A 446,095-nucleotide genomic window follows, 5' to 3' on the forward strand; every position below is an offset into this window, starting at 1 on the left:
CGTCGTCGAGGTCGACGGGGAGGACGAGGATCATTGCCGTGCGGCGCGTTGTCGCTCCGGGTATATCTGCCTTCGGGCGATCATCGGGATCGGTCGGTGTCGGTGGGTCGGTTGGTGTCGGTGGGTCGGTTGGTGTCGGTGGGTCGGTTGGTGTCGGTGGGTCGGTCGATACCGTCGGATCGGGAGACTCTAGCACGTGGACGGCTCCAACCACGGCGACCCCGGTGTCGACCGCGAAAGCCCCCACGGCCGTGGACTCGGTGCGACCGCTGCGCTCCTCAGTCGCTCCCTTCGGTCGCTCCCTGCGGTGCTTGTCGGTTCGCGCCGTCGTCCACGGCCGTGGCCCCTTTCAGTCCCACCCGACCGCGACCGCACCCCTTCCTCCCCAGCCGACTCGCCTCGCTTGCTCGCGGCCTCGCTGCGCTCGACCGCGCGCCGCTCGGCTCGTCCCTCGCACGCTTCCGGCGGGCACGGAGGCCCGCCGGCGCGCGCCACCGCCTGGTACGGTTCGCGCACACCGTACAACGGGCTACGGCGCTCGGCCCGTCAGATCCACGGGCGGGAATGAAAGGGGCCGCGGCTCTCGGGGAAGCACGACCCCGCAAGCACCGCAACGAACGGAGTGAGTGAGGAGCGCAGAGCGGGTCGCGCGAGCCGAGCGCCGCGGGGGCTTTCGGGAACTGTGACGAGTCGATCCCGACCGAGTTTCCGACGATACCGCACCCCGATGGTCGCAGGAACCGACGCAGTCAACACGCCGCCAGCGAAACCAACGACCAACGACCATGAGAGCGGCGCTCGTTATCCTCGACGGCTGGGGGCTCGCAGACCACGACCGGCGCGACGCCGTGCGGGCCGCCGACACCCCGAACTTCGACCGACTCAGGGACGCCGGCGCGTTCGGGACGCTCACCGCCTGGGGGCGCGACGTGGGGCTCCCGGACGACCAGATGGGCAACTCCGAGGTCGGCCACATGAACATCGGCGCGGGCCGAACCGTCTACCAGGAGTACACCCGGATCAACGACGCGATCGAGGCCGACGAGTTCGTCGAGGGCACCGCCATCGGCCGGGCGTTCGACCGCGCCGCCGCCAGCGACGGCCGCGTCCACCTCCTCGGCCTCGTCAGCGACGGCGGCGTCCACAGCGATCAGGCGCACCTCCACGCGCTGATCGACGCCGCCGCCGACAGGGGGGTCGAGGCGGTCACCCACGCCTTCACCGACGGCCGCGACACAGCGCCGAAGTCCGGGCGGGACTTCCTCGCGAGGCTCGACGCCCACGCCGTCGACCGCGGCACCGGCGACGCCGCGACCGTTTCCGGGCGCTACTACGCGATGGACCGCGACCGCAACTGGGAGCGGACGAAGCGGGCCTACGACGCGATCGTGAACCGCGAGGCCGACCACGCCGCTCCCTCGGCGGTCGCGGCTGTCGAGGACAGCTACGAGCGCGGCGATACCGACGAGTTCGTCGAGCCGACGACGATAGACGGCGAGCCGGGGATCGAGGACGGCGACGGCGTCGTGTTCTTCAACTTCCGCGCCGACCGCGCCCGTCAGCTCACTCGGATGCTCGCCGACATCGACCCGGAGCCGTGGGAGGCCGAGGGGATCGAGACGAGCCCGCCCGACGCGGAGCTCGTGACGATGACCGAGTACGACGAGGAGTTCGGGCTGCCGGTCGCGTTCCCGCCCACACAGCCAGAGGACACCCTCGGCGAGGTACTCTCCGGTGCGGGGCTCACGCAGCTCCGGATGGCCGAGTCCGAGAAGTACGCCCACGTCACCTACTTCCTCAACGGCGGTCGAGAGGTAGAGTTCGACGGGGAGGTTCGTCGGATCGTCGAGTCACCGGACGTGCCCACCTACGACGAGACGCCGGAGATGAGCGCCGTCGAGCTCACCGACACCGCGATCGACGTGATCGACGCCGAGGACCCCGACGTGCTCGTACTCAACTACGCGAACCCGGACATGGTCGGCCACACCGGCGACTTCGACGCGGCCGTCGCCGCCGTGGAGGCCGTCGACCGCGAACTCGGTCGCCTCGCCGAGGCGGTCCGCGCCGCCGGCGGCCACCTGCTGGTCACGGCAGACCACGGCAACGCCGACGACATGGGGACCCCCGAGGATCCCCACACGGCTCACACGTTCGCGCCGGTGCCGTTCGTCTCGGTCACGGCCGAGAGCGACGCCGGCGGGATGCGGATCCGAGAGGGCGGGTCGCTGATCGACATCGCGCCGACGCTGCTGTCGCTCGTGGGCGTCGCTCGGCCGGAGTCGATGACGGGCGAGTCGCTGCTGGTCGAGCGGTAGGAAAGCCGAACCCGGACCGCTACCTCACGCCGAGAGCATCCGGTCGGCGGTCACGACGCGGACGCTCGTGGGCCGTTTCACGTACTCGCCCTCCGCCTCGGCGACGACCTGGGCGACGCCGCGCTGGGCGGCCACGTCGAGCAGGCGCTGGGAGAGCTGCCCGTCGAGCACGAGCGCGACCGCCGAGCCGTCGCTCTCGGAGACCGCCTCGAACGCGTCGGCCGCGGGGACTTCCCTGACGACGCCGTACTCTGAGTCGAGGAGGCGCGCGCGGTTCGACCCGCCGGCGACGACCTCGCGGGCGTGTTCACGGAGCGTCGACGCCTCGCCGGTGTCACCGGAGCCGTCGGCGTCAGCGGGGTCGTCTGATTCGGCGGAGCCGACGGACTCGGTTGAATCGACGGGCTCGACGGAGTCGTCGGCGTCGTCGGATTTGACGGCGTCGTCGGAGTCGACGGGCTCCGGCGTCCCGGGCGATTCCGGGGTCTCGGTCGTCGCCGGCGCGTCGGCCGCCGAGTCGCCGGCGTCGGCGTCGGGCGCGGGTTGGGTGCTCCCGTCGGTCGCTGCGACCGTCTCGACCGCGTCCGGGTCGCCCCGTTCCGGGGTCTGTTCGCTCCGCTCGGCCCCGGAGTCGTCCCGAGTCGCGCCGTCCGAGTCCGACCCGTCGCCGTTGCGGCGCGCGTCGGCCCCGTCGGCCCCGTCGGCCCCGTTGCGATCCGATCGTCCCGACGCGTCCGCCCCGTCGCCGTCGAATCCGCCGACTCCGTCGAGGTCGACGGACTCGAACGGCACCTTCTCGCGGAGGGCGGCCATCAGCTCGTGGCGCGACAGGTCCTCGACCGACCGGCCCTCGGGCGCGAACGCGACGTAGTCCACCTCGCCCACCTGCGCGAGCTCTCTGAGGATGAGTTCGCCGCCGCGGTCGCCGTCGAGGAACGCGGTGACGGTGCGCTCGCGGGTGAGATCCGCGATCTCGTCCGGGACGTTGGTCCCCTCGACGGCGACCCCGTTCTTGATCCCGTACTTGAGCAGCGAGAGCACGTCCGCGCGCCCCTCGACCACGATGACGGCGTCGGAGTCGTGGACGCGCGGCCCGGCGGGGTACTCTCGGTACTCGTCGATCCGCTCGACGCGGTTGGCCTCGCGGACCTCCGTGAGGATCTCCGCGGAGTTCATCACCGAGTCGTCGAAGGAGTCGGCGAGCAGCTCCTTCGCGCGCTCGACGACCTCCCGGCGCTGGGCCGCCCGCATGTCCTCGATCTCCGTCACCTCGACGCGGGCCTCGCAGGGTCCCACGCGGTTGATCGACTCCAGGCTCGCCGCGAGGATGGAGGTCTCCACCTTGTCGAGGCCGGAGGCGATGGTGATCTCGCCGAAGCTCTGTCCGTTCTCGCTGTCGATTCGAACGTCGATGCGACCGATCTTGGAGGACTGCTGGAGGTCCCTGAGATCCAGCTCGTCGCCGAGCAGGCCCTCCGTCTGTCCGAACACGGCACCGACCACGTCGCTGCGTTCGACGACGCCGTCGGCCGTGATCCGCGCGTGAATGAGGTATTTTGCTGTGTCGTCCATGTGAATCCCCTCCCGGGGTGTGATGGTGATGTGAAGGTGGCGTGCGCCACCGGGCGATATATAAGGTCTACGGGGTGGATATAGCTGTCGTCAGACGGCCGTCGCGACTCGCCCGGCGAGCGGTGGATCGATCGACCTCATTCCGAAAGCATCGATCGAACGATCACTCCATCGTCGGATCGGAAGCTCGAAAGAGCCATACTTCTCCGGTCCATTACGCCGATACCCATCGATTCGACCGCACGAATCCGCGGTCGGAATCTCATCATGAACGAGGACCACCCACAGGCGCTGTTCGACCAGGCGACGATGGCGCGGCGGGCGCGCGACGACGACACGCCGGACTGGCTGACCCGCCACTTCGAGACGTTCACCGGGGCGCTCACCGGCGATCGAGACGGCACGCCGTTCCCGTGTCACTTCGGGACGAACGCCGTCGACCGCGGCGACCTGCTGTACACCGCGGTCCCGTCGTTCACGGACCCCGAGGCGCTGTTCGCCTTCCGGGACACCCTGCTCGAGTACCTCGAGACCTACCGGGACCACGCGGAACTCGCGCCGCTCGTGACGTTCTTCGCGCCCCCCGAGGAGGGCGTCGACGCCCTCGCTGAGGCCGACTGGCACGAGGCGCTGTGGCACGTCCTCCAGTTCCTCCACGTCAACGACACCGAACCGTGGCCCGCGGACGTGCCGACCGACCCCGACGACCCCTACTGGGAGTTCTGCTTCGGCGGGGAGGCGATGTTCCCCACCTGCCGCGCGCCGTTCTACGACGACCGGAAGAGCCGCTACTGCCCGGTGAGCCTCGAGATCACGTTCCAGCCCCGGACGGTCTTCGAGGGCCTCACCCACGACACCGAGGCCGGCGCGCACGCCCGTGAGGTCATCCAGGACCGTCTCGGGGAGTACGACGGCGTCTGTCCGCACGCCGACCTGGGCGACTACGGCGTCGAGAGCGACCGCGAGTGGCGGCAGTACCTCTTCTCGGCCGACGAGTCGCAGTTCCCCGACGAGTGCCCGCTGACCGTGACGCCGGAGGTGACCGCCCTCGACGCCGGCACGCCCGGTCCGGGCGTCGGAGCCGACTGATGGCCGATCTCCCCGCGCTCCTGTTGATCGACTTCCAGACCGGGTTCGACGACCCCGCCTACGGCGAGCGCAACAACCCCGGCGCGGAGGCGAACGCGGCGCGACTCCTCTCGGCGTGGCGCGAGCGCGACGGCCCCCGCTTCCACGTCCGTCACGACTCGACGGAGCCCGACTCGCCGCTCCGCGGCGACGCGCCGGGGTTCGGGTTCAAAGAGGCGTTCGTCCCCGACGCCGGCGAACCCGAGGTCGTCAAGCAGGTCAACTCGGCGTTCGTCGACACCGATCTCGAGGCACGACTGCACGAGGGCGGTCACGACCGGCTGGTCGTCGCCGGACTCACCACCGACCACTGCGTGTCGACGACGACTCGGATGGCCGAGAACCTCGGGTTCGCGCCGACGGTCGTCACCGACGCGACCGCGACGCACGCCCGGACGGGGCCCGACGGCGAGTCGTTCGATCCGGAGACGGTCCACCGGACGGCGCTCGCACACCTCCGCGGGGAGTTCGCGTCGCTGGCGACGACCGACGAGGTGCTGGCGTCGCTGTCGGCCGAGTGACCGTCGGAGAGCGGTTCGAGACTGGCCCGGTCGACGAGTCGCCGTTCAGCCGTCGTAGCTGATGAACTCCGCGGCGTCGTCGGCGAACGCGACGGCGTCCGGGCCGAACGAGTCGGCGTAGCGCACCACCAGCGCGATGAGCACCTCGGGCCGGGTGACGCGGTAGCCGCCGTCGGTGTCGAGTAGCCCGGCCTCGGCGAGGTCGCCCGCGTGCGTCGAGACGGTCGGCCGCGACACGCCGAGCGCGCGGGCCAGGTCCGCACCCGAGGCCCCCGGGTCGCGAAGCAGACCGAGCAGCATCCCTCGCGGGGTGTCGCGTCGGAGGTAGCCGAGCGCGCGCCGCTGGAAGGCCGAGAAGCGCCCCGCCGGGAAGTAGCGCCGGTAGTCGCCGTCCTTCCGGGAGGTCACCTCCTCGGCGGACTCCAGGTGCCGCAGGTGGTGTTGGGTCTCGCCGGTCGCCAGCGAGAGGTCGTCCCGGAGCTTCGAGAAGTGGGCTCCGGGCGTCGTCGCGAGGTAGCCCCGGATGGCGTCGCGGGCGGCCGAGTCGTCGCCGTCGGCGGCCGCGGCCGTGCCGCTGGTCGCCAGCGACGTAGCCGTGCCCAGCGCCGCGAAGCGACGGAGCGTGGCGCGCTTGTCCGGATCGACCTCGCGTGTCACGACCGCTGATAGCCAGGTAGCACGCAAAAGCGTTCCGTTATGTCAACCGGTGACAAGGTGGAATCCGACAGACAGCGAGCCTGCAACAACGCGGACGCCGATCGGTCACCGAGCGCCGGTCGATCGACGACCGACCGTCGTCGCCGGCCGTCGTCGACGGGTCAGCTACTCCGTCTCGGTTTCGGGTTCGGCGGCCGCACCGTCGTCGGTCTCGGCGTCGGCGACGGCTTCGTCGGCCGACGCGATCGTGTCCTCGGAGTCGGCGTCGGCGACGACCTCGTCGGCTGACTTGATCGAGCCGCCGATGTCGCCCTCCTTCACGGCGGCGGCCTCCTGTTCGAGCGCCTCGGTGTCCATCTGGGCGGCCTCGTCGATCTCGCCGAGGATGTCCTCGATGTCGTCGAGCCCGAGCATCTCGCGGGTCTCGCTGTCGAAGTCGAGCGAATCGAGCCCCTCGGAGTCCTGCACGTCCGAGCCGGTCAGCTGCTTGCCGTAGCGGCCGACGAGGCTCGTGAGCTCCTGCGGGAGGATGAACGTGGAGGAGTCGCCCTGGCCGATGCGCTCGAGCGTCTCCATTCCCTTGTCGATGATGGCGCGCTCGCCCATCGACTCGGCGGACTTCGCGCGGAGGACGGTGGAGATGGCGTCACCCTGCGCCTCCAGGATCTGGCTCTGCTTTTCACCCTGCGCGCGGATGATGTTCGACTGCTTCTCACCCTCGGCGGACTCGACGGCGGAGCGCCGCTCACCCTGCGCCTCGAGGATCATGGCGCGGCGACGGCGCTCGGCGGAGGTCTGCTGCTCCATCGCCTGCTGGACGTCCTTCGAGGGATTGACCTCGCGCACCTCGACGGACTCGACGCGGATCCCCCACTCGTCGGTGGGCTCGTCGAGTTCCTTCCGGATGCGGGCGTTGATCTCCTGGCGCTTGTTCAGCGTGTCGTCCAGTTCCATGTCGCCCAGCACGGCGCGAAGCGTCGTCTGCGCGAGGTTGGAGACGGCGGTCTTGTAGTCCTCGACCTCCAGGAACGCCTTCTTGGCGTCCATCACCTTGATGTAGACGACGGCGTCGGCGGTCACCGGGGAGTTGTCGCGGGTGATCGCCTCCTGACGGGGCACGTCGAGGGTCTGCGTCCGCATGTCGAAGGTGTACGTCCGCGAGACGAACGGCGGGACGACGTTGATACCCGGTTCGAGCAGCTTTCGGTACTCGCCGAACACAGTGAGCGCCTTCTTCTCGTAGGCGTCGACGATGACGATCGCCTGATAGACGGCGACGATCGCGACGAGCAGAAACAGCAGCCCGATCGTCGCGGCACCGACGCCGGCGAACTGGAGTGGTACGAGGACCATGCCCGCAATCTTCGACCGACGGGGCATAAGGGTTCGGCCGCTTTCGCCTGCGACTGCCGGACGGTGGCGGGGTCGGTGGCGCGGTCGCCGACGCTGAATCGAGGTGTCAGGGGATCCTGGCGGGCGGTAGGAAGTGGGCGAGTCGGACGGATCTGACTGGCGGTAGGGATCCGTCGCCCGCCGCCGTCACTCTCGCTCGAACTCGCGTTCGCCGGCGGCGTTCTCGTCGTCTCCGCCGGTCGCGACCTCGTCGGCTCCGGACTCGGACCGCTCGGCCTCGGATCGACGGTCGCGAGCGAGTTCCCGGTCGATGTCGTCGACCCCGCCCGACAGCGACTCGACGGTGACGACGTTGCCGCCGCCCGGATCGACGACCATCACCTCCGTGCCCACGGGGATCTCGCCGTCGACCGACCGGGCGGAGTAATGCGGGCTGAAGCCGCCCTGGTCGAGCTTCACCTCGCCCCCGGTCGGCGTGACCGTCTCGGTGACGCGGCCCGTCTCCCCTCGAAGCGACTGGGAGTCGGAGGTCTGTGCTTGCCCCTTTCCGCCGTAGAAGTCGAACTCGTGGTAGGCGTAGTACGCCAACGCGCCGAACACGAGGACGAGCAGGCCGAGGACGAACGGGCCGAGCACGACACCGAGGACCGGTCCCAACGCGAGGCCGACGAGCCCCGCCGCCAGCAGCGCGACGCCGATGACGACGAAGTGCGCGCCGGGGGCCAGCGCCTCCGCGATCGACAGCGCCAGCCCCGCCGCTATCAACAGGAGCGGAAGCGTCTCGGGGGCGACGAGCCCCGACTGAAGCAGCATGGGCGATCCTCGGGGGCGCGGGGGTTAAAGGGTCACCGAGAGGACGAACAGGAGCGTCCCGAGCACGCCGGCGACGACGAACAGCGCGTTCTCGGCGTCGACGGACTCCGGCTCGATGGGGGGCCGTTCGGGCCCGTCCGGCTCGGCATCGGGACCGACCTCGTCGAGCGCGAACCGCCACTCGTCGCCGGCGTCGTCGGCGTCGTCCCCGACGGTCGCGGCGTCCGTGGCGTCGTCGCCGGCGTTCGGGTCGCGTCCGGCGTCGGTTGGCATGGTACCGGGTTGCCGACGCGCGGGTAAAGAGGTGTCGTCGGAGGCTCCCGGTCGACCTCGTCGGACCGGAGACGCCGACTCGCCGTTACTGCCGGCGTCCGTGGCCGATCACGTCGCCCTCGTAGACGACGCCGCGCTCGCCGTCGACGGTGACGACGGTGTCGTCCGCGACAGCGGAGGAGAGGGTCGCTCCGGAGATCATCGGAACCCCGACCTCGCGAGCGACGAGGGCGGGATAGCCAGTCATCCCCGATCGCGCGTCGACGACCCCCGCCAGCCGGTCGGTGTCGCCGACGAACTCGGCGTCGAACCCCGGCGGGAGGTACGCGATCCCGCCGTCGGGGAACGCCGAGAGGTCGCCGTCGGGGACCCGCGCGAGGGGGCCGACCGCGCGGCCGCCGACGACGTGGCGGCCGGTCGCGACCGTCTCGGCGGCGACGTGGAGCTTCAGGGTATTCGTCGTGTTCGTCCCCTCCAGTTCGGTCATCATGCCGGAGAGCACGACCAGCGTGTCGCCGGACTCGGCCGCGCCGGCCTCCAGCGCCGCTGTGACCGCCGAGTCCATCACCTCCTCGATGCTCGCGGAGTAGTCGGCGTACATCGGCCGCACGCCCCACGAGAGCGCGAGCTGTCGACGCACCCGGTTGCTGGGGGTCGTCGAGACGATCGGAACTCCGGGACGGAACTTCGCGGTCTTGCGGGCGGTGTACCCCGACTCGGAGGCGGCGACGATCGCCGCGGCGTCGGTGTCGCGGGCGAGAAACCGGGCCGAGCGCGCCAGCGGCTCCGTCCGCGATCCCGTCTCCGCCAGCGGGACGCGCTCCTCGCGTGTCTCGGCGTACTCGGCGCTGGTCTCCACCTGCTGGACGATCCGGTCCATCGTCTCGACGACCCGGACCGGGTGGTCGCCGATCGCGGTCTCCCCGGAGAGCATCACGGCGTCCGTCCCGTCGAGGACCGCGTTCGCGACGTCGGATGCCTCCGCGCGCGTCGGGCGGCGCGAGCGGACCATCGAGTCGAGCATCTCCGTGGCGGTGATGACGGGGGTCCCCGTCTCGACGCACTTGCGGATGATGCGCTTCTGGATCATCGGCACGTCCTCGAGGGGACACTCGACGCCGAGGTCGCCTCGGGCGACCATCACGCCGTAGGCGGCGTCGACGATCCCCGCGAGGTTCTCGACGGCGTCGGCGCGCTCGATCTTCGCGACGACCGGCACGTCGCCGGCACCGCGCTCCTCCAGCGCGTCTGCGACGGCGTACACGTCGCCGGCGTCTCCGATGAACGAGGCGGCGACGAAGTCGACGTCGTGGTCGGCCGCCAGGTCCAACTCGCGCTCGTCGCGCTCTGTGATCGTCGGCAGACCGAGGTCGACGCCCGGGACGTTCACGCCCTTGCGCGAGCCGAGTTCGCCCCCGGAGTCGACGCGGGCGACGACGCCCTCGTCGCCGACGCGGATCACCGTCGTCTCGATGCGGCCGTCGTCCAGGAGCACGCGGTCGCCGGGCGCAGCCGCGGAGAGCCCGTTGTTCACGCCGATCTCCGCGGGCGTGGCGTCGTCGCCCTCGACGAACCGCACCTCGGAGTCGGTCGCGACGTCGATCGGTGCGTCGAGTTCGGCGGTTCGGACCTCCGGTCCCTGGAGGTCGAGCATCGCCGCCAGCGGCTCCGCGGTCGCGTTGTCGACCGCCCTGATGCGGTCGATCACCTCCCCCCGGTGTGCTGTGTCGCCGTGGCTCGCGTTGAGCCTGGCGACCGACATACCGGCGTCCGCGAGCGCCCGGATCGTCCCCCGGTCGTCGGAGGCCGGCCCGAGCGTGCAGACGATCTTGGCTCGTCGTATGGTCATACCCCGAGTTCTGCGTCGCCGCGTATAAAATATCGTGAACGGAACTCGGACGCGAGTGAACTGTTGACCCACCGGACAGCCGTCGTCCCACCCCAGAGGTCGTCGGTCTCTCGTCGGGCGACGGTCGTCGCGCTACCGGGTGACCATCCAGGTCGTCCCGGAGGAGTAGCCCCACTTCTCCACGTCGATGTCGCCGGCGGCGTCGGCGACGGCGGCCATGTTCGCGCCCACCTCCTTCGCTGAGAGTCCGAGTTCCTCGGCGATGAGTCGGGACTTGAAGTACGTCCGCTCGCCGGCGTGATCGCGGAGGTACGAGAGGATGCGTCCCTGCTTGTCGCTCAGGTTCCCCCTCGAGGCGTCCACGCTGTCTGACTGGTCGACGGCGGTGCTCGCGCTCATACAGCGGTCCACGTACCGGCCATCAATAGGGAGTTTGGTACGCGGGGTTAACACCGCGCAGTCGTGCGATCGTCGCGCGATTTGCGGTCCGCAACGCAGCCGTTGGCTCCCCCGGCGGTACGGTCGCCTAACACCGTGGATCCGGACCGGTGACCCAACCGGTGACCGGCGACCCAACCGGTGACCGGCGACCCAACCGGTGACCGGCGACCCAACCGGTGACCGGCGACCCCCAACCGGCGACACCCAACCGTCGACCGGCGACTGACGGATCCGGGGTCCGGAAACCGTCGGGGTCCGCCCGACAGCCCCAGTCGAGACTGCTTCGCGTCGAACGGGAAGTACAGAAGGTTCTTATTCGGGCGAGCGCCACCGAGTGGGTAATGAGCGACCCGGACGGTGACTCCGCGAGCGCCGACGGCGACACCGCCGACACCGACGGCACCGACGCAAGCGGAGCCGCCGACGGGGTCCGCGTTAGCGTCGTCCTCCCGGCGTACAACGAGGAGGACACCATCGAGTCGACCGTTCGGACGACCGTCGAGGCGCTGGAGGGGTTCCTTCCGCGCGACGCGTTCGAAGTCATCGTCGCCGAGGACGGCTGTGACGACCGGACGCCCGAGATCGCCGACCGGCTGGCCCAGGAGGACGTCCGGGTCAAGCACTTCCACAGCGACCGCAGGCTCGGTCGCGGGGGGGCGTTGGCGCTCGCGTTCGAGCGCGCCGCCGGCGACACCCTCGTCTACTTCGACACGGACCTCGCGACGGACATGCGTCACCTGGAGGAACTGGTGGCCCAGATCGAACGCGACGGCTACGACGTGGCGACCGGATCGCGGTGGATGCCGGGCGACGAGGCCGACCGGCCGGCCAAGCGCGGCGTCCCCTCGCGAGGATTCAACGCCCTCGTCCGGACGATGCTGGGGTCGCGGCTGCGCGACCACCAGTGCGGATTCAAGGCGCTGTCGCGAGAGGCCTTCGAGGAGCTGAACGACGCTGTGGAGGACAAGCACTGGTTCTGGGACACCGAACTGCTCGTGCGCGCTCAGCGGCGCGGCATGCGCGTCGCCGAGTTCCCCGTCGACTGGGAGCCGAAGGGCGACTCGAAGGTCGACCTCGTGCGCGACGTGTTCGGCATGGGCAGTCAGATCCTCCGGCTGTGGTGGCAGCTGTCGGTGTCGCCGCGGATCACCCGGCGGAGAACCGTCGCCGCCGGCGTCGCCCTGACGGTGGCCGCGCTCGCGCTGATGACGGTGTATCTCGATCCCTCGGCCGTGCTCGATGCGTTCCGCGACGCCGACCCCGTGCCGGTGGCGGTCGCGACCGTCGTGTACGTCCTCTCGTGGCCGCTGCGGGGGCTTCGCTACCGCGACATCCTGGACGAGCTCGGCTATCGCGAGCGCGTGAGCTTCCTCACGGGCGCGGTGTTCATCAGCCAGACCGGGAACCTCGTGTTCCCCGCACGCGCCGGCGACGCCGTCCGCGCGTACGTGCTGAAGGCCCGCCGCGGGATCCCGTATCCGACGGGGTTCGCGTCGCTGGCGGCCGAGCGCGTGTTCGACTTACTCACGATCACAGCGATGGCGGGGGCCGTGCTCGCGGGGCTGCTCGCGACCGACGGGACCGGCGCGCTCGCGGCGGCCGTCTCGACGAACGTCCCCGGGGTCCCGCCCAGCGCGATCGCGAGGGCGATGCAGGTCTCGGCCCTCATCGGCGTTGTCGCCGTGCTCGCGCTGCTGTTCATCGTCGCCACCGCCCGAAGCGACCGCAACTACGTCCGCGACGTGATCGCCCGCTTCTCGGAGGACAGCTACGTCGAGTACGTCGTCGGCGTGGTCGAGGAGTTCGCCGCCGGCGTCCAGACCGTGGCCGGCACCCGTGAGTCGTTCCTCCGCGTGGGCGGCGTCTCGGTGATCGTGTGGACGCTCGACGTGATCACTGCGCTGCTCGTGCTCTCGGCGTTCGGCGACGCCACGGCGGCGATGACGACGACCCAGCTCGTCGTCGTCGGCTTCTTCGCCGTCTCCGTCGGCAACCTCGCGAAGGTGCTCCCGCTGTCGCCCGGCGGCGTCGGCCTGTACGAGGCGGCGTTCACCGTGTTCGTCGTCGGCCTCGGCGGCGTCCCCGCGGCGGTCGCGTTCGCCGCGGCGGTGCTCGACCACGGCGTGAAGAACCTCGTCACGGTCATCGGCGGCGTCGCGTCGATGATCGGATTCAACGTCTCGCTCACCGCCGCCGTCGACGAGACCGACGAGATCGACGAGTCCGAGACGGACCTCGAAGGCGCGGAGTTCACCGGCGACGACTGACGCTCCCGCGAGGATCAGATCTCTCGAGAGCGTGGATCGCCGCCGACCGCGAGAGCGAGAGTCCCCACCGACCGCGACCGCGTCACTCGTACAGACCGGTGACGAACGGTCCGAGCGCGCCCGCGACCGCGGTCCGGAGCGCGTCGGTCCGGTCGACGCCGCCGGCGGTGAGCGCCCCCGCCGCGCCCTGTCGACGCGCCACGTCTGACTCCCCGAGCACGTCGTCCATCACCGGCCCCAACTCCTCGCCGTCGCGGACGCGGTCGCCGATGGACGCCGGTAGCGCCAGCGACGGGCCGGCTCCGAGGCCGAGGCGGTCGCCGTCGCTGACGGCGGCCCACATCACGAGGAACAGGGTGTCGTCGCCGGCGACGGCGGACTCGCCGCCCTCGACGGCCGGTCCTCCACCCTCGGCCGCCGACCCGTCGCCGTCGAACGCCGCGACGCCTCCCTCGATCCCGACGCCGAGGTCGTACGCTCCGTCGCTCGACAGGACCGCGTTCGCGCGGTTGACCGCACCCTCGCGGGTCTCAGCGGTTCCCCGCGGCTGTTCGGCGACGCCCGAGGGGACGGGATGCGCCTCGACGACCGTCTCGTCGATCGTCTCGCCGACCCACTCCACGTCCGTCACCGCTCGCTCGGTCGCCGCGCGCTTCACCGGGTTGCCGGAGCCGACGCCGATCTGCATGGCCGGACGTTCGCGCGGTCGGACCTGTGTCTTGCCTTTCCGGTCCGTGTCTTGCTTTCCGGTCCGTGTCTTGCTTTCCGGTCCGTGTCTTGCCCTTCTGGCGACGAGTACTCCGCCCGCTCCGGTCCTCACGCGCCACCGCCGGACGCGAGGGTTCAAATACTGAGCCGCGACCACACTCGGCGTGACCAGCGACCCCGGCGGCGACGCGGACGCGGATGCCGACAGCGACGCAGACGTCGATGTCGCCGCGGGGGCGGACGCGGATGCCGACAGCGACGCAGACGTCGATGTCGCCGCGGGGGCGGACGCGGGCGGCCCGGACGGGGTCGGCGCGGACGCGGTCCGTGCGAGTCTCCGCGCGCTCGCGTTGGATGACGCACCCGCCATCGGCGCGTCCGGCGGTGACGCCGACGCGGAGGGTGGAGACCGGAATCCGACGGTCGATCGGTCCCGGGTCGAGCAACGACGGCTCGTCGCCGACGCGGAGGCGGCGATGTCGAGCGTCGAGCGAGCCGCCGCGTTCGCCGACTCGGGCGGGTTCGACGGCGTCCGCGAACTCGTCGGCGACGGGACGGGCGTCGACGACACCCTCCGCCGGCGGGCCGAGCGCGTCCTCGACGGCCTCGCGGCGTACCGGACGGCACACCGCGAGGCCGTCGGAACGCGAGCCGTTCACTTCCACCCCGGTCACGACAGCCATATGCCGTGTGGGGAACAAGCCGGAGGCAATCGATGACGCGGATCATCCACACCGGCGACACCCACATCGGGTACCGTCAGTACCACTCGCCCGAGCGGCGAGCGGACTTCCTCGACGCCTTCGAGCAGGTGATCGCCGACGCCGTGGCCGACGGGGTCGGGGCGGTCGTCCACGCCGGCGACCTGTTCCACGACCGCCGACCCGACCTCCCCGACCTGCTCGGGGTGCTGTCGGCCCTCCGCGACCTCGACGACGCCGGGATCCCGTTTCTCGCCGTCGTCGGCAACCACGAGTCGACGCGCGGCGGGCAGTGGCTCGACCTGTTCGAGTCCCTCGGGCTCGCCACGCGCCTGGGCTCGGAGCCGACGGTGGTCGGCGACACGGCCTTCTACGGCCTCGATCACGTGCCGGAGAGCCAGCGCCACAAGTTGGAGTACGAGTTCGCGCCCCACGACGCCGACGCGGCGGCGCTGGTGGGCCACGGCCTGTTCGAGCCGTTCTCCTACGCCGACTGGGACACCGAGACGGTGCTCCGGGAGTCGACCGTCGACTTCGACGCGATGTTGCTGGGCGACAACCACGCGCCCGACACCGCGGAGGTCGACGGGACGTGGGTGACCTACTGCGGGTCGACCGAGCGCGCGTCCGCGAGCGAGCGCGACGGCCGCGGCTACAACCTCGTCTCGTTCGCCGGCGACGCCGACGGCGACGACGCGGTCGACGTCCGCCGGCGCGCGCTCGAGACGCGTCCGTTCGTGTTCGTCGACGCCGAACTCGGCCCCGAGGAGGGGATCGACCGCGTCCGCGACCGCGTCCGCGAGCACGGGGTCGAAGACGCGGTCGTGATCGTCGAGGTGACCGGGGAGGGGGACCCGATCGCCCCCGCCGCAGTCGAGGAGTTCGCCGCCGACCGGGGCGCGCTCGTCGCCCGCGTCACCGACCGCCGGGAGGTCGAGACCGACGAGGAACTGTCCGTCAACTTCGCCGATCCGGACGCGGCGGTCCGCGAGCGCGTCGCCGATCTCGGGCTGTCGACGGCCGCCCGCGACGTGGACGACGTGGTCCGCGGGGAACTGGCCGACTCGAACGTCCGCGAGGAGGTGAGGCGTCGGCTCGAGGAGCGCCTCGACGAGGGCGCGCTCGCCGACGCCGTCGCCGACAGCGCGGGCGACCCGGGCGACCCGGACGACGCGACCGGGGGTGGGGTGGACGCCCCCGGCGACGCGGCGGCCGGCGACTCGTCATCTGATCAGGACGGAGTCGACGCCGCCGACGAGAGCGCCGACGCCGCCGGTGACGGCCAGCTCACGCTGGGTGATTCGCGGTGAGGTTCGACCGGGTTCGGCTGCGGAACTTCAAGCCGTACGCCGACACCGACGTTCGGCTCTCCGACGGCGTCACCGTCATCCACGGCCTCAACGGCAGCGGGAAGTCGTCGCTGCTGGAGGCGTGCTTCTTCGCGCTGTACGGGTCGCGAGCGCTCGACGGGACGCTCGGCGACGTGGTGACCAACGGGGCCGAGGAGTGCGAGGTCGAACTGTGGTTCACCCACGACGGCCGTTCGTTCAGCATTCGCCGAGAGCTGAAGCGCTACGGCGACCAAATCCAGACGACGACGTGCACGCTCGACTCCGACGACGAGGAGACCCACCGCGAGGGAGCGCGGGAGGTCCGCGAGTTCGTGGCCGACCTGCTCCGCATGGACGCGGAGGCGTTCGTCAACTGCGCGTACGTCCGGCAGGGCGAGGTGAACAAGCTCATCAACGCCACGCCGTCCGACCGCCAGGACATGATCGACGACCTCCTCCAACTCGGCACGCTGGAGGAGTACCGCGACCGCGCCGGCGACGCCCGACTGGGCGTCGAGGACGTGTTATCGGAGCGCCGCGGCGCGCTGTCGAGCCTCGCCGACCAGATCGACGAGAAGGAGGCGAAGGACCTTCACGCACGGCTGAACGACCTGCGTTCGAAGCTCTCCGAGTTGGACGAGAACCGGGAGCACTACGAGCAGCAGAAGGCGAACGCCGAGTCGACCCGAGAGGAGGCCCGCGCTGTGCTCGACGAACAGGAGGACCGCCGAGAGGAGCTGTCGGAACTGGAGTCGGAGATCGAGGACCTGGAGGCGACGGTCCGCGAGGACGAGGCCGAGCGCGACCGCCTCGGCGACCGCGTCGCGGACCGGCGCGACCGGGTCGAGGAGCTGGAGGCGACCCTCGACGAGCAACTGGCGGGCGTCGCGGTCGACGACGCGAAGCCCGAGACCGTCGACGCCCGACGAGAGACGCTGGACGAGCGTGAGGCCGACCTGCGGGAGGAGCTGCAGGAGACGCGTTCGCAGAAGAACGCCTACGAGACGCAGGCCGAGCGACTCGCCGAGCGGGCCGAGGAGGCCGAGTCGCAGGCGGCCGAGAAGCGCGAGCGCGCCGCCGACCGCGAGGGCGACGCGGAGGCGGCCGCCGAGACGCTCGCCGAGCGCGAGGAGTCGCTGGCGGAGCTGGAGGCCGAGCGCGAGGAGCTGGAGGCCGTCTTCGACGACGCCCCCGTTGACATCGGTGAAGCGGCCTCTCACCGGGAGTCGGTTCGCGAGGATCTCGACGACGTGCAAGCGGAGATCCGCGAGACGAGCAACGATCTCGCGGCCGCGCGCTCGACCGTCGAGGAGGCCGAGCGACTGCTGGACGAGGGAAAGTGTCCCGAGTGCGGACAGCCGGTCGAGAGCTCTCCGCACGTCGACAGCCTCGAGGACGACCGCGAGCGCGTCGCGACCCTCGAGGCCGATCTCGAGGCCCTGAACGACCGGAAATCGGCGCTGGAGGAGTCGCTGTCGCACGCGGAGGAGCTGGTCGAGGCGGAGAACCGACTCGGGCAGATCGCCGACACTCGAGAGCTCGTCGAGGACGCGATCGAGGAGAAAGAGTCCGAGATCGAGGGGAACCGCGAGCGCGCTGCCGACCTGCGTACGGAGGCCGAGGAGCTGGAATCGACCGCCGAGCAGCGCCGTGAGGCGGCCGGGACGCAGACCGAGCGGGCCGAGGAAACGCGGGAGACCATCGAGGGGCTCGAGGCCGACCTCGAGGCGCTCGACGACGCTCGCGACCGCCTCGACGATCTGGCGTCGACGCGGGAGGCGCTCGACGAGGCCGAGGCCGACATCGAGCGACTATCCGAGAAGCGCGCCGAGGTCGCCGACAGGAACGAGGAGCGCCGGGAGTTCCTCGCCTCGAAGCGGTCCCGGCGTGACGACCTGCGGGAGGCGTTCGACGAGGAGCGCATCGAGGAGGCACGCGACCGCCTGTCGGAGGCGAACGACTACATCGAGCAGGTGAGCGAGACGCTGACGGAGTTGGCCGAGCGTCGCGACGAGCTCACCACCCGGATCGGCGGCATCGAGGCGGAGATCGACGAGTTGGAGGACCTCCGCGAGCGTCGCGACGACCTCGCCGCTCGCGTCGACGAGCTGGAGGCGCTCCACGAGGAGACCGAGGAACTGGAGGCGATGTACGGCGACCTCCGGGCCGAGCTTCGCCGCGCGAACGTCGAGAGCCTGGAGCGGATGCTCAACGAGACGTTCGAGCTGGTGTACGGCAACGACGCCTACTCGCACATCGAACTCGACGGCGAGTACGAACTCACCGTCTTCCAGAAGGACGGCGAGCCGCTCGACCCCGAGCAGCTCTCCGGGGGAGAACGCGCGCTGTTCAACCTCTCGCTGCGGTGTGCGATCTACCGCCTGCTCGCGGAGGGGATCGAGGGCGCGGCTCCGACGCCGCCGTTGATACTCGACGAGCCGACCGTCTTCCTCGACTCCGGCCACGTCTCTCGGCTGGCGGACCTGATCGAGGAGATGCGCGGATTCGGGGTCCGCCAGATCCTCATCGTCAGCCACGACGACGAACTGGTCGCCGCCGCAGACGAACTCGTCAGGGTCGAAAAGGACCCGACCTCGAACCGCTCGACGGTCGAACACGCGAGCGACCCGTCGCTGACGACCGTCGCGAGCGAACTGAACGCCGGCGAGTAGCGCGGCGGACGATCCGCTCGCTCGACGGTCCGATCGTTCGGCTACGCGCGGAACCGATCCACGACGGTCACCGCCTCGTCGGTCGGCTCGTAGCCGCGTTCGCCGGCGACGGTCGTCTCCGCGAGCAGGCCGGCCGCGCGGAACTCCGCGAGCACCCCGTGGAGGTCCGACTCGCAGAGGTCGTAGGAGTCGAGCAGCGTCCGGACCGACAGCGGACCGCGGTCGACGAACTCCACGAGCAGTCCGAGCGCGCGCTCGTCGCGACACGCCAACACCGCCCGACGCACGTCGTTCGAGACCCCGGTGGCGGCCGCCGACAGCGGTGACTCCCCCTCCGTCTGGAGCCGGTCGTTCGGGAGATGTCGCTCTTCGCCGGTGGCCGGGTCGCGAACGAGACTCGACTCCGACGAGCGTTTCACCAACAGATATCGGGTGCCGTCGGCGTCCCGGACGGACTGCATGAGCGAACGAAGCGCCCGAGTCCGAAAAGGCGTGTCGGTGGCCGGGCGGTCAGTCCTCCCCCGCTCGGACATCGCCCCCCGTCTCGGAGGCGTCGCCGTCGGGGTGAGCATCGATCGCGGCGTCATCGTCGGCGTCGCGCTCGGCTTCGGTCGGATCGTCGGCGTCGCCGACGCCGTCGATGTCGCGTCCGGCGTCCTCAGCACTCTCCGACCCGTCGGCGTCGCCGAAGCTGTCGCGACGCTCGAACGCCCGCACGGTCTGGTAGACGCGGATCCCGGCGAGCACGCCGACGGCGGTCGCGATTCCGCCCCAGCGCCAGTCCCCCCGAAACCAGATCAGCATCGGGCCCAGCGAGACGCCGAACAGGGCCACGTTCGCGTACAGCACGGCCGCCACGAAGTGTCGCTGGATCTCGGGGTCGACGCTCTCGGGGTCGGGAAGCGAGTCCGCGGGGTTGTCGACCGACGGGACGGTGACTCGGGGGCCCCGCTCCTCGGCCCCGGAGGCCTGCCGTTCGAGGTCGAACAGCTCGCCGTCCTCGTCGTCTCCGAGCACGACGGTCCGTATGCAAAGCGTCGCAAAAGGGTTGCCGGACCGCGAGCGGGCGGCGAGCGGTCCGTGGGTCGTTCGTGGTGGACGTGATCGGACGGCGGTCGATCCCGCGTGAGCGGAGAGCGACCTGTGAACGGTCGATCGTCGGGGGTCAGACGGCCTCGGTGAGGTTCACGGCCTCTCCCGCCTCGACCCACGCGAGGGGGTTCTCGGCGTCGTAGAACACCGTTCGCCCGTCGTCCTCGTACGCCTCGACCGTCTCGACGGCCTCCTCCGGGCGCGCGCCCGAGCGCTCCAACGGGGTATCGGTTGCGTGGGTCATCTCCGGCGCGTGGTATGTGATGGCATGGTATATGCCTTTCCGTGGCGGTGTTCCTCGCGTTCGTCGCCGAGATCGCGGGAATCGACCGCTGCGTCGGATGCCCTCGCGGCGGCGTCACGCACGGGTCCTACGCCGGGGCTCGCGACCGGCGGCTACGACTCCGGCAGCGCGAACGCGTACAGCATCGCCCCGAGTACCGCCGCGAGTCCCAGCGCCGTCGCGACGGTACGGGTCGTTCCCCAGCCCAGGAGCGCGCCGGCGACGAGTGCGGTCACGAACGCCCCCGTGGCCCCCGCGAGCGAGCGTCCGACTCTGCTGGATGGGAGCGTCATCTAACAGTAGTTGAAGTCGGTACACACCGCGTCGGCCGTAAGTCGATCGCTCCCCGGACTGCACGCGTTGCCGGCGAAGGCGGTGATAGCCGCACAGATAGCGGCGACGACCGCCCCGCAGGCGAGCGACCCGATACCGACCGTCGCGACGAGACAGATCGTTCCGACGGACACGCCACAGCCGACGGTACACGCCGTTCGGTACAGTTCCTTGCAGTCGCTGCAGCCGATGTCCACGTCCGGTACGTCTACATCCGGCACCTCCACCTGCGTGGTGAATCCCTCGCTCTCGTCCACGTCCCCGCCGAGTTCGAGCCGTTCGGTGTCGACCCCGTCGGAGTCGACCACGAAGCGCTCCACGGTGAGGGTCGGCCCGGAGGAGGGCGACCGGACGGTGACCTCTCCGTCGGACTCCTCGACGGTCCCCCGTACCCGGGCGCGCATCGCCTGGCTGGCGACGAGGTCGCCGTCCGGCGAGAGTTTCACGGCGAGGTCCGCGATCGGACCCTCCGGCCCCTCGACGGGGAACGAGGTGACGTAGCGGTTCGGCCCGCCGCGCCGCTTCACGTGGTACACGGACCCGTTCTCGGCCACCGTCGCGCCGTACTCCGCCGCGAAGTGGGTATCGTACCGTCCGAACGCGTCGGTCGTCCTCGCCTCGTCGGCGATCCGTGCCGCCCGCTCGCCGGTCACTTCCGTCACCCGTTCGTTGTGCGGTCCCTCGCCGCGGTCCGGGCGTTCGCCGCCCGCGTCCGCGCTCGCCAGTCCGCCGAGGCTCGCGGTCCCGAACAGCCCGGCCAGGAATTTCATGAACGGTCGCCGATCGGTGTTGCGGGCCTCCGTGGTCGCGGCCCACGCCTCCGCACAGCCGCCGCCGTCCTCGACCGCCTCGTCGATCGCGTCCCGATACGAGTCGATGTCCCGTTCGTCTCGCGACATGGGGATTGACGCAATCCATAATCAGTTATATTTTTCTTCTTCACCACGAAATTATTTTGAACTCGGCTCGCGATCGGTGTGCTCCCTGATGGATTACGTCCCGATCCGTCCCGTCCGAAAGGGAGGTTTTTACCAGCGAACGGCCAAGGCCCGGCAATGAGCGATTCGGAGACCTCCCTCGCCGATTTCATAGGCGGCGGGGAGGGCGACGCCGAGGCGGCAGACGACGGCGACCGCCCCGCCGCGGAGGCGGCCCACGTCGCCGGCGCGGGACAAGGGCGAGTGAGCGCGGTCGTCGACCGGGAGGACATCGTCGTGCCGGACTCGACCGGCACGGTCGAGTTCATGGTCACCGCCGTCGACTACACCGTCGAGGGGACCGGGACCGAGGAGTACCCCGTCGTCCACGTGTTCGGTCGCACCACCACCAACGAGCCCGAACACGTCCGCGTGCTCGGGACCGAGCCGTACTTCTACGTCCCGACGGTCGACATCGAGGGCCGGGAACTCGCCGACGAGTACGACGTGATCCTCGACGCTCGCGAGGAGGGACCCGACGGCGAGCGCTTCGAGTCGATCCGCGGGGAGCCGGTGACGAAGGTCGTCGCGCGCACGCCTCGCGACGTGGGACAGATCCGCGACGACTTCGAGCGCACCTACGAGGCGGACATCCTGTTCCCCAACCGATTCCTCATCGACCACGGCGTCACCTCCGGGCTGCGCGTCGAGGAGCGACGGCTCGACGCCCGCGACGGCGAGGACAGAGGCCGGCTGCAGGTCACCCCCGAGCACCTGGAACCCTGCGAGGCCGACGCCGATATCCGAGTGAGCACCTTCGACATCGAGGTCGACGACCGAAACGGCTTCCCCGAGGACGGCGAGGAGCCGATCGTCTGTCTCACCTCCCACGACTCCTACCGCGACGAGTACGTCGCGTGGCTGTACGACGCGCCCGTCGGCGGCGTCGACGCGCCCGCGGTCCTCGACGACTACGAACAGATCGGCGACCGCGACAGCGACGTCGAGGTCCGGACGTTCGCCGAGGAGGACGCGATGCTCGACGCGTTCCTCGAATACATTTCTAAAACGAACCCTGATATTTTGACGGGCTGGAACTTCGAGGACTTCGACGCGCCGTACCTCCTCGACCGCTGCGAGGCGCTCGACGGCGACACCGACTTCGACCTCTCGCCGGACCGCCTCTCGCGCGTGGACGAGACGTGGCGCTCCGGCTGGGGGGGTCCGGACGTGAAGGGCCGCGTCGTCTTCGACCTCCTGTACGCCTACCAGCGCACGCAGTTCTCCGAGTTGGAGTCGTACCGGCTCGACGCCGTCGGCGAACTCGAACTTGACGTGGGCAAGGAGCGCTACACCGGCGACATCGGCGACCTGTGGGAACAGGACCCGGAGCGGCTGCTGGAGTACAACGTCCGCGACGTGGAACTGTGCGTCGAGATCGACCGCAAGCAGGAGATCGTCGCGTTCTGGGACGACGCGCGCAAGTTCGTCGGCTGTCAACTGGAGGACGCGCCGACGCCCGGGGACGCGGTCGACATGTACGTTCTCCACAACGCCTTCGGCGACTTCGTCCTCCCGACGAAGGGTCAACAGGAGGGAGAGGACTTCGAGGGCGGGGCCGTCTTCGAGCCGATCTCGGGCGTCGAGGAAATGGTGTCGGTGCTGGACCTGAAGAGCCTGTACCCGATGTGCATGGTGACGATCAACGCCAGTCCCGAGACCATCGTCGAGGACCCCGACGCCTTCGACGGCGACACCTATCGCGCGCCAAACGGCACGCGGTTCCGCAAGGAGCCCGACGGCATGATGCGCGAGATGGTCGACGAACTGCTCACCGAACGCGAGCGACTGAAGGGCGAGCGCGACGAGCACGACCCCGGTTCGGACGCCTACGAGCAGTACGACCGGCAGCAGGCTGCGACGAAGGTGATCATGAACTGCTTCACGCCGGACACAGAGGTGCTTACGCCGGACGGTGTCCGTGATATCGCCGACCTCGACGTGGGCGAGGAAGTCTACTCGCTCGACCCGGAGACGTTGGAGATGGAGACAAAGCCGGTCGTCGAGACCCACGCGTACCCCGACTACCGCGACGAGCTGGTCGACATCGAGACGGACAAGATCGACTTCCGCGTCACACCGAACCACCGGATGCTCGTCCGGAAGACCGAGACGAACGGGGTCTCGTGGGACGAGGACGACTACCGGTTCGTCGAGGCTGGCGACCTCGATCGCGCTACGAACTATCAACTCCCCCACGACTGGTCGGGGCCGGACGGCGAGGATGTCGGCGATATCGACCTCACGCGCCTCCTTGACGGCGACTACGAGGTGTGGGCGAACAACGAGGTACACGGCCACACGCTCGCGGCGGAGCTCGGGTACTACCCGAAGAAAGTAGTCAGGAACGACCTCGGAACGACCGGATACGTGTTCTCAGCCGAGGAGTTCGAGGAGCACCGCGAGTACCTCGACAAGGTCTGCTCGGAGTTCTACGTCCACAGCGAGCCGAACCGAAAGTGGATCCCACGAACGTACGACGGCGACGACTTCCTCGACCTGCTGGCGTGGTACATCACGGAGGAGAACGTCTACACGTCTGAGGAGAAGCGGTTCGGTGAGAAACTCCGCGGCTCCGCGACGACCGTCAAGATCGCACAGAACGTCGCTCCGGACGGGGGTGAGTCGAGTCACGCCGCTATCGGCGACCTCCTCGACCGGATGGGATTCGACACGTACGCGGACGAGCGGGGATACCAGTTCACGTCGAAGCTCCTCGGTGAAGCGCTCAGAGAACTATGCGGCGCGGACAGCTTCGAGAAGCGGATTCCCGACTTCGTGTACGACGCGAGCCGCGAGCAGAAGCGACGGTTCCTCGACACGCTTGTCGCCGGCGACGGCGACCGACAGTCCGGGAACTCGTGGCGCTACACGACCTCCAGCGAGCGTCTTCGGGACGACGTGCTTCGGCTGTGTGCACATCTGGGCCTCACGGCGAACTACAACCACGACAGCGGGTCGTGGCGGATCTACTGTACGGAAGACTCGAAGAACACCCTTCGAATGCACCGCAGCGGGGGCACCAGCACGGCCGATGACGGGGTATACTGCGTTACCGTTGCAGACAACCACACCCTCCTCGCGGGCCGCAACGGACGGTTCCAGTTCGTCGGACAATCGCTGTACGGCGTTTCGGGATGGGATCGGTTCCGCCTGTACGACAAGGAGAACGCCGCCGCGATCACGGCGATGGGCCGTCGAGTGATCGAGTTCACCGAACAGGCGGTGGACGAACTTGATAGGAAAGTGACATATGGAGACACCGATTCGGTCATGCTGAGCCTAGACGATGTCTCCCCAGAGGACGTAGAGAACATCACGGTTCCCGAAGCGATGCCCGACGCGCATCCGGAGATGTCCGACCACGAACTCCTCCGGATCGCAGCCGTGATCCAGCTCTCGGAAGAGGTCGAGGACCACATCAACTCCCGGTACGACGACTTCGCGAGCGAGGAGCTCGACGCCGAGGAACACCGCTTCGAGATCGAGTTCGAGAAGCTGTACCGTCGGTTCTTCCAGGCGGGCAAGAAGAAGCGCTACGCCGGCCACATCGTCTGGAAGGAGGGCAAACACGTCGACGACATCGATATCACCGGGTTCGAGTACAAGCGCTCGGACATCGCGCCCGTCACCAAACGGGTCCAAAAGCGCGTCATCGAGATGATCGTCCACGGCGAGGACACCGAGGACATCACCGACTACCTCCACGAGGAGATCCAGAGCTTCCTCGACGGCGACGCCGACCTCGACGAGGTGGGGATCCCCGGCGGCATCGGCAAGCGCCTGGACGGGTACGAGACCGACACGGCCCAGGTCCGCGGCGCGAAGTACGCGAACCTCATGCTCGGCACGAACTTCCAGCGCGGCTCCAAACCCAAGCGGCTCTACTTAGAGAAGGTCCATCCCGACTTCTGGGCGCGGATGGAGGACGAGCACGGGCTGGACCCGCAGACCGACCCGCTGTACGGGGAGTTCAAGCGGGACCCCGACGTGATCTGCTTCGAGTACGCCGACGAGGTGCCCGAGGAGTTCTCCGTCGACTGGGACAAAATGCTCGACAAGACGCTGAAAGGACCGATCGCCCGGATCATCGAGGCCCTCGGGATGTCCTGGGAGGAGGTCAAAAGCGGCCAGGAACAGACCGGCCTCGGCAGCTTCATGTAGGAGGGTCGATACTCGACTCGAGAACGCTGGTTTCCGATCCGAAAAACGATTTTCCGTGCGAACGAATCGCATAGTGGCTGATGCGAAACCTTGATGCGTTGAACGACCCCATCACAGGGTAGAGGAGTACTCACGAACATGGCGACACTCGAACTTCAGAACCTCCAGGCGGAGGTCGCAGAGACGGGCGAAGAGATCCTCCGGGGCGTCGACCTCGAAGTGAAAAACGGCGAGATCCACGCGTTGATGGGTCCGAACGGATCCGGGAAGTCGACGACCGCGAAGGTCATCGCGGGGCACCCGGAGTACGAGGTCACCGGCGGCTCGGTGACGCTCACGCTCTCGGAGGCGGACGTGGCCGACATCGACGCCGACCTCGACGAGGAGGACCTCACCTGGGAGCTTCTGGACCTGGAGCCGAACGAGCGCGCCGCGCTCGGCATCTTCCTCGGCTTCCAGTACCCCGCGGAGATCGAGGGCGTGACGATGGTGAACTTCCTCCGACAGGCGCTCAACGCCAAGCGCGATGAGCGCGAGGAGCTGTTCGAGGACGACGACGAGGACGACGACGAGACCGAGACCGGCGACGAGGACGCCGGCTACGACACCTCTCCGATGGAGGGTCCCGCGGACGACGGCGACATCGGCGTCGCCGAGTTCCAGCAGCTCCTGAAGGAGAAGATGGAGCTGCTCGACATGGACGAGAAGTTCGCCGAGCGCTACCTCAACGCCGGCTTCTCCGGCGGCGAGAAGAAGCAAAACGAGGTGCTCCAGGCGGCCATTCTGGAGCCCTCGATCGCCGTGCTCGACGAGATCGACTCCGGGCTGGACATCGACCGCCTGCAGGACGTCTCGAAGGGTATCAACGCCCTCCGCGACGAGCAGGACACCGGCATCCTCCAGATCACCCACTACCAGCGCATCCTCGACTACGTCGAGCCGGACCACGTCCACGTGATGCTCGACGGCGAGATAGCCAAGTCCGGCGGCGCGGAGCTGGCCGAGAAGCTGGAGGACGAGGGGTACGACTGGGTTCGCGACGAAGTCTACGGCACGGCGTAATCTAATATGGTTACTGAACAGCCTAATGTGCACACGACCGTAAACACGATCAACACATGAGTTCCGAACAGAACCACCTGAAGGAGACCGACACCGAGGAGCGCTTCGACTTCAAGAAAGAGGAGAAGTCGGCGTTCCAGACCGAGAAGGGGCTGACCGAGGAGACGATCTACGCGATCTCCGAGGACAAGGACGAACCCGAGTGGATGTTGGAGCGTCGCCTGCGCGCGCTCGAGCAGTTCCAGGAGATGCCGATGCCGACCGATTGGCCGGGCCAGCCCGACCTCTCGGAGGTCGACATCGACGAGATCGTCCCGTACATCCGCCCCGACGTGGACGTCCGCGCGGGCGTCGACGACTGGACGGAGCTGCCCGACGAGATCAAAGACACCTTCGACAAGCTGGGCATCCCCGAGGCCGAAAAGAACGCCCTCTCGGGCGTCGGCGCGCAGTACGAGTCGGAGGTCGTCTACCAGAACATGCAGGAGCGCTGGGAGGAGAAGGGGGTCGTCTTCTGCAACATGGACCAGGCGGTCCAGGAGCACGAGGAGATCGTCCGCGAGCACTTCATGACGACGTGCGTCCCCCCGAGCGACAACAAGTTCGCCGCGCTTCACGGAGCCGTCTGGTCGGGCGGTTCGTTCGTGTACGTCCCCGAAGACGTCACCGTCGAGATGCCCGTGCAGGCGTACTTCCGGATGAACTCCGAGGGGATGGGCCAGTTCGAGCACACGCTCATCGTCGCCGAGGAGGGCTCGGAGGTCCACTACATCGAGGGCTGCTCCGCGCCGAAGTACTCCGCGTTCAACCTCCACTCCGGCGGCGTCGAGGTGTTCGTCGGCGAGGACGCCCACGTCCAGTACTCGACCGTCCAGAACTGGTCGAAGAACACGTACAACCTCAACACCAAGCGCGCGCTCGTCGAGAAGAACGGCCGGATGGAGTGGATATCCGGGTCGATGGGGTCGAAGGCGACGATGCTGTACCCCTCCTCGATCCTGAAGGGCCGCGGTGCCTCCGACAACCACATCACCATCGCCTTCGCGGGCGAGGGCCAGAACATCGACACCGGCGCGAAGGTGTACCACAACGCGCCGGACACGAAGTCGACCATCGAGTCCAAGTCGATCTCGAAGGACGGCGGCCGCACGAACTACCGCGGCCTCGTCCACATCGCCGACGGCGCGGAGGGCTCCTCGACGGCCGTCGAGTGTGACGCGCTGATGTTCGACAACGAGTCGACCTCCGACACCATGCCGTACATGGAGATCAACGAGTCGAAGGTCGACGTCGCCCACGAGGCGACCGTCGGGAAGATCGGCGACGAGGACGTGTTCTACCTGCAGTCGCGCGGCCTCGACGACGACGACGCCAAGCAGATGATCGTCTCGGGCTTCATCGAGCCGATCACGGAGGAACTGCCCATCGAGTACGCCGTCGAGCTCAACCGGCTCGTCGAACTGGAGATGGAGGGCTCGCTCGGGTAACCCCCAGCGCTCCGTCACCATCCACTCACCACACACAATGAGCACACAGCTACCCGCGAGCATCTCCGAGGAGACCGTCGAGACGATCTCCGCGGAGCGCGACGAACCGGACTGGCTCCGCCGGACGCGCCTCGACGCGCTGTCCGCGCTGGAGGAGCTAGAGATGCCGAGCGTCATCGAGACGCCCGGTCGCCGCTGGACCAACCTCGAGGACCTCGACTACGAGTCGATCGTCGACCCGCTGGACCAGCGCGACGAGACCGAGCGCGTCTCCGCCGAGGGCGCGGAGGTCCTGGACTTCGAGACCGCTCTCGAGGAACACCCCGAACTCGTCGAGGCCAACTTCGGCTCGGTCACCGACCCCGAGACGAACTACCTCACCGCGCTGTCGACGGCGCTGTTCACCACGGGCACGGTCATCTACGTCCCCGAGGGCGTCGACGCCGAGGACGTGAAGATCCGCGCGGAGATGAACAGCACCTCGCTGTTCAGCCACACGCTCGTCGTCGCCGAGGACAACGCCTCCGCGACGATCCTCGAGCGGATCTCCAACGGCGCGGACGTCGACGGGGACCGCTACTTCAGCAACCTCGTGGAGATCGTCACGGGCGAGAACGCGTACGTCCAGTACGGCTCGCTCCAGAACCTCGACGAGGACGTGTACGACTTCACGCTCAAGCGCGGCGAGGCCGCCAGGTACTCGACGATCAGCTGGATCGAGGGGAACATCGGCTCCCGACTCACCCGCTCGGACATCGAGACGGAGCTGAACGGCGACTCCTCGGAGACGAAGATCGTCGGCGCGTTCTTCGGCCACGACGATCAGCACTTCGACATCAACGCCCGCGTCTGGCACAACGGCGAACACACGACCGCCGACCTCGTCACCCGCGGCGTCCTCGACGACGAGGCGCGCTCGGTGTACGAGGGCGTCCAGGACGTCGGCCGCGACGCCTGGGACACCAGCTCCTACCAGCGCGAGAACACCCTGATGTTGAGCGACGAGTCCGAGGCCGACGCCTCGCCGAAGCTCATCATCCACAACCACGACACCGAGGCCTCGCACTCGGCGACCGTGGGCCAGGTCGACGCGGAGGACCTGTTCTACATGACCTCCCGGTCGATCCCGCAGAACACCGCGCGCAACATGCTCGTCGAGGGCTTCTTCGTCCCCGTCCTCGAGGAGGTCGAGGTCGACGAGCTGCGCGACGACATCGAGGACCTGATCGTCGCGCGCCTCGACTGAGGCCGCGGCGTCGACTCTCACTTCGTACGCGGATTTTCACGGTTTCGCCGCGTTGTACGAGGCTCCGCCTCTCCGCTCGACAGCGACCGCGTCGGCGACTCAGTCGCCGCGCTCGACGGTCTCCACGTCGAACGCGACGCCTGTCCCCTCCAGCCGGTCGATCAGCGGCAGTCCGATCCCCGACGCCGGGGTGAGCACGCCGCCGTCGTACGGGGACTCGACGTCTCCCCGGGCGAGACACACCGCCGACTCGCCGAGCATCCGACAGGTGGAGCCGTATCCGGGGTCGCGGTCCCCGCGGACCGTCGCCTCGACCGCGAACCCTCCGGGGTGGTCGTCGGACGCGCCCGTTCCGCGCAGGCGGACCGCGAAGGAACTGTCTTCGATAGTCTCCTCGTCGGGGCCGTCCCCCGGATCGGGGAAGACGTACCGGTCGAGGGCCCGCCGGAGCGGACCGATCGAGAGCGCACCCGCGAGCAGGCCCTGGCCGAGGGCGAGCGCGCCCGCGCGGACGGCACCGCCGACGCCGTCGCCGGTCGCGAGCGCCTCGCCGTACCGAAAGGCGTGGCCCCACGGGTGCTCGAGGAGCGCGTTCGAGCGGCTGACGACCGGCTCGTTGATCTGCGCCATGACGAACGGCGCGGTCCACGTGTCGAGGTCGCGGTCGTAGCCGACCCAGCGCTGGGGGCGGTCGGCCGGCGCGTCCCGACTCTCAGGGGGATCGAGCGGGCGCGGATCCGCGAGGATCCGGCGCACCTCGCGGTCCTCGTCGGCGGTCTCGTACAGCTCGACCATGCTGGCGATCGTGCCGCCGCTGAACGCGCCGCCGCGGATCGAGACCAGTCCGCGGACCTCCTCACACGGGGAGCCCAGGGTCTCCTCAGCGTGGGTCTGGAGCAGCAGCGTGCCGATGTCGCTCGGGACGGAGTCGAAGCCGCAGCCGTGGACGATCCGCGCGCCGGTCTCTCGGGCCCGTTCGTGGTGCTCGTCGATCGTCTGGCGCATCCAATGGACCTCGCCCGAGAGGTCGCAGTAGTCCGTTCCGTGCGCGACGCAGGCGGCGACCAACTCGGTGCCGTAGGTGGCGTAGGGACCGACGGTCGTACAGACGACGGCCGCGCGCTCTGCGATCGCGTCGAGGCTCCCCCGGTCGAACGCGTCGCCGACGAGGAGAGGGAGGTCGGCGAGGCCGTCGTCGCGGTCGGCGGCGTCGCGGTCCCCATCGTCGCGGCCGGCGTCGCCTCCTCGCTCCCCTGCGGCCACCTCGTCGCGGACGGCGGCGAGGCGCTCTCGGCTTCGACCCGCGAGGGCCCAGTCGAGGTCGCTCGCGCCGTAGCGGTCGGCGAGGTAGTCCGCGACGAGGCGACCGGTGAACCCCGTGGCACCCCAGAGGACGATGTCGTACTCGCGGTCGTGATCGGGCATGGTGTCGTCTCGGAGAACGGTCGGTTCCGGTATCAGCGTTGCCGCCGACGCGTCGCGGGCCGGTCCCGGCTCAGTCGTCGCTGAACACCGCGGTTCGCCCGGCCGATCGACCCAGTCTGACCAGGGCGGGCAGCGCCGCCAGCGCGAGGAGGAACTCGCTGCCGCCGGCGACGACGAACGCGGCCGTGAACCCGAAGCGGGCGGCGACCGCGCCGCCGACGAGCGCGCCGGCCAGGAAGCCGAGACTGCCGGCGGCGTTGAACCCCGCGACGGCCGCGCCGCGACCGGTCGGTCCGCCGAGGTCGACGACGAGCGCGAGCGTCGCCGGGGCCATCAGCGCGCCGAGCACGCCGACGACGACCATCGTCGCGGCGACGAGCGGCACGGTCGGCGCGAACCCGACGGCGACGACGACCAGCCCGAACACGGCCGACCCCGCGGCGACGGGGGCGACGCGGCCGACCCGGTCCGACAGCAGGCCGAACGGGTACTGAAGCAGCGCGAACGGCGCGAAGAAGGCCGCGAGCAACAGCCCGGTCGCGCCCGGTCCGAGGCCGAACTCCTGGCGGAAGTACAGCGTCCCGACGAGCGCGAAGAACCCCGCGTTGAGCCGGTCGACGAACGCGAAGGCGTACGGGACCGCCAGATCCCGTCGGTCACGCAGGCCCGCCAGCAGCGCGGCCAGTCCGCCGTGGTGTCGGTCGCCGTCGCCGGCGGCCTCGCCGTCTCGATCGCCCGGGTCGCCCGCGCGGCCGGGGACCCGATCCGGCGTCGCGAGCGCGCCGGCGGCGGCGACGGCCAGGAGGCCGCCGGCTGCGACGAGGGGGACGGTGGGACCGACCTCGAACAGCTGCCCTCCGAGCGGCGCGCCGGTCGCCGTGCCGAGACCGATGGCGATGCCGGCGACGCCCATGTTCCGGCCGTTGCCGCCGCCGCGGTCGGCGAGCGCGGAGATGGCGAGCGAGAGCGCCCCGACGGTCATCGCGCCCTGAAGCCCGCGCACGAACAGGGCGAGCACGAAGGCCGTCGAGAGCACGAGCGGTCGGGCGAAGGGGAGCGGTACGACGAGCGCACCGGGGACCGTCTCGGGGGGTGCGACGACGGGTAGCGCCGCCAGCGCGAAGTAGCCGACAGCGCCGCCGGCGGCGGCGACTGATACCAGCCGGCGTCGCTCGCCGAGGCGGTCCGACACGGTGCCCCACGGCCCCGCGAAGACCACGAACGCGGCGAACTCCGCGGCGAGAAACAGCGTCGGCGCGGCGAATCCCCGGCCGCCGAGCACCTCGGATAGCAGGTCGACGCCGGGGTACACGAGCGTCTGCGCCAGGAGGACCGCGTACACGACGAGCGCCAGCGCGATCCGGTCGCGCCGGTCGTCGGTCTGCCCGCCTCCGGCGTCGCCCGCGTCTGTCATCGGCAGCCCTTGGACCGGGGGTGGCTTGAGCGTTCGGCGTCGGGACGCCGAGGGGAAGGCTTACGGTCGCCGTCGTCCGAACATTCGTCGATGAACGTCGAACCGTGCGACGACCGGTCCGTCGACCCCGATCGCGGCGGTGATCGCCGATGAGCGTCGGGCAGCGGGTCGCGTCCGACCACCAGCTCGCGCGCCTGCTCCAGATCGGCGTCGTGCTGGAGGAGGTGGTCGAGGCGCGATCGACCCGTCACCATCGGGAACTGGACGGCGCGTTCGACGCCGAGATCGAGGCGTTGCTGACGGGGGCGGCCGAGGAGTCGGCCGACCACCGCCGACGGCTGGAGGAACTCATCGACGAACTGGACGCGGATTCCGTCTCCTACGAGGAGATCGAAGCGCTCGTCGAGGCGCAGTACGGACAGACGAAGCCCGAGGACTTCGACGGGCTGTTGTACGACCAGCTGTGTAACGAGGAGACCGCGTACAAGTTCTACGACGACCTCATCGCGGCGATCGAGGGGAGCGATTCGGAGTTCTCCGTCGACCGCGAGCGGGTGCTCGAGACGCTTCGAGGCATCCGCGCCGAGGAGGCCGAGGGCGTCGAGGAGATCACCGGAATCATGGAGCGCCGATAACGATGAACACCGCAGATCAGTACCTGAAGGCCATCTATCTGGTACAGGAGATGGAGGACGGCCCCGCCTCGACCGGCGCGGTCGCCGACGGCCTCGACGTGAGCCCCGCCTCCGCCAACGAGATGATCGGCAAACTCGAGGAGCGCGGGCTCGCCGAACACGAGAAGTACAAGGGCGTCTCGCTGACGGACGAGGGGATCGTTCGGGCGCGTGAGGCGCTCTCGAACTACTGCATCATCGAGCGCTTCCTCGCGAACGTCCTGGAGGTCGAGGAGTTCCGCGCGGAGGCGCGCTCGCTCGAGGCGGTCATCGACGACACCGTCGCCGAACGCCTCGACACGATCATCGATCGCTCCTCGGAGTGCCCCGACTGCTTCGACGCCGAGACGGACGCCTGCGAGTTCCTCGCCGAGGCCGAGCCCGAGAACCTGGCCGACTGAGGACCGCGGCGATCACGCCGAAGTCTTGGGATTCTCTGACACGCCCACGGCCGTCGTCACCGTCGCCACGGCCGCCGTAACTGTCTCCTGTGGGAAGGTCGGCGGTGTTAAGTGACGGGAGTCGGTAGAACGGTCCGAATGGGTGTTGGTGTGGCCAGTCGGCTCCGATCGCTCGTGGGGGCGAGCGAGGACCGACACGACTTCGAGTGTACGGCCTGCGGGTTCGGCTTCGACGCGAACAGACAGCAATGTCCGGAGTGCGGGGGGTTCGACATCCGTCGGGCGTAGCTCACCCCGGCGACGACCGCGACCGATCGGCGGTCCAGAAAGCAACTCTATTGTACGGCGGTCCAGTAGTAGTAGTAGACGCGCAGTCCCGTGGTGTAGTGGCCAATCATGAGGGCCTTTGGACGCGATCCGGCTCTGCCGGTTGCGGGAGACAGCCTTCGACGGCGGTTCGAATCCGCCCGGGACTATTCTGTCCGAGCGAAGCGAGGACGAATAGGCGCTCGGCGGATTCGAAGCAGGGAACGGAGCGAAGCGGAGTGACCGCGGTTCGAATCCGCCCGGGACTATTTTCGTCCGAGAAAACTGCCCGATTGAAGAGACTTCCACCCCGGATCGAGGAAGCCCAGACGTCCGGGACGGGGTAGAAGAGTTCGCCGGCGACGTTTTCACGCCGCGTTCCCTGCGACCGACCGTGACGCTCACCGTTCACGACATTCGCAACGGAATCCGGGGCGGCGTCGGTCGGTTCAAGCGCGAGACGACCGCGACGTTCACCAAGGAGGAGTTGGCGGCGCTGGGGGACGCGCTCGACGTTCCCCCGTCCCGGCGGTCGACGAACGAGGCGACGCGCGCGGCCGTCAGGGTCGCCGTCGGACTGGCCGAGTCGACCGACGAGGCCGACACGGGGAGCTTCTCGAAGCCGGAACTGGAGGCGATCGCCGACGCGCTCGGTGTCGAGCCCGTCGAGGGCGACGAGCCGGACCCGCTGTACTGACCGCGATTAGATGAACGAGACGGCGTACGCCAGCGACGAAAATACCATCAGGCCGACGAGCACGAGCGCGAGCACCTGTTGACGGTCCATGCCGCACACGCCGGTCCGAGGGATCAAACCTCCTTCGGTCGACGCGCGCTCACAGACTGAACAGCAGGTACGGGACGCCGAACAGCAGGAGCGTCATGACCGCGAGGATCGCGCCGTAGCCGGCGGCGGTGCCGACGGCCGCTCGGAACGACTCGTGTGTCACCGCGTCGAGGTCCATACCCGAGGCTCCGGCGGCGCGCACAAAACCGTTCCCCTCGTCGCCCGCGCGGTCGGGCGACCCCGCGTTCGATCCGTTCAAGCCGCCGGCAGCGCACGAACGCGTATGGGAACGCCGCTCGACTCGCGCGAGGCGCAGGTCGCGGAGGTGCTCGACAGGCTCTACGAGGAGTACCCCGACACGGACATCTCGCTGAACTTCTCGACGGAACTGGAGCTGCTGGTCGCGGTCGTCCTCTCGGCTCAATGTACCGACGAACGCGTCAACGACGTGTGCGAGGACCTCTTTGGGAAGTACCGGTCCGCGCAGGACTACGCCGAGGCCAGCGAGGACGAACTCGCCGACGACATCTACGGGATCACCTACCACAACAGCAAGGCGGGGTACCTGAAGGGTATCGGCGAGACCCTCGTCGCCGAGCACGACGGGGAGGTGCCCGACACCATGTCGGCGCTGCGGGACCTCCCGGGCGTCGGCCGCAAGACGGCGAACGTGGTGCTTCAGCACGCCCACGACGTGACCGAAGGGATCGTCGTCGACACGCACGTCCAGCGCATCTCGCGGCGGCTCGGACTCACCACCGAGGAGCGCCCCGAGGCGATCGAGTCCGACCTGATGGCCGTCGTCCCCGAGGACGACTGGCGGATGTTCACCCACCTGTTCATCAGCCACGGTCGAGCGACGTGCACGGCCCAGAACCCGGAGTGCGACGACTGCGTGCTCGCGGACGTCTGTCCGTCCGAACGCGGCGACGCCGCCGTCGATCTTGCCAGCGACGAGGCGTGGTGACGGCCGGGACCCGGGCCGGAACCGTCACGCCGTCACGCCGTCCGACCGTTCGACCGCCTCACGCGACGTACAGCCCGTAGTAGCGGTACACGCCGACGACGTACGCGAGCAGCCAGAACAGCACGTAGCCGAACACGCCGATCCGGAGGCGGCCCCGCCACGCACCCATGTTCTCGTGGAGGTCGTTCAGGCTCGTGTCCGGGTCGTTCACCTCGTAGAGGTCCGCGTCGCGCTTGACCTGGAAGATGCGGACGATCCCGGTGAGGCCGAACGCGAGCAGCGCGTACGCCTGTAGCCCGAGAAACGCGTGGAGCGCGGCGACCCCGCCGAACTGGTCGAACAGGCGGGGGATCATCCAGCCGACCACCGGAACCGTGTTGAGCACGAGGCCGGGCAGGATGACCCAGAGGTGACGCACCAGGCGGTCCCAGGTCACGTGGTCCTGGTCGCGCCCGACCATGATCCACGCGCCGTACAGGTAAAACGGGAAGCTCGCCGTCACCATCGCACCCGCGACCGTCGCCACCGTTCCCGCCGAGTACATCCGATCCCAGTTCCGGACGGCGTGTCCCTAAGCCCTCCGGACGACGTGTGCCCGATTTCCCCGGACGACGTGGCCCGATCTCTCGGGGCGGTGACCCACCGGACCGAACCCTCGGAGGGGGCCGCGCTGTCCCCCTCCGTCCCACGCCGCGGCGCTTATGCGGCTCGGGCCCCGACTTCGAGAGGATGACCGACGCCTCGGACGAGCAGTCCGCCGAGCGGGTCGCGACGGCGTCGTCGCCCTCGGATCCGGCCGGCGACGACGAGTCGATCGAGGCGCTGCGCGCGGAAGTCGAGGAGAAGTACGACTTCGACAACTTCCGCCCGGCGGACATGGCCGAGATGACGGCCGCCGAGTGGGAGGCGGCGTTCGACCCGGACACGTGGATCACCGGTCGAGACCTTCTCGACCGCGTCGAGAAGGACCTCCGCAACCAGATCGCCTCGCGTGAGGTGTTCGCGGTGCTGGAGCGGCGCTCGGACCCCCCCTCGGTGGTCGCCTACTCTGACGAGGGCTGGGCGGTCGTCTACGGCGACGGCAGCGTCGAGGGCGAGGGGACCGTGCTTCGCGACGTGAAGCCGACGGTCGCGCTGTGTTCGATGGACTCCTACGAGGTCCGTGAGCCCCCCGAGGAGTACGAACTGCCGACGCCCGAGGAGGTGAAGTCTGGAACGGGCGAGTTCGGGAACCTCATGATACAGACGGTCGCCGGGATGCAGATCCTCGGCGGGCTCGTGCTCGGTGCGGTGTGGCTGGTGAGCGTGCTCTCGCGCGGGCCGGTGACGTGGGTTCCCCTGCTCCCCGACTTCTCCGTGACGACGATCGCCGCGCCCGTCGCCGCGCTCTTCTTCCTGTTCATCGGCGTGTTCCTGTTCGCGGTCGTCGCGAACGCGCGTCTGTCCGACAGATTCCGCGCCGAGGAGTACCGCGACCGGCTCCGGGCCGCGGGGATCACGGAGGGGGGCGACGCCGAGTTCGTCCCCTTCGAGGAGGTGGCCGAGGAGGCGCTGGCGGCCGCCCGCGGCGAGGAGCCGTCGCGGCGGGACACCTCCGTTCCGCCGAGCGAGGGTTCGGGAGCAGTCGGCCCGCCCGACCGTGGCGACGGACGCGACGAAACCGGCGGCTAGGGGCCGCTCCGTGGGGCCTCGGGGGCGGTGAGGTCGGTGGGTTTATGCGCGCCGAACCCCGAGACTGATCCACCGATGAAGAGGCGGGACTTTATGCGACAGGCCGGCGGTGCGACGGCCGCCCTCGGGGCGGGCGCGACCGCGACGGCCGGCACCGCGACGGCCCAAGAGGAGGGCGGTGGCGGCGGCCAACAGCCCGACTTCGGCGGCTACACCGACGGTGCCGAGGGAGGATCCTACGAGGACCTCCGCGGCGAGTCGGAGGTGACCATCGAGGTCGGGGCCGGCGGGGGCCTCGCGTTCACACCGACCGAAGCATGGATAGACACCGGAACGACCGTCGTCTTCGAGTGGGTGTCGGACGGGCACAACGTCCTCTTCGACGACAACCCGGGCGACGTGTCCGGCCACGAACCGCTGGAAGACACCGACTTCAGCTTCGAGGTGACGTTCGAGTCCGGCGGGGTCTACACGTACTACTGTGACCCCCACCGCAGCCTCGGTATGCTCGGAGCGATCGCCGTGGGCGAGGAGGTCCCGACGGTGTCCACCGGCGGTGGCGGCGGCCGGAAAGAACTGCACGACCTCGGGGTCGCGATCCAGGCACACTGGGTCGGCGCGGCGACGATCCTGGGGATCATCATGACCGTCATCTTCACCTTCTACGTGGTGAAGTACGGCGAGTCCGCCCATACGGGCACGGGGAGATAACACATGTCCAGCACCGGATCGACCTACGGCGACATCCACCGCTACGAGCCGGCCCGCGAGAGCACCGCCGCGGCCATCGCGATCGTCCTCTTGACGATCGTCGAGGTCGTGTTCGTGTTCATGTTCACCTACGGCCTCGTCAACGGCTGGGGCCTCTCGGACACGGGGAACATGTTCCTGGGCGGCATCCTCGCGGTGATATTCATCGATCTGGCGTTCATCCTGGCGCTGTACCGCAAGGAGTTCCTTCCGGACGTCGTGATCGTCAAGAAGCGGCGTCGCAAGTGGGAGGACCTCTACATCCGCGAGGAGGACGTTGACGGAACCGAGCTCGGTGGCGACGCGTGGGAGCAGGTGAAACGCGCCGTCTACCCCTACTACAAGCGGTGACACGATGAGTCTGGAAAAGAAAGACGAGCACGACCACAAGAACTGGCTCGAGAGCAAGGACCTCACGCCGGTGGAGGCGACGTTCCTCACCGCGCTCATCTGGGTCGACAAGCGACTCCGGATCGTCGACTACCTCGAACTGCTGGAGTCGCTGTACTACCGGTCGAACCTCCAGATGCCGAAGTCCCACACCGAGCAGTACGACCTAGACAACAAGTTCTGGTACTGGTACGCGCTGTACACGCTGGGGTTCTTCAGCACCCTCGCGTACGTCGTGGCGGCGATATCGGGCGCGCTACTCGGATTCTACTACGTCCCCGCGGTCGGCTCTGCGGGACCGGGCGAGGCGTCGATCGCCTACAGCCAGATCGCGTTCATCATGCGGGACCTCCAGTTCGGCTTCATGCTGCGGTCCATCCACCGGTGGTCCGCGCAGGTGATGACCGCGGCGGTGTTCCTGCACATGCTCCGCGTCTACTTCACGGGCGCGTACAAGGAGCCGCGGGAGCTGAACTGGCTGCTCGGCATCGTGCTCATCTCGCTGACGATGGTGTTCGGGTACTCCGGATACCTCCTGCCGTGGGACCAGCTGGCGTTCTGGGCCGGCCAGATCGGCGTCGAGATGAGCCTCTCGATCCCCCTCATCGGCGAGTGGGTCGCCCAGCTGCTGTTCGGCGGCTTCTCGCTGAGCCAGGCGACGCTGCAGCGGATGTACATCCTCCACGTGTTCCTGCTCCCGTTCGTGGTGACGGCGCTCATCGCGCTGCACATCGGCATCGTGTGGGTGCAGGGAATCGCGGAGCCGCACTAAGACAATGACCGACGACACCACCAACACGGACGGCGAACCGCGGACGGACGGCGGCGGCACCGGCATCGTCGCGCCGGACGACGAGACCCCGACGTGGCGCGAGCGCAAGGAGCGCACCGAGGGGCTCTCCCGGCTGACGTACGAGTACTTCGAGCGCGCGCGACGCGAGGACGAGGACCTCCGTCGCGAGTCCGACTACGTCGAACGCGACGTGCTCGCGTTCCCGACGTGGCCCCACGAGACCGTGCGCAACCTCGCGCTCACCAGCTTCTTCGTCGGGATGATCATCTTCCTGTCGGCGACGTTGCCCCCGCACATCGGCAACCCGGCAAACCCCAACTCCACGCCGGCGATCATCCTGCCCGACTGGTACCTCTACTGGTCGTTCGGGCTGCTCAAGCTCGGCCCGCTCAACCCCGAGTTGAGCATCCTCGGCGGACAGAAGCTGATGGCCGACCGCACGTACGGCGTGCTCGCCAACGGCATCATCGTCGGGGCGATCGCGGTGGTCCCCTTCCTCAACAAGGGGAGCGCGCGTCGCCCCGTCGAGCAGCCGTTCTGGGCGGCCGTCGGCATGTTCGGCGTGACGCTGGCGTTCACGCTGTCGATGCTGTCGATCAAGAACCTCATGCCGATGAACACCGACCTGCTGTTCGACCTGACGTTCTTCCTCCCGATCGTCGTCGGGGCGATCTCCTACGCCGTGCTGAAGACGATGCGTGAGGGGTACATGTACGACCTCAACCGTCGGTACTACCGGCTTCGGCCGCCGAAGTAGGCCGAGGTCGTTCCCACCGCGGACCGACGGTCGGTCTCCCGCCGCCGACCGTCGATCTCACCGTCTCGCGCGTCCGGTTTCCGTTCTCCCGCCGTTCGTTGTCACCGATAGTGCCGCCCGGGTTCAAAGGACATAGTACCGTCGGGCCCGTGGCCTCCACCATGAGCGACGCGCCGACGGACCGCTCCGGCTCGCCGGCCGACGACGACAGCGCGCGCGAGGCGTCGACCGCGGTCTCGTCCAGGACGAACGACGGGGACGCGCCGACCGGCGACGCGTCGGCGGAGTCGGTCGACGCGCGCGCGAGCGGGTCGGGCCGCGCGCGCGACGTGGTGGTCCCGATCGCGGTGTACAAGCGAGTCACGGCGTACTCGACGCTGTTCGCGGTCCTGACGGTGGTGCTTGGATTCGTCCTGCTCGATGCGGCGACCCTGCAGGTGTCGCTGACGCGGCGGTTCGTCGTCGGCGCGTTCGGACTGGTCGGGATCGTCCCCGCGGAGACGCTGTTGACGGCGCTGTTCTCCGTGCTCGGGATCGCGTCGATCGTCCTGGGTGCGGGCGTGTACGTGCTGGGGTCGCGCTTTCGCGCGGCGGGAATGGAGGCCGAAAACGGAAACTCTCAAGACGACGACCCCGAAGTGTAGGGTAATGGCAGACGAGTTCATCAAGGGCATGGGCCTGTTCGCGGGTGCCGGCCTCGCGTGGATGGTGCTTGCGGGCTGGTACCGAACGCCCTCCTTCGAGAGCCCGCGGCAGCTGATCGCCGCCCCGCCGGAACCGAACACCGTCTTCGACGCCATCGGTATCTTCCTCAACGACGTGTTCTTCTGGACGGCGATCGTCGGCGCGATCACGTTCTGGCTGCTCATCCCGGCAATTAACGAGATCCGGGACTCGGATCCCTCGGCGTAATCGGCCGGTGTCACGGCCCGCGACCGCCCAGGCGACGATCGAACGGACGGATCGATGAGTCGCCACCGGAGCCGAACGGCCGCCGTCAGGCGGGTCGGTGCGGTCGTCCTCGCTGCCAACGTCGCGCTCGCGGTCGCGAAGGCCGCGGTCTGGCATCTCACGGGGAGCCTGGCGGTCGGTTCGGAGGCGGTGAACTCGATCGCGGACGTGGCGTACTCGGCGGTCGTGCTCGCGGGGCTGTATCTCACCACGCGCCCGCCCGACTTCGAGCACCCGCACGGCCACGAGCGGATCGAGCCGTTCGTCTCGCTGTTCGTCGCCGCGGCGGTCCTGCTCGCGGGACTGGGCGTCGCGTACTCCGGTGTCTCCTCGCTGCTGTCGCCGGCCCCGGCGCGCGCCTTCGGCGGCGGTCCGCTCGCGGTGGGCGTGCTCGTCGCCTCCGGCGCGGCGAAGCTCCTGTTGTACCGCTACTGTCTGCGGATCGGCCGCGTCCACGCCTCCCCGGCCGTCGTGGCGACGGCGCTCGACAACCGCAACGACACGCTCACGGCCCTTGCGGCGCTGGTCGGCGTGCTCGGCGCGTCGGCCGGCTACCCGGCGCTGGACGCGGTCGCGGCGACGGCGGTGTCGATCGGCATCCTCTACACGGGCTATGAGATCGTCCGCGACAACGTCGGCTACCTCGTCGGCGCGGCTCCCCCCGAGGACCTCCGCGAGGAGATCCTCGACCGGGCGCTCTCACATCCCGAGGTCCGCGGCGCACACGACGTGATCGCCCACTACGTCGGCCCCGAGGTGGACGTGAGCCTCCACATCGAGGTCGAGGGCGAGCGCTCGCTGTTCGAGGCGCACGACATCGAGACGGAGGTGGTGGAGGCGATCCGGGCGATCCCCGCCGTCGACGACGTGTTCGTCCACGTCGACCCGAAGGAACTGGGCGAGTGGAAGGACGGCGACGGCGATGGCGACGGCGAGCCGTAACGGGACGTGGACGGCCCGCAGTCGCCGGGGAACGCTTTTGCGCCGCCCCCGCGAGGGGACGACCGTGTCAGATCTGCTTTCGGGACGAGTCGCGGTGGTGACGGGTGCCGCCAGCGGCAACGGGCGGGCGATCGCCCGTCGGTACGCCGAGGAGGGGGCCGACGTCGTCGTCGCGGACGTGCGCGAGGAGCCTCGCGAGGGCGGCGCGCCGACCGTCGAACTGATCGAGGCCGAGACGGACGCGGCGGCGACGTTCGTCGAGTGCGACGTTCGCGATCCGGCGGCCCTGGAGTCGGCGGTCGCGGCGGCCGAGGCGTTCGGCGGCGTCGACGTGATGGTGAACAACGCCGGGATCTACCGCCCGGAGAACTTCCTCGAATCGACCGAGGAACAGTTCGACGAGCTGATGGCCGTGAACGCCAAAGGGGTCTACTTCGGGGCGCAGGCGGCGGCAAAGCGGATGGTCGCCCGTTCGGAAGGAGACGACGCTCCCGCCGCCAGCGACGCGGCCGCGGGTGATGCGGGCGAGGATCCACATCCGGTCATCATCAACATGTCGAGCGCCGCCGGCATCCGCGGCGAGGGTCGCCTCGTCACCTACTCGATGTCGAAGGGCGCTGTGCGGCTGTTCACGTACGCCCTGGCGGACGCGCTCGGCGACGCGGGGATCCGCGTGAACGCGATCCACCCCGGCTTCGTCGAGACGGCGATGACGACTCAGGACGTGGAGCTGGTCGGCACAGAGACCGAAGAGCGGATGGCGGCGACGATCCCGAGCGGGCGCTTCGGCCAGCCCGAGGAGGTCGCCGACGCGGCGGTCTACCTCGCTAGCGACATGGCCAGTTACGTCACCGGCGAGTCGCTCGTCGTCGACGGCGGAATGACGAGCAGCTGACGGCGAGGGGTCAGTAGAAGTTCACTCGGCCGTCCGCGCCGTCGACCGACAGCGACACCGAGGGCTCGCCGCGGTCGACGGTCCGCTCTCCCGGATGCCCGGCCTCGATCCTGACGGCCGCACGCGAGGCCGCCGCCAGGGCCGCCTCCAGTTCCTCCCGGTCGTCGCCCGCGCTCGGAACGCCGGCGACCGCGGTCCGCCGCCCGGCGACGCGGTCGCGCTCGTACACCGCGAGCGCTTCGTCGCCGTCGCGTCCGGCGGTCGTGATGACGAGCTCGCGCGGGTAGTCGTCGTGCGAGAGCGTTACCCCGTCGTCCGGTGGTCCCTCCCCGAACTGGAGGACCTCGGTGCCGAGGAGCCACCCGTCGGGGACGAGCGCGTCGACCGGGATCTCGTGAAGCACGTCCCGAAGCGTCCGCTCGGTCGCGACCGACTCGAGGGCCGACGGGTCGCGATCGCGCGGACCTCGGTGCATACGGATCTATGTGGAGTGATAAAATATCAATCTATTGGTGACTTCTCCGAACCCGTCGCGCGGCGGTTCGAGCGCGACCGCGTTCAGATCGGCTCGCCGAACGCGTACATGGTGTTCTGCCCGGTGATCGCCACGTCGAGGAAGTCGCCCGGTTCGACGCCGCGGTCGTCGGCGTTCCGGACGATCACCTGGCGGTACGCGCCGTCGCGGCACTTGACGGAATCGCCGGTCCCCTCCTCGACGACGAGGACGCGTCGCTCGTCGCCGACCATCGACTCGTACGCCTCGCCGACGATCTCCCGTTTGGCCGCGCTCATCTCCTTCGAGCGGTCCTTCTTCGTCTGTCCGCCCAGCCCCTTCATGTCGGCGGCGTCGGTGCCGGGGCGCTTCGAGAAGCGGGTGACGTTCACCTTCTCGGGACGCACCTCCCGAAGCAGCGCCATCGACTGCGCGTGGTCGTGGTCCGTCTCGGTGGGGAAGCCGACGATGAAGTCCGTCGAGAGCGTCCACTCATCGAGGCGCTCGTCGAACGTCTCGACGATCTCCAGGAACGCCTCGACGCTGTGCTGGCGGCGCATGTCCGCGAGCACGTCGTCGCTGCCGGACTGCACCGGGAGGTGGATGAAGTCGTACAGCTTCTCGTTCTCGGCGAACACCTCGGCCAACTCCTCGCGGATGCCGTGGATCCCGCCGGGGTTGGCCATCCCGAGCCGGACCCGGAACTCGCCGTCGATGTCGCAGATGCGGTCGAGCAGTTCGGGGAGCGTCCGCTCGCCCTCGTCCCAGCCGTACACGCCGGTGTCCTGGCCGGTGACGCGGATCTCGCTCGCGCCGGCGTGGACGAGCGCGCGGGCCTTCTCGACGTTCTCCGCGACGGGCGGGGAGTCGATACGCCCCGTCGCGAACTTCGTGATGCAGTACGAGCAGTTGCTCATACAGCCCCGAGCGATCGGGAGGATGCCGACCTCGCCGTCGATCACGGGGGCGGTGTCGGCCGTCGGCGTCGGGCACTCGCCGTTCATCACGGCCGTCGGCACGTCCTCCCAATGGAGGACTTGTGCGTCCACGTCGGCCTCGGCGAACTGCTCGCCCTGCGCCAGGGCCATGCAGCCGGTGACGATGAGGTCGGCGGTCTCCTCGCTCAGCTCCTCCGCGCGCCGCAGCATGTTGCGCTCGGTCTTCTCGACGACCGTGCAGGTGTTGAGGATGGCCACGTCCGCCTCGCTCGGCCCCTCAGCGGGGCGGTGGCCGCCGTCCCGGAGCCGGCGCTCGATCTCGCGACTCTCACCCCGGTTGGACGTGCAGCCGTAGGTCTCGATGTGGTACGTCGCCATTCGCGTGTCACATCGTCCTCGCGCGCGAGGTTAAGCGGAACGGTCCCCGACCGGACGGACCGGACCTCACGGGTCGCGCACGACCGGGTTCCGATGGGAAACGGATATACGCCGGCCCTCGTCATATCCGGCGAATCGATGCCCTCGCGCCGCCGCCTCCTCGCGACGCTGGCCGCCGCCGCCGGAGCCGGCGGCCTCGCGGGCTGTGCCGGCCGCGGCGGGAGCGGCTTCTCGCCCGGGCGCGAGTCCGACACGGAGTGGCCACTCCCCGGGCGCGGGCCCCGCGCCCGGAACTACGCCCGCGAAGCGGTCGCGCCCCGGACGCCCCCGGGCGAGCGCTGGCGCGCGTCGACGCCGCAGTCGGTCGGTCGACCGGTCGTCGCCGCCGACACGGCGTTCGTGCCGGCGAAGGACGCCGTGTACGCGCTCCGCCTGCGCGACGGCGAGGAGCGCTGGCGCGGGTCGATCGCCCCCTACGGCGTCGCGGTCGCCGACGGCGTCGCGTACGCCACCGGCCGCGGCGAGGGCGTCGTGACCGCGCGCGAGGTCGACTCGGGCGAGGAACGCTGGCGCGTCGAGACTCCCGGCGACTTCGCGACCGCCCCGCTTCCCGCGCCGACCGGCGACGCCGTGATCGTCGGCGACACCGAGGGACGAGTCGCCGCCCTGGAGCCGCGGACCGGCGAGACCCGCTGGTCGTTCGAGGCGTTCACGGGCGTCTACTCGCTGGCCGCCCGCGACGACCGCGTGTACGTCGGCACCACGGGTGGCGAGGCGTACGAACTGCACGTGGTCGAGGCCGACGACGACGCCGACGGCGACGACGACGTTCGGAGCGTCCCCCTGTGGCGACGGAAGCTCCCCGGGACGGTCCGCGCGCTGTCCGCGTCCCGGCAGTCGGTGTTCGCGGCCACTTTCGGCGGGGGCGTGTTCCGGTTGGCGACCGGCCCGGCGGCGGGTCGGACCGAGTGGCGCGCGCCCGACGCGCCGACCGTCTCGGGCGCGCTCGTGCGTGCGGGCGGCCTCGTAGTCGCCGCGGGGTCCGACGGCGTGGCCGCGCTCCGCGCCGGCGACGGCGACGGGCGCTGGCGGGTGCCGGGCGACCCCACCGCTGCCGCGTCGCCGGCGGTCGCCGCCGGCGACACGCTGTACGCCGGGATCGGCGGGTCGATCAGGGCGTACGCCCTCGGGGGCGGGATCGGCGTCGGACCCTACCGCGCCGACGCCGAGCGCTGGCGACGCGACGTGCCGGCCCGGGGGATCGCGGTCGCCGACGGCGCGCTCGTCGTCGTCGCCGACGACCTCGACGGCGACCCGGGCGTCGTCGTGCTGGAGTGAGCGACGCGTCGGTCGCCCGCCCGACGGTCGGCCGGCTCCCGACCCCGCTTCGGTCAGACCTCGGGGTGTCCCTCGACGATCGCGACGCCGGAGGACGCGCCGATCCGGACCGCTCCCGCCGAGAGCATCGCGATCGCCTCGTCGTAGCTCCCCACGCCGCCGCTGGCTTTCACGGGGAGGTACTCGCTCATCAGTTCCACGTCGGCGACTGTCGCGCCTCCCTCGGCGAAGCCCGTGGAGGTCTTGACCATCGCGGCGTCGGCGTCGCGGGCGGCCGCACACGCCGCGTGCTTCTGCTCCTCGGACAGCAGCGCCGTCTCGATGATCACCTTCACCGGAACGGGAACGGCGGCGACGACCTCCGCGATCTCCTCGCACACGGCGTCCGTCTCGCCGGCCTTCAGTCGCCCGACGTTGATCACGAGATCGAGTTCGTCGGCCCCCTCGCGCCAGGCGTCTTCGGCTTCGGCGTGCTTGGCCGACGGGGCGTGTTGCCCGTGCGGGAAGCCGATCACGGTCGCGGTCGTCACATCGGGGGCGTACTCGACGGCCTCGGCGACGTAACACGGCGGGATACAGGCGTTCATGCCGAGGTCGGCCGCCTCGTCGAGGACCCGTTTCACGTCCGCGAACGTCGTCTCCGGCCCCAACACCGTGTGGTCGATCGTCGCCGCGAACTCGGCAGCCGAGAGCGACTCGGGATCGGCGATCTCACGCGGTGTCGGGGCGTCGCGGGCGTCACGGTCGTCGCGAGCCTCCGGGGCGTCGCGGGCGTCGCCGTCGGGGTCGTCGGTCATACTCGGACGGACGCCCCGACGGACGGAAAAGCTACCGAGTGGCGTCGCCGCCTGCCGGCCGTCACCCCCGTTCGCTGCGCGCGATCGCCAGGTACGCCGCCGGAACGGCGACGGCCGACGTCGCGAGTCCGATCACCAACGGGAGCGTCCCCGTCGGATCGGGGGCGACGACGAACGCGAACGCCATGGTGAACGGAGCGACGCCGAGGGCGATCAGCGCGCGGAGGGCTCGATTCACGGTCGGCGGTCTCACGGCTCCGAGGTAGTTCTTCTGCACCGTTCCCACGCCGACTCGATCTCGTTCCCACAACGCTTTCACTCGGCGGGCCGCCCGCACGAGCATGTACCCGTCCGCGTCGGCGTCCGCCTCCGCGCTCGCGCTGCCGTCGCCGTTCCCGCCTATCGCCTCGGTTCCCGGCCAACTCCTGCCGGCCGGGTTCGGCCTGCCGCCGCTGCCGTACCTCCTGGCGCTCGCGATCACGCTCGCGGCCGTCGGTCTCGCTCTCCGGCGGGCCGACCCCGACTTCGGCGAGCGCCACGTGCTCGCGCTGGTCCCGTGGATGTGCGTCGGTGCCGCCGGCCACGTCCTGTTCGGCCTCGGCGCGCTTCCGGCCGCCGTCATGCCGCTGTTCGGCACGCCGAGCGCGTACCTCACGACCGCGGCGGCCGCCGGCGCGGTGTGGCTCGCGGCCCGATCGACCGACGGCGACGACGCTCTCGCGCTCGGGATCGCCGGCGGGCTCGCGCTCGTTCCGGCGATCGCAGGCGTCGTCGGCTACGGGCTCTCGAACGGGACCCTCTCCCCGGCGCTCCCGACGGCGGGGCTCGTCGGCGGTGCCGCCCTCGGCGTCGGAACCGGTGCGCTGTTGTACCGCCTTCGCGAGTCGGCTCGGATCGCCGGCCGCGTGGGACTGCTCGCGGTCGCCGCCCACGCCGTCGACGGCGTCACGACGGCCGTGGGGATCGACCTGCTCGGCTTCGGCGAGCGCACGCCCGCCTCCCGGCTGATCATCGAGTTCGCGGCTGGACTCCCGACGGCGGAGGCGCTGGGTGCCGGTTGGCTGTTCGTGCTGGTGAAGCTCGCGGTCGCGTGCCTCGTCGTCGTCGCGGTCGCGCCGACGGTGCGCGAGGAACCGCGCTACGGCCACGCGCTGCTCGCGCTCGTGACGGCCGTCGGGCTGGGCCCCGGCGTCCACAACGCCCTGCTGTTCGCGGTCGAGACCGTGTGAGGGGCGCGGTCGGAGCGAGCGACACAGCACCCGAAGCTCCTTGTCGACAGGTCGCCTGCACCCGCCGTGGTCACCGTCAGGGAAGCGACCGCCGCCGACGCCGCCGCAGTCTGTCGGGTCCACGAGGCGTCGATCCGGGGTCTCGGTCCCGAGGGATACGACGAACGGCAGGTCGAGGCGTGGGCCGGCGACCGGTCGCCCGCCGACTACGACCACCTCGGCGACGCCGGGGCACGGTACGACACGGTCGCCCTCGTCGACACCGGCGGAGAGACGGACGGCGAGAGGGAGACGCACACCCAGGGGGAGGCGGACGGCGAGGGAAAGGCAGACTCACCGGGTCGCGTCGTCGGCTTCGGTACCCTCGTTCCCGACAGTCGCGACTACCTCGACGACGACGCCGGCGTGGACCCCGCGGGCGCGGTCGAGGCGGTGTACGTCCACCCGGACCACGCCGGCGCAGGCGTCGGATCGCTGCTGCTTTCGGATCTCGAACGCGAGGCACGCGACCGTGGCCTCGCGTCGCTGGGGATGCACGCCTCGCTGAACGCGGTCGGCTTCTACGAGCGCCACGGCTACGAGCGAGTCCGCGAGGTCGCCCACGAGTTCGGGGGCGACGACTGCGGCGTGACCGGGACGGTGGTCGAGCTGTGGAGACGGCTCGACCCCGTGTGAGCACGGATCCGCCGGCCGGCTACCCGATCACTCCGAGGTCGCGATCGAGGTCTGCATCCCCTCGGAGTTGAACGCCGAGCCGGACCCGCCCTCGTCGAGCACGATGACGCCCGCCGAGGAGCCGGTCAGCTCGCCGAACTCTTCGATCGCGCGGTCGGCCGCCGCCTGCGCGTCCAGTCCGTCCTCCAGGTGGCGGACGGCCCGTCGCGTCAGCGTCGCCCGCGCGATGTCCTCGCCGGCCCCCGTCGCGCTCGCGCCGCCGGCGGGCGCACAGAAGAAGCCCGAGCCGATCTGGGGCACGTCGCCGACGCGACCCGCCAGCGCGAACGTGCGCCCGCCGGTGGAGGTGCAGGCGGCGAAGGAGTCGTCCGTCGGGTCGTGGGCGACCGCGCCGACCGTGTCGTGCCCCCCGAAGCGGTCCTCGATCCACTCGAGGTGCTCGCGCGCGCCGGCGTCGACCGCCGGCGGCTCCGCGTCCTCGTACGCCTCGCGCGTCTCGTCGGTCAACAGGTCGCGCTCCGCGTCGACGTCGAAGTCGTCGGCCAGGTCGACCGCGTGAACGCCCGAGACGAACACGTGAGGCGTCTCCTCCATGACGACGCGGGCGACGCTCGCGGCGTTGGCCACGCCCGGCATCGACGCGACCGCGCCCGCGTCGCGCTCGTCGGTCATGACTCCCGCGTCCGTGCGGACGACGCCGTCAGACTGCACAGCGCCGCCGTAGCCGGCGTTGAACCGCGGCGACTCCTCGAGCACCTCGACGGCCGAGACGACGGCGTCGACGACGCCGGACGCGCCGGTGCCGGCCTCGGCCGCCTCGTCGAGGGTCGCCTGTCTGGGCTCCGGTTCCTCGGGGACGCCGCCCGCGCCGCCGTGGCAGATGACTCGCACGGGCACAGCGGCGGCACCGGTCGACATGAATCCACGGAATGCGGTCGGCGGACGCCGGGGGTGTCGGGGACGCCGGGGACACGGCCGGCGATCAGTCGTCGGGTGACGGCTCGCCCCCTGGGTCGCCGTCGCGGGCGCGGTCTCGCGTCGCGTCGCCGCCGGCGTCAGGCGGCGACGGCGGCGTCGATTGCGACCTCACCTCCTCGGGCTGCGGCCGCCGGATGCGTCCCGAGACGACGAGGTAGTCCCGGACGAACACAGCCAGCGACGGCGCGACGACGACGGCAGCGAGCGCGGCGACGGCCCCCGGCGGGAGTACGGGCGCGAGCGCGACGGCGATGAACGCCATCTGGAGCCCCGCGAGGGGTCGGCGAACCCGGCTGTCGGGCAGATCGAACACGGAGCGGTCGCGCCGGCGACGACGCCACCGACCCAGTTTGAACAGGTACCGGGCCGCCGACAGCGCGAGGTACCAGACGGGGATACGACCCCACGCGACGCCCACCAACGGCGCGACGAGGAACCCCAGCGTGTCGAACCCCATGTCCAGTTTCTCGCCCAGCGGCGTCACCCGACCCGGGCCGCGGGCGACCGCGCCGTCGAGCAGGTCCAGCGCGGCCCCAGCGCCGTACAGCGCGGCCGGGGCCCACGCCCACGCGCCGGGCAGGGGCCCCGTGAGGAGGAACCCCGCGACGCCTGCGAACAGCCACCCGCGGACGAGCGTCACCGCGTTGGCGACGCCCAGCCCCCCCGCGAGGCTCCCCGCACCCGACGGTTCCCCGGGCGAGCGGTTCGGCCGTCGCCGTCGAAGCAGGAACGCGCACTCCCACCCGAACACGACCGTCGCGGGGGCCGCCCACGCCAGCGCGACCCCGGCCCCGACGCCGACGAGGAGCGCGGCCGCGCCCCCCGCGAGCGCGCTCGCGGACCCGGCGAGCACGGCGAGCGCGACCGGGCCCGGACGGACGAGCGACCGAGCGACAGCGAGCGCGTCGCCGTCGTCGATGTCGCTACCGCAGTCGATGTCGCTACCGCAGTCGGCATCGCCGCCGTCGTCGCCGTCGACTCCCGCGTCGGTCATCGCTCGAACTCCGGGTCCGCGAGCCCGTCCAGGCGGGCCCGCCGGGCGTCGGTCAGTTCGACCCGCGCGGCCGCGAGGTTCTCGACGACGTGCTCGCGGTCTGTGCTCGCGGGGATCGGGACGACGCCGTCGGCGACGTTCCACGCCAGCACGGCCGCCGCGGGAGAGACGCCGGCCTCGTCGGCGACCTCGCTGACGACCGGGTCGTCGAGCAGCCCCGGTGCGGACAACGGTGAGTGGGCAATCACCCGGATTCCCCGCTCGTGACACCACGAGACGAGGTCCTCGCGCGGCGTGTACGGGTGGCGCTCCACCTGGACGACCGCGGGGGCGATCCCCGTCTCCGCGACGAGTTCGGCCAGCCGGTCGCGGCCGACGTTGCAGATGCCGATCGTCCGCGTCAGGCCCTCCTCGCGGAGGGCGGCGAGGTCGCGCCACGTGTCAGCGAGGTCGCGGTCGGCCGTCGCGCGCTCGCCGTCGTCGTCGGTCGGGAAGGTCAGCGCCTCTCGTTCATCGATCGGCCGCTCCGCGAGCCGCCGGAGGGGCTCGGTGTACGCCCACGCGTCGGGCCAATGCAGGGCGTAGCAGTCGAAGGAGTCGATCCCCAGCTCCGACAGCGACCCCTCGCAGGCCTCCCTGATGCGGCCGTGGTTCGTGTTCCACGCCTTCCCGAGCACAAACAGCCCCTCGCGGTCCGGCGTGCCGGGCGACGCGAGCAGGTCGCCGATCCGCGACTCGTTGCCGTACAGCTCCGCCGAGTCGAGCAGGCGATAGCCCGCGTCGAGTGCGGTCGCGATCGAGTCGATCCGGTCGACGTACTCGTCGCCGCGATACCGGGAACAGCCGAGGCCGACCGGCGGGAGGCGAACCGCGGCCGAGCGCGAGCGCGCGCCGCCGAGACGGCCCTCTGCGCCCGCCAGCGGACGCACCGGCGGCGGGCCGCGATCGGAGCGACGGAGCGACGCGGTCGCGACGCCGTCGCCGCCGCGGTCGGCGTCGCCACCGGCGTCGGTGGCGGGGCCGGCGTCGGCCCCGCCGCCGACGCCGGCCACCGGACGACCGGTCCCATCCGGGTCCGTCGCCTCGGCTTCGATCGCCGCACAGACGGCGACGACGTGGGCGGCCCGTCGGGCCGAATCGCGGGGGCGGTCCCCGCGGGCGAGCGCCCGGGCGAGCCGGTCGGGGCCGTCGAGGTGCGAGCGTTCGCGTCGCGGGCGCGGGTGCGGCGCGGACACGGACTCGCGGTCGCCGCCGCGGACCCGGACGGCGTCGCGGTCGGCGGCCATCGCGCCCGCGTCGTCGAGATAGAGGGTTCCGTCGTCGCCGTGGAGCTCCAGCGAGTAGAACTCCCGGCTCCGGTGGTCCGCGTAGAGGCTCGCCCGCAGGGAGACGACCGGCCCCGTGCCCGCGTCCGCCCCGGGCGCGTCCCCGCCGGCACCAGCGCCGGCGAACTCGACGGTCGCCTCGACGTGCGGCGGGGCGTCCGGGGTCGCGCCCTCGCGTTCGGGCCACGCGCCGACGGCGTCGGCCGCGCGGACCCGTTCGACGGGACCGAACCAGTCGACGAGCACCGAGAGGGGGTACACCGCGCCGTCGAACAGCGGCCCGACGGAGAGGAACGAGTCCGGGCGGTCGTGCCACTCGGTGACGCGGCCGACGTGAGCGGTCGCGTACGCCAGTCGCACGTCGCCGAGGCGACCGTCGTCGAGGAGGGTTCGCGCGTGGCGCTGGGCGTCGCACTCGGGCGCGATGGGGGCACAGCCGAGCGCCAGGTCGCGGTCGCGGGCGAGGTCGAGAAGACCGGCCGCCTCCGCGGGATCCAGCGCCAGCGGCTTCTCCGAGAACACGTGGCGGTCGGCGCTGAGGCAGGCCCGGGTCACCGCCGCGTGCGCCGCGTGGCCGGTGAGGTTGACGACGAGCGGGGCGTCCTCCGCTGCGAGCATGGCGTCGAGGTCGGCGTAGATCGCGGGGCCGCCGGAATCCGTCGCGGCGTCTCCGACCTCGGCGGCCAGCGACGCCGCCCGACCGCGCTCGAGGTCACAGACCGCCGACGGCGACAGCGACGACTCGGGAAGCCCGGCGGCGTACTTCCGGGCGACTGCACCCGCACCGACGAACAGACAGTCCACGATCCGTCAACGGCCCCCACGACCAAATAATTGGAGGCCGGATCGCCGCGCCGTCGGTCGAACGCCGCGGGAGACGGAGAACGGCAGGCTTTTTCGCTCGCCGTCGGAAGTCGGCGGTAGCCTATGAGCTACGACATCGCCGACCGCCCCGAGGAGGGCGAGGTCATCACCCTCGCCGACGAGGAGACGGGCGAACTCGACGTCCCCGCGAACCCGATAATCCCGATCATCCACGGCGACGGCATCGGCACCGACGTGGGCCCCGCGGCCCAGAAGGTGCTCGACGCCGCCGCCGAGGCCACGGGCCGCTCCATCGCCTGGATGCGCGTATACGCCGGCGAGTCCGCCCGCGAGAAGTACGACGAGAACCTCCCCGACGAGACCGTCGAGGCGTTCCGCGAGTTCCGCGTCGGCATCAAGGGCCCGCTGACGACCCCCGTCGGGTCCGGCTTCCGCTCGCTCAACGTCGCGCTGCGCAAGACGCTCGACCTGTACGCGAACGTCCGACCGACCTATCACCTCGACGGCGTTCCGTCGCCCGTGAAGAACCCCGAGGAGATGGACATGATCACGTTCCGGGAGAACACCGAGGACGTGTACGCCGGCATCGAGTGGGAGGCCGGCACCGACGAGGTCGAGGAGGTCCGCGAGTTCGTCGAGGAGGACATGGGCTTCGACTCGACCATCCACGACGGCCCCGTCGGCATCGGCATCAAGCCCATCACCGAGTTCGGCTCCAAGCGCCTCATCCGCGAGGCCATCGACTACGCGGTCGCCAACGGCCGCGACTCGGTCACGCTCGTCCACAAGGGGAACATCATGAAGTTCACCGAGGCCGCCTTCCGCGACTGGGGCTACGAGGTCGCCGAGGAGGAGTACGGCGAGGACGTTATCACCGAGGACGAGCTGTGGGACGAGCACGACGGCGAGCAGCCCGAGGGCACGGTCGTGGTCAACGACCGCATCGCCGACAACATGCTCCAGCAGCTCCTCACGCGGACCGACCAGTACGACGTCATCGCGACGATGAACCTCAACGGTGACTACATGTCCGACGCCGCCGGCGCGCAGATCGGCGGCCTCGGCATCGCCCCCGGCGTCAACTACGGCGAGGGCAAGGCGCTGGCCGAGCCGGTCCACGGCTCCGCGCCCAAGTACGCCGGGCAGGACAAGGTCAACCCCACCGCGATGATCCTCTCGGGCCGCGAGATGCTCGATTACCTCGGCTGGAGCGACGCCGCGGACCTCGTCCGCGACGCCGTCGAGCAGCAGATCAGCGAGGGTCGCGTCACCTACGACCTCGAGCGCCAGCGCGAGGGCGCGACGAAACTCGCCACCTCCGAGTTCGCCGAGGAGGTCGTCGAGCGCATCCACGACCTCGCGTAAGCGGTCGTCGACGCGGCGGCTTCGGTCGCCGCACCCGCTCTCGAATTTCCAGTTTCTTCACTCGCCGCGAAACGCCGACAGCCGGGCGTCGCGGTCATCAGCGCGCCGCGATCACCAGCGCGTCGCGACCATCAGCGTGCCGCCGTCGGACGCTCCGGGCGAGGTGGCGGCGTTCGTTCCGCTCACAGGAGGTCGTCGACCAGCCGCCGCATCGTTGCGAGGTCGTACTGCCCCGGTGCGGTCGCGTCGGCGGGGTCGACGGGCGCGTAGCCGATCAGCGAGCCGTACACCGGCGCGACTGCCCGGGTGTGGCTCCCCGCCTCGCCCATCGCCATCGTCGCCACCCGGTCGCCGCGGTTGGTCGCGCGGTGGGTCGCCGACAGCAACGCCAGCGCGTCCTCCCGAGTGCGGGCGGTGACGGCCAGCTTCCCCACGTCGCCGGCGGCGGCTGCCGCGCGCAGGAGCCCGTCAAGCGCCGCCGGCGCGGGCGTGCCGTCGAAGTCGTGGACGGACGCGACGACCGCGGCGTCGGCGGCGCGAGCGCGCTCGACCAACTCGGTCGGAGTCACCTCGTTGGTGCCCGTCGGTCGCCCGCGGAGGGTCGCAAGCTCCACGTCGACGGCGGCGACCGCGTCGTGATCGACGGCCTCGGCGAGGGCGTCCAGCCGGCCGTACGGCGCGGTGTCGCCGCCCTCCCAGCGCGGGCGATTCGTCACGAGCAGCGGAAGCTCGCCGTCGTAGGCCGAAAGCGCCGCGAGCGGCTCGTCGGCCAGGTCCATCCGGAACTCCAGGCAGTCGGCGTGTTCGCGGGCCGCCGGCTCCTCGGCGAGGTCGGCGGTCGCGGCCGCGAGCGAGAACGAGCCAAAGATCATAGCCCGCATTCCGACTTCCTGCGTTAAAATCTCTCGGAGGTGGTTCTCAGAATTTGTTTTCAAGTGGCCTGTCACGAGATCGCATCCGTCGGCTCACTGCCCGCACGAATCGACAACGTATTCACCATCGGCTGCCGGGAGATCTTCAGCTTCGAACAGGGAGCCGATGTGGTATCTCCGCTCCGTGTCATCGTTCATGGAGAACGTCGGGGGGAGTCTGGCTCGAACTTCGAGGCGACCGACCGGGAACGTGAGAGCGTTGCAGGCGATGTCTCAATAAATACCCATCGGAGAGCCACCTACTACCAAATATAAAATGAAGTGTTTGGGTTAATACCCAAAATAAGAAATCAATCCGAGCTGGGATCGCCCGACGCTACCAGTTCGGTGGTCGTACCCTCATCGTCCTGCCACACGTGAAGCAATCGATAGAATCGAACCGGTTCCGTGAACTCTAATTCCACACGATAGGAAATTTCAGCCTGTTCACACTGTGCACACTCCTCTCCGCTCGGGGTTGTACTGACTTCGAGAATAACATATCCTTCCCTGCCACGAGTCGTGAACGGGCGGACGGTTAGGTTGTCACAGCTCTTCTCGGCGGGAACGGTACCCTCGATACGTGCTCGTGTTTGTCCATCGTTCCATCGAGTGAAGGCTTCACTCACACTCTCTCGGTTCCGCTGTGTACACCCACGTGGTAGGATGGAAACGCTCTGGTCTGAAACCTCGACGTACTTATCGTCGGATTCCGTCGGGGAGAGTCTGCCACAGCCAGCAACCAGCGATGCCAGCGCGCACCCAGCGGAAGTAAGAAGGGTTCGACGGTGGGTCATGGAGAGAAGATACGCTCGATAGATCGATAAATTTGCCTATCTAAGACAGCAGCAAACCACATTCGTCGCGATCATGATACCGCGTTCGACACGGAGCGAGAACGATCTGTTGTGAGACTCGCCACTATCTCGTGAGTGTTCGCGTGTCACCACTACCGTTCGACCTACAGCGCCATGCGAAACGCCGATCCCGACGGTAGTGACCGTACCACTCTGCCCGGCACTGACCACGTCGTTTTTGTCTATCGATCAGCGATTCGACAGCGCTACCGATAGCCAATTCTCGTCCCGTCGTACTCCACAACCGCGAAGACGGGCACGGCGCCGGAACTACGCGACGAGGCCGTCCTCGGCCTCCAGCAGCTCGTGATAGCGGTTGCGGATGGTGACCTCGGAGATGTCGGCGACCTCCGAGACCGCCGCCTGCGTCGTCTTCTCGTTGGTGAGCAGCGCGGCGGCGTAGACGGCCGCGGCGGCGAGGCCGACGGGCGATTTGCCCGAGTGGACGCCCTTGTCCTTGGCGTTGCGCAGAAGCTGTTTCGCGCGCATCTCCGACTCCTCCGAGAGTTCAAGCGAGGAGGCGAACCGCGGGACGTACTGCTCGGGGTCGGCGGGCTTGACCTCGAGCTTCAGTTCACGGACGACGTAGCGGTACGTGCGCGCGACCTCGTCCTTCTCGACGCGCGATACGTCGCTGATCTCGTCGAGGCTGCGCGGGACGCCGGCCATCCGGGCGGCGGCGTACACGCAGGCGGTGGAGACGCCCTCGATGGAGCGGCCCGGCAGGAGGTCCTCGTCGAGCGCACGGCGGTAGATGACGGAGGCGGTCTCGCGGACGTTGTCCGGGAGCCCCAGCGCCGACGCCATGCGGTCGATCTCGCCGAGGGCCTGCTTGAGGTTGCGCTCCTTGGAGTCGCGGGTGCGGAAGCGCTCGTTCCACTTGCGCAGGCGGCGCATCTTCTGGCGCTGGCGCGCGCCCAGCGAGCGCCCGTAGGCGTCCTGGTCGCGCCAGTCGATGTTGGTCGACAGCCCCTTGTCGTGCATCGTGTTCGTGGTCGGGGCACCGACGCGGGACTTCTGGTCCTTCTCGGCGGCGTCGAAGGCGCGCCACTCGGGACCGCGGTCGACGGAGTCCTCCTCGATGACGAGGCCGCACTCCTCGCAGACGGTCTCGCCGTGTTCCTCGTCCTGGATGACGTTACCGGAGCACTCCGGACAGGCCAACTCGTCGCCGGACTGCCGTTCCTCTTCGGATTCGGATTCGTGTTCGTGTGCTGTTCGTCGTTCGCGCCCGGCGGGTCGGCGTCGGGTGTTGGTGTTCTCGCTCATTGCGTCTGAGGGGGCGTGAGCCCGAAACGGGATACAAAAAACCCCGGGTGACTCTGTGCTCAAAGGAAGTCCGATCAGTATATAAATCAAACGGTACGCGAGTGCGGTATGCCCCGCCGTACCGTGATCCGCAGATCGCCGGACGGGAGGCTTTTGTGTGGCGGGTTCTCACGGCCGATCGATGATGACCGACCGCGTCGTCTCGCTCGCGCCCAGCGCCACCGCGACGCTCTCTGCGCTCGGGGCCGGCGACGCGCTGGTCGGGGTGACTCACGCCTGCTCGGTGCCGTCGGGTGCCGACGATCCGACGGTCGTCGGGGGCTGGCCGAACCCCGACCTCGACGCGGTCGCGGGACTCGAGCCCGACGCCGTGTTGACCTGCGACGCGCTCCAGCGCGAGACCGTCGCGGCGTGTCGCGAGCGCGGCCTCCCCGTGACGCACGCGGAACCGACGCGGCTGGTCGACGTGTTCGCGTACGTCGAGTCGGTCGGCGCGGCCGTCGGCCGGTCGGCGGCCGGCGACGACCTGGCGGAGTCGTGTCGCGAGCGCGTCGACCGGGTGCGCCGCGCGGTGCCGGACGACCCCGAGGAGCGCCCGGTCGTCTACGCCGAGGAGTGGGGGGACCCCCCGATGGCCGCGGGCAACTGGGTGCCCGACGCGGTCGCGGCCGCGGGCGGTCGCTACCCGTTCGTCGACGCCGGCGATCGCTCGAGCGCGGTCGACGGGTCGACCGTCGAGCGCGCGGACCCGGACCACGCTGTCGTCCACTGGTGTGGCGACGGTGCGGTCGCGTCGCCGTCGGTGTTCGCCGACCGCGACTGGGACGTCGACGCCGCCGTCCACGTCGTCGACGACTCCCTGTTGAATCAGCCGAGTCCGCGACTGATCGACGGGATCGAGCGGCTCGCGGGGATCCTCCACGGGGTCGAGGTCGCGGCGGAGAAGTGAGACTCGTCGTCGGCTCGCGGACGCGATCGAGTGACGGCGGGAGACCTCGGGGGCGCGGGAAGCGAGAAACGGGAGGCGAGAAACGGGAAACGAGAATCGACGTTACAGGCTCAGCGAGTAGAGTCGCTTTCGCGCGTCGGTGAAGGAGAACCGGGAGTCGACGGCGTCGTGCTCCTCCAGACGCGACAGCGCGTAGCGGACGGTCCGCGGCGGGAGCAGCGTCTCCTCGGCGAGTTCGCTCTGACTGAGGGTGCCCTCGTACTCCAGCACCTTCGCGACTAGCTTCGCGCTCGGCGGGAGGTCGCGAACGCGTTCCCACCGGTCGGTCTGTGCGTCTCCCTCGCGAACGGCCTCAGCGTCGGATGCGCTCATCGTGTCTCCCACATTGGAATGCCGCTGGTTAATACTTACTATATTTTCGATTACTCACGAGCATCTAATCGACACGATCCTCACCCCGACCCGAAGTCTCTTGGTAGTGACCGCCCTAGCGTGGGCGATGACCGACACCGTTGACGACGTCGATCTTCCCTACGAGGAGGAGACGTCGCAGCAGGAGAAGATCGAGGCACTCCAGGAGCGCCTCGAGGTTCTCGAGTCCCAGAACGAGGAGATGCGCGACAAGCTCCTGGACGCGAACGCGGAGAACAACAAGTACCAACAGAAGCTCGAGCGGCTTACCCACGAGAACAAGAAGCTCAAGCAGTCGCCGCTGTTCGTCGCGACGGTCCAGGAACTGACCGACGACGGCGTCGTGATCAAACAGCACGGCAACAATCAGGAGGCGCTGACCGAGGTCACCGACTCGATGCGCGAGGACCTCGACCCCGACGACCGCGTCGCGGTCAACAACTCCCTGTCCGTCGTGAAGAAGCTGGAGAAGGAGACGGACGTGCGCGCCCGAGTCATGCAGGTCGAGCACTCGCCGGACGTGACCTACGAAGACATCGGCGGGCTCGACGAGCAGATGAACGAGGTGCGCGAGACCGTCGAGATGCCGATGAAGAACCCCGACATGTTCACCGACGTCGGCATCCAGCCGCCGAGCGGCGTCCTGCTGCACGGGCCGCCCGGGACGGGCAAGACGATGCTCGCGAAGGCCGTCGCCAACGAGACCGACGCCACCTTCATCAAGATGGCCGGCTCCGAGCTCGTCCACAAGTTCATCGGCGAGGGCGCGAAGCTCGTGCGCGACCTGTTCGAGGTCGCCCGCGAGAACGAGCCCGCCGTCATCTTCATCGACGAGATCGACGCCATCGCCTCCAAGCGGACCGACTCGAAGACCTCCGGCGACGCGGAGGTCCAGCGCACGATGATGCAGCTGCTCTCGGAGATGGACGGCTTCGACGAGCGCGGGGAGATCCGCATCATCGCGGCGACGAACCGCTTCGACATGCTCGACCCCGCGATCTTGCGCCCCGGTCGCTTCGACCGCCTCATCGAGGTGCCCAAGCCGGAGGCCGAGGGTCGGGAGCTGATCTTCCGCATCCACACGCGCGACATGAACGTCGCCGACGACGTGGACTTCGCGGCCCTGGCCGAACTCACCGATGGAGCCTCCGGCGCGGACGTGAAGGCCGTCTGCACCGAGGCCGGGATGTTCGCCATCCGCGAGGACCGCACCGAGATCCGGATGACGGACTTCGAGAATGCCTGGGAGAAGGCCTCCCGGGAGGAGGGAAGCGACGCCGACGACTCGCTCGCGTTCGCCTGATCCGACGACTCGCTCCCACCGTTTCTCCCTCCTCGGTTTTTTCACCACGTTCCCGCCCCTCAGCGACGCCCAACGAGCGGCTTTTGTGCCGCGGCGGCACAGGGGAGGACATGACGCTGGAGGCCGCCGTCGCCGCCCCGTTTCGCGGCGCTGGCACCGACCGGATGGGCGAGGGCGAGTTCGTCGTCGCGCTCTCGCTGGACCGCGACTGGTTCTCGCCCGACCAGGCCAAGCGGCTCGTCGACATCGCGACCGGGCGCGGGCTGCTCGCGGAGGCCGACGGCGACCTCGTCGCGCAGTTCGACCCCGCCGAGGTGACGGTGCCGCCGGACTTCCGACCCGACGAGTCGGTCCTCGCCGAGCAGTCCACGTTCGAGAAGGCCGTCGACGCGCTCGTCGCCGCCGGCGTCGAGAAGCGCGAGGCGGTCGCCGCCGCCAACGAGCGCCAGCGGGAGGCGGGCGTGACCCTCGAGACCGCGGCGGTGCTCGTCGCGCGCGAGCGCGGCGTCGCCGTCGAGGCGGTCGCCGACGAAGCCCGGGAGGAGTTGGTCGCCGAGGGCGAGGGGATCGCCGACGACGCTCGCCCGGCGGCCGGGGAGCACGCGGAGGGGGAGTGATGGTCGAGGAACGGACCACCGACGGCGTCCGGATCGCGCAGCTGCTCGCCTCGGAGCTGGTGGGCGACCGCGACCGACTCGCGGCCGTGACCGTCACCGACGCCGACCCCGACGTCGAGCCGACGCCCGACGGCGCGCCGGCCTACCGCGTCCGCGTCGCCGACGAGGGATCACGAGCAGACGACGGTATCGCCGACCGCGACCGCGACAGCGACCGCGATAGCGACGGCGACAGCGACCCCGAACGCGGGTCGACGCTCGCCGAGGTCGCCGTCCAGCCGGACCGCGCCCGCGTCGAGTTCCGGATCGCGCCCGCCGCGGCCGCCGAGGCGGCGGAGGCGGCCGGGCTCCGCGTCCGCCCGAAGGCGGTCACGCCGCCGCGGACGCTGGTCTTCCTGGCGGACGGCGCGTCCGTCAAGCGCGTCCTCCCGGCGTTCGAGGCGGTTGTGCGCGAGCGCGAGGCGTAGTGGCTCTCGAGGCGAGGACCGACCGGACGTTCGGGCGCGCCGACTGCCTCACAGCGAGTCGACGATCCCGGGGAGGTCGTCGGCGAGGTGGTCGCGGCGGACGCTCGCGTCGGCCTCGGGCGCGGGGTCGTCGTCGGGGCCGAGGACGTGGACCGCGGACAGCCCCGCCTCCGAGGCCCCGCGCACGTCCTCGACCGGGTGGTCGCCGACGAAGACCGCCTCGTCGGGAGCGACATCGAGCGCCGACAGCAGCGCCTCGAACGCTCGTTCGTCGGGCTTGCCCGCCGGGAGGTCGCCGGAGATGCGGACGGCGTCGAACTCCTCCCACCAGCCGAGGCGGTCGAGTTTGACCGACTGGGCGCGCACGGGGCCGTTGGTGAGCAGGCCGACGCGGTAGCGCTCGCGCAACTCCGCGACCAGCCCTCTCGCGCCGGCGACGGGTACGAGCGCCCCGGTGACGCCCTCGCGGTAGGCTGCGGCCACGTCGGCGGGGTCGGCGTCGACGTCGTGGGGGTCGAGGAGGTCGTCGAACACGGGGAGCCTGCTGTCTGCGGTGCGGTGGCGGGCGTGGGCCGCGAGGTACGCTTCGCGGTCGACGGTGCCGACGAGTTCCCCGGCCCCGCCCGCCTCGAGGGCGTCCGCGAGCAGTCGCGCTCGCGTTCGCTCCGGGACCGCGAGCGTGTCGTCGAGATCGAACCCCACGGCGCGTATCACGGTCGTCGCGAGGGGGCGAGTCGATAAGAAGTCGGCGACCGAGGAACGGGGGCTCGGCGGCGACCGCGCTGGAGACGACCTAGCGCACCAACCGACGACCACGCCGGCGACGACCCGACGGACCGACCGACGACCGCACCGGCGACGACCCGACGGACCGACCGACGACCGCACCGGCGACGACCCGACGGACCGACCGACGACCGCACCGGCGACGACCCGACGGACCGACCGACGACCGCACCGCTTTTGCGCCGCCGGCGCGGGCGTTGTGGCGTGACGCTGGACCCCGTACACGTCGACACCATCGCGTACCTCGCCTCGGCCATCGCCGACGGGGTCGACGACGCCGACCACGACGACCTCGCGGGCACGGCGTGGGACGAGTGGCTCGACCCGCTGCACGCCGACGGCCGGGAGGTGCTGGCGGCGCTCGGCGAGCACGAACTCCGACGGACGCCCGTCGAGGACGCCGCGCTGGCGGATCGACCGTTCGAGACGAGCCACGGCGTCGACTCGGGGACGCTGAACCCCACGTCGTTCAAGAACGGCCTCGTCCTCGACGTGGCGCAGGCGGCGATGGGCACGGAGCCGACGGATCTGGACCTCCACCGCGGGCGCTCCATCGTCGTCACCGTCCACGCCAACGACGCGACCGTGGTGTTCCCCGACGTGCCCGACGGCTGGATGTCGTACGACGAGGGCAACTCCGACCGGCGGGTGTTGAAGGTGCCCCGGAGCAGGCGCTTCGCCGACGAGATGGTCCACGAACTGGCGCTGTCGCTGGCGGAGTCACACCACGCGCGCAGGCACCTCGATCACGGCGACGTCGAGGACCTGCTCGTGCTCGACGGCCCGCTGTATCCGAAGCGCCTGCTCAACTGGGCCACTCGCGACCGCGAGCTCCGGGAAGTCGCCCACGGCGAGACGGTCCAGGAGGCCGTCGAGACGTACGTCCGGCTCGTCGAGTCGTGCATCGAGCGCGGGGTTCCCGTTCTCGGATTCGTCAAGAATCCCACCTCGGGGTTCCTCACGCGGACGCTCGACCGCAAGGGGATCGAGTCTCCCTGGCCCGACGACGCCGCGCTGTTCACGCGCCTGCTGGAGCGCCGCGCCGCCGGCCCCGACGACAGGGGCGGTCCCGGCGACCGCGACGACGACTCGATCACGTTCACCTCGTGGCTCCGCTCGCGCGGCGGCTCGGACGCGCCGCTGGCCAGCGACGGCGACGCCCTCGGCGTCGAGCGACGGCTCGACCCCGCGGGCTACGAGGTGACGTACATGCACGTGTACGAGCCCCGCGAGGACGTGCTGTTCAAGGTGGAGGCACCGGCGGCGTTCACGGAGGACCCCGAGACGCGCGACCGACTCACCCGACAGGTGATCTCGGAGGTCGCCGCCGAGGCCGGCCCGCCGACGCCGGTGGCGAAAGCCGACGAACTCGCGCGGATCGGCGTCGGCGAGAAGGAGGCGCTCCGGCGGAAGTTCGAGGAGCGCTTCGGCGCGGAACACCTGCGGACGTACGACGACGTTCGGTGGCAGGAGACGGAGTGAACGGCGTGCGTTCGGCGACTCTCGTGGATTAATGGCTCTCGCGAGTCGGTGGTTCCCGCCGGTCTGTCGCTCCCGCTGGTCGGTCGCTCCCGCCGGTCGGTTGCCCGGCGATTCGACCGCTCTTGCGGCGCAGGGAGCTACGGCTCTTCCTTCTCGACTTCGATTTCGACCTCGGACTCGGGGACGCCGACGCGGGCGAACTGCGTGCGGACGTGCTCCTCGGCGGCGGCGACGGCCTGGTCTCGGGTGTCGAACCCCCGCGGCGCGGGCGACTCGAACGCGACGCGGATCGACTCCCCGTCGATCGTCAGCTCCGATCCGCCGGACTCGACCTCGTAGAACGAATCACACACCCAGACGTACGGCGCGTCCTCGTCGGGAGCGCCCTTGAACGACGGCGCGCGCTCGCCGCGCTCGAAGATCGTGCCGGTGAGGGCCGTGCCGCCCGCGCGTCCGCGAACGAGTAACACAACCGACGCGTAACGGTCGCGGTCGGATAAGGGGTCGCATCGGGGGACGGACACGGTTTTGACCTCCCGGCGAGAGGGCCAAAGTATGACCGACGCGGGAGACTCCGACCTCGGCGACTTCGAGGACCCCGGAGCGTTCGACGCGGGCGGCGGCGACCGCGACGACGGCCGTGGGGACGACCCGGCGACGACGGCCGCGGGGTCGTCGACCGACGACGATGCCGGGGCACCGACCGACGCGACGGATCCGACTGATCCAACGGACGCGACCAGTTCGTCGAACGGGGAGCGTGGGGACGGATCGGCCGCCGAGCAGGACGGCGACTCGGCCGCCGAGTCCGGCTTCGAGCAGTTCGCCATGGCGGCCGCAGAGGCGGGAACGGCCGACGCGCTCGGAACCGTCACCGTGGCCGAGGGGCTGCGCGTCGCGGAGGACGACGAGGAGACGGGGGTGACCGTCTCGATCACGGTGGACAACCGGGAGGACGTGCGGATCGGGACGTACCTGATCGTGCCGTACCCGGACGGCGAACAGCTGTTCTGCCGGATCACCGCCCTGGAGTACGCACAGGAGTTCCCCGCCGACGACGCCAGCGAACTGACCGCACGCCGGCGGATGCGGACCGGGTCGGGCGGGTTCACCGAGGCCGACTACAAGTACCTCGCCGAGCTGTCGCCCCAGGCCGTGCTCTTTTCGGACGACGGAGAGCTCAGCCGACGGATGGTCGACCGCGTTCCGAAGCCCGGCGCGCTCGTCCGGCAGGCCGACGACGCCGACCAGATCAAGACGGGGCTCGCCATCCCCGAGGAGGGCGTGTTCCTCGGCCACCTCTCCGTCGGGGGCGAGACGGTGCGGACGGCGGCCGAACCGCCCACGGTCGACTACCGACTGTCGGACGACTACGTCGACGGCGACCCCCTGGTGTTCCGGCACACCCTCGTCGCCGGCGGTACCGGGTCGGGCAAGACCCACGCGACCAAGAACGTCCTCCGGCAGTACCTCGGGCGCACCTACGAGACGGACGACGGCCGCGACGCCCGGGCGGCGGTCGTGGTGTTCGACCCGCAGGACGAGTACGCCCAGATGCACGACGACAACGACGCCGTGGGCGACGAGTGGACCCGCCGTCTGGACCGCGAGGGGATCCAACACGGCGGACACGACGACACCGTCGCGCTGGTGCCGAAGGAGGCGGGTGTGAGCTATCCCGGTCGGGGCCACCGCGCCGAGCAGGTTGAGTTCACGGTCCCCTTCTCCATCATCGACGACTACGACATGCCGTGGCTCGTCGCCGGCGCGTCGCTCAACGAGAACCAGTACCCCGCGTTGACGACGCTGCTGAACCGTTTCTTCCGCAACTACGACGACGGCACCTACCGGCAGTTCCTCTCGTTCCTGGACGACCCGTCGCTCAAGGAGGAACTCCACGAGTCCGGTCGGGTCCACGAGGCCACCTTCGACGCCGTGAAGCGTCGCGTCCGCGGGGTGCCCTCGGGGGTGTTCGATCAGGACGCCAAGCCGATCACCGAGTTGGACACGACCCTCGTGCGACCGGGCGGGCTGACGGTCGTGCCGACGTACCACCTGTCGACCTCCCGGGCCAAGGAGATGTTCGTGCTCGCGGTGTCGGCGCTGCTCGTCGACGACAAGCTGTCGAACTCGCCCGAGAGCACTCGGATCGACGAGACGCCGCTGGTCCTCGGGATGGACGAGGCACACAACTTCCTCTCGGGCGCGGACAACGTTCAGGCGCGCCAGGTCGTCACGAAGTTCACCGAGGCGGCCAAGCAGGGTCGCAAGGAGCGCCTCGGCCTGTTCCTCGTCACCCAGGACCCACAGGACATCGCCGACCCGGTGTTCAAGCAGGTGAACACGCGACTCGTGCTCAACCTCGGCGACGAGGAGGCGATATCCGCCGTGAACATTCCCCCGTCGCTGGCGAGGAAGGTGCCGTACATGGAGAAGGGACGGATGGTGGTGTACTCGCCGGACAACTCCGAGCCGGTCGAGGTGACGGGGCTGCCGGTGTGCGTGACCCGCCACGGCGAGTAGCGGCCGGCGAACGGCGGACGCGACGACGCCCCCGACGGTCCGCCAGGTCGCGACCCGAGGCCTGATTTTTTATTGTGTCACGGAGTACCACCCGACCATGACCGACCGGATCCTCGTCGGGATCGACGACTCCGAGCGCGCGACCGAGGCGCTGTCGTTCGCGATCGACGAGTGGCCAGACGCCGAGTTCCTGCTGGTCACGGTCATCGATCCGTCCGACGCGGGGTTCGCGGCCACCGCCGGGGTTCCCAGCGGCGCGGAGGAGTGGTACGAGCGCGCGACCGCCGACGCGGAGGCGAGGCTGTCGGAGGTCGCCGAGTCGGTCCCCGAGACCGCGACCGTCGACACCGCGACGACGGTGGGCAAGCCCGCCGCCGGCCTCGTCGAGTCCGCCGACGAGGAGGACGTCGACCACATCGTCGTGGGCAGCCACGGCCGGACCGGTATCTCCCGCGTCGTCCTCGGCAGCGTCGCCGAGGCGGTCGTCCGCAACTCCCCCGTGCCGGTGACGGTCGTCAGGTGAGCCGAACGACCGGGGACCGGCCGAACTTCTCACGTTCGATAGCCGGAGGCGAGGGTTTAGGGGACGACGGCGCACCGCGTCGTGCATGGGAGCGCGGAGGAGCGTCATCATCGGAGCGGTCGTACTGTTCGTCGCGGCCCTGCTCGTCGGGCCGGCCGTGGGGGCGGCCGGCGCGCAGTCGGGGTCGTGTGAGGCCGACGGGGCCGCACAGCTCTGTCTGACCGAGGCGAGTCTGGGGAGCGACGAGTTGACGGCGGGCGAGTCGACGACGCTGACGGCGACCGTCGAGAACGTCGGCGACGAGCGCGCGACCGCGGTCGTCGTGCTCAACGTCGCCGGGCCGGACAACGAGACCGACTCGCTTGAGATCCGACGGGAGTCGATCCCGCCTGGCGAGACGCTGACGGTCACGAAGACGGTCGACGCGTCGACGCCCGGGACTCACGCGATGCAGGTGCTCGTGTACAACGACGACCTCGCACACCGGTACGACGCCTCCGAACCGTGGACGGTCGAGGTGAACGAGCAAGGGCTCGGTGGCGGTATCGACACCCCAGAGTACGCCCTGGCGGCGCTGATCGGTTCGCTCGCGGTACTCGGGGGGCTGGTCTACAGACAGCGCTGACCGTGTCGCCGCGCCGCTGGGCGACGACGAGCACTAGGCCGAGGAAACCGGTGACGACGGTGGAACGAGACGAACCGCGGGCCGGTCAGAAGATGTTCGCCTGGCGGTACACGGACAGGCCCTCGTTGGTGATCTCGTAGGGCTTCGTCTCGCGGGAGTGGTTGGCGTCGCGGATCTTCTGGATCTCGACGGCGAGGCGCGTCTCGCGGAAGTCGGAGGGGCGGACGTACTGGAGGACGAACACGGCGTCGGTGAGGTACTCGACGATTCCGTGCCGGGAGGCGTAGGCGTTCTCCTCGCTGGCCTCGCTCGTCAGCATCGTCGTCACGCCGGCGTCCTTCAGCGAGCGGGCGAAGTCGAACACCTCCGAGCGACGCTTGCTCGGGCGGTCGTACATCATCTCCAGCAGCGAGACGGAGTCGAGCACCAGTCGATCCGCGCCGAACTCCGTGACGAGTCGGGAGATGTCGTCGCGAATGGAGTCCAGCGAGTTCGCCATCTCGATCGGATCCATCGCGACGACCGCGAGGCGGCCCTCCTCGTCGTAGCGGCGGAACTCCCATCCCTTCTCCTCGGCCGTCGAGAGGATCGCCTCACTAGACTGCTCGAGGGTGAGGTACACACCGCTGCCGCCGTCGACGAGCGTCTCGTTGAGGAACTGGAGGCCGAACGTCGTCTTGCCGGTGCCGGCCCCCCCGATGACCGTCATCAGCGACCGCTCGGGGACGCCGCCGAGGATCATCTCGTCGAGCCCCTCGATCCCGATGTCGATCCGGTCGATGTCGGAGTCGAACTCCTCCTCGTCGAACGTCTGTTCGCCGCTACCGCCGAATCCGCCCTCGCCGCCGAATCCGCCCTCGCCGCCGCCGAACCCCTCACCTCCATCGCCGCCGCCGAACCCGCCGAACTCGTCCCCGCCACTCGGTCCGCCACCTGCCCCCGGACCGCCACCTGCCCTCGGACCGCCCCCGCCAGGGTCGCCGGGTGCGTCCCGCATCGCCGCGCCGAAGTCGTCACCGAACGGGTCGTCTTCGCCTCCACCACCGAAGGGATCGCCCCCGTCGTCGCCATCGTCGTCGTCGCCGAAGGGATCGTCCTCGTCACCGTCGCCGAAGGGATCGCCCTCGTCGCCGTCGCCGAAGGGATCGCCCTCCGATCCGATCGTCTCCGACGATCCAGCGTCGTCGGACCGGTCGTCTCCCTCCTCGCCGCTGAGACCGCCGAATCCGCCCTCCGGGGAGTCACTTCCCTCCTCGGAGGCGTCGCCCGTTCCTGCGTCGTCCGAGGCGCTCGTCGCCTCGCCGTCGCTACTGTCGTCGGGCGTTTCCTCGTCCCTCGCATCCCCGCCCTCCGTCTCCTCCCGGAGTGCGCGCTCGAACCAGTCTTGGTCCTCCCCGTCGCTCATCGGCCGCACACCTCCGTGGCGTCGGGCGTCCGGGGTTCGCCGCGCCCGCCTCCGGCGCGTCCGACTGGCTGACCGGTCGGAGGCGTCGGTCGGTCGCTCATCGTCACACCGGAGAGGGTCCGTCAGCATGAATGTTCCCCAGGCGGCCGTCGCGGGGCGGTTCGATCGGGGGCGGAAGGGTTCGATCGGGGGCGGAAGATCGGAGGCGACAGAAGATCGGAGGCGGCAAGCGACCGAAGTCGACGAGGGGTCGGATGGCTTTTTGCCGGGGGCGGGCGACGGGCGGGTATGGACGTGGGTATCGTCGCCCAGCGAGGGAACGGTCGCGCGGCGTACCTCGCGGGGGCGCTACGCGAGCGACTCCGCGAGGCCGACGTGACCGTCTCGATCGACGAGGCGACGGCCGAGGCCCTCGACGAGTCGGGGGTTCCCCCCGACGAGATGGACGCCGTCGACCTGGTCGTCTCCATCGGCGGCGACGGCACCTTCCTGTTCGCCGCCCGCGGCGCGGGCGGGGTCCCGATCCTCGGCGTCAACCTCGGCGAGGTCGGCTTTCTCAACGCCGTCCCGCCGGAGGAGGCCGTCGACGCCGTCCTCGCGGAGGTGGAGGCGTTCCGCGAGGGCCGGATGCAGGTGCGCGAGTCCCCGCGGCTCGCGGCCGCCTGCGAGGGCTGGCGCTCGGAGCCGGCGGCCAACGAGATCGTCGTGCAGGGTCGCCGGCGCGGTCGCGGCGGCGGCGTCGGCTACGAACTCCGCGTGGACGGTTCGCTGTACTCCAGCGGCCACGCCGACGGCGTGCTCGTGTCGACGCCGACGGGGTCGACCGCGTACAACCTCTCGGAGGACGGCCCGCTCGTCCACCCGGACGTGGACGGGCTCGTGATCAACGAGATGTGCGCCGACGAGGGGATGCCGCCGCTGGTCGTCGCGCCCGACGCGACCGTGAGCGTCACCCTCACCGACGCCGAGGAGGGCGTCGTCATCACCGACGGCCGCGGACAGCGGTCCGTCGACGTCCCGGCCGAGGTGACGGTGTCGACGACCGAGCCGCCGGTCAGGCTCGCCGGCCCCGCGGCCGACTTCTTCGAGGCGCTCGGAAAGCTGGAGTAGCTCGGGGTGCCCGGGCCCGGGTCGCGCGGCTCGCGGGCGATTCAGGCGTCGCGCAGGTCGTCGAGCGCCCGCGACCGGATCGCCGCGGCGGCGACCTCGTCTGCGCGCTTCACCACGACCGCTTCCGGCGTCGCAGGCTCGACCGTCGTCCGATCGGTGTGGGAGAGTACGACGTGTGACAGGGCGACCGGCAGCTCCGCCGCCTCACAGACGTGAACGCCGACGTAGGGATGGCCGAGCAGGTCGTAGTACTCGGTGGCGACCGAGTCGCCAGGTCGGACCGCGGGTCCCTCGCTCTCGCAGTCGGCGTCTGATCCCTCCGCACTCCTCGTTGACCCGGCGTCGCCGCCCTGGTCGGGTGCGAACTCGTACAGTTTACTGACGTCGTGGACGAGCGCGCCCGCGACGACGAGGTCGCGGTCGAGTCCGAGACCGGGGCGGCGATCGGTCAGGGCGTCCGCCAGCGCGGTCGCCAGCGCCGTCACGTCGTTGACGTGTGTGACGTTCGTCTCATCGGGGAGCCCGAGGCGTGCCTGTTCGTCCGGGAGCCACGGGACCGCCGCGAGGTCGGTCCAGTCGGTCTCCGCGAGCGCTAACGCGTAGGCGTCGCGGACGCCGTCGCGGAGGTCGTCGTCGCCGATCTCGGCGTACGCGGGGAACACCTCGGCGAGGTCGTCGGGGAGGTGGTCGGCCGTCGGTCGGGATGTACCGTCGTCGGTCACGGACGGCGGTTCGCGCACGAGCGTGAAAAGCGGGTCGCAGACCGAGTTCTCGCCGGTCGTCGCCACTCAGTCGGCCGTCGCCACTCAGTCGGCCGTCGCCACTCAGTCGGCCGTCGCCACTCAGTCGGCCGTCGCCACTCAGTCGGCCGTCGCCACTCAGTCGGCCGTCGCCGCTCAGTCGGCCGTCGCCGCTCAGTCGGTCGTCTCCGCTCAGTCGCCGCCCCAGTTCTCCGCGTGGCGGGGGCGCTCTGAGACGGCGAGCACGTCGAGGTCCTCGCCGGCCGCGCGTGAGGCCAGCGCCTCCAGCGACGCCTCGACCGACTCGGTCGTCGAGAGGTACGCGACCTCCTCGGTGACGGCCGCGCGCAGCGCGTCAACCTCGTCGCTGACGAGCAGGTCTATCTCGCCGCGGCGCAGCGCCTCCTCAACGTCTGCGACGGCCCCGATCTCGTAGTACTCCTCGATGCCCGCGCGGAGGTGTTCGTACTCCTCGGTGCCCCGCAGCGGGAGGCTGTCGCCGACCGTCTCGAGGACGGCCGTGCCGCCGTCGGGGAGCCGCTGTCCCGCGGCGTCGAGCGCCTTCCCGTAGGCGACGCCGAAGTCGCTCGCCGTGCCCATCACCTCGCCCGTCGACTTCATCTCGGGGCCGAGGCGGGGGTCGGAGTTGGGGAGGCGGTCGAACGGCAGGACGACCTCCTTGACCGAGAAGTGCTCGGGGACGGCCTCCTCGACGCCGATGTCGGCCAGGCGCTCGCCGGCCATGACGCGGGCGGCGAGCTTGGCGATCGGGACGCCCGTCGCCTTCGAGACGAACGGGACCGTCCGCGAGGAGCGCGGGTTCGCCTCCAGCACGTACACCTCGCCGTCGCGGACGGCCAGTTGAACGTTCATGAGTCCGACGGTGTCGAGCGCGTCGGCGATCTCCTCGGTCACCTCGCGCACGCGGGTCATCGTCTCCTCGTCCAGCGAGCGCGGCGGGATGACGCACGCCGAGTCGCCGGAGTGGACGCCCGCGGCCTCGACGTGCTCCATCACGCCGCCGATGAGCACGTCCTCGCCGTCGGAGACGGCGTCCACGTCGAGCTCGACCGCGTCGTCGAGGAACTCGTCGACGAGGATCGGCTTGTCCGGCGAGACGCGCACCGCCTCCTCGATGTACTCCTTCAGCTCCGCGTCGTCGTCGACGACGCGCATCGCACGCCCGCCAAGCACGTAGCTCGGGCGGACCAGCACGGGGTAGCCGAGTTCGCGCGCGAGTTCCAGCGCCTCCTCCTCGCTGGTGGCGCTGCCGCCCTCGGGCTGGGCGATGCCGCGCTCGTCCATGAGGCGGTTGAAGCGGTCGCGGTCCTCCGCGAGGTCCATCGCCTCGACGGAGGTGCCCATGATGTCGCAGTCGACGCCGCGGCGCTCGAGTTCGTCGCGCAGCGGCTCGCCGATGTCGACCGAGGTCTGCCCGCCGAACTGGATCATCACGCCGTCCGCGCCGGTCGCCTCGATCACGTCGGCGACCTCCTCGGCCGTGATCGGCTCGAAGAACAGCCCGTCGGAGGTGTCGTAGTCGGTGGAGACGGTCTCGGGGTTGTTGTTCACCACGTGCGCCTCGATGCCCTGCTCGCGCAGCGCGCGCACAGCGTGGACCGAGCAGTAGTCGAACTCGACGCCCTGTCCGATGCGGATCGGACCGCCGCCGACGACGACGACGCTCTCGGCGTCACGGTCGACGCGCAGTTCGCCCGCGGCGGCGTCGCCCTCGTAGGGTCCGGAGAACCACTCGGGCTTGCGCGAGGAGTAGTAGTACGGCGTCGACGCCTCGAACTCGCCGGCGCAGGTGTCGACCTGCTTGTACGTCCGGCCGGGGACGTTCGCCTCGACCTCGCCGACCCCAGCGCGGGCCGCGGAGACCGGGATCCCGTCGTCCGTGGTCTCGATGCCGGCGGCACCGGCGGCGGCCGCCTCCGTCGCCCCCGCGGTGCGCCACGCGCCGCGGGTCTCCGGAAGCCACGTGAGACTGGAGTCTTCGAAGACGTTGCCCGCGAGCGCGCTGATCTCCGCGTTCGTGAAGCCCGCGGTCGCCGCCTCGGTGAACTCGCCGTCGACGACCTCCTTGCTCGCCTCGACGATCCGGTGGAAGCGCTCGACGTACCACTCGTAGATGCCGGTCGCCTCGACGACCTCCTCGACCGAGAACCCGCGCTCGAACGCCTCGAACATCGCGTACGGCCGGTCGGGGCTCGGGCGTTCGAGGTACTGCTCGGTCAGTTCGTCGTCCTCCAGGTCGCCGAAGTCGACGGCGGGGTCGTACTCGGAGCTCCGGAGCGCCTTCAGGAGGCTCTCCTCGAAGGTGCGCCCGATCGCCATCGCCTCGCCGGTCGACTTCATCGCCGTCGAGAGCGTGAAGTCGGTCTCCTCGAACTTGTCGATGGGCCAGCGCGGCACCTTCGTGACGACGTAGTCGATGGCCGGCTCGAAGGCGGCGGTCGTCTCGCCGGTGATCTCGTTGGTGATCTCGTGGAGGCGCTTGCCGAGCGCGACCTTCGCGGTGACGCGGGCGATGGGGTAGCCGGTCGCCTTCGACGCCAGCGCCGAGGAGCGCGACACGCGGGGGTTCACCTCGACGACGCGGTACTCGCCGCCGGGGGTGCCGTCGTCGCGCCACGCGAACTGGATGTTACACCCGCCCTGAATCCCCAGGTCGCGGATCACTTCGAGCGCGGCGTCGCGCATCTCCTGGTGGCCGTCGTCGGGGATGACCTGCGAGGGCGTGACGACGGTCGACTCGCCCGTGTGGATGCCCATCGGGTCGAGGTTCTCCATGTTGCAGATGATGACACAGGAGTTGTCCGCGTCGCGCATCACCTCGTACTCCAGCTCGACCCACCCGGAGATGGACTCGGTGATGAGCACCTCGGAGTTGCGCGAGAGGCGCAGGCCCTTGCGCACGCGGTCGAGCAGCTCCTCCATCTCGTCGACGACGCCCGACCCGCTGCCGCCGAGGGTGTAGGTCGTGCGCGCGATGACCGGGAGGCCGCCGACGGCGTCGACGGCGTCCTCGACGCGCTCGCGCAGGTCCTCCTCGGTCAGCTGTTCGACCGACTCCCCCTCGTCCATCGAGATGGTCGTCGAGGCGGGGACCGGCTGGCCCAGCTCCTCCATGCGCCGGCGGAACAGGTCGCGGTCCTCGGTCGCGTAGATGGTGTCGAGGGGAGTCCCCATGATCTCCACGTCGTGCTCCTCGAGCACGCCCTCCTCGGCCAGCTCGGCGGTGACGTTGAGACCGGTCTGTCCCCCGAGGCCCGCGATGACGCCGTCGGGCTGCTCCTTCGCGATGACCTCCGAGATCGCCTCGGTGGTGATCGGCTCGATGTACACCTTGTCCGCCATCTCCGGGTCCGTCATGATCGTCGCCGGGTTGGAGTTGACGAGGACGACTCGCGCGCCCTCCTCCGCGAGCGCGCGACACGCCTGCGCGCCGGAGTAGTCGAACTCGGCCGCCTGTCCGATCTGGATGGGCCCGCTGCCGATGAGGAGGATAGTACGGTCCTCCCCGTCGGTGTCCTGACTCATTACCGCCATCGAGTGCGCTCATCGTAATAAGGTCGACGGAACACATCGATTTTCGTAGCTGATTTACGAAATTCGTAATGCGGCCGTGTGACACACGTCGCGGTCGCTGTCACGGTTCCGTGCCCGTCCCGGTCGTTCCCGGGTACGACTCCCGCAGCTACGGAACCGACCGGACAGTAGTCGTCCCGAACCGTCGCGAATTACGCGTACACGTCGTCGGCGTCAAGGTCCCGCTCCGCGCGGTACTGCTCGACGAACTCGCTCACGTCGAACTCGAGCATCTGCTCTTCGAACTCCGTCATCGCCGTCGAGTCGTCGGCGTGGCTCACGGCGTGTTCCATCAGTTCGATCACCAACTCGACGATGATCTCGTGGAGCCTGCGGGAGTCGAATCCCGTGACCCACAGCATCGAGTAGCCCATATCGGGGCTCTCGCTTGCATCGACTGCCGTCACGCGCTCGGGGAACTCCTCAAGCACGACGCCCATGAGGTGGGGGGTGCCGAACTCGGGCATCTCCTCGCTGGTCGTCTCGACGGCCCCGCGCAGCGTCGACACGAGGAACTCCGGGAGGAACCGCTCCGGCGGATTCACGTCGGTCACCACCGCGTGACTCGCGCCGCAGGCGCAGTCGTACTCGCGCATCCCCAGGTCGAACACGGACAGCGGCCGCGTCTGCCCGCACGGCAACTCCACGTCGTCGTCCCCGCCGCCGGGGACGCGCGGTTCGCTCATACTCCGGTTTCGATCCGGTCGCGGGTAAAAGGCGCGTTCGCCGGCGACGCCGTCGCCGAGGGGGCTACTCCAGCGTCTCGTGTTCGGGCTCGTCGGCGTCCGGATCCGGTTCGGCGTCGACGGCAGCCTCGTGTTCGGGCTCGTCGTCGACCGATTCGTGTTCCCTGTCCGCGGTCCCGTGGCGTTCGATCTCGGCTTCCACCTCGATCTCCAGCCCCTCGACCTCCAGTTCGGCCTCGAACTCGCGGGCGTCGTCGACCTCGACCTCCAGTTCGTCGCTGTCGACCTCCACTTCCACCTCGATGTCGACGCTGATGTCGTCGGACATGAGTCCTCGTTCGGGCGCAGTCCGCTTCAGGGTTGTTGCCGCGTCGGACCCGTGTCGGCGTCGCGGTCGCCGTCGTGGCCGTCGCGGTCGCCGTCGTCACCCGCTCCGAGACCGATAGCGCGCATCACAAGCGACTTGCCCCGCGGTCGCGGAGTCGCCGGCATGATCGCTATCGTCGGCGGCGGCATCGCGGGATTGGCCGCCGCGCGCCGCCTGCGCGAGCACGGGCGCGAGGTGACTGTGTACGAGGCGGGAGGCCCCGAGGCGCTCGGGGGGCTCGCGCGCACCTACGAGACCGCGGGCGACGACATCGAGCAGTTCTACCACCACCTCTCGAAGTCCGAGGAGACCATCGTCGAACTGGCCGAGGATCTGGGCGTCGGCGACCGACTCGAGTGGCTCGTCGGGAAGAACGCCTACTACGTCGACGGGGTCGTACACCCGCTTGACACGCCGTGGCAGATCCTCGCGTACCCGCACATGAGCGTGTACGACAAGTTCCGTCTCGGGATGCTCACCCTCGAGGTCGACGTGCGCGGCGGGATCCCCTCCTTCGACACGTACGACGACCTCGCGGACTTCGAGGACGTGCCGATCCGGGAGTTCCTCCTCGAACACACCTCCCGCGGCGTGTACGAGAACTTCTTCGAGCCGCTGCTGGACGCGAAGTTCGGGAGCCGTAAGGAGGACGTGAGCGCTGCGTGGCTGCTCGGCCGCGTGAAGTTCCGGGGCGAGCGCGACCTCCTCCGCGGGGAGATCCTCGGCTACTTCGACGGCGGCTTCGCCCCCCTCATCGACGCCCTCGTCGAGGACGTGGGGCGCGAGCACATCGAGACGGACGCCCGCGTCACCGACCTCGCGGTCGCCGGAGACGATCGCCGCGACGGCGACCGCGCCAGCGACTCCGGCGACGATGGCGGCGAAGACGCCGCCGTCTCGGCGATTACTGTCGAACGCGACGGGGAGGAGCGGACCGAGGCCGTCGACGGCGTCGTCGTCGCGACGATGCCGAACGTGCTGGAGGAGCTCACGGGCTACGCCTGCGAGATCGACTTCCAGGGAGCCGTCTGCGCGGTCGCCACGCTGGAGGAGTCGCTGACGGACACCTACTGGCTCAACGTCGCCCACGACGCCCCCTTCGGCGCGCTCATCGAGCACACGAACTTCGTGCCGCCCGAGCGCTACGGCGGCGACCACCTGCTGTACGTCGCGAGCTACGTCCAGTCGCGCGACGAGTGGCTCTGGGACGCGACCGACGACGAGGTGGAGAAGCGATGGCTCGCCCACATCGCCGAGATGTTCCCCCAGTTCGACCGGGATGCGGTCTCGGAGTTCCGGATCGCTCGCGCCCCCCGCGCGGCTCCGATCTACGAACGGGGGTACCTCGACATGGTGGTTCCGTACGACCTGCGCGAAGATGTCGCGGACGGCCTCTACTACGCCGGGATGGCCAGCGAGGCGCAGTACCCCGAGCGGAGCCTGAACGGCGGCGTCGTCGCCGGCTACGAGTGCGCCGACCGGATCCTCGGAGAGTGACTCGACGAGGCGTCGGTCTCGAGTCGTACTCGCGGTTTCGGTGCGGGTGCGACCGCGACGACCCCACCGGACGCCACGGCTCACCCCCCGCGGACGGGCGACCGCCTCACGGCGGACGGCCGTCTGACGGCCGGAGAGAACATTCTTGTCGGTGGCTCCGCTTCCTGCGGGCATGCAACGACGCCCGGTCGTGGCGGCGGCGCTGGCGGTCGTGCCTGCGCTCGGCCACGCCTACCTCCGGCGATGGACGCGCGGCGTCGCGTGGCTCGCATTGCTCGTCGGGTCGGCGCTCACGGTCGCCGGACTCCACGACGCCGGCGTCGCGGGCGCGGTCGCGCCCGGCGTCGTCCCGGGATCGTGGCCCGACGGCGGGGTCGCCGTCGCGCTGGCGGTCGTGCTTGGGATGTCCGTCGCGGACGCGTACGTCCTCGCGCGCCGGCAGGCCAGCCCCGGCGAGGTCACCTGCCCGCGCTGCGGGCGACCGGTGGATCTGTCGATCGAGTTCTGTTGGTTCTGCTCGGTGGAGTTCGACTACGTCGAGGAGTGAGACGCCCGACCGGGAAGCGGGGTCCGCGGACGCACCGAGCCGGGGACCGACTTACTGCTCGATGATCGACTCCTCGACTGCCTCGCCGAAGTGGCGTGCCACGTCCTCGTAGTGGACGAGCACCTCGTCGCCCTCGGCGAGATCCGTGACGGCCGTGCGCCCCTCGGCGGTGGCGACCTTCACCGTCTCGGCGTTCTGGATGAGCGTCTCGATCCGGTCGGTCTCGCCGTCGTCGGTCTCGATCTCCGCCTGCACGCGGAACATGGGGCGCTTCTCGATCTTCACGCGGCCGACGACGGCCTCCCGCGTCCGCCCGTCGGTGTCGAGCACCTGCACCTCGTCGCCCGAGCGGAGTTCGCTCAGGTACTTCGTGCCGCCGTCGGGCGTGCGGACGTACGCGTGGACCGCGCCGGCGTTGACGCGGAACGGCCGCGAGGCGACGTACGGCGAGTCGGCCGTCTCTGCGTGGACGAAGAACAGCCCCCTGCTCATCGACCCGACGAGCATCCCCTCGTCGTGATCCATGATCGACCCCGTGTCGACGCAGACGCGGTCGGCCGAGCCGGCGCGCTCGACGGCCGTGACGGTCGCGGTCGTCAGGTCTAACTGCTCGCGGTCGGCCTCGTCGCGAACCTCGATCGTCTTGCGGATCTCGTCGGGGTCGTCGGTGTCGAGCAGGACGCCCTCCGCGCCGAGTTCGAGCGTCTCGAAGGCCGTCCTCGCCTCCTCGGCGGTCGTCGCGCCCGCGACGAGCGTGGTGTCGTCGCCGATACGCGCGATGAGGTTCTCGAGCGGGATGATCTGCCAGTTCTCGCTCGCGACGACGACGAACTCCGCGTCGCGGGCGGCGGCCTCCGCGAACGCCTCGTACTCCTCGTCGAAGATGCGGACGAACGCCCCCTGCGCGCGGTTGTCGCTCCGGCGCAGCGTCGACAGGTCCGCCGACCCGGAGAAGTCAGACGGGAGGTCGATCGTGCCGTCGCCCTCGCCGTCCTTGCCGACGATGTAGGCGTCCGCGACCGCCTCGTCGCCGGCGTCGTCGCCTGACTCGGCGTCGTCGATCACGTCCACGTCGGCGTCCGAACGGAACGCGGCGACGTTCACGTCACCCAGCTCGCGCACCTTCGCCACGTCGCGCTCGTCGACGAGCACCCAGTCGACGCCGGCCTCGAGCCCGGCGGTGATCCGGCGTCGTCGCGCGTCCCAGTCGCCGACGGCGTCGTCGGCGCGGATCCAGACGGACCGCGTTCGTGTCATTGTCGGTCGCACTCGCGGGCGGCGCTTTAACGTGGCGGATACGGCGACGAGCCGTTCGCCGCGACGCTCGAGCCCTACAGCCCCGAGGCCGACAGGGCGTCCTCGGCGTCGGCGTCCTCGTGGACCACGCCCGACACCGCCCGGGTCATCGCCTCGGGGTCGTCGTGTTGGAAGATGGTTCGACCCATCGAGACGCCCGCCGCGCCGGCGTCCATCGCGCCGCGCACGTCCTTCAAGGTCTGGAGGTCGCCGGAGGGCGACCCGCCGGCGATGATCACCGGCAGCCGCGTCGATTCGCAGACGTGCTCGAAGCTGTCGGCGTCGCCCGAGTAGGCCGTCTTCACGAGGTCCGCGCCGCACTCCTCGGCGAGACGGACGGCGTGTGCGAGGTTCTCTGCGTCGTGTTCCGGGTCTGCGCCCTCGAGGTTCGCGCCGCGGGCGTACGCCATCGCGAGCACGGGGACGCCGTAGTCGCCCGCCTCCTCACACAGCTCCGAGAGGAACGTCATCTGTTCGGGCTCGTAGTCCGACCCGACGTTGATGTGCATCGAGACGGCGTCTGCGCCCGCCCGGATCGCCCCCTTCACCGTCCCAGTCGGGCGTTTGTCGTTGCTGTCGGGCCCGATCGAGGTACCCGCGTTCAGGTGGACGACGTAGCCCGCGCCGTTCGTGTTGTCGTGGACGCGGGGGGCGATCCCCTTCTGCGTCAGCACGGCGTCCGCGCCGCCGCGGGTCACGGCGTCGATGGTCGATTCGATGTCGCGCAGGCCCTCGACGGGCCCGAGCGTGATCCCGTGGTCCATCGGAATCATGACGATTCGGTCGTCCGTCGAGATGCGGTTCATGCGTGCGGCGAGTCCGGCGTGTTCCATTGGTGTGGTATGGCGTGATCGGGCCTAAATGGCTTGCGAACGGCTCAATCGGATGTACCTTCGGGTGCCGGCGGCCGTCGCCCGTATCCGTCCAGCGCACCCCGCTTCAGTTCGCGCGCCTTCGTCTCGAGTCGGTCGGCGACGGACTCGGTCGACTCCCCTCGCTCGTGGCCGTCGGCGACGATGTCCACCAGCGCCGAGCCGACGATGATCCCGTCGGCCCCGGCCTCGACGACCGTCGCCGCCTGCTCGTCCGAGGAGATACCGAAACCGACCGCCTTCGGCAGATCGACCCCCGAGAGCCGCGCCAGCGACTCCCCCGTTCGGTCCGACACGGACGACGACGCGCCGGTGACGCCCAGCCGCGCCTGCACGTAGAGGTAGCCCGAGGAGACGTCGACGAGCGTCCCCAGTCGGTCGTCGTCGGTCGTCGGCGCGACGATGGAGATCAGATGGAGCCCGAACTCGTCGCACGCCTCTCGGAGCGGGCCGGCCTCCTCCGCGGGCAGGTCGGGGACGACGAACCCGGAGATGCCGACCGAGGCCGCCCTCTCGACGAACGGGCGCGGGCCCTGTTCGGAGCCGAACTGGTAGATGAGGTTGTAGTACGTCATGCACACCAGCGGCACGTCCACGTCGAGGTCCTCGACGAACTCGAAGAAGCGCTCGGGCGTCATGCCCGCCTCCAGCGCGCGGACGACGGCGTTCTGGATCGTCGGCCCCTCCGCGATCGGTTCGGAGAAGGGCAGCCCGAGTTCGATCACGTCCGCCCCGCCGCGTTCGAGCGCCTCGACGTACGCCAGCGACGACTCGTAGTCCGGGTCGCCGACGGCGAGGTACGGGACGAACGCCGGGCCGTCCGCGAACGCGTCGGCGACGGAGTCGTCGACGGCGGGATCGTCGGCGTCGTCGCCCTCGTCGTCGACGGCGTCGCTCATCGCAGTCCCCCCTCGAACATCGACATGTCGGGGGCGTTCGCCACGTCGCGCTTCGCGGTCTCCTCGATGGCGGTGTCGAGGTCCTTGTCGCCGCGGCCGGAGACGTTGATCACCGTCACATCGCCGAGTTCGTCGTGGTGCTCGTGGAGGTAGCCGAACGCGTGCGCCGTCTCCAGCGCGGGGATGATCCCCTCCTCCTGTGAGAGGCGGTGGAACCCCTCGATCGCCGCGTCGTCGTCGACGTTCACCGGCGTGACGCGCCCCTCGTCGACGAGGTGCGCCAGCTCGGGACCGACGCCGGCGTAGTCGAGTCCCGAGGAGACGGAGTGGCTCTCGACGATCTGGCCGTCGTGGTCCTGCAGGAGCTTCGTTCGCGCGCCGTGGAGCACGCCCTCGGTGCCCGTCGACAGCGACGCGGAGTTGGGCGCGACGCCCTCCTCCTCATCGACAGCTAGCGAGGAGCCGCCGGCCTCGACCGCGAACAGGTCCACGTCCGCGTCGCCGACGAAGTGGTGGAACGATCCCATCGTGTTCGAGCCGCCGCCCGCGCAGGCGACGACCGAGTCCGGAAGCCGTCCCGCTTTCTCTCTCACCTGGCGGCGCGCCTCCTCGGAGATGAGCGCCTGGAAGTCGCGGACCATCCGCGGGAACGGGTGCGGTCCGACGACGCTCCCGATGACGTAGTGGGTGTCCTCGACGTTCGTCGCCCAGTCGCGCATCGTCTCGGAGATGGCCTCCTTCAGCGTCCCGCGACCCGTCGTCACGGGCGTCACCTCCGAGCCGTTGATCTTCATCCGGAAGACGTTGGGGCGCTGGCGGTTGATGTCGCGCTCGCCCATGTACACCTCGCAGGGCATGCCCAGGTGCGCCGCCGCCATCGCCGTCGCGGTGCCGTGTTGGCCCGCGCCGGTCTCGGCGATGATGCGCTCCTTGCCCATGTACTTCGCGAGCAACACCTGCCCGAGCGCGTTGTTCAGCTTGTGCGCGCCGCCGTGGAGCAGGTCCTCGCGCTTCAGGTACACCTCGGTGTCGTAACGCTCGGAGAGGCGGTCAGCGCGCTGCAGCGGCGTCGGTCGACCGCCGAAGTCGCGGATGCGCCGGCGGAACTCGTCCATGAAGCCGTCCTCGTTGTTGAGGACGTACCGTTCGTAGGCGTCGGTCAGCTCCTGGATCGCGGGCATCAGCGCCTCGGGGACGTACTGGCCGCCGTACCGGCCGAACTTTCCGTCGCCGGCGGACGCCCACTCGCCGTCCGCGGGCTCGCCCCGTTCGCTCTCGCTGCTCATATCTCTCCCTCCGTCTCCGCGGCCGTAAACCGACGGGTGTTGGCAGAGACGTCGCCGTCGGTGTCGGCCTCGTCGGCCCCCTCGGCGTCCATGATCGCCGAGCCGATGAGCAGGCCGTCGGCACCCGCACCGCGCATTCGCCGGGCGTCCGCGGGCGTCGCGATCCCCGACTCCGCGATCAGCGTCACCCGATCGGGGGCCTCCGGCGCGACGGACTCGAACGTCGAGAGGTCGACCTCCAGCCGTCCCAGATCGCGGTTGTTGACGCCGATCAGGTCCGCGCCCGCCGAGAGCGCCGCCGCGAGTTCCTCGCGCGTGTGTACCTCCACGAGCGGCTGGAAGCCGCGGTCGCGGGCGGCCTCGACCAGCTCCGCGAGGTCGTCGCCGACGAACCGGGCGATGAGGAGCACCTGGTCGGCTTCGACGGCGTCCAGTTGCGCCTCGCGGACGAGGAAGTCCTTGCGAAGGACCGGCACGTCGACCGCGTCGCGGACGCGCCGGAGGGTCTCCACGGAGCCGTCGAAGTGCTCCGGCTCGGTGAGCACGGACAGCGCCGCCGCGCCGCCCTCCACCATCGACTCGGCCAGCTCGACTGGGTCGTCCTCGCGCGTCCCGTCGGTCGTCGGGCTCGTCGGCTTCACCTCGGCGACGACCGGCACGCGCCCGTCTGCCTCCGCGGCCGCGAACGCCGCCGGCAGCGACCGCGCGTCGTCGACGGAGACGCGCTCGTCGCCGCCGGGTCGCTCGGCGGCGGCCGACAGAATAGAGCGCACCGCCGGCGCGAGATCCTCCGTTGGTGTGTTCATCTATGTACATCGATGGGCTCTTTCGACCAAAAGTGTTGCGTCGGAGACCGACGATTGAAGCGCCCGACGGCCGTGTACTCGGGCATGACCTCGAGAACGGACGGCGGCGTCGACGACGGGAACGCCGTGGACGCCGGCGACGGCGACGGTCCCGACGGCCTCGGCGACACCGGCGTGTTCGCCCGCGAGTTCGACGCGCTCGGGCGCGCCGTGGCGATCGGAGTCGCGAGCGGTCGAGTCATCTCCGTCTCCTTCCCGGAGTCGCCGCCGAGCGACACAGGGCCCGATCACCCGCTGCTCGATCGGATCGGCGACTACCTCGCCGGCGACGAGGACGACTTCGCGGACGTGGCCGTGGCGATCACGGTTCCGACCGACCAGCGCGAGGTGCTGGAGTCGATCCGCAACGTTCCGTACGGCGAGTCGATCGATCTCGGTCGGGTCGCGAAGCTGACCGCGGGACTCGACCACGAGGACGACGACGACCTGGAGACGGTGCGGGCCGCGCTCGCCGCCAACCCGGTCCCGCTCGTCGTTCCCGACCACCGGGTGAGCGGCGTGGGCGGGGCCACCCCCGGCTCGCTGGCCGAGCGCCTCCGGTCGATCGAGGGCGTCCGCGAGCGGTAGTCGGCCGTCACCCGACCGTCGATTCTTCCTCGGTCTCGGACGCCTCGCGCTACCCGTACGCCCGCAGGAGGAAGTACGCAACCGCGATCAGAAACAGCGCCTCGGCGGCCGTCTCCAGGCCGGGAACGGCCAACTCGACGCCGGCGACCTTCGCGGCGGCCGCGAGCACGAATAGTCCGGCGTTCGAGAGCGCCCCGGCCTCCGTCGGGGCCGTGTGGACCCACATCGTCCGCTGGGCGGCGAGCACGCCGGCCGCCAGCATCGCCGCCCCGACCGCGATCCCCGTCGGAACCGTCCCTCGATACCACCCGGTCGCGCCCGCGAACGCGACGGCGACTGCGAGGAACACAGCGGCCGCCGTCGCCGCGTCGGTGCCGCGGTTCGATACTCCCATACCGCAGTACGGGGCGGCGGTAGTCGTAAGCGTGACGGCGCAGTCTTGCGATCGGCTTCCGTCCGTCCGACGGGATTCCCGACGGTCGATCGCCTGGCAGTCGTCGCCTCAGCGGTCGGAGTAGTCCGGCTGGTCCACGTCGGCCTGATCGTATCCGGCCTCCTGCCACGCGGTGAAGCCGCCGTCGATGTGAGCCACGTCCTCGAACCCCATCTCCTGTAACGCCTTCGCCGCCAGCGCCGACCGCCCGCTCTCGTTGCAGTAGCAGACGTAGCGCCGGTCGGGCTCGAAGTAGTCGCGATAGTACTCGGTCTCCGGGTCGGCCCAGAACTCCAACATCCCACGCGGCGCGTGCGTGTCGCCGGGGATCGCCCCCTCGATCCACCGCTCGCGCACGTCGCGCACGTCGAGGAATATCGTCTCGTCGCCGTCGCCGTCGCCGTCGCCGGCCCGGAGTCGCTCCCACTCCTCGTGTGCCGCCTCGACGCTCAGCACCTCGACGTGTTCCTCCGCCTCCGCCGCCATGTCCCACGCGTGTTTCTCGATAGTTCCCATGGGGCCACGGAGCGACCGCGGGACAAAGAACTATCGCCGTCGTCGTCGCGGTCGCCGGTGCCGTCGCGGTCGCCGGTGCCGTCGTCGTTGCCGTCGCGGTCGCCGGTGCCGTCGTCGTTGCCGTCGCGGTCGCAGCCCCGCACCCGCGGCCGTCAGTCGCCCGCGATCGGTCCCTCGTGGACGACGAGCGTCGCCGCGTTCACGAGGTAGTGGGCGACGACGACAGCGAGGAGGCTTCCGGTCGAGACGAACGCCGCTGCGAGTACGAACCCGAGCAGACCGGTGGCCGCGATCCCCGCGCGCCCCTGCGCCCCGTGACCGAGCGCGAACGCGACCGAGGACGCGGCGGCGAGCAGCCACGGCCACGCCGCCACGCCGACGACCGACGCCGGGAGCCACGCCGGCGCGTCGAAGCCCGCAGACAGCGCGCCCACCAGCACCGCCCGGAAGAGGAACTCCTCGAACAGCGCGACCGTCGGGAGCACGCCGCCCAACAGCACGACCCAGCCCCACGTCGAGTCGGGCGCGAGCGCCCCTCTGAGCGCCTCGTTCGTCTCGACGCCGACGCGCCTCGCGGCCCGACCGCCGACCTCGTTGGCGACCCAGAGCCCCCCGCCGAGCGCGACGCCGACGCCGAGATCCGGGAGCGTCGCGACCGGATCGAGTCCGAGCGCCCCCGCGGGGATCCCCGCCCACACCGCCGCGGCGACGAGCACAGCGCCGAACGTCCCCTGCGAGAGCGCGACGTTCGCCAGCAGCGCGCCGGCCGACAGTTCGGCCTCCGCCTCGGCGGCCGCGACGGGACTGCGCTCGGGAGCCGAGAGGCGGCGATCCGCGGTCGGCGACACCGACCCGTGCGGCGTCGTCGCCGTTGCGGACGCGAGCGCGGCGTCCTCCGGTCCCCGGTCGGCGTCCCCGTCGACGCGGGCCGGCGGCTCGCTCGGCGAGAATCGCGTCGAAGAAAGGCGGGCGAGGCCGAGCAACAGCAGCAGGACGACGCCGGTGATCGCTGCGAATGCCGTCCAGCGCGTCACGTGAATCGAGAGAGCGGGATCGGGATAGTCGTGGGTCGGAGCTTACTGCGGACTCGGGCTGGTCGGACCCGCGGTGCCGGATTCGCCGGTCTTCTCCAGCGCGGAGCCGGTGATGCTCTTGAGGCGCGCGACGAGCGAGTCCTTCTCGGGTTCGCCCTCCAGCGCGATGTCAAGCACCTCCGAGATGTGCTCGACGGGGATGATCTCGACCATCTCCTTGTACTCGTCCTCGATCATCACGTCCTGCTCGTTGGCCTTCGGGATGATGACGCGGTCGCAGCCGGACTTGGCGGCGGCCTCGATCTTGTGGGTGACGCCGCCGACCGGGAGCACGTCGCCGCGGACCGACAGCGAGCCGGTCATCGCGAGGCTCTGGTCGACGCCGACGTTCTCCAGCGCCGAGATGACGGCGGTGGCGACCGTGATGGACGCGCTGTCGCCGTCGACGCCCTGCTGGCCCGTCTGGACGAACTGGATGTGGATGTCCTTCTCGGTGATGTCCTCGTCGGAGAACTTCTTGATGATCGCCGAGACGTTCTGGACGGCCTCCTCGGCCATCTCCTGAAGCTGACCGGTGGCGATCACCTGGCCGGGCCCCTGCGAGGGCGTGACCTCGGCCATGACGGGGAGCATGATGCCGGAGTCCTCGCCCATGACGGCGAGGCCGTTCACGCGGCCGACCTGGAAGCCGTCGGCGACCTGCAGCTCGTAGTCCTTGCGGCGCTCGATGTAGTCGTCGGCGAGCTGTTGCTCGATGGAGCGCGAGCGACCCTTCGCCTCCAGCACGTGCTCGCGGGTGACGCGGTCGGCGTCCTGCGAGTGGGCGATGTCGCCGGAGACGCGGACGAGGCCGCCGAGGTTCCGCAGCTTCAGGGTGAGGTGTCCCTTCCGACCCGCGCGCCGGCGGGCCTCGAGGATGATCTCCTCGATGGCCTCGTCGGTGAAGGCGGGCAGGCGGCCGTCCTTGGCGACCTCCTGGGCGACGAACCGTGCGTACTTCCGTCGCATGTCCGGGGTGTCGTCGATGGTGTCGTCCATGTACACCTCGTAGCCGTACCCCTTGATGCGCGAGCGCAGCGCCGGGTGCATGTTCTCCATCGCGTCGAGGTTCCCCGCCGCGATCATGATGAAGTCCGTCGGGACCGGCTCCGTCTGGACCATCGCACCCGAGGAGCGCTCGGACTGTCCGGTGATCGAGAACTCGCCCTCCTGGATCGCGGTCATCAGCTTCTGCTGGGACCGGATGTCGAGGGTGTTGATCTCGTCGACGAAGAGGACCCCCTTGTTCGCCTTGTGGATCGCGCCGGCCTCGACGCGGTCGTGGCTCGGCGTCTCCATCCCGCCCGACTGGAACGGGTCGTGGCGCACGTCGCCCAGCAGCGCGCCGGCGTGCGCGCCGGTGGCGTCCTCGAAGGGCGCGGACTTCTCGTCGGCGTTGTTGACGAGGAGGTTCGGGATCATCGAGTCCGAGCCCCGGGAGCCGTAGCGGAACGCGAGATAGATGATACCGGCCGCGAGGATGCCCAGCAGAACGTTCCCCGCGACCAGCAGGGCGTACCCGAGCACGACCGCGATGATGATCCACATGAGGAACGAGCGCATTTGGTTGCGCTTTCTGGCCTCCTCCTTGTGGGCCTCGACGATCTGCTCGCCCTTGCCCGACGGCACCGTCCGGACCTTGGGGTTGTTTCCGTCGTCGGGGTTGTGATACACGAGCACGTCCTGGAGCTCCTCCTTCGGGAGCAGCTCGGACATCGCCTTCGCGAGCATCGACTTGCCCGTCCCGGGCGAGCCGATCATCATGACGTGTCGCCGCTGTTTCGCCGCCTTCATCACCACGTCGCGGGCGTGCTCCTGGCCGATGACCTGGTCGACGAGGCGATCGGGAACCTCGATGTCGTCGGTGGAGTCGATCATGAGGCCGCCGAGGAGGTGGTCCTCGGCGATCTCCTCGTCGATCTCGGCGTCGATCTCCACGTCGCTGCCGAGATCGTCGATGTCGGCGTCCTCGTCGGAGGGGTCGTTCGACGCCCCGACCGACCGGCCGCCGGTCGTACCCGACCCGGAGTCGTCGACGGGGACCTCTTCGGGGTCCAACACGCCCTCCTCCTCCCGGTCGTCGGTTCTGTCGTTGCTCATAGAATCGTCGCTATCGTGAAACACGGTCCGTCGATTCATATACTTTCTCCCCTCGGGCGTGTTCCGCGGAGAACCGAAAACCGCCGTGAGACGTGCGTATTCCGGTCGTTCTGGGGGCTTTTGCGTCTCGCCGGGCTTATAAACACGCCCCGTGATACTGACTCGTATGCGGGGGTTCTACATCGGGCGGTTCCAGCCGTATCACAACGGCCACCACCACATGGTCGAGGAGATCGCCGAGGAGGTCGACGAACTCGTCCTCGGCATCGGCTCGGCCGGCGACTCCCACACCCGGCGCAACCCGTTCACCGCCGGCGAGCGGATCATGATGGTCACGAAGTCGCTGACGGAGTTCGACGTGACCACCTACGCGGTCCCCATCGAGGACCTCGAGCGCAACTCCGTGTGGGTGAGCCACGTCCAGTCCATGTGCCCGAAGTTCGACGTGGCGTACTCCAACAACCCGCTCGTCGTCCGACTGTTCGAGGAGGCCGGCGTCGAGGTGCGCTCCTCGCCGATGTTCCGACGGGAGGTGCTGGAGGGCAGCGAGCTCCGCGAGCGCATGATCGACGGCGAGGGGTGGCGCGATCTCGTCCCCGACGCCGTCGCCGGCGTCGTCGAGGAGATCGACGGCGTCGGACGTATCCGTGAGGTGGCCTCCTCGGACGCCAACGGGGCCGACCGCGTCGGCGACTCGGACGCCGACACCGACGGCGGCGCTGACGCCGTCACGGACATCGACTTCGACACCGACGCCGACGCGTCGGGGGGCGAGTGAGCCGCCGATGCTGACGCTCGCTTCCGACTTCGGCTCGCCGTACCCCGCCGCGATGAAGGGCGTCCTCCGGTCGAACGGCGTCACCGACCTGGTGGACGTGTCCCACGACCTCCCCAAGAGCGACCCCCGCGCCGCGGCGTTCTGGCTCCGCTTCGTCCTCCCCGAGTTCCCGCCGGGCGTCCACCTCGTCGTGGTCGACCCCGGCGTCGGAACCGACCGCGCCGCCGTCTGCGTCCGCGCCGGCGACCACGCGCTCGTCGGCCCCGACAACGGCTGTCTGCTCCCCCCGGCCCGCGCGCTGGCGGAGACCGCCGTCGACCCGGACACGGACCCCGCCGAGGCGATCGAGGTGTTCGTCGTCGACGACGCGGATCCCCGGTCGAGCACGTTCCACGGCCGCGACGTGTTCGCCCCGGCGGCCGCACGCGTCCACGAGGCCGGCGTCGACGCGATCGAGTCGCTCGACGGCTTCTCGCGGACCGACGACTACGACGACCACGCGCTGCCCGAGCCGTGGGTGGAGGCCGAGACCGCCTCGGGGGAGGTGCTCGCGGTCGACGACTTCGGCAACACGATCACCAACGTCCCCGGCGAGTTCCTCGACGGGCGCGTCGGCGAGACGGTCGTCGTGGAGACCGCCACCGGACGGCACTCGGTGCCGGTCGTCGAGACGTTCGCGGACGTGGACAAACACGACCCTCTCGTCACCGTCGGCAGCCACGGCTTCGTCGAGTGCGACGCTAACCAGGGCCGCGGCGACGAGGCGTTCGATCTGGCACCCGGCCGGGCGGTGACCTTATCCTTCGAGGAGGCCGTCGCCGCGACGGTTCCGACGGCCTGAGCCGAGCCGTGGACCCCATACCGGCCGCCGTCCCCACGTCGACTGTCGCCCCGATCGCGTCCGTCGCCCAGATCACTTCAGCCACCCCGACCGTGTCCGCCGCCGCCGCGGTCGCCGCGATGAACCTCGTCGGCCTGCTGGCGTTCGCCGTCGCCGGCTCGCTCAAGGGCGCAGACGCCGACCTCGACCCGTTCGGCGTCGCGACGCTGGGCGTGCTCACAGCCCTCGGCGGCGGCACCATCCGGGACGTGCTCGTCGGGCGCGTGCCCGCGGCGCTCCGGTCGACGGGCGACGTGCTCGTGGTGCTCGCGGGCGTCGCCGTCGGCCTCGGGATCGCGGCGGCCGTCTCCGGAGGGACGGGCCGGATCCGGGACCACCCGGCGTTCCTCGTCGCCGACGCGGTCGGGCTGGCGGCGTTCGCCGCCTCAGGCGCGGCCGTCGGGGCGGAGGCCGGGCTCTCGGCGTTCGGGGTGGTCGTCACCGCGACGCTCACCGGCGTCGGCGGCGGGAGCCTCTCGGACCTCCTGCTCACTCGGACGCCGGTCGTGCTCCGGGAAGACTTCTACGCAACGCCCGCGCTGTGTGGCGGCGTCGGCTACGTTGTCGCCGTCGCGGTCGGCGTTCGGGGCGCGACGACGACCCTGGGCGTCGCGCTCGGGGTGTTCCTCCTGCGCGTCACGGCGGTGCGTCGCGAGTGGGAACTACCCTCGCTGTGAGCGTCGCGGTCGCTGTCGCTGTGAGCGTCGCCGTCGTTGTGATGGGGTGTCGTCGCTGTGAACGGTATCGTCGCCGACTGTCTATCGGAAAACCGGATCCCGGGATAGTTCGGTCCCTCAGTTCGCCGCGATCACGTCGTCGATGCGGAGGATCATCGTCGCCGCCTCGGTGGCGGACTCCAGCGCCTCGCGCTTGACCGCGGCGGGATCGACCACGTCGCCGTCGGCGGGGTCGGCGACATCGACGGACGGACCGTCGATCACGACGCCGGCGACGCCCTCGCGCTCGTGGCGGGCGCGCAGGTCGACCAGCGCGTCGATCGGGTCGAGGCCGGCGTTCTCGGCGAGCGTGCGCGGGATCGCGTCGACGGCGTCGGCGAACGCCTCGACCGCCAGCGACTTCCGCCCGGTGACCGCGCTCGCGCCCGAACGGAGCCGGTCGGCGACCGCCACCTCGACCGCGCCCGCGCCGGGGACGACCTCGCCGTCTTCGTGGGCCGCGACGACCACGCCGAGGGCGTCGTCGATCGCGCGCTCGGTCTCGTCGACCACGTGGTCGGTCGAGCCGCGGACGTACAGCGTCACGGTCCGGGAGTCGTCGGTCCCCTCCAGGAAGGTCACGTCGTCGTCGCCGTGCCTCTCGACGCGGACGGACGCGGCCGCGCCGAGGTCGTCGGCCTCGATGCCGTCGAGGGTGCCGAGCCGACGCGCGCCGGTGGCGCGGGCGACCGCCCGGGCCTCGGCCGCCGTCACGTTCGAGAACGCGAGGACTCCGGCGTCCGCGAGGTAAGCCGCGACGGGATCGGAGACCTTCTTCGAGCAGAAGACCACGTCGACGCCGGCCTCCGCGAGCGTCTCGGCGATCGCGCGGCGCTCGGCGTCCTCCGCCGAGAGTGCGGCGTCGAGCTGGTCGGCGGAGGTGATCGTGTACTCGGTGTCGACCTCGCCCGACCGCACGTCGAGCGTCGTGTCGAGCACGGCGACGGCCGCGTCCTCGACGCCGCGGGGCATGGTGTCGGTGGCGGGTTCACCCTCGAAGACGACGCCGCGAACGAGTTCGGTCGCGGCCGCCGAGGCTCCCGTCCGGGCGAACACGCGGATGTCGTCGCGGTCGACGCGGCGGTCGTCGTCGGCCACCTGGAGCACGGCGTCGGCGACGATCTCCGCGAGCGCGTCGGTCGCGAGGTCGCCGGTACCCTTGCCGGTCATCGCCGAGCGCGCCAGGCGCACCAGGGCGTCGCGGTCGACCGCGCCATCGAGCACCATGCCGTCGACGGCGTCGAGCGCGAGTCGCATGGCCTCGTGGTATCCCTCGACCACGGCCGTCGCGTGCACGTCGTCGTCGAGGAGGTCCTCGGCGCGCGCGAGCAGTTCGCCCGCCAGCACCGCCGCCGTCGTCGTGCCGTCGCCGACGGCCGACTCCTGGCTCTCGGCGACCTCGACGAGCATCCGCGCGGCGGGGTGTTCGATGTCCATCTCCCCGAGGATCGTCGCGCCGTCGTTGGTGACGACCACGTCGCCGGCGGTGTCGACGAGCATCTTGTCCATCCCGCGCGGGCCGAGCGTCGTCCGGACCGCGCTCGCGACCGCGCGGCCGGCGGCGGCGTTCGAGCGGCGCGCGTCGAGGCCGCTGGTTCGCTGGCTGGACTCCGACAGGACGTAGAGCGGCTGTTGCAGGTGACTCATAGATGATCAACCAGAACGATGGTTGCGATTCTATATGAAGTTTTCTAGAATATAGGTACGGAAACTACACGACTGGACCGTGATAGCCCGGATCACGGCCTCGGCGAGACCCCTCGACCGGCTCCAGACTACAACACTCAAGACCGGCGCGTCGTTGGGGTGTGGTAGATGCTGGAGTTGGAGCACGGCTTTCGCGCGGTCGACGTCCACGCCCGCCTCGACCCCGACGACGGGGCCGTCGTCGCCTCCCGGGGGCGAGACATCTCGCCGGAGCGCCTCCAGCGCGAGATGCACCAGGCGGGCGTCGTGCGCGCGGCCGTCTCGCCCGGTCCGCGCCCCGCGGGCGAGGGGTACCTCCGCGCGAACAACGCCGTCGCCCGCCTCTCGGTCGACCGGCCGTTCTGCGCGATGGCGCGGCTGAACGGCCCGCGCGACCCGGGCTCGTCGCCGGTCTCTCGGCTCCGGAACCTCGCGGCCGCGCCGGCCGACCACCACACAGAGCCGGGCGACGTGGAGCAGTACGCGTACGACAGCCGCCTGCACGGGTTCGTGATCGACCCGGTCAACGACGGCCTCCCCACCGAGGAGACGCTCGAACAGGTCGCGGCCGCCGGCGAGCCGGTGCTCGTGCACGCGGGTCGCGGCTACCCGCCCGCGGCGGTCCGCGAGACGATCCTCCGGTACGACTTCCCGGTGATCCTCTCGTCGTTCGGCGGCTACCCCCTCGACCGCGGACTGATGGACGACGCGCTCGACCTGCTCGAGGAGTTCGACGAGCTCTACCTCGACACGGCGTTCGTCCGCTACCGAGACGTGCTCGAACGGGGGCTGCTCGAACACCCCGACCGCGTCCTGTTCGGCTCGGGCGCTCCCGACACGCACCCGGACGTGGGCGTGATGGAACTGCTCACGCTCGACGTGCCCGAGGACCTGATGGACCGCGCGCTCTCGAAGAACGCGGCGCGCGTCATCGAGGGGCTCGCGCCCGGGGCCGACGCGTGAGGGGCCTGCGACGCCCGCGCGCTCACTCCCGACGGTCGTAGCGCGCGACGGCCCGGTCGGCGCGCGCCGACACGCCGTGCGGATTTCGCTTCGGCGACCGGTCTCGCGCCCGAGCGCGAAGCCCGGCGGCGGCACCGGTGGAGATACCCGTCACCACGTCGTGACCGTTGCCGACCCACGCGGTCGGCGTCGCCTTCCCGTCGACTACGTCACGAAGCGCGCCGACGGCGTCGCCGGTCGCGTGGCTCAGCGTCCGACGGGCGACCGTGGGCCGGACGCCGTAGTTCTTCGCCAGCCGATACGCCAGCGCGCGGTACTTCCAGCCCAACTCTCGGGTCTTGACGCCGCCGTCGGTCGCCTCCGCGCGTCGCCTGGCCGCGGCGTCCGTCCGCCAGGCGACGTCGACGCCCAGGCCGGCGAGTCGGTGGGCGGCGTCGCGCGCGCCGCCCGTCTGGAGGTACTCGTCGAAGCCGTCGAGCTCGTCGAGCACGGCCCGGCGGAAGGCGACGTTGCGGCCGTTGAAGTACGTCACCTCGCGGTCGCCGATCGTCCGGCGCTCGGGGCTGTCGCTCGTCGCGCCGCCGCGCACGTCGCGCCGGAGCGGACCGGTGACGACGCGCGCCCCGTCGTCGACGGCGTCGGCGATCGCCTCGCGCCAGCCGGATTCGATCCGGTGATCGTAGCCGAGGAAGGCGATCACGTCCCCCTCGGCGACCTCGAGGCCGGCGTTGCGGGCGACGTTCACGTTTCGCGCCGCGATCTCGACGAGCACGTCCACGTCGTCGCGATCGCGTACCATCCCGGTGGTCCCGTCGGCGGAGGGGCCGTTGACGACGACCACCTCCGCGTCCGGTGCCGCCGACGCCACCGAGTCGAGACTGGCGGCGAGGCGCTCCCGGCCGTTCAGGGTCGGGACGACCACCGAGAGGTCCATACCCCTCCGTAGCGAGTCGAACACTTAAAACGGGGGTTTCGGTGCGGTCTCACGGGACCGCACTCCCGGGCGTCGCGGACGCGTCCACAGCGACGCGAGCGGCGACGTGGAGCGGCGGAGCGAGGTCGGTCGACTACCGATTGAGGTAGTAGACCTGTTTGCGCGCGTCCTTGAACGAGTAGCGCGAGCCGACGAGGCCCTGTTCTTCCAGGCGGTTGAGCGCGTAGCGAACGGTGCGGTCGGGAAGGAGCGACTCCTCGGCGAGTTGGCCCTGCGACAGCGGCGCGTCGCCCTCCAACACCTTCGCGACGAGCTTCGCGCTGGGCGGCAGGTCGCTGAGGCGGTCGCGGTATTCGGTGTCGGTGAGCGCGTCTGCGGCGTCCGGGTCCGCGGTACTGGTGCTCATACTACACTCGACCCGGAGGCTGTTGGTAAAGGTTGCCTCAATACAAGTCCTACCCCTGAATATCCCTTATACGCTTAATATTCCACGTCGCAGTCGGGCGATCGGTCGTCCGAGCGGTCGGCCGACACCGGCGTCGGATGGCGATCGTTGATACGACGCCGTCGACGCGAACGACCACTCCGACGCGAACGACCAAGTGATCCGCGTGCGATTCTCGGGACGTGATCCCCGAGTCACACGTCGACATCTTCGAGTCGGAGTCGTTCGCGCACCTGTCGACGGTCATGCCCGACGGGACGCCCCAGGTGACGCCGGTCTGGGTCGACCACGATGACCGCGAGTACGTGCTCGTCAACACCGCCCGGGGCCGACGAAAGGAGCGAAACATCCGGAACAACCCGCAGGTCGGGCTCTCGGTCACCGACCCGGACGACCCGTACCGGTACGTGTCGGTGATGGGCGAGGCCGAACTCACCGAGGAGGGGGCCGTCGAGCACATCGACGAGCTGGCGCGGCGGTACTTCGACGTCGACGAGTACCCCCACCACGGGGAGGAGTCCGGTCCCCGCGTCATCGTTCGGATCCCAACCGAGCGGATCGTCACCAGCGGGTGAGGGAGCCGGCGGCATCGACTCCGTAATCGGGTCCGTACCGGCCCCGCAGTCGCGTCCGCCTCGGCGACCCGGCCGACGGGCTATCAGTACCGTTTTACCGCTCGCCCGAGCACCTCGAAATAGTGTGAAGGGCCAGGAGTGGTACCAGGCCGACTCGGTCGCCGAAGAGTACGACGCCAAGCGATTCTCCCAGGGCGGACGCCTCATCGACCGCCGGGAGAAGCGCGCCGTGCTGGAGGCACTCGGGCCGGTCGAGGGCGAGCGCGTGCTCGAGATCGCCTGCGGCACCGGACGGTTCACCGTGATGCTCGCCGAGCGCGGGGCCGACATCGTCGGCCTCGACATCTCCGACGCGATGCTGGCGCAGGGTCGGGAGAAGGCGAGCCGAGCGGGGCTCTCCTCGACGGTCGAGTTCATGCGCGGCGACGCCGCTCGCCTGCCGTTCCCGGACGACCACTTCGACGCCGTGTTCGCGATGCGATTCTTCCACCTCGCGGACACCCCCGCGAAGTTCCTCGCCGAGATGGCCCGCGTCTCGAAGGAGGTCGTCTTCTTCGACACCTTCCGCGGCTCGTCGCTGCGCGTGCTGTACAACTGGGCGCTCCCGATGGGGTCGCGGCTGTACTCCCGCGAGGAGGTCGAGCGACTCATCGACGGCGCGGGGCTCAGCCTCCGCAGCGACGACCACGACTTCGTGTTCCCGTACGGCTTCTATCGCGAGGTGCCCAACAGCGTCGCCGACCCGTTCTGGTCGCTCGATCAGGCGATCGGTACCAACGCCGTGGGCGAGAAGCTCTCGTCGGTGTCGTACTGGACGGCCGAGGTCTGAGTCGCCGCGACGGCGACGGCGGCGACACGGGACTCGACGGCGACCGAGTGTCCGGTTATGGGATCGTGGAGTCCGCACTCACGAGCGACCGCACCGCCTCCGCGCCGCCGTGAACCGCCAGCCACACGGCCGTCGCGACGCCCGCGAGCACGACCGCGTCCACCAGCGGACCCAGCACCGGCCCCGTGGGACTCCAGAGGGAAACGGGGCGAACGGGCGGCAACAGCGCGGGTAGAAGCTGCGCGGTCGACTGGACGACGAGGACGACGGCGACCCCCTTCGTCAGGTCTCGCGGGCGGAGCCGGGGACCGATGACGAACAGAACCCCCAGCAGGAACGACGCTTCGAACAGCCACTCGGCCGGCAACTGCGAGAGCGGGATCCCGACGTTCCAGAACTGGCCTCGCGTGAAGAAGATCGATTCCGACCCGGTCGCCCCCGCGCGGGCGACGGCGGCGAGGAGGTCCCCGAGCAGTCCGGCGACGACTGCGCCGCCGGCGGCGACGACGGCACCGAGACCGGCGGCGGCCGCCCCGCGTCGCACGGTCAGATCCGGCCCGATCCGGTCGCCCGCGACGACGGCGAACAGCGGGTGCTGGTCGGGGTTCCCGAGTGCCGACGCGACTCGGTCGTATCCGCCGTGATACGCGATCCACGCCGCGGTCGCGACCGCGAGGACGGCCGCGACCCGCGTGAGCGGGACGGCGAGCACGGGGAGCCAAGACCGGACCGGAAGGGGGGACAGGACGGACCGAACGACGACCAACAGGAGGTCGGCCACGTACACGACGGCGACGCCGCCCGCGACCGTGCGCCGGGACGGGGCGACGACGACGAGTAGGACCGCCGCCAGGAACGGGACGAACGACGCGGTCGACAGCAGCCACCCGGAGAGGGCCGACACGGCGACGCCGCCGGTCACCTCGTCGAGTCTACCGGTCGCGAAGAGGCCGGCCCAGTTGACCGCGACGAGGGCGGCGGCGACCAACGCGCTCGCCGGGAGGGCGGCACCGAGCACTCGGGACCCGTCCGGAGCGGAGTCGGGGACTGTCACACCGTTGTCCGGACACTCCTCAAATAAATCTCGTTCGGGAGTTCCCGACGAGTCGTCGTGCGGCGGGAGCCGACGACCCGTTCGTTCTCGGCGCTGCTCGCGGTCGGGTCGCCCCCGAGTCGCGGCCGGGGTACCGTCGCCGGTGACTCGTCGCTCGCGGACGAACGGGGGGCGTCGGTCAGCCGTCCGCTTCGATGACCTCGCCGACCGCGAAGTTCGATTTCACCTCGGTGATCTCGATCTTGACGCGCTCGCCGACGTCGGTGTCGGGGACGATGATAACGTACCCTCGCTCGACGCGGGCGATGCCGTCGCCCTGCTTTCCGAGGTCCTCGATCTCGACGTACCGGATCTCGCCGCGCTCGACGGGCGGCTGTGGCCCCTCCGTCGCTGTCGGCGACTCGGTGCGGTCGTCGGTGCCGGCGTCGACCCCGTCGCGCTCGATGAGGGCGACCCGGTAGATGTCGCCGGCGTCGACGGCTCCCGTCGCAACCTCGCGCTTCGGGATCTCGATCGTGTATCGGTCGTCGTCCTCGCGGACTTCGGCGCTGAACAGACAGATGAGTTCGTCGGAGATTTCCACGGAGATATCCCTCCATCGCCACGTTCGACCGAGGTGACATATACCTACCGCCACCAGCCGGTATCGGGGGATGTCACCGGTGTCAGCCGCGTTACTCCTCGATCGCGCCGTCGCGCTGGGGTCTATCCCTTCGCGTCACCGTCGTCGACCGCTCGGCCGTCCGGTCGCTTCGCACCCTCGGAGTCGTGGACGACCACCTCGCCGCCCTCGACCGTGCGGGGTTCGTAGGCGTCGCGGACGCCGATCGCCTCCTCCACCTCTCTGACCGCGCGTTCCTTCAGCGCCGCCGCCAGCGACTCGGCGTCCTCCCGGTCGATGTCGCGGCCCAGTCCCTCGCACTCGTGGGCGCGGACCGTCCCCTCGGCGTCGTCAGGGCCGGCGGCATCGTCGCCGGCGTCGTCGGCGTCGTCGGCGTCGCCGGCGTCGGTGGTGTCGCCGGCCTCCCGGTGCGCTCCCAGCGCGACGCTGTCGACGACCTCGCCCATCGGCTGGCTCGTCCCGGCGAGCCCGACGGAGAACGGGTACGTCTCGCAGATGAGCGGCCGGTCCTCGTGGACCGTGCACGCGCCCGTGCCCGACTCGTCCTCCTCGTAGAACGCGCAGTCGCCACAGGCGTCGGTCTGTAGCGCCCACTCGAACGTCTCGCCCGTCGGCCCGTCGTCGCCGTCGGTTATCCCGTACGGCATCGGACGGGCGACCTCCCGCCAGTCGCGCTCGGCGTCGCCGGCGCTTTGCACCCGTCGGACCTCGTCGGGGAACACCGTCGCCGTGTGGGGGTCGTCGGCCTCGCTCTTGCAGCACGCGCCGCAGCGTGTACACTCGAAGCCGATCGCCTCGATGGCGTCGGCCAGTTCGTCCACGTCGAGGGCGCGAGCGCGCTCCAGTTCGGTTTCGAGCGAGTCCACGACGGAGCGTGTCCTCGCTCGGACTAAACACCGTCGGGCGGACGACGCGGTCTCCGTCGGTACGGATTGAGACCGATCGGGAGCGCTCCCGAGCGCGGGGGAGTGGACTTAGCGACGTTTAAGTATATTCGCACGGTTGACACGAGTATGTCGGCTGCTCCCGATCGGCCGTCCGGTGACGCACACGAACCCGACCCCCGGTTCGCCGCCCCCGACGGCCTCAGGGCCGCGGTGGTCCGACACGAGGGGGAACCGGACCGATGTACGGTCTACCCCGCCGACGCGGACGACGTGGCCCTCGTGACGACGTGGCTCTCGGTGAACGCCGACTGTCTCGTCCCGCTCGAGGAGGTTCGCTGACCCGACGACCGTTCGTCGCCCGGGACGACTCAGGCCCCGTCGGCGAGCGCGAGTCCCTCCGTCTCCGGATCCCACTCGATTCGGCCCTCCCGGGCGAGTTTCTCGGCGTGCGCGACGACCGTCGCGCGCGCGAGGTCCCTGACCCCCGAGAGGTCCTTCTCGTACGCGAGGTCGAGCACCTCGTCGGGGTCGCGCGCGCCCGCTTCCACGGCCGCAAGGACCCGCCGTTCCCTGTCGAGGCGGTGGTCGATCAGCCGCGCACACGTCGCCCGCGGGTCGCCGATCCGCGGGCCGTGACCAGGGAACAGCGCGGACGGGTCGCGGGCGTGAAGTCGCCGGAGCGACGTGAGGTACGCCCGCATGTCGCCCTCGGGCGCGGCGACGACGACGCTTCCCTCCGCGACCGCCACGTCGCCGCAGACGACGCCGACGCCCGTCTCGAAGCCGACGCCGTCGGGGGCGTGACCCGGGAGATCGACGACCGTCGCCGGGCCGACGCGGTCGCCGGCGGCGAACGTGCGATCCGGCTCGACCCCGGTCGCGGCGGCGAACCGGTCCTCGTACCCCCGTCGCGCCCACACGGTCGCGCCGGTCTCGGCGGCGTAGTCGGCGACCGCGCCGACGTGGTCCGGGTGGGTGTGGGTGACGGCGACGTGGTCGGCCACCTTCTCGCGGACGACGGTGTCGAGGGTGTCGGTGCGGGCCGCGGGATCGACGAGCAGCGTCTCGCCGGTCCCGATCACGTACGCGTTCGTCGTCCCGCCGGGCGCGCGCGTGTCGACGGGGACGGAGAAGCGGTCGACGTGCGCGTGCGTCGTATCGGACGCCCCTCCCGACATCAGTCCGCGCTCCGCGGCGCGGGCGCGCCGGGGTACTCGGGCTCGGCGTCGACGCCGGGGACGCCGGCATCGGCGAATCGCGTCAGCTCCGCGTCCGCGCCGGCGACGGCTGCGGCCTCGGTCGCGCTCGCGTACGGTCGGTTCACGACGAGGTCGCCGGCGGTGCCCGTTCCGATCCCCGGGATCGCGGTCAGCTCGTCCATCGACGCGCCGTTCAGGTCCAGCGGGTACGGCACGCCCGTCACCGAGCGGTAGCCCCAGTCGACGACCGCCACGTCGATCGCGCGGCCGAGTTCGCGCTCGCCGGGGATCCCGACGAGGATCGGGTAGGTGCCGAGCTGTCGACCGAAGGTGGTGCCGTCCTCGTGGTACTCCAGGTACACGTCGGGGAGCACGGTCCCCGTGGGCATCACGCGCTTCAGCATCGGCCGATCGATCGTCTCGCGCACCTCGCGCTTGTACGCCTGGAACTCCTCCTTGTGCTCGCGTGCCAGTCGCGCGCCGGTCTCGGCCATCTCGGTGCCCTCGAACGCCATCACCTGCCGGACGTTCACCCGTCGCAGCATGAGCCCCTCGTCCATCACCGAGCCCAGGAACTCCTTGTTGTGTTCGAAGGTGTCCGCCGTCTCGCCCTCCAGCCCATGGACGAGGTTGATTCCCGGCAGGAGCTTTGGGAGTCGCCGCGGGGCGGAGTCGCCGAAGCTGGGCGCGTTCGCGGGGTCCTCGCCGGGTCGCCACCCCGCGGCCTCGTTGACGACGCGGACGGCCTCCAGGCACTCCTCGGCGCTGACGAGGAGGTTGTTCTTCTCACGGACCTCGGGGTCGGCGGACTCGAGGCCGAAGGCGGCGGTGTCGCCGGGCGTGTTGTGACGGGCGATCACCTCGATGGCCTCGCGCGACGCCTCTGGGTAGTCCGTGATCGTCACGGGGTTCATGTTGTCGAGGTGGAGCGTCCGCAGGTCGGGCGCGACCTCGCGGATCCCGCCGTACAGCTGCCGGAGGGCGTCGGGGTTCGGGGCCTCGCCGTCGCCGCCGAACGCGAGGATGTCTGCCTGTCGACCGAGTCGGAAGTGGGCGACGCCGTGGTCCGAGAGTGCGTCGACCTCCGAGACGACGTCCGGGGCTGTGCGGAAGTCGGGATCGCCGTACAGCGGCTCGGTACAGAACGAACACCGGTAGGCGCACCCGCGGGAGGTCTCGAGTTCGGCGATGAGGTAGTCGGGGTGGTTGGGGTGCTGTTCGACGACGAACGCGCCCATGGTCGACCAGCGGGACACCTCGTCGTAGTCGCGGATGCGGTTACCGAACCCCTCCAGCCCGCTCTCGACGATGTCGTGGGCGGCCGCCTCCACGTCGCCCATGGCGACGAAGTCGTAGTCGAGGTCGTCGCGCTCCATCTCCTGTGCGCCGGCGTTCTCGTCGCCGACGCCGAAGCGCACGGGCCCCCCGAGGAGGGTGACGCCGTCGGCGGTCCAGGCCAACTCGCGCACCTCGTCGGGCTCGGCGGGGGTGCCGCCGACGTACTTCCCGGGGACGGTCATGCCGCCGACGTAGATCATGAGGTCGGCGTCGGCCACGTCGGCCCGCTTGCGACGCTCGTCGCGCAACTCGTCGATGGTGTGGTAGGTGACGTTCGCCTCCGGGACGCCGGCGTCGACGAGCGCGCCCGCGGTGAACCGCGGGTACGTCGAGACGTACGGGGGAACGCCGAAGTGCGCCGGCTCGTCGACGTAGCCGTCGACGATCGTGACGGAGAGGTCGCTCGGATCCGGCGCGGTCATGGACGTGATTGGACGGTCGAGCGGCTAAAGCCGTGCGGTCCGGGATCGCTCCCGGCCGTCGCGTTCCTCAGTCCGCTCTGTCCCGCTTCCGTGCTGTCCCGCCTCGGGCCGTCCCGTTCCCTGCCCTCCGGCTTCCGTGCCGTACTCCCTCAGCATCCCGGTTCTCGTCCCGACGCTCGCCCCTGGTCACCACCCCCCGCGGCGACCCTGCGCGTCGCCGGCGGCCTCGAACCCCCCGACGCCCTCCTCGATGCCGCCCACGAGCGCCGCCTCCTCGTAGGTCACCCCGTCGCCGGCCGCGAGCCTGTCGAGGAGGTCGTCGACGGTCCGCGGAGGATCGGCGACGGTCTCCTCGGTCGATCGCCGCTCGTTCCGGTCGGCCTCGCGCCTGGAGTGCTGTTCCCGCTCGCGCTCCCGCCGTCTGGTTCGCATCTGTCACCACCCACGCGCGTATCTAGTGTGAGGTGTGTTAACTGTTGTGACCGCCCCGAGACCGATCGGTTCAGGCGTCCGCGCGAAGACACTCACGCGTAGATCCGGGCCTCTCGACGCTCGGAATCGCCGGCCTCAGCGGGCGACGTGCCGGGGTAGTTCCTCGCTGCGGCGTGCGCCGCCGCCACGGCGTCGAGCGCGTCGTCGGTCGCGACCGCGCAGTCGCGGGCCGCGTCGTCGCCGAAGGAGACCCCGGCGGCGACGAGCGCGTCCGCGTTCCTCCGTCGGCGCTCGACGTGGCGACGTTGGCTGCCCTTGTACTCCTCCCTGACCGCCCCGTCGATCCGGTCGAACACCGCCGCGGGATACGTCTCAAGCACCGTCAGCGTCGGCTCGTCGGCGTCGAGGACGGGCGGAACTCGCACCCCGTCGCACGCGACCAGCGGCCGGAGCAGCGCCGATATCCCGTAGTAGGTCTGCGTCTTGATCCGCCAGCCTGCAGGTGCCTGTCCGCCGTGTTCGTCGTCGCTCGCGCGCCGCTCGGACAGCCCCCGCCGGTCGGCCTCGTCGGCGACGCGCCGGAACAGGTCGGCCGGGTCGCCGACGTCCTCCAGCGCGCCCCACCGATCGGGCGTCGCGGCGACGAACTCGCGCCACGTCTGTCCCTCCCGCAGCGCCCACGCCGGCAGGCCGAACGGGAAGTCGAACCCGGCGACGACGTCGGGACCACCCCCGGCCGCGTCGTCGCCGCCGGCGACAGATCCGTTGGCGAGCCCGCGGAAGTGGTCGACGAGCGCCGGAAGCGCGTCCTCTCGGTCGGTGGAGTCGAGGCCGAGGAACTCCGCGGCCGAGGCCAGTTCCTCGACGACGAGCGCGCCGTCGCGCGGGACGCAGCGGGCCACCCACGTCGACGCGCCGGCGGTCGTCGCGGCGGCGCTGAAGTCGAGTCCGTACACGGCGTCGACATCGGGGGCGAGTGTCACGGCGGACGCACGGGCGCGAGCGACAAAGCGTCGGCGGCACCCGACCGCCCGCCGGAGTCGGCAAGCCGCGCCCGGCCCCGCGTCGTTTATGCCCCGCGCGACCCAACGCGGTGACATGCCCGCCACGAAGGAGGTCAAGTGTACCAGCGGCGACTGCGAACTCGACATGTTCGAGAACCACTACACGTACGACATCGCCGACGACCACACGGTCGCGGACCTGTCGTGCCCGCTGTGCGGGGGCACCGACTGCCTGGAGGAGATCGAGCTGTAACATGAGCGAGCGAGACCCCCCCGCCGACGGCGCGAAGCGGCTCAAGGACGTGGGCGAGTCGGCGATGAACACCGTCCTCGACCGCGTCGGCCGCGGCGTCGCGACCGTGCAGGAGAAGTCGCCGCTCGCCTACGACCTGCTGGAGTCCGAGGACGCGTTCCTCGTCGTCTTCGACGCCCCCGGCGCACAGCGAAGCGACGTGCAGGTGCGGTTCAACGACGGCGCGGTCGAAGTTCGGATCGACCGCTTCCGCGACTTCCGCGAGGGGTTCGAGATGCGCTTCCCCGGCCGCGGCCTCGCGCTCGACGGCCGCGCGGAGCTCCCGCCGGGCGCGTCCGTCGACCCCGCGGGGGCCTCCTCGACGCTGACCGAGCGCGGCACCCTCCGCGTCCGGCTTCCCAAGACGGAGGGGGGCTCCGTCGCGGTCGCGGACGCCGCAGACGAGGCGAGCGACGACGACTCCGCCGACGGCGACGACGCGGCCGACGACCCCGTCGAACTCGACCTCGGCGACGACGGGGCGGAGGGCGACGCGGCCGGCGACGACGCGGACACCACGGACGACGCGGAAGATGCAGACGAAGCAGACGACGAGGAGTAACCCCTCGACGCTCTCGGGATCGACGCCTGACCGTCCGCCTCGCCCGATCAGTCCCTCCGTTCGTCCGCCTCGACGGTCATCCCCTCGCTGATCTCGAACTCCTCGTCGCCGTCGAAGCGGCCCGGGTCGAACGCCTCGATCCCCTCGACCGGCGCTTCCTCGCCGAGCACCTGCGCCGCGACCGCCTCGCCCGTGGCGGGCGCGCGCATGAAGCCGTGACCCTGCCAGCCGGCGGCGACGAAGACGCCGTCCGCGATCTCCCCGAGCAGCGGGTCGCCGTCGGGCGTCGCCGTGCAGAGGCCGGCCCACGCGCGCTCGACCGCCGGGTCGTGGTCGGCGCGATCACGGAGCGTCTCGCTCACCGACTCGCGGAACCAGTCGTCGGCGACGCGGTCCCAGTCGTCGGGGTCGGCCTCGACCGGCTCGGTCCCGTCGCCGGCGAGCAGTCCCGCGGGGTGCGGACGAGCGTACGCGCCCGCGGAGGCGTCGTACCACATCGGGCCGTCGTACTCGCGCCCCGAGACGAGCGCCTGCACGCGGTACGGCTTCAGCGGGATCGCGATCCCCGCCTCGGCGAGCAGGCGCTTGGTCTGCGCGCCGGCGGCGACGACGACCGCGTCGAACCGCCTGGTCACGGGAGCCTCGTCGGCGGCGGTCACCCCCGTCGGCGTCGTCGACACGGCGACTCGGCTTCCCTCGCGGATCTCGACGCCGGCGCGTTCGGCGTGCTCGGCGACCGCCTCGACGTAGCTCGCCGGATCCGTCCACCCGGCGTTCGACGCGACCGCGGCGACGGTCACGTCGTCGCTCGCGAGGCTCGGGAACCGGCTCGCCAGCGCGTCGCCGTCGAGGGTCTCCACGGCGCGACCGTGCGTCCGCATCCGCTCGGCCGCCCCCGCGACCGCCTCGGCCAGGTCGTCGTCGCCCTCGCGCGCGAGCATCACGTACGGGCACTCCGTGAACGCGAACTCCGGGTCGCCGCTGTCGCCGTTGCCGTCGCCGTCGGCGGCCGAGCGCGACAGCTCCCGAAACCGCTCCAGGGCCCGCGCGCCGACCGCGGCGTCGACGTCCTCGGCGTAGGCGTCGTAGAGGACCCCCGCGGCCCGGCCGGACGCGCCCGAAGCGAGGTCCCCCTTCTCGAACAGCGTGACCGCCGCCCCGGCGACCGCGAGGTCGTGGGCGGCGGTGACGCCGACCGCGCCGCCGCCGACGACCGCGACTCGCAGTCCCGTCCCGGGGCCGCCGTCGGGTCCGGAACCGGCCATCACCGGTGCGGCTCCGGCGTCAGCGCGTCGAACGGCTGCTCGGCCAGCCAGCCGACGAGCGCGTCGAGCTCGCCGGTCGCTTGCTCGTACAGCTTCCGCCCCTTCTCGGCGGTCCCCTGGGTCGGCTCGCCCACGGCACCGGACTCGGAGAAGTCAGCCGTGTCGAAGCCGACGCTCGCGCCGTGAACCGACTTCCCCCACGAGTCGGCCGCGCCCGCCTCGGCCTCGGCCAACTTCGCCTCCCGCACGAGGTCGCTCGCGACGTGCCGGACCATGCTCGTCTCCATCGCGTCGGCGTGACCGATGCCCGACTGGTCGAACAGTTCCTCGTCGAGGCCGTCGAGGCTCGACCACCAGTTCCACGGCGCTGCGTAGGCGATCCGGTCGCCCCGGAGCCGGCGGGCCGCCCGACGGAGCGCGTCCGCGTTGCCGCCGTGGCCGTTGCAGAACACGAGCTTGCGGACGCCGTGGCTCGCGACGGAGGCGGCGATCTCGCCGACGTAGTCCTCGAACGTCTCCGGTTCGGTCCACAGCGTCCCGTCGAACTGTCTGTGGTGTGCCGAGACGCCGACCGGTACCGTCGGGAGGACGACGGCGTCGTCGCGGTCGATCCCCCGTGCGACGGCCTCGGCGGCCAGGAAGTCGGTGCCGAGCGGCAGCGCCGGGCCGTGCTGTTCGATCGAGCCGGTCGGGAGGATCGCCACCTCGACTCCGTCGTCGAACGCCTCGCCCGCGGCCGTCGTCGTCTCCTCGTGGAGCAGTCGCATACCGGCCGGTCCGCGTGCGGAACCGTAGGCGTTCGGGTGGCGACTGGGGCGGGAACAGTCGCGAGATCGGGTGGTCGCTGCCGCGGCGGCCGTGCCCGTCGTGGCGGTCGCGGCGGCCGCGGAGGTCCCCTCAGCGAAGGGTGTCGACGCCGGCCGCGGGGTAGCCGACGACGTGGTCGACGCCGAGGCCCTTCAGTTCCCGAACGCGCTCGCCGACCGCCTCGGGGTCGCCCACGATGGCGAAGTCGCGCACGGCCGCCGAGAGCACCTCGCGGGCGCGCCCAGTCGCGGCGGCGTCGGTGGCGGCGTCCTCGGGGAGCGCCTCGCGCACGGGCTTGCGGCGGGCGGCGTACCCCCCGACGGCGTCGAGGATCTCGTCTTCGTCGTCGCTGGGAACTACGGGGGCGTACAGCGCGACCTCGCCGTCGAAGCCCGCCGCTCGCAGCGCCCGCACGTCCCGCTCGGTCGTGCGCGACAGCAGGTCGTACTGGACGCCGCCGGCCGCGAGCGCGACGCGCTCGATCCCCTCGGTGCCGACCCACGGCGTCCCGCCGGCCGAGCGGACCGCGGCCGCCGCGTCGCCGAGGCGGGGCGCGATCGCGCGCGACCGCTCGTCGTCGGTGAGGTACGCGCCGTGACCCGCCACGAGCACGCGCTCTGCGGCGTCGGGGAGCGTCGCGACCAGCGAGTCGTCGCCCCGGGGGTCGAAGCCGTCCGCGCGGACGGGGGTCGTGACCCGGAGGTCGACCTCCTCGGCGAGGGCGGCGAGCGTCTCAGTATCCGGTAGCGCCTCGCGGCCCTCGTAGTCGAGACAGACGAGATCCACCGGGAGGTCGGCGGCGACGGAGACGTCGCACTCGGTCGGCTTGAGCGCGATCCCGTCGAGGTTCGTTCGGGCGGCGACGCCGTCTGCTGTGTGTGATGCGGTGAGTGTCATCGGTGGAACGTGATTCGTCGGTCGTGATCGCCTCGGCGACCGCTCGCGTGGACGGTCGCCGGCACGGTACGTGCGTCGGATGTCGAGCGCGTGTCGGACCGCGTCGCTGCGGGTCGCAGCGACGCCTCGCGGGAAGAACTAGGACCGTCGCGGAACGCGATCCATCGCCTGTGCGGCCATACCGATGGGATCGGACAGTCGGAGATAAGCGTGGCGCTCGCGTCAGTATCGACTTCGGCGGCACTCCGAGGCCCCCACCGACACTCACAACTCACAATCTCCCCGTACTAACCGTGTTTAACCTGTCTATACAGCCGCTCGTCCCGTTACTGCTCGTCCAGCATCCGAATGCCGCGCTCCACGACCGCCTCGGTCACGAACAGACTCGTCTCACGCTGGAGTGCTCGCATCCGCGATGCCGCTTCGTCTCTGTCGAGTACTCCACGACCGTAACCGAGCGCGATGACGCCGATGGAACCGCGTACTTCGACGTCCGTGTCGGATGCTGCCTCTCTGGCGTCGAGGTCGTCGGTCAGGAGAACGAGTCCCCGCTCCTCGGCGACCGCGATCGCGGCGCGTTCTCCGGCGTCCAGTTCTTCGGTACCGACTCGACTTTCGTCGGCTTCGACGAGTTCGTACGAGAGGTCGACCAGTCCGTCCGGAACACCACCGGCCTTGACCTCCCTGTACACCGTCTCCGGTACAAGTACTGTGTCGAACGCCGAGAGCAGTTCGAGCGAACCCATTTCGGCGAGGTGAATGAGCGGTCCCGCGTCCGAGACAGCCGCGAGCGTCACGCGTTCAGGCCCCAGTCGATGTCCTCCTCGACGACCTCGCGCTCTCGGTCCGCTCGCTCGACTTTCGTCCGACCGACGCGCTCGATGGCCGCCTCGCGGTCGAGTTCGCCGTCGAGGTACCGTGCGAGTACGAGGTCCTCCCACAGGGTTTCGAGACCGCGTTCGAGTGCTCGTTCGAACACCTCGGACTCCGGAAGGCCGCGAGCCTCTGCGATCTCCCGTACCCGGTCGGAAATTTCGGCGGCCATGCGGTACGATTACTCGGCAACGCTCATAAATCCGTGTCCGCCACCCGATGAGAATCTGACCGGGCCTATGTCGAAAGGGTCGATCCGGTCACATTGGGACTCACGGAGAGTGGCTAGATTCTGATCAAACAGTCTATGGACACGGGAACTCGCCTGAGATTTGGTGAAAGATCCATTTACTATCAGGCATAAACACTTGACACTCCGAGGCCCACCGACACTTCGCGGGGCCGTGGCTTCTTCAGGCCGGACCGACGAGAGGGGATCATGTCCGACGCAGGCGGGGCCGACCGCGGATCGATCGTCACGACGGGCGGCGACTCGATCACAGAACGCTTCGGGAGCGCCGACGGGTGGGTCAAAGCCGGGGTCATCATGGCCGCGTTCCTCGTGGTGTTCTTCCTCTCGCTGGTCGCCCTCAGTTACGTGTGAGCGCCCGGCGACGGCTATTTATCGGCCTGCCGCCTATCGCGGCCGTGGACATCAGCAACCTCGTCGTTGACACCGACGACGGCGGCCGCGGCGTCGTCCAGTCGAGCCGCGTCGCCTCGATCCTCGTGCTCGTCGGCCTTCTCGGGACCTTCTTTCTCGCCCTCGTGATCGCGAGCTACGTCTGAGCGTCGCGCCCGCCACGTCCTACACCGGGAGGTCGGCGTCGGGGTCGACGACGCGGTCGACTTCTGCGGGCATCTCCCAGTCGGTGAGCAGTTCGAGCAGTTGGACGAGCATCCGGCCGGTCGCGCCCCAGACGGTGTAGCCGTCGACGTGGAAGAAGTGCAGACGGATGTCGCCGTAGTGGGGGTGATCGCGACGTTCGGACTCGTAGTTCTCGCGGGCGATGAGTTCCGAGACCGGAAGGATCGCGATCTCGGCGACCTCGCCGTCGTTGGGGACGTACTCCCGGTCGGGTGCCGTCGCGACGAACGGCGTCACGGCGTACTCGGAGGTGGTGCGGATGTCGTCGAGTCTCCCGACGATCTCGGGCTCGTCGGGGCGCAGGCCGATCTCCTCGTTCGCCTCCCGAAGCGCCGTCGCCGTCAGGTCCTCGTCGCCCGCCTCGACGCCGCCGCCGGGAAAGCTCATCTGCCCCGGGTGGCTCCCGAGGTGCTCGGCGCGCTTGGTGAACAGCACGTGGGGCGACCCGTCGCGCTCGACGACCGCCGCGAGCACGGCCGCGCGCCGGTCGGCGTCGGTCACGCTGACCGGAGCGTGCCGACGGACGCGCTCGAAGTCCATACCCTTCATCCTCGCCCGGCCGGCTTCAACGGTGCGGTCGTGTCAGGCCCGTCGGGGGACTCGGCGGTCGACGACGCCGTCGGCCGGTCACTCATCGGCGCGGTCGAGCGTCCCCGCGGCGGCCTCGTCCGCGTCCGCGTCCGCGGCTGCGGCCACGTCACCCGGCGACAGCGTCGTCTCGTTCCACGCCGGGAGGCGGGTGTCGGGACCGGGCGGCGCGATCGACGCGGCGTAGGTGCGCACCTGGTCGCGCTCGCCGGCGCGGTCGTACGAGAGGCCGTTGAACGCGGCGTCGGCGGCGTACCGCTCGACGTACGACTCGCCGACGGCGCGGTAGGCGTCCGGGAGGGCGTCGTAGTCCGGGTCGACGCCGTGGGCCTCTGACGCGCGCAACAGCGCCGCGCCGACCGAGCGGCTCATGTCCTCCAGCCCGGTCGGCCCGGAGACCGCGCGGTGGTCGTGCTCGTAGCTGCCCAGGTCGACCTGGGCCGCGCCGTCGACGCCGACGGCGTCGTAGGCGGCCGCGAGGGTGCCGACCTCCAGCCCCCAGGTGCGCTGGACCGGCAGCGACGCGGCCACGTCGCTCGTGAGGGCGAACTCGCCCGCCAGCGCGTAGCGGAACGCCCCCATGTACGCGAGGAACTCCGACTCCGGGGCCGAGTCCCGGAGCGCCCGCACCAGCGGGGCGTAGAACAGCCGGAACAGCCGGCCGTACAGTCGGTCGTTCTCGACGCGGGCGTAGTACCCCTTCGAGAAGTCGAACCCCCGAGCGAGCGGAAACAGCAGGCGGCGGACGTACGCCCGGGAGTACGACTTCGTGTCGGCGTCGTGGACGACGACGAACTCCTCCTTGAGGGCGCGACCGAGCGCGAGCCACACGTCCCTGCCCTTCCCGCGCTCGCCGTCGAGTCCGGCGTCGGCCAGCAGGTCGGCGACTCGCGGGCCGTCACACCACAGCGTCTCCAGCGGGAGGTCGAAGCCGTCGAGCCACTCGCGGAACGCGCCGACGCGCTCGGCCGGCGCGCGAAGCGGCACGACCACCCGCGCCGGCGACAGCGCTTCCAGCTCCGAGAGCACCCGCTCGGCGGCGAGGCCGGCGTACTCGCGCTCTGTCATCGGCACGACCACGGCCGCGCGGTCGGTCGGGGCGTCCGGGTCGCCGTCGCCGAACGAGTGGAGGGTCGCGACGCGCTCTTGCACGTACTCCATTCGGTACGTGAGTGGACCGGCGACCGAATAAACCCGTGTGATCGGGCGATCGCGCCGGCGGACTGCCGGGAGTCTCGATCTCGGCTGCCGGAGTACCGCCTGTGAACAGCCGAAGCTAACCGGCGCGCTACTATGAAGAAAATAGTTCTTCGAAAAGCCAAACAGAGGGAGAAATTAGCAACGTTTAGGGATCATGAATCAGTACCATGGGGTGATGACCCGTAATTGGTCGAAGTATATCTGGATCGCGGCCTTCGCCGTGCTCGTCGCGTTCGCGATTCCGTGGTTCCTGTGGGACGACGCGACGGTGGTCGCGGGGCTCCCGGTATGGCTGTGGTGGCACGTCGGCTGGATGGCGCTCGCGTCGGTGACGTTCTACGCCTTCACGCGGGGCGCGTGGGACCGCGGCGTCGACGCGGAGGTGATCCGCCGTGGCTGAGTTGGCCGTCTCGCTGGGGGTGGTCGTCGGCTACCTCCTCGTCGCGCTCGCGATCGGCCTCGTCGCGTACTGGCTCACCGCCGGGACCGCCGAGGACTACTATCTCGCGTCGCGCTCGGTCGGGACGATCGTCCTGCTGTTCACGACGTTCGCGACGCTGCTGTCGGCGTTCACCTTCTTCGGGGGGCCGAACCTCGCGTTCTCGGCGGGGCCCGAGTGGATCCTCGTGATGGGGGTGATGGACGGGATCCTCTTCGCCCTGCTGTGGTACGTCATCGGCTACAAGCAGTGGCTGGTCGGCAAGGCCAACGGGTACGTGACGCTCGGGGAGATGCTGGGCGACCGCTTCGACTCGACGGGGCTGCGTGGGCTGGTCGCCGGAGTGAGCCTCCTGTGGCTGTTCCCGTACGTGATGCTCCAACAGATCGGCGCGGGGCAGGCGATCGTCGGCCTCACCGGCGGCGCTGTGCCGTACTGGGCCGGCGCGGCGCTGATCACGGTGTTCATGGTCGCGTACGTCGGGCTCTCGGGGCTTCGCGGCGTCGCCTGGACCGACACGCTCCAGGGCGTGTTCATGCTCGGCGTCCTCTGGCTGGCGGTCGCGTGGATCGCCTCCGCCGCCGGCGGCGTCTCGGCGCTCACGGCGGGGATGACGCAGGCGAACCCGGCGTTCGGGTCGCTCGGGGGCGGACTGTACTCCCCGCAGTGGATGATCGCGCAGGCGGTCGTCATCGCCTTCGGCGTCGCCGCGTTCCCGCAGGTGAACCAGCGCTTCTTCATGGCCGACCGCGTCGAGACGCTCAAGCGCTCGTTCGCGCTGTGGCCGGTGCTCGTGCTCCTGTTGTTCGTCCCGGCGTTCCTGCTCGGGTCGTGGGCCGTGGGGCTCGGGATCCAGGTTCCCGACGGCAGCAACGTCCTGCCGGTGCTGTTGAACGAGTACACGCCCGGGTGGTTCGCGGCGCTGGTCGTCGCGGGCGCGATGGCGGCGATGATGTCCTCCTCGGACTCGATGCTGCTGTCGGGGTCGTCGTATCTCACCCGCGACCTGTACCGACCGCTCGTCGCCCCCGACGCCAGCGACGAGCGCGAGGCGTGGATCGGTCGAGTCGGCGTCGCCGTCTTCGCGGCCTCGACGTTCCTCGCGTCGCTGGCGGTCGGGGGCGGCGGCGGCCTCGACGCGCTCGTGACGCTTGGGGACACCGCTTTTGGCGGCTACGCCCAGTTGACGATCCCGCTGATCCTGGCGCTGTACTGGGGCGGGACGACCGAGTGGGGGATGGTCGCCGGGATCGCCAGCGCCGAGGCCGTCTACCTCGCGCACGTGTTCCTCCCGCTGCCGGCGACGTACCTCACCTGGGACTTCGCGCTGTGGTGCATGCTGCTGTCGCTGGTCGCGACGGTCGCGGTGTCGGCGGTGACGGCGGCCGCGCCGGCCGAGCGCGCCGAGAAGTTCGGGGTCGGCGCGGACTGACGCGCGCCGCGGCACCCTTTTCCCGCCCCCCGCCGCATCGACACACAGCATGCAGACGCACGTCGTTCCGGTGGGGTTCGACTACGACCGGCTGATCGCGCCGCTGGTGCGCGACCAGTTCGACGTGGACCGGGTCGTCCTGCTGGAGGGCGCGGTCGGTAGCGAGGCCAACGTCGAGTACTCGCTGAACCTCTCGAAGAAGCTGGAGACGGACTTTCAGAACCTGCTTGGCGCGGAGACCGAGCGCATCCCGGTGGCCGACGTGTACGACTACGACGCCGCCTTCGAGCAGGCGTACGACCTCATCAACGCCGAACTCGACGCCGGCCGAGAGGTGTGGGTGAACGTCTCGTCGATGCCGCGACCCGTCTCGTTCGCGTTCGCGACCGCCGCCCACTCGGTCACGCTGGAGCGGCAGGCCGACCGCGACCGCATCCACACCTACTACACCGCCCCCGAGAAGTACCTGGAGACGGAGTTGGCCGAGGAGCTTCGCGCCGACCGCGACCTCCTCCGTGAGTTGCTCGACGCCGTCGACGAGGGCGACGGCGATAGCGACGGCGAGGGCGATGCGGGGTCGGCCTCGGGGGTCGTCGACGCGACCGCCGACGGCGTCGAGGTCGACCGCGTCCGCGAGCGACTCTCGACGGCGACGGACCTGCTGGCGGAGTTCGACGAGCGCGGGACGACGATCGGTGCGAAGGAGGTCGACGGCAGTCACATCATCGAGCTTCCGGTCGCCTCCTTCTCGAACGTGAAGCCCTTCGAGGAGGTCATCCTCTACAAGCTCGGCGAGGACGGCGAGTTCGAGTCGGTCAGCGAACTGGCGAAGGCGCTGGCCGACGAGCTGAACGAGGAGTACACGGACTCGTTCCGCTCGAAGGTCATCTACAACGTCGACCGGCTCGGGCCGGGCGGGAAGGGGTACATCGAACAGGAGTCACACGGGAAGTCCTATCGGACGCGGCTCTCGCGCATCGGGGAGTTGTGGGTGCGCGCGCACGCGGACAGCGAGGGCGAGTGAGCGCGAAGCGCGAACGAGGCCTCGACAGACGGCGGCGAGCGTGCGGGCGAGCCGCCCAGGGAAACAGCGAGGGCGAGTGAGCGCGAAGCGCGAACGAGACCTCGACAGACGGCGGCGAGCGTGTGGGCGAGCCGCCCAGGGAAACAGCGAGACCTCGACAGACGGCGGCGAGCGTGTGGGCGAGCCGCCCAAAACGACAGCGAGGGCGAGTGAGCGCGAGTTATCTCAGAACTCGAACCCGCGCGGCGCGGCCGACGGCGCGAGCGGCGTCGCCGGCAAGCGGTCCGGCACCTCGGGGTCGTTGAACGCCCCGGGGGCGATGTCGTTCGGAGCGTCGGGGTAGAACACCGACGCCAGCGCGTGCAGCTGGTCGCGGCCGACGCCCAACTCGAACTGCCCGCCGCCGTACAGGGTCACGTCGCGCTCGCGGGCCCACTCCAGCGTGTCCGACAGCGACTCCAGGGTACCGAACCGCGAGGGCTTGACGTTCAGCCACTCGGGCTCCCACGGCAGGTCCTCGACGCTCTCGACGCCCGTGATCGGGTAGTCCCACGAGACGCGGTGCTCCTCCCCCTCGAAGACGTGCCGGGTCTCGTCGGTGATCGCGGGGTCTTCGATCACCGCGTTCGGGAACGACTCCAGCACCCACTCGTAGAACTCGGCGTCGGGCTCCTGGTCGACCTCCGTGCCCTCGTACAGCCCCTTCAGGTCGAGCACCCGGACCTGCTCGGTCGGGAGGTCCTCGACGACGGCGTCGGTCCAGTCGTCGGTCGGGTCGAGCTTGAATCCGATCCCCGGGACGCGCTCGGCGATGCCGGTCACGCGGTCGGCCGTCGGCGGATCCCCGAGGCGCGTCGACGCCGCAAAGGAGACGGGGTCGCGGCCGCGGTCGAGGATGCTCGCGAGGTCGGTGTCGGACTGCCGCAGCGCGAGATCCATCGCGGCCGATTCGACGGCCCACCGACGGTAGGGGTAGCCCGTCTTCCGCTCGGGTTCGCCGGCCGGGAACAGGTCCACCTCGTCGAGGTGGCTCGAGAACTCCCGGAACGTCCACTCGCCCGAGAGCGCCGCCTCGAAGCCGAGGCCGTCGGCCGGCGTTCGAGGGTCGCGCTCGGGGTCGGCGAACAGCGCGTCGTGGTCGGGCGCGTCGTAGGTCACGTCCTCGCCGCGGCCCAGTTCGCCCTCGCCCCGCAGTCGGACCGTCGTGCTCACGCGCTCGAACCCAGAGGAGGTGTCGCGGGCGCGACGGCGGAGGCCGACCGATTCGACGGTCAACGGGAGGTCCGCGATCGCGCGATAGAGGGTGGGTTTGCTCACGTGGCGTTCGTCGCTCCGGTGGGGAATAATGATTCGCCCGCGGCGTCCGCTCGCCGATCACGCGTCGCCGTCGCCGACCGCACCGGACTCGAGCAGTTTCACACGCGTCGCGAGCGCGAGAAACGTCGCCGACAACGTGAGCGCGACCGCGCCCGCGGCGGCGATCTCGTGGGCCGGCGACGGGTGCGTGAATCCGACGCCGGACTCGAGGGCCACCTGCCCCGGCAACAGCGTGTGATGCGGAGTCCCGGCGATCGGGATGAGGTAGTCGACCACGTCGTTGAGGCCGTACCACGCGGCGGCGACGGCAACCGCCCGGACCGGGAACTCGGAGATCCGGTAGAGGAGGAACCCCTCGACGGTCATCGCGAGATGCGAGAACAACAAGAAGAGGTACATCGGGAAGGGGTTGACGGCCGTGAAGCCGTCGGCGAACGTCAGGAGGACGAACGGCGTCCACAGCCCGAGCTTCCAGCAGCCGAAAAACGCCAGCACGCTCACGTACTCGTTCGGGCGACCCAGCAGCCACAGCCCCAACGCGAGCGCGATGAACAGCGTCGCCACCGGCGAGTCGGGGACGAACGCCCACATGCTCTGAGGCGTGCCGGCCAACTGAAGCCCGATCAGCGGCGTCGACAGGGGCAGCGGTTGGAAGCCGTAGTACCAGAAGCCGAAGGCCGTGCCGACGAGGTTGATCGCGACGACGACCGCGGCGATCCGGAGCCCGACGTTCTCCAGGGCCCGCGGGAGCGGCGCGACGTACCACGGGAGGTCCGGGCGGTCGGGGAGACCGTCGTCCGAGGCGAGATCGGAGAGGAGGCTCATTCGGGTGTGGCTGTGGTCGACCGTGTACGGCTTAGCCGTGGCGATGGTCGACCGGTTCTGCCGGTCCCGGACCCGCGAACTCGATCGGTACTGGGCCTACCGCGACCGCGACGTCGACCGCGTCAGCGACATCGACCGCGACGGCACCGTCGACCGCGACAGTATCGGCCCCGCCGACGCCGACCGCACCCGATTCGGACCACGCCCGATTAAGCCGCGCCGGGTCGAAGCCGTCGTCACCGTGGCCGACGAACACGAGACGCGCAATCCGGTCCCAGCGGCGCTGGCGGAGTTCTACCTCACCACGCCGTTCACGCTCGCGCTGCTGTTGCTCGCGAACGCGCTCGCGTTCCTCGTCGGCGTGCGCTACTACGTCGAGACGATGCCCGCGGTCGCGACGTTCGCCTGGCCGCTGTACGGCGACTCGCCGACCGCCATCGCGCTCGCGACGCTCGTGCTCGCGGCGCTCGTGCCCTTCGCCGGGTACCGGCTCTCGGCCGTGCCGCGCTCGACGCTGCTGTCGGTTTTAACGACGTTGGCGGTCGTCTGGCTCGTGAAAACGGGGCTGTGGACGTTCGTCGCGCTCAACGTCCCGTTCGTCCGCCCGGAGCTCTCGAACGACCTGTACGTCGGGTTCGACGCCGACTCGCTGTGGGCCTACTGGGGCATCCTCGCGACCCACGCCGCCTTCCTCGCGGAGGCGCTGTTGCTCGCGCGCGTCGGGCGGACCTCCGGCCGGACGCTGGCGGCCGCGGCCCTACTCGCGCTCGCGAACGACCTGTACGACTACGGCTTCCTCCTCGGACTGCCGTTCGCGAACCACCCGCCGGTGCGGTACGACCCCGGGTGGACGCTCGCGCTGGGGAGCCTCGCGGCCACGGTCGTCGCCTGCGCGGTCGCGGCCGCCGTCCTGCCGTGGGGCGACTCCGCGTCGCGTTGACGAGACGCTTATCCGCGTCGGGGAGCAACCCGCCGATATGGACTCCGCGGTACTGCTCGATCTCCTCGGCAACGAGAACCGCCGGCGCATCCTCCGGCTGCTCTCGCACAAGCCGTGTTACGTCACCGAGATCAGCGAGTACCTCGGCGTGTCGCCGAAGGCCGTCATCGACCACCTCCGGAAGCTGGAGGACGCGGGGCTCATCGAGAGCCACACCGACGACCGGCGACGCAAGTACTTCCACATCGCTCGCGACGTGCGCCTCGAGGTGAACGTCTCCCGCCACGGCTTCGGAACGAAGTCGGCGTACCCCGCCAACCCCAGCCTCGACATCCAGGGCCGGTGTCCGCACATGCGGATCGACCTCGACCTCGACACCGGCGGACGCGGTGACGGCGAGGGCGACGCCGACCGCGACGGGATCGGCGAGAGCGAGGGCGACCGTGGCAGTATCGGCGACGGCGACGGCGACCTCGTCGACTCCGACGGGCGGGAGGGGATCGGCGACCTCGCCGCCGAGTTCGACCGGCTCCAGGACCTCGAGAACGAACTCTCGCTGGCCCAGCGATGGGTTCACGGCCGGATGGCTGACGTGCTCGACCGACTGAACGACCGCCTCGGCGTCGATGTCGACTCCCGGTTCCACGCGAGGGTGCTCGCGGCGGTCGCCTCGACCGACGGCTCGCGCCGCGCCGTCGTCGAGGAGGTCGGGGTCGACGCCGAGGCTGTCGAGGACGGTCTCCGACGCCTCGCCGACGCCGACCTCCTCGCCCGCGAGGGCGACCGCTGGCGGATCGCGGGGTGAGTCACTCCACGTCCCGCGTCAGTCCGATCCGGAGGTCCCGACCGAAGTACAGCCCCGCGACCGACAGGAGGACGCCGACGGTGACGCCGACGCCGGCGACCGGAAGCCCGTAGTCCGACAGGAGGCTCGTCCCGATCAGCAGGCTCCCGGTCGTGAGCGTCCCGAGGACGAACGCACCGCCGGCCGCGAGCGCGCCGCCTATGGCCGTCTCGAGGTACGCCCGCCGCGAGCGTCCGAGTCCGAGCGCGAACGCCGCGAGAAACAGTCCCAGGTACCGGGTGATCCCGCCGACCAGCGGGACGGCCGACCCGGCGACGAGCCCCCCGATGAGGACGACCATCGTCAACAGGAATCCCTTCGCCGAGAACGGAGTCCGGCCCAGCAGCGAGCGGGACCCGGAGTCCGAGTCCGCATCGCCGCCGACGGCCGGCGCGTCGCCCTCGGGGTCGTCCGTCGCCGAGGCGTCGTCGCCGTCGCCGGCGACGTCCCGGTCGGCGAGTTCCTGAAGCTCTTCGACGCTCTTGGACATAGTTCGACGTGGACGGCGCGAGAGTATGGCTCTTGTGCCGTCCCGGCTTCCTCCGCCGTCGATCGGTCGCGGCCGGGCCGTCGTCCGGACGCCGCGGGCGACACTCGAAACCGAATGACGACTCGGGGGTCGTCCCGGACGACCGGCCGGGGGACGGACCGCAGACGGGCAGGTTCAAGTTCGCGCCGACCGCTACCGTCGCGTATGACCCCGAGCCCCGGAGACCGCGTCCGCGTCGAGCGCGCGGGCGTCACCGACGAGGGCGTGTTGATGCCGTCGAGCGACGCCGACCACCTCGTACTCAAACTCGAGGGCGGGTACAACGTCGGCGTCGACCGCGACGCCGCCGCCGTCGAAGTGCTCGAACGCGACGCGCACGCCGTCGGCGACGACGAGGGCGGCGAGGACGACGCCGAGGACGCCTCCGCCGTCGACTTCGACGACGACCTGCCGACGGTCGCGCTCATCTCCACCGGCGGCACCATCGCCTCCACCGTCGACTACCGCACCGGCGCGGTCACGGCCCGCTTCGACGCCGAGGACGTGCTGCGCGCCGTCCCGGACCTCGCGGGCCGGGCCAACTACCGCGGCCGCGTCGTCGCCAACATCCTCTCGGAGAACATGAACCCCGAGATCTGGCGCGACCTCGCGGAGGCGGTCCGCGAGGAGATCGACGCGGGTGCCGACGGCGTCGTCGTCATGCACGGCACCGACACGATGCAGTACTCGGCGTCGGCCCTCTCGTTCATGCTCGATACGCCGGTCCCGGTCGTGTTCACCGGCTCCCAGCGGTCGGCCGACCGCCCCTCCTCTGACAACGTGATGAACGCCGTCTGCGCCGTCGAGGCGGCGACGTCCGACTGCGCGGAGGTGCTGGTCTGCATGCACGGGTCGCCCTCGGACGACTACTGCGCGCTCCACCGCGGAACCAGGGTGCGAAAGAACCACACCTCCCGGCGCGACGCCTTCGAGACGGTCGGCGCGAGGCCGCTGGGTCGCGTCGAGTACGGCGTCGGCGACGGCGACGACGTGCGCGTCGAGTTCCGCGAGGGCAGGGAGTACGCCCGCCGTGGCGAGGCCGACCTCGCCATCGCGTCCGCCCTCGCGGAGGACGTGGAACTGGTGAAGTTCACGCCCGGGATGGACCCCGCGGCGCTCGAGTACCTCGACGGGAAGTCGGGCGTCGTGATCGAGGGGACCGGCCTCGGGCACGTCCACACCGACCTCATCCCGCGGTTCGAGGAACTCGTCGACGACGGGACGACCGTCGTGATGACGAGTCAATGCCTCGAGGGGCGCGTCTGCGACCGCGTGTACGACACCGGCCGCGACCTGCTCGACGCGGGCGTCGTCGAGGCCGGAGACACGCTCCCCGGAACGGCGAAGGTGAAGCTGATGTGGGCGATCGCGAACGCCGCCGACCCCGCCGACGCGATGGGGCGCGACCTGGCGGGCGAGCTGACCGCGGAGTCGACGCCGTGGGTATGAGCGGGAGCGACGCGGGCGGCGGCGACGGCGCGGACCGCGGGGGCGACGCCGACGGCGACGCCCCCGTCGACCACGAGTTCACCGTCAGGCAGGCGCGCCCGGCCGACGTGGAGCACGTGGTCGCGTTCACGCAGGACACGTGGGGCGACCGCCACGGCGACTACATGCCCGACGTGTTCAGCGACTGGGTCGAGACAGACGGCCCCCGCCAGCACACCCTCGTCGTCGACGTGGACGGCGGCGACGACGTGGCGGGCGTGCTCCAGTGCGTCCTCCTCTCGGACACCGAGGCGTGGGCCCAAGGGATGCGCGTCAACCCCGACTACCGCGGTCGGAACCTCTCGCCGCGGCTCTCGCGGGCGGCGCTGCGCTGGGCGCGAGACCGCGGTGCGGTCGTCTGCCGGAACATGGTGTTCTCGTGGAACATGGCCGGGCTCGGCCAGTCGCGGGCGGTCGGCTTCGGCCCCTGCACGGAGTTCCGGTGGCTCCAGCCGGCACCCGATCCCGACGCGAGTCCCGACCTCGACGTGGTCGCGGACCCCGACGCCGCGTGGGCGTACTGGAGCCGCAGCGACGCCCGCGAGCACCTGCGCGGGCTGGCGATGGACTCCGGCGAGTCGTGGGCCTGTTCGGAGCTGACGCGCGGTGACCTCCGGGACGCGGTCGACCGCGACGGCCTGTTCGCGGTCGTCGACGGCGGCACCCGGGCGATGTCGGCGCTGGCGTACACGTACGACCGGGAGAGCGACGACGGCGACGACAGCGAGGAGGAAACCTGGGGCGTCTACCACGCCGCCGCCTGGGACGACACCGACGCGCTCGAGGCCCTCGCGGACGCGGTCGCGCGCGACGCCGCCGAGCGCGGGATCGACAACACCCGAATCTTGATCCCCGAAGGGGTGCGCTGGGTCTCCGACGCGGCCGCGACCCGGACGCCCGTCTCCGACGAGCCCGACTTCGTAACGGCGGCGGACCTGACGGACGAGTCGATCTACTGACGACCGAACCGCTTTTTCGGCCTCGTACGGTCCCCGGAGGTGTGTTTCACGCAGAGTCGACCTCCGGAGTCTCCTCCCGACCCTCGGCCGCGTCGTCGCTCCCGCTGTTCGGACCGGTCCCGGACGGATCGGGGCTCGCGGTGACGCTCCTGATCCGGCTCGTCCCGGCGCTGTGTGTCGCGCTGGTGCTCGCGTGGGACGCCGGCCGCCGCAGCGACAACCCCCGCGCGTGGCCGACGGCGGCGCTCCTCGTCGGTGTCGCCGGCGGCGCGCTCGCGCCGTTCGTCGTCGGCGGACTCTACCTCGTCGCCGGCCGCGACCGCCCGCCGGTCGACCCCGCGGAGCGATACGACGGCCGTGAGTGACCGCCAGCAGGATTATCGTCCTTGGACTACTCGGTGTCGCCATGGTACTCGACCCGACGCCGTTGCTCGTCGCGGCACAGCTCCAACTTCCCGGGATCGACTTCGGGCTGTTCGGCCTGCTCAACGTCGTCGTGGCCGTGATCGTCGGCTACTTCACCTATCAGGACGCTAAATCGCGCCGGACCGACTCGCCGAAGCTGTGGGCCGGCGCGATGGCGCTCGCGTCGCTTCTGTTGAACCTGATCGGGTTCCTGCTGGCGTTCGCCGTGTACTACCTCGTCGTGATCCGCGACTGAGGTGGCACGTCGACGGAACTAACTGGGGACGTGTCGATCGGCCGCCATGGTCCCCCTCCCGTTGTTCGCCGGGCTACCGGGCGGCGTCGAGCTGTTGATCGTCTTCTTCATCCTCCTGGTGATATTCTCGCTGTTGCTCCCCGTGGGGATGGCCTACTGGGTGTATCAGGACGCCCGCGGACGGCCGGACACCGACGAGACGCTGTGGGCGCTGGCGACCGTGCTGGCCGGGCTGTTCGTCTCGGTCTTCGGGGCCGGCGCGGTGGTGTTGCTGTACCACCTCATCGAGCGCCAGTAGGCCGCGCGGCGGTCGAGTCCGTCCCGCGCGGCGGGGGCGTCGCCGGCGGGGGTTCCCCTCAGATCTGGACGACCCACGCCCGGTAGTCGTCGGGCTGGTCGTACACCTCGGCGAACGCGCGGTCGAGAAAGCCCGCGAGCCGGTTGGCGTCCGACCGCGCCGAGATCCGGACGTTCGTCCCATCGGCGTCCTCCGGCGTCTCCCGCTCGTCGACCCGGAACTCCGGGTACTCCTCGAGCAGGTCGTGCAGGCGCGCCAGTTCCTCGTCGGTGCAGTCGAGGTTGAACGTCTTCTCGGCGAACTGGATCCACGGCGGCGGCGACTCGGCGTCGTCGCCGTCGTCGTCACGGTCGCTGTCGCCGGCGGCGTCGCCGACTCCGCGCTCGGAGTCGCCGTCGCGGTCGGCGTCGGCGTCGCCATCGGCGTCCCCGCCGGACTCGCCGAAGCGTAACTCCTCCCGATGCGGCTCGACCTCGACGGTGAGGAAGGCGCTCCCGCGCTCGCGGTGGGCGGTGACGGCGTCGGCGAACAGCTTCCGGCGCTCGGCGGACGTGTCGGCGTCGAATCGAGTCATGTCCGAGCCTACGGCGAACCGGGGTAAAAACCGGGCGCTCCGACCGGCGGCGAGGTCGCCGTCTCGACGGTCCCCGGTCGTCGCGCTCGGGACGGACGGCGACGGCCAGCGACCGGCTCGCGAACCGCGCCGGATTCAGCACGCCTTTCACCGTGGCCCCGGAGCGTGGAGATATGACCGCTCACCGAATTCTGCTGCTCGGTCCGCCGGGAGCCGGAAAGGGAACGCAGGCGAAGCGACTCAGCGACGAGTACGACCTCGACCACATCACGACGGGCGACGCGCTCCGACAGAACAAGGACATGGAGACGGAGTACGGCACGCCCGGCGAGTTCATGGACGCCGGCGAACTCGTGCCGGACCCGGTGGTCAACGAGATCGTCGTCGCCGCCCTAGAGGACGCCGACGGCTTCGTGCTCGACGGTTACCCGCGCAACCTCGAGCAGGCGGAGTTCCTGAGCGACGAGACCGACCTGGATCACGCCGTCTTCTTCGACGTGCCCGAGGACGTGCTGATCGAGCGGCTCACCGGTCGGCGCGTCTGCGACGAGTGCGGCGCGAACTACCACGTGAAGTTCGACCAGCCCGAGGAGGAGAGCGTGTGCGACGAGTGCGGCGGCGAGCTGATCCAGCGCGAGGACGACACCGAGGAGACGGCCCGCGAGCGACTGCGCGTCTACCGCGAGAACACCGAGCCCGTCGTCGAGCACTACCGCGAGGCGGGCGACCTCTCGGAGGTCTCCGGCGAGGGGACCCCCGACGAGGTGTTCGAACACGTCCGCGACGTGATCGAGAACTGACGCGGCGATCGCGTCGGTCGACGTCGCCGCGGCCGCCCCGCGCCGAGAGTACAACCTTCTTACGTGGCTGTCGCTTAGCGGGTGCCAATGGCACGAATCGAGAAGCGCACTCGCGAGCTCGCGTCCGAGCCCGAGATGCGCGAGGCGATCGAACTCGTCCTCGAGCGCGCGGAGGACGGCGAGATCCAGTGGGTCGACGTGCGCGAGGACCTCACCAGCGGGCAGTGGGGTCGCCTCATCGAGCGCGGCCTCCTCGAGGACGGCGAGGCGGGCTTCGCGCTCGCCGACCGCGGGGCGATCGAATCGGGGCTTGAGTCCCCGGACGAGGATGACCTGACCGGCGGGAGCGACGTGGAGCTCCCCGACTCCGAGGAGACTTCCTGGAGCATCTACGACAAGGGCGCGGCCGTCGTGACGCTGCTGTTCTTCGTCGGCTATTCGTACGGTCCCGTCCGCGGCATCGTGGGCGGTGCGATGGACGTGGTCCTGGGCCCGCTTCAGGACGCGCTCCCGCTGTACGCGGTCATCATGATCATCGCGACGCTCACGGGGCTGTACTCCACGCTGCTGCGCGCGAACCTGATGGACATGGACCGCATGGCGGCCTACCAGGAGCGGATGAAGGACATCCAGGAGCGCCGGAAGGAGGCAAAGGAGCGCGGCGACGACGACGCGATGGAGGCGATCCAAGAAGAGCAGATGGAGGCCATGGGCGACCAGCTCGGCATGTTCAAAGAGCAGTTCCGCCCGATGGTGTGGATCATGGTGCTCACCATCCCCGCGTTCCTGTGGATGTACTGGAAGATCGGGTTCCGCGGCGCGACCGGTCAGCCTGGTCTCGACCTCCAGCCCATCGTGTTGCCCATCTGGGGCAGCGTCACCTGGACGGACACGGTGTTCATCATGCCCGCGTGGATCATCTGGTACTTCCTGTGCTCGATGGCGTTCACCCAGATCATCCAGAAGGGGCTGAACATCTCGATGTCGCCGTCGACGTAAGTCGGTCCCCGAATCCCGCCTGCAGTTTTCCTCGCGCCGTCCCCGTTCTCCGACTCGAAGCCGTCGCTACCGCGTCGCGGTCTTCCACTCCCTGAGTCCGACGACCCCGCCGCCGTGTTCCTCGGGGTCGGCCGCCGTCGCCGCCCACACGAACATCGGGGCGACGTCCGCCGGCTCCCTGCCGCCCTGGTTACCCGTGAGCGGGGTGTTCACGAGTCCCAGATCCAGCGTCATCGCGGTCGCGTCGAGGTCCGCCTCCGCCTGGCGAACGACCGCCTCCGCCCCGGCCTTGGAGACGGCGTACGCCCCCATCCCGGGCTTCGCGTCGCGGGCGATCGACCCGGAGGGGACCAGGACCCGCGCGTCGCGCGCGAGGTACGGGACCGCCTCCCGGACCGCCGCGAACACGCCGCGCACGTTCGTCCGGAGCGTGTCGTCGAACCGGCTGTAGGGTTCCTCGTCGAGCGACATCTCGCCCGGTGCGCCGTGGTTCACCCCGGCGTTGGCGACGACGACGCCGATCCCGTCGCGGTCGCCCGCGCGGTCGGCCCGCTCCATGAGCCGTTCGAGGTCGAACTCGTCGCGCACGTCCGCCCGCAGTCCCGTGACCGTCCCCGGGGCGTCCGCCGAACACTCCTCGGCGGTGGCCTCGACGGCGTCGGCGTCTCGCGAGCAGATCACGACGTGTGCGCCCTCGTCGGCGAACGCCGCGGCGACGGCGCGACCGACGCCGCGCGTGCCGCCGGTGACGACGGCCGTTGTCTCGTCCATGCGCACACACGGGGCGGCGCGGACGTAGTGGTTGCGGACGGACGGGTCGCCCGCCCTTTTATACTGGTCGCCGCCGTACCACGGATGATGCGAGCACCTCGTGACCGCTCCTCGCTGACAGGCGAGGACGTGGTCGTCGTCGGCGGCGGGTTCGGCGGGCTCTCGACGGCCTGCTACCTCGCCGACGCCGGCGCGAACGTAACGCTCCTGGAGAAGAACGACCAGCTCGGCGGCCGCGCCTCCGTACTCGAGGCCGAGGGGTTCCGCTTCGACATGGGCCCGTCGTGGTACCTGATGCCCGACGTGTTCGAGACGTTCTTCGGGCACTTCGACCGAGACCCGGCGGACTACTACTCGCTGTCGCGGCTCGACCCCCACTACCGGATCTTCTTCAAGGACGGCGATCAGGTGGATCTGGTCCCCGATCTCGACGCGAACCGCGAGACGTTCGAGTCGTACGAGGCGGGCGCGGGCGACGCCTTCGACGACTACCTCGCGAAGTCCGAGCGCAACTACGAGATCGGCATGGAGCACTTCGTCTACGAGCACCGCGACGACCTCGCGGACTTCGTCGACCCGGACGTGCTCCGGTACTCGTGGGGGCTGTCGCTGATCGGATCGATGCAGGACCACGTCGAGGACTACTTCGACCACCCGAAGCTCCAGCAGATCATGCAGTACACCCTCGTCTTCCTCGGGGGGTCCCCGCACAACACGCCGGCGCTGTACAACCTCATGAGCCACGTCGACTTCAACCTCGGCGTCTACTACCCCGACGGCGGCATGGGCGCGGTCGTCGACGGTATCGTCGAGATGGGGTCGGAGCTGGGCGTCGAGTACGTCACCGGCGCGCCAGTCACGGCGATCAAGGGCCAGCGCGGCGGCTTCAAGGTGGAGACCGCCGACGGCGACGCCGCGGGCGACTCGGCTGGGAACGGAGCCGCCGCCGGCGACGCCTACTTCCCGGATCTGGTCGTCAGCGACGCCGACTACGCCCACACCGAGCAGGAACTGCTCGCGCCTCGCAAGCGCCAGTACGACGCCGACTACTGGGAGTCGCGCACGTACGCCCCCTCGGCGTACCTCCTGTACATGGGCGTCGAGGGCGACGTGAACGAGCTCGCACACCACACGCTCGTCCTTCCGACCGACTGGGACGAGCACTTCGAGCAGATCTTCGAGGACCCGACGTGGCCCGACGACCCCGCCTACTACCTCTGTGTCCCCTCCCGGACCGACGACACCGTCGCGCCCGAGGGCCACTCGAACCTGTTCGTGCTCGTGCCGGTGGCGGCGGGGCTGGAGGACACGCCCGAACTCCGGAGCCGCTACCGGGACCTCGTGCTCGACGACATCGCCGAGAACACCGGCGTCGACCTGCGCGACCGGATCGTCTTCGAGGAGGAGTTCTCCGTCGACGACTTCGCCGACCGGTACAACTCCATGAAGGGCTCGGCGCTCGGGCTGGCGCACACGCTTCGCCAGACCGCGCCGTTCCGTCCCGGCCACGAGTCGTCGGCGGTCGACGGCCTGTACTTCACGGGGTCGACCACGACGCCCGGCATCGGCGTTCCGATGTGTCTCATCTCGGGGCTGCTCACCGCCGAGACGATGGCCGAGTCGTCCTGACCCCTAAACGATGTCCGCCACAGCCGACCGCACGGACCGCGCCGGCCCCGTCGCGAGCGCCCGCTACCTCCTGAAGCTGTCGCGCCCGCGGTTCTGGCTGTACCTCGCGGGGCCGATCGTCGTCGGCGTCGCCTTCGCCGCGACGACCGTCGCGGAGCTGTTCGCCCCCGAGAACGTCCTCCTGTTCGCCTACTTCCTCCTCCCGGCGAACCTGTTCCTCTACGGCGTCAACGACGTGTTCGACCGCGACGTCGACGAGGGCAATCCGAAGAAGGACGGCCGCGAGGTGCGCTACGGGGGCGACAGGCTCGTCCCCGCGGTCGTCGTCGCCTCGCTGGCGCTGGGCGCGGGCACGTTCGCGATCGCGCCGCCCGCGGCGTGGCCGTTCCTCGCGGGCTTTTTCGTCCTCGGCGCGCAGTACTCGGCTCCGCCGCTGCGGTTCAAGACGACGCCGCTGCTGGACTCGCTCTCCAACGGGCTGTACGTCCTCCCCGGTGCCGCCGCGTACGCACTAGTCGCGGGAGCGGCCCCGCCGGCCGCGGCGCTGGCGGGCGCGTGGCTGTGGGCGATGGGGATGCACACGTTCTCGGCGATCCCCGACATCGAACCGGACCGCGCGGCCGGGATCCGGACGACGGCGACCGCACTCGGCCAGTCACGGACGCTCGCGTACTGCGCGGGCTGCTGGCTCGCCGCGGCGGGCGGGTTCGCGCTGGTCGACCCGCGGATCGGAGCGGTGTTGCTCGCGTACCCGGCGCTGGTCGCCGCTGTGCGCTGGGCCGGCGTCGCGATCGACCGGGCGTACTGGTGGTTCCCGGCGATCAACACGGTCGTCGGCGCGCTGCTCACGATGGGCGCGCTGACGCGGATCGTTCCCCCGGGGGCGGTGCTCCCGTGAGCCCCGAGACCGGACCCGGGCGGCTCGCGGCGCTCCGCGAGGCCGTGCCCGCCGACCGCCGGGAGGCCGAGTCGCGGCTGGACGCGCTCGTGCGCGAGAACCGATTCACCATCTCCGTCGTCTTCCCCGTCGTCGGTGCCGTGCTGCTCGTCGCCAGCGCCGAGGGCGTCTTCGACGGGACGGCGCTCGCGCCGCTGGCGTTCAACGGCGGCATGATCCTGCTGGGGACGCTCGTGATGCGCTCGCCGCTCGTGGTCGGTCTCGCGCCGCTCGTCGGCCGACGCGAACTCGCGGGGATCGGCCTCCTGTCGGCGTACGCATACGCGATCGAGTACGTCGGCGTGACGACCGGGTGGCCCTACGGCGAGTTCGAGTACCTCGTCGCGCTCGGGCCGGAACTTGGCGGCGTTCCCCTCGGCCTGCCGGTGTTCTTCCTCCCGCTGGTCGCGAACGCGTACCTGCTGTGTCTGCTCCTGCTGGGCGACCGCGCCGAGCGGACCGCGACCCGCCTGCTCGCGGTGATCGCGCTGGTGCTCGTGCTCGACGTGGTGCTCGACCCGGGCGCGGTCGCGCTCGGCTTCTGGGCGTACGAGGGGGTCGCGAACGCGGGCGCGCTCGGCGTGCTCTCGGGCGGGGGGTTCTACGGCGTCCCCCTCTCGAACTACGCCGGCTGGGTCGTCTCCGCCACGGTGGCCGTCGTCGTCCTCGACGCCGCCTTCGACCGCGCGGCGCTGCGTCGGCGGCTCGCGGACTGCGAGTTCATGCTCGACGACATGGTGAGCTTCGTGCTCCTGTGGGGCGGGGTGAACCTGTGGTTCCTGAACCCCGTCGCCTGCGCGGTCGCCGTCGCCGTCGGCGTCGGCCTGATCCGGGCGGACCGCTTCGACGCGTCGCTGCTGCGACAGGCGGTCTGAGGGAGCGTCGCCGGTCGCCGGTCGACAGACCGGGCGAGACAGGTCGTCGGCCGGCGGCGGCCCGTCAGCGAGCGGCGACGTGGTCGCCGTGGCCCGCGCCCGAGTGACTGGAGTCGCTGTCGCCGTAGGGGATACACGAGACGCGTCGGAACACCGTCTCTGGGTCCTTGCTCCGGAACCACGCCCAGCGCGTCCTGACGAACAGCTTCAGCTTGCGGAGCGTCGACAGCGAGGGCGTCTCCGAGAGAGTGTCGAACCCGCGCTCGCGGATGAGCGCGTGGTGCTCGGCGTACAGCACCGCCGCGAGCAACACGGCGAACTGGCAGTCCTCGGGGAGGTACTTGATCCCGGCGACCCCCTCCTTGTACAGCGACTCCGCGCGGCGCAGTTCGTGACGCATCACGGCCTCGACGCGCTCGTCGAACTCGAAGCGCTTCAGTTGGTCCTCGGTGACGCCGTACTCGCGCAGCGTCTCCTGCGGGAGGTAGACCCGGTCGAGGTCGACGACGTCCTCGCGCACGTCGCGCAGGAAGTTCGACAGCTGGAACGCCTCGCCCAGCGCCGTCGCGTGCGGCAGCGCCGCCTCGGGCTCGTCGGGCTCCATCACCGCGGTCATCATCCGGCCGACCGCGGAGGCGGACCCGTCCATGTACGCCTCCAGGTCGTCGTACGTCTCGTACCGGTCGGTGTCGATGTCCGACCGCATCGCCTCGATGAACGTCTCCACGTCCTCGTCGGCGATACCGTGCTCCTCGCGCATCTCCGCGAACGCGGCGAGGACGGGGTCGTCTGCCTCCTCGCGCCCGAGCGCCGCGTCGCGGAGGTGATCCAGTTCGCGGCGCTGTTCGGCTGGCGGGGCCGTTTCGGCGGCGTCGACGACCTCGTCGGCGACCCGGAAGAACGCGTACAGCACGTACGTCGGCTCACGCACCCGTTCGGGCAGCACTCGCGTCGCGAAGTGGAAGGTCTTTCCCGTCCGCTGTTGGATGCGCTTGCTCCGGGCGATCTGATCGTCGTCTACCATCGCCGGACTCGCGAACCACGCGCTCGGTCGGAAGTGTCCCGTCGGCGCATCTGAACGAACACCAATACGGCGGCCGACACCATAACAGTTGGTGCGCGCGGCTGCCCGGTTTCGGGTCGCGATCGACCTCCTGGTTACACCCGACGACCCGCCCGGAGGCGTTCGGGTCAGCCGTAGAACGGATCCGAGCAGTCGAAGACGACGCCGTGTTGCGGGCAGACGTACTCGCAATGGCGGTGAACCATCGACGCGCCGCAGTAGGGACACGGTCGGGTTCGCTTCACGGTTCCGTCTCTCTCAGTCGCCGTTCGTCCCTCCTCGGTCGCGTCCGGGTCGTCGCCCGCGCGGTCGGCGGCGCTGTCGCGGTCGCGGTCGGCGGTGCTGTCGCGGTCTCCGTTCCCCACAGTCGTCGCGTCCGCCTCGCCCATGTGCCGAGTCGATCCCGACGGGTCAAAGCGATTCGGGTCGGCCCGTCGGTCGGCGCACTCCAGTCGCCGCCGACCATCGGATCGGCCCTCCGGTCGCCCGACCGCGGTACCGATTTACGCCTGCAGCCCGTTATCCGGTCGAATGGACGAATCCACCCCGCGTCGTCTCGCCGTCGCGGCCGCCTCCGGCGTCGCGGTCGTCGCCGGGACGTTCCTCGTGACCGGCTTCTCCCCCCGGTGGGTCGTCGTCGCGGTCGCACAGACCCTGCTGTTGCTCATGCCGGACGCGCTGCTGGCGGCCGGGATCCAGGGGCTCGGCAGCGCCGGCCAACCGCTGCTCGTCGCCGGCGCGGGCGCGGTCACCGTCGGCCTGTTCGCCGCCGTCGCGGCGCTCGCGCTCCGGTTCGGTCGCGCCGCCGGCCGGGATCGCGCGGAAATAGTGTTCCTGGCGGGCGCGTCTCAGGCGCTCGCGGCGTTCGTGATCGCCGTGTCGCCGGGGGCGGCCCTCGTCGGCGGCGTCGCCGGCGGCGCGAGCGTCGGCCTCGCCGGTCGGGCGGCGACGGGCGAGGTGAGTCGCGCCAGGCGCGGTCTGCTCCGTTCGGCGGGCGTCGCCCTCGCGACCGTCGCCGTCGCCGGCGCGGGGCCGCTCGCGCGTGCGGTCCGCGACTCGGGCGGCGGCGACGCCGCCGACGAGGACGTCGAGATCGACCCCGTCGTCGAACGCCTGCTCGCGACGGCCGACGACCGCTCGTTCGACCTCTCGGGCGCGGAGCCGCTCGTCTCTGAGTCGTTCTATCAGGTGGACATCAACGCCGCCGACCCCCGAGTCAATCCGGAGACGTGGACCCTCCGGCTCACGGGGTCCGTGACCGAGCCGCTGGAGGTGGATTTCGCGTCCCTGCGCGAGCGTCCGACCGAGCACCGCTTCGTCACGCTGCGGTGCGTGGGCGACCAGCTGAACGGCCGGAAGTTCGACACGGCGCTGTGGACTGGCGTCCCCGTCTCGGACCTGCTGGCGGACGCCGGGGTCCGCGAGGAGGGCTGTTGCGTGATGGTCCGCGCCGCCGACGACTACTACCAGGAGTTCCCGGTCTCGGCGCTCTCGGACGCGATGCTGGCGTTCCGCATGAACGGCCGGCCCCTCCCGCGGGGCCACGGCGCGCCGGTTCGCCTCCTCGTCCCCGGCCATTGGGGCGAGATCAACGTGAAGTGGATCTCCGAGATCGAGGTGTTGGAGGAGGAGGCGACCGGCTACTGGGAGGAGCGCGGCTGGCACGGCACCGGCCCGGTGTCGACGACCGCGACGCTCCACCACGTCGAGACCGACGACGGTACGGTGTCCGTCGGCGGCCACGCCTACGCCGGCGTCCGGGGGGTCTCGACCGTCGAGGTGTCGACCGACGGCGGCGACACCTGGACCGAGGCGGAGCTCACCGATCGCCTGCCCGGGGCGACGCCGGCGACCGCCGAGGCAGACGACCCCGCGGTCGTCGACGGCGAGGCCGAGGACGCCTGGCGAGGGTGGCGCTACACCTACGAGGCCGACGCCGAACACGAGGTGGTCGTCCGGGCGATCGAGGCCGACGGGACGGTCCAGCCGAGCGAGGAGTCCGATCCGTTCCCCAACGGCGCGTCGGGGTGGGTCTCGCGGACGGTCTCGCCGTAGGGCGGGACAGACGGAATATCCCAGTATCCCGTCCCGTCCCCTCGCTCCGGGGTCGCCGACGGTCGATCGGAGGGATTACCGGCGCTCGTCGCGCGTGTGGAACCATGAGCGATACGCGCGACCTCGCCGGCGACGACCGCGTGGTCGGGGGCGGGGCCGCCCTCGTCGGCGCGGCGTCGACGGCGGCGTTGGTCGCCGCGAGCGGACTCGCGCTCGCGACCGGCCGGGTGAAGCTGTTCGGGATCGGCTGGATCGCGTTCGCGGCGATGTCGGTGGCGGGCTGGTTCGGGTCGCGAGCGCCCCGGCACCACACCGGGACGCTCGTGTGGGGGTACGGGCTCGCCGCGGGCGCGATGATCACGAGCGCGGCGGTGTTCCTGCTCCCGCAGGCGATGGGCCAGCACGCCGTCTTCGGCGGCTTCGGCGTCGCGCTTGGCCTGCTCGTCGGCTACGGCGCACACACCCTCGGGCACCGACTCGCTCACATGGACCTCCCAGTCGATCGCTCGCTCGCGGAGCTGACCGCCCACGCCGTCAGCGCCGGCGCGATCATCGGCATCATCTACGGCAACATGCCCGAACTCGGCCTGCTGCTCGGCGTCTCTATCGTCTCGCACAAGGGCCCCGCGGGCTACGCGGCCGTCCACCGCTTCGCCGGCCGCGGCGGCGACTGGTCCGCGATCCTCCTGCCCGCCGCCGGCGTCGGCGTCGCCGCCGTCGCCTCGTCGTTCCTCGCGCTCCCCGCCTCCGGGGCGGTGCGGGGCGTCGTCTTCGGCTTCGCGACCGGCGTGTTCCTCCACGTCGCGATGGACTTCCTCCCCGAGTGTGAGATCGGCAGCGAGGTCCACGAGTCGCTCGAACACGAGGGCGACGCCCACGAGCTGCTCGACCGGCTCCGCGTTCACGCCGTCGCCAGCACGGCCGTCGGCGGCCTGGCGGTGTTCCTCGCGTGGACCGTCGTGGCGTGAGTCGCAGGCGGGAGACCGGCGGCGGATCGATCCGGCGACTGTCGGGCCGTGAAACCCGGCCGGTCGCCGGTCCGAACCGTTATTACCGCCGTCCGTCAGCACGCCGACGTGAAGCGACGAGCGCTCATCGGCCCGTTGGCTGCCCTAGGACTCCTCGGCGTCGGCGGCTACGCGGTCACACGGACCGCCTCCGGGGGGTCGACACCGTCGTCCGCCTCGCGGTCGAGCTAGCACACGCGGACTCCGCGCGAGACGCCGACCCCCGAGCCGACTGGGACGCCGGAACCGACGGCGACCCCGTCGCCGACGCCGACGCGGACCCCCGCGCCCGAGGACCGCACCACGGTCTACGGGGAGATCGCGTTGACTGTGATGAACCCGATGGTGGTGTCGAGTATCGCGGTCGACGGGGAACGGCAGCGCCCCGGTGAGGGGTTCGTCTACCTCTTCGTCGAGTTGCGCGCCGAGAACCGCGCGGACGAACTGCTGAATCCTCCCTACCGCCTCGGCTACACCCACGACGGCTCGGACTACGAGGTCCGCACCGACTCCGATCACGAGGCCGAATCGCTCGACGACCCGAGCGTCGATCTGTACGACAACAGCGGCACATTCGGCGTGGGTGCCACGGTGGACGGGTGGGTGTACGGGGCCGTCCCGGCCGACGCCGAGTGGGTCACGTTCGTCTGGGAGTACACCGATTTCAAGGCGGACGAGGAGACGTTGGAGTGGGAGGTCCGCGTTCCCGAGTGAGGTCGCTCGCTCCGTCGGATCGCCCCACGGGACCGGATCGTCTGTCCGCTCGCCCGTCGGGGACGCCACACCGCGACCCGCTTTAGTATCGCGTCGGTGACCCCCCGTGTATGGCCTCCCAGACCGACTCGGCCCGACTCATGGAGTGCTCGTCGTGTGGAAACCTGGCGATCGGCGGCGGCGAGGTCACGTGTTGTGCGTCGCCCATGGACCGTATCGGTGGCGGCCCGGCGGGCCCGTCCGGTCCCGCTGCGTCCGGTGCGACCGCCGAACGCGACCCCACCGGCGGACGCGATGCGATCCCCCGAACCGGGGCCGTCAGCCGGGACGCGACCGACGGTGACGGGGCGGGCGAAGAGGGCGGATCGGACGGGACGGGGGGAAGCGATCGCGAGGCCGGGAGTGCGGTCGGCGAGGTCGACCTCGACGAGGTCCTGCGGGTCGTCTTCGGGATGTCCCCCGCGGAACTCGACGTCTGCTTGTGCATCATGGAGGGCGGACCGTCGACCGTGGCCGACCTGACCGCGCGGGTCGAGTACGAGCGGACCGTCGTCTCGCGACACCTGAACCACCTCGCGGACCTCGGCGTCCTGGAGAAGCGCCGACAGATCCTCGACCAGGGCGGCGACGTGTACGTCTACTCGCCGGTGCCGCCCGCGGTCGTCCGCGATCGGTTCCACCGGTCGTTCCTCCGATGGGCCGCCGAGGCGACGGCGCGGCTCGACGACCTCAGTCGACAGAAGGTCGAGGGGATCGTCCGGTCGTCGTCGAACGACGAGTGGACGGTGTTTCGAGAGGTCTGACCGGCCGGCGAACGACTCGGCCGGACCGGCCAGACGTCCAGACGACCGATCAGACGGAGTCGTCCGTCGCCGCGTAGACGCCCCCGAGGACGAGGCCGTACGCGACGTGCCACAGGAGCGAGGGCGGCGCGAAGTTGGGGAACGGCGGACTCGCCGGCGACCCGACGGCACCGAGCCACAGCGGCATCACCAGCGCGGCCAGCACGGCCCAGGTCGCGACGCCCCACGCCGCGCCGGCCCCGATGAGCTTCGGCGCGTCCTCGATTCCGGACATCCCCGCGATCCCCGCGAACACGACGCCCAGTACCGCGCCGTGTGAGATGTGTACGGCGAGACCGGCGGCCGGAGCGGCGGGGGGAGCGAGCCCGTACAGCGACGGGATCGCGACGGCGATTGTCGGTTCGTTCATCGCGACGACAAGGACGCCCATCGCGATCCCGCCGGCGATGCCGGCGACGACTCCCGCCCGCCAGTTCCCTGGCGTCGACTCCGTCTCGTGAGCGGCTTCGGTGGTGGTAGACATGCGGTTGGTCTGACGGTGTGTCGGTATATAGCACGCCCTCGGTCCTCACGGCTCCGACAAGACGGCGGTAGGTTCATATACCGGAAGAGATTGCCGCCGTCCTCACGGCTCTCGACGCCCCTCGCGCTTCCTCACGCCTCCCCCACACCTCCCTACGCGTCCCCCGACACCCACGCGTTCACGCGAAATCCATCGGAACGAACCAGATCGTGTACCGGGTCGAACGCGACCGTGTACCGGAACGAACCAGATCGTGTACCGGGAGGGACGCGATCGTGTCGGTGTATCGATGTCTCTTTCCGGAGTATTATGTGAGCCATTCGCATTCGTCCTGGTATGACGTTCGATCCGGAGCGAGTCTCGACGGTGACGTTCGACTCGTACAGCACGCTCGTGGACGTTGACGCCGCCGAGAAGGCGCTCGCGGAACGGGTGGAGGATCCCGAGCCGGTGTCGAAGCTCTGGCGCGCCCGCTCGCTCGAGTACACGTTCGTTTCGAACGCTATCGACGCCTACCAGCCGTTCTACGAGATGAACCGGGACGCCCTCCAGTACGCGCTCGACGCCCACGGCGTCGACATCTCGACGGACGCCCGCGACGAGATCCTCGCGGTGTATCACGAACTCGACGTGTTCGCGGACGTGCGCGACGGGATCGAACGGCTCCGCGACGGCGGCTACGACTGCTACGTCGTGTCGAACGGCAACCCCGAGATGCTCGACTCGATGGTCGAACACGCCGACATCGGCGACATCCTCACGGACACGATCAGCGCCGACGAGGTGGAGACGTTCAAGCCCGACGCCGAGATCTACCGACACGCCGCCGCGCGGACCGGGACGCCGATAGACGAGATCGTTCACGTCACCGCCGGCTGGTTCGACGTGATGGGCGCGCAACACGCCGGGATGCAGGCGGCGTGGGTCGACCGGAAGGCGAGCCCCTGGGAGCCGTTCGGGCCCGAGCCCGACGTGACGATCGAGACGTTCTACGAACTCGCGGAGGCCCTCGGCGTCTGAGCGAAACGCGATCGACTCGTCGCTCGAATCCGGACCACGACAACGACACACGAGAACCCATGAACGTCAGACGAGTCATTCCGAAAGACGCGATACCCAGCGTCGAGGACCCCTCCTTCGGCGAGACGTACAACGGCGACGACGGCGACCGCGTCGTCGTGATCGAGGGCGACGACCGCCCGCGGGCGTACCCGATCCGATACCTCCAGTTCCACGAGATCGTGAACGACGTGGTCGGCGGCGATCCCGTCGCGGTCACCTGGTGTCCGCTGTGCGGAAGCGCGATCGTCTACGATCGCACCCACGACGACACGGTACTGGAGTTCGGCGTCTCGGGCAAGCTCGCGGACGACGACCTCGTGATGTACGACCGCGGGACCGAAAGCGAGTGGAAACAGTCGAGCGGCCGCTGCATCGACGGCCCGCTGTCCGGCGCGGAGCTCGCGGTCCGACCCGCGTCCGTCACCACCTGGGCGACGTTCCGGGAGTCGTATCCGGAGGGAGTCGTCCTCCGACCCCCCGGCGGAACCAGCGAGGCGGCGGGCGAGGACGCCACTCCCCGAGAGATAGACTACGACGGGACGCCCTACGCGTCGTACTTCGAGGGCGACGGCTACGGCCTGAACGCGCACGTGGGCGAGGGCGACCAGCGGGAGTGGAACCGGACGGACCTCGACCCCAAGACTGCGGTCCTCGGGATCGAGGTCGGGGACGACGCGCTCGGCGTTCCGCTCCCGACCGTGCGCGAGGCCGGCGGCGTCGTCACCGCGAGCGTCGGCCGCCGGGACGTGGTCGTCGTCGCGACCGACGACGACGGGATCCACGGGTACGTCGACCCCGGGTTCGAACTGGTGCTCGACGCCGACGAGGGAACCATCCGGGGCGACGGGACGACGTGGGAGCCAGCGACGGGGCGCGGTGACGACGGTCGCCGACTGGAGCGCGTGCCGACCCGCCGGCTGTTCGCGTTCGCGTGGCGCGACGATCACGGCCCGGACGCGTTTCTGGATCCGTGAGGAGCGCGCCGGCTCGCAGCGCCTGCCTCAGCGACCCCGTCGGTAGGAGTCGACGCGATACCGGAAAATCGGCCCAGAGTCGCCGTCAGAACGTGATGACTTCGTAGCCGTCGGCGACGAGATTCCGGACGCTGGGGTGGCCGTCGTTGTCGTCGACCGTGACCACGCCGGAGTCCGCGACGGCGTCCGCGACGCCGAACGCGCCCGAGCAGTAGTCGCAGACGGCCGCGTCGTCGCGGACCGACTGATAGAGGTCGTGGTAGTCGTGGTCCTCGTCCTCGAGTTCGGGTACCCACGTCGTCCCCGCGCCGTCGAAGATCAGTTCGAGTTCGTCCTCGTCGTTCTCGGCGAACTCCTTCGCCGCCTCGAGTCCGTTCACGACGCGCCCGAGGTTCTCGTGTCCGTCCGTGTCCGCCAGAATGATGATCGCTGCTTTCGTCATTACGTCTCACCGTACAGCGGTCAGGAATATAGTGGATGCGTGGACGTGCGCGGTCGCCGCGACCGCGGCACGGGCTTATATACCGCATTGGAGACCGGTCGGATCGGCCGGCGCAGGGGGTCCGTTACGACTGTCGGAGACGGACGACCACGGAGCCGCGGGCGCTACGAGCGGTCGGTGTCGCCCCGGCTGAACTGTCCGGAGAAGCCGCGCTGGACGACCTCCGAGAGCGCCGGGTGGACGTGGACGGACTCGCGGATGTCGCGGACGGTTCCGGACCCGGATCGCATCGCGACGACGACCTCCTGGATCAGGTTCGACGCCTCCGGGCCGACGATGTGACAGCCGAGGATCTCCCCCTCGAGCGAGATGATGGCCTTGAGGAAGCCGTCGGCCTTCATCGCGCTCCCGCGGGCGGTCTGGTCGTACCGGTACGTGCGGGTGGCGTACTCGCGGTCGGTCCCCCGCAGGTCGTCCTCGGTCGCGCCCACGCCCGCGACCTCGGGCGACGCGAACACGGCGAACGGCATCGCCGTGTAGTCGACCGGTTCGAGGTCGTCGCCGAGGAGGTTCCTTGCGACGGCCTGTGCCTCGTGGTTCGCGCTGTGCTTCAGGAGGTACTCGCCGACGATGTCGCCCAGCGCCCACACCCCCTCGGCGTCGGTTCGGAGGTACTCGTCGGTCTCGACGAACCCCGCGTCGTCGGTCTCGACGGCCGTCGCATCGAGGTTCAGCGTGTCCGTGTTGGGCGTCCGTCCGGCGGCGACGAGGAGTTCGTCGCCGGTCACCGACACCGCCTCCCCGTCGTCGACTTCGCCGGCGTCCTCCCCGTACTCGTACGGCCTCGCCTCGACCGTCACCTCGCCGTCGGACTCCGAGACCGCCGTCGCGGCGTGTCCCGTGTGGACGGTTATCCGGTCGGCGTAGCGCTCGGTGAACGCCTCCGCGACCTCGGGGTCCGCGTCGGGGAGGAGCGTCGGCCGACGGCCGACGATCGTCACCTCGCTCCCGAACGTCTCGAAGAAGTGGCCGAGTTCGGCCGCGATGTACCCCCCGCCGACGACGACGAGGTGCTCCGGCGGCGTCTCCAGTCGCAGCGCCTCCGTGCTGGTCAGGTATTCCACGTCGTCGATCCCGTCGATCGGCGGGACCGACGGTCGAGTCCCCGCCGCGATGAGGACCGTGTCCGCTGAGACCCGCGTGCCGTCGTCGTCGCCGCCGACGATCTCGACGGTGCGGTCGTCGACGAACCGACCCTCGCCCTCGTAGAGGTCGTGTCTCGGCGACGACCGGAGTCCGTCCCGGATCGATTCCGAGTCCCCTTCGACCTCCGCGGTGACCTCCTCGACGATCGCCGAGAAGTCCGCGTCGTCGACGGTCGCGTCGATGTGGAACTCGCCGGCGCGCTCGATCGTCTCGAGTATCTCCGCGTGGTACAGCAGCATCTTCGACGGGATACAGCCGCGGTTGAGGCAGGTCCCGCCGAGGGGACCCTTCTCGACCACCGCGACCGACTGGCCCTGGTTCGCGGCGGCGTTCGCGACGTCGAGTCCGGATCCCGACCCGATGACGAGGAAGTCGACTTCGTCCATACCTCCGCAGTCGGCGAGCGGGTACAACAATCACCGGTCGGTGTGTCCGGCGGTCGCCAGGCCGATCCGGTCCGGCGGCTCGGGGCCGCCGACGGACCTCGGAGGGTCGGTCGATCCCGCACACACCCGCGGGGCGTTTATTATCGCCGTCGGAGAGGATCCGCCCGTGTCAACGTTCGTCATCGTCGGAGGCGACGCCGCCGGGATGTCCGCCGCGAGTAAGGCCAAACGTGACGACCCGGACCTCGACGTGGTCGTCTTCGAGCGGGGTGAGTGGGTCTCCTACGGCGCGTGCGGGCTTCCGTACTACGTCAAAGGCGAGATACAGTCGCTGCAGGACCTCGTGTCGGTGACGCCCGAGGAGTTCCGCGAGGAACGCGACATCGACCTCCGGACGGGTCACGACGTCGTCGGCATCGACCCCGACGACCGGACGGTCACCGCGCGCCACGAGGGGGGAACGCTCACGCAGTCGTACGACAGCCTCCTCGTCGCGACGGGGGCGCGGGCGGTCGAACCGCCGATCGACGGGATCGACCGCGAGGGCGTCTACACCCTGGGATCGATGGCTGACGGCAAGGAGCTCCGAGAGTACGTCGCACGGGCGCGCTCGGAGGGCGACCTCCAGCAGCCCGACAGCGGCCCCGCCTGCCAGTTCCTCGAGACGTGTCGCGGGCCGGTCGGGATCGTCGGCGGCGGCTACATCGGCGTCGAGATGGCCGAGGCCCTCGCCGCCAACGACTTCGAGGTCCACCTCTTCCAGCGGGGCGACCGGATCTTGAAGCAGTTCAGCGAGGCCACGAGCGAGGCGGTTCGCGAGCACCTCGCCAAGCAGGACGTGGCCGTTTACCTCGGCGCGGCGGTCAACGAACTCGCCGGCGGCGACGCCGTCGAGGCGGTTCTCACCGACGAGGAGCGCGTGCCCGTCGAGATGGTCCTCGTCGGGACGGGCGTCCGTCCGCGGACGGAACTGGCCGAGGACGCGGGGATCGAACTCGGCGAGACGGGCGCGATAGCGACCGACGCCTACCGGGAGACGAACGTCTCCGACGTGTACGCCGCCGGCGACTGCGCGGAGGCCGAACACGTCGTCACCGGCGAGCCGGTGTACGTCCCCCTCGCGCTGACGGCGAACCGGCACGGGCGGGCGATCGGGCAGACGGTCGCCGGAACGCCGACCGAGGGCGGCGGCGTCGCCGGAACGGCCGCGGTCAAGGCCTTCGAGTTGGAGGCCGCCCGGACCGGCGTCCTCGACCACGAGGAGGCGCGCGCTGCGGGGTTCGATCCGATGACCGAGACCATCTCCGCGAAGTCGCGGGCGGGCTACTACCCCGAGGGCGGAACGGTCAACGTGACGCTGACGGTCGATCGGCCGTCGGGTCGAATGCTCGGGGGCAGCCTCGTCTCGGAGTACGGTGAGGGAGCGGTCCACCGAAGCCACGCGCTCGTCGGCGCTGTGACCGAGGGGGTCGCCGTCGGCGACCTCGCGAACTACGACCTCGCGTACGCGCCGCCGTTCAACACGACGTGGGACCCCGTGCTCACGGCCGCGAAGGTGGTCGAGGGAAAGCGCTGACGCTCTCGATCGCCTCTCGAACGAACGGGCGACCCGTCTCCGTGGTGTTCGGACGCGACAGGGATGTCCCGAGCCGAGCGACCTCCGTCGTCGCCTCCCGATCAGTCGCTCACGCGCCGGACCTGCACCGAAATGCCCGCGGCGGCCGCCAGCAACACGGCGAGGTTGAACGCCGCGTGAAACAGCGAGCGGTACTCGGCGACGACCCACTCGTTGATCGTCCGCGACACCGCGCCGTAGAACTGGATCCCCGCGACGAGCGCGAGGATCACGAGCGCCGCGAGCGCCAGGTAGTTGACGTAGCGAGCGAAGTCGCGACCCGTCGAGCCGTCGGCGGCGTCGCTTGCGGCGTCGCCGTCGGTCGTGCCGCCGTCGCCCGCGGGGTCGCCCTCGGCGGACTCACCGCCGCCGACGGGCCCCTCCCCCGCGGTCGCTTCGCTCGCGCTCGATGCCTCGTCGCTCGTGGACACGTCGCCGTGTTCGGTGTCGTCGTGTTCGCTCATGACTGGATCCGCCTCCGTGCCAGCAGGGCCGCGCCGACGACGGCGACGGCCGCGACGACCGGGCCGAAGCCGGGGTTCGCCGTGGAGGTCCGCGTCGCCTCGTCGGCGGGCGGGGGGGTGTCGCGACCGTCGTCGCCGCCCTCGAAGTCGCCGACCTCGAACTCCACGTCGCGGGTGGTCTCGTCGGCGTCGATCGTCTCGGTCGGGTCGAGGTTCGCGACCGACCGCGCGGTGTCGACGAGCCGACCGTCGCGGTAGAGCGCGGCGTCGACGTAGTAGTTGTACGCCGACGGGACCGTCAGCTCGGTCGTCGCGTCCGCGGTCTCGCCGGCACCGATACCCGTCACCGTGGTCGACTCCCGGTCGGCGACGAGGTTCGAGTCGGCCTGTCTGAGGACGACCTCGACGCGGAGGTCGCCGCTCTCGACCGTTCCGTCGTTCGTCAGCGAGGCCGCGACCGCCAGCGTCGTCCGGTTGGCCGCCTCGTCGACGTCCGCGACCGACACCGACAGCGCCGGCACCGCCTCGCTGCGGGTGAACGTCACGTCCCGGCCCAGCGCGTCGAGCCCCGAGACGGAGCGACGGTCGCCGTCGACCGCGCGGCCGTCGCGAAACAGCGTCGTCTCGATGGTGTATCCGCCCTCTCGTGGCACCCGGAGTGTCGCGTTGACGGGGACGCTCCGGTCGCCCGTGAGTTCCTCCAACTCGACCGTCCGCTCGGTCGCGAGCAGGCCGGACTCCGCGTCGTACGCGCGGACCCGGACGGAGACGTTGTCGGTCGGGTTGCCGCCGTGGCCGATCCTGGTCGTGAGCCGGAGCTCCGCCGTGCCGCCGTCGACCTCGCCGGCCGCGATCGCCGGCGGTTCGGCGATCGTGACGGGACCGGGGCGGACCGGGTCGTCCGTCGACGGGTCCGCGAGGACGCCGGGGACGACCGCCACCCCGAGGAGGGCGACGAGCAGGACGGCGACCGCACCGGCGGTCAGCCGTCGTTCTCGTGACATGCTCTCGCAACTGCACAGGGACTCGGTATACGCTTTGTGCCCGCTCGGGGAGCGGTGTTCAGATACGGATCGAAACGCGAGGCGGTGCAGTTTTAAGATGATCTGTACCCGAAAACGACCGTCTAAGCGGCTGGTTAGAAGAGACTCCTTCCCGCAGATCTCCGCGACGCACGATTCGAACGACGAAGAGCTGGGACTCTCGGCCTACCCCGCGACATCGACGATGCACATTCCACGACTCGCATCCGACCTCGACTGTCCGGAGCGGATCCAACGTCGAGCGCGAACTCTTGCCGAAGCGGACGGGGAGACCGGCGTGACGACCGGCGTCCATCCCGCCGGCTTCGCTGCCGTCTGTCTCTGCGAGGCCGGACCGGAGGTGGATCGGCGGGTGACATAGTGGGGGCCGCTGCCGTGGCGAGCGTTACGCTATCGAGTATCCGGGCGCATCACGAGACGGCAGCGGAACTGGTAGCCTGACACCACACCGGCACGACAACTGGCATCAGATAATTTTCTCAGAAAACTATTAGTTCCTCATCCGTGTAGCACACAGTATGACCGAGACGGGGGAGGACATCAACGATCAGGTCAAGGCGGACTGGAAAGCCGATACTACGCCGTTCGAGCGTGTGTACGAAATCGTCGAACAGACACACGACGGGCAGTCGGCCGCTGCAATCGCCGACCGCGCCCTCGTGAGCGAGCCGACGGCGCGTCGCTACTGCAAGACCCTCGTGAACACCGGCTTCGCCGAGACGGAACAAGACGGCCAAACGACGCTGTACAAGCGCAACAGCGACCGAGTGTTGATGTCCCGGATCCGCGAGCTGCGTGCGGAAGTCGATCGGGCGGAGTTGCTCGACAGCATCCAGGACATGAAGGCCGACATCCGGCGTTACGAGGACTGCTACGACGTGGTGTCACCGGAGGAACTCGCCCAGCAACTCGACGCCGACGAGACGGACGGCTGGGACGATCTCACCGCGTGGCGGACAACGCGGCAGAATCTCGCGGTTGCCCAGGCCGCGCTCGCCTACGACGAGGCCAGCCACCAGCTCGCGGTATGAGCGACGACGACCGGGCCGGCGAGTTCGGGCCGATCTATCTGCCGGCACTCCAGCGGATTCGTGATCTGTGGCTCGAACTCGAGCCCCTCGTCGACGCAACGGGGTACGACGACGTCGTCGCCCCCACGGAACTGCAGATCAGTCTCACCGACGGACTCGGCGACGCCGAGAGCGCTCGGCTCGATATCCAATGGAGCGAACTAGGGATGTATTCGTTTCACTACGCCGATAGCGACGACGTCAATTGGCGATTCGATCGCCATCCGAACACACACTCGCCCGAGATCCATTTCCACCCGCCGCCCGAGGCCACGACGACGGACGCCGAGCCGTCCTGTATCGACGTGACCGAGGTCTCGCTTGTGACGCGTGCAGTTCATACAATGTGGCGGGCAGCGTACGAGACTGCTGCAGTCGATCGGCTGAATACTGCGTCAAACCCACCGTGAGGATGCCGACCGACCGCGACCACCCCTCCCAAGGTGCTGCGTGTACTCGCCGACTGTTTCACTATTCTCTACGAATCCCCTTCTCGCCAGCCAGTTACCGTACGTCCGAACTGGATGCCCGGGAAAGCAGGAAGACGGCTATTCCACCCAATACCAGATCGAGGGCGGCCAGGATAGCCACACCGGGAACCACACCGTCGAGGGGGGCCGCCGACCAGGATACTTCGATGACCGTCATCACGTCCCGGTCGACCATCAGCGAGCGCGCCGCATCGACGCCGTACGTGACGGGGTTGACCCGAGCGAACATTTGAATCCACCTGGGGAGTGCCGCAAGCGGGAGAAATGCACTCGACAGGAACAGTAGTGGGAACTGCAGCAGGTTCGCACCGATGATCGTCGATTCCTGATCCCGCGTGAGAATTGCCAGCTCGTTCGCTGTCGCATGGAATCAGCTCATCTGGACACTACGGCCCGGGGAGCGGGGAGCACCCTCTGGGGGCGGATATGCCGGGAGAGTTACCACTCAGGGGGTTCTCATGGGGGTCATGCTGTACGTCCTGGCGACGAACTCGGCCGAACGGAGCGAGGTGCTGTGCGACTACCTGGAGCCCCGACTCGACGCGTCCGACGCGGTGCACGCGGTCAACTCCCACCGCGGCGGCGACCGAACCACGCAGGGGGAACTCGACCGCGGCGAGGAGGCGCTCGCGGTCGTCGAGACGCGGCTCTCGCGGGTCACCGACGTGGAGACGCACCAACTCGTCCGCGGTAACTCCCCCGCGGAGGACGTGATCGGCTTCGTCGAGCGTCACGACGCCGACGAGATCGTCATGGGCGTTCGCAAGCGCTCGACCACGGGCAAGGTGCTGTTCGGCAGCGTCGCGCAGGACATCTTCATGCAGTCGCCGGTGCCGATGCGGGTCGTCCCCGTCGACGACCGCCGGTAGTCACGCCGGGCCGGGACGCGGGAGGCGACGCGGTCCCGCGCCCCCGCAGGGGTGTGACTCGGTCCCACGCCGCCGGACCATTGAATACCGTCGTGTGAACAGGATGAACTATGCCTGGCCCCGTGTTCCGCAGCGGCGAGGCGGTCGAGTTGCGAACGGTCGAGGACGAGGACGCCGGCTTCCTGGCCGAGTTGGTTAACGACCCGCAGGTCCGCGCGGGGACCGCGATGGCGACCCCGGTTAGCGAGGCGGACGAACGCGAGTGGATCGACGCCGTCGGCGACGACGGCGGGGTGCACCTGCTCGCGTGCGTCGACGGCGACCCGGTCGGGATCGTCGGCCTGAACGCGCCGAACGAGACGTGGGGGGTGGCGGAGCTCGGCTATCAGTTCGCGCCCGACGCCTGGGGGAACGGCTACGCGACCGACGCCGCCAGCGAGCTGTGTGCCCACGCGTTCGCGGAGCGACGCCTCCACAAGGTGTCCGCGAAGGTGTACGAGACGAACCCCGCCTCCGCCCGGGTGCTCGAGAAGGTCGGGTTCGTCGAGGAGGGACGCCACCGCCGGGAGGCGTTCGTCGACGGCGAGCACGTCGACGTCAGGCGGTTCGGCCTGCTCGCCGACGAGTGGTCCGGCGGCGCATCGGACGACTGACGCGGTCGCCGCCGGCTACTCGAGCAGCTCTTCGGCCAGCAGCGGCACGAACGTCCCCACGTCGGTCACCATCCCGACCGCTTGGGCGGAGCCGCGGTCGAGCAGTTGGGTGACGGTGGCGGGGTTGATGTCGACGCAGACTGTGCGCGTCGTCGACGGGAGGCAGTTGCCCACCGCCACCGAGTGCAGCAGCGACGAGAGCATGAGAACCAGGTCCGCCTCCCTGGCCTGCTCGCGGATGGCGTGTTGCGCCTCCACGGCGTCGGTGATGGTGTCCGGAAGCGGACCGTCGTCGCGGATGGACCCCGCGAGCACGAAGTCGCGGTCGTTGCTGACGCACTCGTACATGACGCCCTCGGTGACCAGTCCCTCCTCGACGGCCGCCTCGATGCCGCCGGCGCGGATCACCTCGCTGATGGTGTAGATGTGGTGTTTGTGTCCCTTTCGGGGGTGCTCCATCGTCTCCACGTCCATCCCGAGGCTCGTGCCGTACCGCGACCGTTCCATGTCGTGGACGGCGAAGCCGTTGCCCGCGGAGATGGCGTCGACATACCCCTCGCGGACGAGCCGCGCGAGCCCCGGGCCGCCGCCGGCGTGGATCACCGCCGGCCCGGCGACGCACAGCACGCGCCCGCCCTGCGCTTTCGTCTCGGCGATCGCCTCGGCGATGTCGCGGATGAGCGACTTCGAGGGGCGCTCGGCGGAGACCCCGCCCTGCATGAATCCGAACGGCCCCGAGGAGTCGCGGGGTCGCTCCGGGGGTTTCACCCGGATTCCGGCGTCGCCGGTGACGACGAGGTCGCCCGCCTCGATGCCGTTGAGCACCTTCGTTTCGGCGCGCACGTCCGGCTCGCCGTCGACGACGACCGTGCCGTCCTCGCCGCGCTCGACCCCCTCGACGACGACGGCGCAGTCCATCTCGATGTCCTCGACGCCGATCCACTCGCCGTCGATCCGCACGTCAGTCGGGTGGTTCGTCGTCGAGTAGAAGCCGTGGGGGACGACGTTGTCCGCGGGCGCGGGCGTCAGTTCTGCGTCCGCCGGCGACGCGAGCGTCGCGCCCGACTGGTGGAGTTCGTGGAGGATGGGGTACAGCGTGTCCTCGTCGGGAGCGATGACCCGCATCCGGCAGTACGACTCGGCGGTCTTGGTCGTCCCGACCTCGAACTCCTCGATGTCGAACTCGCCGCCGAGGTCCATCACGACTGTGAACGCGCGCTCCATCAGGCCGGAGTCGATGATGTGGCCCTCCAGCTCGACCACGTCGCTGACGGTCATACCTCCCCTCTACCCCCCGGCGGTGAAAAGCTACTCGTGCGTGCGGTATCGGCCGCGACCGACGCTCGCCCGACTCGACTCTCCGGTCGACCGTTCACCCGATCACGACAGCAGGCCCTTGAGCGCGTTCAGAACGCCCCAGGTGATCTGGGCGACCACGTTCCCCCGCTCGCCCTTGGGCACGATGTCGTCGCTTCTGACCGCGTCGGTAAAGCGATTCGCCGCCTGGTCGCCGCTTTCGGCGGCTGCGATGTGTTCTATCGTCGCGCGGTCGGTCTCCATCCTGAGGGTCGCGTCGTCATGTGGCGACTCGCGGAGGTCGACGATCGCTCCGTCACCGGTGATCCGGAACGAGTAGACGGCGGTCTCACCGGCGTCGCTCACGTAGAGGTTCACGCGTTTGTTCTCGATCTGGCCCGCGAGCGGCCCGAGATCGAGTTCGCCGCTGGCGTCGTTGTACAGGCCGAATCCCTCCTCGAGCTGTGTGAACACCTCGCCGGACCACGACGGGCGGTCCGACTGCGCGGCGACGGGCGCGACCGCGGCGGACGTGACGAGAAGCGTTGCGACTACGAGCGCGAGCGATCTGTTGTACACGAGAGGTAAAGGATGCCAGAGGAGATAACTACGTACTACGGATCAGATGGCGTCCTGATACGATCGGGCGTCGGTATCTCGTTCGGCATCGCCACCCCGTTCGGGGGCGGGCTCCGGTCACGTTCGGTCGAGGGCGGCGTCGAGGAACGCCACCTCGTGGGCGAGCACCTCTCCGAAGCGGTCGTCCCACGGATCGAAGTGGTCCATCGGCAGCGCCACCAGCGACGACTCCGGAAGCTCCCCGTGCAGGCGTTCGGCGGTCGCGTACGGCACCACGTCGTCCTCGGTGCCGGCGACGACGAGACTCGGACACCGCACCGACTCGGCGTCCGTGACCGGGCGATACCGCGGCAGCGCCAGCAGCGTCCGCGCGGGGGTCCCGTTTTGCCACGTCGAGTCACGGGGGATCAGCGCCGCGTAGCCGTCGAGCGCTCCGGGTTCGTTCAGCGCCGCGAACTCCTCGGGGCGGCCGTACACCTTCACCTCGTGTTCTCTGCCGACGAGTCCGGCGAGGCGGTCGCGCACCCCGGCTCCCGTCGCGCGCAGGAGGTATCGCAGCGACTTGCTCCGCAGCAGCGACCGACCGTCGGAAAACGGCGTGCGCGCGACGACGGCGTCCACGTCGTGGCGGTCGGCGGCGACGCGGATCACGTGTCCGCCGGCCAGCGAGACGCCCCACAGCGCGATTCTACCGCCGAGGTCGTCGACGTCGCGGACGCGGTCGACGGCGGCGTTCCAGTCGGCCACCTGGCGGTCGGGGAGGACGACCGGCGTCCCCGCCGACTCGCCGAAGCCGCGGTAGTCGAACGCGAACGCGGCGTAGCCCGCGTTCGCGAGGCGCTCTGCGATCCGGTCGAGTCCGAACGCCGCCTCCGCGGCGAAGCCGTGGCCGAGCACGACGACCGCCGGGTCAGCCGCGTCGCGCGGGCGGTACAGCGTCCCGGCGCAGTCGTCGCCGTCGACCGCGAAGGTGAGCCGTCGCGTCGAGAACGCCTCCCGAGAGGGTCGACCCGTTCGCACTCGCGCCGCCGGCTCTCGGTCGGGCGTCGTGCCGGGGCTCACGCGTCTCCCCCTCCCTCCTCGCCCTCGGCGACGGCGGCGTCCGTTCGCTCGGGGTCGGGGTCGGTATCGACGCTGTCGAGCACGCGTGCGGAGAACTCCTCCTCGGTGATGCGGTAGTTCACGATGTCGTCGAGCCAGTCGGCCTCGATCCGCCAGGTCGCCTGCACGTCCCCGGGGTGTCGCATCGCGGTCGCCTCGACGCGGACGGGGTCGAGGTCGCCCGCCTCGACGAGGTCGATGAACGTGGTGCAGACGCGGCCCAACTCCCCGTGGTCGGGTTCGCTGCCCGGGAGCGTCGTGGTGTAGACGACGGCGACGCGTCCGTCGGCGACGCGTACCTCCTCGACGTCGATGCCGTCGTGTCGCAGTTCCCGCGCGAGCGTCGACTCGTCGGTTGTCATGCCGGCGGCTACACTCGCGGGCGACTTACTGGTTCCGGGGCGGCGTATCGCGGACCCGGTCCGAGAACGGGACGGCTGAGGACGAGGGGATGGGAGTCCATGTCAGAGGCACTATGTTCCCCACGTCCTCAACGCAAATGCGTAGACTCCGCACATCGACTTAATTACTTGGTGAAAAACCGTTCATTTCCTGTCTACCCCCCGATAACAGGTGTAGCGTGGTACACTATTTGTCCGCTCTCTGATCGGAACCCGTATCTGGTTTCGTGTGATCCATCTGGTAGATGACGGACGAGGAGACGTCCCGGCGGACCTTCGAGCTGCTGGCGAACGAGACGCGACTGGGCATCATCTCGGCGCTCGGCGAGGCGAGCGGGGAGGGAGGGTACGCAACGCTCGCGTTCTCGGAGATACAGGAGGCCGTGGGTGTCGAGGACAACGGGCAGTTCAACTACCACCTCAAGCAACTCCTCGACGAGTTCGTCGAGCAGAAGCAGGGCGGGTACGGGCTGACGCTGGCGGGGATCCGGGCGTATCAGGCGCTCATCGCCCAGCAGTTCAACACCGAAACGACCGTCGAGGCGTTCGCGATCGACGGATCGTGTGAGACGTGCGGCGAACGACGGTACGCGTGGTACGACGACGGGCGGGCCCACATCGGGTGCCGCGAGTGCGGCGACCTCCTGTACCGCTACCCCGTCGCGCCGTCGACGTTCGATCCCGCGACCCCGGAGTCGCTGTTGCAGGCGACGAACGATCGCCTCACGCGCGACCGCGTCTCGATGCTGAAGGGGTTGTGCCCCTACTGTGCGGGAGCGGTGACGAACTCGCTTCAGCCCCCCGACGACTACTGGGAGGAGACGAACATGCTCCCCGACGAGGTGCTCGTTCACTCCGTGTGTGACCGCTGTGCGTGGTTCCTCTACAGTACGGTGGGGGGAATGATCGAGTACCTCCCGGTGGTGAGCGGTTTCCTCGCCGACCGCGGCTTCGACCCGTGGAAGCGTCCCCTCTGGGAGATGGGCGTCTCCTGGGAGCTCGAGGCGTACGATCTCGACGCTCCGACGGTCTGGGGTCGCTTCGAGATCGCCGGCGACCGACTGACGGTTACGGTCGACGGGGAACTTGACGTGATCGAGGCGGTCGAGCGGGCCGACGACGCGTCCGAGTGACGGCGCTTACTGGGGGATCGTCCGGGCGTCGATCCCCAACCGCTCGAACACGAACCCCCACCGCTCGCTGTTCTCGCGCACCCGCATCGACGTGGGCTTGCCGACGCCGTGGCCGGCGTCGTCCTCGACGCGGAGGATCACCGGCTCGTCTCCGGCCTGGAGGTCCTGCACGAGCGCGGTCATCTTCCGGGCGTGGCTCGGATGGACGCGCGTGTCGCCCAGGGCCGTCGTGAACATCGTCGCCGGGTAGTCGGCCTCGGGGGCGTTGTGGTACGGCGAGTACTCCCGCAGGTACGCGAACGCCTCGGGGTCGTCGGGGTGGCCGTACTCGCTGGTCCAGGACGCCCCGAGCAGGAAGCGGTGAAATCGGAGCATGTCGAGCAGCGGCACGTGACACAGCGCGACCCGGAAGCGCTCGGGCCGCCGGGTGATCAGCGCGCCGACGAGCAGCCCGCCGTTGGAGCCGCCGGTGACGCCGATGCGGTCGGGGTCGGCCCAGCCCGTCTCGGCGAGGCCGTCGGCGACCGCGAGCGCGTCGTCGAACACGCGCTGTTTGTTCCCCCGGCGTCCGGCCTCGTGCCACGGCTCGCCGTACTCGGTGCCGCCCCGCAGCGTCGCGAGCACGAACACGCCGCCGGCGGCGAGAAACGGCAGGCGGAAGCGGTCGAACGTCGGCGTGCGGTTCACCCGGAAGCCGCCGTACCCCGTGAGCAACGCGGGGTTGTCGCCGTCGGCGTCGACGCCCTCGCGGCGGACGACGAACGCGGGGACCTCTGTGCCGTCGGCCGACTCGAACCGCTCCTGGCTCACCTCTATCTCGAACTCCGGTTCAGTCGACTGCGCACACTGCGTCTCGGTCGCTCCGTCCGCGAGGTCGACCCGGCGCACGGAGGGCGGCTCCGCGAACGACTGCACAGTCGCGAACGCCTCGGGGGCGTCGCTCGCGCCGTGGACCCCCGCGACCGTCGGGAACGCCGGAAGCTCGACCGACCGCTCGCGGGTCCCGTCGGCGTCGAACACGACGAGCTCGGAGCTGGCGTCGCGGTGGTAGTGCGCGAGGAGGCGGTCGCCGGCTGGCTCGACGCCCCGGAGGACGGCCTCGCCCTCGGGGATCACCTCGGTGAGGTCCCCGACGTCGACCGCGTCCGCGGACGCGTCCACACCATCGCCCCCGTCCCCGCTCCCGTCCGCGTCTCCGGGCCCGTCGCCGAGGGCGTCCGCCAGGTCGACGGAGAGCACGCGCGAGAAGTCGGCCCCGTGGTCGGTCGCGAGCAGGAGTCGGTCGCGGTCGCCGTCGACCGTCGGCTCGAAGACGGCATCGCGGCCGGTGAGCACCGGCGAGAGCGTCGCCGTCGCGGGATCGCCGCGGTAGCCGTAGAGGTCGGTGCGGTCCCAGCCCTCGGTGTAGCCGGCGACGAGCGCGTCGCCCTCGGCGACGAGCGTCGGCCACGTCGTCTCCCCGATGTCGTCGGCGACCACGTGGTCCCGTGCGGGCGCACTCCCCGACCCGAACTCGTGAAAGCGGATCGCCTTGTCGAGTTGGCCGTCGGCGGGGTCGTCGTCGCTGTCTCCGTCGGCGGTCTCGTCGCCCCGCTTGTCGGCCGCATCGTCACCGTCGCCTCCGCCGGCCGCACCGGTGGTCACGTAGTAGAAGCCGCGGGGGTCGGGCGCATCGCCGCCGGCGTCGCCGGCGACCCAGGCGAACCCGGCCGCCTGCGTCCGGCCGGCGTCGGCGACCGTCTCGACGACCGCCCCGGTCGCGACCTCCACGACCCGCACGTCGTACTGCTCGTCGCCGCCCTCGGCGACGCCGTACGCGAGGTACTCGCCCTCGGGACCGGGAACGAACCAATCGACCGAAACCGTGCCGTCGTCGTCCCGGTCGTTGGGGTCGGCGAGCACGGTCCCGTCGTCGGTGCCGACGGCCGCGGCGTCGTCGTAGGCGTACACGACCGGCTGTTCGTCCTCGGGGGCGGCGACCGCCTGGAACAGTCGGTCGCCGGCGGGCGTGACCGGGCCGTACTCCCCGACGCGACCCAGGTCCTCGAAGCGCTCGGCGAGCGCCTCGCGGTGGGGGGTGTCGAGCACCGCCTCGGCGTAGTCGTTCTGCGCGTCCGTCCACTCGCGGACCGCCTCGTCGTCGCCGTCCTCCAGCCAGCGATACGGATCGACGATCGACTCGCCGTGGAGTTCGTCGGTGACGGGGCGTCGGGGCGTCGCCGGCGGCGAGGCGTCGCCCGCGGTGTCGCTGTCGGTCATCGATCCGAACTCCGGGTCGCGTCGGAAGTAGCTGCGGGTCGCCGGCCGCGTTGCCGGGAGTCGCCCGCGAGACCGGCGTCGGCGTCGACCGAGTCCGGCCCCACGGTCGGGAGTCGCCCCGGCGGGGTCGACGCGACTCAGCCGAACAGTCGGTCGAGCAGCCCGCGGTCGCTCGGCCGCTCGGCCAGCAGCACCGAGCAGTCCACCTCGTTGACCACGTCGAGCGCGAGCGTCCCGCTCACGAGCCGCGAGAGCATCCCGCGCTCGGTCGCTCCGATGACCACGAGCGAGGCGTCCCGCGAGTGTCTCTCGATGGCCGCCTCCACGTCGCCGGACTCGACGATCTGCTCTGCGTCGCCGAGGCCGTGTCCGTCGGCCCATCCCGACAGGAACGTCTCGCCGGCGTCGGCGTCGTCGGCGACGTGAAGCAGCCGGATCTCCGAGCCGAACGCGTCCCGGAGGTAGCCCGCCACCTCCGCCGAGAGGTCCGAGTCGGGGCCGCCCGCAGTCGGGACGAGCACGCGCTCGGGGTCGAGCCCGCCGCGGTCGTTGAGCACGAGGAAGTCACACGGGAGGTTCTGGGTGAGCTCGTCGATGCGGCCCTCGATGCGGGCCGAGGAGCCGTGGCCCTCCGGGCTCCAGCCCATCACCACGAGGTCGGCCTCGTGGGTTCTGGCGGCGTCGAACACCTCCTCGAACGACCGGTGAGAGACGATCGTACTGGTCTCGACGGGGACGCCCAACTCCTCGGCGTCGAGGCGGGCGCGGTCGAGCAGCTCGTCGGAGGTGTCGTCGAACTCGGGCACGTGCTCCGCGGCGTACTCGAGGGAGGTCTGGTCGGGCACGGAGACGATGTGGACGGCGTCGACCGTGCCGCCGCGCTGGCGGGCGATGTTCGCCGCCAGCCTGATCAGTTCGGACTCGGTGGCCGGGTTCGCCAGCGGCACCATCACCGTGAAGTCGCCGCCGTCCGGCGCGACCGCGTCGGCGGCGTCGACGACCTCGTCGGGCATCGCGTCCGAGCGCGACCGAACGTACGTCGAGAGCGCGCCCTCGCTCGTCGTCCGCGAGCGGGCGTACCCGAAGTACCACAGAATCGCGAAGCCGACGAAGCCGCCGCCGACGGCGACGACTCGCCAGTCGATGAACACGATGAGCGCGACCGAGACGATCGCTCCGAGCACCGGCACGACCGGGTACAGCGGCACCGTGTAGTCGGGGTCGTAGTCCGCGACGTCGGCCTCCCGCATCACGATCAGCGCGACGTTGAGCAGCGCGTAGATGACCAGGTGCAACACCGAGCTGAGCGTCGACAGGGTGTTCACGTCCGCGACGACGATGAACAGGAGGATGAGCGCGCCCGTGATCGCGATGGCGCGATACGGCGTCCCGAACCGCGGGTGCACCTCGTTTATCTCCGGGGAGACGATCCGGTCGCGTCCCATCGCGAAGTTGATCCGCGAGGACGCGAGGATGGAGGCGTTGGCCGACGACGCCGTCGCCAACAGCCCGCCGACCAGCATCGCCACGGCCCCGGCGGGGCCCAGAACCACCCGGGCGACCTCGACGACGGCGATCTGGTCTTCCGGGAGTCCTGCAATGAACCCCTGCTCGACGGCGGCGCTCATCACGATCAACACCAGCGCGTAGATGACCGTCACGATGACGACCGACCCGATGACCGCCCGCGGGAGGTTCTTGCCCGGCTCTTTGATCTCCTCTGCGACCGAGGTGATCTGGACGAACCCGAGATACGAGACGAAGATCAGCCCCGTCGTCGTGACCATCGGCCCGAACCCGGTCGCTTCCGCGAGGTTCACCGGGTCCGAGCGCAGTCCCCCGACGAACGTGAACACCGCGAGGATCGCCACGAGCACGACGACGATGACGTTCTGGATCTTCCCGGTCTCCTTCGCGCCGACGTAGTTGATGAGCACGAACAGCGCCGCGCCCGCCACCGCGACGACTTTCACGCCCACGGGGACGGCCACGCTCGTCAGCGGGATCCCGATCGACCCGCCGGTGATGGTGACGATGTACTCGCCGAACCCGACCATGTAGAACGCCGAGGCGAACGCAAGCCCCATCCAGTTGGCCCACCCGGCGACGGAGCCGAACAGCGGCCCGAGCGCCCGATTCACGTAGAAGTACGCTCCACCGGACTTGGGCATCGCGGTCCCCAACTCCGAGGCCGAAAACGCCGTGAGGATCGCGATCGCGCCGCCGAGCACGAACGAGAGCACGGCGAACGACCCCGCCTCCGAGATGGCGATCCCGGGCAGCACGAAGATCCCCGCGCCGATCATCGTCCCGACGCCGATCGTCAGCGCCGCCAGCGGCCCCAGGTCCTTCGCGAGCTCCTCGTCGTCGCTCATTCGTCCTCGTCCCCGTCGACCGCGCCGCTTTCCCCGTCCTCGTCGCCGGCGTCGTCGCCCCCGCGACGCGGCAGGCTCACCACGGGAACGTCCGCGCCCGTGACCAGTCGCAACGAGATGTCGCCCGTGAGCAGCCGGACGAACCGCCCGCCCTCGCGGGGCGTGAACGCGATCGCCGTCGCGTCGGTCTCGTCGACGACGCCGAGGATCCCATCGACGATATCTGTGTCGTAGGCTATCCGGTGGTCGGCCGTCACGGCGGGCAGCACCTCCGCGAAGGCGTCGAACGCCTCCCGTGCGGCCTCCTCGCGCTGCTCGACGCCCGCCTTGTCGGGCGCGCCGCCGGCCTTCTCGACGACGTACGTCAGGGTCACGTCGCCCAGCTCGGCCTCGTGTGGTGTGAGCGCCCGCGCCGTCTCGATGGCGTCGGCCTCGGAGGCCACGGGGACGACGACCCGCTCGAGCAGGCGCGTCACCGGCGTCCACCTCGGGCGGGGTCGATCCGACGGCCGAGCCGCGTCGAGGCCGCGTCGCTGTCGCGTCGTTCGTTCATATCCCGCCGGTCGGACCGGACGGGATTAAACGCTCCCCCTCGCGGGCGTCGGGCGGCTCGGGCGGATCGCGCCGTCGCGGTCGCGTCAGCGGACCTCCTCAAGCGACACCGTCGCCGACGCGTCGACGGTGAGCCACGTCGTCTCCAGCGACTCGGGCGCGTAGACGGTCACCTCCGTCGGCCGCTCGCCGTCGTCGAGGAGGTATCGGAGCTCGAACTCCGGCAGGTCGGTCAGGCGCTCTCCCTCCAGGGCCGGGCGTTCGTCGCTCGCGGACATACCCGCGTCTGTGCGGGTCGAGGATATGAGTGTGATCGTCCGATTATCAGGTGTGATTAGGTAAAATCGTTCACCGATCTCGGATCACTAATCAGTTCGAACGGCCCGACTCGAGCGACTCTCGGGCGAGCGATGACGGTGTTCATACCAATACATCGGTCTCGACGGCAGCGAGGTCTCCCGTCCGGGTTGGCCGGCGTCGAACGGGAGGAGCACGTCGTTCGGGGAGTCGGCCGATGTCGCATGCAACGAGACGGCTTCCGACCGTGACGTCGTTTTCACCCACGACGTGGCTGGCGTCGCTGTCCCCGGCGACCGGAACACCGGGGAAACCGTGCCGAAGCGGAGCGTCCGTTCCCGCCGTTACGACCCGTCCCCGTTCGGGGTGTCGGTCGCGGTGCTGTTCGATGACCCGCTCTCGCCGTCGTCCCCCTCGCTCCCATCACCGTTCTCGCCGTGCCCGTCTTCTGCACCGTCGCCCTCGTCGCCCTCTTCACCCTCACCCTCGTCGTCCGACTCGTCGACGATGAGCGGGCCGACCGCCGAGAGGACGTCCGACTGGGCCGCCGGCTCGTCGACCGCGTCCGGGTACGGGTCGTCGCCGCCGGCGGCCGTCACGACGGCCGCGTGGCGGGCCTCGACGCTGTGGACGCCCAGCGCCGTCCGCAGGAGGTCCGGGCTCTCGATCGCGGGCGCGGCACCCGCGTACGCGGCGACGCCCGTGTTCTCGAGCGTCGACGCGAGCGACATGAACCCGGCCACGTCCTCGATGCCGAAGTCGTACTCCGCCTCCTCGACGGGCGTCCCGCCGAGCAGCTCGACAACCTGCGTGAGCAGGTCGACGTGGGCCGCCTCGTGGTCGCCGATCGTCTGCAGGTTCTCGTACAGCACCTCCGCGTCCTCCTCGGTGGAGACGATCGTCGCGTCCGACTCGAGGAAATCCGCTGCGTCGAACATCTCGATCCCCGTCCGGTAGAACGCGTTCTCGAGGTGCTCGAGCGTGAGCGCGTAGTTCAACACGTCCACGTCGGTCCCCTCCTCGTCGTCGAACAGCGGGCCCTCTTCCTCCTCGGTGTCCTCGCCGTCTTCCTGTGCAAGCGAGAGGCCGGCACCGCTTCCGAGGGCCAACAGCGCGCCGCCGGCGATCGCCGAGCGACTGAGGAACCGCCGTCGGGACCCTCCGCCGTCGCCACCGTTCTCCGCCGCGTCGATACCCGCAACTCGGTCGTCTATGTCGTAGTCGTTTGCTGTCATCGTAGTGCGTGTCGGACGAACCGACGAGTGAGACTTTCGCCCCCCGACGGTTTGTTACGCGCAGGGGTGGTTCACGTAGTGCGACCGTACGGATTGGTCTCGATGGCCCTCGATTGGAACGCCGACCATACACCGAGTACAGTAGGCCTACGTCGGGGGGCGATCCGGGGACAGTCGACACGACCGCCGGACGCCCGAGAGATCCGTTGCGCTCTCCGTGCATGCCACCGCAGCTCGAGTGACATCATCGATATCGACGAATCCGAGCACGTAGGCTCCGACGAGTTCGGGGGGCTGGACAGCCACCGGACAGCTCGTGGCGGGTCTCGATGAGAACGACGACTAGACACAGCGCCTTCCGTCTGTGAATCGTCAACACGGAAGTTCGCGTCTTGAACTGATGTTTGTAGTACCGTACCCTGGAAACCACTCGCCGTGGTTATCCGAGGACGTATTCGAGGGCGGGGTAGCGCTCGACGAGCGCCACGCCGTCGACCTCGTACTCCTCGATGTACTTGTCGAGTCCGAGGATGCGGCCCCCGGCGAACGCGGCGACCGCGAGGAACACGAGCATGTACGCGAAGTCCCCGTTGATGAAGCCGTGTGCCATGTCCCAGTTCCCGAAGTAGAACATGAGCATCATCAGCGCGCCGAAGAACGCCGCGAGGCGGACGAACGCACCGACGAGCAGGCCGAGTCCGATGAACAGTTCGCCCCACGGGACGGCGACGTTCGCGAACTCGACGAACCACGGCGTCGACCCCATCCACGCGAACATCCCCGCCAATGGGTTGCCGTTCGTCGCGGCGACGTTCGACAGATACCCGCCGGCGGCGAACTCGCCGGTGATCTTCGCGAACCCGGAGTACGCGAACGCGTACCCCATCATGAGGCGGAGCGCGAGCACGAACCACGCGCTGAGGCTGTGGACTTTCCCGCCGACGGTCAGACCGCCGACTCTGCTCTCGAGGTGGTTCATACCGGAGTCGAGTGTGGACATAGTTAGTTCACCTTCAGTTATCAGTAGGCGGGGCGAGACGATATACCGGCGAGTCGGCGTTCTGGGTCGGAAAACCGGCGGGCTATATTACCCCGCTTTGGCGAGTGGGTGAGTGTGACCGAGGAGCCCGATCCGCCGGCGGTCTTCGCCACACTCGACGACGAGTACGCCCGAGCCATCCTCGTGGCGACGAAGACCGAGCGACTGTCCGCGAAGGAACTCAGCGAGGAGTGCGACATGTCGCGTCCGACCGTCTCGCGCCGTGTTACGCGCCTCCTCGAGCAGGGGCTCCTCGAGGAGTACACGCACGTCGACCCGGGAGGACGCCACTACAGCGAGTACGAGGCGCGACTCGAACGCGTCGAAATCCTCCTGCAGGCCGAGGGCTTCGACGTCACAATCGACGTCCGGCCGGACCCCGCCGACCGGATCGCGACCATCTTCGAGGAGATGCGGGGAGGCTGACTCATGGAACACACCCTATTCGTCATTGCCAAACTGCTCACGACCGCGCTGGCGCTGGTCATCGCGTACCAGGCGTATCGCGGGTACCAACGGCATCACACGCAGTTACTGCTGTACGTCGCGGCCGGCTTCGCGCTGATCGGGCTCGGTGGCCTCCTCGAGGGCGTCCTCTTCGAACTCCTTCAGGTGTCGATTTTCGAGGCGGGACTCGTCGCCGCACTCGTCACCGCAGCCGGGATGGTGTCGATCCTCTACGCGCTGTATGCACCGAATCCCTGACCCGTCCTGGATTTCGAATTCTGTCGTGCCCCCGTTGCAATAGCCAAAATTAGCGATATGGATGGCGCTCACGCGTCGTCGCCGGTGATGTCCCGATCAACACCCTCGATATCCGCGATCGACGCGCCTGCCTCCTCGATATCGAAGTGCTCGTGGACGACGGGGCGGAGCGTCTGCAGGATGATCTCGGCGGCGAGCGGCGAGATGTCAAGTTCTCGGGCCATCAGCCGGTGGGTGACCTCGCCACGTTCCCGGTCGACGGTGTAGGTGAGTGCAGTTGCGAGTCCGGCGATGCCGTGGCGGTCGATGTAGGTATCAATGTCGTCGTCGGTCGTGCGACGGGCGACTGCGTCGATGAGCACGGGCGTGATCGTGTACTCGCGAACGCCATCACCTGCCGTGACGGTCAAATCGATGTCGCGAGCGACGTACGCACGGGGTTGCTCGTCGGTGGTTGCCTCGATGACGCCGGCGTCGACCAGCCGGTTCACGTAGGTGTAGGCCGTGCCCTGCGCGAGGTCGAGCTCGCTCATGAGCTCTTGGACGGTTGCTTCCGCCTCTCGGACGAGATACGCATACAGTCGGGCGAGCTGTGGCTCCTCAAGGAGGTCCGCGACCGAGAGGAAGTCCTGGATGACGTCGCCGTTGGCTCGGTTTGATGTCCGTGACATGGGCAATTGAGTACTTACAGTTTACAGCAAATCGGCAAAAACTATTGCGGTCACTCTCTCGATTAGACGCGAGCGACGCGGAGGACGGAAGCGGTGAGCGGGCGAGCCATATCAAGAAACCCCGAGCGACACGAGCTGCCGACCAACTTAGTAGCGGCCATTCGACGGCTATCCAATCGCGACGAACAGGCCGACATCGGCGACATAACGCGCACTCACGCGTCCCCAGCCGGGCCACTGACACGCTACTCGTCGAACGCTGCCCCTGCGGTCTCGATCTCACCGCGAGTGAGGCGTGATCGACTGGAGTCGAAGCGGAGGTCGTTGCTCGCGGTGTATATGTGTGGCCCGTGAGGTCGTCTGTATAACCGAGAAAGCGGTTTGTGGCCGTTGTGACGGCGGTTCGGCCGGGATGCTGGCCTGATAGCACGGCTACATCCCCGCGAACACCCGGTAGAGTGTGGTGACTGTGGAAGTGTAGGCTCTCGGAGCGGGTAGTGGTGGTGGATGTTGTCTCGCTTGCCGACGCCGTACTCAAATCGAAGGTGTGAGGGGTGCTACGTGTGGTTCTCAATCGCATCCGGCATGGGTAGCATCGGCGTATCTCTCGATTTCGGGTGTGTACTGGGGGTGAAAGTCCGGACTCGCGATCACGCGTATGTCGGTCCCGGTTGAACCCAATACGTCTCCAACAGATGTATTAGCCGAAATCGAGTGAACCAATGGCCCTACTGCCCGATCCACGATCGATCGAGACGGGTTGAGTTGAATTCCGCTGACCGTCTTTCGAGGCCTGATATCCACGAATTCCGGCAATGTACGTAATCGTCGCCAGTCGCAGCGACGTGACGGCGGCCGGTACCCGCCGGCCGTGGTTTCCGAATCAGCCGATATACGGCGTCTCATCGACGACATCCGGTGGTTCGGGGGAACTGCATCTCACTATCCGGTCCACGGACGCTGGGATTCGCTGGTATCGCCCTCAGAGAGCCGTATTAACCGGGTTTTCCGGTCGTGATAGGACAGTTTATTCCCAGACAGACCTCCCGAAGTCACGATATCGACCGTAATAGCGACTCTCTAACAGGTGTAGGACGTTTCATGGACGAAGACCGTGTTCGAGGGTCGTTCAAACAACCCTCATTTCACGTGGAGTGGCGCGCGACCGCCAGCATCCAAGCCGGGGTGTAGTCGGCGGGTCCAACGAAACGCATCACTCACCGCGAGCACGTCGGACCGTCGCGAGGCTTCCACCACCAACAAAGAGCAGTCCGAGGCCGACGACCACCGACGGGGATGACGAGGTTCGACTCTGCCCGAACGCAGTCTCTGAGGAGGCGGAATCGACGGAGGCGGATACCGCGTCACCAGCGTCGTTCCCGGACGGCACTACTCAGTCGATGTGCGCCAGACGACGCTACCCGTTCGACGACGAGCCGACGACTTCGGCGACGCGTCGGGCGACGGCGCTTTCGAGCACGTCGATATCAAGGGTCGTTTCGCCGTGTGTGAACCGCGGGTAGTCACTCCGAACCGCCCGATCCACGACGCGATCGGCGAGCGTCGACACGGTCGGCGACCGTCCCTCCGATTCGAGCGCGCTCGTTAGTGACGCGATCGCATCTGCCGCGGCGATCTCCGCGGCGTACGCCTCTGCCGACGCGGTGATCGGCTCCGGTTCCGGTGGGGCGGTCCGATACGTCGGTGCGCGTGTCGTCGCCATGCCGCCGCCTTTCTTCCGATAGAGGACACCGAGGGCGGTCCCGTCGCCCCAGAGTGTCTCCGGCGACGCGACGCCGTCGGCAGAGAGCTCTCGAACGTGTACCTCCGTGTCGAGGGTCGGGAGCGTCGGGAGGCCGAGCTCGTCGAACGCCCGCTCGAGTTCGTGCGGGAGCATCGTCGTCTCGGGGTGCTCGATGTCGAGGCCGACCACCGGCGGCGCGAGGTCCCACTCGTATCCTCGGTGTCGGCGATGGACCGCGATCCCCCAGATGGTCACGGTCGTCGGGTCGTCGACGGCGGCGTGTAACGCGCCCCGATCCAGGCGACGTTCGAGGTTTCGTACGGCGAATCGGTACCGCGGCGGCACCGACTCCATTCGGGTCCACGTGGCTTCGGCTTGGCTGTCGTCCGACGTGTCCGGAAACGCTACCCGTAGACGGCTATCGTCCCCGAGTCTGATCCCGATGACCGTTCCGTCGGGGAGCTCCTCAAGCCGAACGTGGCCCTCGGCCAGGAATCGGTCACCGACCGTCGCAAGAGAGGGAAGAGATGGTGGCGAGGATCTCGGGGACATGTCTCAGTCGAGCCGACGTGGGTACTTGAGTGTGTGACCTGCTCTCGTCGACGGGTACCGTACAAGCACGAAAGCGACGCCTATCGCGACGACGAGTCTTACCACGCTCCACGGAGTCGGTCACCGACTCGGTGAGGTACAGGAACAGAACTCCGTGAGGGACTCCGCCCTGCCGACATGGCGTCGCCTGTGAACCACCTAGGGGTCAAGCCTCGAGGCACTCAACCAGTTCCGCCTGTAGACAAAGTTGGTTACAGAGATGCAAGGAGAAAGCTCACGGCTTCAGCCGTGGGATATCACTCCGAGAATTCTTCGAGCTTCTGTACGATTCTCGTGTAGACAGCAGGCGCACAATACCACCCGTCGTCGATCATCGCATCGATGACCGTCCGTGCCTCGTCAACACTGATCGCATCCTGCTTTGCGAGTGTCAAGACGAGATACGCTGTCCCTCGGGTTGTGATCCCCTCAGCTGCGGCAACGTCACGGCCATACGTCTCGTCCATGAGAGCAACACCGTCGTGTGTCTCGGCACAGGCAAGGACGGCAACATCAGCGTCGCTGAGATTGTCGTTGGTTTGGAGTCGTGACCGGAGTGGGGACGTCTCAACTGCAATGATATCGAACCAGCCCTCCTCAACGCTGCGCTCGATACGTCGGGCGTCCGGATATCCCGCTTCGATACCGGTGGTGACGACTTCCTCGTAGACTAATTCAGGGATACCACACGACGTCTCAAGCTGCTGGACGAGTGTGAGTCGGTCGACCTTCGCGAGGTAGATGAGTGGCGTCGCGTCGAAAACCCACATTCACAGCGCCTCGAGGTCCGCGTCGAGATGATCCTCGGCCACCCAGGTGATATCGTGTTCGTTGGCGAGCTGTGCAAAGTCCCAGACAGACATTCCCGCCAGCTCAGCCGCTTTACTGAACGTGATGGTCCCAGCCGCAAGTCGGTCGAGTGCTCGTTGGCGCTGCCACTCATCAAGACTTTCTGAGAGAAGCTTTCGAACAGCCGTACTTCGGTCGAGGTTTTCGTCTTCGAGGTATGCGTCGAGTTCTGCTTCCAACTCATCGGGCACGCGTGCCGAGATCGTTCCCATATAGTTTACAATGTATGCATTGCATACAAAGATTCCGGCGACCCGTCTCTGTTCCGCATCACCCCCACGTCTACCGACCATCGAGCACATACCCGAAGAGTCCGCTGACCACGATTGCAACTGCGTTGGCCACCAAATACGGGATCTGCTGCCAGTCAACGAGCAGATACAGCACCACGAGTTGGATTGGAATTGCTGTCCCACGAACGAGATTCGTCTTGAGCAGCCCCACCACATCGCTTGAGTTCACCACAAACGAACGGAACGTGGCTGGGATAGCCTGTTCGTGAGAGGGAAGATACGCTCTCTTCTTTCAAGGCGAGAAACCTGCCCTTTAGGACGGGAGTGAAGCCGACAACCCCTACACGTTCCTCCGTCGGTTGCAGACCGAATACCCCACGACTGTAAATTTTTATTAGAATTGGGTATATAGAAATCTGCACGGCCAAATGAAGTACAACCTCGAAACCGGGTCGCACACGGTCTACGCGCTCCAATATCACTTCGTGACCGTCACGAAGTACCGCGCAGACCTCCTCACCGACGAAATCGCAGAACGCGTCGGGGAGATTGCCAGCGACATCTCCGAGGACTTCGGCGTGAACATCCAGAACGTCAACGGCGGAAGCGACCACGTTCACATCCTGTTCACGGCGAAGCCAACGACCGACCTCACCAAGTTCATCAACTCACTCAAGGGCGTCACGTCCCGCAAAATCCGTGACGGGAACCCCGAGGTTCGGCAGGCGCTCGACAAAGCGTTCTGGCAACCGGGGTACTTCCCCGCCACCACCGGCCAAGTGAGCATCGACGTACTCATGAAGTACGTCGAGGAGCAGTAGCGTGTCTCCGACCGTCACGAAGACGTTGCAGGCGACGTTCGCGCCACCCACCGCGCACAAGCAGTCGAAACTCACCGACCTGCTCGAAACCTACCGTGACGGTCTGCAAGAGGCGTTCGACGCCGGGGCGAGTACCATGTCGGCGGTGAGTGACATCGTGACGCCCTACGACCTGCCGTATCAAGCTAAAGCCGCGCTCTGCAACTACGTCCCGAAACTCCGCAAGACGTACAACGCCAAGGAGTTGGACGACGGCCACCCGATACGGCTCACGAATCAGGCTGCAAAGTTCGACCACTCCGAAGAACGCGAGTACGAGTTCACGTGGTGGGTTCCGCGTCCCGGTCGGGGAACGAACTTCTGGATACCGCTCCGCATCAATCCCGAACAGGAAGACCTCTGGCACGACCTCGTATCGGAGGACGCGAAGGCGGGGGAGATACGGCTTCAACAGCACCGGCAGAACTGGGTACTGCACGTCACCGTCGAGTACCCGGTTGAAGAACCAGCGACGGACGGTGACGCCACGCACATCGGCTTAGACATCGGAGAAACCGCTCTCATCACGGGCTGTGCCCTCAAGGACGGTTCTCCGACTGACCCGTTCGTGTGTAGCGGAAGTAGAGCGAAGCATCTCCGCAAAGAGATGCACACGACCCTGAAACGACTCCAAGAGCGTGACGCATCCGAGTGGCGGATTGAAGACCGCTTCTCGCACTACCAGAACGCGCTCACCGACATCGTGGAGAAAGCGTCTCGGCAGGCCGTCGAGTACGCCACACAGTTTGAGAATCCGGTGTTGGTGATGGAGGACTTGACGTACATCCGTGAGCGTCTCGACTACGGGAAGTACATGAATCGTCGGCTTCACTCGTGGGCGTTCGCCCGACTGCAAGGGCGCATCGAGGACAAGGCGACGGAAGCAGGCATCCCAGTCGAGTACGTGAATCCGGCGTACACCTCGAAGACGTGCCACTCGTGCCACCGTATCGGTCGGCGGGACTCTCAAGCCGAGTTCCGGTGTCCGAACGACGACTGCCACGTTTCGACGTTTCAGGCCGACATCAACGCTTCCGCGAATATCGCACGACGGATTGACCCGTGGGGAGAGAGCGTCCCGTTTGACAAGGCGGAACGCGATGACTCGCCACGGGATGGGAGCGGTTGTGACACCGCCACGACTCACCGTGAGAAGAGCGTACCAGCGCAGATGACGCTCACGGCCTACGAAGAGTCGAAACCCTCTGCCAGCGACGACTGACTGGTATTCCCCATGCGTGGGAAGCCTCGCCGTTTACGGCGAGGAGGATGTCACCAGGGTGGAGAATGTTGTTCAGCATATCGCCATCGCGAACATCGTGATCGATGGCGCGACGATCACCCGCGTCGCGCTCGTCGACGTTGATATCGACGGCGGTGACAACACCGGTGGACTCGTCGGATTTGGGGACGGGGTGATCGCCGAGGGCTCCGTGTCCGGTGATGTGACTGGGGCAAACAAAACGGGCGGGCTCGTCGGGAGAAACTACGCCGACATATCGAACTCGTCCGTGACTGCGAACGTCACCAGCCAGTTCAACACGGGCGGGATTGTCGGCTATTGTCCCCAAGCTTGATCCCGATGACTGTCCCGTCGGGAAACTCCGCAAGCCGAACTTTGCCCTCGGCCAGGAGTCGGTCACCGACCGCCGCAAGGGAGGGAAGCGGCGGTGGCGAGGATGAGGGGGACATGTCTCCGTCGAACCGACGTGGGTACTTGAGTGTGTGACCTGCTCCCGTCGACGGGCGCGGTACAAGCACAGAGCCGACGCCTAACGCGACGACGAGGCTTACCACGCTCCACGTACTCGAGTACCGACTCCGTGTTCCGTTCGATCGATTCGTGATACCACAGTTCGCTACTGCGTTCGTGGTCCCCATCCACCTCGTCGAGTTCCTCCCGTGGCGTCGCTACTCACCACGTCAGCCCGTCGTAGTTCAGTCCCTCCCGCGGTTCGACCACGCGACGACCGTCGACAACTATGGGTTCTGCCATCGCGTCGAACTCCGAATTGAGCGCGGCGAATTCGTCCCAATCGGTGACGATAGCGGCACCATCGGCACCGGCGAGCGCGTCCGCAGCTGAGTCCGCGTACTCCAGGTCCAGGAACCGCTCGCGCATGTTTTCAATTGCGACTGGGTCGTAGGCGACGACGGTCGCACCCCGCTCTCGCAACGCTTCGATCACGGGGATCGAACGGGAGTTGCGAACGTCGTCGGTTCCCGGCTTGAACGCCAGGCCCAGAACTGCGATCTGCGCTCCATCGAGATCCACCTTCGCCTCCAACAGGTCGACGAGCCGCGCAGGCTGGCGGTCGTTCACATCGGCGGCCGCATGCAACATCGCCGGGGAATAGCCTTCACGCTCAGCGGCGGCGATGAGCGCGTTCGTGTCCTTCGGGAAACAGCTTCCGCCCCACCCGAGGCCGCTCCGGAGGAAGCGTTCGCCGATACGGTCATCGAGACCGATGGCCTCGGCGACCTCGTAGGTGTCAATGTCGAACGCCTTGCAGACGTTGCCGAGGTCGTTGATCAGGCTCACTTTCGCAGCGAGGAAGGCATTGTTGGCGTACTTGATCATCATCGCAGTTGCCGGGTCGGTGCGGACGACCGGTGCGTCGTGCTCGGCCAGCAGCGGCGCATAGACGCCGTCGAGTAACTCGTCGGCCCAGTCAACGGTAGTCCCGAACACGAGCTTGTCCGGCTCGCGGAAGTCCGACACGGCCGTTCCCTCCCGGAGGAACTCCGGGTTCGCGCCGAAGGCGACGCGGTCGCCCCCGTCACCGGCGAGCGGTTCGCCCAGCCCAGTCGCGAGAGCATCGGAAACCTCGGGGAGTGACGGCGGCGTGACCGTGCTCTTGACCACGACCAGATGGCGATCGGTGCCGCCGGCGAGCACCTCGCCGGTCATCTCGGCGGCCGCACACAGCGCGTCCGTGTCGATACTGCCGTCTTCGTGTGAAGGGGTCTGGATCGCGAGGAACGTCAGGTCCGCTTCGGGAACGTCGGCATAGGATGTCGTGGCTCGCAATCGATCGCCAGCATGTTCTGCGACGAGGTCGCCGAGTCCCGGTTCGTGAATGGGGGCGCGGCCGTCGTTGAGCGCCGCGGCGACCCCGTCGTCGATGTCGATCGCGGTCACCTCGTGGCGCAAATCAGCAAGGGAGGCCGCAAGCGTCGTACCGACGTAGCCGGAGCCGACGACGTTAATTCGCATATCGACGGGAACCGGGCCGACTCACATGAGCGTTCCCGTCCGGTCTCGAATTGCAGGTGACTGAGCGGGGAGGCAGACAAGAAATATATACGGTGTCGCTCGGAACGCTGTTCCATGCAAGCAGTCGTTCTCGCCGCAGGCGAGGGGACACGGCTTCGACCGTTAACCGAGGAGAAACCAAAGGGGATGGTCGAGGTCGACGGTGACCCGATTCTCACGCATTGTTTCGATACCCTCGTTGACCTCGGCGCGAGTGAGCTCATCGTCGTTGTTGGATATATGAAAGAGACGATCATCCAGCATTACGGCGACGAGTACGAGGGCGTTCCCATCACGTACGCGCACCAGCGCGAACAGAAGGGACTCGCCCACGCGCTCCTTACTGTCGAAGATCACATTGACGACGACTTCATGCTCATTCTCGGTGACAACGTCTTCGAGGCGAACCTTCAGGACGTGGTCCGCCGGCAGGCCGAGGACCGCGCGGATGCGGCGTTCCTCGTTGAAGAGGTCCCAATGGAGGAAGCATCACGCTACGGCGTCTGTGACACCAACAAGTACGGCGAGATCGTCGACGTGATCGAGAAGCCGGATAATCCGCCCTCGAATCTCGTGATGACCGGCTTCTACACCTTCACACCGGCGATATTTCACGCCTGCCACCTCGTGCAGCCGAGCGACCGCGGCGAGTACGAGATCAGCGACGCGGTCGGGTTGCTCTTAGAGAGTGGTCGGACTATCGATGCCATCCCGCTTGATGGCTGGCGGATGGACATCGGTTATCCCGAAGATCGCGACGAGGCGGAGCGACGCCTGCGTGAGGGAGCCGAGACGAAAGCGAATGCGTGAGGGGTCTGATCTCGGCGTTTCACGTGTCTCCCACTCTGGTCACGATAGCGTACTACCGCAGACGTGTCTTCTAGAGGATACGAGAAGGTCTTGTGAGTCGCTTGAATCAAAAGTGATCGAGTCGACGTGGTACGGTGTCGTGCTATTTACCGAACATCTGGCGCGACATCAGAACTACGGGGTACCCATCGGGTGAGCTATTTTGCAGGAGGGGCTTTCGTGAGCACAGTCCTCGGTAGTCCCCGTCCGATATCAGTGACTACCAAGTCAGCCCTTCGTAGACGATGCCGTCACGTCGGTCGATAGCACGCCGACCGTCGATCACTACAGGCGTCGCCATCGTATCGAATTCCTCTTCAATTTCGGTAATTTCCTCCCAGTCAGTCACGACGAGCGCGGCAACAGCGCTGCCGAGAGCGGCTGATGCGCTTGAAGCGTAGTTAATGCCTGGGAAGTGCTCCTGCATATTCTCGGCCGCAACCGGATCGTAGGCGACGACGTTAGCGCCGCGTTCCTGTAGTCCCTCGATGACGGGAATCGCACGAGAGTCCCGGACATCGTCGGTGCCTGGTTTGAACGCGAGCCCGAGCACGGCGACTCGCTCTCCCGAAACATCGACGTGGGCGTCCATGAACGAGAGGAGCCGATTCGGTTGCCGGTCGTTCACCTCGACCGTAGCGCGAAGCATAGCAGGGTTGTACTCACGCTCCTGCGCAGCAGCTGTGATCGCAGCAACGTCCTTTCCGAAGCAGGACCCGCCCCAGCCGAGACCACTACGAAGGAATCGTTCACTGATGCGGTCATCGAGACCAATTGCGTCGGCAACCTCGTAGGCGTCGATACCGTGTTCCTTACAGATGTTTCCGATATCGTTGATGAGTGAGACCTTCGCAGCGAGGAAACTGTTATTCGCGTACTTGATCATCTCTGCAGTCCGCGTGTCCGTTTCCACGACTGGTGCCTTCGTCTTCGAGATGAGCGGTTGGAAGACATCGTGCATATCGGCGAGCGCTCGGTCGTCGTCTGCACCGAGGACGATTTTATCCGGGTTCAGGAAATCCTGTACGGCAGTACCCTCTCGGAGGAACTCCGGATTCATTCCGACGCCAAAGTCATCTCCAGCTGTCTTCCTGCTTTCCTCTTCCAGAATCGGTGTGATTACGTCTTCAGTGGAACCGGGAACGACCGTACTCTTCACGACGATAGTGTGCCAGTCATCTGCCGCTTCGAGCGTCTTCCCCAGTTGGACTGCGCCGGCTTCCATGCTCGAGAGGTCGATGCTGCCGTCATCGTTCTGTGGTGTCGGCAGACTGAGAAACGTAGCATCGGTATCGAGGATTGCGTCGTACTCCGTGGTCGCCCGCAGTCGTCCGGTACCGCCTTGGCCTGCGTGTTCCGCGACAAGTTCAGGAAGTCCGTCCTCGTGGATCGTTGGGGCTCCGCTATTAATCGTCTCGACGATATCTTCGTCGATGTCGATGTTGATGACTTCGTGACCGAGATCCGCGAAACACGCTGCGATAGTCGTTCCCACGTACCCGCTGCCGACAATACTGACGCGCATTATCTGAAAATTCGGCGGTCGGCTACCCAAGGTTTGGTTACGAGAGTGGAAAGACGTATCACGGTATTCTGCCACCGTTCGGATAGTTATGAAAGCTGTCGTTTTAGCGGCTGGTGAGGGGACACGACTGCGTCCACTCACGGAAGATAAACCCAAAGGGATGGTTGAACTCAAGGGGAAACCAATTCTCACGCACTATTTCGAACAGCTCGCCGAGTTAGGTGCAGACGAACTCGTCGTCGTGGTGGGATACCTCAAGCAGAATATCATCGAACACTATGGCGATGAGTTCGAGGGCATCCCGATTACGTATGCACCCCAACGTGAATAGAAAGGGTTGGCTCACGCGCTATTGACTGTCGAGGAATACATCGACGACGACTTCATGCTGATGCTCGGCGACAACATCTTTCAGGCGAAACTGGAGGACGTCGTTCGGCGGCAGCAAGAAGATCGGACCGATGCCGCGTTCCTTATCGAGGAAGTAGACTGGGAGGACGCGAGTCGGTATGGAGTGTGTGATACGAACAAGTACGGAGAGATTACCGATGTCGTGGAAAAGCCCGATGATCCGCCTTCTAATTTGGTGATGACGGATTCTACACGTTCAGTCCGGCTATCTTCCACGCATGTCATCTCGTGCAACCATCGAATCGTGGCGAATACGAGATCAGCGAGGCTATCGATTTATTGATTCAGAGCGGACGAATCATCGATGCTATCGGGCTCGAGGGATGGAGGATTGACGTTGGGTATCCCGAAGACCGGGACGAGGCCGAGGAAAGACTGCAAAATTCAGAACCGATACCCGCAGAGAATTGAATGAGGTACTTGAACGAATAGACCGAAACTACCTTACTGTAACCATCCATTTAGTACTCTTTGACAAATAATCAAGTATTGCTTGATGATTATTCGACTACACTGATCCCGATGAGCGAAACAATGTTCTTTACTTGGTTTCGATCTCAGTAGGCTTTGATGCCAACTAGGCGAAGGCGTATACTCCAAATTATCCCACTATTCAGCTTCGTCTTTGTTATCGGTATTCACTGGTTGTATTCGCCAGCGGCTATGTTTGAAGGGCTTGACGAACGTGGATGGCTGCTTATTGCTGTTGGCGTGACTATCTTTTATCTGATTCGTCCCTTCGTGCTCTGGCCACTGAGTCTCGCATCTCTGTTTCTGGGGTACCTCGTTGGATTCCCAAGCGGCGTGCCGCTCGTCTTGACTGGAACCCTGGTTACGTGTTTCCTGCCGTTCCTTCTCGCAGGCTACTTCCAGGATGTGAATGGCTACACCTCACGGATCTCCGCGACTGGTGAGTCAATTGTGACCACCACGGGCGAACTTCGGGGAATGGTTGCTGCTCGACTGTCACCCGCGCCCGCAGATAGTGTCTCTATTGGCGCTGGCTTGGCCGGTGTCTCCATTTGGAACTTTGCGCTCGGGACGCTCATCGGTGAACTACCCTGGGCTATCTTCTACGTCACTTTTGGACAATCACTCCGGAGCTTCTCATCGGACTCCGTTCAAACGGTTAATATTGAGTTTCTGCTAGTTGTCAGTAGCGTTGCGGTGCTTCTGTTAGCACGACCTATCTATCTATTTATTTTCCAAACTGAATAGCGAACCACCGTGAATCAGTTGCTTGGGTTTGTGACCTGAGCCTGGTCTCTCACAAACCGGTAGACAACAAACACACAGGTTCCTAGGATCGCTCCGTACCAGAGCGTGCCAACCCGGATAATTACCGTCGCACTCACCGCAATAGTCTGGGTGTATCCTAAGATGACGAGCATCCCGACCATACTGGCTTCCGCGGCCGCTAATCCCCCCGGGAGGAGGCTGGCCGCACCCACGACCGACCCCAACCCGAACACGAACAATGCGGCCAGGAGGGTCGCTTCTGAACTGAATCCACTCAGCACCACCCACAGCGCAACTCCCTCTAAGCCCCACGCCACGAGGCTAATGAGAAACGCGATACTGAGCGGTCGCACCTGGAACAGCGTGTACGTATTCTCATAGAATTTCTCTAACTCAGTAGCATACGATCCAACAATTGGAAGCGTCTCCAACCATCTCAAAACACGTAGACAAAAATTCCGCCACTGAAGCAAACTGATACCAAAGAGGAACAGGAGAATCACGCCGATCAACACGACGGATGACCGCTGATAGATAAGTATTCCCAGAAACGCGAACACCGACAGCGCGATCAAATCAGTCACCCGCTCAGCACCGACCACGGACGCTGTCCGACTAACTGGTACATCGCGGAGGTCACGGAGGAACCATGCCTTCCAGACTTCACCTGCTTTCCCAGGAGTCACGACCATCATCAAACCGCTGAAAAACACAATCAGACTCGTCTTGAGGGGGATATCAATATCCAAGTGCCGGAGATAGTACTCCCACTTGAGAAACCGCACACCGTAGCTAATCGTAGCGAGGAGGAACACGACGCCAATCCGCCAGAGATCAACCGCAAGGAGTGCCGAAACGACTTGCGAGGCATCACCGACGACGAACATCCCAAAGAACACAGCAACTGTCAGGAGTGCTGTAACCCAGAGCCCGTGTTGGCGGATCGCTCGTTGGACTGTCGAGAGGACGCGCATCAGAGATTCACCATTCTGAGTGCGTCATTCAGTTTCGTCGCAGTATGGCCCGAGAGATAGCCCCCTCGTCCTGCTGTCTGGGTTGCTGTAGATTCGATAGCCTCACGCAGTGGCGGCTCACAAACGGTCGTAGACCGTCCCACCTCCATTGGAAAGTGGGCATCGCTTCCGCCCGTGATCGCTAAGTCGTGCTGAGTAGCGAACTCTCGGGCGTGACGGTTGAATCGAGAGAGTAGACAACGTGAATTTTGCACTTCAACGGCGTCAACGCGTGAGGCTATTGCGTCGAGATCTGTGTCGTAATACTCTCGAAATCTGTCAAACGGATGTGAGAGGATCGCAATCCCATCTTGCTCGTGGACGTGTTCAATTACGGTTACTGGGTCGGTTTGCGGTGGTTCATCATTAACGTACAACGCGAGAAGATGGCCCTGTGTCGTCGTTACTTCTACCCCAGGAATCACGTTTAGGTCAGCAGGCGCGAGATCGGCGACCTCATCGTATCCCGCTAACGTATCGTGGTTTGTGATAGCAATCCCCTCTAATCCCGCATCAATGGCCGCATCGACAACGTCAGCTGGAGAGGCTCGTGAGCACGGCGATGCGTCGGTATGCACTTGGAGGTCGTACTGCTTCACTGAATCACCTCAACAGCTATTTCTGGTACGTTGTAGAGGACAGCAATAGCGACGATACCCCAGAGGATAAGATTCACTACTGAGGGTCGATCCGTGAGGAGATATTCGGGTTGACCTGCGATGTTCGTTGTATGGACGAGATGATGATAGCGAAACACACCAAAGAACGCGAACGGGAGCGTTGCCATCATCGTCGGATCCGTTCGTGAGAACGTATAGAGTGAGTACGACATCAGCAGGGTGGCCATCACCATCACAAGGAGTTGATCAATATTGCTCTCTGAATACTCGCCTAAGACACCCCGTGTTTCCTGTGGGTTGGCGGCTACCTCCAGTTCGTTGCGACGCTTTCCAAACGCGAGTACCAACGCAAGGAGGAACGTACTCACGATCAACCACGGACTCAAGAACACGTCAATAGCGATGACTCCCGCGATAGCGCGGAGAACGAACCCGATGGCGACGATAAGCACATCGACAAAGACGAATTGCTTCAGTACGAGCGAATACAGGGCGTTCTGTGCGAGATAGGCCAGTAGAATTGCGAGAAAGAGTGGACCGAGGCTGTAAGCTGCTCCGAGCCCAATACAAGCTAAGATGAGACCGAAGACCGTGGCAATTGGGACGGACACCTGTCCGCTTGCAATCGGACGATTCTGTTTTTCCGGATGATTGCTGTCTTCTTCAAGATCGCTAATATCGTTGAAAACGTATGTCGCGCTGGCGACGGTTGTAAACGCCACCATCCCGATCAAGAGGCTCAGCCAGGCATCCCAATTTAGAAGATTTTGGGAAAAGACGATTCCAAGGAGCATTACGCCCTGCTTGTACCATTGCCACGGGCGAATCTCTCGAATCAGTCCAGTGAGTGTGTTTACTGGACTAATGGTCTGCGATGACCTGGCCATTCAGTATCTAATCGAGCGACCAACAGGAAATAAAGATACTGCTAACCTGTGAAATTGCAGCGCACGGAGCTACTCACTTTGGCGGAGATAGGCGTCTCTGGTTCGTATATCCGAGTAGAACCGAAAGGACGTGCGTATAGATGGTAATGGCTGTGACGAAGGCTAAATACTCGCTAACAAACCAGATAAATACGATGAAAACGCCGCCAATAACAAGGTGGCTAAACAACCGTTGATCCCGCGATATATCACCCCGCTCGAATATCGATGCTTGATCGACGAATACCCGCGACGGACTTCGAAAACAACGGATGAGGTTAGACCAATCACCGCGATTGATCCGTCCAATCACGAAATGATCCAAGTCGATTCCCACTCCTAGAACGATCACAAATGCCAATATGTAGATTGGTTGGTGAAACTCTGGCGCAGTAACGGCGAGGTGGATACCTACTACAGCAGAAATGATCTCATGTCTCCGCGAGTACATCGTACGGTCATATTGCTCATACTATACTCGTAGTTTTACCATTCTTCTGGTCTCCGCAGGATTGAGTTAGATCTGTCCGATTACTCAGCTGCTGAATTGATCAGTAGGAACTGAGTCAGCTCTCGGGGCTCACCAGTATGGCGAAATAGGTAATATAAAGACAGTACGTTAACTTCCCCAGAATAATGAGTACGACTGAGCACATGGACTCCGAGGATCGCCAGTATGATTCTGTCGTTGTCACTGGCGGAACTGGCTTTCTGGGACTCCACACGTGCCAGTACTTTGCTGAGCAGGGATGGGACGTAACTGCGCTCGACCTCAAACCGTTCAGCGAGGAAGACGATACAGAGGACCTGGAATACATAGAGGGAGACGTACGTAACGAGGAGAGCGTGTCTGAGGCAATCGAGGAAGCCGACGCGGATGTAATCGTCCACAGTGCGGCAGCACTCCCTCTGTGGGACGATGACGAGATCTGGGAGGTGACAGTCGAGGGGACTCGGTCGGTGTTGTGGGCCGCGAAAGAACACGACGTTGAACGAGTGGTCTATATTTCGTCCACAGCCGTCTATGGGACTCACGATACCCATCCAATCACCGAGGAATCTCCGTTAGACGGTGTCGGTCCATACGGAGACGCGAAAATTGAAGCCGAAAATGTGTGTCGAGACTTCCGTCGGATGGGGATGTGTGTCCCTATTATTCGCCCAAAAACATTCATCGGACCACAGCGGCTTGGCGTGTTTCAGGTCTTGTTCGACTGGATTGAGGATGGGGCAAACATACCGATGGTCGGGTGGGGGAACAACAAGTATCAATTACTCCACGTGCACGATCTCGTTCGAGCAATCAAGATGATGTTCACCTTGGACAAGAATGAGGTGAATGACGCGTTCAACGTAGGTGCGACTGAATACAGGACGATGAAAGAAGACTTCCAAGCCTCAATTGATGAGGCGGGAACAGGAAAGCGAGTTGTCGGAACACCAGCGACACTAACCCGATTTACACTCCGAGTGTTGAACAAGCTCAATCTGTCACCGCTCTATCCATGGGTGTATGAAACCGCTCACGAGGACTCGTACGTCTCTGTTGAGAAGTTATGCGATCTCGGATGGGAAGCAAAATACTCGAATCAAGAGGCGTTGGTTGACACGTATCGGTGGTATTTAAAGAACTATGAAGAAAGTGAAGGTTCAACTGGGAAAGACCATCGCGTTGCGTGGGATCAAGGTGCACTTCAAATTGTAAAGTGGTTATTTATGAAATTCTGAAATTATGGACGAAAACACCACTATTTTAGGTTCAATCTGGAACCGGGGCAAGATATATTACAAAATGCCCAAAATAACATTATTTGCAACTTCATTTGTCTGGAGTCTCATAGCAATTGGAGTACGTGGCAATTTCTATAATGTATCAACTTGGGAAAATGGTATGATTGCAAGTAATATAATCCGGGGTCTGGGTTTTAGTGGTACATATCTAGTCGGCCCCCCTGTGGAGCCCACCTCAGTAATGGCACCCTTCTACCCTTACTTTTTAGCTACTGTATATACAGTTTTCGGGCTCACACCACTCGCTTTTATAACTATCCAGGTTATTCAAGCAATTATTCAGGCGTTTTCAGTTGTTTTATTATTTCTAATTGGGCGACAAATTTTCAATATGCAAGTGGGTCTGTTCGCTGGAGTAGGTCTCGCTCTGTACCCAGATTATGCTTATGGAGTGACGGTAATACACCAATTGACCTTTTCGACATTCATAACATTATTGCTAATATATAGCTTAGTACAGCTAGAGGATGGATATTCAATCAAGAATATAGTCGTCTCTGGCACTATTTTGGGAGTAGCAACCCTTATAATTCCTGCTGTGCTATATTTTGCGCCTATAATCCCGCTTTGGTTGATAGGACAGACCTATCTTAAACGGTGGAGTTTTAGTGAGGCGTTAAAGATGAGCTGTTTAATCACAATAGTTCCCCTATTAATCGTCGCTCCCTGGACCATTCGTAACTATATTGTACATGATCAGTTTGTTCTTGTTAAACAAGTGGGGTGGAATTTTTGGCGAGGGAACGTCCCACCGGCAATACACACGGGTGTTCCAAATGAACTGAGTGACGCGCCATCAATTGTCCAAAAAAAGGTAGAACAAATGCCAGAAGCAGAAGCTAATAAATACCTTCTCAACAGGGCGCTTGAATATATAATCTATCATCCAAGGAATTTCTTAATCCATTTCTTCAAAAATATATGGTATTTCTGGTGGTTCCCTCCTATGGAACAAAAACCCGCACAATCCAACATTATTCGTAAATTGTTTTATGTTCCAGTATTATCAATGGGAGTTATCGGTATTATTAAATCCAGACGAAGATGGAAAAAGTATACGCTATTCTATGGGATTTTCTTTTCCTTTTCTATTGGTTATAGCATATTCTTCATTCAACCCAGATATAGAACGCCAACGATACAGCCATTTCTAATCCTTTTTGCGGCATTCTTCGCTTATAGAATAATCCGGAAATTCAAAATGGTTTAAGAAATTATCATTACCTCGCAGAAAATTTCCGCTGCCGACCTGCCGGCCGCCGTCCTGATGGACAAAGCCGTCATCAAACAGCGTGGCGAGGAGTTCACGTTATTCGCGGCGGTCGATCCCGTGCGGCGGCATCTGTTGTACGCTGTGGTTGCGCCGTCGAGAACGTATCTGACGACACGGCAGTTTCTCCCCGATTTGAACGGGGACTGCGGCGCGATAACAGGGCGGTATCGGGCAATCTGCTCGGCTTCCCCGACCGACGTTGTGGGTTCGCGGAGATGACAACTGATGACTCAAGATCTCGAACCCATCGCACCACAGAAAGCAGTAGACCTCTACCTCGCACAACGGGAAGACGACGCTTCTGAGAGGACCGTACAGGCTCACAGATACCGTCTCAAGCACTTCATCCGATGGTGCGAGCAGGAGACATCACCAACCTCAACGACTTCACCGGTCACAGGCTGTACGAGTACCGGCTCTGGCGGAAGGACGACGGCGACCTCAATCCCTGTCTCACTCCGAACCCAACTCTCGACTCTCCTCGCCTTCGTGCGATTCTGTGAGAACATCGACACCGTCGAGTCAGGCACGCACGAGGAAATCCTACCCCCGACCCTTGATGCCAACGACGACGTGAATGACGAGATGCTGGACGGAGAGCGGGCAGAGATGATTCGGGAGTACCTCAAATGGTTCGAGTATGCCTCTAGAAAGCACGTCCTCTTCGAGATGTTCTGCGCGAGGTACTCCGCCTGTGGCGAGGGAGCGACGAGGGGCGACCGTCTGCATTGGAGGTAGATATTGCCTTCGTGAAGCACCTCTATTACTGGTGCAAGGGCGATCAGCAATTGATGGACGGGTGTTTCCGAGTCTCTGGTCGATACGGGATGCGTCCTCAACCGACTCCGAAGTGGGACGAACAACGTGGTGGCCAGACCTACGGGGAGATGACTATACAGAAGGTCTGTCGAACGAATAGCGACAGCTTCGGAGCGAGATACGCGTAGTGAGTGGTGTTCGAGAGCATTAGTCTCTTCCAATCCCACCTGCGTTATCTCGCCGGTAATCAACCGAGGTACACGGAACTGGCTTCGGCAATTCGCCTGGGGGCTCGAATGTCTGCCTAAGTTATGCCAGCGGAATTCTCATAGATCTCTCTGGCTCAAGAGGAAGTTACCTCTTAGTTCTGTGGTATACCTGAACATCGATGCCTTATTAACCTAACTGGGCAATAACAGCAAACAGGGCGTTCCCAAGGTATGAAGAGATCATCCAAATTTCTTCTTGTTATTTTTTTCTGGGGAGTCTTCCTAAGTTGGTATTTGCGGGTGTTTCCAGTTATTGAGGAGCCTGGGATTACCGGTGGGTTTGGTGCCATACACGACTGGCCTCGATTCCATCTTGTAAGGACTGGAACACGGAGCAACATTCCAAGTGGTTTGACTGAGACATCAGCTAAAATGGATATGCCCATAGATTTGACGACATACTTTTTGGCCATGTATACAATTATTTCAGGAAACATTAAACTATCCTCAGGACTAACGATGTTGAAATCTCTACCAAATTTATTGTATTTCATACCTGCGTTCTTAGGTGTGAGTTTCTATAAACGAATCAATGCTGGAAGTAATAGTAAATATGAGATAGGGTTATTATTTGTTTTAGGACTATTTATTTCCCCAGTATTTATCAGTTACACGGATATGTCTATAAATCAAGCCGGTTATGGGATTTGCATCTATAGTATATTATTATATATAATTTATAGCATTTTAGAACAGGGTAGTTCTCCTCGGTGGGTGGGGTTATTCTCGATATTTTCTGGAATTATGGCGGCGATTTATCACACTTATGGTTTAATCTCTATTTTCATAGTACCGTCATACTATATTCTTGAACATTCTTCATTCCGATTCGCTCTAACCCAAAATAAATTTTGTGTTAATAATTCATCTCGAAAATCTATGCTACTCTTTATTTCAGTAACCGCTATGACTACTGTCGGCCTTTATTATTCTACAGTCGTTCCCGAGATCGGTTGGAATCTCACTCAAATGTTTTTAGTCGCTTCAGAAAGTGCTCAATCATATAAGTCAGCTCAAGTAGGGGTTTTTCGGTCAGTCTTAGTCGCCAACTTATCGCTAGAATTCGCTAGCAGGATCAGCAAATTCTTTATTTATATTATATATTCTATATTCATCATGTATTTTTTACGCATATTATTTAATAAGAGTTTCCAATTTAACAAAAGTAGTGGTGTATTTTTACTCCTTCTCTTGACTCTTTATCCTATTGTATTCGTTATGTTCTTTTCGTATGGTGGGATTGGTGTTGCAGTACAAAGAACGGCGGCAGCAGGATCTCCGGTAATAATTTTCATCGTGGGATACATATTGAGCGAGAAAGTCAGTCTGGAGAGAAAAAGGATAATACAATCCGTAATAGCATTTATTATAATTCTTGCAATAGTTACCCAGCTGCCGATGCTCCAAGAGCCACCGCAATATACTGAAGAAGAAAAGGTAGGGATACAATTTACTGGGGAGTATGTCGAAACATCTCAAATGGTGTTTTCGGACTCGAGACTGGGTGGTTCATTACTTTATTATAACCATCGAGGGATAGTATATGTACGTGTTATTCGGGCAGACTGGGAGCAGAGGCTTCGCAACATATATTTTGCGGAAAATCCACAACAGACTCGTAAAGCAATCATAAAAACAATAAAATACCATTCAAAATCAGAAGTGGATAAAAAAAGCATACGAGACCATTATATCTTGATTTCTAAGCGAATGACTGAAACAGGTATACGTATAGAAACACATTCCTATCGGAAAAAACCCACTGATAAATATCATACTACCTTTGATTCTAGATACAACCGAATCTATCATTCTGGAGACGGCCTTATTTATTTAAACCCATAATAACATAGGTTAAACAACTCTTTCTGCTATAGTAGTCGATCAAACTTTCAACTAGAAGAATAGCTGAGTCATCATTTCAAAGCCGCGCTGAAGCGGCTCAGTCTCCAATTCGAGTGACTTTTCATGAAATTCAGCAGGCCATTGAACATATTGAGAGCAACGATGAATAGCTTGTCACTGTAGTTTCGTTAGGCGAGAGTGCCGCGATTGCGTTATTGTCGTAGAAAGCGAAGGGACAGATTGGTTTGACATCCGAAATCCATCTCTTCACCCGTGTTACGGTCGCTAAGTCTAAATCAGTTGCTGCAAATCCAGATGAACCCGCCACCCCCTTCGGGTCGGCGGGTTCGCCGAATGGGCGATGGTGACGCTTCATACGCTCCGCATCGAGCTGGCAAAATCCCACCGCGTCACACTTGATTTGCTGGGCGAAATGCCCGGTGTGTTAGAGGAAATTGGTCTTGCACGACTTCCTCATTATACGGTTCTCCGAAATTGGTTCGATCGAATTCCGACCGAGACATGGCGTGCGTTTCTCGGCGCGTCGGCCGAGAAACGCACTGGCCACGGTTCGATCGATGCAACTGGCTTAGATCGTGACCAGCCAAGGCGACACTACGCTAACCGTACAGACTACCGCGTTTGAGCGCTGAAAGTCATCGTTCTAGTGGATGTCGAAACGCTGTATATCACCGACATCCACTTGACTACCTCGAAAAACAGGACCCCAAGATCGACCCGCAGATCGCCCGTCGGAACGTGGACGACCTGCGAAGCCTCGCTGCTGACAAGACATACGATGCGAAAGCATTCCGCGACGAACTCCATCAAAACGGTATCCGCCCGCTGATCAAACATCGTTTGTTCAACTCGCTCGATCACGCCCACAACGTCCGCATGGATAGTGATCGGTAACACCAACGATCCATGTCTAAAACGTCTTCTCAAGCATCAAGGGTACGCACGGCACCGCCGAGCGTGCGCGAAGTTGGTGGCTCGAATTCCGTGAAATCATCCTCAAAGCTACCGTCCACAATTTGATCGACTTGGATAGTCTTATGTCAAGTGAAAGGGACAGATGACCATGGAACGCTTCATCAGCCGGTTGGCGAACGTTGCACTCTCGCTTAACCGTCGACGAAAGCGTGGTGACGCTTTCCCGTTTGACTTTCTTGCGCTTGGCGTTATCTATCGTCTCCTCGCTATTCTCCCGTTCCCGATTCGGATCACCGTCAACGGGGCCACCATCTCCTACCGCTTTCCAACAGCGAACGCCGCTGCTGCCGGAATTCATATTCTCGCTACCGAACGCCCCCTACTTCGGGACGTAATGATTGCTGTGGAGTCAAGCGACGTGTTTTATGACATAGGTGCAAACGTCGGTATATTCGCGGCAGCGGTTCAGGGCAAAACGTACGCATTTGAACCCATCCCGGCAAACATCATGGCGTTGTTGCAAAATCTGTACTCCTCAGATAGTCGCCTTATCGGTGTTGCACTTTCCAATCAACCAGGCCTGATGTGGGTGAACGAAACAGACGTACGAGAAGGGTCACCGACTGCAGCACTACGGAAAGAAGATGGGGGTATTGGGTTGGCACGAATGGAATTAGATGGTATTGATCTTCCGCCCCCCTCGGTGGTCAAGATCGACGTTGAAGGAGCAGAACTGGCCGTCCTCCGCGGCGCTACAGAAACATTCTCCAAGGAATCGTGCCGGCGGCTCTACGTGGAGGTTCACGAAGGGGAGGGTGTAGCCTATGACAAGGTTGAATCGATCCTCTCAGACTGTGGATTCTCCAGCTTTGAGGTGATAGATAAACGCGGAGACGAACGGTTTGTTCGTGCAATGAAGTGAGGTAACCATAACGGAATCAGACCGCGTCCGATCCCACGAACACGAAGCTGAAGCAGAGTGTGACTGCGGCGAAACCGTCACAGTCTATCAGTCCGACCCTGGCGACCACATCTGGATCGACAGTCCGAACTGCGGTAAGTTAGTCGAGATCGACTGACAACATCTGATAGTTGCTTCCCGCTTCCAGTGCAGCGTTGCTACTAGTGTACTTTTCTGCGAGGTCGTCGAGATTCGCGTTGGACACGGGTCTCTTCGACAATTTCGTCTTCATCGTCAAGGATAGCAACTTACACTTTCCGTTTGTGAACGTCAATACCCATGTAGTGATCAGAGGGTCCAGTCATGGTGTCCTCTGGAGTCCTAAATACGTGAAGCGGAACGAAATTGCTCCGGACTTGCAGCCACGGCCAACCCTGGTCGGCCGGGCTGCGCCCCCACTTCTTCTGTTCCTTCGTATCCAAAGTCTATCACGCTCCCGTACTCGGAGGTACATGTCATAGATCGACCTTCGGAACTCCATAACGTACTTCACGCTCCAGGTATCTCAGCAGGATTCTCATGGGGTCACGCTCTCTATACAAACAAAGTGGAATCACCGGTGGTAGGAACGTACTCCAGATTTATGTCATCTGATGGGGACAAGGATAAATCCAACACGCAGGGAGGCTGACGTTGGATATAAAGATAGAAATCTATTGGGCGAGTATTAGACCATAATGTCTCAAAGAGTATGTATATCGACACTAGATGTGAGAAACACAGCAGGTACTTCTACAGTTACAGAATTTGCGTATGAAATGTTGACCCATAGCGGATACGACCCGTATATTATTTTCAATGCTATCCCCTGGGATGAATGTGTTACGATGTTAAATTTTTACAAACGGAAACCCTGGCCGACATCAGAAACGGGAGTTTTTTGCGGGATGGAAGGGGTGAAAGTTGAACGATTTCTACCGGAATTTGCTATTTTCAACTACATCTTGAACTTTCGGAACTGGTTACGAGGTCTTGAGCAGGCTTCAAAACATCTCGTGGTTGGGGGGACGTGTATCCAAGGACTCCCACTTGCTATCAAAAATATCCCTTTTGCGTGTTGGATTGGTACCACGTTTAGAGACCAGCACAAATTACAGATTGATGAATTCTCGTTCCACCGCAAGTACAGAAATAAATTAGCATTTCCAATCCAACAACGGTACGAACATTTTGTACTCGAGTCCGCAGATGTGATTCTGGTACAAAGTAACCACACGAAGCAACAGGTGACCAAAACCATCGGGGTCCCCGAGTCTAGAGTGGAAGTCCTGCCATTCCCGATCGACACTGACGAATACGTTCCAGGAGGCCCTAATAATAAAAATGAAATACTGTTTGTGGGACGGATCAATGCACAGCGAAAAAATACCGCTCTTCTTCTCAAGGCTTTTGCACATGTTCTGGAAGAAGTCCCCGAAGCTGAACTCACATTAGTCGGGGATGAACCCAATCAAGAGTTATTGGCACTTATAAATGACTTAGAAATTAAATCATCAATAAATGTTGAGGGACGGGTTCCCGATGTTGTACCCTACTATCAACGAGCAGCTGTGTTTGCGCTCCCCTCAAATCAGGAAGGTCTAGGCATTGTGGGCCTAGAGGCACAGAGTTGTGGTACACCGGTCGTTTCAACGAGGTGTGGTGGCCCATCCGATTATATTATTGATGGCGAAAACGGGTTTATGGTGCCAATCGGGGATGAAGACGCATTTGCAGAAGCGCTTAAACGGCTGTTAACTAATAGACAGATACGAAATACGTTTGGAGAAAGATCTCGAGATATGGTGGTTAAAAACTATGCAATGACTGAAATTAAGTCCAAACTTCATAGCTATATTGCCCAGTTGTAATCGTCTACCCCTGCTTATACCAAAATAGTCGCCAAGTATTCCACATTATTCAATACTATTTATATTTAAAGTCGTACTAGGTGAAATATTTGGCGGTTCGGTGTCATCGAGCGCAGTAAGTGCAGCCTCACGAAGTTCATCTAATGTGTCGAAGAGGCGATTGCCAAGAACCTGACTGAGGCGTCATCAACACTCTTTCGCGGGGTTCAGCTCCGGTGAACCCCGCGGAAGGTATACTCACGGACAGAGGTATTGATAAATTCCCGGTAGACTGATTGTTTCGAGTGCGTCCCAATGGCTGATCTGATCTCATCAAGCGTCCCGAAGTAGCGGTTTCCAAGTGATTTCTTGAGCTGTTGCCAGTACTCTTCGATTGGGTTCAACTCGAGCGATCCGGTCTGGAAATACACCAGCTCGATGGGTTCGTCGGCTGCGAAGTTCTTCACCGCCGTGGCGGTGAAGTACGTCGCTTGATCCAATAGCACGACCAACTTCTCACCGAACTTCGCTTGGAGTTGCTCCAGAAAGCGGATCGTCACCATACCGGTGAACCATCCTCCACACTCCAGCACGGTCGTCTCGCCATTGTCGGTGACAGCACCCAGCAGATTCACGCCATCCCCATAGGCCGACACGCCAACTGTCGGCCTCTGACCGACGGGAAACCACGCCCTGTAGAGGTCTGAACCAACCGCCTTCCGGGTTTGATCAATGGTGACATCGGTTGCATCCTCGTCACGTCGGGCTACTTTTTTCGAACCGTCTCTTCGAATTCTTCATGTTCCTCTTCATCGGCGGAGGCTGGTTCTGGCCGGGGTCTCTTCGGCGAGGCCCCGGCCTCGTGCATGAGCCGACGGACTTGACGCTGGGAGTACGAGACATCGAATGCTTCGATGAGGTACTGTTGTGCGAGAGCGGAACTCCATGCTGGGGCGTCATAGCTGACTTCTACGGGAGGATCGTGAAGGACAGCGACGAATAGGTCGAACTGATCGTCTATGAGTTCAGGCGAACTTCCAGGGTGAGGATCATCGTAGAGCGCGGCCTCCAAGCCGCGCTCTCCGAACCGATCCAGCTAGTTGTAGACCATCTGGTGATGCCATCCGTACTTGTCTTCGATCTCGACTAGTGAGAGCTCTTCAAGGGACTTGCGTGAGGCGGTAAGACGTTTGTTCGCCTTTGATCAGTCTCGTCCGCGAGTTGCTCGCGGACTCGACGTTTCGTGAGATTGGGGATCTTGCTCCCTTCCTCGGTCATGTCCTCGCTTGAGCCGAATATTATCAAAATCCCTGTCCGTTATATAGCACACTTCGATCGGTGTGTCTTCGACGAATTCCTGTACTGCGTTGGCCGTGAAATACGAGACGTTGTCCAAGACGACACAGATTTTCTCGCCGAATTCAGTCTGGAGAGCGTCTAACAAGCGAATCGTCGCGTCACTATTGAAGTTCTCGGCACAGAGCAGAAAGAACGTCTCGCCGCTGTCGCTGATTGCACCGAGCAGCTTGATGCTATCTCACGCGCCCGACACCGGTAGTGACGGGCGCTCCCCTTCTAGAAACCCTGCATAGATCAGCGTCGAGAGAAACCTGACGCGTCTGATCGATGGTCAGGACCGTGTATTCGTCGTCCAGGCCGTCGAGCTTTTTTGAAGCATTCTTGCCAAGCTTCCTGTGCGCGTTCGTCGGATTTGTAGTACTCCGGCCGGGCTGTCTTCCAGGACAGCCCGGCCTCGGACATCAATCGCCGGACGTGCCGTTCACAGTACTCAACGTTGAACTCCTCGGAGAGGTAGTGACGTGCTAAGGGAACAGACAACCCGGGCGCGTCATATTTGACTTCTCCCGGTGGCTCGTGGAGAGCTTCAGCGAGCTGCTCGTGCTCTTCGTCGGAGAGTTCGGCTGGTCTACCCTCTCGTGGTTTGTCGTAGACGACCTTCTCGAACAGGCTCGTCGGCGGGCCGTTCGAGTCGGTTGAACCATTTAGAGGCCCAACTGCTAGAAATCCGTAGAGTTCGGCAGCTTCCGATTGCGTGAGGTCGTCCATCTTCTTGTAAGTGATCGCAGCCATGAGCCGCTTTTTCGCGTCGGCATCATTGACCTCTGCCAAGATCTGGCGGAGGTCTTCGACAGAGACGTCCTCCAACCTCGCCATACCTATCCTCGTGGCCGGAATTCCATGAAGTTTTAGCCCCCAGTATTAGTGATATTGGGGGATTTTCTTAACCATCCGATTCCCAATATAAACAGACATCATTCCTGGAATGGATGATATCCTTCTTTGAGATAGGCTGCCCAGAAAGAGATTCGATTTGTCCTTCTTTATCAAGCCTCTCAAAAACCTTCTTTGTCTGAACAGGAGTTAGGAAAGAGGTAGGATGGATCTCAATTACCATCTTTCCTATTGTGTTCAAAATGGCATTATTCCCGACAATCAATTCAAATTCGCCACCTTGGATGTCAACTTTAGCGAAGTCAATAGATGACAGGCCTGCTGATTCAAACTCTTCATCTGCATCAAGGATGTTAACCTCTACAATGGAATGATTTTTTTTAGTGTTGGTATGGAGCGACGACGATCCGGTATTTGCCTCATCAACTTCTAGATTTCCAACACCGTGGGTATCAGACAACGCTCCCTCAATTACAGAAACATTCTGGAACTCATTTCTCTTGATAGTATCTCGAATATATTGTGCATTCCTTGGGTGTGGTTCATATGCTGATATTGTTCCGGTTTCTCCAGCGGCGGCTCGCATTGATAAAGTATGATGACCAATATGAGCACCAATATCAACGACTGTTTCTCCGGTATTCACCTTCTTGTGAATTAGATCTGCGATTGTTCCCTCATAGGCGCCAGATTTTAATAATCGCTCGCTTACATGGTCGCCTGAGGCGATTTTCAATTGATGTCCTTCGTAGTTGATCCAAGTAAATTCGCCATCAATAGTTGGAGAGATCAAATCTGATAAATAGTCATTTACGAAGTTGGCACCTGGAATTTTCGAACAGCCGGCTTTTCCAGCAAAATTTGATAGGGCATGAAATGCGAGACTGGCTTTTCTTTTCATGTTCATAGATCCCTCTCCTTGGTCAATAAAAATAACTCCACCTATTCAACGATAAGCTTACGCAGATCCCTCCAGGAGATAGTATTCGTAATTAGAAGTCCGCCCGCATAGAGTAAACAAAATAACACCACGAAACCACCATAAATCGGTAACGTGGTCACGTTATCACTAATGAGACTAAGAAAGAGTGCAACTACTCCAGCGATTACTATAACGCGACCGATATTTTGAACAGGAAGAGACAGATTCAATTCAGTTTTTACACGACGAAAGTGAAAAATATCGGATATTATCGATGCAGTGCCTGAACCAACAGCTGCACCGAGCAACCCGATCCGGGGGATCAATAGTAGGTTAAGAGCTATATTGACTAGAAATGCAACTAGAAATGTTGTTAAAATATACCGAGAGTAACCCATAGTTTTGAGTGTATTCGTAGCAGGACCAAGAACTGCACTAACAAAATAGGTAGCAACTATTGTCACTAACACCCATCGGCCTGCCCTAAACTCAGCCCCAAAGAGTAATGTCAGCGACTGCTCGGGAAATGTAATTAGATAGGCGGTAGGTGCTACCGCAAGGATACTAAGCCAACGGGAGGCTTTTCTGTACCGATTACTAATAACATCGTGTTTATTCTGGGCCAACAGAGATCCGAAGTTAGGGTAAAGGGTATTTGCGACAGCTCCAATGAATAGAGAAATAGAGGTGCCAAGTAAATATGCTGATTGATAGATGCCGACATCTACGCTCGTCAAGAAAAATCCGACGAATATCGTATCCGTCCAGTTTAAAAAAAAACCAATAAAACCAGATAAAAATAATGGTGACGAAAATGTTAATAATTCTCTGGTGTTTGTACTAATCTCTTTTATTGATTCCCCCTTAAGTAATAGTGTTGTGAGGCTGAGACCGAGAATAGCAGTAAGCCACAGCACTACTACATACCAAGTGACAACCAGTTGAATTCCACCACCTGCAACGATAATAATGGCCGCTGTTGTGAGTTGACCGATCTTGGGCACGAGGCGGCGAATAGTTGTTTGGAGGGCAGCCTGCTCGTAACTGAGACAGATAGCACCTGTTAATGCGATAATCGATTTCGCTGGCATACCCAGCACAAAGACTCTCAAGAGTGGTGTCAGAGCCTTCGTATCAAAGAGTGTGGTCGCTAATAGTGGAGCCAGCGTCCAGATAACGGCTATCAAGACTATATTTGTAATGACGACTATCCCCACACTGACAAGCACGACCCCAGCAATCTTGTCCGGTTGATCATTTGACCTGAAGCGACTGACGTAGGTGACAATCCCATCTGGGAGCCCGAGTAAAGTAATCGAGGTTCCAACGCTCACGGTCATTAGCGCAAGAGAAAACAGGCCAAACACCGATGGACCGAGTTTATTGGCGATCAGGACTCGGAAGAGGAACGCACTTGCGTCGGCGATAGCGGCACCGATGAAAAGATACGACGCATTCTTAAGTATGCGTTTGAGATCGCTCATTGATATAGTGAATTCCAGACCATATGTGTCACTTAATTCGGTAATATAATAACAAGGCTCGTTTGATCACGGCGGTTACGCCGGTGAGCAACAAAAATCCAGGCATAAACTCTGGTCTCTTTCTGAGTTCACTCAGCAAAACACCGAGGATATCAACTTCCTTTTCACGATTGAATTTTTCCTTGTGCACTCTAGACCGTTCCTCAAAGTTCTTAAGTGATCGAATATATCGCAGTCGTTTCCGTAGGATATCAAGTAATCCCATTCCATCAAGATGATGAGTGATAGTCTCGGACGTGTGTCCAATCGATGCCCCTGTTTGTTTCACTAACTCGTGGAATTCTCTATCCTCTCTATTAAGAAGCTCGGGATTATGGCCATCAACCTCGAAATAAAGTTCTCGGGATAGGAATCGGAGATTCCCAACGCAGTTATACCGGGAGATGTGTTTGTCGACATCCGTACAACGAGCCCAGTAGGTCTTTCCTGTATTTACCTCTGGAACAATGAGTGCATCGTACTGCTGGGCTGCCGTAACGCATTCCTCAATTACTCCCTCTGATAGTTCCATATCAGAATCAACGTGGAACAGCCACGTTCCGTTTGACTGTTTAGCTCCTCGGCGCCGTGCAGCTGCCCTTCCCAAGTCGGTTTCAAGTACGGTTACCTCATATCTATTGCAGATGTTGACTGTACGATCCGTACTGCCGCCATCAACTACGATTATTTCGATATTATCGTACGTTTGTTTATAAATAGATTCGAGACAGACGGCTATCATACTCTGATTATTATATGTCGGAATAACAACTGAAACGAGCGGTCGTACCATAGTATCACTCAAGATAGCCCAGTTCACGGAGTCGTTGTTCTGGAACATCTACCTCGGTAGTAGACTCATGTATTTTCATTGATGATATCTGCCCCAGATATTCTTGTGCTTCGTTCATCGGAAACTGTGGCGTACCCACAGTTTGGGTCCCGTCGAGAAATCCGGAAAGAACATCCAGCGCATGGTTGCGGCGGAAGGCTGATTTTGGTCCGGTTAACAAGGAATAAATAGCGGCACTCACCCGCGTTGGCAGATTTGATTTGGGAAAAATAAAACCTCCTGTTGGACCAAACACCGCGTCGTAGGATAGTGACAGTGTCGGAAAAATAGTACTCTGTTCAAATGCGTGTTTCCGATAGAAACTAGCACCCAATGAAGCAGGTCTCTCTATGGTTAACGCACACCCTGGCAGTTCTTCGGGTATATTCAAGTTGACATCAGCCGCATCTACAATTGTTGGTAATATATCAATTTGTCTAACGATTTCATCGGCTACTGATCGACTTGGTAACGACGGGTGGATGAAGACACAAGGGGTTTCGACAAGTCGTCGGTGAATTGGTCCATTATGGCCGACTGTTCCCATCTCGCCGAGAAGTTCACCGTGGTCACTAGTGTATATGATTAGGGTTTCCTCGGCCAATCCACGGTCTCTCAGGGTGGCTACTTGCGATAAAAAATGGTCGGCATCCTTCCGAACCGCGGTCGCATACTCACTAGCAAGGACATCTCGGGTGGCGTTCTTCCGGTCACGAAAATATTCTGAGGCATCCCCTTTGAACTCTCCGTAGGGCGCATGCCCACCCGGCCCACGTTCCAACACAATAAACGGTGAGGTGATTGTCTCGAGCAGATCCGACGGCGAATCATCAGTATTGAGTGTCGTCGCTAGGATGCTGTCTGTTGCGGGATTCGTATTGAAAGGTGGGTGGTTAATAGTGTTACAAAACGCAGTATCATGAGATGTGGCCGAAAATAGATGTGGGAGTTCGATACTAATCTGGTCGGTGAAATCTGCAACCTTGTGTTGGGGATACAAAACTCCCGAGATGATTGTGGAAAATGCCGTAGGTGAATGGATGCTTCCAGCGATACATTTAGTGCTGACACCCATATTTGCGATTCGGTCTGGGAGATAATCGTACCGAACGCCGTCACCGACATAGAGGAAAACGTTTCGTATTGAAGAGGTATCCAGCTTCTCTAACAGCATATTAGCCCCATCCGTTGATGCCCGATTAATAGTTTCGATAATACGAGTTGATAGGTACAACCCTCGATGTCTAAGATGACGTACTGTTGTAGAGCTAATGACTAGTACTCCCCAACTGGGCTGGGAACTATCATTTTGATAATATAAACAGGGGGTAAGAGGGCCCGCATTATTAATAAATTTCCCGATACAATTTCATATATTGGTCAATAATAGATTCCCACTGGTAGTCAGCCATCGCTTTTTTTCGTGCTTTTTTCCCCATTTTTGATGTGGTTTCTCTCTCACTAACGAATTGCCGAAGTAAGTCTGCCAACTGTGTATAATTCTCGAAAAATTCGCCTGTTTCACCTTCCTCAACAAGGTCAAGAGCAACTCCTGTTTTTGTTGAGAAAATGGGTAACTCAGCAAATGCTGCTTCCAACGTAGCTTGACCAAAGTTCTCATAGTGAGTCGGATTCACGAAGATATCTGCCTTTCTAAATTCTCTTATCAAATCATCGCCGTATTTTGGTCCAGTAAATGTGACGATATCAGAGATCCCTAACTTCTCCACCTTTTCCTGTAATTCCGAAAGATAATCACCACGTGAAGCACCAGATAAAGTACTATCACCACCGACGATACGAACTTCAAGTTGTATATTTGAATATTCGTTTGCAGCTTCAAGTAGCAATTCAATATTTCTACGAGGGGCAAGTCGTCCTACAAATAAGGCCGTGAAATCACTTCTGGTAGTTTTTTCGAATTTCGCGTATTTCTCAGGATCTTTCCCAACAGGGATTGTGAATATTTTGCCTTTTTTTATACCAAATTCTGTCACTTCATTATATTCCTGATTAGACGAAACAACTACGGCATCCGCGTTTTTAAGGGTATGTTTGAAAACCCCATCATATAATCTATATTGGACATCTCTTTCAACCGTTGGGTCACGAAACATGCTTCCCAGCGAGCCATGCATATGAATGACGAGCGGCTTATTGAAGAGCAACTTAGCGATGGGATAGGCTAAGTCTTTTAGGAAATTGTGGTAGGTATGTGCATGTATAATATCATACTCTTTCTGGAAGAGATCGGTGACTACTCCTGGAGCTATCCAATACTGATCTACCGAAAAGACTGTTTTCCGGCGCGTAATATTAAAAGGAAAATCAGAATCCTCACTAATTCCGGGAGGATACCCCGGTGCTTCATCAGGTACTCGATCACTACAGAGGATTGGAGAGTTCCAGCCCCGATTAACTAATCCTTCAGATATCCGATATGCTTGATACGCCGGCCCAGTTACGTGTGGATAGAATGAAGGGATTAACCTAAGGACATCCATCAACCTGAGTTTAAATACGATAACGTATATTCGTTTTGCGTCAGTAGTTCAGAGGTCTTCGTAAAGAAGGCCTATTGAGAACGACGTATTCGCCCGTCTCGACGAATTGAACATCGAAGCCAAGTGTTTGCAGGGCGACATAGAAACAGACGTAGAAGAGCGTATTGGAGACCTATGGTATCTGTAGTTGGCCTATAAGATAGCAAGATTGTTAATAGTGACCGCTCACTCAAACATATGGTTGATTGGAACGACCGGCGTGTTTTAGTAACGGGAGGAGCCGGTTTCATTGGCTCATTCCTGACTGAGGACCTCCTTGATCGGGGCGCCGATGTCGTTGTCGCTGACAACTTCTCGCGGGGTGATTTTGAGAAAATTGCTCACCTCCAAGATGAGATTGAACTCAGACCTGTTGACCTCACAACTCACAAGGGTTGTATCGAAGCAACAGAGAGCGTTGACGATGTCTTCCACTTAGCAGCTACAGTAGGCGGGATTCATTACATTCAGCGTGAGAACGTTCACGGGCTCACCCCGAGCGTCCTCATGAACCAGCACATGCTGGAAGCCGCTCGAGTCAACGACGTAGAACGCTTTATTTTTGCCTCTAGTGCGTGTATCTACCGCCAGCAACACGACGACCTCAATCGTTTCTCTGAAGATCAGGCTATTCCGGCGAACCCTCATTCGACGTACGGCTGGGCCAAAATCCTCGGCGAAGTCGCGTGTGACGCCTACCACACCGACACAGAGACCGACACGGGCGCCGTCCGTATTTTCAACTGCTATGGTCCCCGCGAAAGCCTCGATCCGGACAGCAGTCACGTCATCCCCTCGTTGTGTAGAAAGGCCATCGAGGCAGAAGACGGTGATTCGATAGAACTCTTCGGCGACGGAACACAGGAACGTGGATTCATCTACGTTACCGACTTGGCCGAGGGCATGATTCGAGCGATGGAGGAGAAGACTGACGGGGAACCCGTCAACCTCGGAAATGGCGATGAGGTCGTCACGATCAATGAACTCGCCGAGACAATCATCGACATTAGCGGCAAGGACCTCGAAATCAAACACGACTTATCGAAGCCGACGGGGACCGACAAGTACGCCATCGACGATACGAACATGAAGGCTGAGCTCGACTGGGAACCGAGTGTCTCGCTAGAGGAAGGGCTCCGCGAGGTCTACGACTGGGCAGAGGGGGAACTCGAAGGGCCTAAGCGGGAAGCGGTCAGCAGTTGAGGTACTGAATGAGTTGGGACGGCAAACGCGTACTCGTTACTGGCGGCGCATCGTTCATTGGGTCACACCTCGTCGAGGATCTTGTGGCTGAAGGGGCGAATGTCCGTGTTGCTGACGACTTCTCCAGCGGAGAATACGAAAATCTGGAGCCCGTCAAGGACGAAATCCAAATTCTCACCGGGAACCTCAAGCACCGAGATTTCGCTAACGAGGCGACTGAGGAAATAGATACGGTCTTCCACCTCGCGGCGGACCACGGCGGCAGAGGGTACATCTCGCAGTATCCCGCGAACTGCGCCACGAACATGGCGCTGGACAATATTGTTTACGAGGCTGCCGCCAAGAACGGAGTTGAGCGTATCTGTTTTGCCTCTAGTGCTTGTACCTATCCTACGGACATCCAGCAGGAGCGACAGCGACTCCGTGAGGATATGGTTAGTTTCGAAGAGCGCGGTGGGGCGTACGCTGACGAAGTGTACGGCTGGGCGAAGCTCATGGGCGAACGCTCGCTCCAGGCGTACAACGAACAGTACGATGTCGACACGAGCGTTGTCCGGATCTTCACGGCATACGGACCGCGCGAAAACGAGACGCACGCGATCGTCGCGTTCATGGCGAAAGCCTACGCCGGACAGGATCCCTTCCGGATCTGGGGCGACGGCGAACAGACGCGGAACTTCACCTACGTAAAAGACATCACACGCGCACTTCGCCTCGCTGCGGAGAATATTACTGATGGTACCCCAGTCAATGCCGGTATCAGTCGGTATGTGACGATGAACGAGGCCGTCGAGATCATCTTCGACTATCTCGGTTGGGAGCCAGACGAGATCAACTACATGACCGACAAGCCGGTCGGCGTTCGCCACCGTGCGGCCGACACGAGCCGTGCTGAGGAACTCCTAGGGTGGGAACCCGAGTACACCGTCGAGGAAGGGATCAAGAATACACTCGATTGGTATATGCAGAACCGCGACAGAGAGTACGTCAAGGAGAACCTCGAAACGCTGCTCCACGAGCGTTAACGCGGGACGCAGATTTTCTCATGGCTGACGCAAACAAAGAATACGTACTCGTCACGGAGTATTTCTACCCGGACACGGCCTCGACTGGGCAACTCATGACTGACCTCGCGGTTGGTCTCCAAAAGCGAGGTCTAGATATGACTATCCTCACCGGCCAGCCGAACTATCACAGCGGCGAGAACGAGAAGCAGCCCCACGTGTCCACGCATGAAGGGGTATGTGTGAAGCGTATTCGGGCACCCCAGGTTCGGCAGTCCTCGATTCCTCGACGCCTGTTCAACTGGGGGGTCTTTACCGTCTGGATGTTCGTTGTGATGCTCCTGAGTCGTACCGAGAAGGAGCGCGAGGTGATATTCGTCTCTAACCCGCCCTTCCTTCCTGTCGCGATGTGGCTCGCCTGTCGAATTCGAGGGTGGGACTACACTTACATCGTCTATGACCTGTATCCTGACCAGCCGGTCGAACTTAATTATATCCCCGAGGGGAGTATCCCCCATCGTATCTGGGATTTCTTCAATCGGCGTGCCTTCCTCGCGGCGAACCACGTTGTCGCACTCGGTCCGGTCATGAAAGACCGCATCAGCCGGAACGCCGGTCCGAAGTTCGACGAGAGCAAGGTCGAAATCATCCACAATTGGGAAGACGAAGACTTCATTCGACCCAAAGAGAAATCGGAGAACTGGTTTAGCGAGGAACATGACCTCGTCGACCAATTCACCATCCTTTATTCGGGAAACATTGGGGATTTCCACGACCTCGAAACCCTGGTTGAAGCTGCGGTGAAGTTCGAAGACGAGAACGTGGGTTTTCTCATCATCGGAGAGGGCGACAACAAATCCAACATCGTCTCGCTGGCAGAGGAGTTCGACATCAGAGGTGAGACGGTCGAGTTTCTGCCGTACCAGCCGTGGGACGACCTCCCCTACAGCCTAACATCAGCAGACGTCTCCGTCGTCACGGTCAAGGAAGGATTCGAGGGGATCTGTGTTTCTAGCAAGCTCTACACCGCGATGGCCGCAGGTACCCCCGTGCTTACCATCGCCCAACCAGATGACGACGAGTCCCGAATCATCGATCAGTTCAATGCTGGTATTCATGTCTCGCAAGGCGACGTGGAGGGCATCGTAGAAGCCATTGAGCGTTGGCGATCAAATCTGGAGTTCGTTGAACAGCAAGGTGCGAATGCTCGGGAGGCATTCGAGACCAACTTCACCGCCGACGAATCGATCGATCGCTACTATCGGATGCTGGTAAAGTAACACTTGGAACGTTGGAGACAGTCCAAATGTCTCCTCGTTACACGATTCAATTGTTCGACTTGTATCTCTTGGGTGATCATCCCCCAGAAGTACGTAGCACCTGGCACCATTCGGCCAATGATCACACTTCGATCATCATGTCGTGGATGACCCTTCCGTCATTTTCGTTGTTAGGCGAATCAGAGACGACGAACATCAGATCGAGCCGAGCTATCTGTGTCTGTCCGGGGTCGATTTTATACGCAAGGCAACTGGCTGGGCGGATTTTCTCTTCGAGATTTTCCGCCGTCAGCAGCGCGGTTTGTAAGTTCAGCACCGCATTGCTACCTGCGTCACATAGGAACCTATCTGAATCTCCGGTGCCTCGTGGAGTGACGGGACAGCGTTGGCGTTGACCCTGTCTATCTCGTCGATGTATGCAACAACACAGACCGCGCTTGATCCGATAGCCAATAGGGTGAACTAGAATAGATTGGTTACATTACTTCGATAGCAACGTGGTCTACTGCCGATTCTACCGCCATACGAACACACCCTCTCCATATCAATCCACCAAAGGCTACCAGGAAGGCAGTCAAACCGTCGTGTGTCGACGTGATCAAGTAGTGCGATTACTTTTCAGACCGAACGGTATTCTGAGTTACTGCTGCGACGAGAACGTTGGTGTCGAGGAGTACTCTCATATCCGTTCACGGACGTCACGAACGGCTTCGACGGAGTCACCCTCGACATCAAGTCCCAGTTCTGAGAGTGCCTGTCCGAGCGGGATCGTCTCGTCATCATCGGGATCCGAGGAAACGAATTCCTCGAAATCGTCCGAAGTGAGACTCATACATGACCTTGCCAACCAACTCGCAAAAAGACTAATGATGGTCTCGTAGTTCGTGATGAAGCGATTATCTTCAGACCCCAGGTCAGGTACACATCTCGCCACAGTATCGACGCGGTGATTCTATTTAACACGTCGTACCTGCCCTTGAGACCCGTCGTAGCGGTGCTGTTTGAATGTCCATCGGCAGAGCCGAAATCAAGCTACGGAGGCGCGAACAAGCTCGTCGCTGTACTTCCGTAGACGTATCCGAGTCGACTATCGTGCCCACACTCGTCCGAAGGGTAGCAGCCCCTGTTGCGTAACTGACGACCGGTTGTTCAACGTGATTATGGGTGACTGGGTCGAGCTCGTCGAGTTGGCGAACAGTCGTCCGAGTTGATCACTACGGTCACCCCCAACTGAGCGACGACTGAGTATGGAGCGGCCTCTCGGAGTCGAAAAAGAATGTAAGGCAGTAAAGAAGTTCGTTAATCGTCACCGAACATCTGCCGCATCATCGGATGCATCTCCATCAGCTGCTCTTCTGCGATCTCCTCGTACAGCTTGTAGGTAATAGACACCGTCAGCAGCAGCCCCGTGCCCGACACGCCCCCGAGCGTCCCCAGCATGTTCGCAAGCACCGCAAGCAGGCCGACGAGCGCGCCACCGATGACGGTCACTTGCGGGATGTACCGCTCCATTACCTTCTCGATGACCTGCGGGTTCTTCCGGAAGCCGGGGATCTGCATCCCGGAGTTTTGTATCTGCTGAGCGGTCGACTCCGGCCCCATGCCGGTCGTCTCCACCCAGAACACCGCGAAGATCGCGCCGCCGATGATCATGAACGTGAGGTCGACCAGAACGCGGAGGACGATCTGCCAGGGCTCGGCGGCGACGGTGAACGCCCCCGAGAACCACATCCAGTCCTGACGCGACTGGATCGGCGCGAGGTAGTAGAACAGCCCGCTCACGGGCTGGCCCTGCGAGTAGACGCCGACGATCGCGGGGAGGCTCACGTAGTTGTTGAGGATCTGCCCGAGGAACTGGATGTTCGCCTGCAGCGCGCGAACGAGGATCATCGGCAGGACGGACGCGTAGATGAGCTTCACGGGGAAGCGGCCGCGAGCGCCCTTCACCCGCGCGTGACTCAGCGGGATCTCAACGCGGACCGACTCGGTGTAGACGACGACCGCGAAGATCAGGACGGTCGTGAATAACGCGAGGATGTTCCCCGGATCGAACAGCAGCGACTGGATGAACGGGTCAAGCTGGACGCTGCCGGTGATGATGCCGTACCACGCGGGGAAGAAGCCGGTGACGCCCGTGCCGAGCGCGGGGATGGCGAACAGCCCGGCGACGAGCTGCTGGCTCACGCCCGCGATGATGAACAGGCCGATCCCGGAGCCGACGCCCCACTTGGAGATGACCTCGTCCATCAGCAGGATGAGGACGCCGCCGACGAAGATCTGCGCGAACAGCAGCGTCCGCATGCCGCCCTCGCCGATCCCCAGTTGCGCGGTGAGCTGCGGGTCGATCGGGAGGTAGTTGCCCGCGAACACCATCGGCAGGCCGGTCAGACAGATCATCACGACCACCAGCAGCTTCTGGAGGCCCTGGTACAGCACCTGGTCGCGGGGGTCGTCCGTGTCCAAGCCGAGCAGGTCCGCGCCGCCGAGCAGTTGGAGGACGATCGACGCCGTGACGATCGGACCGATGCCGAGCTGTAGGATCGACCCCTGTGACCCGGCGAGGATCGACCGGAACCGGCCGTAGAAGTCGCCGCCGGCTCCGTCGGTCGCGAGGCCGAATATCGTGATGTTCGTGAGGAAGAAGTACATCACGAGGATGCCGGCCGTCCAGGCGAGCTTCCGCTTGAAGGGGACGTGCCCCTCCGGTCGCTCGACCGTGGGCATCCGCGTGAGTACGGGCTCCGCGGTCTCTTTCCAACCCATGTTGCGTGCACGTGGTCGGTGGGCACACCTTAACGCTTCGATTGGGAACTCCGTCCGAGCCGTCTCGACACGCCGACAGCGACCCGATCGGCCGCACCGCAAGCGCGACTGCGACCGACGAGTCGCTCGCGTCGCTATCGGTGCGACGGTCCGAAGAAACGGAACGAAACGGAAACCGCGGCCGCGATCCGCCGTGACGTGGCGGCGACGTTACTCGTCGCTGTCGGCGTCGGACTGCTCCTCGGAGGCCTCGGCGTCCTCCTGCGCCTGCTCGGCGCGGTCGGTCAGCTCCGTGGAGCCGCCGGCCGCTTCGATGAGGCGGCGCGCCTCGGCGGTGAACGCGTCGGCGACGACGTGCAGTTCCCCGCGGACCTGCCCGCCGCCGAGCACCTTCACCACGTCGACCTCGTGGCCGTCCTCGGCCACGTCGCGGGCGTCGAGGGCGTAGCCGTCGCCCTCTTCCTCGGCGACCCCGTCGGCCGCCAACAGCGCCGCGTCCTCGTCGAGCTTCTGGACGGAGACCTCGACGACCTCGTCCTGTACGCCCTGCGGGCGCTTGAAGCCGTATTTGCCGAGCGGACCGTACAGCTGCCGTTCGTGCTTCTTGCGACCCGCGTTGCCGCGGCCGCCCCGGTGACCGGCACCGCGCCGGTTTTTGTGGGAGCCGCCGCCGTGCGTGCGCGAGCCGCGCTGGCGTCGATTCTTGTTGGTCATTATCGCATCGCCTCCAGGAGCGTGTCGATGTCGTCGTGACGACCGAGTGCGCCGCCGTTCTTCACGGCGTGCTTGATGCCGTCGTGACCGCCGCGCGGGGCGTGCAGCCGGAGGACGGGCGACAGTCCCTGCTCGCGCAGGGTCGTCTCCTCCTCGACCAGCGCCGCCGCGAGCGACTCAACGCCGTCGTAGTCGGTGGTGTCGGCGACCCAGTCGTCGTCGATGTCGGCGTTGCCCTCGAGGGGCTCGCCGCGCCGCTCGATGAGCATCGCGACCGTCTCGACGTCGGGTTCGCCGAACGCCACGTAGTCGTTCACCTTCGCGATCATCCCGCGGTAGGTGTCCTCCTCGGGCACCAGCGCGCAGTGGTTGATCGCGTGGATATTGAGCATCTGCAGGGTGTCGCGCTGGGCGGCGGACATGTCGATCTCGCCGCGCAGTTGGACGACCGCCTGCATCAGTTACCACCCTCGGCTTCGCGCTGGACGCGTCGCGCCCGATCGGGCGTGCGCGCCTGCGAGGCGTTCTTCAGGGCGTTGAACGTCGCCTTCGCGAGGTTGACTGTCGTCCGCGTGTTCCCGGTCGAGGACGTCCAGGCGTCCTGGATGCCCGCGAGTTCGAGGATGTTGCGGACGGTCGGCGCGGCCGCCAGGCCCAGCCCCTGGGGGGCGGGCTTGATCTCGACTTCGACGGAGCCGGCCTTGCCGGTGGCCGTCCGGGTGAGGGAGTTGACTCCGCCGGCGGAGTCCTCCCACGACCCCGAGCCGCGGTCGACTTTGATCATGTTCAGCTTGGCGACCTCGATGGCCTTCTGGATCGCGCCGCCGACCTGGTCGTCGCGCCCCTCGGCGTAGCCGAGGTAGCCGTCGCGGTTGCCGATGGCGACGACGCACCGGAACTTCACCCGGCGACCCGAGTCGGTCATGCGCTGGACCATGTTGATGTCCAGCACCTCGTCTTCCATGTCGGGGATGAGCTGGTCGACCAGCTCCGGCTCCTTCAGCGGGAGCCCCGAGTTGAGCGCCTGCTCCATCGAGGTGATGTCGCCCTCCTGTACCTTCCGGCCGAGCCGCGTGCGCGGCTCCCATCCGCCGTTTCTACTCATTGTCGAATTCCTCCGTCAGGGTCGCCCGAAGCTCGTCGAAGTGGTCGGGCAGGTCCGCCGCGTCGAACTCCCCGCTGTACAGCGGCTCCTCGAGCTGCTCGGCGTACTCGGCGATGTGCTCGCCGCGGTTGCGCGACCAGTCCGCGAGGACGCTGTCGTTGTGGGGGATCTCGAGCCCGGCGTCGATCGCTCCTTCCTGCACAGCGAACGCCTTGTTGCCGGGCGTCGCTGTGTGCAGGCCGATGTCGAGGACGGCCTCTTCGAGGCCCGCCTCGACCGCCCGCAGTCCCGCGAGGTAGCCCGTCAGGTACGCGCTGGGGAGATTGCCCGTGGGGGCCTCCCAGCCGTACTCCGCGAGATCCTCGCTGGATGCGGCCGCATGTGTCTCGTCGCCGTTCGGTCCGGGGGTGATCAGCTGCGCCCTGACGTGCTTGTTCGACACGCGCGCCACGAGGCGCGGCTTGCCGGATTTCAGCAGGCGCAACCTCTGGTGGTAGTCCGTCCGAACCTCTCGGCGGCGACGCATCGGTACCTTGTAGCGTGGTCCGGTCGCCATCAGTCGTCCTCCAGTGTTACGTCGTAGTTGTTCACGATGTACGAGTCGAGTCGCCGCACGTCCTCGAACGCTCCGCCCGAGGCCTTGTTGTACAGCTCGCGGTACTGCGAGCTGTCGAGGGGCCCGTCGTCGCGGAGCTCCTTGAGTCGTGCGCGCTGGGCGCGGATCCGCGAGATCCACTCGTCTTTCGACGACTGGCGGCCGCCGGACTTCCCCTTGCGGGAACCGGCTCCGGTTCTGTGGCCGTACGAGCGCTTCGCGTCGCGCTCGCGGGCCCGGCCGCGGGAGTTGCCCTTGGCCTCCTCTGCGCGGATGTTGCCCTGTTCGATCTGCTCGCGGATGTCCTCTCGGGTGATCGCGTCCGCGAGTTCGTCCTGTGCCTCCGGGTTGAGCCACACGCGGCTCTTGCCGACGTCGAGTTCGTCGGCCGCGAGCCGGCGCTGTGCTGCCAGGTCGCTCATTGGTCAACCTCCACTTCGACGTAGGTCGGATTGAGGACGCGAATCTCGCGGTCCTCGCACTCGTCCTCGATGGCCTCGCGCTTGCGCCCGCCGACCGACGACGCGATCCGCACGGCCTGCGTCGCGGGGTCGACGCCCTCGAGGTCGTCGGTGTTGTGCACGCGGACCTCCTCGAAGCCGCTCGGGTGCAGGCCGCGGGCGGCCGTCGGCGAGCGGTAGCCCGCCTCGACGGTCGGGCCCTTGCCCTTCATCCCGCGGCGCTGCTTCGACAGCTGGCCGCGCGGCCGACGCCACGAGGTCGGGATGCGCTTCTTCTTGTGGTAGTCCTGTCGGTTGAACTGGGGTTTCCCCTCGCGGAGCTTCTTCGCGAGCGCGCGAGCGCGCTCGTCGTCCAGTTCGGGCGTCTTGTCGGCGTGCCCGCGCGGACGAAGCTCCGTCTCGACGTCCTCCTCCTCGGCCTCGTCGGCCTCGGGTTCGGACTCCTCCTCTTCGATCTCGGCTTCGGCCTCCTCGTCGACCTCGAGTCCGCCCACGTCCGCCTTGATGCGGGCCGCGAGGGCGTTCCCGACGCCGTCGACCTCCGCCAGTTCCGACTGCGAGGCCGCCTTCACGTCCTCGACGGTCTCGTAGCCGGCCTCCCGGAGCGCGTCGGCCTTCGACGGGCCGACGCCGGAGATGTCCTCGAGGCTCTCGATGTCGTCGCTCATCTCAGATCGCCCCCGACGGGGTGCGCGTGATGTACACGCCGTCCTGGAAGACGCGCGTGTCCTTGTCGGTCACGCGGGTGAGCTGTTCGACGCTCGCGGCCGTCTGGCCCACGTCCTCCTTGGACGGGCCCGACAGCGTGAGTTCCTCGCCGTCGATCTGTACGTCGGTGTCGCCGCGGATCTCCGCGCGACGGGGTGCCGTCTCCCCGAGGAAGTTCGTGATGACGACCTCGTCGCCCTCGACGGTCACGTCCATCGGGAAGTGAGCGTAGAAGACCTCCATGCCGTACTCCCAGCCCTCGGTGACCCCGTGGATCATGTTGTCCACGTGGCTCTCGAAGGTGCCGACGGTCGCGTTCGTCTGTCGGTCCGCGTCGTCCGGGTACTCGAGGACGACGGCGTCGTCCGCCACGGAGACGCTCACGTCCGGGTACCACAGCCGACGCGTCACCGAGCCGTTCGGCCCCTCGATCGTGAGATCGAGGTGGTCGAGGTCGGCGGAGACGTCCTCGGGTAGTTCGATTGTTCGTTCTGTCATTGTCAGTAGACGTATGCGATCACCTGGCCACCGATGCCCGCCTCGCGGGCCTCGTAGTGGCTCATGACGCCGTGACTCGTGGTCACGATGAGTGCGCCGTAGTCGCGGGCGGGGAGCAGCCGCTTCTCCCAGCGCTCGTAGCCGTCGGCGGCCACGGAGTATCGCGGCTTCACCGCGCCGCACTCGTTGATCGCGCCCTTCAGTTCGACCTCGAACGTTCCCGCTCGGCCGTCGTCCACGAACTCGAAGCCGTCGACGTATCCGTTGTCGTACAGCACTTCCAGCGTGGAGCCGATGATGTTCGAGGCGGGCTGGACCGTGTATTCCAGATGGCCGACGTCCTCTGCGTTGTCGAGGCCGGCGAGGGCGTCGGCGAGTGGGTCGTTACCTGCCATTGTTATCGGTACTTCCGGAATCCCATGTCGCGGGCGACCTCGCGGAAGCACTGGCGACAGAGGTTGATATCGTACTTGCCGACCAGGCCCTGCTTTCGCTCGCAACGACGGCACTCGACCTCCTGGCCGGTGCGCTTTGCGGCGTGCTCGCCCGTCTCCTCGGGTCCGGTCGTCTCTGTGTCTGCGTCGCTCATTCGTTGACCTCCACGTCGAACTCGCGTTCGAGGAACGCGATGGCGTCCTCGACGGTCATCCGGTGACCGCTCGGGATGGACCGGGTGACGGCGTCCCGCTTGGAGACGCGGTAGCCCGGTCGCGTGAGCGTCACGGTGACGTCGAGCCCGTAGATGCCGATCTGCGGGTCGTACTCCTGACTCGGGAACTCGGTGTGTTCGGCGACGCCGAAGCTCACGTTCCCGGTGTCGTCGAACTGCGAGGCCGAGAGGTCGGTGAACTCCAGGGCCGTGGCCAGGAACTCGTCGGCGTCGTCGTCGCGCAGCGTAACCTTCGCGCCGATCGGGTCGCCCGGCCGGATGCCGAACTCGCCGATGGCCCGGTCGGCCGTCGTGCGGACGGTGTCCTGTCCGGTGATCTCCTCGAGGATCTCCTCGCCGTTCGCGAGCTCTCGACCGCCCTCGCCGACGCCCATGTGGACGACGACCTTCTCGATGCGCGGTTCGCGCATCTCGTGGAACTCGGCGTCCGACTCGGACTCCGAGCTCATTCGTCGTCACCTCCGTCGGTGAAGTTCTCGTCGATCACGACGACGTACTCCTCGATCGTCTCGAAGCCGCCGTCGTCCCCGTCCTGACTGACGGAGACCGCGTTGTCGCCGGAGCCGGCGGAGACGGTGATCTCCTCGACCGTGCCGATCTCGCCGGAGTGACTCCCGGCGACGGCGGTGACGAGCGCGCCCTCCTCGTACGGGAAGTGCGCGACGACCTCCTTCGTCTCGTTGTCGACGACCAGCGAGTCGCCGCCGGCGTAGCTCCCGTCCTCGCTCACGAGGGTCGTCCCGTCGTGGAGCGTGTACTGGAAGTCGCCGCCGGCGACCTGCGTCTTGCCGTCGACCTTCCCCAGTCGCGAGGAGGCGGCCTCCTCGTCGATGGGCGTCAGCGAGAGCCGGCCGCCCTCGCCGGGGAACACCCGGTAGTACTCCTCGCGCTCGGCAAAGGCCAGGATGTCGAACATCCCGACAGGGCGGGCCTCGTCTGAGACCGCCTTGCCGTTGACGAGCACGGATCCGTGATCGAGCGCGTAGCGCGCCTCCTTCCGGGAGTCGACGTAGCCCAGCACGTCCCGAAGGACGATGAGCAGGGGCACGCCCGACTCGCCGTGCGGGCCCGCGCCCGCCTTCACGGTGAACGTCTGTTCCTTCCGCTCGATCGGCCACGAGTTCGGGGCCGACAGTCGCTTCTGGTGGTTACTCATGTTATGCAGCCTCCTCGTCGGACTCCAGACGCGCCTCTCGACGGTCGTCCTCGAGGTCCAGGTCGACGACGCGCACGTTCGAGCTGTCGAGCGGCCGCGGGGTCTCCTCCCCGTCGGCCTTCTCGACGGTGACGTCCTCGACGTGGATCACCGAGTCGCGGAGATCCACGTCGATGACTTCACCCTCCTCGCCGGCGAAGTCGCCGCGCATGACCTCGACGGTGTCGCCCGCGTTGACGCGGACGTTCCGCTGGCCGTACTCCTCTCGGAGCTCCGCCGAGAGGGTGGCGCGGACGAACTTCTGCCGCTCGTGGAGCGGCGCGTCTCGGGTCCGTGTGCGCTGTTTGTGCGGTTGTTCGCTCATACGATCTGGGTCGCGGTGGATGCGATGCTCCCGAAGCGTTCGGCGACCTCGCGTGCGATGGGACCCTTGATCTCGGTCCCGCGCGGCTCCTCCATGTCGTCGATGACGACGGCGGCGTTGTCCGCGAACTTGACGCGCTGGCCGCTCGGGCGACGGATGGATTTGCGCTGGCGGACCACGACGGCCTCCAGCACCTGACGCCGCATCTCCGGCGTCCCCTTCGTCACCGAGACGGTGACCTTGTCGCCCACGCCCGCTTTGGGGTGGCGGTTCTTCGTGCCCGAGTAGCCCGACACCGAGATGACCTTCAGCTCACGCGCGCCGGTGTTGTCGGCGCACGCGATCAGCGAGCCCTTCTCCAGGCCCTGCGTGACGTCGGCCTTGAGGGCCTCCATCAGGCATCACCGTCCGTGTCGAGGCTGTCGACCACGACGTGGCTCTTCGTCTTCGACAGCGGCCGCGTCTCGGCTATCTGCACCTCGTCGCCCTCCTCGATGTCGAGGCAGGGCGAGACGTGTGCCGGCACGCGGCTTCGTCGCTTCATGTACCGGTCGTACTTCGGCACGAATACGTCGTATTCGCGCTCGACGACGACCGTCTTGTCCATCGATGTGGAGGCGACCGTTCCCTCGAGCGTCTGTCCGCGCACGGAAAGCGTTCCGTGGAAAGGACAGTTCTCGTCGGAGCAGGCCTCCTCCGGTTCTGTTACGTTCAGTCCGATTGCCATTAGTGATCACCCGCACGTTCCGTGCGGAAGGCGGGTCGTGAGAGCAGTCTGGCCCCATCCACCGTAACGGAGACCGCGTCCTCGCAACCGTCCGACTGACCGGATCTGACCCCGGTAGTATCGTACTGCCCGCGCTTCCCGGCCAGTGTAGGGAAGTCGGGCGACGGAAGTTCGAACGCGGACCCGGGGGCCTTGCGGTCCCCCGCGGCTTCATCTATGACGGGCGACGCCTCGCCGCTTCGAGGCGCGTCCGTACGGGGCTCGGTGTGACGGCGGCCCACGCCGTCTCCCGAACGCTGCGCGGAGAGGACGAACCGGAACGTCGTCCCCTCCTTCGGCACCTGCTTGTCCCCCCGGGCGGTGCGCACCGTGAGGGTGCGCATGCTCTCGGACACGACGACGCCCGCGATCCCGACGTGGGCGTCGCTGGCGGCGGCGACCGCCCGTACGGGGAGGCCGCGGAGTTCGTGTCGCGTGAGCGTCTCGGGGGTGAGTGCCATGTGTCGTGTCGTTACTCGTCGTCGAGGTCGCCTTCCTCGCCCTGGATCGTCTTGATCCGGGCGATCGTGCGCTTGAGCTCGCCGACGCGCCCCGGGTTCTCCGGGGCTCCGCCGGCCGCCTGCACGGCCTTCGCGTTGAGCAGCTCGGTCTCGAGCTCCTCGAGTTCGGCCTCGCGCTCGGCGGGCGTCATGTCGCGGATCTCCTGAGTGTGAAGGATCGCCATGTTACTCCTCCTCCTCCTCGTCCGCGTCCTCGGCGGTCTCGTCTGCCGCGTCCGCCTCGTCGGCGTCCTCGGCGTCCTCCTCTGCTTCCATCTCCGCGACGAGGTCCTCGGCCTCGCTCTCGACGTCCTCGTCGAGGTCGTCGAGCTCGGGCTCCTCCTCCTCGGGCTCGGCCGTTTCGGCGGCGTCGCCGTCGGCGGTCTCGTCGCTCTCGATGACCTCCTCGACGACCTCCTCGTCGATGACGTCCTCCTCGTCGGGGACCTCGCTCTCGTCGAAGTCGGGCTCGCCGCCGGGGACCTCGGGCTCCGTCTCCGGAACCTCCTCGTCGTCCACGTCGGCCAGCAGGTCCTCGACGCCGCCCTCGGCCGCCTGCTCGACCTCGGGCGCGTCGGCGTCCTCGGCGATCTCGAAGTCGTCGGGCAGGGTCGCGCCCGGCGGGATGATCTTCACCGTCACGCCGATGGTGCCGAGCTTCATGACCGCGACGCCCTGGCCCTCGTCGACGACGTCCTCGGCGGGCTCGCCGTTGTGCTTGATGTACCCGCGGTTGAACTTCTCCACGCGCGAGCGAGCGCCCGTGACCTTCCCGGAGAGGACGATCTCCGCGCCCAGCGCGCCGGCGTCCATGATCCGGTCGATCGTCGTGTGGCCCGCGCGGCGGAAGTACCAGCCGCGCTCGAGGGCGTTCGCCAGACGGTCCGCGACGATCTTCGCGTTGAGGTCGGGTTCGTCGACCTCCTGCACGTCGATCTGCGGGTCGTCCATGTCGAAGCGCTCCTCGAGCTCGGTGGTCACCTTGCGGATGTTCTTCCCGCCCTTACCGATCACCATGCCGGGCTTCTCGGCCTTGAGCACGATCTGCGTGCCCATGGGCGTCTTCGCGACCTCCATCCCGCCGTAGCCGGCGCGACCGAGCTCGTCCTCGAAGAACTCGTTGATCTGGCTCCGCTGGAGCCCGTCCTCGATGAACTGGTGCTCGTCCGCCATCTTACTCGTCCTCCTCGATGATCATTTCGACGTCCACTTGCGGTGTGTTCCAGGCGCTCGCGCGACCCATCGCTCGGGGCTTGCGGCCCTGCTGCTCGCCGACCTTGTGGGCGGCGACGTGTTTGATCGTCATTGACTCCCCGTCGAACCCCTGTTCGTCGGCGTTGTTGGCGACGTTCTCCAGGAGCTTCAGGAAGTCCTTGGAGGCCTTCTCGGGGTAGCGGCCGGCGTCCCAGCCGTCGATGTCCGAGCGGTGACCCACGCCGGAGTTGTGCTTGCGGAACGGGACCGACTGCTCCCCGTCGATGACCGCCTGCAGGTACTCCTCGGCGTCGGCGACCGTCTCGCCCTTCAGTTCGCGGGCGATGGCCTTGCTGTGCTTGAAGCTGATCTGCCGCTCTCGGAGCATCCCCTTGGCGGTGGTCTCCGGGTCGACGTCGACGCTGTAGCTGATTCCCATTGTTACTTGAGGGGCACGAACTTCGAGGACCGGGTCGCGCCGATTCCGGCCTGACCGTGTTCCACGGAGTTCCGCGTGAGGTTGAACTCGCCCAGGTAGTGCCCGATCATCTCGGGCTCCACCCTGACGCGCTCGAAGTGACTCCCGTCGTACACCTCGAACGTGAGGTCGACGAACGACGGCAGGATCGGCATGTCCCGAACGTGCGTCCGGATCGGGTCGTTCGCCGTCTCCTCTTCCGTGGCGTCCTCGGCGGCCTCCAGCAGCTTCTGCTGTTGGACCCCGAGTCCTCGGTCGATGGTTCGCCGCGCGCGGGCGGGGAGCAGTTCGACGACCTCGTCGAGCTCCATCTCCTGCAGCTCGTCGAGCGTGTGGCCGCGGTAGGTGAACTCACCCTCGCGACCGGTGCGGTATTCCGAACTCATGTTATCTGTCTCCACCTCGACCGGTCCGCTTCGAGGCGATGTCGCCGACCTTCCGTCCCGGCGGGGCGTTCCGCGAGACGGACTTCGGCTGTCCGGGGTGCTGACGGCCGCCGCCACCGAACGGGTGGTCGACGGCGTTCATCGCCACACCGCGGACGCGCGGGTACTTCGTCCCGCGACTGCGCATCTTGTGGTGCTTCTTCCCGGCCTTCACGAACGGCTTCTCCGTCCGGCCGCCGCCGGCGACGACGCCGACGGTGGCGCGGCAGTCCGGGCTGAGTCGCTTGACCTCCCCCGAGGGGAGCTGGACGACCGCCACGTCGCGGTCGTGGGTGAGCAGCGTCGCGTTGACGCCCGAGGCGCGGGCGAACTTGCCGCCGTCGCCGGGCTTGGACTCGACGTTGCACACCGGCACCCCCTCGGGAATCTCCGAGACAGGGAGCGTGTTGCCGGGCTTGATCTCCGCGGAGACGCCGACCGACAGCGTCTCGCCGACGGTGATCCCCTCGGGCGCGAGCACGAGGCGGCGGTCGCCGTCCTCGAACTGCACGTCCGCGATGGGTGCCGACCGCGCGGGGTCGTGCTCGATGCCGACGACCTCGCCGTGGACGGTGTCCGCGTCGTCCTCCGCGATCTTCTTGTGCTGCTTGTCCGATTTGTAGCGGTGCGACGGGGCTCGGAACGTCGAGCCGCCGCGACCGCGTCGTTGTCCCTGAATTCTACGTCCCATCTTAGAACACCCCGATGCGGGAGGCGACTTCCTGCGCGTCGCTGTCCTCGTCGAGTTCGACGGTCGCCTTCTTCTTCCCCTGCGGGGTCACCTGCGTCCAGACCGACTCGACGCCCACGTCGAACTGCGCGGCGACGGCGTCGGCGATCTCGGGCTTGGTCGCGTCGATGTGGACGATGAACTGGAGCTTGTTCTGGAAGTCCATCTCGTCCATCGCCTTCTCGGTGACCAGCGGGTGCTCGATGACGGAGCTCATCGGTCCGCCACCTCCTCTACGGCGCTCTCTGTGAAGACCGTCAGGCGACCGGCGTGCGTGCCGGGCGCGAGGTCCTCGACGCTCACCTCGCGGCCGGTGGCCACGTCGGCACCGGCGAGGTTGCGCGCCGCCTTCGACGGCTCCTCGCTCGTGACGAACAGCACAGACTTGGGCTCGTTCGTCTTGCGGCCGCGGGTCGTCCCGCGACCGGCGCGGATCGTGCGACCCTCGTCGGCGCGCTCGATGTCGTCGGCGATTCCGACGGCCTCGAGGAAGGAGACGACCTCCTTCGTCTTCACGAGCTCTTCGAACTCGTCGGAGACGACGAGCGGGAGTTCGGTGTCCTCGTCGAAGGCGTGGCCGCGCTCGGCGACCAGCTCGGCGTCGGCGGTGGCCGCGATGGCCGCCCGCGTCGCGAGCTTGCGCTCCTTGTCGTTCACCTTCTTGGTCTGGTCCTTCTCGGCCTTCGGCGGGTGGGCCTTGCGACCCTTGACGGTCTGCGGGACGCGGCGACCCTGCCCGTTCGAACGGGGCACGTGGGCCATGCCGCGGCCGGAGCCGAACGACTCCGCGGGAGTGCGGAGGCCGGCGAACTCGTCAGCGCCGTACGCCTGCTTCCTGTTTGCCTGCGCGGCGACGACGGACCGCTGGATGAGGTCCGAGCGGAACTCCGTCTCGAAGACGTCGGGGAGGTCGATCTTGCCCGCGTCGTCGCCGTTCAGGTCGCGTACTGTTGCCTTCATTATCCTTGGTTCGATGCGGTGGAGACGTAGCGCACCTCGGGGTCGAGGCGCGGCTGGTCGTTCGGCCGGATGGCCGGTCTGAATCGCAGGAGGCGCTTCGAGGGACCCGGCAGCGAGCCCTTCACGAGCGCGTAGTGGCCGTCCACCTCGCCGTAGCCCTTGAAGCCGCCCTCGACGGAGGCGTCGTCGCCCTCGCCGAAGTCGATGAGCCGCTTGTTGAGCTCCGTGCGCTGGTGGTAGCCGGTCTGCCCCTGCTGGGGGACGGTCGAGCGAACCCGCGAGGGGTTCCACGGACCGAGGTTCCCGATCCGTCGCCGCCACCCCTGGCGGGCGTGCTTGCCCTTCCGCTTCTGGACGCCCCAGCGCTTGACGGGGCCCTGGGTGCCCTTCCCCTTCGTGACGCCGGAGACGTCCGTGTACTCGCCGGCGCGGAAGACGTCGCCGAACTCGTGTTCGCCGCCGTCCTCGACCAGCTCGAGCGCGTACTCGAGGCGGTCGTCGAGCGAGTCGCCGCCGACCCGCGTCTCCATCACGTCGGGCTTCTTCTTGGGGACGTTCGACAGCTTCGCCGGCTCGGTGTGCGTGATGAACCGGAGGTCGTCGACGACGCCGTCGTCGACCAGTTCGCGAAGCTCCTCGGCGTCCGCCTCGAAGGTGTTCTCCGCCGGCAGGTCGAGCGTGCGGTCGAGCTCCTCGTGGAACTCGGTGGCCCACACCTCGGTGACCGGCTTCTGTCCGTACGGCGTGTCCTCGTAGGCTCGCAGGGCGACCGCCCGCATGGGGGGCACCTCCACGACCGTCACGGGAACGGACTCCTCCATCCCCTCGCGCGGGGAGTCGGACTCGTCGTTCACCATGACGACGTGGGTCATGCCCGCCTTGTAGCCCGCGAAGCCCTGGACGCCGGCCGCGCCGTCGTCGTCGGGCCACGAGCGGATGCGGGGGACTTCGCTGCTCGCGCGCTTGCGCGGGCCGAAGCCCAACGAACCCTTGCGTGGTCTGCTTGGTTGTGGCATTGTGTTTGGCTTACTCCGTGAGTGTGAGCGGCGAGAGCGCGGCGAAGATCGCTTCTTCGGTCCGCACCACCTCGCTGCCCTGTCGCGGAATCGCGTTCAGCCAGAGGTCGAACCCCGAGCCGTCCGTGGCGTCGGGGTCGACCGGGACGTCCGCGGGCTCGATGCCCAGGATGTCCGGGAGCCCCCTGCCGGGTGAGCCGAACGCGATGGCGACGTGTGAGTCGCGCGTGCGTGTACCCACGTCCGCCAGGCGGGACACGGACAGTTCGCGTCCGTGTCGCGACGTGGCGATCGCGGTGTCGGCGTCGGCGAGGGCGTCCTCCAAGGCCGCGCCCGCAACCCGAAACCCCGGTGGGGGGTCGTCGGTGAGGCGAGCACGGACCGGTTCTCTCGAAGAGACCCTGACGGTGACGCGCTCCCCCTCCACGTACTCCCGTCCGGGAGACGCGTGCAGGGAGATCGGGTGTTGCGTTCCGCAATTGACCCGAACGCGGCCTTCAGGTCCGACCTCGGTCACGATTCCCTCTCGTAGTTCCGACCCGTCTGGGCCGGATCGAGCGGGCCGCATCGGCGGGAGCACCCCCACGTGCTGCAGTTCCTCGCGTTTCCCCCACACCTCCCGACGGAGGTAGGCGGGTGTCGCGCAGTACTCCAGCAGCGTGCGGACGTACTCGCTGCCTCTGCGACGTTCGCCTTCCCGGTCCGGGAAGACGACCAACCGGTCCGCCCGGAAGACCGTCGCCGCGCGGGCGACGTAACCGAGTTTCCGCGTGGCCTCGCGGCCGTCCTCGGCCTCCCGGACGAGCGACGACGGAACGAGCACGTCGAGTCTCGTTCCGTTCATTGTCGCTGCACCGGACTGTACTGGACAGATCCTCGGCCACTCCGTAAAAGGGTGTTGACTCGCATCCCCCGTAGTCACGGCGTCACACACCCGTCCGCGGGCGTTTCACGTGTCACTCACTCACGTGCCGGATTCCGACCGCACCCGTGTGGGTTGCGGGCACGCGATATTCTCACACGCCGCCGTTGGAGGAACGGATTTATATACGACCCTGCCGTTAGTGGTGAATGCGCACCGGGAGAAAGCCGGAGACGGCACCCGGATGCAGGTACGCACTGGTAGTGTAGTGGTATCACGTGACCTTGCCATGGTCACAACCGGGGTTCAAATCCCCGCCAGTGCAGTTCTCTATCGGCGACCGAACTCGCGAGGCGTCGCCTCGCGAGTGTCGCGGCCGGTGCTAACACGGTGCTCGTTTCACGCGGTGCGATCAGTTCAGGTCCGTGACCTCTCGGTTCATCACGGGACTGATATCGGATCGGTGGCGGGGAGTCGCCGCGGGCCACTCGCTCGGGAGCCAACGGTTATATCTGCACCGACGAACTCGGCGATACTATGGACGATTTAGACGACGTCTTCGTCGCGCAGGTGATGTCCGAGAGTCTCTACACCGTCACGCCCGACACGCTGGTCGAGGAGGCGGCCACGGGCATGATGGAGCACGGGATCGGCTCGGTGATCGTCGTCGACGACGACGGCACGCTTCGCGGGATCCTCACCAACACGGACTTCGTGCAGATCGTCGCCGAGCGACGACCGAAGGACCAGACGCCCGTCTCCGAGTACATGAGCACCGACCTCGTGACCGCCGATCCGGGCGACTCGCTGGCGAGCGTCGCGACGACGATGCTGGATCGGGGGTTCCACCACATGCCCGTCACCGACGGCGACAGCGGCGTCGTCGGCGTCGTCTCCACCACCGACCTCACCGCGTACCTCTCGAGCCTTCGCGCCTGAGCCGTCCGGATCGAGCCTGAGCCATCCGAATCGGGTCTGAGCCGTCCGAATCCGGACGCCCCTCGGGCGAAGGCGACGAGGCGATCGACGGGGACACAGATTTGCGTCCCGCCACCGTCGATCGGGTATGACAGTCATCGCGCTGTTGAGCGTCGCGCCGGTCGTCGAGGGGAGCATGGCGGGCGAGGTCGCGAAGGCCGTCGCCGCGCTCGACGACTTCGACGTGGCCTACGAGACCAACCCGATGGGGACCGTGATCGAGGCCGACGACATCGAGGAGGTGATGGCCGCGGCGACGGCGGCCCACCGCGCCGTCGACGGCGACCGCGTCTCCACGTTCCTCAAGATCGACGACAAGCGCGACCGCGACAGGCGCGCCCGCGAGAAGGTCGAGTCCGTCGAGCGCGAACTCGGTCGTCCCGCCCGCAGCGACGCAGAATAATAACAAAGCCGATATAGATTATTAAGAACGAGCAGCTAGAGCCGATCCGTTAGCAGATGAATTAATAACCGATCGTCGGCTAGGGCGGGTACGAATGTCACGCGACGACGGGGCCGACGGCCAGACCGGCGGCGACCGCGCCGGCGATGACCACATCGGCGGTGACCGCGCCGACGCCGACCGCGCCGGCGACGACGCCCGGTTCGACCTCTCCGTGCCGGCGATGGACTGCGCCTCCTGCGCCTCGAAGGTCGAGGGGAGCGTCACCCGCGTTGACGGGGTCACCGCCGTCGACACCCGGCCGACGACGGGGGGGCTCTCGGTGGGTACCGACGGCACCGTCGCTCGCGACGCCGTCGTCGCCGCGGTCGAGTCCGCCGGCTACGCCGTCGCCGACGACGCGGAGTCGGTGACGCTGTCGGTCCCCGACATGGACTGCGCCTCCTGCGCCTCGAAGGTGACCGGCGCGCTGGAGCGCGTCGACGGCGTCCGCGACCTCGACGCGCGTCCGACCACGGGGACGGTGGCGCTCCAGTTCGATCCGGACGCGACGACGCTCGCGGCGCTCCGCTCGGCCGTCGAGTCCGCCGGCTACGAGGTCGTCTCCACGTCGCTCGACGGGGACGGCGACGCGAACGCCGACGCCGAGGAGTCGTCGGTGTGGCGGAGCCGTCGGGCGTACGCGACGTACCTCGCGGCGCTGTTTACCGGCGTCGGCCTCGCCCTCGCGAACCCGCTCGCGCCCCCGACCGCGGGGCCGGCCGTCGACCTCCTCGGCCGCGCCGTCCGCGTCGGCGACCTGTCGTACCTCGCGGCCGTCGCCGTCGGCGGCGTCGCCGTCTTCCGCAACGGCTACTACTCCCTGCGCGGGCGGAGCCTCGACATCGACCTGCTGATGAGCGTCGCCATCCTCGGCGCGGTCGCCGCGGGGATCGGCTTCGACGAGCCCCTGTACTTCGAGGCGGCGACGCTGACGACGCTGTTCTCGGTCTCGGAGTTGCTCGAGGGCGCGGCGATGGACCGCGCTCGCGACTCCCTCCGGGAGCTGATGGAGCTGTCGCCGACCGAGGCGACGGTCGTGCGAGACGGAACGGAAGAGGTCGTCCCCGCCGACGCGGTCGAGGTGGGCGAGACGGTCGTCGTGCGCCCCGGCGAGCGCGTCCCCCGCGACGGCGTCGTCACCGACGGTACCAGCGCCGTGAATCAGGCACCCGTCACCGGCGAGTCCGTCCCGGTCGACAAGGCCCCCGGCGACGAGGTGTTCGCGGGCACCATCGTCGAGGGCGGCTATCTCGAGGTGGAGGTTACGACGGAGGCGGGCGAGGACACCCTCTCGCGGGTGGTCGATATGGTGGAGGCCGCCCAGGGCGAGCGCTCCGACCGCGAGCAGTTCGTCGAGCGCTTCGCGGGCTACTACACGCCCGTCGTCGTCGCGTTCGCGCTGGTCGTCGCCGTCGGCCCGCCGCTGGCCGTCGGCGCGGCGTGGGACACGTACGTCCTCTACGGGCTGACCCTGCTCGTGCTCGCGTGCCCGTGCGCGTTCGTGATTTCGACGCCGGTCACCGTCGTCTCGGGGATCACCTCCGCCGCCCGCAACGGCGTCCTGATCAAGGGCGGCACCCACCTGGAGGCGATGGGCGACGTGGACGCCGTCGCCTTCGACAAGACGGGGACGCTCACGAAAGGGGAGCTGACCGTCACCGACGTGATCCCGTTGGGCGACAACACGGAGGACGACGTGCTTCGATGCGCCCGCGGCCTCGAACTCCGTTCGGAGCACCCCATCGGCGACGCCATCGTCGACCGGGCCGAGGCCGCCGGCGTCGCCGACCGCGCGGTCGACGACTTCGAGGCCGTCACCGGCAAGGGCGTGACGGCGACGCTCAACGGGGAACCCCACTACGCGGGCAAGCCGGGGCTGTTCTCGGACCTGGGCTTCGACCTCTCGCACGTCCACGCCGCGACCGACGGCGGCGTCGTCACCCGGACCTCCCGAGCGATCTGCGAGCGGAACAACTGCCTCGACCTCCTCTCGGACACGGTTCCCGAACTCCAGGCCGAAGGCAAGACGGTCGTGCTCGTCGGGACCGCCGAGGACCTGGAGGGCGTCATCGCCGTCGCCGACGAGGTGCGCCCGGAGGCGCGCCGCACGGTCGAGCGCCTGCGCGAGGCGGGCGTCCGGACGGCGATGCTCACCGGCGACAACGAACGCACGGCCCGCGCGGTCGGCCGCGAGGTGGGCGTCGACGAGGTGCGCGCGGAACTCCTGCCCGAAGAGAAGGTCACCGCGGTCGAGGAGTTGCTCGACGCACACGACGGCGTCGCGATGGTCGGCGACGGCGTGAACGACGCCCCCGCGCTGGCGACCGCGACGGTCGGGATCGCGATGGGCGCGGCGGGAACCGACACGGCCCTGGAGACCGCGGACGTGGCGCTGCTCGCGGACGACCTCTCGACGCTGCCGTACCTCCGGACGCTCGCCGAGCGCGCGAACGGCGTCATCCGGCAGAACGTCTGGACGAGCCTCGCGGCGAAGGCCGCCCTCGCGGCGGCCGTGCCGTTCGGCCTCGTTCCCATCTGGTTCGCCGTCCTCGCCGGCGACGCCGGCATGACCGTCGGCGTCACCGCGAACGCGAGTCGGCTGGCGCGGGTGTCGCCCGCCGACTCGGACGCGACGACCGCGGACGCGACTCCGGACCCGGATACCCCGTCGCCACCGACAGGACCACGGGAGTCGACAGTCGACGCGTGAGCGTCGCCGACCGACTCGCTCGAAATCAGATCGCGGCCTACGCCGTCGCCAGCGCGGCCGCGGTCGCCGCCGCGGTCGCTCGTCCGGACGCAGTCGCGGGGTTCGACGCCGCGATCGACCCGGTGCTGGCGGTGCTGTTGTACGTCACCTTCCTCGAGGTCCCGTTCGTGCGGCTGCGCCGGGCGTTCACGAACGGCCGGTTCGTGGGGGCCGCGCTGGCGACGAACTTCCTCGTCGTCCCGGTCGTCGCGTGGGCGCTCACACGCCCCGTCGCGGACGAGCCGGTCGTCCTCGTCGGCGCGCTGCTGGTTTTGCTCACGCCGTGTGTCGACTACGTCATCGCGTTCACCGGGATCGCCGACGGCGACGCCGAACAGCTCACGGCGACGACGCCGGTGTTGCTGCTGGTTCAGTTCGCGCTGCTTCCCGGCTACCTGTGGCTCTTCGCCGGCCCCGCGGCCGCGGCGGTCGTCGAGGCCGAGCCGTTCCTGGAGGCGTTCGCGACGCTCATCGCCGCGCCGCTGGCGCTCGCGTGGACGACGGAGTGGTGGGCCGAGCGCTCGGAGACGGGGCGGCGCGCGGAGACCGTACTCGGAACCCTCCCGGTTCCGATGATGGCGCTGACGCTGTTCGTCGTGATCGCCTCGCAGCTCCCTCGCGTGACCGCGTCGCTCGACCGGATCGCGGCGGTCGTGCCGATCTACGCGGTGTTCCCGATCGTGATGGTCGCCGTCGGCCGCGTCGCCGCCGGCGTCTTCGGGCTCGATCCGGGCGAGAGCCGCGCGCTCGTGTTCACGTCGGTCACGCGCAACTCGCTGGTCGTGCTTCCGCTGGCGCTCGCGCTGCCGGACGGCTACGCGCTGGCTCCGGCGGTCGTCGTCACGCAGACGCTCGTCGAGTTGGCATGGATGGTCGCGCTCACGCGGGCGGTGCCGCGGTGGGTCGTTCCGAGCGCGCCGGTCGGGCCGTCGGTCCCCGGCCCGCGGGTCGAGGACTGAGCCGGTCCGAGGCGGCTGCCGAACCGGGAACGATTATCCCCCGGCCGACGAATCGCCGACCGTGCCCGAGTTCAACGCCTTCTTCGAACGCCTCCGCGAGCGCATCGAGTCGCACGACACCGTCGTCTCCGTGGGGCTGGACGCCGACCTCGACCGGATCCCCGAGCACCTGCTCGACAAGGACCTCCCGCGGTGGGCGTTCAACCGTCGGATCATCGACGCGACCCACGAGTACGCCGCCTGCTACAAGCCCAACGCCGCCTTCTACGAGGACGCCGACGGCTGGCGCGCGCTCCGCGAGACAGTCGCGTACGCCCACGGCAAGGACGTGCCCGTCCTGCTCGACGCCAAGCGCGGCGACATCGGAAACACGGCCAGGAAGTACGCCGAGATGCTCGAGCACGTCGACGCGATTACTGCGAACCCCTACCTCGGACGCGACTCCCTGGAGCCGTTTCTCTCGCGGGCGGACACGGGCGTGTTCGTCCTGTGTCGCACCTCCAACCCCGGCGGCGCGGATCTGCAGGACCTGGAACTCGCCTCGGGCGAGCCGCTGTACCGGCGGGTCGCCGCCCTCGCGGACACGTGGAACGGCCGGGGGAACGTCGGGCTCGTCGTCGGCGCGACCGCCCCCGAGGAGTTGGAAGAACTGCGCGAGGCGGTTCCGGACCTCCCGTTCCTCGTGCCCGGGGTGGGCGCGCAGGGCGGCGACGCCGAGGCGGCCGTCGAGCACGGCCTCGCCGACGGCGTCGGCCTCGTCAACTCCTCTCGAGGGATCATCTTCGCCGGAGTGGACGCGGGAGGGGACGCTGGGGTCGCCGACGGCGACGGCGGCGACGACGCGTTCGCGAAGGCGTCGGGGCAGGCCGCCAAGCGACTGCGCGACCGACTGAACGACCACCGCGACCGCTGAGGAGGCGACCGGTCGGGGATCGGCCGGCGGGCTGTCAGGATCGGCCGGCGACCGGCGGGCGACCCATCACCGCCCCGTCGACGACGACGGGCCCGCCGATCGGCCCGTGTCCGACCCGTGCCCGGCGCTCGACGGGTTCGACCCGACGGAAGGGTGATCCGTATTTACGTCTCCGACGAGGAGAGTGGATATGCTCTCCGAGGGCTTCGCGGTCGTCGCGGTCGCGTTCCTCGCCGGGGGGACCGCGGTCGCGGTCGGGACGGCCGCCTGGCAGAACCGCGGCGAGCCCGGGGCGACCTCGTTCGCGGTCCTCATGGCGGGCGTCGCGATCTGGTCGCTGTCGTACGCCCTCGCGCTCACGGCATTCGACCCCGGCGTCCGTGAGCTGTTCGAGATCCCGCTGGAGGTCGGAAAGGCGATCGTCGCGCCCGCGTGGCTGTGTTTCGCGCTCGGCTACACCGGCCGCGGCGAGTACGTCACGCGGCGACTGGTCGCGGCGCTGTCGGTCGTCCCGGTCGTCACGACGGCGCTCGTCGCGACCGCGCCCTCCCACGGGCTGATGTGGACCGACTACCGGATCGAACCCGCCTTCGGCTCCGCCACGGTCGCGTTCGACCCCGGCATCTGGTTTTACGTTCACGCGGCGTTCGGGTGGGTCGTCATCGGCTCCGGCATGGTGTTCCTGCTCGGTCCGGTGCTGTCGTACGGCGCGCTCTACCGGGACCAGGGGATCGCGCTCATCCTCGGCGCGGCGGTGAGCTTCGCCGCGCACGTCAAGGCCGTGTTCTTCCTGCCGCCGGTGCCCGTGCTCGATCTCACGCCGCTCACGCTGGCGGCGACCGGGGTGCTGTTCGGCTTCGCGCTGTTCCGCTTCGACCTCCAGGGGCTGTTGCCGGCGACGCAGGCGCTGGGCCGCCGCGCCGCCATCGAGGACGTGGGGGTGGGGCTCGTCGTCGTCAACAGCGACGGGCGGATCATCGAGTTCAACGCGGCGGCCCGACCGGTCCTCGGGATCGGCCGCGGCGGAGCCACCGGTGATCCGGACGGCGACCGCGACGGCGACGGAGACTACGGCCCCGACCGCGACGGCGACGAGGACCTCGACCGCACAGTCGCCGGCGACTCACTCACGGCGTACGTGCCGGACATCGACCTCGCGGCCGACGGTCCCCAGCGGATCGAGCAGTCCGACGAGACCGGCTACCGAGTGTACGAGGCGACCGTTTCCGGCATCGAGGACCACCACGGCCGCCCGGTCGGGTACACGATCACCTTCGCGGACGTGACCGACCGGGAGGCGCGCCGACAGCGCCTGGAGGTGCTCAACCGCGTGCTCAGACACAACCTCCGCAACGACATGACCGTCGTCGTCGGCAACGCGGACCTGCTGGTCGAGCGCGTCGACGAGGACGACCGGCCGCTCGCTGACGCGATCAGCCGGCGCGGGCGAGCGCTCCAGCGCCTCGGCGAGAAGGCCCGCGACGTGGAAGACGTCCTCGACGACGAGACCGACGCCCGGGAGACGGACGTGGTGGACCTCGTTCGGACGGCCGTCGGCGACGTGCGCGACCCGTATCCCGACGCCTCGATCGCGCTCGACGCTCCCGATCGACTCTCCCTTCACGTTCGCCCGCCCGTGTTTCGGGTCGTCGTGGCGAACCTCGTGGAGAACGCGCTCGAACACGGCGGCGACGGCGTGCGCGTCCGCGTCTCGGTCGGCGTCGACGACGACGGCGTCCGTGTCGTCGTCGCCGACGACGGCCCCGGCATCCCGGAGGGCGAACTGGAGAGCCTCCGCTCGGGCACCGAGACGGCGCTGAGCCACGGGAGCGGCCTCGGCCTGTGGGTCGTCCAGTGGGGGACTCGCCTGCTCGGGGCCGACTTGTCGTTCGAGGGTCGCGATCCCAGCGGCACGCGGGTGAGGGTGACGCTCCCCCGGTCGACGCTCGTCGCCGGCGACGACGGGGGCGATACCGATTCGGTCGACGCAGACGGGACCGAGACCGCGGCGGACGACGACGCAGCGGACGCCAGCGCGGCCGACGACGGCGCGGCCGACGACGACCGGGAAGACGCCGGCTCCCGGGAGGCTCACACCGCACCCGACGACACCGGAGCGGGCGGGGAGGGACGGCCCCCCGGGCCGTCGCTGGCCGACCGCGACGACGGTACGTGACTCCGGTCGACAGGCGGTACCGGAAGGCGCGACTCCGGGCGAGAGGCTACCGGAAACCGTGATCCGGGAGCGTCCTCACGCGGCCGCGCAGTCGACGCAGACGCCGGCGGCCCGGTCGTAGTGGTCGTCGCAGACGACCGCCCCGCACCGCTCACACGAGGCCGACGCCTCGGCGGTCTCACACACCTGACAGAGTTCGCTCGCGTGCATGATCGTCGCGGCGTACCCGGCGCGAGCACTTGGTCGCTGCGACGGTTCCCGCGGAGAGCCGGCGAGGGGTTTACGGTCGCTCGCCGCCGAGTCGGGGTGTGGACCGCGACGTACTGATCCTCGGGATCGCGGCCGTGCTCGGCGGGCTATCGGTGACGCTCGCGATGGTGGGCATCGCCCGCTCGCCGTTCGTGCTGATCGTGGCGGTCCCCCTCGCCGCGGCCGCCTACTTCATGTGGTACCAGGCCTCGGGTCGGATGCGCGAACGCCTCCACGAGCGGGCGAGTCGCGAGCGCGCGGCCGCCGACGCCGCGGAAGGGGCTCGGGGGGCCCGATCCCGGTTCGCCCGCGAGGCCCGCGCCCGGATGGGCGACGGCGGCCGCGTCGGCGCGAACGGTCGACGGCGGCAGGCCGGCCCGCGCGGTCCGAACGGTCGCCGCGGTCGCGGCCCGACGGGCGGGGCGTCGATGACCGGCAACGCGGGGATGCCGCCCGGAGACGCCCGCCGGACGCTCGGCGTCGACGCCGACGCCTCGGAGTCGGCGGTGAAGTCCGCCTACCGCGAGCGCGTCAAGGAGACCCACCCCGACTCCGGCGGCGACGAGGAGGAGTTCAAGCGCGTCAACCGCGCGTACGAGGTTCTGACGGAGGAGTGAGTTCCGAAACGAGGAGTGAGTTCCGAAACGAGGAGTGAGCTCCTGGATGAGGAGTGTGGTCTGACCGAAGAGCGATGGCAGTTTGAACCCCTTCTGGCGGCCCGTGGCGAACTCGTCGTTGTCCGACAGATCCTCTCCGTTCCCCCTCCGCCAGCCCCGTGTGAATGAGACGCATACGCGTGAAAACCGTTATACTGACTCACCCCTACCCCTCGGCCATGGGCGCTGACCGGGCCGTGCTCCGCCGGACCATCGAGCGCGGCGAGGAGGAAGGCGGGAACGTCGAGTTCAAGACGCGGCTCACCCGCGAGGTCCACCTCGCGGAGGGACGCATGGAGTCGCTCGCGGCGCAGCTTCGCCACCGGGTGCTCTCGGGGGACGGCGAGGCGCTGTACGTGGTCGGCGTCACCGACGACGGCGGCATCGCCGGCATCGCCCCGACCGCCTTCTCGGAGTCGATGGACGTGCTCTCGCTGTTGGCCGAGGAGGCCGACGCGCACATCCACGAGGTGGAAACGTGGGCCGCCGGCGACGGCGAGGCTGAGGGCGGACTGGTCGGCCTGGCGACGGTGCGCGAGGGCGCGGCGCTGGAGGCGGACGACGACCACATCGTCGTCGGGACCGCGGGCCACGTCGACCACGGGAAGTCGACGCTCGTCGGGACGCTCGTCACCGGACAGGCCGACGACGGCGAGGGCGGCACCCGGTCGTACCTCGACGTGCAGCCCCACGAGATGGAGCGCGGGCTCTCGGCGGATCTGAGCTACGGCGTGTACGGCTTCGACGACGAGGGGCCGGTCCGAATGGACAACCCGGACCGCAAGAGCGACCGCGCCAGGGTGGTCGAGGAGGCGGACCGACTCGTCTCGTTCGTCGACACCGTCGGCCACGAGCCGTGGCTCCGGACGACGATCCGCGGACTGGTCGGCCAGAAACTCGACTACGGGCTGCTCACGGTCGCGGCCGACGACGGGCCGACGAAGACCACCCGCGAGCACCTCGGCATCCTGCTCGCGATGGAACTGCCGACGATCGTCGCGATCACCAAGGTCGACGCCCCGCCCGAGGAGCGCGTGCTGGAGGTCGAGCGCGCGGTCGAGTCGATGCTCAGGGACGTGGGCAAGACTCCCCTCAGGGTCGAGCGTCACGGCGTCGCCGCCGCTGTCGAGGAGATCGGCGACGGCGTCGTCCCCGTGTTGCAGACGTCGGCGGTGACCAAGCGGGGCCTGGGCGACCTCGACAGGATGCTCGAGTCGCTGCCGAAGCGCGCCGACAACGCCGACGGCGACTTCCGGATGTACATCGACCGCACCTACGACGTGAAGGGCGTGGGCGCGGTCGCCTCCGGCACGATCCGGTCGGGCGAGGTGGAGGCTGGCGACGAACTCCTCCTGGGGCCGATGCCGGACGGTTCCTTCCGCGAGGTCGAAGTCCGCTCCATCGAGATGCACTACCACCGCGTCGACAAGGCCAGCGCCGGCCGGATCGTCGGCATCGCGCTCAAGGGCGTCCGGGAGGCGGAGATCGAACGCGGGATGGCGCTGGTCCCCCGCGACGCCGACCCCGAGCCGGTCCGCTCGTTCGACGCGGAGGTGATGGTGCTCAACCACCCGACGCGGATCCGCGAGGGGTACGAGCCGGTCGTCCACCTGGAGACCGTCAGCGAGGCCGCGGTCTTCCACCCGGAGGGCGGCCGCCTGCTCCCCGGCGACACCGGCGAGACGGAGGTCCGATTCAAGTTCCGCCCGTACCTCATCGAGGAGGGCCAGCGGTTCGTCTTCCGCGAGGGTCAAAGCAAGGGCGTCGGCACGGTCACGGGCGTGCACTACGCCGACGACTGACACCGCTTTGACTCTGTTGAGGCGTTTTGTTAGACGTGGTTCTTCATGAAATCGCCGTTGGGTAGGGTTGCGAATTTACTGGATAGGCTGGATATGTCGAGGTGAGCTACCAATCACTTGTATCGGGAGAAGGGCATAACGGCCAAGCCGAACGACGAGAGTAATTTTTTATATCCGGATAGCAACAAGTGAGATTGCTGTGAACAACGGCTCCAGGTCGAACACCTTAGTCGTCGCGTAACGGACGCGGTGGGAAACGGTTCGGCCGGCTCGTCAACTGTGGGCTTCTCGACAGGGAAGTTCGCTGCTTGACACCTGGTTCGCGCTTGCGCTTAGCCGTGCGTGGACCACGATCTGTGGGTTCCTCATGGAGAGCGTAGCGCGTCTGCCGCCTCGATAGTCAACCGCTATGAGCTGCCGAACCAACAAAAATGATCGAGACATCTCCGGCCTGGCTGGAGTTCGACCAGAGGAGTCGCTCCCGAAACACAACTGAGCCGATTCGCGACTACGTACTGATTGGCAAATTCTCGCGGGGAACCCGTTGATGACGCGGACCCCATATACTCTACCGCTCGAATCGAGAGTTTCGGAAGGCCCGCAGAGATACCAGTTCCACACCGCCGATGGTGTCTGCTCAAAAGACGCATTCCGGACGTCTGAACTGCAACTTCTGGAATCACTATGGGAGGCCGACGTAGGCGATCTGCTCTGTCCCGAGGCAAACTACGGCGTCGTTGGGACTATTCTCTCTGCAAAAGGAGAATCTGTCCAGATGACTGAGTCGAGTGCTCGAGCGACCCATATTTGTGAGAAAAATATCAGAGAGAACGATGCCGACGCAGAGGTCTCTCTCTTGGCTGATCTGACGACAGTAGAACGGGAGTTCGATACGGTGGCGTATGCTCCGAAACCGTATACCGCGCTGCCAGTTGGAAAACAACGGATTGCAGATTCCCTCGCGGTGTTGCGTACGGGTGGAAGCCTCTACGTGGCGGCATCGAAACAATCCGGATTGACACGGTACAGGGATTGTCTACAGGAACTGGGTGCCACGGTTGAGCAAGTGAGTAAGAGTGGAGATTCTCGCCTTCTCAAGGCTACACGCCCGAAGAAGTACAATCCGACAAGCTACGTCTCACCTGAAGTAATACAAGCGACGATAGATGGGATCGAACCGCGTCTCGTTACTGTCCCGGGCTTGTTTTCGGCCGCAGAGGTAGACCGGGGGACTCGCCTCCTCATGGAATCTGTTGCAATCGAGGACGGGGAACAGGTACTGGACGTTTGCTGCGGGTACGGGGCCATCGGAGCATACGCGGCGCACGTTGCCGAGTGTGACGTATGGCTCTCGGACGACAATAAAATCGCGACAACGTGTGCAGAATGCACGCTTGAGAAGTCAGATGTTGACGGGACAGTTGTGACCGCAGATTGTGTTGAAGGGGTTTCCCACCAGACGTTCGACAGAGTACTGTGTAATCCACCGACTCACGCAGGTGAAGGGGTTCTCTCCGAGCTTTTTGCTGGGATTCACGGCGTGCTGGATGACAACGGAGTACTCTGTATTGTACATCACGCAGAGCTTGATTTGAGTGATCACCTCTCGCGATTTAGTAGTGTAGAGAGGGGTTGCACGGGAGAGGAACACGTTGTTCTGGAGGTAACACCGTAGGTAGCGAATAGCCCTGACCGTCGAGAAGAGTCGCCACTCGAATCGGGTCCTCTCTGCCCGTTTGGGTACCTTACCGCTCGACAGATCTGCTGTATTTATCGACACCCGCCAAACCCATTACCGCTCGAGAATTCCGATAGAGCCACCGATCTCCGGCTTCGACCGAGATCCCCCGATCCAGATTCAGTTCATCCCGTCCGCGAGCGTCGCCAGCGACGGCACCCGGACGGCGTCGTCCGGCACCGGCCTGCCGTCGCCGACGAGCACCGCCCGCATCCCGGCCGCGAGCGCGGCGGCGGCGTCGGACTGGGGCGAGTCGCCGACGTGGACCGCCGCCGAAGCCGGGACACCGAGCGACGAGAGCGCCGACTCGAAGGGCTCGGCCGCGGGTTTGGCCGGCGCGTCGTGGCCGGCGAACACCACGTCGACGGCGCGGTCTGCGAGGCCGACCGCCCGGACCTTCTCGGCTTGCGCGTCCGGCGGGCCGTTCGTGACGACCGCGAACGGGACGCCCTGGGCCTCCAGCGCGTCCAGCAGGTCGCGCGCCCCCGGTCGCCACGCCACGTTCGCGTGGTCGCGCTCGGCGGCGAACGCCCGCGCCACCCTGCGCCCGAGCTCCGGGTCGCGCCCGCGCTCGGCACACAGCGCTGCGAAACACGCCTCTCTGAGCTCCGCCATCGAGTCGGTTCGGTTGTTGAACTCGGCGAAGCGATCGTAGTACGCGTCAACCTCGAACGCCGGATCGACGCCGACGGCGTCGAAGGCGGCCCTCAGCACGGCTCCCGGCGACCGTCGGTAGGCGACGAGCGTGTCGTCGAGGTCGAACGTCACCGCCGCGGCGTCGGTGAGGACGTCGGCGACCGCGCCGTCGCCGGACGGGCTATCGGGCATCGTCGCGGAGGGCGGAGAGTGCGTCGGTGGCAACGTACCGTCCGTCCCGGCGCTCGGCGAGATCGAGCAGGAGAAACCATCCCAGCAGGAACTCGACCCGTTCGCGCCACACCGCCTCCCAGTCGTCGGTGCGGTAGCGCTCCCACTCGGGCACGCGGTCGACGAACCCCGCGAACGCCTCGTCGGCGGTCAGCGACTCGGATTCGGTCAGGGCGTCGCCCACGTCGCTCGCGCCGTACACCCCCGACAGCAGGTGCTCGCGGAGGTGCTCGGCGGTCGGCTCCGCGCGGATCCGACGGAAGCCGTCGGGCGTCTCCTCCGCGAGTCCGACGGCTCGCAGGAAGGTGAGCCACGTCCGAGCCACGTCGCGCGAGCGGAACCCGACCCGGCGCATCAGGCGGGCACAGCAGTCGTCCTCGCTGCCCGGCACCAGCGGGACGGCGGCGTGGGCGTCGGCGACGAGCCCGAGCGACTCGGGCGGTTCGGGGACCAGCTTGAACTTCATCGGTCGCGTTCAGCGGTAGTCGAACGACTCGGCCAGCAGGTCCTCGCGCGTCTCCCCGAGCGCGTACGTCGGCCCGTCGAGCACGTCGACGGTGACGGCGGCGGGCGCGAACACGCCCTCGTCGAGCTCGTAGAAGTCGTACTCCGCGTCGGCGAACACGTCGGCGAACGGACGGCCGTACTCGTCGGCCGCGCTGGAGGGGAGTTCGTCGAACCGGTCGAACTCCTCGCTCACGGTGAGGTGGACCTCGCCGCCGTACGCCAGGGCGTCGTTCGTTCGCCCCATCGCCTCGGTCTCGTCGTAGCTGACCGGCGCGACGGGGGCGCTCCCCGCGACGGACTTCACGTTCTCCGGGTCGTAGCCCAGTTCGAACAGCCGGAAGACGGCCAACTCGGCGGCGCGGGCGGCCGCGGTGACGCTGCCGGCGGTCGACCCGAGCGCGGTCGTCGGGAGGTAGACGGCCTGCGCGTTCACGTTCGCCCGTTCCGCGACGTGTTCGGCCACGGCGTCGCCGGGGAGCGTCGCGCTCTCGACGCACAGCACCGTGAGGTCGAACTCGTCGTAGTAGCCCAGCGCCTGGTACTCGCGCTCCTCGCCCACGAGCGCGCGGGCGGGCCCGGAACCGAGCCCGGCGAAGCCGTCGAGATCGAGCTCCCAGCCGGCCTTCTGCGATCCCAGCAGGGCGATCCCGGGGTGGTCGGTCGTCAGCTCCACGTGCGGGGTCGGCGTCCCGTCGACGCGACCCATCCGGGTCTGCACGGTCGCGAGGCCGGCGGTCTGTATCTCCGCGAGGAGGAGGCCGGCCTCGAGGCCGCCGTCGGCGTCGACGCCGAAGTCGACGACCGTCGCGCCCGAGTCCAGTTCGTAGGCGGCGACGTTCAGCTCGTCGGCGAAGTCGAGCGCCTCGTCGACCAGCTCCACCGCCATGCGATTGAGGCTGTCCATGGCCGGGCTTGGGCGGCATCCCGGTTAAGTTCGGTCTTGTGCGACCGTCGCCGAAGTCGCCGGCCGCGGGGAGACGGGTCCGATACGCAGTCGTGGGCGGTGCGGCACGAAGCCCTCGGCGCCGTCCATCCGAGCCGGCTTCGCTGACCGTTCCTGTGGGCGGAGCGGCACAAGGACCTCGCCGCCGTCTCCCCGAGCCGGCTTTGCCGGCTCGCGCTAGTCGTCGCCGACCGCGCCCGCCCCGAACTCCGCGGTCACGGCCCCGCCCTCGGCGGCGTCGGGCAGCTCCTCGCGCACGTCGTCGCCGCGACCCTCCGCGATGACCTGCGCGTAGGCGTCGGGGAGGACGCGCGTGAACTCCGAGACGACCGACTCCCAGTCGTCGAGCAGTTCCGTCGCGCGATCGCTGCCGGTGCGCGCGAGGTGGTTCTCCACCAGGCGGCGCAGCATCGCCTCGTCCTGCTCGGTCAGCTCCTCGGAGAGGCTCACCATCCCCGTGTTCGTCTTCGCGGCCAGTTCACCGTCGGGGTCGTGGACGTACGCGACGCCGCCGGACATGCCGGCCGCGAAGTTGCGGCCGACCTCGCCCAGCACCGCGACGACGCCGCCGGTCATGTACTCGCAGCCGTGGTCGCCGACGCCCTCGACGACGGCCTTCACGCCGGAGTTGCGCACGGCGAAGCGCTCGCCGGCCGTCCCGTTGACGTACGCCTCGCCGTCGGTCGCGCCGTACAGCGCGACGTTGCCGATGAGGATGTTCTCGTCGGCCTCGAAGGCGGCGTCGGCGGGCGTCTCGACGACGACCGTGCCGCCCGACAGCCCCTTGCCGACGTAGTCGTTCGCCGCGCCGACGAGGTGGGCGTCGACGCCGTGTGCGAGGAACGCGCCGAACGACTGGCCGGCCTCGCCCCGGAAGTCGAGATCCAGCGTGCCGGCCGGGAGGCCGTCCTCGCCGTGGGCCTCGGAGATGCGGTTCGAGAGCGTCGCGCCCACGGCGCGGTCGGTGTTGTCCACCTCGGCCGCGAGCGCGGCCGGCTCTCCCGTCTCGACGCTGTCGCCGAGTTCGTCGAGGATCTCCCAGTCGAGCGCCTCCGCGAGGTCGGGGTGATCCTGCTCGCGCACCTTGTGGCGCGGGCCGTCGTCGGACGGCTCGGCGATCATCGCCGACAGATCGAGTTTCCTCGCCTTGGGGTGGTCGACCTCGCGCTGGGAGAGGCAGTCGACGCGTCCGACCATCTCGTCGACGGTGGTGAAGCCCAACTCGGCCATGATCTCGCGCAGCTCCTGGGCGATGAACTGCATGTAGTTGATGACGTGCTCGGGCTCGCCGGGGAACCGGTCCCGGAGGTCCTCGCGCTGGGTGGCGACGCCGACCGGACAGGTGTTCTGGTGGCACTGCCGGGCCATCACGCAGCCCGAGGAGACGAGCGCCGCGGTGCCGAACGCGAACTCCTCGGCCCCCAGCAGCGCCGCGACGGCCACGTCGCGGCCGGTCTTCAGCCCGCCGTCGGCGGAGACTGTGATGCGGTCGCGGAGGCCGGTCGCGCGGAGCATCTGGTTCGCCTCCGCGACGCCCAGCTCCCACGGCAGGCCGGCGTTCTTGATCGAGGTCTTCGGCGACGCGCCGGTGCCGCCGGAGTGACCCGAGATGTGGACCACGTCCGCCTCCGCCTTGGCGACGCCGGCGGCGATGGTGCCGATGCCGGCCTCCGAGACGAGCTTCACGTTGACGTCGGCCTCGGGGTTGGCGGCCTTGAGGTCGTAGATGAGTTGCTTCAGGTCCTCGATGGAGTAGATGTCGTGCAGCGGCGGCGGCGAGATGAGCCCCACTCCCGGGGTGGAGTAGCGGACGTGCGCGATGTACTCGTTCACTTTCGCGCCGGGGAGGTGGCCGCCCTCGCCGGGCTTGGAGCCCTGCGCCATCTTGATCTGGATCTCCTCGGCGTTCGCGAGGTAGTTCGAGGTGACGCCGAAGCGGCCGGATGCGACCTGCTTCACGCTACAGCCGCGCTCGGTGTCGAAGCGCTCGGGGGGCTCACCGCCCTCGCCGGTGTTGGACTTCGCGCCCAGGCGATTCATCGCGATCGCGTTGTTCTCGTGTTGCTCGGGCGAGAGGCTCCCGAGGCTCATCGCGGCCGTCGAGAAGCGCTCGGCGATGTCGCCGACGGCCTCGACCTCTTCGACGGGCACCGGGTCGCGGCCGTTGTCGATGTCCAGCAGGTTCCGGAGTTCAGCGGGCTCGTCGGGGTCGTTCACCTGCGCCGAGAACTCGTCCCACGCCTCGCGGTCGCCCTCGCGGACGGCGGTGTGGAGCGCGTTCACCGAGTGGGGGTTCCAGCCGTGTTTGATCCCCGAGGAACGGTGTTCGTACTCGCCCTGGGTCTCAAGTTCGGGGTCGTCGCCGAAACCGACCGCGTAGCGCTCGCGCAGGTCCGACTCGATCTCCGGGAGGCCGATTCCCTCGGTCCGGATCTCGGTGCCCTCGAAGTACTCGCGCACCAGCCCCGAGTCGAGCCCGACCGCCTCGAATATCTGCGCGCCCTGGTAGGACTCGACCGTCGAGATGCCCATCTTCGCCATCGTCTTCAGCAGGCCCATCTCCAGGGCGTCGCGGTAGGCCGACAGCGCCTCGTCCTCGTCGGCCCCGTCCGGGCCGGCGACGATGTCGCGGACGGTGTCGTACGCGAGGTACGGACACACAGCGCCCGCGCCGTAGCCGACGAGACACGCGACGTGGTGGACCTCGCGGGGGTCGCCCGACTCCACGACGAGACCGGCGCGGGCGCGCAGCCCCTCGCGCACGAGGTGGTGGTGGACCGCGCCCGTCGCCAGCAGGCTCGGGACGTGCATCCGGTCGCGGCCCATCTCGCGGTCCGAGAGCACGATCACGTCCGCGCCGTCGCGAACCGCCGCGGCCGCGCGCTCGCGGAGGTCCTCGACCGCGGTTCGGAGGTCGCCATCGGGGTCGAACGTCATGTCGAGCGTGACCGAGGTGAGGTCGCCGTCGGTGGCGTCGTCTAGACCGCGCAGGGCGGCCGTCTCCGATTCCGTCAGGACCGGCGACTCGTGGACGACCTGCCGGGCGTGTTCGGGCGTCTCCCCGAGGAGGTTGCGCTGGGGACCGAGTCGCGTCTCCAGCGACGTGACCAGCTCCTCGCGGATGTAGTCGATCGGCGGGTTCGATACCTGCGCGAACAGCTGCTTGAAGTAGGTGAACAGCGGGCGGTCGAACTCCGAGAGGACGGAGAGGGGGGTGTCGTCGCCCATCGACCCGACCGGGTCCTTCCCCTGCTCGGACATCGGCCCGATGAGGTGGTTGAGCTGGTCGGTGGTGTAGCCGAAGGCCGCCTGCTTGCTCCGGAGGTGGTCGTCGGGCTCCGTCGCCGGCGACGGGTCGGTGGCGTCGGTCACGCCGACCAGGTCGCGCTGTTCGGCCTCGACCCACTCGCCGTACGTCTCGTCTGTGAGGTCGGCGAACACCTCCTCGTCGTCGAGGACGCGTCCCTCCCGGCGGTCAGCGACGAACGTCTCCCCCGGCCGGAGGCGGCCGCGCTCGCGGACCTCCTCGGGGTCGTGCTCGAGCGCGCCGACCTCGCTGCCCATCACGAGGCGGTTGTCGGTCGTCACGTCGTAGCGGCACGGCCGGAGGCCGTTGCGGTCGAGCACGCCGGCGACGCGGTCGCCGTCGAAGCCGATGACCAGCGCGGGGCCGTCCCACGGCTCGACCAGCGAGGCGTGGTAGTCGTAGAACTCCCGACGCGCCTCGCTCATCGCGTCGTCCTTCCGGTACGCCTCGGGGATCATCATCCGCAGCGCGTGCGGGAGGTCGCGACCGCCGTTGAGCAGGAGGTCGAGCGTCTCGTCGACGGAGGCCGTGTCCGACTGGTTCGGGTCGGAGATGACCGGTCGGATCGCGTCCAGCTCCTCCTCGGTGAAGCCGCCGTCCGCGAGGTCCGACTGGCGGGCGCGCATCCAGTTGACGTTCCCCTGGATGGTGTTGAACTCGCCGTTGTGGACGATGTTGCGGTACGGGTGCGCGAGGTGCCACGCGCCGAGCGTGTTCGTCGAGAAGCGCGCGTGCACCAGCGCGACGCCCGAGGTCAGGCGCTCGTCGGTCAGGTCGGGGTAGTACGCGGGGAGCTGGTCGGCCTTCAGGAGGCCCTTGTAGACCACGCGCCGTCGATCCAGCGAGCAGACGTAGAAGCGCTCGCCGCCGTCGGCGTCCTCGGCGGCCGTCTCGACGGCGCGTCGGGCGACGTACAGTCGTCGGTCGAAGGTGTCGTCGTCGAGCTCCGCGTCCTCGGCGGGCGCGACGAACGCCTGCCGGACGTCCGGCTCGGACTCCAGGGCCGTCGCGCCCAGGTCCGCGCCCGCGGCGTCGGTGGGCACGTCACGCCACGCGATCACCGTCAGATCGTACTCCGCCAGCGTGGACTCGAACAGCGCCTCCACGTCGCCGCGGGCGGCGTCGTCGGTCGGCATGAACAGCGACCCGACGGCGTACGTCTCCGGGAGGTCGCCGACGACCGACTCGAAGAATCCGTCGGGGCGTTCGACCATGATGCCGGCCCCGTCGCCGGTGTTCTGTTCGGCCCCGGTCGTCCCTCGATGCTCGAGGTTCTCCAGTAAGTCGAGTGCGTCCGATACTACGTCGTGTGATCGCCCGCCGTCGAGGTCGACGACGGCCCCCACACCACAGTTCGAGCGCTCGTCGTCCGGGTCCGCCAGGCCCCCGACGTGCGCCGACGCGTCCGGCTCAGTCATGCGTGACTATCTGCGGCCTCCGGCTAAAGGGTTGACCCTAAACGGCTAAGGGTGTGTTATTGGCATATTAGGTTGTACAAGGACAACCGTATGTTCTCGGACGATCCTGAAGGATACCGATCGCGAGACGGCGCGCGGTGACTCGACACCGAGTTGTCGCTCGTCACGAGGGAGACGGAGGTGAATCGCGGCGACGGAGAGTCAGTACGACTTCGCGAAGTACGCCGTCCGCGTCGCGTCGTCGCCGCAGACCGCGCAGGCGTCGTCGTGGTCGGAGCCGTGGCGCTCGTCGTCCTCCTCGAACGGGACCATCACGATCTCGGCGGCGATCTGGTCTTTGATCTCCTCCTCGCACGCCTCCTCGCCGCACCAGGGCGCTTTCACGTAGCCGCCGTGCTGGCCGATGGTCCCGAGGATCTCGTTTCTGGAGTCGGCCTCGCGCACCTCGCCCGCGAGGTTCTCCTCGGCGGCGGCGTACAGCTTCCCGTACACCTCGTCGAGGTGTTCGCGAGTCGCCTCGGCGACGCCGTCGCGGTCGACGGTCGACTCCTCGCCGTCGGGGCGATGGACGACCGTTACCTCGTCGTCTTCGACCTCGTACGGGCCGATCTCGAAGCGGACGGGCACGCCGTTGAGCTCGTGTTCGTTGAACTTGAAGCCGGGATTGCGCGTGTCGCGGTCGTCGAGTTCGACGCGGATCCCCGCCTCCTCGAGTTCCTCGGCGACGCCCTCGGCGTACTCCAGCACCTCGTCTTTCGTCTCCTCCTGCCAGATGGGAACGATCGCGACCTGCGTGGGCGCGACCGTGGGGGGAAGGACGAGCCCCTGGTCGTCGGAGTGAGTCATGATCAACGCGCCCAGCGCACGCCAGGACAGCCCCCAGGAAGTGGTGTGTGCGAGGCGCTCCTCCTCGTCGGCGTCGGAGAAGGTGATGTCGAACGCCTCCGCGAAGCTCGTCCCGAGGTAGTGGGAGGTGCCCCCCTGCACGGACTTGCCGTCGGGCATCAATGCCTCGACGGTCGTGGTGGTGTCCGCGCCGGGGAACGTGTCGTGGTCGGGCTTCTGCCCCCGGAGGACGGGGATCGCGAGGAAGTCCTCGTAGACGGACTCGTACTGGTCGAGGCGCGTCATCGTCTCCGACCACGCGTCGTCGCGGTCGACGTGGGCGGTGTGGCCCTCCTGCCAGAGGAACTCCTTCGTGCGGAAGAACGGCTTCGTCTCGGTCGCCTCCCAGCGCACGACCGAACACCACTGGTTCACGCGCAGGGGCAGGTCGCGGTGGCTTCGGACCCACTGGCTGATGTAGGGCGTGATGATGGACTCGGAAGTGGGTCGGACCGCGAGCCGCTCGTCGAGCTCCTCGTGGCCGCCGTGGGTCACCCACGCCACCTCGGGGTCGAAGCCCTCGACGATGTCCTTCTCGGCCTCGAGGTACGACTCGGGGATGAACATCGGGAAGTAGGCGTTCTGGACCCCTGTGCGCTTGAACTTCGCGTCCAGGAAGTTCTGGAGGCGCTCCCACAGCGCGTACCCGCGGGGTCGGGTGATGATGAACCCCGACATTCCCTCGGGCGCGTAGTTCGCGAGGCCGGCCTTCCGGACGACCTCGGCGTACCACTCGCCGGTCTCGTACTCCTTCGACTTCGTGATCCCCAACTCCTGGTCGTCGTCGCCGGAGTCGGCGGACTCGTGTTCGCTCATACTCGTGGATATCGGACTGCCGTCTTAAACTCGGTGCGTTCGGGTCGCCGTGCGGTGCCGGTCCGCGGCTCGAGACCGACGTGTGATGAAAGATGGGTGCGTGGCTACGCGCCACGCGGCGGGACCCGAACGCGGCGGCGTCGCCGTCGGCGACGGTGACCGAATCGGCGTGCGGCGACTGCGACGCGCATGGATAGCCGGTGTGTCCGACCCGGCAAGAGCGTTGTCCCGTCGTGACAGACGGTGTCGTCCCACGGGAACGACTTACCCGGCCCGCCTCGTTCGCTCGCGTATGCCGCTGACTCGCGTCGCCCTCGACGCGGACGACACCGAAGACGTCCTCGCCCTGTACCGGGAGTACGGCTGGTGGGACGACCGCGACCGCGACGACGTGGAACGCGCCCTCGCGAACACCGACGTCGGCGTCGGGCTGCGCGACCACGACCACGGTCGGGACCCCGCCACCGGCGACCTGGTCGCCGCCGCGCGCGTCGTCACGGACTTCGTCTACTACGCCCGCGTCTACGACGTCGTCGTCGCGGGCGACCGTCGCGGCGAGGGTGTGGGCACCGCACTCATGGAGGCGGTTTCCGAGCACGAGGATCTCCGCGACGTTCACCTCGTGCTCCTGTGTCGCGACGGCCTCGTCTCGTTCTACGAGTCGATCGGCTTCGAGCGATACCCCGAGTCGGTCGCCGTGCCCGACGAGGGAGTGGACGGCGAGCGAGAACTCGCGCAACTGATCCGCGTCAGCGGCGACGCGGATCGGGAGTGAGCGGCACTGGGTCCCGATTCACCCCAGGTGGACCGATCAGGGTTCCTCCCGATCTTCAGCACGGCCGCCGTCCCGAACCTCCGCCGGCTCGACCGCGAACGGGCTCTCGGTCTCGCGCCACGACCACCCCGGGAGTCGGGTCTGAAATCCCGCCGCGAGCGCGGCGTCGAGGTCGTCCGCGCCGGCGGCGTCGTCGGGGCCGCCGTGCGTTCGCGCGTCCGCGAGGTGAAACGTCGCCTCCGCGAGCAGCGCCAGCGGCTGTCCGCCCGCGATAGTCGAGGCGAGGCGACGACCCAGCAGCTCGTCGACGACGAACCCCGGGTAGTCGCCCTCCACGTCGAGATCGCGCAGGAGCCCCGCCAGCGCGGCGACGTTGACCGCGCGGTCGCCGTCGGCGAACACCGCGTCCACCTCGCGGCGATACCCGGCCGGGGTGACGGCGTCGACCTCCGTCTCGAACAGCTCCGAGAGGACCTCGCGCGTCTCGTTGACCAGGGGGACGACGCTCGCGCGCTCGCGCAGGCGGTCGCGCTCGGCGGCGACCGCGGCGGGCGTGACTCGCATGACTGGAGTCACGGCGGGCGCGGGGTAGTGTTTTGCGAAGGGTTTTATAACACGGGGCGGATACGGGGAGGTAAGCGGGTTTTCCGTCGCCCACACGGGCAGCGATAACGGAGCGTCCCGTACTCATGCAGTCTTCCACTCACAGCCGGCCCGGGGGCATAGCGTCCGACAGCCGTGCCCCGCGGCACCCGCGACGATTCGCCTACATATGAGTCAAGTCGAGAAGCAGTTAGCCGACACGAAAGCACAGATAGAATCGGAGATCCCGGACGACGTCTCGGTGACCGACGTGAAGTACGAGGGTCCCGAGCTCGTCATCTACACGCGCCATCCCAAGGAGTTCGCCCAGAACGGCGACCTCGTGAGACGGCTCGCGTCGAAACTCCGCAAGCGCATCACGGTCCGCCCGCATCCGGACGTGCTCTCCAAGCCGCGCGAGGCGAGAGCGAAGATCGAGGAGATCATTCCCGACGACGCCGGCGTCGCCGACCTCGATTTCCACGAGGACACCGGCGAGGTCGTCATCGAGGCCGAAAAGCCCGGCATGGTCATCGGCCGCCGCGGCTCCACGCTCCGTGAGATCACGCAGGAGGTCGGCTGGACGCCCGAAGTCGTCCGCACGCCGCCGATCGAGTCCTCGACGGTGTCGAACGTCCGCAGCTTCCTGAAGAACGAGCGCGAGGAGCGCCGCGACATCCTCGAGCGCGTCGGTCGCACCATCCACCGCGAGGAGATGGCCGACGAGCAGTGGGTCCGGATCACCACCCTCGGCTGCTGCCGCGAGGTCGGCCGCGCCTCGTTCATCCTCAACACCGCCGAGACGCGCATCCTCGTCGACTGCGGCGACAAGCCGGGCGCGGAGGGAGAGGTGCCGTACCTCCAGGTTCCGGAGGCGCTCGGCGCGGGCGCACAGAACGTCGACGCGGTCGTGCTCACGCACGCCCACCTCGACCACTCGGCGCTCGTTCCGCTGCTGTTCAAGTACGGCTACGACGGGCCGATCTACTGTACGGAGCCGACGCGCGACCTGATGGGGCTGCTCACGCTCGATTACCTCGACGTGGCGAGCAAGGAGGGCCGAACGCCGCCGTACGAGTCGGCGCAGGTGCGCGAGGCGATCAAACACACGATCCCGCTGGAGTACGGCGACGTGACTGACATCGCCCCCGACGTGAAGCTCACGTTCCACAACGCAGGCCACATCCTCGGGTCGGCGGTGTCGCACTTCCACATCGGCGACGGCCTCTACAACGTCGCCTTCTCCGGCGACATCCACTACGACGACACCCGCCTGTTCAACGGGGCGGTCAACGACTTCCCGCGCGTGGAGACGCTCGTGATGGAGTCCACCTACGGCGGCCGCAACGACTACCAGACCGACCAGGAGGACTCCGAGCGCAAGCTGATCGAGGTGATCAACGAGACGTACGAGAACGACGGGAAGGTGTTGATCCCGGCGTTCGCGGTCGGGCGCTCCCAGGAGATCATGATGGTGCTCGAGGAGGCGATGCGCACCGACAAGATCCCGGAGATGCCGGTCCACCTCGACGGGATGATCTGGGAGGCGACGGCGATCCACACCACCTACCCCGAGTACCTCCGCGACGAACTCAGGGACAGGATCTTCCACGAGGACGAGAACCCGTTCCTCGCCGACCAGTTCAACCACATCGACGGCGGCGAGGACGAGCGCCAGGAGGTCGCCGACGGCGGCCCCTGCATCGTCCTCTCCACCTCGGGGATGATGACGGGCGGACCGATCATGTCGTGGCTGCGCCACATCGGCAGCGAGGAGGAGTCCACGCTCACCTTCGTCGGCTACCAGGCCCAGGGAACCCTCGGTCGCCGGATCCAGAACGGGTGGGACGAGATCCCGGTACAGGACCCCCGCGACCGCAGCCGCGAGTCGACGATCTCCCTGCGGATGGGCATCGAGGTCGTCGACGGCTTCTCCGGGCACGCCGATCGCCAGGGGCTGGAGAACTTCGTGAAGACGATGAACCCGCGCCCGGAGAAGGTGCTGTGCGTCCACGGCGACGAGCGCTCCGTGCAGGACTTTTCCTCGGCGCTGTATCACGACTACAACATGCGGACGTTCGCGCCGAAGAACCTGGAGACGTTCCGGTTCAAATAAAGAACCGCTTTTCTGATGGGGGTTTCCTCGGTCGCTCGCTGCGCTCGCGCCCTGCGGGAACCCCCATTGAAAACCCGTTCATGACAAAACCTCCGCTCACTCGGGCCTACGGCCCTCGTTCGCGGTACGACACGGAATAAGACCGCCCGCAAACCATCGGTGACTGGGGCAAGGGGGATTACCGCCGGTACTCAAGTCCCACGCCATCGAGGAGCGGGTATGCGCCTCGCGCTCATCGCCCACGACGAACAGAAGGACACCCTCGTCGAATTCGCCCGCGAGTACGTCGACACGCTCTCGAAACACGACCTGCTCGCGACGGGAACCACCGGAAAGCGCCTGAACGAGGAGACCGACCTCACGGTCGAGCGCAAGTCGTCGGGACCGCTCGGGGGCGACATGCAGATAGGCGCGGAGGTCGCCGACGGCGACTGTCACGGCATCGTCTTCCTGCGCGACCCGTTGACCGCCCAACCGCATGAACCGGACATCTCCGCACTCCTCCGGATCTGCGACGTGCACGACGTCCCGCTGGCGACCAACCCCGTGAGCGCCGCGTATCTCGTCGAGGGGATCGATCGCGACGTGAGCTATCAGGACCGATAGCCGGTTCGGGCGACTTTTTGACTCGGACCTCCGAAGCGACGCCCGTGCGCTCCGAGATCCCGGTACGCGCTGTGTTCGCCCTCCTCGTGTCGCTCGCGGCCGTCGGGGGACCGGCCGTCGCGCCCGCGACGGCCGCGCCGGAGGACTGCTTCGGCGACGGACGAGACCTCGACGTCGGCACCGAGGGGCCGACGATCGACCTATCGGTGTACACGTCGCTGTTCAGCAACCTCGGCGGCGAGGGCGCGTTCGGCATCTCGGCCGTCGGCTCCACCGGAGAGGTCGAGGTGATATCGCTTCGCACCGGCGTCGTCTTCGCCGGCGTCGGCGACCCCGGCGAGTTCCTCGCCGACCCGTTCTCGCGGTTCGCGATCGCGTTCGACTACCGCCTCTCGTTGCCCATGCTCGCGGCCGCCCCCGGCGACGACACCTACGAGCAGTCCGAGTCGCCCGTCGAGGGCGTCCCCGAGGCCGAGTGTTCGGTCGACTGAGGCGCGCGACAATCTGTCGCCGTCCGTCGACTCGACGCGTCTTCGGCGGGTTCGCTACGATATCGGAGGTGACTGGAGCGCAGACAGGTACTTATCGGCTCCTGTCGTGAGCAGGGTAGAGTAGCCGTGGTACCAGACCCAGGGGCGGGCGACGACCCGCCCGCCGAGGAGCAGGCCGACGACGGCGCGTCCGAGGGCGTCGCCGGGGACGCCGTCGCAGACGAGACACGAGCGCGGGCTCGACTCGACGAGAACCGTCGTCGACTCCTCGGGATCGCCGGCGCGGGGGTGCTCGGTGCCGCCGGGGTCGCCGGCGCGTGGCGCGCGTCGCGCGCCGGCGGGTCGCCGCCGACGGGAACGCCGTCTGCGACGCCCGCGCCGACCGCCACAGAGACGGCGACCGACGATCCGACCGAGACGCCGACGGACGAACCGCCCGGCCAGGTGCCCGCGCTGGTCAGGCGGTACGCGCCCGACCTCTACTACGGCCGGTTGGAGAAGTGGTTCCCGACCGACCCGCGCCCGTACGTCGTCGAGACGGCGGACGGGCGGGTCGTCGACGGGTTCACGGCACTCGACGACTACTCGGCCGCGTTCGCCGAGACCGGTGAACCGCCCGCCCCGACCGTGTTCTACGCCGTCGTCGAGGCGGCAGACGGTATCGACGCGGTCCAGTACTGGCAGTACTCTGTGTTCGACCAGTTCACGGTCAACTTCCATTGGCACGACTGGGAGCTGTTGCAGGTGTTCGTCGACCGCGAGTCCGGCCGACCGCTGCTGCTGTCGGCGAGCGCACACTCCCGGTCGGTGCCGAACAACGAGTTTCTCGACCCCGACCTCTCGGGTGACGCCCGCCCGGGAGTCCTCGCGGAGGTCGGTTCTCACTCCAGCGCGAGCGAGGTCAACGGGCGCGTCCCGACGTTCGAGCGGCTCGCCGGCGGGGATTGGAACTCGGACGTGTCGAACGACTTCGTCGATGTCGCGTCGGGAGACCCGACCAGATTCGCCTACGGCCTCCCGCGCGACGAGGGCGCGCGCCTCCCGTTCGTCATGCCGGAACTCGACGGTCATCGCCTCGACGACCACCCCGACCTCTCGGTCGGCCCCGAGGGGTTCGTCGACGCGGCGGTCACCGTAAGCGACTGGCGCGGGATCCCTCGACCACCGGAGTCGCTCCCGCTTCGCGTCCCCGGGCTCGTCTTCACCCACCCGGAGAGCGCGACGGACGGCGACGCCACCTACGCGCTCGAACCGATCGAGGTCCTCAGCGACGTGATCGACGACTTCGTCGGCCCGCAGTTGAGCTTCGAGTTCGCGGTCCCCGGCTTCCTAGAGGACCGGCTCGCGAGCCACATCACGTCGGTCGGCATCCCCTGGGAGCAAGAGCGGTTCACCGACCCCCTCGCGGACGTTACCGACCCCGCACACCGCCGCCGGATCGACGGCAGGTCGCCCGCGGGACTGCGAGACCGCGTCGTCGGACGGGTGCGACTGCTCGCCTCGGGTGCCGAGGGCGCGCTCGACAGGGTGAGCCAGGGCGCACGCGACGCGCTCGGAACCTCGATCACCGTCTCCTTCGGGAGCCCGCCGGTGGAACTGTGTACGCAGCTCGCGAGTGCGGACCCGGTCGCGTCGGTCACTCGGGCGGGAGTGCTCGGATTCCTCCACGTCGACCCGGGCGAGCATCGACTCACGGTGAACGGTCCCGGGATCGCACCGCTGGCGGTCGGGTTCGTTCACGACGGCGGACTCCACCGCGCCGGCTCGGCGGGCGACCTGACGGTCGTCGCGACCGAGGACGCCGGCTGGATCCGCGGTGACGGCCGTACAACCACGGGAATCGCGCACGTCCGGATCGTCGAAGACTACGCGGGCGTCGTCTACGAGGGAGCGCCGGTGGAGGCGGACCGCTTCGCCGTCGCGGTCCACCGCGACGGCCGCTACACGGTGGAGGTCGTCGACGGCGCTGGCCGCCCGGGCGCGTACCGCGTCACCCCGGCGGACTTCGGCGACGACGGCGAGGCGATCCGCGAGGCCGTCGAGACGGGGAAGGCGAGCCTCGCGGAGACGCTGCGAGCGGAGCTGGCCGACCTCCTCGATCTGGCGAGCGAGTTCGCTCGGCAGGACCGCGGCGGCGACGAGGTCGTCGAGCGGCTTTCGGCCGCGCTGGAGGCCGTCGACGCGGCGACGGCGACCGCCGAGCGCGGCGACGCGCAGTCCGCGAACGACCGGCTGACGCGTGCGGCGGCGGCGCTGGAGGAGGCGCTCGACGTGCTGTTCAGCGAGGATCTCGGCGGCTACGACGACTCGTCGGTGGTGGCGCTGTACCCGCGCGTGCAGGAGGCAATCGACCGGGCAGAGGTGGCCGTGCGAACCGACCTCGCGTGATCGGTTCTGAAGCGGGAACGCGTCCGAAGCGGGAACGCGTCGACGCTCGGCCGCGTGGCTCCCGTCCTGGTATCGGCCGAACCTACTCGACGCGGAGCGTCATCGTGAGCGGCGCGCCCCGCTCCAGGGCGGTGACGAGACGCCGGTCGAAGTCGCCGGCGGCGGCGTCCGCGCCGACCATGATCGTCCGCTCGTCGACGTAGTCGCTCGTTCGACCGACCATGCTTCTGTCGCCCTCGTACGACAGGTCGGGATGGCCGCGACCGGTCACCGTCTGGGTCGCGTCCGCGGCGCTGAACTCGGCGACGATCGTCGCCTCTCGCGAGCGACACGCCTCGACGAACGACCGCGGCACGTCTGCGGGCGTCGCGTCCGCCTCGACGCCGACGATGCAGTCGCCCGCCGGCGTCAACCAGTCGTCGCTCGTCACCTCGAACGTGCTCGCGTGTTCGGCGGTGACGTGCTCGTGACCGGACGCCCGAACCGTCACCTCCCGGACCGGCGACTCCTCGTCGCCGGCCGTGTCCTCGTCCATGTGCCCGATTCGGGCGACCGCGGACAAAACGGCCGCGACTCGGCGGCGTCGCCGGCGCGGTCGCGGTCGGTGACGCGGTCGCGGTCCCGACGCAGTCGCGCTCAGGTCGACCCGGGTCAGTCGAGGTCGATCCCGCCCGCGAGCCGGTCGAGTGCGAACACCGCGACCGCACCGACGACGCCCGCGACCGCGAACTCCCCCGCGAGGCCGGCGGTCCACGCGCCGGCCTCCTCGCCGGCGCGCTCGACGGGCGCGCGAAGCGCCCCGATCACGAGGCCGATCAGGAACGCGAGCGTCGCCTCTCGGCGCGCCGCAAGCGCCGCGCGGACGGCGTGAGCGACGGTCAGCAGGCCGACGACGCCGCCGGCGAGAAAGGCGACGACTGGGACGCCGTCGCGGACGACGGCCGCGGTTGGCCCGCCGGTCGCGACGCCGATCAGCGAGTCGACGAACGTCGACAGCGCCCCGGTCATCCGGTCGTACTGCCCGAGGATAACGAGCAACAGCGACCCCGAGATGCCCGGGAGGATCATCGCGCTGACGGCGACCGCGCCGGCGACGAACGTCGCCAGCGCCGTCTCCCCGAGCGCGGCCGAGGCGCTCCCGGAGACGACGAACGCGATTACGATCCCGCCGGCTCCGGCGACGGCCCGCGCGGGCGTGTCGACCCGGAACTCCCCGCGCAACACGACCGCCGATGCCCCGATCAGTCCGAAGAAAAACCCGTACGTGGGGACGGGAGCGGTCTCGAGCGCGACGTGGAGCGCCCGCGTTACTGTGAGGATCGCCGTCGCGATCCCCGCGCCGAGCGCGAGAAGGAATGCGCCGTCGACCTCTCGAAACGCCGCGCGGAGCCGTTCGCGGTCGCCGCGCAGTCCCGAGAGCGCACGGAGTGCGAGCCCCGGCGTCGCCGCGGTGACGGCGGCGATCAGTCGATCGTAGATCCCCGTGATCAGCGCGATCGTTCCGCCCGAGACGCCGGGGACCGCGTCGGCGGTGCCCATCGCGACTCCCCGGAGATACGTCCCCAGCGGGCCGTGCTCGCGTTCGATTCCCTCGTCTCCGGGGTCGCCGTCACCGTCGCCGTCGACGGCCTCGCCACCGATCCCGTCGCCTTCTACGTCAGCTCCGTCGCTCATCTACGGCGCGAGCGCGTCCGCGCCTCGAACCGGCGCGCGGACCGCGGGTTCGGCGTCGCCGACGAGGGCCACGCCCGCGGTCGAGGTGTCACCAGTCGTCGGACCGGCGGTGGCGGGTCCGTCGGCGTCGATCGAGTCGGAGGTCTGGAACGAGTCGATGCCCGACAGCGCGCTCGTGTTGTCGGAGCCGTTCGTCTCCGTCCCGTTCGCCGTCTCGTTCGTCTCCGAGTCGTTCTGTGCGCCCTCGGGTGCCTGGAGGACCTCCTCCTCCAGGGTGACGCTCACGGTGTCGTCCACGTCGCCGTTCACGACGCCCTCGCTGACGTTGAACGACCCCTGGTTGCGGATGACGTACGCCGACTCGTTGGTCTCGACCTCGCCGGTGACGGTGTAGCCGCCGTCGGCACGGACGCTGACGTTCGTGTAGCCGTTCTCGGGCCCGTACTCGTCGTACCCGGTCGTCGAGTACGGCAGCGTGAACTCGAAGCGTCCGTCCTCATCGGCGGTCGTCTGCTGCTCGTAGGTGAACGTCGAGGCGTTACCGCCGGCCCCCGCGTTCGGCACCTCCATCCGGACGGTGGCGGTCAGCGTCTCGTTGGGGTCGGCTCCCGTGCCCTCGACGGTCGCGCCGGGCACCTTCTCGAAGGTCTTCACCCACTGCGGGCTGGTCTGCTGGAGCTGCGAGGGTCGCAGCCCGACCGCCCGCGACTCGCCGAGCACCGACCGCTGGTACTCGCTGGAGCCGTACGCCGAGGTGTCAGACGTGCTCACGAGCCGGTAGTGTTCCAGCGCGGGGACGTCCTCGCGCGGGAACGACCCGACGCCGCCGATCTGGGCGCTGCCGTCCTCCTCGACGAACTCCTGGGCGGCGGTCTCGTTGGGGAACGGGCGGATCGCCGAGGCGTTCTCGCCGCCCGGGAGGACCTTGTAGGTCGTGCCGTCCTCCGCGGTCACCGTGTCGTAGTCGAACACGATCACCTGCTCGCCGAACAGCGTGTTCACGGTCGGCTCGGCGCGGCTGCCGTGGTACTTGTACAGCCGCACCATCATGCTCTCGTAGTAGCGCTGCTTCTTCTCGTTGAACGCCGCTCGTCCAACGACTTCCCCCTGCTGGTTCCGCTGGAGGACCGGCGAGTAGAAGTCCGACGAGGAGACGTTCCCGTCGTCGTAGAAGACGGTGGGCGCGCCGAACTTCGACCCGATCGTCGTCATCTGCCAGTCGACCATCACGTACCGCATCTCCTCGGCCTCGCCGTCGTCGTCGATCTCAGCGAGCGACTCCTCGGCGCGCTCCTCGCTGGGTGCGAGCAGGTAGTTCGCCGCCGAGGTCGCGCCCTGCTGGAACGGGTTCGCGTGCGGGACGCGCTCGCCGCGCGTGGTGATCCAGTGCCCGTAGTCCCACCACGACATCACGCCGTAGCTCCCCTCGGGGTACTCGAAGTCGTTGCCCGGAGGGCGCTCGTACGTGCCGTAATACTCCAACTCGTCGGCGTTGCCCGCGCCGCCGAGGTTCCCCTGTTCGGGGGTGTTGTCGTCCATCCACTCCAGGTTCTCGTCCCAGATGGTCACAGCGCCCGGAGCCGTGCTGTTGCCGACGCCGACGGCGGTGTTCGTGCGGTCGATCGAGGGCTGCCCCGTGTTGCCCAGCGACAGCGGAACGACCAGTACCGGACCGAGCACGACCATGATCGTCACCGCGACCGCGACGACCTGGTACGTCTCGACGTCCGGCGTCGACAGGTCCCTCGAGAAGTCGACGCCGATGACGGCCAGCGCCTCGCGGAGGAAGTACGCGTTCAGCCCCGCGACCGCGACCGCGAGGTAGTAGTTGAACCGGACCTGCGTGAACGCGGCGGCCGTGATGAACGCCGCCCACACGAACACGAACAGGTGCTCGGCGTCGTATCGGACGCGCGCGGCCGCCCCGAACACGAGCAGCGCGACGAGACCGAGTCCGGCCACTTGGGGGTTCAGGCCCAGCGCGCCCGCGAGGTCGTTGAAGATCGGCGCGCCGACGAACACGAACGCGACGACGAGCGCGGAGCCGCCCAGGTAGTAGTAGTCCGATGTCGTGCCACGCTTCCACAGCGGCTTGACGAGCAGCCAGACAGCCGCCGCGAGCGCCGTGATGAACGCGAATCCGTACTCGGCGAGCACGACGCCGAAGCCGCCGTAGTATCGCACGAGGCCGGACTGGAGGAACGGCTGGGCCTCGCCGATGGTACGCGCCTGTGCATTCGCTGAGAAGCCGACGAATCGGAGGAGGTTGCTCTCGATCGTCGTGAACGGAGCTGCCTCGACGAAGATGACGAGGAGGACGCCGACTGCGCCGAGGAGGCCGACGGTGCCGGCGAAGCCGTACTCGTCGATCCGGTCGTCAGTAAACTCGCGTGCGTCGAACTGTCGAGCGAGGAACGCGAGAAGGACCGCGCCCGCGACCGTCGCGAGCGCGAAGACGGGCTGGACCAGACTGAACTGCGAGGGGGTGAACGATGCCTCCTGGAAGCGAACTAGCGCCATCAGCGCGGTCACGGTCATCGAGACGACCGCGACGAACGCGACGTGATCCGGCGACCGGCCGCCCGCGTAGTCGCTGACGGCCTGGAACGCGACGTAGGCGGCGAAGATGCCCAACAAGAGGACGGCCGGCGGCCACGTCCAGATGTACAGTCCGACCGCGACGCCCGCGATAGCGCTCCACGTCAGCGTCGGCTTCAGTTCGTCCCACTCGCGCGCCTGGACGAGTTCCCAGATGGGTCGGTCGCGCTGGGCGACCGCGAGCGCGATCATGAGCGCGACGACCGCGAAGCCCTGGAAAAACGGCTCGGCGATGTTGTGGTCGGCGAAGCCGACGAGTCCCCGACGGAGGAAGGTGCCGGGGAGGAACATCAGAATGACTGCCCCGAAGAGCCCCGCGAGACGGCCGCCGAGACGTTTGCCGATGAGGTAGGTGGGAACCGCGACGAGCGCGCCGAACACCGCCGGCGCGACGAGGAGGGTCTTAGCGATGAGGGTCTGGGAGGGGGACCCGAGGCCGACGACGAGAGCTGCTGTGGCGACTAGTTGGTCGTAGAGGGTACCGAACTGGCCCTGTGCCGTGCCGAACGGGTAGTACGTCCAGGGGTCGTACGGCATCGTCGAGGGCCAGTTCGCGACGGTGTATCGGACCTCGCGGAGGTGATACCACGCGTCGTTCCCGGAGAAGTACACCTGACCGTCCCGAACGAAGTTGTCGTAGGACTGGAGGCGAACCCACAGCATGAACGCGACGACCGCGACGAGTGCCGGGACATGATAGAGGTCGCGGAGGATGTCCGTGAGCGACTTCCCTTCGAAGGAGTAGTCGATGCCCGGAACGGCGGAGGCGGGATTTCCGCCGTCCGGGGTCGTGTCGCTATCGCTTCGACTCATTGCATCGTAGGACTTGGAAAGCGGGGTTAAGGCTTATGACATCGTCGTCTGTCGGATCGTGTTGACTCGAAACTCGCTCTGTAACACGGTCCAATAGATAAATAACCGTCAGGGACAGAAACTTCTCGCTAATGAACATAGCCCTGATCACGGTCGACTCTCTTCGAGCAGATCACGTCGGATTTAACGGATATGACCGTGATACGACCCCTACGCTCGACGAGCGCGCGGACGAATCCCACATCTTCACCGATACGGTGGCGCACGCATGCGCGACGAGACCGTCCTTTCCATCGATACTGACTTCGACCCATGGGCTTCTATACGGCGGGTTCGACCACCTCGCCGATGAGCAGGTCCCTCTCTCGGTTCCCCTCTCGGATTCGGGGTATGCGACCGCCGGTTTCCATTCAAATCCATATCTCTCCGCACAATTCGGGTATGATCGCGGATTCGACCACTTCAGCGACTCCGAGCGGGATCCCACGTTTGCGTCCCGGCTACGCCGATATGTCTCCGAGAACGTCGGCGGTCGGGTCAACGACCTGCTATCGTGGGTTCACACGAAAACTGAAGAACACGCCGGTGTCGATGTCGGGGACTACTATAAAGACGCAACCACCTTGACCGACGAAGCACTCGAATGGGTTGAATCGGTACAGGAACCCTGGTTTTTGTGGGTACACTACATGGACCCACACCACCCGTATATCCCTCCCTCGGAGCATCAAGCCTTCGGGGAGCCCATCTCCAAACGACGGGGAGTCAAGCTTCGACAACGAGTACTTGATGACCCCGATGGTCTGAGCGAATCGGATTGGAGCGATCTCGTCGATCTCTATGACGCCGAGATCCGCTACACCGACGCTGAAATAGGTCGACTTCTCGATGGTATCGGAAACGCGACGTGGGCAGTTACGGCCGACCACGGCGAAGAGTTCCACGAACATGGTGGCTTCGGTCACAAGAATCGGTTCTACGAGGAACACGTACACGTACCGTTCATGTTGGGTGGCGTTCACGGATCGGGCGTTCACAACCACCTCGTCGGACTGAACGACGTTCCGATGACGCTCCTGCGACTTGCCGACGTGGACGTTCCGGACACCTATCGCGGGGTCGACGCACGCGAAGGTACCCGTGACCGCGTTCTCGGTGGGTGGGCTGGAGACGTAGGAACGGACCTCGATCGTGGTCGACTAATGAGTCGAACTGAGACGGAAAAATACATTCGCGATATCAGCGACGACACGGAGGAAATGTATGATCTATGTTCCGATCCGGAAGAATCTCACAACCGTACCACTTTCCAGGGCAAGTCAGACCACCGAACTGCCGTGGACTCGTTCATTGAGGAGGTCAAACGAACTTCTGAACGGGCTCAAGCCGTCGAGATAAGCGACGACCTCGAAAACCAACTCGAAAATCTCGGATACATGGAATGAATCGAGAAGGGGGATTCGGGCTTGAGGTGTCGAAGGGACTGGTAGCCAAGATTTCTCTCGCCGTTATCGGGTTTCTCGGCAGCATCGTGTTCGCGCGAACTCTCGGTCCGGTCGGATATGGTGCATTCAGCGTTCTCGTCTCGGTCGCGAACATCCTTGACAATCCCGTACGTGGACTGGGGACCGCCTGTCAGAAATACATCGCTGAAGAGGGCCGCAGCGACGGAGAAATACTCACCATCGGTCTGGTTGGGACTACAGTCCTCGGTGGTATCGTGGTCGCAGGGCTATTGATTGTCGGCCCACGTATCAATTACTTCGATATCGAGAACGGGCCATATTACGTAGCCGTAGTGTTCGTCGGGCTCATATTCTTCAAAACGTTACAACCCATGGTTTCCGGTCAAGGGAAGTTCGGCACCGCAGTATTCCTTGACTCACTTCGATCGCTATTCACGATACCACTACAAGTCGCGCTAGTTCTCCTCGGCTGGGGAGTGGGAGGTATGATTTACGGTCTGACGGCCGCCTCTTTGCTAACCGTTCCATTCTCGCTCCGCGTGCTCGGTGTGAGACCGCAACTACCGAGTAAACAGACTGTCGAGGACATTCTCTCGTATTCTAAGTATTCAATATCTAGTAGTTTCGTCGGATCTGCATACGGACAACTGGATATCCTGTTGCTTGGTGCTGTCATAGGCTCTGGCGCATCGGGGCAGTATCGGATCGCGTTGCAACTCGCTTTGCCGGGAGCATTGTTGTCGATGGTCATGGGGTCGGGGCTTCTTGCAGAGGTGAGCTCCCTGGCCAGCCGGGGCGAGGAAGTGGCACAACAGGTGACTAATAACGTCTCGTTCACCTCGTTGTTCGCTATTCCGCTGTTCTTCGGCGCATTAGCCATGCCTGAGTCGATCATCGTCACCGTGTTCGGAGAGGCATATCGTGATGCGGTGCCGTTGCTTATCGGGCTCGCAGTTTATCAAATACTCAAGACACAGTCGGTACAGATCTCTTCAGTACTCGAAGGGTTTGGTCGTCCGGATCTCATGTTATATCTCAGTACGGTCACGCTGGTCGTGAACCTCGGCTTGGGAGTCTTACTCATATTCCAGATGGGTGCCCTGGGTGTCGTCTTGGCAACGATCGTTGCAGAAGGAACAAAACTGGTACTCATGACGTACTATGCGCGTCGCGAGATTCCGTACAATCCGTTTCCACCGGCGATTCGATATCAGGTCGTCGCCGGCGTTGGAATGTTTCTCATCATCGATCTCTTACACGGCTTCTGGGGAGTTTCCTCGTGGTTCGAACTTCTCGGACTCGTCGGAGTCGGTGCCGTCCTCTATGGTCTGTTTCTCGTTTCTCTCTCGGACATTTTCATGGATACGGCTCGTACGATCATCTCTGACGCACAAGAACAGTACCTCGGACGTTGACCCTGGGTATGACAACGAATAGAAGCTCGAATGGTTTCAGGAATCCCCCGAGCAGGTGTCTATCACCATGAATTCGCCGTGTCGTTTGATATTATCACGATTATCTATACTATCCTCTATATATTGCAACACCGAGTTGTCCTCGTCGACCTTATCGACCCACGAGGTCGAGACGACGACGAGACAAGGACGGCGTTTGTCCAAGACGGTACCGATGTTGCTATATTTTGTTCCGACGAGGGTAACCGATCTGTCTCCCACCGCGAACTGTTTCGGAACGTGTACGTTCTTAGTAAACTTCCCGACCCGATGTTCCCCGAGATACCATCGAAACGGAAGCGGATTTACCACGATAGCAGTCGCTTGGGTATTTTCGCTTGCGTGGTTCGTGATATCTTTCGAGGCGTCCCCGATACCTGAATCGGTTCGGATCGAGTCGTGTGTGGTCGCCCCTCCGAGTGATGGTGGAACGATCGAAATCAAGAGTAATAGCGTGATTGCGACCGCCACGAGTCTCCTTTGTGAGGCCAGCTTCTTCGAACGCTGATCGGAGACAAATCTGACAACTACCATGGAAATTTTCACAATTAAGTATCCCGCCGCGAGAGCAAGCAGCGGATATAATGGGACGAGATATCTAGATAGTTTAACAGATAATACTGAGTGGATGAGAAGTGGGCCGATCAGGAGTCCCACGAATCCGATGCGGATCCCTCGATCTCCGATCCGGCCGAGCGCTGCGATCACCGCTGTGACGAGTCCGGCAAGGTACGGAATACCACCGAACGTGGCGATCCAGTAGGGAAGGACCCACGCTGGAGGCGAAAAGTACGTCGTCCCCAGCACGATAACTCGGTGGCCGTTATCCAAATGCGAGAGATTGTGAACTATCGACGCTGCAAAGGCGAATGCGACGCTTCCGAGCCACGGTATCGAGAAAATCGTTTGTGCGATTTCTGGGGGTGTGGCCCCGCCGTAGTACGTCGGTGCTGGAGAGAACGCGAACGGTAAATAGACAAGTATGAATGTGAGTACAGCCCCCACGGTGTACGCCCGTACGATCCGTCGCCAACGGTTACGATGTTCGACGAGTGCCATCCAAGAAACGATTGCCAACAATCCGAACACGTAGAGGGCACCTTGTACCTTGATCGAACCGGCAAACACGCTCAATGTGCCAAGTATGGATGCTGCTTGACCGTCGCGTTCTTCGCGATACCACCAGACGGTCACGCCGAAGGCCGCAGTCACGACTACCGCTAGCGGAACGTCAAGCATCGCCATCGTGGCATAGTAGTTATACTCTGGAAGAGCAGCAAGGAGCAACGCCGCGACGAGTGCGGTCAGACGGTTGAAAACGTACCGTGCAGTTCCATAGATCACGGTGATAGAAGCGACCCCGATCATCGCAATTGGTGCACGGATTGTTTCCTCGGAAACCCCAAACAACCACTGTGAAGCACCAATCAGGTACTTTGCGAGCGGAGCATGCATATGCGTTGGGTTTCCATGCATATTTCCTTCGATCATCGAAATACCTGCTTGCGCGTAGAACACTTCGTCCATAATCACTCCTCCAGGGAGGTTGCCCGCGTATCTGACTGTGATCAGTATTACGATAAGATAGAGCTCACCGTAACTGGTTAGCTGGTTACAAACATTAGTATATATTTTGTTATTCATTGGTTCGTATATGGAAGCAAGAAATTATTAAACTATTTTTATTTTTCGCTCTCCTGTGATCCAGTCTATGTATTCAAACGTAGTATATGAATTATCGGTTCCCATGGTGTATAAAGCCATCGTAGACGTTGTCATATGAGTCTTGAGAATGGTTTCATATACCAAATTGCCGGCCTCAAAAATAATAAAAAGGAAACGATCGCAGGAGTCCTCTCGGAACTCTTGGTCCGACACAGACCTGTTCGTGGAACATCCTACATTGTTCGATATAGCAGCTCGGTAAATCACTACCGTAATCAAAGAGTTCGCGGCATACAGATGAAGCAGTTCATCGGGGGCTCAGGACGAAAAATAATTGCCCCGATTGCTGTCTGTCTCTGAATAGATAGCTCTCTAACCGAGGATCGACCCAAACTATCGATCCGTCGATAGTGATTCGTACATGAGGTGATTGAAGTAGTGTAGGGTGACATCACCGCTCTTGGTTTTTATATACTGCAGACCTCTTCTGTCGGTTGAAGCGCCGTCTTCCGAAACGAGTTCGTTCATAATTGTGAGAAAGCATCGTTCGGAGGTTGAACTGCGAACTGGAAGATCTGATGGAGATTTCACCATGTGATATTTAGAAATTATATTATTCCTTACACTATTACCACAGGTTTGAGGTCTCATTCGAGAAGACGGTCTGAGATGGAAAATATGCGTTCGGACGGGTGATGGGTGGAGACTGGGATCGAGGAGACCCACAAACACACCCGAATGCTTCGGCGTCTCCGAAAATCGCCGACCGATTTTCGGAGAGCACGCTGTACGAGTCGTTCAGGAGGCACTTCGATGACGGTGTCCCGTGGGAAGAAACGCAACTGTATCGAGACGAGCTACAGAAGATCGAAACGACTCTTACGACTGGCCGCAGACAGAGTCCGATGTTCGGCGTCGCTATGCGAAGATCGACTCGCTCCACGAGGACATCGCTGAGAACGGATATCGAACCCAGACTGAACTCTACCAGACAGGAGAGCGCGTCGGTACTGGGTTCGGCAACGACATCGGTCCGAAGGGACTGCTTGAAAGATTCGCACACGAGATCACGGTGGACATCGGTCGAGACGGAACGCTATTGTTTGTCGACGGCCGCCACAGGCTGGCGATCGCCAAGGTCGCGGAGGTCGACCGAATCCCAGTAACTATTTTGGTTCGCCATGAGACGTGGATGGAGCACCGCGATCGGGTTATCGAAAACGGACGGGATGAGGATCACCCCGACTTCCGAGATCCGATGTAGTGTCCCACCGTACCGTTTTTAGATAGGATGCCAACGAGAGGTCAAAGTCAACAGCAATAAGACTACTTGCCTCCTCAGACGGGTCAATGGGTGAACTGGCAGTCACGTTCGCTGCGGGAGAAGGTAAATACGACGAGCAGGGACTGTATCTTGCTCGTTCGCTTGCTCGAACGAACCCAGATGTCGAGATATACGTGTTCGTCCCCGAAAGCGAGTCTCCGTCGCATGAGAGTGAACTTTCAGATCTCGGAACGATCGTCCGGGGAAAGCAGACGATCCCGGAATACGGAATCTCGACGAAGATCGACGCCCTGAAATCAGCCGAACAGACCGCTGATGAAGAGTACCTCCTACTGCTTGATACGGATACCCTCGTATTTGATGAGATAACCGTTCACGAGAGCGGACACGACCTATATCTTAAGCCCGCCGATATCGGCCTTCAGTACTGGGGTCGTGAGTCAGAATCGTCCGTAACGTGGCGAAGTTTAGCCGAACGTCTCGACTTACCGTCGCCTCGCTGGACGGAGAAGAGCACGTTCGATCACAATCCCATTCCTCCCTACTGGAACGCGGGATTCGTTCTCACCGCGAACAACGGGTTCGGCCACCGGTGGATGGAGGCTGTGAAGACGATCTATCCGGACATTCCGTATGAGTGGCATGCGGATCAAGTTACCCTCGGGCTATTATCTCAGGAATACGATACGATCTCGGTGAATAATCGGTATAATTACCCGCTTCACCTGCGAATTCGGATCCCTGATGACGTTATTGTCGTTCATTACCATGATATGAAACACCTCCAAAAAGCTCACAGATACAAGTCGGTTATTCGATCGATCGGGCTGTGGGACGACGTTCAACAGATGGACTATTCGTATCTCGATTGGTCCTGGCGGTATCTGAAGCGAAAGACCCTCCCTATGAACGAGCGACATAGCCTAGAACGCTTCCGGGATGCGATCTTTCGGCGCGGGTAACAAGTGCTTCGTTCGACTCACGTATTCGATGACCTCGACTTCCACAGTAAAACGAATCATCCGGGGGTTAGCTGTGGAATGTCAGCACATAATCACCGAGGTTGCGATCGGTGGCGGTATGAGTCCGACGCTATCCGTCGTTGTTCCGTATTATAATCCAGAGGACTACATTAGAAACGCGTTAGAGAGAATCGAGTCTCAAACGTACAAAGACTTAGAGGTTATTGTCGTTTACGAATGTTCCGATGAAAACTCGATATCCGTGCCTGAGAAAGCCATCTCAGAGGTCGAATTCCCGGTTACCGTTTCCAGGCACGATCAGAACCGGGGAACGCCCCTGTGGCGTAGATTGTTGGTGAGCTTGAGGACAGTTTCGAGGATGGTTTTGAGAGCTTCTTTCCCGGTTTTCGGTAGACACGACGCCGAAGTTGAAACGTTCTGAAATACTGCGTGAGCTTGTCCTTGGAGACACCCCGATGGGGCGAGAGCCAGGATCGCACTAGCGATCCGTGGCTCTCGTAGGTATCGACGTGAACGTCTTCATCGGCGTATTCGCCATCGCCGTGGACGACGTATTCACGGTCGAATGGATCGACCTCGTCAAGTGGTTTGTACACTCGAAAGCCGTCGGTGTGGACGGCCAGCGACTCCTCTTTGCGGTTCACAAGCAGGAGTCGAATTGTAGATCACCGGCGGGCTTCGCTGGTAGCACGTAGCGGTCTCCAGTACCGCGATTAGTCAGAATAAACGGGTGGCTTGTCCTGCTTGTACATACCTCGTCCACGCGCGAAGAGCCCACGAGAACGCGACTTTTGGTGGCGCTTGCGGCCCTTGAGTCCAACTTTCACCTACAGGTCGTCGATTTCGACCGGCCCTTCGAGCTGTGGACGAGGCGCGTCTAGTGCCTTTTCCAAGCGCTGGACGCGCCGTTATACTGTCTTGTAGGAGACCTCAATCTCAACAACTAACTGCCGAAGACTGGTGTTGAAGCGGATGTGAGTGTAGACAGCAAGAAACCACTTCCTGAGTGAAAATAATAAATATTCGACAATAGTGACGGTCTGGTCGTTGAATGTACGGTCACAATTCTTACAGCGGTATCGCTGGAACTCTCGATAGCTGCCGTACCGAATTACTGATTCGGCACGGTAGCGTGGGCAATAAACGCCGTCACTCCAGCGAATTAGTGCCAGCAGATCGCGGCGCGACGCTCCGAGACGAACGTTGTTACTGGGAACATGCTTCGTCGGGTTGGGCGTTCGCGTCAAGAAAGTAAGTGAAAATACTCATTTCAGGAAATCGCAAGTTCTGATACTGTGGAGAAAGATTTAATAATGCGAAAGATGGTGTGATACCAAGATTCCCGAGATATTCCTATTAGAAATTATATTTATGAGTGATAATTCTCGCTATCGGCTATTACAGATACTATCTTTGATTGTTGGTCTTGGAGTCCTTGCCTTGATAGGTATAGTATTCACGCCTACGGTGTATCTGCCACTGGCTCAGAAAACCGATCCCAATTGGCTCCTGCTTATACTTGCGATGGTTGGACTCTATGTGATTCGCCCATTCCTCTTATGGCCGTTAAGTGTATTTTCCGTGTTTATTGGTTATATATCGGGTTTCCCGGAAGGTGTTCCGTTTGTGTTACTTGGAACAGTGTTGACGTGTTTACCGCCATTCCTTCTAGCCACCAGAGTCGGCAACGATTTTGCATACCTCGGACAAGTTGCAGAACGAGGAGCAAGAATCGTAGAGACGACAGGCGAACTCCGCGGGATGGTCGCTGCTCGACTCTCACCGGCACCCGCAGACGCTGTCTCCTACAGCGCCGGACTCGCAGGGGTCTCAGCACAGTCTTTCGCTATAGGAACTCTGGTCGGCGAACTGCCGTGGGCGATTTTCTATGTGGTTATAGGTCAATCACTTCGGTCGTTTTCCGTTGGAGCGGTTCAGCAGACTGACCTCCGCCTGATTTTATTTACTGCTGTGGTCTCTTTCCTAATCATCGCTCGTCCGCTATACGAATTCGTGCGTGATAACACTAAACAAAGTGGGGATGAGCAGACAGGTCCGTTAAGATGATTCTAGAGTATTTCGGTCGCGAACGTATCGATAGGAGGCGAAGACGACAGTCCCCAGAACGGCCCCGTACCAGAGTGTGCCCACCCGGATCACTAACGTTGAGCTGACGGCAATCGCCCGCGAATATTCAAAAAAGACCAGCATACCGACCATACTGGCTTCAGCAGCTCCCAGACCACCAGGTAACAGACTCGCAGCCCCGACAACCGAACCTAATCCCAACACAAATAGTGCTAGTAGTATCGACGCGTCCGTAGCGAAGCCATTCAACACAATCCAGAGTGCGACGCCCTCCATTCCCCATGCAACAAGACTGATCACCATCGCCACGCCTAGCTGCTTTGGTCGAAAGAGTGCGTATGTGCTATCATAGAATTCTCTGATCTCATCAGCATACGAACCGATCAGAGGGATCGTTTCGCATAGAGTTAGAATTCGTAGACAAAGCGATCGCCACTGGAGGAGTGCAACGCCGCCTACAAATAGCACGGTAACACCGATCAGCGTCGTTGACGATTGTCTATACAGCACGACTCCGAGAAACGCAAACGCTGCCAACGCCAACAGATCAGTCACACGTTCTGCACCGACAACAGGCGCCGTTTGATTCACCGGGATGCCCTGTTCGTCTCGGAGAAACCAGGCCTTCCAAACTTCACCAGCCTTTCCCGGAGTTATCACCATCATCAACCCGCTCACGAAGATCAGGAGACTGGTCTTGAGCGGAACGTCAATCCGGAGTGTACGGAGGTAATATTCCCACTTGAGAAAGCGGATACCGTAACTCAAAGTAACGAGACCAAACACAGCCCCAATCCGCCACAATTCGAGTGACCCGAGTGCATCAACAACTGCAGGGGCATCCCCGAACAGGAAGAGGCCAAAAAAGACGGCAACTGTCAAGAGAGCGGTTACCCAGAGACCATGTGTCCGGATCGCATCCTGGATTCGATATAGATACCCGCTCATAAGTTCAGATAAGAGAGTGCATCGTTGAGCTTCGTTGCAACGTGCCCGGAGAAATAGCCACCGCGACCACCAGTTTCCGTCGCCCCCTCACGAATTGCATTGAGGATTGGTTCTTCACACATCGTATAAGCCCGTCCCACTTCCATTGGGAAGTGAGCGTCACTTCCGCCCGTGATAGTGAGGCTATGTTTTTCTGCGAACGAGCGTGCGTTTTGGTTATACTGAGGAATAAGACAACGCGAGTTTAGCACTTCGACGCCGTCAATCACACTAGCAATCTCAGCCAGATTATCGCTGTAGTATTCCCGAAGCTTGTCAAATGGATGTGATAGAATAGCGAGCCCATCTTGATCATGTATCGCATCAATAACTGTTAGCGGGTCGTCCTGTGGTGGCGCCTTATTGACATTAAGCGCAAGCAGATGGCCCTGTGTCGTTGTTACTTCAACGCCAGGGATGACAGTCAGGTCCGCAGGTGCAAGCGTACTCACCGCATCAAAGTCTTCAAGCGTATCGTGGTTCGTGATTGCAATCCCGTCCAATCCGGCTTCCAACGCTGCTTCAACCACATCTTCGGGGCTTGCTCGTGAACAAGGTGATGCATCCATATGCACCTGCAAATCATACTTTTTCATCGAACTACCTCAATTGCAAGTTCGGGGACGTTGTAGAGGACAGCAATCGCTACGAGACCCCACATAATCAGGTTCGCGATCGAAGGGCGATCTGTGAGGAGATATTCTGGTTGTCCAGCCACGTCGGTTGTATGAACGAGATGATGGTAGCGGAACACGCCGAAAAAAGCAAACGGGAGTGTCACCATCATCGTTGGATCGGTGCGGGAGAACGTGTACAGCGAGTATGCCATCAGCAAGGTTGCCATCGTCATCACGAGCAATTGATCGAGGTTCCCTTTGGAGTACTCTCCAAGCACCTCTCGACTATCGCGTGGATTTGATGTGATCTCGAGTTCGTTACGTCGTTTCCCGAGCGCGAGCACCAGCGCAAGGAGAAAGGTGCTGACGATAAGCCACGGACTCAGGAACACGTCAATAGCGATGACGCCAGCAATCGCACGGAGTACGAATCCCACCGCAACGAGCAACACGTCAACGAATACAAGTTGTTTTAAATAGAGTGAGTAAAGGGCATTCTGGGCGAGGTATACAAGTAATACAACTAGAAAGAACGGTCCGAGGCTGTACGCAGCTACCAATCCGACGAGTGTGAGAGAGCCGCCAAAGACAATCGCAACCGGGACAGGCACCTGTCCACTAGCGATGGGACGATGCTGTTTTTCAGGATGATTGCGATCCTCTTCTAAGTCGTTAATGTCGTTAAAGATGTAGGTCGCCCCAGCAACAGCGGTGAATGACACGACACCAATGAGTAGGCTGATCCACGCTTCAGCATTAAGAAGGTTCCTTGAGAAGATGATGCCTAGAAGCATCACGCCCTGTTTGTACCACTGCCACGGACGAATTTCTCGAACTAGCCCGGTAACCGTAGTAACTGGATTACTCGTGTGCGACGATTCAGCCATTCAGTAATCTAAATCAGCGGAGAAAAGGATGATAAAGGTAGCGTTGCTGTCTGATAGCCCCTACGTACTTTTTTCGAAGTATCCGTCTCTAGTCCGGGGATCTGAATATAAATCAGCAAGTACGTGTGTATAAACCGTGACTGCTGTTACAAACGCCCAGTACGGGCTGGCCGTCCAGAGTCCGGTATGAGAACGCCACCGATAAGCAAATGACTCAACAATCGCTGATCACGCCAGATGTCGCCGCTGTCGAATATGGAGGATTGATCGAGGAATATCTGAGCTGGGTTTCGGAGACAGCGACGAGCGTTCGTCCAGTCTCCGCGATTGATCCGCCCGATAACGAAATGATCGAGATCGATCCCGACACCCAATAGGAGCACGTATCCCCAGAGACTCGCAGATGCGGGTACACCTGAGGCCCCAACAGCAAGCGGGATTCCGATTGCGGCGGAGAGGAGTGCGTGAGCTCGGGAATACATCTACAGATGAATTTCGCCGGTGAAAGGGTAATTCTGCTGGTTATATCCCTACAATATCTGTTCAGTTGGGATTGTCGAGAAGGTCACTGCATAATAAATAATATTCCTGGTTCGAAGACGGTTCGTTCACAGCGACAAAATAGACAGAACAGAAAGCATAATGGGATCACGCTAAGTCGTTCGACACGATGAGTACGATAGAAGAGGAAACATCTCACGATAACCAATACGACTCCGTGGTTGTCACCGGGGGAACTGGCTTTCTTGGCCTCCATACGTGCCAGCATTTGGATGAACAGGGCTGGGACGTAACTGCACTCGATCTGAAGCCGTTCAACGAAGAGGACGATACAGAGGATATTGACTTCATAGAAGCAGACGTCCGCGACGAGGATGCCGTATTGGATGCGTTTGAAGAAGCTGATGCCGGCGTAGTTGTCCATAGTGCGGCAGCACTTCCTCTCTGGGACGATGACGAAATTTGGGAGGTGACGGTAGACGGCACGCGTTCTGTGCTCTGGGCAGCAAGTGAACTCGACATCGATCGAGTCGTCTACATTTCCTCAACAGCAGTCTATGGAACCCACGAAACGCACCCAATTACGGAAGAGTCACCGCTTGATGGTGTCGGACCATACGGCAACGCCAAAATAGAGGCCGAAAAAGTCTGTAAGGATTTCCGTCGGATGGGGATGTGTGTCCCAATTATTCGGCCGAAAACGTTCATCGGTCCGCAACGGCTCGGAGTCTTCCAGGTTCTGTTTGATTGGGTTGAGGACGGTGCAAATGTTCCACTCGTAGGGTGGGGTAACAATCAATACCAACTCCTGCACGTGGACGATCTCGTGCGAGCAATTAAGTTGATGTTCACGTTGGAGGAGCAGGATGTGAATGACACATTCAACGTGGGTACGACTGAGTACGGCACTATGAAAGAGGACTTCCAAGCATTGCTTGACGAAGCCGGTACTGGGAAGCGTGTGATCGGGACGCCTGCCCCTCTTACTGTGTTTGCGCTCCGCGTGTTGAACGCACTCAATCTCTCACCGCTGTATCCATGGGTATACGAGACTGCTCACGAGGATTCATATGTGTCTGTAGAGAAGTTGTGCGATCTTGGTTGGGAACCCGAATACTCGAATAAGGAGGCTCTAGTTGATACTTATCACTGGTATCTAGAAAACTACGAAGAAAATACTGACAATACTGGGAAGGACCATCGGGTAGCGTGGGATCAGGGCGCTTTACGATTTGTCAAACGTGTGTTTCAGAGTGTGTAAATAACAGTTTTAGATAGAAGATATGAATTACAAATTTGGGCAGATTATTGATTTAATCGAAAGGAGAAATGGAGAGCTGTTGTTGGGAGCGGTTGCACTAGTTGGAGCAACAAATCTGATACTGCTCCTGTATGACATCGTATATGCGTTGACTCTGTCACAGTCGATCGATTATGCTGAGGGATTTGTTCTTAATTATGCCCTGAACTGGGACGCTATGTTTCAACCAGTAGAAACTGCACCTCATTTGGTTACTAATTACCCTCCGGTTTACCCTGTTATTGTGGGTATTCTTGATATAATTTTCAACAATATTTTCTTTTCATCTAGATTTGTCTCAGTTATATCTGGATTTTTTGTCGCCGCGTTATCAAGCTTGCTCCTATATCGGGATACCGACGCTCATTCAATTGTGGCACTAACACCCGGGATCATATTTCTTTTCAGCCCAATTGTATCACAGCGTATTCTGTTGGCACGAGTAGATATTCTTGGAATGACATTCTCAATCGCAGCAATTTATTGGTTTATGACACGTAGCGGCCGGATTCAGTTGGTCGGAAGCGGACTTCTCTGTCTTCTTGCGTTGTATACTAAGCAGTCCTTATTTGTGGCGCCAGCAGCAATCGTGTTAACACTTATAATTCGGCAAGAGTTCCGACGAGCAACAGCATTCAGTATAGGGCTCGGTGGTGTCGGACTCGGTCTACTTGGCGTTTTGACTTTTTTGACCGGAGGGGAGGCATGGCTACATTTGGTGACATACAATCAAAATACCTACTCTCTCTTTCCGGTTATAAGAAAATTATATTCTATTGGACAGGTTCATTTGATTGTCTTCGCATTTGCAGGCACAGCAATTTTGACAATGTGGCGGGCGCTGCCGACCGTTATGGTAGCTTACTTTATTGTCGGTAGTATCCGAATTCTTCTTGGGGGTAAGGTTGGGTCGGGACCGACACCCTATCTGAGTATGATTCTCGGTGCGGGAATTCTTGCTGGATACTTTATTACCTATTGGAATAAGGAACTACAGATAGGAAGTATTCGTAATAAGGTAAACGGTAGAACTGCACTAGTAGTCTTTCTAGTCATATTACAACTCGGGGCATTCCTATCCCCACCAGTTTCACCATATGGAGACGCTGAGCAGGCTGACCTAATGATAGAAGATGGTTCAAAGGTGCTATCGGAGGATGCTGGATTGCTTATTGGGTCTAATAGTGCTATTAATTATCAGCCATTTATTATGCGGCAGTTAATGCGGCAAGAAATAGTCACCACAGACCCCATAATCAACGATCTTGACTCGGGAGAATATGACTATGTTGTATTATTATTTAATGTGTCACATAAATCAGAGTGGCACACAAGCCGATGGACTCCGGAACAGATCAATGCCATTCGTGATAATTATAAATTATATGCTCAACCAGATGGGTATTGGATCTATAAACCAAAATAAAGAATTTGTGTTCCCACAAGGGACTCATATCAAGAACGGCTCATACTAATTTAATTGTTAATAATTTATATAATTACTTATTATAGAGATGGTTAATTTCAGTCTCAGAAATACACCGTTCATAGATGCGCAGATCGTCCATATCACCCTCCTAATGATCCTCTGCTGAATGGCGTGCCCCAATTTTGAAAAATCAGCCGCGTCATTAACAACAATGGCAGAGGTGGATCCTACGGCCGATCCATTGTGAAACAGTTGTATAGTAGATCCATCAAAAGTTCCGACAAGGTGTCACCATACATTTTCAGTTAAGTCCGAATAGGTTACTTCAACGAAATTGTCGGACCCATCATTTACACCGAAATCCAATTGCCCTGTTGAGCTATTATCCTGCTCAAACCGGAATACAGTATTAGAGTCGTTCCCTGATTCATAAGATAGCACATGATTGGCATTCCCCTGAAAAACTGGTCTAATCCAGACTACGACCGAAAAACCGTTCGAAAATCCTGAACCAAGACTCGGCGCTTCAAGATAGTCGCCGCTTCCATCGAACCTGTAAGCCTCACCCGTATGGTAAGTTTGGTTCGCTCCAGAAACTCCAGTAGTCGCTCCATAGATTGAAGCATCGCGATCATTCCAGACATCGTTGGCCAGAGAATCGGCCGTGTCTGCGTTATTTAAGATCCAATGAGCAATTCCGCTACTAGGTTTATAGTATCCAGCTTGGATACCGCGCTGATCTGTCACGGGACCACGGCCACGAATCTCAAACCCTCGGAGTTGGGCGACCAGCGCCTCAATGTATCCGTAGTCCGATCCAAACGGTATCTGACTGTTATATTTGAGCTTGCAGAGGTTGGGAATTTATGCAAATAGCGACGGTCAGGCCATGAATTTAATGCTCACTCGTTGGTGGGGGTCGCGAAGTCTCAACCGTCGTTACAAATAACAGAGCAGTATCTGACGATTCCGTACATACGTTCGAGGGAGGTGCGGAGCAAGTAACGCAGTTGAAAGAGACGATTCGGCTAAATCAGGTTTTCGAGAAGTGTTCCGTACATCATTCTATCGTAGGTGAGAACGTGGGAGTGTACAGCGACTCAGCTATCGCCAAAGAAATTTCACCATCAGATATCCTGGAGCATGATATGTTGTTTTTAGATCCAATAGATCAGAGATGAGAATTTTTCAGAATATGACTATCCCACAGGATACGATGATCGTAGAGACGAATGCCTTTCTCTATTCGCATCAAAAAGTGGTGTTCAAGCTGCTTGATGAGATGGATATTCTGTTGAGAGGGTGGGCCTGATAACGCCGATAGCGGTGTATGTATTCTAACTGCGAGAAAGAATTAACAACTTAGTTGTAGCTACGGTGGTCGCCTACAGACCTAGTCGTACCGGTCCACGTAGCTCCCCGCGACAGAACGCCACGTCATTCCAGAGGCGAGATCCCTCGCCACCTGCTTTCGATTTGGAAGTGAGGGATCTTCGACCAGGTCTATCGCCGCCTGCCCGGCCGCACCCTGATCACCGACAACCCGTACTGCTGAACTCTCACGTACGTGTGGGTAGGTCGCGATCCCACAACTATCGGTGATCACGAGCGCGGAACTCCGTGCGAGAGCTTCAAGAGCGGTCACGGAAAAGAACTCGTGAGTCGAACCGACGACAGTAACATCAGCTCTACTATAGAGGTTTAGCAACTCTTCCCGTGAGACGTAACCGTGATACGTGATATCGAAATCAAGAACGTCCCGAGCGTATGCTTCGTCCTTAACCGATCCCGCGAGATGCACGTCACACCGCGACGTATCGAGCGATCGGAGGACGCCTAATTGCCCTTTTTTCTTTGAGATTCTCCCCGGCAAGAAGACCGTTGGGCGTTCAGTTTCGATGTCGTCCGCGAGAATTTCCTCGTCGATCCCGAGTGGGATCGTTATCGAGTCTATCCGCCACCAGCGTCTGAGCATAGTAGCGACCTCTGGGCTCGTAGACACAACAGTAGAGCTCGCAAGCGCGCTTTTTCGGGAGTAGTAGCTCATCACTGCGTCGCCGACCATTTCACGGGGAGAATATGTGCCGAGGGGAACCTTGAGAAATGTAAGCGTGCCGTGAACGGTTCGAACGTCAGAACTCTCGAACGTCCCTTTCAGACAGTGAACGACATCGACATCGACATCGGACATGACTGCTTCTCCTCGACGGTGAACGTCGAGATAGCCTCGAACGTTACCCGGACGCTCGCCGATGTGGTGGACCGTCGCTTGTGGGTGTTCTTGCGAGTTTCCGTAGGTGACGAGTACCGGCTCGTGTCCGAGTTTCTGCAATCCGGAGGCCAACCCACTTGTCACTCTTGATGGGCCTGTTTGCTCCTCATTGAGCGGACCGTAGAGACCGACTCTCATCGGTACCCGAGGTCTCGAAGGAGGTCTTCCCGATCGTGTGCCTCCTCTGAGCTTTTCCACTCCTTGGGTTCGTGTGAACGATTGTCAGTAGCAGACGTTTTGCACCACGGGACTCGCTTGAGCGCGGGCAACGGGACATGATCGGGATGCCCGTATAAACCAAATTCCCCGAGAAGGTTCCCATGGTCGGCGGTGATCAGAACCTCGCCATCAACGTTATCCAAGAGAATCGCAACACTATCGAGAACGTACTCGAGGTTGGCTCGATAGTTTTGCCAGACGTCATCGTAAGTGACCTCACCAGCCTGTAGCCTGTCCCAGACGTCGCTCCACGGGCTCTGTCCGAAGTCGTGTAACGGTAGCCCTCGATCCATCGGACTTGGAACGAACGGATAATGTGGCTGCATGTAGTGTAAGATGAGTTTCTCGGGGTCTGCGTTCCGGTACGTATGAATTCCTCTATCGGTCACAGCATCGGCCGGGATCGTTCGAATCTCCTCGTCGACGGCGTAATCCCAGACTTCGTCGAGGACGAGGAAGTCTCCGCCGTCGAGAAGCATCTTCGAGAATGGGTTCGCTGTAACGTATGCCACATCAGAGGTGTCAACATCGTCGAACGTTTTCGGAATCCACTCACCGGAACTGCTCGCGATCGAGTAGTCTGCAGTATCGTCGACGAACTCGTAGCTCGCTTCGACTTCACGCATCAGATCCCACCTACAGGCATCAAGGATAACGACGACGTCCCACGAGTCATCAAAGATATTTCTGCCGTAGTTGTACCGTCTTCCGAGAGTACGCCACATTCCGACGTACAACTCGTACATAGAGGGGTGCACACCAGCAAGGCCGTCAGCCGCGATGCGGTCGCGCGACTCCTCTACCCAGTCGCCGAACGTCATATGTATCCCAAGTCCTCCAACTGGTCCGTCGGCATATCCACCTCTTGGCGTGAAATGTCAACGTCGCTCACAGCCGCTTCGATCCACTCACGGGCATGACGAACGTCATCGAAGAGATCGGTCGACATCGTGGTTGCGGCCATCGCTCGCTCGGCGTGTCGTCCCGGTTCCACGGAACTTGAGTCCCAGCTCGTGTGTATACCGTGATCGCTGAGCAGAAGGAGTTCATCGTCATCTCCCAGTCGATCGCGTACTTCGGCGACCCAGTCATTGACTCGCTGATACGTCTTCCGATATCGAGCCTCGTCGTGACGATAAATGTGCCCACACATGTCTAGTGTATGAATATGACAACCGACTAGTGAGAGTTCGTGGTTGAGCATCTCGCGGGTCCAGCCGAACTGCTCGGCTCCGATACCGTATATTTCTCGCTCGAACCCACCGATGGTCTGGTCGCCCTCGTCCGGGTTTGCAGTATCCCACACCCGTTTGAGCTCTGCAGAGTTGTGGACTCCTGGCCAGTTGTGAACAACTCGACCCTCGCCTTGGAACACGTGTTCGGAATCGGTCTCGGGAATGCTGTATGTCGCCCCCGTTACTGACTCCGCGAGGCTTCCGAGCTTATCTCGCGTGTTCCCGCCGAGTTTCGATGTGAATTTCGAAACAAAATTGACCGCCGAGTTGTCCCACTCGCTTGTTCCGCCTCCTGTCAGCCCGTGTTCTTCTGGTCCGAGCCCGGTCGCGACAGTCGGCCACACCTCGAGTGTGTATGGCTGGTCTTTCATATATGAGAACGTCTCGATCGGGCGTGCTTGTTCGAGTTCCAAGGCGGGAACGTCGAACCGAGAGACGTGTTCGTGGTCCAATGCGTCCAATGCGAGTACGAGTAACATTTTTATTTGCGTTGGTAGTTCGGATATTTAATCGCTTTCGTTCAATACAGGTTCGACCATTCCTCGAAACAGTCGCGGCGCGTACCTGGGGTGTTTTCCGGCGAGGTAGAGTCCGCGCCAGGCATGGTCCCACGCATCGGTTCGCTCAATCGCACCGGGTGGCCCATCGTGGTGTATCTCGGTCTTCGGAATACGCTCTATGTTGAATCCGCGCTTGTGACACTTGAGCGCGAAGTCCGTATCTCCCATGTGGGATCTGAGACGTTCGTCGAAGCCGTTCACCTCCCGCCAAGTTCTCTTCGTGAAGCCCATCAGCCGTCCGGCGACAAGGTCGTAGTTCCAGTCGCACATTCCAACGAGAGTATGGTCCTCTATTTCATCTACCACCGACCAAAAGAAATCCTCCGAGAAACGAATGTCGTCGTCGAGGAGGAGGACACGCTCGGTAGGCGCTGCATCGACTCCTGCGTTACGAGCCTCGTTTAATGTCCCGCCACGGGCGATCGCGATCGGGACGCCATCCGGGACGGACTCCCTCGTGAGCACGTCCTCGCTGGTCGTCGGTATAACGACTGTTATTTCTGTCATTGTCGGCCCACGGGTGCTACTGTCTTGTGTATGGCAGATGTATATAGGCGATGCGGTCGATCAATCGCTTGTCGGATCGACCCTTGTCTGGTCGTAATAAATTGTTTCCACCCTATCAACTACTTCACTCCACGTCATCGGATCGTAGTTGACACTCGAGGTCGTGGCCGCTTCAACGGCCTTCGATATCTCAGAGGGCTGAGTAGTATCGATTCCGACACACCCGTCGATTTCTACCCAATTCTTCAGGGCAGCTCGCTTAAGCACAACACACGGCGTACCTGTGGTGAGTGCCTCTGCGACCGTCATCCCGTACGCTTCGAACATTGAGAGACTCAAGAATACTGTCGCACCGGCGTACAGTCCGGGTAACCGGGCGTTATCGACATACCCGAGGAAATCAGTCCGTTCTGACACGCCAACCTCGGCAGCGAGCGATTTCAACGTATCGTCGTATGGTCCAGTACCTACAACCATCAGTTCGTACTCCGGTAACTGAGGTAGTGCTCGGATAGCATGTTGCACGCCCTTGTACTCTTCGAGCCGGCCAACGTACAGTAAGTACGGTCGGGTCTGCGAAAGCGGGGATGCGTCCACGAATCGGTCTACATCCAGTCCGTTCGGTATGACTTTCGCGTTCACGCCGAAGTCATCGCGGAGCCGTGCCTGTTCCCAACGACTTACGGCTATCACCTGCTCGGCTCTTCGTACTGTCCACCCTCCGATCGGCCGGTAAAATGACAAGAGCGTGTTCCGCGTAGGGGAAGCGCTCTCGCCGTGATAGTGCGTCGTGAACACGAAGCGCTCTTCGGAAACGTTGAGCGCTGCGAACAGCCCCGGGATGGCATGATAATTGTGTGCGTGGACGATATCCGCGTCGTACCGCCGAGCCGCCAGAGCGATACTTGGGGCGATATACATCGATCCGCCGGGAGCAAGCGAACGGAAACGACGGACGTTGACTCCGTTACGACACTCACGAGTCGCACCGCCTTCACCGGCATCAGCCGCGAACACGGTCACGTCGTGCCCTCGAGAAGCGAGTCCCTCACTTATTTCGCGTACGTGAGTTTCGACTCCTCCTTTTTGCGGAGGATACCGGTGTGTCACTTGCAGGACTCTCATCCGCTCTCAAACGCCTCCCGAAGCTCCATATCCACGTCCCACGTCCCGTCCCCCTCCCCACGCAGTAACTTCACCGCCGCCCGGAACAGCGAGACCTGCGTGTCGAACAGCGCGTACGCCGGCTGCAACGACCCCAGCGAATCCCGCGCCCCCAGCCACACGAACCCCCCGACCCCCGCGGGCACCGCAAGCCCGAGGGGCCCGCCCACAGCGACCGCCCCAAGCGACGCCAGTCCCACGCCGGCCATCATCAGCGTCGGCGACACGCCCATGAACCACCAGTTGAACGGCAACACGACCGTCCCGTAGCCACCGTACCCACCGAGCACGTCCCGCTGACGCCACAGCAACCGCAACAGTCCCATCGCCCTCCTGTCTTTCTGCGTCCGCCGCTTGCAGAACGCCGAGTGACTCGCTTCCTTGTACCGAATCGCCGGATCAAACACAACCCGACCGCCGTTCTTCCGGATCTTTAGTGCCAGTTCGGTGTCGTCGGCGATGGAGTCCTCGTCGATCGCGACGATCGAGTCGCGCTCGAACGCCGAAAACGGCCCGTGGAAGATGAACGTCGAGTCGAGGTGCGACTCCAGCGTCTGGATCTCCGCTTGCACGTCGCGATACCCTCGCTCGACCTCGCTGCCGCCGAGCACCTCGGCGTTCCGGCCCGTCACCGCCTCGACCGCGGGGTCGGCGAGGTTCGCGACGGCCTCCCGGAGGGCGTCCTCGGCGACCGTCGAGTCGCAGTCGGTCTTGACGACGACCTCGTTGCTCGCGGCGGCGTACGCCTCGTTGAGCGCGACCGCGAGCCCGCGGCGTTCGGTCTCCTCGATCAGCGTCAACTCCGGGGCCTCGCGGTCGGCGAAGAACTGCCGGACGATATCGGGCGTCGCGTCGTCGCTGGAGTCCACGACGACCACCTCGACCTCCTCCATCGGGTAGTCCCACCCGCAGATTCCCTCCAGCTTCGATTCGACGATCCGCTCCTCGTTGTACGTCGGGAGCACGACGCTCACGGACGGTTCGGCGTCGTGATCCTTCGCCGCGGGCGACCCCTCCGGGTCGCGGAGGAGATACAGGAGCCCGTACGCGAGGTAGGGAAGCCCGGTGAGACTGACAAGCCCCGCCAGCCAGCCGACGAGACGACGGAATCGCATTGCCGGCCGTTCGCCGACACCGTACAAAACGACGGCGGTCGGGAAGTCGCCTCCGGCCGCCCGGACCACACCGCGGCTCCCGTGGTCCCGAAACCCCTAACTCGCCCCCCGAACCACCGAACACACATGACCGACGATGTCTGCGTGCTCCTCCCCACCTACGACGAGGCCGCGACCGTCGCAGACGTCGTCACGGACTTTCGCGAGCACGGCCTCGAGAACGTGCTTGTGATCGACGGCGGGTCGACGGACGACACTCGCGAGCTTGCACGCGAGGCGGGCGCACGCGTGGAGATCCAGTCCGGCTCGGGGAAGGGCCAGGCGATCCGCGAGGCGGTTCGCGAGCACGTCACCTCGGAGTACGTTCTCATGGCCGACGCCGACGGCACCTACCGCGCGAGCGACGCCGAGGCGATGCTCGAACCGCTCCGCGAGGGCACCGCCGAACACGTCATCGGCGACCGCTTCGCCGACATGCGCGAGGGCGCGATGACGCGGTTCAATCGCCTCGGCAACGCCGTCTTCAACGGCCTGTTCTCGGTCATCCATCGCGAGGACTACGGCGACATCCTCTCGGGGTACCGCGCGTTCACCGTCGAGTCGTTCGAGCGGCTCCGCCTGGCCGCCGACGGCTTCGGCATCGAGACGGAGTTGGCCGTCGAGTGCGCGCGCCACGGCGTCCGAACGACCGTCGTCCCGATCACCTACCTCCCGCGTCCGAGCGGGTCGAACACGAACCTCCACCCCGTGAAGGACGGCGGGATCATCCTCATGGCGATCTACCGACAGGCGAAGACCTCGAACCCCCTGTTTTACTTCGGGAGCGCGGGGGTGGCCTCCGGGCTCGCGGGGACGGGGGTCGCGGCGTACGTCGCCTACGACTGGTTCGTCAACGGGATCCCGCACAACGTGCTCGCGATCGTGGCCGGGGTCGGGCTCATCCTGGGAGTGCAACTGCTCATCTTCGGCGTGCTCTCGGATCTGGTGGTCACGCTCCACGGCGAGACGCTGGACCGCGTCGAGCGTCTGGAGCGCGAGGTCGACGACGCGCTCGGCCAGGGAGACGCGGACAGCGAGGCCCGCGAGTCGGCGGAGGGCGAGCCGATCGCCGCCGAATTAGAAGGGAAGGATCGAACGGACCCGCCCGAGCAGTGATCCGGCCCCGCTCCGGCGACGGTCCTCGAAGATCGGGTGCAGTCGGTTGAGGAGGTCGCGCTCGGACTCGAAGCGTTCCTCGGGGATCTCACGGAGCACCGACGCCACGTCGAGCGTGTTGCCGGCGGCGTCGTACGAGACCTCCGTGTCGCCCAGCGACTCGATCAGCTCGTCGGTCGTCGCCGGGAACCGGACGCCCGCGCGGTCCAAGCGCGCGTTCAGCGCCGCGATGCCGAACTCGATCGAGTCGGGCTCCGACGTGTCCCCCTGCGGCGGTCTGGCTGCCATCGCTCCCGGGTTGGATCTCCGGGGACTAAAACGGCCGGGCACGCCGACGGCGTCGCGTCTCACACTTGCATCCGGCGTCTCGGTCCCAATCCCCCTCCCGCGTCGCCGCGCTTATCGGTGCCGCGGACCTCCCATAGCACATGACCGACTACACCACCGTCTCCATCCCCAAGGACCTCGCCGAGCGGGTCGAGGAGACCATCGAGGGGACGAGCTTCTCGTCCACCTCGGACCTCGTTCGGTTCCTCCTGCGTAGCATCGTCATCCAGCACCAGAAGGAGGGGTCGCTCTCGGAGGCGGAGTTCGAGGAGATCACAGATCAACTGCGAGACCTCGGCTATCTGGAGTAGATTAGTCGTCGCCCCCGGGCCGACTGATCCCGTTACTCACTCGGCGACCCGTTCCTCGGGCGGCTCCGCGTCGACGACGACCAGTTCGCGGCGTCGCCCGCGGCGGTCGTACGCGACCACGTCGTCCGCCTCGTAGGGCGGCGTCGCGACCAAGACGGTCGCCGCGAGGTCGTCCGCCTCGGTGAGCCGACGGTCCCCGTCGGGGTGTGAGAGGAACCGCGCCCGCCCCGAGGGGCGGCCCAGGTCCATCCCGAACACCGCCGCGACGGAGCCGCCCGCGGACGGGAAATAAAAGTGCGTCAACACCGGCGTCGTCGGGTCCAGGGCTGGCGGCGCGTCGACCAGGTCGCCGGCGGCCGTCGCGTCGAGGACGACGTTCTCGTCGTCGGGATCCGCCTCTCGTGCGCGTTCCAGGAGGAGCGAGAGCAGGTCGGCGGTGACGTACTCGGGCGCGGGGTCGTCGCCGACGCGCACGTCGTCCCCGTCCTGTTCGCCCGGTTCATCGAACTCGCCGTATGTCTTAGGCTCCTCGAGTCCGTCCGATCCGCCGGGACCGTCGGATCCGCTGGGTCCGTCCGATCTTCCGCGTCCGTCGTTCATCGCTCGGCGCTCATCCGAGGACCGAGCCGAGCGCCTTCACGTACAGCCCCGGCGCGTTGCCCCGGGAGCTGTCGAGCGCGTCGGCGAGCGCGCGGGCACCGCCCTCGGTCACGCCGGCCCCGTGACCGCACAGCACTCGTTCGGGGGACAGCCCCGAGAGCGCGCGCCGCGGCGGGAACAGCCGCAGCATGGGGTGGACGCCGAGCGTCTCCCCGCCGGTGCGCATGTACGAGGACGTCCCCACGGACTCGGGGACGTACAGCGTCCCGCCGTCCTCGTCGAGGAGGCCGACCTCCTGCCACGGCGGGATCGACGAGTCGCGGATCGTGATCGCCCGCAGGCCGCCCAACTCGCGGCCGAATCGCTCGACCGGTGCGTCGAGTTTCGTCGCGACGCCGGTCATCCAGTCGGGAACGTACACGGGCACGTCGTGGCGGGTCGCGATCGCGGCGGCGTCGCGCTTGTGGCGGTCCAGACAGACGACGACGCCCGCCACGTCGCCCTCCAGGTCCGCGATCAGGTCGTCGACGCCGTCGCCGTCCACCGGGTCGAGCACCCACACGTCGCCGTCGACCGAGAGGGCGTGGCTCGCTCGCTCCATCGTCTCGTCCGGATAGGCGATCCACCCGACGCCGCCGTCGAACTCGTCGATCACGACCGGGTCGCCTCCGCCGGACCCTTTCATCGGCATACACGGGCACAGGAGCGCCGCGGGCTTAAGTGGGGTGCCGCCGGAAGGGCTGACGAGATGACGACGCGACCCGCGACGACGCAGCCGCGCCCGGCACTCGCCGCGCTCGCGCTGGAGGTGACTGACCTCGGCCGCGCGGCCGACTGGTACGCCGACGCGTTCGGGCTCGTTCCGACCCGTCGCACCCCGAGCGAGTGCGCCTTCGACGCGGGCGGCACCGAGTTAGTGTTGCGCCGCCCGGAGTCGGTCCCCCGGGGCGGCCTCCACACGCACTTCGCGTTCGAGGTGCCGGGTCGGGAGTACGACGCCTGGCGAGCCAGGTTCCCCGACGCGCCCGAGGTAGACTTCGGCTCGTTCCGGTCGCTGTACCTGGAGGACGACGACGCCCACGCGCCCGAGATCGGTGGAACGGCCCCCGACGACGCCGGAACCGGGATCGTCGGGATCTTCGAGGTCGTCCTCGAGGTGGCGAACGTCGACGTCGCGAGCGACTGCTGGTCGGCGCTCGGCTTCTCCACGGTCGACCGCGGGGACGAGCGACGCAGGATCCGGATGCGCGGGCCCAGCGGAGCCGACCGCCAGTTCGACGTGGAGCTGTGGGAGCCGCAACTCGGGCTGGCCGACGCCCGCGGCGGGGTCCACGTCGACCTCGCGATCCGGGTGCGCGAACCCGCGGCCCTCGCCGAGCACGCCTACGGCGACCTGCCCTCGGTCACGGTCCGCGAGCGAGGCGACGGCTCCGTCGAACTGTACGACCCTGACGGGCACCACGTCGTGTTGCTACCGGTCGAGAGTGAGCATGGAGCGAATGGGACGGACCGATGACCGGGGAGGATACCGTCGCCGATGGCGACGAGGTCGAATGCGGCGACGGCGTCGGCGTCAGAGAGGATGATGGCCGCGCTGGCGACGCTGATGACCGCGTCGGCGACGACGATGGTCGTGCCGGCAGCGACGATAACCGCGCCGGCGACGACGACCGCGGCTACCGACACGTCGCCGTCGAGGAGGTGGCGAACACGCCGAACCCGACGCGCGTCAAGCGCGAACTCGACGAGGCGGTCGGCGCGTCGCTGTTCGGCTGCAACTACTACGAGGCCGACCCCGGCGAGCGCGTGCCGTGGGGGTACCACCGCCACCCGGATCACGAGGAGATGTTCTACGTCATCGCGGGCGAGTTGGCCGTCGAGACGCCCGACCGAACTTACCGCGTCGGCCCCGACGAGGCGTTCTTCGTGCCCGAGAACGCCCCGAACCGGGCGGTCGCCGCCGGCGACGAGCCGTGCCGCTTCCTCGCGCTCGGCGCGCCCAAGGACGCCGACGGCGCTGTGATCGAAGAGGCGTGTCCGGCCTGCGGAGCGGTAACCGACCGGGAGTACGAGGTTCAGACCGTCGATGCGGGAGTCAACCCCGACGTGACCGAGTACGTCCTGTCGTGTGCCGAATGCGGCGAGACGGTCGATCGGTTCTCGGCGTGAACGGCGCGTATTGGCGTCCTGGCGCGTGTGAGCGTCTCAAGGGGGCCAGCGTCGGATCTCCCTCGCGACGCGCCTGACTCGACCGCGCTGGCGACGGCGACACACCCGACTCGACCGCGCCGACGAGGACACGCCTGCGCCGGCGACCCAGTTCAGCCCAGTCGGTCGGTGTCGATGTCGACGTTCGGTGGGGAGACGACGAGGAACCCCCGGAAGTGGGTGAGCTCGCCGCCCATCTCGTTCACCTGGCGGGCGAACCCGCTCGCCAGTTCGTTGAGGTCCCCCTCGACGGCCAACACGAGCACGTTTCCGTACTCGATGTTGCGAACCCACTGCTCGGGCTCCGTCTCGCCGTCGAGCACGCCGAGGACGACGTCCCCCACGGTGCCGTCCGACTCCATCATCTCCTCGGCGTCCTCGAGGTCGAGCCCGAAATCGGCCATATCGCGCCGGAGGGCGTGTTCTCTCAAAAGCGTTCGGTCCACGTCCGACGGGCGTCCGACCGCCGAGGTCGACGGCTGCCAGTCGACGCCCGTCCGGCCGCGTCCCGATCGAACGTACACACCATCTATACAAGGACATATTAACACACCCCGGTAGAGATAGGTCGTTGGTGTCTTGCGATCGTCGCCGAAGTCGATCGATCGGACGGTCGTTCGGGGCGGTCCCTACCTGTCCGACCGGAACTGTTTACAAGGAGTTCTCCCCTCAACTGGGACGATGTCCCATAATCAGGACTCGTCGGTAACCAGTCCGGCGGAACGGGTTCTTCCAGGGCACGCTGAGTGCAACTGACGAGTTCGAATCTGTCCGTATCTTCGACACGACGCTTCGCGACGGCGAGCAGTCGCCGCGCACGTCGTTCGATTACGAGGAGAAACGAGAGATAGCCGCGGCCCTCGACGAGCTGGGCGTCTCCGTCATCGAGGCGGGGTTCCCGGTCAACTCCGACGCCGAGTTCGAGGCCGTCAAAGACATCGCGGAGTCGACCGACACGACCGTCTGCGGGCTCGCCCGCGTGGTCGAGAAGGACATCCAGGCCGCCATCGACTCGGGGGTCGGGATGATCCACACGTTCGTCTCCACGAGCGACGTGCAGATCGAGGACTCGATGCACGCGACCCGCCAGGAGGTCAAAGAGCGGGCCGTCGAGGCCGTCGAGATGGCCACGGAGTCGGGTGCGGAGGTCATGTTCTCGCCGATGGACGCCACCCGCACCGAGGAGTCGTTCCTCGTCGAGGTGATCGAGGCCGTCGACGAGGTCGGTGTCGACTGGATCAACATCCCCGACACCTGCGGGGTCGCAACCCCGCGTCGCTTCGGCGACCTGATCGAGGTGGTGGCCGAGCACACCGACGCCGGCATCGACGTGCACACCCACGACGACTTCGGGCTGGCCGGCGCGAACGCGCTGGCCGGCGTCGAGGCCGGGGCCGACCAGATGCAGGTGTCGGTCAACGGCATCGGCGAGCGCGCCGGCAACGCCGCCCTCGAGGAGGTCGTCATGGCCGCCGAGTCGCTGTACGACGCCGACACCGGCATCGACACGACACGGATCACCGAGGTGTCGCGCATGGTCGAGCAGGCCAGCGACATCCCGGTGCCGCCGAACAAGCCCGTGGTCGGGCGCAACGCCTTCAGCCACGAGTCCGGCATCCACGCCGCCGGCGTCATCGAGAACAGCGACACCTTCGAGCCGGGGGTCATGACCCCCGAGATGGTCGGCGCGACCCGCGAGCTGGTGATGGGCAAACACACCGGCACCCACTCGGTGCGCGAGCGGCTGGTCGAGGACGGCTTCGACCCGACCGAGTCCGAGGTCCGCGCGGTCACCCGCCGGGTGAAGGACCACGGCGCGGAGGGCCGCGTCACGATGTCGGACGTCCGCCGGTTCGCCGCCGAGGAGGGCGTCGCGGAGGCCGACTCCGACGAGGACGAGCGCGAGCGGGAGGCGCGCGTCTGAGCGCGATGGCGGCGCGCGCAATCGTTGCCAGCCGCGGTACGGTTATGGCCGTCGGGCCGGTAGCGGTCGGCGAGATGACGACGCGACTCGTCTCGCCGGCCGCTCGCCGCACGCTCGACGAGCGCGTCGTCGCCCTTCTCGCGGAGGTCTCGGGTATCGTAGGGGCGTGACCGCCCCCGCACACCCACCCATCCGACCCGCGTACCGGCCACCGACCACCAGCGACCAGCGACACGACATCGGCACATGACACGAACTCACGGAGGACGACGATGAGCGAGCCAGCAACCCCCGACACCGGCGGACGCGACGACGCCGACGACGCGGACGACCCCGACGAGGGCGCGGACGCGTCGACCGCGGGGCGAACCGACGACGAGCGAGCCGAGCGAGCCGCTCGGACCGACGCCGCGAGTCGCGAGCCCGGGACGGGCGCGGACGCGGTCGTCTCGGCGCTGGAGGCCGCGGGCGTCGACACCGCCTTCGGCGTCCAGGGCGGAGCGATCATGCCCGTGTACGACGCGCTCGTCGGCTCGTCGGTCCACCACGTGACGATGGCCCACGAGCAGGGGGCGGCCCACGCGGCCGACGCCTACGGCGTCGTTCGGGGCGACCCGGGTGTCTGCATGGCCACCTCGGGGCCGGGCGCGACGAACCTCGTCACCGGCATCGCGGACGCGTCGATGGATTCCGACGCCGTGCTGGCGCTGACGGGGCAGGTCCCCTCGGCCATGGTCGGCTCGGACGCCTTCCAGGAAACCGACACCGTCGGCGTCACCGCGCCGATCACGAAGCACAACTACTTCGCGAGCGACTCCGACGCCGTCGGCTCCACGGTCGGCGAGGCGTTCGCGCTCGCGAAGACGGGTCGCCCGGGCCCGACGCTCGTCGACCTCCCGAAGGACGTGAGCTTCGGCGACGCCGAGACCCCGGTGGGCGAGCCGACGCCGCCCGAGCGGACCGTCCCCGACCCGGCCGCCGACGAGGAGCAGGTCGAGGCGGCCGCCCGGGCCATCGAGGAGGCCGAACGGCCGCTGTGCCTGTTCGGCGGCGGCGTGATCAAGGGGGACGCGACCGAGGAGGCGCGGGCGTTCGCACGCGCCCACGAGATTCCGGTCGTGACGACGATGCCCGGGATCGGGTCGTTCCCCGAGGACGACGACCTCTGTCTGTCGTGGGCGGGGATGCACGGCACCGGCTACGCCAACATGGCGATCACGCACACGGACTGCCTCATCGGGGTCGGGACGCGCTTCGACGACCGGCTCACCGGCGGCGTCGACACCTTCGCCCCGGAGGCGGAGGTCGTTCACGTCGACATCGACCCCGCGGAGATATCGAAGAACGTCCACGCGGACTACCCGGTCGTCGGCGACGCCGGGACCGTCATCGAGCAGATCGACGCAGAGATCCGCGGGGCCGACGCCCCCGACACGACTGAGTGGCGCGAGCAGTACGACGAGTGGCGCGAGCGGTACCCGATGGACTACGCCGTCGACCCCGACGAGCCGGTCACCCCCGAGTTCGTCGTCGAGGCGTTCGACGCCGCAACCGGCGACGACGCGTACGTGGCAACCGGCGTCGGCCAACACCAGATGTGGGCCGCCCAGTACTGGACGTTCCGCGAGCCCCGAACGTTCGTCTCCTCGCACGGACTGGGGGCGATGGGGTACGGCCTGCCCGCGGCGATCGGCGCGCGGATCGCCGCCGAGGACGACCGCGAGGTGGTTGCCTTCGAGGGCGACGGCTCGTTCCTGATGACGATCCAGGAGCTGTCGGTCGCCGTCCGCGAGACCCTCGACATCACGGTCGTCGTGCTCAACAATGAGTACATCGGGATGGTCAGGCAATGGCAGGACGCCTTCTTCGAGGGCCGCCACATGGCCTCCGAGTACGACTGGATGCCGGAGTTCGACACGCTCGCGGAGGCGTTCGGGGCGAAGGGCTTCCGGATCGACGACTACGACGACGTCGCCGAGACGGTCGAGGAGGCGCTCGCCTACGACGGCCCGTCGGTCGTCGACGCCCACATCGACCCCGAGGCGAACGTCTACCCGATGGTCGCGAGCGGGGCCGCGAACGGCCGGTTCGCGCTCGCGGAGGACCAGCTGTGAGCCGAGACGAGACCGGCGGCCGAGCCGACACCGCCGGGAACGACGCACCCGACCGCGCGGGCGACGATGCGACCGAGTCGATCGCGGACGGCGGCTCCGCCCACCCGGCCGAGGATCCCGCTGCCGAGCGCGCTCGTCCGGCCGACGGCGACGCGCCGGCGACGGGGCTCGCCGGCCCGCGACCGGACGAGCGCCCGCACCCGACCGGCCGCCGGGACGAACACGGCGTCCGCAAGGAGCCCGATTCCGGTACCGAGCCGACGCGCCGGGCGACCATCTCCGCGCTCGTCGAGGACGAACCGGGCGTGCTCGCGCGCTCGGCCGGGCTGTTCCGCCGACGGCAGTTCAACATCGAGAGCCTGACGGTCGGCCCGACGACCGTCGAGGGCCACTCGCGGATCACGCTCGTCGTCGAGGAGACCGAGGCGGGCATCGAGCAGGCGAAGAAACAGCTCGCGAAGCTCACGCCCGTCATCGCGGTGGGCGAACTGAGCGGGGACGCCGTCGCCGCCGAGCTGGTGTTGCTGAAGGTCCGGGGACAGGAGCCCGACAAGGTCCACGCGATCACCTCGATGTACGACGGCCAGACGCTCGATGCGGGACCGCGCACGATCACGGTGCAAATAACCGGCGACGAGAACCAGATCGACGACGCGATCGACGCCTTCGACCAGTTCGGCATCATCGAGATCGCACGGACCGGCCAGACCGCGCTGGAACGCGGGGACTCCCCGACGACGCCCGGCGAAGAGCCGGGGCACTCGGCGGGCGAGACCGACGACGACGAGTTCACTAACTACGACGACTGAGGACACACCACGAGACACCACACAACGATGACAGACTCCGATTCCACCCTCGACACCGAGGTATACTACGACGACGACGCCGACCGCTCGCATATCGACGACAAGACCGTGGCCGTGCTCGGCTACGGCAGCCAGGGCCACGCCCACGCGCAGAACCTGCACGACTCGGGCGTCGACGTGATCGTCGGCCTGCGCGAGGACTCCTCCTCGCGCGCGGCCGCCGAGAGCGACGGCCTCCGCGTGGAGACGCCGGCCGACGCCGCCGCCGAGGCGGATGTCGTCTCCGTGCTCGTTCCCGACACCGTCCAGCCGGACGTGTACGAGGCGATCGAGCCGGGGATCGAGGCGGGCGACACGCTGCAGTTCGCCCACGGCTTCAACATCCACTACAACCAGATCGTCCCCAAGGACGGCGTCGACGTGACGATGATCGCGCCGAAGTCTCCCGGTCACCTCGTGCGCCGCAACTACGAGGCCGGCGAGGGGACTCCCGGGCTGCTGGCCGTCTACCAGGACGCGACCGGCGAGGCCCACGAGGAGGCGCTGGCGTACGCCCACGCCATCGGCTGCACCCGCGCGGGCGTCGTCGAGACCACGTTCCGCGAGGAGACCGAGACCGACCTCTTCGGCGAGCAGGCTGTGCTGTGCGGCGGCGTCACCTCGCTCGTGAAGCAGGGGTACGAGACGCTCGTCGACGCCGGATACAGCCGCGAGATGGCGTACTTCGAGTGCCTGAACGAGCTGAAGCTCATCGTCGATCTGATGTACGAGGGCGGGCTCGGCGAGATGTGGGACTCCGTCTCCGACACGGCGGAGTACGGCGGGCTCGTCAAGGGCGACGCGGTCGTCGACGAGCACGCCCGCGAGAACATGGAGGAGGTGCTGGAGGCGGTGCAGGACGGCACCTTCGCCCGCGAGTGGATCGCCGAGAACCAGGCCGGACGCCCCTCCTACACGCAGCTTCGCGAGGCCGAGAAGAACCACGACATCGAGGGCGTCGGCGAGGACCTGCGCGGGCTGTTCGCGTGGGACGAGGACGCCCAGTCGGACGAGGAGGACCCCGAACAGGCCGAGGTACGCGCCGATGACTGAGGCCGGAGCGACCGGCCGTCGAGCCGCCGACCGGTCGGGGGGCGTCCGCCGATGAGCACGGGCACGCTGTACGACAAGGTGTGGGAGCGCCACAAGGTGGCCGACCTGCCGAACGGCCAGGACCAGCTGTTCATCGGCCTCCACCTCGTCCACGAGGTGACGAGCCCCCAGGCGTTCGGCATGCTCCGCGAGCGCGACATGGACGTCGCGTTCCCCGACCGCACGGTCGCAACCACCGACCACATCGTCCCGACGCGGCCGGAGGGTCGCGAGCGTCCCCTCGCCGACGAGCGGGCCGAGGAGATGCTCACGCACCTCGAGCGCAACACCGAGGAGTCAGGGATCCGCTTCTTCGGCCTCGAGGACGACCGCCAGGGCATCGCCCACGTCGTCGGCCCGGAGTTGGGCTTCGTCCAGCCGGGCATGACCGTCGTCTGCGGCGACAGCCACACCTCTACCCACGGCGCGTTCGGCGCGATCGGTATGGGGATCGGTACGAGCCAGATCCGCGACGTGTTCGCCACCGGCTGTATCTCCGCGGACAAGAAGGACGTCCGGCGCGTGGAGGTCGCCGGCGAACTCGGCGACGGCGTCGGCGCGAAGGACGTAATCTTACACGTCATCCGGGAACTCGGCGTCGACGGCGGCGTCGGCCACGTCTACGAGTACGGCGGCGAGGCCGTCCACGCGCTCGACATGGAGGGCCGCCTGGCGGTGTGTAACATGTCCATCGAGGGCGGCGCTCGCGCGGGCTACATCAATCCGGACGAGACCACCTACGAGTACCTCGCGGGGCGCGAGTTCGCCCCAGAGGGCGACGAGTTCGAGGAACGAAAGGAGTACTGGGAGTCGATCCGATCCGACGAGGACGCCCAGTACGACGACTGGGTCGAGGTCGACGCCGACGACCTCGCGCCGCAGGTGTCGTGGGGAACCAACCCCGAGCAGGTCGTCAGCGTCGACGAACCCGTCCCGGCTCCCGAGGACACGCGCGACCCCGACGCCGCCGAGTCCGCACAGGACCACACCGAGGTCACTCCCGGCGAGACGATGGAGGGACACGAGGTCGACGTGGCGTTCCTCGGCACCTGCACGAACGGCCGCGTCGCGGACTTCCGCGAGGCCGCGCGGGTGCTGAAGGGCCGCGAGGTCGCCGACGGCGTTCGCGCCCTCGCCGTCCCCGGTTCGGGCACGGTCAAGCGGAAGCTGGAGGCCGAGGGGATCGATCAGGTGTTCAAAGACGCCGGCTTCCAGTGGCGCGAGGCCGGCTGTTCGATGTGCCTGGCGATGAACGACGACGCGCTGGAGGGCGACGAGGTGTGCGCCTCGTCGTCGAACCGGAACTACGTCGGCCGCCAGGGCTCCACCGAGGGGCGCACGCACCTGATGTCGCCCGGGATGGTCGCCGCCGCGGCCGTCGAGGGCGCGGTGACGGACGTGCGCGAGTTCGACACCCCCGATGCCGACCTTGTCGGCGACCGCGCAGGCGACGCGGTCGACGGCGCGGGCGAGGACGCGGAGGTGGAGCGATGAGCGACGACGCCCCCGGGAGCGCCGGCGACGACGCGCCCGAGACCGAGGAGGCGGGGGTGCCGGCGATCCGCCGAGTCGCGGGGACCGGCGTCCCGCTGCGCGGCGACGACGTCGACACCGACCAGATCCTCCCCGCGCGGTTCCTGAAGGCGGTCACCTTCGACGACATGGGCGAGTACGCCTTCTACGACCAGCGCCGCGACGAGGACGGCGAGTTGAACGACCACCCGTTCAACGAGTATCAGGGCGCGAACGTCCTCGCGGTCAACGACAACTTCGGCTGCGGCTCCTCCCGGGAGCACGCCCCGCAGGGGCTGATGCGCTGGGGCGTCGAGGCCATCGTCGGCGAGTCGTTCGCGGAGATCTTCCAGGACAACTGCAAGTCGCTGGGCATCGCGACGCTCGCGGTCGACCACGAGGACGCCGTCGACCTCCAGGGGTTCATCGAGACGAACCCCGACGCCGGCATCGAGGTCGACGTGCGCGCGGAGACCGTCCGCTACGACGGCACCGTCGTCGAGGGCGAGGTGCCCGACGCGATGCGCGAGGCGCTGCTCGAGGGCATCTGGGACACGACCGCCGTAATGGCGACGAACCTCGATCGCGCGAAGGCCGTCAACGACGGCCTGCCGTACACCGATGACTGAGGTCCCCGAGATCGCGGTGATCGAGGGCGACGGCATCGGCCACGAGGTCGTGCCCGTCGCCGTCGAGGTGCTGGAGGCCGTCGGCGACTACGAGTTCACCGAGGCCGAGGCGGGCGACGCGACGCTCGACGAGACGGGCGAGGCGCTGCCCGCGGAGACGTACGAACTCGCGGCCTCGGCGGACGCGACGCTGTTCGGCGCGGCCGGCGAGTCGGCCGCCGACGTGATCCTCCCGCTGCGGGAGGCCGTCGGCTCGTTCGTCAACATCCGGCCGGCGCGGGCGTACCCCGGCGTCGACGCGCTCCGTCCGGAGACGGACCTGGTCTTCCTCCGGGAGAACACCGAGGGCGTGTACGCCGGCCACGAGGACCGCCTCACCGACGACGTGTCGACGCTGACGCGCGTGGTGACGGAGTCGGCCTCGCGCCGACTCGGAGAGTTCGCCTGCGAGTACGTGCACGAACGCGGGACGGACGGCTTCACCGTGGCACACAAGGCGAACGTGATGCGGGAGACGGACGGCCTGTTCCGCGACACGGTGCTCGCGGAGGCGGAGGCAGCAGGCGTCGACGCCGACACCGTCCTGATGGACGCGTTCGCGACGCGCGTGTGCCTGGACCCGACGCAGTTCGACGTGATCGTCTGCCCGAACCTCGCGGGCGACGTGCTGTCGGACCTGGCGGCGGGGCTCGTGGGCGGACTCGGCCTGCTCCCGTCGGCGAACGTCGGCCCCGAACGCGGCCTGTTCGAACCGGTCCACGGCACGGCACCCGACATCGCCGGCGACGGAGTCGCGAACCCCTCGGCGACGATCCTCTCGGCGGCGATGCTCGTCGAATCGCTGGGCGACGACGCGGCGGGCGACCGGATCCGCTCGGCCGTCGAGAGCGTGCTCTCCGAGGGCCCGCGTACGCCGGATCTCGGTGGCGAGGCGACGACGCGGGAGGTCGCCGACGCTGTGCTCACACGGGTCTGAGACGGCGGGTCGGTCGTCCGTGACTCCGTCCGAGTGGTCCCGGGCGGCTACTCCTGGTACGCCATCCGGACCTGCTCGAACCGGTCCTTCTGTTCGAGGTGTCGCTGGAGCTGCTCGGCGTACTCTTGGGTGAGCTGCTCGGCGGCCTCCAGTTTCTCGCGGTCGGCACCGCCGCCGCCGCCGCCGAACAGCGTGTCGGTGATGTCCGAGACGATGCCGCCGAGGGGCCCCGAGGAGTCCTCCTGGCCGCTCATCGCCCCCATCTGCTTCGAGATGTTCTCCAGTTCGGGGATGATCTGCGGGAGCTTCTCGGTGTCGGCGACGATCCGCGCGGAGTCGGGGTCGTCGGCGTTCTCGATCTCGAACTCCGTGGCCGTCATGATCAGTCCCCACTCCTGGTTCGAGAAGCGCGAGTCGCGGAGCCGATCGGTGAACTCGCGGTCGACGGCCATCCGCTCGCCCACGATCGCGTCCGTCCAGTCGCTCATGGGCGAGTCAACGCGACCGGACGGTATGTCGGTTTCCCTCGGCGACGAGCGAGTCGCCGACGGTACTGCCCCGCCGACGGCAGGTACGTCGCCGACGGCACCGTGCATCGCTTTCGTGTCCGATCCGGAGCCGCCGGCGCGGGCGACTCGGTCCGCTACTGGTACTCGGTGATCGTGAGGGTGTAGCTCCCCGACCCGGAGTAGGAGTCGACGTCGACCTGCATGGCCGTGGAGTCGTCCGGGTCGTCGATCGTGATGCGCTCCTGGCTGTCGGTCGTGATCGAGCGGTAGTCGTACTCGCCCGGCGAGGCGTCGCTCGTGGTGCCGGTGTTGACGTAGAGGTCGAAGTCCGCGTCCGCCGGTCCGTCGAGTTCGACGACCACCTGACTGGGCGAGTCGTAGTTCCACAACCACGAGTAGTCGTCGTAGTCCCAGTAGCCCGACAGCGAGCCGTCGACGCTGCCGGAGGTGGTGTCGCCACCGCCGTCTCCCCCGTCGTCGCCGCCGTCGTCACCGCCGCCTCCACCCCCGCCGCCGTCGGAGGGATCGGTCGTGACGGCCGCGAGCGCGTCGACCTGTCCGGAGCCCTGCTCCTGGCTCGAGAGGCCGATGTCGGCGGCGGTCCCTTTGAGGTGCGAGCGGAGTTCGTTGTTCGAGAGGCTCGACCACTGCGCGAGCGCGAGACCGGCGACTCCGGAGACGACCGGCGTCGCCATCGACGTGCCCGACAGCTCCTCGTAGCCGCCGCGGGCCTCCGTCGTCGTCGAGAGGACGTTCACGCCCGGCGCACACAGCTCGACGCCCTCGCCGTACTGCGAGAACGACGCGAGCTGTTCGTTCGAGTCGACCGCCGAGACGGCGAGGCACTCGGCGTACGCCGCCGGGTAGCTCACCGACGAGGTGCCACTGTTGCCGGCGGCGGCGGCGACGAGCGCGCCGTTGCTGTCGGCGTAGCTCACGGCGTTCTTCATCGTGTCCGTGTAGCCGCCGCCACCGAGGCTGAGGTTGATCACGTCCGCGCCCTGGTCGGCCGCCCATTGGACGGCGTCGGCGATGTCCGCCGTCGATCCCGACCCCGTCTCGTCGAGCGCGCGGCCGTTGATCAGCGTGGAGTTCGACTGTCCGGCGACGCCGGTGCCGTTGTCGACGACCGCGGCCGCACACCCGGAGACGTGCGTGCCGTGGTACTCGTCGCTCGGGGCGTCCGGGTACGGGTCGTCGTCGCCGTCGGCGAAGTCGGAGCCGGGATCCGAGGCGTAGTTGGCCGCCAGGTCCGGGTGATCGTACTGCGCCCCGGTGTCGACGACGGCGACCGTGACCGCGGAGTCGCCGAGGGTGGTGTCCCACGCGTCGTCGGCGTTCACCTGTTGGGGCGCGTACTGACTGCCGAACTGCGGATCGCTCGGGGAGTACTGCGTCTCGTAGGTGGCGTTCGCCTCCGCGTACTTGATCCACTCCTTCTTCGTGATCGCCTCGATGAAGTTCTCTCGGGCCGCGTCGGCCGCCGACGCCGGGAACTTCACAGCGACGTAGCTCAGCGTCTCGTTCGCGTGGACGACCTCCGCGTTCCCGGGCACGTAGTTCGCGACCGTCGACCCGATGTCCGCCTCGCTGGCGGAGACGCCGACGAGGACCTCCTCGTCTTTCGGTCCGGGGTTCCGTCCGGATCGCGCGGACGCGACCCCGCCCGTCGCGGCCGCCCCCGCGGCTGCGCCGGTCAGCTTCAGGAACCCACGACGCATCATGTCGCCACGTTCGATATCGTCTGTCATGCGACGACATCACGCGCCGAGGGGCGCGACTTAATTCTATTGTTTTGTCCGCAGTATTAACTTGAAAATTCGGAATTGAAGGTGTGAAAATAACGTCCGAGTACGCCATCGGATTCGTCTCGAATACCCACGGCCGCAAGGGTTTCCACCGGAGTCCGATCGGAGGAACCCATTCGGGACGGTCAACCCGGAGTCGGCTGGTCCGGCGCTCACCGAGTCGGACCGGAACGCGTATCGGCGGTCGCCGACACCCGCGAGCATGGGACTGTTCGACCGCCTGCTCGGCGCGACCGGGGACCGATCGGGGGAGGCGACCCCGTCGGCGACCCGGGGCGACGCGCGAGCGGACGCGGACGCGGCGGGTCCGCGCGGCCCGTGGCGCGACGGCGACGGCTCGCCGGCCGCGCCCGCCGGCGTCGCGCTGTTCGTCGACGGGCCGAACGTGTTTCGCGAGGAGTTCGACGTGGAGTTCGCGGATCTGCGGGCCGCCGCCGAGGGTTCGGCCGCCGGCGACGCGGCGACCGGCGGGACCGGGCTCGTCACCGCGCGCGTCTACCTCGACGAGCACGCGACGCCGGGGCTGATCCAGGCGGCCGAGGCCAACGGCTTTCAGGTGGTCACCACCAGCGGCGACGTGGACGTGAAGCTCGCCGTCGACGTGGCGTCGTTCGCGGCCGAACGACGCGCGGCGACGGTCGCGGTCGCCTCCCGTGACACGGACTTCAAGCCGGCGCTGGAGGTCGCCAACGAGTACGGCCTCGGGACGCTCGCGATCGCGCCCGGGAGCCACGGTCGTTCGGACGCGCTCCGGCGAAGCGCCGACGACGCTGTGACGCTCGGCGAGTAGTCGGTCTCGAGACCGCCAACCCGACGGCTGCTTAATCCCAGTTTTCTAACCCCTGAATATATCATCTCGCGGTACGATCTATCGGGTATGCCGGGGATGAGTGCCGACGACAGTGAGGGGGAGGGGCCGAAGCGCTCGAGACCGGGATCGAGACAGTCGATCGACGTTCGGGTGGCCGAGGCGGTCGCTCGCGCGGAGGGCGTCGACCCGACGGAGTTGAAGCCGCACCTGTACGACGCGATCGACACAGAGGCGCTGGACCGGGTACTCGAATCGATGGAACCGGACGCGTCCGTCCGGTTCCGATTTCACGGCTACCGCGTCGTCGTCCGCGGCGACGACACGGTGAGCGTCGACGGCGACGACTCCTGAACGGGCGTTACGCCAGCGGCGTCCGCTCCACGACCGTCCCGTCGTAGGTGGGGTACTGCTCGACAACCTCGCCGTCCGAGAGGTCGCCCGCCTCGACCATCTCCTCCAGCAGCCACCACGCGACCTCGACGTGGTCGGACTTGACGGTGTAGAACTCCTCGGGCACGTCGAGCGTCTCGAACAGGTCGGGATCGGCGTACGTCTTGCCGTACACCAGCGTCCCGTCGTCGGTCACCTCGTCGAACGGGCGACGGAGGTTGCGCGCCATCCGCTTGAGGCGGTTGCGGTGCTGGGCGGCGTCCTTGAACACGGACGTGCAGAAGTACACCTTCTCGTGGTCGCCCATCACGTCGAGGATCTCCGCTTTCGAGCCCTCGACGGCGGACATGTGACCCTCCTGCAGTTCGAACCCCTGTTCTTGCATCCGGCGGTAGTTCCCGTCGGACATCTCGAACTCGTTGACGTTGCAGAAGTCGGCGGCCCCTTCGTCGAGGAACTCCAGGAACTCCTCTTCGGCGCGGATGCCGGGGATCTCGAACGCCGGCGTCAGTCCCTCCTCGCGAGCGACGTAGAGGATGTCCTCCCACTCGGTGCCGTGGAGGTCGCCCCACTGCTCGACGGGCGGGTGGAAGCGGATCTCGTCGAGGCCGGCCTCCGAGAGGCGACGCATGTTCTCGCGGCCGCCCGGAATCCCCGTGTACAGGTGCGTGTGGTGGTCCTCGCCGAACTCCTCCTTGAGCAGGCGGAGGTAGCGACACGTCTTCTCCATCGCCTCCTGGGGCTCGCCGCCCGTGATCGAGGTGCCGAGCGCGGACATTCGCTTGGCCTCCTCGATCACGTCCTCGTCGGACTCGACGAGGCGCTCGTTTGCGTACACGTCGGTCACGTTCTTGCGGTTCTCCCCGAGCGGACAGTAGAAGCAGTCGCGCTGGTCGCAGTAGCCGTACACGAACAGCACCATCTTCCCGCCCTTGGCGCACTGTTCACAGCCCTTCGAGATCATCAGTTATCCACGGTTCTCGGCCGAGCGCAAAAAGCCGTGCGATACCGACGCTTCGACCGTGTGAGCCGTTGTCGAGCGCGTTCAAACCGGGTGAATCCGAGTTCGATAACCACGAAACTGATACCGTTCGCCCTCCACGGCGCAAGCATGTCACGAGAGGCACGCAGGCGGGAGTTCCTTCGGGCGACCGGTGGCGCGCTCGCGACGGGGAGCGTGATCGCCACGAGCGGGTGTCTGGGCGTCATTACCGGCTCCGAGCCGGCCGAGTTCTCCGCGAGCGTCGCGTCGGTCCCCGAGTCGACGCTGGAGTCGACCGGGTTCGAGGAGAACCGGATCGAGCCGATGGAGATCACCCGAGAGTTCACGGTGGCCGGGCAGACTCGCGAGGTGGTCGTCACCAACCAGATCGCGGAGTACGACAAGGCCGCCGAGGTGCTCGGCGAGCGGATCCAGGCGTCGCTGTTCGTCGCGCTGTCGACGCCGGCCGTCGAGGTGGCCGGGCGGACGTTCAACCCCATCGCGGAGATGGGGACGCGCGAGCTCGCCCGCCAACTGCTCTCGCAGTACGACGGGATCTCCAACCTTCAGGACGACGGCGAGGAGACCGTCGAAGTGCTCGGCACCGACTCGACCGTGGGCCTGTTCACCGCCGACGCGACGGTCGCGGAGGGGATCACGACCGAGGTTCGCCTGCACGTCTCGGAGGCCATTCGCACCGGCGAAGACTTCGTCGTCACCGTCGGCGCGTACCCGACGCAGCTGTCGGGACAGGCCGAGGACGTCCGGACGATGATGCGGTCGGTCGAACACGACGGGGAGTAGCCGGATGGCGCTATCCGGCGGCGACCGCGACGGCGACAAAGACGGCGACGACGGGGACGACAGTCACAGCGGCGACGGGACCGACGCGGCCCGGCGCACGCACACTCGGCGGGACGTGCTCGCGGGCGGTGCCGCCGCCGGAGCGGCGTCGCTCGCGGGCTGCGGGGGGATTCTGGGAGGAGAGGACGCGCCCGAGAGCGAGTCCGTCGACGGGGAGCGAGCGCGGACGCTCGCGGAGGCACACGCGCCCGACCTGTACTTCGGCGTCGGCGAGCGATGGTTCCCGACGGACCCCCGCGAGTACCTCGACGACGACGGCGACGGCTCGGTCCTCGACGGGTTCGCCGCGTTCGACGGCTACGCGCGCGACTACGACCCCGGCGGGGAGCCGCCGAACCGAACGGCGTTCTACAACGTAGCTCGCTACCCGGGCACGGACCTAGCGGTGGTGCAGTACTGGTTCTACTCGGCGTTCGACCAGTTCTCGGTGAACTTCCATTGGCACGACTGGGAGGTGTTGCACGCGTTCCTCGACGTGGGCGAGGAGTCGGGCGACCCCGAGACGGGCGACCCGACGCTGCTGGTGGCGTCGGCCCACTCCCGGAAGGTGCCGAACAACGAGTTCCTCGACCCCGACACCCAGCGCGCGAGCGTCATCAGCGAGGTGGGGAGCCACTCCTCGGCGCTGGGGGTCAACGAGACGCCTGCCGTCTTCGAGCGCCTGCCGATCTCGACGGACACCGCGGACATTTCTAACGGTCCGCTCGCCCCGTCGGACATCCCCGCGGCGTACGGCCTGCCCCGCAGCGAGGGGTACCGGCTTCCGTTCGTGGTCCCCGAACTCGACGGCTCGCCGGTGGTCGAGCATCCGGACCTGCCGAACGTCACTCCCGACCACCTCGTGCCCGCCGAGTTCACGGTGGAGTCGTTCTCCGGGATCCCGTCCCCGCCGGAGGACCTCCCGCTGCGGGAGACGGGGGTCATGTTCGCGTTCGAGGGCGCAGACAGCGTCGCCGAGGCGGACTACGACTACGCGCTCGCGCCGATGGCCGACCTCGACATCGAGGAGTACGCCGGCCCGCAGTTGAGCTTCGAGTTCGCGGTGCCGTCGTTCGCCGAGGACGCCGTCGCGGGCCACCTCACGACCGTCGGGACGCCGCAGGACCAGCCCCGGTTCGAGAACCCCACAGACGACGTGACGGACCCGCGACACCGCTCGGCGCTGTCCGAGCGGTTCGACGTCGACGTGTCCGGCCTCGCAGGCGACGTCGTCGGACTGTTGCGGGAGGCGACCGCCAGCGACGACGCCCCCGGGAGCAACGGCGTCGACACCGACGACCCCACCGTCGAGGGGATCGCCCTGCTCGAATCCGACCCGGAAGCGGTCCCGACGTTCAACGGCGTCGTCGCCCTCCGCGACGTGCCCGACGGCGAGCACCGACTCACCGTCAACGGGGCCGGCGTCGCCCCGTACGGCCAGCGGATCGTCCACGGCGACGCCGACAGCGACGAGGGGACGACGGGGTCCACGACGACCGAATCCACGACGACCGAGTCGACGGAGTCGACCGAAACGTCGTCCACCGACAGCGACACGGCGTTGCCGCCGGCGACGACCGTCGGCGTCGACGGCGACGTGGTGGTGACTCCCAACGAGGACGCGGTGAAGGTCCGGGCCGAGCCCGCGGCGGACGCGGGCGGGTTCGACCGGGTCGCCGTCGAGGACGACTTCGCCGGGTCGGTCTTCGACGGCCGTCCGGCCGACGAGGACGCCGACAGCGCCGCGGTGTACGTCCACAGCGAGGGCGCGTACACCGCCGAGGTGGAGGACGAGTCCGGCGGGATCGGCGCGTTCCGTGTGAACCCGAGGGCGGACCAGTCGACCGCCACGATCAGGGAGGCGCGCACGGGGAAGCCCTCGCTCGCGTCGTTCCTGCTCACGATCCTCACGGAGACGACCGCACAGGCGACCGTCTTCGCCGACGGCGACGCCGACGGCATCGACGAGGTGGACGTTCCGGACAGCACCGCCGAGCAGGCGGGCGAGGCCGCCGAGGCCGTCGACGACGTGCTGGCGGCCGCGGCCGAGGCGGCGGAGGCGGCCGAGGACGGAGACGACGATGACGACGACTCCGGAAACGGCGGCGGAAACGGCGGAAACGGGGGCGGAGGCGGCGGCCCCTCCGGCTTCACCGGCCTCCTCCGGGCGCTGGAGGCGACGACGACGGCCGCCAAGCGCGCGAACGAGGCGGCCCAGGCCGGGAACGCGGAGGGGGCTGACAACCGCCTGCGCGGGCTCCGACAGCGGACCGAGGCGCTCGCCGGCGCGCTCGAACGCAACCGAGAGAACCTGCCCGGGAGCCTCCCGGACCTGGTCGAGCGCCGCGTGCCGCAGGTCGTGCGACGGATCGATCAGGCGCTCGACGCCGACGAGTGACGGGCCCCGGACACACCTGTCGCCGCCGTCGGGGCGGCGTTGCCCGACTCACCTCGAGGTGCGATCGGCGTCGTCCGAGTCAGTTCGATGTGCGGTCCGGCTCGTCGGTCGGATGCGGGCTGCTGCTCCCGTCGTCCGGATCGACGCGGAGGTACTTCGCGAAGAGATCGGCGACGCGGGTGTAGGCGTCGACGACGTTCTCGCGGTCCCCGAAGCCGTGGGGCTCGCCGTCGTACCGGCGGAACTCGAAGCGCTTGCCGTGTCGCTCCAACTCCTCACAGAGCTGCTCGGACTGGCTAATGGGCACGCGTGCGTCGTCCTCGCCGTGGAGCACGAGCAGCGGGTCCTCGATGTCCTCGACGTGGCGGATCGGCGACGCCTCGCAGTAGTTCTCCGGGTCCGTCGCCACGTCGCCCAACTCGCGCTTCATGAGCTGCCAGCCGACGTCGTCGGTGTCGTCGAGGAACGTCTCGTAGTCGTACACGCCGTAGAAGGCCGCGCCGGCGGCGAAGCGGTCCGAGTTGCCGAGCGCGTTCACCGTCATCAGGCCGCCGCCGGAGCCGCCGTAGATGCCCGCGCGGTCGCCGTCGACGGCGTCGTACGCCTCCGCGGCGGCGTCGGCCGCGCGGATCACGTCCTCGAGATCGCCGCCGCCCCAGTCGCGGTCGTTGGCCATGCGAAACGCCCGGCCGTAGCCGTCGCTGCCGCGGTAGTTCGGGAGGATCACGCAGTAGCCCAGGGCCGCGAGGTACGCCGCGCGGTGGTCGAAGCGGAAGCGGTCGAATGAGGTCGGGCCGCCGTGGGCCTTCACGAGCACCGGCACGGACTCCGCGTCTGAGTCGGCCTCGGGCGGGTAGACGACCGCCTGTATCTCCTCGTCGCCGGACTCATACGTGACCGTCTCGGGGGTCGGGACCCGCACGCCGAAGTCTGGCGTCGCGCCGGGCGTCACCCGTTCTCCCGCGGAGACGTTCCACACGGCCGGCGGATCGTGGGGCGTGTCGCGCACGGCGAGCACGTCGCCGTCGACCCATCGCGGGGCCGTGTGGAACGCGTCGTCGTCGGTCACCTCGTCCGCGTAACCGTCGCGGTCGACGACGTGGACGTTCGCCCGGGCGTCACGCGTCACCGTCACCGCGAGCGTCCTGCCCGAGGGCGACCACGCGGGGTCGGCGACCTCCGCGCCGTCGACGGCGTACAGTTCCTCTGCGTCACCCGCGGCGTCGCCGTCGGAGCCGACCGCGGCCCCCGCGTCGTCGACCACCGCGACCGCGTCGAAGCCAGAAGCGTCGTGGACGAACGCGACCTCGGTCGAGTCTGGTCGCGGCCGGACGTTCTGCACGCGGACGCCCTCCTCGGCGAACACCTCACGCACGCCGTCCGTACGACCCGAACCGCCGGAGTCGCGGTCGTCGTCGCCGTCCCCGTCGCCGTCGCCGTCGCGGTCGCGGTCGACGGCGACGAGGTCCGCCTCGTAGTCGAACAGGTGGCGGTGTTCGGCCCGGGTCGCGTACACCGTGCCGTCGGCCCCGACCGCGGGGTCGCCGTAGAGGTACTCGTCGTCAGCGAGCGCCTCGACCCGCGAGCCGTCGGCGGCGACGAGCGCGAGCGACGCCCGCGAGAAGTGATCGGTGACGACCGCGAGGTCGTCGCCGTCGGGCGCGTACGCCAGTCCGAGATCCGGTTCGTCGTAGGCCGTGAGTGCGGTCACCTCGCCCGTCTCGGCGTCGACCGTCGACAGCGACCCCGCTGCCGAGAGGAACGCCACGGCGTCGCCGTCGGGGTGCCAGTCGATCCACCGGGGGTCGCCGCGGCCGTATCGCTGGGCGGTGATCCCCCCGCTCGTCAGCCGGGTGTCCGTCGTGCCGTCCCACAGCCACAGGTCGATCTGTCCCTCGCGGGCCTTCGCGTATGCGACGCGGTCGCCGTCGGGAGACGGCTCCGCCTGCACCACGCCGTCAGCGGCCGCCATCGCCGAGAGCAGGTCGTCCGCGCTCGTGTCGCGGAGGTCTCGTCGGTACACGCGGGCCGGTGGCGCTCGGCCGGCTTGTAGCTCCGGGTCGCGGCACGCGAGACGACCCCGCCGGGAGAACAGCCCCGACGGCCCGAGCGATCGGGCCGCCTGCGGGGGGAAGGACAACCGTTAGGTGCGCACGGACGAATGTACAGTCATGACCGAAGAGACCGATCTGGAGGAGCTTCGACGGGGGACGGACCTCGTCAAGCGCGGCTTCGCGCGGATGCAGAAGGGCGGCGTCATCATGGACGTGGTCAGCCGCGAGCAGGCCCGCATCGCCGAGGACGCCGGCGCGGTCGCGGTGATGCACCTGGAGTCCGTCCCCGCGGACATCCGCAAGCGCGGCGGCGTCGCGCGGATGGCCGACCCCGGCAAGCTGGAGGAGGTCATCGACGAGGTGTCGATCCCGGTGATGGGCAAGTGCCGCATCGGCCACACCGCCGAGGCGCAGATCCTCGAGGCGGCGGGGGCGGACATGGTCGACGAGTCCGAGGTGCTCACGCAGGCCGACGAGCGCTACCACATCGACAAGCGCGAGTTCACCGCGCCGTTCGTCTGCGGCGCGCGCAACCTCGGCGAGGCGCTGCGCCGCATCGACGAGGGCGCGGCGATGATCCGAACGAAGGGCGAGGCCGGCACCGGCGACGTGAACCAGGCGGTCACCCACCAGCGAAACATCCAGCGCTCCATCCGGAAGCTTTCGGGCATGAGCTACGAGGAGCGCGACGAGTGGGCCCGCGAACACGAGGCCCCCCGCGAACTCGTCCACGAGACGGCCGAGATGGGTCGACTCCCGGTCGTCAACTTCGCCGCCGGCGGCATCGCGACGCCCGCCGACGCCGCGCTCATGATGCAGCACGGCTGCGACGGCATCTTCGTCGGCTCGGGGATCTTCGGCGCGGAGAACCCCCCTGCCATGGGCGAGGCCATCGTCGAGGCGGTCAACAACTACGACGACCCCGAGACGCTCAAAGAGATCGCCAAGTCCCCCGGCAAGGGGATGGCCGGTCAGGCGAACGACCAGATGGAAGAAGAGGAGAAGCTCCAGGGCCGCGGCGTCTGAGGCGGGCGGGCGTCCGGTTTCGCCGTCCCGCGTAGCCGTCCCGTTCGATTCATCGCCTCTCTCTGCGCGACGAAGGTTCATACCCGATACCGCCCCACAGCCCCGCAGCCGCCGTGATCTGACTCCGGCCGCGGAACGCACGCGGGCGTGCGACACGCCGTTTCGCGGGAGCCGCGGAGCGTGTCGCCTGTCAGCCACCCCCGAGCACCGACCGCCGGGTACACCCCCGACGCACCGACCGCCGGGTGTGACTCGACGCGCATCCCCAGCGTCGACCGGCCGTCGCGTTGATACGGATCCGCGACGTATCCGCCGCCGTGAGCGACGAGCACAAGCCGAGCGAGAACTCGGCCGTCGCGGACGGTATCGCCGACGGCGACGGTGACGGCGAGGGTTCCGACGACGCGTCCGCCGATAGCGACGCCCTCGGCGACGGTTCCGACGACGCGTCCGTCGATAGCGACGCCCCCGGCGACGGTTCCGACGACGGCGATGCCACCAGCGACAGCGACGCTGCGGATCCGCTCGCTGACGTCGATCCCGAACGACATCCGGTCGTCCTCTTCGACGGCGTCTGCAACCTCTGTCACGGCGCAATCCGGTTCCTCGTCCGCCACGACACCGCCGGCGTCTTTCGGTTCGCGCCGCTGGAGTCGCCGGTGGGGCGCGCCCTCCTCGCCGAGCACGGGCTTCCGACGGAGAGCCACGACTCGTTCGTCCTCGTCGACGGCGACGGCGCACACGAGCGGTCGACCGCGGCGCTTCGAGTCGCCCGTCGCCTCGACTCGCCGTGGGACCTGGCGTGGGCGCTGCGGGTCGTGCCGCGTCGCCTCCGTGACGGCGCGTACGACCTCGTCGCCACCTACCGGTACCGAGTGTTCGGCCGCCGCGACGAGTGTGCGATCCCGGAGCCGGAGATCAGAGAACGGTTCGCCGAACGGGCGCTGGAGTAGCCTCGGCTCACAGCACGGTCGCGCCGCGTCCGACCTCGGTCTGGTAGGCGCGCGCCCCGACGCCGGCGTCCGCGAACGCCTCGACCATCGCTGCGGCGACCCGACGGCGGCTCCCGGAGGGACACGCCGCGAGCAGGCTCGGGCCCGCGCCGCTGACGGTCACGCCGGTCGCGCCGGCCGACAGCGCCGCCTCGCGGACGGCGTCGTAGCCGGTAATGAGCTCCGCTCGGGCGGGCGTGACCACGGGGTCGTCCATGCCGTGACCAACGAGTTCGGGATCGGATTGACACATTCCCGCGGTCAGCGTGGCGGCGTTGCCGACGGTCTCGACGTGGTCGGCCATCGACATCGAGTCGGGAACGACGCCGCGGGCGTCCTTCGTCGAGACGACGACCTCCGGGAGACACGCGACCAGCGGCAGTCGCGCGTCGACGCTCGTGGCCGAGTCGTCGCGACGGACGACGGTGAAGCCGCCCAGCAACGCGGGCGCGACGTTGTCGGCGTGGGCCTCCCCCGAGACGAGCGCCTCGCCCTCGGCGGCGGCGGGGATCAGCCCCTCCCGCGAGTGTCCTCGGTCGTACAGTTCGTCGAGCGCGACCGCGGCCGCGGCCGCGGAGGCCGCCGACGATCCCAGCCCCGAGGAGGGCCGAACCCCCTTGTCGATGCGAATGTGTGCGGGCGCGTCGAGCGCCGCCGCGACCGCGCCGACGACGTTCTTCTCCGGGTCGGTCGGGATGAACTGCGCGCCCGCGCCGGTCACCTCGATCGTCGTCTCGTCGGCGCGCTCGACGGCGACGGTGTCGGCCGGGTGCGAGAGCGCGACGCCGAAGGTGTCGAAGCCGCTGCCGAGGTTCGCGCTGGTGGCCGGTGCGCGGGCGGTTACCATGCCGCGTCGGTCCGGCCGACCGGGCAAAAGCGTGACGTTCGACGCGACCTCGTCCGCTCCGTGGCCGTCGTTCGATCGGGCTTATCGCCTGACGGAGACGAACACGATCGGTCCGATCACACAGAGGACGATGCCGAGGAAGAGGTAGTGCGTCGGGACGAGCGACTGCGGCGTCAACAGGAAGATGACGCCGAACAGCATCGTGTTGAGCGCCATCGCCTTCCGCGAGACCGGGAGCGTCGCCAGCGTCGTCAGAACGAACCCGAGCAGCAGCGCCTGTCCGACGTTGTACGGGAGCAGGAAACTGTCGACGATCTGGAGCGGGATCATCTCTTGGCTTCCCATCGCCACGGGCTCTGCATTAACGTTCCGTTCTCCCTCCTTTCCGCCTCCCAGCTCGCCGCGTGACTCACCGCTCGCGCTGCCACTCACCGAGGTCGGCCGCGAGAAACGGAACGTACTGCTCGGCCGGACTCTGTCCCCCGTGTGTGCCGATGAACGATAGTTTCCGGTCCTCCCGACCGAACCACACGCTCCGGTCGCGTGCGATCACGACGAGGTCGCCGACGCGCTCGCGGAGCAGCGGCGACGGCTCGCCCGGCCCGAACAGTCTCGCCTCCAGCGCCTCGGTCCCCGTGAGGACGCGCGCGTCGAAGTCGGCCGCCTCGAGCCGGTCTCGGACGACCTGGACCGACGCGCCGTCGCGAAGGTGGAGGTGGACGTTCCGCGGGCCGCCGGTCGGCCGGACCGGCTCCCCGGAGGGGTGTCGCTCGCGGCGGTCCCACACCTCCGGGTACGTCGAGAGGTCCACGGCCTCCGTCGGGTCGGTGTCGAAGTGGCCGTGATCGGCTGTCACAACGAGGAGCGTCTCCTCGGCGACCGCGGAGTCGACGCGCGCGAGTTCGCGCTCGAGCGTCGCACAGGCCCCCTCCACCTCGGCGTCGTAGCGCTCCGACGTCGTCCCCTCGGCGTGGGCGGCGGCGTCGACCGCCGGCCAGTAGGCGTACACGTACGTCGAGTCGTCGTCCGCCTCCAGCCGCCGTCGGACCGTCAGCGCCAGCTCCGGAAGCGACTCACAGCCGGTGCGCGTCGCGCCCGACATCGCGGCCGTCGAATACGGCCCCTCCGCGACCGCCGTCGGTTGGACCGCGTGACACGCGACGCCCGCGTCGTCGAGGCGCTCGTACACCGGCTCGGCGTCGAACAGGTCCGCGCCCTCGACCGCGCCGTCGGTCGCAGCCGTCAGGTCGGTGCCGTCGCGGTCGAGAAACGGAAGAGATTCACAGGTGAGCCCGTGCTCGCGGAGCAGGACGTTCCAGCCCAGCAGCCCGTGCTCGGACGGCGTCGCGCCGGTGTGCATCGTCGTGATCGCCGCGGCCGTCTCCGAGGGATACACCGACGTGAGCGGCCTCGCCCGCCCGACGCTCGACAGCGAGTCGAGCAGCGGCACCGATCCCTCCAGCGACGTGAAGCGATCCCAGCCGAAGCCGTCGACGAGAAGGACCACGACGTTCGAGAACTCGCCGTCGGGCACGGCGTCGTCGGGAAGCCGCCGGTCGGCGTCGACACCGAGCGTCGCCTCGACGGTCCCCGGTATCCCGGCGAAGCAGTAGCCGTCGTAGTCGGGAAACACGTAGCCGTCGCGTCGGGTACCCGGAAGCGCCTCCTCGACCGGACCCCGTCGCCCCGATGTCGACTCGTTCGAGCTATCAGCCATTACTCACGTCTCTCGCCCGCGCCCGTGGAAGCCGTTGTGATCGAGGCGACCGTTCACCGATCGGGGGTGTCGGGCCGATCCGCCTCCTCGCCCGAGTCGGCGTCCCCCCGGGTGAGGTCGTCCCGCGTGAGATCTCGATCGGCGCTCGGGCCCGTGATGTCGATCGGTCGGATCCACCCGTACCAGACGACGAAGACCGTGCCGCCGTAGCCGAGAATGAACACGAGTCGGCCGAGCCCGTTGTAGCCGAGCAGACCGAGTTGTCGTCGGACGATCCCGGTGCCCGCGATGCCGACGAGCAACACCACGGCAAGCAGCAGCCTGTCGCGGGTCACCCGGTCGCGCAGCCCTGATTCCTCGGCCATACGTCGCTCTCGGGGCTCCGGGAAGGAGAACCCCGCGGTTCGAGGCGGTGGACGTCGCGAGTCGCGTCGACGCCGGCGGCTCGGGTCGGCGACGGCCGTACGCGACGGATGACGCTACCGGGTCACGTCGAGGCCGAACAGCTCCGCCGCGTTCCGGTAGCCGATGTCCCGGGCGTTCTCCTCGGGTAGCCGCCCGAGAACCGCACGAGTGATGTCGACCCACGTGTCGAGCACCCAGTCGGTGTAGTGCCACTCGTGGCCCGCGTCCAGCCCCCACGCCAACCGATCGGAGTACTCCTCGAGTATCGTCGCGTGCTCCTCGTAGAACTCCTCGGCGTGGCCTCGAACGCCCCGCTCGGCGATCAGTTCCTCGAACCGTCTCTCGGTCATCTCTCCGTCCTCGTACGCGAAGGGGGTGAGCTCTCTCCCCGAGAGGTCGTAGGTCACGTTCGGGTTTCGTTCCAGGACGCCGGCGGCGATCGCTCCGTCGGTCATCTCGTCCCAGTTGTACGTCGAGTGAACGACGAACTGCGTGTCGCGGTTGTGGGCGTACGCCGCCTCGAGATTCCGCCACTTCGGGAAGTCCAGCGGATCCTCGGCGTTTTCGAGCGTCTCCTCGGAGTGACGATACACCTCCGGCCCGTGGAGCAGCACCGGGACGCCCGCTTCGGCGGCGAGGTCGTAAACCCCCAGCAGCGTCTCGTGGTCCATCGCGGGCGGGTCCTCGACCATGTCGTAGGGGGGACGCATCTCGCCGATCGCCCTGTAGTCGTACTCCGCGAGTCGCTGCTGGAAGCTCTCTACGGCCGTGTCGAACTCGTCGAGGAACTCGTTGTACGCGAACGCCGACGGGATCAGCCGATCGTCGTACCGACCGACCGCGTCCATCAGCGGGTCGCCCGTGATCGCCACGACCCGTTCGACCCGGTTACGAGACATCCAGTCGACGTACCAGCCGAGGTCGTCCCTGGCGACGGCGTAGCCGTCGGAGCCGATCATGTGCTCGTGGACCGAAATCAGCGGCCCGTCGTAGTACTCGTCGGGCCACTCGCGCGTCGGCACCGGTTCGCTCGTGGTCTCCGGGGTCGCCGTCGCTGTCGCCGACGCTGTCGGCGACCGCGTCGAGGTCGGGGTCGACGTCCCGGTCTCGGTGGCCTCCCGCGTCGACGCGCCACAGCCGGCGAGGCCGGCCGTCAGCGCGGCGAGGAACGACCGCCGATCGGTCAACCTGGGCATACCGCCGACTGTACTCCTCGAATGATAGCTTTTTTCCCACCTCGAAACTCGGCGAGGAAGCCGGCGTCACGGGGTCGAGATCCTCGCTCATCCGTGACGCCCCAGCGCGTCCAGCGCCTCGCGCGGCTCTGCTTCGCTCGCTACGTTCGCCCGAGCCGCGATGTCGCGGACGAGTTTGTCGCGCTAGCGACGCTCCGGATCCCGGTGAACCGTCGGCCACGGGACACCGCGAACCTCCGTCCAGAGTTCGTACATGTCGGCGGGGTCTAGCCGGATCACGATCTGCTCGCCATCGTGTGTCGAGAAGCGGAGATCCCACGCCTCGATGTTCGCACTCGTCGACCCGTCGGAGATCGAGTCCGTCCGGCCGACGACGTTCCGGGTCACGTCCAGCGTCACCGGCTTGCACCTCTGTCCTCCGCGATCTCGACGCGGTACGTCTGCGCGTCCTCCCGTAGGATTTCACCGTCACCTCACGAATTGACAGGTCATCGGGACAATGCCGGAGCGAGAGACATTCTACCGGATAACTGAGGGGCGACGCCGGTACCTTGCGGGAGAGGATCCCGAGGCGACGGATTGACCGAAGGTTTTCGCCCGATTCTGGACAGTAGGACCCCGTCGATCCGTCCGCGAGATTCGCGAGTACTCGTAGCGCCACGAGAGAACCGACCGAACGCTTTTCTCGGGCCTTCTCGTAACCGTTCGTATGAGCTCGGGACGCAAGATCAGTCTCATCGAGGAGGACGACGGAGGCTGGTCGGCGATCGACGAGGAAGTCGGCGTCGCGAGCCAAGGCGAGACGCGCGAGGAAGCGCTCGCGAACCTCGACGAGGCGGTCGAACTCACGATCGAAGCACGCGAGGACGACACGGAGGCTCCCGAAGCGGACGCTCCGTGGTTCGACGCGTGACAGGCCCGCCGCGCGACTTTTCCGGACGCGAGATCGTCGACGTGCTTCGGAAGTTCGACTACCGAAAGGACCGCCAGCGGGGGAGTCACGCGATCATGAAGTACACGAACCCGGACACGGGAGAGGTCGAACCCTGACGGTCCCGCTTCACGACCGAGTGAAGATCGGGACGCTCCAGAGCATCGCCGACCAATGTGGTGCCGACGACTTCGGGGAATGGTGCTACTGGATCGACGAACACCGCTGACCCGCCGGTAGCGACGGAACCGGTCACACGGATCCTCCACGGCCGTCACGGAACGATCCCGCGCCGTAGGAGTCGTCCTCGGCTCGGCGGCGCTACTCGTCGGGTGGGTGGTGCTCCCTCGAGTCGCCTCGTCCTTCCAGAGCCAAGACCTGTGGGGCGTAGGTGTGGACCCGGGGGTGATGAGCGGATGATTAGACGCTGGATTACCCGTGTCGGTAGTGTTGGTAGAACGCCGAAATTGGGTGGCTGGGGAGCCAATGGCCCAATTCTCACCGACCAAGGGCCGGTGATACCGTGGATGGGCCAATCCGGATTTGAACCGGAGACCTCCCGGTTATCAGCCGAGCGCTCAACCTGACTGAGCTATTGGCCCAGGTGAGCGCGTCTCCGAGTAGCGCGAGGGATCGGTTAAGCGTTTCCGTTCGGCATCGCCGCCGCGTCATGCGTTCTCACGAGTCGAAGCGGCGTCGGCGACCGACGACTCCGGGCTTACCGGCCACGGTCGTCGTCGTCGACTTCCTCGAAGTTCACGTCGATCACGTCGTCGCGGTCGCGGTCGGCGGAGTCAGCGTCGCCGGCGGTCCCGGAGTCGGCCGTGCCGCCGGAGCCGTTCGGGCCGCCGGGGCCGCCGAACCCGGCGGTCGGCCCGCCGTTGCCGCGGGGGTCGCCGTCCCCGTCGGGGAAGCCGGCGGTCCAGACCGTGCCGGTGACGAAGCCGTCCGCCTTCCGGTCGAGGTACGGGACGACGACGTAGCGCCGGAGCAGTTCGCGGATCGGGTATCTCGTCGGCGGGATCGCGAGGAGGAATCCGATCGCGTCGGTGACGAGCCCCGGCGTGAGCAAGAACGCGCCGGCGGCGATCAACAGCGCGCCGTCGAGCAGTTCGCCCGTCGGGACCTCGCCGGTCGCGAGCTTTCGCTGGACCGACCGGAGGGTGTGGCGGCCCTCGGCGCGCACGAGTAGCATACCGAGCAGCCCGGTGAGCACGACCAGCGCGACCGTCTGGACCGCCGTGAGGAGGTTCGTCGCCACCCACAGCAGGAACGCCGCGTCCGCGAGCGGGATCGCAAGCAGCGCCACGAGCAGGTAGCGGACCCGGATGCGCATACCCGAGATTCCCGACGGTCGTGTATAGCCCTTTTCGTTGGATCGGCGGAACCGGTACACCAATAGGGGCGAGTGCGCATGCTGGGAGCATGCTCGCGGACGCGTTTCGACTCGTGCAGGTCGCGGTCCTGGGCGCGTGTCTCCCGCTCGCGGTCGTGGCCGCGCGGGGGTACCGCGACGCCCCCTTCGGTCGGTTCCTTCGTCCGCTGGTGCCGATAACCGCGCTGTACCTGCTGTTGGCCGCGGGGAAGACGCTCGCCGGCAACGCCGCACAGTTCCGACTGGTCGAGCTCGTCGTGGGGAGCGTCGCGCTCGTGCTCGTCACGTACGCCGTCGGACAACTACTGCTCCTACTCACGGGACGGAGGGCGCTGTGACCGTCCCGTCCGCGGAGCTGGTGCTGCTCGTGCAGACGCTCGCGCTGGTCTCGCTGAGCGTACTGCTGGTGTACCCGACGGTCGCGTACGCGCCGAACGTGATGCACACGTGGGGGATCGGTCTGCTCGCGACCACCCTCCTCGTGTTCACGGTGAGTTCTATCATCGCTCAGTTCACGCCCTACGAGGCGCTCGCTGAGGCGGTCCACGCGGCCGCGGACCTGACGCTCCTCGGGGCGCTGTACCTGTTCGCGAGGGAGTTCGTCCGCGTCGACGACGACCCGACCGACGGGGTCGAGACGCACGCCGTCGCGACCGACGACGACACCGACGGAGGGTTCGAGCGTGCCGAGGACTGATCCCGATCCGGACGTCGCCGTCGACCGCGGGGACGTCGAAGTCGTCGGTCCCACCGGCGACCGGGGTAGCGCCGGCGACCGCGACGGCGACAGCATCAGGGGCAGCGACCACGAATTTAGTGACAACGCTGACCGGGCGCGCCGCCGCGTGCCCGTTCGGACCGACGGCGGGTCGGAACGAGAGCGCCCCGACGAGTGGCTCTCGGCCGAGACGGGCGAGCAGGTGTTACTCGTCACCGGCGCGATGAGCGGACCCCTGGGGCATCTTCCCGACGAGGCGTTCTCGAACCTGCTGTTGATCACGGTCCGGGACCCCAACCGGATCGAACGCGCGGTCGAACGGCGCGGGATCGATCCGCGATCGGTCGGCGTCGTCCCGATCTCGGGGTCGCCCGTCGCGTACGACGGTCCGATGTGGTGCACCGACGCCGTCTCGCCGAACGACCTCACGGGGATCTCCATGGCCTTCGCCGAGGGGATGCGGTACGTCGCCGACGGCGAGGGGTGGGTGGTGCTGGACAACGTCTCGACGCTGTTGATGTACGCGGCCGACGACCGGCTCCACCGACTCGTCAGCCACCTCGTCCGCCAGTGCCGCGAGCAGGAGGTCCGGGCCGTGTACGCGATCGCGGGCGAGTCGGTGACCGAGCAGACGCTCGCCAGCTTCAGCGGCCTCTGCGACCGCGTCGAGGACCGATCGGAGTGAGGCGGCCGGCGGGCCGGCGGGCCGGTCCGCGGCGGTCGGTGAACGCCGACTTTAGGTTCCGCCGTCCCGGAACGCGGATATGACCGACGAGACGCGCGTCGACTGGCGCGAGTGGGGCCACGACGCGTTCGACGCCGCCGACCGATCCGGCGATCCGGTGTTGCTGTTCCTGACGGCGACGTGGTGTGACGACTGCCACGAGATGCTCGTCGAGACGTTCGGCGAGCCCCGAATCGCCGCCAACGTCAACGACGGCTTCGTGCCCGTGAAGGTCGACGTGGACCGCGAGCCACGCGTTCGCGAGCGCTACAACATGGGCGGGTTCCCCTCCACGGTGTTCACGACGCCGACGGGCGAACTCCTCACGGGCGCGACGTATCTCGGTCCGGACGGCTTCCGGTCGGTGCTCGACCGCGTCCGCGAGACGTGGGACGCCGAGGGCGAGGCCGCCGGGCGCGTCCCCCGGGAGTTGGCCGGCAACGAGACGCCCGCCGGCCCCGTCACCTCCGCCATCGAGGAACACCTCGCGGGCCAACTCGACGCCCAGTGGGACCCGGAGTTCGCCGGCTGGGGCGACGACGCGAAGTTCCCCCTCCCGCGGACGGTCGCGTTCGCGCTCAAGCGCGACCGCTACAAGGCGACGCAGACGCTCGATGCGATCGAGCGCAACCTCGTCGACGACGACGGCGGCGTGTTCCGGTATGCGGCCGCCCGCGACTGGTCGAACCCCGCCCGCGAGAAACTGCTCGTCGACGACGCCGCCGTGTTGCGTTCGTTCGCCGACGCGTACCTGTACACCGGCGACGACAGCTATCGGGAGACCGCCGAGTCGATCCGGAGCTTCCTCGACGCCGAGTTGTGGTCGGGCTTCGCCTACGGGGCGAGCGTCGGTCCCGACGGCGAGCGAACCGATCTGACGGCGTACGCCGGCGGCAACGCGCTCGCGGCCGACGCGCTGCTGGCGCTCGCGGCGTACACCGACGACGGGGACGCCCGCCGCTCGGCCGAGGACGCGCTCGCGTACCTCCGCGAGACGCTCGTCGACGCCGACGGCACCGTCCGCCACGTCGACGCCGACGACACCGAGACGGACCTCCTGGAGGACGTCGGTCGCGTCGTCGCCGCGTTCTGTCGGGCCGAGTCCGTGCTCGGCGATGGGGTCGACCGCGCGCGCGCAGTCGCCGACCGTGCGGTCGACGTGCTCGGCGACGAGGCCGCCTTCCGCGACGGGCCGGCCGCGGGCGCGGGGATGCTCGACCGCCCGCTTCGGCCGATCGACGGGGTCGTCGAGTTCGCCGACGCCCTGGTGGACCTAGCGGCGCTGACCGGCGAGGACGCCTATCGCGAGCGCGCCGAGGCGGCTGTGGGCGCATTCGCGGGTGCGGCCGACCGCATGGGCGTCCAGGTCGCCGGCTACGGCTCGGTCGCGGCCCGGCTCACCCGAGACCCGCTCGTCGTCGACGTGGGCGCGCCCGTCGGCTCGGACCTCCATCGGGCGGCGCTGCGCGTCGCCGACCACGAGAAGGTCGTCGTCCCCGAAAGCGACCGCGCGCCCGACGGGTCGGCCGTCCTCCGCGGCCGCGACGCCGACCCCGCCGACTCGCCGGCCGCGCTGATGGACCGCGTCGCCGACGCCGCCGAGTAGTTCGACGGCGACGTGAGCGGTGTGTGCGGTGTGGCGGTGTGTGCGGCGTCAGGTGCCGTCGACGACCGCCCCGTGCGGGTGGTCGGCCGCGTCGCCCTCGCGGTAAACTGTCGTGTGGTTTTAGTGAGTAGCTCCCCAGCGACGCGCATGGCAGACCTTCGTGACCTGGGGCTCTCTGAGTACGAGTCTCGCGCGTATCGATCGCTTCTCGATGTCGGCCCGGCAACGGCAAAGGAGTTGTCAGACGCGAGCGGCGTGCCGATGGGGCGAGTGTACGACGTGCTCAACAGCCTGGAACGCCACCGACTCGCGCGGAGTCAGGCCGCGAGCCGACCCAAGAAGTACCTCGCGGTCGAGCCGGACGCCGCGCTCGACCGCCTGCTGGAGGAAAAGAAGCGCGAGCTCGACGAGCAGGCCGAGCAGTACGAGGCGGTCGTCGACGAGCTGTCGACGGAGTTGGAGGCCGGAGAACCGCCCGACGAGCAGTTCTGGACGGCCGCGCTCGGCCCCGAGGAGACCGCCGACCTCCTGCTCGAACGCGTCGCCGCCGCCGACGAGCGCGTCGTCATGATCGCCGCCACACCGGCCTCCGGACTCGACATCGGCGACGTGGGCGAGGCGGTCGTCGAGGAGTTGGAGGGAGCCCTCGAGCGCGGCGTCGACGTGTCGGTGTTGCTCTCGGAGGAGCTTCCCGACCGGCTCCCCGAGAGCGTCGGCCGGCGGTACTTCGACCGGATGGCCGATCACCCGAACTTTTCGGTGCGAACGGCTCCGGGACTTCGGGGAACGTTCACCCTCGTCGACGACGCCGAGGTGTGCATGGAGGTGCCGAGCCCGGTCGACCCCGACGAGTCGTTCGCGATGATCGACCTGAAGGACCGAGAGTTCGCCGGCGACGTCCGCCGGACGTTCCGCGAGCGGTGGGAGGAGGCGGAGCCGCTGTCGATCTGACCGGTCCGCGATTCCGTCCTGGTCGCGTCGAGACGACCCCGACTACTCGCCCAACTCCTCGCGGAGCGCGCCCATCGAGAGGTCGCGCTCGGCGTGGGCGTTGTGCTGGTGGATCGACTCGTCGTTCGACTGCTTCATGCGGACGACCACGTCGTCGGCGAGGTGGTCGTATCGGTCGACGACCTCCTCGGCGAGCGACCGGACGCAGTCCTCGACGAACTTCGCGTCCATGTGCGCCTGATACGTCATGTGATCCTCGTCGGGGCGCTTCGCGTAGTTGTAGATGCGCCCGCTCATCGCCTCGCGGGCGGTGTCGATCACGTCCAGCAGGTCCACGTCGGGCGTGCCGTCGGCGGTGAACGTGAGCGTGGCGTGCCCGCGCTGGGAGTGACCCGGCTGGGGAACCGTCTCGAGGAACTCCTCGGCGGTCTCGTCGTCGACGCCGAGTTCGTCCAGTTTCTCGCGGGCGCGCGAGGCCGACATCCCCTGCGAACACGGACAGACGGTCATGCCGGTGACTTCAGCGCCGATCTCCTCGCGGGTGCCGTCCTCGTCGGCGACGGCGCTCGCGATCACCGTCGAAGTGGCCTGCGTCTCCCTGCCGGATGCGGGCGTCTGCTCGCGGGTGACCAACTCGGCGGTCATCTCGACCTCCGCGGTCGACGTGTAGTCGTGTTTCGCCAGCAGGCGTTCGGCGGCGTCGCCGCAGACGTCCTCGATGCGGTACGCCTCCTCGCTGGTGGCCGCCTCGAGCACCTCGTCGATGACCTCCATGTTCCGGCTCATGTCGATCCCCTTGCGCTCCCCGGGGAGGTCCACGAACACCTCGAACTCGGCCATGAACACCCAGGGACGGTCGCCGCCGCGGTCGATCGTGACGAGCTTCTCGACGCCGGTGACGCCGACCTGACTCAAGCCGACGGAGACGTCCGGTCGCGAGGCCTGCACGTCCGGCAACTGGTGACTCATTGAGTGAATACTCCCAAGGGTCGACGCTGATTAGTGGTTTCGAAACCTGAAGCCGCTACCTCGGCCGGCATTCGGGGACTACGGCCGGGAACTGGGTCGCCCGCGACGGCACGCCGTGACGGTCGCCGAGGACGACGCGTGCGGGACGGCCGCAGGCGACGACGCGTGCGGGACAGTCGCAGGCGACGACGCGTGCGGGACAGTCGCGGGGGCGGACGCGCGAGACGGCGAACGCGAGCGACGGCCCCTCAGGGCCAGTCGTCGCGCTCCTCTTCGGCGAACGGGTCGGCCTCCTCGTCGGGATCGGTCGTCGCCCAGTCGGCCGCCTCGGCCGCCTGTTCCAGAGGGAGGAACTCCCAGCCGGTCTCTTCGGCGACCGCGCGGTCGTCGTCGGTGATCCCGACGAACACGTGGCGGTCGGTGTCGAACTGCCGCTTGACGTTCTCCAGCGACTCGACCACGCCGCGAGGACCCGAGAAGAAGTCCTGGCGGACGCGGTGCTTCCTGGTGAAGTTGGTGACGACGTACGTGGGTTTCTCGGAGACCACGCCGACGTACTCGGTCCACCCGCGCGCGTCGTTAAACACGGCGTTCGGGTCCGCCAGCGACTTGAGTGCGTCCAACTCGAAGGCGAGCGTCATGTCGGTCGAGCCGCCGCCGTTCATACCCGCACTCGGAGAGAGCCGCCGAAAACGGTGTCGGTCCGCCGGCCCGAAATCGGTCGCCGGTAGCGTCGCGGGCTCCGGTGTGGTCCCCGGCGAGTCGCAGCCCCCTGTGTCGCCGCGGGGGAGTCGCGGCCGGCGGTGTCGTCGCCCGCGAGTCGTGCCGCTCAGACATCGGACTGCTCGGACATCGGACTGCTCGGACACCGGACTGCTCGGACACCGGACCACTCGGAGTCCGGACTACTCCGCGGTCGCGCCCTCGAGTTCGAGGTCGTCCACGGAGAACTCCTCGGCCATGAGGAGGTCCTTCTGCCCGCTCACGTCGACCTGCTCGCGCATGAGCTGTTTGTAGGCCGACTGCGGCGCGAGGTTTCCGATGAGGACGCCGCCGACGATCTTGCCGTCCTTCAGCGCGAGGCGACGCCACTCGTCGTCGCCGAACGTGCGCATGACCTCGTCGTCGCCCAGCGTCGGATGACCGAACGAGAGGAACGGGAAGTCGAAGTGCGTGATCGAGTAGGAGGACACCCAGCGGAACTCCTCGGAGCCGTACTCGAGCATGTTCTTGGCGGCGACGGTGCCCTGCTCTTTCGCGCTGCCCCACGCGCCGTTTTGGGCCTGCTCGCCGAGGATCACGTCGTAAAAGCGGGTGATGTCGCCGGCGGCGAACACGTCCTCGTCGGTCGTCTGCATGAACTCGTCGACGACGATTCCGTCGTCCGTCTCGACGGGCGTGTCCTCGACCAGTTCGGTGTTGAGGTTCAGGCCGATGGCGACGCCCGCGAAGTCGGCCTCGTACCGGTCGCCGTTGGGGTCGATCGCGGCCGTCACGTGACCCGAGTCGTCCGTCTCGAAGTGGTCGACGCCCGACTGGAACACGGGCTCGACGCCGCGCTCGCGCATCGCCTCGTGCATGATCTCCGCGCCCTCCTCGTCGAGCGCGTAGCGCCACCAGGAGTCGCCGCGCATCAGGTACTTGCCCTCGATGTCCTGTGCGCCGCAGATGGCCGCCAGGTCGATGCCGAGCAGTCCCGCCCCGACGATGACGGCGTCGTCGGCCGCCTCGGCGGACTCGCGGATCCGCCGGGCGTCCTGGAACGTCCAGAAGTGATGGACGCCCTCGGCGTCGCTGCCCTCGACGGGGAGCTGTTGGGGCGTGCCACCGACCGCGAGGAGCAGCTTGTCGTACTCGAGCACGTCCCCCTCGTGGGTTTCGACCTCGTGGTCGTCGGTCCGGATGTCCGTGACGAGCGTGTTCAACTCGAGGTCGATGTCGCGCTCGGCGTACCAGTCCTCCTCGTGGATGGAGATGGGAGCCTCGGGGAGCTTCCCCTTCGCGAACTCCTTGATGAGGATGCGATTGTACAGGGCCTCCCCCTCGTCCGTGATGACCGTGATATCGGCGTCGGGTGACTCCTCCCGGAGGGTCTCGGCGGCGGAACTGCCGGCGATCCCGTCACCGATGATGACGAACGACTCGCTCATACCGGCGATTCGGATTCGGGGTTAATGTGGGTTGCTATCGACGTGAGGATTCACGAGAGTCCGTACCAATGGTGATTCACCGGACCCTCCGGACTGAACGGACTCCCCCAGCCGCCGGGTGACCGACCGATCGGCGCTCGGTCTCCTGTCCAGTCGCGGGTTCACACGCCGATCCGGCGCACATTCAAGGATGTCCACCCCCAACACGTGTGTATGAAGCTCCGCCAGAACGTCCGCCATTGGGCCGCAAAGCGCGCGCTCACCACGCCGGTCGTCGGCGACTACGTCAACGACAGGCTCGTCGACATGCACACCGACATCTTCCTGAACAAGGCCGACGAGGACCGTCGCGAGGAGCGGCGCGCACACCTCGACGACTTCTTCGACGCGACGATGGAGACCTACGTCGCGGCGCTCGAGGCGGGCTATCCCGAGGCGGAGGCCCGCGAGATCACCCACGTCCAGGCCAACTTCGACTTCTTCACCCACGGCTGGGCGGAGATGATGGAGATCCCCGCCGACGAACTGGAGGAGCACTACCGCCGGTACGAGGAGTTCTTCACGCGCTACGGGATCACGATCGACGACCCCCTCGGAGAGTTCCGGCCCGTCGACGGCGTCGCCGACGCGCCCAGGACGCCCGAGCGCATGGAAGCGGGCGAGTTCGAGAACGCCGTGGCCGGCTTCGCCGACGACGCGTACGTCGAAGGCGAACACGGCGAGATGCACGTCGGCGGTCGCGACGAGCCCGATGACGTGGACGTGACCGCCGCACCGGGCGTCGACGACCTCGACGAGGAAGCACGGGCGGACTGACGGGTCACGGCCGGACCGGCGAACCACCGACGGACTCACGAACCGGGACCCGACCGACGAACCGCCGGCGGAGTGATTCCCGCGGCGTCTCACCTTCGAGAATCGGCGGGGTGCGTTCAAGTGGCGCGTCCGTACAGCCGGAGGTATGCCCATCGCCACGCTCTACCGTCTCGCGGGGACCGGGTTCACCCTCGCGACGTTTCCCGGACTCGTGGTCGCCACCTCGCTTCAGGCCGCCGCCGCCGACCGGTGTGCTGTGCCGCCGGGTCGGGCCGGTATCGAGATCGGGTCCGGCTCCGATTCCGATTCCGGACGCGGCTCCGGCGACGCCGGTCCGGTCACCGGTCGTCAGGGTACGGACGGCGGGCCCGCCGGGGAGGGGAGTCGGTCCGCGGCGCGAACCGACGGCGGGGTCGCGTTTCGACGACCGGGTCCTCCGAGCGTGTCGGCGACCGCCGCGGCCGACTACCGGCGCGCCCCGACGTACACGAGCGTGCTGGCGGCCACGGCGCTCCCGCCCGTCGCGGCTCTCCTGATCGCGACGGCGCTGTTCGCGGCGTCGATGCTCGCCGTCGAGTTCTGGACGCTCGCCTGGTGGATGCTCTCGTGGCTCGGCTTCGCTGTGGCGGCGCACGCGACCCCCGAACCCGCGGCCTCACGCGCGTTGTGGGATCGGTCGAAGGAAACTGACAGTCGCCTCGGAGGGGTCGGTCGGCCGATAGCGGGCGTCGGTCGGTTGCTCTCGGCGTCGTCGGTCGTTCGCGCCGACGCGCTGGTGGCCGCCGCCCTGTACTACCTCGTGGCTGCGGCGCTGTTTTCGGGCTCACCCCAGTTGGTTCCGGTCGCGCCGGCGCTGGGGTGACCGCCGCGCGGCCGACGAACCGCGCCGGCGACGACCGCCTCGGTCGCCGCTTCGATGCGACCGCGCCCGCGACGGCGCAGCGACGACTACTCCTGCCAGTCGGGGTCCGTCCGGGGCGGGCTGAACACGTCGACTCCCTCGACGGGAACGTCGCCGCGGTTCTCGGCCCCGTGGACCTCATCGCCCGCGAGCACGTAGGAGTCGCCCGGGCCGCAGACCACCTCTTCTCCGTCCTCCAGCACGAAGGTGAGCGTGCCGGCGGTGACGTACCCCGCCTGCTCGTGCGGGTGGTCGTGCTTCGGCACCGTCGCCCCCGGCTCGATGTAGAAGTGCTGGACACTCATCTCCTCGCCGGCGGCGAGCTGTCCCAGGTGGACGCCCTCGACCGCCTCCGTGTCGTCGGCTGACTCGTGTGTCACACGGTCCATACTCCACCGGGCGCTCGCCCGAGCCTTAACTCCGCGGGGCGGAACGAAAGACGAGGGGGACAGCGACGGGAGGCGGACAGCTGTTGACGACAGATGTTGACGGCCGCGAGTCAGGAACGTTCAACTGCCGAGCCGCACAACTGCGGGTCATGTACGCGGTCGTCGGCTGTCGCTCCTGTGGCACCTACTGGCTCCTCTCGGACCCGGACGCCCAGGAAACGGCCACCTGCCCCCGGTGTGACTCGCGCCATCCCACGAAGCGGCTGCACCGGTTCTACGAGTCCGAGGACCGCGCCGCCGCGGCCGAGGCGCGCGCGAAGCTACTCGCAGACAAGGCGGGGGAGTCGGCGGCGTTCGAGCGCGCGGGCACGGTCGCGGAACTGGAACGGGAGGTCGAGGCGTTCGAGGGGGCGGTGAGCGACCGCGAGTACCTCGAGCGCGCGGGCGTCGATGCCGACGCCGTCGAGGCCGCCGGCGACGAGAGCGGGGGAAGGTCGCGCTCGCGCGAGGAGACGGTCCGCGACGCCCTGCGCGAGGGACACGTAACCGAGGAGGCCATCGTCGCGTACGCGACCGACCACGGCGTTCCCGCCGACGCCGCACGCGACCTCCTCGACCGCCTGACGCGGCGGGGTGAGGCGACCGAATCCCGCGGCGAGTATCGCCTGCTGTAACCGCGACCGAGCGTTTATATCCGGACGCGAACCAGCCCCCGTATGTCGATGTTCGCGGGAACGGCGTTCCTCGTCGGCGCGGTCGGCGGGCCGCTGCAGGCCGGGACGGTCGGCGGCGCGGAGGGTGCCCCGCCGTACGCGGCGCTGCTGTTCCTCGCGACGTTCGTCTCGCTGGTGGGAGTGTTCCTGACGCTGCACGGCGCGGCGGCGTACGCGCTGCTCGTGTGGGAGTGGACCGTCGGCGTCGCCGCGTGGGTGCACCTCCACCCGGCGGTCGGTGCGTTCCTGTTCGCCGCCGGCGCGGTTCAAGCGCCGATGGCTGCGCACCTCTGGGGGGACCCGCTGCGCCTCCGCCGGCGGAGTTGGTGGGCCGTGCAGTCGCTCGCGGCGGCGTTGGACGAGCGCTAGCGACCGTGCCGGCGACGGGGTGACGGTGACGGACGACCGGGGACGCGTCCGCGACGGCGGCGAGAGCGCGCCCGCGACCCCCTCGGAAAACGCGTCCCCGACGCGACTACCGCCCGAGGTCCGCGTGCGCCGAGGAGAGATTCCTGGACGCGAGCGCCGACAGCAGGGAGAGCTCTCCGGCGAGGGCCGCGACCGCGACGGCCTCCGCGAGCGCGTCGCCGTTGCTGCCGGCGGGGTCGCCGCCGCCGCGGATCCCGAGTACGTCGAGCGCCTCCGACTGCGTGGGGAGCTTCGTGCCGCCGCCGACGGTTCCGACCTCCAGGGAGGCGATGGTGACCGAGACGTAGAGGTCCCCCTCGTCGTCGACCTCGGCGGTCGTGATGGCGTTCGCGCCCTCGACGACCTGCGCGGCGTCCTGGCCGGTCGCGAGGAACATCGCGGCCACGGAGTTCGCGACGTGGGCGTTGAACCCCAGACTCCCGGCCTTGGCGGAGCCGACGAGGTTCTTGCGCGTGTTCACCTCCGCGACCGCCTCGGGCGTCGTCTTCAGCGTCTCCCGGACGGTGTCGCGGGGAATCGTCACGTCGGCGGCGACGGTCCGGCCGCGTCCCTCGACGGCGTTGATCGCGGCGGGCTTCTTGTCGGTGCAGAGGTTCCCCGACAGCGCGACCAGCGATGCCGTCGTCTCGGCTTCGATCACGTCGCAGGCCTCCTCGGTGGCGATGGTGGCCATGTTCATACCCATCGCGTCCTTCGTGTCGTAGGCGAACCGGACGAACACGGTGTTGCCGACGACGTACGGCGTCGCCTCCTTCAGTTCGCCGTGGCTGGTCGTCGACTCGGCGGCCTCCCGGAGGGCCTCGGTGTTCTCCCGGACCCACGCGGAGAGCGCCTCGGCCTCGGCCACGTCGGCGACGCGGAAGGCGGGCGCGCGAGTCATCCGGTTCTTGAGGACGCGCGCGCCGGCACCGCCCGCCGTGTTCAGGGCCGCACAGCCGCGGTTCACCGACGCGAGGAGCGCGCCCTCTGTCGTCGCCATCGGGAGGTAGCGCTCGCCGGCGATCGCGCCGCCGTCGATCTCGACGGGGCCGACGACCCCGAGCGGGATCTGGATCGCCCCGAGCATGTTCTCGATGTTGGCGTCGGCGTCGGCGGCGTCGAAGGCGTACTCGCCGCTGGTGGAGAGGTCGGCTCCGGAGTGGTCCTCGACGAGCAGGCGTCGCGCCGCGGCGGCGGTGTCGGCGTCGGCGTGTTCCTCCAACTCGTACAGGCGGAGGTCGCCGTCGCGGACGCGCTCGGCGAGCGCCTCGGCGTCGGTGTCGGTCATGGGTATGGGTAATCCCGGCGGGCGCTAAGTGGTGTCGGTTCTGGTGATTGGAGTCCGATGGTGATCGTTTCCGAGTGACCGAGGCGACCAGTTTCGCTATCGCGGGGTCACAGTTCCCGAAAGCCCCCGCGGCCCCTTTCATTCCCACCCATGGCCCGGACGGGCCGAGCATCGAAGTCGTCTGTTCGGTGTGCACGAACTGCGGTCGTTCACGAGAGCACAGCTCTCGTGAGTTCACGAGACGCGCCGCGTCTCGTGAACGGCGCGCGCCGGCCGGCCTTAGTGCCGGCCGGACGCGCGCGAGGGGCGAGCGAGGGCGAAGCCCGAGCGAGCCGGTTGGGGAGGACGAGGTGCGGTGCGGTCGCGGCGGGCGGGACTGAAAGGGGCCGGCGCTATCGACGAAGCCCGACGAAGTAAGCACCGCAGGCGAGCGACCGGAGGGAGCAAGCCGAGGAGCACAGCGAGTCGCGCGAGTCGATAGCGCCGGGGGCTTTCGCGGTCGACACCACGGTCGACATCAAAAAGGACAGAACTGACCCCGAACCCTCCGACCGCGCGAACACCCACCACAACCGATCGTTCCCGAACCGTTACCACCCCACCGACCACAACCCAGGATAATGACCGAACCCGCCGACCTCGTCGTCGTGAACGCCGAGGTGCACACGCTCGCCGACCCCGACGAGACCTACGACGCGTTCGCCGTCCGCGACGGCCGGATCGTCCGCCTCGGCACCACCTACGACGTGGAGTTCCTCGCCGGCGCAGACACCGAGACGATCGACGCCGACGGCCGCGTCGCGATACCCGGACTGATCGACGCCCACACCCACCTGCTTAACGCGGGCCGCTCGCTGGTCCACGCCGACCTCTCGGCGGCCGAGTCCCCGAGCGACGCGATCGATCTCCTCCGCGAGCGCGCCGCCGAGATCGAGGGGGACGAGTGGGTGCTCGGATTCGGCTACGACGAGTCGACGTGGGACGAGTCCCGCTACCTCACCCGCGAGGACCTCCACGAGGTCTCCGAGTCGGCCCCGGTCGTCGCCTTCCGCGAGGACATGCACGTCGCTGCGGTCAACGGCGCGGTCCTCGACCGTCTCGGCGACGAGATGCCCGACGACGACGTGCGCACCGAGGCAGGCGAGCCGACCGGCGTGATCGTCGAGGAGGCGGTCGACCCCGTCTACGAGGCGATCGAACCCGACGCCGAGGAGGCCGAGGAACTGATCCGCGCGGCGCAGGCGACCGCCAACGAACGGGGCGTCACGATGGTCCACGACATGGTGCGTCGGTCGAGGGCCCCGCAGGTGTATCGCGACCTCGATCTGGCGGACGAACTCACGCTGCGCGTGCGGATCAACTACTGGGCGGACCACCTCGACTCGCTGATCGACGCCGGGTTGCGCACGAACCACGGCAGCGACATGGTGCGGACGGGGGCGGTGAAGTCCTACACCGACGGCACGTTCGGCGGCCGGACCGCGAGGCTCCACGAGCCGTACGCCGACGACGCTGACGAGACCGGAACGTGGGTGCTCGATCCCGACGGGATCCGCGAACTCGTGGCCCGCGCCGACGACCACGGCTTCCAGGTGACGCTGCACGCCATCGGCGACGCCGCGATCGACGCGGTGCTCGACGCCTACGAAGACACGGACGCGCCCGGCGACTCCAGACACAGGATCGAACACGTCGAACTCGCGAGCGACGAGGCGATCGACCGGATGGCCGATCTGGGCGTCGTCGCCTCCATGCAGCCCAACTTCCACAAGTGGGGGTTCGAGGGCGGCCTCTACGACGCCCGGCTGGGAGAGCGACGGACCGACGCGAACCGCCTCCCTTCGTACCTCGAGGCGGGTGCGCCGCTGGCGTTCGGCAGCGACTGCATGCCGCTGGATCCGCTGCTCGGGGTTCACTACGCCGTGAACGCGCCCAGCGACGGACAGTCGGTCGGCGTCACCGAGGCACTCAGAGCGTACACCGCGGGCGCGGCGTACGCCGGCTTCGACGAGGACCGACTCGGCACCATCGAACCGGGCAAGCGCGCGGACTTCGTCCTGCTCGAGGAGTCGCCCTGGGACCGCCCCGATCGGATCGACGAGATCGGGGTGGCCCTGACCGCCGTCGACGGCGACGTTGCCTACGACGCCCGATAGCCTTCTCCTCTCCGTTCGCCGACTCTCTCTCAGTCCCGACGTTCCACGTCGAGGAGGTCGAGCGTCTCGTCGACCGTCACCGAGAGCGCGTCGCCGTCGCAGGGAAGGTCGAGCCGGACGCGCAGCGGGTCCTCGCTCACGACCGTCGTGTACACGTCGCTGACGGTCCACGGGTGCGTCCAGAACGGCTCGGTCGTGAGGTCGATCCCACGCTCGGAGAAGAACGTGAGGACGGGCGCTGTGTCGAGGAGGTTCACCCCGACCGCGCTCGTGAGCCGGTTGTCGCACCGACCGCAGACGTGTCGGACCGCGACCTCCTGGTCGGGCACGGCGGTGTCGGCCTCCACGGTCGTCTCCATGCGACCCATGCACTCCGGACAGACGCCGTCGGCCGCGAGACAGTAGTGGTGGCGAACGTGGTGGTGGAACGCGTCGAGGAACTCCTCGGGGGTTCGGTCGGCGAGCCCGCCCGGCGGGAACGAGTAGTTGAGCGGCGTGCGCCCGCACTCTGTGCAGGCGATCGTGAGCAACTCGTTCGCGTACGTCGCCTCCAGGTCGCCGCCGCACTCGTAGCAGTCGCCGGGCGCGTCGACCGGCCCGACCTCGCTGCGGCCGGTGAACGTCCCCGCGAACACCGAGCGAACGACCTTCCAGCCGGGCGTGCGGAACTCGTACCCCTCGACGCAGTCGTCGGTCCCGGCGGCGTCGACGGTGGGGCCGTCGCCCTCCGCGTCGGTTCCGTCGTCGCCCTCGCCGCACTCGACCTTCCGGACGAAGTGGTCGAGCAGCTGCTTCAGGTGGTAGTTGAAGTGCGCGCTGTCGTCCAGATCGGTGCGGTCGTACAGCTCCGAGAACGCGATCGGGCGGTCGTCGTCGCGCTCGATCGTCGCCTCGTGCAGCGACTGGAGGATGTCGATGCGGGTCTCGTTGCCGAGGAGGGCGAACGCCTCCGCCGGATCGAGGTCCGCCTCCCCCGCGTGGTCGACGGCCTCCTCCGCGGATCTGCTCATGTTCGGCGTCTCGTGATAGACGTGTATAGTCGTTTGGTCGCGCGACCCGGTCGCCCGGTCACTCCACGCGACGCATCAGCCGCCGTCTCCTGACGGCGAACCCCTCGCGCTCGTACAGCGCGCGGGCGGCGTCGTTGCCCGCGGCGACCGATATCGACGCCGTCTCACACCCCCACTCGCGGGCGCGCTCAGTACAGGCCTCGAGCAGCTCGGTTGCGATTCCCTCCCTCCGGCGCGCCTCGACGACGTACAGTTCCGAGACGTGACAGTTCGGGCCGCGGTCGAAGACCGGCGGCGGCTCCTCGCGCTTCGCGGACGCGAACCCCGCGAAGTCGCCGTCGGACGCGACCGCGAGGCGGTCTGCGGCGTCGTCGTCCGAGAGACGCTCCTCGCGGTGGGAGACGCCCGGCTCGCGGACGTCGTTGGCGAGCGGATAGAACGGCTCGTCGGCGGCGGCCTCGCGCTGGAACGGGATCCACAGTTCGTCGACGAACGCGTCGACCTCCTCGCGAGTGAGCGAGCGGATCTGCACGTCCTCACCTTCGACGGCCGTCACTTGACGGTTCGGCTCCCGCGTGAGTCGGTCACTCGAGGGAGAAACGGACGGCCTCGTCGTCGCCGTCGACGCGCGCGCCCGCCTGCTCGGCGAACGCGTCGCGGAGGCGCTCCCAGGTGTCGTCGAGCGCTTCGACGATCACCTTCGTCTCGGATATCACCGCCATGAAGTTCGTGTCGCCCTCCCACCGGGGGACGACGTGCGTGTGGACGTGGTCGTCGATGGAGCCGCCGGCGGCCGACCCGCCGAGGTTCATCCCCGTGTTGACTCCGTCCGGTCCCAGAGACGCCGAAAGCGCCCGTATCGTTCGCTGCTTCAGCCGCGCGTGCTCCAGCAGCGCCCGCTCGTCGAGCGCCGTGAACTCTCCCTCGTGCACGCGCGGGATGACCATTGCGTGCCCGGGGTTGTACGGGTAGTTGTTGAGGAGGACGAACGCGCGGTCGCTGCGCGCGACGATCCGCGACTCGCGGTCGTCCTCGCGTTCGGGCAGCACGCAGAAGGGGCAGCCGTCGATCGCGTCGTCCTCGTCCTCGCGCTCGACCCACTCGATCCGCCACGGCGCGAACACCTGCTCCATACGCAGTTCTCGGCGGCATATCTCTTGAAGCCCCTGTTGTTCGGGAGTGACGGTGGGGCTCGCGACGGATCCTGCGAGCGAATTCGACCGGGAACCGACGACACAAACAGTTATCACTCGTGTGCTAGCTTTATCGCTCTCACCGTCGTAGCCGCGACCGCATGGCGACCCACCCCTCCGGCCCCGAGCGCGTCACCGAGTCGTGTGTCGACTGCGGCGGGGAGACGACCCACGACGTGCGCGTGGAGATCCGCACAGAGAGTCGAACGGAGGAGAACGCCGAGTTCTCGCGCGAGCCGTACCGCATCACGACCTGCGACGAGTGCGGCACGGAGACGGCGACGCGGATGAACAACGCCTGACCCGACTCGACGGACGGACACGGACGGACGCGACCGATCACCCCGCATACGGTCCCGGACCCCGGGATTCACGCGGATGCGACCGGCGAGTCCCGGCTACGAGTACAGCCCGGCGGTCGTCGCCTCGACGCCGTCCTCGGTGACGACGAGGGTGTGTTCGGCCTGGCTGACGAGTTCGCCGTCGGCCTCCTTCAACACGGGGTAGCCCTTCACCACGTCCTGGCGGACGAGTCGCCGCAGCGCCATCTCGTCGCGCGAGGAGTCGAGCCACCGCCCGGCGAAGGGGAGGCCGTCGAACTCCCGCACCTGCTCGAGCGCCTGTCGGGCGGCGCGGTTGCGGACGGAGGCGTCCCCCGTCAGCTCGAAGATCTCCTCCTCGTTGCCCTCGCCCACCTTCCCGCGGCCGGTCGTCGCGAACGGCTCGATGGCGACCACCTGCCCCGGTTCCAACTCGACAGAGCGGTCGACGCCGCGGTTCGGCACGTTCGGGCCGGTGTGGGCGTCGAAGCGCTCGACGCCGTGGCCCGAGAGGTTGTACACCGGCGTGTAGCCGTACGCCTCGATCACGTCCTCGATCTCCGCGCCGATCTCTCCGACCGGAACGCCCGGTCCCGCGGCGTCGACGGCGGCTTCGAGCGCCTGCTCTGCGGCCTCGACCAGTTCGGTCTCGCCCGCGAGGTCGACCGTCACCGCGGCGTCGGCGATGTAGCCGTCGACGTGGACGCCGATGTCGAGACAGACCAGGTCCTCGCCGAACTCCGTGTCGTCGTCGCGCTCGGGGGTCGCGTGGCTCGCCTCCTCGTCGATCGAGACGTTCACCGGGAACGCGAGTCCGGCACCCTCCTCGCGGATGCGCTCTTCGGCGTACTCGGCGACCTCCAGGTGCGTCGCGCCCGGCTCGACCAGCTCGCGCGTCTCGCCCATCACGGTCGTCAGGATGTCGCCCGCCTCGCGGTACTTCTCCAGCACGTCGTCGTCGAGGACACTCATGGCCCGGAGTTCGACCGAGCGGGGCAAAGGGGTTGCGACTGGGTCGGACGGTCGACCGGCGACGGACCGCCACCGCGTCCGCGACTTACCGGTACCGTCGCCGTACCGTCGTCGTACCGTCGCCTCCGCCCACGCTTCCGCGGCCTTTTTGCTGGGCGCGCGGGGAGCGTCCGTATGGCTAACCAGCCCCACCTGCTCGTCGACGAGGGCGACGTTCACGAGATCGCCCTGATTCCGGGCAACCCCGACCGCGTCGATCGGATCGCCGACCACTGCGACGAGTCGGAACTCGTCGCCGAGAACCGCGAGTACCGCGTCGTCAACGCCACCTACGACGGCGTCGACCTCACGATCTGCTCGACGGGGATCGGCTGTCCCTCCGCCGCCATCGCCATCGAGGAACTCCACAACGTCGGCGTCGAGACGGTGATCCGCGTCGGCACCTGCGGGGGCCTCCAGACCGACGTGGAGATCGGCGACATGGTCGTCGCCACGGGCTCCGCCAAGGAGGAGGGAACGAGCAAGCGCTACGAGTCCGAGACGTACCCCGCGGTCCCCGACTACGACACGCTCACCGCGCTCGTCGACGCCGCGGAGGCGAACGGCGAACAGGTCCACGTCGGTCCCATCGTCTCCGACGACGCGTTCTACAACGAGTCCGACGAGTACGTCGCCGACTGGGAGGAGGCGGGGCTGCTCGCCATCGAGATGGAGGCGTCGGCCGTCTTCTCGCTGGCGCGTCGCCGCGGCATGAACGCCGGTGCCATCTGCACCGCCGACGGCAACCTCGTCGCCGGCACGCAGAAGGGGGCCGACTCCGATGAGGAACTCCCGGAGAAGGCGAGGAACAACGTCGGGCGCGCCATCGACATCGCGCTCGACGCCGTCGCGTCGCGTTGATGTCCTCCCCGCGCTGACGCGCGAGGGCTCCCCCGTCGGCGACGATTTCCCTCGTCGGCGACGATCCCCCCGTCGGCGACGATCCCGAACGTCCGAGCGCGGTTTGCGGCCTACCGCTCGCTGTCGCCGTCTTCGAGCAACTTCTCGGCGACCGCCTCGGAGTCCGAACTGCCGAGCGCCGACTCCACGATGAGGTGGCCGCCGATCGTCGCCGGCGAGATGACCGTGTTCGCGCCGGCGCGCTTGAGCTTGGTGACGTTCTCCCGATCGGTCGAGGCCGCGACGATCGACACCTCGGGGTTGAGCTGTCGCGCCGTGAGGATCGACAGGGCGTCCTCGGCGTCGTTGTTGGTCGCGGCGACGACCGCCCGCGCCTCGCGGATTCGGGCGCGTTCGAGCGGGTTCTCGTCGGAGGGGTCGGCGGTGAGGACGTTCACCTCCCGCTCGCGCAAAGCGCGGCCGACGGCCTCGTCGGGCGTGATGACGACGTAGTCGACGGCGGCGTCGTCAAGTTCTTCGAGGATCGGTTCCGTGAGCTCCCCGTAGCCGAGCACGAGGACGTGGTCTTCGAGGATGTCGAGTGAGTTCTCTGTCATGCGTCCGAGAGCTGAGGTGAGGCGGGCTTCGATCGCCGGGGTGAACAACACACCGAGTGCGACCGCGAAGCTGACGACGTTGAGCACGAGCGAGGAGATGACGAACGCCTTCCCCAGTTGGGAGGCGGGCGTCACGTCGCCGTAGCCGACCGTCGAGGCGGTGACGACGGTGAAGTACAGCGCGTCGGTCGGCGTGGACACGCTCGGGAAACCGTCGCGAAGGGCGTAGGTACCGGCCGTACCGTACGCGAGCGACCCGACGAGCGCCGCGGTCGCGGCCCACTGGGTCGCCGTGAAGTCGACCTCGCGGTCGAACGCGCCGCGGTTCACGGCGACGACGACGAGCGCGACGAGCGAGAGCACGATCAGCGGATACGACAACTCGCTGGCCTGTAGCAGTCCCTGGGCCGCCGACAGCGGGAGGAGCACGACCGCGAGGACCCACGCGCTCTGCAGGCCGCGACCGAGTCCGTACGCCGCCAGCATGAGGAGGAACCCCGTCAACGCGCCGGTGAACCCTGCGGTCTGGACGATCTCCGGAGGGACGACGTCGATGAGCGGTCCGCTGGGCGTCGTCGCGATGTTGGTGATACCGAGGAGGACGGAGACGAACGCCGCGGCGCTGGTGAGCCAGACCGCCGCGCGAGCGCCCGTTCGCTTCCGCCACCCTGCCATACCTCCCGTCAGCCGACGAGCCGTGATAAACCGTACGGCACGGTCGCGTCTCGTCGCCGCGTCGGTAGGGATTTAGTCGCCCCGCGTCTGCCTGACCCCATGGTCGCCTCGTCACTCCCGGTGCAGGTCCTGCTGGGGCTGTATCTCGGTCTGCTCACGGGGATCGTCCCCGGGCTGGTCTCGTGGGCGCTCGGATTCACGTTCAAGTACTTCACGGGGGTGTCGATCCCCGGGTTCGGTGTCGTCGTCCTCGCGCTGGCGGTCGCCGGCGTCAACGGCGGCCTCCTCGCGCTGAACGATCAGACGATCCGGAACTCCGCGAACGGCACCGCGCTGCTGATCGCGATTATCGTCGTGTTGATGATCTCGCTGTACGCCCACTCGAAGGGGGACGCGATGGGCGCGGTGCTCCCCAAGCGGCTCACCCTCCGGGGCCTCACCGAGCGCACCCTCTCGACGGACGCCGTCGACCTGACGGCCGGGCGCGGGAAGGTCCGCGTCACCGTCGCCGGCGACGTGGCCGACATCGAGGGGTATCCCGCGCTCCCGGCTGAGCTCCGGGCTGAGATTCGCGCCTTCGCCGACGACTTCGACGTCGACCTCTCGTTGAGCGAACTGGAGGCGGCCGTCGCCGAGCGCCTCCGCGCGGAGTTCGACCTCGCGGAGGTGACCGTCCGCCTCGACGAACGCGGGCGTGCGACCGTCGCCGCCGCGCCGCCGCTCGCGGGCGTCTCCAAGCGCGTCCCCGACGGCAAACGCGCCGTCTCGCTGTCGGTGCTGCTCCCGACCGGGGTCGCCCGCGGCGACGAGATAACCGTCGTCACCGACGACGGCGACGCCGTCGACGGCACAGTCGTTGCCGCCCGCACCGACGGCGTCAAGCCGGACGAGAAGCCCGCGACCGCGACCGACGGGGGCACGGACGCGCCGCCGGCTCCCTCTCCGACGACGACCGGCGGCGACGGTCGACTCACGCTCGCGGTCGACCGTTCGGCCGCGACGCGGCTCCTCGACGCGGACGTGACGCGGCTCGCTGTGCGCTCTCGCGGGACCAGACGCGAGTTCGAGTTGATCTCGCTGCTCCGTCGGGCCGGCAAGCGGTTCCGGCGGCTGAGCGTCCGCGAGGGCGGGCCCCTCGACGGACGCAGCCTCCGCGAGGCGGCGGTCCGCGACGAGTACGGCGTGGCCGTCCTCACGGTTCGCGACGGCGGACGGTGGCGGCTCGGCCCCGACGGCGACGTGACGCCGTCGGGGGGCGCGGACCTCGTGGTCGTCGGGACGCGCGAGGCGCTCGACCGCTTCGGTCGGGAGGTGGGGGCGTGATCCGCGCCGTCGACGCTCCCGCCGCGGCCGGCGCGACCAGAGCGACCCTCGTGGACCCCGCCCTCGCCGTGGCCGCGAGCCCGCCGGCCCAGACGGTGGTCGACGTGCTCGAACTCGTGAACGCGCCGCGGCTGGTCGGCTTCGCGGTCGCCTCGTTTCTGGTCTCCGCGCTCGCCGCCGCGGTGTACCGCTGGTACGTCGCCGAGGCGGTCCCCGCGGGGTTGACGACCCTGCTCGGGACCGCGACGGTCGCGGTCTACCTCAACACCGTCGGGCTGTTCGCGTCGGTGGTCCCGGTCGGCGGGGTCGTCACGACGGACCCGTTCGCGCCGATGACCGTCCTGCGAAACGTCGTCAGCCTCCTCGTGGCCGCGGGGACGACGCCGGTCGGACGCCGCGCCGGTGACCACTTCGCGACGAACGTGACCGCCGTCGCGGGCGGCGACCGCGTCGACGGGGAGTTGAGCCGGTTCGCGCGGGCGGTCGGCCGGATCCGGACGGTCGACCTGCCCGAGGAGATTGCCGACATCGACGGGTACGACCCGGTCGACGAGGCGACGAAGGACCGCCTCGCAGGGGAGACGCTGCTGTTCCCGCGCCGTCTCTCGGACGGGGAACTCCACGACGCGTTCCTCACGCGCCTGAAGGAGGAGTACGGCGTCGGCCACGTCGACGCCGAGTTCGACGGCGACGAGGTGACTTACCTCGGCGTCGGCCGACGCGTGGCCGGCATCGGTCCGACCCTCGGCCCGGGGACGTGCGCGGTCGCGATCCGCGCCGACCCGCCCAACGGGGCCGGCCCGGGCGACGTGGTCCAGGTGTGGCGGCTCCCGCGGTCGGGGTCGGAAACCGAAGAGGACTCGGTCGACCCGGACACGGTCGAGTCGGCCCCCGAACCCGCGACGGCGACGGCGGAGCCCGCCGCAGCGACCGAGCAGACCGGCGGCGACGAGCCAGAGGGTCACGGCGACCGGGCACCCGAGCGTGTCGCCACCGCCGAACTGCGCGCGGCGGTTGGAGACGTGGTGACGCTCGCGGTGGACGAGTCCGACGCTCCCGAGTTCGTCGCCGACGGACGATACCGCCTGTTGACGATGCCCGCGGAGGCGCGCGCGGACCGCGAGTTCGCGTCGATCCTCCGCGTCGCAGACGAGACGATGGCGGCCGTCGCGGTGGAGGAGACGAGTGCCCTCGAGGGGACGAGCGTCGGAGAGGTGACCGGTGCGGTCGTCGCCGTCGAGGCGATGGACGGGTCGGTGGAGCCGATCCCCGCCCGCGACCGGACGCTTTCGGCGGGGGAAACGGTGTACGTCATCGCGCGCCCGGAGGCCATCCGGGACCTGGAGCGCCGGGGGACGAGCGCGGCCGAGGCGGACGTCGACGACGACGGGACCGCCGGGCCGAACCCGGGACGTCGGTCGCCTAAGGGACCGAAAGCGGACGACGACTGACCGGAGCGACGGCGCAACGCTCTTGGCCGCCCGACGGCGACGAGTGCACATGGACTGGAAGCTGTTCGCCGACCTCGCGGAGGCGGCCGGGGAGCCCGAACCCGCGGTCGATGCCGACGGAGCGGAGACGGTCGGGGAGGCGCTCGAGGCGCTGTTGGAGGCGTATCCGGCGCTGGCCGTCCGCGTGCTCGACGAGGACGGTGACCTCCGGGAGCACATCAACCTGCTGTGCAACGGTCGTGACGTGCGTGAGGCCGAGGGCCTCGACACGCCGGTCGCCGACGGCGACGAACTCGCGCTGTTTCCACCCGTCAGCGGCGGATAGCTCCGAAAACCGTGGGACGGCGAGACGAAGTGGAACCCTTTCGGAAGTCTTAATTACGTCCCTGCGGAATCGGTGAATGCGAGGTACGAGCGGACGGGTTGGTAGTCTAGTCCGGTTATGACACCTCCTTGACATGGAGGAGGCCGGCGGTTCAAATCCGCCCCAACCCACTTCCGTAATATTGTAGAATCACCCTACGGAGAGACATCCCTTATATTGGGGTGGCAAGCGTGAGTCGGACCCGCTCGGGGGTCGACTTCGACGCGCTCCCCTCACCAATCTGTGCGTTCTGCGGTGAGACCATCGACGAGGGCGAACAGCCCCGCCCCGGCGCTCCACGAAGGGACGAGTCGGGCATGAGGCATTCCGACGAGCGGGATGTCGGCCTCAGTATGGGCCTTCTCGGTTTGCTCTCTGTCGGATCTGCAGTCCTGGGAGAAGTCTCTGAATTCGCCGATACGGCAGACAGTTCCGTCGCGAGAACGCCAGTCGCTCATTCCGTCCCGTAGTCGTGTCCGAGGACGAGCGCCGCGGCGTTCGCGAGCAGCAGTCCGGCGACGACCGTGAGTCGCTCCGTCGATACGCCGCCGGCGAGGATCGGCAGGTACACCATCGGAAGTACGATCGCGGCGTAGAACGCCGCCGCACGAATGGGTGCCGTCGGATCGGGGCGAGTCGTGTCGAACACGCGGGTAAGGCCGTCTTTCAGCCGACTGGACGTCGGTACCGCCTCGCGAAGCCGCGCGACAGATGGAAACGTGGAGGGACTCATCGGACGGTAGAATCGTTGCCCCCCACCCACAAATAGTATGACGAGCATTCGGGTCGGTTCGGACCTTTCAGCGGCGACACGTCTCGACGCCTCCCGATTTTACGACGACCGTAGAATCCGTATGACCGTTCATACGAACCGGTAATTCTTTTTCTCGTCATTTATTATTAGATTTCTACCCCGAAATTATCGATTGGCGACGAGGAGATACGTCGACCGATAGTCGGTCGATACCATTTTCGATCCGTTCTGGTTACCACCGTCTCGACTCCCTGCTGTCGAGACGGTACGAGCACGACGGAGACAAAGAGAGCCGACAAAACGGTCAGAGCCGGACTGATACCTCCGTTTTCAGGCGTCCTCGCCGTCGGAGACGGCCTCCGACACCTCCGAGAGATCGGGATCGGCCTCCGCGTCGGGCGGAGCCATCCCGGCCATGTCGCCCATCGCGTCGCCGACCCGGTCCGGGTCGAGGTCGGCGTCGTAGTCCTCGTCGGCATAGAGGTGACACGCGACGGCGTGTTCCTCGTTAGTGAGGACCGGTTCCTCCTCCTCGCACGGCGACGAGAAGCCGTCGCGGAGGCGTTGGGCGGCCTCCTCCTCGCGGCCGTTCGCGAGGATCTCCAGGGCGTCCTCGACGGTGTCCATCGTCGCGCCCGACAGCCCGCCGAGGTCGAACTCCTCGCGCAGCGACTCCTTGAACTCGACCCTGTCGCGCTCGAACTCCTCGTCTGCGTCGTGCCGGGTCCGCAACGTCTCCCAGACCGACTCCGCGGAGAAGTCCTTGCGCTCGAGTCGGTCTCGGAGGTCCATCACCCCTCGATACTGCTCTTGAGGGATGTCGACGGTCACGGGCTGGATCACCTTCGGACACCTCGTCCGGAAGTGACACCCGGACGGCGGGTTCCGCGGCGAGGGCACGTCGCCCGAGAGCACGTCGACGCGTCGGCCCTGCTCCTCGACGGCCGCGCGCGGCACCGACTCCAGCAGCGCCTCGGTGTAGGGGTGCTTGGGCGACTCGAAGATCTCGTCGGTCGGGCCGGTCTCGACCACCTCGCCGAGGTACATCACGGCGACCCGGTCGCAGATGTGGCGCACGACCGAGAGGTCGTGGGCGATGAACAGGTACGTCAGTCCGAGCTCCGTCTGCAGGTCCTCCAGGAGGTTGAGGATCTGCGCCTGGACGGACACGTCCAGCGCCGACACCGGCTCGTCGAGCACGATGAACTCGGGGTCGAGCGCGAGCGCGCGGGCGATGCCGACGCGCTGGCGCTGCCCGCCCGAGAATTCGTGGGGGTAGCGGTCGATCTGATCCGCGCTCAGGCCGACGCGTTCGAGCAGTTCCTCCCCGCGGTCGCGACGCCACTCGCGCTTCGACCGGCCGTCGTCGGGCGACTCTTCGGGGAGGTTGTGGATCTTCAGCCCCTCCGTGACGATGTCGCCGACGGTCATCCGGGGGTCGAGACTGGAGAACGGGTCCTGGAAGACGATTCCGGCGCGGCGTCGGAACTCGGTCAGGTCATCGCCCGACATCGACAGCACGTCCTCGCCGTCGAACTCGACCGTGCCGTCGGTCGCCTCGCGGAGGCGCAACAGCGTCTCGCCGGTCGTCGACTTCCCGCAGCCGGACTCGCCGACGACGCCGAGCGTCTCGCCGCGGTGAACGTCGAGGTCGACGCCGTCGACCGCCTTCACGCTCGTCGGCTCGCGTCCGAGCAGGCGGTCGAACAGCGTGTCGTTCTCGAAGTAGTACTTCTTGAGGTCGCGGACCTTGAGCAGCGGTTCGTCGTCGCGGGCGGCGTCACTCATCGCCGCGCACCTCCGTGTTGCGGTCGAAGTGATCCGCCGGAAGCGCGTCGGCCTCGCTGTACTCGCGCTCGGCGAGCACGCAGCGGACCGCGTGGTCGTCGCTTCCGGCGTCCGCGTCGTACTCGTCGATCGGGTGCAGACAGTCGGTCATGGCCTTCGGACACCGGTCGGCGAAGTAACACCGGTCGCCCATCTCCTCGTCCAGGAGCGACGGGACGTTCCCCCCGATGGGGTTGAGCCGGGGTGCCGGATCGTCGAGGTCCGGGATCGACCCGAGCAGCCCCTCGGTGTACGGGTGGACCGGCGACTCGAACACGTCCGCGAGCGTCCCGCGCTCGACGATCTCGCCGGCGTACATGACGCCGACGCGGTTGCACATCCGCGCGATGACGCCCAGGTCGTGGGTGATCATCACGACGGAGGTGTCCTGCTCCTCCTGCAGGTCGCGCAGGAGATTCAGGATCTGCGCCTGGATGGTCACGTCCAGCGCGGTGGTGGGCTCGTCGGCGATCAGTACGTCGGGCTCGCCCGCCAGCGCCTGGGCGATCATCGCCCGCTGGAGCATCCCGCCGGAGAACTGGTGGGGGTACTCCTCGGCGCGCTCGGCCGGGTCGGGGATCCCGACCTGTTCGAGCAGTTCGATCGCGCGGTTCATGCTCGACTCGGAGGTGAAACTCCGGTTCGGTATCAGCGAGTCCACGACCATGCGTCCGAGCCCGTACCCCTGGGTACGCGAGCGCGTGCGCCGGGGATTCGCCCGGGCGCGCCGCTGCACCTCGACGGCCTCGGCGATCTGCTCGCCGACCGTGATCGAGGGGTTCAGCGACGACATCGGGTCCTGGAACACCGTCGAGAACGCGGGACCTCGAAGCGCGCGACGGACGCCCTCCGGGAGCCGGCGGGTGTCGACGAACTCGCCGTCGACGGCCTCCGGACGGTCGTCGCGGAACTCGTCGGCCAGGTCGCCGTCGCGGTACCAGACCTCGCCGCTCGTGACCCGTCCCGGCGAGTCGACCAGGTCGATGAGCGACAGCGCGGTTACCGACTTGCCCGACCCGGACTCGCCGACGATGCCGAACACCTCGCCGTCGCGGACCGAGAAGTCGACGGATTCGACCGCGTTCACCTGTCCCTCCTGGGTGAAGAACCGCGTCGAGAGGTTACGGACTCGGAGCACGTCGTCGGTGTGCCCATTCGGGGCACCGTGCCCGTCGGTGGCGGCGTCGGTCGTCTCCGAGGAGTGAGCGGCGTCGCTCATCTACATTCCCCCCTCGCCCTCGATACCGGGATCGAGCGCGTCACGGAACCAGTCGCCGACGAGGTTGATGCCGATGACCGACAACACGATCGCGATGCCGGGCACCGTCGCGATCCACCACGACGACGAGAGGTAATCGCGTCCCTGAGCGATGTCGAAGCCCCACGACAGCGTCGTTCCGGAGAACCCCAGGAACGACAGCGACGACTCCAGGAGGATGATCGCGGCCACCTGGATCGTCGCGAGCACGAGGATGGGCGTGATCGCGTTCGGGAGGACGTGCCGGAAGACGATCCGGAGGTCGCTGCCGCCGAGCGCGCGCGCGGCCTTCACGTACTCCTCCTCGCGGATCGACAGCGCCTCTCCGCGGGCGATGCGGGCGAACCACACCCAGTTGACGAAGCCGACGACGAGGATGACGACCGTCGGCAACACGATCGTCTCCGGCATCGGCGTCGGAAGCCCGACCGCCTCGCGGAACGACCCGGCGAGTCCAGTCGAGACGAGGGGGTCGGTCAGCTCGTAGGCCACGTCCGCTTGGAAGCGGCTGAACAGGCCGATGAGCGCGATCGCGAGCACGAGCGACGGGAACGCCAGCGACACGTCGGCCGTGCGCATCAGCAGGTCGTCGACCCGGCCGCGGTAGTAGCCGGCGGTGAGCCCGACGGTGACGCCGAGTCCGGCCGCGAGGATCGTCCCGAACAGCCCGACCAGAAGCGACGTCCTCGCGCCGTAGATGGCCCGAGAGAGCATGTCCTGGCCCAGCGAGTTCGTCCCGAGCGGATGCGTCGCCGTCGCGTTCACCGTGACGTTCTCGCTCACCGTCTGGACGCTCCCGTTGACCATCTCGGTCGTCGTCTGTTCCTCGGTGTCGGTGAAGCCCAGCGGCGGGAGCTGTGCGTTCTCCAGGTTCTGCGTCCGCGGGTTGTGCGGCGCGATCAGCGGCGCGAACGTCGCCGCCAACAGGACGACGACGACGAGCACGACGCCGACACGCGCGAGCCACGACGACCGGAACTCCGTACCGAGGTTGCGGATCGTGCGCGGCGAGATCGAGATCGGTCCGATCTTCATTCCGCCACCACCCGCGGGTCGAGATACGCGTACAGCGCGTCGACCGCGATGTTGAGCAGGACGAACCCGGTCCCGATGACGATGAGACTCCCCTGGAGGATCGGCCAGTCACGGGCGTTGATCGCGCGGATGATCTCCGTGCCCAGCCCGGGCCACGCGAACACCGCCTCCGTGATGACCGCGCCGCCGATGAGCGTCCCCAGTTGGAGGCCGAGGACGGTCACCACCGGAACGAGCGTGTTTCGCAGCACGTGTTTGTAGCGGACCAGCGTCTCGGGTAATCCCTTCGCTCGCGTCGCGCGAACGTACCCCTCCGACAGCTCGTCGAGCATCCCCGACCGGACCAGCCGGGTGATCAGCGCCGTGAAGTACGTCCCGAGGGTGATAGCCGGGAGGAACAGCGACGCGAGCCACGCGGTCAGGACGCCGAAGAACGGCTCCGGTCCGGTGATTGCGCGCATCGAGTCCATGAACCCGAACGCCCGCCCGCTCGTCGGGAAGACGTTGAACTCCACCGAGAACACGAGCACCAGCATGATCCCGAGCCAGAAGTTCGGCGTCGAGATGCCCAGAAGCGAGAACGTCGTCGCTCCGTAGTCGGCCGGCTGGTGCCGGCGAGTCGCCGAGATCACGCCGAGCGGGATCGAGATGACGATCGCCACGACGCTGGCGGCGACTGCGAGTTCGAGCGTCGCCGGTAGCTTCGTGAACACCTGCGTCGACGCCGGGATGCTCGAGATGTACGAGTAGCCCATGTCGCCCCGGAGCAGTCCCGCGAGGTAATCGAGGTACTGGATGTAAAACGGCTGATTCAGCCCGAGGTCCGCGGCGATCCGCTCGCGGGTCGCCTGGCTCGCGTCCAGCGGTGCGACCGTGTCGACCGGCGATCCCGGCGTGATGAATCGGAGGATGAACACGACGGTCACGACTCCCCAGACGACACCCACCCCCTGCACGCCGCGCTTCAGAAGAAAACGACCGTAGCCCATTGTGGCCTAGTTGGACTCGCTCGGCAGGCTCTGTGCCTCCTCGAGGAGACTGTCCAGCTCGTCGTTCTCGTAGGAGGTGAGCGCGCCGTCGCTCGAGAGGAGCGGCTGGATAGTCTGGATCGCGTCGAACGTCGCGTTGCCCCAGCCGAGCAGGTACCACGGCGGCTTGTCCTCGATGTTGCCCGTGGTCACCTGGCTGACGAGCGTCTGGAACTCGACCTGCCGGGCCGACGCCGAGACGTTGGGGAGCTGGTCGACCTGGTTGGCGACCGCCTGTGCGATCTCCACGTCACGCAGGTACCGGCCGATGGGGGTGACCAGTTCGATCTCCACGCCGGCGTGCCCGGAGTCCTCGACGAGCTGCTCGGCCTGATCGAGGTCCTGCGGGTACGGATCGAGGTCCTCGTTGTACCCGAAGAAGCCCTCGAGCGTCGGCTGGCCGGTCGGATCGCCGAACGTCTGGAGGACGTTCTCGACGATCGAGTCGAGGTCGACCGCGTAGTTGACCGCCTGGCGGAACTCCGGGGAGCTGAACGGCTCCACGTCGTACCGCATCGCGTTGAACAGGATCCGCGTCGACGGGACCGCCGAGATGCTGGTGCCGTCGTTCTCCTCGACCCGCGAGACCTCCTGGGGCGGAACGTTGACCGCGATGTCGGTCTCGTCGCTGAGGAGCCGGTTGACTCGGGTCGACGACTCCGAGGCGGAGTTGATCGTGAACGTCGAGATGGCGGCCTCGTCGTCCCAGTAGTCGTTGTTGCGCTGGAACTCGACTTCGACGCCCTGCTCGTAGTTGGAGAGCACGAACGGGCCGGTCCCCTCCATGTTCTGGTTGATGTAGGCGTCGTCGTTGCTCTCGACCCACGACTTGTTCATGATGTCGCAGTAGGTCGCGAACGACGCGAACACGATGGGGTTGAGCCCGGTGAGGTTCACGTTCACCGTGCGGTCGTCGGTGGAGGCGACCTCCGCGCCGTCGACGCCGATGAGCTGGTCGGTCTGGGGCGACTCGATGCCGACCTCGGGGTCGACGATCCGGTTGATCGAGAACGCCACGTCCTCCGGGGTGAGCGAGTCGCCCGAGTGGAACGAGACGTTGTCGCGGACGGTGAACTGGACGGTGGTCTCGTCGAGGCGCTCGTAGTCGGTCGCGAGCTTCTGGACGATCGCGCCCTCCCGGTCGCGCTGGAGCAGCCCCTCGTACGCCTGCAGGACGATGTTGTCCGTGGGCGTCTCGCGGTGGTCCTGCGGGTCGAGCCCGGAGTCCATCTGCGACTGCGTCATCACCACGTCGTCGCCGGAGTCGGTCGCCGGCTCGATGGCGTACGCGCTCACGCGCTCGTCGGTCCGCGGCTGCCAGTCGATGTCCTCGGACTGCCCGTACACCGAGTACTGGCGGTTGAGGAACACCCACGGAGCCTGCTCGTGGACGTGGCGATTGGCGCGCTGGAGGTAGCCGTCGCGCGTCTCCGGCTCCGGCCGCTCAGTCGTCTCGGTCTCGGTGTCCGGCGTGTCGCCGTCGCCGGACGTGCCGCCGGCGCTGGTGGTCATCGTCCCCTCGGTGGAGTCGCCGTCGCCTGTACAGCCCGCGAGCGCGACCGCCGCGGTCGCCGAACCGGCCGCCTGTAGGAACCGCCGTCTACTGGTGTCCTCTTGAGACATGGCGGGTACGACGACGGACGAACCCTTATATGCTGGGGTACGGTTCCACGTTCGGATATGTCCGCCCGGATGCGACGTCCGTCCTATCGAGGAACTCGAAGAAAGAGGCGTGATCGAACCGATATCGGCGTCGCTGGGTCCCCTCGGTCCGGCGTTATTCGTCTTCGTCCTGCGCGTCGACGACGGCCACGCCCGCGAGGTTCACGATGTCCTTCACCTCGTCGCCGCGCTGCATGACGTGGACCGGCTGGTCCATCCCGACGAGCATCGGACCGATCGCCTCCGCGCCGCCGAGGCGCTGGAGCAGCTTGTATCCGATGTTGCCCGCCTCCAGGTTGGGGAACACGAGCACGTTCGCCGGCCCGTCGAGGTCGGAGAACTCGTAGGTGTCGTCGATGATGTCCTCGACGACGGCGGTGTCGGCCTGCATCTCCCCGTCGACGGGGAAGTCGACCTCGGGGTCGTCGTGAAGCAGGTCGACCGCCTCCCGGGGCTTGCGGGTGCCTTCGTTGTCGACGGAGCCGAAGTTCGAGTACGACAGCATCGCCGCCCGGGGGTCGATGTTGAACCGCCGTGCGAGCTTCGCCGTGTGTTTCGTCACCTCCGCGAGCACCTCCGCGTCCGGCGACTGGTTGACGGTGGTGTCGGCGCAGAACACGACGCGGTTCTTGAACGTCAGCATGTAGACGCCGGCGACGTACTCGGCGTCGTCGTCGGTACCGATCACCTGCAGCGGCGGCCGGAGCGCGCTCGGGTAGTGGTGTGTCAGCCCCGTGAGCAGCGCGTCGGCGTCGTCCCGCTCGACCATCACGCTCCCGAAGTAGTTCGTGTCGCGACGGATCAGCTCGCCGGCCTCCGACCGGGTGACGCCCTTCCGCTTGCGGAGTTCGTGGAGTCGGTCGGCGTACTCATCGGCCTTATCGTCCTTGTCCGGGTCGACGACCGTCGGGTCGTAGTCGAGCCCGAGGTAGTCGGTCGTCTCCTCGATGGTGTCGCGCTCGCCCAGCAGCACGGGCTCTGCGATCCCCTGTTCTTGCATCTGGTAGGCCGCGCGGATCATCTTCTCGTCGGTCCCCTCCGCGAGCGCGACGCGCTTGGGCTGCGAGCGGGCCTTGTTGAGCACGACGCGCATCATCTCCCGGCTCTTGCCCAGCCTCGCCTCCAACCGCTCGGCGTACTGGTCGGTATCGACCTCGGTGCGGGCGACGCCCGAGTCCATCGCCGCCTCCGCGACCGCGGGCGCGACCTGGAACAGCACGCGCGGGTCCAGCGGCTTCGGGATGACGTACTCGGGGCCGAACTGCAGCGGCTGGTCACCGTACGCCTTCACGACCGCGTCGGGCACGTCCTGGCGCGCGAGGTCCGCCAGCGCCTCGGCGGCCGCGCGCTTCATCTCCTCGTTGATGTCGGTCGCGCGCACGTCGAGCGCGCCCCGGAACAGGAACGGGAACCCGAGGACGTTGTTCACCTGGTTCGGATAGTCCGAGCGCCCGGTCCCCATGATGACGGTGTCGTCGCGGGCGTCCTTGGCGTCCTCGTAGGTGATCTCCGGGTCCGGGTTCGCCATCGCGAAGATGATGGGGTTGTCTGCCATCGACCGGACCATCTCCTGGCTGACTATCCCGCCGACCGAGAGGCCGACGAACACGTCCGCGCCCTCGATCGCGTCCGCGAGGTCGCCGCCGTCGCGTTCGCTGGCGAACTCCGCTTTGTACTCGTTCACGTCGTCGGCGGCGGCGCGCTCTTCGGTGATGATCCCAGAGGAGTCGCACATCGTGATGTTGCTCGGGTCGGCACCGAGTTCGACGTAGAACTTCGCGGACGCGATGGCCGACGCTCCCGCTCCCGAGAAGACGATGTCCAGGTCCGAGAGCTCCTTGTCGACGATGTCGGCGGCGTTGAGCAGCCCCGCGCCCGAGATGATCGCGGTCCCGTGCTGGTCGTCGTGGAACACGGGGATGTCCATCCGCTCGCGGAGGGTCTCCTCGATCACGAAGCACTCCGGGGCCTTGATGTCCTCGAGGTTGATCCCGCCGAAGGTCGGCTCCATCGCCGCCACGGTGCGGATGATCCCCTCGGGGTCGTCCTCGTCGATCTCGATGTCGAACACGTCGATGTCGGCGAAGCGCTTGAAGAGGACGCCCTTGCCCTCCATCACCGGCTTCGACGCCTGCGCCCCGATGTCGCCGAGGCCCAGCACCGCCGACCCGTTCGAGACGACGCCGACCATGTTCCCCTTCGCCGTGTACTCGAAGGCCCGTTCGGGGTCCTCGTCGATGTCGCGACACGGCGCGGCCACGCCCGGCGAGTACGCCAGCGAGAGGTCACGCTGGGTGTTCGTCGGCTTCGTCGTCGATATCTCGATCTTGCCGGGCGGGTCCGATCGGTGATACTCCCGCGCGTCGTCGTCTAGTCCCATACCGTCGCGACCGCAGGATCGGGGAAAAAGCTACCGAGCGGACAGTCGTCGGCGCGTCGTCCCTCCGATCGTCCCGGATCTCGGCAACCGGTTCCGGTTTCCGGTCGTCACGTTTCGCCGAGTCGCTAGTTGCCTCGTCTCGACCGGCCGTCGGTCGCGTCGTCGTCGGTCTCGCCGGTACTGTCCTCGTCGTCCTCGCCGACTTCGCCGTCCTCGTCCCGCGTCGCAGACACGAACCCACCGAAGTCTCCCTCGGCGGCGTCGTCGCGGTCGTCGTCCGTATCGGCGTCGCCGATTCCTCCGGGACCGTCTGGACCGTCACCGTCGTCGCCGCGGAGCTGTGCGGCCACGTCGTCCCCGTCATCGTCGTCCCCGCGGTAGCTGGCGACCAGATCGAGTCCGTCCGCGTACCGGCCGAGCGCGGCGAGTTCGTACGAACGGGTGTACGTCACCGTCAGCACCCGGACGGGGAGCGCGACGCAGACGACGAACAGCGGGACACCGACGACGGCGGCCGCGACGACGCCGACGCCGATACCGCCTCCGACTCCGATCGAGCCGGCCTGGCCGGCGACCGCGCCGACGGCCAAGCCGACGATCCCGGCGATCAGCGCGACGACCAGCAGCCCCAGCACCAACAGGATCGACGAGACGATCGAGACGCCGATCCCCACGAGCGCGTGCATCACGAGGTAGACGACGGTCTGCTTCAGGTCCCCTCGAAGGAGCGGCCAGACGCGCCGCCAGCCGTCGATCACGCCGCCGCCGTCGGCGACCATCGCCGGCACGACGAACTCCCGGGTGAAGCGCGCGAGAAACAGGTACGCGAGGAAGTACGCGACCGCGACGACGGCGACCGCGACGAGCACCGCCGGCCGCGACGCCGCCGACTCCACGTCGACGTTCGCGAACACCAGCGCCGCGACGACCGCCGCCGGCGGGATGACGAACGCCGCGCCGAGCCCGATCTGGAAGCCGAGATACCGGAGCCCGTTGACGAGGTGTCGGCGCAGGTCGCCCAGCAGGCGGAGTTCGTCGCGAGCGATCCCATCGACGAGGACGAACTCGAAGATCGGCGACAGTATCACGCCGGCGAGCACGACGCCCGGCACCGCGACGACCGCGAGCAGCCCCACGGCGGCGAACGCCTCGGGGACGCCCATCGGCCCCAACTGCGCCGGCGGGAGGGACGCGATCGGTGCGGCCCCGACGAGGGCGTCGCCGACGAGCAGCGGAAGCGACGCGAGCAGGGTGACTACAGCGGTCGTTCCGGCGGCGGAGCCACCTTGCGTGGTGCTTCCGGCGTACTGTGCCGCGATGTTCGTCCCGTTACTGACGAGTTGGAGGCCGCCGCCGCCACCGCCGCCGGCGAACAGGCTCACGATCGCCACGCGGACCCAGCGGCCGATCGTGGCGGGGAGGAGGAACCCCCGCGTCGCGTCGATCGCGTCGTCGACGGCGTCGACGCCGTACCAGGAGGACATGCCGGCTGATTACTGTATCGGACAATGAAACTTTTCGTCGCTCGGCGGCCGACGGTATCCGGGGTCAGCTCTCCAGGATCGCCGGCCGTTCGATCGTCACCCCGTCGACGTCGACCGTCTCGGTCGGCCAGCGCCCCGTGTCGGTGAGCACCTCGACCGACTCGGCCGTGACGTAGGCGGTGTCCTCGCTCTTGGCCCCCTGGACCGTGGGGTTCCACGCGTACGCCGCTCCGTCCGCGACCGGCGCGTCGCTCCCGGGCGTCGCGAACCACTCGCGGCCGGCGTAGCCCGTCGCGCCGCCCTGGTGATGCTCCCGCCACTCGCCCTCGTAGCCCTCGTCGGCGTACGCCTCGCGGATCGCCGAGAACACGTCGCCCGCGGTGGCGTCGTCGCGTCCGGCGGCCGCCCGAGTCGCGGCCAGCGCCCGCGCTTCCACGCGCTGGGCCGCGCGGTGTCGGTCGGCGAGCCACTCGGGCGGGTCGAACGCGACCGTCCGGGTACAGGAGGCGTGCAGTCCCCCGCGCCTCGCGGTGACGATCACCAGCGCGTACTCGCCGAGCGCGGCGTCGGTGGGCGTCGGGTGGCGGTACTCGGACGCTCGCTCGCTCCCGCCGACGAGCACCACCGGCGCGTCGACGTTCCGACCGGCCAGCGATATCCGGAGGCCGGCGGCGACCTCGTGTTCGGTGTCGCCCGGTTGCAGCTCCCGGCAGACGGTCTCGACCGCCAGCGCGACCTCGCGGCCGAGGTCGCGGTAGGCCGCGAGGTCCTCGTCGCTCAGCCTGAGGCGCAGACGCGTGGCGTTCACGTCGTCGAGTCCGGCCACGTCGAAGTCCGCCGCCGCGGGCGTCGGCGACCGCGCGGCGACCGAGCCGGCGAGGTCCGCCTCGTACCAGTCGTCTGCGGCGACTGACATCGACAGTTCGGCCGGCAGTTCCTCGGCGGCGATCCGCTCGGCCTCGATGTTGTTCGTGACGACCGTCCACTCGCCGTCGCCGAGGTAGCCGACCGCGGCGTCGCCCGCGTCCGCGGTCGCGTCGACCCAGTTGGTGCCGCCGGTGAGCCACGCGAACGCGTTCGGTCGCGCGAACCAGACCGCCTCGTACCCCTCTTCGGCGAGAAAGCGTTCCAAGCGATCCTCGCGCTCCGCGATGTCGACCATATCCGGCGGTGCTCTCGGGCGTGCTTCAATCCCCCGACACGCGCGAGTCGGGGGGCGACGCGGCCGCGCGCTCCGGGGTCCGGGACCGAACCCCTAAAGAGGGGATACCCGAATAGCAGGACAAATGATGACGACGCTCGGGAGCGCGAGCGCGCCCCCCGGGGAGTTCGACACCGGCCGGCTGGAGGTCGGCGAGACCCGCGACGGGTCGACCGTCGGCCTCCCGGTCGCTGTGCTGAACGGAGCCGAGGACGGGAAGACGCTGTACGTTCAGGCGGTCAGCGACGGCGACGAGCTCAACGGACTCGGGGTGATCAACCGGTTCGTCCCGCAGCTCGACCCCGAGGCGATCGCCGGACGGATCCTCGTCGTCGGGATCGTCAACTACCACGCCTTCCAGGTCGCCGAACACCGCAACCCGATCGACGACACGAAGATGAACCGGGCGTACCCCGGCGACGCGAACGGCACCGCCTCCGAGCGGATCGCCGCGGCGACATTCGAGGCGGCCAAGCGCGCCGACCTCGTCGTCGACCTCCACCAGGGCTCCACCTCGCGGATGATAAACGAGGTGCGGGTCCGGTGCGGTCCCCGGCACCGCCTTCACCGCGAGTGCCTGGAACTGGCGAAGGTGTTCGGCACCGGCCACGTCCTCGACCAGAAGGGGCCGGACGGCCAACTGGCTCGCACGGCCCCCGACGAGGGCATCCCGACGATCGACCCCGAACTCGGCGGCTGCGTCGGCTGGGACGAGGAGTCCATCGAGATCGGCGTCGAGGGCATGTTCCGCGTGCTCCGGTACTACGGTTTCCTCGACGGCGACGTCGACCGGGACCTCCAGACGCGCGCCTCCGGGTTCGACCAGTACGGCTCGCCCGCCGGCGGCCTCGTCACCTACGAGAAGGAGCTCGGCGACCGCGTCGAGCGCGGCGAGACGCTGTTCGAGGTCACCGACGCCTTCGGCGCGCTGAAGGGGCGCGTCACAGCCGACAGCGACGGGATATTCTGGCGCTCGCGCCGCCTCCCACAGGTCGCCACCGGCGAGTACGTCTGCTCGGTCGGGACCGACGTCGACGAGTTCTGATCCCGACGGGCCGACGGGCATCGCCTCCGGGGTCGCATCGACCGTGCGGACGATGCACGTATCCGGCACGTTTCACGGCACGTATCCGGAACCTTTCGCGGGGACAGCGGTCGCCGAACGGCCCCAAGAAACTGTTAGATTGAAGATACCTTCATGCCCCGGCTTCGGTAAGCACGTCCTACGCAGGGCGTGACAATCCATGTCAGTAAACCAAAACGGCAGCACGAACGAAGGGGCGCTCGACCGGGTCGCCGGAGTAACGGGATTCGGATGGACGGCGTCGCTTCTCGGATATCTGGGCACGGTACTCGGGTATAGCAACTCCCTTATCACGAGTCCGCAGTCCCTACTGTATCTGGGCTGTATCTTCCTGCTGACGACGCTGGGGATCGACCGACTGCAACGGCGTCAGTCAGGCGAGCAGGACTAGCAACCGCGGCTCGCAGACGACGCGTCTGCGACCGGTCGCGACAGCCCGGGACCAATCGCGACAACCCGGGACCGATCGCGACAGCCCGGACCCCTTCGCGAGCGTCCGCGGCCGGCAGCCACCGTCCGGCACCCGAACCGTCACATACTGGTCGCTCGCCCGCCCCCGCCTACACGTGACCGCTCCGTCGCTTCGCTGCCCCGAGTGCGGGGCCGCCTACGCCGACCGCTGGCGCTGCGAGTGCGGACACGCGCTCGAGTACGCCGACCGACCGCTTCCCGACGGCCCCGCGCCTGACCCGGAGGCCTTCGACGCTCGCGACGGCCTCTGGTCGTTCGGCGGGTTCGTCCCCGAGTCCCCGCGCGTCACCCTCGGCGAGGGGATGACGCCGCTCGTCGCCGCCGACGGCTGGGACGCGGAGTTCAAACTGGAGTACGTGTTCCCCACCGGGTCGTTCAAGGACCGCGGCGCGACGACGACCGTGTCGCGTGCGGCCGGGCTCGGCGTCGACACCGTCGTCGAGGACTCCTCGGGCAACGCCGGCGCGGCGATCGCGACCTACGCCGCGCGGGCCGGTATCGACGCCGAGATCTACGTTCCGGCGTCGGTGAAGGAGACCAAACTCCGGGCGATCCGCCGCGCCGGCGCGACCCCCGTCAAGACCGCGGGGCCGCGCCAGGCGACGACCGACGCCTGCATCGCGGCCGTGGAGTCGGGCGAAGACGCGGGCTGGTACGCCAGCCACGCCTGGAACCCCGCGTTCTTCGCGGGGACCGCGACGGTCGCCTACGAGATAGCCCTCCAGCGCGACTGGTCGGTCCCCGACGCCGTGGTGCTCCCGCTGGGGCACGGAACGCTCTTCCTGGGCGCGTACCGCGGCTTTCGCGCCCTGCGGGACGCCGGCTGGACCGACGGGATGCCGCGACTGCTGGGCGCGCAGGCGGCGGGGCACGCGCCCATCGTCGCCGCTATCCACGGCGAGGACGCCGCCGCGGGCGACAACGACGCCGCCGACGGGATCCAGATCCCCCGGCCGGTCCGGCGCGACCAGATCCTCGCGGCGATCGACGACACCGACGGCGACGCGATCGCCGTCGACGAGACCGCCGTCGAGTCGGAACTGGCCGACCTGCACGCGGCGGGCTTCTACACAGAACCCACCTGCGCCGTCGCGCCGGCGGCCCTGCGCGCGTACCGCGAGCGAGGCGTCATCGCCCGCGACGACGACGTGGTGGTCCCGCTGACCGGGAGCGGGCTGAAGGCGTGAGCCGTCGCCGCGGACCGCACTACCGCTCCGGGTGAACGGGCGCGTCGAACCCACCGCGCACTAGTGGCTTGCTGACGTGTCGCCTGGCGCACGGCGGCACCTCGTACCACCCAAGTTCGAGGTCGCGAGCCAAGGGCGAGTCGACTTTCCCCGGCGCGCTCGTCCCGCAGTCGCGACAGCGGTAGCCCTGGTCCGCGCCGGCGGACTCCATCGACCGGCCGCACTCCGGACAGTCGGGGACGACGGGCTCGGTCTCCACCAGGTCGCGCACGGCGAACTTCTCCAGCTTCAGCGTCCCCTCGGCGACCTCGCCGCAGACGGTGAGTTGGTCGCCGACGCGCAGCGCCCGGACGCGGCCGCGAAAGCGCTTCGTGGGCTCGAAGGCGACGCACTCCAGGGCGGTGTCGCCCGCGCGGTCGGGGCGTGAGGGGTCGCCGACGCCGACGAAGACGTGGCCGCCGCGGCGGGTCTCGGGTTCCTCCGTCACAGCGCAGTCGACGCGGTAACACCGGCCGTCGCGCAGATCGCCCACTTCGCCGGCGACGAGGTGGGCGTCGGTTCCCTGGTTCGTCAGGAACGTCGCGGCTCGTTCGACGGGTTCGCTCTCGATGTCGGCGGCGACACGGGCGACAGCGTCGGGGCCGTCGCCGCGGATCCCGTGGAGGATGGGCCCCGGCGCGCTCGGGACGCACACCGCCTCGCGCTCGCCTCGGTCGACCGTGTCCCAGACCGCGGGATAGCCGGCCTCGGCCGCCGCGAAGACGCTCGCCTCGTCCACCTCGCGAGGGGTGCCGCAGCGGTGGAACTCACGGTAGGAGATGCGCTCGTGGGTCCAGTCGTCGAACGCCCGCCACGCGCCGACGGCCGCGAGCGCGCCGATGCGTCCCCGGCCGACGACGGCGTCGTCGCCGGCATCGTCATGGCTGTTGTCGCCGCTATTGCCGTCGCTGTCGCCGTCCGGTTCCCACCCGCGCGTCTCGTACCCCGCCTCGTCGGCGAGCGCGAGGGCCGCATCGAGGCCGTGGAGTTCCCGAACCGCCTCGCGCGCGAAGTCGACGACCCCATCGGGTACGTCCTCGGGGTCGCCGGGGGCGACGACGACGCCCGGGGAGGTCCGGGGGTCGTCGCCGACGGCGTACTCCTCGACCAGTTCGGTCGCGAGCGACAGCGTCGTCTCGGGGTCGATGTCGGCGTGCAGCGCGAGCGCGGCGTTCCCCCGCGTCTTGTGCTCGACGGCGGGGTTGAGGCGGACGAGCAGGCGACGCCCGACGCGGCCGCCGGCGTCCTCGACGGCCTCGGCGAGCAGCGCCGCGAGGTACGTGCTGCACATCCCCTCGGTCCGGGAGTCGGTGTCGTCGAGGCCGATGACCGTCACACGCGGACGGAGACGCCGACCGGAATTGTGCCTTTCGCGTCGGCCCGTTCTGTGGGACTTCTCGCCCCGTCGCCGGTGACGACCGCGGGACGGCGGTCGGAAACCTGTTCGATTGGGCGGCACAATCCATTTAAGTACCGAGTCGCTTACTTCACGGTATGTCCCGGAAGGCGCTGGTAGGGAACGTCACCGCGATGCTCGCGGACGCGGAGTTCCTCGTCAGCGACCGCTGTGCGGTCAGGCCCAAGAGCTTCGACGTGGCCGCACGGCGCGGCGAGGACCTCCTGCTGGTGAAGGTCCTCGGCAACGTCGACGCCTTCGACCGGGCGACGGGCGCGGAGATGCGCCGGCTGGGGGAGTACCTCTCGGCGACGCCCATCGTCGTCGGCCTGCGCACCCGCGACGAGGACCTGAAGCCGGGCGTCGTCTACTTCCGCCACGGCGTGCCGGCGATCCACCCCGACACGCTGTACGACCTCGTCATCGAGGAGGTTCCCCCGCTCATCTACGCGGCCCCGGGCGGGCTGTACGTCAACATCGACGGCGAGACCGTCGCGGAGGAGCGCACAGAGCGCGGCTGGAGCCTCGGCCGCCTCGCCGACGAACTGGGCGTCTCCCGCCGCACCGTCGCCAAGTACGAGGACGGGATGAACGCCTCCGTCGAGGTCGCCGTCCAACTGGAGGACCTGTTCGACCGCCCGTTCTCGGACCCCGTCCGCGTGATGGAGGGTGCCGAGGAGGTCCGCGACGCCGACCCGACGCCCGAGCCGCCCGAGGCCGATCCCGACGACGAACACGTGTACGGCGTCCTCTCGCGCGCCGGGTTCGCGGTTCATCCCACCCAGCGGGCCCCCTTCACCGCCGTCGGGGAGGACGAGGCCGAACCCCGCGTCGAGTTCACGCTGCTCACCGGCCACTCTCCGTTCACTCGGACGGCCCAGAAGCGCGCGAAGCTGATGGGGTCGCTCGGCCGCGTCACCGGCACCCGCGCGGTGTACTTCACCGAGGGCGACGAGGAAGAGCCCAAGGAGGAGACCGTCGACGGCACCGCCATCGTCACGATGGTCGAGCTCTCGCGCGCCGACGACCCCGAGCGCATCCGCGAGCTGATCCGCGAGCGCTCCGACGAGCCGGCCGAGGCGTGAGGTCGCCCCGGCTGCGGGGCGAGTCCGTCGACGACGTGTCCCATGCGGCTGCGACCGTCAGTCGGCGGTCTCGTTCACACTCGCGAGCGCGGCGGCCGTGTTCGACCCGAGGACCTTCCCCAGGTACTCTTCGGTCTCTGTGATCCGGTCCCGGTTCGGATCCGACAGCGTGAGCACGCCCCACTCGCCGACCGGGAGATACACCTTGCTCGCGACGCCCTCCCGTTGGATGTCCGACTGCGCCCCCACGGTGACCGGTTCCCCCTCGTCGAAGGCCCGCCACGCGTGGGTCGCCTCGGTGTCATCCCGCTCGTACGCCGCTCTGGACCGATCGTAGCGGTCCGCCGCTTTCGACGTCGTCTCGCTGGGGACCAGTCGGTCGGTCTCGGCGTCGTAGCGGCGCGCCCCGTTGTACGGGAATCCGAGCACGTCCGCGGCCGCCGACAGCGCGATCCGCTCGATCTCCCTGGGGTCGTCGGCCGCGAGGAACCGCTGTGTCGCCTCGTGGAGGTCAGCGAGCGCACGCTGTACTCGCTTCTGTTCGTTGATATCGGTCAGGACGACGTACTGCTCGTCGCCGTCGCCGCCGGCGGGGACGACGGTCGCGAGGAACTCGCGCTCGCCCGCGGCCGTCCGACACGTCAGCTCGGTCTGGCGACCGGACTCGCCGTCGACGATCCCCTCGATGGATCTCTCACCGACCGTGTCCACGAGCGTCGCGACCGGCGTGCCGATCGTTCGCTCGGGGGCCGCGTCGAACCGACGCGTGAACGCTGGGTTCACCTGATCGACCGGCATCGTCGGATCCCCCGCGTCGACGACGAGCGTCGGGGCGGGGATCGACTCGAACAGCGACTCCAGGGTCGCGTCCTTGGCCGCGAGCGACCGTCTGGCGGCCTCGCGTTCGCGCTCGACGCGCCGGCGCGAGAGCGCGCGGTCGATGCTGTTGGCGAGGACGGTGAACGACTCGGACCCGCCCTTCTGGACGTAGTCGGTGACGCCGGCGGAGATCGCGTCGCTGGCGATCTCCTCGCTGCCTCGACCGGTGAACAGCACGAACGGCACGCGGTCGTCGATCTCACGGACCCGCCGGAGCAGCGTCAGCCCGTCCATTCCCGGCATGTCGTAATCGGAGACCAGACAGCTCCTGTCCCCTCGCTCGATCGACTCGATCGCCTCCGCCGGGTCGGTCGTTCCAGACACCGAGACGCCGTCGAGATCGCGGGTCAATCGCTCGGTCACGAGGTCGATCATCGCCTGCTCGTCGTCGACGACTAGCACGCGCTGGACCGATGCGACCTCACCTCCGAGCGATGTCTGCACCTGCATGACTACTGTCGCATCCGGTAAAAATCCCCGCCACCGGGGTCGATCGACCCCGTTACGCCGCCGCGCCGCCGTACGTCTCCTCGAGGTACTCGACGATGTCGTCGGACTCCGGCATCCCGTCGACGCCGTGTTCCTCGTCGACGAGGACGGGGACGCCGGTCTGGCCGGACACCTCCTCGACTTCGGTGCGCTCGTCGTGCGACTGCGGCACCATCACCGAGTCGTACTCCAGGCCGAGCTCGGCCAGCTTGTTCTTCACCTTCGCGCAGTACGGACAGCCTTCCAGTTCGTAGAGGACGAGTGTTGACATCTCCGCTCGGACGTACGGCCGCCGGCGACTTAAACTCCGTCGGGGTGTGCGCTGCGTCCGCGGATGCGACGGGTGCGTGTCCCGGTCACTCGGCGGTCAGGCCGACGCCGCCGGCGGGCCGGTCGGTCGCCGCCGCGTCGGCGACCGCCCGACGGAGCCCCCTGTCCGCGCCGGCGACGACTTCGCCGCCCTTGATCACGACGAGCGGGTCGTTCAGCGTCGTGAGATCTCCGGTCGGGTCGGCCCCGCACACGAGCAGGTCTGCGTGGGTTCCCGGCTCCAGAGTCCCCTGACCATCGAGTCCGACGGCGTCGGCCGACGCCTTCGTCATCGCCGTCAGCGCGTCCAGCGGGTCCATCGCGTAGTCGGCCATGAATCCGACCTCCGACGCGTTCGCGCCGTGGGTGTTGAACGGCGTCCCCGCGTCGGTACCGCCGGCGACCCGGACGCCCGCCTCGACGGCCCGGCGGAACGACTCGATGTGGCGCTCGTACACTCGTTCGGTCTTGTGACGCACGTCCGCCGTCGCCGCCTCGACGTTGCGGACGATCCGGTACGGGGCCGACAGCGTCGGCACGAGCGTCACGTCCTCACGCACGAGCGCGTCGACCGCGTCGTCGTCGAGGAACGTGCCGTGCTCGACGGTGTCGACGCCGGCGTCGACGGCCGCCTTCACGCCCGCCGCGCCGTGGGCGTGGGTGGCCGCGTGCATCCCGTGACGGTGGGCTTCCTCGACCAGCGCGTCGACCTCGGCGTCGGTCAGCGCGACCGCGTCGGGGTCGGTGCCGGGCGTCGTCACCCCGCCGGTCACCATGAACTTGATGAACTCCGCGCCCCGCTTGGCCTGCTCGCGGACCGCCTTTCGGGCGTCGTCAACGCCCGTTATTTCGCGTCCGAGGTGGTGGCCGTGACCGCCGGTGGCGGTGATCGACCGGCAGTTCGCCACAGTCCGCGGGCCGGGCAGGTCACCGGCGGCGATGCGGTCGCGGACGTGCACGTCCACGTCGCGCGCGCCCATCGCCCGGATCCCGGTGACGCCGGCCGCAAGCGTCGCCCGCGCGTTCCGCGCCTCGACCAGCGCCAGTTCGGCGTCGCTCATGCCGACCACGTCCTCGACGCTCGGCTCACCGGACAGCGAGAGGTGGACGTGGGCGTCGACCAACCCCGGGACTATCGCCCGGCCCTCGCAGTCGACGACCGCCTCATCGCCGCGGGGGGTGAGGTCGCCGGCGTCCGCAATCTGGCCCTCCGCGACCCGGAGGTCCCCGTCCCTGACGCCCGCGGCGTCGGCGAGCGTCGCGTTCCGCAGAAGCATACCGATCGCTCGGTCCGGGCGTCGAAAGAGGGTTGCGAATCCGCCCCCGGCGTGACCCGCCTCTCGCCGGGCGATCGGGTCGCGGCGTCGACACGTCGGCCACAAGGGGTTTGTTTCACCGGCGGAGTCTCACGAACCATGAGAGAGGGACCGGATCGAGGCGGCGGTGTCGAGGCGGGATCGGGGCGGGAATCCGGCGTCGTCGACCGGGTGGCGTTCGTTCGCGGTGCCGCCGCGGGCGTCGGGGCGTACCTGCTGGGGTATCTCGCGACGTACGTCACGCAGGCCGGGGCGGTCCGCGACCGGCTCTCGGGGCTCAACTTCCTCGCGGAGCTGTTCGGCGGGGAGGGGATCGCCGCCTGGCAGGGCGTCGGCTGGTACTTCTACAACGCCCACTTCGTGGCGACCGTGTCGCCGTCGTTCGGCGGCGGAACGCGCTCGACGAACTTCCTCGCCACCGCCGAGGCGAACCTCGCGTACCTGTACGTCGTCCCGCCGGTCGCGCTGCTCGCGGCCGGCGTCGCCGTCGCGGCCCTCCGCGGGGCCGACGACCCGGCCGACGGCGCAGTCGCCGCCCTCGGCGTCGTTCCGGCGTACTTCCTTTTGGCGGTCGTCGGCGCGTTCGCGTTCGCCTACGGGGCCGGCGACGCGGGCAGCGTCCACCCGGAGTACGTCACCGCCGCGCTGCTCGCGGGCGTCGTGTACCCCGCCGTCTTCGGCGGTATCGGCGGGGCGATCGGGTCGTTCGCGGTCTCGAGGTGAGCGCGCGTCGGCCGTCGAGGCGGGGTCTCAGAGGTCGCGCGCGACCATCTCGCCCCAGCGTTCGAAGCCGTACCGGTCGTAGAACGCCCGCGCGCGGTCGTTCTCGCGGTCCACGTCGAGGACCATGCGATCCAGCGGGAGATCCTGTTCGCGGGCGACCGATAACGCCGCCGCCATGAGGTCGTCCGCGACGCCGGTCCCGCGGTACTCGGGCCGGACGTACACCTCGTTGAGCACGGCCGCGTCCCAGACGAACGACAACGATTCCGGGAGCACGAACACGTACCCGGCGAGGTCGCCGGCGGCGGTGTGCGTTTCACCGTCGGCGTCGCGGTCGCGGTCATCGCTTCCATCCCCGTCTCGGTTATCGTCTACCGCCGCGACCGTCACGGTCGCGGCCTGTTCGTCCACGCAGCGGTCGACCCACGCGAGCCAGCGCCGGCGGTACTCGTCGGTGAGCTTCGCCGCGTAGCGCTCCGCCTTCCCGTCGCCGCCGGTTCCCGCTCCCAGTCCGGTCTCGAAGCCGCGCTTGAGCGCCCACAGCGCGTCGGCGTCGCCGGCGCGGTACGGCCGCACGGTCGCCGCGCTCCCCTCGTCGGATCCGTTCATGTCGACCCGTTCGCCGCCGAGCGAATCAACCCCGCGGATGTTGCTCGCGGTCGCGACGGGGGTGGTCACGGGCGTCCGGTCGCGAGCTTCACTCGCGCGCCTCGCGGAGGAACCGCGCGGCGAGGACGCCGTAGCCGGTCGCGGCGATCAGGAGCTGCCACCCCGAGGTGGCGAGCGGGAACACCCGTTCCACGTCCTCGGGCTCGGCCCCGGGGGAGGGGTCGACGCCGGTGACGTAATGGGTGTTGTCGGTCGTCCGCACGGACTCAGGCTCCGACTCGGGCGCGAACTCGACGAACGTCTGGACGAACCCGCGCTGGTTCGAGAGGACCGCCCGTCCCTTGAGGGTGTAGAATCGGTCGTGGATCGGCCAGAGGAGGTTGACGCCGTTGAACGCGTAGTCGAGACCGACGCCCGCGACCGAAAACGCCGCGATCGCGACCCAGGCCACGCCCGCGCCCGACGCCCCGAACCGGGCGAGGATCCACGACTCTGCTCGGACGCGCGTGTCGTACGCGAGCACCGCCGCGGCGATCGCAGGGAGGATCAGGTTGTGGCCGACGGCCCGGTGTGCGCCCGCGAGCACCGGCGAGAGGAACGAGTCGAGATCCGGAAGCGCGGCCGCGATCAGGACGACCGCGACCGCCCGTCGGCCGAAGTGGTCGTCCCGCACGAGCGCCGCCGCGAGCAGTCCCGCCAGCCCCAGGTGGACGATCGTCGAGGGCACGCCACGCTCCAGGGCCGGCGGCGACATGGTCGTTTCGGCGAGTTCGGTCGCGACCGCGGCGGCCCGGGACCGGTCTCCGACACGCTTACACGGTCGTCCCTCCTCCCGCCGGCAATGAGCGTGGGCGAGGACGACGACGGCGCGCGCGCGGAGCTCGCCCGCCGGATCGCCGGCGAGATCACCCTCTCGTCGGACCCGGGGGCGACCCTCCGGAAGTGGCGGACCGACTTCGGGGTGTCACAGACGGAACTCGCCGGCGAGCTGGGCGTCTCCTCGTCGGTGATCTCAGACTACGAGAGCGGCCGCCGGGAGTCGCCGGGGATCGGCCTGGTCTCGCGGGTCGTCACGGGACTGCTCGACATCGACGCTGCGCGCGGGGGCGCACGCATCCGCCAGTACGCCCGCGTCGTCAGCGCCGGATTCGAGTCCGACATCGTCCGCGACATCCGGGAGTACCCCGCCGCCGTCCCCACCGAACGGGTGTACGAGGCGCTCGACGCCACCGAGATCGCGCCCGGGGAACGCGACACGGTCAACGGCCACACCGTGATCAACTCCATCGAGGCGATCACGTCGCTGTCCTCGGAGGAGTTTTACCGGCTGTACGGCCAGTCCACCGACCGCGCGTTGGTGTTCACCGGCGTCACCCGGGGGGAGTCGCCGCTGGTGGCGTTGCGGGTGGTGACCCCGACACCAAACGCCGTGATCCTCCACGGGCTCGACGAGGGAGCGCTGTGGGATCACGCCGCCGCGCTGGCGCGGGTCGACGGCTTCTCGCTGGCCGTCTCGACGACGGATCTGGAGCCGGCGCTGGAGGTTCTTCGGTCGCTGTAAGCCTCAGGAGTCGGCGGTCGCTCGGGCGTCCTCGACGAACTCCACGATCCGTTCGGCCCCGACGAAGCCGTCCGCGATCCGACCCACCTCTCTCGGACCTCCCTCGTCGCCGCCCTCGGGTCGCTCTGTGCCTCGGTCGGTCTTGGATTCCCTCTCGTCGGATCCCGCACGGAACAGGGCGAGCGTCGGCACCGACCGGATCGAGTGCTCGCTCACGAGCGAGGGGTCGGTCTGCGGGTTCACGAGCAGCACCGGCACGTCGGCCGCGCGGGCGACGCTGCCGAGGACGGGCTCGATGCTCTGACACAGCGTGCAGCCCTTGGTGTAGAAGTCGACGAGCACGAGGTCGTGCTCGGCGACGGCCTCGCGGAGTTCCCCGGGGAACTCGCGCGCGTCCACGTCCCGCGGGGCGGGCGTCGTCGTCGCCGCCGCGTCGCCGCCGGCGGTCGCTGAGGTGTCGCTCATGGCCAGAGATCGGCGACGGAGGGTGAAAGGCGTTGCAGTCGCGTGTGCGGTCGGCGCACCGCCGCGCGACCCGGACCGTCGACGGTCCGGGTCGTCGCGAGCGTCGTGGCCGCCGTGATCGCCACGCCGACGAGACGGGCGTCGATTACTCGACGTAGTCGTACTTCCGCTCGCTCATCCGGCCCCAGCCGGTGAACACGAACTCGCCGTCGGGCTGAGTGAACTCCTCCAGCTCCACGTCCATGTCGTGGTTGTGGCGGTCGTGGACCTGCTCGTACTCGTCGTACGAGAGGTCGTAGCGGCGCGCGAGCTGATCCTCGAGATTCAGCGCCTCGATCTCCCCGCGCCAGTCGTCGGCGACGGTCTCGGCGTGGATCTCGGCCTGCGCGCCCGAACCGTACGACGCGACGAGGAGCTTCTGCCCCTCCAGGTCGATGTCGTTCGCAGCGGCGTGGCGCAGCGCCGAGGTGCGCGCGAGGTGGACCGAGCCGGTGTACCAGTTGCCCACGCGCCGGGAGATGTCGAGCGTCGGTTCGATCGTGTCGGCGTACCACGACTGGTACTCCTCGGTCTCCTTCAGGTCGTCCATGTACGCCCGAATGGCCTCCTCGTAGTGCTCCCAGTCGTCGAACTCCTCCTCGCGGGGCTGGCGGCCGATCCGGCCCTCGAGGGCGTCCTCGATGTCGGTGTCGCGGATCATGTGGCGGTAGCCGAGCAGGCCCGCTTTGCGGACCATCCCCGGGAACGGCGTGTGAAACGGGACGTACGCGAAGTCGTCGGGGTGGGCGTCCCACGCGACCGACTCGAAGTCAGTCAGCGCCTCGCGCATCCGCGCGAGGTACACCTGCATCGAGCGCTTGCCGTCCACGCTCGGGAACTGCTGGTTCGGCTTCAGGAAGTCGGTCTCGTCGGCGCTGCCGTACCCCTGCTCGGTCGAGAGTTCGACGATCGACGGGTCCTCGTCGATGAGCATCGCGACCGCGCCCGCGCCCTGGGTCGCCTCCCCGGGGTCGCCGCGGGCGTACAGCGCCGTGTCGGTGGCGATCACCAGCGCCGCGCGACCGCGGTTGCGCCCCGCCTTGATCCAGTTGTACGCGTCGTCGATGCTCTGGGTGCCGGCGACGCACGCGAACTTCCGCTCGCCCTTGTTCGCGTGGTGGAAGTCGCCGTCGTACACCTGCTCCAGACAGCCCGCGATGTACGTCGAGACGGGCTTGGAGTTGTCGAACGCCGACTCCGTGGCCACGTCGATGCGGCCGATGTCCTGCGGGTCCAGGTTCTTGCGGTCGATCAGGCGCTTGGCCGCGTTCGCGCCCATGGTGACGATGTCCTCGTAGGCGTCGGGGAACGAGGAGGTCTCCAGCCCGAGCCCCTTCGTGTACTTGCCCGGGTCCTCGCCCTTCGCCGGCGCGAACGTCCCCGGGAGGTCTAGCTTGAGCTTCCCGGTCCAGATCTCGATGGCGTCGATGCCGACTGCTGTCATGAACGGCGGTACGGAGAACTGGGTTGTAGGTCTGTCGATGGTGAGATACGTCGATCGTCGAATCCGCAGTCAGGCGGTGAAGCTGAACGTGTACGTACCGGTAGTCCCGTCTGCAAGTTCGTAACCGACCGTTACGGTTACCGTCTCACCAGAGAGGTCGCGCGGACTCCCCCCGCCGTTGACGAACTGGTACAGGTAGACATCGGCAGTATCTCCGTCCGCCAGTTGTGCGAGGTTGTCGAGCACAGCCGTCTGACCGATGTCGATCCGCGGTCCCTCCTCGATGTACCCGTCTTCCGGATCGTTACGGGCAGTCGGATCGCCAACGACGTTGAAGAACGCCTCTCGGTTGTACTGACCATCACTACCGTTGTTCTCGACGTATCCAGCCGTGGATCCGCTGGTCGTGTCATCCACGGTCAGGTTCGTGATGTCCATCTCCTGTCCCGCGGTGTTCTCCAGCGTGAAGACGACGCCCGAGCCGTCGCCGTCGGGGCTCGATGTCGTTCCACTCCCGGACACGTACTGCAGGTCGGCGGTGCTGCCACCTCCGCCTCCTCCAGCCGCCCCACACGAAACGGTCCGCTGATCGTTCAGCCCTACGAAGTACTGCTCGTTGAGGCCGTTGTCGAACTCGTAGGTGGTGACGAAGAACTCGTCCTGATTGAGGGCGGCGTCGTAGTCGTAACAGACGTACCGCGTTACGTTCGGCTGGAACTCGATGGTCGCGTCCTCGAACGGACCGCCGATGTCGAGCGTCGGCGACTCAGCCGCCGTCGTCACCACCGCTTGGGTGGGATTGTTTCCGCCCGACTGCGCGAAGAAGTTGATCCGGGCTCGCGAGGAGTTCACCGTCTGGCCACCGCGGTTCTCCAGTTCTAATACTGCGATCGAGTTGTCGTTTTGCTTCCGATAGGAGTCGACGAGGACGACCGAATCCGGGGGGTTGGGATCATTCGCAGACCCGTCTCCGCCGCCGCTCCCGGCGTTCACCCCGACTGTCGTGTCGGCGTCCTCGGGCGTCGAGGCGTCGAAGCCGCCCAGTCCGTCGTAGCTGAAGTTCAACGTCTCGTCCCCGGTCGCGTCGGGGGTGTACTCGAACACCGCCCGCCCCTCGCCGTCGGTGACGACGGACGAGTCGGCCAACTCGCCCGAGGCGTTCGTCTCGCCCTCGACGGCGACGTCGCTGACGGGGTTGCCGTACCTGTCTCGGACCTCGACGACGACCTCGCGGGTGTCGCCGACGGACGTTGTGCCGGGCGCTCGCTCGACGTCGATGTACGCCGGATCCGGCGACTCGCGATCGGAGGGGCCAACATCGACGACGGCGATCCCCAACGAGTAGTTCCGACTGTCGTTCAGTTCGACCGTGACGGTGTCAGCGACGGGTCCCGGGGAGACCGACTCGACGTACCCGTTATTCTCCACGTCCAACAGCTCCGGTCCGGCCCACTCGGCTGCCGACCGCGTCGTCGGAACCGTGATGTCCATCGTCCCGTTGACGCGCTCGCGACGCGTGACGACGCTGACCGCGGAGGGGTCGACCGAGACCGACGAGACGCCGTTGCGGTCGAGGTCCCCGCGGACGAGCACCAGCGTGATGCGGTCGCCGTCGATCAGTTGTTGGTCGGTGACGTTGAGCGAGCGGCCCGAGGGGAACTCGTTGCGGAGGCCGCCGGGTTCGTACCGCGTCGTCGGGGCCTCGCGGTAGAGGTTGTACCGCGGCTCGTAGGTGAGAAAGCGGGTGTCGAACGAGCCCGCGGTGCCCCAGTAGTCGTTCGCCTCCGAGTCGCCGACCACCTCGACGCCCTCCAGCGTCGCGTTCGGCGTCGATCCGTTCGTCCGTAGCGTTCCGGAGGCCGGCGGCGGATTCACGAAGAACGCCCGGCTCGGGTAGCGAGTCCCCAGCGACACGGTCGTCGGCGTGGCGTCGCCGGTCCGGCCGGTCGCGACGATACCGTTCGACAGCTCGACCATGTCGGTCTGCACCTCCTGGTTGTGGAGGAACTCGACCTCGCGGTTCTGGTCGGGGACGACCGTCGCCTGATACGTCGAGAGGGCGACGATGAGGAACCCGAAGAGGATCACCGCACCGATCTGCACCGTGACGGCGCGCTCGCGCTCCGGTGACCCGTCGGATCCCCCCCGTGACATACGCACCGCTACCCGTCGGAACGCTAAAAAGGAATGGGAGACGTTCTGGACCGGCGCTCAGCCGTCGTCCTCCTCGACGACCTCGGGGTCGGACATGGCCGACTGCAGCGAGTCGAGCCCGTTGGCCCACTCGGAGACGAGACCGTACTCCAGATCCTCGACGGTCTCCATGGGCAGTTCGTCGCCGTCGATGATCCGGGTGCCGGCCTGCACGAGGTAGCCCAGGGCGGCGTCGACGTCCTCCTCGGCCTCGGCGGCCGCGGCGGCCTCGACGTACTCGGCGACGGTGGCCTCGTCGGCGGGGCCGCCGACGACGTACTCCTCGGCGCTGTAGAACACGCACACGAGGCTGGTCTGGACGCCGTCGATCAGCATCGCCTTCTCCTCGTCGGCGATGTCGACCTCGTCGAGCACGATGTCGCGGATGTCCGCGATCTCCCCGACCGCCTCGTCCTCGCTCAGTCGGTCGTCGTCGTAGGCGGCGACCACCTTCGCGACCGCGATCGCCGTGTCGTCCTGAAGGTTGAGCAGCAACCGCGCGGAGTCCTCGTCCTCCGGGTCGAGGTCCTCCCCCGCGACGCGGTCGAGCCAGTTCTGCCACCGGTCAGCGGTGTAGAACGTCTCCTCGGAATCGCTCATACCCACACGGTTTCGGCCTGCATTGATATGCCTTTCTTATCCCCGAACGCGGAGCGAGAGACGCCCACGCACGGCGATTCCTGCGGCCGAATTCGGCCGGTCGCGTCGTCGGCGACGGTGGCGGTAGCGGCGTCAGCGCCGGCGTCAGCGACGGCGTCGCGCCGCCGTCGCGCTGCCGTCGCGCCGCCGCACGATCACGTCGTTGCGTGGTCACGGTACCTCGGTCTCAGCCGACTCAGTTCACTCCGCGTCGGCCAGCGTCGCCTCGGTGTCGATCTCGTACACCGCCCGCGGCGTCTCGACGTGGGCGGTCCGCACGGCCTCGTCGTATCCCTCCTCCAGTAGCCACCGGACCCGCCGCGGGACGGTTTTCGGACCCATCACCATCCCCGGCTTCTCCGGGTCGTCGACGAAGTCCGTCTCCATCAGGAACGGCGCTCCGGACTCGGCGGCCCGACGGAGCCGGTCTTTCTCGCTCATCACGCTCGGCGTCGGTCCGGCGAGTCGTCCGGCCGCGTAGTGTTTCACGACCCGCTTCGGGTCCATCCCCGCCTCCGCCGCCCACGTCGCGATCTCGGAGAGGTCCTCGCTGGCCTCGGTGTGGAGTTGCACCGGACAGTCCAGCTCGGCTCCGTGCTCGAACGCCCGGCGCATCACGGCGTTCGAAGCGTTCCAGACGGCGTCGCTCACCTCGTAGTGCGGCCGCCCCGACTTGAGTCCCAGCGCGCGCCCCTCGGCGACGTACTCGGCGGCCACGTCGATCCCGTCGCACATCAGCGACCGCGCCTCCTCGGGGTCGTACCCCTCGTCGTCGACGAGCCGCGAGACAAGACCGGGGTGGACGCCGAGGACGGCCCACGCCGTGCCGCGGAGTCGCTCGCTCGCGGCCGCGACGGCGTCCAGGGTCGCCTCGAACGCCCGCCGGAAGTCCTCGCGCTCGCTCGGAATCGGTCCCAGGAGCCAGGAGGGCTTGTTGACGACGATCAGGTGCGTCCCGCCCAGGCGCGCGAAGTCGTCGACCGCGTCCATCCCGCGGCCGTGCTCCGGGTCGAGGTGGAGGTGGTCGTCCAGGACGGGCGTGCCGAGGTCCTCGCTCATGCGACCCGGTTGGACGCCGACCCGCGAAAAGCCTCCGGGGTCGATCGGCCCGGTCGGTCAGTACGGCGTTCGACCGCGCGCGAGGATCCGCGTCCGCTCCCCGTCGGGACTCGACCACACCAGCCGAACGGCGGTTCCAGACGAGACGGTCCCGCCGGTGTCCTCGCCGAGCACGATCGAGTCGCCCGCGCCGATCGGGTACTCGGACTCCGGCACCACGTGTTCGGGTCCGCCGTCGGCGACGAGCGAGACGTTCCCGGTCCGCTCCCCGGTGATCGTCCGCCCGCCGGTGACGGTCGCGACGACCTCGTACCCGACGCCGGCCGTGCGGTAGGTGAAGTCCACCGACACCTGCGGCCCGCCGGTCCGCAGACCGCCCGCGAACCCGAGCATCGCCGCGCCGACTACCGCCGCCAGCACCACCGTGATCGCGACCATCGTCACCGTCGCGATCGCCGGCGTCACTGCTCTGTCCGAACTCCTCGGTCGGTCCGCTGGTGATCCCGTGAGTGCCATCGTCGGATCGGGTCCCCCAGCGACGTGTCCCGACTGTCGGCGACTCCTCGGAGGGGGTTGTTAATGCTACTGCCGGAAAAATCGCATCTGATAACCGTACGGCTGTGCCGATCGTCGGCCGTCCACAACCACTAAACGCGGTTCCCGCCTACCGCGGGTAATGACCGACTGGACGGAGCGCTATCGCCCGTCGTCGCTCTCGGAGCTCCGGGGCAACGACAAGGCGGTGTCCGCGCTGCGGGAGTGGGCCGACGGGTGGGAGGATCACCGCGAGGCCGTCGTCCTGCACGGCTCGCCGGGGATCGGCAAGACCTCGGCGGCGCACGCGCTGGCGGCCGACAGGGGGTGGCAGACCGTCGAGTTGAACGCCTCCGACAAGCGCACCGGGGACGTGATCGAGCGGTACGCCGGTCGCGCGGCCAACAACGCGACGCTCGGCGGTTCCTCGGGCGGCGACGACACCGGCGGCCGCCAACTCGTCATCCTCGACGAGGCGGACAACATCCACGGCAACTACGACCGCGGCGGCAAGAGCGCGGTGACGAAACTGGTGAAAGACTCCGGCCAGCCGGTGGTGCTCATCGCCAACGAGTACTACGACATGAGCCGCGGCCTGCGGAACGCGACCCAGGACATCGAGTTCCGCGACGTGGGCAAGCGCTCCATCGTTCCGGTGCTCCGGGACATCTGCCGCAAGGAGGACATCGAGTTCGACGCCGACGCGCTCGACCGCATCGCCGAGCGCAACAGCGGGGACCTCCGCGGGGCGGTCAACGACCTCCAGGCGGTCGCCGACGGCAGGGACCGACTCGCGCTGGAGGACGTGATCACCGGCGACCGCGACCGATCCATGGACATCTTCCCGTTCCTCGATCTGGTGCTCAAGGAAGGCGAATCCGCTCGAGAAGCCCTGCAGGCCAGCTACGACGTGGACGAGACGCCCGACGACCTCACGAAGTGGATCGAGGACAACATGCTGAAGGTGTACGACGCGGAGGAGGCGACCCGCGCGTACGACCGCCTCGCCGACGCCGATAAGTGGCTCGGCCGCGTGTGGGCGACGCAGGACTACTCGTACTGGCGGTACGCCGGCGACAACCTCTCGGCGGGCGTCGCCGCCGCCCGCGACGGCACCAAGGGCGGCTGGACCCGCTGGGGCCGCCCGCAGTTCTACCACTCCACCTCGGACACGAGCGACTACGTCGTCCGCGCCATCGCCGAGCGCGGCGGCTTCTCGATGGACACCGCCCGCCGCGCCGTGCTCCCGTACCTCCAGGCGATGACCCATCACTGCAAGCCCCGGGAGCTGACGGTCGAGATGGCCGCCGCCTACGAGTTCGAGGAGAAGCACGTCTCCCTCGTCACCGGCTCCGGGGAGACGACGAACAAGGTGGAGTCCATCGTCGAGGACGCCGAGGAACTGCGCGCCGAGCGGATGGAAGCACACTCCGGCGGCGCGTTCGCCGGCGTCGCCCCGAGCACGGCGGCGGAGCGAGCGGCCGACGAGGACGCGAACGGCGACGGCGGGGACGCCGACAGGGGGGACGCCGCCGGCGACGACGGACAGACGAGCCTCGCGGACGCCGCAGGAGACGGGGACAGCGACGGAGACGAGCACGCGGACGACGACGCTCGCGACGCCGACCCCGAGGCGGCCGAGGAGGACGACGGGCAGTCCGGGCTGTCGGACTTCATGTGACCGGGAGCGTCGACCGCCACCGTCCCGATTTTTCACCCCCCGACCCGATCCCCGAGCCATGCAAGCGGCCGTCCTCCGCGAGTACGGGGAGCCACTCGACGTGACCGACGTGCCCGAACCGGACTGCGAGCCCCACGGCGTCGTCGTCGACGTGGAGGCGTGCGGGATCTGCCGGTCGGACTGGCACGCCTGGATGGGCCACGGCGAGTGGGCCGACGATCGGGTCCCTCTCGACTACGTGCTCGGGCACGAGCCCGCCGGCACCGTGATCGAGGTCGGCGAACGGGTGGAGTCCGTCGACGAGGGCGACCGCGTCGCCGTCCCGTTCAACCTCGGGTGCGGCGCGTGCCCCGAGTGCGTGAACGGCCACGGGAACACCTGCCTCGACGGCCGCGCGCTCGGCTTCGAGCGCGCCGCGCCCGGCGCGTTCGCCGAGCGGGTCCACCTCCCGCACGCCGACTACAACGCGATGCGCCTCCCGGAGGGCGTCGCCGCCCGCGACGTGGCCGCGCTCGGCTGTCGGTTCATGACCGCCTTCCACGCGCTGACACACCGCGCCCGCGTCGACGCCGGCGAGTGGGTCGCCGTCCACGGCTGCGGCGGCGTCGGGCTCTCCGCGGTCCAGGTCGCCGACGCGATCGGAGCCCGCGTGATCGCCGTCGACGTGGACGCCGACGCGCTCGAGCGCGCGGCCGCGGCGGGAGCCGACGAGACGCTCCGCGGCGACGCGGTCGACGTGCCGAGCGAGGTCGAGGCGATCACGGGGCGGGGCGCGCACGTCTCGCTGGACGCGCTCGGGCGGGCGGAGACGTGCCGGAACTCCGTCGCCTGCCTCCGCGAACGCGGCACGCACGTCCAGGTCGGGCTGACGACCGACGCCGAGGAGGGCGAGGTGAGCCTCCCCACGGACGCGATGACGCGCTGGGAGGTGGACTTCCTCGGCTCGCGCGGGATGCCGCCGACGCGCTACGACGAACTGCTCGGACTGCTGGAGGCCGGGGATCTGGACCCAAGCGCGCTCGTCGGTCGGGAGGTCGGACTGGAGGCCGTGCCGGACCGACTGGCAGCGATGACGACGTACGACACCGACGGTGTCGAGGTCCTCACGTTCTGAGTGCCGTCGGCGGGTCGGACTGCGGGGGGAGAGGGGAAACGGACCTGAACGATCTCAGTCGCGCTCGGTCGCCGCGACGGCGACGCCCCCCTCGCTGACCGTGACGATCACCGTGTCGGCACCGCCGCCGCCGCCGAGCGCGGGGTACAGCCGGATCGCGTCGCGCGCGCTGGCCCCGTCGACCGTCGCCTCGAGGACGTAGGCTCCCGGGCCAGGGAAGAACTCGCGGATCGTCCCGGTGTCGTCGCCGGCGACGGGGTACGTTCCCTGCTGGACGACGGTTCCCGACTCGAAGCCGCCCGCCGGCGTTCGGTCGGCCGGTTCGTCTGGGCCGGGCGTGGCGACCGACGCCGCTCGGAGGCGGACGCGGACCGCCTCCGGGCGCTCGTTGCGGATGAGCACGCCACCGGGCACGTCGTTGCTCCGGAGCGGCCGGGTACAGCCGGCGAGCCCGCCTGTGAGGACGAGCCCGGTCGCCGCGAGGATCCCCCGTCTGCGTGGCACGCTCGGCCCGTGGTCGGGCGTCGATAAAAAGGGTGAGTCTCCGGCGGCTCCGGCCTTCCAGCAGCTTCGAGAGGAACCGTCGACCGCGTTCGGTCCTCGGCTCGTCGAAGAACTCCCGCGGCGGCGTCCCCTCGACGATCTCGCCGTCGCCGCCCATCTCAGTCGGCGATCGTGAACGCCGCGCCGGCCGTCAGTCGTCGGTGGAGCCGTAGACGGGCCGCTCGACCTCGGGTTCGGCCCCACGCAGCGACCACGCCGCCCCCGCCGTCAGCGCCGTCGCCAGCGCGAACACGAGCCAGTTCACGAACCGGACGGCCGCGGTGTAGAGCACGATATCGCGCCCGAACACCATCCCCACGAACAGCAGCGTCGCGGCCGCGGCGACGGCGGCGGGAGCCGCAATCTCCCCCCGTTCGTTCAGCCACATCGCCGACGCCAGCAGCGCCCCGAAGGTCGCCAGCGACGCCGCGTAGAACAGGGCCTGCACCGCCGGCGAGTAGGCGATCACCGGCGACAGCCGCGACAGCGCCCACGCGACCACCAGTCCCGCCAGCCCGACGCCGACCGCCACCCGGATCCGCGAGAGCGTCCCTCGCGAGAAGCGACCGCGATACGCGAGCAGCGTGCCGTACGTCAACAGCGCGAAGATCGAGAAGCCGGTCAGGAAGTGCGCGGCGTGTACCGGCGCGGAGTACCCGCCCGGCAGCGCTCCGTTCAGCGTCACGGTGATCGCGCCGAAGGCGGCCTGCAACGGGGTGAGCACGGTCGCGAGGGTGAGCGCGTACCGCGTCCGCGACGCGATCCGGTCGCGGCCGAACCACGACCACGCGGCCGCGCCGAGGATCATGAACCCCGTGATCATCGCCCACAGCCTGTGGAACCACTCGATGAACGAGGGGATCGACTGCGGCAGGACGCCACCGTCGCACAGCGGCCACTGCTGGGCGCAGGCCAGTCCAGCGCCGGTCGCGGCCGTGTAGATACCGAGCGAGATGAGCGTCAGCGCCATCCCCGTCGTGACCGCCACGTACCGACGGAAGGTGAGCCACTCGGGTCCGCGTGTCATCGGCGGAGTTGGGTGGCGCTCGCACTTAGAACGCGCGGTCGAGCGCTCCCGCCGAGCCGGGTTCGATGGGGTCACCGTTAAGTTCGGGTGCGACGCGTCGGAAGACGTGAGCCCTCCATCGAACGCGATCGGATCTACCTTCCTCGCACGGGTCACTCCGGACGACCGCCGCCGGCGACGACTGGTCGCCGCGACGGCGTCGCTCGCGGCGGTGCTGGCGCTGTATGCGACCGTCGCCGTCGTCTCGGGCGTCAAGAGCGGACCGATCTACGACCTGCTCGTCGCGGTGTTCGCCGCGGTGGCGCTCCTCGCGCCGGCGTTCGCGGCTGCGGCGTTGCTGGCCCCGGACGCGGGCCGCCCTGGCGGTCGCCCCGCGGACGCCGCCGACGGAGCCGAGACGGACCCGGTGACGGCGCTCCAACGACGGTACGCGACCGGCGAGATCGACCGCCGTGAGTTCGACGAGCGGATGGAGACCGTCCTCGATTCGGACCGCTCCCGTACCGACGACGGTCGATCGGTCGGCACCCCGTCGGTCCGCGCCGGCGACGACGACCGCGCCGGCGACGACGACAGCGACACGGAACGCGCCGGCGACGCCGACAGCGACACGGAACGCGCCCGCCGCTGACCGAGCCGTCTCACATCAGCCCGTCGAGGTCGTCGTTCTGGAACAGTTTGTCCGCCTCTTCGCTCTCCTCGTCGCGCCGGTTCGCCTCCTCGCGCGCCTCCTTCGCCCGCCGCATGAACTCCTCCAGGCGGTCGGAGCGCTCGACGCCGCCCAACACGATCAGCGCGGCGAGGCGCTCGGAGTCCAGCGGGAAGTCGCCGCCGCGGACCTGCATCGACCCGGTCTCCTCCTCGACCCACTTGCGCGCCCGCTCGACGCCCTTCCGTGAGATGCGGTCGGGCTTGCCCGCGATGACGAGCAGGGCGGAATCGGCCTTCGTCGCGCTCGGCAGACTCGTTCCCGTGAGGAGGGCGTTTCGCGTGACGCTCGTGACGACGTTGACGTTCGTGTCGGGGTCGTCGTCCGCCTCGGCGCTGGCGTAGCCGAGCGCGGCGATCCCGCCCGAGCGGAGCGTGTTGATCACCTCGCTGGTGTCGACGACCGACTCGCCGACGCCCTCGACGGCCTCGCCGGAGGCGAACAGCAGGCCGACCCTGCGGGCGATGGACTGGTTGATGCTGTCGAACCCCTGCTCCAGGCTCTCGCCCGAGGAGTGCCACGCGTCGTTGTCGATGAGGATCGTCGAATCGGCCTCGCGGGCGAGCGTCTTCAGCGAGCGCCCGGCGTTCACCTGGTACATCGCCCCCTCGTCGCGCCCCGGGAGGATCCCGATCGCGTACACGGGGATGTCGTACACGCGCCCGAGTTCCTTCGCGAGCACGGGCGCGCCGCCGGAGCCGGTGCCGCCGCCCAGCCCCGCCACGACGACGATCGCCTCCGCCTCGGCCGTGATCCGCCCGTCGAGCGCCGACATCACCTCGCCGGCGTCCGACTGCATCACCTCCGCACCGAGTTCGTTGTCGCCGCCGACGCCGTGTCCCTTCACCCGATCTTGGCCCACGAGGACAGTGTCGATCTCCAGCGGCTGGAGGTCGGCCTGGGCGCTGTTGACCGCGAGCGCGCCCCGGACCGCGTCGAAGCCCATCTCGCGGTCGAACTCGACGAGGGCGGAGGTGACCTTGCCGCCGGCCTGACCGACGCCGATGAGGACCGTCTTCATACTGGTATCTCTCGCTCACGACGCGGCTTGAATCTTCCCACGATGGAGATCCCGCCGGAGTGATCCGGAGTGATCCGGACCGACCCGGACCGATCCATACGTTCACATACGATGTCGGATCCAACCGGCGTATGGCTCCACGCGACTCCGAACGCTCGGACGATAACGACGCGAACGCGGCGGATATCCACGCCCGCGTCGACGCGATCGAGCGCGCGGTCTGCGGCGACGCCGGCGACCTGACCGACCTTTCGAGGGCGACGGAAGCGACGGCCAGACTCGACGAAGTCGAGGGGCGACTGGACGCGGCCGAGGACACGGTCGCCGACCTCGAGGCGGCGGTCGAGGCGATCCGGGGATACGTCGGCGCGATCCGCGCCGTCAACGAGCGCGTCGAGCGTCGGGCCGACCGCGCGCTCGCGGCCACCGAACGCCTCCGCGAGGACGCTGCAGTCAACGACCCGACCGCAAGCGATGCCGTCGGCGGCGCGGTCTCCGACGCGGCTCTCGAGGACGCGCGCGACGACCCCGAATCACACCCCTGGGCGACGACGGCGGACGGATCCGGACCCACCGATCCCGGATCCCTCGATCCCGGACCATCCGATCAGTCAGCCTCCTCGGTATCGCCGAGCGACGACGAAGCTGAGTCGGGAGCGACCGGCGGATCGCTGGCCGACCGTCTGCGCGACGCGCTGTGATCCGCGCGGTCCTCGCGGTCGCCGTCGCCGTCGCGTTGCTGGCGGCGTCGGTCCCGGCTGTCGAGTCGGCCCGCGCCGACCGGACCGCCGCCGCGCTGGAACGGATTCCGGACCGGATCGACAGCGCCGCCGCCGGCCTCGTCGCGAGCGAACCGCCGGTCGTCGCCGACGGCCCGCCGACGGCCCGCCGAGTGCTCGCGGTTCGGCTCCCGTCGCGAACGCTCGCGCGGGCCGGTGTCGACTCCCTGTCGATCTGTCCGGTCGGAGCCGACGGCTCCGCTGCGCTCGTGGCCGTCGTCGAGGGCGACCGAACGGTCCGGCGACTCCTTGCCGGCCGGTTCGCGCTCCCGCCCGGCGGGGTCGTCCTCCGGGAACCGGGACGCCACCGACTCGCGCTCGTCCCGGTCGAGGGCCCCTCGCCGGCGCGTTCGGCTCGCCAGCCGACGCCGGACGTCCGGATCCGCACGCTCGACCCCCCGGCCGCGGGCGGAGGTTCAAGTACCGGAACGGGACCACCGACGCCATGCGATTCCTCGACCGCCTCCCCGGCCGCGACGCGGGGGACCGCGCCGGCGACGCCGCCTGTCGCTGTCGGACGCGGACCGCCGCCGATTCGCGTTCCGGCGTGACCGACGCGACCGCCTTGTTGGTCGACGCAGACGCCTGCGACGGCAGCGACATCGCCCGCGACGAGGCCTGTCGCGCGACCGTGATCGACGCGCTCGTCGACGCCGACGCCGACACGGTCCGCGTCAGGAGCGACGGCCGCGACCGGGTGTACGCCGGCCGCTCGGCCGCGCTGTTGCTCGCGGCCGGTCGGTTCGCCGACGCGGTCGCCGTCCGAGACCCGGACCTCGCCGAGCGCGTCCGGACCGATCCCGTCGCCGTCGCCCGCACGGCGCTCGGGCGCGCCGGCCCGGTCGCGCGCCTGGTCGCCGAGACGGGGCTCGCCGCGTGCGTCGAGGGGGTCGGCGACGACCCCGCGGGCGTCTCGGGACCCGACCTGACCGATATCCTCCGTCCGGGTGTCGCGCCCGTGATCGCGCTCGGCCGAACGGTCCCGCGCCCGCCGCCGGACGCGACGCTTCGGAACACCACGGATCTCTCGACCGGCGGCACAGTCGCCGTGTACGACCGCGACGGCCCCCTGCCGCACTACCACCTCCGGCCGGTCACCGACGGGCTCGACGTGTCCGCGCTCGCGACGCTCGAGGCCGCCCGCGACCGTCTCGCGAACGGGACGGTGGAGTCGGGCGATCGCGCCGCCGGACGGGCCGTTCGACGCGCCGTCGCCGCGAGCCGAGCGGAGACCGGTCGGGCCGAGACCGAGGAAGACGCGCACGCGGGACCCGGGAACGATCCGGTCCCGATCGAGACGCTCGCCGACGTGCTCGACCGTCACACGCGCGGGCTTGGCGTCCTCGACGACGTGTTCGCGGATCCTCGCGTGACCGATGCCTCGCTGTCCCCGCCGGCGGCTGACTCTCCCTTGCGGGTCGTCGTCGACGGCGAGGCGATGACGGCGAACGTCGAACTCTCCGCCGGGGAGCTCGCGGCGCTCTCCTCGCGCGTCCGCGCCGAGAGCGGACGGGCGTTCTCGCGGGCATCGCCGACGACCGACGCCGCCCTCGGCGACGTTCGGGTCGCGGCCGTGACGGACCCGGCCAGCGACGGGCCGGGGTTCGCGTTCCGCCGGCGCGACGACGAGCCGTGGACGCTTCCGCGGCTCGTCGCGGTCGGGTCGGTCCCTCCGGCGGTCGCCGGTCTGCTGTCGGTCGCCGTCGAGCGCGGCGCGGCCGTCCTCGTGGCGGGTCCCCGCGGCGCTGGCAAGACCACCCTGCTCGGAGCGATGTGTTACGAGCTCCCGCCGGCGACGCGGTCGGTCGTCGTCGAGGACACGCCCGAACTCCCGCTCGAGGCGCTCCGGGAGGCCGGGCGCGACGTGCAGGGCCTCCGCGTCGGAACCGACGCGGACGCGCCGCTGTCGCCGACCGAGGCCGTCAGGACCGCCCTCCGCCTCGGCGAGGGTGCCATCGTCGTCGGCGAGGTGCGCGGCGAGGAGGCGCGGGCGCTGTACGAGGCGATGCGCGTGGGGGCGGCGGCCGACGCCGTGCTCGGCACGATCCACGGTACCGGCGGCGCGTCGGTCCGCGAGCGCGTCGTCTCGGACCTCGGCGTTCCACCCTCCTCGTTCGCCGCGACGGACCTCGTCGTCACGCTCGGGCCGGACCGCCGACTCGCCGCCGTCGAGGAGGTCCGCGACGGCGGTCCCGACGGATTCGCCGCGCTGGCCGACCGCGAGACCGGGGACGCGACGATGACGGGGTTGCTCGACCGCGGCGAGAGCGCCCTCGCCGCCGACCTCGGGGGCCCCGACGGGGACTACGCCGACGTCCGAGCCGCGGTCCGGGAACGGACTGAGGTCATCAGCGACCTCGCGGCCGCCGGGCGAACCGACGCCGCGGCCGTCGCCGACGGGTACAACGGGTACGACGGGTACGACGGCTACGACGGGGTTCGACGGTGACGAGGAGAGCCGCAGGCGACGCGCTCTCGTCGGTCGTCGCGTGGGCGGCCGCCCGCTGGCCGTTCCCGGTCGACCCCGACCCGGCGGTCGACCGGGCGTGCTCCCGACTCGGCCGCGAGTGCGACGGCGAGGCGGTGGCCCGGGCGAGCGCGACGGTCGGCTGTGTCGCCGGCGGGGTCGCGGCGGCGGTCCTCGCCGTTACGGTCGGGCTCGCGGCGGCCGCGACCGGCGGCCTCCTCGTCGCCTGCACGGTCGCCGCCGGCGGCCGACGGCTCCCGGTGCTTCTGGCCGCGTTCGCCCGGACGCGCGCAGTCGCCGAGGTGACCACGCTCGTCGGGTCGCTCGCGCTGTCGATGCGGCTGACGCCGGTGCCCGAGCGCGCCGTTCGCGTCGCGACGGCCGCCGGCGACGGGGCGCTCCGACGGAGCCTGCGTCGGCACGCGCGTCGGGCCGCTGTGACGGGCGGTACAGCAGCCGGCCTCCCGTCGTTCGCGGCCGAGTGGCGCGAGGAGGCTCCCGCGCTGGAGCGGGCGACGGCGTTGCTCGTCGCCGCCGGCGACGCGGCCGCCGGGGTCGAGCGCGAGCGACTGCTCGACCGCGCGGTCGACGCCGTGGAGACCGACCTGCGCGACCGGGCGGCGTCGTTCGCCGGCGACCTCCGCGGGCCGGTCACCGGGCTGTACGCGTTCGGCGTCCTCCTTCCGCTCGCGCTCGTCGGGACGCTCCCGGCCGCCGTCGCCGCCGGCGTTCCCGTGTCGCCGCTCGCGCTTGTCGTCGTCTACGACCTGCTCCTCCCGGCCGCGATCGTCGTCGCCGGCGGTCGGCTCCTGCTCGATCGCCCGGTGGCAGTACCCTCGGCGCGCGTCGACCGCTCTCACCCGGACGTGCCGGACAGGCGGCCGCACGCTGTCGTCGCGTGCACAGCCGCCGGCGCGACAGGTTACGCCATCGTGACCGCGCTCGTGGCCGGTTGGGCCGGGATCATCGCGGCGATCGGGGTCGGCGTCGGGAGCGGACTCGTCGTCCTGCTCGCCCCCGCTCGCGGCGTTCGCGAGTCGATCGACGAGCGCGAACGCGGGCTCGCCGACGCGCTCGCCCTGCTGGGCCGACGGGTCGCCGACGGCGAGTCCGTCGAGCGCGCGCTCCCGGCGGTCGCGGGGACGCTCTCCGGCCCGGTGGCCGACGCGCTCGCGACCGCCGCCCGGCGGCGCTCGGGGCTCGGGCTCACGGTTCCGGAGGCGCTCGCGGGGGACGGCGGCCCGCTCGAACCCGATCGGGGCGGGCCGCGGACCCGCGCCGCGGTCGCGGCGCTCGCGACGGCCACAGACGTCGGCCGACCGGCGGGGGCGGCGCTCGTCGCCCACGCCGACAGACTCGACGCGCTCGCGGCCGCCGAGCGCGCCGCGCGGCGCGAACTCGCGACCGTGACGGGGACGCTTCGCGATACGGCGGCGCTGTTCGGCCCACTCGTCGGCGGCGCGACCGTCGCGCTCGCGGGACGGCTCGACCGACTCGGCGGGGGATCGTTGCGCGGCGGCGTCGGCACCGCTCTCGGCGACGCGTCCGAGGGAGCGGCGACCGGTGCGGACGCGACGGCCGCCGGCGCGGCCTCGACGGCCGTTCTGCCGCCGTCGGTCGTCGGTCCGGCCGTCGGCGCGTACGTCCTCGTGCTCGCGGCGACGCTGACCGCGCTCGCGACCGGGCTCGAGCGGGGACTCGACGCGACCGTCGTCGGCTACCGCGCGGGGATCGCGCTGCTGTCGGCGACGGCCGCGTTCCTGGCCGGCCACGTCGCTGTGGCGGCCCTGCTGTGACCGCGGGCGGACGTGGAGTCTGTGCGGTCGTGGTCTCTGGGCGGTGGCGAGGGTTCAAATACGGAAACGGAACCAGGGGGACCATGTTCGACGCTCCGGTCGACGCGTGGTACGCCTGGATCGGCCTCGCGGCCGCCGCGACGGTGACGCTCGGGATCGCCGCGGGTCTGCCGAGTGCTCCGCCGCCCGACGCCGCCGCGGTCGCGAGGACGGTCGACGCCGTCGCCAGCGCCGAATCGCCGTCGTCGGCCCGACACCGACTCGCCGCCGACGCCGCACTCGTGACGACCGCGGGGATCTCCCTCCGATCGGACGGCGGAGCCGCGCACGCGAGGTTCCGAGCCGACTCGGTCGTGCCCCTGTCCGGCGGCGCGTCGCCGCCGCCCGACGACTCGCTGGCGGCGGTCGCCCTCGGCGAACCGCCCGGGTCCGCGTTCGACTCCCCGAGCGAGCTCGCGGCCGCGGTCGACGCCGCGCGCGAGGCGGGACCCGTCGAGGTCGGACGAGCGGCCGAGCCGAGCGGACGCGACGCGGAGTCGACCGCGGACGCGACGCCGAACCGCAGCGTCGGCCGGACCGTCCACGTCCGGCACGTCTCGTGGGGGGAGACGGATGTCACGCTCGTCCTGCTCGCGTGAGCGCGCGCTGGCGGAGCCGACCGCCGCGCTCGCGTCGGTGCTCGCGATCTCCTTGGGGATCGCCGCGTACGCGACGGTCCTCGGGGGGGTCGGCGCGTCCGGGTCGCCGGCGGCCGATCCCGCGCTCGAGCGCGCGGCCGACGCGGTCACCGTCGGCGGCGTCGCCGACCCCGATCGTCTGCCGGGGGCTCTCGCCGCCGCCGCGGGCGTGGAGAGCGACGACGCCGGTGTCACGGTCTCCCTCTCGGCGGGCGGGCGGAACTGGAGCGCGGGATCGCCGCCTGCGACGCTGGAGCGGGACGGGGCCGCCGAGCCCGTCACCTCCGCGACTCGTCGCCTCGGCGTCGCGCTCGGGCCCGGACGTGTTCGCCCCGGCCGGCTGCGCGTTCGGGTGTGGCGATGACCGGCTCCGTGCTCGACGTGTGCCTGGCGCTGCTGCTCGTCAGCGCGGCTGCCGTCACGCTCGTCGGAGCCGACGGGCAGGCGACCCGGACCGACGCGCTCGGCGACGGAAGCGACCTCGCCGGCGAAACCGGTTCCGCCGACGACGCGGTCGCCGTGCTCGCGACGACGACTGCGGCGATCGAGTACGATCTCGGCTCGGGATCGACCACGGACCCCAGTCCGGCAGCCGCTCGGGTCGCACACGGCACGCTGGCGGAACACCTCGCACGCGTCGCCGTTCGCTCGGCGACGCTCGACGGCACGACGCTGTCGCCGGCGACCGCGGACTATCGACGCGGCGTCCGCGCCGCCGTCAACGACGCGGTCGGATCGAACATCGCCGTCCGGGTTCGCTGGCGGCCGGTCGCGGGCGCGGGCCTCGCGGGCGACGTCCGCGTCGGCGGCGATCCACCGTCCGACGCGTCGGTGAGCGCCGCACGGATCGCGGTTCCGGTGCCCGGAGCGACCGCGTCGCGGCCGAACGTCTCGACGGCCGACGCCTCGGCGTCGACCCCGGACCGTCACCGGGAACGCGCTGCCGTCGCGGTCGCGACGCTGTTCCCGCCCGACCGGATCGCGGCGACCGCCCGCGGCGACGACCCCGGAGCGGCCGCGGTTCGCGAGCGCTATCGCCGGGCCGATTCCGCCCTCGGCACCGACGCGCTCGAGGCGGTCGAACGCGGGTCGCCGCGGGCGGCCAACCGACGGCTCGCGGCCGCGCTCGCGACTCGCGCTCGCGACGCCGACGACACCGGCGGCAGCGCCGCGGCCGGGGCTGCGACCCGCACCGACGATCCCGTCGGCACCGTCGTCATCGTCGTTCGAGCGTGGTCGGCGTGACCCGGTCGATCACGCTCGCCGGCGACGACCGGGGACGGGTGCCGTTCGCGCTCGTCGGCGTCGTCCTCCTGCTCGGAAGCGTCGCGTACGCGAACACGCTCGCGCTTCGCGGCCCGGTCGTCGTCGACACCGCCGCCGATGACGCTCTCGACCGTGCGGAGTCGACCGCCCGCCCGGCCGTTCGGACGGCCGCGACCGCAGCAGCGCGCGAGGCGGCGCTCCACCCGGTCACGGATCCCGCCGACGGCGCTGTCGGCCGTGAACTCGACCCGAACGCGCCGTTCCGGGACGCGCTCAGGCTCCGGATCGCCGTCGCGACGACGGACGCGCTGTCGCGCACCGCCACGGACGCCGGCGGCGTGACGGCCACGGCGTCGATGCCGGCGATCGAGTCCGCGAGCGACGTGCCGGCGGCGATCGACCGCGTCGAGGTCGAGCCGATCGCAGACGGGACGGCGATGCGGGTCACCGTCCGGAACGTGACGCTCACGGCCCGCCGGAACGGCGACGCGGTTACACAGCGCCGAGTGAATTACACCGTCGCGGTCGCCGTGCCGACGCTCGCGATGCACGACCGAACCGAGCGCTACGAGGCTCGATTGAACCGTTCGCCGTTCGAGGGGGCGGGACTCGGCCGGGCGCTCACCTGGCGGCTCTGGACGGTCGCACAGGCCCGCGGCACGGCACAGTACCTCGGCGCGCCCGTCTCGAACGTACTCGCCAACCGCCACCTGGAGCTGTCGACTAACGCCGCTGCGCTGCGGGCCCAGGAGGCCGCATTCGGTCGGAGCGACCCCGAGGGCCGGGCCGCGATGGTCCGCGCCACCGCCCGCGTCGGCGCGACGGACCTGCTCACGCCGGCCATGGATCGCGGCCCGGCGTGGACCGATCGCGTCCTCGATACCGCCGCTGACTCCGTGACTGACTCACCCGGCTCCGATCCAGATCACGATTCGGCGTCGGTACTGCGCCCGCCGGCGTCCGGGAACTCCGCCGCCCCCGACGACGCGATCCGCGTCGGCGTGAACGCGACCGCGGACGCGGCGTTCCTCCGCGTGATCGACGCCGACGGCGGCCTCGACCCGATCCTCCGAGACGCCTACCGCGCGAGAGCCATCAGGGAGGTGTCGGTCGAACGGGAGACGCGCGGTACGCTCCCCGCCCGCACGGCTCCGGGACCCAACTGGACCTTCGTTACCGCGACGACGACGCGATCGGTGTCGGTCGTCGACCGGTCGTCGGTTCCCGCGTCGGAGCCGCGATCGGTCGCCGACGAGCGCAGGACCGTCGAGGTCCGCGACCGGGTGACGCGCTACTGGCTCCGCAACCGAACCGTCAGGCGCACGACCGCGACCCGGACCAGCGAATACCGCGTTCGGATCGCCGTTTCGCTGGCGTACGCGCCGACTGTCGGTCCGGATCGACCGACCGATCCCGTGTTCGTCCGGGGCGGCGCGCTCGACGGACCGAACCTCGCCGACGCGTCGGCGACGGCTCGCGAGGAACTCCTCTCGCCCGGCGAGGCCGATCGGATCGCACGCGAGGTCGTTCCCGACGACGGCCACTCGACCGATAGCGTCGCCGTCGTCGGGAGCCGTCCGGCGGACATCGGAGACTGGGTGTATCGGGACCTCGTCGGCCTGCGAGAGCGCGTCCGGAACGTCTCGGTCGCGATGACGCGCGCGGCCGTCGCGAGCGGCGACGCGAACGCGCCCGCGAGCCTCGCGGCGGAGATCCGAGAACGCCGCGCCTCTCTCGTCGACGCGCCGGAGACCTACGACGGGGCCGCCGACCGTGCCCGGGTGGCCGCGAGGGCTGCTTACATTGACGCCGTCCTCGCGGAGTTGGACCGGCGCGCGGGCGGGACCGACGACCGCGCCGGCGACTACCGCGACGCCGTGGCCGGAGCGACCGACGGCGTCGGAGACCGCCTCGGCGACCTCGCCACCGTCGCCGCAGACGCCACCGCTCCGGAGCCGTCACCGGCCGGATCGTGGCGGGCGGGCGAGGTGGTGCTCACGCCCGACGCGGACCCCGGATACCTCCCCGTCACCGCGGTAGAGAGCGACCGGATCGCGTCGGTCCCGACCGGCGAGACGGTACATCCGTTGGTCGCGCGTAACACGAACCTCTTCACTCTCCCGACGGGCGATGTCGCCGACGCGGTCACAGACACCGCGCTTCCGGAGCGTCGTCGGGCGTCGCTGTCGACCGCCGGGCGCGTGCTCGTGGCCGCCGAGACGACCGCGGCGACGGCAGCCGACACGACGACGACCGGCGACGGCTCCGCCGAGCACGGGGCCGGGGACGACTCCGACGCCGCCGCCGATCGAGCCGAACTCCGCGACCGCGTCGACGACGAACTCGCCGCCGTCGACGACCGCGCGCTCGACGTGCTCGAGGAGACGACGGCGCTGTCGGCGGGCGAGCGGGAGGCCGCGGTGTCGGCGGCACGCGAGCGGTGGCCCGCTCCGGGACCCAGGGCGCTCGCGGTGACGAACGGCTCGTACGCGACCGCGATCGCCGCCGCGGCCGCCGACGAAATCGCCGCGGGTACCGACGAGAGCGGTTCCGCGGTGACGACCCGCGATCGGCTCGCCGTCCGGCTCCGAGTGGAACTCGCGGCGACGGCCGCGGACGCGACCGTCTCTGTTCCGCAGGGAATGCAGGCGGGCGTGGTCGATGCGACGAGAGAGAAGCGACGCGATGCGCTTCGCCGGGCCGCGAAGGGAGCGGCGGAAAACGCCACCGAGCGGGTCCGCCAGCGCTACGCCGACCACGCCTTCGGCGGCGTGACCGCGGGGCTGCCCGTCGCGCCCGTGCCGGCCTACTGGTACGCGACGGTGAACGTCTGGGACGTGGCTGTCGCGGGGACGTACCCGCGGTTCGCCGTCACCGCACCCGTCGGCGGGCCCGACGGGGGGGACAGCCGGATCCGATACGTCCGCGACGGAGCCCTCGCCGAGTTGGACGTGGACGGCGACGGCGACCCGGAGCGACTGGGCCACGCCGAACGCGTGTCGTTTCACACCAGAACTGCCGTGGTCGTCGTCGTCCCGGCCGGGCGCTCGGGGGTCGGCGACGTGACCGGCGAGGCGACCGAGTCCTCGCCCGGGTGGCCCTGCCCGCCGTCCGAGATCCGTGCCTCGGCTCGCGGGGACGACGTATCCGACACCGGTGACGACGCGTCCGACCGACCGGAGGGAGCCTGTCGATGACGACCGAGCCGCGAGCGGGCCACCGCCGGGTCCGGGGGCGGAGTGACAACGGTTTTGCCGGCGGGGCGGGGAGTGAGTGTATGCTCTACGACGCCCTCGCCGACCCGACCGGGGCGACGCCGGCGGACCTGTTGGATGCGTACGCGGCCGAGTTGGCCGACGCGCTCGCGGACGACGACCCCGCGACCGTCGCCGAGACCGTCGGCGTCGACGAGGCGACCGTCGAGACGATGGCCGGCGGCGACCCGGAGGCGGTCGCCGACGTACGCCTCGCCGACGCCGCGGCCGTGCTGGAGCGGGTCGAGGGCGTGCCCGCCCACGACATCGCCCACGAGGTGCGCGACCATCTGATGATGGGAATGGTGACGGCGATCCTCGACGTGGACACGATCGCCGCTGAGATCGACGCCGACCTCACCGGCCAGGAGGTACAGCAGGCGCTTGAAGGGCGGACCAGGCTCACGCTCGGCGAACTCGCCGATATCCAGGCGCTCGTGATCGAGCGCACGCCCGAGTAACGATGCACGTCACGATCATCGGCTGTGGCTACGTCGGCCTCGAACTCGCCCGCCAACTCCGGGAGGCCGGCCACGGGGTGGTCGGAGTCCGCCGCTCGGAGTCCGGACTGCGCGCGGTCGCCGACAGCGGGGCCGACGCCGTCGCCGCCGACGCGACCGACCCGGAGACGCTGACGGCGCTCCCGGACACCGACGCGGTCGTGTTCGCCGCCAGTTCCGGCGGTCGCGGGGCGGAGGCGGCCCGGCGCGTGTACGTCGACGGCCTCGACAACGTGATCCGCGAGTACGGCCGGCGAGACGACCCTCCGTCTCGACTCGTCTACACGTCGAGCACCGGCGTTCACGGCGACCACGACGGCGACTGGGTCGACGAGGAGACGCCGCTGGATCCGACGACCGAGAAGACGCGGGTCCTCGCCGAGGCCGAGCGCGTCGCGCGCGAGACGGCAGCCGACCACGGCATCGACGGCACGGTCGCGCGCTTCGCGGGGCTGTACGGGCCGGACCGATACCGACTGGAGCGGTACGTCGAGGGCCCCGTCACGGAGGGGTACCTGAACATGGTCCACCGCGACGACGCCGCCGGCGCGGTGGCGTTCCTGCTGGAGCGCGATGTCGCTCGCGGGGAGGCTGTGCTCGTCGTCGACGACGAACCGGTCGACAAGTGGGCGTTCGCCGACTGGCTCGCGGCCGAGTGCGGCGTCGCGCGGCCGGAGAAGCAAACGACCGAGGAGCGCGTCGCTGCCGGCGACCTCTCGGCGGCCGCCGAGCGTCGCCTGCGCACGAGCAAGCGGTGCTCGAATCGGAAACTCCGCGACCTCGGATACGAGTTCCGCTATCCCACGTACCGCGAGGGGTATCGAGAGGCTATCCGGACCTACGGCGAGGGTTAAGCGACTGGTAGCTTCATATGTCGGGACCGAATAGCGCCGCTATGGTACAGGTGGGAGCGCGCGCCTTCCAGGAGGGCTGGTCGGCGGTGTCGGCGAACCCGCGGGCGGTCGTCGCCGTCGCCGGTGGCGCGCTCGCGCTCGTGGCGGCGCTGGCGCTGTACCGTCGGCTCCGGCGGACGCCCGGCGAGCGCTTCCGCGCGCTGCTGGCCGGCCGTGAGTCCGTGAGCGTCCTCCTGCACCCCAACCCCGACGCCGACGCGATGGCCGCCGGCCTCGCGGTCGCCGAGTTGGCACGCAGCGTCGACACCGACGCCACCCTCCAGTACTCCGGACAGGTGCGCAGACAGGAGAACCGCGCGTTTCGTACGGTCCTCGACGTGGACCTCGAGTCGATCGACCACGTCTCGGACCTGTCCGCCGAGGCGGTCGTCCTCGTCGACCACAACGAGCCCCGGGGGTTCGCGGGCGCGGATGGTATCCTCCCGTTCGCGGTCGTCGACCACCACCCCGGCGAGGGGAGCGGCGAGGCGTTCACCGACGTTCGAACCGACTACGGCGCGTGCGCCAGCATCCTCGCGGAGTACTTCGCCGACACCGGTGCGCGGCCCGTTCCGCCGGACGCCCACGAGTCGGAGGTGACGGGTGCGACGCTGTCGACGCGTGCGGCCACGGGCCTGCTGTACGGCGTCATCTCGGACACGAACAGACTGACGCGCGGCGCGTCGGCGGCCGATTTCTCGGCGGGCGCGTACCTCCACCCCGGCGTCGACGAGGACAAACTCGAGCGCGTCGCCGACCCCGCGGTCAGCACCGAGGCGCTCGACGTGAAGGCGCGCGCCATCGCCGGTCGGGAGGTGCGTGGCTCCTTCGCCATCAGCGACGTGGGACGGGTGTCCAACGTCGACGCCATCCCGCAGGCGGCCGACGAACTCGTCGGACTGGAGGGCGTCACCGCCGTCGTCGTCCTCGGGGAGAAGAACGGCACGGTCCACCTCTCGGGGCGGTCGCGCGACGACCGCGTCCACATGGGTCGAGCGATCGAGGCGGCCGTCGCCGACGTGCCGACCGCCTCGGCCGGCGGCCACGCGCGGATGGGCGGCGGACAGATCGGTCCCCAGGCGACGGCCGACGGCAGCGAAGAGATACCCGTGGTCGGTCGCGAGGAGTTGCTCGACCGCCTCTTCGACGCGATGGAGGGCGAGCGGTAGGCCTTTTCGCCTCCGAGCACACCCCCCGGCAATGGCAACAGCGCGCGGCACCTGGGGCTACCGCGACCGCTTCGGCGACGCCGTCGGCCGGACGTACTTCCGCCGGTTCGGGCCCGGCGTCGTCTCCAGCATCGGCCTCGGCACGGCCCTCGGCGACCCGGACGACGCCACCGACGACCGCTACCGCCGGGCGCTGGCGACGGGACTCGACGCCAGTATCAACGTCGTCGACACCGCGAGCAACTACCGGTGCGGACGCGCCGAGCGCGTCGTCGGCGAGGCCCTGGCGGGGAGCGGCGTGCCCCGCGAGTCGGTCGTGATCGCGAGCAAGGTCGGGCACCTCCCGTTCGACGGCTCCCGCCCCGACGACCCCGGGCGGTACGTCCGCGAGCGCTACGTGGACACGGGGCTCGTCGACGCGGACGACCTCGCCCGGGGCGGCCACGCGCTCACGCCGGCGCTCGTCGACGCGACGCTCGACCGCTCGCTCGAGGCCGTCGGCGTCGACGCGATCGACTGCTACTACGTCCACGAGCCCGAGGCGCAACTGGCGGTCCGCGACCGCGCCGCCGTCTACGACCAGGTGGAGACCGCCTTCGAGACGCTGGAGCGCCGCCGCGCGGCCGGCGACATCGGGATGTACGGCGTCGCGACGTGGGACGCGTTCCGCGTCCCGCCCGACCACGAGTCGCACCTCGATCTCGCGGAGCTGCTCGCCCGCGCGGAGGCCGCAGCCGACGCCGTCGGGGTCGAGGACCACGGTCTGCGGGCGATTCAGCTCCCGTTCAACGTCCGCATGGCCGGCGCGTTCACCGTCGCCGCACACGACGCCGACGGGGCCGACGGCCCCGTGAGCGCGTTGGAGTTCTGTCACCGCGAGGGGCTGTCGGTCGTCGCCGCCGCGGCGCTGGCTGGCGGGGACCTCGCGGAGCCGGACGCGATCCCGGAGGGTGTGGCCACACGTCTCGCCGGCGATACGCCCGCCCAGCGCGCGCTCAACTTCGCCCGCTCGGCCCCCGCGGTGACGACCGCGCTGGTCGGTTGTCGCCGGCGGGCACACGTCCGGGAGGCCGTCGCGGCCGGCACCTTCGATCCCCTCGGTGCCTCGGCGTTCGACGCCGTCTTCGAGTAGTCGCCGACGGGACCGTCCTCGTCGCTCGGTGAGTTCGGACGAAGTCGTCAGGGGCGGAGGCGAACCGGCCGACCGACGTCGGCGGAACTGCACGGAGCGAATCCCGAGACGAGACAGCGAGAACGGAGACGGAGACGCCGGAGGGGACGGAGGGGACGGAGAGAGCGGAGGGGCGGGATCGAGCGTGTCGGCCCTCTGGGGCGATGTCAGCGAAGCTCCTTCCACTCGCGGTCGCAGTCCGGACAGTTCCGGATCGAGTACACCTCGTCTGGGGGGTTCTGCTTGGCGAGCGACTGGCCGCACTCGGCGCAGGTGAGTCGCCCGTAGTTGTCCTTCTCTAACTCTCCCTCCCGAAGCCCCTTCCGTGTCGATTTCACGGTCGACCTTGTGTGGGGGAGGCAAAAAACACGGCGACGCGTGCGAGCCCTGCACACGCCGCCGCCGAGTCGGAAGGCTTGACTCCGAACCGCGTTCACGTTCGCGTGTGTCACGGGGACGGTTGTTCGGAACGCTGTGCGGGGCGGTGTTCCTCGTCAATATGGCCCGCGTCGTGTTCGCCCCCCTGCTGTCGGAGTTCATCGACGCCTTCGGGATCGGCGAGGCGACCGCGGGCCTGCTGGTCACACTCGTGTGGGTCGGTAGCGCCGCCCCTCGCCTTCCGGTCGGGTGGCTGCTCACCCGCGTCCCCCGTCACTACGTCGTCCTCGCGGCCGGCGTCGTGTTGACGCTGGCGTCGACGTTCGCGACCCTCGCGCCCGGCATCGAGGTGCTGATGGTCGCGGCGGTGGGGATGGGACTCGCATCGGGCGTCTACTTCATCGCGGGCAACACGCTCGTCTCGGAGCTGTTCCCCGAGACCGTGGGGCGAGTGATGGGGATCCACGGCACGGCGAGCCAACTGGCGGCGGTCGCGGCCGCGCCGTTCGCCACGGTCGCGCTCGGGCTCACCATCGAGGCGGTCGCGGGCTGGCGCGCCGTCTTCGCCGCCCTCGCGGTCGCGGCCGCGGCGATCACGGGGCTGTTGTGGCTCGCGACTCGCCGTGCGGACCTGCCGGAGGCCGGGGCCGAGGATCGCGACCTCCTCTGGGCCGCCCGAATCGAATGGAGAACCATCGTCACCGGCGTCCTCATCCTCGGGATCGCGGGGTTCGTCTGGCAGGGCGTGTTCAACTTCTACGAGCTGTACATGCTCGACAAGGGGCTGCCGCCGTCGGTCGCGCGAAACGCGCTCACGATCGTCTTCGGTGCCGGGGTCCCGGCGTTCCTCGTCTCAGGCCGCCTCGCCGACCGACTCCCGCACGTGCCGTACCTGCTGGCCGTGCTCGCGGCGTTTATCGCGTGCCTGTTCGCGCTGGTTTCGGTCTCCGGGCTCGTCCCGCTGCTCGTCGTGTCGGCGGTGACGGGGTACGTCATCCACTCGCTGTTTCCCGCGATGGACACCTACCTCCTCGACACCCTCCCCGACGCGACCCGGGGGTCGGCGTACGCCGTCTACTCGGCGTCGATGATGCTCGTGCAGGCGGCCGGCTCGTCCGTGGTCGGCGCGCTCCGCGGGGCCGGCTTCGCGTACGACCTCGTCTTCGGCGTCGCCGCCGGCGGACTCGTCGTGCTCCTCGTCGGACTGATGCTGGCTCAGCGAGCCTCCTGGCTGCCGGAGTGAGTCGTCGTCGCTGACGACGACACCGTCGCCGTCCCGAACCGTCCCCGCCGGCACCGCCAGCGATTTGCGGCGCTCCCGCGTACCTCCCGACGGATGACTCTCTCGCCGCTTCCCGACGACACGCGACTCGGTCGCGTGACCTTGGCCGTCTCTGATCTCGACGCGGTAACGGGGTTCTACCGCGACGCAGTCGGCCTTCGGGTCCGCCACAGCGACGGCGACCGCGCCGTGCTGGGGACCGCCGAGCGCGACCTCCTCGTCCTCGAGTGCGACCGGGAAACCGGTCCCCGTCCCGCCGACGCGGCGGGACTGTTCCACACCGCGTTCCTGTTCTCCGATCGGGGTGCCCTCGGCGACGCGCTCGCCCGCGTCCGCGACGCCGGCGGCGATCTCACGGGGGCGTCCGACCACGGCGTCAGCGAGGCGCTGTACCTGCGCGATCCCGAGGGCAACGGCGTCGAACTCTACCGCGACCGACCGCGCGCGGAGTGGCCCGAGTCCGACGGCGAGGTCGCGATGGACACGCTCCCGCTCGACGTGGACGCCCTCTCGGCCGACCGCGCGGGCGACGCGGACGCCGCGGGCGACTCCGCACCCGACGGGACCGCGGTCGGGCACGTCCACCTCGAAGTGACGGACGTCGACGCCGCCGAGTCGTTCTACGTCGACGGACTCGGGTTCGACGTGCGCCAGCGCTGGGAGCGCGAGGCGCTGTTCGTCGCCGCCGGCGGCTACCATCATCACGTCGGGCTCAACACGTGGAACGGACGGTCCGCTCCCGCCTCCGGACGGGGGCTGTCGGCGTTCGAGGTCGTCGTGCCCGACGCGAACGCGCTCGATAGCGTGCGCGAATCGCTCGCCGACGCCGGCGTCGAGGTTGCCGACGACGCCGACGAGACCGGGGAAGACGACGGCGACGCAGCGCTCCGCGTCCGCGACCCCGACGGGATCGGCGTGCGGATCGTCGCGGAATAACCCATCCTCCGAAACCGTGTCGCGACGAACTCACCATTCGCTATCGCGGTATTCGGTTTACTCACTCGGAACCCGCTCGTTCGTGCGACGGTCGCGTTTCCGAGCGATCGCTATACTTCGAGAGATTCGTGGAGAAAACACCGCAGCCGGAGGCGACTACCGGATCTTCGTGCCCAGCGGCGCGTCGCCGTGGGTTGTGAGCAGGTCCGCGTCCTCGCCGGCCGCGAGCACCATCCCGTTCGACTCGACGCCGAACAGCTCCGCTTTCTCCAGGTTCGCGACGATCACGACGCGGGTGCCCGGCAGCGAGTCGACGTCGTGGAGCTGTTTGAGGCCGGCGACGATCTGGCGTTCCTCGACCCCGATGTCCACCGTGAGTCGAACCAGTTCGTCCGCGCCCTCGATCCCCTCGGCGTCGACGATCTCGCCGACGCGGAGGTCGAGTTCCTGGAACTCCTCGAAGCCGATGCGCTCGTCCGCCACGGGGGGCAGGTCGCTCACGGCCGACTGGGCGTCCGCGTCGACCTCGTCGGTTTCGGTTTCCGTCCGGTCGTCCTGCGCTTCCTCGGCGGCGTCGTCGTCGGCCGCGGCCTCGGCGACGCGCGACTCCAGCTTCTCGTTGAGTTCCTCGACGCGCTCGTCTTCGATCTTCTCGTAGAGTTCCTCGGGCGCGCCGAAGTCGCGCGGCGGGGCCTCGAGCGCGGCGTCGGTCGTCGCGTCGTGGACCGAGCCGTCCTCGCCGAGTTGGGTCCACAGTCGCTCGCTCGTGTCGGGCGCGACCGGCTCGAACAGGACCGCGATCGCCTTGGCGATCTGGACGCAGTCGCGGATGACCTGCGCGGCCGCCTCGTCGTCCTCGCCGACGAGGTTCCACGGCTCCTCCCGCTGGATGTACTCGTTGCCGAAGCGGGCCAGTTCGACGGTCGCGTTGCCGACGGCGCGCACGGAGTAGCCGTTGACGCCGGCCGCGAAGTCGTCGATCGCCTCCTCGATGCGAGCCTCGACCTCGTCGCTGACTTCGGCCTCGGGCGTCCCCTCGAAGTTGCGGTGGGCGAACAGCAGCGAGCGGTACAGGAAGTTCCCGACCGTGCCGACGAGTTCGTTGTTGACGCGGTCGCGGAACTTCTCCCACGAGAAGTCGACGTCCTGCTGGAACCCGCCGTTGGTGGCGAGGTAGTAGCGCAGCAGGTCCGGGTGGAAGCCCTCGTCGAGGTACTCGCGGGCCCACACCGCCCGGTTGCGAGAGGTGGAGAAGCCGTCGCCGTCGAGCGTCATGAAGCCGCTCGCCATCACCGCCCGTGGCTCGACGTAGTCGACGCCGTGGAGCATCGCGGGCCAGAACACGGTGTGGTGCTGGATGATGTCACGGCCGATGACGTGGACGACTTCGCCGTCCTCGCGCCACGCACGCTCCCAGTCGTACTCGTCGCTGCCGACGCGCTCGCTGTACTGCTTCGTCGAGGAGACGTACTCGATCGGCGCGTCGACCCAGACGTACAGGACCAGGTCGCTCTCGCCCTCGCCGTCGATTTCGGGGTAGTTGATCCCCCAGTCCATGTCGCGGGTGATACACCAGTCGCGGAGGCCGTCCTCCAGCCATCCGCGGGGCTGGTTGCGCGCGTTGGCGGTCCCCTCGAGTCGGTCGAGAAAGCCCGAGAGGTACTCCTCGAACTCCGAGACGCGGAAGAACTTGTGCATCTGATCGCGGTACTCCGCGGGGTTGCCGGTCACCGTCGAGCGCGGCTCCTCGATCTCGCCGGGCTCGAGGTGGCGACCGCAGCCCTCGTCGCACTCGTCGCCGCGGGCGAGTTCGCCGCAGTACGGGCAGGTCCCCTCGACGTAACGGTCCGGCAGCGACTGCTCCGCCTCGGGGTCGTACGCGACCTTGATCTCCTTCTCGTAGACGTGGCCGTTCTCCTCCAGCGTGCGGACGAACTCCTGCGTGAGTTCGGTGTTCGTCGCGTCGTGCGTGTGGCCGTAGTTGTCGAAGTCGACGTCGAACCGCGGGAAGGTCTCCTCGTACTGTTCGTGCCACGCGAGCGCGAACTCCTCGGGCGACGTGTCCTCCTTCTCGGCGTTGACCGCGACGGGGGTGCCGTGCATGTCGGACCCGCAGACGAACGCGGTCTCCTGGCCGAGCGATTCCAGCGCTCGCGCGTACACGTCGCCGCCGACGTACGTCCGGAGGTGGCCGATGTGGAGGTCGCCGTTGGCGTACGGCAACCCGCAGGTGACCACCGCCGGCGCGTCCGCGGGGAACGCCTCGCGCGCGTGAGTGTCCTTGTTGCTCATGGATGTCGTGTCGTGGATGCGGGCCTAAAGCCCGCCGAATCGGGCGAACGGTCCCCGCCTGTGGGCGTCGTCGATCGACTCCGCGAACCCGTCGGGGGCGGCGCGCCGGGATTCACGCCGCCGCCGACGCGACCCCGCTACGGGTCGCGACGACACCGAACGCTCCGCCCGGCGCTGGAGAACCCGCGCATACGCATCGTGTCAGCCGGGCGAGTCACGGTCCGTCGAAGGACTCGATCGTACTTGCCTCTGACGATCGTGTGCATGGGTGTCACGTTCCGTACCTACTTGAGTGTCGGTCGAGGTCTGGACGGTATGCACGCCAGCGCCGCACGATTCGCCGAACGCGTCAGCGAGGAGTACGGGTTCGAGGCCGACATCGAGGAGTTCCCCGACGGGACGAAGACCGCCGCCGACGCCGCCGAGGCCGTCGGCTGTTCGGTCTCGCAGATCGTCAAGAGCATCGTCCTCGTCGCCGACGGCGAGGTGATCGTCGTGCTCACCGCCGGTGACAACCGCGTCGACACGGACGCGCTCGCCTCGGAACTGGGGGTGGGGTCGGTCCGAACCGGGAACCCCGAGGAAGTGAAAGCTGCGACCGGGTGGAGCATCGGCGGGGTCCCGCCCTTCGGACACGAGTCGGACGTGGCGACGTACCTCGACGAGTCGCTGCTCGACCGCGACCGTATCTGGGCCGCCGCGGGAACCCCGGACGCCGTGTTCGCGCTGTCTCCCGACCGGCTGCGCTCGATCGCGGACCCGGAGCCGACGACGGCGTTCGAGTGACGTAAATCGAATGCCGCGATACGAAATCGGCTCGGACGCGCCCGCACGGACCGGGGAGTCCCTCGTCGTCCTCCGTGAACCGCACGTGGATCGACGACGGACCCTTGAACTGTAGGGAATCGAACTATGATCGGAGCGGTCGACTCACTATTCGGGAGTCCGCTTCGAATGTCAAACGAGCCAGCTAGTCGGGGAAACTTCGGGGAGGGCCGGCAGCTATCGAACATCATTCTCGAGTCCGTCACGGAGGTGACCGGGACCGACCCCTCCAGGCTTCCGCCGCTGTATCACGCTGTCGACCCCGACGCATTGGATCGGGTGTTCGCGAGTGACGAGCGAACCGGAGAGCGATTGGGCGACGGGCACGTCACGTTCGTCTATCACGACTGCGTCGTCACGGCCCACGCGGACGGTCGAGTGACCGTAGAACCGATCGACGGCGGTTAGGCGCATGCCCGAACCGGTTCGCGACTCGCTCGAGTCAGCGACTTAGCGTCCGTCGAACAGCGCCGCGACGAGGGTCCGCTCGGCGGCGTGGACGTGCTCGGAAAACGTCGCCGAAGTGATGCCGAGTTCCGCCGCCACCTCCTCTCCCGTGCACTCGCGTGGCCAGTCGTAGTAGCCGGCCTCGAAGGCCGTCCGGAGGACCTCGCGCTGGCGGTCGGTGAGGCGCTCCGCCAGCGTTCGGTGCAGCGTCGCCCGCGAGATCAGCGGCGTCATCGACGGCTTCGACCGCTTCGACGCCAGCGTCGCCTCGGGCGTCTCGTCGAGGAACGTCCCGACGAGCGTCGCGGCGTCGGCGTCGGCCGGGATCTCGGCGACGATGCTGCCCCGGCCGCTCGTCCCCCGGACGGTCTGCGGGAGCGCGCCCAGTTCCGCCAGCCGACGCGCCGGACAGTCACCGGACACCAGGAACTCCAACAGGCCACCGTCCCGGTACGTCTCGACGATCGAGACCTCCGTCCGTTCGTGTACGGACGCGAGCGCCTCGATATCCTCGGGATCGGCGTCGATCGCGTTGAAGAACTCGGCGTACCGGCCGTCAGATCGTGGAAGTAGCTTGGCGAGTTCGAGGGTACAGTCCGCGACCGCGGACGCTCGGAGGAACGGATACGCCGACCGCTCGAAGCTGAACTCCACTTCCAGCACGGTCTCGTTGGCCTCGGCGCTCGTTCCGGACATACCCCCCGATTCGTGGCCGAATCGATGAGCCTTTCGGGCGTTCCACCCGCCCCGGGCTCAGCCGATCGTGACCGTCTCCGAGATCGTCCGGTCGCCGTTGAGCGTCACGGCGACCCCGTACTCGCCGGGTTCCTCGGGGTTGTCGACGGCGGGGTAGCGGACGACGACGGTGTCACCCGACTCGAGCGTGTAGTCGGTGTCGAGCGCGACCGTGAACGAGTAGTCGTTCGTGTTCACGCCGCTGATCGCGACCGATCCCGCCGTTGATGCCTGAGTTCGCCTATCCTCTCCGATCGCGCCGAGTCGCTGTCGCCGTCCGCGAGTCGATCAGTTCAACCCCGCCCGCGCGCTGGCTTCGGGCGTGACTCTCATCGACTCGCTCCCGCCGCGTCCGCTCCGCTCGGCGGAGCTGGAAGCGCTTCGCGACGCCGAGCGCGTCACCGAGGCGGCACCGCTCGGCGTCGACAGCGCGGGGCGAAGCCCCGCGAGCAGCCGGACGGAGTCCGGCGACGACGACGCGATCCGCGCGCTGGCCGTACAGGCAGGCGAGACGATCCACGGCCTCGCTTACGACTCGGAGTCCGGATGGACCGTCGTCGAAAGCCGGGAGGCCGGCGACCCCGAGGACCTGGCGGCCGTCCGCGACGCGCTCAAGAGCTGGGAGGCCCGCCGGGCCGCCGTCGGCGACGGGGAGTAGCCGCCGGGCCGTCCCACGAGCGTCCCTGCTCACCGACCTCGAGTGATGGCGTCGCGACACTCGGTGTCTCGACGCAACCCGGTGCAGATACGAACTACTATATCCGAGCGCGACGTAGCCAGTAGTATGGCAGTAGAGGAGCCGACGGCGGTGGAGTCGCTCGACGCCGGACCGTGTCCCATCGTCGACGCGCTCGAACAGGTGGGGTCGCGCTGGCGACTGGTGGTGCTGCACGACCTTCAGGAGGGCGAAAAGCGGTTCAACGAACTGAAGCGGTCGACCGACGCCAGCGCGCGGACGCTCTCGCGCGTGCTCGACGACCTTCGCGAGATGGGGTTCGTCGAGAAGCGGATGGAGCCGGACGCGCCCGTGGCGACGTTCTACTCCCTCACCGCGAAGGGCGAGTCGCTGTCGCCGGTGTTCGACGAGGTCGAGTCCTGGGCGGGCGAGTGGCTCGAGGACTGCGCCGAGTAGCGTCGCGCCGGCGGGCGGACCCTCGGCCGTCGCGTCCGGTCGTCGGCCACGGGTCACGGCTCCCGGGTACCGATCGACCGATCGACCGGTCGGATCGCCCGGGTTTATGTCCCCGCCCGTTCGCGGGCGAACCGATGAGACGATGAGCGACGGCGGCGAGCCCGATCTCTCTCCGAGTCGCGCCCGAGCGGGAACGCCGGGGGTCGACGACGCCTTCGAGACGACGCACGCCGTGAGCGTCGGCGACGCCCGGGCGCTCCCGCTGCCGGACGACAGCGTCGAGTTGGTCGTCACGTCGCCGCCGTATCCGATGGTCGAACAGTGGGACGACCTGTTTCGGGACCTCGGCGAGAGCGTCGAGGGGTCGCTCTCGGCGGCCGAGGATGGCGACCCCGCGGCCGCCGAGCGCGCCTTCGAGGCGATGCACGACGCGCTGGCTCCGGCGTGGGCAGAGGTCGCGCGCGTGCTCGCGCCCGGCGGCGTCGCCTGCGTCACCGTCGGCGATGCGACCCGGTCGCTGGGCGGGCGCTTCCGGCTGTGGGACAACGGCGGTCGCGTCGCCGACGCCCTCGAGAGCCGGGGGCTCGACCGCCTCCCGGGCGTGCTCTGGCACAAGCCGACGAACTCGCCGACGAAGTTCATGGGCAGCGGCACCCTCCCCCCGAACGCCTACGTCACGCTCGAGCACGAGCGCGTCCTCGTGTTCCGGAACGGGACGCGGCGCTCGTTCCCCGCCGGCGACGAGGCGCGCTACGCGTCGGCGTTCTTCTGGGAGGAGCGCAACCGCTGGTTCTCGGAGTCGTGGGAGGGGCTCGCGGGCGCAGACCAGTCGCTCGGCGGGACCGCCGCCCGCGACCGCTCGGCCGCGTTCCCGTTCGAACTCCCCTACCGACTCGTGAACATGTACTCGACGTACGGCGACCGCGTGCTCGATCCCTTCTGGGGGACGGGGACGACGACGCTAGCGGCGATGGCCGCCGGCCGCGACTCGGTCGGGGTCGAACGCGACCCGGCGCTCGTCCCCGCTTTCGACGAGCGCGTCGCCGACCTCCCCGAGCGCTCGCGCGAGCGCGGGCGTCGCCGCCTGCGCGACCACCGGACGTTCGTGGCCGAGCGCGACGAGGAGCCGGGATACGAGGCGACCCACTACGAGTTCCCGGTGGTCACGAAGGCCGAGCGCGACCTCCGCGTGTACGCGGCTGAGGCCGTACGGGCGACGCCGCTGGGGTATCGCGTCCGCCACAGCCCCGTCTGCGACCCCGAACTCGAACGCGACTCCGACGGGTGAGTTCGTCGGGGAGAAAAGCGAGATACCGATCGCTGCCGGGACCGTTCTCTGCCGGGACCGTTCTCTGCCGGAACCGATCTCCCTCGGGACGCCTAGAACAGCCCGAGGGTGGCCGAGCCGGCCCCGAACAGGCCGAGCGTCACGAGCAGTCGGCCGACGCTCCCGACGAACGTCGCGATCGCGAACCGGACGTAATCCCGCTCCAGCACGGCGAACGCGTAGATCGACAGGGTGTCCGGGAAGAAGGGGACGCACAGCGCCAGCGCCAGGCCGCCGTACCCGTAGCGGCGCGCGAGTTCGACCGTGGCCGACTCCGACCACTCAATCACGTCGAACCGAGAGTTTCGCAGCCACCGGATGAGCGGGCCGGACTGCTTGGCCTCCTGGCCGATGTGAAACGCGAACACCGAGCCGGCGGCCTTCCCGACGCCCGACACGAGGATGATGAGCGTGAGGCGAAGCCAGCCGGGGACGCCGAGGTTCAGCGGCGCGAGCAGGACGACCTCGCTGACGCCCGGTAGCGCGAACGCGATCAGGAACGAGTAGACGAAGATGATCCCGAGCCCGGTCCACCCGGTCGCGGTCTCGACCAGTCGGGAGAGCCAGCCGAAGTCGGGCCACCAGCCGAGGTCGGTGGCCAGCAGTACCGGTCCGAGCGGATCCGCCCCCAGCAGATCCGCGGCGGCCGCGAGCGGAACGGGAGGGACTGTCACGAGTGCACCGCGGGGGCACCGCAGAATAAGTGCGGTGGTTCCCGGCGGGGTCCGCGGGTGGTCGTCGCGGACGCCGTTCCCGACCGGCTACCGGATCTCGTCGAGGTCGTCGAGAAACGCCGCCAGCGACTCGCGGGTGACGTGCGGCATGAGGACGACGCGCGCCTCGCCGGAGCCGGTCCGCGAGAGCCGCCAGCCCAGCTCCCGAAGCGCGGTGAACGCCCCGGGCGCGAGGTCGAACGCCACCAGCGGAAGCTCCGGGTCGACGACGCGGTCGACGCGACCGCGGAGTTCGTCGGCGAACCACGCGGCCAACTCGTCGGCGCGCTCGTACTCCTCGCGGTAGCCGTCGGGCCACAGCGCCGAAAGCGCCGCGACCGCGCTCGCGACGCCCGCGCCCGACCGAGTGCCGGTGAGGCTGGCCTGGGCGGTCGTCTCCAGGTACGGCGTCTCCACGGCGAGGGCGTCCAGGGCGGCGCGGTCGCGCGCGAGCAGTCCGCCGGCGGGCACCGCCGCGCGCCCGACCTTGTGAGGGTCGATCGTCACCGTCGAGACGCCGTCGACGCCGAAGTCCCAGTCGTGTCCCGAGAACGGGAGGTAGAACCCGCCCCAGGCGGCGTCGACGTGGAGCGGGACGCCGGCGTCGACCGCGAGGTCCGCCATCGCGGGGATCGGGTCCACGCGACCGTACTCCGTCGATCCCGCGACGGCGACGACGAGCGCGGCGTCGTCGTCGAGGGCGGCGGCGACGGCGTCTGCGTCGGCCCGGCCGTCGTCGTCGGTCGGCACGGTCCGGAGGCGTACGTCGAGCACGGACGCGGCCTTGTGGAAACTGAAGTGGGCCGATTCGGGGACGACGACGACCGGATCGTCGGCGTCGGCGCGCTCGCGCGCCGAGCGGACTGCCTGAACGTTCGATTCGGTGCCGCCGGTGGTGACGTAGCCGTGTGACGAGACGTCGGACTCGACGGCTCCCTCGGCGTCCGCGAGTCCGGTTATCTCCGCGAGCGCGCCGACGGCCTCGCGCTCCAGGTCCGCGATCGTCTCGTACGTCGCCGGGTCGCCGGGGTTCGTCGCGAGAAAGCGCTCGGCCGCCCGCCGCGCCGCCGGGTGCGGCTCGGTGCACATCGAGGAGAGCACGCGCTCGAACGACTGCGGGCGTCGTTCGTCGACGGGCGACTGCATTGCCGTACCGACGGGGTGAACGGGAGTTAGGGGTTGCGCTTTCGGGCGTCGGGTTCGCGTCCGACGACGGTCAGCGCACGTCGTCGAGGATCAGCTTCTGCTCGGTGCGCTTGACCTCGTGTTGCACGTCGCGGACGGCGTCGATGTTCGCGGAGATGCTCGTGACGCCCTCCTCGACGAGGAAGTCGACCATCTCGGGCTTCGAGCCGGCCTGCCCGCAGATGCTCGTGTCCACGTCGAGTTCGCGACACGTCTCGATCACCTCGCCGATGAGCGAGAGGACCGTCGGGTGAAGCTCGTCGAATCGGTCGGCGACGTTGCTGTTGTTGCGGTCGACCGCGAGCGTGTACTGCGTGAGGTCGTTCGTCCCGAAGGAGGCGAAGTCGATGCCGCACTCGGCCAACTCCTCGATGGCGAGCGCGCTCGCGGGCGTCTCGATCATCACGCCCCAGCGGCGCTTCGCGGGGTCGATGCCGACGGCCTCCATGTGGCCCTTGGCGGCCTCCACGTCGTCGGCGTCGTTCACCAGCGGGAGCATCAGCTCGACGTTGTCGTAGCCCATCTCGTAGAGCCGCTTGAACGCCGTCAGCTCCTGGCGGAACACGTCGGTCTTGTCGAGCGACCGGCGGATCCCGCGCCACCCCATCATCGGGTTGTGCTCGTCGGGCTCGGTCTCCCCGCCCTCCAACTCGCGGAACTCGTCGGTCGGAGCGTCGAGGGTGCGGGCGCGGACGGGCCGGGGGTAGAACTCCTCGGCGACCTCGCGGATGCCCTCGACCAGTTCCTCGACGTACGCGTCAGCGCCGTTGTCCGCGATGAACTTCTCGGGCGTGACGCCCAGCGACAGCACCATGTGCTCGATCCGCAGGAGGCCGACGCCGTCCGCGCCCGTCGCTGCGGCGCGTTCTGCGGCCTCCGGGATGGAGACGTTCACCTTCACCTCCGTCGCGGTCATCGGCTTGACCGGCGTCTCGGGGCGCACGGCCTCGACGGGTTCGTGCTCGTCCTCGCCGCGTTCGGCGGCGCTGCCCCGGCGGATCGTCCCCTTGTCCCCGTCGATGGTGACGACCTGGCCGTCCGAGAGCGCGCTCGTCGCCGAGCCGGTCCCGACGACCGCCGGGACGCCGAGTTCGCGCGAGACGATGGCCGCGTGGCTGGTCATGCCGCCCTCGTCGGTGACGATACCGACCGCGCGCTTCATCGCGGGCACCATGTCCGGCATCGTCATCTCGGTGACGATGAGGTCGCCCTCCTTCACCTGGTCGAGGTGGTCGAGCTTCGTGACGATGCGCACCTCGCCGGAGACGATCCCCGGCGACGCGCCGAGCCCCCGGAACAGGACCTCGTCGTCGCCCTCGCCGCCGTCGGTCCCCGTCGCGGTCGCGCCCGCGACGGTCTCCGCGTCGGAGCCGCCGTTGGTGACGCTCGCGCGCTCCGTGCTCGAGGGGTCGGTTCCGGTCCCGCCCGCCGAGTCGGAGATGGTCGTGATCGGACGCGACTGGAGCATGTACACCTCGCCGTCGTGGATCGCCCACTCCACGTCCTGCGGGTCGCCGTAGTGGTCCTCGACCCGCCGCCCTAGCTCGACGAGTCGCTCGATCTCGGCGTCCGTGAGCACGCGTTCCTCACGCTTCTCGTCGGAGACCGCACGCTCGACGGTCTCGCCCGTCTCGAGGTCCTTCTCCATGAGGATCTTCTTGTCGGCGACGGTCACGTCCTCGACGGCCGCCGTCTCGCGGTCGACGACGTAGTTGTCGGGGGAGACAGAGCCGGAGACGACCGCTTCGCCCAGTCCCCACGCGGCCTCGATGATGATCTCGGGCTCCCCCGTCGAGGGGTGGGAGGTGAACATCACGCCGGACTTCTCGGCGTCGACCATCCGCTGGACGACGACCGCGATGTCGACCTCCGAGTGCGGGAAGCCCTGTCGCTGGCGGTAGTAGATCGCGCGCTGGGAGAACAGCGACGCCCAGCACTCCTTGACGCGCTCGATCAGCGCGTCCTCGCGGACGTTGAGGAACGTCTCCTGCTGGCCGGCGAAGGAGGCGTCGGGGAGGTCCTCCGCGGTCGCCGACGACCGCACGGCGACGAACGCCCCCTCGTCGCCGTCGGCCATCGACCGATAGGCCTCGAGGATCCCCTCGCGGACGGACTCGGGGAGCTCCGTCCCGAGGATAAGCTCGCGGGCCGCCTCCTCGGCCGCGCGCAGCTCGGCGGAGTCCTCGGGGTCGATGTCGACGGCCGCGAACAGCTCCTCGTCGATGCCGGCCTCCTCGATGAACGTCCGGTAGGTACCCGCGGTCACCACGAACCCCGGCGGAACCGGGAGGCCCGCGCCGGTCAACTCGCCCAACGAGGCCCCTTTCCCGCCGACGGTATCCAGGTCGTCGGCGGAAACGTCGTCCAGCCAAAGTACAGCCATTTCGTACGAGAACGGTCCCCGGACGTGACCAAGAAGGTTCCGACAGGCGCAACCGTTCGGGAGTCTGTACTCGGTTCTGAGTACCGCTGCGCCGCGTTCGACCGGTCTCGGCGTCTCGGCCGATCCGGGGGCGATCTTGGGGCGATTCAGGAGCGATCCGAGGGTAATCCGAGGGTGATCCGGGCGGACTAACCGGCGGCGATGGACCGGCATCTCAGGGGACGCGGATCGCGAACTTTTCGACGCCGGCCGTCTCATCACGGGGCATGAGCGATCAGTCGTCTCCCGACGATCCGCCCGAGGAGCCGTACCTCGCGGCGGCCGCGGCCGACCGCTGGGACGTGCTCCGCTACGAGGAAGAGCACGGGGCGGTCCACCGGGTGGTTCCGGCGGGCGCGGGGTCGTCCGTCGTGACGACCTACCGACGGCGGGCGCGGTCGCGACGGCGGATCGTCCTCGCGATCGTTCCGATCGCAGCGGTCGGCCTGCCGGCGGCGGGCTGGCTGCTCGCCGCCTGGTACGGCTTGGCCGTCGGCGCGGTCACGGCCGCCATCACCGCGGCGATCATCGTCCGCAGGCGCGTGGGGGAGGACCCCGACGAGTGGACCGACGTGCCCGAGGTGATCGACGCCAGCGCCAGCGCCGAGACCGCCCGGTCCTACGGACTGGAGAACGAGGCGACGATCCGCGAGGCGAGGGCCTACCTCGACGCCAACCCGGAGGCGAGGCCGGAGCGCTCGCCCGAGGACGCGCTCGAGGCCGCGAGCGGACGCGACCGGACGTAGTGGGTTGATATCGACCGGTCCGAACTGATCTGTGGAGATCCCAAGAAGACGGAACGAATCGGAGGATTTTGACTGAGACGGGGTAACGAGGCGGCTCCGACGAGGCGGCTCCAACGAAGCGACTCCGACGAGGCGGATCCGACGAACCGGTCTCGGCGGCCGGGTCGCTTCCGGCGGTCAGACCTCGATGATCTCGTCGTCCTCGCTCTCGGGCACCCTGACCGATCCCGCGAACGACGTGACCGCGTCGCCGCCGACGGTCGGCCGGTCGCCGGTGGCGCGGACGCGGACGCGACCCGGCCGGTCGACGTAGTGGCCCTGCTCGAACACCATCTCCTCGGGCGTGTCGTCGGCGTCGGCCGGGCCGGCGGGCGTGCCGGGGGCGTCGCTGGCGTCGCCGCCGCTGAAGGCCGCGAAGTGATCGAGGTACGCCCCGCAGGCACCGCTGGCCGTGCCCGTCACGGGGTCCTCGTCGATGCCGCTACCGGGGACGAAACACCGGCCGTGGAGCGTCGCGTCCGCCCCGAGCGCGTCGAAGGTGAACGCGTACACGCCGGCGGCGTCGTGCTCCTCGGCGAGGCTCTCGACGGCGTCGAAGTCGGGGGCCATGTCGCCGAGGTGTTCGAGGAAGTTCACCGGGACGACGAGGAACGGCAGGCCCGAGGAGGCGTACGCGACCGGGAGGTCCGCGCCGATGTCGCGGAAGGCGGCGCTGTCGACGCCGAGCACGTCGCCGAGGCGGTCGTAGTCGACGGCCACCTCGTACACCGTCGGGGCGTTCTGCGTCATCCACACGCGCCCCTCGTCGGTCACCGTTATCTCGATGACGCCCACGTTCGTCTCCAGGGTGTGCGTGCCGGCGTCAATGACGCCCGTCTCGAACAGGCGGGCGTGGGCGGCGACGGTCGCGTGCCCGCAGAGGTCGACCTCTGTGGTCGGGGAGAAGTAGCGCACCCGGCGCTCGGCGGCCTCCGAGGGGCGGAGAAACGCCGTCTCGCTGACGGCGAACTCGCGGGCGATCGCCTGCATCTGCTCGGCGTCGAGTCCGGACGCGTCGGCGACGACGCCGGCGGCGTTGCCGGCCGTCGGTTCGGTCGTGAACGCGTCGACGAGGGCGGCATCCCGGCGGTCGACGCCGTCGGCGTCGCCGGCCGCGGACGCGTCGTCGGCGTCGGCGTCGGAGTTGGAGTCGGAGTCCGTCATGTCCGTCCGTCGGGTCGGCCGCGACAAAACATCACGTGGTCCCCGAACGCCACGCCCGTCTCACCCGTCCCCGTCGGAGGCACCGTCCGGACCCGCCCCCGTCGCCCCGCCCGCATCGCGGTGGACCGCGTCGCCGGCCTCCGGACGCACCGGACCGGCGGCGACCACGTCGCTTCCGAGCCGATCGTACACCTCCTCCGAGGGGAGCCACGAGTCGCGGCCGTACAACTCGGCCGCGCGCTCGGCGGACGTCGAGTGGACTACCGCGCCCAGGCCGACGTGGGCGATGCCCCCGGCGCACATCGGACACGGCTCCGTGCTGGTGTACATCACGAGGTCCGCGCGCTGAGCCGGCGAGAACTCCCGACCCGCGCGGGACGCGAGGGTGAGTTCGGGGTGCCGGCGCACGTCGTCCTCGGTGACGACGGCGTTGCGCTCGCGCATCGCGACCTCGTCGTCCGAGGCGCGCACGAGCACGGAGCCGTACGGGTCGTCGCCGCGGTCGGCGGCGCTGCGAGCCAGTTCGATGGCTTCGCGAACGTGGGCTTCGTGGCGCAGGTCGGCGAAGCGGTCCGGGAGCCGGTCGAGCGACGGTGTCATGTGCGAACGAACGGGCGGATCGATGGTGTAGCTGTCGGCGGTTCGGACGAACCCCGACAGGACTAACCGGCCGGTCCGATACCGTCGATTATGACCGAGATACACGAGGACCAGCGGGTGGCCGTGTTGGCCGACTCGCAGAACCTGTATCACTCCGCACAGAGCGTCTACTCGCGCAACGTCGACTACTCGAAGATGTTGGAGAAGGCCGTGATGGGCCGTCAGCTCACCCGCGCGATCGCGTACGTCATCCGCGCGGACTCCCCCGACGAGGAGACGTTCTTCGAGGCGCTGCGCGACATCGGCTTCGAGACGAAGATCAAGGAGATCAAGACGTTCGGCGACGGCTCGAAGAAGGCCGACTGGGACGTGGGGATCAGCCTCGACGCCGTGACGCTCGCCGACCACGTCGACACGGTCGTGCTGTGCACCGGGGACGCCGACTTCTCGCGGCTCTGCTCGCACCTGCGCCACGAGGGCGTGCGCGTCGAGGTCGTCGCCTTCGAGGAGTCTGCCGCGGCGGACCTCAAGGCGGCGGCCGACTCCTTCATCGACATGAGCGAGCGCGAGGACACGTTCCTGCTATGAGCGGCGACGCGACCCTCGCGGACCTCAGGGTCGTCGCCGACTACCAGTTCGGGGCAGGCGCGGGCGAGGCGCTGTTCCCGGCCGACGAGGACGTGACCGTCCGCCGGTCGACCAGCGGCCGCCCGCGCCAGGTCACCTGCGAGGCCGGACGGATCGTCTCCTACGGGACGGACGGCCGGTTCACCCTCGGCGTCGAGGGGGGACGCCGGCTCCGGGCGTCGCTCCCCCACCCGGAGTACAGCGTCGTCGTCGGCGACGAGTCCGCGCCGTTCGTGCGCGACGGGAAGAACGTGTTCGCGAAGTTCGTCCGGGAGGTGGGCGAGTCGGTCCGCCCGCGCGACGAGGTGGTCGTGGTCCACGACGACGGGACGGTGCTCGCGGTCGGTCGCGCGGAGCTCGCGGCCGCGGAGATGCGCGACTTCTCGACGGGAATGGCTGTGAAGGTCCGGTCCGGCGTCGACCCCGAGTGACAGCGACCCTGCCGATCACAGCACCGCGAGCGCGAGGAGCCACCCCGCGAGCGCGCCGCCGTTCACGAACGGGAGGCCGGCGTGGACGCCGCGGCGGCTGTGGACGAACGCCTGCAGGGCCGCCACCCCGACTAGCGACCCGAGGAGCGCGGCGACCGTCCGGCCCCCGACGCCCCCCTCGGCGACCGCGAGACTGGCGGTCAGCATGGCGGGGAACAGCGCGTCGCCTGCGCCCAGCACGGTCGCCGCCGGCGACCCGGTCGCGTCGGCGTCGCCGACCGTGAGCGCGCGGTCGTCGTAGCCGTCGTCGGTGGGGACGACGAACATCGAGGGGACGCGGAGGTCGGCGCTCGCGCTCGCCATGTCGAGCATGTGGCCGGAGCCGTACACCGCGTAGGCGTCGTAGGCGGTCGCGACGACGAGCGCGACCGCGGCGTACGCCGGGTCGAGGCTCGCGCCGAACAGTCCGGCCGCGCCGGCGACGCCGACCACCGCGACGCCGTTTCGCACGGCGGGCCGGGGGACGCGCCACGCGAGGAGTCCGCCGGCGACGGCGAGCGCCGCGCCCGAGACGGGGCCCAGCAGCGCTGCGGTCGCGAACCACATCGCCGCCGAGAGCGACACGAGCATCACCACGCGGACGACCCACCGGGCCGTGCCGTAGCGGACGACCGCCAGCGACAGGAGGGTTCCGACCACGAGTCCCGCCACCAGCGGGACGAGCGCGTCGCCGCCGTCGCCGTAGCTGACGCCGGTGCCGGCGAGGCGCGGCGCGACCACGACCGCGAGCGCCTGGACCGCGAGGAACAGCGCGCCGACGCCGAGCGCGCCGCGAACCCGGGGGGTGACGCGTCGGCTCACAGGTACGCAGCGACGCCCAGCGCCTCCGCGAGCGGCACGCCAGCCGCGAGCGACCCGAGGAGGTAGCCCCCGATCGCGCCGCCGTTGAGCAGCGGGAGCCCGGCGTGCGGGTTCCCCTTCAGCACCATCCGCAGGAGGACCCCCAGCCCGAGGAAGGTGCCGACGATCGAGAGCAGGGACGGCAGCCCCATCGCGGGGACGACGGGGAGACCGAACGCCGGCGCGGGCGACCAGAACGCCGCCGAGGCGGCCATCACCGCCGGCATCACAGCGTCGCCGAGGCCGATGAAGAACACCTCGCGGTCGGCCTCGTCGGTGCCCTCGGTCGCGCCCTCGGTCGACCCCTCCGCGAGCAGCGAGTAGGACCACTCCAGCGGGATGACGAGCACGACCGGGATGTTGAGGTCGAGCACGCCGTCCGCGAGGTCGAGCATGTGCTCGGTGCCGTACACCGAGATAGCGTCGTACACAGCGAGCACGGAGAGGAGGGCGATCGCCGGGAGGAGTCCGAAGGAGATGCCGAACAGTCCCGCCGCGCCCGCGCCCATCAGCGCTCCCGCGGTGTCGATGACGTACCACTCGGGGTACGCGAGCAGCGCGGCAGAGACGAGGCCGGCGGCGACGAGCGCCGCCGTCCCCGGAAGGAACACCGAGAACACGTACCACGAGAGCGCGCCCGAGGAGGCGACGATGACGAGCCTGACGACCCAGTCGAGGTCGTACTTGAACGCCGCGAGCATCAGCGCCGTGGCGACGAGGATCGCTCCGATGTACAGCCCGGAGTTCGTGGGATCCTGCGGGTCTTCGACGGTCTGGTAACCCGCGGCGTCGAACGTCGGCGCGAGCGACACCGCCCCGACGTGGACGACGAGGAACAACAGGGCCGCGAGGAGGACGCCGCGCGCCGCGCGTGTGTTCATCGACGGCGGCTTAGACCGGCCCGCGTTTGGCGGTTGTGGTTCGGAACGCCCTCGACCGATCCGGGATCTCGGATTCGATATAGCGGTCGAAGATTTATCGAAGCCGTATCGCGATCGACTGCGATACGACCCGAATCGACTGATTTCGACGCTTTCGGCGCTCACGTCCGGTCATTCGCTCGTCTGACGCGGGTTTATACGCGTGGAAGCGCGTCCCCGTGTATGGGAAATCGGGTCGATGACCTCGAAGCGCAAGTCGCCGAGTTGCAGGCCGCGGTCGATGGCCTGACCGAGGAACTGGTCGAAGCCAAAGAGCGGATCTCTCAGTTGGAGCGGTCCAACGCCGTCGAGGCCGACCCCGTCGAGGACCACAACCCCAACGCGGAGTTCGTCCCCAACGAGTCCGCCACCGCCGGGAACGCCAACGGGAGTTCGACGGGCGCGGCCGACGACGGCCGGGTCATGGCCGACGACGAGGACGACGCCCAGAAGGCGGCGCGCGGTGCCGACGGCGACGGGGCGGAGGGAGCCGACGACGACGCCGACTCCACCGACGACGACTCCGACGACATCATCGTCGCGTAACGCCGCCAGCGACGCCTCCGGGCGGGGCGTCACGGCTCACGACACACACCACGCCCCCAACCACACGCATGCACATCACCGAACTCGTCCTGGACAACTTCAAGAGCTTCGGGCGGCCGACGCGGATCCCCTTCTACGAGGACTTCACCGTCATCACGGGCCCGAACGGCTCCGGCAAGTCGAACATCATCGACGGGGTGCTGTTCGCGCTCGGCCTCGCCCGGACGCGCGGCATCCGCGCGGAGAAGCTGACCGACCTCATCTACAACCCCGGCTTCGAGGACGACGAAGGGCCCTCCGGGGACCGGGAGGCCAGCGTCGAGGTCGTCCTCGACAACGCCGACGGCACCCTCGACCGCTCGCAGGTGGTGAGCGCCGCCGGCAGCGACGACATCGGCGACCACGAGGAGATCACGATCAAGCGCCGGGTGAAGGAGACCGACGACAACTACTACTCGTACTACTACCTCAACGGGCGCTCGGTCAACCTCTCGGACATTCAGGACCTGCTCGCGCAGGCAGGGATCACGCCCGAGGGCTACAACGTCGTCATGCAGGGCGACGTGACCGACATCATCAACATGACGCCCCACGAGCGCCGGGGGATCATCGACGAGATCGCCGGCGTCGCCGAGTTCGACGCGAAAAAGGAGGACGCCTTCGGCGAACTGGAGACAGTCGAGGAGCGCATCGACGAGGCCGACCTCCGCATCGAGGAGAAGGAGGAACGGCTCGACCAGCTCGCCGACGAGCGCGAGACCGCCCTCCAGTACCAGGACCTCCGCGACGAGAAGCAGGAGTACGAGGGGTACCTCAAGGCCGCCGAGTTGGAGGAGAAGCGCGCCGACCTCGAGGAGACGCGCGAGTCGATGGCGAGCAGGGAGGACGAACTCGAGGAGCTTCGGGCGGAACTCGACGAGCGCCAGGCCCGCGTCGACGACTTCGAGAGCGACCTCGACGAGATCAACCGGGAGATCGAGCGGAAGGGCGAGGACGAACAGATCGCGATCAAATCCGAGATCGAGGAGATCAAAGGCGAGGTCTCTCGGTTGGAGGGGAAGATCGAGAATCAGCGCGAGCGCGTCGAGGAGGCCGAGGGCGAGCGCCGCGAGGCGTTCGTCGCGATCGACAAGAAGGACGAGGAGATCGACGAACTCGAGTCCGACATCCGGGAGACGAAAGTCGAGAAGGCGAACGTGAAGTCGACGCTGACCTCGAAGCGGACCGATCTGGCGGACGTGCAGGCCGAGATCGACAGCGTCGACACGGAGTTCGACGAGCTGAAGGCGGATCTGGCCGAGAAGAAGGAGACGCTCGAGGAGCTGCGGAGCGAGAAGAACGAGCTCCAGCGCGAGAAGGACCGCCTCCTCGACGACGCGCGCCGGCGTTCGAACGAGATCGGCGACACGGAGGAGGAACTCCAGGAGACGCGCGAGGCGATCCCCGACCTGAATGAGCGCGTCTCGAACCTCCACTCGGAGCTGGACAAAGCGGAGAAGAACAAGGTCAACATCGACGGCGTCATCGAGGACTTACGCGGCGAAAAGGAGGAGTACCAGGACGAACTCGAGGAGGTCGACGCGGAGATCCGCGAGATGCAACAGGAGTACTCGAAGCTCGAGGCGCGGGCGGACGACTCCGGTGACACGTCGTGGCCGCGGGCGGTGACCGAGGTGAAGAACGCGCAGTTCTCCGGCGTCCACGGTCCGGTCGGCGAGCTCGCGTCGGTCCCCGGCGAGTACGCGACGGCGTGTGAGACCGCCGCCGGCGGTCGGCTCGCGAACGTCGTCGTCGACGACGACGGCGTCGGCTCCGACTGCATCGACTACCTGAAGCAGCGCAACGCGGGGCGCGCGACGTTCCTACCCATCACGGAGATGGACGAGCGCGGCCTGCCGTCGCTGCCGAACGATCCCGGCGTCGTCGACTTCGCGCGCAACCTCGTCGACTACGACGCGGAGTACGAGGGGATCTTCTCGTACGTGCTCGGGTCGACGCTGGTCGTCGAGGACATGGACACGGCCCGGCACCTGATGGGTAACTACCGGATGGTCACCCTCGACGGCGACCTCGTCGAGAAGTCCGGTGCGATGACCGGCGGCTCCGGCGGCGGCTCCCGCTACTCCTTCTCGAAGTCAGGGAAGGGGAAGCTGGAGCGCGTCGCCGAGGCGATCCACGAACTCGAGGACGAACGCCAGCGGATCAAATCCGAGATCGCCGACGTCGACGACGACCTGGAGGACGCCCGGTCGCGCGCGTCCGACGCCGCCGAGAAGGTCAGGGACATCGAGTCGGACATCGACCGCGTCGAGGAGCAACTCGAGACGAAAGAAGAGCGGGTCGGCGAGCTGGAGGACCGCCTCGAGGAGCTGCGCGAGGAGCGCGAGTCCGTCGACGAGGAGATGACGGCGCTGGACGGCGAGATCGAGGAGGCGGACGAGGAGATCGCGTCGATCGAGGCGGACATCGAGGAGTTGGAAGCCGAGTTGGCCGACTCGAAGATTCCCGAGCTGTCGGCCGAGGCAGACGAGATCCGCGCGGAGATCGACGACCTCGAGGAGCGGATGGACGACCTCGACGGCGAACTGAACCAGCTCCAACTGGAGAAACAGTACGCCGAGGAGGCCGTCGACGACCTCCACGACACCGTCGAGGAGGCGCAGTCGAAGAAGGCCGACGCCGAAGAGCAGATCGACGAGTACGAGGAGCAGATTGCCGAGAAGGAGTCGACGCTGGAGGAGAAACGCGACGCGATAGCCGAGTTGGAGGACGAACTCGCGGACCTCAAGGAGGAGCGCGAGGGCGTCAAGGAGTCGCTCCGAGAGGCGAAGGCCGAGCGCGACGACCAGGAGAACGAGGTCGAGCGCGTCGTCTCGACGCTGGAGTCGCTGCGCGAGACCGCAGAGCGCCTGGAGTGGGAGATCGACTCGCTGGAGGAGCAGGTCGGCAGCTACGACCCCGAGGAGATCCCCGACCACGACACCGTCGAGTCCGAGATCGACCGGCTGCAAGAAGCGATGGAGGAGCTGGAGCCGGTGAACATGCTCGCGATCGACGAGTACGACGACGTGCAGGCGGACCTCGACGACCTCCGGGAGCGCCGCGACGTGCTCGTCGACGAACGCGAGGCCATCGAGGAACGGATCGACCGCTTCGAGTCCCAGAAGCGGGCGACGTTCATGGACGCCTACGAGGCGATCGACGAGCAGTTCACCGAGATATTCCAGCGGCTTTCCGCCGGGACCGGTGAGCTGGTCTTAGAGGACCCCGAAGATCCCTTCGAAGGGGGGTTGACGATGAAGGCCCAACCGGGGGACAAACCGATCCAACGGCTCGACGCGATGTCGGGCGGAGAGAAGTCGCTGACGGCGCTGGCGTTCATCTTCGCCATCCAGCGGCACAACCCCGCGCCGTTCTACGCGCTCGATGAGATCGACGCCTTCCTCGACGCGGTCAACGCCGAGCGCGTCGGCGAGATGGTCCACGACCTCGCGGGCGAGGCCCAGTTCGTCGTGGTCAGCCACCGCTCGGCGCTGCTGGAGCGCTCCGAGCGCGCCATCGGCGTGACGATGCAGTCGGACAACGTCTCGGCCGTGACGGGCATCCAGTTGGGTGAGGACGGCGAGCCGGTGCCGGAGGTGCAGGCGGATGATTGACGCCCCGGGCGACGTGCGCGAACTCGGTCCCGGCGACGGCGGGACCGACGACGACGAGGTCGAGCCGGTCGAACTGCTCGTCAACCTCGCGGAGGAGGGGGAGATCGACCCGTGGGACATCGACGTGGTCGAAGTGACCGACGCGTTCCTCGACCGGCTCGACGAGGCAGACATCCGGACGGGCGGTCGCGCCCTCTTCTACGCGAGCGTCCTCCTTCGGATGAAGTCCGACGACATGCTCGCGGCCGACGACGACGACCCCGAGGACGAACTCGAGCCGTGGGAGCGGGCGTTCGAGGGCGGCGGCGAGATGGCCGGCGAGGGCGCGCCGATCGACGACGGCTTCGACCCCGTGAACGCGCTGGAGGACGAGATGGACCGCCGGTTGGAGCGCAAGAGCACCCGCGGCTCGCCCGAGACGCTGGACGAACTCGTGCGGGAACTTCGCGAGGCCGAGCGGGGCACCTGGTGGAAGGAGTCCAGGGAGTACGACACCAGCGAGTCGCCGACCGGGTTCTCCCGGGGGACGCAGACGCTGGAGTATCGAGGGGCCGAGGACCTCAGACAGGAGGGCGAACCGGACGAGGACGACGTGACCGGGACGACCCACGAGGAGGACATCGAGGCGGTCATCGACGACGTGCGCGCCGCGTTGCACCCGCAGTACGAGCGCGGGCGGGCGGAGGTGCTGTTCCGAGAGGTCGCCGACACCGGTAGCACAGCGGTGATGACGTACCTCGCGATGCTGTTTCTGGCGCACCGCGGCGAGATCACGCTGGAGCAGGACGACCTGTTCGGCGATCTCTGGGTGCGCGACGCCGGCGTCGCCGCCGCGGGCGACGAGGCGATCGCGGACTAAATACCGGTCCCCGATCCGGCTTCGTTACTCGTCCAGATACTCGTCCACGAACAGCCCGACGCGCTCGCGGGTCTCCTCGGGCACGGCCTCGGCGGGCGTGTTGATCGTCCCCTCGAGCGAGCCGTGGGCCTCGCAGTCCATCTCGTCGGGGAAGGTGCGGACGGCTTCCTCGACGGTCTCTTTGATCGCCTCCTCGTTGGCGGCGGCGTTCTCCAGCACCTCCTCCAGCGTCACCTCGGCGTCCTGTTTCCACACGTCGTAGTCGGTGACCCCGGCGACCGTCGCGTACGCCATCTCGGCCTCGCGGGCGAGCTTCGCCTCCGGGATCGCGGTCATGCCCACGAGATCCCAGCCCTGGCTCTTGTAGAACTCCGACTCGGCCTTCGTGGAGTACTGCGGTCCCTCGATGCAGACGTAGGTCCCCTCGTCGACGACGTCGGAGTCGGAGCCGAGGTCGCCGAGCGCGCGCTCGGCCGCGTCGGCGAGGTGGTCGGCCAGCTTCGGCGAGTACGGGCGCGTGAACGGCTGGTGGACGACGATCCCGTCGCCGAAGAAGGAGAGGTCTCGGTGTTTCGTCCGGTCGTAGATCTGGTCGGGGACCACGAGCGTCTGCGGCGACAGCTCCTCCTTCAGTGAGCCGACGGCGTTGCTGGCGATGACGTACTCGACGCCCGCCTGCTTCAGCGCGTGGATGTTCGCCTTGTACGGCAGGTCCGTGGGCGAGCGCTGGTGGTCGGGGCCGTGCCGGGGGAGGAACACGACCTCGCGGCCGGTGTCGCCGAACTCGCCGATCTCCAGGTCCGCGGAGGGCTCGCCGAAGGGAGTGGTGACTGACTCGGTGCGCGTGTTTCGCAGCGGGAGCGCCTCGTAGATCCCGCTGCCGCCGATGAAGCCGATGGTCATTCGTGACTCACGGTTCCGGCGGTTCGGGCTAAAGCGATGTGGATCCGATCGGGAGAGGGATCACCTCGCCGATCGGAACGCGGATCCACACGTCTTTGTACGACGACGAGGGAGAGAACTCGGACCCATGCTACTCGCCGGAACCGTCGTCGCCGACGCCGAGACGGTCATCGAGAACGGCGCGGTCGTCGTCGACGGCGACCGGATCGTCGCCGTCGGCGACGAGGCCGGTCTCCGCGAGCGCTACCCCGACCACGCGCGCCGCGAGTTCGGGATCGTCGCCCCCGGCACCGTCGGCGCGCACGTCCACTCCGTGCAGTCGCTCGGCCGGGGGATCGCCGACGACGCCGCGCTGCTCGACTGGCTGAACGACCACGTGCTGCCGATGGAGGCCGGGCTCGGTGCCGATGGAATGCGACTCGCGGCCGAACTCGGCTACCTGGAGTGCATCGAGTCGGGCGTCACCACCGTGATCGACCACCTGTCGGTCCACCACGCCGACCAGGCGCTGGCGGCGGCCGTCGACTCGGGCATCCGCGCCCGCGCCGGCAAGGTGCTGATGGACACGAACGCCCCCGACGGCCTCAGCCAGGAGACGGAGCGGGCGCTCGCGGAATCGGAGGCCCTGATCTGGAACTACCACGGAGCCGACGACGGCCGGATCCGCTACGCCGTCACCCCGCGGTTCGCCGTCACCTGCACCGACGAGTGTCTGCGCGGCTGTCGCGACCTCGCCGACGCCTACGACGGCGTCCGGATCCACACCCACGCCTCCGAGAACACCGACGAGATCGGCGTCGTCGAGGAGCGTACCGGCAAGCGAAACGTCGCGTACCTCGACGAAGTGGGCCTCACCGGCGAGGACGTGATCCTCGCCCACTGCGTCCACACCGACGAGACGGAACGCGAGATCATCGCCGAAACCGGGACGCACGTGACGCACTGCCCGTCCTCGAACATGAAGCTCGCATCCGGGATCGCGCCCGTCGAGGACTACCTCGCGCGCGGCGTCACCGTCGCCCTCGGCAACGACGGCCCCCCGTGCAACAACACGCTCGACCCCTTCACGGAACTGAAGCAAGCCAGTCTGCTCGCGAAGGTGGACGCGCGCGATCCCACGGCCGTCGACGCCGCCACGGCGTTCCGGATGGCGACCCGAAACGGTGCCGAGGCCGCCGGGTTCGAGGCGGTCGGCGCGCTCCGTGAGGAGTGGAAGGCCGACGTGATCGGCATCGACACGGACCTGACGCGGGCGACGCCGATCCACGACCCCGTGGGCCACCTCGTGTTCGCGGCCCACGGCGACGACGTGGCGTTCACGATGGTCGACGGCGCGGTGCTGTACGACGAGGCCGACGGCGGGCACCGGACGCTCGACGCCGAACGGATCCGTCGCGAGGCGAACGCGTTCGACGTGCCCGGCGTCGACGCCTGAACCGGCCGACCCGGGCCAGCCCGTCAGTTAGTCAGTCAGTCCGCGACCGCTCCGCCTCCGCCGCCTCCACGTGCCCGCGAGTGAACCCGGGTACCTCGTCGTCGCGCTCGATCCGGTGGACGGTGTACCAGTCGACGGCCGCGACCTCGTCGGGCGCGGCCGGGTACGGGTCGCCAGTCTCGTGCTCGGCTAGGCAGACGACGTTCAGACACGGCTCGCCGGTGTCTAACTCGAACACGCCGCTGGTGACGGCCACGACCTCGCCCACCTCGACGGCGACCTCCTCGCGGAGTTCCCGGCGGACGGTGTGTTCAATTGCGTCCGCGTCTCCGGGCTCGGATTCGAGGGTGCCGCCAGGGAGTCCCAGCGTCCCCGGCGCGTGGTCTTCGTCGGCACCGCGCTCGATCAGCAGGTACTCCGGGTCGCCGTCGCTGAGGCGGTACACCGCGGCGTCGACGTTGACGACGTAGCTGTCGACCATACGTCCGCTCCCGACGGACGCGTGAAAGCCGTTCGGTCCCCGTGTTCCGTGATACCACGCGTGAGAAGCGTTCAAGGCCCGCCTTCGCTTCAGAGGAGATATGACCGGTTCCCCCTCCTCAGCGCACGCGTCGGATCTCGTCGAGGGGGATCTCCTCCGACCGATGTTGCGCGTCGCGTGGCCGCTGGTGTTGATCCAGTTGCTGCAGGTCATGTACAACGTCGCGGACACCTTCTGGCTCGGTCGGCTCTCGGCCGACGCCGTCGGCGCGCTCTCGCTGGCGTTCCCGATCGTGTTCCTGTTCATCAGCGTCGGCGGCGGCTTCACCGCCGCGGGGGCGATCCTCGTCGCCCAGCACACCGGCGCGAGCGCCGCCAGTTCCGGCAGCGACCGCGAGGCGGGCAGAGTCGCCGGCACGGCGCTGGGGTTCGTCATGATCGTCGCGACGGCACTCGGCGCGCTCGGGTACGTCGCCGTCGAACCGGCGCTGGCGCTCATTCCAGCGGACGCGGCGACCGCGACGGAGGTCGTCCCGCTGGCGGCGGCGTACATGCGGGTGTTCTTTCTCGCGACGCCGTTCCTGTTCGGCTTTTACGCGTTCGTCGCGCTGATGCGCGGCTTCGGCGACACGCGCGCGCCGCTGCGGGTGATGGTCGTCTCGGTCGCGTTCAACGTCGCCCTCGACCCGGTGCTCATCTTCGGGTGGGGACCCGCCCCCGCCCTCGGCATCGAGGGGGCCGCGTGGGCGACGTTCGCCGCCCGCGCGGTCGCGACCGTGGTCGGCTGGTACGTGCTGTTCGGCACCGACGCGGGGCCCGAGATCCGCCTCGGCGACCTCGTGCCGGACCCCGAGATCGTCCGGCGGATCGTCCGACTGGGCGTCCCCTCGGCGCTGGAGCAGTCCGGCGTCTCGCTGGCGTTCGTCGTGCTGACGGCGCTGGTGGCGACGTTCCCGCCGGCGGTCGTCACCGCCTACGGACTCGGGAACCGCCTCATCTCGCTGGTGGTGTTGCCGGCGATGGGGCTCGCGCAGGCGGTCAACACCGTCGTCGGGCAGAACCTCGGAGCCGAGCGTCCGGACCGCGCGTGGCGGGCCGTCCGGGCGGCGCTGGGCGTCGTCGCGGCCGTGATGCTCCCGGTCGCGATCCTCGCGGCCGCGTTCCCGGTGCCGATCGTGCAGGTGTTCCTCCCCCCGGGGTCGCCCGACGCCGCGGGGACGATCGACTACGCGGTGACGTACCTCCGGGTCGCCTCGGTGATGTTCGTGTTCCTCGGGGTGTTCGAGGTCATCCGCGGCACCTTCCGGGGGGCCGGTCGGACCACGACGGCGCTGGCGCTGTCGCTGGTCGCCGTCTGGGTCGTCAGGGTACCCGCGACGTACGGGGCCGTCTTCGTGTACGACTTCGGCACGACGGGGATCTGGTGGGCCGTCGTCGCCGGCGACGTGGTCGGTGCGATCGTCGGCCTGGCGTGGCTCTACCGGGGCACCTGGACGAGCGCCGTCGTCGACCCGCCGGCGGGCACGCCGGCCGACGATTGACGCGAGAGACACGCGGGTCGTTCACGATTCTTCCCCGTGCTCTCGAACGGTCGAGACGCTCGAACTGAGCCGGGTCCCGTCCCCGTTCGATCAGATCACCGCGCCGCTCTCTAGCACGGCGATCAGCACAGTAAGCATCGGGATCGACGCCACGGTCGTCACGAGGATGACGGTGCTCACGTACTCGGGGACCGAGACGCCGCCGATCTCGAGGTCCTCGGCGAACGCGCCGACGAGGATGAGCGGCGTCACGGCGGCGGGCATCGCCGACTCGAGGACGAACACCCGCGCGACCGTCGCGTCCTGAAAGCCGACGGCGACCGCGACGGCGACGGCGACCGCGGGCGCGACGACCATCTTCAGGACGGACGGCGTCGCGGCCTGCGAGAAGGCCGCGCCGTAGTCGGTCTTCGAGAGCTGGATCCCGAGGATCAGAAGCATCACCGGGATCGACGAGTCGCCGACCAGTTGGAGCGTCTGCATCGCCGTACCGTCGGCGGGCGGCACGGCTCCGAACGCCCGCGCGCCGAGCGCGACCGGGACCGCCCAGACGAGCGGGATCTTCAGCACGCGCCGAACCCCCTGGACACCCCCGCCGCCGCCGGCGCGCGAGGCGACGTACACGCCGACGGTGTAGATGAGCACCGACTGGATCGCGAGATACAACACGGCGGCCGGTCGACCCCCGCTCGGGAACGCGAAGTCAGAGAGCGGGATGCCGTAGTTGCCGCAGTTGGGGAACGTCGCCGCGAGCACGAGCGCCGAGAGCCGGGGCTCCGACTCGCCGAGCAGTCGACCCACTCCCTCGGCGACGACGAGCATGCCGAGGATGTAGGCGGTCACCGCGACCGTCATCCGCGCGATGGTCGCGCCCGAGAAGGCGGCGGTCGCGAGGCTGTGGAGCACGAGCGCCGGCGCGAGCACGTACACGACGACCGTGTTCAGCGGGCCGGCGTCCACGTCGCTGGCGTGCCCGAGCGCGAAGCCCACCGCCGCGACGGCGACGATCGGGAGGACCGCACCCGCGAAGATGTCGAGAAGCGCCACGACGTTCGATGTCGCCGGGGACGGCAAGAACCGTTCGGCTCCGGCAGCCGGGGCGACCGATCGCCCGCGATCGGAGTCGGTCCCGTTACGGATCCCGGAAGTCCACGCCGGAGAACTCGAATCGAGCGCCGCCGTCGTCGCTCTCGCCGATATCGATGCGCCAGCCGTGCGCGTCGGCGACGCGTTTGACGATGCTCAGTCCGAACCCGGTTCCGCCCTCGGCCGTGGTGTAGCCGGCGTCGGAGACGCGATCCCGTTCCGACGGCGGGATACCGGGGCCGTCGTCGGCGACGAAGAACCCGGAGTCGGTCGAGCCGACCGTGACGGAGACGCCGTCGCCGCCGTGTTCGACGGCGTTGGCGACGAGGTTCTCCAGGAGCTGGCGCAGTCGGTTCTCGTCGGCCTCGACGGCGAACTCCGACTCGGCCGAGAGCGTCGCGTCCCCGGTCTCGATCGTCTCCCAGCACGCCCTGGTGACCTCCGCGACGGGGACCGGTTCGACATCGATAGCACCCTCGCCCTCGCGTGCGAGCGCGAGGAGGTCGTCGACGAGGTCGTCCATCCGGGTCAGCGCTCTGTCGATGTGATCGATGTGCTCGCTGTCGACCTCGTCCGCCAGCAGCGTCAGCCGTCCGTTCGCGACCGTCAGCGGATTTCGCAGGTCGTGGCTCACGACGCTGGCGAAGCGATCCAGCCGTTCGTTGCGCTCGATCAACTCGGCCTCGCGGGCCTTCTGGTCGCTGATGTCGCGGTCCATCGCGACGAATCGATCCGCCCCGTCAAGGTCGAGTCGGATCAGGTGGATCTCGACGGGGAACGTCGAGCCGTCGCGGCGACGGAGTTCCCCCTCGAAGCGGTGGGGCGTGTTCGACGGGCAGTCGGCCCAGAAGTCTCGCGCGCGGTCCGGATCGACCTCCGTGTCGACATCCCAGGCCCGCTTACCGATCAACTCCTCCTCCTCGTACCCCAGCTCCTCGCACATTCGCTGGTTCACGTCGCGCAGGACGCCGTCGGCGTCGTGGGTCACTATCATGTCCGGCGAGTTCTCGAACAGCGCCTCCAGGCGAGCGGTGCTCGACCGGAGTCGCTCCTCTCGCTGCCTGCGCTTCGTCACGTCCGAGAGGAACCAGACGAGCTGGCTCACGCGCCCGTCGTCGTCCTCGATCGGCGAGACGTCGACGTGCACCCAGAACGGCTCGTCGTCGGCGTCGTACGCCCGAACGTCGGCGGCGATCGGCTCGCGCTCCTCAACTGCATCTCGGATCGTCGCGACCGTCTCCGGGTCGGTTTCGGGGCCGCGAAGGAGCTCCCAGTCGAGTCCGAGCGCCTCTTGGGTGTCGTAGCCGGTCAGCTCCTCGAACCCCTCGTTGACGTAGACGACGGGGTTGTCCGCCACCGTCGGATCGGTGATCACGATCCCGACGGACGCCGCGTCCAACGCGTTCGTCTTCAGCTCCAGCTCCGATTCCAACTCGTCGCTGCGGCCCAACTCCTGAACGATACAGACGTGCCCGCCGTCGTCCATCTGTGTCAACACGAGCTGCTCGGGGACGAGCCGTCCGCCCTCGGTGACGCCGGTCGACCGCCCGCGCCACGTGCCCTCGCTCTCCAGTTCCGGAAGGATCTCCTCGTTGAACCGACGGGTCTCGTCGGACGGGTACAACACCTCCCAGTGACGGCCGATCAGCTCCGCGCGGTCGCGGTCGTACACCTCGGCGTACGCCTCGTTCATGTACTGATACACGCCGCCGTCGTCGATGATACCGATCCCCTCCTCGGCCGACTCGATCGCGAGAAACCCCTTCCGGACCTGCCGTTCCGCCCAGTACTTCTCGACGAGGTTCTCCACCTTGTTGGCGAGCACCGGGTACTCCTCGGTGCCTCCCTTCTGCAGGTACTCGTCGACGCCGGCGGAGATCGCGCGGCTCGCGATCTCCTCGCTCCCCTTCCCCGTGAACAGCACGAACGGGACCTCTACCTCCGCCTCCCGGATCGCCGCGAACAGCTCCAGCCCGTCCATGCCCGGCATGTCGAAGTCGCTGACGACGCAGTCGTACGTCTCGGCGTTCTCCCGGAGTTCCGCTAGTGCGGCCGACGGGTCCGTGATGCCGGTGGTGTCGGCGTCGGGAAGCTCTCGCTCCAAGTAGGTCGCCGACAGCTCGACCATCTGCTCGTCGTCGTCGACGAGCAGCACCGAGAGCCGTTCGGGCCCCCCGCCGAACGGGGCGAGCTCACCGAGGGGTGACGAGGCCATGCCACCCGTGTTTCCAAGAGAGCGACATAACTGAATCCCTTCGTGTAAAACTATTCATATTTGTGACGTGGGCGCGGTTGCGCTGTCGCAGACCGACCGGTGAACCGGGATCGAGTCGGGTCGTGCGTCGGGCCCGAACTCGGACCCGCCGAGTTACTCTCCCGCGTCGAGCAGCCGGTAGCCGTCCGCCGTCCGGCGGACGACGTCTCGTTGCTCCATCTCCTCGAGCACCTCGCCGACCCGTCCGGGTTGGGCGATCTCCATTTCGATCCGGTCGATACCGTGGAACTCCGCGAGGTAGTGGCGCACGTCCTCCAGCGTGAACGCTTCCTGGTCGGCCTGCTCCATCGCGCCGCTGGTCAGGTCGATCATGTCCTCGATGAAGTTCCAGGGGTACACCATCCAGGTCCACTCCTCCAACTGCTCGCCGACGAAGTCCGGCTCGAACTCGGAGGTCTGGAGCAGTTGCAGGGTCGCGGTCTTCACCTCGCCGCAGTCGCGCTCGGTGACGTACTCCTGTGCGCGCTTGATCGACCCGCCGGTGTCGGCGATGTCGTCGATGATGAGCACGTCCTTGTCGGAGACGCTCCCCTCCGGCATCGGGTAGCGAACGGTCGGCTCGCCGGACTTCTCGGCGGTGCCGACGTAGTGTTCCATCTTGAGGCTCGTCAGGTCGTTGAGCCCGAGGAAGTCGCAGACGCACCGACCGGCGAACCAGCCGCCTCGGGCCAGCGCGACGACCACGTCGGGTTCGAAGTCGACCGCCTTCACCTGATTCGACACGTCCCGACAGAGTCCGTAGATGTACTCCCAGTTCGTGACGGTACAGTCGAAGTCGTCCGGGAGATCGCTCATTACCCGGTCGTGGTGGTGGCGGTCGTATAAGGGTTTACAGGTGCGGCCGCGACAACTGGACGGGCGAGCCGCCGGCCGCAGGCTCGCGGGACAATATCGGCCCACAAGGAAACGCATTTACAACCGCCGGGACTGTGCTTAGGTAATGAGCGGGACGCCGCCCTCGACGCGCAGCCTCGCCGTTGAGTCGGGTGTCCGCCCCGTCTTCTCCGCGAAACCGAAACGTGTGTGATATCGTTCTCGGCCTGGCGTAGCGGCCGGTCGGGGGTGAGTTCCGGTTCGCCGTCGAGTCGCCCACTACCACCGACGAACGCGACACACGCGACATGTCCGACGAACGCGACACACGCGACCCATCCGACACACCCACATCATGACCATCCACCACGACACCTTCGCCGGCGTCTACCCGGCGATGACGACGCCGTTCACCGACGGCACCGACGAGGTCGACCACGAACAGCTCGCGGCCGATGCGCGACGGCTCGCCGACGCCGGCGTCGACGGGCTCGTCCCGGTCGGTTCGACCGGCGAGGCCGCGACGCTCACGCACGACGAACACGCCGAGGTCGTCGAGACCGTCGTCGACGCCGTCGACGTGCCCGTCATCGCGGGCACCGGCTCGAACTCGACGCGCGAGGCGCTCGATCTGTCCGAGCGCGCGGCCGACGCCGGGGCGGACGCGATCCTCCTCATCTCGCCGTACTACAACAAGCCTGAGCCCGCAGGCCAGTACAACCACTTCGCGACCATCGCGGACGCCGTCGACCTCCCGCAGGTCGTGTACAACGTCCCGAGCCGGACCGGCCTGAACCTCGACGTGGACACCGTCGTCGACCTGGCGGCCCACGAGAACGTACAGGGGTACAAGGCGGCCTCGGGCGACGCGAACCAGATTTCGGAGATCATCGAGCGCACGCGCGACGAGGAGTTCGACGTGCTCTCGGGGGACGACGGGATGACGCTCCCGCTCATGTCGATGGGCGCGACGGGCACCATCTCCGTCACCGCCAACGTCGAGCCCGAACGGACCGCCGAACTGGTCCACGCGGCGCTGAACGGCGACTTCGAGCGCGCCCGCGAGATCCACCACGGACTCGGCCCGCTGACGCGCGCGCTGTTCCGGGAGACGAACCCGATCCCGGTGAAGGAGGCGATGGGGATTCGGGGCTACGGCCCCGCCGAGATGCGCCCCCCGCTGACGCGCGGCAGCGACGAGACCCTGCGCGTGCTGACGGACCTGCTCGCGGAACTGGAGGCCGACCGCGACGGCGACGCCGACCACGACGGCGACTCGACCGGAACGGGGGCCTGAGATGGCGACCGAGACGGGCGGTCCGAGCGGTTCGGTCCGCCTCGCCGTGACCGGGGCGGGCGGCCGCATGGGTCGGGAGGTGATCGAGGCCGCGAGCGACCGCGCGGACTGCGCGGTCGCGCTCGCGGTCAATCGCTCGCCCGTCGACCCGGTCGCTGGCGTCGAGGTTCGCGACGCCGACGACCTCCCCGCCCTGCTCGCGGAGGCCGACCCGGCGGTGGACGTGCTCGTGGACTTCACCGGCCCCGACTCCAGCGTGGAGTACGTCGCCGCCGCCGCGGACGCCGGCGTCGCCTGCGTCGTCGGGACGACCGGGTTCGACGAGGGACAGGAGGCCGCGCTCGCCGACGCCGCCGGGACCGTGCCCGTCCTGCGCGCCTCGAACTTCTCGCGTGGAATCGCGGCGCTGCGCCGGGCCGTCCGAGCGGCCGCCGGGGCGCTTCCCGGCTACGACGTGGAGGTCACGGAGACCCACCACAACGGGAAGGTCGACGCGCCCAGCGGCACCGCGCTCACCCTGCTGGAGGACGTCGAGGACGTCCGATCGGACCTTGACGAGCGCGTCCACGGGCGCGAGGGCGACGCCCCGCGAACCGACGGAGAGATCGGCGTTCACGCCCGCCGCGCGGGCGACATCGCCGGCGAGCACGAGGTGCTCATGGCCGGCGACGAGAACGTCCTCGAATTGACCCATCGCGCCGGTTCCCGGCGCGTGTTCGCCGCCGGCGCGCTCGACGCCGCGGCGTGGCTGGCCGGCCGCGACGCCGGCGAATACGACTTCACGGAGGTACTCGAATGACGACGACACTGGAATCCGACATCGACGACCTGTGGCACCGCTACGACGACGGACTGACCGCGGCCGACGCCGACGACGGCGTCCGGCGAACCCTCGACGAGTTCCTCGACGCCCTGGAGGCGGGCGAGGTCCGCGCCGCCCGCAAGACCGGCGACGGCGTCGACTCCTGGGAGGCCAACGAGTGGGTGAAGCGGGGCGTCCTCCTCAACTTCGGACTGCGCGAGACCGAGCGCCGCGAGTACGGCGGCGTCGGCTACTACGACGTGCTCCCGCTGCGCGAGACCGACGATCTGGAAGCCAGGGGCGCGCGCAACACCCCTGACGGCACCGTGCTGCGACGGGGGGCCCACCTCGGCGACGACACGATCATGATGAGCCCGTCGTTCGTCAACGTCGCCGCGTACGTCGGAGACGGCACGCTCGTCGACTCCTGCGACACGGTCGGCTCGTGTGCCCAACTGGGCGAGAACGTGAAGCTCGGCGCGAACACGCTGATCGGCGGCGTGTTGGAGCCCGTCGAGGACGCGCCCGTCATCGTCGAGGACGGCGTCTCGCTGGGCGCGGGCTGTCGCGTCACCTCCGGGTTCCGCGTGGGCGAGAACTCGATCGTGGGCGAGAACACGCTGCTCACCCCGAGGATCCCGGTGTACGACCTCGTCGAGGAGGAGGTCGTCTACGGCCACCTGCCGGAGAACCGCCGGGCGTTCACCCGCTTCGTCGAGTCGAGCGTGAGCGACCACGCATTGTTCGAGGGCGGCGCGTACAAGCCCGCGGTCGTCGCCACCGACGTGGAGACCGAGACGCTGGAGGCGACACGGCGCGAGGACGCGCTCCGCGAATGAGCCCAGAGCAGTCCGACGACGAGGCCCGGGACGCCGACGGCGGTCCGGCGATCCGTCGCCTCGCCGACTGGGACGCCGACCAACTCCGGGAGTTGGCTGACGATCACGGCACGCCGCTGTACGTCACGGATCTCGACCGCGTGGCCGAGAACTGCGCGCGCCTCCGAGCGGCGTTCCCGGACGCGGACGTGAAGTACGCCGTGAAGGCCCACACCGGCCGCGCGGTGCTGGAGACCGTTCGCGGGTCGGGCCTCGACGCCGAATGCGCCTCCGCAGGCGAGGTGGGACGCGCGCTCGACGCCGGGTTCGGGGGAGGCGGAGTCGACTACACCGCCGTCAATCCGCCCGCCCGCGACCTCGACGCCGTGGTCGAGTGGTGGGAGGAACACCCCGATCTCACGATCACGGTCGGCGCACGCGACACCCTAGATCGCCTCGCCGATCGTGGCTTCGACGGGGGCGTCTGCGTTCGGGTGAACCCCGGCGTCGGCGCGGGCCACCACGAGAAGGTGCGCACGGGTGCCGCCCCGAAGTTCGGCGTGCCGTACGACCGCGCCGCCGAGGTGATCGCAGACGCCCGAGACCGATTCGAGGTGGTCGGGATCCACGCCCACGCAGGGTCGGGAATCCACGGCGAGGAGGACCTGGCCGCCCATCGCGATCTCGTTTCTCGCATGGGCGATCTCGCCCGAGCGGTCGACGACGCCGACCTGGAGTTCGTCGACGTGGGCGGCGGCTTCGGCGTCCCGTACCGCGAGGACGACCCCGCACTCGACCTGGACGCCGTCGCCGACGCGACGCGCGAGGCGCTCGGCGAGATTGACGCGACCCTTGCGGTCGAGCCTGGTCGCTACGTCGTCGCAGACGCCGGCGTCCTCCTTACGACGGTGAACACGGTGAAGCCGACGCCCGAGACCACCGTCGCGGGCGTCGACGCCGGCATGACGGACCTGCTTCGTCCGGCGATGTACGATGCGTACCACGCGATCCGGAACCTTGCCGCCGCCGACGCCGCGGACGCGACCGGTGATGCCGCCGCCGGCCGCGAGGTCGGCCCGGTCACCGTCGCCGGCCCGATCTGTGAGACGGGCGATACCTTCTGCGACGGCCGGGAGCTTCCGGTCCCGGCGCGGGGCGACCTGCTCGCCGTCGGCAACGCCGGCGCGTACGGCTACGAGATGGCCTCGACGTACAACTCCCGACCGCGTCCGTCGGAGGTGAGCCTCGCCGGCGACGTGCTCCGCGAGCGCGAGACCCTCGCGGGAGTTACCCGCCTGGAGCACGGAGGGGCCGACGAATGAGCGAGTCGACGCGCGCGGACGGACCCGACGGGAGCGAGGTCACCGTCCGGGCGACGAAGTACCACGGAACGGGCAACGACTTCCTCGTCGTCGACGCCGCGGACGCCGACGGCCGAGTGCCCGACCGCGGCGCGTTCGCGGTCCATTACTGCGACCGCGAGACCGGCGTCGAGGGCGAGGACCGGACGGGCGCGGACGGCGTCCTGTTCATGGACATCACGGACGGCGGCAACGCCGACGGCGACAGCACCGGCGATGCGGACGGCGACAGCACCGACGGTACGGACGGCGAGTCGGTCGCCCGCGCGACGATGACGCTCGTCCAGCCCGACGCCTCCATCGCCGAGATGTGCGGCAACGGCGCGCGCTGTGCGGCCGCGTGGGTGCGCGAGCGGACCGGCGCGCGCGTGATCGACCTCGACACGCCCGCGGGCGTTCGTCGAGCCGAGGTCCGCGGCGGCGACGCGGCGGACGGCGACCGCACCGAGGCGACCGTCGAGGTCGAGATGGGTCGACCGTCGTTCGACCCCGCGGACGTGCCGCTTCGCGACGACCGCGAGGAGCCGCTCGTCGAGGAATCCGTGGAGGGACTGACCGTCACGGCGGTCGACACGGGCGTTCCGCACGCGGTCGCGTTCGTCGACCGCGCGGGCGACGGGGCCGGCGACCTCGCGAGCGTCGACCTCGAGGCCGTCGCGCCGGCTGTGCGTCACGCCGACGTCTTCCCCGAGGGCGCGAACGTCACCCTCGCGGCCCGAACGGGAGACGACACCTTCGACCAGCGCACCTACGAGCGCGGCGTCGAGGGGGAGACGCTCGCGTGCGGCACCGGCGCGGTCGCCGTCGGCGCGGTCGCGCGCCGACTCGGCCTGACGGAGCACTCGGATCTGGCCGTCTCACCGCCGGGCGGAACGCTGCGGATCACGGTTCCCGACGACGGGCCGGCGACGCTCACGGGCCCGGCCGCCCGGGAGTTCGACGTGGAGCTACCGGTTCCGGAGTCGAAGCCGGAGGGGAATGAGGCAGAATGAGCGACGACGCCGACGCGTCCGCGGCAGCGTCACCGGCACCGACGGACGAGTTCGATCCCGTCGAGTTCCTCGCCGAGGCCGTGTCGATCGAGTCCCACGAGTCCGTCGACGAGATGCGGTCGTTCCTCGTCGAAACGCTCGCCGAACGCGGCGTCGACACCCGCGTCGACGGCGCGGGGAACGTCCGCGCGACGCGTGAGTCGCCCGCGCCCGACGACGGTCCGCACCTCGTGCTCAACACCCACATCGACACCGTCCCGCCCCACGTCCCGTTCGAGCCCGGCACGGACGACGAGGGGAACGAGGTGTTCCGCGGACGCGGATCCTGCGACGCGAAGGGACCGCTCGCGGCGCTGCTGGCGGGGTTTCTCGCTGTCGAGCCAGCCCGTGGGCGCGTTACGCTCGCGGTCACGCCCGACGAGGAGACGCTGTCGACCGGCGCGGACGCGCTCGTGCGCGGCCGGGGGCGGGACCACCCCGACGGCCCCGTCGACCCCGTCGACGGCGACCTGTTCGTGGTCGGCGAGCCGACCGACTGCGACGCCTGCGTCGCCGCCCGCGGTCGGTTCGAGGGGACGCTGACGCTCACCGGCTCGGCGGCTCACGCCGCCGAGCCCGACTCCGGGATCAACGCCGTTTCGGCGCTATCGGACGCGCTCGCGGCGATCGATCGGTTCGACGACGACGCCGAGGCGCACCCGATGCTCGGTGCGCCGACGCTCGTTGCGACGGGCGTCTCCGGCGGGGAGGCGACCAATCAGGTGCCGTCGGAGGCGACGATCACCCTCGACCGCCGGTCGGTGCCCCCGGAGACCGCCGAGGGGTTTCGCTCGGCGTTGGAGGCGGCCGTTAGGAGGGCGGTCGCGGACGAAGTCGGCGTCTCCTTCGACCTCACCGAGCGCCCGACGCCGTTCCTGGAGGCGTTCGACACCGACCCCGACCACGCGCTGGTGGCGGCCGTCGCCGACGCGGCGCGGGCGGTCGGCGGCGACGGGGACGGGAACGGCGACGGCGAGGGCGACGCGAACGGCGACGGCGAGATCCGGCCGTTCGGCGCGGCGACGGAGGCGTCGTACTTCGCGCCGCGGCCGACGGTCGTGTTCGGCCCGGGGCATCTGGCCGACGACGCGGGCGCGGTCGCCCACAGCGAGCGCGAGTACGTCCGCGTCGACCGCGTGCGCGACGCCGCCGGGGCGGTCCGGCGTGCGGTCGCGACGCTCGTCGGGTAGCCGACGGTCGCCGGGATCGACCTCCGATCGGATCGGTCGGCGTCTCACCGGCCCCCGGGAGCGCTCGGACGACCAGGAGCCCCGGGACCGTCGCGGCTTTCTTCCCGGGCGTGATACGACGACGCATGTGTACGCTGACGCTCGCGTGGCGGGTCTTCGAGGGCGCGCCGGTGTGTGTCGCCGCCAACCGCGACGAGTCGTACGGCAGGCCCTCGGAACCGCCCGCCGTGCGCGACGGCGACGTGGTCGCCCCCCGCGACGCCGAGGCCGGCGGGACGTGGATGGGGGTCGCCCGCGACGGCCCGTTCGTCGGGATCACGAACCGCTGGGTCGACGGGCTCGCGGGCGAGCGATCGCGGGGGCTCCTCGTCGACGACTGCCTGCGCGCCGGATCCGCCGAGGACGCCGCCCGCCTCGTCGAGGAGTCGTGTCGCGAGCACGAGTACGACGGCTTCAACCTCGTGCTCGCGGACGGGGAGGCGGCGATCCTCCTGGAGTGGGACGGCCACCTCCGCGTCACGGGGTTCGAACCGGGCGTCCACGTCGTCGTGAACGTCGGAGCCGACGGCTCGTTCTTCGAACCGGCGGGCCGCCCGGAGGCCGGCCCCGAGCAGGCCGACAACGCGGCGCGCCTCCGCGGGCACCTCGCGCCCGATCCCGGCGAGTCCGCCGACGCGTGGCTCGACCGGGCGGGCGCGGCACTGGGCGACCACGAGTTCGGCGTCTGCGTCCACGGCGACGGCTTCGGGACGGTCTCGTCGTCGCTGATCCGGGTCGACGCCGACGGCGGGGGGATCCGATACGACCACGCGGAGGGGCCGCCCTGCGAGACGGCCTTCGAACCGGTCGCGGTCGAGTGGTGATGTCGCGGTCGGGTCGTGGTGTCACGGCCGCGGTCGGGTGGCCGGCCGCCGGTCGCGATCGGACGGAAGGGAAAGGGTAAACGGGGACCGTGTCGTTGGAGGGTGTATGAGCGCCTCCGACGCCGAAGCCGACCTCTCCGAGGTCGAGTACGACGGGCTCGAACTCGTTCGCGAGACCGGCGGCATCCACCAGTCCGACTTCTGGAAGGAACTGGACGTCTCCTCGCGCAAGGGGAGCCGGATCGCCGAGAAGCTCGAGGACCTCGAGCTCATCGAGCGCGAGGAGGCGGTGTACAACGGGCACAACACCTATCTCCTGTTGCCGACGGCCAAGGACCTCGACTTCTCGCTGATGATGGCCGGCGACATGCTCTCGCCGTTCATCGGCGAGGAGGAGATCGACCCCAACTCCGACGCGTTCACGCAGTGGCTGATGAACCTCGCGTACGAGGAGTACTGACGCCGTCGAACACCGTTCTCACGCACCCCTCCCCGCTGTCCGGCCATCTCCGTCCAGTCGCTCCCATCCCCGACAGGATCGCTGCCGGCTTCAGAGCCGGCGGTCGGAACGACACGCATTTGCCGGTCCTTCGGCTACCGACGGGCGAATGGACGAGCAGGCACGGGTGACGGTCGAGGCGGACGACGAGGCGACGCGCGAGACCGTGTACGACACACATGGAGAGGTCGAGGCCGGCGGCGTGACGTTCCGGTTCAGCGTCGGCGACGCGGACGGGGCGAGCGATTCGGATGGGGCGAACGACCCGGACGGAGCGAGCGCCCCCGACGGGAGTGAGGACCGGACCGACGCCCCCGGCGGTGACGACGGGAACGCGACCGGCGACGACGAGGGCGACCGGCTGTTCGTCGCGCCCCTGGAGGACGTGCCGACCGACTCCACGATCCGGCGGACGGCGATGCGGCCGGACGACCGCCGGGGCGTGGGGTTCATCCTCCGGCGCGACGCCGAGACCGACGAGGTGTTCGCGTGGCGCAACTCCTGTCCCCACAAGCCGGAGGTGCCACTAGACCCCGGTCGTGGCGCGCGCGTCGACGGCGGCGAGATCGTCTGTCACGAGCACGGCGCGCGCTTCGAGTGCGGTGACGGCCTGTGCACGTGGGGGCCGTGCGTCGGCGAGGAACTCGACCCCGTGGGCGTCGAGGTCCGCGACGGCGACGTGTACCTCGACGACGAGCGGTTCGCGTCGGTGCGTCCGCGGTAGCGACCGCGATCAGTTCCCGTCCTTCAGTTCGTCCACGAGATCGCCGCCGTAGCCGACGTACGTCGCCGGCGTCAGCGCGTGAAGCTCCTCGCGGACGGACTCGTCCACGTCGAGGTCGTCGAACAGGTCGCGGAAGTCCTCGACGGTGGTTCGCCTGCCCCGAGTGAGTTCCTTCACGCGCTCGTAGGCGTCGGTGTCGCCCTCCCGCCGGAGGATCGTCTGGACCGCCTCGCCGATCACCTCCGGTGTCGCCTCCAACTCCTCGCGCATGACCTGCTCGTTGGGAACGACCTTCGAGAGCCCGGCGGCCGTCTTCGAGTAGCCGATCAGCGAGTGGGCAAGCGCCGCGCCGACGTTTCGCTTTACCGTGGAGTCCGAGAGGTCGCGCTGGAGCCGCGAGGTGGTGACGTAGTCAGCGAGGAAGGTGAGATCGGCGTTCGCCTTCGAGAGGTTCCCCTCGCTGTTCTCGAAGTCGATGGGGTTCACCTTGTGCGGCATCGTCGACGACCCCGTCTCGCCCTCGGCGGCCTCCTGCCCGAGATACCGGTCGGAGACGTACAGCCACACGTCCAGATCGAAGTCGAGCAGGACGTTGTTGACACCTCGAAGTGCGTCGAACAGGGCCGCGAGGTCGTCGCAGGGGTTCACCTGCGTCGCCAACGGCGTGTGCTCGAGTCCGAGCGAGGTCACGAACTCCCGGGAGAACGCACGCCAGTCGACATCGGGGTAGGCCGCGCGGTGGGCCGCGTAGGTGCCGGACGCGCCGGCGAGCTTCCCGGAGAGGGAGTCGGCGGCGTCCTCGACCCGACCGATCGCGGTGGCGAGGCGGGCCGCGTAGACGGCTAACTCCTTTCCCCACGTCGTCGGCGTTGCGGGCTGTCCGTGCGTCCGCGCGAGCATCGGGACGTCCCTGTGCTCGCGGGCCTCGGTGACGAGCGTGTTGCGGAGGTCGCGAAGCTCCGACACGAGCACCTCCTCGACCGCGGGCGCGACGAGCAGGCGATGGGCGAGGTTGTTGACGTCCTCGCTCGTCAGGCCGAAGTGGATCCACGGGTGGAGCCGCTCGGGCGTCTCGGTTCGCAGGAAGTACTCGACGGCCTTCACGTCGTGGTTGGTGGCGCTGTACCCCTCGGCCCCCTCGGTTTCCAGCCGCTTGACGAGCCGGGCGTCCTCTGCCGCGAAGTCGTCGACGACGGTGTGCAGGGCGGCGCGTTCCTCCTCCGAGAGAGCGACGTCGACCCCCGGTTCGTCGGCCAGCGCGAGCAGGTACTCGACCTCGACCTCGACGCGGGCGCGGATCAGCCCGGCCTCGCTCGCGTACGGCACCAGCGGCGCGGTCCGACCAGCGTACCGACCGTCCAGCGGCGAGACGGCTGCGAGGGGGTCCTCGCGGGGGATGTCCATACCCCGGGGTCCCGACGCCGGCGGCAAAGCGGTTTCGGTCGCCCCGCGCCGCGACCACCAAGAGCATGCATACAGACGCGCCTGTCTGGGCGGCAGTCGGTCGATACGATACGCGTTCGTGCATATACGTCGGCGACGGACCGCAACGCTCTTTCCGCCGGCGCGGGAGCGATCCGGCATGAAAATCGCGGGCATGGCGAGCAACCGCGGGCGGAACCTCAGGAACATCGCGGACCGCGCGCCGGGCGGGGCCGAGCTGTCGGTCGTCGTGACCGACGACCCCGACGCGCCGGTGCGCTCGGCGATGGAGAAGCGGGGCGTGGCGACCGCGGTCGTCGAGCGCGCCGAAGGGGAGCAACGCGAGGCCCACGAGGAGCGCGTCATCGACGCGCTGGCGGGCCACGACTTCGACATCGTCTGTCTCGACGGCTACATGCGCGTCCTCACGGACGCCTTCCTCGACGCCGCGCCGACGACGCTGAACGTCCACCCGTCGCTGCTTCCGTCGTTCGCCGGACGCAACGTCCACGAGCGCGTGCTCGAGGCGGGCGTCCGCCAGACGGGCTGTACCGTCCACGTCGCGACCGAAGAGGTCGACGGCGGCCCCATCGTCACCCAGGAGGCGGTCCCGGTGTACGAGGGCGACGACGAGGCCGACCTGAAGGAGCGCGTGCTGTACGAGGCGGAGTTCGCCGCCTACCCCCGTGCCGTGAAGTGGTTCGCCGAGGACCGGGTGACCGTGGATCTGGACGCCCACGAGGTCCACGTCGACGGCGACGACGCCGGTGAAGACGGGGGCGACGGTCGCTTCCCGTCCCGGCGGACGACCAGCGAGGACCGCGTGCGGACGCTTCGGTACGGCGAGAACCCCCACCAGGACGCCGCGCTCTACGCCGACACGACCTGTGAGGAGGCGAACGTCGTCGCGGCCGACCAGCTCAACGAGGGCGCGAAGCAGCTCTCGTACAACAACTACAACGACGCCGACGGCGCGCTGAATCTCGTCAAGGAGTTCGACGAGCCCGCGGCGGCTGTGATCAAACACACCAACCCCGCCGGCTGCGCGACCGCCGACAGCCTCGCGGAGGCGTACGCCGACGCGCTCGCGACGGACGCGAAGTCCGCCTTCGGCGGCATCGTCGCGCTCAACCGCGAGTGCGACGCCGAGACCGCCGAACTGATCGTCGATTCGTTCAAGGAGGTCGTCGTCGCGCCGGGCTACACCGACGACGCCCTGGAGGTGCTGTTCGAGAAGGACAACCTCCGCGTGCTGGACGTGGGTGACGAGGAGACCGTCACGGAGCGGCCGGAGGCGCTCACCGAGAAGCCCATCGTCGGCGGCCGCCTCGTGCAGGAGCGCGATCTTCAAGCGCCAACCGCCGACGACCTGGAGGTCGTCACCGAGCGCGCGCCCACCGACGATGAGGTCGAGACGATGCTGTTCGCGTGGCGCGTGATGAAACACGTGAAGTCGAACGGGATCCTGTTCGCGACCGGCACGGAGACCGTCGGCGTCGGGATGGGACAGGTGAGCCGCGTCGACGCCGTGGAGCTGGCGGCGATGAAGGCCGACCGTGACGCCGAGGGCAAGTCCGCCGAGGGTGCTGTGATGGCCTCGGACGCGTTCTTCCCGTTCCCTGACGGCATCGAGGAGGCCGCCGACGCCGGCGTCGAGGCGGTGATCCAGCCCGGCGGCTCGATCAACGACGACGACGTGATCGCGGCGGCGAACGAGCACGGCATGGCGATGGCCTTCACCGGAGACCGCGCGTTCCGCCACGACTGATCGCCACGCCGTGAGATGGTACCGATCGATAATTACAGACCAGAGGCGATGAATCTGATGCGATAGTACTTGTCGGCGTCCTTCCGAACTACCGACGACAACTGACAAACATGACCCAGCGTAGATCTGAGGGCGAGGCGGCGGACAGGCCCGCGGAGAAACTGGCGAGCCTACACGCCGCCACCCGGCGGATGATGCGGGCGGACTCGCGCGAGTCGGTCGCCGACATCGCGGCGACGGCCGCGACCGACGTGCTCGGTTTCCCGCTTAACACCGTGCGACTGTACGACTCCTCGACCGATCGGCTCCTCCCGACGGCGGTGTCGCCGGGCGTCGAGGACATCGCGGGCAACCGGCGGGCGTACGAACGGGGGGAGACGATCCAATGGGAGGCGTTCGATCGCGAGGAGCTGCTCACGTTCCAGGACATCACGACGATCGACGACGACGTTCCCCGAACCGGCGAGGGGAGCATGATCGTGGCCCCGCTGGACGACCACGGTGTGTTGACGCTCGGCACGACGCGCTCTGACGACATCGACAGACCGGACGAGGAACTGGCGCGCGTGTTGGCGGCCAACGTCGAGGCGGCGATGGATCGGGCGGAGGTACGCGCGACGCTGGCCGAGCGAACCGAACGGCTCGAGCGTCAGAACGAGCGCCTCGACCGCTTCGCCGCGATCGTGAGCCACGACCTCCGCAACCCGCTCAACGTCGCCGAGGGCTACGTCGAGTTGGCGCGCGAGACCGACGACGTGGCCACTCTCGACGAGGCGCTGGACGCGCTCGATCGGATGGACGACCTCATCGACTCGGTGCTCACGATCGCACGCGAGGGGCGGGTCGTCGACGACCCCGAGTCGGTCGACCTGTCGGCGGTCGCCGCCCAGGCCTGGTCGACCGTCGACGCCGCGGAGGCGACGTGCTCGGTCGCGGAGGACGCGACGGTGGAGGCCGACCGCGAGCGACTCCGAACGCTGTTGGAGAACTGCTTTCGCAACGCGGTCCAGCACGCGGGCGACGACGTGACCGTCACCGTGGAACCGCTGGCAGACGGCGGGTTCGCCGTGAGCGACGACGGCCCGGGGATCCCGCCCGAGGACCGGGACGCTGTGTTCGATCGGGGGTACACTACCGCCGACGACGGCACCGGCTTCGGGCTGGCGATCGTGCGCGACATCGCCGACGCCCACGGCTGGACGGCCGCCGTCGCCGAGAGCGACGCCGGCGGAGCGCGCTTCGAGTTCTCCCCCGACGAGTGACGACGGCGGGGGCGGGACCGCCGGGTCGCGTCCGCTCCCGTTAGTCATAAGCGCGCGCCCCGAATCCGTCGGAGTATGCGCTATCACGCGGCGACGGAGTTCCTGTTCGACCTCCGGCGCTTCCAGGTCAAGCCGGGCACCGAGTCGGTGCGCGACCTGTTGGCCCACCTGGGCGACCCGCACGAGGGGATCGACTTCGTTCAGGTGGCGGGGTCGAACGGGAAAGGCAGCGTCGCGCGGATGGTCGAGTCGGTGCTCCGCGAGGACGGTCGCCGGGTCGGCCTCTACACCTCGCCGCACTTCGAGCACCTCCGCGAGCGGGTCCGCGTCGACGGACGGACGATCCCCAAGTCCGAGGTGGCCGCCTTCGTCGAGCGGGCCCGACCGTGGCTGATCGAGCGGGCGGCCGACGGCGAACCGCTCACGTTCTTCGAGGTCGTCACGGCGCTCGCGCTGTGGCGGTTCGACCGCGCGGACGTGGACGTGGCCGTGCTCGAGGTGGGCATGGGCGGCGAGTTGGACGCGACCTCGGCCGTCGACCCCGTCGCCAGCGCGGTGACGAACGTCTCGCTGGAGCACACGTCGGTCCTCGGCGACACCGTCGAGGAGATCGCCCGCACGAAGGCGAAGGTGGCTCCGGCGGGCGGGCCGCTCGTCACCGCGACCGACGGGGAGGCGCTCGCGACGGTTCGTGAAGTCGCGGGCGAGGTCGACGCCGACGTGATCACGGTCGCCGGACCCACCGGGGGCCCCGACCCGGCGGAGGCGGACCTGTCGGCCGCCTACGAGGGGGCTGTGAGCCCGCAGGAGTCGCGGGTGGCGCTCGTCGGCGACGGCTGGGCCGTCGAGACCAGAATTCCCCTGCTCGGGGCGTATCAGGCCACGAACGCGGGCGTCGCGGCCGCGCTCGCACGTCGCCTCGGCGTGACCGACGGCGCGACGCTGGCGCGGGGGCTTCGTAACGCCCACTGGCCCGGGCGCTTCGAGGTGATGGGCACCGGGCCGCTGGTGGTCCTCGACGGCGCGCACAACCCCGCGGCCTGCGAGACGGTCGCCGACACGCTCGGGGAGTTCGAGTACGACGACCTCCACCTGGTCGTCGGCGCGATGCACGACAAGGACCACCGCGAGATGGCGGCGGCCCTCCCCGAGCCGACGACGGTCCGCACGTGCGCCCCCGCGATCGACCGCGCGGAGGACCCCGCGGTGCTGGCGCGGGTGTTCGAGCGCGCGGGCGAGGCCGACGTGACCGCCGCCGACAGCGTCCCCGACGCGCTGGCGGCCGCCCGCGAGGCGGCCGGCCCCGACGACTGCGTGCTCCTCACGGGGTCGCTCTTCTGCGTCGCCGAGGCGCGCGCGACGTGGACCCGTCGCGTCGTCCCGAAGTCCCTCGAGGACGCCGACGAGGCCCGCGACCTGCTCGTCGCCGCCGACGTGGCGGACGACGACATCGACGCGACCGCGCGGGCGACGCTCCACGACACCGTCCGAACCCGGGTGTCCGCGACGCAGGCAGAGCACCTCCGTCGGGAGGCCGCCGCCGCGGGCGTCGCCTGCGCGGTCGCCGACGCCGGCGGCGGGGAACTCGCGCCCGCCGTGCTCGCGGGATCGCGCGCCGCGTTCGCAGAACTGACGGCCGAACTCGACGCCCTCGGCGACGGCCTCGCCGGACTGGCCGACGACCTCCGTGCGGCCGTCGACGTCGAGGGGGACGCCGCCGGCGACGCCGTCGGGACCGAGATCGGCGACGACGGCGACCCGCCCGCGCGGACGACCGCGCCGCCGGGCGACACCTACCCGTGGGAGGACGGCACCGCGGTCATGGGGATCCTCAACGTCACGCCAGACTCCTTCCACGACGGCGGGGAGTTCTTCGACCCCGAGGACGCGCTCTCGCGGGCGGAGGCGCTCGTCGACGCCGGCGTCGACGTGATCGACGTAGGCGGGGAGTCCACGCGTCCGGGCGCGGAGACCGTGCCCGTCGACGAGGAGATCGACCGGATCGTCCCGGTCATCGAGGCGGTGGCCGACGCGGACGCGCTGATCTCCGTCGACACCCGGAAGGCGGCCGTCGCGGAGGCGGCGCTGGACGCCGGCGCGGACGTCCTCAACGACGTGACGGGGCTGGAGGACCCGGAGATGCGCTTTCTCGCGGCCGAGCGCGGCGTGCCGGTGATCGTGATGCACAGCATCGACGCCCCGGTCGACCCGGACAACGACCCGGAGTACGACGACGTGGTCGAGGACGTGATCGCGGAGCTGAGCGAGCGCGTCCTACTCGCGGAGAAGGCGGGGATCCCCCGCGAGCACGTCGTCGTCGACCCCGGGATCGGCTTCGGGAAGTCGCCGCGGGAGAACTTCGAGATCCTCGGCCGCCTCGGCGAGTTCGACGCGCTGGGGTGTCCGGTGCTGTTCGGCCACTCCCACAAGTCGATGTTCGAACTCACCGGCGAGGCGGCCGGCGACGCGCCCGACGGAACCGTGGCGGCGACGGCGCTGGCGGCCGCCAACGGGGCCGACATCGTCCGCGTCCACGACGCCGCCGAGAACGTCGCGGCCGTCCGGGTCGCGAGCGCGGCCGCGGACCCCGCGGGGTTCGACGCCGAGGGATCCGGCTCGGGAGAGAGCGACGCCGATGGCACCGGCGACGGCGGGGACGCGTGAGCGACCCGGCCCCTTACGAAGCGGCGTACGCGCATCCCGACGGCGACGCGACCGCCAGTCGGCTCGCACGGGCCGCACGCGAGTACGGGTACGACGGACTCGTGATCCGCACCCGCGAGGCGGAGTTCGACCCCGGGGCGCTCCGGGAGCGCTACGACGTGGACGTGGTGCCCGCCGTCGAGGTCGTCGCGGACGAACCCGCCTCGGCCAGCGGCGCGGTCGGCAACTTCCGGCCGGAGTACCCCCTCGTGCTCGTGCGCGGCGGGACTGACGCGCTCAACCGGTTCGCCGTCGAGCAGGACCGCGTCGACGTGCTCGCCGCGCCGCTGTCGGGCGACGGCGGCTTCAACCACGTGCTCGCGAAGGCGGCCGTCGAGCACGGCACTCGGATCGAGTTCGACCTCGGCCCGGCGCTTCGCGCGTCAGGGGGCGAGCGCGTCCGGGCGCTGAAGGGGCTCCGGAAGCTCCGCGAGATCGTCGCCCACTACGACGCGCCGTACGTCGTGAGCGCGCGTCCCGCCTCCCACCTCGAACTGCGCGCCGTGCGGGAGGTGGTCGCGCTCGGTTCCGAGTTGGGGTTCGACGAGGGGTGGATCCGACGGGGGCTCGCCGAGTGGGGACGGATCGTCGCGCGCAACCGCGAGCGTCGCTCCGCGGGGTTCATTTCCCCGGGCGTCCGAGTGGACGAGTGTGAAGAAGCCGATCGCTGAGCACGCCGAGCGGTTCTCAGAGGCCGCGGCGTCGTACGACGACGAGCAGAACAGCGAGGAGTACGAGGCCTGCGCGGGACTCGTCATCCGACGAGCGGCTCCCCACCGGACGGACACCGTCCTCGATCTGGGGACGGGAACCGGGGCGATCGCCCTCGCGCTCGCCGAGGACGCCGACCGCGTCGTCGGTCGCGACGTGAGCGACGGGATGCTGGATCGGGCCCGGGAGAAGGCCACCGAGCAGGGCGTCGACACCGTCGAGTTCGGCTACGGCGAGTTCCGCGAGCCGAACTACGACGGCGACGCCCAGATCGTCACGTCGAACTTCGCGCTCCATCACCTCGGTGACGACGAGAAGCGCGAGGCGATCGAGACGTGGGCCGGCCTGGACGGCGGCGGGACGCCCAGCCGCGCCGACCCCGTCGGCCCCCGGCGGATCGTCCTCGGCGACGTGATGTTCTTCGGCGAGCCGGACCCCGAGGAGCCCTTCTACAGCCCCGAGGTCGACGATCCGGCGACCGTCGGCACGCTCGTCGACTACTTCACGGCCGCCGGCTACGCCGTGACGCAGGTGGACCGCGTCCACGACCAGGTCGGCGTGATCACCGCCGAGCGCGTCGTCTCCGGCGGTCGCGAGTCGTGACCGGCCTCGAGCACCCGTGAAACACCTGCCCAAGCACCTCCGACCGCGGTGGCGCTACCTCGCCGTCGGACTGGAGGCGTGGCCCGACGCCGGCATCTCGCGGGGGCCGTTCCAGCGGGCGGTGTGGTACGCCGCGCAGAACCTCCTGGGCGACTCCGGGAGCGCCGACGCCGACCTGACGGTCGTCCGGTTCGCGTTCGCCGACGGCGCGGGAGCGGCGATCGTCCGCGTGCGCCACGGCGAGGTCGACCGCGGGCGGGCGGCGCTGGCGTGCGTCGACGCGGTCGACGGCGAACCGGTCGGCCTCCGGATTCGCGGCGTCTCCGGGACGATACGGGCCGGTGAAGAAAGGTATTTAGGCGACGCGGGCGGAGTCGGTGACGAGAGCACCGTCGAACTCGCGGACGCGGACGCCGCCGGTACCGGCTACCGACGCCGGGACGGCGCGGTCGACGTGTCGACCCCGTCCGGATTCGTGGGCGCGACGGACGCGGACGTTTCACAACCGGGACGGTCCGGCCCGGGCGATGCGGACTCGGACGACACCTAACAGACGATGCAGGGACAAGCCCAACAGCAGGCGTACGACCGGGGGATCACCATCTTCTCCCCGGACGGTCGCCTCTATCAGGTCGAGTACGCGCGAGAGGCGGTCAAACGAGGCACGGCGAGCGTCGGCGTGCGAACCGAGGAGGGCGTCGTGCTCGCCGCGGACAAGCGCTCGCGCTCGGAGCTGATGGAGCCCGCTTCCGTCGAGAAGCTGCACAAGATCGACGACCACGTCGGCATCGCAAGCGCCGGCCACGTCGCCGACGCCCGCCAGCTCATCGACTTCGCTCGCCGGCAGGCGCAGGTGAACCGGCTCCGCTACGGCGAGGAGATGGGCATCGAGACGCTGACGAAGACCGTCACCGACCACATCCAGCAGTACACCCAGGTCGGCGGCGCGCGCCCGTTCGGCGTCGCGCTCATCGTCGGCGGCATCGAGGACGGCGAGCCCCGCCTGTTCGAGACGGACCCCTCCGGGACGCCTTACGAGTGGAAGGCCCTCTCGATAGGCGCGAACCGGGCCGACGTGCGCGAACGCCTCGAGGAGGGGTACAGCGACGACCTCACGATCGAGGAGGGGATCGAACTCGCGCTCGCCGCGCTCGCGGAGTCCGGCGACGACGAGGGACTCGAACCCGACGGCGTCGGCCTCGCGACGATCGACGCCGCCGACGAGACGTACGTCGACCACGACGTCGCCTCCGTCGAGAGCTACCTCGACGAGTTCGGCCACCTCGTCGACGACGAGGACGACGGAGACGCCGACGGCGACGACGCGAGCGACGAGTAACCGTACATCACCGCGACTCGCTCGCCGCGATCCGGCGTCGTCGTCGCCTCGCTTCGCCCGCCGCCGATTCCGGTGCTGCCGGACGTGTTCGTTCCACCTCCAGCCGCGTCGCCGCCGGTCCGCTCTGCGAACGGCCGGCGAGTCGGTTCGCGGACGAACGATTCGGCGAGCAGCATTCCGACGGGTGGTGTTCAAGCGAGCAGCGTGTCGGCGAGCGGCGTGTGACGAGCAGCGTGCCCGAAGGGGACAAATAACGCGAGGTCCGTCGCGGAAAACGATTTACTCGGTGTAGAATAACCCTTTTGCACCCCCGCGTGATAGGCTCGTGCATGAAGGCTATCGCAGTTCGTCGGGGCGACGACTCCCCGGTTCTCATCGAGAAGCCGCGGCCGGTGCCGGCCGACGGCGAGGCGCTGGTGCGAACGCTCAGGGTCGGCGTCGACGGGACCGACCACGAGGTGATCGCGGGGAGTCACGGCGGGTTTCCGGACGGCGCGGACCACATGGTGCTCGGGCACGAGGCGGTCGGCGTCGTCGAGGACCCCAACGGGACGGCGCTATCGCCGGGTGACGTGGTGGTGCCGACGGTACGACGGCGACCGAACGGGTCGAACGAGTACTTCGCTCGCGGCGAGCCCGACATGGCACCTTCGGGGGAGTACCACGAGCGCGGGATCGAGGGCGCACACGGGTTCATGGCGGAGTACTTCACGAGCCCGGCCGAACACCTCGTCGAGTGTCCGCCGGAACTCACGGACCTGGGGTTCCTCGTCGAGCCGGCGTCGATCACCGAGAAGGCGATGGAGCACGCGCGGGCGAGTCGGTCGGCCTTCGAGTGGTCGCCCGAGTCGGCGTTGGTGCTGGGCAACGGGAGCCTGGGTCTGCTGACGGTCGCGATGCTTTCCGACTCCTTCGAGCGACTGTACTGCCTCGGGCGACGCGACCGACCTGACCCGACGATCGACGTGATCGAGGCCCTGGGCGCGACGTACGTCGACTCCCGCGAGACGCCCGTCGACGATGTCGCCGAGGCGCACGAGCCGGCGGACCTCGTCTACGAGGCGACCGGGTTCGCCCCCCACGCCTTCGAGGCGGTGGAGGCGCTCGCGCCGAACGGCGTCGCCGCCCTGCTGGGCGTCCCCGGCGACTGGGAGTTCGAACTGAACGGCGGCGCGATCCACCGGGAACTCGTCCTCCACAACAAGGCGCTGGTCGGCTCGGTGAACTCCAACGTCCGCCACTTCGAACGCGGCGTCGAGTCGATCGCGGCGCTGCCGGACTGGTTCACCGACGACCTCGTGACGGGCGTGTACGGACTCGACGAGTTCGAGCGAGCGTTCGACGACGACGACACCACTATCAAGACGGCGGTGGAACTCAGCGCACGATGAAGAACGTCGACGACCTCATCGACGAGGCGGCGGAGTTGGCCGGGCGCGGGCTCTCGAAGGGAGAGATCGCCGACGAGTTGAACGTCTCTCGCGAGACCGCCTCCTGGCTGGTCGACCGCTCGGGCGCACAGCCCGCCGGTGCCGACGACGGCGACGACGGCGACGGCGGCGATAGGGGCGGTCCGGCGGGTCCCCAGGACATCCACGTCGACTGGTCCACGGTCGGACGCGACTCCACGCGACTCACCCACGTCGGGAGCGCGATGGCCGACCTGCTCGCCAAGGAGGGCGAGGCGGTCGACCTCACCGTCGGCATCGAGAAGGCCGGCACGCCGCTGGCGACGACGATCGCCCGCGAACTCGACACGGATCTCGCGGCGTACGCCCCCGCGAAACACCAGTGGGACGAGGGCGACCTCGACCAGACCGGCGGCGGCTTCTCGCGAAACTTCGCGACGATCCGCGGCCGCGAGTGCTACGTCGTCGACGACACCGTCACGTCCGGCACGACGCTCACCGAGACCGTCGAGGCCGTCAAGGCCGAGGGCGGTCAGCCCCGCGCGTGCGTCGTCATCGTCGACAAGCAGGGACTCGACGAGGTCGACGGGGTCCCCGTCTACTCGCTGATCAACGTCGTCGGCGTCGGTCGGGACTGATCCGTCGAGGGCGTCGCGTCATCGGGCCGACCGGGTGGGGTCGCCGCCGCGGTGCCGGCGGCCGACGCACGCGCACCGCGCCGCCGTCGGTCGGGGTCGGCGGCGTCACAACCTCTATGAACCGGAGTCGCCTACGCGCTCGTATGGCATTCCAATCCGAAAGCGAACTGACGGCCGAGGAGGCCACAGAGCGCGTCGAGGAAGTCCTCGCCGACAACGACGTGGTGCTGTTCATGAAGGGCAACCGGCTGATGCCCCAGTGCGGCTACTCGAAGCGCGCGCTCGGCCTCATTTCCGAGCACGTCGAGGAGTTCGAGACGGTCGACGTGCTCCCCGCGCTCCCCGAGTACCGCGCGGCGCTGGAGGAGACGAGCGGCTGGGAGACCATTCCGCAGACGTTCGTCGACGGCGAGTTCGTCGGGGGGAGCGACGTGCTCGCGGAACTGGACGAGCGTGGCGAGTTAGCCGAGACCCTCGGCGTCGACGAGTAGCCCGCGCGAGTGCCGGCATGTCCGGGCGCGTCTCCGACTCGCGTGAGACACCGTCACGGGGTGGAAGCTGCCGGGGACAGGTGTTTTACGCGCTCGGCCCGTAGGTACCGGCGAGTAGGGACGGAACTCACGGCCAGCCGCGCGACGCAGCAAGTACCCATCACGTCCACCCACATCGTTCATCACCTCACACATGACAGGCCGCGTATACCGACTTCACTCGACGCTCGAACTGCCACTCGAAGACCTCCAGGACCACTTCGACGAGGACCCCGAACTCCCGGAGGGAGTCGAGGACGTCGACATCAACAGGCGTAACAACACGCTGATCCTCAAGGCGGTCTCGGACGACGAGTCGATCGGCAAGTACACCCCGACCGCCCAGTTGAAGGCGAGCGTCTCCGAGACCCGCGTGTACGAGGAGGAGCCGCCTCGGACCGGCGGCGGTTGGATGCAGGAGGAGGAAGAGGAGATCCCCTCCGAACTCGTCGAGTTCGCCTGCTTCAAGGGCGACCGCGAGACCGTGCTCCAGAACACCGCGCTCCAGTACCAGATGTTCCTCGTTCTCCGGGAGATCGCCCTGCTGTCGGAGAAGGGGACGCTCACCGCCATCACCGAGATCGACGAGGAGTTGCACGCCCACCGCATCGTCGAGGGCGAGGAGCGACCCGCGAGCGTCGAGGTCGTCGAGACGCCCGACCGCAACTCCGAGAAGGGCGGCGTCGAGTGGCGCGACAACAAGTTCATCAGCTGATCGGGCACCCTGACGGGTGACACGGACTCGTTTCGGCCGATCCGGTCCCGTTCCGATTTCGCCTCCGCGGTGTCGGTCACAAGACCTTTAGCCTTCTAATTATATCTAATTACCACGCATGGCCGACTCACAGCAGCAGTTCCCGGAGTATCTGGACGTGGATTACACCGACGGCGAGGGAGAGTCGCCGGCCGACTACCCGAGCATCGAGCACAAGCTCGAGAAGGCGCTGGAGGTCGTCGAGACGGGGCTGCGCGAGTACGACAACCCCGCGGTGATGTGGACCGGCGGGAAGGACTCGACGCTCACGCTGTACTTCGTGAAGGAGGTCGTCGAGCAGCACGACGAACTGGAACTGCCGACCACCGTCTTCATCGACCACTACCAGCACTTCGACGAGCTGATGGACTTCGTCGAACACTGGGCCGACGAGTGGGACCTCGAGGTCAAGTGGGCACGCAACACCGACGTCGGCGAGTACGTCGACGAGAACGGCCTGGAGCCGGGCGACGACATCCCGGTCGAGGCGCTCTCAGAGCACAACCAGCACCACATCCGGGACATCCTGGAGTACGAGGAGGACACCTTCCCGTTCCTGCTGGACACGTACGTCGGTAACCACCTGCTGAAGACGGTCGCGCTCAACGACACCCTCGAGAGCGAGGACATCGACGGCATCATCTCCGGCATCCGGTGGGACGAGCAGGAGGCCCGCGCCGACGAGACGTTCTTCTCGCCGCGCCACGACCCCGACATCTACCCGCCCCACGACCGGATCCAGCCGATCCTGCAGTTCGAGGAGGCCGACGTGTGGGACGCCTTCTGGTACTTTGTCGTGCCCGAAACCGTCGAGGGCTACCCCGAGGACGGCTACGTTCCCCAGGGGTTCGACGACCTGCCGGAGGGCATCGAGATCGAGGACATCCCGGTGTCGCCGAAGTACTTCGCGGGCTTCCGCTCGCTGGGCTCGGAGATCTCGACGGACAAGTCCGCCGAGGAGCCCGCCTGGCTGCAGGACATGGAGAACACGACCGAGCGCGCCGGCCGCGCCCAGGACAAGGAGGACCTGATGGAGCGCCTCCGCGACCTGGGCTACATGTGAAAACCGCGCCGTAACGCGACCGACAGTCGGAACCCACCGGCCGACGGAACCGGCCGTGACCCGTCACCCGCCCTCCAGCACCTTCCACTCCCCCTCGTCGCCGAAGTCGCCGAACCGTCACGGGTAAGGTCGCCTCGCCGCGTACCGACGGTATGAACGACGACGCCGAGTCCGACCCGACCGACACCGCGGACGCGACCCCCGACGGCGCGTACGTCGGGCTGTTCTCCGGCGGCAAGGACTCCTCGTGGGCGGTGTACAGGGCACTAGAACGCGGGCTCCCGGTCGAGCGACTGCTGACGGTCCACCCCGCGGGCGACTCGTACATGTATCACGTCCCCGAGACGCGCCTCGCGGCGCTTGCGGCCGAGAGCATCGGCGTCCCGCTGGTGGAGGTCGAACCAGACGACTTCGACGCCGCCGAGACGACGGACTCGGGCGCGCAGGGCGACAGCGAACTGGAGCCGATGGAGGCGGCGCTGTCGGATCTGGCCGACGAGATCGACCTGGCGGGCGTCACCGCCGGCGCGGTCGAGTCGGAGTTCCAGACGAGTCGGATCGAGGCCATGTGCGACCGACTCGGGATCGAGCTGTTCGCGCCCCTGTGGCAGCGCGATCCGCGGACGCTCGCCGAGGAGATGCTCGAAGCGGGCTTCGATATCACGATCCTCCAGGTCGCGGCCGCGGGACTTGACGAGTCGTGGCTCGGGCGGACGCTCGACGGCGACGCGCTCGCGGAGCTCTCGGACTTGCACGAGGAATACGGCGTTCACCTGCTCGGCGAGGGCGGCGAGTTCGAGACGTTCGTCACCGACGGGCCGCACATGGATCGACCGGTCGAGTTGGAGTACGACACGGAGTGGGAGGGGACTCGCGGCCGGATCCGGGTGACGGAAGCGAGACTCGGCGAATGACGCTCCGGAGTTCTGAGGGGTAGTCCCGCTACTCGTCGTTGGTGAGTCGGGAGTGTGCGCCGACCAGCGCGCCCGAGAGGTCGAGACCGTCGACGACGACCTCCTCGTCGACGATACTGCGACGCATGTCGGCGTCACGGATCGTCGCGTTCGCGAACACGACCGAGCGGTCGATCGAGGAGTCGACGATCTCGGCCCCCGGAAGCACGTACACGCTCTCTCCCAGGTCGCTGTTCTCGACGGTCGCGTCCGGGTGGACGACGGCCTCGCCGTCGAGGTACCACTCCACGGCGTCGAGGTAGCTCTCGGGGGTGCCGATGTCGAACCACGCGCCGTCGAAGGTGAACGCGTGGACGGGCTGGCGCGACTGGAGCCACTGGATGAACCACCCGGGCTCGTCGGGGTTGTTGCCGTCGGAGAGGTACTCCTCGAAGTCGGGCAACGTCTCCTGCGGGAACGCGTAGCAGGCGATGGAGACCAGCGTGCTGTTCGGGTCGTCGGGCTTCTCCTGGAAGTCGACGACGCGGTCCCCGTCTAACTCCACCAGTCCGTAACTCTTCGCGCGCTCGCGCGACCCCACGTCGTAGGCGGCCAGCGCCGGCGTCCCCTTCGCCTCGAAGAAGTCGACGAACTCGCCCACGTCGAAGGAAATGAGGTTGTCGCCGGCGACGACGATCAGGTCGTCGTCGACGCCCTCGCGCTCGATGAGTTGGGCGAGCGCGCCGACGACGCCGAACTTCTCCGACTCGGCGGTCGTGTCCTCCACGGAGACGGTCGGTTTCTCGAACGACGAGTCGGCGAGGTACGACTCGAACTCCCCGGCGAAGCGCTCGTTCGTGGAGACGAACACCTCGTCGACCCGGTCGTCGGCCTCCAGGTCCGCGAATATCTCGTCGATGACGGTCCCGTCGCCGACCGGCAGGAACATCTTGGGTCGGTTGCGCGTGATCGGCCAGAGTCTCGTCGCGTATCCACCCGCGAGGACGACTGCCTTCATGCGAGCCACGTTACGCCCGACCGACAAGGGTCTTTCCTCTCCCGCGGTCACGGGTCCGGGGACGAGGCGTCGGCCCCGGTGTCGTCGGGTCGGCGACGGTGCGAGCCGAAAGTGATTCGGTCGCGTCGGGACTCTCACGTGTCATGCCGGAGCGAACGACCCGCGAGCGGATCGCCGACGCCCTCCGCGCGCAGCCACGCGACGCGAGCGCGCTCGCCGCCGAATTCGACGTGACGCGCGCCGCCGTGTACGACCACATCGAGCACGTCTCGCGGTCGGTCCCCGAGGGCCAGCAACTCCTCGTCGCGCCCCCGGAGTGTCGCGACTGCGGCTTCGACGGGTTCGACGACCGGATCAACACTCCATCACGGTGTCCCAAGTGCAAGGGCGAGAACGTCGAGGAACCGACGTTCGTGATCGAGGCGTAACACGGGGCCAGACGGAACACCTTCCCTCGGGTCTCGTTACCGATCAGGCCGGAACCTCGATTCCCAGTTCCTCGAGGAGCGTCGCGGCGGCGGCCGACGACGATCCGGGACCCCGAGCGGTGATCAGGTCGCCGTCGACCGTGACCGACGTGTCGGCGTCGAGTTCGGCGTCGAAGTTCCCGCCGGCGGCGACGACCTCGTCCTCCACCCAGTAGGGGAGCTTGCGACCGTCGATCCGGTCGTGATCGTCGACGATCCCCTCCTCCCACTCGTTCGGGAAGCCGGTCACGTCGCGACCGGCGACGAGGAACCCGCCGTCCGAGTCGCGGGCGAACGCGAGGATTCCGACGGCGTGGCAGACGACCAGCGCGACGCCGTCGTCGCCCTCGACGGCCTCCCGGAGGGCCGCCCGAGCGTGGCCGTCCTGATTCACGTCCCACTCGGTGCCGTGGCCGCCGGGGAACACGACGGCGTCGTAGTCGCCGGCGTCGACCGCGGCCAGCGGCTCCGGATCACGCAGTCGATCGTCGCTCTCGTGGATCTCGCGATAGCGCTCGACCGTCTCCTCGCCCACGTCCTCGGGATCGAGCGAGCGGTCGTCCACGACCGGCGGCGACCCGGACGGCGTCGCGGCCGTCACGTCGACACCCGCCGAATCGAGCGTCGTGAGCGGCTCGATACACTCCTCCGCCCAGTACCCCTCCTCGCTGATAATGAATAGCGCGGTCGGATGACTCATTCCTCTTCTAGTCCGAGCGCGACCCCGGAAAGCGTGACGGCGACGGAACCGCTGGACTACGCCGCGTGCCCGCGTCGTTTATACCGTCCCGCACGCAACGGCGGGCATGGCAGTCGGCACGCGAACGGTCCTCGCGCTCATCGGCGGCGTCGTGTTGACCGTCGGCGTCTACCTCCACGCCTCCGACCGCGAGGAGATCGGGCTCGGAACCATGGCGTTCGGCTTCGCGATATCGGCGTTGTGGGCGTTCCTGGGGATGGAACTGGCTCGTCGGGGGGAGGCGACCGCCCCCGCGGAGACGTATCTCTCCGGCGGGATGGCGGCGGTGACGCTGGCGATGTACTTCGGACTGCGGGCTCGCGGGTACGGCGACGCGGACTGAGGCCGGGAACGGGCTCGATACTCGACTGCGACCGCACCGTCGCCGCCGATCGTCCGTCCTGCCTCGATCCGCCTTTGATGAGAAACCGAAGTTGCGTTCGCGGCCGTTTTCGCGGGCGACGCCCCGATACACAATAGCACACAATAGAGTGGGATTTCCGACGGTATGGACCTTCTATACTGAGTACTGTAGATGTTCGTCGAGGGACGGCTATCGAACTATCCCGATTCCGCATGGGTAAAACCCGCACAGTTAAGTGTGAAATACCATAACGAAGGGGCGTATGTCCGATAACCAATCCGGCTCCAGTCGCCGTCGGTTCCTCCAGGGCACCGGCGTCGCGGCCGTCTCCGCCGGCCTGGCAGGTTGTTCAGGCAACGGCGGCGACGAGACGGAGACGACCGAATCGACCCCCACCGAAGACGAGACCCCCACCGAAGCGCCAGCCGACTCCGAGGAGATCCCGACCGGCGGGATCTTCAACTTCGGGATGGGTACCTCCCCGAACACGCTGAACGCCATGGCGAGTTCCTCGGCGTACGTGGGCGCCGTCACGGACCGCATCTACGAGTCCGGGGCGGCGATCGACCCGGTCAACTTCGAGATGCACCCCAACGTCTTCACGGACTGGGAGTCCGAGGTGCTCGACGAGACCGGGGAGGACGACCGGCCGAACGTCGAGATCCGCTTCAACGTCCGCACGGACGGCCTCACCTGGAACGACGGAGAGGAGTTCACCGTGGGCGACGTGGTCTTCTCGTACAACTACCTGCTGGAGCAGCAGCCCGGCGGCTACGCGGCGTCCCTCAACGCGATCGAGAGCGTGGAGGAGGCCGACGGCGACTGGGACTGTCTGATGACGCTGAACCAGCCGAACGGCACGTTCGCGTACGACCAGTTCGGCCTCCCGATCTTCCCCGAACACCGCTGGGCGGACGTGGACGACTACAACGAGTACGAGCCCGGCGACACCGACTTCGGTCCCGTGGGTCTCGGTGCGGGCGTCGTCACGCAGTACGACCCCGACACGGCCGTCGAGGTGTCGTTCGAGGAGCGCGAGGGCGAGTACAATCTCTCGGACCTCGAGTGGCGCGAGGAGGTCAACGGCATCATCCCCGGCGGGCCGTTCGTCGACGCGGTTCGGTACCGGATCTACTCCTCGCAGTCCGCGCTGCACCAGGCGCTGTTCGAGGGCGACATCGACACCCTGTACGGCGGCCTCCGGACCTCCCGGATCCAGGACGGCATCGACAACGAGAACATCGACGTGCTCGACGGCTTCGACACCGGGTACGGTCACTACTCGTTCAACCTCCGCCGCGAGCCGCTCGACGACCTGCCGTTCCGGCAGGTGCTCGGGTTCGCCTTCGACGACGTCTACTACACGCAGCAGCTCCAGCGCGGCTACGCCCAGGAGGGCGACTTCGTCATGCCGCCCGGCTACACCGCGGTTCGGCCGGAGACGGGCACCGACCAGGAACTTCTGGAGGGCCCGTCGGCGCAGGCGTTCACCTTCCGCCAGGCCAGCCCGAGCGTTCCGGACGTGGAGGGGGTCCGCGAGTTCCTCACCGAGGGGCAGGTCATCACCGGCGAGGAGGGAACCTTCGTCGGGCAGGAGTACCCCGGCAGCCTGACCGGCGTCACCGCCAGTCAGACGGAGCCCAAGCACGACTACAGCTTCGGTTCCGTCGAGTCCGAGGTGCTGCTCAACGCCGACGAGGAGGTCGACCAGGAGATCCGCGTCAACGGCGAGCTGCTCACCGAGATCCACGACGGACCGCTCACGATGTTGCTGTCGCCCGCTCAGGAGGCACCCCAGTCCGCACAGATGGTCAGCGACTGGATCTCCTCGCTGCGGCAGATCGGCATCCCGATCAACCGCGAGGTCGTCTCGTTCAACACCCGCGTCACGCGGGCGTACGGCGAGGAGAGCTACGACGCGTTCTCCATGGGATGGGTCAACCTCTCGCCGTTCGCGACGAACACGCTGTACAGCCTGTTCCACTCTGACAACGCCGACGACCACTCGGTCGTTGAGACCGAGGGCGACGACGAGAACACCTCCACGCTCCTCAACAACGCGATGGGGTACGGGCTGTTCGACGACGCCGGAGCCGACGACCTCATCGACGAGGCGCGGACGACGCTCGACCCCGAAGAGCGTAACGACCTCTCGCGGCAGGCGGTCGAGAAGATCTACCTCGACTTCCCGACGATGGTTGCCGACTACAGTCTGACGAAGTGGCCCATCAGGAACCGGTTCAGCGGTGCGATCGGAGACATCCCGGGTCCGGGCTCGACGTACCTGGGAACGCAGATCAACCAGGTCTACCTGGACGAGTAACGGCTCGCCCGACGCGCGACGCCGGGCACCCCGTTCCCGCCCGGGGTTTCACACGGCGTCGCCCGTCCCGCATCGGCCGATTCAACAGGTTAAAGCCCTACCCTTCGTGACACAGACACACGCGGAACGGTCACATAAAACGCATGACCAGAATTAGTGGAAAATACCTCGCAAAACGGATCGTCGTCTCGTACCTGACGCTCCTGGTGATCATGTCGCTTCTGTTCGTCCTCCTGCGGAGCATGCCGGGCTCGTTCATCACGAGCATGATAAGCACGGGGATGACGTCCGAACAGATCGAACGGATCCGGGAGCAGTGGGGGTTGAACGAACCCCTGTGGAGACAGTATATCGACTTCATGATAAACTACCAGACCGGTAACTTCGGGCGCTCCCCGACGTACAACGCGCCCGTGGCGGACCTCATGGTCCGCCGGATGCCGCGGACGCTCGTCCTGTTCGGGTCCACGTTCGTGATCGGGTTCATCATCGGCCCGCTGGTCGGCATGTACCTCGGCTGGTGGCGGGGCTCGAGGAAGGACAAGTCCATCTTCACCACCTCGCTTCTGATGTACTCGATGCCCAGCTTCTGGATCTCGTGGCTGTTCATCTGGGTGTTCAACTACGAGCTCGACCTCCTGCCGAGCGCGTACATGTTCACCCAGTTCCCCGAGTTCGAGTGGACCGCGTTCACGGTGATGCGCGACGTGCTGTACCACATCGCGCTGCCGATCATCAGCCTCACGTTCATCGGCTGGGTCGGCTCGATGCTCATCATGCGGCCGACGATGAACCAGGTGACCGACGAGGGCTACGTGTTCCTCGCGCAGGCGAAGGGCCTGTCAGAGCGGGCGGTGATGATCAAACACGCGGCGCGCAACGCGCTGATCCCCGTCGCTACTGGCGCGGTGGTCAGCCTGGCGTTCCTCATCGACGGCTCGGTCATCATCGAGAACGTCTTCAACTGGCCCGGCATGGGACAGATCATCGTCTCGTCGGTGCTGAATCGCGACTTCCCGGTCGCACAGGCGACGTTCTTCCTGTTGGCCGTGCTGGTCGTGATAATGCGGCTACTAACTGACGTCATCTACACGTTCCTCGATCCCCGAATCAAGTTCGGGGAGGGTGAATAATGGCAACCCAACAAGGCGACTCCGGAACGGACGAGGGAGCGACGAAGCGGCGCTGGGAGCCGCGGATCGAACGGATGAAGCGCGGGTGGGACCGGTACACCGAACACCGAATCGGTGTGGTGGGACTGGTCATCCTCGTGATCTTCTCGCTGTGGGCGGTCATCCCCGGGGTGTTCGCGCCTCACTCCCCCGACTGGATCGCGTACATCGGCGAGCCCCCCATCGAGAGCCGACTCACGGGCGAACAGGTGCGGTCGCTGCCGCACCCGCCCGCCTTCGGCGACCCGTTCTTCGCGCCGCTCGGCACGAACGCCAACGGCAACGGCGTCCTCTCGCTCGTGATCTACTCGGCGAGCAACGCGATGTACATCGGCCTGGCTGCGGGCCTGCTCTCGAGCCTGGTCGGCGTCCCGCTCGGGCTCATTTCCGGGTTCTACGGCGACACGTGGATCGACGAGACGATCCAGCGGTTCGTCGACATCATGTACGGCCTGCCGTTCCTGCCGTTCCTGATCGTCCTCGTCGCCATCCGCGGGATCACGACCACGAACATCATCATCGGAATCGCCGTCACCTCCTGGCTCAACAACTGCATCACGATACGCGGGGAGACGCTCTCGCTGAAGGAGCGGTCGTACGTCGAGTCCGCCAAGGTCGCCGGGGCCTCCGACACGCGGATCATCTTCCGGCACATCATGCCGAACGTCCTCCCCATCTCGTTCGTGTTCCTGGCGCAGGACGCCGCGGGCGCGGTCATCGCGCAGGCGTCGCTGGCGTACCTCGGGCTGGCGGACTTCACCGCCAACTCCTGGGGGATCATGCTGGAGAACATCAAGTCTCAGGGATACATCTTCAGCGCCTGGTGGTGGCTCATTCCGCCGGGCATCGCGCTGATGCTGCTGGCGGCATCGTTCTACTTCATCGGCTTCTCGATGGAGGACGTGACCAATCCGCAACGGTGAGACTACTCTACCAATGACACTACTCGAAGTAAACGACCTCTCGATCCGGTACACGGTCGATGACGGGTCCGCTGTACACGCGGCCGACGGAGTGGACTTCTCCGTCGAGCGCGGCGAGACGTACGGACTGGTCGGCGAATCGGGCTGCGGGAAGACCACCCTCGCGAAGAGTCTCGTTCAGCTGCTGGACAAGAACGGCTACATCGAGGGCGGGGAAGCCTGGTTCGACGCGACGCTTCCGCAGTGGGAAGACGAAAGCGGTGCCCCGAAACAGTCGGTGGTCGACGACCCCGACAAGCCGGTGCGCGAGGACGGCAAGACCGACCTCGCGGCGCTGACGAACAAACAGATCCGCGACATGCGCTGGCGCAACATCGCCATCATCCCGCAGTCGGCGATGAACGCGCTGAACCCGGTGTACAAGGTCGGCGACCAGATCGTCGAGGCGATCCTCCGCCACGAACCGGAGACGACCGCCGAGGAGGCGCACGAACGCGCCCGCGACCTGCTCGAACGCGTCGGCATCGAACCCGACCGCGCGGATGACTACGCCCACCAGTTCTCCGGCGGGATGAAACAGCGCGCGGTCATCGCGATGGCGATGGCGTGCGGCCCGGACCTGCTCATCGCGGACGAACCGACGACGGCGCTGGACGTGATCATCCAAGACCGGATCCTCGAAGAGTTGGAGAAGCTCCAGGAGGAGTTCGGCGTGTCGATCCTCGTCATCAGCCACGACATCTCGGTGATGGCGGAGATCTGCGACCGGATGGCGGTCATGTACGGCGGGAAGGTGATGGAGTCGGGACCGAAAAAAGAGATCTTCGAGTCGACGGCGAACCCGTACACGCTGGGGCTGAAGAACTCCTTCCCGACGATCACCGCCGCCGACCAGGACCTCGTGTCGATTCCCGGGACGCCGCCGACGCTGCGCGATCCCGACGAGGGATGTCGCTTCCGTGAGCGCTGTCCGTTCGCCATCGAGGAGTGTCACGCGCAACATCCCCCGATGTACGACGTCGAAGAGGCGGAGGCGACCGGTCGCCTCGCCGAGTCGACCGACAGGCGCTCCCACGAGTCGGCGTGTTACAGAATGAACGACCTCGAACAGCTCCGAACCGACGCACTCAACGAATCCACATGGACCGAGCAGGAGATCGAGAGCCGCTAGTAGAGATCGACGGGCTGCGGAAGCTCTTCGACCAGTCACAGGGTGTCGTCGACACCATCCTCGGTCGCGAGCCCCAGCCGGTCCGCGCAGTCGACGGAATCTCGCTCGACATCTACGAGGGAGACATCGTCGGAATCGCCGGCGAGTCCGGCTGCGGGAAGACGACGCTCGGAAAGATGCTCGTGAAGCTCCACGAGGCGACCGAGGGGACGATCCGCTTCGACGGGACCGATATCACCGATATGACCCGCGAGGAGGAGCGCGAGTTCCGCAAGCGGGTTCAGATGATCTTCCAGGACCCGTTCGAGTCGCTCAACCCCCGGATGACGGTGTACGACACCATCGCCGAGCCGCTGAAGATCAACGACGTCATCGAGGGATACGACGAGCGTCGCGCCCGCGTCAAGGAGGTACTCGAGGACGTGGGACTCGGTCCAGCGGAGGTGTACCTCGACGCGTTCCCCGACGAACTGTCGGGCGGCGAGCGCCAGCGCGTCGCTATCGCGCGTGCGCTCGTCGTCGACCCGGACTTCATCGTCTGCGACGAGCCGGTGTCGATGCTCGACGTGTCGATCCGTGCGGGCGTGCTCAACCTGATGAAGGAGCTTCAGGACGAGTACGACCTCACCTACCTGTTCATCAGCCACGACCTCTCGCTCATCCGCTACATGTGTGACCGCGCGGGGATCATGTACCTCGGCAACATGGTCGAGCAGGGACCGACCGACGACGTGATCGACGACCCCAAACACCCGTACACGGAGGCGCTGTTCGACGCGGTTCCGGACGTGGAACTCGGCGACGAGCGTCGCCGCGCGAACGCGACCGGCGAGGTACCGTCGCCGCGGAACCCGCCGACTGGATGCCGATACCACCCTCGCTGCGCACACATCATCCCGCCGGACGACTGGACGGGCAGCCAGGAGGCGTTCCGACGCGCCTACCAGTTCAAGCTCAGGGTCCGGCGGAATGAACTCAAACCCGACTCCGTCGAGGACGACGCCGTCGACCGCACCGAGGCGCTGGTCGAGCAGGGGTTGACGCTGGACGTGCCCGAGGAGTACCGCTCTGAGACGGAGGTCGAATCGGGCGGTCACCGTGTCGACATGGCCGAACTCGATCTCCCGGCGGACGCCCGACGGGCCCTGACGGAGGCGGCCGAGGCCGTCGCCGAGGAGGACACCGAGGCGGCGCTCGCGGCGCTCGAGGATACGATCACGACGCCGTGTGAGAGCCGGCGGCCCGATCCCCAACCCGAGGGAACGCGCGAGGTCGCGTGTCACCTTTACGACGACGGGATCATCGGAGAGCTGCAGGACTCGAACGCGGAGTTCAACGCCGCGGCCGCAGAGGACTAGCGTGGTCAGGTCCCCAGAAACACAACGAGCCCTCCTCGTCGGTCTCGCGGTCATGCTCGCGGTGAGCGGCGTCGCGTTCGCGTCGACGGCGAACGGACAAGTCGCCTGGCAACAGCGCGATGCGATCGACGTCTCGCCGACGACGTACGCCGTCGAGGACGGCGAGGAGCCGACGATGGTGGTGGAGTTCGCCGTGTCGAATCCGACGCGGGTGAGCGCGACGATCGGATCGCCGACCGTCGTCGTGTACAACGGCTCGCCGCGAGACGGCGACGCGCTCACGGTCCCCCGTTCGGCCGATCTCGTCGACGATGAGACTGTCCTGGCGGGCGGCGAGACGACGACGCTCACGATGGAGGCCGACATCGATCCGGACGACGTGGGGCGCGCACGTGCGGCGATCGACGCCGGAACGGCCGTCGCCTCGGGATCGTTCGAGGTGACCGTCAGAGACAGGAGGGCGAACACCGATGTCTGACCGGTCGGCGGGCATCCGTCTGGCGCTGGCGCGGCCGGCGACCGCCTCGTTCGGCACCCGCAGTCAGCGGACGATAGCGGCTCTCACGGTCGGTGTGCTCGCCGGTGTGCTCGGCGCGACCGCGACGTACACGCTCCGACTGCAGACCGTTGCCCCCGCGTGGGCCGGAGAGACGGCGATGGGCGCGCTGGTGTTGGTCTCCGGCGCGTTCGTCAAACTGCTGTGTCAGGAGCTTCGAACGAGCGTCCTCGCGCTGGTGGTCGCGGTCGTGAGCGGCGGCGTGCTCGCGTTCGCCGCCGCGGTCGCGCCGTACCTGCTGCTCGACATCTCGACGCTGGGCGGGATCGCGTTGCTTCCGACGTTTCGCGACGTGATCACGTTCCTCGTGTTCGGGCAGGTGCCGCTGCAACTCACGGGCTATCTCGTCGCCATCGTGTACGACGGGATGACGGCCTGAACCGCCGACGCGCGACGACAGGCATATGTCCCGGCCGGCGGTACGCGGGGACATGCCGCGGGACATCCCGACCGAGGAGAAGTCGGTTCGCGAGCGCGGGACGTACGCCAACGACGGAAACGACCCGACGATCGCGTCGTACCTCTCCTCGCTGTTTTTCCTCCTGTCGGTGCCGGCGCTGGTGTCGGTCACCTACGTCGGCTACTGGGGCGGTCTGTACGGCGAATCGGCCGTCGTTCCGATCTTCGCCGGCCTCCTGATCGCGTCGATCGCGGGGGTGTTCGCAGTGATGCACGTCACGACGGGTCGGTGAGCGTCGGGAGGCCAATTCGGGTGTCGTAGGAAGGCGGGAGACGCGCGGGCGACGCGGTCGCCGTGTGCGTTGACCGAGCGGCGAGCGTCGAGACGGAGGACAGTCAGCGGATCAGCGAACCTTGGCCGCGAGCCGGGATCAGTACCACTTGTCCTTGTAGACGCACTGCAGCGGCTCGCCGACGACGTTGGTCACCAGCGCGAGCGAGACGATCTGGACGCCCCCGTCGTACTCCGCCGGGTCGGTGCCGTCGCTCCATCCGGCGAGTCCGACGCCGAGCTCGACGTGGTAGTCGTAGACCGTGACGAGCCACTCGTCGGGGAGGCTTCGATTCTCCTCTTCGGACTCGTTGACGACGCGCAGGAGGTACTTGAACGTCGTGTCCTCCCGTTCCGAGAGGTCGCTGCCGGCGTCGTAGTCGGGGACGTTCGGCGTCCCGAACAGCTGGACGAGCCGGTACAGCGCCGTGCCGATGTCGTCGTGACTGCCGCGGTCGGTCGGGTCGGGCTCCAACTCGACGTGTACGTCGTCGCGCGCCTCGCGGACGTTCACCTCGGACAGCTCCTCGCCGTCGGCCCGGCGGTCGACGATCTCCTCGCGGGCGACGGGGACGAGCGTGAACTCGCGAAGCTCTTCGATCGAGGGGGCGTCCGGATGATCTCTGATGTCGTGGATCATCTCAGTAGGCGAACTCCATGAAGCCCTTCCAGCCGACGTAGCCGACCACGACGCTGCCGACGCCGGTCGCGCCGACGATCGCCGCCTCTACGTCTGAGATCCCCTCGATCCCGTTGAGGTCGAAAAAGAGCGTGAATCCGAGCATGAGGAAGATGTATCCCAGTACAAGCCCCAGGATCATGACACCTAGAGAGGTGACGCTGAGAGGACCCTTCAGCCGATCGGGGACGCGATTTCTCACGGACATTCCTATCTCTCCGTACCGTGGTCCCGGGTCTTAATTCCCCCGCTACGCGGTGACACACCGGAACGCGGCGGGGATGGTTCGGCCGACGACGCGACGGTGTGACGGCGAGCGTCTCTACCGGTCGGCGTCCCCCTCTCGACGTTCGCGCTCGGCGTCGCCGGGCTCGGCGTCGCCGAGGGGGCTCATCGCGGGGTCGAAGGCGTCGTCCGTCCCGTCGGTGTCGGAACCGTCGTCGGTCTCCTCACCCGACGGCGTCGACGAGTCCGACGGACTCGAGGGACTTCGCCCGCGCTCTCGTTCGTGTTCGCCGCGCTCGCGGGCGTCGCTCGTGAGCGCGTACTCCTCCGCGACGGGCCTGCGCGCGCGGTAGCCGATCGCGATCGCGATGACCCCCGCGACGCCGTAGACGACGACCGGCGTGGCGGTGAACGACACTTCGCCGGTGACGATCGTGAGGTGAAACACCTGTCCGATCGAGAGCGCGCCCACGACGAGCATGGAGGTGCTGATCACGCCGAGCAGCCGGGTCGAGACCATACGTCTGGTCGGGGTGCCGCCGTGAAAAAGAGCCGGGACCGCGCGGCCGACGGCGTCGCCGGCGTTCGACCGCTCCACCGCCGGCGACCCGGAACGCCGACCACGACGGGCAGTCAGTCGTCGCCGAACTCGTCGACGACGACGACCTCGCCGTCCTCGACGGTGACGTTAATCAGCGTCTTCACCGAGTGGTCGGTGTCGTCGAGCTTGTTGGGTCCGGCCTTCTTGATCACGGCGACCACGTCGACCACGTCCGCCCCGATGTGGGTGAGCGCGTCGAGGATCCCCTTCATCGTGCCGCCCGTCGAGAGCACGTCGTCGAGCACGAGCACCTTGTCGCCCTCGAACACGTCGTTGATGTACATCTCCCCCTCGGAGTAGCCCGTCTCCTGCTGGAGCGCGACCTCGCCGTCGAGGCCGTACTCGCGCTTTCGGATGACGACCAGCGGGATGTCGGTCATCAGCGAGAGGGCGGTGGAGATGTGGATCCCCATCGCGGCGGGCGTGACGATCTTGTCCACGTCCTCGATCTGCGCCTTCCGGATTATCCGGATGACGATCTCCCGGAGGAGCTCCGGCTCCAGCATCGGAACCCCGTCGCTGATGGGATGAACGAAGTACTGGTACTCCCCCTTCTCGATGATCGGCGCGTCCAGCAGGGACTGACGCAGACGGTCCATGTCGCTGCGACGGCGAGGACCCCGTAAAGCCTGACGGATCCCCCGTGCGTTCCGAGGCGGCGTCGGGACCGCGCGGGCGAGCCGGCGGGAGCCGCCGTCGCCGCGGCGACGTGACGACGAGCCGGTGCCGACGCGTCGGCACCGCGCCTGCACCACGCCGTCACCGAGTCCCCGTTCAGATCACGAGTACCAGCGCCGCGACGAGCAGCAGCGTGACCAGCAGCACGCTCGCCCCGAACCCGGCGCTGAGGTCGACCGTGCGACCATCGCTCGCGGCGTCGCCGGCGTGGTTCGCATCGCTGGCGTGGTCCGCGTCGCCGCCGCGGTCGCCGTCGGCCCCGGCGATAGCGCGGACGACGCCGATGCCGCCCAGCGTCTGCTCCGGCCGCCGAACCGCCGTCGCGACCGCGCCCGTGGCGGCGACGGTCGCCCGATCGACGGCGGCGTACAGTTCCGTGACGCCCACGACCAGCCCGCGGGTGCCGTAGAATCCAACGCGGTTGTAGACCGCGTCCACGTCGGGAACCCGGCCGACCTTCGCGAGCGGCTTCTTCAGGATCACGAAGCCGACGACGCCGAGCGCCGCGAGGATCAGCCCCTCCTCGACGTGGCCGACGGTGTAGGTGGTGTAGTCGTAGCTTCCGGTGTCGGGAAGGATCGCGAACAGCGCGGGCGGGTAGACGCCGAGCACGACGCACGGAACCGCCACGGCGACCATCGCGACCTTCTGCCCGAGGTTCGCGGGCGTCACCTCGCCCTCGTACTCGCCGTGGAGGAACACGTAGTACCCCAACTTGATGAACGAGAGGAACGTGCCGACGCCCCCCGCGAGCAGGAGATACCAGATCACGTCGTAGTGCTTCTTGTGGGCGGCCCCGAGCACCATCCCCTTCGAGACGAAGCCGTTGAACCCGGGGAACCCCGCGATCGACAGCGCCGCGATGAGGAACGCGACCGCGGTCAGCGGGAGTTTCCGCCAGAGACCGCCCAGGTTCTCCAGGTGCTCCTCGCCGGTGCGGTAGATGACGACGCCGACGGTCATGAACAGCAGGCTCTTGTAGAGGATGTGGTTGAACACGTGGCCGAACGCGCCGGCGGTCGCGAGCGCGCCGCCGAGGCCGACGCCGGCGACCATGTACCCCACCTGCGACTGGATGTGATACGAGAGGAGCCGGCGCATGTCGCCCTGAAGCAGCGCCATTCCCGCCCCGAAGACGGCCATCAGCGCGCCCATGTACGCCACGGCGATCTCTCCCTCGGGGAACACCCGGAACATCCCGTACACGCCGGTCTTGGTCGTGAAGACGCACAGGAAGACGCTGGCGGCGATGTGCGGGCGCGGATAGGTGTCGGGCAGCCACGCGTGGAGGCCGATGAACCCGACGTTGACGCCGACGCCGACCGCCGCGAGCAGGGGCGCGACGGTGCCCGCGAGGCCCTCGCCCGTGAACAGGAACGTCCCCGTCGCGACGTAGTGCCAGACGATCGCCCCCAGGAGGAGCGTGCCGCCGATCCCGTGCAGCAGGGCGTACCGGAAGCCCGCGCGGACGGCGCGGCCGCCGTAGTGCCACACCAGCAGCGTGCTGGTGACGGCCATCAGCTCCCAGAAGAAGATCAGCGTGAGCCAGTCGCCGCCGAAGACGGCCCCGAGGCTCGTGCCGACGTACCCCAGCGCGAAGGCCGTCTGGCGGGGCGAGGCGTCGGTCGCCCACGAGTACAGCACGGCGACCGCGCCGATGAAGCCGAAGATGACGCCCATCAGCCGCGAGAAGCCGTCGACGTTGAACAGGACGGCGTCGAAGCCGAACAGCAGCGTCGGCAGGTGCGCGCCGGCGGGCGCGAGCCACACGTACGGCACGACCGCCGCGGTCGCGAGCACGCCCAGGGCGTGGCCCGCGCGTCGACCCAGCAGCGGGACGACGAGCGCGGCCGCCAGCACGAGCACGAACGGCGGGACCAGCGGGTCGACCAACGGTTCGACCATCAGACCGCCACCCCCGTCACCGCCTCGACGACGAGGCGGACGACCCTGAGGAACACGGCGGCGTCGGGGACGAGCCCGAGGACGACCGAGCCGAGCGCGACCGTCAGGATCGGACCGAGCATGAACCACGTGGACTCGCCGCCGGTCCACCCGCGGCGCTCCCAGCCGCCGGCGTGACTGTCGTCGTCGCGGTCGTGCGCCCTGTCGCCGTCGCGGTCGGTGTCGCCGTCGCGGTCGGTGTCGCCGTCGCGGTCGGTGTCGCCATCGCGGTCGTGTGCCTCGCCGCCGTCGGCGACGGCGTCGGTGTCGTCGTCGTCAGCCGCCTCCGCCAGCGGGTCGCGCTCGGCGTCGGCGACGGCCGCGCGGCCCCACGCCAGCCGTCCGCCGAGTGGCCCCTCGATCAGCGGCTTCTCGTCGGTCTCCTCGGGCGACTCGAAGAACGCGGTGTAGACGATCGGCCAGAAGTACGCGACGTTGAGCACGCCCGAGACGAGCAGCGCGACCGCGAAGAGGGTCTGCCCGGCCGAGACGCTGCCGATGAGCAGGAAGTACTTGCTCACGAAGCCGGCGATCAGCGGGATGCCGGCCATCCCCGCCGCCGCGACCGCGAAGGCGGTCATCGTCAGCGGCATCCGCCGGCCGATGCCGGCCATCTCGGAGATGTCGTCGGTGTGGGTCTCCACGTGGATCGCGCCGGCCGCGAAGAAGAGGGTGATCTTCATGAACGCGTGTGCCGGGATGTGGAGCAGGCCGCCCACGATAGAGGTGGGCGTCAGTACCGCTAACCCGAGGACGATGTACGACAGTTGGCTCACCGTCGAGAACGCGAGCCGGCGCTTGAGGTTGTCCTGTCGAAGCGCGATGACGCTCGCGACCGTCAGGGTGAACGCCGCCACCGCCGCCAGCGGGAGCCCCATCCCGAGGTTTCCGACGGTCTCGGGACCGAACACGTCGAGGACGACCCGCGCGATGCCGAAGACGCCGCTCTTGACGACCGCGACCGCGTGCAACAGCGCCGAGACCGGCGTCGGTGCGACCATCGCGTCGGGCAGCCACGAGTGCAGCGGCATCAGCGCCGCCTTGACGCCGAACCCGCCCGCGAGCAACGCGAACGCGAGTCTCGCCATCGCGGGGTCGGCCGCCGCCAGCCCGTCGATCCCTCCGGAGGTGAACGCGACCGTGCCGGTGAGCCAGTAGACGAGCGCCGTGCCCGCGAGGACGGCGACGCCGCCGCCGAAGGTGTACGCGAGGTACTTGCGGCCGGCCGCCCGGGCCTCGTCGGTCTCGTCGTGGGCGACGAGCGGGTACGTCGCCACCGTGAGCAGTTCGTAGAACACGAACAACACGATCAGGTTCGACGCGAACGCGACGCCCATCGCCGCCGAGAGGCTCGCGGCGAACGCCGCGAAGTAGCGGGTCTGGGCGTGCTCGTCGAGCCCGCGCATGTACCCGACGCTGTAGCTGCTCGTGACGATCCACAGGAGGCTGGCGAGCAGGCCGAACAGGAGCCCGAGGGCGTCGACCTCGAGCGCGAACCGGATCGGGTCGGCCCCGGGAAGCGGGAGGAACGCCCCGAGGTCGGTGACGTACGCGTCGCCGGCGAGCACGCCGGGGACCATGCTGGCGACGATGCCGAACTTGAGCACGCCCGCGAGGAACGTCCACGACTCGCGGAGGTTCGGGCGCGACCCGGACAGCAGTATCGGGCCGATTGCGACGGCCGAGACGAGCACGGCGGCGATCGGTCTGAGTGAGGATATCTCGGTCATGACAGAAGCACCTCGATCGTCGGCGCGAGCGCGGACTCGTAGGCCGGAACGGCCGCCCCGAGCCCGAGCGCCAGAAGCGTCGCGGCGGCGACGGCGGCGTACATGCCCAGCGAGACGCGGCCGCCGTCGGTGGCGACCGTCGCCCCCGTCGGCTCGGCCGTGCCGGGTACCTCGCCGGTGTCCGGGCCGTCGCCGACGGCGTCAGCGTCCGAGGCCGCGCGGAAGAACATCCGCTCGACCAGTCGGGCGAAGTACGCGAGCGTCAACAGCGTCGACAGGAGGATGACGACCGCGAGCGACCACGCCCCCGCCTCCAGCGTCCCGACGACGATGTACCACTTCCCGAGGAAGCCGATGGCCGGCGGGACGCCGACCATCGCGAGCGCGAGCGCGCCGAACGCGGCCGCGGCGACGGGCATCCGATCGGCGAGGCCGTCGTAATCGGCGACGCTCCGACCACCGGTGCCCGTCGAGACGAGTCCGGCGGTCAAGAACAGTCCGCCCTTCATGACGGCGTGACCCACGAGGTGGACCGCGAGGCCGACGAGGGCCGTGCCGTTCGCCACCGACAGCGCGGCGACGATCAGTCCGAACTGCGAGACCGACGAGTATGCGAGCATCCGCTTGATCTCCGTCTGCGCGACAGCGAGCAGGCTGCCGACGACGATACTGACGGCGGCCGTCGCCGCGAGCAGGGTCCGTGCGAACGGGACTGCAGAGAGGAACTCCGGCGTGAACACCGTGAGCACGATCCGGACGAGCGCGTAGGCGCTGACCGTCGACACGAGCGCGGCGATGAGCGCGCTCACGGAGTCGGGCGCGCCGGCGTAGGCCCCCGGCTGCCAGGTGTGCAGGGGGAACATCGCGACCTTGACGAAGAGGCCGACGACGACGAACGCGAACGACGCCCGGACCAGCGGCGACGCGTAGCCCACGTCGGCCAACTGAACGGCCAGGTCGCCCATGTTCAGCGTCCCCGTCGCGACGTAGGCGTAGCCGACGCCGAGCAGGTACAGCGACGCGCCGAACGTCCCCACGAGGAGGTACTTCAGGCCCGCGACCGCCGAGCGTCCCCGGTCGCCGCTGGCGACGAGCGCGTAGGCGGTCAGCCCGGTGATTTCGAGGAAGACGTACATGTTGAACGCGTCGCCGGTGATCGACATCCCGGTGAGGCCGGTGACGAGCAGCAGGTACGTCGCGTAAAACCGGTTCGAGCGCGGGCCGGCGCGGCGGGCGTACGCGAGCACGCCCAGCGCGACCGCCGCGACGAGCACCACCATCGTCGCCGTCAGCCCGTCGATGAGCAGTTCGATACCGATCGGGGGCTGGAACCCGCCGACCGCGTAGCCGGAGGGGTCGCCGCCGAGGCCGCGTGCGGCGAACGCCGCCGCCAGCGCGACCTGCACCGCCAGCACGACGACGGCGACCGGCCAGCCGCTCTCCTCGCGGATCAGGCCCGCGATCATCGAGCCGAGCGCGCCCAACAGCGGGACGACGACGAGCAGGGCGGCGAGGTCACTCACCGTCGCTCACCTCCTCGATCAGGTCCGCACGAAGCGTCCCGTACTCCCCGTAGATGCGGACGATGAGCCCCAGCGCGACCGCGGTGAGGCTCACCCCGACGACGATGGCCGTCAGGATCAGCACGTGCGGCAGCGGGCTGACGTACGGCTCCGGCTCCGTCAACAGCGGCGCGGACGCGCCGGTGACGTACGCCGAGGCGATGAAGAACAGGAAGATCCCCGTCTGGAAGACGTTCATACCGATCACCTTCTTCACGAGGTTGCGGTCGCCGATCAGCATGTACGCGCCCACGCCCATCAGGAGGAAGGCGACCGCGAAGTACGCGCGGTCGGCCAGCGCGGCGATCACCGGTCCACCTCCTCGTCCGCGGCGGGGGAGTGACCCGCCGCCAGCGCGAAGAACAGCCCGACGACGGTGCCGGAGACGATGATACCGATCCCCACCTCGACGAGTTCGATCCCGTACTTGCTGGCGTTGTACACCGGGATGGCGGTGTACTGGAGGAACGCCCCGTCGAACGCGAGCGCGAGCAGGCCGATCCCCATGAACAGCGCGACGCCGAACACGACCAGCACGGTCAACAGCGACGAGGAGATCCACTCGCGGGTCGGGCCGATCCCGAAGGCGATGGCGAGCATCAACACGACCGTTCCGACGATGACGCCGCCTTGGAAGCCGCCGCCGGCGGAATCGGCACCGTGGAACATGATGAACGCGCCCAGGGTGAACACGAACGGGGCGACGATCCGGACGGTCGCCATGATGATCGGGCTCTCAACGTACGGCCGCCCCTGACGCGCATCCCCGCCGAGGCGGAGGCGGTCGGCGGCGTCGCCGGCGTCGGCGTCGGCGTCGGTCTCGCCGTCTCTGGTGCTCATTCCATCACCTCACGGTCGAGCACGACCAGCAGTCCGATCAGCGCGGCGAACACCACGACCGCCTCGCCGAGCGTGTCGAAGCCGCGGTAGGCGGCCAGCACGGCCGTCACGGCGTTCTCGACGCCCGTCTCGCTGTACGCGTTCGCGAGGTAGTGCTCGGTCACCCGCGAGGTCGCCACCGGCGTCGACGACGACCCGACCGGCGGAAGCGCCGTCAGCGTCGTCGCCAGCGCGGCCACGAGCAGCCCCGAGACGCCCAGCGCCGGGACGTTCACGTCGACGAACACGCCGTCGCCCGGCGGGCGCACGGTCTTGGCGATCGTCAACAGGAACAGCACGGTCGTCACGCCGGCACCGACGGCCGCCTCGGTCAGGCCCACGTCGGGCGCGCGAAGCAGCAGCCAGACGACGGCGATGCCGAGGCTGTACGCGGCGAACGCGATGATCGACGCGAGCACGTCCCGCAACAGCGCCGTAGCCAGCCCGCAGCCGATCACGAACACCAGCACCGCGATCTCGACCGGCGTCACGGGCGGTCACCCCCGTCGGCGGCGGCGTCGCCGCCGTCGGCCACGCCGGACGTCCCGGCGGCATCGCCCCGGGGCGCGTCGTCCGCCCCGTCGGCGGGGGCACCCGCGCCGTCGCCGGCGTCGTCGACGGTCCACGGCTCGATTCCCTCCTCTGCGGCCGCCCGGGTGATGGCGTGGGCGGCCGTCGGATTGGTGATGAACATGAAGACTATCAGGAAGAGGAGCTTCAGCGTCTCGACCTCCGCGCCGAGCGCGACTGCGGCGGCCCCGAACGCGAGCACGGCCCCGAGCGTGTCGCTCTTGGAGGCGCTGTGGGCACGGGTGTACAGATCCGGCAGGCGGATCAGTCCGACGGCGGCGACGACTCCGAAGAACAGCGATCCCACGAGCAGGGCGATCACGCCGGCCTCGGTGACGGTCACCATCTACAGCACCCCCCCGCGCTCGACCGTGAACTTCGAGATGGCGATGCTCATCAGGAAGTTCAGCAGGGCGTACACCAGCGCGATGTCGAGCGCGCCGGGCGTGTCGGTCGCGGCCGCGAACAGCGCGGCGACGACGACCGTGTTCGACCCGATGACGTTCACCGCGATGACGCGGTCCTGCATCGTCGGGCCCTTGACGGCGCGGTACAGCACGACCACGGAGATGAGCACGAACCCCGCCGCGGTCGCCAACAGCGCGTCGGCGATGAGGCTCACTCCTCCACCTCCTCGCGCTCGGCGACGGTGGGCCGCCGGGCCGCCGAACGCCCGTAGAAGACGAATCGGACGGCCCGCTCGAGCGTTCCCCCGGCGAGTTCCTCTCGCGCGTCGGCGGTCAGCGAGTGGATGGTGAAGTGTCGGCTCTCCACGTCGACGGTGAGCGTTCCGGGCGTGAGCGTGATGCTGTTCGCCAGCGTCGCCGCCGGCACCGTCGACCACACGTCGGCGTCGAACTCGACGACCTTCGGGTCGATCGGCAGCGACGGGTGGAGGACCACGTACGCGACCTGGAGGTTCGCCTTCGCGATCTCCCACAGCAGGAACGGCGCGTACAGGCAGAGCCGCCCGAACTGGACCGCCAGTCGGCGCGGGCGCACCGACCCCGTCAGCGAGACGTGCCACAGCGTCGCGGCGACGGCGGCGGACGTGACCGCCCCGGACAACAGATTGTACGGCGTGAGCGACCCGGCCAAGAAGAGATAGAAGCTCGCGGACAGCCCGAACAGCAGGACGAACTGATCGAGGCCGGAGCGACGGACGAGCCGACTCCGGCGCGACTCGCGCTCGACGGGAGCCTCCTCCACGTCGAGGCCGCTTTCGGACAGCTCCCAGTTCAGGGCGGGCAACAGCGGCGTCGTCCCGGCAGGCCGGTACCCGGGGTCGACCACGATCGACTCGATGTCGTGTTCGGTGGCGTACGCGGCGATCGAGTCGGCGTAGTCGCCCGGGCTGAACAGGTACTCGTCCTCGCCGACCGTCGCGGTCTCCACGCCGATCGCGGCCTCGATCCCCTCCAGATCCTCGCCGACCCACACCTCGATACGGTCGAGCAGTTCCGCCGCCGTCTCGGCCTCCGACCCGCTTCGACCGCGGCTCCTGAGCGGGTACACGAAGTGGAGCGTCACGGCCTCCTGGGCGTCGACCGCCCCGCGGACGACGTGGCCGACGGTGTTTCGGAGCGTGGTCGACTCCCCGACCGGAACGAGGATCTCGTGTCCGGTCACGGCGGCCACCCCGGCCCGCCCGGTCGAGCCCCGTCGGAGCGACCCACGCTACGGTAGCTGGATGATGTCACGATCTACTGTGTGTCCGTTTGAATGAGCGGATCAAAACCGTTGTGATCCGCGGGGGTCCGCGGCTCCGACAGTCCGTACGTCACGTCGCTCCCAGCGTCGCGCCCAACTCGTCGGCCACGACGAGCCCGAGCCCCAGTTTCGATCCCGAGAACTCGCCGACCGTGTCGGCGCGGACGACGAGCGCGCGCGTCTCGGCCGCGCCCATCACGCTCGCGTCGTTGGCGACGACGAACGCGAGGTCGGCCCGGTCGAGCGTCGACCGCGCCCGCGACACCAGCGCGTCGTCGTCGCCCTCGCTCTCGGCCTTGAACCCTACGAGCGCCAGGTTGGGGTACTCCTCTCGAACGGTGTCGAGCAATTTCGGCGTCGGCGACAGCTCCAGCGTCAGGGACTCCGAGCCCGACCGGATCTTCTCCTCGGCCGGCTCAACGGTGTAATCGGAGATGGCCGCCGCCGAGATCAGCGCGTCTGCGTCGGAACACGCCGCGAGCGCTGCCTCGGTCATCTCCGCCGCCGTCTCCACGTCGACCACCTCGGCGTACGGCACGTCGCCGCTTTCGCCCCCGTCGCCCCCGCCGGCGGCGCTCGCGTCGTGCAGGAGCGTCACGTCGGCCCCGCGGGCGACGAGCGCGCGGGCGACCGCCCGGCCGGTGCGACCGGACGCGCGGTTCGTGAGCACGCGGACGGTGTCGATCGGCTCGCTGGTCGGCCCGGAGGTGACGACCACGCGTTCGCCGGCCAGCGGACGGTCGCCGGCAGCCCGCGCCGTCGCCGTCACGATCGCCTCCTCGGTGGCGATCTTCGCTTTCCCCTCCTCGATCCGCGGGTCGACGAACTCGACGCCCCACGACTCCACGCGGTCGATGGCCTCCAGCACGCCCGGATGGTCGTACATCGGCTCGTGCATCGCCGGCGCGCACACGACGGGTACGTCCGCCCCCAACGCCGTCGTCGCGCAGGTGGTGACCGGCGTGTCGTCGATCGCGGCGGCGACCTTCCCGACGGTGTTGGCGGTCGCCGGCGCGAGCAGGAGCACGTCGGCCCAGCCGTCCCTGCCGCACAGGTCGACGTGCTCGACGCCGCCGGTGATCTCGGTGACGACGTCGTTCTCGGTCGCGAACTCGACGGCCCACGGGTGGACGATCCCGGCGGCGGCGTCGGTCATCACTCCGCGGACGCTCGCGCCGTGACGGCGGAGTTCGTGGGCGAGTTCCACCACTTTGACGGCCGCGATGGACCCGGAGACGCCGAGCGCGACGTTGGTGTCGGCGAGGAGATCGCTCATCGC

At 67.8% G+C, this 446,095-nt stretch carries 446 protein-coding genes, 4 tRNA genes and 10 pseudogenes (1 of these 460 only partly in view); 224 read left to right on the forward strand and 236 right to left on the reverse strand.

Features of this window, described 5'->3' with window-relative positions:
• A protein-coding gene (locus tag Hbl1158_RS05525; protein ID WP_234299058.1) for a DUF373 family protein crosses the window boundary here: on the reverse strand, positions 1–34 show its beginning. The gene continues 1,106 nt to the left of window position 1, outside the view; only the first 34 of its 1,140 coding nucleotides appear in the window; its start codon is at positions 32–34; its stop codon lies off the left edge, out of view.
• Between the two features lie 751 nt (positions 35–785).
• Here Hbl1158_RS05525 and gpmI point away from each other — a divergent pair.
• The gene (gene gpmI, locus Hbl1158_RS05530; protein ID WP_234299059.1) at positions 786–2,318 is read left to right on the forward strand and encodes a 2,3-bisphosphoglycerate-independent phosphoglycerate mutase; all 1,533 of its coding nucleotides are present in this window, start codon (positions 786–788) and stop codon (positions 2,316–2,318) included.
• Positions 2,319–2,342: 24 nt separating this feature from the next.
• On the opposite strand, the gene dnaG is transcribed toward gpmI, so the two are convergent.
• Positions 2,343–3,890: a DNA primase DnaG gene (gene dnaG / locus Hbl1158_RS05535; protein WP_234299060.1), complete on the reverse strand. Its 1,548-nt coding sequence runs from the start codon at positions 3,888–3,890 to the stop codon at positions 2,343–2,345.
• A 267-nt stretch (positions 3,891–4,157) separates the two neighbouring features.
• On the opposite strand from dnaG, the gene Hbl1158_RS05540 reads away from it, so the two are divergent.
• Entirely contained in the window at positions 4,158–4,979 is an 822-nt protein-coding gene (locus Hbl1158_RS05540; RefSeq protein ID WP_234299061.1) for a YqcI/YcgG family protein, read from the forward strand.
• Entirely contained in the window at positions 4,979–5,539 is a 561-nt protein-coding gene (locus Hbl1158_RS05545) for a cysteine hydrolase family protein (RefSeq protein ID WP_234299062.1), read from the forward strand. The genes Hbl1158_RS05540 and Hbl1158_RS05545 overlap by 1 nt, the downstream gene beginning before the upstream one ends.
• Positions 5,540–5,584: 45 nt before the next feature.
• On the opposite strand, the gene Hbl1158_RS05550 is transcribed toward Hbl1158_RS05545, so the two are convergent.
• The 6 genes from Hbl1158_RS05550 to Hbl1158_RS05575 form a co-directional block, all read right to left on the reverse strand.
• A complete protein-coding gene (locus Hbl1158_RS05550) occupies positions 5,585–6,196 on the reverse strand; it encodes a MarR family transcriptional regulator (RefSeq protein WP_234299063.1) in 612 nt (203 codons plus the stop codon).
• A gap of 165 nt (positions 6,197–6,361) precedes the next feature.
• Positions 6,362–7,549, reverse strand: coding sequence for an SPFH domain-containing protein (locus Hbl1158_RS05555; RefSeq protein WP_234299064.1), 1,188 nt, complete (start codon positions 7,547–7,549; stop codon positions 6,362–6,364).
• Positions 7,550–7,735: 186 nt separating this feature from the next.
• Positions 7,736–8,362, reverse strand: a complete 627-nt coding sequence (locus Hbl1158_RS05560; RefSeq protein ID WP_234299065.1) for an NfeD family protein — start codon at positions 8,360–8,362, stop codon at positions 7,736–7,738.
• A 24-nt stretch (positions 8,363–8,386) separates the two neighbouring features.
• Positions 8,387–8,635, reverse strand: coding sequence for a hypothetical protein (locus Hbl1158_RS05565; RefSeq protein WP_234299066.1), 249 nt, complete (start codon positions 8,633–8,635; stop codon positions 8,387–8,389).
• Between the two features lie 85 nt (positions 8,636–8,720).
• Entirely contained in the window at positions 8,721–10,478 is a 1,758-nt protein-coding gene (gene pyk, locus Hbl1158_RS05570; protein ID WP_234299480.1) for a pyruvate kinase, read from the reverse strand.
• A gap of 138 nt (positions 10,479–10,616) precedes the next feature.
• Positions 10,617–10,883 carry a hypothetical protein gene (locus tag Hbl1158_RS05575; protein ID WP_234299067.1) on the reverse strand — a complete coding sequence of 89 codons (267 nt, stop codon included), beginning with the start codon at positions 10,881–10,883 and terminating at the stop codon, positions 10,617–10,619.
• 383 nt (positions 10,884–11,266) lie between these two features.
• Here Hbl1158_RS05575 and Hbl1158_RS05580 point away from each other — a divergent pair, with 383 nt between their 5' ends.
• Positions 11,267–13,192, forward strand: coding sequence for a flippase-like domain-containing protein (locus Hbl1158_RS05580; RefSeq protein WP_234299068.1), 1,926 nt, complete (start codon positions 11,267–11,269; stop codon positions 13,190–13,192).
• A gap of 82 nt (positions 13,193–13,274) precedes the next feature.
• Here Hbl1158_RS05580 and Hbl1158_RS05585 read toward each other — a convergent pair whose 3' ends face one another.
• Positions 13,275–13,880, reverse strand: a complete 606-nt coding sequence (locus Hbl1158_RS05585) for an inosine/xanthosine triphosphatase (RefSeq protein WP_234299069.1) — start codon at positions 13,878–13,880, stop codon at positions 13,275–13,277.
• A 184-nt stretch (positions 13,881–14,064) separates the two neighbouring features.
• Between Hbl1158_RS05585 and Hbl1158_RS05590 the strand changes: the two genes are divergently transcribed.
• Genes Hbl1158_RS05590 through rad50 form a run of 3 tightly spaced genes read left to right on the forward strand, consistent with a single transcriptional unit; the run spans position 14,065 to position 18,604 of the window.
• Positions 14,065–14,619, forward strand: coding sequence for a hypothetical protein (locus Hbl1158_RS05590; protein WP_234299070.1), 555 nt, complete (start codon positions 14,065–14,067; stop codon positions 14,617–14,619).
• A complete protein-coding gene (mre11, locus tag Hbl1158_RS05595) occupies positions 14,616–15,911 on the forward strand; it encodes a DNA double-strand break repair protein Mre11 (protein WP_234299071.1) in 1,296 nt (431 codons plus the stop codon). Before Hbl1158_RS05590 ends, mre11 begins: the two co-directional genes overlap by 4 nt.
• Positions 15,908–18,604, forward strand: coding sequence for a DNA double-strand break repair ATPase Rad50 (gene rad50, locus Hbl1158_RS05600; protein ID WP_234299072.1), 2,697 nt, complete (start codon positions 15,908–15,910; stop codon positions 18,602–18,604). The genes mre11 and rad50 overlap by 4 nt, the downstream gene beginning before the upstream one ends.
• 41 nt (positions 18,605–18,645) lie before the next feature.
• Here rad50 and Hbl1158_RS05605 read toward each other — a convergent pair whose 3' ends face one another.
• The 5 genes from Hbl1158_RS05605 to Hbl1158_RS05625 form a co-directional block, all read right to left on the reverse strand.
• Positions 18,646–19,065: a hypothetical protein gene (locus tag Hbl1158_RS05605; protein WP_234299073.1), complete on the reverse strand. Its 420-nt coding sequence runs from the start codon at positions 19,063–19,065 to the stop codon at positions 18,646–18,648.
• 49 nt (positions 19,066–19,114) lie between these two features.
• Positions 19,115–19,621, reverse strand: coding sequence for a hypothetical protein (locus Hbl1158_RS05610; RefSeq protein WP_234299074.1), 507 nt, complete (start codon positions 19,619–19,621; stop codon positions 19,115–19,117).
• Positions 19,622–19,769: 148 nt separating this feature from the next.
• The gene (locus Hbl1158_RS05615) at positions 19,770–19,940 is read right to left on the reverse strand and encodes a hypothetical protein (RefSeq protein WP_234299075.1); all 171 of its coding nucleotides are present in this window, start codon (positions 19,938–19,940) and stop codon (positions 19,770–19,772) included.
• A gap of 152 nt (positions 19,941–20,092) precedes the next feature.
• On the reverse strand, positions 20,093–20,272 hold the full coding sequence (locus tag Hbl1158_RS05620) for a hypothetical protein (RefSeq protein ID WP_234299076.1): 180 nt from the start codon (positions 20,270–20,272) through the stop codon (positions 20,093–20,095).
• Positions 20,273–21,211 (reverse strand): halocin C8-like domain-containing protein, encoded by a 939-nt coding sequence (locus Hbl1158_RS05625; protein ID WP_234299077.1) that lies wholly within the window; start codon positions 21,209–21,211, stop codon positions 20,273–20,275.
• Positions 21,212–21,367: 156 nt separating this feature from the next.
• Here Hbl1158_RS05625 and Hbl1158_RS05630 point away from each other — a divergent pair, with 156 nt between their 5' ends.
• The 4 genes from Hbl1158_RS05630 (at position 21,368) to sufD (ending at position 29,248) form a co-directional block, all read left to right on the forward strand.
• Positions 21,368–25,453 (forward strand): DNA polymerase domain-containing protein, encoded by a 4,086-nt coding sequence (locus Hbl1158_RS05630; RefSeq protein WP_234299078.1) that lies wholly within the window; start codon positions 21,368–21,370, stop codon positions 25,451–25,453.
• Between the two features lie 138 nt (positions 25,454–25,591).
• Positions 25,592–26,515, forward strand: coding sequence for an ABC transporter ATP-binding protein (locus Hbl1158_RS05635; protein WP_234299079.1), 924 nt, complete (start codon positions 25,592–25,594; stop codon positions 26,513–26,515).
• Between the two features lie 56 nt (positions 26,516–26,571).
• On the forward strand, positions 26,572–28,002 hold the full coding sequence (gene sufB / locus Hbl1158_RS05640) for a Fe-S cluster assembly protein SufB (protein WP_234299080.1): 1,431 nt from the start codon (positions 26,572–26,574) through the stop codon (positions 28,000–28,002).
• A 37-nt stretch (positions 28,003–28,039) separates the two neighbouring features.
• A complete protein-coding gene (sufD, locus tag Hbl1158_RS05645) occupies positions 28,040–29,248 on the forward strand; it encodes a Fe-S cluster assembly protein SufD (protein ID WP_234299081.1) in 1,209 nt (402 codons plus the stop codon).
• A 99-nt stretch (positions 29,249–29,347) separates the two neighbouring features.
• Here the strand turns inward: sufD and Hbl1158_RS05650 are convergent, their stop codons facing one another.
• Together Hbl1158_RS05650 and Hbl1158_RS05655 are read right to left on the reverse strand one after the other, a co-directional pair.
• Positions 29,348–30,673, reverse strand: a complete 1,326-nt coding sequence (locus Hbl1158_RS05650; protein ID WP_234299082.1) for a saccharopine dehydrogenase NADP-binding domain-containing protein — start codon at positions 30,671–30,673, stop codon at positions 29,348–29,350.
• A 70-nt stretch (positions 30,674–30,743) separates the two neighbouring features.
• Complete coding sequence (locus tag Hbl1158_RS05655; protein WP_234299083.1) at positions 30,744–32,087, reverse strand: MFS transporter; 1,344 nt, start codon at positions 32,085–32,087, stop codon at positions 30,744–30,746.
• A 149-nt stretch (positions 32,088–32,236) separates the two neighbouring features.
• Here Hbl1158_RS05655 and Hbl1158_RS05660 point away from each other — a divergent pair, with 149 nt between their 5' ends.
• The 5 genes from Hbl1158_RS05660 to Hbl1158_RS05680 all read left to right on the forward strand — a co-directional run bounded on the left by Hbl1158_RS05660 (position 32,237) and on the right by Hbl1158_RS05680 (position 34,165).
• The gene (locus Hbl1158_RS05660) at positions 32,237–32,722 is read left to right on the forward strand and encodes a ferritin-like domain-containing protein (protein ID WP_234299084.1); all 486 of its coding nucleotides are present in this window, start codon (positions 32,237–32,239) and stop codon (positions 32,720–32,722) included.
• Positions 32,723–32,724: 2 nt separating this feature from the next.
• Complete coding sequence (locus Hbl1158_RS05665) at positions 32,725–33,162, forward strand: metal-dependent transcriptional regulator (protein WP_234299085.1); 438 nt, start codon at positions 32,725–32,727, stop codon at positions 33,160–33,162.
• 150 nt (positions 33,163–33,312) lie between these two features.
• On the forward strand, positions 33,313–33,450 hold the full coding sequence (locus tag Hbl1158_RS05670) for a hypothetical protein (RefSeq protein ID WP_234299086.1): 138 nt from the start codon (positions 33,313–33,315) through the stop codon (positions 33,448–33,450).
• A gap of 84 nt (positions 33,451–33,534) precedes the next feature.
• Positions 33,535–33,638 (forward strand) — tRNA-Gln (locus tag Hbl1158_RS05675).
• A gap of 224 nt (positions 33,639–33,862) precedes the next feature.
• Positions 33,863–34,165 carry a hypothetical protein gene (locus tag Hbl1158_RS05680; protein WP_234299087.1) on the forward strand — a complete coding sequence of 101 codons (303 nt, stop codon included), beginning with the start codon at positions 33,863–33,865 and terminating at the stop codon, positions 34,163–34,165.
• A gap of 139 nt (positions 34,166–34,304) precedes the next feature.
• Here the strand turns inward: Hbl1158_RS05680 and Hbl1158_RS17150 are convergent, their stop codons facing one another.
• Complete coding sequence (locus Hbl1158_RS17150; RefSeq protein ID WP_255764186.1) at positions 34,305–34,433, reverse strand: hypothetical protein; 129 nt, start codon at positions 34,431–34,433, stop codon at positions 34,305–34,307.
• Positions 34,434–34,538: 105 nt separating this feature from the next.
• On the opposite strand from Hbl1158_RS17150, the gene nth reads away from it, so the two are divergent.
• The gene (gene nth / locus Hbl1158_RS05685; RefSeq protein WP_234299088.1) at positions 34,539–35,222 is read left to right on the forward strand and encodes an endonuclease III; all 684 of its coding nucleotides are present in this window, start codon (positions 34,539–34,541) and stop codon (positions 35,220–35,222) included.
• Between the two features lie 58 nt (positions 35,223–35,280).
• Here nth and Hbl1158_RS05690 read toward each other — a convergent pair whose 3' ends face one another.
• On the reverse strand, positions 35,281–35,766 hold the full coding sequence (locus tag Hbl1158_RS05690) for a hypothetical protein (RefSeq protein ID WP_234299089.1): 486 nt from the start codon (positions 35,764–35,766) through the stop codon (positions 35,281–35,283).
• A 185-nt stretch (positions 35,767–35,951) separates the two neighbouring features.
• On the opposite strand from Hbl1158_RS05690, the gene Hbl1158_RS05695 reads away from it, so the two are divergent.
• From Hbl1158_RS05695 to Hbl1158_RS05735, 9 genes are all read left to right on the forward strand, one after another.
• Positions 35,952–36,893 carry a hypothetical protein gene (locus Hbl1158_RS05695; RefSeq protein WP_234299090.1) on the forward strand — a complete coding sequence of 314 codons (942 nt, stop codon included), beginning with the start codon at positions 35,952–35,954 and terminating at the stop codon, positions 36,891–36,893.
• A 75-nt stretch (positions 36,894–36,968) separates the two neighbouring features.
• On the forward strand, positions 36,969–37,604 hold the full coding sequence (locus Hbl1158_RS05700; RefSeq protein WP_234299091.1) for a plastocyanin/azurin family copper-binding protein: 636 nt from the start codon (positions 36,969–36,971) through the stop codon (positions 37,602–37,604).
• A gap of 3 nt (positions 37,605–37,607) precedes the next feature.
• A complete protein-coding gene (locus Hbl1158_RS05705; protein ID WP_234299092.1) occupies positions 37,608–37,994 on the forward strand; it encodes a hypothetical protein in 387 nt (128 codons plus the stop codon).
• Positions 37,995–37,998: 4 nt separating this feature from the next.
• On the forward strand, positions 37,999–38,805 hold the full coding sequence (locus Hbl1158_RS05710) for a cytochrome bc complex cytochrome b subunit (protein WP_234299093.1): 807 nt from the start codon (positions 37,999–38,001) through the stop codon (positions 38,803–38,805).
• Between the two features lie 4 nt (positions 38,806–38,809).
• Positions 38,810–39,583, forward strand: coding sequence for a cytochrome bc complex cytochrome b subunit (locus Hbl1158_RS05715; protein ID WP_234299094.1), 774 nt, complete (start codon positions 38,810–38,812; stop codon positions 39,581–39,583).
• Positions 39,584–39,744: 161 nt separating this feature from the next.
• Entirely contained in the window at positions 39,745–40,227 is a 483-nt protein-coding gene (locus Hbl1158_RS05720; protein WP_234299095.1) for a hypothetical protein, read from the forward strand.
• Between the two features lie 4 nt (positions 40,228–40,231).
• Positions 40,232–40,495, forward strand: a complete 264-nt coding sequence (locus tag Hbl1158_RS05725) for a hypothetical protein (RefSeq protein ID WP_234299096.1) — start codon at positions 40,232–40,234, stop codon at positions 40,493–40,495.
• 54 nt (positions 40,496–40,549) lie between these two features.
• Positions 40,550–41,476 (forward strand): cation diffusion facilitator family transporter, encoded by a 927-nt coding sequence (locus Hbl1158_RS05730; protein ID WP_234299097.1) that lies wholly within the window; start codon positions 40,550–40,552, stop codon positions 41,474–41,476.
• A gap of 64 nt (positions 41,477–41,540) precedes the next feature.
• Positions 41,541–42,371, forward strand: a complete 831-nt coding sequence (locus Hbl1158_RS05735; protein WP_234299098.1) for an SDR family oxidoreductase — start codon at positions 41,541–41,543, stop codon at positions 42,369–42,371.
• A gap of 10 nt (positions 42,372–42,381) precedes the next feature.
• Here Hbl1158_RS05735 and Hbl1158_RS05740 read toward each other — a convergent pair whose 3' ends face one another.
• A complete protein-coding gene (locus Hbl1158_RS05740) occupies positions 42,382–42,846 on the reverse strand; it encodes a hypothetical protein (RefSeq protein WP_234299099.1) in 465 nt (154 codons plus the stop codon).
• Between the two features lie 83 nt (positions 42,847–42,929).
• A complete protein-coding gene (locus Hbl1158_RS05745; RefSeq protein ID WP_234299100.1) occupies positions 42,930–44,180 on the reverse strand; it encodes a tRNA (N(6)-L-threonylcarbamoyladenosine(37)-C(2))-methylthiotransferase in 1,251 nt (416 codons plus the stop codon).
• Positions 44,181–44,318: 138 nt separating this feature from the next.
• On the opposite strand from Hbl1158_RS05745, the gene Hbl1158_RS05750 reads away from it, so the two are divergent.
• Positions 44,319–45,518, forward strand: coding sequence for a PQQ-binding-like beta-propeller repeat protein (locus Hbl1158_RS05750; RefSeq protein ID WP_234299101.1), 1,200 nt, complete (start codon positions 44,319–44,321; stop codon positions 45,516–45,518).
• Positions 45,519–45,571: 53 nt separating this feature from the next.
• On the opposite strand, the gene deoC is transcribed toward Hbl1158_RS05750, so the two are convergent.
• Both deoC and Hbl1158_RS05760 read right to left on the reverse strand, forming a co-directional pair.
• On the reverse strand, positions 45,572–46,315 hold the full coding sequence (gene deoC, locus Hbl1158_RS05755; RefSeq protein ID WP_234299102.1) for a deoxyribose-phosphate aldolase: 744 nt from the start codon (positions 46,313–46,315) through the stop codon (positions 45,572–45,574).
• Positions 46,316–46,376: 61 nt separating this feature from the next.
• Entirely contained in the window at positions 46,377–46,601 is a 225-nt protein-coding gene (locus tag Hbl1158_RS05760; RefSeq protein ID WP_234299103.1) for a hypothetical protein, read from the reverse strand.
• 55 nt (positions 46,602–46,656) lie between these two features.
• On the opposite strand from Hbl1158_RS05760, the gene Hbl1158_RS05765 reads away from it, so the two are divergent.
• Both Hbl1158_RS05765 and Hbl1158_RS05770 read left to right on the forward strand, forming a co-directional pair.
• Complete coding sequence (locus Hbl1158_RS05765) at positions 46,657–47,544, forward strand: DUF63 family protein (protein ID WP_234299104.1); 888 nt, start codon at positions 46,657–46,659, stop codon at positions 47,542–47,544.
• A 66-nt stretch (positions 47,545–47,610) separates the two neighbouring features.
• Entirely contained in the window at positions 47,611–48,219 is a 609-nt protein-coding gene (locus Hbl1158_RS05770; protein ID WP_234299105.1) for a GNAT family N-acetyltransferase, read from the forward strand.
• A 27-nt stretch (positions 48,220–48,246) separates the two neighbouring features.
• Here the strand turns inward: Hbl1158_RS05770 and Hbl1158_RS05775 are convergent, their stop codons facing one another.
• The 3 genes from Hbl1158_RS05775 to Hbl1158_RS05785 all read right to left on the reverse strand — a co-directional run bounded on the left by Hbl1158_RS05775 (position 48,247) and on the right by Hbl1158_RS05785 (position 52,320).
• On the reverse strand, positions 48,247–49,110 hold the full coding sequence (locus tag Hbl1158_RS05775) for an isoaspartyl peptidase/L-asparaginase (RefSeq protein ID WP_234299106.1): 864 nt from the start codon (positions 49,108–49,110) through the stop codon (positions 48,247–48,249).
• Between the two features lie 91 nt (positions 49,111–49,201).
• Complete coding sequence (locus Hbl1158_RS05780) at positions 49,202–50,191, reverse strand: CDP-alcohol phosphatidyltransferase family protein (RefSeq protein ID WP_234299107.1); 990 nt, start codon at positions 50,189–50,191, stop codon at positions 49,202–49,204.
• The gene (locus Hbl1158_RS05785) at positions 50,188–52,320 is read right to left on the reverse strand and encodes an aldo/keto reductase (protein ID WP_234299108.1); all 2,133 of its coding nucleotides are present in this window, start codon (positions 52,318–52,320) and stop codon (positions 50,188–50,190) included. The genes Hbl1158_RS05780 and Hbl1158_RS05785 overlap by 4 nt, the downstream gene beginning before the upstream one ends.
• Positions 52,321–52,443: 123 nt before the next feature.
• On the opposite strand from Hbl1158_RS05785, the gene icd reads away from it, so the two are divergent.
• On the forward strand, positions 52,444–53,706 hold the full coding sequence (gene icd, locus Hbl1158_RS05790; RefSeq protein WP_234299109.1) for an isocitrate dehydrogenase (NADP(+)): 1,263 nt from the start codon (positions 52,444–52,446) through the stop codon (positions 53,704–53,706).
• A 182-nt stretch (positions 53,707–53,888) separates the two neighbouring features.
• On the opposite strand, the gene Hbl1158_RS05795 is transcribed toward icd, so the two are convergent.
• Together Hbl1158_RS05795 and Hbl1158_RS05800 are read right to left on the reverse strand one after the other, a co-directional pair.
• Positions 53,889–54,575, reverse strand: coding sequence for a type I 3-dehydroquinate dehydratase (locus Hbl1158_RS05795; protein ID WP_234299481.1), 687 nt, complete (start codon positions 54,573–54,575; stop codon positions 53,889–53,891).
• A gap of 1,169 nt (positions 54,576–55,744) precedes the next feature.
• On the reverse strand, positions 55,745–56,743 hold the full coding sequence (locus Hbl1158_RS05800; protein WP_234299110.1) for a transcription initiation factor IIB: 999 nt from the start codon (positions 56,741–56,743) through the stop codon (positions 55,745–55,747).
• Positions 56,744–56,924: 181 nt separating this feature from the next.
• On the opposite strand from Hbl1158_RS05800, the gene Hbl1158_RS05805 reads away from it, so the two are divergent.
• Positions 56,925–57,692, forward strand: coding sequence for a cobalamin-binding protein (locus Hbl1158_RS05805; RefSeq protein WP_234299111.1), 768 nt, complete (start codon positions 56,925–56,927; stop codon positions 57,690–57,692).
• A 102-nt stretch (positions 57,693–57,794) separates the two neighbouring features.
• Here the strand turns inward: Hbl1158_RS05805 and Hbl1158_RS05810 are convergent, their stop codons facing one another.
• Positions 57,795–58,064, reverse strand: a complete 270-nt coding sequence (locus Hbl1158_RS05810) for a helix-turn-helix domain-containing protein (RefSeq protein WP_234299112.1) — start codon at positions 58,062–58,064, stop codon at positions 57,795–57,797.
• A gap of 127 nt (positions 58,065–58,191) precedes the next feature.
• Between Hbl1158_RS05810 and Hbl1158_RS05815 the strand changes: the two genes are divergently transcribed.
• The 3 genes from Hbl1158_RS05815 to Hbl1158_RS05825 all read left to right on the forward strand — a co-directional run bounded on the left by Hbl1158_RS05815 (position 58,192) and on the right by Hbl1158_RS05825 (position 60,490).
• On the forward strand, positions 58,192–59,406 hold the full coding sequence (locus tag Hbl1158_RS05815) for a proteasome-activating nucleotidase (protein WP_234299113.1): 1,215 nt from the start codon (positions 58,192–58,194) through the stop codon (positions 59,404–59,406).
• Between the two features lie 110 nt (positions 59,407–59,516).
• Positions 59,517–60,023: a DUF2240 family protein gene (locus Hbl1158_RS05820; protein WP_234299114.1), complete on the forward strand. Its 507-nt coding sequence runs from the start codon at positions 59,517–59,519 to the stop codon at positions 60,021–60,023.
• Positions 60,023–60,490, forward strand: a complete 468-nt coding sequence (locus tag Hbl1158_RS05825; RefSeq protein ID WP_234299115.1) for a hypothetical protein — start codon at positions 60,023–60,025, stop codon at positions 60,488–60,490. The genes Hbl1158_RS05820 and Hbl1158_RS05825 overlap by 1 nt, the downstream gene beginning before the upstream one ends.
• Before the next feature lie 48 nt (positions 60,491–60,538).
• Here Hbl1158_RS05825 and Hbl1158_RS05830 read toward each other — a convergent pair whose 3' ends face one another.
• Positions 60,539–61,204 (reverse strand): HAD family hydrolase, encoded by a 666-nt coding sequence (locus tag Hbl1158_RS05830; protein WP_234299116.1) that lies wholly within the window; start codon positions 61,202–61,204, stop codon positions 60,539–60,541.
• A gap of 276 nt (positions 61,205–61,480) precedes the next feature.
• On the opposite strand from Hbl1158_RS05830, the gene Hbl1158_RS05835 reads away from it, so the two are divergent.
• Positions 61,481–62,758 (forward strand): DNA double-strand break repair nuclease NurA, encoded by a 1,278-nt coding sequence (locus Hbl1158_RS05835; protein WP_234299117.1) that lies wholly within the window; start codon positions 61,481–61,483, stop codon positions 62,756–62,758.
• Positions 62,759–62,895: 137 nt separating this feature from the next.
• Here the strand turns inward: Hbl1158_RS05835 and Hbl1158_RS05840 are convergent, their stop codons facing one another.
• Complete coding sequence (locus Hbl1158_RS05840; protein WP_234299118.1) at positions 62,896–63,228, reverse strand: hypothetical protein; 333 nt, start codon at positions 63,226–63,228, stop codon at positions 62,896–62,898.
• Between the two features lie 85 nt (positions 63,229–63,313).
• On the opposite strand from Hbl1158_RS05840, the gene Hbl1158_RS05845 reads away from it, so the two are divergent.
• The 3 genes from Hbl1158_RS05845 (at position 63,314) to Hbl1158_RS05855 (ending at position 66,429) form a co-directional block, all read left to right on the forward strand.
• Positions 63,314–65,281, forward strand: coding sequence for an ATP-binding protein (locus tag Hbl1158_RS05845; protein ID WP_234299119.1), 1,968 nt, complete (start codon positions 63,314–63,316; stop codon positions 65,279–65,281).
• A gap of 97 nt (positions 65,282–65,378) precedes the next feature.
• Positions 65,379–65,804 (forward strand): universal stress protein, encoded by a 426-nt coding sequence (locus Hbl1158_RS05850; protein ID WP_234299120.1) that lies wholly within the window; start codon positions 65,379–65,381, stop codon positions 65,802–65,804.
• Positions 65,805–65,889: 85 nt separating this feature from the next.
• The gene (locus Hbl1158_RS05855; protein WP_234299121.1) at positions 65,890–66,429 is read left to right on the forward strand and encodes a CARDB domain-containing protein; all 540 of its coding nucleotides are present in this window, start codon (positions 65,890–65,892) and stop codon (positions 66,427–66,429) included.
• Between the two features lie 85 nt (positions 66,430–66,514).
• On the opposite strand, the gene Hbl1158_RS05860 is transcribed toward Hbl1158_RS05855, so the two are convergent.
• Positions 66,515–67,834 (reverse strand): KaiC domain-containing protein, encoded by a 1,320-nt coding sequence (locus tag Hbl1158_RS05860; RefSeq protein WP_234299122.1) that lies wholly within the window; start codon positions 67,832–67,834, stop codon positions 66,515–66,517.
• A 288-nt stretch (positions 67,835–68,122) separates the two neighbouring features.
• On the opposite strand from Hbl1158_RS05860, the gene Hbl1158_RS05865 reads away from it, so the two are divergent.
• Positions 68,123–68,944: an NAD(+)/NADH kinase gene (locus tag Hbl1158_RS05865; RefSeq protein ID WP_234299123.1), complete on the forward strand. Its 822-nt coding sequence runs from the start codon at positions 68,123–68,125 to the stop codon at positions 68,942–68,944.
• Positions 68,945–68,985: 41 nt separating this feature from the next.
• Here Hbl1158_RS05865 and Hbl1158_RS05870 read toward each other — a convergent pair whose 3' ends face one another.
• The 5 genes from Hbl1158_RS05870 to Hbl1158_RS05890 form a co-directional block, all read right to left on the reverse strand.
• Positions 68,986–69,666 carry an HD domain-containing protein gene (locus Hbl1158_RS05870; RefSeq protein WP_234299124.1) on the reverse strand — a complete coding sequence of 227 codons (681 nt, stop codon included), beginning with the start codon at positions 69,664–69,666 and terminating at the stop codon, positions 68,986–68,988.
• A gap of 210 nt (positions 69,667–69,876) precedes the next feature.
• Complete coding sequence (gene carB, locus Hbl1158_RS05875) at positions 69,877–73,230, reverse strand: carbamoyl-phosphate synthase large subunit (RefSeq protein WP_234299125.1); 3,354 nt, start codon at positions 73,228–73,230, stop codon at positions 69,877–69,879.
• A 200-nt stretch (positions 73,231–73,430) separates the two neighbouring features.
• Complete coding sequence (locus tag Hbl1158_RS05880) at positions 73,431–73,964, reverse strand: DUF5815 family protein (RefSeq protein WP_234299126.1); 534 nt, start codon at positions 73,962–73,964, stop codon at positions 73,431–73,433.
• A gap of 64 nt (positions 73,965–74,028) precedes the next feature.
• The gene (locus Hbl1158_RS05885; protein ID WP_234299127.1) at positions 74,029–74,292 is read right to left on the reverse strand and encodes a hypothetical protein; all 264 of its coding nucleotides are present in this window, start codon (positions 74,290–74,292) and stop codon (positions 74,029–74,031) included.
• Positions 74,293–74,318: 26 nt separating this feature from the next.
• Entirely contained in the window at positions 74,319–74,456 is a 138-nt protein-coding gene (locus tag Hbl1158_RS05890; protein ID WP_234299128.1) for a hypothetical protein, read from the reverse strand.
• On the opposite strand from Hbl1158_RS05890, the gene Hbl1158_RS05895 reads away from it, so the two are divergent.
• Positions 74,455–75,828, forward strand: a complete 1,374-nt coding sequence (locus tag Hbl1158_RS05895) for an NAD(P)/FAD-dependent oxidoreductase (protein WP_234299129.1) — start codon at positions 74,455–74,457, stop codon at positions 75,826–75,828. The genes Hbl1158_RS05890 and Hbl1158_RS05895 overlap by 2 nt on opposite strands.
• Before the next feature lie 172 nt (positions 75,829–76,000).
• Entirely contained in the window at positions 76,001–76,375 is a 375-nt protein-coding gene (locus Hbl1158_RS05900) for a hypothetical protein (protein ID WP_234299130.1), read from the forward strand.
• A gap of 51 nt (positions 76,376–76,426) precedes the next feature.
• Here the strand turns inward: Hbl1158_RS05900 and Hbl1158_RS05905 are convergent, their stop codons facing one another.
• The 5 genes from Hbl1158_RS05905 to trpC form a co-directional block, all read right to left on the reverse strand.
• A complete protein-coding gene (locus Hbl1158_RS05905) occupies positions 76,427–77,632 on the reverse strand; it encodes a 3-dehydroquinate synthase II (RefSeq protein WP_234299131.1) in 1,206 nt (401 codons plus the stop codon).
• Positions 77,633–77,706: 74 nt separating this feature from the next.
• On the reverse strand, positions 77,707–78,504 hold the full coding sequence (locus Hbl1158_RS05910; protein WP_234299132.1) for a 2-amino-3,7-dideoxy-D-threo-hept-6-ulosonate synthase: 798 nt from the start codon (positions 78,502–78,504) through the stop codon (positions 77,707–77,709).
• A 44-nt stretch (positions 78,505–78,548) separates the two neighbouring features.
• Positions 78,549–79,442: a tryptophan synthase subunit alpha gene (trpA, locus tag Hbl1158_RS05915; RefSeq protein ID WP_234299133.1), complete on the reverse strand. Its 894-nt coding sequence runs from the start codon at positions 79,440–79,442 to the stop codon at positions 78,549–78,551.
• A complete protein-coding gene (gene trpB / locus Hbl1158_RS05920; RefSeq protein ID WP_234299134.1) occupies positions 79,439–80,728 on the reverse strand; it encodes a tryptophan synthase subunit beta in 1,290 nt (429 codons plus the stop codon). Before trpB ends, trpA begins: the two co-directional genes overlap by 4 nt.
• Positions 80,725–81,534, reverse strand: a complete 810-nt coding sequence (gene trpC, locus Hbl1158_RS05925) for an indole-3-glycerol phosphate synthase (protein WP_234299135.1) — start codon at positions 81,532–81,534, stop codon at positions 80,725–80,727. The genes trpB and trpC overlap by 4 nt, the downstream gene beginning before the upstream one ends.
• Positions 81,535–81,618: 84 nt before the next feature.
• Here trpC and Hbl1158_RS05930 point away from each other — a divergent pair, with 84 nt between their 5' ends.
• Positions 81,619–82,161, forward strand: coding sequence for an MGMT family protein (locus Hbl1158_RS05930; RefSeq protein ID WP_234299136.1), 543 nt, complete (start codon positions 81,619–81,621; stop codon positions 82,159–82,161).
• Positions 82,162–82,210: 49 nt separating this feature from the next.
• Here the strand turns inward: Hbl1158_RS05930 and Hbl1158_RS05935 are convergent, their stop codons facing one another.
• The 4 genes from Hbl1158_RS05935 to lonB all read right to left on the reverse strand — a co-directional run bounded on the left by Hbl1158_RS05935 (position 82,211) and on the right by lonB (position 86,283).
• Positions 82,211–82,555: a hypothetical protein gene (locus Hbl1158_RS05935; protein ID WP_234299137.1), complete on the reverse strand. Its 345-nt coding sequence runs from the start codon at positions 82,553–82,555 to the stop codon at positions 82,211–82,213.
• 108 nt (positions 82,556–82,663) lie between these two features.
• Positions 82,664–83,110: a rhodanese-like domain-containing protein gene (locus Hbl1158_RS05940; protein WP_234299138.1), complete on the reverse strand. Its 447-nt coding sequence runs from the start codon at positions 83,108–83,110 to the stop codon at positions 82,664–82,666.
• Positions 83,111–83,262: 152 nt separating this feature from the next.
• Positions 83,263–84,144, reverse strand: a complete 882-nt coding sequence (locus Hbl1158_RS05945; protein ID WP_234299139.1) for a CPBP family intramembrane glutamic endopeptidase — start codon at positions 84,142–84,144, stop codon at positions 83,263–83,265.
• Positions 84,145–84,186: 42 nt separating this feature from the next.
• On the reverse strand, positions 84,187–86,283 hold the full coding sequence (lonB, locus tag Hbl1158_RS05950; RefSeq protein WP_234299140.1) for an ATP-dependent protease LonB: 2,097 nt from the start codon (positions 86,281–86,283) through the stop codon (positions 84,187–84,189).
• Positions 86,284–86,449: 166 nt separating this feature from the next.
• Between lonB and Hbl1158_RS05955 the strand changes: the two genes are divergently transcribed.
• The 3 genes from Hbl1158_RS05955 to Hbl1158_RS05965 are packed head-to-tail and all read left to right on the forward strand — an operon-like array spanning position 86,450 to position 88,618.
• Entirely contained in the window at positions 86,450–87,061 is a 612-nt protein-coding gene (locus tag Hbl1158_RS05955; protein WP_234299141.1) for a nicotinamide-nucleotide adenylyltransferase, read from the forward strand.
• Positions 87,062–87,068: 7 nt separating this feature from the next.
• Positions 87,069–87,902: an SAM-dependent chlorinase/fluorinase gene (locus tag Hbl1158_RS05960; protein WP_234299142.1), complete on the forward strand. Its 834-nt coding sequence runs from the start codon at positions 87,069–87,071 to the stop codon at positions 87,900–87,902.
• 8 nt (positions 87,903–87,910) lie between these two features.
• The gene (locus Hbl1158_RS05965; protein ID WP_234299143.1) at positions 87,911–88,618 is read left to right on the forward strand and encodes a TRIC cation channel family protein; all 708 of its coding nucleotides are present in this window, start codon (positions 87,911–87,913) and stop codon (positions 88,616–88,618) included.
• A 117-nt stretch (positions 88,619–88,735) separates the two neighbouring features.
• Here Hbl1158_RS05965 and thsA read toward each other — a convergent pair whose 3' ends face one another.
• Positions 88,736–90,295, reverse strand: coding sequence for a thermosome subunit alpha (thsA, locus tag Hbl1158_RS05970; RefSeq protein WP_234299482.1), 1,560 nt, complete (start codon positions 90,293–90,295; stop codon positions 88,736–88,738).
• 177 nt (positions 90,296–90,472) lie between these two features.
• Here thsA and Hbl1158_RS05975 point away from each other — a divergent pair, with 177 nt between their 5' ends.
• A complete protein-coding gene (locus Hbl1158_RS05975; protein ID WP_234299144.1) occupies positions 90,473–91,306 on the forward strand; it encodes an amidohydrolase family protein in 834 nt (277 codons plus the stop codon).
• Between the two features lie 22 nt (positions 91,307–91,328).
• Here the strand turns inward: Hbl1158_RS05975 and Hbl1158_RS05980 are convergent, their stop codons facing one another.
• A complete protein-coding gene (locus tag Hbl1158_RS05980) occupies positions 91,329–92,240 on the reverse strand; it encodes a glycosyltransferase (RefSeq protein ID WP_234299145.1) in 912 nt (303 codons plus the stop codon).
• A 133-nt stretch (positions 92,241–92,373) separates the two neighbouring features.
• Entirely contained in the window at positions 92,374–92,646 is a 273-nt protein-coding gene (locus Hbl1158_RS05985) for a helix-turn-helix domain-containing protein (RefSeq protein ID WP_234299146.1), read from the reverse strand.
• Between the two features lie 221 nt (positions 92,647–92,867).
• Here Hbl1158_RS05985 and Hbl1158_RS05990 point away from each other — a divergent pair, with 221 nt between their 5' ends.
• On the forward strand, positions 92,868–93,260 hold the full coding sequence (locus tag Hbl1158_RS05990; RefSeq protein WP_234299147.1) for a PPOX class F420-dependent oxidoreductase: 393 nt from the start codon (positions 92,868–92,870) through the stop codon (positions 93,258–93,260).
• Between the two features lie 124 nt (positions 93,261–93,384).
• A complete protein-coding gene (locus Hbl1158_RS05995; protein ID WP_234299148.1) occupies positions 93,385–94,089 on the forward strand; it encodes a methyltransferase domain-containing protein in 705 nt (234 codons plus the stop codon).
• A gap of 55 nt (positions 94,090–94,144) precedes the next feature.
• On the opposite strand, the gene Hbl1158_RS06000 is transcribed toward Hbl1158_RS05995, so the two are convergent.
• From Hbl1158_RS06000 to Hbl1158_RS06010, 3 genes are all read right to left on the reverse strand, one after another.
• Complete coding sequence (locus Hbl1158_RS06000) at positions 94,145–95,143, reverse strand: hypothetical protein (protein WP_234299149.1); 999 nt, start codon at positions 95,141–95,143, stop codon at positions 94,145–94,147.
• Between the two features lie 178 nt (positions 95,144–95,321).
• Positions 95,322–95,726, reverse strand: a complete 405-nt coding sequence (locus Hbl1158_RS06005; protein WP_234299150.1) for a TRAM domain-containing protein — start codon at positions 95,724–95,726, stop codon at positions 95,322–95,324.
• Between the two features lie 122 nt (positions 95,727–95,848).
• Positions 95,849–96,631, reverse strand: coding sequence for a YkgJ family cysteine cluster protein (locus Hbl1158_RS06010; RefSeq protein ID WP_234299151.1), 783 nt, complete (start codon positions 96,629–96,631; stop codon positions 95,849–95,851).
• Positions 96,632–96,778: 147 nt separating this feature from the next.
• Between Hbl1158_RS06010 and Hbl1158_RS06015 the strand changes: the two genes are divergently transcribed.
• Entirely contained in the window at positions 96,779–96,991 is a 213-nt protein-coding gene (locus tag Hbl1158_RS06015; RefSeq protein WP_234299152.1) for a hypothetical protein, read from the forward strand.
• A gap of 29 nt (positions 96,992–97,020) precedes the next feature.
• Here the strand turns inward: Hbl1158_RS06015 and Hbl1158_RS06020 are convergent, their stop codons facing one another.
• The 4 genes from Hbl1158_RS06020 to Hbl1158_RS06035 all read right to left on the reverse strand — a co-directional run bounded on the left by Hbl1158_RS06020 (position 97,021) and on the right by Hbl1158_RS06035 (position 101,026).
• The gene (locus tag Hbl1158_RS06020; protein ID WP_234299153.1) at positions 97,021–97,830 is read right to left on the reverse strand and encodes an MBL fold metallo-hydrolase; all 810 of its coding nucleotides are present in this window, start codon (positions 97,828–97,830) and stop codon (positions 97,021–97,023) included.
• Positions 97,830–99,611, reverse strand: coding sequence for a radical SAM protein (locus Hbl1158_RS06025; RefSeq protein WP_234299154.1), 1,782 nt, complete (start codon positions 99,609–99,611; stop codon positions 97,830–97,832). Before Hbl1158_RS06025 ends, Hbl1158_RS06020 begins: the two co-directional genes overlap by 1 nt.
• Positions 99,612–99,797: 186 nt before the next feature.
• Positions 99,798–100,043 (reverse strand): hypothetical protein, encoded by a 246-nt coding sequence (locus Hbl1158_RS06030; RefSeq protein WP_234299155.1) that lies wholly within the window; start codon positions 100,041–100,043, stop codon positions 99,798–99,800.
• Positions 100,044–100,135: 92 nt separating this feature from the next.
• The gene (locus Hbl1158_RS06035; protein ID WP_234299156.1) at positions 100,136–101,026 is read right to left on the reverse strand and encodes a DUF429 domain-containing protein; all 891 of its coding nucleotides are present in this window, start codon (positions 101,024–101,026) and stop codon (positions 100,136–100,138) included.
• Positions 101,027–101,141: 115 nt separating this feature from the next.
• On the opposite strand from Hbl1158_RS06035, the gene Hbl1158_RS06040 reads away from it, so the two are divergent.
• Together Hbl1158_RS06040 and Hbl1158_RS06045 are read left to right on the forward strand one after the other, a co-directional pair.
• Positions 101,142–101,300 (forward strand): hypothetical protein, encoded by a 159-nt coding sequence (locus Hbl1158_RS06040; RefSeq protein ID WP_234299157.1) that lies wholly within the window; start codon positions 101,142–101,144, stop codon positions 101,298–101,300.
• 1 nt (position 101,301) lies between these two features.
• Entirely contained in the window at positions 101,302–101,901 is a 600-nt protein-coding gene (locus Hbl1158_RS06045) for an Hsp20 family protein (protein ID WP_234299158.1), read from the forward strand.
• Positions 101,902–101,948: 47 nt separating this feature from the next.
• On the opposite strand, the gene Hbl1158_RS06050 is transcribed toward Hbl1158_RS06045, so the two are convergent.
• The 5 genes from Hbl1158_RS06050 to Hbl1158_RS06070 form a co-directional block, all read right to left on the reverse strand.
• Positions 101,949–103,166 carry an FAD-dependent oxidoreductase gene (locus tag Hbl1158_RS06050; RefSeq protein ID WP_234299159.1) on the reverse strand — a complete coding sequence of 406 codons (1,218 nt, stop codon included), beginning with the start codon at positions 103,164–103,166 and terminating at the stop codon, positions 101,949–101,951.
• Positions 103,166–103,933: a creatininase family protein gene (locus Hbl1158_RS06055; RefSeq protein ID WP_234299160.1), complete on the reverse strand. Its 768-nt coding sequence runs from the start codon at positions 103,931–103,933 to the stop codon at positions 103,166–103,168. The genes Hbl1158_RS06050 and Hbl1158_RS06055 overlap by 1 nt, the downstream gene beginning before the upstream one ends.
• A 130-nt stretch (positions 103,934–104,063) precedes the next feature.
• Positions 104,064–104,870, reverse strand: coding sequence for an LLM class flavin-dependent oxidoreductase (locus tag Hbl1158_RS06060; protein WP_234299161.1), 807 nt, complete (start codon positions 104,868–104,870; stop codon positions 104,064–104,066).
• A gap of 326 nt (positions 104,871–105,196) precedes the next feature.
• Complete coding sequence (locus tag Hbl1158_RS06065) at positions 105,197–105,667, reverse strand: nucleic acid-binding protein (RefSeq protein ID WP_234299162.1); 471 nt, start codon at positions 105,665–105,667, stop codon at positions 105,197–105,199.
• Positions 105,664–105,915 carry a hypothetical protein gene (locus Hbl1158_RS06070; RefSeq protein ID WP_234299163.1) on the reverse strand — a complete coding sequence of 84 codons (252 nt, stop codon included), beginning with the start codon at positions 105,913–105,915 and terminating at the stop codon, positions 105,664–105,666. The genes Hbl1158_RS06065 and Hbl1158_RS06070 overlap by 4 nt, the downstream gene beginning before the upstream one ends.
• Positions 105,916–106,182: 267 nt before the next feature.
• Here Hbl1158_RS06070 and Hbl1158_RS06075 point away from each other — a divergent pair, with 267 nt between their 5' ends.
• Together Hbl1158_RS06075 and Hbl1158_RS06080 are read left to right on the forward strand one after the other, a co-directional pair.
• Positions 106,183–106,347 carry a hypothetical protein gene (locus tag Hbl1158_RS06075; RefSeq protein WP_234299164.1) on the forward strand — a complete coding sequence of 55 codons (165 nt, stop codon included), beginning with the start codon at positions 106,183–106,185 and terminating at the stop codon, positions 106,345–106,347.
• A 44-nt stretch (positions 106,348–106,391) separates the two neighbouring features.
• On the forward strand, positions 106,392–106,532 hold the full coding sequence (locus Hbl1158_RS06080) for a hypothetical protein (RefSeq protein WP_234299165.1): 141 nt from the start codon (positions 106,392–106,394) through the stop codon (positions 106,530–106,532).
• Positions 106,533–106,551: 19 nt separating this feature from the next.
• On the opposite strand, the gene Hbl1158_RS06085 is transcribed toward Hbl1158_RS06080, so the two are convergent.
• Positions 106,552–107,151, reverse strand: a complete 600-nt coding sequence (locus Hbl1158_RS06085; RefSeq protein WP_234299166.1) for a CoA pyrophosphatase — start codon at positions 107,149–107,151, stop codon at positions 106,552–106,554.
• Positions 107,152–107,238: 87 nt separating this feature from the next.
• Positions 107,239–108,360 carry a glycosyl transferase family 2 gene (locus Hbl1158_RS06090; protein WP_234299167.1) on the reverse strand — a complete coding sequence of 374 codons (1,122 nt, stop codon included), beginning with the start codon at positions 108,358–108,360 and terminating at the stop codon, positions 107,239–107,241.
• Positions 108,361–108,574: 214 nt separating this feature from the next.
• Here Hbl1158_RS06090 and Hbl1158_RS06095 point away from each other — a divergent pair, with 214 nt between their 5' ends.
• From Hbl1158_RS06095 to Hbl1158_RS06105, 3 genes are read left to right on the forward strand one after another with little or no spacing between them, the layout of a single operon-like run.
• The gene (locus Hbl1158_RS06095; protein WP_234299168.1) at positions 108,575–108,799 is read left to right on the forward strand and encodes a DUF3311 domain-containing protein; all 225 of its coding nucleotides are present in this window, start codon (positions 108,575–108,577) and stop codon (positions 108,797–108,799) included.
• Positions 108,792–110,270, forward strand: coding sequence for a sodium:solute symporter family protein (locus tag Hbl1158_RS06100; RefSeq protein ID WP_234299169.1), 1,479 nt, complete (start codon positions 108,792–108,794; stop codon positions 110,268–110,270). The genes Hbl1158_RS06095 and Hbl1158_RS06100 overlap by 8 nt, the downstream gene beginning before the upstream one ends.
• Positions 110,271–110,319: 49 nt before the next feature.
• Positions 110,320–111,294 (forward strand): DUF6293 family protein, encoded by a 975-nt coding sequence (locus tag Hbl1158_RS06105; protein ID WP_234299170.1) that lies wholly within the window; start codon positions 110,320–110,322, stop codon positions 111,292–111,294.
• A gap of 225 nt (positions 111,295–111,519) precedes the next feature.
• On the opposite strand, the gene Hbl1158_RS06110 is transcribed toward Hbl1158_RS06105, so the two are convergent.
• Complete coding sequence (locus Hbl1158_RS06110; protein WP_234299171.1) at positions 111,520–112,611, reverse strand: hypothetical protein; 1,092 nt, start codon at positions 112,609–112,611, stop codon at positions 111,520–111,522.
• Positions 112,612–112,668: 57 nt separating this feature from the next.
• Positions 112,669–113,436, reverse strand: coding sequence for a DUF1405 domain-containing protein (locus Hbl1158_RS06115; RefSeq protein WP_234299172.1), 768 nt, complete (start codon positions 113,434–113,436; stop codon positions 112,669–112,671).
• 43 nt (positions 113,437–113,479) lie between these two features.
• On the opposite strand from Hbl1158_RS06115, the gene Hbl1158_RS06120 reads away from it, so the two are divergent.
• The gene (locus tag Hbl1158_RS06120; RefSeq protein ID WP_234299483.1) at positions 113,480–114,376 is read left to right on the forward strand and encodes a DUF1405 domain-containing protein; all 897 of its coding nucleotides are present in this window, start codon (positions 113,480–113,482) and stop codon (positions 114,374–114,376) included.
• 37 nt (positions 114,377–114,413) lie between these two features.
• The gene (locus Hbl1158_RS06125) at positions 114,414–115,181 is read left to right on the forward strand and encodes an ArsR family transcriptional regulator (RefSeq protein WP_234299173.1); all 768 of its coding nucleotides are present in this window, start codon (positions 114,414–114,416) and stop codon (positions 115,179–115,181) included.
• Between the two features lies 1 nt (position 115,182).
• On the opposite strand, the gene Hbl1158_RS06130 is transcribed toward Hbl1158_RS06125, so the two are convergent.
• Positions 115,183–115,710: a hypothetical protein gene (locus tag Hbl1158_RS06130; RefSeq protein ID WP_234299174.1), complete on the reverse strand. Its 528-nt coding sequence runs from the start codon at positions 115,708–115,710 to the stop codon at positions 115,183–115,185.
• Between the two features lie 204 nt (positions 115,711–115,914).
• Here Hbl1158_RS06130 and gatD point away from each other — a divergent pair, with 204 nt between their 5' ends.
• From gatD to Hbl1158_RS06155, 5 genes are read left to right on the forward strand one after another with little or no spacing between them, the layout of a single operon-like run.
• Positions 115,915–117,198 carry a Glu-tRNA(Gln) amidotransferase subunit GatD gene (gene gatD, locus Hbl1158_RS06135; protein WP_234299175.1) on the forward strand — a complete coding sequence of 428 codons (1,284 nt, stop codon included), beginning with the start codon at positions 115,915–115,917 and terminating at the stop codon, positions 117,196–117,198.
• On the forward strand, positions 117,195–118,196 hold the full coding sequence (locus Hbl1158_RS06140; RefSeq protein WP_234299176.1) for a GNAT family N-acetyltransferase: 1,002 nt from the start codon (positions 117,195–117,197) through the stop codon (positions 118,194–118,196). The genes gatD and Hbl1158_RS06140 overlap by 4 nt, the downstream gene beginning before the upstream one ends.
• 41 nt (positions 118,197–118,237) lie before the next feature.
• Entirely contained in the window at positions 118,238–118,561 is a 324-nt protein-coding gene (locus tag Hbl1158_RS06145; RefSeq protein ID WP_234299177.1) for a hypothetical protein, read from the forward strand.
• A 41-nt stretch (positions 118,562–118,602) separates the two neighbouring features.
• Positions 118,603–118,857, forward strand: coding sequence for a hypothetical protein (locus Hbl1158_RS06150; protein WP_234299178.1), 255 nt, complete (start codon positions 118,603–118,605; stop codon positions 118,855–118,857).
• 46 nt (positions 118,858–118,903) lie between these two features.
• Complete coding sequence (locus Hbl1158_RS06155; RefSeq protein WP_234299179.1) at positions 118,904–119,155, forward strand: hypothetical protein; 252 nt, start codon at positions 118,904–118,906, stop codon at positions 119,153–119,155.
• 58 nt (positions 119,156–119,213) lie between these two features.
• Here the strand turns inward: Hbl1158_RS06155 and Hbl1158_RS06160 are convergent, their stop codons facing one another.
• Positions 119,214–119,729: a hypothetical protein gene (locus Hbl1158_RS06160; RefSeq protein ID WP_234299180.1), complete on the reverse strand. Its 516-nt coding sequence runs from the start codon at positions 119,727–119,729 to the stop codon at positions 119,214–119,216.
• A gap of 173 nt (positions 119,730–119,902) precedes the next feature.
• Here Hbl1158_RS06160 and Hbl1158_RS06165 point away from each other — a divergent pair, with 173 nt between their 5' ends.
• Positions 119,903–120,529, forward strand: a complete 627-nt coding sequence (locus Hbl1158_RS06165; protein ID WP_234299181.1) for an adenylate kinase — start codon at positions 119,903–119,905, stop codon at positions 120,527–120,529.
• 87 nt (positions 120,530–120,616) lie between these two features.
• Entirely contained in the window at positions 120,617–121,528 is a 912-nt protein-coding gene (locus tag Hbl1158_RS06170) for a DUF106 domain-containing protein (protein WP_234299182.1), read from the forward strand.
• A 66-nt stretch (positions 121,529–121,594) separates the two neighbouring features.
• Here the strand turns inward: Hbl1158_RS06170 and Hbl1158_RS06175 are convergent, their stop codons facing one another.
• Positions 121,595–122,299, reverse strand: coding sequence for an SDR family oxidoreductase (locus tag Hbl1158_RS06175; RefSeq protein WP_234299183.1), 705 nt, complete (start codon positions 122,297–122,299; stop codon positions 121,595–121,597).
• Between the two features lie 87 nt (positions 122,300–122,386).
• Here Hbl1158_RS06175 and crtI point away from each other — a divergent pair, with 87 nt between their 5' ends.
• From crtI to cruF, 3 genes are read left to right on the forward strand one after another with little or no spacing between them, the layout of a single operon-like run.
• Positions 122,387–123,928 carry a phytoene desaturase family protein gene (crtI, locus tag Hbl1158_RS06180; protein ID WP_234299184.1) on the forward strand — a complete coding sequence of 514 codons (1,542 nt, stop codon included), beginning with the start codon at positions 122,387–122,389 and terminating at the stop codon, positions 123,926–123,928.
• A gap of 10 nt (positions 123,929–123,938) precedes the next feature.
• The gene (locus Hbl1158_RS06185; protein WP_234299185.1) at positions 123,939–124,826 is read left to right on the forward strand and encodes a prenyltransferase; all 888 of its coding nucleotides are present in this window, start codon (positions 123,939–123,941) and stop codon (positions 124,824–124,826) included.
• Entirely contained in the window at positions 124,823–125,740 is a 918-nt protein-coding gene (gene cruF, locus Hbl1158_RS06190) for a bisanhydrobacterioruberin hydratase (protein WP_234299186.1), read from the forward strand. Before Hbl1158_RS06185 ends, cruF begins: the two co-directional genes overlap by 4 nt.
• Positions 125,741–125,804: 64 nt before the next feature.
• Here cruF and Hbl1158_RS06195 read toward each other — a convergent pair whose 3' ends face one another.
• Positions 125,805–126,764: a phytoene/squalene synthase family protein gene (locus Hbl1158_RS06195; protein WP_234299187.1), complete on the reverse strand. Its 960-nt coding sequence runs from the start codon at positions 126,762–126,764 to the stop codon at positions 125,805–125,807.
• Positions 126,765–126,931: 167 nt separating this feature from the next.
• On the reverse strand, positions 126,932–127,048 hold the full coding sequence (locus Hbl1158_RS17255; protein WP_303647455.1) for an HVO_2523 family zinc finger protein: 117 nt from the start codon (positions 127,046–127,048) through the stop codon (positions 126,932–126,934).
• Between the two features lie 286 nt (positions 127,049–127,334).
• On the opposite strand from Hbl1158_RS17255, the gene Hbl1158_RS06205 reads away from it, so the two are divergent.
• The 4 genes from Hbl1158_RS06205 (at position 127,335) to Hbl1158_RS06220 (ending at position 131,382) form a co-directional block, all read left to right on the forward strand.
• Positions 127,335–128,858, forward strand: coding sequence for a molybdopterin-dependent oxidoreductase (locus Hbl1158_RS06205; RefSeq protein ID WP_234299188.1), 1,524 nt, complete (start codon positions 127,335–127,337; stop codon positions 128,856–128,858).
• A gap of 104 nt (positions 128,859–128,962) precedes the next feature.
• Complete coding sequence (locus tag Hbl1158_RS06210; protein WP_234299189.1) at positions 128,963–129,826, forward strand: ZIP family metal transporter; 864 nt, start codon at positions 128,963–128,965, stop codon at positions 129,824–129,826.
• A 372-nt stretch (positions 129,827–130,198) separates the two neighbouring features.
• Positions 130,199–130,579, forward strand: a complete 381-nt coding sequence (locus Hbl1158_RS06215; RefSeq protein ID WP_234299190.1) for a hypothetical protein — start codon at positions 130,199–130,201, stop codon at positions 130,577–130,579.
• Between the two features lie 110 nt (positions 130,580–130,689).
• Positions 130,690–131,382, forward strand: a complete 693-nt coding sequence (locus tag Hbl1158_RS06220) for a helix-turn-helix domain-containing protein (protein ID WP_234299191.1) — start codon at positions 130,690–130,692, stop codon at positions 131,380–131,382.
• Positions 131,383–131,431: 49 nt separating this feature from the next.
• Here the strand turns inward: Hbl1158_RS06220 and Hbl1158_RS06225 are convergent, their stop codons facing one another.
• Entirely contained in the window at positions 131,432–131,905 is a 474-nt protein-coding gene (locus tag Hbl1158_RS06225; RefSeq protein ID WP_234299192.1) for a histidine kinase, read from the reverse strand.
• A gap of 336 nt (positions 131,906–132,241) precedes the next feature.
• On the opposite strand from Hbl1158_RS06225, the gene Hbl1158_RS06230 reads away from it, so the two are divergent.
• Both Hbl1158_RS06230 and Hbl1158_RS06235 read left to right on the forward strand, forming a co-directional pair.
• Positions 132,242–132,925: a haloacid dehalogenase type II gene (locus Hbl1158_RS06230; protein WP_234299193.1), complete on the forward strand. Its 684-nt coding sequence runs from the start codon at positions 132,242–132,244 to the stop codon at positions 132,923–132,925.
• A 59-nt stretch (positions 132,926–132,984) separates the two neighbouring features.
• Positions 132,985–133,941, forward strand: coding sequence for a DUF3179 domain-containing protein (locus tag Hbl1158_RS06235; RefSeq protein WP_234299194.1), 957 nt, complete (start codon positions 132,985–132,987; stop codon positions 133,939–133,941).
• Positions 133,942–134,026: 85 nt separating this feature from the next.
• Here Hbl1158_RS06235 and Hbl1158_RS06240 read toward each other — a convergent pair whose 3' ends face one another.
• Together Hbl1158_RS06240 and Hbl1158_RS06245 are read right to left on the reverse strand one after the other, a co-directional pair.
• Positions 134,027–134,383 (reverse strand): hypothetical protein, encoded by a 357-nt coding sequence (locus Hbl1158_RS06240; RefSeq protein ID WP_234299195.1) that lies wholly within the window; start codon positions 134,381–134,383, stop codon positions 134,027–134,029.
• 164 nt (positions 134,384–134,547) lie between these two features.
• Positions 134,548–135,975: a dihydrolipoyl dehydrogenase gene (locus Hbl1158_RS06245; RefSeq protein ID WP_234299196.1), complete on the reverse strand. Its 1,428-nt coding sequence runs from the start codon at positions 135,973–135,975 to the stop codon at positions 134,548–134,550.
• 166 nt (positions 135,976–136,141) lie between these two features.
• Here Hbl1158_RS06245 and Hbl1158_RS06250 point away from each other — a divergent pair, with 166 nt between their 5' ends.
• A complete protein-coding gene (locus tag Hbl1158_RS06250) occupies positions 136,142–137,551 on the forward strand; it encodes an FAD-dependent oxidoreductase (protein ID WP_255764190.1) in 1,410 nt (469 codons plus the stop codon).
• Positions 137,552–137,652: 101 nt separating this feature from the next.
• Here the strand turns inward: Hbl1158_RS06250 and Hbl1158_RS06255 are convergent, their stop codons facing one another.
• Entirely contained in the window at positions 137,653–138,054 is a 402-nt protein-coding gene (locus tag Hbl1158_RS06255) for a hypothetical protein (RefSeq protein WP_234299197.1), read from the reverse strand.
• Positions 138,051–139,058 (reverse strand): CARDB domain-containing protein, encoded by a 1,008-nt coding sequence (locus Hbl1158_RS06260; protein WP_234299198.1) that lies wholly within the window; start codon positions 139,056–139,058, stop codon positions 138,051–138,053. The genes Hbl1158_RS06255 and Hbl1158_RS06260 overlap by 4 nt, the downstream gene beginning before the upstream one ends.
• Between Hbl1158_RS06260 and Hbl1158_RS06265 the strand changes: the two genes are divergently transcribed.
• The 3 genes from Hbl1158_RS06265 to Hbl1158_RS06275 all read left to right on the forward strand — a co-directional run bounded on the left by Hbl1158_RS06265 (position 139,057) and on the right by Hbl1158_RS06275 (position 140,577).
• Positions 139,057–139,458 (forward strand): hypothetical protein, encoded by a 402-nt coding sequence (locus tag Hbl1158_RS06265; RefSeq protein ID WP_234299199.1) that lies wholly within the window; start codon positions 139,057–139,059, stop codon positions 139,456–139,458. The two genes, Hbl1158_RS06260 and Hbl1158_RS06265, sit on opposite strands and share 2 nt — an antisense overlap.
• 157 nt (positions 139,459–139,615) lie before the next feature.
• The gene (locus Hbl1158_RS06270) at positions 139,616–140,128 is read left to right on the forward strand and encodes a helix-turn-helix domain-containing protein (protein ID WP_234299200.1); all 513 of its coding nucleotides are present in this window, start codon (positions 139,616–139,618) and stop codon (positions 140,126–140,128) included.
• A complete protein-coding gene (locus tag Hbl1158_RS06275) occupies positions 140,125–140,577 on the forward strand; it encodes a hypothetical protein (RefSeq protein ID WP_234299201.1) in 453 nt (150 codons plus the stop codon). The genes Hbl1158_RS06270 and Hbl1158_RS06275 overlap by 4 nt, the downstream gene beginning before the upstream one ends.
• Before the next feature lie 94 nt (positions 140,578–140,671).
• On the opposite strand, the gene Hbl1158_RS06280 is transcribed toward Hbl1158_RS06275, so the two are convergent.
• Complete coding sequence (locus Hbl1158_RS06280; RefSeq protein ID WP_321169950.1) at positions 140,672–141,007, reverse strand: ABC transporter permease; 336 nt, start codon at positions 141,005–141,007, stop codon at positions 140,672–140,674.
• Between the two features lie 109 nt (positions 141,008–141,116).
• Between Hbl1158_RS06280 and Hbl1158_RS06290 the strand changes: the two genes are divergently transcribed.
• Both Hbl1158_RS06290 and Hbl1158_RS06295 read left to right on the forward strand, forming a co-directional pair.
• A complete protein-coding gene (locus Hbl1158_RS06290; protein WP_234299203.1) occupies positions 141,117–141,527 on the forward strand; it encodes a universal stress protein in 411 nt (136 codons plus the stop codon).
• Positions 141,528–141,637: 110 nt separating this feature from the next.
• A complete protein-coding gene (locus Hbl1158_RS06295) occupies positions 141,638–142,180 on the forward strand; it encodes a GNAT family protein (RefSeq protein WP_234299204.1) in 543 nt (180 codons plus the stop codon).
• Positions 142,181–142,195: 15 nt separating this feature from the next.
• Here Hbl1158_RS06295 and Hbl1158_RS06300 read toward each other — a convergent pair whose 3' ends face one another.
• The 4 genes from Hbl1158_RS06300 to Hbl1158_RS06315 all read right to left on the reverse strand — a co-directional run bounded on the left by Hbl1158_RS06300 (position 142,196) and on the right by Hbl1158_RS06315 (position 145,518).
• Entirely contained in the window at positions 142,196–143,458 is a 1,263-nt protein-coding gene (locus Hbl1158_RS06300; RefSeq protein WP_234299205.1) for a TIGR00300 family protein, read from the reverse strand.
• A gap of 102 nt (positions 143,459–143,560) precedes the next feature.
• Positions 143,561–144,055 (reverse strand): hypothetical protein, encoded by a 495-nt coding sequence (locus tag Hbl1158_RS06305; protein ID WP_234299206.1) that lies wholly within the window; start codon positions 144,053–144,055, stop codon positions 143,561–143,563.
• A gap of 117 nt (positions 144,056–144,172) precedes the next feature.
• Entirely contained in the window at positions 144,173–145,117 is a 945-nt protein-coding gene (locus Hbl1158_RS06310) for an alpha/beta fold hydrolase (RefSeq protein ID WP_234299207.1), read from the reverse strand.
• Positions 145,114–145,518 (reverse strand): hypothetical protein, encoded by a 405-nt coding sequence (locus tag Hbl1158_RS06315; RefSeq protein ID WP_234299208.1) that lies wholly within the window; start codon positions 145,516–145,518, stop codon positions 145,114–145,116. The genes Hbl1158_RS06310 and Hbl1158_RS06315 overlap by 4 nt, the downstream gene beginning before the upstream one ends.
• Positions 145,519–145,802: 284 nt before the next feature.
• Between Hbl1158_RS06315 and Hbl1158_RS06320 the strand changes: the two genes are divergently transcribed.
• Positions 145,803–146,690, forward strand: a complete 888-nt coding sequence (locus tag Hbl1158_RS06320; protein ID WP_234299209.1) for a helix-turn-helix domain-containing protein — start codon at positions 145,803–145,805, stop codon at positions 146,688–146,690.
• Positions 146,691–146,696: 6 nt separating this feature from the next.
• On the opposite strand, the gene Hbl1158_RS06325 is transcribed toward Hbl1158_RS06320, so the two are convergent.
• The 6 genes from Hbl1158_RS06325 to Hbl1158_RS06350 all read right to left on the reverse strand — a co-directional run bounded on the left by Hbl1158_RS06325 (position 146,697) and on the right by Hbl1158_RS06350 (position 154,408).
• Positions 146,697–148,949, reverse strand: a complete 2,253-nt coding sequence (locus Hbl1158_RS06325; RefSeq protein ID WP_234299210.1) for a prolyl oligopeptidase family serine peptidase — start codon at positions 148,947–148,949, stop codon at positions 146,697–146,699.
• A gap of 137 nt (positions 148,950–149,086) precedes the next feature.
• A complete protein-coding gene (locus tag Hbl1158_RS06330) occupies positions 149,087–151,324 on the reverse strand; it encodes an amino acid permease (RefSeq protein ID WP_234299211.1) in 2,238 nt (745 codons plus the stop codon).
• Positions 151,321–151,800 (reverse strand): universal stress protein, encoded by a 480-nt coding sequence (locus Hbl1158_RS06335; protein ID WP_234299212.1) that lies wholly within the window; start codon positions 151,798–151,800, stop codon positions 151,321–151,323. The genes Hbl1158_RS06330 and Hbl1158_RS06335 overlap by 4 nt, the downstream gene beginning before the upstream one ends.
• Positions 151,801–151,962: 162 nt before the next feature.
• The gene (locus Hbl1158_RS06340; protein ID WP_234299213.1) at positions 151,963–152,154 is read right to left on the reverse strand and encodes a hypothetical protein; all 192 of its coding nucleotides are present in this window, start codon (positions 152,152–152,154) and stop codon (positions 151,963–151,965) included.
• Positions 152,155–152,517: 363 nt separating this feature from the next.
• On the reverse strand, positions 152,518–153,408 hold the full coding sequence (locus tag Hbl1158_RS06345) for a ferritin-like domain-containing protein (RefSeq protein ID WP_234299214.1): 891 nt from the start codon (positions 153,406–153,408) through the stop codon (positions 152,518–152,520).
• Positions 153,409–153,847: 439 nt separating this feature from the next.
• Entirely contained in the window at positions 153,848–154,408 is a 561-nt protein-coding gene (locus Hbl1158_RS06350; RefSeq protein WP_234299215.1) for a DoxX family protein, read from the reverse strand.
• A 114-nt stretch (positions 154,409–154,522) separates the two neighbouring features.
• Here Hbl1158_RS06350 and Hbl1158_RS06355 point away from each other — a divergent pair, with 114 nt between their 5' ends.
• Positions 154,523–154,873 carry a winged helix-turn-helix domain-containing protein gene (locus Hbl1158_RS06355; RefSeq protein ID WP_234299216.1) on the forward strand — a complete coding sequence of 117 codons (351 nt, stop codon included), beginning with the start codon at positions 154,523–154,525 and terminating at the stop codon, positions 154,871–154,873.
• Positions 154,874–154,876: 3 nt separating this feature from the next.
• Complete coding sequence (locus Hbl1158_RS06360) at positions 154,877–155,152, forward strand: hypothetical protein (protein WP_234299217.1); 276 nt, start codon at positions 154,877–154,879, stop codon at positions 155,150–155,152.
• Positions 155,153–155,220: 68 nt separating this feature from the next.
• Here Hbl1158_RS06360 and Hbl1158_RS06365 read toward each other — a convergent pair whose 3' ends face one another.
• The 5 genes from Hbl1158_RS06365 to Hbl1158_RS06385 all read right to left on the reverse strand — a co-directional run bounded on the left by Hbl1158_RS06365 (position 155,221) and on the right by Hbl1158_RS06385 (position 159,496).
• A complete protein-coding gene (locus tag Hbl1158_RS06365) occupies positions 155,221–155,823 on the reverse strand; it encodes a helix-turn-helix domain-containing protein (protein WP_234299218.1) in 603 nt (200 codons plus the stop codon).
• Positions 155,824–157,240: 1,417 nt separating this feature from the next.
• Positions 157,241–157,921 (reverse strand): hypothetical protein, encoded by a 681-nt coding sequence (locus Hbl1158_RS06370; protein WP_234299219.1) that lies wholly within the window; start codon positions 157,919–157,921, stop codon positions 157,241–157,243.
• Between the two features lie 494 nt (positions 157,922–158,415).
• Positions 158,416–158,928: a DUF3368 domain-containing protein gene (locus Hbl1158_RS06375; protein WP_234299220.1), complete on the reverse strand. Its 513-nt coding sequence runs from the start codon at positions 158,926–158,928 to the stop codon at positions 158,416–158,418.
• Entirely contained in the window at positions 158,929–159,219 is a 291-nt protein-coding gene (locus Hbl1158_RS06380) for a UPF0175 family protein (RefSeq protein ID WP_234299221.1), read from the reverse strand.
• A gap of 70 nt (positions 159,220–159,289) precedes the next feature.
• Positions 159,290–159,496, reverse strand: a complete 207-nt coding sequence (locus Hbl1158_RS06385; RefSeq protein WP_343213613.1) for a GtrA family protein — start codon at positions 159,494–159,496, stop codon at positions 159,290–159,292.
• A gap of 172 nt (positions 159,497–159,668) precedes the next feature.
• Between Hbl1158_RS06385 and tnpA the strand changes: the two genes are divergently transcribed.
• The 3 genes from tnpA to Hbl1158_RS06400 are packed head-to-tail and all read left to right on the forward strand — an operon-like array spanning position 159,669 to position 161,677.
• Entirely contained in the window at positions 159,669–160,061 is a 393-nt protein-coding gene (gene tnpA / locus Hbl1158_RS06390; protein WP_234299223.1) for an IS200/IS605 family transposase, read from the forward strand.
• A 1-nt stretch (position 160,062) separates the two neighbouring features.
• Positions 160,063–161,322: a transposase gene (locus tag Hbl1158_RS06395; RefSeq protein ID WP_234299224.1), complete on the forward strand. Its 1,260-nt coding sequence runs from the start codon at positions 160,063–160,065 to the stop codon at positions 161,320–161,322.
• 16 nt (positions 161,323–161,338) lie between these two features.
• On the forward strand, positions 161,339–161,677 hold the full coding sequence (locus Hbl1158_RS06400; RefSeq protein WP_234299225.1) for a GLUG motif-containing protein: 339 nt from the start codon (positions 161,339–161,341) through the stop codon (positions 161,675–161,677).
• A 338-nt stretch (positions 161,678–162,015) separates the two neighbouring features.
• Here the strand turns inward: Hbl1158_RS06400 and aglM (Hbl1158_RS06405) are convergent, their stop codons facing one another.
• Entirely contained in the window at positions 162,016–163,317 is a 1,302-nt protein-coding gene (aglM, locus tag Hbl1158_RS06405) for a UDP-glucose 6-dehydrogenase AglM (RefSeq protein WP_234299226.1), read from the reverse strand.
• A gap of 114 nt (positions 163,318–163,431) precedes the next feature.
• Between aglM (Hbl1158_RS06405) and aglF (Hbl1158_RS06410) the strand changes: the two genes are divergently transcribed.
• Positions 163,432–164,166 carry a UTP--glucose-1-phosphate uridylyltransferase AglF gene (aglF, locus tag Hbl1158_RS06410; protein ID WP_234299227.1) on the forward strand — a complete coding sequence of 245 codons (735 nt, stop codon included), beginning with the start codon at positions 163,432–163,434 and terminating at the stop codon, positions 164,164–164,166.
• A 259-nt stretch (positions 164,167–164,425) separates the two neighbouring features.
• Here aglF (Hbl1158_RS06410) and aglM (Hbl1158_RS06415) read toward each other — a convergent pair whose 3' ends face one another.
• Positions 164,426–165,730: a UDP-glucose 6-dehydrogenase AglM gene (gene aglM, locus Hbl1158_RS06415; RefSeq protein WP_234299228.1), complete on the reverse strand. Its 1,305-nt coding sequence runs from the start codon at positions 165,728–165,730 to the stop codon at positions 164,426–164,428.
• 88 nt (positions 165,731–165,818) lie between these two features.
• Here aglM (Hbl1158_RS06415) and aglF (Hbl1158_RS06420) point away from each other — a divergent pair.
• Together aglF (Hbl1158_RS06420) and Hbl1158_RS06425 are read left to right on the forward strand one after the other, a co-directional pair.
• Positions 165,819–166,552 (forward strand): annotated as a pseudogene (gene aglF, locus Hbl1158_RS06420) (UTP--glucose-1-phosphate uridylyltransferase AglF).
• Positions 166,553–166,804: 252 nt separating this feature from the next.
• Positions 166,805–167,359, forward strand: a complete 555-nt coding sequence (locus Hbl1158_RS06425) for a VTT domain-containing protein (protein ID WP_234299229.1) — start codon at positions 166,805–166,807, stop codon at positions 167,357–167,359.
• 14 nt (positions 167,360–167,373) lie between these two features.
• On the opposite strand, the gene Hbl1158_RS06430 is transcribed toward Hbl1158_RS06425, so the two are convergent.
• The 3 genes from Hbl1158_RS06430 to Hbl1158_RS06440 are packed head-to-tail and all read right to left on the reverse strand — an operon-like array spanning position 167,374 to position 169,900.
• Complete coding sequence (locus Hbl1158_RS06430) at positions 167,374–168,354, reverse strand: lysylphosphatidylglycerol synthase transmembrane domain-containing protein (RefSeq protein WP_234299230.1); 981 nt, start codon at positions 168,352–168,354, stop codon at positions 167,374–167,376.
• Positions 168,354–168,992, reverse strand: coding sequence for a PHP domain-containing protein (locus Hbl1158_RS06435; protein WP_234299231.1), 639 nt, complete (start codon positions 168,990–168,992; stop codon positions 168,354–168,356). Before Hbl1158_RS06435 ends, Hbl1158_RS06430 begins: the two co-directional genes overlap by 1 nt.
• Entirely contained in the window at positions 168,989–169,900 is a 912-nt protein-coding gene (locus Hbl1158_RS06440; protein ID WP_234299232.1) for a UbiA prenyltransferase family protein, read from the reverse strand. Before Hbl1158_RS06440 ends, Hbl1158_RS06435 begins: the two co-directional genes overlap by 4 nt.
• Before the next feature lie 693 nt (positions 169,901–170,593).
• Between Hbl1158_RS06440 and Hbl1158_RS06445 the strand changes: the two genes are divergently transcribed.
• The 6 genes and pseudogenes from Hbl1158_RS06445 (at position 170,594) to Hbl1158_RS06470 (ending at position 177,734) form a co-directional block, all read left to right on the forward strand.
• Positions 170,594–171,667: an NAD(P)-dependent oxidoreductase gene (locus tag Hbl1158_RS06445; RefSeq protein ID WP_234299233.1), complete on the forward strand. Its 1,074-nt coding sequence runs from the start codon at positions 170,594–170,596 to the stop codon at positions 171,665–171,667.
• Between the two features lie 4 nt (positions 171,668–171,671).
• Positions 171,672–172,940 carry a glycosyltransferase family 39 protein gene (locus tag Hbl1158_RS06450; protein ID WP_234299234.1) on the forward strand — a complete coding sequence of 423 codons (1,269 nt, stop codon included), beginning with the start codon at positions 171,672–171,674 and terminating at the stop codon, positions 172,938–172,940.
• Between the two features lie 288 nt (positions 172,941–173,228).
• The gene (locus tag Hbl1158_RS06455) at positions 173,229–173,741 is read left to right on the forward strand and encodes a hypothetical protein (RefSeq protein ID WP_234299235.1); all 513 of its coding nucleotides are present in this window, start codon (positions 173,229–173,231) and stop codon (positions 173,739–173,741) included.
• Positions 173,742–174,202: 461 nt separating this feature from the next.
• On the forward strand, positions 174,203–175,876 hold the full coding sequence (locus Hbl1158_RS06460) for a hypothetical protein (protein ID WP_234299236.1): 1,674 nt from the start codon (positions 174,203–174,205) through the stop codon (positions 175,874–175,876).
• A gap of 245 nt (positions 175,877–176,121) precedes the next feature.
• Positions 176,122–176,958, forward strand: a pseudogene (locus tag Hbl1158_RS06465) (IS5 family transposase).
• Positions 176,959–176,960: 2 nt separating this feature from the next.
• A complete protein-coding gene (locus Hbl1158_RS06470; RefSeq protein ID WP_234299237.1) occupies positions 176,961–177,734 on the forward strand; it encodes an FkbM family methyltransferase in 774 nt (257 codons plus the stop codon).
• 169 nt (positions 177,735–177,903) lie between these two features.
• Here Hbl1158_RS06470 and Hbl1158_RS06475 read toward each other — a convergent pair.
• A pseudogene (locus Hbl1158_RS06475) lies at positions 177,904–178,015 on the reverse strand (IS110 family transposase); the annotation flags it as partial.
• A gap of 468 nt (positions 178,016–178,483) precedes the next feature.
• Between Hbl1158_RS06475 and Hbl1158_RS06480 the strand changes: the two are divergent.
• Complete coding sequence (locus tag Hbl1158_RS06480; protein WP_234299238.1) at positions 178,484–179,623, forward strand: glycosyltransferase family 4 protein; 1,140 nt, start codon at positions 178,484–178,486, stop codon at positions 179,621–179,623.
• A gap of 45 nt (positions 179,624–179,668) precedes the next feature.
• Here the strand turns inward: Hbl1158_RS06480 and Hbl1158_RS06485 are convergent.
• The 8 genes and pseudogenes from Hbl1158_RS06485 to Hbl1158_RS06520 all read right to left on the reverse strand — a co-directional run.
• Positions 179,669–179,857: pseudogene (locus tag Hbl1158_RS06485) on the reverse strand (hypothetical protein); the annotation flags it as partial.
• A 3-nt stretch (positions 179,858–179,860) separates the two neighbouring features.
• Positions 179,861–180,880: pseudogene (locus Hbl1158_RS06490) on the reverse strand (IS630 family transposase).
• 43 nt (positions 180,881–180,923) lie between these two features.
• Positions 180,924–181,777, reverse strand: a pseudogene (locus Hbl1158_RS06495) (IS630 family transposase); the annotation flags it as partial.
• A 67-nt stretch (positions 181,778–181,844) separates the two neighbouring features.
• Positions 181,845–182,702 (reverse strand): FkbM family methyltransferase, encoded by an 858-nt coding sequence (locus Hbl1158_RS06500; RefSeq protein ID WP_234299239.1) that lies wholly within the window; start codon positions 182,700–182,702, stop codon positions 181,845–181,847.
• Positions 182,703–182,737: 35 nt separating this feature from the next.
• The gene (locus tag Hbl1158_RS06505) at positions 182,738–184,201 is read right to left on the reverse strand and encodes a flippase (RefSeq protein ID WP_234299240.1); all 1,464 of its coding nucleotides are present in this window, start codon (positions 184,199–184,201) and stop codon (positions 182,738–182,740) included.
• Positions 184,202–184,229: 28 nt separating this feature from the next.
• Complete coding sequence (locus Hbl1158_RS06510; RefSeq protein WP_234299241.1) at positions 184,230–185,081, reverse strand: glycosyltransferase; 852 nt, start codon at positions 185,079–185,081, stop codon at positions 184,230–184,232.
• On the reverse strand, positions 185,038–186,246 hold the full coding sequence (locus tag Hbl1158_RS06515; RefSeq protein WP_234299242.1) for a sulfatase-like hydrolase/transferase: 1,209 nt from the start codon (positions 186,244–186,246) through the stop codon (positions 185,038–185,040). Before Hbl1158_RS06515 ends, Hbl1158_RS06510 begins: the two co-directional genes overlap by 44 nt.
• Before the next feature lie 172 nt (positions 186,247–186,418).
• Positions 186,419–187,576 carry a glycosyltransferase family 4 protein gene (locus Hbl1158_RS06520; protein WP_234299243.1) on the reverse strand — a complete coding sequence of 386 codons (1,158 nt, stop codon included), beginning with the start codon at positions 187,574–187,576 and terminating at the stop codon, positions 186,419–186,421.
• Positions 187,577–187,813: 237 nt separating this feature from the next.
• Between Hbl1158_RS06520 and Hbl1158_RS06525 the strand changes: the two genes are divergently transcribed.
• From Hbl1158_RS06525 to Hbl1158_RS06535, 3 genes are all read left to right on the forward strand, one after another.
• Positions 187,814–188,818 (forward strand): NAD-dependent epimerase/dehydratase family protein, encoded by a 1,005-nt coding sequence (locus Hbl1158_RS06525; RefSeq protein WP_234299244.1) that lies wholly within the window; start codon positions 187,814–187,816, stop codon positions 188,816–188,818.
• Positions 188,819–188,826: 8 nt separating this feature from the next.
• On the forward strand, positions 188,827–189,843 hold the full coding sequence (locus Hbl1158_RS06530) for an NAD-dependent epimerase/dehydratase family protein (RefSeq protein WP_234299245.1): 1,017 nt from the start codon (positions 188,827–188,829) through the stop codon (positions 189,841–189,843).
• A 95-nt stretch (positions 189,844–189,938) separates the two neighbouring features.
• The gene (locus Hbl1158_RS06535; RefSeq protein WP_255764208.1) at positions 189,939–191,102 is read left to right on the forward strand and encodes a glycosyltransferase family 4 protein; all 1,164 of its coding nucleotides are present in this window, start codon (positions 189,939–189,941) and stop codon (positions 191,100–191,102) included.
• Positions 191,103–191,223: 121 nt separating this feature from the next.
• On the opposite strand, the gene Hbl1158_RS06540 is transcribed toward Hbl1158_RS06535, so the two are convergent.
• From Hbl1158_RS06540 to Hbl1158_RS06670, 27 genes are all read right to left on the reverse strand, one after another.
• Positions 191,224–191,418, reverse strand: a complete 195-nt coding sequence (locus tag Hbl1158_RS06540) for a hypothetical protein (RefSeq protein WP_234299247.1) — start codon at positions 191,416–191,418, stop codon at positions 191,224–191,226.
• Positions 191,419–191,781: 363 nt separating this feature from the next.
• On the reverse strand, positions 191,782–191,934 hold the full coding sequence (locus Hbl1158_RS06545) for a hypothetical protein (RefSeq protein ID WP_234299248.1): 153 nt from the start codon (positions 191,932–191,934) through the stop codon (positions 191,782–191,784).
• A 467-nt stretch (positions 191,935–192,401) separates the two neighbouring features.
• Positions 192,402–193,865 (reverse strand): preprotein translocase subunit SecY, encoded by a 1,464-nt coding sequence (gene secY / locus Hbl1158_RS06550; protein ID WP_234299249.1) that lies wholly within the window; start codon positions 193,863–193,865, stop codon positions 192,402–192,404.
• 210 nt (positions 193,866–194,075) lie between these two features.
• A complete protein-coding gene (locus Hbl1158_RS06555; RefSeq protein ID WP_234299250.1) occupies positions 194,076–194,579 on the reverse strand; it encodes an uL15 family ribosomal protein in 504 nt (167 codons plus the stop codon).
• On the reverse strand, positions 194,579–195,037 hold the full coding sequence (gene rpmD / locus Hbl1158_RS06560) for a 50S ribosomal protein L30 (protein ID WP_234299251.1): 459 nt from the start codon (positions 195,035–195,037) through the stop codon (positions 194,579–194,581). The genes Hbl1158_RS06555 and rpmD overlap by 1 nt, the downstream gene beginning before the upstream one ends.
• Positions 195,037–195,684 carry a 30S ribosomal protein S5 gene (locus Hbl1158_RS06565; RefSeq protein WP_234299252.1) on the reverse strand — a complete coding sequence of 216 codons (648 nt, stop codon included), beginning with the start codon at positions 195,682–195,684 and terminating at the stop codon, positions 195,037–195,039. The genes rpmD and Hbl1158_RS06565 overlap by 1 nt, the downstream gene beginning before the upstream one ends.
• Positions 195,677–196,240, reverse strand: coding sequence for a 50S ribosomal protein L18 (locus Hbl1158_RS06570; protein ID WP_234299253.1), 564 nt, complete (start codon positions 196,238–196,240; stop codon positions 195,677–195,679). The genes Hbl1158_RS06565 and Hbl1158_RS06570 overlap by 8 nt, the downstream gene beginning before the upstream one ends.
• Positions 196,240–196,701, reverse strand: coding sequence for a 50S ribosomal protein L19e (locus Hbl1158_RS06575; RefSeq protein WP_234299254.1), 462 nt, complete (start codon positions 196,699–196,701; stop codon positions 196,240–196,242). Before Hbl1158_RS06575 ends, Hbl1158_RS06570 begins: the two co-directional genes overlap by 1 nt.
• Positions 196,698–197,408, reverse strand: a complete 711-nt coding sequence (locus Hbl1158_RS06580; RefSeq protein WP_234299255.1) for a 50S ribosomal protein L32e — start codon at positions 197,406–197,408, stop codon at positions 196,698–196,700. Before Hbl1158_RS06580 ends, Hbl1158_RS06575 begins: the two co-directional genes overlap by 4 nt.
• 1 nt (position 197,409) lies before the next feature.
• The gene (locus Hbl1158_RS06585) at positions 197,410–197,946 is read right to left on the reverse strand and encodes a 50S ribosomal protein L6 (RefSeq protein ID WP_234299256.1); all 537 of its coding nucleotides are present in this window, start codon (positions 197,944–197,946) and stop codon (positions 197,410–197,412) included.
• A gap of 2 nt (positions 197,947–197,948) precedes the next feature.
• Positions 197,949–198,341 carry a 30S ribosomal protein S8 gene (locus Hbl1158_RS06590; RefSeq protein ID WP_234299257.1) on the reverse strand — a complete coding sequence of 131 codons (393 nt, stop codon included), beginning with the start codon at positions 198,339–198,341 and terminating at the stop codon, positions 197,949–197,951.
• 2 nt (positions 198,342–198,343) lie between these two features.
• Entirely contained in the window at positions 198,344–198,535 is a 192-nt protein-coding gene (locus Hbl1158_RS06595; protein WP_234299258.1) for a 30S ribosomal protein S14, read from the reverse strand.
• Positions 198,532–199,065 carry a 50S ribosomal protein L5 gene (locus Hbl1158_RS06600; protein WP_234299259.1) on the reverse strand — a complete coding sequence of 178 codons (534 nt, stop codon included), beginning with the start codon at positions 199,063–199,065 and terminating at the stop codon, positions 198,532–198,534. Before Hbl1158_RS06600 ends, Hbl1158_RS06595 begins: the two co-directional genes overlap by 4 nt.
• Positions 199,062–199,772 (reverse strand): 30S ribosomal protein S4e, encoded by a 711-nt coding sequence (locus Hbl1158_RS06605; RefSeq protein ID WP_234299260.1) that lies wholly within the window; start codon positions 199,770–199,772, stop codon positions 199,062–199,064. The genes Hbl1158_RS06600 and Hbl1158_RS06605 overlap by 4 nt, the downstream gene beginning before the upstream one ends.
• A gap of 1 nt (position 199,773) precedes the next feature.
• Entirely contained in the window at positions 199,774–200,136 is a 363-nt protein-coding gene (gene rplX, locus Hbl1158_RS06610) for a 50S ribosomal protein L24 (protein WP_234299261.1), read from the reverse strand.
• Positions 200,133–200,531, reverse strand: coding sequence for a 50S ribosomal protein L14 (locus tag Hbl1158_RS06615; protein ID WP_234299262.1), 399 nt, complete (start codon positions 200,529–200,531; stop codon positions 200,133–200,135). The genes rplX and Hbl1158_RS06615 overlap by 4 nt, the downstream gene beginning before the upstream one ends.
• Entirely contained in the window at positions 200,531–200,863 is a 333-nt protein-coding gene (locus Hbl1158_RS06620) for a 30S ribosomal protein S17 (protein WP_234299263.1), read from the reverse strand. The genes Hbl1158_RS06615 and Hbl1158_RS06620 overlap by 1 nt, the downstream gene beginning before the upstream one ends.
• Entirely contained in the window at positions 200,863–201,363 is a 501-nt protein-coding gene (locus Hbl1158_RS06625) for a ribonuclease P protein subunit (RefSeq protein ID WP_234299264.1), read from the reverse strand. The genes Hbl1158_RS06620 and Hbl1158_RS06625 overlap by 1 nt, the downstream gene beginning before the upstream one ends.
• A gap of 11 nt (positions 201,364–201,374) precedes the next feature.
• Positions 201,375–201,587, reverse strand: coding sequence for a 50S ribosomal protein L29 (rpmC, locus tag Hbl1158_RS06630; protein ID WP_234299265.1), 213 nt, complete (start codon positions 201,585–201,587; stop codon positions 201,375–201,377).
• Between the two features lies 1 nt (position 201,588).
• A complete protein-coding gene (locus Hbl1158_RS06635; RefSeq protein ID WP_234299266.1) occupies positions 201,589–202,575 on the reverse strand; it encodes a 30S ribosomal protein S3 in 987 nt (328 codons plus the stop codon).
• Position 202,576: 1 nt separating this feature from the next.
• Positions 202,577–203,035 carry a 50S ribosomal protein L22 gene (locus Hbl1158_RS06640; RefSeq protein WP_234299267.1) on the reverse strand — a complete coding sequence of 153 codons (459 nt, stop codon included), beginning with the start codon at positions 203,033–203,035 and terminating at the stop codon, positions 202,577–202,579.
• Between the two features lie 2 nt (positions 203,036–203,037).
• Complete coding sequence (locus Hbl1158_RS06645) at positions 203,038–203,460, reverse strand: 30S ribosomal protein S19 (protein WP_234299268.1); 423 nt, start codon at positions 203,458–203,460, stop codon at positions 203,038–203,040.
• 1 nt (position 203,461) lies between these two features.
• The gene (locus Hbl1158_RS06650) at positions 203,462–204,190 is read right to left on the reverse strand and encodes a 50S ribosomal protein L2 (protein ID WP_234299269.1); all 729 of its coding nucleotides are present in this window, start codon (positions 204,188–204,190) and stop codon (positions 203,462–203,464) included.
• A 1-nt stretch (position 204,191) separates the two neighbouring features.
• Positions 204,192–204,446, reverse strand: coding sequence for a 50S ribosomal protein L23 (locus Hbl1158_RS06655; RefSeq protein WP_234299270.1), 255 nt, complete (start codon positions 204,444–204,446; stop codon positions 204,192–204,194).
• Positions 204,443–205,189: a 50S ribosomal protein L4 gene (gene rpl4p / locus Hbl1158_RS06660; RefSeq protein ID WP_234299271.1), complete on the reverse strand. Its 747-nt coding sequence runs from the start codon at positions 205,187–205,189 to the stop codon at positions 204,443–204,445. The genes Hbl1158_RS06655 and rpl4p overlap by 4 nt, the downstream gene beginning before the upstream one ends.
• Entirely contained in the window at positions 205,189–206,205 is a 1,017-nt protein-coding gene (locus tag Hbl1158_RS06665; protein WP_234299272.1) for a 50S ribosomal protein L3, read from the reverse strand. Before Hbl1158_RS06665 ends, rpl4p begins: the two co-directional genes overlap by 1 nt.
• A gap of 10 nt (positions 206,206–206,215) precedes the next feature.
• Positions 206,216–207,049, reverse strand: coding sequence for an RNA methyltransferase (locus Hbl1158_RS06670; protein ID WP_234299273.1), 834 nt, complete (start codon positions 207,047–207,049; stop codon positions 206,216–206,218).
• Positions 207,050–207,321: 272 nt separating this feature from the next.
• On the opposite strand from Hbl1158_RS06670, the gene Hbl1158_RS06675 reads away from it, so the two are divergent.
• The 7 genes from Hbl1158_RS06675 (at position 207,322) to Hbl1158_RS06705 (ending at position 215,287) form a co-directional block, all read left to right on the forward strand.
• A tRNA-Gly gene (locus tag Hbl1158_RS06675) sits at positions 207,322–207,392 on the forward strand.
• A 212-nt stretch (positions 207,393–207,604) separates the two neighbouring features.
• Positions 207,605–208,006, forward strand: a complete 402-nt coding sequence (locus Hbl1158_RS06680; protein ID WP_234299274.1) for a CBS domain-containing protein — start codon at positions 207,605–207,607, stop codon at positions 208,004–208,006.
• Positions 208,007–208,133: 127 nt separating this feature from the next.
• A complete protein-coding gene (locus Hbl1158_RS06685) occupies positions 208,134–208,448 on the forward strand; it encodes an MTH1187 family thiamine-binding protein (protein WP_234299275.1) in 315 nt (104 codons plus the stop codon).
• 94 nt (positions 208,449–208,542) lie between these two features.
• The gene (locus Hbl1158_RS06690; protein WP_234299276.1) at positions 208,543–211,200 is read left to right on the forward strand and encodes a heavy metal translocating P-type ATPase; all 2,658 of its coding nucleotides are present in this window, start codon (positions 208,543–208,545) and stop codon (positions 211,198–211,200) included.
• Positions 211,197–212,198: a bile acid:sodium symporter gene (locus Hbl1158_RS06695; protein ID WP_234299277.1), complete on the forward strand. Its 1,002-nt coding sequence runs from the start codon at positions 211,197–211,199 to the stop codon at positions 212,196–212,198. The genes Hbl1158_RS06690 and Hbl1158_RS06695 overlap by 4 nt, the downstream gene beginning before the upstream one ends.
• A 61-nt stretch (positions 212,199–212,259) precedes the next feature.
• Positions 212,260–213,111: an orotidine-5'-phosphate decarboxylase gene (pyrF, locus tag Hbl1158_RS06700; RefSeq protein ID WP_234299278.1), complete on the forward strand. Its 852-nt coding sequence runs from the start codon at positions 212,260–212,262 to the stop codon at positions 213,109–213,111.
• Positions 213,112–213,301: 190 nt separating this feature from the next.
• Positions 213,302–215,287 (forward strand): histidine kinase N-terminal 7TM domain-containing protein, encoded by a 1,986-nt coding sequence (locus Hbl1158_RS06705; RefSeq protein ID WP_234299279.1) that lies wholly within the window; start codon positions 213,302–213,304, stop codon positions 215,285–215,287.
• Positions 215,288–215,362: 75 nt separating this feature from the next.
• On the opposite strand, the gene Hbl1158_RS17155 is transcribed toward Hbl1158_RS06705, so the two are convergent.
• Positions 215,363–215,497 carry a hypothetical protein gene (locus Hbl1158_RS17155; protein WP_255764195.1) on the reverse strand — a complete coding sequence of 45 codons (135 nt, stop codon included), beginning with the start codon at positions 215,495–215,497 and terminating at the stop codon, positions 215,363–215,365.
• A gap of 98 nt (positions 215,498–215,595) precedes the next feature.
• Here Hbl1158_RS17155 and Hbl1158_RS06710 point away from each other — a divergent pair, with 98 nt between their 5' ends.
• From Hbl1158_RS06710 to Hbl1158_RS06720, 3 genes are all read left to right on the forward strand, one after another.
• Positions 215,596–216,153 carry a J domain-containing protein gene (locus Hbl1158_RS06710; protein WP_234299280.1) on the forward strand — a complete coding sequence of 186 codons (558 nt, stop codon included), beginning with the start codon at positions 215,596–215,598 and terminating at the stop codon, positions 216,151–216,153.
• Between the two features lie 218 nt (positions 216,154–216,371).
• Complete coding sequence (locus Hbl1158_RS06715; RefSeq protein WP_234299281.1) at positions 216,372–217,994, forward strand: GTPBP1 family GTP-binding protein; 1,623 nt, start codon at positions 216,372–216,374, stop codon at positions 217,992–217,994.
• A gap of 547 nt (positions 217,995–218,541) precedes the next feature.
• Positions 218,542–219,669 carry a methyltransferase gene (locus Hbl1158_RS06720; protein ID WP_234299282.1) on the forward strand — a complete coding sequence of 376 codons (1,128 nt, stop codon included), beginning with the start codon at positions 218,542–218,544 and terminating at the stop codon, positions 219,667–219,669.
• Between the two features lie 183 nt (positions 219,670–219,852).
• Here Hbl1158_RS06720 and Hbl1158_RS06725 read toward each other — a convergent pair whose 3' ends face one another.
• From Hbl1158_RS06725 to proS, 5 genes are all read right to left on the reverse strand, one after another.
• Positions 219,853–220,560 (reverse strand): HAD family hydrolase, encoded by a 708-nt coding sequence (locus Hbl1158_RS06725; protein ID WP_234299283.1) that lies wholly within the window; start codon positions 220,558–220,560, stop codon positions 219,853–219,855.
• A complete protein-coding gene (locus tag Hbl1158_RS06730; RefSeq protein WP_234299284.1) occupies positions 220,550–221,065 on the reverse strand; it encodes a hypothetical protein in 516 nt (171 codons plus the stop codon). The genes Hbl1158_RS06725 and Hbl1158_RS06730 overlap by 11 nt, the downstream gene beginning before the upstream one ends.
• Positions 221,066–221,074: 9 nt before the next feature.
• Entirely contained in the window at positions 221,075–222,010 is a 936-nt protein-coding gene (gene mch, locus Hbl1158_RS06735; RefSeq protein WP_234299285.1) for a methenyltetrahydromethanopterin cyclohydrolase, read from the reverse strand.
• A 216-nt stretch (positions 222,011–222,226) separates the two neighbouring features.
• A complete protein-coding gene (gene gltB, locus Hbl1158_RS06740; RefSeq protein WP_234299286.1) occupies positions 222,227–226,774 on the reverse strand; it encodes a glutamate synthase large subunit in 4,548 nt (1,515 codons plus the stop codon).
• Between the two features lie 201 nt (positions 226,775–226,975).
• Positions 226,976–228,475 carry a proline--tRNA ligase gene (gene proS, locus Hbl1158_RS06745; protein ID WP_234299287.1) on the reverse strand — a complete coding sequence of 500 codons (1,500 nt, stop codon included), beginning with the start codon at positions 228,473–228,475 and terminating at the stop codon, positions 226,976–226,978.
• A gap of 292 nt (positions 228,476–228,767) precedes the next feature.
• Here proS and Hbl1158_RS06750 point away from each other — a divergent pair, with 292 nt between their 5' ends.
• Complete coding sequence (locus Hbl1158_RS06750) at positions 228,768–229,250, forward strand: GNAT family N-acetyltransferase (protein WP_234299288.1); 483 nt, start codon at positions 228,768–228,770, stop codon at positions 229,248–229,250.
• A 36-nt stretch (positions 229,251–229,286) separates the two neighbouring features.
• Here Hbl1158_RS06750 and Hbl1158_RS06755 read toward each other — a convergent pair whose 3' ends face one another.
• Positions 229,287–229,814 carry a hypothetical protein gene (locus tag Hbl1158_RS06755; RefSeq protein ID WP_234299289.1) on the reverse strand — a complete coding sequence of 176 codons (528 nt, stop codon included), beginning with the start codon at positions 229,812–229,814 and terminating at the stop codon, positions 229,287–229,289.
• Positions 229,815–230,022: 208 nt separating this feature from the next.
• Here Hbl1158_RS06755 and Hbl1158_RS06760 point away from each other — a divergent pair, with 208 nt between their 5' ends.
• The 4 genes from Hbl1158_RS06760 to Hbl1158_RS06775 all read left to right on the forward strand — a co-directional run bounded on the left by Hbl1158_RS06760 (position 230,023) and on the right by Hbl1158_RS06775 (position 235,433).
• Positions 230,023–231,948, forward strand: a complete 1,926-nt coding sequence (locus Hbl1158_RS06760) for a beta-CASP ribonuclease aCPSF1 (protein ID WP_234299290.1) — start codon at positions 230,023–230,025, stop codon at positions 231,946–231,948.
• A 219-nt stretch (positions 231,949–232,167) separates the two neighbouring features.
• On the forward strand, positions 232,168–232,554 hold the full coding sequence (locus Hbl1158_RS06765) for a methylglyoxal synthase (RefSeq protein ID WP_234299291.1): 387 nt from the start codon (positions 232,168–232,170) through the stop codon (positions 232,552–232,554).
• A gap of 44 nt (positions 232,555–232,598) precedes the next feature.
• Positions 232,599–233,045, forward strand: coding sequence for a hypothetical protein (locus Hbl1158_RS06770; protein WP_234299292.1), 447 nt, complete (start codon positions 232,599–232,601; stop codon positions 233,043–233,045).
• Positions 233,046–233,171: 126 nt separating this feature from the next.
• A complete protein-coding gene (locus Hbl1158_RS06775) occupies positions 233,172–235,433 on the forward strand; it encodes a PT domain-containing protein (protein WP_234299293.1) in 2,262 nt (753 codons plus the stop codon).
• Between the two features lie 82 nt (positions 235,434–235,515).
• On the opposite strand, the gene Hbl1158_RS06780 is transcribed toward Hbl1158_RS06775, so the two are convergent.
• From Hbl1158_RS06780 to Hbl1158_RS06790, 3 genes are all read right to left on the reverse strand, one after another.
• Positions 235,516–235,968 carry a DUF371 domain-containing protein gene (locus tag Hbl1158_RS06780; protein ID WP_234299294.1) on the reverse strand — a complete coding sequence of 151 codons (453 nt, stop codon included), beginning with the start codon at positions 235,966–235,968 and terminating at the stop codon, positions 235,516–235,518.
• 116 nt (positions 235,969–236,084) lie between these two features.
• Positions 236,085–236,972 (reverse strand): DUF368 domain-containing protein, encoded by an 888-nt coding sequence (locus Hbl1158_RS06785; RefSeq protein WP_234299485.1) that lies wholly within the window; start codon positions 236,970–236,972, stop codon positions 236,085–236,087.
• 135 nt (positions 236,973–237,107) lie between these two features.
• Complete coding sequence (locus Hbl1158_RS06790) at positions 237,108–240,518, reverse strand: oligosaccharyl transferase, archaeosortase A system-associated (RefSeq protein ID WP_234299295.1); 3,411 nt, start codon at positions 240,516–240,518, stop codon at positions 237,108–237,110.
• A gap of 131 nt (positions 240,519–240,649) precedes the next feature.
• Here Hbl1158_RS06790 and Hbl1158_RS06795 point away from each other — a divergent pair, with 131 nt between their 5' ends.
• Positions 240,650–241,963, forward strand: a complete 1,314-nt coding sequence (locus Hbl1158_RS06795) for a sulfatase (protein ID WP_234299296.1) — start codon at positions 240,650–240,652, stop codon at positions 241,961–241,963.
• Between the two features lie 26 nt (positions 241,964–241,989).
• Entirely contained in the window at positions 241,990–243,399 is a 1,410-nt protein-coding gene (locus tag Hbl1158_RS06800; RefSeq protein ID WP_234299297.1) for a polysaccharide biosynthesis C-terminal domain-containing protein, read from the forward strand.
• Positions 243,400–243,435: 36 nt separating this feature from the next.
• Here the strand turns inward: Hbl1158_RS06800 and Hbl1158_RS06805 are convergent, their stop codons facing one another.
• A complete protein-coding gene (locus Hbl1158_RS06805; protein WP_234299298.1) occupies positions 243,436–244,965 on the reverse strand; it encodes a glycosyltransferase family 39 protein in 1,530 nt (509 codons plus the stop codon).
• A gap of 964 nt (positions 244,966–245,929) precedes the next feature.
• Here Hbl1158_RS06805 and Hbl1158_RS06810 point away from each other — a divergent pair.
• The 3 genes and pseudogenes from Hbl1158_RS06810 to Hbl1158_RS06820 all read left to right on the forward strand — a co-directional run.
• Entirely contained in the window at positions 245,930–246,367 is a 438-nt protein-coding gene (locus tag Hbl1158_RS06810) for a hypothetical protein (protein ID WP_234299299.1), read from the forward strand.
• 86 nt (positions 246,368–246,453) lie between these two features.
• Complete coding sequence (locus Hbl1158_RS06815; RefSeq protein ID WP_234299300.1) at positions 246,454–247,350, forward strand: hypothetical protein; 897 nt, start codon at positions 246,454–246,456, stop codon at positions 247,348–247,350.
• 118 nt (positions 247,351–247,468) lie between these two features.
• Positions 247,469–247,669: pseudogene (locus Hbl1158_RS06820) on the forward strand (glycosyltransferase); the annotation flags it as partial.
• Here Hbl1158_RS06820 and Hbl1158_RS06825 read toward each other — a convergent pair.
• The 4 genes and pseudogenes from Hbl1158_RS06825 to Hbl1158_RS06840 form a co-directional block, all read right to left on the reverse strand.
• Positions 247,669–248,590: pseudogene (locus Hbl1158_RS06825) on the reverse strand (IS1595 family transposase). The pseudogenes Hbl1158_RS06820 and Hbl1158_RS06825 sit on opposite strands and share 1 nt — an antisense overlap.
• An 839-nt stretch (positions 248,591–249,429) precedes the next feature.
• Positions 249,430–250,407, reverse strand: a complete 978-nt coding sequence (locus tag Hbl1158_RS06830) for a lysylphosphatidylglycerol synthase transmembrane domain-containing protein (protein WP_234299301.1) — start codon at positions 250,405–250,407, stop codon at positions 249,430–249,432.
• Positions 250,404–251,042 (reverse strand): PHP domain-containing protein, encoded by a 639-nt coding sequence (locus Hbl1158_RS06835; protein ID WP_234299302.1) that lies wholly within the window; start codon positions 251,040–251,042, stop codon positions 250,404–250,406. Before Hbl1158_RS06835 ends, Hbl1158_RS06830 begins: the two co-directional genes overlap by 4 nt.
• Positions 251,039–251,950 (reverse strand): UbiA prenyltransferase family protein, encoded by a 912-nt coding sequence (locus Hbl1158_RS06840; RefSeq protein WP_234299303.1) that lies wholly within the window; start codon positions 251,948–251,950, stop codon positions 251,039–251,041. The genes Hbl1158_RS06835 and Hbl1158_RS06840 overlap by 4 nt, the downstream gene beginning before the upstream one ends.
• 209 nt (positions 251,951–252,159) lie before the next feature.
• On the opposite strand from Hbl1158_RS06840, the gene Hbl1158_RS06845 reads away from it, so the two are divergent.
• The 3 genes from Hbl1158_RS06845 to Hbl1158_RS06855 all read left to right on the forward strand — a co-directional run bounded on the left by Hbl1158_RS06845 (position 252,160) and on the right by Hbl1158_RS06855 (position 255,177).
• Positions 252,160–252,327 (forward strand): hypothetical protein, encoded by a 168-nt coding sequence (locus tag Hbl1158_RS06845; RefSeq protein WP_234299304.1) that lies wholly within the window; start codon positions 252,160–252,162, stop codon positions 252,325–252,327.
• 293 nt (positions 252,328–252,620) lie between these two features.
• Positions 252,621–253,712: an NAD(P)-dependent oxidoreductase gene (locus Hbl1158_RS06850; RefSeq protein ID WP_234299305.1), complete on the forward strand. Its 1,092-nt coding sequence runs from the start codon at positions 252,621–252,623 to the stop codon at positions 253,710–253,712.
• Between the two features lie 22 nt (positions 253,713–253,734).
• On the forward strand, positions 253,735–255,177 hold the full coding sequence (locus Hbl1158_RS06855) for a glycosyltransferase family 39 protein (protein WP_234299306.1): 1,443 nt from the start codon (positions 253,735–253,737) through the stop codon (positions 255,175–255,177).
• Between the two features lie 291 nt (positions 255,178–255,468).
• Here Hbl1158_RS06855 and Hbl1158_RS06860 read toward each other — a convergent pair whose 3' ends face one another.
• From Hbl1158_RS06860 to Hbl1158_RS06890, 7 genes are all read right to left on the reverse strand, one after another.
• The gene (locus Hbl1158_RS06860; RefSeq protein WP_234299307.1) at positions 255,469–255,927 is read right to left on the reverse strand and encodes a hypothetical protein; all 459 of its coding nucleotides are present in this window, start codon (positions 255,925–255,927) and stop codon (positions 255,469–255,471) included.
• A 646-nt stretch (positions 255,928–256,573) separates the two neighbouring features.
• Entirely contained in the window at positions 256,574–257,590 is a 1,017-nt protein-coding gene (locus Hbl1158_RS06865) for a glycosyltransferase family 4 protein (protein ID WP_234299308.1), read from the reverse strand.
• Positions 257,587–258,492 carry a hypothetical protein gene (locus Hbl1158_RS06870; RefSeq protein ID WP_234299309.1) on the reverse strand — a complete coding sequence of 302 codons (906 nt, stop codon included), beginning with the start codon at positions 258,490–258,492 and terminating at the stop codon, positions 257,587–257,589. Before Hbl1158_RS06870 ends, Hbl1158_RS06865 begins: the two co-directional genes overlap by 4 nt.
• Entirely contained in the window at positions 258,489–259,385 is an 897-nt protein-coding gene (locus tag Hbl1158_RS06875; protein ID WP_234299310.1) for an alkaline phosphatase family protein, read from the reverse strand. The genes Hbl1158_RS06870 and Hbl1158_RS06875 overlap by 4 nt, the downstream gene beginning before the upstream one ends.
• A 27-nt stretch (positions 259,386–259,412) precedes the next feature.
• Positions 259,413–259,973, reverse strand: a complete 561-nt coding sequence (locus tag Hbl1158_RS06880) for a hypothetical protein (RefSeq protein ID WP_234299311.1) — start codon at positions 259,971–259,973, stop codon at positions 259,413–259,415.
• 60 nt (positions 259,974–260,033) lie between these two features.
• Positions 260,034–261,098, reverse strand: a complete 1,065-nt coding sequence (locus Hbl1158_RS06885) for a glycosyltransferase family 4 protein (RefSeq protein WP_234299312.1) — start codon at positions 261,096–261,098, stop codon at positions 260,034–260,036.
• Positions 261,095–262,252, reverse strand: coding sequence for a glycosyltransferase (locus Hbl1158_RS06890; protein WP_234299313.1), 1,158 nt, complete (start codon positions 262,250–262,252; stop codon positions 261,095–261,097). Before Hbl1158_RS06890 ends, Hbl1158_RS06885 begins: the two co-directional genes overlap by 4 nt.
• 126 nt (positions 262,253–262,378) lie before the next feature.
• Here Hbl1158_RS06890 and aglJ point away from each other — a divergent pair, with 126 nt between their 5' ends.
• Positions 262,379–263,407, forward strand: coding sequence for an S-layer glycoprotein N-glycosyltransferase AglJ (gene aglJ / locus Hbl1158_RS06895; RefSeq protein ID WP_234299314.1), 1,029 nt, complete (start codon positions 262,379–262,381; stop codon positions 263,405–263,407).
• Here aglJ and Hbl1158_RS06900 read toward each other — a convergent pair.
• Positions 263,369–263,695 (reverse strand): hypothetical protein, encoded by a 327-nt coding sequence (locus tag Hbl1158_RS06900; protein WP_234299315.1) that lies wholly within the window; start codon positions 263,693–263,695, stop codon positions 263,369–263,371. The genes aglJ and Hbl1158_RS06900 overlap by 39 nt on opposite strands.
• A 140-nt stretch (positions 263,696–263,835) precedes the next feature.
• Here Hbl1158_RS06900 and Hbl1158_RS06905 point away from each other — a divergent pair, with 140 nt between their 5' ends.
• Entirely contained in the window at positions 263,836–264,045 is a 210-nt protein-coding gene (locus Hbl1158_RS06905; RefSeq protein WP_234299316.1) for a ribbon-helix-helix domain-containing protein, read from the forward strand.
• A 36-nt stretch (positions 264,046–264,081) separates the two neighbouring features.
• Here Hbl1158_RS06905 and Hbl1158_RS06910 read toward each other — a convergent pair whose 3' ends face one another.
• On the reverse strand, positions 264,082–264,645 hold the full coding sequence (locus Hbl1158_RS06910) for a hypothetical protein (RefSeq protein ID WP_234299317.1): 564 nt from the start codon (positions 264,643–264,645) through the stop codon (positions 264,082–264,084).
• A 10-nt stretch (positions 264,646–264,655) separates the two neighbouring features.
• Entirely contained in the window at positions 264,656–265,330 is a 675-nt protein-coding gene (locus Hbl1158_RS06915) for a hypothetical protein (protein ID WP_234299486.1), read from the reverse strand.
• A 63-nt stretch (positions 265,331–265,393) separates the two neighbouring features.
• On the opposite strand from Hbl1158_RS06915, the gene Hbl1158_RS06920 reads away from it, so the two are divergent.
• A complete protein-coding gene (locus Hbl1158_RS06920; protein ID WP_234299318.1) occupies positions 265,394–266,161 on the forward strand; it encodes a VOC family protein in 768 nt (255 codons plus the stop codon).
• Positions 266,158–266,814: a cupin domain-containing protein gene (locus tag Hbl1158_RS06925; protein ID WP_234299319.1), complete on the forward strand. Its 657-nt coding sequence runs from the start codon at positions 266,158–266,160 to the stop codon at positions 266,812–266,814. Before Hbl1158_RS06920 ends, Hbl1158_RS06925 begins: the two co-directional genes overlap by 4 nt.
• A 152-nt stretch (positions 266,815–266,966) precedes the next feature.
• On the opposite strand, the gene Hbl1158_RS06930 is transcribed toward Hbl1158_RS06925, so the two are convergent.
• Entirely contained in the window at positions 266,967–267,257 is a 291-nt protein-coding gene (locus Hbl1158_RS06930) for a DUF5779 family protein (protein WP_234299320.1), read from the reverse strand.
• A gap of 338 nt (positions 267,258–267,595) precedes the next feature.
• Between Hbl1158_RS06930 and Hbl1158_RS06935 the strand changes: the two genes are divergently transcribed.
• From Hbl1158_RS06935 to Hbl1158_RS06965, 7 genes are all read left to right on the forward strand, one after another.
• A complete protein-coding gene (locus tag Hbl1158_RS06935; RefSeq protein WP_234299487.1) occupies positions 267,596–268,777 on the forward strand; it encodes a 2-isopropylmalate synthase in 1,182 nt (393 codons plus the stop codon).
• 272 nt (positions 268,778–269,049) lie between these two features.
• Complete coding sequence (gene ilvB, locus Hbl1158_RS06940; protein ID WP_234299321.1) at positions 269,050–270,891, forward strand: biosynthetic-type acetolactate synthase large subunit; 1,842 nt, start codon at positions 269,050–269,052, stop codon at positions 270,889–270,891.
• Between the two features lie 80 nt (positions 270,892–270,971).
• A complete protein-coding gene (gene ilvN, locus Hbl1158_RS06945; RefSeq protein WP_234299488.1) occupies positions 270,972–271,700 on the forward strand; it encodes an acetolactate synthase small subunit in 729 nt (242 codons plus the stop codon).
• A gap of 27 nt (positions 271,701–271,727) precedes the next feature.
• Positions 271,728–272,792, forward strand: a complete 1,065-nt coding sequence (gene ilvC, locus Hbl1158_RS06950; protein ID WP_234299322.1) for a ketol-acid reductoisomerase — start codon at positions 271,728–271,730, stop codon at positions 272,790–272,792.
• Positions 272,793–272,843: 51 nt separating this feature from the next.
• Positions 272,844–274,325, forward strand: a complete 1,482-nt coding sequence (leuC, locus tag Hbl1158_RS06955) for a 3-isopropylmalate dehydratase large subunit (protein ID WP_234299323.1) — start codon at positions 272,844–272,846, stop codon at positions 274,323–274,325.
• Entirely contained in the window at positions 274,322–274,972 is a 651-nt protein-coding gene (locus Hbl1158_RS06960; protein ID WP_234299324.1) for a 3-isopropylmalate dehydratase small subunit, read from the forward strand. The genes leuC and Hbl1158_RS06960 overlap by 4 nt, the downstream gene beginning before the upstream one ends.
• Entirely contained in the window at positions 274,965–275,948 is a 984-nt protein-coding gene (locus tag Hbl1158_RS06965; protein WP_234299325.1) for an isocitrate/isopropylmalate family dehydrogenase, read from the forward strand. Before Hbl1158_RS06960 ends, Hbl1158_RS06965 begins: the two co-directional genes overlap by 8 nt.
• 47 nt (positions 275,949–275,995) lie before the next feature.
• On the opposite strand, the gene Hbl1158_RS06970 is transcribed toward Hbl1158_RS06965, so the two are convergent.
• A complete protein-coding gene (locus Hbl1158_RS06970; protein ID WP_234299326.1) occupies positions 275,996–276,436 on the reverse strand; it encodes a DUF5799 family protein in 441 nt (146 codons plus the stop codon).
• 155 nt (positions 276,437–276,591) lie between these two features.
• Positions 276,592–278,208, reverse strand: coding sequence for a S8 family peptidase (locus Hbl1158_RS06975; RefSeq protein ID WP_303647454.1), 1,617 nt, complete (start codon positions 278,206–278,208; stop codon positions 276,592–276,594).
• 259 nt (positions 278,209–278,467) lie between these two features.
• Between Hbl1158_RS06975 and Hbl1158_RS06980 the strand changes: the two genes are divergently transcribed.
• Both Hbl1158_RS06980 and Hbl1158_RS06985 read left to right on the forward strand, forming a co-directional pair.
• A complete protein-coding gene (locus Hbl1158_RS06980) occupies positions 278,468–279,055 on the forward strand; it encodes an NYN domain-containing protein (protein ID WP_234299327.1) in 588 nt (195 codons plus the stop codon).
• A gap of 87 nt (positions 279,056–279,142) precedes the next feature.
• Complete coding sequence (locus Hbl1158_RS06985; RefSeq protein ID WP_234299328.1) at positions 279,143–279,427, forward strand: HalOD1 output domain-containing protein; 285 nt, start codon at positions 279,143–279,145, stop codon at positions 279,425–279,427.
• 7 nt (positions 279,428–279,434) lie between these two features.
• On the opposite strand, the gene Hbl1158_RS06990 is transcribed toward Hbl1158_RS06985, so the two are convergent.
• The gene (locus tag Hbl1158_RS06990; RefSeq protein WP_234299329.1) at positions 279,435–280,430 is read right to left on the reverse strand and encodes a radical SAM protein; all 996 of its coding nucleotides are present in this window, start codon (positions 280,428–280,430) and stop codon (positions 279,435–279,437) included.
• A gap of 147 nt (positions 280,431–280,577) precedes the next feature.
• Here Hbl1158_RS06990 and Hbl1158_RS06995 point away from each other — a divergent pair, with 147 nt between their 5' ends.
• A complete protein-coding gene (locus tag Hbl1158_RS06995) occupies positions 280,578–281,252 on the forward strand; it encodes a DUF6517 family protein (protein ID WP_234299330.1) in 675 nt (224 codons plus the stop codon).
• A gap of 4 nt (positions 281,253–281,256) precedes the next feature.
• Positions 281,257–283,689 carry a hypothetical protein gene (locus Hbl1158_RS07000; protein WP_234299331.1) on the forward strand — a complete coding sequence of 811 codons (2,433 nt, stop codon included), beginning with the start codon at positions 281,257–281,259 and terminating at the stop codon, positions 283,687–283,689.
• A 79-nt stretch (positions 283,690–283,768) separates the two neighbouring features.
• On the opposite strand, the gene Hbl1158_RS07005 is transcribed toward Hbl1158_RS07000, so the two are convergent.
• Positions 283,769–285,712, reverse strand: a complete 1,944-nt coding sequence (locus Hbl1158_RS07005) for a prolyl oligopeptidase family serine peptidase (protein ID WP_234299332.1) — start codon at positions 285,710–285,712, stop codon at positions 283,769–283,771.
• A 148-nt stretch (positions 285,713–285,860) separates the two neighbouring features.
• Between Hbl1158_RS07005 and pdxS the strand changes: the two genes are divergently transcribed.
• Both pdxS and Hbl1158_RS07015 read left to right on the forward strand, forming a co-directional pair.
• Positions 285,861–286,769 carry a pyridoxal 5'-phosphate synthase lyase subunit PdxS gene (gene pdxS, locus Hbl1158_RS07010; protein WP_234299333.1) on the forward strand — a complete coding sequence of 303 codons (909 nt, stop codon included), beginning with the start codon at positions 285,861–285,863 and terminating at the stop codon, positions 286,767–286,769.
• A gap of 317 nt (positions 286,770–287,086) precedes the next feature.
• Entirely contained in the window at positions 287,087–287,722 is a 636-nt protein-coding gene (locus Hbl1158_RS07015; protein ID WP_234299334.1) for a thiol-disulfide oxidoreductase DCC family protein, read from the forward strand.
• Between the two features lie 7 nt (positions 287,723–287,729).
• Here Hbl1158_RS07015 and Hbl1158_RS07020 read toward each other — a convergent pair whose 3' ends face one another.
• The 6 genes from Hbl1158_RS07020 to Hbl1158_RS07045 all read right to left on the reverse strand — a co-directional run bounded on the left by Hbl1158_RS07020 (position 287,730) and on the right by Hbl1158_RS07045 (position 292,325).
• Positions 287,730–288,608 carry a homoserine kinase gene (locus Hbl1158_RS07020; RefSeq protein WP_234299335.1) on the reverse strand — a complete coding sequence of 293 codons (879 nt, stop codon included), beginning with the start codon at positions 288,606–288,608 and terminating at the stop codon, positions 287,730–287,732.
• Positions 288,609–288,689: 81 nt separating this feature from the next.
• On the reverse strand, positions 288,690–288,938 hold the full coding sequence (locus tag Hbl1158_RS07025) for a hypothetical protein (protein WP_234299490.1): 249 nt from the start codon (positions 288,936–288,938) through the stop codon (positions 288,690–288,692).
• Positions 288,939–289,017: 79 nt separating this feature from the next.
• On the reverse strand, positions 289,018–290,325 hold the full coding sequence (locus Hbl1158_RS07030; RefSeq protein ID WP_234299336.1) for an alkaline phosphatase family protein: 1,308 nt from the start codon (positions 290,323–290,325) through the stop codon (positions 289,018–289,020).
• Between the two features lie 53 nt (positions 290,326–290,378).
• Complete coding sequence (locus tag Hbl1158_RS07035; RefSeq protein WP_234299337.1) at positions 290,379–290,690, reverse strand: hypothetical protein; 312 nt, start codon at positions 290,688–290,690, stop codon at positions 290,379–290,381.
• Positions 290,691–290,804: 114 nt separating this feature from the next.
• On the reverse strand, positions 290,805–291,926 hold the full coding sequence (locus Hbl1158_RS07040; RefSeq protein WP_234299338.1) for an amidohydrolase: 1,122 nt from the start codon (positions 291,924–291,926) through the stop codon (positions 290,805–290,807).
• A gap of 183 nt (positions 291,927–292,109) precedes the next feature.
• Positions 292,110–292,325, reverse strand: a complete 216-nt coding sequence (locus Hbl1158_RS07045; protein ID WP_234299339.1) for a hypothetical protein — start codon at positions 292,323–292,325, stop codon at positions 292,110–292,112.
• A gap of 310 nt (positions 292,326–292,635) precedes the next feature.
• Here Hbl1158_RS07045 and Hbl1158_RS07050 point away from each other — a divergent pair, with 310 nt between their 5' ends.
• Together Hbl1158_RS07050 and Hbl1158_RS07055 are read left to right on the forward strand one after the other, a co-directional pair.
• The gene (locus Hbl1158_RS07050) at positions 292,636–292,839 is read left to right on the forward strand and encodes a type II toxin-antitoxin system HicB family antitoxin (RefSeq protein WP_234299340.1); all 204 of its coding nucleotides are present in this window, start codon (positions 292,636–292,638) and stop codon (positions 292,837–292,839) included.
• Positions 292,836–293,086, forward strand: a pseudogene (locus tag Hbl1158_RS07055) (type II toxin-antitoxin system HicA family toxin). Before Hbl1158_RS07050 ends, Hbl1158_RS07055 begins: the two are co-directional and overlap by 4 nt.
• Before the next feature lie 299 nt (positions 293,087–293,385).
• On the opposite strand, the gene Hbl1158_RS07060 reads toward Hbl1158_RS07055, so the two are convergent.
• Positions 293,386–293,459, reverse strand: a tRNA-Ile gene (locus Hbl1158_RS07060).
• Positions 293,460–293,575: 116 nt separating this feature from the next.
• Positions 293,576–294,187, reverse strand: coding sequence for an FxsA family protein (locus Hbl1158_RS07065; RefSeq protein ID WP_234299491.1), 612 nt, complete (start codon positions 294,185–294,187; stop codon positions 293,576–293,578).
• Between the two features lie 95 nt (positions 294,188–294,282).
• Here Hbl1158_RS07065 and Hbl1158_RS07070 point away from each other — a divergent pair, with 95 nt between their 5' ends.
• The 5 genes from Hbl1158_RS07070 (at position 294,283) to Hbl1158_RS07090 (ending at position 298,231) form a co-directional block, all read left to right on the forward strand.
• Positions 294,283–294,570 carry a hypothetical protein gene (locus tag Hbl1158_RS07070; RefSeq protein ID WP_234299341.1) on the forward strand — a complete coding sequence of 96 codons (288 nt, stop codon included), beginning with the start codon at positions 294,283–294,285 and terminating at the stop codon, positions 294,568–294,570.
• Positions 294,567–294,929 carry a hypothetical protein gene (locus Hbl1158_RS07075; protein ID WP_234299342.1) on the forward strand — a complete coding sequence of 121 codons (363 nt, stop codon included), beginning with the start codon at positions 294,567–294,569 and terminating at the stop codon, positions 294,927–294,929. The genes Hbl1158_RS07070 and Hbl1158_RS07075 overlap by 4 nt, the downstream gene beginning before the upstream one ends.
• Positions 294,916–295,635 carry a hypothetical protein gene (locus Hbl1158_RS07080; protein ID WP_234299343.1) on the forward strand — a complete coding sequence of 240 codons (720 nt, stop codon included), beginning with the start codon at positions 294,916–294,918 and terminating at the stop codon, positions 295,633–295,635. The genes Hbl1158_RS07075 and Hbl1158_RS07080 overlap by 14 nt, the downstream gene beginning before the upstream one ends.
• A 79-nt stretch (positions 295,636–295,714) precedes the next feature.
• Positions 295,715–297,280 carry a DUF255 domain-containing protein gene (locus Hbl1158_RS07085; protein WP_234299344.1) on the forward strand — a complete coding sequence of 522 codons (1,566 nt, stop codon included), beginning with the start codon at positions 295,715–295,717 and terminating at the stop codon, positions 297,278–297,280.
• A gap of 147 nt (positions 297,281–297,427) precedes the next feature.
• Positions 297,428–298,231, forward strand: coding sequence for a TrmB family transcriptional regulator (locus Hbl1158_RS07090; protein ID WP_234299345.1), 804 nt, complete (start codon positions 297,428–297,430; stop codon positions 298,229–298,231).
• A 42-nt stretch (positions 298,232–298,273) separates the two neighbouring features.
• Here the strand turns inward: Hbl1158_RS07090 and mptA are convergent, their stop codons facing one another.
• The 3 genes from mptA to Hbl1158_RS07105 all read right to left on the reverse strand — a co-directional run bounded on the left by mptA (position 298,274) and on the right by Hbl1158_RS07105 (position 301,350).
• Positions 298,274–299,200 (reverse strand): GTP cyclohydrolase MptA, encoded by a 927-nt coding sequence (gene mptA / locus Hbl1158_RS07095; protein WP_234299346.1) that lies wholly within the window; start codon positions 299,198–299,200, stop codon positions 298,274–298,276.
• Positions 299,201–299,448: 248 nt separating this feature from the next.
• Positions 299,449–299,865, reverse strand: coding sequence for a hypothetical protein (locus tag Hbl1158_RS07100; RefSeq protein WP_234299347.1), 417 nt, complete (start codon positions 299,863–299,865; stop codon positions 299,449–299,451).
• 240 nt (positions 299,866–300,105) lie between these two features.
• Positions 300,106–301,350 (reverse strand): FAD-dependent oxidoreductase, encoded by a 1,245-nt coding sequence (locus Hbl1158_RS07105; RefSeq protein ID WP_234299348.1) that lies wholly within the window; start codon positions 301,348–301,350, stop codon positions 300,106–300,108.
• Between the two features lie 213 nt (positions 301,351–301,563).
• Here Hbl1158_RS07105 and Hbl1158_RS07110 point away from each other — a divergent pair, with 213 nt between their 5' ends.
• The gene (locus Hbl1158_RS07110) at positions 301,564–302,166 is read left to right on the forward strand and encodes a DUF6149 family protein (RefSeq protein WP_234299349.1); all 603 of its coding nucleotides are present in this window, start codon (positions 301,564–301,566) and stop codon (positions 302,164–302,166) included.
• 145 nt (positions 302,167–302,311) lie between these two features.
• Entirely contained in the window at positions 302,312–303,028 is a 717-nt protein-coding gene (locus Hbl1158_RS07115) for a hypothetical protein (RefSeq protein ID WP_234299350.1), read from the forward strand.
• Positions 303,029–303,114: 86 nt separating this feature from the next.
• On the opposite strand, the gene Hbl1158_RS07120 is transcribed toward Hbl1158_RS07115, so the two are convergent.
• Positions 303,115–303,456 carry a cupin domain-containing protein gene (locus Hbl1158_RS07120; protein ID WP_234299351.1) on the reverse strand — a complete coding sequence of 114 codons (342 nt, stop codon included), beginning with the start codon at positions 303,454–303,456 and terminating at the stop codon, positions 303,115–303,117.
• Positions 303,457–303,605: 149 nt separating this feature from the next.
• On the opposite strand from Hbl1158_RS07120, the gene Hbl1158_RS07125 reads away from it, so the two are divergent.
• Both Hbl1158_RS07125 and Hbl1158_RS07130 read left to right on the forward strand, forming a co-directional pair.
• Positions 303,606–304,130, forward strand: coding sequence for a DUF5817 domain-containing protein (locus Hbl1158_RS07125; protein WP_234299352.1), 525 nt, complete (start codon positions 303,606–303,608; stop codon positions 304,128–304,130).
• A 42-nt stretch (positions 304,131–304,172) separates the two neighbouring features.
• Positions 304,173–304,538, forward strand: a complete 366-nt coding sequence (locus tag Hbl1158_RS07130; protein WP_234299353.1) for a hypothetical protein — start codon at positions 304,173–304,175, stop codon at positions 304,536–304,538.
• Positions 304,539–304,644: 106 nt separating this feature from the next.
• Here the strand turns inward: Hbl1158_RS07130 and hmgA are convergent, their stop codons facing one another.
• The gene (hmgA, locus tag Hbl1158_RS07135) at positions 304,645–305,865 is read right to left on the reverse strand and encodes a hydroxymethylglutaryl-CoA reductase (NADPH) (protein WP_234299354.1); all 1,221 of its coding nucleotides are present in this window, start codon (positions 305,863–305,865) and stop codon (positions 304,645–304,647) included.
• Between the two features lie 620 nt (positions 305,866–306,485).
• On the opposite strand from hmgA, the gene Hbl1158_RS07140 reads away from it, so the two are divergent.
• Positions 306,486–308,021, forward strand: coding sequence for an amidohydrolase (locus Hbl1158_RS07140; protein WP_234299355.1), 1,536 nt, complete (start codon positions 306,486–306,488; stop codon positions 308,019–308,021).
• A gap of 29 nt (positions 308,022–308,050) precedes the next feature.
• Here the strand turns inward: Hbl1158_RS07140 and Hbl1158_RS07145 are convergent, their stop codons facing one another.
• The 3 genes from Hbl1158_RS07145 to Hbl1158_RS07155 are packed head-to-tail and all read right to left on the reverse strand — an operon-like array spanning position 308,051 to position 310,164.
• Positions 308,051–309,031 carry a helix-turn-helix domain-containing protein gene (locus Hbl1158_RS07145; protein WP_234299356.1) on the reverse strand — a complete coding sequence of 327 codons (981 nt, stop codon included), beginning with the start codon at positions 309,029–309,031 and terminating at the stop codon, positions 308,051–308,053.
• Positions 309,032–309,089: 58 nt separating this feature from the next.
• Positions 309,090–309,563: a GNAT family N-acetyltransferase gene (locus tag Hbl1158_RS07150; protein WP_234299357.1), complete on the reverse strand. Its 474-nt coding sequence runs from the start codon at positions 309,561–309,563 to the stop codon at positions 309,090–309,092.
• Positions 309,564–309,615: 52 nt separating this feature from the next.
• Entirely contained in the window at positions 309,616–310,164 is a 549-nt protein-coding gene (locus Hbl1158_RS07155) for an HIT domain-containing protein (protein WP_234299358.1), read from the reverse strand.
• A gap of 161 nt (positions 310,165–310,325) precedes the next feature.
• Between Hbl1158_RS07155 and Hbl1158_RS07160 the strand changes: the two genes are divergently transcribed.
• Complete coding sequence (locus tag Hbl1158_RS07160) at positions 310,326–310,526, forward strand: hypothetical protein (RefSeq protein ID WP_234299359.1); 201 nt, start codon at positions 310,326–310,328, stop codon at positions 310,524–310,526.
• 96 nt (positions 310,527–310,622) lie between these two features.
• On the opposite strand, the gene map is transcribed toward Hbl1158_RS07160, so the two are convergent.
• Positions 310,623–311,516 (reverse strand): type II methionyl aminopeptidase, encoded by an 894-nt coding sequence (gene map, locus Hbl1158_RS07165; RefSeq protein ID WP_234299360.1) that lies wholly within the window; start codon positions 311,514–311,516, stop codon positions 310,623–310,625.
• Positions 311,517–311,690: 174 nt separating this feature from the next.
• Between map and Hbl1158_RS07170 the strand changes: the two genes are divergently transcribed.
• Positions 311,691–312,416: a nucleoside phosphorylase gene (locus Hbl1158_RS07170; RefSeq protein ID WP_234299361.1), complete on the forward strand. Its 726-nt coding sequence runs from the start codon at positions 311,691–311,693 to the stop codon at positions 312,414–312,416.
• Positions 312,417–312,526: 110 nt separating this feature from the next.
• Here Hbl1158_RS07170 and Hbl1158_RS07175 read toward each other — a convergent pair whose 3' ends face one another.
• Positions 312,527–313,687 carry an NAD-binding protein gene (locus tag Hbl1158_RS07175; protein ID WP_234299362.1) on the reverse strand — a complete coding sequence of 387 codons (1,161 nt, stop codon included), beginning with the start codon at positions 313,685–313,687 and terminating at the stop codon, positions 312,527–312,529.
• A 99-nt stretch (positions 313,688–313,786) separates the two neighbouring features.
• Between Hbl1158_RS07175 and Hbl1158_RS07180 the strand changes: the two genes are divergently transcribed.
• The 4 genes from Hbl1158_RS07180 (at position 313,787) to Hbl1158_RS07195 (ending at position 316,956) form a co-directional block, all read left to right on the forward strand.
• Positions 313,787–315,010 carry a TrkA C-terminal domain-containing protein gene (locus Hbl1158_RS07180; RefSeq protein ID WP_234299363.1) on the forward strand — a complete coding sequence of 408 codons (1,224 nt, stop codon included), beginning with the start codon at positions 313,787–313,789 and terminating at the stop codon, positions 315,008–315,010.
• Positions 315,007–316,461 (forward strand): TrkA C-terminal domain-containing protein, encoded by a 1,455-nt coding sequence (locus Hbl1158_RS07185; RefSeq protein ID WP_234299364.1) that lies wholly within the window; start codon positions 315,007–315,009, stop codon positions 316,459–316,461. The genes Hbl1158_RS07180 and Hbl1158_RS07185 overlap by 4 nt, the downstream gene beginning before the upstream one ends.
• Before the next feature lie 49 nt (positions 316,462–316,510).
• Positions 316,511–316,786 (forward strand): ubiquitin-like small modifier protein 1, encoded by a 276-nt coding sequence (locus Hbl1158_RS07190; protein WP_234299365.1) that lies wholly within the window; start codon positions 316,511–316,513, stop codon positions 316,784–316,786.
• 95 nt (positions 316,787–316,881) lie between these two features.
• A tRNA-Val gene (locus Hbl1158_RS07195) sits at positions 316,882–316,956 on the forward strand.
• Positions 316,957–317,279: 323 nt separating this feature from the next.
• On the opposite strand, the gene Hbl1158_RS07200 is transcribed toward Hbl1158_RS07195, so the two are convergent.
• From Hbl1158_RS07200 to Hbl1158_RS07240, 9 genes are all read right to left on the reverse strand, one after another.
• Entirely contained in the window at positions 317,280–317,474 is a 195-nt protein-coding gene (locus Hbl1158_RS07200; RefSeq protein ID WP_234299366.1) for a hypothetical protein, read from the reverse strand.
• A 435-nt stretch (positions 317,475–317,909) separates the two neighbouring features.
• Positions 317,910–319,367: an ABC transporter ATP-binding protein gene (locus Hbl1158_RS07205; RefSeq protein WP_234299367.1), complete on the reverse strand. Its 1,458-nt coding sequence runs from the start codon at positions 319,365–319,367 to the stop codon at positions 317,910–317,912.
• Positions 319,360–320,625: an ABC transporter ATP-binding protein gene (locus Hbl1158_RS07210; protein ID WP_234299368.1), complete on the reverse strand. Its 1,266-nt coding sequence runs from the start codon at positions 320,623–320,625 to the stop codon at positions 319,360–319,362. Before Hbl1158_RS07210 ends, Hbl1158_RS07205 begins: the two co-directional genes overlap by 8 nt.
• Complete coding sequence (locus Hbl1158_RS07215) at positions 320,626–321,699, reverse strand: ABC transporter permease (protein ID WP_234299369.1); 1,074 nt, start codon at positions 321,697–321,699, stop codon at positions 320,626–320,628. It abuts the gene before it with no gap.
• On the reverse strand, positions 321,696–322,688 hold the full coding sequence (locus Hbl1158_RS07220) for an ABC transporter permease (RefSeq protein WP_234299370.1): 993 nt from the start codon (positions 322,686–322,688) through the stop codon (positions 321,696–321,698). Before Hbl1158_RS07220 ends, Hbl1158_RS07215 begins: the two co-directional genes overlap by 4 nt.
• 6 nt (positions 322,689–322,694) lie before the next feature.
• A complete protein-coding gene (locus Hbl1158_RS07225; protein WP_234299371.1) occupies positions 322,695–324,350 on the reverse strand; it encodes an ABC transporter substrate-binding protein in 1,656 nt (551 codons plus the stop codon).
• Between the two features lie 154 nt (positions 324,351–324,504).
• Complete coding sequence (locus tag Hbl1158_RS07230; protein WP_234299372.1) at positions 324,505–326,769, reverse strand: NADP-dependent malic enzyme; 2,265 nt, start codon at positions 326,767–326,769, stop codon at positions 324,505–324,507.
• 125 nt (positions 326,770–326,894) lie between these two features.
• Positions 326,895–328,253 (reverse strand): hypothetical protein, encoded by a 1,359-nt coding sequence (locus tag Hbl1158_RS07235; RefSeq protein WP_234299373.1) that lies wholly within the window; start codon positions 328,251–328,253, stop codon positions 326,895–326,897.
• Positions 328,254–328,317: 64 nt separating this feature from the next.
• Positions 328,318–329,415 (reverse strand): M24 family metallopeptidase, encoded by a 1,098-nt coding sequence (locus Hbl1158_RS07240; protein ID WP_234299374.1) that lies wholly within the window; start codon positions 329,413–329,415, stop codon positions 328,318–328,320.
• A 127-nt stretch (positions 329,416–329,542) separates the two neighbouring features.
• Here Hbl1158_RS07240 and Hbl1158_RS07245 point away from each other — a divergent pair, with 127 nt between their 5' ends.
• Positions 329,543–330,499 carry a succinylglutamate desuccinylase/aspartoacylase family protein gene (locus Hbl1158_RS07245; RefSeq protein ID WP_234299492.1) on the forward strand — a complete coding sequence of 319 codons (957 nt, stop codon included), beginning with the start codon at positions 329,543–329,545 and terminating at the stop codon, positions 330,497–330,499.
• A gap of 605 nt (positions 330,500–331,104) precedes the next feature.
• Positions 331,105–332,196 (forward strand): pyridoxal-phosphate dependent enzyme, encoded by a 1,092-nt coding sequence (locus tag Hbl1158_RS07250; protein ID WP_234299375.1) that lies wholly within the window; start codon positions 331,105–331,107, stop codon positions 332,194–332,196.
• A 19-nt stretch (positions 332,197–332,215) separates the two neighbouring features.
• Here Hbl1158_RS07250 and Hbl1158_RS07255 read toward each other — a convergent pair whose 3' ends face one another.
• On the reverse strand, positions 332,216–333,571 hold the full coding sequence (locus Hbl1158_RS07255) for a tRNA(Ile)(2)-agmatinylcytidine synthase (protein WP_234299376.1): 1,356 nt from the start codon (positions 333,569–333,571) through the stop codon (positions 332,216–332,218).
• 158 nt (positions 333,572–333,729) lie between these two features.
• Here Hbl1158_RS07255 and Hbl1158_RS07260 point away from each other — a divergent pair, with 158 nt between their 5' ends.
• The gene (locus Hbl1158_RS07260) at positions 333,730–334,716 is read left to right on the forward strand and encodes a transcriptional regulator (RefSeq protein WP_234299377.1); all 987 of its coding nucleotides are present in this window, start codon (positions 333,730–333,732) and stop codon (positions 334,714–334,716) included.
• Between the two features lie 57 nt (positions 334,717–334,773).
• Here the strand turns inward: Hbl1158_RS07260 and Hbl1158_RS07265 are convergent, their stop codons facing one another.
• The 3 genes from Hbl1158_RS07265 to Hbl1158_RS07275 form a co-directional block, all read right to left on the reverse strand.
• Positions 334,774–336,039: a response regulator gene (locus Hbl1158_RS07265; RefSeq protein ID WP_234299378.1), complete on the reverse strand. Its 1,266-nt coding sequence runs from the start codon at positions 336,037–336,039 to the stop codon at positions 334,774–334,776.
• A gap of 58 nt (positions 336,040–336,097) precedes the next feature.
• Positions 336,098–336,355 (reverse strand): glutathione S-transferase N-terminal domain-containing protein, encoded by a 258-nt coding sequence (locus tag Hbl1158_RS07270; RefSeq protein WP_234299379.1) that lies wholly within the window; start codon positions 336,353–336,355, stop codon positions 336,098–336,100.
• An 85-nt stretch (positions 336,356–336,440) separates the two neighbouring features.
• Positions 336,441–337,670, reverse strand: coding sequence for an amidohydrolase family protein (locus Hbl1158_RS07275; protein WP_234299380.1), 1,230 nt, complete (start codon positions 337,668–337,670; stop codon positions 336,441–336,443).
• Positions 337,671–337,808: 138 nt separating this feature from the next.
• Between Hbl1158_RS07275 and Hbl1158_RS07280 the strand changes: the two genes are divergently transcribed.
• Complete coding sequence (locus Hbl1158_RS07280) at positions 337,809–338,432, forward strand: transporter (RefSeq protein WP_234299381.1); 624 nt, start codon at positions 337,809–337,811, stop codon at positions 338,430–338,432.
• Between the two features lie 27 nt (positions 338,433–338,459).
• Here Hbl1158_RS07280 and Hbl1158_RS07285 read toward each other — a convergent pair whose 3' ends face one another.
• Both Hbl1158_RS07285 and Hbl1158_RS07290 read right to left on the reverse strand, forming a co-directional pair.
• Positions 338,460–339,041 (reverse strand): GNAT family N-acetyltransferase, encoded by a 582-nt coding sequence (locus tag Hbl1158_RS07285; RefSeq protein ID WP_234299382.1) that lies wholly within the window; start codon positions 339,039–339,041, stop codon positions 338,460–338,462.
• Positions 339,042–339,129: 88 nt separating this feature from the next.
• Positions 339,130–339,768 (reverse strand): metal-dependent hydrolase, encoded by a 639-nt coding sequence (locus Hbl1158_RS07290; RefSeq protein ID WP_234299383.1) that lies wholly within the window; start codon positions 339,766–339,768, stop codon positions 339,130–339,132.
• A 114-nt stretch (positions 339,769–339,882) separates the two neighbouring features.
• Here Hbl1158_RS07290 and Hbl1158_RS07295 point away from each other — a divergent pair, with 114 nt between their 5' ends.
• Entirely contained in the window at positions 339,883–340,602 is a 720-nt protein-coding gene (locus tag Hbl1158_RS07295; protein WP_234299384.1) for a helix-turn-helix domain-containing protein, read from the forward strand.
• A 3-nt stretch (positions 340,603–340,605) separates the two neighbouring features.
• On the opposite strand, the gene Hbl1158_RS07300 is transcribed toward Hbl1158_RS07295, so the two are convergent.
• From Hbl1158_RS07300 to Hbl1158_RS07325, 6 genes are all read right to left on the reverse strand, one after another.
• Positions 340,606–341,067, reverse strand: a complete 462-nt coding sequence (locus Hbl1158_RS07300) for a thioredoxin family protein (RefSeq protein ID WP_234299385.1) — start codon at positions 341,065–341,067, stop codon at positions 340,606–340,608.
• Positions 341,068–341,212: 145 nt separating this feature from the next.
• Complete coding sequence (gene hmgB, locus Hbl1158_RS07305; protein ID WP_234299386.1) at positions 341,213–342,550, reverse strand: hydroxymethylglutaryl-CoA synthase; 1,338 nt, start codon at positions 342,548–342,550, stop codon at positions 341,213–341,215.
• A gap of 69 nt (positions 342,551–342,619) precedes the next feature.
• On the reverse strand, positions 342,620–344,704 hold the full coding sequence (locus tag Hbl1158_RS07310) for an Ig-like domain-containing protein (RefSeq protein WP_234299387.1): 2,085 nt from the start codon (positions 344,702–344,704) through the stop codon (positions 342,620–342,622).
• A gap of 57 nt (positions 344,705–344,761) precedes the next feature.
• Positions 344,762–345,343, reverse strand: coding sequence for a DUF2150 family protein (locus Hbl1158_RS07315; RefSeq protein ID WP_234299388.1), 582 nt, complete (start codon positions 345,341–345,343; stop codon positions 344,762–344,764).
• A 240-nt stretch (positions 345,344–345,583) separates the two neighbouring features.
• Positions 345,584–346,441 (reverse strand): TatD family hydrolase, encoded by an 858-nt coding sequence (locus Hbl1158_RS07320; RefSeq protein ID WP_234299389.1) that lies wholly within the window; start codon positions 346,439–346,441, stop codon positions 345,584–345,586.
• 57 nt (positions 346,442–346,498) lie between these two features.
• Positions 346,499–346,906, reverse strand: coding sequence for a type IV pilin (locus Hbl1158_RS07325; RefSeq protein WP_234299390.1), 408 nt, complete (start codon positions 346,904–346,906; stop codon positions 346,499–346,501).
• A 211-nt stretch (positions 346,907–347,117) separates the two neighbouring features.
• Here Hbl1158_RS07325 and Hbl1158_RS07330 point away from each other — a divergent pair, with 211 nt between their 5' ends.
• Together Hbl1158_RS07330 and Hbl1158_RS07335 are read left to right on the forward strand one after the other, a co-directional pair.
• Positions 347,118–348,656, forward strand: coding sequence for a replication factor C large subunit (locus Hbl1158_RS07330; protein ID WP_234299391.1), 1,539 nt, complete (start codon positions 347,118–347,120; stop codon positions 348,654–348,656).
• Between the two features lie 58 nt (positions 348,657–348,714).
• Positions 348,715–349,770 carry an alcohol dehydrogenase catalytic domain-containing protein gene (locus Hbl1158_RS07335; RefSeq protein ID WP_234299392.1) on the forward strand — a complete coding sequence of 352 codons (1,056 nt, stop codon included), beginning with the start codon at positions 348,715–348,717 and terminating at the stop codon, positions 349,768–349,770.
• A 54-nt stretch (positions 349,771–349,824) separates the two neighbouring features.
• On the opposite strand, the gene Hbl1158_RS07340 is transcribed toward Hbl1158_RS07335, so the two are convergent.
• Both Hbl1158_RS07340 and Hbl1158_RS07345 read right to left on the reverse strand, forming a co-directional pair.
• On the reverse strand, positions 349,825–350,274 hold the full coding sequence (locus Hbl1158_RS07340) for a hypothetical protein (RefSeq protein WP_234299393.1): 450 nt from the start codon (positions 350,272–350,274) through the stop codon (positions 349,825–349,827).
• A gap of 190 nt (positions 350,275–350,464) precedes the next feature.
• Positions 350,465–351,340, reverse strand: a complete 876-nt coding sequence (locus tag Hbl1158_RS07345; RefSeq protein WP_234299394.1) for a COX15/CtaA family protein — start codon at positions 351,338–351,340, stop codon at positions 350,465–350,467.
• Between the two features lie 106 nt (positions 351,341–351,446).
• On the opposite strand from Hbl1158_RS07345, the gene Hbl1158_RS07350 reads away from it, so the two are divergent.
• The gene (locus Hbl1158_RS07350; RefSeq protein ID WP_234299395.1) at positions 351,447–351,971 is read left to right on the forward strand and encodes a hypothetical protein; all 525 of its coding nucleotides are present in this window, start codon (positions 351,447–351,449) and stop codon (positions 351,969–351,971) included.
• 10 nt (positions 351,972–351,981) lie between these two features.
• On the opposite strand, the gene Hbl1158_RS07355 is transcribed toward Hbl1158_RS07350, so the two are convergent.
• Positions 351,982–353,070, reverse strand: a complete 1,089-nt coding sequence (locus Hbl1158_RS07355) for a tubulin/FtsZ family protein (protein ID WP_234299396.1) — start codon at positions 353,068–353,070, stop codon at positions 351,982–351,984.
• A 131-nt stretch (positions 353,071–353,201) separates the two neighbouring features.
• On the opposite strand from Hbl1158_RS07355, the gene Hbl1158_RS07360 reads away from it, so the two are divergent.
• From Hbl1158_RS07360 to Hbl1158_RS07415, 12 genes are all read left to right on the forward strand, one after another.
• Positions 353,202–353,771: a hypothetical protein gene (locus Hbl1158_RS07360; RefSeq protein ID WP_234299397.1), complete on the forward strand. Its 570-nt coding sequence runs from the start codon at positions 353,202–353,204 to the stop codon at positions 353,769–353,771.
• Positions 353,768–354,400: a hypothetical protein gene (locus Hbl1158_RS07365; protein ID WP_234299398.1), complete on the forward strand. Its 633-nt coding sequence runs from the start codon at positions 353,768–353,770 to the stop codon at positions 354,398–354,400. The genes Hbl1158_RS07360 and Hbl1158_RS07365 overlap by 4 nt, the downstream gene beginning before the upstream one ends.
• Entirely contained in the window at positions 354,295–356,298 is a 2,004-nt protein-coding gene (locus tag Hbl1158_RS07370) for an ATPase, T2SS/T4P/T4SS family (RefSeq protein ID WP_234299399.1), read from the forward strand. Before Hbl1158_RS07365 ends, Hbl1158_RS07370 begins: the two co-directional genes overlap by 106 nt.
• The gene (locus tag Hbl1158_RS07375; RefSeq protein ID WP_234299400.1) at positions 356,295–358,112 is read left to right on the forward strand and encodes a type II secretion system protein; all 1,818 of its coding nucleotides are present in this window, start codon (positions 356,295–356,297) and stop codon (positions 358,110–358,112) included. Before Hbl1158_RS07370 ends, Hbl1158_RS07375 begins: the two co-directional genes overlap by 4 nt.
• An 83-nt stretch (positions 358,113–358,195) precedes the next feature.
• The gene (locus Hbl1158_RS07380) at positions 358,196–358,750 is read left to right on the forward strand and encodes a hypothetical protein (protein WP_234299401.1); all 555 of its coding nucleotides are present in this window, start codon (positions 358,196–358,198) and stop codon (positions 358,748–358,750) included.
• Positions 358,725–359,153, forward strand: coding sequence for a hypothetical protein (locus Hbl1158_RS07385; protein WP_234299402.1), 429 nt, complete (start codon positions 358,725–358,727; stop codon positions 359,151–359,153). Before Hbl1158_RS07380 ends, Hbl1158_RS07385 begins: the two co-directional genes overlap by 26 nt.
• Positions 359,144–360,034, forward strand: a complete 891-nt coding sequence (locus Hbl1158_RS07390; protein ID WP_234299403.1) for a hypothetical protein — start codon at positions 359,144–359,146, stop codon at positions 360,032–360,034. The genes Hbl1158_RS07385 and Hbl1158_RS07390 overlap by 10 nt, the downstream gene beginning before the upstream one ends.
• Positions 360,022–363,252, forward strand: a complete 3,231-nt coding sequence (locus tag Hbl1158_RS07395; protein WP_234299404.1) for a hypothetical protein — start codon at positions 360,022–360,024, stop codon at positions 363,250–363,252. Before Hbl1158_RS07390 ends, Hbl1158_RS07395 begins: the two co-directional genes overlap by 13 nt.
• An 80-nt stretch (positions 363,253–363,332) precedes the next feature.
• Positions 363,333–363,770: a DUF5791 family protein gene (locus tag Hbl1158_RS07400; RefSeq protein WP_234299405.1), complete on the forward strand. Its 438-nt coding sequence runs from the start codon at positions 363,333–363,335 to the stop codon at positions 363,768–363,770.
• Positions 363,771–363,772: 2 nt separating this feature from the next.
• Complete coding sequence (locus Hbl1158_RS07405; RefSeq protein ID WP_234299406.1) at positions 363,773–364,663, forward strand: NAD(P)H-binding protein; 891 nt, start codon at positions 363,773–363,775, stop codon at positions 364,661–364,663.
• Positions 364,664–364,704: 41 nt separating this feature from the next.
• Complete coding sequence (locus Hbl1158_RS07410; protein WP_234299407.1) at positions 364,705–365,871, forward strand: DHHA1 domain-containing protein; 1,167 nt, start codon at positions 364,705–364,707, stop codon at positions 365,869–365,871.
• 31 nt (positions 365,872–365,902) lie between these two features.
• Complete coding sequence (locus tag Hbl1158_RS07415; protein WP_234299408.1) at positions 365,903–367,003, forward strand: aldo/keto reductase; 1,101 nt, start codon at positions 365,903–365,905, stop codon at positions 367,001–367,003.
• A 206-nt stretch (positions 367,004–367,209) separates the two neighbouring features.
• Here the strand turns inward: Hbl1158_RS07415 and Hbl1158_RS07420 are convergent, their stop codons facing one another.
• The gene (locus tag Hbl1158_RS07420) at positions 367,210–367,380 is read right to left on the reverse strand and encodes an HVO_0758 family zinc finger protein (protein WP_234299409.1); all 171 of its coding nucleotides are present in this window, start codon (positions 367,378–367,380) and stop codon (positions 367,210–367,212) included.
• A gap of 107 nt (positions 367,381–367,487) precedes the next feature.
• Here Hbl1158_RS07420 and Hbl1158_RS07425 point away from each other — a divergent pair, with 107 nt between their 5' ends.
• Together Hbl1158_RS07425 and Hbl1158_RS07430 are read left to right on the forward strand one after the other, a co-directional pair.
• The gene (locus Hbl1158_RS07425; protein ID WP_255764201.1) at positions 367,488–368,663 is read left to right on the forward strand and encodes an MFS transporter; all 1,176 of its coding nucleotides are present in this window, start codon (positions 367,488–367,490) and stop codon (positions 368,661–368,663) included.
• Positions 368,664–368,756: 93 nt separating this feature from the next.
• The gene (locus tag Hbl1158_RS07430; protein WP_234299410.1) at positions 368,757–369,638 is read left to right on the forward strand and encodes a VOC family protein; all 882 of its coding nucleotides are present in this window, start codon (positions 368,757–368,759) and stop codon (positions 369,636–369,638) included.
• A gap of 156 nt (positions 369,639–369,794) precedes the next feature.
• Here Hbl1158_RS07430 and metG read toward each other — a convergent pair whose 3' ends face one another.
• Complete coding sequence (gene metG, locus Hbl1158_RS07435; RefSeq protein ID WP_234299411.1) at positions 369,795–371,930, reverse strand: methionine--tRNA ligase; 2,136 nt, start codon at positions 371,928–371,930, stop codon at positions 369,795–369,797.
• A 315-nt stretch (positions 371,931–372,245) separates the two neighbouring features.
• Between metG and Hbl1158_RS07440 the strand changes: the two genes are divergently transcribed.
• Together Hbl1158_RS07440 and Hbl1158_RS07445 are read left to right on the forward strand one after the other, a co-directional pair.
• A complete protein-coding gene (locus tag Hbl1158_RS07440; RefSeq protein ID WP_234299412.1) occupies positions 372,246–372,716 on the forward strand; it encodes a YbaK/EbsC family protein in 471 nt (156 codons plus the stop codon).
• A 168-nt stretch (positions 372,717–372,884) separates the two neighbouring features.
• A complete protein-coding gene (locus Hbl1158_RS07445) occupies positions 372,885–373,163 on the forward strand; it encodes a HalOD1 output domain-containing protein (protein ID WP_234299413.1) in 279 nt (92 codons plus the stop codon).
• A 42-nt stretch (positions 373,164–373,205) separates the two neighbouring features.
• Here the strand turns inward: Hbl1158_RS07445 and Hbl1158_RS07450 are convergent, their stop codons facing one another.
• Positions 373,206–373,898 (reverse strand): bacterio-opsin activator domain-containing protein, encoded by a 693-nt coding sequence (locus tag Hbl1158_RS07450; RefSeq protein WP_234299414.1) that lies wholly within the window; start codon positions 373,896–373,898, stop codon positions 373,206–373,208.
• Between the two features lie 57 nt (positions 373,899–373,955).
• On the reverse strand, positions 373,956–374,135 hold the full coding sequence (locus Hbl1158_RS07455; protein WP_234299415.1) for a hypothetical protein: 180 nt from the start codon (positions 374,133–374,135) through the stop codon (positions 373,956–373,958).
• Between the two features lie 124 nt (positions 374,136–374,259).
• Between Hbl1158_RS07455 and Hbl1158_RS07460 the strand changes: the two genes are divergently transcribed.
• From Hbl1158_RS07460 to Hbl1158_RS07470, 3 genes are all read left to right on the forward strand, one after another.
• Positions 374,260–374,595 carry a hypothetical protein gene (locus tag Hbl1158_RS07460; RefSeq protein WP_234299416.1) on the forward strand — a complete coding sequence of 112 codons (336 nt, stop codon included), beginning with the start codon at positions 374,260–374,262 and terminating at the stop codon, positions 374,593–374,595.
• A 126-nt stretch (positions 374,596–374,721) separates the two neighbouring features.
• Positions 374,722–375,069 (forward strand): helix-turn-helix domain-containing protein, encoded by a 348-nt coding sequence (locus tag Hbl1158_RS07465; RefSeq protein ID WP_234299417.1) that lies wholly within the window; start codon positions 374,722–374,724, stop codon positions 375,067–375,069.
• Between the two features lie 142 nt (positions 375,070–375,211).
• The gene (locus tag Hbl1158_RS07470) at positions 375,212–376,357 is read left to right on the forward strand and encodes a site-specific DNA-methyltransferase (protein WP_234299418.1); all 1,146 of its coding nucleotides are present in this window, start codon (positions 375,212–375,214) and stop codon (positions 376,355–376,357) included.
• A gap of 92 nt (positions 376,358–376,449) precedes the next feature.
• On the opposite strand, the gene Hbl1158_RS07475 is transcribed toward Hbl1158_RS07470, so the two are convergent.
• From Hbl1158_RS07475 to ppsA, 3 genes are all read right to left on the reverse strand, one after another.
• On the reverse strand, positions 376,450–377,031 hold the full coding sequence (locus tag Hbl1158_RS07475) for a VTT domain-containing protein (RefSeq protein WP_234299494.1): 582 nt from the start codon (positions 377,029–377,031) through the stop codon (positions 376,450–376,452).
• 126 nt (positions 377,032–377,157) lie between these two features.
• Positions 377,158–378,255 (reverse strand): tyrosine decarboxylase MfnA, encoded by a 1,098-nt coding sequence (gene mfnA / locus Hbl1158_RS07480; RefSeq protein WP_234299419.1) that lies wholly within the window; start codon positions 378,253–378,255, stop codon positions 377,158–377,160.
• 70 nt (positions 378,256–378,325) lie between these two features.
• Positions 378,326–380,677: a phosphoenolpyruvate synthase gene (gene ppsA / locus Hbl1158_RS07485; RefSeq protein WP_234299420.1), complete on the reverse strand. Its 2,352-nt coding sequence runs from the start codon at positions 380,675–380,677 to the stop codon at positions 378,326–378,328.
• A 266-nt stretch (positions 380,678–380,943) separates the two neighbouring features.
• Between ppsA and Hbl1158_RS07490 the strand changes: the two genes are divergently transcribed.
• Positions 380,944–381,462, forward strand: coding sequence for a hypothetical protein (locus tag Hbl1158_RS07490; protein WP_234299421.1), 519 nt, complete (start codon positions 380,944–380,946; stop codon positions 381,460–381,462).
• Between the two features lie 177 nt (positions 381,463–381,639).
• Here Hbl1158_RS07490 and Hbl1158_RS07495 read toward each other — a convergent pair whose 3' ends face one another.
• Together Hbl1158_RS07495 and Hbl1158_RS07500 are read right to left on the reverse strand one after the other, a co-directional pair.
• A complete protein-coding gene (locus Hbl1158_RS07495; RefSeq protein ID WP_234299422.1) occupies positions 381,640–382,665 on the reverse strand; it encodes a PhzF family phenazine biosynthesis protein in 1,026 nt (341 codons plus the stop codon).
• 60 nt (positions 382,666–382,725) lie between these two features.
• Entirely contained in the window at positions 382,726–383,265 is a 540-nt protein-coding gene (locus tag Hbl1158_RS07500; RefSeq protein WP_234299423.1) for a nucleoside deaminase, read from the reverse strand.
• Between the two features lie 90 nt (positions 383,266–383,355).
• On the opposite strand from Hbl1158_RS07500, the gene Hbl1158_RS07505 reads away from it, so the two are divergent.
• Both Hbl1158_RS07505 and Hbl1158_RS07510 read left to right on the forward strand, forming a co-directional pair.
• Complete coding sequence (locus Hbl1158_RS07505) at positions 383,356–383,853, forward strand: NYN domain-containing protein (protein ID WP_234299424.1); 498 nt, start codon at positions 383,356–383,358, stop codon at positions 383,851–383,853.
• The gene (locus tag Hbl1158_RS07510; RefSeq protein WP_234299425.1) at positions 383,850–384,323 is read left to right on the forward strand and encodes a PUA domain-containing protein; all 474 of its coding nucleotides are present in this window, start codon (positions 383,850–383,852) and stop codon (positions 384,321–384,323) included. The genes Hbl1158_RS07505 and Hbl1158_RS07510 overlap by 4 nt, the downstream gene beginning before the upstream one ends.
• Before the next feature lie 15 nt (positions 384,324–384,338).
• Here the strand turns inward: Hbl1158_RS07510 and Hbl1158_RS07515 are convergent, their stop codons facing one another.
• Entirely contained in the window at positions 384,339–385,184 is an 846-nt protein-coding gene (locus Hbl1158_RS07515; protein WP_234299426.1) for a presenilin family intramembrane aspartyl protease PSH, read from the reverse strand.
• Positions 385,181–386,104, reverse strand: a complete 924-nt coding sequence (locus tag Hbl1158_RS07520; protein ID WP_234299427.1) for a presenilin family intramembrane aspartyl protease PSH — start codon at positions 386,102–386,104, stop codon at positions 385,181–385,183. Before Hbl1158_RS07520 ends, Hbl1158_RS07515 begins: the two co-directional genes overlap by 4 nt.
• Before the next feature lie 222 nt (positions 386,105–386,326).
• On the opposite strand from Hbl1158_RS07520, the gene Hbl1158_RS07525 reads away from it, so the two are divergent.
• From Hbl1158_RS07525 to Hbl1158_RS07535, 3 genes are all read left to right on the forward strand, one after another.
• Positions 386,327–386,689 (forward strand): chromosome segregation protein SMC, encoded by a 363-nt coding sequence (locus tag Hbl1158_RS07525; RefSeq protein ID WP_234299428.1) that lies wholly within the window; start codon positions 386,327–386,329, stop codon positions 386,687–386,689.
• A 68-nt stretch (positions 386,690–386,757) separates the two neighbouring features.
• Positions 386,758–390,345 carry a chromosome segregation protein SMC gene (gene smc, locus Hbl1158_RS07530; protein ID WP_234299429.1) on the forward strand — a complete coding sequence of 1,196 codons (3,588 nt, stop codon included), beginning with the start codon at positions 386,758–386,760 and terminating at the stop codon, positions 390,343–390,345.
• The gene (locus Hbl1158_RS07535) at positions 390,338–391,204 is read left to right on the forward strand and encodes a segregation/condensation protein A (protein ID WP_234299430.1); all 867 of its coding nucleotides are present in this window, start codon (positions 390,338–390,340) and stop codon (positions 391,202–391,204) included. Before smc ends, Hbl1158_RS07535 begins: the two co-directional genes overlap by 8 nt.
• 24 nt (positions 391,205–391,228) lie before the next feature.
• Here the strand turns inward: Hbl1158_RS07535 and mtnP are convergent, their stop codons facing one another.
• Positions 391,229–392,107 carry an S-methyl-5'-thioadenosine phosphorylase gene (gene mtnP / locus Hbl1158_RS07540; RefSeq protein ID WP_234299431.1) on the reverse strand — a complete coding sequence of 293 codons (879 nt, stop codon included), beginning with the start codon at positions 392,105–392,107 and terminating at the stop codon, positions 391,229–391,231.
• Positions 392,108–392,234: 127 nt separating this feature from the next.
• Here mtnP and Hbl1158_RS07545 point away from each other — a divergent pair, with 127 nt between their 5' ends.
• Positions 392,235–393,542, forward strand: a complete 1,308-nt coding sequence (locus Hbl1158_RS07545) for a 5'-deoxyadenosine deaminase (RefSeq protein ID WP_234299432.1) — start codon at positions 392,235–392,237, stop codon at positions 393,540–393,542.
• 31 nt (positions 393,543–393,573) lie between these two features.
• Here the strand turns inward: Hbl1158_RS07545 and Hbl1158_RS07550 are convergent, their stop codons facing one another.
• Positions 393,574–394,023: an NUDIX hydrolase gene (locus Hbl1158_RS07550; protein ID WP_234299433.1), complete on the reverse strand. Its 450-nt coding sequence runs from the start codon at positions 394,021–394,023 to the stop codon at positions 393,574–393,576.
• 100 nt (positions 394,024–394,123) lie between these two features.
• Here Hbl1158_RS07550 and Hbl1158_RS07555 point away from each other — a divergent pair, with 100 nt between their 5' ends.
• Positions 394,124–395,563 carry an MATE family efflux transporter gene (locus Hbl1158_RS07555; protein WP_234299434.1) on the forward strand — a complete coding sequence of 480 codons (1,440 nt, stop codon included), beginning with the start codon at positions 394,124–394,126 and terminating at the stop codon, positions 395,561–395,563.
• A gap of 90 nt (positions 395,564–395,653) precedes the next feature.
• On the opposite strand, the gene Hbl1158_RS07560 is transcribed toward Hbl1158_RS07555, so the two are convergent.
• From Hbl1158_RS07560 to Hbl1158_RS07570, 3 genes are all read right to left on the reverse strand, one after another.
• Positions 395,654–396,610, reverse strand: coding sequence for an AEC family transporter (locus Hbl1158_RS07560; protein ID WP_234299435.1), 957 nt, complete (start codon positions 396,608–396,610; stop codon positions 395,654–395,656).
• Between the two features lie 85 nt (positions 396,611–396,695).
• Positions 396,696–398,864, reverse strand: coding sequence for a PAS domain S-box protein (locus Hbl1158_RS07565; protein ID WP_234299436.1), 2,169 nt, complete (start codon positions 398,862–398,864; stop codon positions 396,696–396,698).
• Between the two features lie 153 nt (positions 398,865–399,017).
• Positions 399,018–399,719 (reverse strand): phosphoribosyltransferase, encoded by a 702-nt coding sequence (locus tag Hbl1158_RS07570; RefSeq protein WP_234299437.1) that lies wholly within the window; start codon positions 399,717–399,719, stop codon positions 399,018–399,020.
• Positions 399,720–400,092: 373 nt separating this feature from the next.
• On the opposite strand from Hbl1158_RS07570, the gene dapA reads away from it, so the two are divergent.
• The 9 genes from dapA to Hbl1158_RS07615 all read left to right on the forward strand — a co-directional run bounded on the left by dapA (position 400,093) and on the right by Hbl1158_RS07615 (position 408,322).
• The gene (gene dapA / locus Hbl1158_RS07575; protein WP_234299438.1) at positions 400,093–401,034 is read left to right on the forward strand and encodes a 4-hydroxy-tetrahydrodipicolinate synthase; all 942 of its coding nucleotides are present in this window, start codon (positions 400,093–400,095) and stop codon (positions 401,032–401,034) included.
• Between the two features lies 1 nt (position 401,035).
• Positions 401,036–401,833 (forward strand): 4-hydroxy-tetrahydrodipicolinate reductase, encoded by a 798-nt coding sequence (gene dapB / locus Hbl1158_RS07580; RefSeq protein WP_234296056.1) that lies wholly within the window; start codon positions 401,036–401,038, stop codon positions 401,831–401,833.
• Positions 401,830–402,675, forward strand: a complete 846-nt coding sequence (locus tag Hbl1158_RS07585) for a 2,3,4,5-tetrahydropyridine-2,6-dicarboxylate N-succinyltransferase (RefSeq protein WP_234296057.1) — start codon at positions 401,830–401,832, stop codon at positions 402,673–402,675. The genes dapB and Hbl1158_RS07585 overlap by 4 nt, the downstream gene beginning before the upstream one ends.
• A complete protein-coding gene (lysA, locus tag Hbl1158_RS07590) occupies positions 402,672–403,976 on the forward strand; it encodes a diaminopimelate decarboxylase (RefSeq protein WP_234296059.1) in 1,305 nt (434 codons plus the stop codon). Before Hbl1158_RS07585 ends, lysA begins: the two co-directional genes overlap by 4 nt.
• Positions 403,973–405,007, forward strand: a complete 1,035-nt coding sequence (dapF, locus tag Hbl1158_RS07595; RefSeq protein ID WP_234296064.1) for a diaminopimelate epimerase — start codon at positions 403,973–403,975, stop codon at positions 405,005–405,007. The genes lysA and dapF overlap by 4 nt, the downstream gene beginning before the upstream one ends.
• Positions 405,004–406,236, forward strand: coding sequence for a M20/M25/M40 family metallo-hydrolase (locus Hbl1158_RS07600; RefSeq protein ID WP_234296065.1), 1,233 nt, complete (start codon positions 405,004–405,006; stop codon positions 406,234–406,236). The genes dapF and Hbl1158_RS07600 overlap by 4 nt, the downstream gene beginning before the upstream one ends.
• Positions 406,237–406,361: 125 nt before the next feature.
• Positions 406,362–407,099 carry an NRDE family protein gene (locus Hbl1158_RS07605; protein WP_234296069.1) on the forward strand — a complete coding sequence of 246 codons (738 nt, stop codon included), beginning with the start codon at positions 406,362–406,364 and terminating at the stop codon, positions 407,097–407,099.
• 106 nt (positions 407,100–407,205) lie between these two features.
• Positions 407,206–407,559, forward strand: a complete 354-nt coding sequence (locus tag Hbl1158_RS07610) for a MarR family transcriptional regulator (protein ID WP_234296071.1) — start codon at positions 407,206–407,208, stop codon at positions 407,557–407,559.
• A 148-nt stretch (positions 407,560–407,707) separates the two neighbouring features.
• Positions 407,708–408,322, forward strand: a complete 615-nt coding sequence (locus tag Hbl1158_RS07615) for a Rieske 2Fe-2S domain-containing protein (RefSeq protein ID WP_234296076.1) — start codon at positions 407,708–407,710, stop codon at positions 408,320–408,322.
• Positions 408,323–408,331: 9 nt separating this feature from the next.
• On the opposite strand, the gene purB is transcribed toward Hbl1158_RS07615, so the two are convergent.
• Positions 408,332–409,726, reverse strand: coding sequence for an adenylosuccinate lyase (gene purB, locus Hbl1158_RS07620; protein WP_234296077.1), 1,395 nt, complete (start codon positions 409,724–409,726; stop codon positions 408,332–408,334).
• 178 nt (positions 409,727–409,904) lie between these two features.
• On the opposite strand from purB, the gene purH reads away from it, so the two are divergent.
• The 13 genes from purH (at position 409,905) to Hbl1158_RS07685 (ending at position 423,438) form a co-directional block, all read left to right on the forward strand.
• The gene (purH, locus tag Hbl1158_RS07625; RefSeq protein WP_234296079.1) at positions 409,905–411,512 is read left to right on the forward strand and encodes a bifunctional phosphoribosylaminoimidazolecarboxamide formyltransferase/IMP cyclohydrolase; all 1,608 of its coding nucleotides are present in this window, start codon (positions 409,905–409,907) and stop codon (positions 411,510–411,512) included.
• 110 nt (positions 411,513–411,622) lie between these two features.
• Positions 411,623–412,774: a HAMP domain-containing sensor histidine kinase gene (locus Hbl1158_RS07630; RefSeq protein ID WP_234296081.1), complete on the forward strand. Its 1,152-nt coding sequence runs from the start codon at positions 411,623–411,625 to the stop codon at positions 412,772–412,774.
• 75 nt (positions 412,775–412,849) lie between these two features.
• A complete protein-coding gene (folP, locus tag Hbl1158_RS07635; protein WP_234296083.1) occupies positions 412,850–415,438 on the forward strand; it encodes a dihydropteroate synthase in 2,589 nt (862 codons plus the stop codon).
• Complete coding sequence (locus Hbl1158_RS07640; RefSeq protein ID WP_234296085.1) at positions 415,435–416,148, forward strand: RNase P subunit p30 family protein; 714 nt, start codon at positions 415,435–415,437, stop codon at positions 416,146–416,148. The genes folP and Hbl1158_RS07640 overlap by 4 nt, the downstream gene beginning before the upstream one ends.
• Positions 416,129–416,791 (forward strand): class I SAM-dependent methyltransferase, encoded by a 663-nt coding sequence (locus Hbl1158_RS07645; protein WP_234296087.1) that lies wholly within the window; start codon positions 416,129–416,131, stop codon positions 416,789–416,791. The genes Hbl1158_RS07640 and Hbl1158_RS07645 overlap by 20 nt, the downstream gene beginning before the upstream one ends.
• A 16-nt stretch (positions 416,792–416,807) precedes the next feature.
• Positions 416,808–417,341: an Rpp14/Pop5 family protein gene (locus tag Hbl1158_RS07650; protein ID WP_234296088.1), complete on the forward strand. Its 534-nt coding sequence runs from the start codon at positions 416,808–416,810 to the stop codon at positions 417,339–417,341.
• Between the two features lie 6 nt (positions 417,342–417,347).
• A complete protein-coding gene (psmA, locus tag Hbl1158_RS07655) occupies positions 417,348–418,130 on the forward strand; it encodes an archaeal proteasome endopeptidase complex subunit alpha (RefSeq protein WP_234296089.1) in 783 nt (260 codons plus the stop codon).
• 329 nt (positions 418,131–418,459) lie between these two features.
• The gene (locus Hbl1158_RS07660; protein ID WP_234296090.1) at positions 418,460–419,521 is read left to right on the forward strand and encodes a glucose 1-dehydrogenase; all 1,062 of its coding nucleotides are present in this window, start codon (positions 418,460–418,462) and stop codon (positions 419,519–419,521) included.
• Complete coding sequence (gene gfcR / locus Hbl1158_RS07665) at positions 419,518–420,177, forward strand: transcriptional regulator GfcR (RefSeq protein ID WP_234296091.1); 660 nt, start codon at positions 419,518–419,520, stop codon at positions 420,175–420,177. Before Hbl1158_RS07660 ends, gfcR begins: the two co-directional genes overlap by 4 nt.
• Before the next feature lie 143 nt (positions 420,178–420,320).
• Positions 420,321–420,668 (forward strand): glutaredoxin domain-containing protein, encoded by a 348-nt coding sequence (locus Hbl1158_RS07670; RefSeq protein ID WP_234296093.1) that lies wholly within the window; start codon positions 420,321–420,323, stop codon positions 420,666–420,668.
• 193 nt (positions 420,669–420,861) lie between these two features.
• Positions 420,862–421,422: a hypothetical protein gene (locus tag Hbl1158_RS07675; protein WP_234296094.1), complete on the forward strand. Its 561-nt coding sequence runs from the start codon at positions 420,862–420,864 to the stop codon at positions 421,420–421,422.
• A 118-nt stretch (positions 421,423–421,540) separates the two neighbouring features.
• Positions 421,541–422,524, forward strand: coding sequence for a phosphoadenosine phosphosulfate reductase family protein (locus Hbl1158_RS07680; RefSeq protein WP_234296096.1), 984 nt, complete (start codon positions 421,541–421,543; stop codon positions 422,522–422,524).
• Positions 422,525–422,676: 152 nt separating this feature from the next.
• Entirely contained in the window at positions 422,677–423,438 is a 762-nt protein-coding gene (locus Hbl1158_RS07685) for a diphthine--ammonia ligase (protein WP_234296101.1), read from the forward strand.
• 28 nt (positions 423,439–423,466) lie between these two features.
• Here Hbl1158_RS07685 and Hbl1158_RS07690 read toward each other — a convergent pair whose 3' ends face one another.
• Positions 423,467–424,435, reverse strand: coding sequence for an NDP-sugar synthase (locus Hbl1158_RS07690; RefSeq protein ID WP_234296103.1), 969 nt, complete (start codon positions 424,433–424,435; stop codon positions 423,467–423,469).
• A gap of 143 nt (positions 424,436–424,578) precedes the next feature.
• On the opposite strand from Hbl1158_RS07690, the gene Hbl1158_RS07695 reads away from it, so the two are divergent.
• A complete protein-coding gene (locus Hbl1158_RS07695; RefSeq protein ID WP_234296105.1) occupies positions 424,579–424,863 on the forward strand; it encodes a transcriptional regulator in 285 nt (94 codons plus the stop codon).
• Between the two features lie 43 nt (positions 424,864–424,906).
• Here the strand turns inward: Hbl1158_RS07695 and Hbl1158_RS07700 are convergent, their stop codons facing one another.
• Entirely contained in the window at positions 424,907–425,602 is a 696-nt protein-coding gene (locus Hbl1158_RS07700) for a type 1 glutamine amidotransferase domain-containing protein (protein ID WP_234296107.1), read from the reverse strand.
• A 106-nt stretch (positions 425,603–425,708) separates the two neighbouring features.
• Between Hbl1158_RS07700 and Hbl1158_RS07705 the strand changes: the two genes are divergently transcribed.
• The 9 genes from Hbl1158_RS07705 to Hbl1158_RS07745 all read left to right on the forward strand — a co-directional run bounded on the left by Hbl1158_RS07705 (position 425,709) and on the right by Hbl1158_RS07745 (position 434,200).
• Entirely contained in the window at positions 425,709–425,984 is a 276-nt protein-coding gene (locus tag Hbl1158_RS07705) for a hypothetical protein (protein ID WP_234296110.1), read from the forward strand.
• A gap of 283 nt (positions 425,985–426,267) precedes the next feature.
• The gene (locus Hbl1158_RS07710; protein WP_234296111.1) at positions 426,268–428,328 is read left to right on the forward strand and encodes an ABC transporter substrate-binding protein; all 2,061 of its coding nucleotides are present in this window, start codon (positions 426,268–426,270) and stop codon (positions 428,326–428,328) included.
• Between the two features lie 143 nt (positions 428,329–428,471).
• Entirely contained in the window at positions 428,472–429,461 is a 990-nt protein-coding gene (locus Hbl1158_RS07715; RefSeq protein WP_234296114.1) for an ABC transporter permease, read from the forward strand.
• Entirely contained in the window at positions 429,461–430,423 is a 963-nt protein-coding gene (locus tag Hbl1158_RS07720; RefSeq protein ID WP_234296115.1) for an ABC transporter permease, read from the forward strand. The genes Hbl1158_RS07715 and Hbl1158_RS07720 overlap by 1 nt, the downstream gene beginning before the upstream one ends.
• A 13-nt stretch (positions 430,424–430,436) precedes the next feature.
• The gene (locus Hbl1158_RS07725; protein WP_234296117.1) at positions 430,437–431,594 is read left to right on the forward strand and encodes an ABC transporter ATP-binding protein; all 1,158 of its coding nucleotides are present in this window, start codon (positions 430,437–430,439) and stop codon (positions 431,592–431,594) included.
• The gene (locus Hbl1158_RS07730) at positions 431,564–432,952 is read left to right on the forward strand and encodes an ABC transporter ATP-binding protein (protein ID WP_234296119.1); all 1,389 of its coding nucleotides are present in this window, start codon (positions 431,564–431,566) and stop codon (positions 432,950–432,952) included. Before Hbl1158_RS07725 ends, Hbl1158_RS07730 begins: the two co-directional genes overlap by 31 nt.
• A 52-nt stretch (positions 432,953–433,004) precedes the next feature.
• Complete coding sequence (locus Hbl1158_RS07735) at positions 433,005–433,430, forward strand: hypothetical protein (RefSeq protein ID WP_234296121.1); 426 nt, start codon at positions 433,005–433,007, stop codon at positions 433,428–433,430.
• The gene (locus tag Hbl1158_RS07740; protein ID WP_234296123.1) at positions 433,423–433,887 is read left to right on the forward strand and encodes a hypothetical protein; all 465 of its coding nucleotides are present in this window, start codon (positions 433,423–433,425) and stop codon (positions 433,885–433,887) included. The genes Hbl1158_RS07735 and Hbl1158_RS07740 overlap by 8 nt, the downstream gene beginning before the upstream one ends.
• Before the next feature lie 52 nt (positions 433,888–433,939).
• Positions 433,940–434,200 (forward strand): hypothetical protein, encoded by a 261-nt coding sequence (locus Hbl1158_RS07745; protein ID WP_234296125.1) that lies wholly within the window; start codon positions 433,940–433,942, stop codon positions 434,198–434,200.
• A 138-nt stretch (positions 434,201–434,338) separates the two neighbouring features.
• Here the strand turns inward: Hbl1158_RS07745 and Hbl1158_RS07750 are convergent, their stop codons facing one another.
• The 14 genes and pseudogenes from Hbl1158_RS07750 to coaBC all read right to left on the reverse strand — a co-directional run bounded on the left by Hbl1158_RS07750 (position 434,339) and on the right by coaBC (position 446,092).
• Positions 434,339–434,878 (reverse strand): hypothetical protein, encoded by a 540-nt coding sequence (locus Hbl1158_RS07750; protein ID WP_234296127.1) that lies wholly within the window; start codon positions 434,876–434,878, stop codon positions 434,339–434,341.
• A gap of 1 nt (position 434,879) precedes the next feature.
• Positions 434,880–435,059, reverse strand: coding sequence for a hypothetical protein (locus tag Hbl1158_RS07755; RefSeq protein WP_234296129.1), 180 nt, complete (start codon positions 435,057–435,059; stop codon positions 434,880–434,882).
• 180 nt (positions 435,060–435,239) lie between these two features.
• Complete coding sequence (locus tag Hbl1158_RS07760) at positions 435,240–435,662, reverse strand: hypothetical protein (protein ID WP_234296130.1); 423 nt, start codon at positions 435,660–435,662, stop codon at positions 435,240–435,242.
• A 113-nt stretch (positions 435,663–435,775) separates the two neighbouring features.
• Positions 435,776–436,342 (reverse strand): hypoxanthine/guanine phosphoribosyltransferase, encoded by a 567-nt coding sequence (gene hpt / locus Hbl1158_RS07765; RefSeq protein ID WP_234296131.1) that lies wholly within the window; start codon positions 436,340–436,342, stop codon positions 435,776–435,778.
• 175 nt (positions 436,343–436,517) lie between these two features.
• Positions 436,518–438,326: a Na(+)/H(+) antiporter subunit D gene (locus Hbl1158_RS07770; protein ID WP_234296134.1), complete on the reverse strand. Its 1,809-nt coding sequence runs from the start codon at positions 438,324–438,326 to the stop codon at positions 436,518–436,520.
• Positions 438,326–440,095: a proton-conducting transporter membrane subunit gene (locus Hbl1158_RS07775; RefSeq protein WP_234296136.1), complete on the reverse strand. Its 1,770-nt coding sequence runs from the start codon at positions 440,093–440,095 to the stop codon at positions 438,326–438,328. The genes Hbl1158_RS07770 and Hbl1158_RS07775 overlap by 1 nt, the downstream gene beginning before the upstream one ends.
• A complete protein-coding gene (locus Hbl1158_RS07780) occupies positions 440,092–441,618 on the reverse strand; it encodes a monovalent cation/H+ antiporter subunit D family protein (RefSeq protein ID WP_234296138.1) in 1,527 nt (508 codons plus the stop codon). The genes Hbl1158_RS07775 and Hbl1158_RS07780 overlap by 4 nt, the downstream gene beginning before the upstream one ends.
• Entirely contained in the window at positions 441,611–441,967 is a 357-nt protein-coding gene (locus tag Hbl1158_RS07785) for a cation:proton antiporter subunit C (protein WP_234296144.1), read from the reverse strand. Before Hbl1158_RS07785 ends, Hbl1158_RS07780 begins: the two co-directional genes overlap by 8 nt.
• Positions 441,964–442,497, reverse strand: a complete 534-nt coding sequence (locus Hbl1158_RS07790) for an MnhB domain-containing protein (protein ID WP_234296149.1) — start codon at positions 442,495–442,497, stop codon at positions 441,964–441,966. Before Hbl1158_RS07790 ends, Hbl1158_RS07785 begins: the two co-directional genes overlap by 4 nt.
• Complete coding sequence (locus Hbl1158_RS07795) at positions 442,494–443,027, reverse strand: DUF4040 domain-containing protein (RefSeq protein WP_234296155.1); 534 nt, start codon at positions 443,025–443,027, stop codon at positions 442,494–442,496. Before Hbl1158_RS07795 ends, Hbl1158_RS07790 begins: the two co-directional genes overlap by 4 nt.
• Positions 443,028–443,149: 122 nt before the next feature.
• Positions 443,150–443,452 (reverse strand): annotated as a pseudogene (mnhG, locus tag Hbl1158_RS07800) (monovalent cation/H(+) antiporter subunit G); the annotation flags it as partial.
• Entirely contained in the window at positions 443,453–443,728 is a 276-nt protein-coding gene (locus Hbl1158_RS07805; protein WP_234296157.1) for a cation:proton antiporter, read from the reverse strand.
• Positions 443,725–444,735, reverse strand: coding sequence for a monovalent cation/H+ antiporter subunit E (locus tag Hbl1158_RS07810; RefSeq protein ID WP_234296158.1), 1,011 nt, complete (start codon positions 444,733–444,735; stop codon positions 443,725–443,727). Before Hbl1158_RS07810 ends, Hbl1158_RS07805 begins: the two co-directional genes overlap by 4 nt.
• A 151-nt stretch (positions 444,736–444,886) precedes the next feature.
• On the reverse strand, positions 444,887–446,092 hold the full coding sequence (coaBC, locus tag Hbl1158_RS07815) for a bifunctional phosphopantothenoylcysteine decarboxylase/phosphopantothenate--cysteine ligase CoaBC (RefSeq protein WP_234296159.1): 1,206 nt from the start codon (positions 446,090–446,092) through the stop codon (positions 444,887–444,889).
• Between the last annotated feature and the right edge of the window lie 3 nt (positions 446,093–446,095).

Source organism: Halobaculum sp. CBA1158, from assembly GCF_021431925.1.
GTDB lineage: Archaea > Halobacteriota > Halobacteria > Halobacteriales > Haloferacaceae > Halobaculum.

What these genes read in the sequence shown, in the direction of transcription:
- Hbl1158_RS07180 (WP_234299363.1), top strand. Translation starts at nt 313,787, where the DNA reads ATGGTCGCCTCGTCACTCCCGGTGCAGGTCCTGCTGGGGCTGTATCTC.
- Hbl1158_RS07405 (WP_234299406.1), top strand. Translation starts at nt 363,773, where the DNA reads ATGCACGTCACGATCATCGGCTGTGGCTACGTCGGCCTCGAACTCGCC.
- Hbl1158_RS06160 (WP_234299180.1), bottom strand. Translation starts at nt 119,729, where the DNA reads ATGACTCGATTCGACGCCGACACGTCCGCCGAGCGCCGGAAGCTGTTC.
- Hbl1158_RS06030 (WP_234299155.1), bottom strand. Translation starts at nt 100,043, where the DNA reads ATGCGAACCAGACGGCGGGAGCGCGAGCGGGAACAGCACTCCAGGCGC.
- Hbl1158_RS06445 (WP_234299233.1), top strand. Translation starts at nt 170,594, where the DNA reads ATGGACTCCGAGGATCGCCAGTATGATTCTGTCGTTGTCACTGGCGGA.
- Hbl1158_RS05885 (WP_234299127.1), bottom strand. Translation starts at nt 74,292, where the DNA reads ATGTCCGACGACATCAGCGTCGACATCGAGGTGGAAGTGGAGGTCGAC.
- Hbl1158_RS06830 (WP_234299301.1), bottom strand. Translation starts at nt 250,407, where the DNA reads ATGAGCGGGTATCTATATCGAATCCAGGATGCGATCCGGACACATGGT.
- trpB (WP_234299134.1), bottom strand. Translation starts at nt 80,728, where the DNA reads ATGAGCAGCGAGAGCGAACGGGGCGAGCCCGCGGACGGCGAGTGGGCG.
- Hbl1158_RS07320 (WP_234299389.1), bottom strand. Translation starts at nt 346,441, where the DNA reads ATGAGCGAGGACCTCGGCACGCCCGTCCTGGACGACCACCTCCACCTC.
- Hbl1158_RS06850 (WP_234299305.1), top strand. Translation starts at nt 252,621, where the DNA reads ATGAGTACGATAGAAGAGGAAACATCTCACGATAACCAATACGACTCC.
- Hbl1158_RS06170 (WP_234299182.1), top strand. Translation starts at nt 120,617, where the DNA reads ATGGCACGAATCGAGAAGCGCACTCGCGAGCTCGCGTCCGAGCCCGAG.
- Hbl1158_RS07570 (WP_234299437.1), bottom strand. Translation starts at nt 399,719, where the DNA reads ATGAGCGATCTCCCGGACGACTTCGACTGTACCGTCACGAACTGGGAG.
- Hbl1158_RS06225 (WP_234299192.1), bottom strand. Translation starts at nt 131,905, where the DNA reads ATGTCTACCACCACCGAAGCCGCTCACGAGACGGAGTCGACGCCAGGG.
- Hbl1158_RS07610 (WP_234296071.1), top strand. Translation starts at nt 407,206, where the DNA reads ATGAGCGCCTCCGACGCCGAAGCCGACCTCTCCGAGGTCGAGTACGAC.
- Hbl1158_RS07685 (WP_234296101.1), top strand. Translation starts at nt 422,677, where the DNA reads ATGAACGACGACGCCGAGTCCGACCCGACCGACACCGCGGACGCGACC.
- gatD (WP_234299175.1), top strand. Translation starts at nt 115,915, where the DNA reads ATGACCCCGAGCCCCGGAGACCGCGTCCGCGTCGAGCGCGCGGGCGTC.
- Hbl1158_RS06500 (WP_234299239.1), bottom strand. Translation starts at nt 182,702, where the DNA reads ATGAACATGAAAAGAAAAGCCAGTCTCGCATTTCATGCCCTATCAAAT.
- Hbl1158_RS06370 (WP_234299219.1), bottom strand. Translation starts at nt 157,921, where the DNA reads ATGGAGTCGGTGCCGCCGCGGTACCGATTCGCCGTACGAAACCTCGAA.
- dapF (WP_234296064.1), top strand. Translation starts at nt 403,973, where the DNA reads ATGAGCGAGTCGACGCGCGCGGACGGACCCGACGGGAGCGAGGTCACC.
- Hbl1158_RS06470 (WP_234299237.1), top strand. Translation starts at nt 176,961, where the DNA reads ATGGAACGCTTCATCAGCCGGTTGGCGAACGTTGCACTCTCGCTTAAC.
- Hbl1158_RS07230 (WP_234299372.1), bottom strand. Translation starts at nt 326,769, where the DNA reads ATGGGACTAGACGACGACGCGCGGGAGTATCACCGATCGGACCCGCCC.
- Hbl1158_RS07285 (WP_234299382.1), bottom strand. Translation starts at nt 339,041, where the DNA reads ATGAACGGATCCGACGAGGGGAGCGCGGCGACCGTGCGGCCGTACCGC.
- Hbl1158_RS06685 (WP_234299275.1), top strand. Translation starts at nt 208,134, where the DNA reads ATGACAGTCATCGCGCTGTTGAGCGTCGCGCCGGTCGTCGAGGGGAGC.
- deoC (WP_234299102.1), bottom strand. Translation starts at nt 46,315, where the DNA reads ATGACCGACGACCCCGACGGCGACGCCCGCGACGCCCCGGAGGCTCGC.
- Hbl1158_RS06970 (WP_234299326.1), bottom strand. Translation starts at nt 276,436, where the DNA reads ATGAGCGACTGGACGGACGCGATCGTGGGCGAGCGGATGGCCGTCGAC.
- Hbl1158_RS07225 (WP_234299371.1), bottom strand. Translation starts at nt 324,350, where the DNA reads ATGTCTCAAGAGGACACCAGTAGACGGCGGTTCCTACAGGCGGCCGGT.
- Hbl1158_RS05820 (WP_234299114.1), top strand. Translation starts at nt 59,517, where the DNA reads ATGACGCTGGAGGCCGCCGTCGCCGCCCCGTTTCGCGGCGCTGGCACC.
- Hbl1158_RS07315 (WP_234299388.1), bottom strand. Translation starts at nt 345,343, where the DNA reads ATGAGCGATTCCGAGGAGACGTTCTACACCGCTGACCGGTGGCAGAAC.
- Hbl1158_RS06855 (WP_234299306.1), top strand. Translation starts at nt 253,735, where the DNA reads ATGAATTACAAATTTGGGCAGATTATTGATTTAATCGAAAGGAGAAAT.
- Hbl1158_RS06425 (WP_234299229.1), top strand. Translation starts at nt 166,805, where the DNA reads ATGTTTGAAGGGCTTGACGAACGTGGATGGCTGCTTATTGCTGTTGGC.
- Hbl1158_RS06715 (WP_234299281.1), top strand. Translation starts at nt 216,372, where the DNA reads ATGGGCGCTGACCGGGCCGTGCTCCGCCGGACCATCGAGCGCGGCGAG.
- Hbl1158_RS05860 (WP_234299122.1), bottom strand. Translation starts at nt 67,834, where the DNA reads ATGAGCGACGGGGAGGACCAAGACTGGTTCGAGCGCGCACTCCGGGAG.
- Hbl1158_RS05955 (WP_234299141.1), top strand. Translation starts at nt 86,450, where the DNA reads ATGCGGGGGTTCTACATCGGGCGGTTCCAGCCGTATCACAACGGCCAC.
- Hbl1158_RS07105 (WP_234299348.1), bottom strand. Translation starts at nt 301,350, where the DNA reads ATGAGCGAGTCGTTCGTCATCATCGGTGACGGGATCGCCGGCAGTTCC.
- Hbl1158_RS06365 (WP_234299218.1), bottom strand. Translation starts at nt 155,823, where the DNA reads ATGTCACGGACATCAAACCGAGCCAACGGCGACGTCATCCAGGACTTC.
- Hbl1158_RS07030 (WP_234299336.1), bottom strand. Translation starts at nt 290,325, where the DNA reads ATGGCTGATAGCTCGAACGAGTCGACATCGGGGCGACGGGGTCCGGTC.
- Hbl1158_RS06570 (WP_234299253.1), bottom strand. Translation starts at nt 196,240, where the DNA reads ATGGCGACCGGACCACGCTACAAGGTACCGATGCGTCGCCGCCGAGAG.
- Hbl1158_RS06315 (WP_234299208.1), bottom strand. Translation starts at nt 145,518, where the DNA reads ATGACAACCGACGAGTCGACGCTCGCGCGGGAACTGCGACACGACGGC.
- dnaG (WP_234299060.1), bottom strand. Translation starts at nt 3,890, where the DNA reads ATGGACGACACAGCAAAATACCTCATTCACGCGCGGATCACGGCCGAC.
- Hbl1158_RS06130 (WP_234299174.1), bottom strand. Translation starts at nt 115,710, where the DNA reads ATGTCCAAGAGCGTCGAAGAGCTTCAGGAACTCGCCGACCGGGACGTC.
- mptA (WP_234299346.1), bottom strand. Translation starts at nt 299,200, where the DNA reads ATGAGTCACCAGTTGCCGGACGTGCAGGCCTCGCGACCGGACGTCTCC.
- Hbl1158_RS17150 (WP_255764186.1), bottom strand. Translation starts at nt 34,433, where the DNA reads ATGGACCTCGACGCGGTGACACACGAGTCGTTCCGAGCGGCCGTCGGC.
- Hbl1158_RS07760 (WP_234296130.1), bottom strand. Translation starts at nt 435,662, where the DNA reads ATGGTCTCGACCCGGCTGCTCGGCGTGATCAGCACCTCCATGCTCGTC.
- Hbl1158_RS06245 (WP_234299196.1), bottom strand. Translation starts at nt 135,975, where the DNA reads ATGGACGAAGTCGACTTCCTCGTCATCGGGTCGGGATCCGGACTCGAC.
- mre11 (WP_234299071.1), top strand. Translation starts at nt 14,616, where the DNA reads ATGACGCGGATCATCCACACCGGCGACACCCACATCGGGTACCGTCAG.
- Hbl1158_RS05630 (WP_234299078.1), top strand. Translation starts at nt 21,368, where the DNA reads ATGAGCGATTCGGAGACCTCCCTCGCCGATTTCATAGGCGGCGGGGAG.
- Hbl1158_RS07280 (WP_234299381.1), top strand. Translation starts at nt 337,809, where the DNA reads ATGAGAGAGGGACCGGATCGAGGCGGCGGTGTCGAGGCGGGATCGGGG.
- Hbl1158_RS06430 (WP_234299230.1), bottom strand. Translation starts at nt 168,354, where the DNA reads ATGCGCGTCCTCTCGACAGTCCAACGAGCGATCCGCCAACACGGGCTC.
- Hbl1158_RS06515 (WP_234299242.1), bottom strand. Translation starts at nt 186,246, where the DNA reads ATGCTGTTAGAGAAGCTGGATACCTCTTCAATACGAAACGTTTTCCTC.
- Hbl1158_RS06275 (WP_234299201.1), top strand. Translation starts at nt 140,125, where the DNA reads ATGAGCGACGACGACCGGGCCGGCGAGTTCGGGCCGATCTATCTGCCG.
- Hbl1158_RS07545 (WP_234299432.1), top strand. Translation starts at nt 392,235, where the DNA reads ATGCTACTCGCCGGAACCGTCGTCGCCGACGCCGAGACGGTCATCGAG.
- Hbl1158_RS07550 (WP_234299433.1), bottom strand. Translation starts at nt 394,023, where the DNA reads ATGGTCGACAGCTACGTCGTCAACGTCGACGCCGCGGTGTACCGCCTC.
- Hbl1158_RS05650 (WP_234299082.1), bottom strand. Translation starts at nt 30,673, where the DNA reads ATGCCCGATCACGACCGCGAGTACGACATCGTCCTCTGGGGTGCCACG.
- Hbl1158_RS06240 (WP_234299195.1), bottom strand. Translation starts at nt 134,383, where the DNA reads ATGACGAAAGCAGCGATCATCATTCTGGCGGACACGGACGGACACGAG.
- Hbl1158_RS05695 (WP_234299090.1), top strand. Translation starts at nt 35,952, where the DNA reads ATGACCGACGCCTCGGACGAGCAGTCCGCCGAGCGGGTCGCGACGGCG.
- Hbl1158_RS05815 (WP_234299113.1), top strand. Translation starts at nt 58,192, where the DNA reads ATGACCGACACCGTTGACGACGTCGATCTTCCCTACGAGGAGGAGACG.
- Hbl1158_RS06915 (WP_234299486.1), bottom strand. Translation starts at nt 265,330, where the DNA reads ATGAAAGGGTCCGGCGGAGGCGACCCGGTCGTGATCGACGAGTTCGAC.
- Hbl1158_RS06025 (WP_234299154.1), bottom strand. Translation starts at nt 99,611, where the DNA reads ATGACCGCGCCGGATCCGAGCGACCTCTCCGTCACGATCGTCGACGGC.
- folP (WP_234296083.1), top strand. Translation starts at nt 412,850, where the DNA reads ATGCGCTATCACGCGGCGACGGAGTTCCTGTTCGACCTCCGGCGCTTC.
- Hbl1158_RS07695 (WP_234296105.1), top strand. Translation starts at nt 424,579, where the DNA reads ATGCCGGAGCGAACGACCCGCGAGCGGATCGCCGACGCCCTCCGCGCG.
- Hbl1158_RS05585 (WP_234299069.1), bottom strand. Translation starts at nt 13,880, where the DNA reads ATGCAGATCGGCGTCGGCTCCGGCAACCCGGTGAAGCGCGCGGCGACC.
- Hbl1158_RS06665 (WP_234299272.1), bottom strand. Translation starts at nt 206,205, where the DNA reads ATGCCACAACCAAGCAGACCACGCAAGGGTTCGTTGGGCTTCGGCCCG.
- Hbl1158_RS07040 (WP_234299338.1), bottom strand. Translation starts at nt 291,926, where the DNA reads ATGCCCAGGTTGACCGATCGGCGGTCGTTCCTCGCCGCGCTGACGGCC.
- Hbl1158_RS06760 (WP_234299290.1), top strand. Translation starts at nt 230,023, where the DNA reads ATGAGTCAAGTCGAGAAGCAGTTAGCCGACACGAAAGCACAGATAGAA.
- Hbl1158_RS05635 (WP_234299079.1), top strand. Translation starts at nt 25,592, where the DNA reads ATGGCGACACTCGAACTTCAGAACCTCCAGGCGGAGGTCGCAGAGACG.
- Hbl1158_RS06055 (WP_234299160.1), bottom strand. Translation starts at nt 103,933, where the DNA reads ATGCGACTGCTCCACGAGGAGACGACGACGGCCGCGGGCGAGGCGTTC.
- Hbl1158_RS07500 (WP_234299423.1), bottom strand. Translation starts at nt 383,265, where the DNA reads ATGACACCGTCGCTCGACCGGCTCCCGGACCGCTTCGCCGACCTGCGC.
- Hbl1158_RS05665 (WP_234299085.1), top strand. Translation starts at nt 32,725, where the DNA reads ATGAACACCGCAGATCAGTACCTGAAGGCCATCTATCTGGTACAGGAG.
- Hbl1158_RS05555 (WP_234299064.1), bottom strand. Translation starts at nt 7,549, where the DNA reads ATGGTCCTCGTACCACTCCAGTTCGCCGGCGTCGGTGCCGCGACGATC.
- Hbl1158_RS06265 (WP_234299199.1), top strand. Translation starts at nt 139,057, where the DNA reads ATGCTCTCGCAACTGCACAGGGACTCGGTATACGCTTTGTGCCCGCTC.
- Hbl1158_RS06750 (WP_234299288.1), top strand. Translation starts at nt 228,768, where the DNA reads ATGCCGCTGACTCGCGTCGCCCTCGACGCGGACGACACCGAAGACGTC.
- Hbl1158_RS07630 (WP_234296081.1), top strand. Translation starts at nt 411,623, where the DNA reads ATGACCCAGCGTAGATCTGAGGGCGAGGCGGCGGACAGGCCCGCGGAG.
- Hbl1158_RS06205 (WP_234299188.1), top strand. Translation starts at nt 127,335, where the DNA reads ATGGACGAATCCACCCCGCGTCGTCTCGCCGTCGCGGCCGCCTCCGGC.
- Hbl1158_RS05715 (WP_234299094.1), top strand. Translation starts at nt 38,810, where the DNA reads ATGACCGACGACACCACCAACACGGACGGCGAACCGCGGACGGACGGC.
- Hbl1158_RS07700 (WP_234296107.1), bottom strand. Translation starts at nt 425,602, where the DNA reads ATGAGTCATCCGACCGCGCTATTCATTATCAGCGAGGAGGGGTACTGG.
- proS (WP_234299287.1), bottom strand. Translation starts at nt 228,475, where the DNA reads ATGAGCGAACACGAGTCCGCCGACTCCGGCGACGACGACCAGGAGTTG.
- Hbl1158_RS06795 (WP_234299296.1), top strand. Translation starts at nt 240,650, where the DNA reads ATGAACATAGCCCTGATCACGGTCGACTCTCTTCGAGCAGATCACGTC.
- Hbl1158_RS06885 (WP_234299312.1), bottom strand. Translation starts at nt 261,098, where the DNA reads ATGAGAGTCCTGCAAGTGACACACCGGTATCCTCCGCAAAAAGGAGGA.
- Hbl1158_RS07600 (WP_234296065.1), top strand. Translation starts at nt 405,004, where the DNA reads ATGAGCGACGACGCCGACGCGTCCGCGGCAGCGTCACCGGCACCGACG.
- Hbl1158_RS07750 (WP_234296127.1), bottom strand. Translation starts at nt 434,878, where the DNA reads ATGATCCACGACATCAGAGATCATCCGGACGCCCCCTCGATCGAAGAG.
- Hbl1158_RS05560 (WP_234299065.1), bottom strand. Translation starts at nt 8,362, where the DNA reads ATGCTGCTTCAGTCGGGGCTCGTCGCCCCCGAGACGCTTCCGCTCCTG.
- nth (WP_234299088.1), top strand. Translation starts at nt 34,539, where the DNA reads ATGGGAACGCCGCTCGACTCGCGCGAGGCGCAGGTCGCGGAGGTGCTC.
- Hbl1158_RS05565 (WP_234299066.1), bottom strand. Translation starts at nt 8,635, where the DNA reads ATGCCAACCGACGCCGGACGCGACCCGAACGCCGGCGACGACGCCACG.
- Hbl1158_RS07605 (WP_234296069.1), top strand. Translation starts at nt 406,362, where the DNA reads ATGTGTACGCTGACGCTCGCGTGGCGGGTCTTCGAGGGCGCGCCGGTG.
- Hbl1158_RS06900 (WP_234299315.1), bottom strand. Translation starts at nt 263,695, where the DNA reads ATGGCAGCCAGACCGCCGCAGGGGGACACGTCGGAGCCCGACTCGATC.
- Hbl1158_RS07680 (WP_234296096.1), top strand. Translation starts at nt 421,541, where the DNA reads ATGGCCGACTCACAGCAGCAGTTCCCGGAGTATCTGGACGTGGATTAC.
- Hbl1158_RS07160 (WP_234299359.1), top strand. Translation starts at nt 310,326, where the DNA reads ATGGCGACCCACCCCTCCGGCCCCGAGCGCGTCACCGAGTCGTGTGTC.
- Hbl1158_RS07525 (WP_234299428.1), top strand. Translation starts at nt 386,327, where the DNA reads ATGGGAAATCGGGTCGATGACCTCGAAGCGCAAGTCGCCGAGTTGCAG.
- Hbl1158_RS05725 (WP_234299096.1), top strand. Translation starts at nt 40,232, where the DNA reads ATGGCAGACGAGTTCATCAAGGGCATGGGCCTGTTCGCGGGTGCCGGC.
- Hbl1158_RS07125 (WP_234299352.1), top strand. Translation starts at nt 303,606, where the DNA reads ATGTACGCGGTCGTCGGCTGTCGCTCCTGTGGCACCTACTGGCTCCTC.
- Hbl1158_RS06455 (WP_234299235.1), top strand. Translation starts at nt 173,229, where the DNA reads ATGACTCAAGATCTCGAACCCATCGCACCACAGAAAGCAGTAGACCTC.
- Hbl1158_RS07470 (WP_234299418.1), top strand. Translation starts at nt 375,212, where the DNA reads ATGAGCGACGGCGGCGAGCCCGATCTCTCTCCGAGTCGCGCCCGAGCG.
- rplX (WP_234299261.1), bottom strand. Translation starts at nt 200,136, where the DNA reads ATGAGCGAACAACCGCACAAACAGCGCACACGGACCCGAGACGCGCCG.
- Hbl1158_RS05780 (WP_234299107.1), bottom strand. Translation starts at nt 50,191, where the DNA reads ATGACCGACGCGGGAGTCGACGGCGACGACGGCGGCGATGCCGACTGC.
- Hbl1158_RS06785 (WP_234299485.1), bottom strand. Translation starts at nt 236,972, where the DNA reads ATGGGCACCGCCGACGCGGTCCCCGGCGTCTCGGGCGGAACGATCGCG.
- Hbl1158_RS05605 (WP_234299073.1), bottom strand. Translation starts at nt 19,065, where the DNA reads ATGCAGTCCGTCCGGGACGCCGACGGCACCCGATATCTGTTGGTGAAA.
- gltB (WP_234299286.1), bottom strand. Translation starts at nt 226,774, where the DNA reads ATGACTGAGCCGGACGCGTCGGCGCACGTCGGGGGCCTGGCGGACCCG.
- ppsA (WP_234299420.1), bottom strand. Translation starts at nt 380,677, where the DNA reads ATGGCTGTACTTTGGCTGGACGACGTTTCCGCCGACGACCTGGATACC.
- Hbl1158_RS07100 (WP_234299347.1), bottom strand. Translation starts at nt 299,865, where the DNA reads ATGAACGGCGGCGGCTCGACCGACATGACGCTCGCCTTCGAGTTGGAC.
- Hbl1158_RS06165 (WP_234299181.1), top strand. Translation starts at nt 119,903, where the DNA reads ATGACCGCTCACCGAATTCTGCTGCTCGGTCCGCCGGGAGCCGGAAAG.
- Hbl1158_RS05865 (WP_234299123.1), top strand. Translation starts at nt 68,123, where the DNA reads ATGGACGTGGGTATCGTCGCCCAGCGAGGGAACGGTCGCGCGGCGTAC.
- Hbl1158_RS06195 (WP_234299187.1), bottom strand. Translation starts at nt 126,764, where the DNA reads ATGGTAGACGACGATCAGATCGCCCGGAGCAAGCGCATCCAACAGCGG.
- coaBC (WP_234296159.1), bottom strand. Translation starts at nt 446,092, where the DNA reads ATGAGCGATCTCCTCGCCGACACCAACGTCGCGCTCGGCGTCTCCGGG.
- Hbl1158_RS07565 (WP_234299436.1), bottom strand. Translation starts at nt 398,864, where the DNA reads ATGGCCTCGTCACCCCTCGGTGAGCTCGCCCCGTTCGGCGGGGGGCCC.
- Hbl1158_RS07735 (WP_234296121.1), top strand. Translation starts at nt 433,005, where the DNA reads ATGCTCGCGGTGAGCGGCGTCGCGTTCGCGTCGACGGCGAACGGACAA.
- Hbl1158_RS06580 (WP_234299255.1), bottom strand. Translation starts at nt 197,408, where the DNA reads ATGAGCGACGACATCGAGAGCCTCGAGGACATCTCCGGCGTCGGCCCG.
- Hbl1158_RS07155 (WP_234299358.1), bottom strand. Translation starts at nt 310,164, where the DNA reads ATGGAGCAGGTGTTCGCGCCGTGGCGGATCGAGTGGGTCGAGCGCGAG.
- Hbl1158_RS05935 (WP_234299137.1), bottom strand. Translation starts at nt 82,555, where the DNA reads ATGGGAGTATCGAACCGCGGCACCGACGCGGCGACGGCGGCCGCTGTG.
- Hbl1158_RS05620 (WP_234299076.1), bottom strand. Translation starts at nt 20,272, where the DNA reads ATGACGCTCCCATCCAGCAGAGTCGGACGCTCGCTCGCGGGGGCCACG.
- Hbl1158_RS07355 (WP_234299396.1), bottom strand. Translation starts at nt 353,070, where the DNA reads ATGAAGACGGTCCTCATCGGCGTCGGTCAGGCCGGCGGCAAGGTCACC.
- Hbl1158_RS06235 (WP_234299194.1), top strand. Translation starts at nt 132,985, where the DNA reads ATGAACGTCAGACGAGTCATTCCGAAAGACGCGATACCCAGCGTCGAG.
- carB (WP_234299125.1), bottom strand. Translation starts at nt 73,230, where the DNA reads ATGAGTCAGGACACCGACGGGGAGGACCGTACTATCCTCCTCATCGGC.
- Hbl1158_RS06920 (WP_234299318.1), top strand. Translation starts at nt 265,394, where the DNA reads ATGACGACGCGACCCGCGACGACGCAGCCGCGCCCGGCACTCGCCGCG.
- tnpA (WP_234299223.1), top strand. Translation starts at nt 159,669, where the DNA reads ATGAAGTACAACCTCGAAACCGGGTCGCACACGGTCTACGCGCTCCAA.
- Hbl1158_RS05700 (WP_234299091.1), top strand. Translation starts at nt 36,969, where the DNA reads ATGAAGAGGCGGGACTTTATGCGACAGGCCGGCGGTGCGACGGCCGCC.
- Hbl1158_RS06210 (WP_234299189.1), top strand. Translation starts at nt 128,963, where the DNA reads ATGAGCGATACGCGCGACCTCGCCGGCGACGACCGCGTGGTCGGGGGC.
- Hbl1158_RS06780 (WP_234299294.1), bottom strand. Translation starts at nt 235,968, where the DNA reads ATGGACGAGGACACGGCCGGCGACGAGGAGTCGCCGGTCCGGGAGGTG.
- Hbl1158_RS07715 (WP_234296114.1), top strand. Translation starts at nt 428,472, where the DNA reads ATGACCAGAATTAGTGGAAAATACCTCGCAAAACGGATCGTCGTCTCG.
- Hbl1158_RS07385 (WP_234299402.1), top strand. Translation starts at nt 358,725, where the DNA reads ATGTCACGCTCGTCCTGCTCGCGTGAGCGCGCGCTGGCGGAGCCGACC.
- Hbl1158_RS07720 (WP_234296115.1), top strand. Translation starts at nt 429,461, where the DNA reads ATGGCAACCCAACAAGGCGACTCCGGAACGGACGAGGGAGCGACGAAG.
- Hbl1158_RS06175 (WP_234299183.1), bottom strand. Translation starts at nt 122,299, where the DNA reads ATGGACGAGACAACGGCCGTCGTCACCGGCGGCACGCGCGGCGTCGGT.
- dapA (WP_234299438.1), top strand. Translation starts at nt 400,093, where the DNA reads ATGACCATCCACCACGACACCTTCGCCGGCGTCTACCCGGCGATGACG.
- Hbl1158_RS06990 (WP_234299329.1), bottom strand. Translation starts at nt 280,430, where the DNA reads ATGATCTCGAAGGGCTGTGAACAGTGCGCCAAGGGCGGGAAGATGGTG.
- Hbl1158_RS07260 (WP_234299377.1), top strand. Translation starts at nt 333,730, where the DNA reads ATGTCCCGGAAGGCGCTGGTAGGGAACGTCACCGCGATGCTCGCGGAC.
- Hbl1158_RS05910 (WP_234299132.1), bottom strand. Translation starts at nt 78,504, where the DNA reads ATGGAACACGCCGGACTCGCCGCACGCATGAACCGCATCTCGACGGAC.
- Hbl1158_RS06960 (WP_234299324.1), top strand. Translation starts at nt 274,322, where the DNA reads ATGAGCGACGACGCCCCCGGGAGCGCCGGCGACGACGCGCCCGAGACC.
- Hbl1158_RS06320 (WP_234299209.1), top strand. Translation starts at nt 145,803, where the DNA reads ATGACGGACGAGGAGACGTCCCGGCGGACCTTCGAGCTGCTGGCGAAC.
- Hbl1158_RS06790 (WP_234299295.1), bottom strand. Translation starts at nt 240,518, where the DNA reads ATGAGTCGAAGCGATAGCGACACGACCCCGGACGGCGGAAATCCCGCC.
- Hbl1158_RS06115 (WP_234299172.1), bottom strand. Translation starts at nt 113,436, where the DNA reads ATGAGCCTCCTCTCCGATCTCGCCTCGGACGACGGTCTCCCCGACCGC.
- Hbl1158_RS07445 (WP_234299413.1), top strand. Translation starts at nt 372,885, where the DNA reads ATGTCAAACGAGCCAGCTAGTCGGGGAAACTTCGGGGAGGGCCGGCAG.
- Hbl1158_RS05930 (WP_234299136.1), top strand. Translation starts at nt 81,619, where the DNA reads ATGACCTCGAGAACGGACGGCGGCGTCGACGACGGGAACGCCGTGGAC.
- Hbl1158_RS06350 (WP_234299215.1), bottom strand. Translation starts at nt 154,408, where the DNA reads ATGTCCACACTCGACTCCGGTATGAACCACCTCGAGAGCAGAGTCGGC.
- metG (WP_234299411.1), bottom strand. Translation starts at nt 371,930, where the DNA reads ATGAGCAACAAGGACACTCACGCGCGCGAGGCGTTCCCCGCGGACGCG.
- Hbl1158_RS06555 (WP_234299250.1), bottom strand. Translation starts at nt 194,579, where the DNA reads ATGACCAACAAGAATCGACGCCAGCGCGGCTCGCGCACGCACGGCGGC.
- hmgB (WP_234299386.1), bottom strand. Translation starts at nt 342,550, where the DNA reads ATGACAGCAGTCGGCATCGACGCCATCGAGATCTGGACCGGGAAGCTC.
- aglM (WP_234299228.1), bottom strand. Translation starts at nt 165,730, where the DNA reads ATGCGCGTCAGTATTGTCGGCAGCGGGTACGTGGGAACGACTATCGCA.
- Hbl1158_RS06720 (WP_234299282.1), top strand. Translation starts at nt 218,542, where the DNA reads ATGACGCGGACCCCATATACTCTACCGCTCGAATCGAGAGTTTCGGAA.
- Hbl1158_RS07140 (WP_234299355.1), top strand. Translation starts at nt 306,486, where the DNA reads ATGACCGAACCCGCCGACCTCGTCGTCGTGAACGCCGAGGTGCACACG.
- Hbl1158_RS05825 (WP_234299115.1), top strand. Translation starts at nt 60,023, where the DNA reads ATGGTCGAGGAACGGACCACCGACGGCGTCCGGATCGCGCAGCTGCTC.
- Hbl1158_RS05710 (WP_234299093.1), top strand. Translation starts at nt 37,999, where the DNA reads ATGAGTCTGGAAAAGAAAGACGAGCACGACCACAAGAACTGGCTCGAG.
- Hbl1158_RS06670 (WP_234299273.1), bottom strand. Translation starts at nt 207,049, where the DNA reads ATGAACGGAACGAGACTCGACGTGCTCGTTCCGTCGTCGCTCGTCCGG.
- Hbl1158_RS05895 (WP_234299129.1), top strand. Translation starts at nt 74,455, where the DNA reads ATGATCGCTATCGTCGGCGGCGGCATCGCGGGATTGGCCGCCGCGCGC.
- Hbl1158_RS06525 (WP_234299244.1), top strand. Translation starts at nt 187,814, where the DNA reads ATGGTTGATTGGAACGACCGGCGTGTTTTAGTAACGGGAGGAGCCGGT.
- lysA (WP_234296059.1), top strand. Translation starts at nt 402,672, where the DNA reads ATGAGCCCAGAGCAGTCCGACGACGAGGCCCGGGACGCCGACGGCGGT.
- Hbl1158_RS05800 (WP_234299110.1), bottom strand. Translation starts at nt 56,743, where the DNA reads ATGAGCGAGAACACCAACACCCGACGCCGACCCGCCGGGCGCGAACGA.
- Hbl1158_RS06340 (WP_234299213.1), bottom strand. Translation starts at nt 152,154, where the DNA reads ATGTCCGCGAGCGACGAACGCCCGGCCCTGGAGGGAGAGCGCCTGACC.
- Hbl1158_RS07330 (WP_234299391.1), top strand. Translation starts at nt 347,118, where the DNA reads ATGACCGACTGGACGGAGCGCTATCGCCCGTCGTCGCTCTCGGAGCTC.
- Hbl1158_RS06600 (WP_234299259.1), bottom strand. Translation starts at nt 199,065, where the DNA reads ATGAGCTCGGAGTCCGAGTCGGACGCCGAGTTCCACGAGATGCGCGAA.
- Hbl1158_RS07555 (WP_234299434.1), top strand. Translation starts at nt 394,124, where the DNA reads ATGACCGGTTCCCCCTCCTCAGCGCACGCGTCGGATCTCGTCGAGGGG.
- hmgA (WP_234299354.1), bottom strand. Translation starts at nt 305,865, where the DNA reads ATGACCGACACCGACGCCGAGGCGCTCGCCGAGCGCGTCCGCGACGGC.
- trpC (WP_234299135.1), bottom strand. Translation starts at nt 81,534, where the DNA reads ATGAACACACCAACGGAGGATCTCGCGCCGGCGGTGCGCTCTATTCTG.
- Hbl1158_RS06705 (WP_234299279.1), top strand. Translation starts at nt 213,302, where the DNA reads ATGCTCTCCGAGGGCTTCGCGGTCGTCGCGGTCGCGTTCCTCGCCGGG.
- Hbl1158_RS06140 (WP_234299176.1), top strand. Translation starts at nt 117,195, where the DNA reads ATGAGCGGGAGCGACGCGGGCGGCGGCGACGGCGCGGACCGCGGGGGC.
- Hbl1158_RS07175 (WP_234299362.1), bottom strand. Translation starts at nt 313,687, where the DNA reads ATGGCAGGGTGGCGGAAGCGAACGGGCGCTCGCGCGGCGGTCTGGCTC.
- Hbl1158_RS07710 (WP_234296111.1), top strand. Translation starts at nt 426,268, where the DNA reads ATGTCCGATAACCAATCCGGCTCCAGTCGCCGTCGGTTCCTCCAGGGC.
- Hbl1158_RS06650 (WP_234299269.1), bottom strand. Translation starts at nt 204,190, where the DNA reads ATGGGACGTAGAATTCAGGGACAACGACGCGGTCGCGGCGGCTCGACG.
- psmA (WP_234296089.1), top strand. Translation starts at nt 417,348, where the DNA reads ATGCAGGGACAAGCCCAACAGCAGGCGTACGACCGGGGGATCACCATC.
- Hbl1158_RS05720 (WP_234299095.1), top strand. Translation starts at nt 39,745, where the DNA reads ATGAGCGACGCGCCGACGGACCGCTCCGGCTCGCCGGCCGACGACGAC.
- Hbl1158_RS05960 (WP_234299142.1), top strand. Translation starts at nt 87,069, where the DNA reads ATGCTGACGCTCGCTTCCGACTTCGGCTCGCCGTACCCCGCCGCGATG.
- Hbl1158_RS06835 (WP_234299302.1), bottom strand. Translation starts at nt 251,042, where the DNA reads ATGAAAAAGTATGATTTGCAGGTGCATATGGATGCATCACCTTGTTCA.
- trpA (WP_234299133.1), bottom strand. Translation starts at nt 79,442, where the DNA reads ATGAGCGACGCCGTCGACGACGAGGGCGACGACGCCGACGATCCCGCC.
- Hbl1158_RS06215 (WP_234299190.1), top strand. Translation starts at nt 130,199, where the DNA reads ATGAACCCGATGGTGGTGTCGAGTATCGCGGTCGACGGGGAACGGCAG.
- Hbl1158_RS07310 (WP_234299387.1), bottom strand. Translation starts at nt 344,704, where the DNA reads ATGTCACGGGGGGGATCCGACGGGTCACCGGAGCGCGAGCGCGCCGTC.
- Hbl1158_RS06125 (WP_234299173.1), top strand. Translation starts at nt 114,414, where the DNA reads ATGGACTCCGCGGTACTGCTCGATCTCCTCGGCAACGAGAACCGCCGG.
- Hbl1158_RS06460 (WP_234299236.1), top strand. Translation starts at nt 174,203, where the DNA reads ATGAAGAGATCATCCAAATTTCTTCTTGTTATTTTTTTCTGGGGAGTC.
- dapB (WP_234296056.1), top strand. Translation starts at nt 401,036, where the DNA reads ATGGCGACCGAGACGGGCGGTCCGAGCGGTTCGGTCCGCCTCGCCGTG.
- Hbl1158_RS06095 (WP_234299168.1), top strand. Translation starts at nt 108,575, where the DNA reads ATGACCCGTAATTGGTCGAAGTATATCTGGATCGCGGCCTTCGCCGTG.
- Hbl1158_RS06880 (WP_234299311.1), bottom strand. Translation starts at nt 259,973, where the DNA reads ATGACAGAAATAACAGTCGTTATACCGACGACCAGCGAGGACGTGCTC.
- Hbl1158_RS05905 (WP_234299131.1), bottom strand. Translation starts at nt 77,632, where the DNA reads ATGACACGAACGCGGTCCGTCTGGATCCGCGCCGACGACGCCGTCGGC.
- Hbl1158_RS06120 (WP_234299483.1), top strand. Translation starts at nt 113,480, where the DNA reads ATGGTCGACCGGTTCTGCCGGTCCCGGACCCGCGAACTCGATCGGTAC.
- Hbl1158_RS06375 (WP_234299220.1), bottom strand. Translation starts at nt 158,928, where the DNA reads ATGTGGGTTTTCGACGCGACGCCACTCATCTACCTCGCGAAGGTCGAC.
- Hbl1158_RS07585 (WP_234296057.1), top strand. Translation starts at nt 401,830, where the DNA reads ATGACGACGACACTGGAATCCGACATCGACGACCTGTGGCACCGCTAC.
- Hbl1158_RS06260 (WP_234299198.1), bottom strand. Translation starts at nt 139,058, where the DNA reads ATGTCACGAGAACGACGGCTGACCGCCGGTGCGGTCGCCGTCCTGCTC.
- Hbl1158_RS05765 (WP_234299104.1), top strand. Translation starts at nt 46,657, where the DNA reads ATGTACCCGTCCGCGTCGGCGTCCGCCTCCGCGCTCGCGCTGCCGTCG.
- Hbl1158_RS06640 (WP_234299267.1), bottom strand. Translation starts at nt 203,035, where the DNA reads ATGGGAATCAGCTACAGCGTCGACGTCGACCCGGAGACCACCGCCAAG.
- secY (WP_234299249.1), bottom strand. Translation starts at nt 193,865, where the DNA reads ATGGGTTGGAAAGAGACCGCGGAGCCCGTACTCACGCGGATGCCCACG.
- lonB (WP_234299140.1), bottom strand. Translation starts at nt 86,283, where the DNA reads ATGAGCAACGACAGAACCGACGACCGGGAGGAGGAGGGCGTGTTGGAC.
- Hbl1158_RS07705 (WP_234296110.1), top strand. Translation starts at nt 425,709, where the DNA reads ATGGCAGTCGGCACGCGAACGGTCCTCGCGCTCATCGGCGGCGTCGTG.
- Hbl1158_RS05745 (WP_234299100.1), bottom strand. Translation starts at nt 44,180, where the DNA reads ATGGCGACGTACCACATCGAGACCTACGGCTGCACGTCCAACCGGGGT.
- Hbl1158_RS07130 (WP_234299353.1), top strand. Translation starts at nt 304,173, where the DNA reads ATGTCGATGTTCGCGGGAACGGCGTTCCTCGTCGGCGCGGTCGGCGGG.
- Hbl1158_RS07675 (WP_234296094.1), top strand. Translation starts at nt 420,862, where the DNA reads ATGACAGGCCGCGTATACCGACTTCACTCGACGCTCGAACTGCCACTC.
- Hbl1158_RS07235 (WP_234299373.1), bottom strand. Translation starts at nt 328,253, where the DNA reads ATGTCCTCCTGGTACGGCGTCGACGCCGTCGACGACGCGATCGACGCG.
- Hbl1158_RS07035 (WP_234299337.1), bottom strand. Translation starts at nt 290,690, where the DNA reads ATGGCCGAGGAATCAGGGCTGCGCGACCGGGTGACCCGCGACAGGCTG.
- Hbl1158_RS07670 (WP_234296093.1), top strand. Translation starts at nt 420,321, where the DNA reads ATGGCATTCCAATCCGAAAGCGAACTGACGGCCGAGGAGGCCACAGAG.
- Hbl1158_RS07120 (WP_234299351.1), bottom strand. Translation starts at nt 303,456, where the DNA reads ATGGACCGTGTGACACACGAGTCAGCCGACGACACGGAGGCGGTCGAG.
- Hbl1158_RS06085 (WP_234299166.1), bottom strand. Translation starts at nt 107,151, where the DNA reads ATGGACTTCGAGCGCGTCCGTCGGCACGCTCCGGTCAGCGTGACCGAC.
- Hbl1158_RS06090 (WP_234299167.1), bottom strand. Translation starts at nt 108,360, where the DNA reads ATGGAGTACGTGCAAGAGCGCGTCGCGACCCTCCACTCGTTCGGCGAC.
- Hbl1158_RS07025 (WP_234299490.1), bottom strand. Translation starts at nt 288,938, where the DNA reads ATGATCCCGCTCCAGATCGTCGACAGTTTCCTGCTCCCGTACAACGTC.
- Hbl1158_RS06380 (WP_234299221.1), bottom strand. Translation starts at nt 159,219, where the DNA reads ATGGGAACGATCTCGGCACGCGTGCCCGATGAGTTGGAAGCAGAACTC.
- Hbl1158_RS07345 (WP_234299394.1), bottom strand. Translation starts at nt 351,340, where the DNA reads ATGACACGCGGACCCGAGTGGCTCACCTTCCGTCGGTACGTGGCGGTC.
- Hbl1158_RS06625 (WP_234299264.1), bottom strand. Translation starts at nt 201,363, where the DNA reads ATGGCACTCACCCCCGAGACGCTCACGCGACACGAACTCCGCGGCCTC.
- Hbl1158_RS07510 (WP_234299425.1), top strand. Translation starts at nt 383,850, where the DNA reads ATGAGCGGCGACGCGACCCTCGCGGACCTCAGGGTCGTCGCCGACTAC.
- Hbl1158_RS17155 (WP_255764195.1), bottom strand. Translation starts at nt 215,497, where the DNA reads ATGCACGCGAGCGAACTCTGTCAGGTGTGTGAGACCGCCGAGGCGTCG.
- Hbl1158_RS05615 (WP_234299075.1), bottom strand. Translation starts at nt 19,940, where the DNA reads ATGACCCACGCAACCGATACCCCGTTGGAGCGCTCGGGCGCGCGCCCG.
- Hbl1158_RS07495 (WP_234299422.1), bottom strand. Translation starts at nt 382,665, where the DNA reads ATGACGGACTCCGACTCCAACTCCGACGCCGACGCCGACGACGCGTCC.
- Hbl1158_RS07050 (WP_234299340.1), top strand. Translation starts at nt 292,636, where the DNA reads ATGAGCTCGGGACGCAAGATCAGTCTCATCGAGGAGGACGACGGAGGC.
- Hbl1158_RS07520 (WP_234299427.1), bottom strand. Translation starts at nt 386,104, where the DNA reads ATGAACACACGCGCGGCGCGCGGCGTCCTCCTCGCGGCCCTGTTGTTC.
- Hbl1158_RS07770 (WP_234296134.1), bottom strand. Translation starts at nt 438,326, where the DNA reads ATGGTCGAACCGTTGGTCGACCCGCTGGTCCCGCCGTTCGTGCTCGTG.
- Hbl1158_RS06585 (WP_234299256.1), bottom strand. Translation starts at nt 197,946, where the DNA reads ATGACAGAACGAACAATCGAACTACCCGAGGACGTCTCCGCCGACCTC.
- Hbl1158_RS06725 (WP_234299283.1), bottom strand. Translation starts at nt 220,560, where the DNA reads ATGCCCGATAGCCCGTCCGGCGACGGCGCGGTCGCCGACGTCCTCACC.
- Hbl1158_RS07400 (WP_234299405.1), top strand. Translation starts at nt 363,333, where the DNA reads ATGCTCTACGACGCCCTCGCCGACCCGACCGGGGCGACGCCGGCGGAC.
- Hbl1158_RS07465 (WP_234299417.1), top strand. Translation starts at nt 374,722, where the DNA reads ATGGCAGTAGAGGAGCCGACGGCGGTGGAGTCGCTCGACGCCGGACCG.
- Hbl1158_RS07755 (WP_234296129.1), bottom strand. Translation starts at nt 435,059, where the DNA reads ATGATCCTGGGGCTTGTACTGGGATACATCTTCCTCATGCTCGGATTC.
- Hbl1158_RS07790 (WP_234296149.1), bottom strand. Translation starts at nt 442,497, where the DNA reads ATGAGCACCAGAGACGGCGAGACCGACGCCGACGCCGACGCCGGCGAC.
- Hbl1158_RS06890 (WP_234299313.1), bottom strand. Translation starts at nt 262,252, where the DNA reads ATGCGATTCCGTCGTCTCGTCGGCTGGCTGGCGGGGCTTGTCAGTCTC.
- Hbl1158_RS06185 (WP_234299185.1), top strand. Translation starts at nt 123,939, where the DNA reads ATGTCCGCCACAGCCGACCGCACGGACCGCGCCGGCCCCGTCGCGAGC.
- Hbl1158_RS06295 (WP_234299204.1), top strand. Translation starts at nt 141,638, where the DNA reads ATGCCTGGCCCCGTGTTCCGCAGCGGCGAGGCGGTCGAGTTGCGAACG.
- Hbl1158_RS06635 (WP_234299266.1), bottom strand. Translation starts at nt 202,575, where the DNA reads ATGGCGGACGAGCACCAGTTCATCGAGGACGGGCTCCAGCGGAGCCAG.
- Hbl1158_RS05545 (WP_234299062.1), top strand. Translation starts at nt 4,979, where the DNA reads ATGGCCGATCTCCCCGCGCTCCTGTTGATCGACTTCCAGACCGGGTTC.
- icd (WP_234299109.1), top strand. Translation starts at nt 52,444, where the DNA reads ATGAGCTACGACATCGCCGACCGCCCCGAGGAGGGCGAGGTCATCACC.
- Hbl1158_RS06840 (WP_234299303.1), bottom strand. Translation starts at nt 251,950, where the DNA reads ATGGCTGAATCGTCGCACACGAGTAATCCAGTTACTACGGTTACCGGG.
- Hbl1158_RS05810 (WP_234299112.1), bottom strand. Translation starts at nt 58,064, where the DNA reads ATGAGCGCATCCGACGCTGAGGCCGTTCGCGAGGGAGACGCACAGACC.
- Hbl1158_RS05625 (WP_234299077.1), bottom strand. Translation starts at nt 21,211, where the DNA reads ATGTCGCGAGACGAACGGGACATCGACTCGTATCGGGACGCGATCGAC.
- Hbl1158_RS05655 (WP_234299083.1), bottom strand. Translation starts at nt 32,087, where the DNA reads ATGACAGACGCGGGCGACGCCGGAGGCGGGCAGACCGACGACCGGCGC.
- Hbl1158_RS06505 (WP_234299240.1), bottom strand. Translation starts at nt 184,201, where the DNA reads ATGAGCGATCTCAAACGCATACTTAAGAATGCGTCGTATCTTTTCATC.
- Hbl1158_RS06050 (WP_234299159.1), bottom strand. Translation starts at nt 103,166, where the DNA reads ATGGCCGGTTCCGGACCCGACGGCGGCCCCGGGACGGGACTGCGAGTC.
- Hbl1158_RS06730 (WP_234299284.1), bottom strand. Translation starts at nt 221,065, where the DNA reads ATGAAGTTCAAGCTGGTCCCCGAACCGCCCGAGTCGCTCGGGCTCGTC.
- Hbl1158_RS05805 (WP_234299111.1), top strand. Translation starts at nt 56,925, where the DNA reads ATGATGACCGACCGCGTCGTCTCGCTCGCGCCCAGCGCCACCGCGACG.
- sufD (WP_234299081.1), top strand. Translation starts at nt 28,040, where the DNA reads ATGAGCACACAGCTACCCGCGAGCATCTCCGAGGAGACCGTCGAGACG.
- aglM (WP_234299226.1), bottom strand. Translation starts at nt 163,317, where the DNA reads ATGCGAATTAACGTCGTCGGCTCCGGCTACGTCGGTACGACGCTTGCG.
- Hbl1158_RS06985 (WP_234299328.1), top strand. Translation starts at nt 279,143, where the DNA reads ATGCCGGGGATGAGTGCCGACGACAGTGAGGGGGAGGGGCCGAAGCGC.
- Hbl1158_RS07210 (WP_234299368.1), bottom strand. Translation starts at nt 320,625, where the DNA reads ATGAGCGACGCCGCTCACTCCTCGGAGACGACCGACGCCGCCACCGAC.
- Hbl1158_RS06680 (WP_234299274.1), top strand. Translation starts at nt 207,605, where the DNA reads ATGGACGATTTAGACGACGTCTTCGTCGCGCAGGTGATGTCCGAGAGT.
- Hbl1158_RS07440 (WP_234299412.1), top strand. Translation starts at nt 372,246, where the DNA reads ATGCACGCCAGCGCCGCACGATTCGCCGAACGCGTCAGCGAGGAGTAC.
- Hbl1158_RS07450 (WP_234299414.1), bottom strand. Translation starts at nt 373,898, where the DNA reads ATGTCCGGAACGAGCGCCGAGGCCAACGAGACCGTGCTGGAAGTGGAG.
- Hbl1158_RS07115 (WP_234299350.1), top strand. Translation starts at nt 302,312, where the DNA reads ATGCCCATCGCCACGCTCTACCGTCTCGCGGGGACCGGGTTCACCCTC.
- Hbl1158_RS05900 (WP_234299130.1), top strand. Translation starts at nt 76,001, where the DNA reads ATGCAACGACGCCCGGTCGTGGCGGCGGCGCTGGCGGTCGTGCCTGCG.
- Hbl1158_RS07190 (WP_234299365.1), top strand. Translation starts at nt 316,511, where the DNA reads ATGGACTGGAAGCTGTTCGCCGACCTCGCGGAGGCGGCCGGGGAGCCC.
- mfnA (WP_234299419.1), bottom strand. Translation starts at nt 378,255, where the DNA reads ATGCAGTCGCCCGTCGACGAACGACGCCCGCAGTCGTTCGAGCGCGTG.
- Hbl1158_RS07730 (WP_234296119.1), top strand. Translation starts at nt 431,564, where the DNA reads ATGGACCGAGCAGGAGATCGAGAGCCGCTAGTAGAGATCGACGGGCTG.
- ilvB (WP_234299321.1), top strand. Translation starts at nt 269,050, where the DNA reads ATGAGCGAGCCAGCAACCCCCGACACCGGCGGACGCGACGACGCCGAC.
- Hbl1158_RS06230 (WP_234299193.1), top strand. Translation starts at nt 132,242, where the DNA reads ATGACGTTCGATCCGGAGCGAGTCTCGACGGTGACGTTCGACTCGTAC.
- Hbl1158_RS06510 (WP_234299241.1), bottom strand. Translation starts at nt 185,081, where the DNA reads ATGTTCCAGAACAACGACTCCGTGAACTGGGCTATCTTGAGTGATACT.
- Hbl1158_RS05880 (WP_234299126.1), bottom strand. Translation starts at nt 73,964, where the DNA reads ATGAGCGAACCGCGCGTCCCCGGCGGCGGGGACGACGACGTGGAGTTG.
- Hbl1158_RS06565 (WP_234299252.1), bottom strand. Translation starts at nt 195,684, where the DNA reads ATGAGTAGAAACGGCGGATGGGAGCCGCGCACGCGGCTCGGCCGGAAG.
- Hbl1158_RS07410 (WP_234299407.1), top strand. Translation starts at nt 364,705, where the DNA reads ATGGTACAGGTGGGAGCGCGCGCCTTCCAGGAGGGCTGGTCGGCGGTG.
- Hbl1158_RS06910 (WP_234299317.1), bottom strand. Translation starts at nt 264,645, where the DNA reads ATGAACGACGGACGCGGAAGATCGGACGGACCCAGCGGATCCGACGGT.
- Hbl1158_RS06905 (WP_234299316.1), top strand. Translation starts at nt 263,836, where the DNA reads ATGACCGACTACACCACCGTCTCCATCCCCAAGGACCTCGCCGAGCGG.
- Hbl1158_RS07300 (WP_234299385.1), bottom strand. Translation starts at nt 341,067, where the DNA reads ATGAGCGACACCTCAGCGACCGCCGGCGGCGACGCGGCGGCGACGACG.
- Hbl1158_RS07660 (WP_234296090.1), top strand. Translation starts at nt 418,460, where the DNA reads ATGAAGGCTATCGCAGTTCGTCGGGGCGACGACTCCCCGGTTCTCATC.
- Hbl1158_RS06360 (WP_234299217.1), top strand. Translation starts at nt 154,877, where the DNA reads ATGGAACACACCCTATTCGTCATTGCCAAACTGCTCACGACCGCGCTG.
- Hbl1158_RS06655 (WP_234299270.1), bottom strand. Translation starts at nt 204,446, where the DNA reads ATGAGCTCCGTCATCGAGCACCCGCTGGTCACCGAGAAGGCGATGGAC.
- hpt (WP_234296131.1), bottom strand. Translation starts at nt 436,342, where the DNA reads ATGGACCGTCTGCGTCAGTCCCTGCTGGACGCGCCGATCATCGAGAAG.
- Hbl1158_RS06040 (WP_234299157.1), top strand. Translation starts at nt 101,142, where the DNA reads ATGCCCGCCACGAAGGAGGTCAAGTGTACCAGCGGCGACTGCGAACTC.
- Hbl1158_RS05855 (WP_234299121.1), top strand. Translation starts at nt 65,890, where the DNA reads ATGGGAGCGCGGAGGAGCGTCATCATCGGAGCGGTCGTACTGTTCGTC.
- Hbl1158_RS05660 (WP_234299084.1), top strand. Translation starts at nt 32,237, where the DNA reads ATGAGCGTCGGGCAGCGGGTCGCGTCCGACCACCAGCTCGCGCGCCTG.
- smc (WP_234299429.1), top strand. Translation starts at nt 386,758, where the DNA reads ATGCACATCACCGAACTCGTCCTGGACAACTTCAAGAGCTTCGGGCGG.
- Hbl1158_RS05850 (WP_234299120.1), top strand. Translation starts at nt 65,379, where the DNA reads ATGACCGACCGGATCCTCGTCGGGATCGACGACTCCGAGCGCGCGACC.
- Hbl1158_RS06150 (WP_234299178.1), top strand. Translation starts at nt 118,603, where the DNA reads ATGGTACTCGACCCGACGCCGTTGCTCGTCGCGGCACAGCTCCAACTT.
- sufB (WP_234299080.1), top strand. Translation starts at nt 26,572, where the DNA reads ATGAGTTCCGAACAGAACCACCTGAAGGAGACCGACACCGAGGAGCGC.
- Hbl1158_RS06870 (WP_234299309.1), bottom strand. Translation starts at nt 258,492, where the DNA reads ATGACGTTCGGCGACTGGGTAGAGGAGTCGCGCGACCGCATCGCGGCT.
- Hbl1158_RS06765 (WP_234299291.1), top strand. Translation starts at nt 232,168, where the DNA reads ATGCGCCTCGCGCTCATCGCCCACGACGAACAGAAGGACACCCTCGTC.
- Hbl1158_RS06270 (WP_234299200.1), top strand. Translation starts at nt 139,616, where the DNA reads ATGACCGAGACGGGGGAGGACATCAACGATCAGGTCAAGGCGGACTGG.
- pdxS (WP_234299333.1), top strand. Translation starts at nt 285,861, where the DNA reads ATGACCGAAGAGACCGATCTGGAGGAGCTTCGACGGGGGACGGACCTC.
- Hbl1158_RS06805 (WP_234299298.1), bottom strand. Translation starts at nt 244,965, where the DNA reads ATGGACGAAGTGTTCTACGCGCAAGCAGGTATTTCGATGATCGAAGGA.
- Hbl1158_RS07270 (WP_234299379.1), bottom strand. Translation starts at nt 336,355, where the DNA reads ATGTCAACACTCGTCCTCTACGAACTGGAAGGCTGTCCGTACTGCGCG.
- Hbl1158_RS06965 (WP_234299325.1), top strand. Translation starts at nt 274,965, where the DNA reads ATGACTGAGGTCCCCGAGATCGCGGTGATCGAGGGCGACGGCATCGGC.
- Hbl1158_RS06105 (WP_234299170.1), top strand. Translation starts at nt 110,320, where the DNA reads ATGCAGACGCACGTCGTTCCGGTGGGGTTCGACTACGACCGGCTGATC.
- Hbl1158_RS06620 (WP_234299263.1), bottom strand. Translation starts at nt 200,863, where the DNA reads ATGGCAATCGGACTGAACGTAACAGAACCGGAGGAGGCCTGCTCCGAC.
- Hbl1158_RS07725 (WP_234296117.1), top strand. Translation starts at nt 430,437, where the DNA reads ATGACACTACTCGAAGTAAACGACCTCTCGATCCGGTACACGGTCGAT.
- Hbl1158_RS05580 (WP_234299068.1), top strand. Translation starts at nt 11,267, where the DNA reads ATGAGCGACCCGGACGGTGACTCCGCGAGCGCCGACGGCGACACCGCC.
- leuC (WP_234299323.1), top strand. Translation starts at nt 272,844, where the DNA reads ATGAGCACGGGCACGCTGTACGACAAGGTGTGGGAGCGCCACAAGGTG.
- Hbl1158_RS06530 (WP_234299245.1), top strand. Translation starts at nt 188,827, where the DNA reads ATGAGTTGGGACGGCAAACGCGTACTCGTTACTGGCGGCGCATCGTTC.
- Hbl1158_RS06605 (WP_234299260.1), bottom strand. Translation starts at nt 199,772, where the DNA reads ATGAGTAACCACCAGAAGCGACTGTCGGCCCCGAACTCGTGGCCGATC.
- Hbl1158_RS07220 (WP_234299370.1), bottom strand. Translation starts at nt 322,688, where the DNA reads ATGGGCTACGGTCGTTTTCTTCTGAAGCGCGGCGTGCAGGGGGTGGGT.
- Hbl1158_RS06325 (WP_234299210.1), bottom strand. Translation starts at nt 148,949, where the DNA reads ATGACCGACAGCGACACCGCGGGCGACGCCTCGCCGCCGGCGACGCCC.
- Hbl1158_RS07690 (WP_234296103.1), bottom strand. Translation starts at nt 424,435, where the DNA reads ATGAAGGCAGTCGTCCTCGCGGGTGGATACGCGACGAGACTCTGGCCG.
- Hbl1158_RS06690 (WP_234299276.1), top strand. Translation starts at nt 208,543, where the DNA reads ATGTCACGCGACGACGGGGCCGACGGCCAGACCGGCGGCGACCGCGCC.
- Hbl1158_RS07505 (WP_234299424.1), top strand. Translation starts at nt 383,356, where the DNA reads ATGACCGAGATACACGAGGACCAGCGGGTGGCCGTGTTGGCCGACTCG.
- Hbl1158_RS07740 (WP_234296123.1), top strand. Translation starts at nt 433,423, where the DNA reads ATGTCTGACCGGTCGGCGGGCATCCGTCTGGCGCTGGCGCGGCCGGCG.
- Hbl1158_RS06440 (WP_234299232.1), bottom strand. Translation starts at nt 169,900, where the DNA reads ATGGCCAGGTCATCGCAGACCATTAGTCCAGTAAACACACTCACTGGA.
- Hbl1158_RS07295 (WP_234299384.1), top strand. Translation starts at nt 339,883, where the DNA reads ATGAGCGTGGGCGAGGACGACGACGGCGCGCGCGCGGAGCTCGCCCGC.
- rpl4p (WP_234299271.1), bottom strand. Translation starts at nt 205,189, where the DNA reads ATGAAGGCAACAGTACGCGACCTGAACGGCGACGACGCGGGCAAGATC.
- Hbl1158_RS06925 (WP_234299319.1), top strand. Translation starts at nt 266,158, where the DNA reads ATGACCGGGGAGGATACCGTCGCCGATGGCGACGAGGTCGAATGCGGC.
- mtnP (WP_234299431.1), bottom strand. Translation starts at nt 392,107, where the DNA reads ATGACCATCGGCTTCATCGGCGGCAGCGGGATCTACGAGGCGCTCCCG.
- Hbl1158_RS06015 (WP_234299152.1), top strand. Translation starts at nt 96,779, where the DNA reads ATGTCGGCTGCTCCCGATCGGCCGTCCGGTGACGCACACGAACCCGAC.
- Hbl1158_RS06075 (WP_234299164.1), top strand. Translation starts at nt 106,183, where the DNA reads ATGTCCGACGCAGGCGGGGCCGACCGCGGATCGATCGTCACGACGGGC.
- Hbl1158_RS07170 (WP_234299361.1), top strand. Translation starts at nt 311,691, where the DNA reads ATGGCTAACCAGCCCCACCTGCTCGTCGACGAGGGCGACGTTCACGAG.
- Hbl1158_RS07380 (WP_234299401.1), top strand. Translation starts at nt 358,196, where the DNA reads ATGTTCGACGCTCCGGTCGACGCGTGGTACGCCTGGATCGGCCTCGCG.
- Hbl1158_RS06930 (WP_234299320.1), bottom strand. Translation starts at nt 267,257, where the DNA reads ATGGCCGATTTCGGGCTCGACCTCGAGGACGCCGAGGAGATGATGGAG.
- Hbl1158_RS07205 (WP_234299367.1), bottom strand. Translation starts at nt 319,367, where the DNA reads ATGAGTGACGCCGCCCGCGACGACGAACCGCTGCTCAAGGTCCGCGAC.
- Hbl1158_RS06535 (WP_255764208.1), top strand. Translation starts at nt 189,939, where the DNA reads ATGACTGACCTCGCGGTTGGTCTCCAAAAGCGAGGTCTAGATATGACT.
- Hbl1158_RS06590 (WP_234299257.1), bottom strand. Translation starts at nt 198,341, where the DNA reads ATGGCAGGTAACGACCCACTCGCCGACGCCCTCGCCGGCCTCGACAAC.
- Hbl1158_RS06070 (WP_234299163.1), bottom strand. Translation starts at nt 105,915, where the DNA reads ATGGCCGCCGAAATTTCCGACCGGGTACGGGAGATCGCAGAGGCTCGC.
- Hbl1158_RS07775 (WP_234296136.1), bottom strand. Translation starts at nt 440,095, where the DNA reads ATGACCGAGATATCCTCACTCAGACCGATCGCCGCCGTGCTCGTCTCG.
- Hbl1158_RS07490 (WP_234299421.1), top strand. Translation starts at nt 380,944, where the DNA reads ATGAGCGATCAGTCGTCTCCCGACGATCCGCCCGAGGAGCCGTACCTC.
- Hbl1158_RS06595 (WP_234299258.1), bottom strand. Translation starts at nt 198,535, where the DNA reads ATGAGCGACGCAGACACAGAGACGACCGGACCCGAGGAGACGGGCGAG.
- mch (WP_234299285.1), bottom strand. Translation starts at nt 222,010, where the DNA reads ATGGACAGCCTCAATCGCATGGCGGTGGAGCTGGTCGACGAGGCGCTC.
- Hbl1158_RS07090 (WP_234299345.1), top strand. Translation starts at nt 297,428, where the DNA reads ATGGCAGACCTTCGTGACCTGGGGCTCTCTGAGTACGAGTCTCGCGCG.
- Hbl1158_RS06645 (WP_234299268.1), bottom strand. Translation starts at nt 203,460, where the DNA reads ATGAGTTCGGAATACCGCACCGGTCGCGAGGGTGAGTTCACCTACCGC.
- Hbl1158_RS06845 (WP_234299304.1), top strand. Translation starts at nt 252,160, where the DNA reads ATGACTCAACAATCGCTGATCACGCCAGATGTCGCCGCTGTCGAATAT.
- Hbl1158_RS06575 (WP_234299254.1), bottom strand. Translation starts at nt 196,701, where the DNA reads ATGAGCGACCTGGCAGCACAGCGCCGGCTCGCGGCCGACGAACTCGAC.
- purH (WP_234296079.1), top strand. Translation starts at nt 409,905, where the DNA reads ATGAAAATCGCGGGCATGGCGAGCAACCGCGGGCGGAACCTCAGGAAC.
- rpmC (WP_234299265.1), bottom strand. Translation starts at nt 201,587, where the DNA reads ATGGCGATCCTTCACACTCAGGAGATCCGCGACATGACGCCCGCCGAG.
- Hbl1158_RS05890 (WP_234299128.1), bottom strand. Translation starts at nt 74,456, where the DNA reads ATGCCGGCGACTCCGCGACCGCGGGGCAAGTCGCTTGTGATGCGCGCT.
- Hbl1158_RS07615 (WP_234296076.1), top strand. Translation starts at nt 407,708, where the DNA reads ATGGACGAGCAGGCACGGGTGACGGTCGAGGCGGACGACGAGGCGACG.
- Hbl1158_RS06815 (WP_234299300.1), top strand. Translation starts at nt 246,454, where the DNA reads ATGGGTGAACTGGCAGTCACGTTCGCTGCGGGAGAAGGTAAATACGAC.
- rpmD (WP_234299251.1), bottom strand. Translation starts at nt 195,037, where the DNA reads ATGCAGGCGGTCGTCCAACTGCGCGGCGAGATCGACATGTCCGCCGCC.
- Hbl1158_RS06290 (WP_234299203.1), top strand. Translation starts at nt 141,117, where the DNA reads ATGGGGGTCATGCTGTACGTCCTGGCGACGAACTCGGCCGAACGGAGC.
- Hbl1158_RS05690 (WP_234299089.1), bottom strand. Translation starts at nt 35,766, where the DNA reads ATGTACTCGGCGGGAACGGTGGCGACGGTCGCGGGTGCGATGGTGACG.
- Hbl1158_RS07430 (WP_234299410.1), top strand. Translation starts at nt 368,757, where the DNA reads ATGACTCTCTCGCCGCTTCCCGACGACACGCGACTCGGTCGCGTGACC.
- Hbl1158_RS05540 (WP_234299061.1), top strand. Translation starts at nt 4,158, where the DNA reads ATGAACGAGGACCACCCACAGGCGCTGTTCGACCAGGCGACGATGGCG.
- gpmI (WP_234299059.1), top strand. Translation starts at nt 786, where the DNA reads ATGAGAGCGGCGCTCGTTATCCTCGACGGCTGGGGGCTCGCAGACCAC.
- Hbl1158_RS05705 (WP_234299092.1), top strand. Translation starts at nt 37,608, where the DNA reads ATGTCCAGCACCGGATCGACCTACGGCGACATCCACCGCTACGAGCCG.
- gfcR (WP_234296091.1), top strand. Translation starts at nt 419,518, where the DNA reads ATGAAGAACGTCGACGACCTCATCGACGAGGCGGCGGAGTTGGCCGGG.
- Hbl1158_RS06300 (WP_234299205.1), bottom strand. Translation starts at nt 143,458, where the DNA reads ATGACCGTCAGCGACGTGGTCGAGCTGGAGGGCCACATCATCGACTCC.
- Hbl1158_RS06975 (WP_303647454.1), bottom strand. Translation starts at nt 278,208, where the DNA reads ATGACAGACGATATCGAACGTGGCGACATGATGCGTCGTGGGTTCCTG.
- purB (WP_234296077.1), bottom strand. Translation starts at nt 409,726, where the DNA reads ATGGACATCCCCCGCGAGGACCCCCTCGCAGCCGTCTCGCCGCTGGAC.
- Hbl1158_RS06045 (WP_234299158.1), top strand. Translation starts at nt 101,302, where the DNA reads ATGAGCGAGCGAGACCCCCCCGCCGACGGCGCGAAGCGGCTCAAGGAC.
- Hbl1158_RS07415 (WP_234299408.1), top strand. Translation starts at nt 365,903, where the DNA reads ATGGCAACAGCGCGCGGCACCTGGGGCTACCGCGACCGCTTCGGCGAC.
- Hbl1158_RS07335 (WP_234299392.1), top strand. Translation starts at nt 348,715, where the DNA reads ATGCAAGCGGCCGTCCTCCGCGAGTACGGGGAGCCACTCGACGTGACC.
- Hbl1158_RS05575 (WP_234299067.1), bottom strand. Translation starts at nt 10,883, where the DNA reads ATGAGCGCGAGCACCGCCGTCGACCAGTCAGACAGCGTGGACGCCTCG.
- Hbl1158_RS06995 (WP_234299330.1), top strand. Translation starts at nt 280,578, where the DNA reads ATGTCACGAGAGGCACGCAGGCGGGAGTTCCTTCGGGCGACCGGTGGC.
- Hbl1158_RS06865 (WP_234299308.1), bottom strand. Translation starts at nt 257,590, where the DNA reads ATGAGAGTCGGTCTCTACGGTCCGCTCAATGAGGAGCAAACAGGCCCA.
- Hbl1158_RS06155 (WP_234299179.1), top strand. Translation starts at nt 118,904, where the DNA reads ATGGTCCCCCTCCCGTTGTTCGCCGGGCTACCGGGCGGCGTCGAGCTG.
- Hbl1158_RS07085 (WP_234299344.1), top strand. Translation starts at nt 295,715, where the DNA reads ATGACCGACGAGACGCGCGTCGACTGGCGCGAGTGGGGCCACGACGCG.
- Hbl1158_RS05750 (WP_234299101.1), top strand. Translation starts at nt 44,319, where the DNA reads ATGCCCTCGCGCCGCCGCCTCCTCGCGACGCTGGCCGCCGCCGCCGGA.
- Hbl1158_RS06450 (WP_234299234.1), top strand. Translation starts at nt 171,672, where the DNA reads ATGGACGAAAACACCACTATTTTAGGTTCAATCTGGAACCGGGGCAAG.
- Hbl1158_RS05845 (WP_234299119.1), top strand. Translation starts at nt 63,314, where the DNA reads ATGACCGACGCGGGAGACTCCGACCTCGGCGACTTCGAGGACCCCGGA.
- Hbl1158_RS07745 (WP_234296125.1), top strand. Translation starts at nt 433,940, where the DNA reads ATGCCGCGGGACATCCCGACCGAGGAGAAGTCGGTTCGCGAGCGCGGG.
- Hbl1158_RS06875 (WP_234299310.1), bottom strand. Translation starts at nt 259,385, where the DNA reads ATGTTACTCGTACTCGCATTGGACGCATTGGACCACGAACACGTCTCT.
- Hbl1158_RS05975 (WP_234299144.1), top strand. Translation starts at nt 90,473, where the DNA reads ATGCTGGAGTTGGAGCACGGCTTTCGCGCGGTCGACGTCCACGCCCGC.
- Hbl1158_RS06330 (WP_234299211.1), bottom strand. Translation starts at nt 151,324, where the DNA reads ATGAGCGACGACGAGGAGCTCGCGAAGGACCTGGGGCCGCTGGCGGCG.
- Hbl1158_RS06220 (WP_234299191.1), top strand. Translation starts at nt 130,690, where the DNA reads ATGGCCTCCCAGACCGACTCGGCCCGACTCATGGAGTGCTCGTCGTGT.
- Hbl1158_RS06615 (WP_234299262.1), bottom strand. Translation starts at nt 200,531, where the DNA reads ATGGAGGCCCTCAAGGCCGACGTCACGCAGGGCCTGGAGAAGGGCTCG.
- Hbl1158_RS05980 (WP_234299145.1), bottom strand. Translation starts at nt 92,240, where the DNA reads ATGGACCTCTCGGTGGTCGTCCCGACCCTGAACGGCCGGGAGCGCCTC.
- Hbl1158_RS06345 (WP_234299214.1), bottom strand. Translation starts at nt 153,408, where the DNA reads ATGACAGCAAACGACTACGACATAGACGACCGAGTTGCGGGTATCGAC.
- Hbl1158_RS07070 (WP_234299341.1), top strand. Translation starts at nt 294,283, where the DNA reads ATGCTCGCGGACGCGTTTCGACTCGTGCAGGTCGCGGTCCTGGGCGCG.
- Hbl1158_RS06020 (WP_234299153.1), bottom strand. Translation starts at nt 97,830, where the DNA reads ATGTCGGGAGGGGCGTCCGATACGACGCACGCGCACGTCGACCGCTTC.
- Hbl1158_RS07240 (WP_234299374.1), bottom strand. Translation starts at nt 329,415, where the DNA reads ATGGTCGACATCGCGGAGCGCGAGGATCGCTTGGAACGCTTTCTCGCC.
- Hbl1158_RS07215 (WP_234299369.1), bottom strand. Translation starts at nt 321,699, where the DNA reads ATGAAGATCGGACCGATCTCGATCTCGCCGCGCACGATCCGCAACCTC.
- aglJ (WP_234299314.1), top strand. Translation starts at nt 262,379, where the DNA reads ATGACCGACGATGTCTGCGTGCTCCTCCCCACCTACGACGAGGCCGCG.
- Hbl1158_RS06755 (WP_234299289.1), bottom strand. Translation starts at nt 229,814, where the DNA reads ATGCGAGTCACGCCCGCCGCGGTCGCCGCCGAGCGCGACCGCCTGCGC.
- Hbl1158_RS07020 (WP_234299335.1), bottom strand. Translation starts at nt 288,608, where the DNA reads ATGGTAACCGCCCGCGCACCGGCCACCAGCGCGAACCTCGGCAGCGGC.
- Hbl1158_RS07275 (WP_234299380.1), bottom strand. Translation starts at nt 337,670, where the DNA reads ATGCTTCTGCGGAACGCGACGCTCGCCGACGCCGCGGGCGTCAGGGAC.
- map (WP_234299360.1), bottom strand. Translation starts at nt 311,516, where the DNA reads ATGAGTGTCCTCGACGACGACGTGCTGGAGAAGTACCGCGAGGCGGGC.
- Hbl1158_RS07535 (WP_234299430.1), top strand. Translation starts at nt 390,338, where the DNA reads ATGATTGACGCCCCGGGCGACGTGCGCGAACTCGGTCCCGGCGACGGC.
- Hbl1158_RS07110 (WP_234299349.1), top strand. Translation starts at nt 301,564, where the DNA reads ATGAAGCTCCGCCAGAACGTCCGCCATTGGGCCGCAAAGCGCGCGCTC.
- Hbl1158_RS05730 (WP_234299097.1), top strand. Translation starts at nt 40,550, where the DNA reads ATGAGTCGCCACCGGAGCCGAACGGCCGCCGTCAGGCGGGTCGGTGCG.
- Hbl1158_RS06545 (WP_234299248.1), bottom strand. Translation starts at nt 191,934, where the DNA reads ATGAGTCTCACTTCGGACGATTTCGAGGAATTCGTTTCCTCGGATCCC.
- crtI (WP_234299184.1), top strand. Translation starts at nt 122,387, where the DNA reads ATGCGAGCACCTCGTGACCGCTCCTCGCTGACAGGCGAGGACGTGGTC.
- Hbl1158_RS07000 (WP_234299331.1), top strand. Translation starts at nt 281,257, where the DNA reads ATGGCGCTATCCGGCGGCGACCGCGACGGCGACAAAGACGGCGACGAC.
- aglF (WP_234299227.1), top strand. Translation starts at nt 163,432, where the DNA reads ATGCAAGCAGTCGTTCTCGCCGCAGGCGAGGGGACACGGCTTCGACCG.
- Hbl1158_RS07145 (WP_234299356.1), bottom strand. Translation starts at nt 309,031, where the DNA reads ATGAGCAGATCCGCGGAGGAGGCCGTCGACCACGCGGGGGAGGCGGAC.
- Hbl1158_RS05940 (WP_234299138.1), bottom strand. Translation starts at nt 83,110, where the DNA reads ATGGGAACTATCGAGAAACACGCGTGGGACATGGCGGCGGAGGCGGAG.
- Hbl1158_RS06980 (WP_234299327.1), top strand. Translation starts at nt 278,468, where the DNA reads ATGGGACTGTTCGACCGCCTGCTCGGCGCGACCGGGGACCGATCGGGG.
- Hbl1158_RS05740 (WP_234299099.1), bottom strand. Translation starts at nt 42,846, where the DNA reads ATGCACCGAGGTCCGCGCGATCGCGACCCGTCGGCCCTCGAGTCGGTC.
- Hbl1158_RS06060 (WP_234299161.1), bottom strand. Translation starts at nt 104,870, where the DNA reads ATGACACTCACCGCATCACACACAGCAGACGGCGTCGCCGCCCGAACG.
- ilvC (WP_234299322.1), top strand. Translation starts at nt 271,728, where the DNA reads ATGACAGACTCCGATTCCACCCTCGACACCGAGGTATACTACGACGAC.
- Hbl1158_RS06520 (WP_234299243.1), bottom strand. Translation starts at nt 187,576, where the DNA reads ATGGATGTCCTTAGGTTAATCCCTTCATTCTATCCACACGTAACTGGG.
- Hbl1158_RS07360 (WP_234299397.1), top strand. Translation starts at nt 353,202, where the DNA reads ATGGCTCCACGCGACTCCGAACGCTCGGACGATAACGACGCGAACGCG.
- Hbl1158_RS06255 (WP_234299197.1), bottom strand. Translation starts at nt 138,054, where the DNA reads ATGAGCGAACACGACGACACCGAACACGGCGACGTGTCCACGAGCGAC.
- Hbl1158_RS05985 (WP_234299146.1), bottom strand. Translation starts at nt 92,646, where the DNA reads ATGAGCACCAGTACCGCGGACCCGGACGCCGCAGACGCGCTCACCGAC.
- Hbl1158_RS07370 (WP_234299399.1), top strand. Translation starts at nt 354,295, where the DNA reads ATGCGATTCCTCGACCGCCTCCCCGGCCGCGACGCGGGGGACCGCGCC.
- Hbl1158_RS07245 (WP_234299492.1), top strand. Translation starts at nt 329,543, where the DNA reads ATGACGACGCTCGGGAGCGCGAGCGCGCCCCCCGGGGAGTTCGACACC.